At 39.1% G+C, this 461,373-nt stretch carries 398 protein-coding genes, 4 tRNA genes and 3 pseudogenes (2 of these 405 running past the window's edge); 201 read left to right on the top strand and 204 right to left on the bottom strand.

Features of this window, described 5'->3' with window-relative positions:
- On the top strand, positions 1–407 hold the end of the coding sequence (locus DFQ12_RS05785) for a patatin-like phospholipase family protein (protein WP_167457200.1). The gene continues 409 nt to the left of window position 1, outside the view; only the last 407 of its 816 coding nucleotides appear in the window; the start codon falls outside the window, past its left edge; it ends in the stop codon at positions 405–407.
- A 93-nt stretch (positions 408–500) separates the two neighbouring features.
- On the opposite strand, the gene DFQ12_RS05780 is transcribed toward DFQ12_RS05785, so the two are convergent.
- Positions 501–1,412, bottom strand: coding sequence for a glycerophosphodiester phosphodiesterase family protein (locus DFQ12_RS05780; protein ID WP_120258029.1), 912 nt, complete (start codon positions 1,410–1,412; stop codon positions 501–503).
- 371 nt (positions 1,413–1,783) lie between these two features.
- Here DFQ12_RS05780 and topA point away from each other — a divergent pair, with 371 nt between their 5' ends.
- The 3 genes from topA to cmk are packed head-to-tail and all read left to right on the top strand — an operon-like array spanning position 1,784 to position 5,294.
- Complete coding sequence (gene topA, locus DFQ12_RS05775; RefSeq protein ID WP_120258028.1) at positions 1,784–4,183, top strand: type I DNA topoisomerase; 2,400 nt, start codon at positions 1,784–1,786, stop codon at positions 4,181–4,183.
- A gap of 2 nt (positions 4,184–4,185) precedes the next feature.
- Positions 4,186–4,599 (top strand): hypothetical protein, encoded by a 414-nt coding sequence (locus tag DFQ12_RS05770; protein ID WP_120258027.1) that lies wholly within the window; start codon positions 4,186–4,188, stop codon positions 4,597–4,599.
- Complete coding sequence (cmk, locus tag DFQ12_RS05765) at positions 4,599–5,294, top strand: (d)CMP kinase (protein WP_120258026.1); 696 nt, start codon at positions 4,599–4,601, stop codon at positions 5,292–5,294. Before DFQ12_RS05770 ends, cmk begins: the two co-directional genes overlap by 1 nt.
- A 59-nt stretch (positions 5,295–5,353) precedes the next feature.
- On the opposite strand, the gene DFQ12_RS05760 is transcribed toward cmk, so the two are convergent.
- The 4 genes from DFQ12_RS05760 to DFQ12_RS05745 form a co-directional block, all read right to left on the bottom strand.
- On the bottom strand, positions 5,354–5,647 hold the full coding sequence (locus DFQ12_RS05760; protein WP_120258025.1) for a hypothetical protein: 294 nt from the start codon (positions 5,645–5,647) through the stop codon (positions 5,354–5,356).
- A 165-nt stretch (positions 5,648–5,812) separates the two neighbouring features.
- Positions 5,813–7,012: a pyridoxal phosphate-dependent aminotransferase gene (locus tag DFQ12_RS05755; protein ID WP_120258024.1), complete on the bottom strand. Its 1,200-nt coding sequence runs from the start codon at positions 7,010–7,012 to the stop codon at positions 5,813–5,815.
- A 96-nt stretch (positions 7,013–7,108) separates the two neighbouring features.
- Positions 7,109–7,483, bottom strand: a complete 375-nt coding sequence (locus tag DFQ12_RS05750; RefSeq protein ID WP_077434338.1) for a DUF1573 domain-containing protein — start codon at positions 7,481–7,483, stop codon at positions 7,109–7,111.
- A 98-nt stretch (positions 7,484–7,581) separates the two neighbouring features.
- Entirely contained in the window at positions 7,582–8,547 is a 966-nt protein-coding gene (locus tag DFQ12_RS05745; protein ID WP_120258023.1) for a KpsF/GutQ family sugar-phosphate isomerase, read from the bottom strand.
- Positions 8,548–8,648: 101 nt separating this feature from the next.
- Between DFQ12_RS05745 and recQ the strand changes: the two genes are divergently transcribed.
- The 3 genes from recQ (at position 8,649) to DFQ12_RS05730 (ending at position 12,846) form a co-directional block, all read left to right on the top strand.
- Positions 8,649–10,838, top strand: coding sequence for a DNA helicase RecQ (gene recQ / locus DFQ12_RS05740; RefSeq protein ID WP_120258022.1), 2,190 nt, complete (start codon positions 8,649–8,651; stop codon positions 10,836–10,838).
- Between the two features lie 18 nt (positions 10,839–10,856).
- Positions 10,857–11,672 carry a 3-deoxy-8-phosphooctulonate synthase gene (gene kdsA, locus DFQ12_RS05735; protein ID WP_120258021.1) on the top strand — a complete coding sequence of 272 codons (816 nt, stop codon included), beginning with the start codon at positions 10,857–10,859 and terminating at the stop codon, positions 11,670–11,672.
- A gap of 100 nt (positions 11,673–11,772) precedes the next feature.
- Positions 11,773–12,846, top strand: coding sequence for an SGNH/GDSL hydrolase family protein (locus tag DFQ12_RS05730; RefSeq protein WP_167457199.1), 1,074 nt, complete (start codon positions 11,773–11,775; stop codon positions 12,844–12,846).
- 159 nt (positions 12,847–13,005) lie between these two features.
- Here DFQ12_RS05730 and DFQ12_RS05725 read toward each other — a convergent pair whose 3' ends face one another.
- The gene (locus tag DFQ12_RS05725; protein WP_120258019.1) at positions 13,006–14,301 is read right to left on the bottom strand and encodes a DEAD/DEAH box helicase; all 1,296 of its coding nucleotides are present in this window, start codon (positions 14,299–14,301) and stop codon (positions 13,006–13,008) included.
- Between the two features lie 53 nt (positions 14,302–14,354).
- Positions 14,355–14,687 (bottom strand): DMT family transporter, encoded by a 333-nt coding sequence (locus DFQ12_RS05720; RefSeq protein ID WP_120258018.1) that lies wholly within the window; start codon positions 14,685–14,687, stop codon positions 14,355–14,357.
- Positions 14,688–14,909: 222 nt separating this feature from the next.
- Here DFQ12_RS05720 and DFQ12_RS05715 point away from each other — a divergent pair, with 222 nt between their 5' ends.
- From DFQ12_RS05715 to DFQ12_RS05690, 6 genes are all read left to right on the top strand, one after another.
- Positions 14,910–17,156 carry a tetratricopeptide repeat-containing sensor histidine kinase gene (locus DFQ12_RS05715; protein WP_120258017.1) on the top strand — a complete coding sequence of 749 codons (2,247 nt, stop codon included), beginning with the start codon at positions 14,910–14,912 and terminating at the stop codon, positions 17,154–17,156.
- A 13-nt stretch (positions 17,157–17,169) separates the two neighbouring features.
- Positions 17,170–17,802 carry a response regulator gene (locus tag DFQ12_RS05710; protein ID WP_120258016.1) on the top strand — a complete coding sequence of 211 codons (633 nt, stop codon included), beginning with the start codon at positions 17,170–17,172 and terminating at the stop codon, positions 17,800–17,802.
- Between the two features lie 98 nt (positions 17,803–17,900).
- On the top strand, positions 17,901–19,955 hold the full coding sequence (locus DFQ12_RS05705; protein WP_147420336.1) for a hypothetical protein: 2,055 nt from the start codon (positions 17,901–17,903) through the stop codon (positions 19,953–19,955).
- Complete coding sequence (locus DFQ12_RS05700) at positions 19,948–21,231, top strand: hypothetical protein (RefSeq protein WP_120258014.1); 1,284 nt, start codon at positions 19,948–19,950, stop codon at positions 21,229–21,231. The genes DFQ12_RS05705 and DFQ12_RS05700 overlap by 8 nt, the downstream gene beginning before the upstream one ends.
- 97 nt (positions 21,232–21,328) lie before the next feature.
- The gene (locus DFQ12_RS05695) at positions 21,329–22,330 is read left to right on the top strand and encodes a YihY/virulence factor BrkB family protein (protein ID WP_120259244.1); all 1,002 of its coding nucleotides are present in this window, start codon (positions 21,329–21,331) and stop codon (positions 22,328–22,330) included.
- 159 nt (positions 22,331–22,489) lie between these two features.
- Positions 22,490–22,894 carry a DUF3592 domain-containing protein gene (locus DFQ12_RS05690; RefSeq protein ID WP_208642443.1) on the top strand — a complete coding sequence of 135 codons (405 nt, stop codon included), beginning with the start codon at positions 22,490–22,492 and terminating at the stop codon, positions 22,892–22,894.
- Between the two features lie 29 nt (positions 22,895–22,923).
- Here DFQ12_RS05690 and DFQ12_RS05685 read toward each other — a convergent pair whose 3' ends face one another.
- Positions 22,924–23,637: a DUF998 domain-containing protein gene (locus tag DFQ12_RS05685; RefSeq protein ID WP_120258012.1), complete on the bottom strand. Its 714-nt coding sequence runs from the start codon at positions 23,635–23,637 to the stop codon at positions 22,924–22,926.
- Positions 23,638–23,943: 306 nt separating this feature from the next.
- On the opposite strand from DFQ12_RS05685, the gene DFQ12_RS05680 reads away from it, so the two are divergent.
- Complete coding sequence (locus DFQ12_RS05680) at positions 23,944–24,822, top strand: helix-turn-helix domain-containing protein (RefSeq protein ID WP_120258011.1); 879 nt, start codon at positions 23,944–23,946, stop codon at positions 24,820–24,822.
- Positions 24,823–25,060: 238 nt separating this feature from the next.
- Here DFQ12_RS05680 and DFQ12_RS05675 read toward each other — a convergent pair whose 3' ends face one another.
- The 4 genes from DFQ12_RS05675 to DFQ12_RS05660 form a co-directional block, all read right to left on the bottom strand.
- Positions 25,061–26,062 (bottom strand): helix-turn-helix transcriptional regulator, encoded by a 1,002-nt coding sequence (locus tag DFQ12_RS05675; protein WP_120258010.1) that lies wholly within the window; start codon positions 26,060–26,062, stop codon positions 25,061–25,063.
- A 196-nt stretch (positions 26,063–26,258) separates the two neighbouring features.
- Complete coding sequence (locus tag DFQ12_RS05670) at positions 26,259–27,203, bottom strand: helix-turn-helix domain-containing protein (protein ID WP_167457197.1); 945 nt, start codon at positions 27,201–27,203, stop codon at positions 26,259–26,261.
- A gap of 555 nt (positions 27,204–27,758) precedes the next feature.
- On the bottom strand, positions 27,759–28,694 hold the full coding sequence (locus DFQ12_RS05665; RefSeq protein ID WP_120258008.1) for a 1-phosphofructokinase family hexose kinase: 936 nt from the start codon (positions 28,692–28,694) through the stop codon (positions 27,759–27,761).
- 326 nt (positions 28,695–29,020) lie between these two features.
- Positions 29,021–29,908, bottom strand: coding sequence for a helix-turn-helix domain-containing protein (locus DFQ12_RS05660; RefSeq protein WP_167457196.1), 888 nt, complete (start codon positions 29,906–29,908; stop codon positions 29,021–29,023).
- A gap of 171 nt (positions 29,909–30,079) precedes the next feature.
- Here DFQ12_RS05660 and DFQ12_RS05655 point away from each other — a divergent pair, with 171 nt between their 5' ends.
- The 4 genes from DFQ12_RS05655 (at position 30,080) to DFQ12_RS05640 (ending at position 34,443) form a co-directional block, all read left to right on the top strand.
- Positions 30,080–31,027: an alpha/beta hydrolase gene (locus DFQ12_RS05655; RefSeq protein WP_167457195.1), complete on the top strand. Its 948-nt coding sequence runs from the start codon at positions 30,080–30,082 to the stop codon at positions 31,025–31,027.
- Positions 31,028–31,034: 7 nt separating this feature from the next.
- A complete protein-coding gene (locus DFQ12_RS05650; protein ID WP_120259243.1) occupies positions 31,035–32,690 on the top strand; it encodes a flavin-containing monooxygenase in 1,656 nt (551 codons plus the stop codon).
- Positions 32,691–32,751: 61 nt separating this feature from the next.
- Positions 32,752–33,528: an SDR family NAD(P)-dependent oxidoreductase gene (locus tag DFQ12_RS05645; RefSeq protein ID WP_120259242.1), complete on the top strand. Its 777-nt coding sequence runs from the start codon at positions 32,752–32,754 to the stop codon at positions 33,526–33,528.
- Between the two features lie 162 nt (positions 33,529–33,690).
- Positions 33,691–34,443, top strand: a complete 753-nt coding sequence (locus DFQ12_RS05640; protein WP_120258005.1) for an SDR family NAD(P)-dependent oxidoreductase — start codon at positions 33,691–33,693, stop codon at positions 34,441–34,443.
- A gap of 292 nt (positions 34,444–34,735) precedes the next feature.
- Here DFQ12_RS05640 and DFQ12_RS05635 read toward each other — a convergent pair whose 3' ends face one another.
- The 3 genes from DFQ12_RS05635 to DFQ12_RS05625 form a co-directional block, all read right to left on the bottom strand.
- Entirely contained in the window at positions 34,736–35,368 is a 633-nt protein-coding gene (locus tag DFQ12_RS05635) for a response regulator (RefSeq protein WP_120258004.1), read from the bottom strand.
- The gene (locus tag DFQ12_RS05630; protein ID WP_120258003.1) at positions 35,358–37,313 is read right to left on the bottom strand and encodes a sensor histidine kinase; all 1,956 of its coding nucleotides are present in this window, start codon (positions 37,311–37,313) and stop codon (positions 35,358–35,360) included. The genes DFQ12_RS05635 and DFQ12_RS05630 overlap by 11 nt, the downstream gene beginning before the upstream one ends.
- A 268-nt stretch (positions 37,314–37,581) precedes the next feature.
- Complete coding sequence (locus DFQ12_RS05625; protein WP_120258002.1) at positions 37,582–38,706, bottom strand: acyltransferase family protein; 1,125 nt, start codon at positions 38,704–38,706, stop codon at positions 37,582–37,584.
- 424 nt (positions 38,707–39,130) lie between these two features.
- Between DFQ12_RS05625 and DFQ12_RS05620 the strand changes: the two genes are divergently transcribed.
- On the top strand, positions 39,131–39,571 hold the full coding sequence (locus tag DFQ12_RS05620) for a hypothetical protein (RefSeq protein WP_120258001.1): 441 nt from the start codon (positions 39,131–39,133) through the stop codon (positions 39,569–39,571).
- 349 nt (positions 39,572–39,920) lie between these two features.
- On the opposite strand, the gene DFQ12_RS05615 is transcribed toward DFQ12_RS05620, so the two are convergent.
- The 6 genes from DFQ12_RS05615 to DFQ12_RS05590 form a co-directional block, all read right to left on the bottom strand.
- Positions 39,921–41,321 (bottom strand): TolC family protein, encoded by a 1,401-nt coding sequence (locus DFQ12_RS05615; protein WP_120258000.1) that lies wholly within the window; start codon positions 41,319–41,321, stop codon positions 39,921–39,923.
- 1 nt (position 41,322) lies between these two features.
- Entirely contained in the window at positions 41,323–42,480 is a 1,158-nt protein-coding gene (locus DFQ12_RS05610; protein ID WP_120257999.1) for an HlyD family secretion protein, read from the bottom strand.
- A 39-nt stretch (positions 42,481–42,519) separates the two neighbouring features.
- On the bottom strand, positions 42,520–42,894 hold the full coding sequence (locus tag DFQ12_RS05605) for a DUF3302 domain-containing protein (protein ID WP_120257998.1): 375 nt from the start codon (positions 42,892–42,894) through the stop codon (positions 42,520–42,522).
- Between the two features lie 73 nt (positions 42,895–42,967).
- Positions 42,968–43,618: a hypothetical protein gene (locus DFQ12_RS05600; protein ID WP_120257997.1), complete on the bottom strand. Its 651-nt coding sequence runs from the start codon at positions 43,616–43,618 to the stop codon at positions 42,968–42,970.
- Between the two features lie 103 nt (positions 43,619–43,721).
- Complete coding sequence (locus tag DFQ12_RS05595) at positions 43,722–44,333, bottom strand: Crp/Fnr family transcriptional regulator (RefSeq protein WP_208642442.1); 612 nt, start codon at positions 44,331–44,333, stop codon at positions 43,722–43,724.
- Positions 44,334–44,468: 135 nt separating this feature from the next.
- Entirely contained in the window at positions 44,469–44,831 is a 363-nt protein-coding gene (locus DFQ12_RS05590; protein WP_120257996.1) for a VOC family protein, read from the bottom strand.
- Between the two features lie 388 nt (positions 44,832–45,219).
- Between DFQ12_RS05590 and DFQ12_RS05585 the strand changes: the two genes are divergently transcribed.
- Positions 45,220–45,831, top strand: a complete 612-nt coding sequence (locus DFQ12_RS05585; protein ID WP_147420335.1) for a hypothetical protein — start codon at positions 45,220–45,222, stop codon at positions 45,829–45,831.
- Between the two features lie 189 nt (positions 45,832–46,020).
- On the opposite strand, the gene DFQ12_RS05580 is transcribed toward DFQ12_RS05585, so the two are convergent.
- Both DFQ12_RS05580 and DFQ12_RS05575 read right to left on the bottom strand, forming a co-directional pair.
- Positions 46,021–46,734, bottom strand: a complete 714-nt coding sequence (locus tag DFQ12_RS05580) for an NADPH-dependent F420 reductase (RefSeq protein WP_279634405.1) — start codon at positions 46,732–46,734, stop codon at positions 46,021–46,023.
- A gap of 77 nt (positions 46,735–46,811) precedes the next feature.
- Entirely contained in the window at positions 46,812–47,387 is a 576-nt protein-coding gene (locus tag DFQ12_RS05575) for a Crp/Fnr family transcriptional regulator (protein WP_244211684.1), read from the bottom strand.
- A gap of 292 nt (positions 47,388–47,679) precedes the next feature.
- On the opposite strand from DFQ12_RS05575, the gene DFQ12_RS05570 reads away from it, so the two are divergent.
- Entirely contained in the window at positions 47,680–48,570 is an 891-nt protein-coding gene (locus DFQ12_RS05570; protein ID WP_120257993.1) for a DMT family transporter, read from the top strand.
- A gap of 98 nt (positions 48,571–48,668) precedes the next feature.
- Here DFQ12_RS05570 and DFQ12_RS05565 read toward each other — a convergent pair whose 3' ends face one another.
- Both DFQ12_RS05565 and DFQ12_RS05560 read right to left on the bottom strand, forming a co-directional pair.
- Positions 48,669–49,325, bottom strand: a complete 657-nt coding sequence (locus DFQ12_RS05565; protein ID WP_147420334.1) for a hypothetical protein — start codon at positions 49,323–49,325, stop codon at positions 48,669–48,671.
- A gap of 39 nt (positions 49,326–49,364) precedes the next feature.
- Positions 49,365–50,045, bottom strand: a complete 681-nt coding sequence (locus DFQ12_RS05560; RefSeq protein WP_120257991.1) for a dioxygenase family protein — start codon at positions 50,043–50,045, stop codon at positions 49,365–49,367.
- Positions 50,046–50,494: 449 nt separating this feature from the next.
- On the opposite strand from DFQ12_RS05560, the gene DFQ12_RS05555 reads away from it, so the two are divergent.
- Together DFQ12_RS05555 and DFQ12_RS05550 are read left to right on the top strand one after the other, a co-directional pair.
- Positions 50,495–51,121: a class I SAM-dependent methyltransferase gene (locus DFQ12_RS05555; protein ID WP_120257990.1), complete on the top strand. Its 627-nt coding sequence runs from the start codon at positions 50,495–50,497 to the stop codon at positions 51,119–51,121.
- 241 nt (positions 51,122–51,362) lie between these two features.
- The gene (locus tag DFQ12_RS05550) at positions 51,363–52,391 is read left to right on the top strand and encodes an LLM class flavin-dependent oxidoreductase (protein ID WP_120257989.1); all 1,029 of its coding nucleotides are present in this window, start codon (positions 51,363–51,365) and stop codon (positions 52,389–52,391) included.
- On the opposite strand, the gene DFQ12_RS05545 is transcribed toward DFQ12_RS05550, so the two are convergent.
- Complete coding sequence (locus tag DFQ12_RS05545; protein ID WP_120257988.1) at positions 52,392–52,973, bottom strand: Crp/Fnr family transcriptional regulator; 582 nt, start codon at positions 52,971–52,973, stop codon at positions 52,392–52,394.
- A gap of 220 nt (positions 52,974–53,193) precedes the next feature.
- On the opposite strand from DFQ12_RS05545, the gene DFQ12_RS05540 reads away from it, so the two are divergent.
- On the top strand, positions 53,194–54,477 hold the full coding sequence (locus DFQ12_RS05540; RefSeq protein WP_120257987.1) for a serine hydrolase domain-containing protein: 1,284 nt from the start codon (positions 53,194–53,196) through the stop codon (positions 54,475–54,477).
- A 116-nt stretch (positions 54,478–54,593) separates the two neighbouring features.
- Here the strand turns inward: DFQ12_RS05540 and DFQ12_RS05535 are convergent, their stop codons facing one another.
- On the bottom strand, positions 54,594–55,373 hold the full coding sequence (locus tag DFQ12_RS05535; RefSeq protein WP_120257986.1) for a hypothetical protein: 780 nt from the start codon (positions 55,371–55,373) through the stop codon (positions 54,594–54,596).
- A 392-nt stretch (positions 55,374–55,765) separates the two neighbouring features.
- Here DFQ12_RS05535 and DFQ12_RS05530 point away from each other — a divergent pair, with 392 nt between their 5' ends.
- The 3 genes from DFQ12_RS05530 to DFQ12_RS05520 all read left to right on the top strand — a co-directional run bounded on the left by DFQ12_RS05530 (position 55,766) and on the right by DFQ12_RS05520 (position 57,411).
- On the top strand, positions 55,766–56,704 hold the full coding sequence (locus DFQ12_RS05530) for a leucine-rich repeat domain-containing protein (RefSeq protein WP_120257985.1): 939 nt from the start codon (positions 55,766–55,768) through the stop codon (positions 56,702–56,704).
- A gap of 20 nt (positions 56,705–56,724) precedes the next feature.
- Positions 56,725–56,943 (top strand): bacteriocin immunity protein, encoded by a 219-nt coding sequence (locus DFQ12_RS05525; protein ID WP_120257984.1) that lies wholly within the window; start codon positions 56,725–56,727, stop codon positions 56,941–56,943.
- Positions 56,944–57,090: 147 nt separating this feature from the next.
- Positions 57,091–57,411 carry a hypothetical protein gene (locus tag DFQ12_RS05520; RefSeq protein ID WP_147420333.1) on the top strand — a complete coding sequence of 107 codons (321 nt, stop codon included), beginning with the start codon at positions 57,091–57,093 and terminating at the stop codon, positions 57,409–57,411.
- Positions 57,412–57,503: 92 nt separating this feature from the next.
- Here the strand turns inward: DFQ12_RS05520 and DFQ12_RS05515 are convergent.
- Positions 57,504–57,576: transfer RNA gene (locus tag DFQ12_RS05515), tRNA-Lys, on the bottom strand.
- 131 nt (positions 57,577–57,707) lie between these two features.
- Positions 57,708–59,627: an ABC-F family ATP-binding cassette domain-containing protein gene (locus DFQ12_RS05510; RefSeq protein WP_120257982.1), complete on the bottom strand. Its 1,920-nt coding sequence runs from the start codon at positions 59,625–59,627 to the stop codon at positions 57,708–57,710.
- Between the two features lie 60 nt (positions 59,628–59,687).
- On the opposite strand from DFQ12_RS05510, the gene DFQ12_RS05505 reads away from it, so the two are divergent.
- Positions 59,688–60,722: a quinone-dependent dihydroorotate dehydrogenase gene (locus tag DFQ12_RS05505; protein WP_120257981.1), complete on the top strand. Its 1,035-nt coding sequence runs from the start codon at positions 59,688–59,690 to the stop codon at positions 60,720–60,722.
- 9 nt (positions 60,723–60,731) lie between these two features.
- On the top strand, positions 60,732–61,511 hold the full coding sequence (locus DFQ12_RS05500; RefSeq protein WP_120257980.1) for a TIGR02757 family protein: 780 nt from the start codon (positions 60,732–60,734) through the stop codon (positions 61,509–61,511).
- 350 nt (positions 61,512–61,861) lie between these two features.
- Here DFQ12_RS05500 and gap read toward each other — a convergent pair whose 3' ends face one another.
- From gap to DFQ12_RS05465, 6 genes are all read right to left on the bottom strand, one after another.
- The gene (gap, locus tag DFQ12_RS05495; protein WP_120257979.1) at positions 61,862–62,869 is read right to left on the bottom strand and encodes a type I glyceraldehyde-3-phosphate dehydrogenase; all 1,008 of its coding nucleotides are present in this window, start codon (positions 62,867–62,869) and stop codon (positions 61,862–61,864) included.
- Between the two features lie 6 nt (positions 62,870–62,875).
- Positions 62,876–63,496 carry a TlpA family protein disulfide reductase gene (locus DFQ12_RS05490; RefSeq protein ID WP_120257978.1) on the bottom strand — a complete coding sequence of 207 codons (621 nt, stop codon included), beginning with the start codon at positions 63,494–63,496 and terminating at the stop codon, positions 62,876–62,878.
- 236 nt (positions 63,497–63,732) lie between these two features.
- A complete protein-coding gene (locus DFQ12_RS05485) occupies positions 63,733–64,827 on the bottom strand; it encodes an AI-2E family transporter (protein ID WP_120257977.1) in 1,095 nt (364 codons plus the stop codon).
- 375 nt (positions 64,828–65,202) lie between these two features.
- Positions 65,203–65,403 (bottom strand): hypothetical protein, encoded by a 201-nt coding sequence (locus DFQ12_RS05475; RefSeq protein ID WP_120257976.1) that lies wholly within the window; start codon positions 65,401–65,403, stop codon positions 65,203–65,205.
- 83 nt (positions 65,404–65,486) lie between these two features.
- The gene (locus DFQ12_RS05470) at positions 65,487–68,525 is read right to left on the bottom strand and encodes an AAA family ATPase (protein WP_120257975.1); all 3,039 of its coding nucleotides are present in this window, start codon (positions 68,523–68,525) and stop codon (positions 65,487–65,489) included.
- Positions 68,526–68,529: 4 nt separating this feature from the next.
- Positions 68,530–69,735: a metallophosphoesterase family protein gene (locus DFQ12_RS05465; protein WP_120257974.1), complete on the bottom strand. Its 1,206-nt coding sequence runs from the start codon at positions 69,733–69,735 to the stop codon at positions 68,530–68,532.
- A gap of 223 nt (positions 69,736–69,958) precedes the next feature.
- On the opposite strand from DFQ12_RS05465, the gene DFQ12_RS05460 reads away from it, so the two are divergent.
- A complete protein-coding gene (locus DFQ12_RS05460; RefSeq protein WP_120257973.1) occupies positions 69,959–70,657 on the top strand; it encodes a carboxylesterase family protein in 699 nt (232 codons plus the stop codon).
- A gap of 187 nt (positions 70,658–70,844) precedes the next feature.
- Here the strand turns inward: DFQ12_RS05460 and DFQ12_RS05455 are convergent, their stop codons facing one another.
- Both DFQ12_RS05455 and DFQ12_RS05450 read right to left on the bottom strand, forming a co-directional pair.
- On the bottom strand, positions 70,845–71,606 hold the full coding sequence (locus tag DFQ12_RS05455) for a murein L,D-transpeptidase catalytic domain family protein (RefSeq protein ID WP_244211683.1): 762 nt from the start codon (positions 71,604–71,606) through the stop codon (positions 70,845–70,847).
- Between the two features lie 82 nt (positions 71,607–71,688).
- Positions 71,689–72,708, bottom strand: a complete 1,020-nt coding sequence (locus tag DFQ12_RS05450; RefSeq protein ID WP_120259237.1) for a L,D-transpeptidase — start codon at positions 72,706–72,708, stop codon at positions 71,689–71,691.
- 103 nt (positions 72,709–72,811) lie between these two features.
- Here DFQ12_RS05450 and DFQ12_RS05445 point away from each other — a divergent pair, with 103 nt between their 5' ends.
- The gene (locus DFQ12_RS05445; RefSeq protein ID WP_120257972.1) at positions 72,812–73,219 is read left to right on the top strand and encodes an NUDIX hydrolase; all 408 of its coding nucleotides are present in this window, start codon (positions 72,812–72,814) and stop codon (positions 73,217–73,219) included.
- A gap of 78 nt (positions 73,220–73,297) precedes the next feature.
- Entirely contained in the window at positions 73,298–74,701 is a 1,404-nt protein-coding gene (locus tag DFQ12_RS05440) for an OmpA family protein (protein ID WP_120257971.1), read from the top strand.
- Positions 74,702–74,907: 206 nt separating this feature from the next.
- Here the strand turns inward: DFQ12_RS05440 and DFQ12_RS05435 are convergent, their stop codons facing one another.
- Entirely contained in the window at positions 74,908–75,960 is a 1,053-nt protein-coding gene (locus tag DFQ12_RS05435; protein WP_120257970.1) for an outer membrane beta-barrel protein, read from the bottom strand.
- A 259-nt stretch (positions 75,961–76,219) separates the two neighbouring features.
- Between DFQ12_RS05435 and DFQ12_RS05430 the strand changes: the two genes are divergently transcribed.
- Positions 76,220–77,524, top strand: a complete 1,305-nt coding sequence (locus tag DFQ12_RS05430) for an ammonium transporter (protein ID WP_120257969.1) — start codon at positions 76,220–76,222, stop codon at positions 77,522–77,524.
- Between the two features lie 117 nt (positions 77,525–77,641).
- Positions 77,642–77,947, top strand: coding sequence for a hypothetical protein (locus DFQ12_RS05425; protein ID WP_120257968.1), 306 nt, complete (start codon positions 77,642–77,644; stop codon positions 77,945–77,947).
- Here the strand turns inward: DFQ12_RS05425 and DFQ12_RS05420 are convergent.
- A complete protein-coding gene (locus tag DFQ12_RS05420) occupies positions 77,944–78,480 on the bottom strand; it encodes a lipocalin family protein (protein ID WP_244211682.1) in 537 nt (178 codons plus the stop codon). The two genes, DFQ12_RS05425 and DFQ12_RS05420, sit on opposite strands and share 4 nt — an antisense overlap.
- A 100-nt stretch (positions 78,481–78,580) precedes the next feature.
- On the opposite strand from DFQ12_RS05420, the gene DFQ12_RS05415 reads away from it, so the two are divergent.
- The 3 genes from DFQ12_RS05415 to DFQ12_RS05405 all read left to right on the top strand — a co-directional run bounded on the left by DFQ12_RS05415 (position 78,581) and on the right by DFQ12_RS05405 (position 81,813).
- A complete protein-coding gene (locus DFQ12_RS05415) occupies positions 78,581–79,042 on the top strand; it encodes a DUF4268 domain-containing protein (protein WP_120257967.1) in 462 nt (153 codons plus the stop codon).
- Between the two features lie 22 nt (positions 79,043–79,064).
- Positions 79,065–79,859 carry a S1/P1 nuclease gene (locus DFQ12_RS05410; protein ID WP_208642440.1) on the top strand — a complete coding sequence of 265 codons (795 nt, stop codon included), beginning with the start codon at positions 79,065–79,067 and terminating at the stop codon, positions 79,857–79,859.
- Positions 79,860–80,022: 163 nt separating this feature from the next.
- On the top strand, positions 80,023–81,813 hold the full coding sequence (locus DFQ12_RS05405) for an ABC transporter ATP-binding protein (protein WP_120257966.1): 1,791 nt from the start codon (positions 80,023–80,025) through the stop codon (positions 81,811–81,813).
- Positions 81,814–81,832: 19 nt separating this feature from the next.
- On the opposite strand, the gene DFQ12_RS05400 is transcribed toward DFQ12_RS05405, so the two are convergent.
- Positions 81,833–82,771 (bottom strand): DMT family transporter, encoded by a 939-nt coding sequence (locus DFQ12_RS05400; protein ID WP_120257965.1) that lies wholly within the window; start codon positions 82,769–82,771, stop codon positions 81,833–81,835.
- Between the two features lie 161 nt (positions 82,772–82,932).
- On the opposite strand from DFQ12_RS05400, the gene fabV reads away from it, so the two are divergent.
- The gene (fabV, locus tag DFQ12_RS05395) at positions 82,933–84,135 is read left to right on the top strand and encodes an enoyl-ACP reductase FabV (protein WP_120257964.1); all 1,203 of its coding nucleotides are present in this window, start codon (positions 82,933–82,935) and stop codon (positions 84,133–84,135) included.
- A 119-nt stretch (positions 84,136–84,254) separates the two neighbouring features.
- Here the strand turns inward: fabV and DFQ12_RS05390 are convergent, their stop codons facing one another.
- Both DFQ12_RS05390 and DFQ12_RS05385 read right to left on the bottom strand, forming a co-directional pair.
- The gene (locus DFQ12_RS05390) at positions 84,255–85,439 is read right to left on the bottom strand and encodes an MFS transporter (RefSeq protein WP_120257963.1); all 1,185 of its coding nucleotides are present in this window, start codon (positions 85,437–85,439) and stop codon (positions 84,255–84,257) included.
- Between the two features lie 53 nt (positions 85,440–85,492).
- The gene (locus tag DFQ12_RS05385; RefSeq protein ID WP_120257962.1) at positions 85,493–85,741 is read right to left on the bottom strand and encodes a hypothetical protein; all 249 of its coding nucleotides are present in this window, start codon (positions 85,739–85,741) and stop codon (positions 85,493–85,495) included.
- A 202-nt stretch (positions 85,742–85,943) separates the two neighbouring features.
- Between DFQ12_RS05385 and DFQ12_RS05380 the strand changes: the two genes are divergently transcribed.
- Entirely contained in the window at positions 85,944–86,354 is a 411-nt protein-coding gene (locus DFQ12_RS05380; protein WP_120257961.1) for an OsmC family protein, read from the top strand.
- Positions 86,355–86,581: 227 nt separating this feature from the next.
- Positions 86,582–87,016, top strand: coding sequence for an FKBP-type peptidyl-prolyl cis-trans isomerase (locus tag DFQ12_RS05375; protein WP_120257960.1), 435 nt, complete (start codon positions 86,582–86,584; stop codon positions 87,014–87,016).
- Positions 87,017–87,152: 136 nt separating this feature from the next.
- On the opposite strand, the gene DFQ12_RS05370 is transcribed toward DFQ12_RS05375, so the two are convergent.
- The 4 genes from DFQ12_RS05370 to DFQ12_RS05355 all read right to left on the bottom strand — a co-directional run bounded on the left by DFQ12_RS05370 (position 87,153) and on the right by DFQ12_RS05355 (position 94,267).
- Positions 87,153–88,325 (bottom strand): tetratricopeptide repeat protein, encoded by a 1,173-nt coding sequence (locus DFQ12_RS05370; RefSeq protein WP_120257959.1) that lies wholly within the window; start codon positions 88,323–88,325, stop codon positions 87,153–87,155.
- A gap of 2 nt (positions 88,326–88,327) precedes the next feature.
- Positions 88,328–89,428, bottom strand: coding sequence for a tetratricopeptide repeat protein (locus DFQ12_RS05365; RefSeq protein ID WP_120257958.1), 1,101 nt, complete (start codon positions 89,426–89,428; stop codon positions 88,328–88,330).
- Between the two features lie 5 nt (positions 89,429–89,433).
- A complete protein-coding gene (gene gyrA, locus DFQ12_RS05360) occupies positions 89,434–92,004 on the bottom strand; it encodes a DNA gyrase subunit A (protein ID WP_120257957.1) in 2,571 nt (856 codons plus the stop codon).
- Between the two features lie 163 nt (positions 92,005–92,167).
- Entirely contained in the window at positions 92,168–94,267 is a 2,100-nt protein-coding gene (locus DFQ12_RS05355) for a heavy metal translocating P-type ATPase (RefSeq protein ID WP_120257956.1), read from the bottom strand.
- Positions 94,268–94,444: 177 nt separating this feature from the next.
- Here DFQ12_RS05355 and DFQ12_RS05350 point away from each other — a divergent pair, with 177 nt between their 5' ends.
- The gene (locus DFQ12_RS05350) at positions 94,445–95,293 is read left to right on the top strand and encodes a mechanosensitive ion channel family protein (protein WP_120257955.1); all 849 of its coding nucleotides are present in this window, start codon (positions 94,445–94,447) and stop codon (positions 95,291–95,293) included.
- Here the strand turns inward: DFQ12_RS05350 and coaA are convergent.
- The 6 genes from coaA to lysS form a co-directional block, all read right to left on the bottom strand.
- Positions 95,290–96,306 carry a type I pantothenate kinase gene (gene coaA / locus DFQ12_RS05345; protein WP_244211681.1) on the bottom strand — a complete coding sequence of 339 codons (1,017 nt, stop codon included), beginning with the start codon at positions 96,304–96,306 and terminating at the stop codon, positions 95,290–95,292. The genes DFQ12_RS05350 and coaA overlap by 4 nt on opposite strands.
- 137 nt (positions 96,307–96,443) lie before the next feature.
- Positions 96,444–96,848, bottom strand: coding sequence for an OsmC family protein (locus DFQ12_RS05340; RefSeq protein WP_244211680.1), 405 nt, complete (start codon positions 96,846–96,848; stop codon positions 96,444–96,446).
- 21 nt (positions 96,849–96,869) lie between these two features.
- The gene (locus DFQ12_RS05335; RefSeq protein WP_120257954.1) at positions 96,870–97,250 is read right to left on the bottom strand and encodes a methylglyoxal synthase; all 381 of its coding nucleotides are present in this window, start codon (positions 97,248–97,250) and stop codon (positions 96,870–96,872) included.
- A 166-nt stretch (positions 97,251–97,416) separates the two neighbouring features.
- On the bottom strand, positions 97,417–98,649 hold the full coding sequence (locus DFQ12_RS05330) for a nucleoside recognition domain-containing protein (RefSeq protein WP_120257953.1): 1,233 nt from the start codon (positions 98,647–98,649) through the stop codon (positions 97,417–97,419).
- 31 nt (positions 98,650–98,680) lie between these two features.
- Positions 98,681–99,736 carry a patatin-like phospholipase family protein gene (locus DFQ12_RS05325; protein WP_120257952.1) on the bottom strand — a complete coding sequence of 352 codons (1,056 nt, stop codon included), beginning with the start codon at positions 99,734–99,736 and terminating at the stop codon, positions 98,681–98,683.
- Between the two features lie 203 nt (positions 99,737–99,939).
- Positions 99,940–101,658: a lysine--tRNA ligase gene (gene lysS / locus DFQ12_RS05320; RefSeq protein WP_120257951.1), complete on the bottom strand. Its 1,719-nt coding sequence runs from the start codon at positions 101,656–101,658 to the stop codon at positions 99,940–99,942.
- Between the two features lie 225 nt (positions 101,659–101,883).
- Here lysS and DFQ12_RS05315 point away from each other — a divergent pair, with 225 nt between their 5' ends.
- On the top strand, positions 101,884–102,489 hold the full coding sequence (locus DFQ12_RS05315) for an RNA polymerase sigma factor (RefSeq protein ID WP_120257950.1): 606 nt from the start codon (positions 101,884–101,886) through the stop codon (positions 102,487–102,489).
- 14 nt (positions 102,490–102,503) lie between these two features.
- Positions 102,504–103,886, top strand: a complete 1,383-nt coding sequence (locus tag DFQ12_RS05310; protein WP_120257949.1) for a hypothetical protein — start codon at positions 102,504–102,506, stop codon at positions 103,884–103,886.
- 137 nt (positions 103,887–104,023) lie between these two features.
- Here DFQ12_RS05310 and DFQ12_RS05305 read toward each other — a convergent pair whose 3' ends face one another.
- From DFQ12_RS05305 to DFQ12_RS05265, 9 genes are all read right to left on the bottom strand, one after another.
- On the bottom strand, positions 104,024–104,635 hold the full coding sequence (locus DFQ12_RS05305; protein WP_120257948.1) for an HAD family hydrolase: 612 nt from the start codon (positions 104,633–104,635) through the stop codon (positions 104,024–104,026).
- Positions 104,636–104,771: 136 nt separating this feature from the next.
- Complete coding sequence (locus DFQ12_RS05300) at positions 104,772–107,942, bottom strand: efflux RND transporter permease subunit (RefSeq protein ID WP_120257947.1); 3,171 nt, start codon at positions 107,940–107,942, stop codon at positions 104,772–104,774.
- Between the two features lie 37 nt (positions 107,943–107,979).
- The gene (locus DFQ12_RS05295; RefSeq protein WP_120259232.1) at positions 107,980–109,137 is read right to left on the bottom strand and encodes an efflux RND transporter periplasmic adaptor subunit; all 1,158 of its coding nucleotides are present in this window, start codon (positions 109,135–109,137) and stop codon (positions 107,980–107,982) included.
- 28 nt (positions 109,138–109,165) lie between these two features.
- On the bottom strand, positions 109,166–110,491 hold the full coding sequence (locus tag DFQ12_RS05290) for a TolC family protein (protein WP_120259231.1): 1,326 nt from the start codon (positions 110,489–110,491) through the stop codon (positions 109,166–109,168).
- A gap of 8 nt (positions 110,492–110,499) precedes the next feature.
- Complete coding sequence (locus tag DFQ12_RS05285; RefSeq protein WP_120257946.1) at positions 110,500–111,102, bottom strand: TetR/AcrR family transcriptional regulator; 603 nt, start codon at positions 111,100–111,102, stop codon at positions 110,500–110,502.
- A 213-nt stretch (positions 111,103–111,315) separates the two neighbouring features.
- Entirely contained in the window at positions 111,316–111,735 is a 420-nt protein-coding gene (locus tag DFQ12_RS05280) for a c-type cytochrome (protein ID WP_120257945.1), read from the bottom strand.
- Between the two features lies 1 nt (position 111,736).
- Positions 111,737–112,384: an SCO family protein gene (locus DFQ12_RS05275; protein WP_120259230.1), complete on the bottom strand. Its 648-nt coding sequence runs from the start codon at positions 112,382–112,384 to the stop codon at positions 111,737–111,739.
- Between the two features lie 82 nt (positions 112,385–112,466).
- The gene (locus tag DFQ12_RS05270; protein WP_120257944.1) at positions 112,467–112,883 is read right to left on the bottom strand and encodes a transposase; all 417 of its coding nucleotides are present in this window, start codon (positions 112,881–112,883) and stop codon (positions 112,467–112,469) included.
- Positions 112,884–112,923: 40 nt separating this feature from the next.
- Entirely contained in the window at positions 112,924–113,421 is a 498-nt protein-coding gene (locus DFQ12_RS05265) for a DUF4442 domain-containing protein (protein ID WP_120257943.1), read from the bottom strand.
- A 92-nt stretch (positions 113,422–113,513) separates the two neighbouring features.
- On the opposite strand from DFQ12_RS05265, the gene DFQ12_RS05260 reads away from it, so the two are divergent.
- Positions 113,514–114,749, top strand: coding sequence for an MFS transporter (locus tag DFQ12_RS05260; RefSeq protein ID WP_120257942.1), 1,236 nt, complete (start codon positions 113,514–113,516; stop codon positions 114,747–114,749).
- 271 nt (positions 114,750–115,020) lie between these two features.
- On the opposite strand, the gene purN is transcribed toward DFQ12_RS05260, so the two are convergent.
- A complete protein-coding gene (purN, locus tag DFQ12_RS05250; RefSeq protein WP_120257940.1) occupies positions 115,021–115,593 on the bottom strand; it encodes a phosphoribosylglycinamide formyltransferase in 573 nt (190 codons plus the stop codon).
- Between the two features lie 157 nt (positions 115,594–115,750).
- On the opposite strand from purN, the gene DFQ12_RS05245 reads away from it, so the two are divergent.
- Entirely contained in the window at positions 115,751–116,245 is a 495-nt protein-coding gene (locus DFQ12_RS05245; protein WP_120257939.1) for a TlpA family protein disulfide reductase, read from the top strand.
- An 83-nt stretch (positions 116,246–116,328) separates the two neighbouring features.
- Here DFQ12_RS05245 and clpB read toward each other — a convergent pair whose 3' ends face one another.
- Positions 116,329–118,929 carry an ATP-dependent chaperone ClpB gene (clpB, locus tag DFQ12_RS05240; RefSeq protein ID WP_120257938.1) on the bottom strand — a complete coding sequence of 867 codons (2,601 nt, stop codon included), beginning with the start codon at positions 118,927–118,929 and terminating at the stop codon, positions 116,329–116,331.
- 272 nt (positions 118,930–119,201) lie between these two features.
- Between clpB and DFQ12_RS05235 the strand changes: the two genes are divergently transcribed.
- The 3 genes from DFQ12_RS05235 to DFQ12_RS05225 all read left to right on the top strand — a co-directional run bounded on the left by DFQ12_RS05235 (position 119,202) and on the right by DFQ12_RS05225 (position 119,487).
- Positions 119,202–119,274, top strand: a tRNA-Thr gene (locus DFQ12_RS05235).
- A 33-nt stretch (positions 119,275–119,307) separates the two neighbouring features.
- Positions 119,308–119,380, top strand: a tRNA-Thr gene (locus tag DFQ12_RS05230).
- A gap of 34 nt (positions 119,381–119,414) precedes the next feature.
- Positions 119,415–119,487: transfer RNA gene (locus DFQ12_RS05225), tRNA-Thr, on the top strand.
- Between the two features lie 40 nt (positions 119,488–119,527).
- Here the strand turns inward: DFQ12_RS05225 and DFQ12_RS05220 are convergent.
- The 3 genes from DFQ12_RS05220 to DFQ12_RS05210 form a co-directional block, all read right to left on the bottom strand.
- A complete protein-coding gene (locus DFQ12_RS05220) occupies positions 119,528–120,940 on the bottom strand; it encodes an alkaline phosphatase (protein ID WP_120257937.1) in 1,413 nt (470 codons plus the stop codon).
- 85 nt (positions 120,941–121,025) lie between these two features.
- Complete coding sequence (locus DFQ12_RS05215) at positions 121,026–121,685, bottom strand: NAD(P)H-binding protein (protein ID WP_120257936.1); 660 nt, start codon at positions 121,683–121,685, stop codon at positions 121,026–121,028.
- A 105-nt stretch (positions 121,686–121,790) separates the two neighbouring features.
- Positions 121,791–122,033 carry a hypothetical protein gene (locus DFQ12_RS05210; protein ID WP_120257935.1) on the bottom strand — a complete coding sequence of 81 codons (243 nt, stop codon included), beginning with the start codon at positions 122,031–122,033 and terminating at the stop codon, positions 121,791–121,793.
- A gap of 205 nt (positions 122,034–122,238) precedes the next feature.
- Here DFQ12_RS05210 and DFQ12_RS05205 point away from each other — a divergent pair, with 205 nt between their 5' ends.
- A complete protein-coding gene (locus tag DFQ12_RS05205; protein WP_120257934.1) occupies positions 122,239–122,427 on the top strand; it encodes a hypothetical protein in 189 nt (62 codons plus the stop codon).
- Between the two features lie 61 nt (positions 122,428–122,488).
- On the opposite strand, the gene DFQ12_RS05200 is transcribed toward DFQ12_RS05205, so the two are convergent.
- Positions 122,489–122,941: an Lrp/AsnC family transcriptional regulator gene (locus DFQ12_RS05200; protein ID WP_108631878.1), complete on the bottom strand. Its 453-nt coding sequence runs from the start codon at positions 122,939–122,941 to the stop codon at positions 122,489–122,491.
- A 123-nt stretch (positions 122,942–123,064) separates the two neighbouring features.
- On the opposite strand from DFQ12_RS05200, the gene rocD reads away from it, so the two are divergent.
- The 6 genes from rocD (at position 123,065) to DFQ12_RS05170 (ending at position 132,970) form a co-directional block, all read left to right on the top strand.
- Positions 123,065–124,330 (top strand): ornithine--oxo-acid transaminase, encoded by a 1,266-nt coding sequence (gene rocD / locus DFQ12_RS05195; RefSeq protein ID WP_120257933.1) that lies wholly within the window; start codon positions 123,065–123,067, stop codon positions 124,328–124,330.
- Complete coding sequence (gene rocF / locus DFQ12_RS05190; protein WP_120257932.1) at positions 124,327–125,292, top strand: arginase; 966 nt, start codon at positions 124,327–124,329, stop codon at positions 125,290–125,292. Before rocD ends, rocF begins: the two co-directional genes overlap by 4 nt.
- Positions 125,293–125,896: 604 nt before the next feature.
- Complete coding sequence (locus DFQ12_RS05185) at positions 125,897–127,561, top strand: tetratricopeptide repeat protein (RefSeq protein ID WP_120257931.1); 1,665 nt, start codon at positions 125,897–125,899, stop codon at positions 127,559–127,561.
- 206 nt (positions 127,562–127,767) lie between these two features.
- Positions 127,768–130,551, top strand: a complete 2,784-nt coding sequence (locus DFQ12_RS05180; RefSeq protein WP_120257930.1) for a TonB-dependent receptor — start codon at positions 127,768–127,770, stop codon at positions 130,549–130,551.
- A gap of 66 nt (positions 130,552–130,617) precedes the next feature.
- Entirely contained in the window at positions 130,618–131,880 is a 1,263-nt protein-coding gene (locus DFQ12_RS05175; protein WP_120257929.1) for a right-handed parallel beta-helix repeat-containing protein, read from the top strand.
- 10 nt (positions 131,881–131,890) lie between these two features.
- Positions 131,891–132,970, top strand: coding sequence for a phytase (locus DFQ12_RS05170; protein WP_120257928.1), 1,080 nt, complete (start codon positions 131,891–131,893; stop codon positions 132,968–132,970).
- Between the two features lie 251 nt (positions 132,971–133,221).
- On the opposite strand, the gene DFQ12_RS05165 is transcribed toward DFQ12_RS05170, so the two are convergent.
- Positions 133,222–135,294: an ATP-binding protein gene (locus DFQ12_RS05165; RefSeq protein WP_120257927.1), complete on the bottom strand. Its 2,073-nt coding sequence runs from the start codon at positions 135,292–135,294 to the stop codon at positions 133,222–133,224.
- Between the two features lie 324 nt (positions 135,295–135,618).
- Between DFQ12_RS05165 and DFQ12_RS05160 the strand changes: the two genes are divergently transcribed.
- The gene (locus DFQ12_RS05160; protein WP_120257926.1) at positions 135,619–136,281 is read left to right on the top strand and encodes a response regulator transcription factor; all 663 of its coding nucleotides are present in this window, start codon (positions 135,619–135,621) and stop codon (positions 136,279–136,281) included.
- Positions 136,282–136,314: 33 nt separating this feature from the next.
- Here the strand turns inward: DFQ12_RS05160 and lgt are convergent, their stop codons facing one another.
- Entirely contained in the window at positions 136,315–137,142 is an 828-nt protein-coding gene (gene lgt / locus DFQ12_RS05155; protein ID WP_120257925.1) for a prolipoprotein diacylglyceryl transferase, read from the bottom strand.
- Between the two features lie 528 nt (positions 137,143–137,670).
- Here lgt and DFQ12_RS05150 point away from each other — a divergent pair.
- The 6 genes from DFQ12_RS05150 to DFQ12_RS05125 all read left to right on the top strand — a co-directional run bounded on the left by DFQ12_RS05150 (position 137,671) and on the right by DFQ12_RS05125 (position 146,907).
- Positions 137,671–139,599 carry a sensor histidine kinase gene (locus DFQ12_RS05150; protein WP_120257924.1) on the top strand — a complete coding sequence of 643 codons (1,929 nt, stop codon included), beginning with the start codon at positions 137,671–137,673 and terminating at the stop codon, positions 139,597–139,599.
- A gap of 12 nt (positions 139,600–139,611) precedes the next feature.
- Positions 139,612–140,346 (top strand): LytR/AlgR family response regulator transcription factor, encoded by a 735-nt coding sequence (locus DFQ12_RS05145; RefSeq protein WP_120257923.1) that lies wholly within the window; start codon positions 139,612–139,614, stop codon positions 140,344–140,346.
- 141 nt (positions 140,347–140,487) lie between these two features.
- Positions 140,488–141,234, top strand: coding sequence for an ImuA family protein (locus DFQ12_RS05140; RefSeq protein ID WP_120257922.1), 747 nt, complete (start codon positions 140,488–140,490; stop codon positions 141,232–141,234).
- Positions 141,231–142,733, top strand: coding sequence for a Y-family DNA polymerase (locus DFQ12_RS05135; protein ID WP_120257921.1), 1,503 nt, complete (start codon positions 141,231–141,233; stop codon positions 142,731–142,733). Before DFQ12_RS05140 ends, DFQ12_RS05135 begins: the two co-directional genes overlap by 4 nt.
- Positions 142,733–145,876 carry an error-prone DNA polymerase gene (locus DFQ12_RS05130; protein ID WP_341867853.1) on the top strand — a complete coding sequence of 1,048 codons (3,144 nt, stop codon included), beginning with the start codon at positions 142,733–142,735 and terminating at the stop codon, positions 145,874–145,876. The genes DFQ12_RS05135 and DFQ12_RS05130 overlap by 1 nt, the downstream gene beginning before the upstream one ends.
- A gap of 80 nt (positions 145,877–145,956) precedes the next feature.
- A complete protein-coding gene (locus tag DFQ12_RS05125; RefSeq protein WP_208642438.1) occupies positions 145,957–146,907 on the top strand; it encodes a hypothetical protein in 951 nt (316 codons plus the stop codon).
- On the opposite strand, the gene DFQ12_RS05120 is transcribed toward DFQ12_RS05125, so the two are convergent.
- Positions 146,904–148,358 carry an MFS transporter gene (locus DFQ12_RS05120; protein ID WP_120257920.1) on the bottom strand — a complete coding sequence of 485 codons (1,455 nt, stop codon included), beginning with the start codon at positions 148,356–148,358 and terminating at the stop codon, positions 146,904–146,906. The two genes, DFQ12_RS05125 and DFQ12_RS05120, sit on opposite strands and share 4 nt — an antisense overlap.
- Before the next feature lie 118 nt (positions 148,359–148,476).
- Between DFQ12_RS05120 and DFQ12_RS05115 the strand changes: the two genes are divergently transcribed.
- Positions 148,477–148,815, top strand: coding sequence for a winged helix-turn-helix transcriptional regulator (locus DFQ12_RS05115; protein ID WP_120257919.1), 339 nt, complete (start codon positions 148,477–148,479; stop codon positions 148,813–148,815).
- Between the two features lie 31 nt (positions 148,816–148,846).
- Here DFQ12_RS05115 and DFQ12_RS05110 read toward each other — a convergent pair whose 3' ends face one another.
- Together DFQ12_RS05110 and DFQ12_RS05105 are read right to left on the bottom strand one after the other, a co-directional pair.
- Entirely contained in the window at positions 148,847–149,767 is a 921-nt protein-coding gene (locus DFQ12_RS05110) for a DMT family transporter (RefSeq protein WP_120257918.1), read from the bottom strand.
- Positions 149,768–149,797: 30 nt separating this feature from the next.
- Positions 149,798–150,790 carry a 2-hydroxyacid dehydrogenase gene (locus tag DFQ12_RS05105; RefSeq protein ID WP_120257917.1) on the bottom strand — a complete coding sequence of 331 codons (993 nt, stop codon included), beginning with the start codon at positions 150,788–150,790 and terminating at the stop codon, positions 149,798–149,800.
- 168 nt (positions 150,791–150,958) lie between these two features.
- On the opposite strand from DFQ12_RS05105, the gene DFQ12_RS05100 reads away from it, so the two are divergent.
- Positions 150,959–152,026: an NAD(P)H-dependent flavin oxidoreductase gene (locus DFQ12_RS05100; protein WP_120257916.1), complete on the top strand. Its 1,068-nt coding sequence runs from the start codon at positions 150,959–150,961 to the stop codon at positions 152,024–152,026.
- 156 nt (positions 152,027–152,182) lie between these two features.
- Positions 152,183–152,899, top strand: coding sequence for an MIP family channel protein (locus tag DFQ12_RS05095; RefSeq protein WP_120257915.1), 717 nt, complete (start codon positions 152,183–152,185; stop codon positions 152,897–152,899).
- Between the two features lie 100 nt (positions 152,900–152,999).
- Here the strand turns inward: DFQ12_RS05095 and DFQ12_RS05090 are convergent, their stop codons facing one another.
- The 4 genes from DFQ12_RS05090 to DFQ12_RS05075 all read right to left on the bottom strand — a co-directional run bounded on the left by DFQ12_RS05090 (position 153,000) and on the right by DFQ12_RS05075 (position 160,996).
- Positions 153,000–154,025, bottom strand: a complete 1,026-nt coding sequence (locus tag DFQ12_RS05090) for a threonine aldolase family protein (RefSeq protein WP_120257914.1) — start codon at positions 154,023–154,025, stop codon at positions 153,000–153,002.
- A 289-nt stretch (positions 154,026–154,314) separates the two neighbouring features.
- A complete protein-coding gene (locus tag DFQ12_RS28365; RefSeq protein ID WP_244211679.1) occupies positions 154,315–156,366 on the bottom strand; it encodes a glycoside hydrolase family 16 protein in 2,052 nt (683 codons plus the stop codon).
- A complete protein-coding gene (locus DFQ12_RS05080; RefSeq protein ID WP_120257913.1) occupies positions 156,367–157,917 on the bottom strand; it encodes a RagB/SusD family nutrient uptake outer membrane protein in 1,551 nt (516 codons plus the stop codon).
- Positions 157,918–157,942: 25 nt separating this feature from the next.
- Complete coding sequence (locus tag DFQ12_RS05075) at positions 157,943–160,996, bottom strand: SusC/RagA family TonB-linked outer membrane protein (RefSeq protein ID WP_120257912.1); 3,054 nt, start codon at positions 160,994–160,996, stop codon at positions 157,943–157,945.
- Between the two features lie 178 nt (positions 160,997–161,174).
- Here DFQ12_RS05075 and DFQ12_RS05070 point away from each other — a divergent pair, with 178 nt between their 5' ends.
- A complete protein-coding gene (locus DFQ12_RS05070) occupies positions 161,175–164,069 on the top strand; it encodes a triple tyrosine motif-containing protein (protein WP_120257911.1) in 2,895 nt (964 codons plus the stop codon).
- Between the two features lie 163 nt (positions 164,070–164,232).
- On the opposite strand, the gene DFQ12_RS28630 is transcribed toward DFQ12_RS05070, so the two are convergent.
- Positions 164,233–164,574 carry a ribosomal maturation YjgA family protein gene (locus DFQ12_RS28630; protein WP_425275589.1) on the bottom strand — a complete coding sequence of 114 codons (342 nt, stop codon included), beginning with the start codon at positions 164,572–164,574 and terminating at the stop codon, positions 164,233–164,235.
- A 296-nt stretch (positions 164,575–164,870) separates the two neighbouring features.
- Between DFQ12_RS28630 and DFQ12_RS05060 the strand changes: the two genes are divergently transcribed.
- Positions 164,871–165,926: a peptidase associated/transthyretin-like domain-containing protein gene (locus DFQ12_RS05060; RefSeq protein ID WP_120257909.1), complete on the top strand. Its 1,056-nt coding sequence runs from the start codon at positions 164,871–164,873 to the stop codon at positions 165,924–165,926.
- Positions 165,927–165,958: 32 nt separating this feature from the next.
- Here the strand turns inward: DFQ12_RS05060 and DFQ12_RS05055 are convergent, their stop codons facing one another.
- Positions 165,959–166,483 (bottom strand): hypothetical protein, encoded by a 525-nt coding sequence (locus DFQ12_RS05055; RefSeq protein ID WP_120257908.1) that lies wholly within the window; start codon positions 166,481–166,483, stop codon positions 165,959–165,961.
- 72 nt (positions 166,484–166,555) lie between these two features.
- Positions 166,556–167,074 (bottom strand): hypothetical protein, encoded by a 519-nt coding sequence (locus DFQ12_RS05050; protein WP_120257907.1) that lies wholly within the window; start codon positions 167,072–167,074, stop codon positions 166,556–166,558.
- A 127-nt stretch (positions 167,075–167,201) separates the two neighbouring features.
- On the opposite strand from DFQ12_RS05050, the gene DFQ12_RS05045 reads away from it, so the two are divergent.
- Positions 167,202–168,023, top strand: coding sequence for a hypothetical protein (locus DFQ12_RS05045; RefSeq protein ID WP_120257906.1), 822 nt, complete (start codon positions 167,202–167,204; stop codon positions 168,021–168,023).
- A 3-nt stretch (positions 168,024–168,026) separates the two neighbouring features.
- On the opposite strand, the gene DFQ12_RS05040 is transcribed toward DFQ12_RS05045, so the two are convergent.
- On the bottom strand, positions 168,027–169,361 hold the full coding sequence (locus DFQ12_RS05040) for a GH1 family beta-glucosidase (RefSeq protein WP_120257905.1): 1,335 nt from the start codon (positions 169,359–169,361) through the stop codon (positions 168,027–168,029).
- Positions 169,362–169,726: 365 nt separating this feature from the next.
- On the bottom strand, positions 169,727–170,527 hold the full coding sequence (locus DFQ12_RS05035; RefSeq protein WP_120257904.1) for an integrin alpha: 801 nt from the start codon (positions 170,525–170,527) through the stop codon (positions 169,727–169,729).
- 167 nt (positions 170,528–170,694) lie between these two features.
- Between DFQ12_RS05035 and DFQ12_RS05030 the strand changes: the two genes are divergently transcribed.
- A complete protein-coding gene (locus tag DFQ12_RS05030) occupies positions 170,695–176,580 on the top strand; it encodes an alpha-2-macroglobulin family protein (RefSeq protein ID WP_167457193.1) in 5,886 nt (1,961 codons plus the stop codon).
- 402 nt (positions 176,581–176,982) lie between these two features.
- Positions 176,983–179,376: a TonB-dependent receptor gene (locus DFQ12_RS05025; protein ID WP_120257902.1), complete on the top strand. Its 2,394-nt coding sequence runs from the start codon at positions 176,983–176,985 to the stop codon at positions 179,374–179,376.
- A gap of 127 nt (positions 179,377–179,503) precedes the next feature.
- On the opposite strand, the gene DFQ12_RS05020 is transcribed toward DFQ12_RS05025, so the two are convergent.
- Together DFQ12_RS05020 and DFQ12_RS05015 are read right to left on the bottom strand one after the other, a co-directional pair.
- Positions 179,504–180,226, bottom strand: coding sequence for an SIMPL domain-containing protein (locus DFQ12_RS05020; RefSeq protein ID WP_120257901.1), 723 nt, complete (start codon positions 180,224–180,226; stop codon positions 179,504–179,506).
- Positions 180,227–180,382: 156 nt separating this feature from the next.
- Positions 180,383–180,889 carry an RNA polymerase sigma factor gene (locus DFQ12_RS05015; protein WP_120257900.1) on the bottom strand — a complete coding sequence of 169 codons (507 nt, stop codon included), beginning with the start codon at positions 180,887–180,889 and terminating at the stop codon, positions 180,383–180,385.
- Positions 180,890–181,262: 373 nt separating this feature from the next.
- Here DFQ12_RS05015 and DFQ12_RS05010 point away from each other — a divergent pair, with 373 nt between their 5' ends.
- From DFQ12_RS05010 to DFQ12_RS28260, 3 genes are all read left to right on the top strand, one after another.
- Positions 181,263–181,961, top strand: coding sequence for a hypothetical protein (locus DFQ12_RS05010; RefSeq protein ID WP_147420332.1), 699 nt, complete (start codon positions 181,263–181,265; stop codon positions 181,959–181,961).
- A 9-nt stretch (positions 181,962–181,970) separates the two neighbouring features.
- A complete protein-coding gene (locus DFQ12_RS05005; protein WP_120257898.1) occupies positions 181,971–182,633 on the top strand; it encodes a response regulator transcription factor in 663 nt (220 codons plus the stop codon).
- 115 nt (positions 182,634–182,748) lie between these two features.
- Entirely contained in the window at positions 182,749–184,767 is a 2,019-nt protein-coding gene (locus DFQ12_RS28260) for a glycoside hydrolase family 43 protein (RefSeq protein WP_244211727.1), read from the top strand.
- A gap of 2 nt (positions 184,768–184,769) precedes the next feature.
- Here the strand turns inward: DFQ12_RS28260 and DFQ12_RS04995 are convergent, their stop codons facing one another.
- From DFQ12_RS04995 to DFQ12_RS04980, 3 genes are all read right to left on the bottom strand, one after another.
- A complete protein-coding gene (locus DFQ12_RS04995) occupies positions 184,770–185,072 on the bottom strand; it encodes a hypothetical protein (RefSeq protein WP_120257897.1) in 303 nt (100 codons plus the stop codon).
- 440 nt (positions 185,073–185,512) lie between these two features.
- The gene (locus DFQ12_RS04985; protein ID WP_120257895.1) at positions 185,513–187,687 is read right to left on the bottom strand and encodes a GAF domain-containing sensor histidine kinase; all 2,175 of its coding nucleotides are present in this window, start codon (positions 187,685–187,687) and stop codon (positions 185,513–185,515) included.
- A 170-nt stretch (positions 187,688–187,857) separates the two neighbouring features.
- The gene (locus DFQ12_RS04980; protein ID WP_120257894.1) at positions 187,858–188,475 is read right to left on the bottom strand and encodes a hypothetical protein; all 618 of its coding nucleotides are present in this window, start codon (positions 188,473–188,475) and stop codon (positions 187,858–187,860) included.
- 216 nt (positions 188,476–188,691) lie between these two features.
- Here DFQ12_RS04980 and DFQ12_RS04970 point away from each other — a divergent pair, with 216 nt between their 5' ends.
- Positions 188,692–189,894, top strand: a complete 1,203-nt coding sequence (locus DFQ12_RS04970) for an NAD(P)/FAD-dependent oxidoreductase (protein WP_120257892.1) — start codon at positions 188,692–188,694, stop codon at positions 189,892–189,894.
- Positions 189,895–189,898: 4 nt separating this feature from the next.
- Here the strand turns inward: DFQ12_RS04970 and DFQ12_RS04965 are convergent, their stop codons facing one another.
- From DFQ12_RS04965 to DFQ12_RS04950, 4 genes are all read right to left on the bottom strand, one after another.
- Positions 189,899–190,864, bottom strand: a complete 966-nt coding sequence (locus DFQ12_RS04965) for a DNA topoisomerase IB (protein ID WP_120257891.1) — start codon at positions 190,862–190,864, stop codon at positions 189,899–189,901.
- 101 nt (positions 190,865–190,965) lie between these two features.
- Entirely contained in the window at positions 190,966–191,433 is a 468-nt protein-coding gene (locus DFQ12_RS04960; RefSeq protein ID WP_120257890.1) for a ferritin-like domain-containing protein, read from the bottom strand.
- A gap of 211 nt (positions 191,434–191,644) precedes the next feature.
- Positions 191,645–191,836: a hypothetical protein gene (locus tag DFQ12_RS04955; RefSeq protein ID WP_120257889.1), complete on the bottom strand. Its 192-nt coding sequence runs from the start codon at positions 191,834–191,836 to the stop codon at positions 191,645–191,647.
- A gap of 77 nt (positions 191,837–191,913) precedes the next feature.
- Entirely contained in the window at positions 191,914–192,414 is a 501-nt protein-coding gene (locus DFQ12_RS04950; protein WP_120257888.1) for an RNA polymerase sigma factor, read from the bottom strand.
- Between the two features lie 401 nt (positions 192,415–192,815).
- On the opposite strand from DFQ12_RS04950, the gene DFQ12_RS04945 reads away from it, so the two are divergent.
- Entirely contained in the window at positions 192,816–193,061 is a 246-nt protein-coding gene (locus tag DFQ12_RS04945) for a hypothetical protein (protein WP_120257887.1), read from the top strand.
- Positions 193,062–193,127: 66 nt separating this feature from the next.
- Here the strand turns inward: DFQ12_RS04945 and DFQ12_RS04940 are convergent, their stop codons facing one another.
- Positions 193,128–193,373 (bottom strand): DUF7218 family protein, encoded by a 246-nt coding sequence (locus DFQ12_RS04940; RefSeq protein WP_120257886.1) that lies wholly within the window; start codon positions 193,371–193,373, stop codon positions 193,128–193,130.
- Between the two features lie 23 nt (positions 193,374–193,396).
- Positions 193,397–193,747, bottom strand: a complete 351-nt coding sequence (locus DFQ12_RS04935) for a hypothetical protein (protein WP_147420331.1) — start codon at positions 193,745–193,747, stop codon at positions 193,397–193,399.
- Positions 193,748–193,924: 177 nt separating this feature from the next.
- Here DFQ12_RS04935 and DFQ12_RS04930 point away from each other — a divergent pair, with 177 nt between their 5' ends.
- The 3 genes from DFQ12_RS04930 to DFQ12_RS04920 all read left to right on the top strand — a co-directional run bounded on the left by DFQ12_RS04930 (position 193,925) and on the right by DFQ12_RS04920 (position 195,321).
- Complete coding sequence (locus DFQ12_RS04930) at positions 193,925–194,503, top strand: hypothetical protein (protein WP_120257884.1); 579 nt, start codon at positions 193,925–193,927, stop codon at positions 194,501–194,503.
- Between the two features lie 306 nt (positions 194,504–194,809).
- Positions 194,810–195,079, top strand: coding sequence for a hypothetical protein (locus DFQ12_RS04925; RefSeq protein ID WP_077434091.1), 270 nt, complete (start codon positions 194,810–194,812; stop codon positions 195,077–195,079).
- A gap of 56 nt (positions 195,080–195,135) precedes the next feature.
- Positions 195,136–195,321, top strand: coding sequence for a CsbD family protein (locus DFQ12_RS04920; RefSeq protein WP_104382022.1), 186 nt, complete (start codon positions 195,136–195,138; stop codon positions 195,319–195,321).
- Positions 195,322–195,393: 72 nt separating this feature from the next.
- Here DFQ12_RS04920 and DFQ12_RS04915 read toward each other — a convergent pair whose 3' ends face one another.
- The 6 genes from DFQ12_RS04915 to DFQ12_RS04890 form a co-directional block, all read right to left on the bottom strand.
- The gene (locus tag DFQ12_RS04915; protein WP_120257883.1) at positions 195,394–197,208 is read right to left on the bottom strand and encodes a glycoside hydrolase family 15 protein; all 1,815 of its coding nucleotides are present in this window, start codon (positions 197,206–197,208) and stop codon (positions 195,394–195,396) included.
- Complete coding sequence (locus DFQ12_RS04910) at positions 197,195–199,390, bottom strand: bifunctional alpha,alpha-trehalose-phosphate synthase (UDP-forming)/trehalose-phosphatase (protein WP_120257882.1); 2,196 nt, start codon at positions 199,388–199,390, stop codon at positions 197,195–197,197. Before DFQ12_RS04910 ends, DFQ12_RS04915 begins: the two co-directional genes overlap by 14 nt.
- A gap of 263 nt (positions 199,391–199,653) precedes the next feature.
- Positions 199,654–200,298, bottom strand: a complete 645-nt coding sequence (locus DFQ12_RS04905) for a 5'-methylthioadenosine/S-adenosylhomocysteine nucleosidase family protein (protein ID WP_120257881.1) — start codon at positions 200,296–200,298, stop codon at positions 199,654–199,656.
- Positions 200,299–200,805, bottom strand: a complete 507-nt coding sequence (locus tag DFQ12_RS04900; protein WP_120257880.1) for an S-ribosylhomocysteine lyase — start codon at positions 200,803–200,805, stop codon at positions 200,299–200,301.
- A 107-nt stretch (positions 200,806–200,912) separates the two neighbouring features.
- Positions 200,913–201,203, bottom strand: coding sequence for an antibiotic biosynthesis monooxygenase family protein (locus DFQ12_RS04895; RefSeq protein ID WP_120257879.1), 291 nt, complete (start codon positions 201,201–201,203; stop codon positions 200,913–200,915).
- Between the two features lie 62 nt (positions 201,204–201,265).
- The gene (locus DFQ12_RS04890) at positions 201,266–202,180 is read right to left on the bottom strand and encodes a LysR family transcriptional regulator (RefSeq protein ID WP_120257878.1); all 915 of its coding nucleotides are present in this window, start codon (positions 202,178–202,180) and stop codon (positions 201,266–201,268) included.
- Positions 202,181–202,256: 76 nt separating this feature from the next.
- On the opposite strand from DFQ12_RS04890, the gene hutH reads away from it, so the two are divergent.
- From hutH to hutG, 4 genes are read left to right on the top strand one after another with little or no spacing between them, the layout of a single operon-like run.
- Positions 202,257–203,819, top strand: coding sequence for a histidine ammonia-lyase (gene hutH / locus DFQ12_RS04885; RefSeq protein WP_120257877.1), 1,563 nt, complete (start codon positions 202,257–202,259; stop codon positions 203,817–203,819).
- Positions 203,820–203,830: 11 nt separating this feature from the next.
- Positions 203,831–205,084, top strand: coding sequence for an imidazolonepropionase (hutI, locus tag DFQ12_RS04880; RefSeq protein WP_120257876.1), 1,254 nt, complete (start codon positions 203,831–203,833; stop codon positions 205,082–205,084).
- Positions 205,081–207,102 carry a urocanate hydratase gene (locus DFQ12_RS04875; protein ID WP_120257875.1) on the top strand — a complete coding sequence of 674 codons (2,022 nt, stop codon included), beginning with the start codon at positions 205,081–205,083 and terminating at the stop codon, positions 207,100–207,102. Before hutI ends, DFQ12_RS04875 begins: the two co-directional genes overlap by 4 nt.
- Positions 207,099–208,088: a formimidoylglutamase gene (hutG, locus tag DFQ12_RS04870; RefSeq protein WP_120257874.1), complete on the top strand. Its 990-nt coding sequence runs from the start codon at positions 207,099–207,101 to the stop codon at positions 208,086–208,088. The genes DFQ12_RS04875 and hutG overlap by 4 nt, the downstream gene beginning before the upstream one ends.
- 108 nt (positions 208,089–208,196) lie before the next feature.
- Here hutG and DFQ12_RS04865 read toward each other — a convergent pair whose 3' ends face one another.
- Positions 208,197–208,478 carry a GNAT family N-acetyltransferase gene (locus DFQ12_RS04865; RefSeq protein ID WP_120257873.1) on the bottom strand — a complete coding sequence of 94 codons (282 nt, stop codon included), beginning with the start codon at positions 208,476–208,478 and terminating at the stop codon, positions 208,197–208,199.
- A 230-nt stretch (positions 208,479–208,708) separates the two neighbouring features.
- Here DFQ12_RS04865 and DFQ12_RS04860 point away from each other — a divergent pair, with 230 nt between their 5' ends.
- Positions 208,709–210,154, top strand: coding sequence for an exonuclease domain-containing protein (locus DFQ12_RS04860; protein ID WP_244211678.1), 1,446 nt, complete (start codon positions 208,709–208,711; stop codon positions 210,152–210,154).
- A 618-nt stretch (positions 210,155–210,772) separates the two neighbouring features.
- Here the strand turns inward: DFQ12_RS04860 and DFQ12_RS04855 are convergent.
- From DFQ12_RS04855 to DFQ12_RS04830, 6 genes are all read right to left on the bottom strand, one after another.
- Complete coding sequence (locus DFQ12_RS04855; RefSeq protein ID WP_120257871.1) at positions 210,773–211,894, bottom strand: acyltransferase family protein; 1,122 nt, start codon at positions 211,892–211,894, stop codon at positions 210,773–210,775.
- Positions 211,895–211,958: 64 nt separating this feature from the next.
- Positions 211,959–213,509 carry a RagB/SusD family nutrient uptake outer membrane protein gene (locus DFQ12_RS04850; protein WP_120257870.1) on the bottom strand — a complete coding sequence of 517 codons (1,551 nt, stop codon included), beginning with the start codon at positions 213,507–213,509 and terminating at the stop codon, positions 211,959–211,961.
- Between the two features lie 18 nt (positions 213,510–213,527).
- A complete protein-coding gene (locus tag DFQ12_RS04845) occupies positions 213,528–216,797 on the bottom strand; it encodes a TonB-dependent receptor (RefSeq protein WP_120257869.1) in 3,270 nt (1,089 codons plus the stop codon).
- A gap of 36 nt (positions 216,798–216,833) precedes the next feature.
- Entirely contained in the window at positions 216,834–217,973 is a 1,140-nt protein-coding gene (locus tag DFQ12_RS04840) for a FecR family protein (RefSeq protein ID WP_120257868.1), read from the bottom strand.
- Between the two features lie 67 nt (positions 217,974–218,040).
- Positions 218,041–218,598 carry an RNA polymerase sigma-70 factor gene (locus tag DFQ12_RS04835; protein ID WP_120257867.1) on the bottom strand — a complete coding sequence of 186 codons (558 nt, stop codon included), beginning with the start codon at positions 218,596–218,598 and terminating at the stop codon, positions 218,041–218,043.
- A 730-nt stretch (positions 218,599–219,328) separates the two neighbouring features.
- A complete protein-coding gene (locus DFQ12_RS04830; RefSeq protein WP_167457254.1) occupies positions 219,329–220,033 on the bottom strand; it encodes an LOG family protein in 705 nt (234 codons plus the stop codon).
- A 116-nt stretch (positions 220,034–220,149) separates the two neighbouring features.
- Between DFQ12_RS04830 and recR the strand changes: the two genes are divergently transcribed.
- Positions 220,150–220,764: a recombination mediator RecR gene (recR, locus tag DFQ12_RS04825; RefSeq protein ID WP_120257865.1), complete on the top strand. Its 615-nt coding sequence runs from the start codon at positions 220,150–220,152 to the stop codon at positions 220,762–220,764.
- On the opposite strand, the gene DFQ12_RS04820 is transcribed toward recR, so the two are convergent.
- The 3 genes from DFQ12_RS04820 to DFQ12_RS04810 form a co-directional block, all read right to left on the bottom strand.
- Positions 220,761–221,936, bottom strand: a complete 1,176-nt coding sequence (locus DFQ12_RS04820; protein ID WP_120257864.1) for an oxygenase MpaB family protein — start codon at positions 221,934–221,936, stop codon at positions 220,761–220,763. The genes recR and DFQ12_RS04820 overlap by 4 nt on opposite strands.
- Before the next feature lie 61 nt (positions 221,937–221,997).
- Positions 221,998–222,360, bottom strand: a complete 363-nt coding sequence (locus tag DFQ12_RS04815; RefSeq protein ID WP_120257863.1) for a hypothetical protein — start codon at positions 222,358–222,360, stop codon at positions 221,998–222,000.
- A 3-nt stretch (positions 222,361–222,363) separates the two neighbouring features.
- Positions 222,364–222,984 carry a hypothetical protein gene (locus DFQ12_RS04810; protein ID WP_120257862.1) on the bottom strand — a complete coding sequence of 207 codons (621 nt, stop codon included), beginning with the start codon at positions 222,982–222,984 and terminating at the stop codon, positions 222,364–222,366.
- Positions 222,985–223,171: 187 nt separating this feature from the next.
- Between DFQ12_RS04810 and DFQ12_RS04805 the strand changes: the two genes are divergently transcribed.
- Positions 223,172–224,425, top strand: coding sequence for an amidohydrolase (locus DFQ12_RS04805; protein WP_120257861.1), 1,254 nt, complete (start codon positions 223,172–223,174; stop codon positions 224,423–224,425).
- A gap of 167 nt (positions 224,426–224,592) precedes the next feature.
- On the opposite strand, the gene DFQ12_RS04800 is transcribed toward DFQ12_RS04805, so the two are convergent.
- Entirely contained in the window at positions 224,593–225,189 is a 597-nt protein-coding gene (locus DFQ12_RS04800; protein WP_120257860.1) for a hypothetical protein, read from the bottom strand.
- Between the two features lie 753 nt (positions 225,190–225,942).
- Complete coding sequence (locus DFQ12_RS28255; protein ID WP_120257859.1) at positions 225,943–226,191, bottom strand: hypothetical protein; 249 nt, start codon at positions 226,189–226,191, stop codon at positions 225,943–225,945.
- An 8-nt stretch (positions 226,192–226,199) separates the two neighbouring features.
- On the opposite strand from DFQ12_RS28255, the gene DFQ12_RS04790 reads away from it, so the two are divergent.
- Positions 226,200–227,294 carry a slipin family protein gene (locus DFQ12_RS04790; protein ID WP_120257858.1) on the top strand — a complete coding sequence of 365 codons (1,095 nt, stop codon included), beginning with the start codon at positions 226,200–226,202 and terminating at the stop codon, positions 227,292–227,294.
- Positions 227,295–227,407: 113 nt separating this feature from the next.
- Complete coding sequence (locus tag DFQ12_RS04785; protein ID WP_120257857.1) at positions 227,408–228,829, top strand: RtcB family protein; 1,422 nt, start codon at positions 227,408–227,410, stop codon at positions 228,827–228,829.
- A 123-nt stretch (positions 228,830–228,952) separates the two neighbouring features.
- Here DFQ12_RS04785 and DFQ12_RS04780 read toward each other — a convergent pair whose 3' ends face one another.
- From DFQ12_RS04780 to DFQ12_RS04765, 4 genes are all read right to left on the bottom strand, one after another.
- On the bottom strand, positions 228,953–230,239 hold the full coding sequence (locus DFQ12_RS04780) for a chloride channel protein (protein WP_120257856.1): 1,287 nt from the start codon (positions 230,237–230,239) through the stop codon (positions 228,953–228,955).
- 166 nt (positions 230,240–230,405) lie between these two features.
- Positions 230,406–230,864: a GyrI-like domain-containing protein gene (locus DFQ12_RS04775; protein ID WP_120259225.1), complete on the bottom strand. Its 459-nt coding sequence runs from the start codon at positions 230,862–230,864 to the stop codon at positions 230,406–230,408.
- A 121-nt stretch (positions 230,865–230,985) separates the two neighbouring features.
- Positions 230,986–231,846 carry a DUF6265 family protein gene (locus DFQ12_RS04770; protein ID WP_120257855.1) on the bottom strand — a complete coding sequence of 287 codons (861 nt, stop codon included), beginning with the start codon at positions 231,844–231,846 and terminating at the stop codon, positions 230,986–230,988.
- 44 nt (positions 231,847–231,890) lie between these two features.
- Positions 231,891–232,448 (bottom strand): DUF4256 domain-containing protein, encoded by a 558-nt coding sequence (locus DFQ12_RS04765; RefSeq protein ID WP_120257854.1) that lies wholly within the window; start codon positions 232,446–232,448, stop codon positions 231,891–231,893.
- Positions 232,449–232,581: 133 nt separating this feature from the next.
- Between DFQ12_RS04765 and DFQ12_RS04760 the strand changes: the two genes are divergently transcribed.
- On the top strand, positions 232,582–233,466 hold the full coding sequence (locus tag DFQ12_RS04760) for a DUF808 domain-containing protein (RefSeq protein ID WP_120257853.1): 885 nt from the start codon (positions 232,582–232,584) through the stop codon (positions 233,464–233,466).
- Positions 233,467–233,540: 74 nt separating this feature from the next.
- Here the strand turns inward: DFQ12_RS04760 and DFQ12_RS04755 are convergent, their stop codons facing one another.
- The 3 genes from DFQ12_RS04755 to acnA form a co-directional block, all read right to left on the bottom strand.
- The gene (locus DFQ12_RS04755; RefSeq protein WP_120257852.1) at positions 233,541–234,926 is read right to left on the bottom strand and encodes a WG repeat-containing protein; all 1,386 of its coding nucleotides are present in this window, start codon (positions 234,924–234,926) and stop codon (positions 233,541–233,543) included.
- Positions 234,927–235,135: 209 nt separating this feature from the next.
- Positions 235,136–235,702 (bottom strand): pentapeptide repeat-containing protein, encoded by a 567-nt coding sequence (locus tag DFQ12_RS04750; RefSeq protein WP_120257851.1) that lies wholly within the window; start codon positions 235,700–235,702, stop codon positions 235,136–235,138.
- 279 nt (positions 235,703–235,981) lie between these two features.
- The gene (gene acnA, locus DFQ12_RS04745) at positions 235,982–238,750 is read right to left on the bottom strand and encodes an aconitate hydratase AcnA (RefSeq protein WP_167457192.1); all 2,769 of its coding nucleotides are present in this window, start codon (positions 238,748–238,750) and stop codon (positions 235,982–235,984) included.
- Between the two features lie 374 nt (positions 238,751–239,124).
- Here acnA and DFQ12_RS04740 point away from each other — a divergent pair, with 374 nt between their 5' ends.
- The 4 genes from DFQ12_RS04740 to DFQ12_RS04730 all read left to right on the top strand — a co-directional run bounded on the left by DFQ12_RS04740 (position 239,125) and on the right by DFQ12_RS04730 (position 243,103).
- Positions 239,125–239,658 (top strand): TlpA family protein disulfide reductase, encoded by a 534-nt coding sequence (locus DFQ12_RS04740; RefSeq protein ID WP_120257849.1) that lies wholly within the window; start codon positions 239,125–239,127, stop codon positions 239,656–239,658.
- 114 nt (positions 239,659–239,772) lie between these two features.
- On the top strand, positions 239,773–240,717 hold the full coding sequence (metA, locus tag DFQ12_RS04735) for a homoserine O-acetyltransferase MetA (RefSeq protein ID WP_120257848.1): 945 nt from the start codon (positions 239,773–239,775) through the stop codon (positions 240,715–240,717).
- A gap of 67 nt (positions 240,718–240,784) precedes the next feature.
- Entirely contained in the window at positions 240,785–240,994 is a 210-nt protein-coding gene (locus DFQ12_RS27905) for a hypothetical protein (protein WP_147420330.1), read from the top strand.
- Between the two features lie 105 nt (positions 240,995–241,099).
- Entirely contained in the window at positions 241,100–243,103 is a 2,004-nt protein-coding gene (locus tag DFQ12_RS04730) for a M13 family metallopeptidase (RefSeq protein WP_120257847.1), read from the top strand.
- 65 nt (positions 243,104–243,168) lie between these two features.
- Here DFQ12_RS04730 and DFQ12_RS04725 read toward each other — a convergent pair whose 3' ends face one another.
- The 6 genes from DFQ12_RS04725 to DFQ12_RS04700 form a co-directional block, all read right to left on the bottom strand.
- Positions 243,169–244,386, bottom strand: a complete 1,218-nt coding sequence (locus DFQ12_RS04725; protein ID WP_120257846.1) for an MFS transporter — start codon at positions 244,384–244,386, stop codon at positions 243,169–243,171.
- Positions 244,387–244,541: 155 nt separating this feature from the next.
- Positions 244,542–245,501 carry a bifunctional metallophosphatase/5'-nucleotidase gene (locus DFQ12_RS04720; protein ID WP_120257845.1) on the bottom strand — a complete coding sequence of 320 codons (960 nt, stop codon included), beginning with the start codon at positions 245,499–245,501 and terminating at the stop codon, positions 244,542–244,544.
- Entirely contained in the window at positions 245,479–246,240 is a 762-nt protein-coding gene (locus tag DFQ12_RS04715) for a 5'-nucleotidase C-terminal domain-containing protein (RefSeq protein WP_244211677.1), read from the bottom strand. The genes DFQ12_RS04720 and DFQ12_RS04715 overlap by 23 nt, the downstream gene beginning before the upstream one ends.
- 155 nt (positions 246,241–246,395) lie before the next feature.
- On the bottom strand, positions 246,396–247,463 hold the full coding sequence (locus DFQ12_RS04710; RefSeq protein WP_120257844.1) for an EamA family transporter: 1,068 nt from the start codon (positions 247,461–247,463) through the stop codon (positions 246,396–246,398).
- Positions 247,464–247,482: 19 nt separating this feature from the next.
- Entirely contained in the window at positions 247,483–247,956 is a 474-nt protein-coding gene (locus tag DFQ12_RS04705) for an Lrp/AsnC family transcriptional regulator (RefSeq protein WP_120257843.1), read from the bottom strand.
- Between the two features lie 182 nt (positions 247,957–248,138).
- Positions 248,139–248,642: an FUSC family protein gene (locus DFQ12_RS04700; protein ID WP_120257842.1), complete on the bottom strand. Its 504-nt coding sequence runs from the start codon at positions 248,640–248,642 to the stop codon at positions 248,139–248,141.
- Positions 248,643–248,854: 212 nt separating this feature from the next.
- Here DFQ12_RS04700 and DFQ12_RS04695 point away from each other — a divergent pair, with 212 nt between their 5' ends.
- The 8 genes from DFQ12_RS04695 to DFQ12_RS04660 all read left to right on the top strand — a co-directional run bounded on the left by DFQ12_RS04695 (position 248,855) and on the right by DFQ12_RS04660 (position 261,200).
- Entirely contained in the window at positions 248,855–251,776 is a 2,922-nt protein-coding gene (locus DFQ12_RS04695) for an FAD-binding and (Fe-S)-binding domain-containing protein (protein ID WP_208642435.1), read from the top strand.
- Between the two features lie 67 nt (positions 251,777–251,843).
- The gene (locus tag DFQ12_RS04690; protein WP_120257841.1) at positions 251,844–252,521 is read left to right on the top strand and encodes a hypothetical protein; all 678 of its coding nucleotides are present in this window, start codon (positions 251,844–251,846) and stop codon (positions 252,519–252,521) included.
- A gap of 263 nt (positions 252,522–252,784) precedes the next feature.
- A complete protein-coding gene (locus tag DFQ12_RS04685) occupies positions 252,785–253,999 on the top strand; it encodes a DUF763 domain-containing protein (protein ID WP_120257840.1) in 1,215 nt (404 codons plus the stop codon).
- 84 nt (positions 254,000–254,083) lie between these two features.
- Positions 254,084–254,485 (top strand): hypothetical protein, encoded by a 402-nt coding sequence (locus DFQ12_RS04680; protein WP_120257839.1) that lies wholly within the window; start codon positions 254,084–254,086, stop codon positions 254,483–254,485.
- A 175-nt stretch (positions 254,486–254,660) separates the two neighbouring features.
- On the top strand, positions 254,661–255,743 hold the full coding sequence (locus DFQ12_RS04675) for an efflux RND transporter periplasmic adaptor subunit (RefSeq protein ID WP_120257838.1): 1,083 nt from the start codon (positions 254,661–254,663) through the stop codon (positions 255,741–255,743).
- Between the two features lie 22 nt (positions 255,744–255,765).
- On the top strand, positions 255,766–258,930 hold the full coding sequence (locus DFQ12_RS04670) for an efflux RND transporter permease subunit (protein WP_120257837.1): 3,165 nt from the start codon (positions 255,766–255,768) through the stop codon (positions 258,928–258,930).
- On the top strand, positions 258,923–260,362 hold the full coding sequence (locus tag DFQ12_RS04665; protein ID WP_120257836.1) for a TolC family protein: 1,440 nt from the start codon (positions 258,923–258,925) through the stop codon (positions 260,360–260,362). The genes DFQ12_RS04670 and DFQ12_RS04665 overlap by 8 nt, the downstream gene beginning before the upstream one ends.
- Before the next feature lie 151 nt (positions 260,363–260,513).
- The gene (locus tag DFQ12_RS04660) at positions 260,514–261,200 is read left to right on the top strand and encodes a Bax inhibitor-1/YccA family protein (protein WP_120257835.1); all 687 of its coding nucleotides are present in this window, start codon (positions 260,514–260,516) and stop codon (positions 261,198–261,200) included.
- Between the two features lie 79 nt (positions 261,201–261,279).
- On the opposite strand, the gene DFQ12_RS04655 is transcribed toward DFQ12_RS04660, so the two are convergent.
- From DFQ12_RS04655 to DFQ12_RS04635, 5 genes are all read right to left on the bottom strand, one after another.
- Positions 261,280–261,792: an SRPBCC family protein gene (locus DFQ12_RS04655; protein WP_120257834.1), complete on the bottom strand. Its 513-nt coding sequence runs from the start codon at positions 261,790–261,792 to the stop codon at positions 261,280–261,282.
- A gap of 213 nt (positions 261,793–262,005) precedes the next feature.
- On the bottom strand, positions 262,006–262,446 hold the full coding sequence (locus DFQ12_RS04650) for a carboxymuconolactone decarboxylase family protein (protein WP_120257833.1): 441 nt from the start codon (positions 262,444–262,446) through the stop codon (positions 262,006–262,008).
- Positions 262,447–262,574: 128 nt separating this feature from the next.
- Positions 262,575–262,940: a VOC family protein gene (locus DFQ12_RS04645; RefSeq protein ID WP_077433996.1), complete on the bottom strand. Its 366-nt coding sequence runs from the start codon at positions 262,938–262,940 to the stop codon at positions 262,575–262,577.
- Positions 262,941–263,062: 122 nt separating this feature from the next.
- Positions 263,063–264,094 carry a glutaminase A gene (gene glsA / locus DFQ12_RS04640; RefSeq protein ID WP_120257832.1) on the bottom strand — a complete coding sequence of 344 codons (1,032 nt, stop codon included), beginning with the start codon at positions 264,092–264,094 and terminating at the stop codon, positions 263,063–263,065.
- Between the two features lie 48 nt (positions 264,095–264,142).
- Positions 264,143–265,531 (bottom strand): family 10 glycosylhydrolase, encoded by a 1,389-nt coding sequence (locus tag DFQ12_RS04635; protein ID WP_120257831.1) that lies wholly within the window; start codon positions 265,529–265,531, stop codon positions 264,143–264,145.
- Between the two features lie 309 nt (positions 265,532–265,840).
- Here DFQ12_RS04635 and DFQ12_RS04630 point away from each other — a divergent pair, with 309 nt between their 5' ends.
- The 6 genes from DFQ12_RS04630 (at position 265,841) to DFQ12_RS04605 (ending at position 272,957) form a co-directional block, all read left to right on the top strand.
- Complete coding sequence (locus DFQ12_RS04630; protein WP_120257830.1) at positions 265,841–267,007, top strand: porin; 1,167 nt, start codon at positions 265,841–265,843, stop codon at positions 267,005–267,007.
- A gap of 20 nt (positions 267,008–267,027) precedes the next feature.
- Positions 267,028–268,458 (top strand): anion permease, encoded by a 1,431-nt coding sequence (locus DFQ12_RS04625; RefSeq protein WP_077433988.1) that lies wholly within the window; start codon positions 267,028–267,030, stop codon positions 268,456–268,458.
- An 11-nt stretch (positions 268,459–268,469) separates the two neighbouring features.
- Positions 268,470–269,126, top strand: a complete 657-nt coding sequence (locus DFQ12_RS04620; RefSeq protein WP_077435783.1) for a succinate dehydrogenase cytochrome b subunit — start codon at positions 268,470–268,472, stop codon at positions 269,124–269,126.
- Positions 269,127–269,136: 10 nt separating this feature from the next.
- Positions 269,137–271,053, top strand: coding sequence for a fumarate reductase/succinate dehydrogenase flavoprotein subunit (locus tag DFQ12_RS04615; protein ID WP_120257829.1), 1,917 nt, complete (start codon positions 269,137–269,139; stop codon positions 271,051–271,053).
- Positions 271,054–271,064: 11 nt separating this feature from the next.
- A complete protein-coding gene (locus tag DFQ12_RS04610) occupies positions 271,065–271,814 on the top strand; it encodes a succinate dehydrogenase/fumarate reductase iron-sulfur subunit (protein WP_120257828.1) in 750 nt (249 codons plus the stop codon).
- Positions 271,815–272,009: 195 nt separating this feature from the next.
- Positions 272,010–272,957: a polysaccharide deacetylase family protein gene (locus tag DFQ12_RS04605; RefSeq protein ID WP_120257827.1), complete on the top strand. Its 948-nt coding sequence runs from the start codon at positions 272,010–272,012 to the stop codon at positions 272,955–272,957.
- A gap of 39 nt (positions 272,958–272,996) precedes the next feature.
- Here the strand turns inward: DFQ12_RS04605 and DFQ12_RS04600 are convergent, their stop codons facing one another.
- Positions 272,997–273,536 (bottom strand): GNAT family N-acetyltransferase, encoded by a 540-nt coding sequence (locus DFQ12_RS04600; RefSeq protein WP_208642434.1) that lies wholly within the window; start codon positions 273,534–273,536, stop codon positions 272,997–272,999.
- A 525-nt stretch (positions 273,537–274,061) separates the two neighbouring features.
- Between DFQ12_RS04600 and DFQ12_RS04595 the strand changes: the two genes are divergently transcribed.
- Both DFQ12_RS04595 and DFQ12_RS04590 read left to right on the top strand, forming a co-directional pair.
- Positions 274,062–277,277: a SusC/RagA family TonB-linked outer membrane protein gene (locus tag DFQ12_RS04595; protein WP_120257826.1), complete on the top strand. Its 3,216-nt coding sequence runs from the start codon at positions 274,062–274,064 to the stop codon at positions 277,275–277,277.
- Positions 277,278–277,397: 120 nt separating this feature from the next.
- The gene (locus DFQ12_RS04590) at positions 277,398–279,275 is read left to right on the top strand and encodes a RagB/SusD family nutrient uptake outer membrane protein (protein WP_120257825.1); all 1,878 of its coding nucleotides are present in this window, start codon (positions 277,398–277,400) and stop codon (positions 279,273–279,275) included.
- 49 nt (positions 279,276–279,324) lie between these two features.
- Here the strand turns inward: DFQ12_RS04590 and DFQ12_RS04585 are convergent, their stop codons facing one another.
- From DFQ12_RS04585 to DFQ12_RS04570, 4 genes are all read right to left on the bottom strand, one after another.
- Complete coding sequence (locus DFQ12_RS04585; RefSeq protein ID WP_120257824.1) at positions 279,325–280,545, bottom strand: MFS transporter; 1,221 nt, start codon at positions 280,543–280,545, stop codon at positions 279,325–279,327.
- An 88-nt stretch (positions 280,546–280,633) separates the two neighbouring features.
- On the bottom strand, positions 280,634–281,293 hold the full coding sequence (locus tag DFQ12_RS04580; protein WP_120257823.1) for a FadR/GntR family transcriptional regulator: 660 nt from the start codon (positions 281,291–281,293) through the stop codon (positions 280,634–280,636).
- 72 nt (positions 281,294–281,365) lie between these two features.
- Entirely contained in the window at positions 281,366–281,911 is a 546-nt protein-coding gene (locus DFQ12_RS04575) for a hypothetical protein (RefSeq protein ID WP_120257822.1), read from the bottom strand.
- 2 nt (positions 281,912–281,913) lie between these two features.
- Positions 281,914–282,126 carry a hypothetical protein gene (locus DFQ12_RS04570; protein WP_120257821.1) on the bottom strand — a complete coding sequence of 71 codons (213 nt, stop codon included), beginning with the start codon at positions 282,124–282,126 and terminating at the stop codon, positions 281,914–281,916.
- 353 nt (positions 282,127–282,479) lie between these two features.
- Between DFQ12_RS04570 and DFQ12_RS04565 the strand changes: the two genes are divergently transcribed.
- The 10 genes from DFQ12_RS04565 (at position 282,480) to DFQ12_RS04520 (ending at position 294,020) form a co-directional block, all read left to right on the top strand.
- Positions 282,480–283,844, top strand: coding sequence for a Gfo/Idh/MocA family protein (locus DFQ12_RS04565; RefSeq protein WP_120257820.1), 1,365 nt, complete (start codon positions 282,480–282,482; stop codon positions 283,842–283,844).
- A 28-nt stretch (positions 283,845–283,872) separates the two neighbouring features.
- Entirely contained in the window at positions 283,873–284,928 is a 1,056-nt protein-coding gene (locus tag DFQ12_RS04560; protein WP_120257819.1) for a DUF6807 domain-containing protein, read from the top strand.
- A gap of 467 nt (positions 284,929–285,395) precedes the next feature.
- Positions 285,396–286,307 carry a cation transporter gene (locus DFQ12_RS04555; RefSeq protein ID WP_120257818.1) on the top strand — a complete coding sequence of 304 codons (912 nt, stop codon included), beginning with the start codon at positions 285,396–285,398 and terminating at the stop codon, positions 286,305–286,307.
- Positions 286,308–286,570: 263 nt separating this feature from the next.
- Positions 286,571–287,350, top strand: coding sequence for a hypothetical protein (locus tag DFQ12_RS04550; protein ID WP_147420329.1), 780 nt, complete (start codon positions 286,571–286,573; stop codon positions 287,348–287,350).
- Between the two features lie 94 nt (positions 287,351–287,444).
- On the top strand, positions 287,445–289,163 hold the full coding sequence (locus tag DFQ12_RS04545) for a M14 family metallopeptidase (RefSeq protein ID WP_120257816.1): 1,719 nt from the start codon (positions 287,445–287,447) through the stop codon (positions 289,161–289,163).
- 103 nt (positions 289,164–289,266) lie between these two features.
- Positions 289,267–290,202, top strand: a complete 936-nt coding sequence (locus tag DFQ12_RS04540; protein ID WP_120257815.1) for an NAD-dependent epimerase/dehydratase family protein — start codon at positions 289,267–289,269, stop codon at positions 290,200–290,202.
- A 40-nt stretch (positions 290,203–290,242) separates the two neighbouring features.
- Positions 290,243–291,154: a helix-turn-helix domain-containing protein gene (locus tag DFQ12_RS04535; RefSeq protein WP_120257814.1), complete on the top strand. Its 912-nt coding sequence runs from the start codon at positions 290,243–290,245 to the stop codon at positions 291,152–291,154.
- 104 nt (positions 291,155–291,258) lie between these two features.
- Positions 291,259–291,948: a type 1 glutamine amidotransferase domain-containing protein gene (locus tag DFQ12_RS04530; protein ID WP_244211676.1), complete on the top strand. Its 690-nt coding sequence runs from the start codon at positions 291,259–291,261 to the stop codon at positions 291,946–291,948.
- 58 nt (positions 291,949–292,006) lie between these two features.
- Positions 292,007–292,990 carry an alpha/beta hydrolase gene (locus DFQ12_RS04525; protein WP_120257812.1) on the top strand — a complete coding sequence of 328 codons (984 nt, stop codon included), beginning with the start codon at positions 292,007–292,009 and terminating at the stop codon, positions 292,988–292,990.
- 139 nt (positions 292,991–293,129) lie between these two features.
- Entirely contained in the window at positions 293,130–294,020 is an 891-nt protein-coding gene (locus DFQ12_RS04520; protein ID WP_120257811.1) for a nucleotidyltransferase domain-containing protein, read from the top strand.
- Between the two features lie 44 nt (positions 294,021–294,064).
- On the opposite strand, the gene DFQ12_RS04515 is transcribed toward DFQ12_RS04520, so the two are convergent.
- The 4 genes from DFQ12_RS04515 to DFQ12_RS04495 all read right to left on the bottom strand — a co-directional run bounded on the left by DFQ12_RS04515 (position 294,065) and on the right by DFQ12_RS04495 (position 298,456).
- Positions 294,065–294,991 (bottom strand): hypothetical protein, encoded by a 927-nt coding sequence (locus DFQ12_RS04515; RefSeq protein ID WP_120257810.1) that lies wholly within the window; start codon positions 294,989–294,991, stop codon positions 294,065–294,067.
- A gap of 882 nt (positions 294,992–295,873) precedes the next feature.
- Positions 295,874–296,377 (bottom strand): GNAT family N-acetyltransferase, encoded by a 504-nt coding sequence (locus DFQ12_RS04505; RefSeq protein WP_120259221.1) that lies wholly within the window; start codon positions 296,375–296,377, stop codon positions 295,874–295,876.
- Between the two features lie 102 nt (positions 296,378–296,479).
- On the bottom strand, positions 296,480–297,067 hold the full coding sequence (locus DFQ12_RS04500) for a Crp/Fnr family transcriptional regulator (RefSeq protein WP_120257808.1): 588 nt from the start codon (positions 297,065–297,067) through the stop codon (positions 296,480–296,482).
- A 207-nt stretch (positions 297,068–297,274) separates the two neighbouring features.
- Positions 297,275–298,456, bottom strand: coding sequence for an MFS transporter (locus DFQ12_RS04495; protein WP_120257807.1), 1,182 nt, complete (start codon positions 298,454–298,456; stop codon positions 297,275–297,277).
- An 85-nt stretch (positions 298,457–298,541) separates the two neighbouring features.
- On the opposite strand from DFQ12_RS04495, the gene DFQ12_RS04490 reads away from it, so the two are divergent.
- On the top strand, positions 298,542–299,393 hold the full coding sequence (locus tag DFQ12_RS04490) for an AraC family transcriptional regulator (protein ID WP_244211675.1): 852 nt from the start codon (positions 298,542–298,544) through the stop codon (positions 299,391–299,393).
- Positions 299,394–300,442: 1,049 nt separating this feature from the next.
- Here DFQ12_RS04490 and DFQ12_RS04480 read toward each other — a convergent pair.
- From DFQ12_RS04480 to DFQ12_RS04470, 3 genes are read right to left on the bottom strand one after another with little or no spacing between them, the layout of a single operon-like run.
- Positions 300,443–301,126 (bottom strand): ATP-dependent Clp protease proteolytic subunit, encoded by a 684-nt coding sequence (locus tag DFQ12_RS04480; protein WP_120257805.1) that lies wholly within the window; start codon positions 301,124–301,126, stop codon positions 300,443–300,445.
- A gap of 12 nt (positions 301,127–301,138) precedes the next feature.
- Positions 301,139–301,411, bottom strand: a complete 273-nt coding sequence (locus tag DFQ12_RS04475; RefSeq protein WP_120257804.1) for a hypothetical protein — start codon at positions 301,409–301,411, stop codon at positions 301,139–301,141.
- Positions 301,392–301,874: an RNA polymerase sigma factor gene (locus tag DFQ12_RS04470; RefSeq protein ID WP_244211674.1), complete on the bottom strand. Its 483-nt coding sequence runs from the start codon at positions 301,872–301,874 to the stop codon at positions 301,392–301,394. Before DFQ12_RS04470 ends, DFQ12_RS04475 begins: the two co-directional genes overlap by 20 nt.
- 400 nt (positions 301,875–302,274) lie before the next feature.
- Here DFQ12_RS04470 and DFQ12_RS28625 point away from each other — a divergent pair, with 400 nt between their 5' ends.
- From DFQ12_RS28625 to DFQ12_RS04450, 4 genes are all read left to right on the top strand, one after another.
- Complete coding sequence (locus tag DFQ12_RS28625) at positions 302,275–302,910, top strand: Pr6Pr family membrane protein (RefSeq protein ID WP_120257802.1); 636 nt, start codon at positions 302,275–302,277, stop codon at positions 302,908–302,910.
- Positions 302,911–303,210: 300 nt separating this feature from the next.
- A complete protein-coding gene (locus DFQ12_RS04460) occupies positions 303,211–303,660 on the top strand; it encodes a hypothetical protein (protein ID WP_147420328.1) in 450 nt (149 codons plus the stop codon).
- 175 nt (positions 303,661–303,835) lie between these two features.
- Positions 303,836–305,380, top strand: a complete 1,545-nt coding sequence (locus tag DFQ12_RS04455) for a serine hydrolase (RefSeq protein WP_120257800.1) — start codon at positions 303,836–303,838, stop codon at positions 305,378–305,380.
- Between the two features lie 242 nt (positions 305,381–305,622).
- On the top strand, positions 305,623–306,708 hold the full coding sequence (locus DFQ12_RS04450) for an Imm5 family immunity protein (RefSeq protein ID WP_120257799.1): 1,086 nt from the start codon (positions 305,623–305,625) through the stop codon (positions 306,706–306,708).
- Positions 306,709–306,769: 61 nt separating this feature from the next.
- Here the strand turns inward: DFQ12_RS04450 and DFQ12_RS04445 are convergent, their stop codons facing one another.
- From DFQ12_RS04445 to DFQ12_RS04435, 3 genes are all read right to left on the bottom strand, one after another.
- Positions 306,770–306,988 carry a helix-turn-helix domain-containing protein gene (locus DFQ12_RS04445; protein ID WP_120257798.1) on the bottom strand — a complete coding sequence of 73 codons (219 nt, stop codon included), beginning with the start codon at positions 306,986–306,988 and terminating at the stop codon, positions 306,770–306,772.
- A gap of 1 nt (position 306,989) precedes the next feature.
- Positions 306,990–307,526: a DUF2975 domain-containing protein gene (locus DFQ12_RS04440; RefSeq protein ID WP_120257797.1), complete on the bottom strand. Its 537-nt coding sequence runs from the start codon at positions 307,524–307,526 to the stop codon at positions 306,990–306,992.
- A gap of 243 nt (positions 307,527–307,769) precedes the next feature.
- The gene (locus DFQ12_RS04435; RefSeq protein ID WP_120257796.1) at positions 307,770–308,342 is read right to left on the bottom strand and encodes an isochorismatase family protein; all 573 of its coding nucleotides are present in this window, start codon (positions 308,340–308,342) and stop codon (positions 307,770–307,772) included.
- Between the two features lie 330 nt (positions 308,343–308,672).
- Here DFQ12_RS04435 and DFQ12_RS04430 point away from each other — a divergent pair, with 330 nt between their 5' ends.
- Entirely contained in the window at positions 308,673–309,212 is a 540-nt protein-coding gene (locus DFQ12_RS04430) for a hypothetical protein (protein WP_120257795.1), read from the top strand.
- Positions 309,213–309,275: 63 nt separating this feature from the next.
- Here DFQ12_RS04430 and DFQ12_RS04425 read toward each other — a convergent pair whose 3' ends face one another.
- Positions 309,276–310,448 (bottom strand): FAD-dependent oxidoreductase, encoded by a 1,173-nt coding sequence (locus tag DFQ12_RS04425; protein WP_425275570.1) that lies wholly within the window; start codon positions 310,446–310,448, stop codon positions 309,276–309,278.
- A 52-nt stretch (positions 310,449–310,500) separates the two neighbouring features.
- On the opposite strand from DFQ12_RS04425, the gene DFQ12_RS04420 reads away from it, so the two are divergent.
- The 12 genes from DFQ12_RS04420 (at position 310,501) to DFQ12_RS04365 (ending at position 325,568) form a co-directional block, all read left to right on the top strand.
- Complete coding sequence (locus tag DFQ12_RS04420) at positions 310,501–311,466, top strand: helix-turn-helix transcriptional regulator (RefSeq protein ID WP_120257794.1); 966 nt, start codon at positions 310,501–310,503, stop codon at positions 311,464–311,466.
- 431 nt (positions 311,467–311,897) lie between these two features.
- Entirely contained in the window at positions 311,898–312,569 is a 672-nt protein-coding gene (locus DFQ12_RS04415; RefSeq protein ID WP_147420327.1) for a hypothetical protein, read from the top strand.
- 292 nt (positions 312,570–312,861) lie between these two features.
- Positions 312,862–313,344: an RNA polymerase sigma factor gene (locus tag DFQ12_RS04410; protein ID WP_120257792.1), complete on the top strand. Its 483-nt coding sequence runs from the start codon at positions 312,862–312,864 to the stop codon at positions 313,342–313,344.
- A 70-nt stretch (positions 313,345–313,414) separates the two neighbouring features.
- On the top strand, positions 313,415–314,230 hold the full coding sequence (locus tag DFQ12_RS04405; protein ID WP_120257791.1) for a FecR family protein: 816 nt from the start codon (positions 313,415–313,417) through the stop codon (positions 314,228–314,230).
- 79 nt (positions 314,231–314,309) lie between these two features.
- Complete coding sequence (locus tag DFQ12_RS04400) at positions 314,310–317,780, top strand: SusC/RagA family TonB-linked outer membrane protein (RefSeq protein WP_120257790.1); 3,471 nt, start codon at positions 314,310–314,312, stop codon at positions 317,778–317,780.
- 72 nt (positions 317,781–317,852) lie between these two features.
- Complete coding sequence (locus DFQ12_RS04395; protein WP_120257789.1) at positions 317,853–319,250, top strand: RagB/SusD family nutrient uptake outer membrane protein; 1,398 nt, start codon at positions 317,853–317,855, stop codon at positions 319,248–319,250.
- 25 nt (positions 319,251–319,275) lie between these two features.
- Positions 319,276–320,193, top strand: coding sequence for a glycerophosphodiester phosphodiesterase family protein (locus tag DFQ12_RS04390; protein ID WP_208642433.1), 918 nt, complete (start codon positions 319,276–319,278; stop codon positions 320,191–320,193).
- The gene (locus DFQ12_RS04385) at positions 320,190–321,434 is read left to right on the top strand and encodes a ComEC/Rec2 family competence protein (RefSeq protein ID WP_120257788.1); all 1,245 of its coding nucleotides are present in this window, start codon (positions 320,190–320,192) and stop codon (positions 321,432–321,434) included. The genes DFQ12_RS04390 and DFQ12_RS04385 overlap by 4 nt, the downstream gene beginning before the upstream one ends.
- Before the next feature lie 329 nt (positions 321,435–321,763).
- Positions 321,764–322,753 carry a hypothetical protein gene (locus tag DFQ12_RS04380; protein ID WP_120257787.1) on the top strand — a complete coding sequence of 330 codons (990 nt, stop codon included), beginning with the start codon at positions 321,764–321,766 and terminating at the stop codon, positions 322,751–322,753.
- Between the two features lie 285 nt (positions 322,754–323,038).
- Positions 323,039–323,530, top strand: coding sequence for a GNAT family N-acetyltransferase (locus tag DFQ12_RS04375; protein WP_120257786.1), 492 nt, complete (start codon positions 323,039–323,041; stop codon positions 323,528–323,530).
- Between the two features lie 298 nt (positions 323,531–323,828).
- The gene (locus DFQ12_RS04370; RefSeq protein ID WP_120257785.1) at positions 323,829–324,398 is read left to right on the top strand and encodes a Crp/Fnr family transcriptional regulator; all 570 of its coding nucleotides are present in this window, start codon (positions 323,829–323,831) and stop codon (positions 324,396–324,398) included.
- A gap of 96 nt (positions 324,399–324,494) precedes the next feature.
- Positions 324,495–325,568 (top strand): NAD(P)H-dependent flavin oxidoreductase, encoded by a 1,074-nt coding sequence (locus tag DFQ12_RS04365; protein ID WP_120257784.1) that lies wholly within the window; start codon positions 324,495–324,497, stop codon positions 325,566–325,568.
- Between the two features lie 288 nt (positions 325,569–325,856).
- On the opposite strand, the gene DFQ12_RS04360 is transcribed toward DFQ12_RS04365, so the two are convergent.
- Positions 325,857–326,456 carry an NAD(P)H-dependent oxidoreductase gene (locus tag DFQ12_RS04360; protein WP_120257783.1) on the bottom strand — a complete coding sequence of 200 codons (600 nt, stop codon included), beginning with the start codon at positions 326,454–326,456 and terminating at the stop codon, positions 325,857–325,859.
- A 76-nt stretch (positions 326,457–326,532) separates the two neighbouring features.
- Positions 326,533–327,357: a helix-turn-helix domain-containing protein gene (locus DFQ12_RS04355; protein WP_120257782.1), complete on the bottom strand. Its 825-nt coding sequence runs from the start codon at positions 327,355–327,357 to the stop codon at positions 326,533–326,535.
- 161 nt (positions 327,358–327,518) lie between these two features.
- Between DFQ12_RS04355 and DFQ12_RS04350 the strand changes: the two genes are divergently transcribed.
- The 3 genes from DFQ12_RS04350 (at position 327,519) to DFQ12_RS04340 (ending at position 329,528) form a co-directional block, all read left to right on the top strand.
- Entirely contained in the window at positions 327,519–328,346 is an 828-nt protein-coding gene (locus tag DFQ12_RS04350; RefSeq protein WP_147420326.1) for a hypothetical protein, read from the top strand.
- 238 nt (positions 328,347–328,584) lie between these two features.
- Entirely contained in the window at positions 328,585–329,181 is a 597-nt protein-coding gene (locus DFQ12_RS04345; protein WP_120257780.1) for a hypothetical protein, read from the top strand.
- Between the two features lie 71 nt (positions 329,182–329,252).
- Positions 329,253–329,528, top strand: coding sequence for a hypothetical protein (locus DFQ12_RS04340; RefSeq protein WP_120257779.1), 276 nt, complete (start codon positions 329,253–329,255; stop codon positions 329,526–329,528).
- 190 nt (positions 329,529–329,718) lie between these two features.
- On the opposite strand, the gene DFQ12_RS04335 is transcribed toward DFQ12_RS04340, so the two are convergent.
- Positions 329,719–330,384, bottom strand: coding sequence for a hypothetical protein (locus tag DFQ12_RS04335; protein ID WP_120257778.1), 666 nt, complete (start codon positions 330,382–330,384; stop codon positions 329,719–329,721).
- 339 nt (positions 330,385–330,723) lie between these two features.
- Here DFQ12_RS04335 and DFQ12_RS04330 point away from each other — a divergent pair, with 339 nt between their 5' ends.
- The 3 genes from DFQ12_RS04330 (at position 330,724) to DFQ12_RS04320 (ending at position 333,196) form a co-directional block, all read left to right on the top strand.
- The gene (locus DFQ12_RS04330; RefSeq protein WP_120257777.1) at positions 330,724–331,362 is read left to right on the top strand and encodes a tetratricopeptide repeat protein; all 639 of its coding nucleotides are present in this window, start codon (positions 330,724–330,726) and stop codon (positions 331,360–331,362) included.
- A gap of 102 nt (positions 331,363–331,464) precedes the next feature.
- Positions 331,465–332,106 carry a hypothetical protein gene (locus DFQ12_RS04325; RefSeq protein ID WP_147420325.1) on the top strand — a complete coding sequence of 214 codons (642 nt, stop codon included), beginning with the start codon at positions 331,465–331,467 and terminating at the stop codon, positions 332,104–332,106.
- 151 nt (positions 332,107–332,257) lie between these two features.
- Positions 332,258–333,196, top strand: a complete 939-nt coding sequence (locus DFQ12_RS04320; protein WP_120257775.1) for an SPFH domain-containing protein — start codon at positions 332,258–332,260, stop codon at positions 333,194–333,196.
- Between the two features lie 43 nt (positions 333,197–333,239).
- Here the strand turns inward: DFQ12_RS04320 and DFQ12_RS04315 are convergent, their stop codons facing one another.
- From DFQ12_RS04315 to DFQ12_RS04305, 3 genes are read right to left on the bottom strand one after another with little or no spacing between them, the layout of a single operon-like run.
- Entirely contained in the window at positions 333,240–333,986 is a 747-nt protein-coding gene (locus tag DFQ12_RS04315; RefSeq protein ID WP_120257774.1) for a metallophosphoesterase, read from the bottom strand.
- A 27-nt stretch (positions 333,987–334,013) separates the two neighbouring features.
- Complete coding sequence (locus tag DFQ12_RS04310) at positions 334,014–334,358, bottom strand: hypothetical protein (protein ID WP_120257773.1); 345 nt, start codon at positions 334,356–334,358, stop codon at positions 334,014–334,016.
- A gap of 2 nt (positions 334,359–334,360) precedes the next feature.
- Entirely contained in the window at positions 334,361–334,984 is a 624-nt protein-coding gene (locus DFQ12_RS04305) for a hypothetical protein (RefSeq protein ID WP_120257772.1), read from the bottom strand.
- A 452-nt stretch (positions 334,985–335,436) separates the two neighbouring features.
- Between DFQ12_RS04305 and DFQ12_RS04300 the strand changes: the two genes are divergently transcribed.
- Entirely contained in the window at positions 335,437–336,330 is an 894-nt protein-coding gene (locus DFQ12_RS04300) for a class D beta-lactamase (RefSeq protein WP_120259217.1), read from the top strand.
- A gap of 265 nt (positions 336,331–336,595) precedes the next feature.
- Here DFQ12_RS04300 and DFQ12_RS04295 read toward each other — a convergent pair whose 3' ends face one another.
- Together DFQ12_RS04295 and DFQ12_RS04290 are read right to left on the bottom strand one after the other, a co-directional pair.
- A complete protein-coding gene (locus DFQ12_RS04295) occupies positions 336,596–336,973 on the bottom strand; it encodes a TfoX/Sxy family protein (RefSeq protein WP_120257771.1) in 378 nt (125 codons plus the stop codon).
- A gap of 317 nt (positions 336,974–337,290) precedes the next feature.
- Entirely contained in the window at positions 337,291–337,746 is a 456-nt protein-coding gene (locus DFQ12_RS04290; RefSeq protein ID WP_120257770.1) for an SRPBCC family protein, read from the bottom strand.
- A gap of 652 nt (positions 337,747–338,398) precedes the next feature.
- Between DFQ12_RS04290 and DFQ12_RS04285 the strand changes: the two genes are divergently transcribed.
- From DFQ12_RS04285 to DFQ12_RS04245, 9 genes are all read left to right on the top strand, one after another.
- Complete coding sequence (locus DFQ12_RS04285; protein WP_208642432.1) at positions 338,399–339,616, top strand: enolase C-terminal domain-like protein; 1,218 nt, start codon at positions 338,399–338,401, stop codon at positions 339,614–339,616.
- Positions 339,617–339,835: 219 nt separating this feature from the next.
- A complete protein-coding gene (locus tag DFQ12_RS04280; protein ID WP_120257769.1) occupies positions 339,836–341,233 on the top strand; it encodes a L,D-transpeptidase family protein in 1,398 nt (465 codons plus the stop codon).
- A 729-nt stretch (positions 341,234–341,962) separates the two neighbouring features.
- Complete coding sequence (locus tag DFQ12_RS04275) at positions 341,963–344,335, top strand: PSD1 and planctomycete cytochrome C domain-containing protein (protein WP_120257768.1); 2,373 nt, start codon at positions 341,963–341,965, stop codon at positions 344,333–344,335.
- 34 nt (positions 344,336–344,369) lie between these two features.
- On the top strand, positions 344,370–345,848 hold the full coding sequence (locus DFQ12_RS04270; protein WP_120257767.1) for a DUF1501 domain-containing protein: 1,479 nt from the start codon (positions 344,370–344,372) through the stop codon (positions 345,846–345,848).
- A 13-nt stretch (positions 345,849–345,861) separates the two neighbouring features.
- A complete protein-coding gene (locus DFQ12_RS04265) occupies positions 345,862–348,012 on the top strand; it encodes a c-type cytochrome domain-containing protein (protein WP_120257766.1) in 2,151 nt (716 codons plus the stop codon).
- A 19-nt stretch (positions 348,013–348,031) separates the two neighbouring features.
- Positions 348,032–349,057 carry an NHL repeat-containing protein gene (locus DFQ12_RS04260; protein WP_120257765.1) on the top strand — a complete coding sequence of 342 codons (1,026 nt, stop codon included), beginning with the start codon at positions 348,032–348,034 and terminating at the stop codon, positions 349,055–349,057.
- A gap of 141 nt (positions 349,058–349,198) precedes the next feature.
- A complete protein-coding gene (locus DFQ12_RS04255; protein ID WP_244211673.1) occupies positions 349,199–350,503 on the top strand; it encodes a spondin domain-containing protein in 1,305 nt (434 codons plus the stop codon).
- 112 nt (positions 350,504–350,615) lie between these two features.
- Entirely contained in the window at positions 350,616–351,449 is an 834-nt protein-coding gene (locus DFQ12_RS04250; protein ID WP_120257764.1) for a helix-turn-helix domain-containing protein, read from the top strand.
- Positions 351,450–351,517: 68 nt separating this feature from the next.
- A complete protein-coding gene (locus DFQ12_RS04245; protein WP_244211672.1) occupies positions 351,518–352,111 on the top strand; it encodes a peroxiredoxin-like family protein in 594 nt (197 codons plus the stop codon).
- Positions 352,112–352,117: 6 nt separating this feature from the next.
- Here DFQ12_RS04245 and DFQ12_RS04240 read toward each other — a convergent pair whose 3' ends face one another.
- The 6 genes from DFQ12_RS04240 to DFQ12_RS04205 all read right to left on the bottom strand — a co-directional run bounded on the left by DFQ12_RS04240 (position 352,118) and on the right by DFQ12_RS04205 (position 357,047).
- The gene (locus DFQ12_RS04240; RefSeq protein WP_147420324.1) at positions 352,118–352,681 is read right to left on the bottom strand and encodes a hypothetical protein; all 564 of its coding nucleotides are present in this window, start codon (positions 352,679–352,681) and stop codon (positions 352,118–352,120) included.
- 83 nt (positions 352,682–352,764) lie between these two features.
- Positions 352,765–353,349 (bottom strand): hypothetical protein, encoded by a 585-nt coding sequence (locus tag DFQ12_RS04235; protein WP_120257761.1) that lies wholly within the window; start codon positions 353,347–353,349, stop codon positions 352,765–352,767.
- A gap of 361 nt (positions 353,350–353,710) precedes the next feature.
- Entirely contained in the window at positions 353,711–354,307 is a 597-nt protein-coding gene (locus DFQ12_RS04225) for a hypothetical protein (protein WP_120257759.1), read from the bottom strand.
- Positions 354,308–354,661: 354 nt separating this feature from the next.
- Entirely contained in the window at positions 354,662–355,258 is a 597-nt protein-coding gene (locus DFQ12_RS04220) for a Crp/Fnr family transcriptional regulator (RefSeq protein WP_120257758.1), read from the bottom strand.
- 84 nt (positions 355,259–355,342) lie between these two features.
- Positions 355,343–355,888 (bottom strand): GNAT family N-acetyltransferase, encoded by a 546-nt coding sequence (locus DFQ12_RS04215; RefSeq protein WP_120257757.1) that lies wholly within the window; start codon positions 355,886–355,888, stop codon positions 355,343–355,345.
- Between the two features lie 571 nt (positions 355,889–356,459).
- A complete protein-coding gene (locus tag DFQ12_RS04205) occupies positions 356,460–357,047 on the bottom strand; it encodes a hypothetical protein (protein WP_120257755.1) in 588 nt (195 codons plus the stop codon).
- A gap of 366 nt (positions 357,048–357,413) precedes the next feature.
- On the opposite strand from DFQ12_RS04205, the gene DFQ12_RS04200 reads away from it, so the two are divergent.
- Both DFQ12_RS04200 and DFQ12_RS04195 read left to right on the top strand, forming a co-directional pair.
- Positions 357,414–358,088, top strand: a complete 675-nt coding sequence (locus tag DFQ12_RS04200) for a hypothetical protein (protein WP_120257754.1) — start codon at positions 357,414–357,416, stop codon at positions 358,086–358,088.
- A 106-nt stretch (positions 358,089–358,194) separates the two neighbouring features.
- On the top strand, positions 358,195–358,938 hold the full coding sequence (locus tag DFQ12_RS04195; RefSeq protein ID WP_120257753.1) for a hypothetical protein: 744 nt from the start codon (positions 358,195–358,197) through the stop codon (positions 358,936–358,938).
- Positions 358,939–359,319: 381 nt separating this feature from the next.
- Here the strand turns inward: DFQ12_RS04195 and DFQ12_RS04190 are convergent, their stop codons facing one another.
- From DFQ12_RS04190 to DFQ12_RS04175, 4 genes are read right to left on the bottom strand one after another with little or no spacing between them, the layout of a single operon-like run.
- Complete coding sequence (locus DFQ12_RS04190; protein ID WP_120257752.1) at positions 359,320–360,072, bottom strand: DUF2490 domain-containing protein; 753 nt, start codon at positions 360,070–360,072, stop codon at positions 359,320–359,322.
- Between the two features lie 32 nt (positions 360,073–360,104).
- Positions 360,105–361,076 carry a metallophosphoesterase family protein gene (locus tag DFQ12_RS04185; RefSeq protein ID WP_120257751.1) on the bottom strand — a complete coding sequence of 324 codons (972 nt, stop codon included), beginning with the start codon at positions 361,074–361,076 and terminating at the stop codon, positions 360,105–360,107.
- Positions 361,076–362,668 carry a LamG-like jellyroll fold domain-containing protein gene (locus DFQ12_RS04180; protein WP_120257750.1) on the bottom strand — a complete coding sequence of 531 codons (1,593 nt, stop codon included), beginning with the start codon at positions 362,666–362,668 and terminating at the stop codon, positions 361,076–361,078. The genes DFQ12_RS04185 and DFQ12_RS04180 overlap by 1 nt, the downstream gene beginning before the upstream one ends.
- A gap of 9 nt (positions 362,669–362,677) precedes the next feature.
- Entirely contained in the window at positions 362,678–363,766 is a 1,089-nt protein-coding gene (locus DFQ12_RS04175; protein WP_120257749.1) for an alkaline phosphatase family protein, read from the bottom strand.
- Between the two features lie 1,016 nt (positions 363,767–364,782).
- On the opposite strand from DFQ12_RS04175, the gene ku reads away from it, so the two are divergent.
- The 3 genes from ku (at position 364,783) to ligD (ending at position 368,134) form a co-directional block, all read left to right on the top strand.
- Positions 364,783–365,562: a non-homologous end joining protein Ku gene (ku, locus tag DFQ12_RS04170; RefSeq protein ID WP_120257748.1), complete on the top strand. Its 780-nt coding sequence runs from the start codon at positions 364,783–364,785 to the stop codon at positions 365,560–365,562.
- A gap of 20 nt (positions 365,563–365,582) precedes the next feature.
- Positions 365,583–366,194, top strand: a complete 612-nt coding sequence (locus DFQ12_RS04165; protein WP_120257747.1) for a DNA polymerase ligase N-terminal domain-containing protein — start codon at positions 365,583–365,585, stop codon at positions 366,192–366,194.
- Between the two features lie 65 nt (positions 366,195–366,259).
- A complete protein-coding gene (ligD, locus tag DFQ12_RS04160) occupies positions 366,260–368,134 on the top strand; it encodes a DNA ligase D (protein WP_120257746.1) in 1,875 nt (624 codons plus the stop codon).
- Between the two features lie 102 nt (positions 368,135–368,236).
- Here ligD and DFQ12_RS04155 read toward each other — a convergent pair whose 3' ends face one another.
- Positions 368,237–368,881: a DUF2306 domain-containing protein gene (locus tag DFQ12_RS04155; protein ID WP_120257745.1), complete on the bottom strand. Its 645-nt coding sequence runs from the start codon at positions 368,879–368,881 to the stop codon at positions 368,237–368,239.
- A 74-nt stretch (positions 368,882–368,955) separates the two neighbouring features.
- On the bottom strand, positions 368,956–370,104 hold the full coding sequence (locus DFQ12_RS04150) for a helix-turn-helix domain-containing protein (RefSeq protein ID WP_120257744.1): 1,149 nt from the start codon (positions 370,102–370,104) through the stop codon (positions 368,956–368,958).
- A gap of 822 nt (positions 370,105–370,926) precedes the next feature.
- Here DFQ12_RS04150 and DFQ12_RS04140 point away from each other — a divergent pair.
- Positions 370,927–372,399: a WG repeat-containing protein gene (locus DFQ12_RS04140; RefSeq protein ID WP_120257742.1), complete on the top strand. Its 1,473-nt coding sequence runs from the start codon at positions 370,927–370,929 to the stop codon at positions 372,397–372,399.
- Between the two features lie 231 nt (positions 372,400–372,630).
- Here the strand turns inward: DFQ12_RS04140 and DFQ12_RS04135 are convergent, their stop codons facing one another.
- Together DFQ12_RS04135 and DFQ12_RS27900 are read right to left on the bottom strand one after the other, a co-directional pair.
- Entirely contained in the window at positions 372,631–373,335 is a 705-nt protein-coding gene (locus DFQ12_RS04135; protein WP_120257741.1) for a hypothetical protein, read from the bottom strand.
- A 200-nt stretch (positions 373,336–373,535) separates the two neighbouring features.
- Positions 373,536–373,751, bottom strand: a complete 216-nt coding sequence (locus DFQ12_RS27900; RefSeq protein WP_147420323.1) for a hypothetical protein — start codon at positions 373,749–373,751, stop codon at positions 373,536–373,538.
- Positions 373,752–374,170: 419 nt separating this feature from the next.
- Here DFQ12_RS27900 and DFQ12_RS04125 point away from each other — a divergent pair, with 419 nt between their 5' ends.
- Entirely contained in the window at positions 374,171–375,163 is a 993-nt protein-coding gene (locus DFQ12_RS04125) for a hypothetical protein (RefSeq protein ID WP_120257739.1), read from the top strand.
- 79 nt (positions 375,164–375,242) lie between these two features.
- On the opposite strand, the gene DFQ12_RS04120 is transcribed toward DFQ12_RS04125, so the two are convergent.
- Positions 375,243–375,482 carry a hypothetical protein gene (locus DFQ12_RS04120; protein WP_120257738.1) on the bottom strand — a complete coding sequence of 80 codons (240 nt, stop codon included), beginning with the start codon at positions 375,480–375,482 and terminating at the stop codon, positions 375,243–375,245.
- A gap of 103 nt (positions 375,483–375,585) precedes the next feature.
- Between DFQ12_RS04120 and DFQ12_RS04115 the strand changes: the two genes are divergently transcribed.
- On the top strand, positions 375,586–376,071 hold the full coding sequence (locus DFQ12_RS04115) for a hypothetical protein (RefSeq protein WP_120257737.1): 486 nt from the start codon (positions 375,586–375,588) through the stop codon (positions 376,069–376,071).
- 56 nt (positions 376,072–376,127) lie between these two features.
- On the opposite strand, the gene DFQ12_RS28620 is transcribed toward DFQ12_RS04115, so the two are convergent.
- Positions 376,128–376,367, bottom strand: coding sequence for a DUF3885 domain-containing protein (locus DFQ12_RS28620; RefSeq protein WP_425275569.1), 240 nt, complete (start codon positions 376,365–376,367; stop codon positions 376,128–376,130).
- Positions 376,368–376,471: 104 nt separating this feature from the next.
- On the opposite strand from DFQ12_RS28620, the gene DFQ12_RS04105 reads away from it, so the two are divergent.
- A complete protein-coding gene (locus tag DFQ12_RS04105; protein ID WP_120257735.1) occupies positions 376,472–378,688 on the top strand; it encodes a S41 family peptidase in 2,217 nt (738 codons plus the stop codon).
- Positions 378,689–378,852: 164 nt separating this feature from the next.
- Here DFQ12_RS04105 and DFQ12_RS04100 read toward each other — a convergent pair whose 3' ends face one another.
- From DFQ12_RS04100 to DFQ12_RS04085, 4 genes are all read right to left on the bottom strand, one after another.
- A complete protein-coding gene (locus DFQ12_RS04100) occupies positions 378,853–379,365 on the bottom strand; it encodes a ClbS/DfsB family four-helix bundle protein (protein ID WP_120257734.1) in 513 nt (170 codons plus the stop codon).
- A gap of 698 nt (positions 379,366–380,063) precedes the next feature.
- On the bottom strand, positions 380,064–380,840 hold the full coding sequence (locus tag DFQ12_RS04095; protein ID WP_120257733.1) for an energy transducer TonB: 777 nt from the start codon (positions 380,838–380,840) through the stop codon (positions 380,064–380,066).
- 9 nt (positions 380,841–380,849) lie between these two features.
- Entirely contained in the window at positions 380,850–381,620 is a 771-nt protein-coding gene (locus tag DFQ12_RS04090; protein WP_120257732.1) for a tRNA(His) guanylyltransferase Thg1 family protein, read from the bottom strand.
- Positions 381,610–382,056, bottom strand: a complete 447-nt coding sequence (locus tag DFQ12_RS04085) for an AAA family ATPase (RefSeq protein WP_120257731.1) — start codon at positions 382,054–382,056, stop codon at positions 381,610–381,612. Before DFQ12_RS04085 ends, DFQ12_RS04090 begins: the two co-directional genes overlap by 11 nt.
- Positions 382,057–382,237: 181 nt before the next feature.
- Between DFQ12_RS04085 and DFQ12_RS04080 the strand changes: the two genes are divergently transcribed.
- From DFQ12_RS04080 to DFQ12_RS04035, 9 genes are all read left to right on the top strand, one after another.
- Entirely contained in the window at positions 382,238–382,633 is a 396-nt protein-coding gene (locus tag DFQ12_RS04080) for a DUF6896 domain-containing protein (RefSeq protein ID WP_120257730.1), read from the top strand.
- Positions 382,634–382,670: 37 nt separating this feature from the next.
- Positions 382,671–383,057, top strand: coding sequence for a DUF7674 family protein (locus tag DFQ12_RS04075; protein ID WP_120257729.1), 387 nt, complete (start codon positions 382,671–382,673; stop codon positions 383,055–383,057).
- A 79-nt stretch (positions 383,058–383,136) separates the two neighbouring features.
- On the top strand, positions 383,137–383,610 hold the full coding sequence (locus DFQ12_RS04070) for a hypothetical protein (RefSeq protein WP_120257728.1): 474 nt from the start codon (positions 383,137–383,139) through the stop codon (positions 383,608–383,610).
- 163 nt (positions 383,611–383,773) lie between these two features.
- Positions 383,774–384,472: a suppressor of fused domain protein gene (locus tag DFQ12_RS04065; protein ID WP_208642431.1), complete on the top strand. Its 699-nt coding sequence runs from the start codon at positions 383,774–383,776 to the stop codon at positions 384,470–384,472.
- Between the two features lie 95 nt (positions 384,473–384,567).
- The gene (locus tag DFQ12_RS04060) at positions 384,568–385,611 is read left to right on the top strand and encodes an SMI1/KNR4 family protein (protein ID WP_120257727.1); all 1,044 of its coding nucleotides are present in this window, start codon (positions 384,568–384,570) and stop codon (positions 385,609–385,611) included.
- Between the two features lie 209 nt (positions 385,612–385,820).
- Positions 385,821–386,501 carry a hypothetical protein gene (locus DFQ12_RS04055; protein WP_120257726.1) on the top strand — a complete coding sequence of 227 codons (681 nt, stop codon included), beginning with the start codon at positions 385,821–385,823 and terminating at the stop codon, positions 386,499–386,501.
- Between the two features lie 180 nt (positions 386,502–386,681).
- Positions 386,682–387,122, top strand: a complete 441-nt coding sequence (locus DFQ12_RS04050) for a hypothetical protein (protein WP_120257725.1) — start codon at positions 386,682–386,684, stop codon at positions 387,120–387,122.
- 424 nt (positions 387,123–387,546) lie between these two features.
- Positions 387,547–388,332 (top strand): DUF3108 domain-containing protein, encoded by a 786-nt coding sequence (locus DFQ12_RS04040; RefSeq protein ID WP_208642430.1) that lies wholly within the window; start codon positions 387,547–387,549, stop codon positions 388,330–388,332.
- Between the two features lie 192 nt (positions 388,333–388,524).
- The gene (locus DFQ12_RS04035) at positions 388,525–388,932 is read left to right on the top strand and encodes a DUF4345 domain-containing protein (RefSeq protein WP_120257723.1); all 408 of its coding nucleotides are present in this window, start codon (positions 388,525–388,527) and stop codon (positions 388,930–388,932) included.
- Between the two features lie 390 nt (positions 388,933–389,322).
- Here DFQ12_RS04035 and DFQ12_RS04030 read toward each other — a convergent pair whose 3' ends face one another.
- A complete protein-coding gene (locus DFQ12_RS04030; protein WP_120257722.1) occupies positions 389,323–389,889 on the bottom strand; it encodes a fasciclin domain-containing protein in 567 nt (188 codons plus the stop codon).
- Positions 389,890–390,181: 292 nt separating this feature from the next.
- Here DFQ12_RS04030 and DFQ12_RS04025 point away from each other — a divergent pair, with 292 nt between their 5' ends.
- Positions 390,182–390,913 (top strand): COG4705 family protein, encoded by a 732-nt coding sequence (locus DFQ12_RS04025; RefSeq protein WP_120257721.1) that lies wholly within the window; start codon positions 390,182–390,184, stop codon positions 390,911–390,913.
- A 232-nt stretch (positions 390,914–391,145) separates the two neighbouring features.
- Here the strand turns inward: DFQ12_RS04025 and DFQ12_RS04020 are convergent, their stop codons facing one another.
- Positions 391,146–391,463, bottom strand: a complete 318-nt coding sequence (locus tag DFQ12_RS04020; RefSeq protein WP_120257720.1) for an EF-Tu C-terminal domain-related protein — start codon at positions 391,461–391,463, stop codon at positions 391,146–391,148.
- A 528-nt stretch (positions 391,464–391,991) separates the two neighbouring features.
- On the opposite strand from DFQ12_RS04020, the gene DFQ12_RS28070 reads away from it, so the two are divergent.
- Together DFQ12_RS28070 and DFQ12_RS04010 are read left to right on the top strand one after the other, a co-directional pair.
- A complete protein-coding gene (locus DFQ12_RS28070) occupies positions 391,992–392,144 on the top strand; it encodes a hypothetical protein (protein WP_167457189.1) in 153 nt (50 codons plus the stop codon).
- A 191-nt stretch (positions 392,145–392,335) separates the two neighbouring features.
- On the top strand, positions 392,336–394,831 hold the full coding sequence (locus DFQ12_RS04010) for a cation-translocating P-type ATPase (RefSeq protein ID WP_120257718.1): 2,496 nt from the start codon (positions 392,336–392,338) through the stop codon (positions 394,829–394,831).
- A 485-nt stretch (positions 394,832–395,316) separates the two neighbouring features.
- On the opposite strand, the gene DFQ12_RS04005 is transcribed toward DFQ12_RS04010, so the two are convergent.
- From DFQ12_RS04005 to DFQ12_RS03985, 5 genes are all read right to left on the bottom strand, one after another.
- Complete coding sequence (locus tag DFQ12_RS04005) at positions 395,317–396,225, bottom strand: SMP-30/gluconolactonase/LRE family protein (RefSeq protein WP_120257717.1); 909 nt, start codon at positions 396,223–396,225, stop codon at positions 395,317–395,319.
- A gap of 149 nt (positions 396,226–396,374) precedes the next feature.
- The gene (locus DFQ12_RS04000; RefSeq protein WP_120257716.1) at positions 396,375–396,920 is read right to left on the bottom strand and encodes an HAD family hydrolase; all 546 of its coding nucleotides are present in this window, start codon (positions 396,918–396,920) and stop codon (positions 396,375–396,377) included.
- A gap of 260 nt (positions 396,921–397,180) precedes the next feature.
- Positions 397,181–397,798 carry a hypothetical protein gene (locus DFQ12_RS03995; RefSeq protein ID WP_208642429.1) on the bottom strand — a complete coding sequence of 206 codons (618 nt, stop codon included), beginning with the start codon at positions 397,796–397,798 and terminating at the stop codon, positions 397,181–397,183.
- 47 nt (positions 397,799–397,845) lie between these two features.
- Positions 397,846–398,457, bottom strand: coding sequence for a DUF4304 domain-containing protein (locus tag DFQ12_RS03990; protein ID WP_120257715.1), 612 nt, complete (start codon positions 398,455–398,457; stop codon positions 397,846–397,848).
- 59 nt (positions 398,458–398,516) lie between these two features.
- Positions 398,517–399,305, bottom strand: coding sequence for a DUF2711 family protein (locus DFQ12_RS03985; RefSeq protein ID WP_120257714.1), 789 nt, complete (start codon positions 399,303–399,305; stop codon positions 398,517–398,519).
- 160 nt (positions 399,306–399,465) lie between these two features.
- Between DFQ12_RS03985 and DFQ12_RS03980 the strand changes: the two genes are divergently transcribed.
- Positions 399,466–399,921 (top strand): hypothetical protein, encoded by a 456-nt coding sequence (locus DFQ12_RS03980; protein ID WP_120257713.1) that lies wholly within the window; start codon positions 399,466–399,468, stop codon positions 399,919–399,921.
- A 425-nt stretch (positions 399,922–400,346) separates the two neighbouring features.
- Here DFQ12_RS03980 and DFQ12_RS03975 read toward each other — a convergent pair whose 3' ends face one another.
- The 5 genes from DFQ12_RS03975 to DFQ12_RS03955 form a co-directional block, all read right to left on the bottom strand.
- Entirely contained in the window at positions 400,347–402,515 is a 2,169-nt protein-coding gene (locus DFQ12_RS03975; RefSeq protein ID WP_208642428.1) for a glycoside hydrolase family 97 protein, read from the bottom strand.
- 86 nt (positions 402,516–402,601) lie between these two features.
- Entirely contained in the window at positions 402,602–403,744 is a 1,143-nt protein-coding gene (locus DFQ12_RS03970) for a SusE domain-containing protein (protein WP_120257711.1), read from the bottom strand.
- Positions 403,745–403,775: 31 nt separating this feature from the next.
- On the bottom strand, positions 403,776–405,485 hold the full coding sequence (locus DFQ12_RS03965; protein ID WP_120257710.1) for a RagB/SusD family nutrient uptake outer membrane protein: 1,710 nt from the start codon (positions 405,483–405,485) through the stop codon (positions 403,776–403,778).
- A 20-nt stretch (positions 405,486–405,505) separates the two neighbouring features.
- Positions 405,506–408,448: a SusC/RagA family TonB-linked outer membrane protein gene (locus DFQ12_RS03960; protein WP_208642427.1), complete on the bottom strand. Its 2,943-nt coding sequence runs from the start codon at positions 408,446–408,448 to the stop codon at positions 405,506–405,508.
- 392 nt (positions 408,449–408,840) lie between these two features.
- On the bottom strand, positions 408,841–410,517 hold the full coding sequence (locus tag DFQ12_RS03955) for a DUF6377 domain-containing protein (protein ID WP_120257708.1): 1,677 nt from the start codon (positions 410,515–410,517) through the stop codon (positions 408,841–408,843).
- 272 nt (positions 410,518–410,789) lie between these two features.
- Between DFQ12_RS03955 and DFQ12_RS03950 the strand changes: the two genes are divergently transcribed.
- Together DFQ12_RS03950 and DFQ12_RS03945 are read left to right on the top strand one after the other, a co-directional pair.
- Positions 410,790–411,041: a hypothetical protein gene (locus DFQ12_RS03950; RefSeq protein ID WP_120257707.1), complete on the top strand. Its 252-nt coding sequence runs from the start codon at positions 410,790–410,792 to the stop codon at positions 411,039–411,041.
- Between the two features lie 196 nt (positions 411,042–411,237).
- Entirely contained in the window at positions 411,238–411,903 is a 666-nt protein-coding gene (locus DFQ12_RS03945; protein WP_120257706.1) for a DUF4844 domain-containing protein, read from the top strand.
- Positions 411,904–412,297: 394 nt separating this feature from the next.
- Here DFQ12_RS03945 and DFQ12_RS03940 read toward each other — a convergent pair whose 3' ends face one another.
- Complete coding sequence (locus tag DFQ12_RS03940) at positions 412,298–412,948, bottom strand: DUF3885 domain-containing protein (RefSeq protein WP_120257705.1); 651 nt, start codon at positions 412,946–412,948, stop codon at positions 412,298–412,300.
- 462 nt (positions 412,949–413,410) lie between these two features.
- On the opposite strand from DFQ12_RS03940, the gene DFQ12_RS03935 reads away from it, so the two are divergent.
- Positions 413,411–414,502, top strand: coding sequence for a hypothetical protein (locus DFQ12_RS03935; protein WP_120257704.1), 1,092 nt, complete (start codon positions 413,411–413,413; stop codon positions 414,500–414,502).
- A gap of 76 nt (positions 414,503–414,578) precedes the next feature.
- Here the strand turns inward: DFQ12_RS03935 and DFQ12_RS28615 are convergent.
- Positions 414,579–414,716 (bottom strand): annotated as a pseudogene (locus tag DFQ12_RS28615) (YdeI/OmpD-associated family protein); the annotation flags it as partial.
- Between the two features lie 91 nt (positions 414,717–414,807).
- On the opposite strand from DFQ12_RS28615, the gene DFQ12_RS03925 reads away from it, so the two are divergent.
- A complete protein-coding gene (locus tag DFQ12_RS03925) occupies positions 414,808–415,779 on the top strand; it encodes an Rpn family recombination-promoting nuclease/putative transposase (RefSeq protein ID WP_167457188.1) in 972 nt (323 codons plus the stop codon).
- Between the two features lie 16 nt (positions 415,780–415,795).
- On the opposite strand, the gene DFQ12_RS03920 is transcribed toward DFQ12_RS03925, so the two are convergent.
- The 7 genes from DFQ12_RS03920 to DFQ12_RS03890 all read right to left on the bottom strand — a co-directional run bounded on the left by DFQ12_RS03920 (position 415,796) and on the right by DFQ12_RS03890 (position 420,004).
- On the bottom strand, positions 415,796–416,155 hold the full coding sequence (locus DFQ12_RS03920; RefSeq protein ID WP_120257702.1) for a hypothetical protein: 360 nt from the start codon (positions 416,153–416,155) through the stop codon (positions 415,796–415,798).
- Between the two features lie 120 nt (positions 416,156–416,275).
- Positions 416,276–416,860 (bottom strand): hypothetical protein, encoded by a 585-nt coding sequence (locus tag DFQ12_RS03915; protein WP_120257701.1) that lies wholly within the window; start codon positions 416,858–416,860, stop codon positions 416,276–416,278.
- A gap of 135 nt (positions 416,861–416,995) precedes the next feature.
- Positions 416,996–417,403, bottom strand: coding sequence for a GNAT family N-acetyltransferase (locus tag DFQ12_RS03910; protein ID WP_120257700.1), 408 nt, complete (start codon positions 417,401–417,403; stop codon positions 416,996–416,998).
- Between the two features lie 39 nt (positions 417,404–417,442).
- Positions 417,443–417,700: a DUF7660 family protein gene (locus DFQ12_RS03905; protein WP_120257699.1), complete on the bottom strand. Its 258-nt coding sequence runs from the start codon at positions 417,698–417,700 to the stop codon at positions 417,443–417,445.
- Positions 417,701–417,735: 35 nt separating this feature from the next.
- Complete coding sequence (locus DFQ12_RS03900) at positions 417,736–418,158, bottom strand: hypothetical protein (RefSeq protein WP_120257698.1); 423 nt, start codon at positions 418,156–418,158, stop codon at positions 417,736–417,738.
- 306 nt (positions 418,159–418,464) lie between these two features.
- On the bottom strand, positions 418,465–419,046 hold the full coding sequence (locus DFQ12_RS03895; protein WP_120257697.1) for a YdeI/OmpD-associated family protein: 582 nt from the start codon (positions 419,044–419,046) through the stop codon (positions 418,465–418,467).
- Positions 419,039–420,004 carry an alpha/beta fold hydrolase gene (locus DFQ12_RS03890; protein ID WP_120259210.1) on the bottom strand — a complete coding sequence of 322 codons (966 nt, stop codon included), beginning with the start codon at positions 420,002–420,004 and terminating at the stop codon, positions 419,039–419,041. The genes DFQ12_RS03895 and DFQ12_RS03890 overlap by 8 nt, the downstream gene beginning before the upstream one ends.
- Before the next feature lie 299 nt (positions 420,005–420,303).
- Here DFQ12_RS03890 and DFQ12_RS03880 point away from each other — a divergent pair, with 299 nt between their 5' ends.
- The 8 genes from DFQ12_RS03880 (at position 420,304) to DFQ12_RS03845 (ending at position 427,864) form a co-directional block, all read left to right on the top strand.
- Positions 420,304–421,299 (top strand): hypothetical protein, encoded by a 996-nt coding sequence (locus tag DFQ12_RS03880; RefSeq protein WP_147420321.1) that lies wholly within the window; start codon positions 420,304–420,306, stop codon positions 421,297–421,299.
- Between the two features lie 42 nt (positions 421,300–421,341).
- Complete coding sequence (locus DFQ12_RS03875; RefSeq protein WP_120257694.1) at positions 421,342–421,710, top strand: DUF4240 domain-containing protein; 369 nt, start codon at positions 421,342–421,344, stop codon at positions 421,708–421,710.
- Positions 421,711–421,807: 97 nt separating this feature from the next.
- A complete protein-coding gene (locus DFQ12_RS03870; protein ID WP_147420320.1) occupies positions 421,808–422,128 on the top strand; it encodes a hypothetical protein in 321 nt (106 codons plus the stop codon).
- Positions 422,129–422,393: 265 nt separating this feature from the next.
- Positions 422,394–423,638 (top strand): alpha/beta hydrolase-fold protein, encoded by a 1,245-nt coding sequence (locus tag DFQ12_RS03865; RefSeq protein ID WP_120257692.1) that lies wholly within the window; start codon positions 422,394–422,396, stop codon positions 423,636–423,638.
- Between the two features lie 269 nt (positions 423,639–423,907).
- The gene (locus tag DFQ12_RS03860) at positions 423,908–424,486 is read left to right on the top strand and encodes a Crp/Fnr family transcriptional regulator (RefSeq protein ID WP_120257691.1); all 579 of its coding nucleotides are present in this window, start codon (positions 423,908–423,910) and stop codon (positions 424,484–424,486) included.
- Positions 424,487–424,557: 71 nt separating this feature from the next.
- Positions 424,558–425,472 (top strand): DUF4267 domain-containing protein, encoded by a 915-nt coding sequence (locus DFQ12_RS03855; protein ID WP_120257690.1) that lies wholly within the window; start codon positions 424,558–424,560, stop codon positions 425,470–425,472.
- A 1,380-nt stretch (positions 425,473–426,852) separates the two neighbouring features.
- Positions 426,853–427,254, top strand: coding sequence for a hypothetical protein (locus DFQ12_RS03850; protein WP_120257689.1), 402 nt, complete (start codon positions 426,853–426,855; stop codon positions 427,252–427,254).
- Positions 427,255–427,300: 46 nt separating this feature from the next.
- Entirely contained in the window at positions 427,301–427,864 is a 564-nt protein-coding gene (locus tag DFQ12_RS03845; protein WP_120257688.1) for a hypothetical protein, read from the top strand.
- Between the two features lie 224 nt (positions 427,865–428,088).
- Here DFQ12_RS03845 and DFQ12_RS03840 read toward each other — a convergent pair whose 3' ends face one another.
- Entirely contained in the window at positions 428,089–428,628 is a 540-nt protein-coding gene (locus tag DFQ12_RS03840; protein ID WP_120257687.1) for a hypothetical protein, read from the bottom strand.
- A gap of 501 nt (positions 428,629–429,129) precedes the next feature.
- Here DFQ12_RS03840 and DFQ12_RS03835 point away from each other — a divergent pair.
- From DFQ12_RS03835 to DFQ12_RS03785, 12 genes and pseudogenes are all read left to right on the top strand, one after another.
- Positions 429,130–429,933 (top strand): hypothetical protein, encoded by an 804-nt coding sequence (locus DFQ12_RS03835; protein ID WP_208642426.1) that lies wholly within the window; start codon positions 429,130–429,132, stop codon positions 429,931–429,933.
- 180 nt (positions 429,934–430,113) lie between these two features.
- Positions 430,114–430,809, top strand: coding sequence for a VIT1/CCC1 transporter family protein (locus DFQ12_RS03830; protein WP_120257686.1), 696 nt, complete (start codon positions 430,114–430,116; stop codon positions 430,807–430,809).
- 236 nt (positions 430,810–431,045) lie between these two features.
- Positions 431,046–431,846 carry a Rossmann-fold NAD(P)-binding domain-containing protein gene (locus DFQ12_RS03825; protein ID WP_244211671.1) on the top strand — a complete coding sequence of 267 codons (801 nt, stop codon included), beginning with the start codon at positions 431,046–431,048 and terminating at the stop codon, positions 431,844–431,846.
- 18 nt (positions 431,847–431,864) lie between these two features.
- A pseudogene (locus DFQ12_RS28355) lies at positions 431,865–432,245 on the top strand (FAD-dependent monooxygenase); the annotation flags it as partial.
- A 238-nt stretch (positions 432,246–432,483) separates the two neighbouring features.
- Positions 432,484–433,074, top strand: a complete 591-nt coding sequence (locus DFQ12_RS03820; RefSeq protein WP_120257685.1) for a TetR/AcrR family transcriptional regulator — start codon at positions 432,484–432,486, stop codon at positions 433,072–433,074.
- Between the two features lie 62 nt (positions 433,075–433,136).
- Positions 433,137–434,228: an alkene reductase gene (locus tag DFQ12_RS03815; protein ID WP_120257684.1), complete on the top strand. Its 1,092-nt coding sequence runs from the start codon at positions 433,137–433,139 to the stop codon at positions 434,226–434,228.
- Positions 434,229–434,274: 46 nt separating this feature from the next.
- Positions 434,275–435,003: an SDR family NAD(P)-dependent oxidoreductase gene (locus DFQ12_RS03810; RefSeq protein WP_120257683.1), complete on the top strand. Its 729-nt coding sequence runs from the start codon at positions 434,275–434,277 to the stop codon at positions 435,001–435,003.
- Positions 435,004–435,068: 65 nt separating this feature from the next.
- Positions 435,069–435,335: a Rossmann-fold NAD(P)-binding domain-containing protein gene (locus DFQ12_RS03805; RefSeq protein WP_120257682.1), complete on the top strand. Its 267-nt coding sequence runs from the start codon at positions 435,069–435,071 to the stop codon at positions 435,333–435,335.
- 2 nt (positions 435,336–435,337) lie between these two features.
- Entirely contained in the window at positions 435,338–436,336 is a 999-nt protein-coding gene (locus DFQ12_RS03800) for an NADP-dependent oxidoreductase (protein ID WP_120257681.1), read from the top strand.
- Positions 436,337–436,965: 629 nt separating this feature from the next.
- On the top strand, positions 436,966–437,832 hold the full coding sequence (locus tag DFQ12_RS03795; RefSeq protein WP_147420319.1) for a hypothetical protein: 867 nt from the start codon (positions 436,966–436,968) through the stop codon (positions 437,830–437,832).
- Between the two features lie 815 nt (positions 437,833–438,647).
- On the top strand, positions 438,648–439,166 hold the full coding sequence (locus DFQ12_RS03790; protein WP_120257679.1) for a hypothetical protein: 519 nt from the start codon (positions 438,648–438,650) through the stop codon (positions 439,164–439,166).
- Positions 439,167–439,352: 186 nt separating this feature from the next.
- Positions 439,353–439,976 carry a hypothetical protein gene (locus DFQ12_RS03785; RefSeq protein ID WP_120257678.1) on the top strand — a complete coding sequence of 208 codons (624 nt, stop codon included), beginning with the start codon at positions 439,353–439,355 and terminating at the stop codon, positions 439,974–439,976.
- An 86-nt stretch (positions 439,977–440,062) separates the two neighbouring features.
- Here the strand turns inward: DFQ12_RS03785 and DFQ12_RS03780 are convergent, their stop codons facing one another.
- A complete protein-coding gene (locus tag DFQ12_RS03780) occupies positions 440,063–440,572 on the bottom strand; it encodes a dihydrofolate reductase family protein (protein ID WP_120257677.1) in 510 nt (169 codons plus the stop codon).
- 89 nt (positions 440,573–440,661) lie between these two features.
- On the opposite strand from DFQ12_RS03780, the gene DFQ12_RS03775 reads away from it, so the two are divergent.
- Together DFQ12_RS03775 and DFQ12_RS28610 are read left to right on the top strand one after the other, a co-directional pair.
- Positions 440,662–441,003, top strand: coding sequence for a winged helix-turn-helix transcriptional regulator (locus DFQ12_RS03775; RefSeq protein WP_120257676.1), 342 nt, complete (start codon positions 440,662–440,664; stop codon positions 441,001–441,003).
- A gap of 15 nt (positions 441,004–441,018) precedes the next feature.
- Positions 441,019–441,207: pseudogene (locus DFQ12_RS28610) on the top strand (aminotransferase class V-fold PLP-dependent enzyme); the annotation flags it as partial.
- Positions 441,208–441,599: 392 nt separating this feature from the next.
- Here the strand turns inward: DFQ12_RS28610 and DFQ12_RS03765 are convergent.
- The 9 genes from DFQ12_RS03765 to DFQ12_RS03725 form a co-directional block, all read right to left on the bottom strand.
- On the bottom strand, positions 441,600–443,381 hold the full coding sequence (locus DFQ12_RS03765; RefSeq protein ID WP_208642425.1) for a glycoside hydrolase family 2 protein: 1,782 nt from the start codon (positions 443,379–443,381) through the stop codon (positions 441,600–441,602).
- Positions 443,382–443,460: 79 nt separating this feature from the next.
- Complete coding sequence (locus tag DFQ12_RS03760; protein ID WP_120257674.1) at positions 443,461–445,095, bottom strand: alpha-L-fucosidase; 1,635 nt, start codon at positions 445,093–445,095, stop codon at positions 443,461–443,463.
- A 79-nt stretch (positions 445,096–445,174) separates the two neighbouring features.
- Complete coding sequence (locus tag DFQ12_RS28250) at positions 445,175–447,124, bottom strand: glycoside hydrolase family 97 protein (RefSeq protein ID WP_120257673.1); 1,950 nt, start codon at positions 447,122–447,124, stop codon at positions 445,175–445,177.
- Between the two features lie 35 nt (positions 447,125–447,159).
- Positions 447,160–449,220: a beta-galactosidase gene (locus tag DFQ12_RS03750; RefSeq protein WP_120257672.1), complete on the bottom strand. Its 2,061-nt coding sequence runs from the start codon at positions 449,218–449,220 to the stop codon at positions 447,160–447,162.
- A gap of 113 nt (positions 449,221–449,333) precedes the next feature.
- Positions 449,334–450,545, bottom strand: coding sequence for a glycoside hydrolase family 5 protein (locus DFQ12_RS03745; RefSeq protein WP_120257671.1), 1,212 nt, complete (start codon positions 450,543–450,545; stop codon positions 449,334–449,336).
- A gap of 51 nt (positions 450,546–450,596) precedes the next feature.
- Positions 450,597–452,513: a sialate O-acetylesterase gene (locus tag DFQ12_RS03740; RefSeq protein ID WP_120257670.1), complete on the bottom strand. Its 1,917-nt coding sequence runs from the start codon at positions 452,511–452,513 to the stop codon at positions 450,597–450,599.
- Between the two features lie 225 nt (positions 452,514–452,738).
- Positions 452,739–454,193: a glycan-binding surface protein gene (locus tag DFQ12_RS28060; protein WP_167457187.1), complete on the bottom strand. Its 1,455-nt coding sequence runs from the start codon at positions 454,191–454,193 to the stop codon at positions 452,739–452,741.
- 6 nt (positions 454,194–454,199) lie between these two features.
- Positions 454,200–455,792: a RagB/SusD family nutrient uptake outer membrane protein gene (locus DFQ12_RS03730; protein ID WP_120257669.1), complete on the bottom strand. Its 1,593-nt coding sequence runs from the start codon at positions 455,790–455,792 to the stop codon at positions 454,200–454,202.
- Positions 455,793–455,808: 16 nt separating this feature from the next.
- Positions 455,809–458,994: a SusC/RagA family TonB-linked outer membrane protein gene (locus tag DFQ12_RS03725; protein ID WP_120257668.1), complete on the bottom strand. Its 3,186-nt coding sequence runs from the start codon at positions 458,992–458,994 to the stop codon at positions 455,809–455,811.
- Positions 458,995–459,296: 302 nt separating this feature from the next.
- Here DFQ12_RS03725 and DFQ12_RS03720 point away from each other — a divergent pair, with 302 nt between their 5' ends.
- Positions 459,297–461,373, top strand: partial view of a hybrid sensor histidine kinase/response regulator transcription factor gene (locus DFQ12_RS03720; RefSeq protein ID WP_120257667.1) — the 5' portion only. Its footprint extends 2,033 nt past the window's final position; 2,077 of the gene's 4,110 nt are visible here — the first part of the coding sequence; its start codon is at positions 459,297–459,299; the stop codon falls past the right edge of the window.

Raw genomic sequence — 461,373 nt, 5'->3', positions numbered from 1 at the left:
CTATACGGGCTTCTATTGCGATACCGGCTGTTTTTACAGCAGTAGAGGAGGATACGCATGTCTATGTGGATGGCGGTGTCCTCAACCCATTACCCATCAACCATGTCACACGAAAAGAAAATTTAATTATAGCGGTCAATCTGGAATCAAAACCGGATAAACAGTATTCTGTTATCAAAAAATTGGATACAAAAACCTCAAATTCGCTGGATATTCTACAAGCTTCCTATTATGTGATGCGTAGAAAAATGAGCCGTATGATTATTGATCTCTATCGTCCCGATGTTGTTGTCAACATCCCTTATAACATCTGTAATTTGTGGGACTACCACCGGGCAGAGTTTTTGGTTCAAAAAGGTAGGGAGTATATTGATAAAGCCCTTAAAAGTAAGACCAAAATAGAGTAGTGCACAGCGCAAGCTACTTTATTTTGGTCTTTCAGATTTAGATCATCGGGAATTGAACAAGCTGATCTTTGATCGTTGTCAAGAAATCAAGGATTAAAACAGATTGGGATAGTCACTGATAATTCCATCTACTTTCAGTGCCTTCAATTGCTCAATCTCTGCTTTACTATTTACTGTCCATGGAATTACCTTAACATTAGCTTTATGGTATTGTTTGACAAATTCGCTGGTCACCAGCTTATAGTGTGGGCTAATGATGAAAGGAGTAAAACCTAATGCTGCGATTGTCTCCTGTGCATTTTTTGTATAGTTGCCTTCAATAAGGTAAGAAACTTTTAATTGTGGGTAGGCTTTGTTTAGATACTTGACTGCCCGGATATCAAAGGATTGAATCACGGTACGTGCTGCAATTTTTTTCTCTGTGATCACCTGTACCATTAAATCAACGAATTCTTCCACTCTGGGATGATAGATACCGTCTTTATCCTCTTTACTTTTCACCTCAATATTATAAAACATAGGCGCTGTTCTCTTTTGGAGGGCATAGGCTTCTGTACTATCGATGAGGTCGGCGAGTTTTGCAATACGTGTAACTTGTTTTTTCTGTTCGGGAAACTCCTTATAAAATTTGGAACCAATATCGTACTTGATCAGGTCTTTATAGTTCATTGCATATATTTTCAATGATTTATCTTTTTCGGGAATCTCAGTGCCATCTGGTTTTAACACAAATTTAGGATTGAGATAGTCGTCGTGAAAAACAACGACTTTCTTGTCCTTTGTAATGTGACAATCCATTTCCAGTGTTGTTACCTGGGGCAGATCAATTGCATTTTTCATGGCAGCAATAGATTCTTCGGGGTAGAGGCCACGTCCGCCACGATGTGCTTCCAAACTGAGTTTAGGAAAGCTGTTGGTTGTTTTTGTGGAATCTTTCATAACTGAACAAGACACAGATGATAATATCAGACCAAAAAAGGCTATTCTAAGAGGACTTCTTTTCATTATTATTATATTTAAACAAAATAAGGGTGAATTACCCCGCTATGAATAGGCGAATATACATAACCTATTTTACTTTTTTTACTTTGAAGGTTTCAGATCCTTGATTTTTCCTGTTTTTGAATGTGTTTTCGAAACAGAACAAACTAAAATGAATCGTTGAAATTATTGAAGTGAAGAAAAACGAAGTTTTAAAGGCCTGTTAAATATCATTCTTTACAAGAAGAAAGCCTTTCGGGGACGGATTGTAGCTTGATTAAAAATAGGACAATACACTTATATGTTAAGGTGAAATCTATTTTTTTTGTCTTTTTTGCAAGAAATTATTGTCATTCCTTTTAGAATTCCCTTTATTTGCACAAATCTCAAATTAGATGGCGAAAAATTTATTGATAGTTGAGTCTCCAGCGAAAGCAAAAACGATAGAAGGATATTTAGGTAGTGATTTTTTGGTAAAGTCAAGTTATGGACATATCCGTGACCTGGTGAAAACCGATGATGCAATTAATACAGAGAACAATTTCGAACAGAAGTACGAAGTTCCCTCTGATAAGAAGGCAGTCGTAAGCGAGCTGAAAAAATTAGCTAAGGCAGCAGAAACTGTATGGCTCGCATCCGATGAGGACCGTGAGGGGGAAGCTATCTCTTGGCATTTATTTGAGACATTGGGACTGAAAGATGAAAGTACTAAACGTATTGTGTTTCATGAGATCACGAAACCAGCAATACTAAAAGCCATCGACAATCCCCGTAAAATAGATTATAATCTTGTCAACGCACAACAGGCGAGACGTGTATTAGATCGATTGGTGGGCTTTGAGTTGTCACCCGTTTTATGGAAAAAGGTGAAACCATCTTTATCTGCTGGCCGTGTACAATCTGTTGCCGTGAGGTTGATCGTCGACAGGGAGCGTGAGATTAACAAATTTGAACCTGAGGCAGCATTTAAGATCGTTGCTTTCTTTCATACAGGTAAGGTTAAAGATAGTTTTAAAGCTGAGCTTCCACAACGATTTGCGACAGAAGCGGAGGCTACTCAATTTTTGGAAGACTGTAAGGCGGCTTTGTTCTCCGTTAAAAATCTGGAGACAAAACCATCGAAACGTTCGCCAGCAGCGCCATTTACAACTTCTACCTTGCAACAGGAAGCGAGTAGAAAACTTGGATTCTCTGTGGCACGTACCATGCAGGTTGCCCAGCGTCTGTATGAGTCCGGACGTATCACCTATATGCGTACCGACTCAGTCAATTTGAGCGATACTGCTATAGACGCAGCTGAAAAAGAAATTAAATCGGCATATGGTAACCAATACCATAAAGTAAGAAGATATAAAACAAAAACTTCGGGCGCACAGGAAGCGCACGAGGCTATACGTCCTACTTATTTTTCTGAACATACCATTGAAGGCGATTCTGCTGAAAAGCGATTGTATGAACTGATCTGGAAGAGAGCAATTGCTTCCCAGATGAGTGAAGCAGAATTTGAGCGGACACTAGCGAAAATTTCGATTTCCACACGTTCAGAAGATCTAAACGCTTCAGGTGAGGTGATGAAATTTGATGGTTTTCTGAAAGTCTATATGGAATCTGTAGATGATGATCAGGAGACGACCCTTGATGAGGATAGCGATAATGCAATCCTTCCGCCATTGACAGTTGGTTTACAACTGACTTTAAAAAGTATGTCTGCGACGGAACGTTTTACAAGACCTCCGGCACGTTATACTGAGGCCGCATTGGTGAAGAAATTGGAGGAACTGGGTATCGGAAGACCTTCTACTTATGCACCAACAATTTCTACGATCCAAAATCGTGGCTATGTTGTGAAAGAAGAAAGAGAGGGGCGATCACGTGATTATCGTGTGCTGACGCTTGAGAACACGGAATTGAAAGCTGTCACTAAGACGGAAATAACAGGAGCAGAAAAAGGAAAAATGTTCCCAACAGATATCGGTATTGTTGTGAATGATTTCCTTGTAGAGCATTTCAATGGTATTGTAGACTTTCACTTTACAGCGAATGTGGAGAAAGAGTTTGACGATATTGCACATGGATTGACCGAATGGACAAAAATGTTGCACGATTTCTATGGGCCTTTTCACTCTGAAGTTGAAGATACATTGGAGAATGCCGATCGCGCTAACAATGAACGTGAGCTAGGCGTAGATCCAGTTTCAGGTAAACCCGTCTCTGTACGTATCGGAAAATTTGGACCTTTGGTTCAAATCGGTTCTCCTGATGATGAGGAAAAACCTCGATTTGCATCCCTACGCAAAGGACAGATGATTGAAACAATCACCTTTGAAGATGCGATGGAGTTATTCAAATTGCCCAAAAAAGTTGGTGTATTTGAAGAGAAGGAAATGACAGTTGCTATCGGCAGATTTGGACCTTATATCCGTCATAACTCGGCTTTCTATTCTTTGCCAAAAGGAGTGGATCCTTTGGATGTAACCGAAGAGGAATGTATTCAGATCATTAAGGAAAAACGTCAGAAGGATATTGAAAAAGTAATCCGTGTATTCGATGAAAATCCGGATGCGCAGATTGAACAAGGCCGTTGGGGACCATTTATTCGTTTTGGTAAGCAGAATTTGAAAATTCCGAAAGGAACGGAAATCGAAAAGATCAGCTACGAAGATGTGTTGAAGTGGGCCGCAGCGGATGCTCCGAAGGGTAAAGCCGTTAAAGCAAAAACTGCCGAAAAGAAAACAGTTGCTAAAAAAGCAACAGCAAAGAAGGCTCCAGCTAAGAAAACGACAAAGTCTAAATAAGGATGAAAGCAGATTTGCCAGAAAATATAGTAAAAGATATTATGATTGCCGTGGTTTTGGAGGGCGAAACCGTGGAGACTAAGAACTGGACAGTGTATGTTATCAACGATAAGAATATCGCGATACAGAATGTGCTGATCAGTTCAAAAGGGTATGGTGAAAAGGATGGGAGACAGGTTACCACAACAACATTACGGCATTTCATCGGGAATATAGAGCCCAAATCCTTTGATCGGGTTGAAGCGATCGATGAGCAGGTATTCGGTCTGACCAACGAGTATTGGTTGAGCTTTTATATTGACAATATTATTTACGATAAAAAATATATCTTTTTACCAGAAAGCATCGTGGATGGTAATTTAACTAAAGTACCTTTAGTGAATAAGCCCGGTGTCATCATAGGAGGAAATGAATAATGAGTGGAAGACACAATTTTATTATCGCCATAGATGGCTTTTCCTCTTGTGGAAAAAGTACGCTTGCCAAAGCTTTAGCTAAAAAGCTGAAATTTGCCTTTATTGACAGCGGCGCGATGTACAGAGCGGTAACGCTTTATTTTATTCGTCATAATATTGCACTGGATAATCAGGAAGCGATTGATCAGGCATTAAATGAGATCCATATTGACTTTATTCCAAATGCAGTCAAAACGGAGATTCACCTCAATGATGAAGATATTTCGGAAGAAATCCGTCAGATGTACATTTCTGATAAAGTCAGTGATGTAAGTGCAATTAAAGCAGTACGAACCGCAATGGTGGCACAACAGCAAAAATTAGGTAGCCGGAGAAATATTATTATGGATGGCCGGGATATTGGTACCACCGTTTTCCCTGATGCCGATCTGAAAATTTTTATGACCGCAGATCCGAAAGTTAGGGCTGCCAGAAGATATCTGGAATTGACGGAAAAAGGGGAGGATGTTACACTCGAAGAGGTTGTTGAGAATCTCGCCAATCGGGATCGTATTGATAGCACCCGTGCTGAGAGTCCGCTGAGACAAGCCGAAGATGCTATCGTATTGGATAACTCAAATTTGACTCCAGAGCAGCAACTACATTTTGTTGAGGAGGAATATCTGAAAGTTAAAGCCTCAAGAATACAAGCATAAACGCGATATAACAAAAAATGCCGATTGAAAAATCGGCATTTTTCGTATTTTGAAGACAACTATTTTATACTATTGATTTGTTGTTGCTCCAATAATTTTTCTACATTGTTTTTCTCACCAAACTCTGCTGTCTGTTCTTGAAAAGATTCCAGAAGCGCTTTGATAGCGTCTGAATTATCCGCTGTGCGTTGATAGATTTCGGGAATTGTTTGTTCAATCTTCTTATCACCGAGTTCGATGTTATCAACTTCGATTTTGCCTATCTTTTCTAAAACAGCTTGTTGGCTATTTCTGACATCTTCTAATTCTCTCGCTATTTTTTCCATCAATTGGAATTTCTTCAATTTATCCATATGCAATATCTTTAGTTATACTGTAATAAGAACAATGTCGCTCGAAAGTTTGTTTTGTTTTTTTTAAAATTGATAAGAAAACTGCCCTTATGATATCATTGGAGCATAAAAAAAGCCAGTCCTTTTTTTGGACCGGCTTTGATAACATATTATTGTTGTTGTTGTTTAATTCGTTCTTCCTGGATATACTTCTAGGGCTTTCTCCAAACAGATCAATGCATTTTTAAGATCATTTTGATTCAATACATAAGCTAGACGAACCTCATTTATTCCGGCACCTTCCGTGCTATAGAAGCCAGTTGCTGGCGCCATCATGACCGTTTCGTTATTGTAGGAAAACTCCTCCAATATCCATTGGCAGAATTTATCCGCGTTATCGATCGGTAACTTAGCAACTACATAAAATGCACCTCCGGGATTAGGAGAGTATACACCATCAATTGCATTTAATCCGCTGACCAATACATCTCTTCTGGCTGTATATTCTTTAGATACCGCCTCAAAGTAGCTATCCGGAGTATCGACAGCAGCTTCGCCAGCAATTTGTCCCTCCAAAGATGGACTTAAGCGTGCCTGAGCAAACTTCAATGCCGTCTGATATAATTCTTTATTTTTGGTGATAATACAGCCTATACGGGCACCACATGCTGAATAACGTTTTGAAACGGTATCAAAGATAACAACATTATTCTCGAGGCCTTCTAGGTGCATCGGAGATATAAACTCTCTGCCATCGTAACAAAATTCGCGATAAGCCTCATCGGAGAAAAGATAAAGATCGTATTTCAGACAAAGCTCGCGTAAGGCTTCCAGTTCTTCTCTCGAGTAAAGATAACCTGTCGGATTGTTGGGATTACAGATGCAGATTGCTTTGGTTTTCTCGGTAATTACTTTCTCAAATTCTGCAATGGAAGGTAGTGCAAATCCACTTTCAATATAAGACATGATCGGTTTGATCACAATGTCCGAAGAACAGGCAAAACCATTGTAGTTTGCATAAAACGGTTCTGGGATAATCACTTCTTCACCTTCATTTAAGCAGGCTTGCATCGTAATGGTGATTGCTTCTGAGCCACCATTGGTTACAAGGATGTCAGTAGGTTCAATATTGTAATTTAGCTTGTTATAATACTCGGCTAATTTTTTTCGGTAGGAGGCGGTACCTTCAGAAGGTGTATAAGCCCATACTTTGAAATCAATATTTTTCAAAGCATTAAGCATAATTTCAGGTGTTTGGATATCTGGTTGCCCGATATTTAAGTGGTATATTTTTTTACCTTCTTTTTTTGCTTGATCAGCATAAGGCGTCAGTTTTCTGATGGGTGACGCAGGCATATTTAGCCCTTTTTCTGATATTACTGGCATTATAGTTTTTTTAAAATTAGTTGTGCAAAGCTAACCAAAATAAAACGAAAAAAGCCACATCAGGATGTGGCTTTTTTCGTTTTATCTGTCGGATTTTTATTCCACAATCCCTTTAATATAAAGTGTCTTTACAGGTGTTTTGGTGTTCGATTGTACCGTAAAACTTTTGGTAAATGGCGCTTTGGCTGCGGCGTTATACGTTACCTTGATTGTTCCTGTTTCTCCCGGTTTGATTGGAGTTTTAGTAAACTCGGCTACCGAACAGCCACAAGTCGGGACTACATTCGAAATGATAATAGGCTCACTGCCTGTGTTTGAAAATTTAAAATTATATGATACAGGTGTTCCAGCCGGAATCTTGCCGAAATCATGTGTTTCTTTTTCAAATTTAAATTCCCCTTGTCCAGCTTGCATAGACGAAAAACCGATAAAGGAAATGATCACTGCTAAAATTGTTATATACTTTTTCATGCTTCTAAGATATTACTTTGTGATTAAACTAGTACAACTGATATGCCAAATGTAATATTTATTGTCAATTTATTACACATCTAACAACTTTATTACAGTTAGATTATACCCTCTTTAAGCAGATCTTGGATATGGATAACCCCGTCATAGTTCCCTTGATCTGATACCAATAGCTGCGTGATATTGTTTTCCCGCATGATATGAAGCGCATTGGCTGCCAGTTCATTTTTATCGATCACCTTTGGTGATTTGCCCATAATATCTGCTGCGCTGATCGTTGCGAGGTCAGTATGTCTTTCGAGCATACGACGGATATCCCCATCGGTAATAATACCCTGGATCTGCGCGCCGTCCAAGACAGCTACTGCGCCCAGTCTGAATTGCGTGATAGTGATAATAATATCTCTGACGTTAGCATCCAATTGTACGCTAGGTTTACCATTTTGATCAGATAAGTCCGCCACTTTTAAGTAGAGCTTTTTGCCCAGGGCACCACCAGGGTGGTACTTCGCAAAATCCTGGTCTGTAAAATCACGACATTCCTGTAGCACAACAGCTAGTGCGTCGCCCATGGCTAATTGTGCCGTTGTGCTCGATGTCGGCGCCAAATTATTTGGACAAGCTTCTTTCTCAACAGTGGTGTTTAGTATGTAATCCGCATTTTTCGCCAAGTAGGACTCCGTGTTGCCAACCAAAGCTACCAACGTATTTTTCGTTTGTTTTAGAAATGGAACCAAGACCTTGATTTCAGGTGTATTACCGCTTTTGGATATGGCAATAATTAAATCATGCTGTTGGATAATACCCAGATCCCCATGGATGGCATCTGCTGCATGCATAAAGATAGAGGGCGTGCCTGTCGAATTTAATGTTGCAACAATCTTTTGTGCGATAATGGCACTTTTTCCGATGCCTGTGACGATTACCCGACCCTGAAGATGCAGGATTTTATTTATAACGGTAACAAAATCATCATCAATATATTGAGCCAGAGCAGCTACTGCTTTGGCTTCTTCTTGAATAGCTTGAATAGCTATATTTTTTATTTCGTAGTTGTTTTTCACAAAAAATACTCTTACTTTTATGTATTAGAATAGATTGCAAAAATAGATTATTTTTCAGGATTATTTCTTCATTTATCTATCTTATTTTTGCCCAAGGCGCAATGGAAATAGAAAAATCACTTTTCGACAATTTACAGGATTTTTTTGGTTTTGATACTTTTAAAGGAGATCAAGAGGCTATTATAACCAGCATTCTTCAAAAGAAGGATACGTTTGTTATTATGCCAACCGGGGGAGGGAAATCAATTTGTTATCAACTGCCAGCACTCATGAGTGAGGGAACCGCAATTGTAATTTCCCCGTTGATTGCTTTAATGAAAAATCAAGTAGATCAACTTCGCGCGTTCGGCGGCGAAGACAGTATCGCTCATTTTTTAAACTCCTCACTGAACAAGAGTGAAATCACCCGTGTAAAGGAGGATGTGCTTGCAGGAAAGACCAAGTTACTCTATGTAGCTCCAGAATCACTTGCTAAGCAAGATAATGTGGAGTTCTTGCATCAGATTACCGTATCTTTTGTTGCCGTAGATGAAGCACATTGTATTTCAGAATGGGGACATGATTTTAGACCGGAATACCGCAAAATACGTCAGGTTATCAATGAGATAGGTGCTAATATTCCAATCATTGCGTTGACAGCAACAGCGACTCCAAAAGTGCAATCTGATATCCGTAAAAACTTACAGATGAATGATGCTGTGCTATTTAAATCATCATTCAATCGGAGCAATTTATACTATGAGGTACGTCCCAAAAAAGACGTGGTTAAAGAAATTGTGCGCTTTATCAAAACAAAACCAGGCAAAACAGGTATTGTCTATTGCTTGAGCAGAAAGAAAGTTGAAGAAATAAGCGAGGTATTGAACCTAAACGGTATTAAAGCGCTGCCCTACCACGCAGGCCTTGATGCGAAAACAAGGGCTGATACGCAAGATAAATTCTTGATGGAGGATGTGGAAGTGATTGTCGCAACAATCGCCTTTGGTATGGGGATTGACAAACCGGATGTCCGTTATGTTATCCACCATGATATTCCAAAATCCATGGAAGGCTACTACCAGGAAACTGGGCGCGCTGGCCGTGATGGGGGCGATGGCTATTGTTTGGCTTTCTATTCGGAGAAAGATGTTGAAAAGCTGACAAAATTCATGAAAGATAAACCTGTGGCCGAACGTGAGATCGGTACGCAGATCCTGAAAGAAGTCATCGATTATTCCGAATCTGCCGTCTGTCGTCGGAAACAGATTCTTCATTATTTCGGAGAAAACTTTGACGAACAGGGTTGTAGTAACATGTGCGACAATTGCCGTTCGGAAAAAGAATATTTTGAAGCCGAAGAATCCCTAAAAGATGTATTGGGCTTTATTAAAGAACAGGGCGAAAAATTTGACGATCACCATGTCATTAACGTGATGATCGGGCAGAACAATCAACCTGTATCGTCCTACAAACATGACGAACACCGTCTATTTGGTTCAGGAAAAGAAAAAGGTACTATCTATTGGAAATCACTGTTACGACAAGCCGTATTGGACAACTTTGTTGAGAAAGATATTGATCACTATGGTTTGTTGAAATTAACGGATATCGGTCGGAATTATATAGACAATCCTTACCAGTTAAAGTTTGTTTTAAACCGCCCTATTGAAAGTGCCGAAAGTACGGCTGGAGACGAGGCTGGTCATGGAACTGGAGCACTCGACACGACCTTACTGGGTATGCTCAAAGATCTGCGTAAAAAGATCGCTAAGAGTAAATCATTGCCGCCATTTGTGATCTTCCAAGATCCTTCCTTAGAGGAAATGTGTACACATTACCCGGTCAATATCGACGAATTAAAACAGATTCAAGGGGTAGGGAATGGTAAGGCGATTAAATTTGGAGCTTCCTTTATTGCGCTGATCAAGGACTATGTGGAGGAAAATGAAATCGACCGACCTGTAGACCTGGTTATCAAAAGTACAGCAAATAAATCTGCGTTGAAAGTGGCGATCATCCAAAATATTGACCGCAAGCTCGCGCTGGATGATATTGCCGCAGCAAAGGGGATTACCTACGAGGAAATATTAAAGGAAATTGAAACGATCGTTAATGCCGGTACCAAGATAAATATCAATTATTTTATTGACGAAATTATTGATGAAGATCGTCAGGACGAAGTGTACGATTACTTTAAAACAGCTGAAACTGATTCGATCAATGATGCGCTTAAGGAATTAGGAGGAGACGATTATAGTTTTGAAGACCTTCAATTGATGCGTATCAAATTTTTATCGGAATTGGGTAATTAAAATTTTTATATAATTCATATGATTAACAAATACATTCCTGAAATAAAGAATGGAACTTCGCAGAATTTCTTTTTAATGGCAGGGCCATGTGCAATTGAGGGAGAAGAAATCGCTTTGCGGATTGCTGAAAAGATTGTTACTATTACAGATAAACTCAATATCCCTTATATTTTTAAAGGTTCATATCGTAAGGCCAACAGGTCTCGTTTGGATTCTTTTATGGGTATCGGAGATGAAAAAGCGCTGAAAATTTTGGAGAAAGTAGGGAAGACCTTCGGCGTTCCTACCGTAACGGATATCCATGAAAGCCATGAAGCGGAAATGGCCGCAGCTTACGTAGATGTTCTTCAAATTCCGGCATTTTTATGTAGACAAACGGATTTATTGGTCGCTGCAGCAAAAACCAATAAAGTCGTTAACGTAAAAAAAGGACAGTTTTTAAGTGCGGGATCCATGAAGTTTGCCGTAGACAAGATTGTAGAGTCTGGGAATGAAAAGGTATTTTTGACCGATCGTGGCAACACATTTGGCTACCAGGATCTGATCGTTGACTATAGAGGAATTCCTGAAATGCGTGCTTTTAATGTGCCGACTATAATGGATTGTACACATTCACTTCAGCAGCCAAATCAGACTTCAGGGGTAACAGGTGGAAAGCCTGCCTTGATCGAAACAATTGCCAAAGCGGCGATTGCTGTTGGGGCTGATGGTCTATTTATAGAAACCCATCCTGATCCTGCAAATGCAAAATCTGATGGGGCAAATATGTTGCACCTCGATCTACTTGAAGGATTGATGGAAAAACTAGTACGTGTAAGACAAGCTATTTTATAGTATAATAAATAAATCGTAATAGAAAGGAGCCAATAGGCTCCTTTTTTTAATCAATTCAAACTCAAATCTAAACTATCGTATGTTTTCAAAAGTTTCTCTCATGGCTCTGATGCTGTTCTCGCTTTCGATTGTCAAAGGACAGCAAAATTATACCTGGTTTTCGCCTCTTGACGATAAGCATGTTGAAGGCCGACTCGACAATCAGAAGCTTACAGCTTTTGGTCGACTACCGGATGAGCTGGAAAAGCAGGTGCGCAAACCAGTCTGGGAACTGGGACAAAATTCTGCTGGACTCTATATTGATTTTCAGACATCAGCTTCGGAAATTACAGTGCAATATCAAGTTTCCGGCGGATTGAATATGCCCCATATGCCTACTACCGGTGTGAGTGGACTGGATCTTTATGCCTATGATACAACGCATAAAGTTTGGAAATGGGCTTACGGTAATTATGATTTTTCAGACACGATTTCTTATACTTGGAAAAATATAGGCACGAATAGTAACTTTAGCTATCGCTTGTATCTGCCTTTGTATAATACAGTTAAATGGTTGAAAATAGGTGTTCCTAATGATGCTAAATTAACATATACACATACCGCTACCTCGAAACCTATCGTGGTCTATGGCACTTCTATAGGACAGGGGGCATGTACCAGCCGGCCGGGTCTTGCCTGGACAAGTCAGGTAGGTAGAGCTGTTAATAACGAGATGTTGAATTTATGTTTTTCAGGTAACGGTCGTCTTGAACAGCCTATCCTAAATGTAATGAATCAGGTGGACGCCGCATGTTATATTTTGGATTGTATTCCGAATCTCGCGATTACTAAATCACTCAGCGAAAAACAATTGGATTCGCTATTGGTCAATGCGGTTACCTTTTTAAGAAAGGAACATCCGACAACACCGATCATATTGACACAGCATAGTTCTGGAAATATCAATACTGTATTTAACGAAGACAAAAACAAAGAATATCAGCAAAGTAGCCGCGTCTTGAAAGCGACCTACGAGAAATTACAGTCACAGGGTGTTCGGCAGATTTTTATGCTATCGAGCGGGGAACTGGGGTTGGACCTAAACTCAACAGTAGACTATGCGCACCCCAATGATCAGGGGATGGAACATATCGCAAATGCATATATTAAGTTGCTGAAAAAGGTGCTGAAATAAAGCTATTATATGTGCACAGGCAGCCTTAACGTTGAAACTCGACTGGTTTTTTTCTTTCTGATCAACAAACTCAGCGTAACGAGCTCATCGATGCCTCAAAGGATCAATGAAAAGCTGACATTTTAATAAAAAAGGGAAGTTTAAACTTCCCTTTTTTATTTATTTCTTTTTCAATTTCATCGTCATTTTTGCTTTTTCACCACCTCCATAATTGAAAGTTTTGGAATTACTTTCCTTCTTTTGGTGAAAAGCTCCACCGCGGGAACTATCTTCTTGTTCCTCCTTGGTTGATTTTTTCTTTTTATCACTTGTGGGATTGTAAATCTGCAGATCCTCAGGAAGATCCAGGACATCCATTCGCTTACCTACAGCCTGTTCTATTTTTCTGACCATCGGAAGTTCCAGATCGGTTGTAAATGTCAATACCACGGAGTCCTCATTTTCGTCATTTTTGACTAAATGGTTTAAAAATTCCTCTTTTTCATTTGGCAATTCAAACTGAAAAATAAAAGGAATATTTGCAAGATCAACTGCATTGGTGTTTTCCCGGGCAATGATCAAAACACGAGTTTGCTCACTCTCTATAAAGTCTGCTGTTGTTTCAAAACCAAAATCATCATAAAATAGTGGATTTAGAATAGCGATTTCCTCTTTCCCTTGTTGAAATAGGCTAGTAGCAAGCTTTTGTGCTGTAAGCTTTGAATTTACAAAAACAATCACTTTTTGAAAAACCTCTTTATCTTGTAGAAGGTAATTCAGTAGATTGATTTTTGTGGTGAAATTGGGAAGATGGTACAATAAAAGATCTAAAGTGTCAATGGTTTCATTCTCCAATTCATCCACTTCAATCAAAGCATAATCCTCATTTAGATGCTTATCAATCATGTCATACAGCTTCTGATGTTCAACAGTACTGAAGACCAAGTGCTGTACTTTACCACAACTTTCTGCTAATTCCCTTACAGGATTTTGCATGCCCTGTTTGATGATTTCTTCTGCATCATCAATAATTAACGTTTGGATACGGTTTAGATTGAGGGCTAATTTGAGATAGATTGCCCGTGCACGGTTCGGTGTCGCGACTACAATGTCCTTTCCAGCAACTAGTTCTTCTATTTCTTCTTCCATACTTCCCCCGGCACGCAATCCAATAATACGAAGATCTCTATTTTTGCTTAGTTGGTAGAATTTTTCAACGATCTCGTCGATGCGTTCTTCATTGGGAGCCAAGATTAAAAACTTAGGTGCTTCATCATCCGTGAATTTTAATTTCATCAAGGTTGATAATACATAAGTAGTGGTCTTGCCCGCTCCTTCAGGAGCAATCGCAATAACATCCTGTCCGCCAAGAATTCTGGAAATACATCTACTCTGAACTTCCTTTGGAGCCAAATAACCGAGCTCGGTCATCGTAGCAGTCAATCTTTTGCTTAGTTTTAGTTTCTCTAACGACACGTATCCTTTAGTTTATGTAAGTTGCAAAAATACACATTTAGTTTTTAGATCAGCTAATGTGCGCCCATTTTTGAAAAGACATTGATAATAATTACCCCAGCGACGATTAATATCATTCCGATTACTGCTGGTGTATCAGGAATCTGTTTAAACAAAATCATCCCTATCAATGTAATGGCAACGATACCAACCCCCGACCAGATAGCATAGGATATTCCGACAGGAAGGTATTTCAATGTGATGCTCAGGAAATAAAAAGCGATAATGTAACCAATGATACAGATGACGGTAGGTTTCCACAAGGTAAATCCCTCAGATTTCTTTAGGAAAGTCGTAGCGAAAATTTCTGCCGCAATAGCAAGAAACAAGTATAAATATTTTATCATTACAGATTCTTTTCTGATCAAGTGAAGTACTACATACAAAGCTACACTTTTTGCTATTCACTTCGCCTCAATGGTATTGTATTTAGGAAATTGCAGCTTTTGAGTTGGTACAAATACAATGCATTTACAGCGATCAGGGTAATTTTGACGGTAATTATAATTGTTTATAAGGGTAAATTTATCTAAGTTTGACCAATCCACTAATGGGAATTAATAGACTTTATGAGGTATATTCGTGTTTTTTTTAAAACCTTTATTATATGCTTAGTTTCTCTATTCTCTTGCTGTCAGCTGTATGCCCAAGATCAGTTGCAAGAGCTACAGAAATCATACTATAATCTTCCGTTAGGGAGTAAGGAACGGTTCCTGTTGACCGGAAAATATGCGCAGGCCCTATATTTCAACAATGAGAAAGCATTGGCAAGTCAGTTGCTCAATGATAATATTCAATTGGCCAAAAATTACCCCGACAAACAATACTATGCCTATTTAAATTGCATCGCAGCAATGAATAGTTATAACGATCGCCTCTTTGAGAAATCGCGCTTTTACCTGGAACATGCAAAATCTGTTCTTCCCATAATCAATGATAACGGTATCAAGGGATATATTCATTATTGTGAAGGCTGGATTATGACAAGGCAGAACAAGGAGGATCAGGCTGTTTCGCAGTTTCATAAAGCAATTTCTTTTTTGGAAAAAGCCCCCCAGACAGATGCAAATATAGCCCGTAAATTGGCGGTATATAAAGAATTGACGGCTATTTATGCCAATCAGCGGAATTACGAATTTCAGGAGAAGTATACGAACCTTTTATTGGAGACAGCGAAAGCAGGCCAGAATACGAGTAGTTTATTTGATGCCTATATGCAAGCTGGTTACCTATTTGAGGAGGAATATCGGTCAAACCGAACAGATCAGCAACTTTTGAAAAAAGCCGAGGAACATTATCTGGAAGCTTATCGAATAGCAAAAACTAATCAGAAAAATCTTATTAACCCAACAGATATGGCCTATGTCTCCGTGAATCTAGCCAATCTGTATCATGAATTTTATCCGGAAAATGGTGCTAAAAAGGCGATTTCATTTGCCCAACAGGCCTTAGAAATAGCACAGGAAACAGGACAATATGCCATCTCTGTTCCGGCCTATGGTGTATTGGCTGACGAGGCATTTAAAAGCGGCCATCGGGAGCAGGGCAAAAAGTATCTGCAACAAGCGCTTTACAACCTGCAGCGAGAGCCACATTATGATTATCAGATGGGGTTAAGTCTTTTTAGCAGGCTGGCTGAAGTGAGTGTCGAAGAGGGAAAATACGAAGAGGCATTTCAATACCAGAAAAGTTATATCAATGTTTTTGAGGAGGCATTCAACTCGGATAAATTGGATAAAACCAAACAACTTGAAATAAAATATGAACGGGAACTGCAAAACCAAAAATTAATGCGTCTTCGTTTAGAGGGGGAGAAAAAGGAACAGCAGATCAAATTGATGAAAGCGCTAAATGACCGACAGAATCAATTGGTTGAAAATTTAAAATTGAATGAACTAAACCGTACCCAACAGTTGAAAGTGCTTCAGCTTGAGCGCGACAAAAAGGAACAGGACTTGCAATTAAGCCGCTTGGAGAATGAACAGCGATTGCAGGAGCTTGATGTTTCTAAGCAGGAGATTGCCTTTAAATCACGTATGAATTCGATTTATATCTGGTTATTTATTAGCTGTTTAATTGCTGTCATGCTATTGTTTTATGCCTACTGGCAACGTTCCAAAACATTAAAGCAAAAGGAGCACTTGCACGGGCTTGAAATCGAAAAAAATAATCAGCAGCATGCCATTAAAAATCTGACGGCGATGTTGGCAGGGGAAGAGAAGGAGCGGACACGTCTGGCTAGAGACCTGCACGATGGCTTAGGGGGATTGCTGTCAAGTACAAAATTGGGCTTATCCTCCATCAATGATAGTGGTGCCGAACAGCCAGCAGTAAAGCATGGTATTACACGAAGTATTGAACTGCTGGATGATGCTGTAGACGAATTGCGCAGACTTGCACATAACCTAATGCCGGATCTAATTATCAAATATGGTCTCGAGGAAGCCTTAAAGGATTATGCCGCACGGATGAGTCAACCGAATTGTCAGGTAGAATGTGAATTTATCCAATTTGAATCAAAATTAAGTGTAGAACATCAGATTTCCTTATACAGAATAATCCAAGAACTGGTAAACAATGCCTTGAAGCATGCCGCAGCAAGCACTATCTTCATACAACTTTCTGTATATAATGAGCGTTTACATATTACTATTGAAGATGATGGCAAGGGATTTGATACCGAAAAGATAGACTTACAACATTCAGCAGGCATGCACAATATACAGTCAAGACTTTCTTTTCTACATGGTGACATGAAGGTTATATCCGCCATTGGCGAAGGGACTACCATAGAAATTGAAATGCCTGTTGTTTAATTAATAACTTAAGATGATAAAAATAGCGATTACAGATGATCACCCACTGTTGTTGGAGGGGTTAAAGAATATTATCAATTCCCACGAAGATTTTGAAGTTGTGGGTATGTATGCAAGTGCAGCAGAACTATTTAAAAACATTGTAGCAGATGCACCGCTTGTATTGTTATTGGATATCAATCTTCCCGATGCAAATGGAATCGATCTGGTCAAGGGATTGAAAGAATCACATAAAGAGCTGAAAATAGTAGCCTTTAGTGTGCATAATGAATTGGCGGTTATCAATAGTATTTTGAATGAAGGTGCAGATGCTTATCTTCAAAAAAATGCCACCGGCAATGAAATCATTACCGCCATATCCGATGTTTTGGTGGGCAAGCGGTACATCTGTGAGAAAACCCAGGTTATACTCAACAAGAAAACGGATACAGGACTGAAACAAGTTCCCAAACTCACACGCCGTGAAAAGGAGATATTGACCTTTGTAGCCAAAGGAATGACGACCAATCAGATTGCCGAATCCCTGTTTATTAGTTCCCATACCGTGGAGAGTCATCGTAAAAACTTAATGGAAAAATTTCAGACGAAAAGTGTGACTGCGGCAGTCAAATCCGCTATAGAATATGGTTTGATACGTGAAGCTTAGTAGAAATTCACGAATTACCTGAATTCAGGGATGAGAATAGCCTATTGCATTTGATACTTTTGATGTTATAGATAAATAAGAGAAAGTATTAAATGTATATGGTTATATCAGCTAGATTATTAGGCCGTCGGGGAAGAAAAATGCTTCCCTATTGTTGTGGGGTTATGTTGTCTTTGGGTTTTAGTTCGGTGCAAGCGCAGGGCTTTGACACTAAAATACCCGATGGATCAAATACAGTAGTGGCTATTAATCTGGCTAAAGTCGTGGAATACGCAGAAGCTTCCACATTGAATAGGTTATTGGATCGGGTTGGTTTTTTCAAATATTTTGAAAAGAAAAGTATTGACCTGCAAAAGGATTTCCAGCAGACAGGATTTGATTCGAAGGGAATGGCTATATACTACAGAAATGATAGGGATAGCTTGTTATATGGAGAGATGATTGTCCCGATCCATGCGGTCAGCCGTTTTGAACAGTTGCTGAATATGGAGGGGACTTCGCTTCCGGCCTTGAACGGTTATAACCGATTTAGAACCACGGATGGTCAATTGCTCGCTTGGAATGCAAAGGAGGTTAGAATTTTAAAAGGTGAGGTTGGTACGACCTATTTTGCCAACGATTCCATTGCCGCATTATATGGTATCGAAAATATAGATTATGCCGCCGCTGCGGTATCTGCAACCAGTGCAGCGGCAGATGAGGCCGAAGCAGCAGCTAACTGTGCGGATTCTGTACTAATGGATTCTACAACGATGGAATGGGATGCATTTGATTTTGATACATTGCAAGCTGAGGTACAGCAAGAGGAAGGGGAACCTTTGGACGTCTATGCCAGTGCAACCGATGCTGATACGAGTCTCTATGAAAATCATATCAACTACGATTCACTTGATACAGCTTTTGAGGAAGTGAACAGACGAAATGATTCTATCAAGAATATATTATTGGAAAAATGGTTACTGCGTGAGCAGGAACAGCTATTGAGCGGTAACTATCCAAATATACCTGCACCAGAGCAGGCGCGTTTTCTAAAGAATGTGGATATTGCGCGTGTATGGCTACCCAAAGTTGAAGGTCTCTATGACGGACTTCGTTCCGTGCGTTCCATGGTAGATGCGTATTATCATACAAGCAGTTTCTCTTTGGAAAATGATTATAAGGCCATGTTCTTTGACCTGACACAACAGGGAAATAAAATTACGCTAAAAACAGGTGTAACCCTGGGCAAAGATTTAGTGAAACTGACTAAACAGCTGTATGCAAGGAAGCCTAATCCGAAGTTCGCAAAGTATTTGACAGAGGAAACATTGGGATATTTTAATGTCAATGTGAATTCCGAAGCTTACCTAAAAGAAATACCAGCATTTTTCACAAAAAATATGAAAAAATATTTTGGAAAGGAGAATGAGGTACTTGAGTTGATGGCCCTTGGGCTTGAAATTGCACTGGATGAAAAAGCCGTTGCCAAAATTATGCCCGGGGACAATTTGGTCGTTGTCAATGGAATCACTAATCTGAAGATCGACTACGTTGATTACGACTATGATGATAATTATGACGTAAAGGAAGTTAATAAGACAAAGGAAGAGAAAGTGGTGTCTTTTATCTGGATGTTTACATCCGAAGATCAAAGGATTATCAAAAAGGCATTGGATGTCGCGGTATCAAAGTCCGATGCAAGCTTTGTAGGAGGTATATATAAAATCAAACAAGGTAATGGCAAAGATTTTCCTTTATACCTGATGTTCAATGAAGATTTAGTGATGATCAGCAACGATAGCCTGCAGTTAAATAAAATTTTGCACAAGGATAACTATCCGACCAAGCCCAATAAATCTTTTGCTAAGCTTATGAAAGGAAGTAAGTTTTCGGCAGCGTTCCAAACAAAGAAAATACCAGCGCTGACAAAAGATCTGAATCTCGTGTTGGGCAATAGCTGGCGTTCTACATTAGCAGAATTGAATAATTATGGTAATTTTACCTTGAGTTCTAAAGGAATTGTGGGCGATAGACTGGAAACTGATTTGCAACTTGAACTGCCAGCAAACGCAAACAATGGCTTACAGTTTATGATCAACCAACTGCTCGATGGCATTGTGCCGGATGAACAACCTGAACTGGACAACCCAATTGATATAACTGACAATGATTAAAAAAGGAATAATTTGGACTTTGGGTATTATCATAGGATTAGTGATAATAGGCTGGGGAATTTATATCATTAGACAACAGCAGTCGTATAAGTCTGTCGTCCATAAAAAGAGTAAGGCTTTATTGACGATTTCTCTGGATGATATCTTATTGAATCAATTTTTCGATAAATGGCAAACGGCACCGAAAGGAGGGCAGGACTTTGCTAAAAAATTGACCAAGCTAAAAGACAATGGAATAGATATCAAGGCCAATGTATTCCTTTTTTCTCTGGAAGACACGACTAAGAACTTTTATGCTTTTTTTGATTTGAAAGATGAGAAGCAATTTCTGACATTCTTAAAAGAGGGACTGGAAGTTGATTCCATTGAAAATAATGTCGCTCCGGGAGTAAATTATGCTTATCAGGATACAAATAAAATTGCATTTGTTTGGAAGGGTAACACCCTGTTGGTGGGACTGGGTTTTAATCTCAATAAAAAGAAAGATGAAATGATCCAGTTGATCCAGTCGGATACAGAGCGGGTCTCTATTGAGAGTTTCATCAATCATCCGAGCGAACTAACCCGCAAATCATTGCGTTATAGCGATATTTCTTCCAAAAATTTTATTGAATTTGACCTGAAAGGTAGCCGTATTGAGATCGCCGGTGAACTCCAATCTGATACTTGGAATTTTCCACAGGAATACCTTGTCCGGGAATTGGTAAACGAAAATTACATCAGCAAAGGCTGGATCAATTTTCCAAACGAACAGTTAAAGATAGCTTTAAAAGACATGCTTGTTGATCTTCCGATTTCGGCAGACTCGATTATGGCCCATGCGAATGGGAATTATGTTGATATCGAAGTTTTAAAAAATCAGGTTGTACAGACAGATACCATTATTAATTATGCGGTGAATGACAATTTTGAAACAGTAGAGGAAAAAACAGCCTATGAAAGTAAAGTGCCAAATGTTAGGTTTGGAATTCGGGGGGATGAGAGCTTACCTAAGTTTCTTCCCAGTAAGCTATTTTACCAGTGGTTTCAGAAAAATGATGGTCAATTCAATATATTATCGACGGCCTCAACGATAGACAAGATGCAAGCAAAATATACGAAAACCAATAGTCTTTCCCATGTCGCAATTCATCTTGTGGATTGGCCGAATGTCTTAAAAGTTACTCCGATTTTAATGTTGAAGGCGATCGCTTCGGATATGGATCTTACCCTAAAAGTCGCGGGCACCAAGCAGCTTGTTTTTCAGGGGACCATTCGGGACTATTCGCATGAATAACAAGGTAGCACCGCACTAGGCTGCTACTGTTTCTTTGTAAATCCAAAAACATTCTTTACCGGAAGGTGGTTTATTCTTATTGACAAAAATGATCAATATGGATATAAGGACTAAAAGTAGAAGTAAGATAAAGACCTACTGGCGAATTTTGAAGAGCTCCGTTGCCGGGTTTTTGAATGAAGATTCAATGAAATATAGTGCTTCTTTATCGTACTATACTGTTTTTTCGATTGGCCCGATACTGGTGTTAATAATTGCGCTGGCAGGTATATTTTATGGTGAAGATGCCATCGAAGGGAAGGTTTTTATGGAACTGCGTGGCTTAGTGGGAAACAGTGCCGCCAAACAGATTCAGGAAGTTATTCAAAATCTTGAGTTGTCGGGCAAATCCAATATGGCATTGTTAATCAGTAGCATCACTTTGATATTGGGAGCGACCAGCGTATTTGGAGATATCCAAAATTCAATCAATAAAATCTGGCATGTACGGGCCAAGCCCAAGAAAGGCTGGTTAAAACTGATTCAGGATCGGTTGTTGTCCTCTTCCTTAGTCATTGGTCTGGGATTTTTATTGGTTGTCACTTTGATCATCAATGGTGTCATCTTGGCCCTCACAGGACAGTTACAGCGTTATTTTCCAGACATGACAGTGGTGCTGCTTGACGGGATCAACTTTGCACTATCATTTGGTATTATATTCTTACTCTTTAGTATTATTTTTAAAGTACTTCCTGATGTCAATATTCAGTGGCGGACAGTTCGGGCGGGAGCCCTATTTACAGCAGTTTTGTTTATTTTGGGTCGTTATCTGATCGGAATATATCTGGAACATTCAGCCACCCAGGATACCTATGGTGCTGCGGGATCATTTGTATTGATTTTACTGTGGGTGTATTATACCGCTGCTATCTTATATTTTGGAGCGATTTACACAAGAGAATACGCAACGGTAATGGGGATTCCGATCGAACCGGCCCAATTTGCCGTACATGTAGAGACCCAGGAAATCGAACGTGCCGGTGGTGAGATTCCTCCGGCTCCGTTGACACAGGAGGACAAGCGGGTAGAGGCCGATCCTGGAGATGATCCCAAAAGCTAGGGTTCTTGTTATACATGCATATGGGGTTCAAATAGATTTCTGTCGCTTCCTAAACAATAGGTAGTGGTATTGGAATTTATACTATATTCGTATCGTGTAACTTATGGCTTGTAAAGCCCAGCTATTTGGCGTTGTATGTTTGACATTAACAGAAAGAATATGTGGCAATATTACCTAATGGTCGGCCTTGGATTGATACTGCTTTTTTTCGCTTTTCTTACTTTTAGAAATGTCCTTTTATTTTTGAAAAAGGCGGAAAAGACGACAGCTACGGTTATTAGGCTTCGGACAATAGAATCTGATGGTGAGGTTTATTCTCCAATTTTCCGTTTCCGTACATCGGATCAAAATGAATATGAGTACGAACTAGCCGAGGCGAGTAACCCCGCAAGCTGGTCTGTTGGCGAAACAGAAACAATTATTTATGATCCAGCTGATCCCACTACGGCACAACTATATACCTATTTTCGTGTTTTCGCCTGGCCACTTATCCTGTTATCTATCGCTTTACCTTTATTGGTTGTCGGCCTTGGATTTTTTATTGCCGAATTGTATTTGAAATAACAATTATTTTAAAATAAGTAGATTGCTTCCTATCCAGCCCCTGTATCTTCAGTTTCTGTGGTATTATGTTCACGGTATAATTTTTCGCCAATTGTACCTTTATCACCCAAAGCCCGTCCCTTAATAAGCCATGAACTGCCAAATAAAAAAAGTGCAATGGCCTCAAAGACAAGTGTTGCATATCCAAAGAGCTTAAGAGGAATCAAAGCGATACAAACGATTATGCCATAGCCACAAAAACGATAGATATTATTTTCATTCACGATGCTAACCGGAATCTCTTTGTTGGGTTCCTGGCCAATAGTAAATACATTGATGGAAAGAAATGCAAATGTTAGAAAAAGGACGGCTGCAAAGCCATAATGCAGTCCCTTTAAATCGACGGCAATCAGTGTGCATTGGCTGCAGCTGCTACCGATTGGATCGGTGGGTATAAATGCAACTCCAATCGCCATAAATCCAGCAAGATTTGTGAGGAGATTATCGTTTTTCCAAATGACTTTATTCCCATTGCCTTTATAGCAGATGAGAAATAATCCAACGGCACATAAAGTGCCGGTAAAAATTTCTCTCAGATTTGAAAAATAGTAATGACTGATAGATGGTTGAATACTGGTACCGAAAAACTTAAATAGGGACAATAAAACCAAGATAATGGGTAAAAAGATGCCCAGATAACCGATCGCCCGCCGTAATCTTCGATAAGCAAAAAGATTGTGGTTCTGAATGTTTTTGATATACATAATTACAATAAAGATTAGGTTAAAATACCTCATTTTGCTCATTGGAAAATAACAAAAAGAGGAAAACCAGGTCAAAATTGGCCTACAATTTTCATAAGCAAATATAGTTCTTGAATTTGATGATCCAGAAAATTTTAAGCGAAATTTTGGTGATACTTTTTTATTTTTTTAGATATGTCACCCGCGTCGCATTGGAGCAATTTCATATTTGGGTTTTTGTATATTGTATTTAATATAATTTTTATATATTGAATTATGAATGAATCTATGATTGATTTTTCTGATATTTATAAATAGAGATAAAATATGCAGAGAGTTAGTAATAATGTAAATAGAATAAATGGTCTATCTGTTTTTTTTCCTATCGATGATCGTATAAAAGCATATGATTCTAAAATTTATTATAACCGCATTGAAGGTGAATTTCGTGTCTCAAAACCTCGAAAGGCAAAATATTTCAGTATTGTTTTGTTTGAAAAGGGGAGCGGCTATGTGCAGATAGACGATACGATTCATACTATCCAAAAAAATAAGGTCATCGTTGTATTCCCCGGACAGGTGGGAATTTGCTTTATGTCAGAAGATACCCTAGCTCATCATCTAATGGTCAGGGAGGAAGTCTACGAAGCAATAACTTGTATCACGACGGTTCCTGTACGTAAAACCAGGCCAATTTCTTCTTTTGATATTACCAATGAATTTTTTGAACTGTTACGAACCGAGTTATTGGCAATTCAAAGACTTATTGAACTTCGGGTAAAAGGGGGAGAGGAGCTGATATTTAGTCGCTTCAGGACCGCTTATCTGATTTTGAAGACAAAATGTATGAATATCCGGACATATAGTTATTCGGAGGTGAAAAATCCAATTGTCACCAAGTTTATTGAATTAATAGAGAATAACTATAAGACAGAGCGGCGTGTCGAGTTCTACGCAGAGGCACTCCGTATACAGTCTAGTTATTTAACTGTCCTCTGCCAGTCTTCATTGGAGATATCTGCAAAACAGGTGATAAAGAATCGATTGATTCAGGAAGCCAAACGGTTATTGGTCGGTTCAGATCTCACTATCAAAGAAATCACATATGAGCTTCAGATTGGGGCTGCGCATTTTTCCAACTTCTTTAAGATAGAAACTGGTTTTCTTCCCAAAGAGTTTATAAAACTACGTGCAAAAGGTCTTTAAGGAAATCTTTCTTCCGCAAAAAACTGATGGATAAGCAAGATTAGGCTATTTGAACAATTATACTCATACTACTTACAATCAGGTGGACGCGACGACTGCAGTGAGATTTTTTCCTGACCCGAATTAAGGATACGTGTCAATATCGGATTTTCCATATAACTGGTTAAAAGAGGGCCACTCACGATGCAAAAGGTAAAATGTCTGAGAAAACCTAATCGCAACCGAGTGGCACATTTTTTTAAGATTTTTTCAATTTAAAATAATGGTCCCGAAAGCTTTTTGGTGCCATCCCATAGAAATCTTTAAAAAACCGATAAAACTGGAACTCATTTGTAAAGCCTGTTTTCTGTCCGATGGTTGTTATGGGCTCGAATGTAAACTTGAGCAGCTCTGCCGCTTTAAGCAGTCTTATTGTCAATAGATGTTTGTGGAGGGATTTGCCAAAAATCAATGTTGAATATTCAATGATCTTCGATTCCGGTAGGTTTACATGATCTGCAATTTGTTGCGCTGTTGGTTCTATTTCTTCTTCCAAATGTTGGCTGACGAATTTGTAGATCTGTTTGGTCATCCGTAGCGATAATTGCTTAATAGTGGGGTTATTTTCAATGAGCCTTTGCCCGTAGTTTTCAACGAAAATAGTCAATAGTCGCCCCATCTCCATTTTTCCGGTGACCGGATAAAATGAAGATAATCTCATACTTTGCATCAGATGTGAAATAGATTTGTCAATTTGAACCATCGGTAATGGCACAATCTCATTTTTGTTCTCAAGGAGACAGTGCGCCAATTCGATGAGGTGAGGTCTGTTGCTAGTCATCATATACAACAATTCTGGCTCTATTGAAAGAAGCATGGCACTATGTTTACCCTGGCTTAAATGGACTGAGATTTTTTTTTCCGGGCAGTAGATCATAAAAAAAGTTTCCCCCATAGCGTATAAGGATTTCCCTTCATCCTTAAACTGTTTATAAGAGCCTTCGATCATCATCACAAAGAATATCGTGGGTTTTAATAGGTCAATTTCAAGCTCAACTTCCTTCTCTACCAATGTTTCGATAAGGTGAAGTCCGTTTCCTTGGAGCCCTATTTCCTGAACGGAAATGCTGCAGTCCTTGGAACCTGCAACTAGATAAGGGACACCCAAGATCGGATAATGCGTGAAGTATGGGCGATCCATTCGAGATACGAATTTTGTCTTGTTCTCTTGTTTAATGTGCAGTGTAAATGTCTTTTGCATAAAACTTATTTCAGGTATTTAGACTTTTATCATCCACATTTTCCAATGATGAAATTGGGAAATGTGGATTGAGCCAAATTTCGGAAACAAGTTTAAATTAGAATAGTGCAGAAACCGCCAATTTTTTTCGAAAAAATGAGAAAATTGGCGGTTTCTGCACTATAATTTATGAAAAATAGTTATACTCAGGTAATTTCTATAATTCAAGGAGATACTTCCGATAGGCTCTTCGGAACGCACTTTCGTCGAAAAAACCGATTTTATTAACGACTTCTTTAATTGGTAATTTCTCATTCTCAATTAACTGACGGGCTTGCTGCATTCTAACCTGATTGTAGTAAGCCTTTACAGAGACTCCATATTCTTCTTTAAAACGACGAATGATCGTCCTTTCGGATAGGTAAACTTTCTCGCACATCAGTGAGAGATCGAGATCCGTTGAGAGTATATTTCTATCAATATAGCGTTTGATCTGGTACATTTTCCCCATACTTGTACTGGCAAGCAGCTCTTCATAATAACAAAGTGTCATGGCGATCCGTGTTCCAAGAAGTGACTGCTGGACAATGGTGTTTTTGTATTTGACAGATAGGAATTCAAACATCCACTCCCGGACTTGATCATCAATCCGACAATGGGGGAGTACTTCATATCGATTTTTGGATAGCAATAGATGTTCTACGGCTTCACTTAATGTCGGATAATTATCTACGGCAGATGCTATCCAACCCGGAAGCAAAGATATAACGATGACATCGGTGCTTCCTTTGGGAACCTTAGCGCTATAAGATCCTGCTTTTTCGGCAGATAAATAAAATGTGCAATCTTTTGGGGCTGTAATCAATGTTTGATCTTCGGTGCCAAAAAAAACCTGACCGTGGAGGATAAAATTGAAAAATATGCGATCATTTGGAACAGTGTATTCAATTAAAAATGGTTCATCTGTATTCAAATGGAACATGTCGATCTTGAATGTTTCGTAATAGAGTTGCTGATTGATAAAACTGGCTCCCTCAAATTCAAATAGTAAAGATTTTTGGGCAAAAGGAATTGGATAGGGGCAGGTGTCTGGAATCTTTCCAGTAATATCTTTTACCTCTAACAATGGTTTTGAAAATTTCAGCTTGTACTCGTTATTCATATGCTTTTTTATTTGGCATGTCCACAAAAAATCTTCCAATATGCCACTTGTCATCAAAGCCGTTAAAACAGCACTTTTTGCGTTATTTTGATATAAAATATTTAGACTAGTTTCAGGAAAAACGATGTTTAAGCTTTTTTCAGATAGCTTTTTGAGTCTTGTTATTGGATGACCTAGGCTGATTTCAGAAAGATAGGAATAATGATTTTTATAATCTTTTTAATGATTTGTGACAACTTTTTTTTGCCCATACGCAGATGTCATAATGACATTTTGTCTGTTTTTGGATAAAAGTATAGGATTCATTCAACCACTGTTTGCTGGCATTTCTGTGGAAATAAAACAATAGTTTAAATTTTTATCACGAATCATATCTTGTTGTATTTACGAATTTTGAAAGCTGCTTGGGGTAACTTATTGCTTCAGGCTAATGAGTTATTAGGGTATAAGTTCCGTGCAATGGATAGGGTTGTCTGGCATAAATTGTCGAAAACAATCCTATTACAGCTAAACAGGTATGCTAAAAATTAAACCCTGTGTATTTAACCCACACACTTATAGCTTTCTGACTTCATCATATAGCCTGTCCACATCTTTCCGTTGAAAGAGGGCGGTTCCTTCGGCCATAGTGGTTGCCGAACCGCAAGCTATTCCCATTCGAAGTAGTTCTTCGATTGTACCCTCTCTAGCCAGAACGGATACCATTCCTGCAACCATACTGTCTCCAGCACCAACCGTACTACGTATTTTTACAAGTGGTGGAACCATCTGAATTTTTTCTGCTGCGGAATATAATACTGCTCCCTGAGCACCCAGAGATACCACAACAAGGACAGCTTGGCCTTGCGCAATGATTTGCTGGGCAGCATGATCGAGATCTGTGCTAGCCAGTTCCTCTTTTCCAACAAGAGCAGCCAATTCACCCGCATTTGGTTTTAATAAATATACGCCTTCTTCCAAAGCAACTTTAAGCGCATCTCCGGAAGTATCTACGACCACTTTACTTCCTTTAGCTTTATATTTATTGATAAGTAATCCGATAAAGTCCGCGGGAACATCGTTTGGGAGGCTTCCGCTGATGACAACAAAATCAGGTATTGGATTTAATTGGTCAACAATAGCCAAAATGTTTTCCTTCTCTTCCGCTGTAAAGGCTTCTCCTGGAAATCCAAATCGGTATTGTTGATTGCTGGTCGTATCTACCACAATAAAGTTTTCCCTTGTTTCACTACTGATAGGGATTGCTGTAATATCGAGCTCTTCCTGTTTTAATAATACCTCCAACATATTGCCCGTTTTTCCTCCAGCGGTAAAAAGTGCGTTTGAAGATATACCAAGTCGTTTGAGTGCGCGGCTTACATTAATACCACCACCGCCGGCTTCATACTTTGGGGTATCACAGCGCAGCTTCTTTTCGGGAACAATGTTTTGAACGCGGGTACTTTTATCTACCGAAGGGTTTAATGTAATGGTTAATATAGATTTTTTCATCGTTTTGTTCTCATTAAAATTAGTTGCATCAGTATTTGAGTCGCTCGTTAACGCAACACATCTTGACTCTCTGTGATCGAAGGCGCTTACCTTCAGATCAATGTAGCCCACTTTACCTTAAATTTATCAATTCTTTAGTGAGGTACAAATTAAGTGTAGCTCTCACATGAAGATAGCCGTTATTTGTTAATATACACAGAATAATCTGTAAAATTAGGGGTGGCCAGCTGGATGTTCTCCGCGTTTGCGTTTTTGTGATATTCCTCGCTCGTTTGGGTTTATGGTCTACCAGATGACAGGAATAGTATTCGTCTTTGGGATATATTTTAAGCGTTTTTAAATTTTAGCGGGCTTATCCCTGTACCTTTCTTAAAGAAACGGCTAAAAACTTCCAGATTATCATATTCTAAGATATTCGCGACTTCCGATACATTAAAACGACCAGTCTTTAGGAGAATTTTCGCTTCTGTTAGCAGCGCCTCATTAATTAAAGATTTTGTGGTTTTTCCAGTAGTTTCCTTCAAAAGTTCATTGAGGTATTTGGTACTTACATGCAGAGAATCTGCGTAGAAAGAGGTATGATGCTCTTTTTTTACATGTTTATGTAATAGCCCTTTAAAATCAGCTAATAATTTTTCTTTGCCGAGCTGAGGGGAAATCCTATGATGATCAATGTAGTTCGAAAGATAGATATGTTCAAGCTCATTGATTAAACTGATAATTTGGCTTCTTATAATTGAGTCTCTGAAAAGATGACCTAAATCTTCCATCTTGGATCTTAGCCTTTCAATATATTCAATGATAAGGTTTGTTTCCTGATCCGCAATTTTTATACAGGGAATGCCCTGCTGATTCAATAACTGGTATCTGTCCAATTGATAGGTATTGGTATCTGTCAGGAGAAATTCCTTTTCAAAGTATACACTCATTGCCGTATAATCTGGCGAAACTTCCAAGACCTCTGAAACAGTATTTGGTAGTAGAAGTGCGAACGAATCTTTGTCATAATGGAATTCTTCCCCATTGATCATAATCTTCGCATATCCGGAAGTGCAGATACCCAATGCATAATAATCAAAACGAAATGGGGCAAAGTGGAAGGTGGTACTAATATCCTGACTATTGATGAAAAATCCTTTTGCTTTCCAGCGATTCATGAATGTATTCATGAAATCATCCATTTTCATCGAAGGAATTTTCTTGGAATTTTTCATAGACATTGACTATTAGAAGATGAATATCAGACCCGTTATTTACACGTTGTTTAAAATTAACAAAAAAATATGAGTAGACAAATAGTGTTATAAAAGATCAAAAATTGCTGAGAAAAGGTCAAACTGTGAAGAGATAATTTCCTTCAATTTGTAATGAACATAAATTTAAATATGATGGACTTAGATGAAATTTCTCAAAATTTTTTGTCTCAAATGAAAGAATTCGGGGCAATACCATTTCATAAATGTACGGCCAAACAGGCACGGATAATTTATGATTCTAACTCGTCGGGTCAAGCGGAGGATCCAGTAATGAAATCAATTCGCAAAGAATCAATTCCAGTTTTAGGAGGGGAGATTGATGTTTTTATTATTGATCCATCCAAAAAAGCTGTTTCAATAATTGTATTATTTCATGGTGGAGGATGGGTTGTTGGCAAAGCCTCTGCATATCTTTCTTATGCGACCTATTTGTCCGAAATAACGCATAGTATTGTTGCGGTTGTTGATTACCGGAAAGCCCCAGAGTATCCCCATCCTGTTCCTGCGAATGATGCCTATCAGGCGGTACGATGGGTCGATAAAAACATGGAATCCATCGCAGGGGGACGTCTGCCGTTGATTGTATGTGGAGAAAGTGCCGGTGGAAACCTTGCTGCGGTTACAGTATTGAAAGCTAAAGAGCTAGGTGGTCCTAAAATAGCCTGTCAAATATTGGTCTGTCCGGTTATGGGGGACGACTTTGAAAATAACACCTATAATACATACGGACATCAACTTATTATTTCCAAAAAAGACATGATCTGGTTTTGGGATCAATATGTTCCGGATCCGAGTAAACGCAAAGAACCTTATGTATCACCAATCTATGCTGAAGATCTGAAGGGGCTTCCAAAGACAGTATTAATTACTGCAGGACATGATCCCTTACGCCAGGAGGGTGAAGACTATGCCGGGAAATTGATCAAAGCAGGAGTCTCGGTAACGTTTAAAAGGTTTGAGGATCAGATGCATGGTTTTTTTACCTGGGTTGATTTTTCTCCTGTAAGTAGAGCGGTACAACAGCTGATTGGCAGTGTAATATTGAATGAGGTGGTCGGTGATAATTCAACAAAATAAGAATAATATGAAGAGAGTAGATGCAAAAAAAATAGATGTATTGGTTGTTGGTGCTGGTTTTGCCGGTGTGTACCTTACGCATCAGTTTCGTGAAAACGGATTATCGGTTCAAACAGTTGAAGCAGGGCAGGATGTTGGCGGTACCTGGTATTGGAATCGATATCCAGGTGCTCGCTGTGATGTACCTAGTGTTGAGTACAGCTATTCCTTTTCGAAAGATCTGGAGAAAGAGTGGACTTGGTCTGAAAAATATGCTCCACAGCCAGAAATCTTAAAATATATTCAGCATGTGGCGGATCGATTTGATGTACGGAAAGATATCCTATTTAACACAAGGGTGGTAAAGGCGCACTATGTCGAAAAGGGCAATATATGGTTGGTGCAGACTGATGATGGAAAACTGTTCGAGGCGAACTATTTTATTTTGGCAACAGGAAATCTATCTGTTCCCCGGTTACCGAGCTTTAAGAATATGGCGGATTTTAAGGGGGAATTTTACCACACGGGAGGCTGGCCTACTACACCAGTAGATTTTAAAGGCAAGCGAGTGGCGGTCATCGGAACGGGTTCTTCTGGTATACAGTCCATCCCTGTCATAGCAGAAGATGCCGCACAGCTCACTGTTTTTATAAAAGATTCCAATTACACGCTTCCTGCTGGAAATCAGGCGCTGACGCCCGACTTTACTCAGGCTGTGAAGGATAATTATCCACGGATAAGAAGGAAAGCAAGGGAAACCTGGGGCGGTATCCTGTTTAACACAAATCCTACTGTTGAATCCGTGACGGATGTACTCAGCGATATACCAAGACAGTCGGAAAGGACATTAGGCTCCTACTCCAAAGAGGAAGTGCATCAAATGATGGAGGATAAATACCTTGGGACAGGGTTGGGATTTGTTACAAATTTCCCAGATATTCAGTACGATGAAACGACAGATTTGCGCTTGCGCGAATACCTAAATGAGCGGATATGGACACTTGTCGATGATCCTAAAAAAGCGGCAGCACTCATACCCAAATCTCCACATTATGCTGACCGCAGACCCGTTATCGATACCAATTATTATCAGACATTTAATCGGGATAACGTGGAAATTGTCGATGTTAATAATGAACCGATCATTGAATTCTATGAACAGGGGATAAGGACGAATGCCAACGATTACGCGTTTGATGCTATTGTATGTGCGACGGGTTTCGACGCCATGACCGGCGCTATCAACAAGATCGATATTGTTGGTCGTGAAGGACAGGTATTGAAAGAAAAATGGATGACGGGACCGAGGACCTATCTGGGATTAATGACGAATAATTTCCCGAATATGTTTATGATCGCAGGAGCGGGGAGCCCCTCAGTTTTCTGTAATATGGTTTTAGCGATAGAGCAACATGTCGAGTGGGTCAGTGCCTGTATCAATTATATGAAAGAAAAGGGTAAAACGACCATAGAAGCTAAGCTGGAAGATGAAGACGAATGGGTACAACATTGTATTGAGGTTGCTAAACCACTTTTTGTTTCAAGAGGGGACTCCTGGTATGTAGGTGCCAATGTACCTGGTAAGCCGAGGGTATTTATGCCCTATATCGGCGGGATGCCAAATTATATCGCTAAATGTGATGAGGTGGTAAAAAATGGTTATACAGGGTTTACAATTCAATAAGCTTTCTTCCCATACCGCGGCAGAAGAGATTATAAAGGTTTTTGATTTAAATTATATGACAATGAATAGATTAGAAAATAAAGTAGCAATAATAACAGGAGCAGCGAGTGGTATTGGATTGGCAACAGCAAAATTATTTCATCAGCATGGGGCGATCGTGATAGCAGCAGATATTCAAGAGGAACTATTAAAAGAAGAACTGACTTCCCTACAGGATTCTGGAAAGATAAAAACCGAGAAATTGGATGTGAGTTTGGAGGAAAACTGGTATAGACTGGTTACAGATACAATAGAAAGCTTTGGTCGTATTGATATTTTGATTAATAATGCGGCTATTCACTCAGCTGATGCCGGTATATTGGGAACCACATTAGACTCTTGGAACAAATTGATGTCGATAAATTCCACAGGAGTTTTCTTGGGAACAAAGGCCGTATTGCCCTATTTACAAAAAAATGGCGGTGGTTCAATTGTCAATGTAGCATCTATTGCCGCTTTGGTGGGTGGTATGAATGCCGATGCAGGAGCGGCGGCATATAGTGCATCCAAAGGTTCAGTCCGTTCACTCAGTAGGCACACCGCTCAGCATTTCGCAAAAGATAAAATTCGGTGCAATTCTATATATCCAGGAGGCGTATTGACTCCAATGATGTTAAAGGGCCTTCGAGATGGTGGATTTTCTGAAGAACAAGTTTCGGGAACAGGCCCAATACCTTTACCGCCATACGTAGCAGAGGCGATTGATATTGCTTATGGTATACTATACCTTGCGTCAGACGAAGCTAAATACGTAACAGGTGCGGAATTAGTGATAGATGGAGGTTTTGTATCACAATAAAATAAGTTGATTCAAATGTCAAATGAGCTTGTATTACCTGTAGATTTTCATCGTATATGAGCAAAATCAAATTAACGCTTTAGCTATAATCAAGCTAGCAAAATGTACCATCATTAAAATTGGAATAAATATATACGGGTAAAAAAATTAGATAAATTAATAATGAAAAGATTTGAAAATAAAGTAGCCTTTATAACAGGGGGAAACTCTGGGATAGGCAAAGCAATAGCACTATTAATGGCTAGGGAGGGAGCTAAGGTAATGATAGCTGATCTACAACGAAATCAGGAGACACTAGATGAGGTTCTTAAAGCGGGAGGTGAAGTGAGGTTTGTTGCCTGCAATGTGTCGGATCCGACAGCAGTAGAAAACGCAATTTCAGATACAATAGCTTCGTTTGGGAGTCTTGACATAGCTGTTAATAATGCTGGAGTTGTTGATGCAGCACCCATCCATGAGAAATCGCTCGAGGAGTGGAATCGGGTTATTAACATTAACCTTAACGGTGTTTTCTATGGCATGAAATTTCAGATAGCACAAATGCGTACACAAGCGTCAGGAGGTTCTATTATTAATATCGGCTCTATCATGAGTCAGGTAGCAGAAATTGGAATTGCCGCTTATGCTTCATCGAAACATGCCTTGGTAGGGCTTACAAAAGTCGCAGCTCTGGAAAACGGTGTTAATAACATCCGTGTCAATGCAATTGGACCCGGTTATATAGAAACACCTTTGTTGATGGACAATGCAACAGGGGGGGCAGATTACAAATCAATAATGGAATCCAAACATGCTATGAAAAGGTTAGGGAAACCTGAAGAAATTGCACGGGCGGTTTTGTTTTTAGCATCAAATGACGCCAGTTTCTGTACAGGTGTTTATCTACCCGTGGATGGTGGATATTTGATTCAATAACGCTAGTTGTAAATAATCACAAATGCATGCTATGCATTTATTGCTCCTCGCTTTTCGCATCGGTTGGTCCTCTGATCACCGGTGCGAAGTAAGGATTGTTACCGCAAGTCAATCTTTGGATATTTTACGACCGATACATACATCTTCTATCCAGTGGATAATGGTTAATTTATTACCCGATAACCTTCGTCAATCTAGATTGAGTTAAAAAGACTATCATAATTTTTGATTTAAACTATACGGCAACGAATAGATAGGGAAGTAAGGTGACAATAATAATCCCCAAGAATTTTTATAATATACTTTCTCTGGAAACGAGGGTTAACAACTCAGTCGTATTGCTTACTTTAAATTTCTGCAGCAGGTATTTGCAATAGGTGTCTATCGTTGAGTTGCTTAAAAACAAGATGTCTGCAATTTCAGCTATTGTTTTCCCTTGAACCAGGTAGCGCAATAGCTCTCGTTCACGTCTGGTTAGGGTAGGTAGCGGACTTGGATTGTCTACAGAGCGATTTAATAAATTATCTGCTTCAGGGCTTAAGACAATCTCACCGCGCATCACTTTTTCAATCGCTTCCAGGATCGCAGAAGCCTCGGTATTTTTTAGAATAAAACCCGATCCTCCCTGTTGCAGAAGTTCAACGATCGTACTTCTTTCGAGTGCGCTGCTCATTCCCAATACACGAACCGTAGGGAACTTTTCTTTAACCTCTTTACAGACATCAATTCCACGTCCATCGCTGAGAAACATGTCCACCAAAAGGAGATCCACTGGCTTGACCCTGATAAAGTCGTTAAATTGCATAATACTCGGAAAACCGATGACGGTTGCATTGGCGATGTTTCTCCTGATAATTTCTTGGATACCATCCAATACCATTGGATGATCATCTAGTATAGCTATTATCAATTCTCTATCGTACATAAATCTCAATATTTACGGAGGTACCATTTCCCGGATCACTATCAATTGACAACTTCCCTTTGAGAAAGTCAACGCGATTCTGAATATTTTTAAGACCTATACCTGTTACGTTTGACATTTTTGCTAGGTCAAATCCTTTACCATTGTCATCTACAGTAATCAAGATCGTGTCTCCTTCCTGAATAAGTTGCACCAGAATATTTTTTGCCTTACCATGCTTGATCGCATTGGTCAATAATTCTTGTACTATACGGTAGATATGAACCGTATTATTCATGGAAAGATCTGCCAATAAACCACTGGATTGAAATTCAATCTGTACTTCGGAGCTTATCAGGTCCGCGCATAGGTCATGTAGTGCAGTTTCAAGCCCATTTTTTAACAGACTTTCGGGCATCATTCCCCGTGCGGTTCTTCTCAGCTCCCCAATGGCGACACCAAGTTGCTCATTTGCCTTTTGGACCATCAATTCTTTATCTGCTGCTGGATCTGAAAGTTTTAGTTTTATTCCACTCAATGTTCCTCCAATACCATCATGTAAATCACGAGCGATACGTATACGTTCGCGATCTTCACCTTCAAGTAGTGCTTGTGATATCTTAAGCTCTTGATCCCGACCGATTTCCTCCAAGCGTTTTTTATTATTCTTTTTATTTGTCCTCAATACATAGAAAAGAAACAACATGACCAATAGGAAAGTAAGGGCACCAATACCCAAAACCAGATTCAGTAAAACTTGGTTTTTACTTTTTAATGCAGCTTCCCGTTGCTCATTTTCCAATAGTGCAATACGTTTCTCTTTTTCGGCAGTTTGATAATTGATTTCCAGATCATGGATTTCAACCTCCATATTTTCAAATTTCGTGCTATCCGAAATAGCGGAGTATCGTTGCTGAAAGGTATAGGCCGTCTTGTAATCACCGAGTTTGCCGGCCAAAAGGGCAATGTCCTTTGCGTGTCTTGCAGCAATAGAAGCTCGGTTATCTTCCTTTGCCATGTCAAATAAAATATGCGAAGCTTTCAAAGCACACTGATGGTCCCCGGCCAATTTGGCAACCTCATATTGTGAATTGTAAAAATCGTAATAATTGGTGCGGCTCTCCAGATGCTTGAGTGACTTTTCTGCTTGTGCGAGTGCTTCTCTTGATTTTTTTAAATCCTTTTTTTTGACGTAATACCAGGTCAAATAAGCATAATATCGACCTGAATATAATGAGGTAACGCCCACCTCATCGAGGTAAGACTTTACTTGATCGAGGTAGGTTTTCATCAGCACAAGATTATTCTGTCCGTAGGTAATCAAAGCGCCTGTAAGGTAATTGCCAATTTTATGCTCGGCATCAAAATTATTTTTATTTAGAAACTCAATTCCCTTTTTAAGATAAAAGGTCGCTTTTTCAAAATCCTCCAATTCGTTAAATGTGACAGCGATATTTTCTAAAGTGACTTGGTAGAGTTTATTGTCTTTGATCTTTTCGAATCTTGGCAAATTTTCGATGAGAAGTTCGGCCGTTTTTTTGAGCTGTCCAGTGACTTGGTAGTTAGCAGCCAGGTTATTTTTGGCATAAGCAACAACCCGTATTTCTTCCGTTGATTTTGCATCTTTTAGGATTTGGATAACCTGATTATTGTAATATTTTGCGCTATCCATATGAATCAATATGGTATGCAGATAACCCATGATCTGGTTACCCTTTGCTTGATACAGTCGAACCTTAGTTTTTCGAGCAAGAGCGAGCGATGTGTATCCATATTTGAATGCTGTAATGCTGTCCCCCCGGATAAAATATTCCCGAGCAAGCTTATTGGAGAGCGATAGCTTGGCAGTATCGGATTTTGCTGCCGTAAATTCATTTCTTAAACTATCTATAGCATTGGTATCTTGGCCATATACCGGGGATAGCAGTAGTATTGTTAAGGTAAATTGGAAAAGCAGTTTCTTCATCTGAGGTATTTTAATTGTATGCTTTTCAATGATTTAAAAAGACTGATTTTAACACGTTAACAAACGTATTAAGTATTTTCAATTATTACAATACAGATAAATCGTGAAATTTATCCTCCTATTTATAGGAGGGTAAAGTAAACACAGCATAAAGGTATTCCCAGTTTTGATATTGTATTGTTTATTAAATTTAATATTAAAATTTCAACTAAAATCTTTCTAAAAAATATCTACCTTTTTATGCCAGAAGTTATGCTTGGAATCTTCATTACTGTGTCTTGGAAGATCTACGATTTTTTAACCATCTGCGAAGGGGTTCATCATACCATTTCAGACTTATATAGGCTAATAATATACTGACAATTAAGATGAGCAACGCATAGGGCCAAGCCTGCGCGAGGGTCATCCCTTGATGATTACTGATCCAGGCGACGTAAAAATAAACAATTGGGTAGTGGACGAGATAGAGTGGGTAGGAGATATCGCCAAGGAATTTGCAAATCTTGTACTCTCTTTGTGTCTGTGTTGTTCCGCTGGTTCCCAAGTAAACAATAAGGGGGAAAATAATGATTATACAGATTGATTCGTAGACTCCATTCATCCAAAGATTTTCTGCACCACCAATGCGAGGCATATACAATACTATGGCGAGCAAGAGGCTACAGTACAAAAAGGCATACTTTATTCGAGTGGCTTTGGTTACCCTTGAAAGTAATAAACCGGCAAAGAATGGATACATGGTCCGGGTAAAGCCGATGCGTAGTTGTTCCATATTGAGTGTCCAACCACCACTGACATCCCCATTAGGGCTTGTAATGGCTAGATGGGCTAGCGCGACGGCCGAGATCAGCACCAAAATGGTGAGGGCGGTTTTTGATAGCTTTCGAATGCCAATCGCATAGAGGATATTGGCAATATATTCAAAAAATAACGACCAGCCCACACTATTAAGAGGATGCATTTCTTGCCAGCCACGAATATCCAAAGAGAGGGGGATGGGTAATATGGTATAACCAATAAGCATCACCAGCAACATTTTCCACAGGGGGACAGTATGAATAAGTGGCCAGATAGTTGAATCTGTAAAATAGAATCCAACAGCACCAAGGGTCATCCCTAATATAACCATGGGCTGAAGTCGCTCGATTCGGCGTTTTAAAAAGGTACCGACACTCATCTTCTGCCAACGGTCATCATAGGCATAACCAATGACAAAACCGGACAAGAGAAAGAAAAAATCAACGGCGAGATAACCATGGTTGACTAGGATGTCCAGATGTCCGGTTCCTAAAGGTTCAGTCAAGTGGAAGGTGACAACGATGATGGCCGCGACACCACGCAATCCATCCAGGATAGGGTAATGGGATTTTGTAGAAAGACTACTTTGGTTCATTGCTTGTTGGATATGGAATTTAAGTTCGATTATCGTCAGTAACTTGCTATTTTATGAAGTTGATGAAATTAGAAAAATAACCGATCAGAATGCCGTCAAATCATATCAAATTCCCGCTGATTAGTCTCATTTTCTTGTTTGACATGGATCAGATTTTATCATATCAGAAACCTTTCTAACAGTGCGAATACTGAGCAGTTCACAAACACTTCTTATAAGTATATTGTTAGGTGAGTGAAAAAGTTGATAGGCAAACTTTATTATCTGACTATGGTTCTAATTATGTGTATGTAATAATGATTCTTACACAACGAATGATAACTGATCGCTGACAGATATAGGATTGTGACTAGACAAGAAATAAAAATGCCCTATCTTTATTTATAAACAATTTGACCTTGTATAATAGTTTAAATTTTGAAAAATGTATAAATTAGTTATTTTATCCTTGTTTTTGATCGGCTGTACTGAAACAAAGAACAAGACCTCAAATTCGCATGGAGTTATGAAAGATGTGGTAATAAAATCTATTGAAGTCATCAATACAGGAGGGCAACTGGGTTCTCACTCGCGTATGTTGATAGATAGGGACTCCACACATTATAGACTAACTGTTGCGGCTAATCCAGCAGATAATTCAGAATATCATAAGAAAACAGTGCCCAAAGATTGGAAAGACCTGACAGCTCAAATCAATTTAGCAGAATTTCGGTCTTCGGAGGAAGGTAAAAGTATTCAACCCGTGGATGGTGTTGATACCCAAATTATTATCATAAGTGATGTCGATACCATCTCAAAGATGAATGCTTATAATAATAAGATATGGAAGAGCATTGTTGAACATGTATACCAACACAAGAAATAAGGTATTGTATTAAAAATTGATGCGACTAATATAGATAATACAGAATTATTCTCGTCTCTTTCCGAAGAATGTCAAAAACAGCAGATAAATGATTACTATAACAACGGTACATACAAGAATCTCAAATAGGGACAGACCCAATAATAGTAAATTTTTCATGTGGTTAATCTTTAAAATAAAGCGTTTAAACTTGAGCTATCAAATGGGAAGCTCTATCTCGAAGATACTATGAAATAAGAGGCTTAAATAATGCAGATCATTAAAAAAGTTATTAAAATTATCAAATCAATGATTTAAACAAAAAAAGCTAATCTTTTGATTAGCTTTTACTGTTTAGAACTTGAGTTATTTAAAAATTAGCAAGTCCATTTGCTCCCAGTGCCATGTAAAGGTTGATCCTTTCAATGCGCTGTTGGAGATGGAGATCGATAGTGTTCATTTCTCTTTTTACCAGGTCTCTTTGTTTTTGGAGTAGCGTGAAACTGTTGCTGCTGCCGACATTGATCTGTTTTTTTGTTAAATCTATATTTTTCTCCAACGAATAAATTGCCCGTTGCTGGAAAACCTCTTGCTTGTCGATTGAACCTAAATTTGCTAAGGCAGATTCCACCTCGTTAAAAGCTAATAGCACTGATTTTGCATACTGCTCAACAGCTTGTTTTTGTTGTGAGGTTTTTACTTCTACATTCTTTTTTAGTTTCCCACCGTTAAAAATAGGGGTTGTTAGACCACCACCAACTTTTATCAATGGATTGGAAAACAGATTGCTGATCCCTTCAACATTTGTTTCCGCAGCTCCAAATGCAGCACTGATGTTAATAGCAGGTAGTCGTGCGGCTTTTGCTTCCTGAATTTCATAGAAACTGGATTCTATTTGAAATTGCTGTGCCATAATATCGGCTCTCTTTTCCAAAACATTGAGCGGAAAATTTGTCGGGATATCCTGTTGTAAGGCCGAAAATTTCGCACTTACTTTTATCAAACCCTCGGGGTATTTTCCACAGAGCATTTCTAAACTTCTTCTTGATTGCGAATTCGCATTTTTGATTTTCTCCAAGTAAGAGCTCAGTAGAATAGACTCGCTTTCTATGTTGGACAAATCGATGGCGTTTGCCGTTCCAACTTTATTCTGAACAGTTAAAATCCTTTTTAAGTCTTCGGTTTTCCTAATATACTCGCTGATCTTTTGTTCTTGATACTGGCCTGCAATATTCAGGTAATATGCCTTAGCAATCATCCCTCCAATGGACTGTTCCAGCATTTTTTGCTGAAACGTCGCCGAAAAGTATTGGCTTACACTTGCCATTTCCGCAGATTTATTTTTTCCCCAGAGATCAAGTTCCCAGTTGGCTTTTAATTGCAACTTTCCAATGTGGCTTCCACTGACAAGATTGTTTCCTGTATTTGCTAATGCATTAACACTTGGATAAAGGCTACTTCCGGCGATATCCATTGCTAATTCAACTTGATTCAGTTTTTCTTTGGAGATGATAATATCCGCATTGTGGGCAAGCCCTTCTTTGATTAATGCTTCCAGTTCTGGAGTGAGTAGTTCGTTCATCCACGCATAGGAAAAAGCCGGTTGGTTCTGTCCTTGTTCCTGAATCCATTTATCAGATATTTCAACATTCGCCTTTATTGCGCTCGTGTTTTTTAACTCTTCAATCTTCTCAGGCGTTGCATTTTTGTAGCCGATACAAGAAGTCAAGTTGAATAGGAGGAGAGCCCCCATACTTATTTTCTTTATCATGTTAATGCAGTTTTGGAATTAAGTAATTGATTTTGCTGCTCACACGCACCATTACTTTACGGATAAGATGTAAGGGTTTGATATGGTCGGAATAAATGACAGCCGTTCCTCTAGCACCGACAGTTAGCGGTTGCTCGTTTTCATCCAATACAAATTTTGCGATGAGCTTTCCATCCGTTTCAGGTACTTGTCGCGCTGTTTCAGGAATTCCTGAAGTTGTGGCATTACCACCAAGCATTCCACCGGCATTGTTCATAATACCCTGACTGGTTGCATCAACCACATATTCCAATTTGGCTTTGACCACTTTCCCTGGAGCTGTTTTTAAAGCAAGCTCTACTTCATTTCCCTCTTTTACTGTTTCCAACTCATTTTGAGAGAAGAAGGCGATAATAGATTGTTGTTTTTGAATCAGCACGAAAGCAGATTTAAAAGGCGCCATCATGGCTCCTTCATTCAGCTGTACATTCGGAATCAGACCATCGGTAGGCGCTAAAACTACTGTTTGGGAAAGATTCCATTTTGCCTGATCCAATTTAGCTCTTAGTTCTGCAATAGACGCATTTTCGCCGTTATGAGTCGAATGATATTTGGCTTCCAACGATGTTTTTTGTGCCTGAGCAGCACTAATTCGCGATTGCAGATCCTGCGATGTTGCGATAGCTTGTTCCAGGTCAAATCTGTTGGCAGCACCGGCAGCTACAAGTTCCTGATATTGCTTTATTCTTTTATTGCTCAAATCAAGTTGGGATTGCAAGCTCAAAATGTTTTTGCGAGAAGCATCGATATCCGAAGTGTAGGAGGAAACGGTAGATTTCATATTGCTAAGCTGAGCCTCCAATGATTTTATCTCTTGCTCGTAGGGTACTGGATCTATCGTAAATAGTGTATCTCCTTTTTTCACCTCCTGGTTTGTTTTTACATATACTTTTTTGACCTTCCCCAAGGTTTGAGTTGTAATATCGACACTGCGGTTACCGACTTTTACGTCTGATGTAATGGGACAAAAATAGTTGAGACTCAATATCAGTGCAATAGACCCAAAAATAGGTAACGAGTATACAACAACTTGCGTATTGAAATTCCAAGGGATTAGTTTTAGTTTTTTAATGAGAAGCCAGCAAATACCAGCATATATTCCTATTAGTAATTCTAACATAATTTTTTGTTCTAGATGATTCTGTATTTCTTATAGAATTTATTTCTTTTCTTCAATAGGTAAGTTTTCTCCACCTGAAGAAGAGTCCGATTCGCCTAAATTTGGAGTAGGCACTTTATCTTTTTTGTAGTCGTAGTTTGCCCATATCAAAGCAACTGGCCAGAGAAGACCACCGAATATCAATGAAAGTAAACACATACTTTTTATGGCACTTAGCTGTGGATGATTTTTCTCCTCCGCTATTTTTTCAGGATAAATATGTACTTTCCAAAACAGAAAAATTCCAGCGATAGGTAAGATAAATATGATAAGCCATGATGCTACATCTGCGATCGTGTCTTCGGCACCGCCCGTAGCGGCATGCGAAACGCGGCACAACAGCAATAAGCAAATTGTTGCGAATAATTTTTGCATGATAAAATAAATTTGGTGATAAAAATCTCGGCAATATCAATTAAGATAAAGCCGAGCATCATGAAAACATGATTTAAAACGAGTCTTTAGTTCCATATTCTTCGCGAAGTACATTTCGCAAAAGATCAACATTTTCATGGTAAATCGTAGTTTGCTGCGGGCTTAAGACGTTGTCAAATGCTTTGTCCGTTTTCTTTAGTGCTTTATGCAGTTTACGTTTTGCATTTCTTTTACCCCGATTATTATCCGCAGAAAAGTATATGTCTAGGTCTTCTCTTACATTTTTTACTACTGTTTGATTGATCTCAAAAACTGGATCGAGCTGATCTTGGGTTAAATCCAACATTTTAGCCATGACAATAGTTCTAAAAGTTGCAGCTCTTATTATTTTGTTTTCCTTAAAGAGTTGAAATTGTACCGGTGATAGAATTTCCTGTACAGCTAGGTTTCTTTGTTTTAGGATATCTGTAAAACCTTCGATGTTCTCCGCAGTGCCTATTTGTTGAACATTGCTATTTTGGCGTAAGTTTTCTACAGCATTGGCTGCCTGAAGGTTTATTTGATAAACCTGTTGGGCTTGCGTTGTTGTCATATTTAAAAATGACATTTCTTGGGTGATGTACAGGCCAACCTTTTCTGCTTCCTGAGATTGGGCATGTACTGCATTCGTGTCTAAAAGTGCGAATAAGCTTAAGACACCTATTCTTACAATAAATTTGTTCATTTTGTTTTCGTTTTAAATCATACTATCTGTACAAATGGCTGTTTTACAGCTTTTTTGACGAAGCAAAATTAGAACGAATACAGGCTAAAAAAGTATTCTTAAGTTAGTTTTTTGGTGGCCGTTTTTTTTGTATACGGGCTGTTAATCTGGACAAAGAATTAGGTGTAATACCCAAGAAATTAGCGATATGCTTACGATTTGTGTTCCTGGTGATGTACGAACGGTTTTCTAGGAAAACCTCATAGCGGGCGCTTGGAGAATCGCTACACAGCTGCTCTGTACGGATACGCAAGGTATCAATAATAATTTTTAAGGATTTGACATAGAACTGGAAAATCCCTCTATGTTGGAAAGCCAAATCTTCAAATAACTCTTTCGGAAATAGCAGTAACTGTGTATCTACAACAGCTTCGATGGTGTATTTTGTTTCCCGTTGGTCAGCATAATACTCAGGGATACTGGCAATAAAGGCATGATCTGCTTCCGAGGAGAAGAAAACATTATTTTCGGTACCATCATCCGAATAGAAATACCAACGTAATAGACCCGTCGTGAGCACAAAGACGGAATCAAATCGGTCATCCGTTTCCACGAGTTTGGTCTTTTTGGACAAAAATAGCGGTTTGCATATTTTGGACAATTCGAGGCGTTCTTCATCATTCAGCTGCTGAAGGGATTCCAAATGTTTTAATATTTCCGACTGGCTCAACATCATCGTTAACGTATAAGTTCAAATTTAATAAAAATCGCTTTCATTTTAGTGAAAAATAGCTTATGCAATGCAATTGTAACAGCTATCTGTCTTATGTTCGATCTTTTTTACCTTTCTAGTCGATCTTTCTTCTTTATTTTAAATTTGCTCTTCAATAAAATGCCAGCAAACTCCAGCAATGTCAATAATGTTGACCTCTATACCATATGGTTGTTTTACTGGTAGTCCAATTTCCGGGATGCCAAACTTTTCTGAAAGTTTTTTTTGGGTTATCTCACTCCAAAAGGTATTCATATTTTCAATCTTAACCACTAGCATTAAATTTTGAGCGAATGTTTCATTATCATATTGCTGTAATATGAATTTGCAATTTCCATTTTGAAAACCGATAAGATTTTCCTCTTCCCATGCTATTGAAAAACCAAGCTCTTGGAACAATAGCTTTGATTTTTGAAAATCTTTGCCAGAAGGGATAAAGGGTTCAAGTGATAAAAAATCCATATGAAAATATTTATTCTGTTAAAAACTAGCTATTTGATGGTTCTTAATTTATGAAATAGAACGGATTTTATAAAATATGATCGTTAGTTTTTGTGTTTTTTTCTCAATTATTGCTGTGGTACTCTTGTCATCGGCCTCCAATAGAAGTAAACAGTGCAAATAAATATTTCATTAATACGAATTGTAAACTGGGACATTCGAATATTAAATTTTAATTATCAGTAATAAGAAATAACTTACATTTAAGCAGAATTTGATTGTTGCTAGACCATGAGGGAAGTCCGTATGGATTTTTTGGTTTAGACACTCCGTTTAAAAAATAGTGAATATTCAAATAGAGACTACGTTTGCAGTATAATGAAAACGTTGAAATATAATCAAAAAGGCAATGAATAATTTTTTCATAAATGAACTACAACGTCGTGGTCGGATAATTATCGGCATTATGTTATCAATAATCATAATTCTTCCCATCATTTTTTTTATTGGTACTATGATGGAAACGGAATCTTATGGCAGGACACTTTTGGGTGAAGATCGTTATAATGCAAGGGTAAACGATAGTTATCTTTACACATTCGGACTTTTTGGCTGTTTGCTCTTATTGGTAATTCCAGGTATTCTTTTTATTAAAAAATATATTGATAATTATCGGCAGTTTATCATTACACTTTCTGAAAAAGACATGGAAAAGCTAGTAAAAAACAACGACAAAGCTCCTTTTTATGAAAAATTTATGCCACCTTATATTGTAAAAGAAGATGCGGTTCGTTTTTTTACAAACCTGCAGCAAACGACCATTGCTTTTAAGAATATAACAAACATTCATGTCTCACAAACACATTACAGAGGGTACAGTGCTACAGTGAAAATTCAAACAGCACAAGAAACATACCGTTTTCGTTTGAGCGGAAATGTTCTTAAAGTACTAAATCTAGTAGACGAAGCCCTGCAAAGCAATCCTCAGATAACAGTAAATAAAAATTGGAATGTAGTTTAAAATAATCCTGCATATTGATCTGTTGCAGTATCGCTTTCTTTACACAACGAATAGCCTATTGACTAGATCACGCAAAAGAAAGTGGGTGAACTTACTCATTAAGAAAAGCTAATCGTAAGATTAGCTTTTCTCATGTTGTGGCTATTGATACATGTGACGAAATGTTCTTAGGCGGATAAAGGAGTTATTTTAGTTATTTTGTCCGTTGAGGGTCTTCTTGGCTTCTTCAAGCGTTACGGTTTTACCCAATGCACCAAATTCATGTAGATCGCCGAATACCTCGATACGGATAGACTGATTGATACCACCGATGTGTAATGGTTGAAAACCACTATCGGTAATAAGTTCCTCTACTTGTTTATTGCTGTTTGTGCTGTCCGAGGCGTAGAAAAGGACCTTTCTATGAGGCTCCGTAAACGCAGCTTCTGACAAAGAGCTGGCTCCCAATGTACCGAATGCTTTTACAAAATGTGTTTCTTTTGGGGTGAGATCCAACAAGACTTGACCCGCAGAGATGTCTTTGTCAATAATTTTTTTGAAGCCTCCCTGACCGTCAGGAGCAATGGGATTGGAAACATCAATAATTATTTTCCCCTTTAATTCTGATGCATATTGGCTTAAAAAATCCTTGATTTTGTCAAAGTAGATGGTCGGAATGATTATATCGGCATCTTTTATTGCTTTAGCTGTTTCTTCGGCTGTCGCTAGAATGCCTAATTCAGAAGCAAAACTTTGCGCTTTATTGATTTCGCGTGATGAAATAATAACGGGATGGCTGCCTTTTACAAGATTGGAGGCAATTGCTCTACCAATATTTCCTAAACCGATAATGGCGACTTTTGTTTTTTGACTTGTTGAGTGCATTACTGTATGTTTTAAATGTTGTTTGCCTTTATTGACAATACAAAGTTGTGATAAACAATTCAGCCAAGCTTATAAGATAAGTTAAGAAATACCCTTAATATAGTTTAAGGGTAAAGCTATTTTTTAAATCTGTCATTCTTTATTTTACTCAGAAATTCGGGGGTTACGCCTAGATAAGAGGCAATTTGGGTATTTGGTAACCTATTGGCTAAATGTGGATATTGGGTAATGAAACGATCATATCGATCGAGTGCGGTGGAACTAAAAGCCTGCAATAAGCGATTTTGAAGTTCAATATATTTATCTTCCATGATGACACGGAAGTTCCGGTCAAACTTTGGGTGGTTGCTGTACAAGTACCATAGATCTCCTTTAGATATCTGTAATACGACAGACGGTTCGATTGCTTCTATGAACAACTTAGAAGGAAGTTCTTTGTGTAAGCTACCAATATCCGAGATCCAGTCATCTTCTGCTGCAAACACAAGATTGTGTTCAACACCCTTATCATCCACACCATACATTTTAAAACAGCCACTTTGCACATAAGTAAAGTACTTACATACATCTCCTTCTTGCAACAAGAATTGCCTGCGTTTGATTTTCCTTTCTGTAACACGACTCATCAAAGCCTGTTTTTCCTCATCATTAAGAGGAAGATACTTTTCAAAATGGTTTATTATATTTTCCAAATGATGGTTGCTTTTTAAATTACTTCTAAATATACAAAAATGAAAATAATCGGATCGGACCGACCGCTTCGCTTAATTTCCTGCAACTTGGGACATGCGCAATTGCGATTATTTGATTGATGGACGCTCAAAGCACCATTGTGCTGTTATTCTCGTCAATACAGACTATTGTAAAACTTAGCATGGAAGTATCATGAATCATAGCAAATGTTCAAGAAATAATACTATTTTTAGTACCATAGCCCAACACAAGCAAGTGTAATTAACAGTCCACAAATCCACAAGTGCAAAAATGACAATACATAGAAATACACCATTAATAAGTGCGCTGATCTCCGTATTAGGGTGGGGAATGGTAGGTATCTTTATAAGACTTTCATCTCTTCAATCGCCTTTATTGATTATTTCAATTCGATTTTTCATAACTTTTATTGTTTTGTTTCTTGTTTTATTATTTCAGGGAAAAACCAAACAAGTTTTTGTGGAATTTTTCACAAGTCGAGTTACAATCATTTTAAGTCTGGTTTTATTCCTGACGTATTTTTTAGGTACAATGGCTTTTATGTTGGCGAGTATCGGTGAAGTAACGTTATTGATAAGTATTTCGCCTTTTTTTGTGATATTATTCAAGCGATTGAAAGGAGAGGGGACATCAAGAAATGAACTGTGGGGTACCATTATTGCAATTTTAGGTGTTATTATTATAATGCTTCCTAAAATCACTATGCAAATAGACATCTCTTCTAGGTCTTTATTGGGAGATATTCTTGCATTAACAGCGGCTTTATTATTTGCTGTCTTTGTCATTATTTCCAATACGCAGGATCGCAGAAAAAAACAGGTAAATAGCTTAAGTGTAACTTTGGGTACCTGTTTTTTTGGTATTCTCGTATTCCTATACCTCATGCTGTTTGACCGCTCAAGCTTCCCATCAAAAGACCTTATTACGCTTAATATATTAAGCATTTTTGCACTCGGTTTTTTTTCGACCGCTGTTCCAACTTTCGGTTTTGCCTATGCTTCCAAAAAAACACCGCCAGTGCTGTTGTCCAACATTTTATTATTGGAACCTGTTTTTGCCATTAGCTTTGCCTATCTTTTTTTAGCCGAAATACCGCATACCTATATATATCCGGGCATATTTTTGATTTTCATTGGGTTATTGAAAGTATCAAGAAAATAATAGGCAATCATAAATGCCGATTTTTCGGTTTTGGCTCGCTAAGAGAAATATGTGTGAGTCCATTTATTAGCGAGAAAAAAAGCCAATAAAAGGAATGGTTAAAAACGATCAAATTCTATTAAAAGCATGATTGAAATTCCGGCAATACCTTCTATTTCAAGGTTCTCTCTTCCTATGATTTCAAGGCTATCTCCTTTGAAAAGTAAACGGCCGCCAAGTTCGCAACTGCCCTCAATGAGATGACATACGTGGAGCCTGAACCTTTGGTCGCATGGTAAAACCGACGCGTATTTTGTGGGTAGTATTCCGATGCGTAAGCAAAATGGTAAATCATCCTGTCGCCCTGAATTAATAGTATTTAGATTATTGTGCCAACCTATCATCGGAAGGTCGACGATCTGGCTACCTGTTTTTGTGTGCTCAGTCTCAAAGTAAATATAGATAAATGAAAACGACAAGAGATCCTTGTTAGCGTTTTCAACTGCAAAAGTATCTCCTGCGATCATACTTGTACGATACATTTGGCTAATTCTTACAACTGTATTTTTATTGGAATAAGGTACAGCTATATCCCCCTCCAAGGGGATAATCAGGCAATAACCATCTTTAGCCGCATGGATATTGTAAATTCCATCGTTCTGTGTAATTTCTTTCATTATACATGACGTATTGATCTGATTTTCATTACATGCTTCTCTGTAGTATAGTACACGTTTACCGAAGTCGTCGGGAAGCTCCATGTTTTGGATTATCATGCGAATATTGCTTTGTTCCATTTTATTTTATAATTGGTTTTATACGTTCAGTGTAATTGTCAGTTTGAATCCGGTTTCTAGACTTCCTGTCACACTAGCGACCTGACTTCCCGCTCCGTCTCGAAAAATACTGTCGGCATTATTGTATGTATAGCCTGATAGGCCCTGATATCCAAATTGACGGCCATTCGTGTACACGGAGGCCGCAAGGTTGTCTTGAAAAGCGATTTGCGTAATCAACAATGAATTTCCGGTTCGGTCATAAATATGTACATGGATATGCACGGCTCTCCCCGGATACCAGCCGGGAAATATGGTGTCAAAATTAACTTTACCATCCTTATCCGTTATTTGTCGTCCACGGAACCAATTGTCATTATCTCCGCTGCCATACTGAGAATAGTCGCCATTGATATCACAATGCCATATATCGACCACAGCATTCTCCATTGGAATACAATTTTTCTGCAAATTCTGAATTTTAATTTCAGCGTTCATATGCGTACCAAACCCGTCTTTTTTTCTGATATCGGATCGAATAAAGGAGTTAGGTGTCTTGGTTGGAAATGGACCAGCTGTTTCTGCTGGGGTCGATAGACATCCGTCCTCAGGGCGGATATCTGATGGCTCGCCCTTATCCTTGCTACAAGCTATACTCCATATCAATGGCGTGGAAAATGCAAATGCCGAAAGCGATTTAATAAACTGTCCTCTTTTCATACTCCCTAAATTAGATACATTTAGCTTCGTAAAATATCGTGGATTATTAAATCTATTATGAAAATCATTAATAATTACTTTTTTACACTATCTCATCAATTTTAGAATAGTTCGCCGCCATTTATAGCGGTTATCTATTTAAAATCTAAAATAAGTTGAAATTAATCGCAAGTGGATTGATTTTAATCTTTCATCGATCATTTTTTGGAGTAAATTGGAGTATCATTTATACTATTAGGTTGAGTACCTAACTTTTCAGTTGCCAGCTGTTGTGAAACCGCTGGCTTTTTTATGTGACTTTACACTAATTCTGAGCATAAAAATTGATAAAATATAGGACGTTTTATTTATATTAACTATTATCTTTTTTACTAGGAGGGTGCATAACTGGTATAGGATGCAGGCAATAGCTTACAAATTTTAATAAATTCATAACACAAAAAATACTGATGGAAACATTCAATCGTAAAAATCACTGGGAAAATATTTATCAAACCAAAGCACTTAATGAGACAAGCTGGTACCAGCAAATACCTCAAACGTCTTTGGATTATTTAAGTACGTTTAATGTACCTACCTTTGCGAAAATCATTGATATCGGTGGTGGCGACAGTATGTTGGTGGATCATCTGTTAGACCTGGGATATGAAGATATTACGGTACTGGATATTTCCGCAAAGGCCATTGACAGGGCAAAACAACGGTTGGGCGATAGGGCTAATAAGGTAAAATGGATTGTAGCGGATATCGCTCATTTTATGCCTACTGAAAGCTATGATTTCTGGCATGACCGTGCCGCTTTTCATTTTTTGACAGATGAAGACGATATTGCAAGTTATGTAGAAACGGTAAAAGAAAATATAAACCCAGATGGTATTTTGGTCATCGGTACCTTTTCAGAACAAGGTCCCAAAAAATGTAGTGGTATTGAGATCAAACAGTATTCGGAAACAAGTTTGGTCAATCCGTTTAACGTTTATTTTGATAAGATCAATTGCCAGATTGTGGATCATCGGACCCCATCGGACAGTATACAAAATTTTGTGTTTTGTAGCTTTCGGAAGAAAAAATCATAAAAATACTTCATGGGCTAATCCAATAGGAATCGAGGCCGCCTGTTATAAATGTCTTAATTGAATACCAAACGAGGAATAGGATGTGGATTATGAGCCTGCGTCTTTTTTACGGAGATAGAAGATATTTTTTATGATTTGTCGGCATTCTTTTTGACATAGATCATCGTTATGAACCATCAAAAAAATAGAAATTTGGTTAGCTTTTCAATAATGGAAGGTCTACAAAACTAAATGAATAATCATGGAAATAGGAATAGATAGTTTTATTGCCACCGGTGCATATAATGACGGGTTGCGTCCTGAGGAAAATATGATGGCTATGGAAGCTTTGTTGTCAAAGATAGCGTTTGCGGATCAGGCTGGATTACATGTTTTTGGACTTGGAGAGCATCATCGAAAGGAGTTTTTGGATGAGTCTCCGGCGGTAATATTGGCGGCAGCGGCAGCCAGAACTCAGCATATTCGTCTAACGAGTGCGGTTACTGTACTCAGTGCGGCAGATCCTGTTAGGGTATTTCAGGAATATGCAACATTGGATATTATTTCCAAAGGCCGGGCTGAGATTGTAGCCGGAAGAGGATCATTTATTGATTCATTTCCTTTATTTGGGTTCAATACCCAAGATTATGATGCACTTTTTGAAGAGAAGATTAAATTGCTTCTTGAAATCCGTGATAATGAAACTATAACCTGGAAGGGAAAATTCCGCCCAGAGCTAAAGCAACAAGCCATCTATCCAAGGCCAGTGCAGGAGCAGTTGCCTGTTTGGATAGGGGTAGGAGGAACTCCGCAATCTTTTATACGCGCCGGAGTATTGGGTCTTCCATTGATGGTGGCCGTTATTGGAGGTGAAACCCACCGTTTTCGTCCGTTGATAGACTTATATTATGAGGCCGGAGAAAAAGCAGGACATGCGAGGGAGAAACTTAAAGTAGGGCTACATTCATTAGGCTTTGTAGCGGATACAACAATGAAAGCAAAGAATATTTACTTTCCAGGATACCAGGAAATGATGGGTAAGATCGGCAAAGAGAGAGGATGGTCTACGCCTACACGAGAAATGTTTGAGGCCCAGGCCGACCCCACAGGTGCGTACGTTATTGGTAACCCTGAGGAAGTTGCCGAAAAGATTTTACGACATAGTGAGGCGTTGGGTGGTATATCAAGATTTACGTTTCAGATGGACAATCCAGGACTTAGCAAAGAAGATATATTCAAAGCCATTGAATTAATAGGGACAAAGGTAATTCCTATGGTAAATCAATCCTGATTATTTTTTGACTGCTCTAGAACGGATTCTGCTAATGGTTTCTTGCGTAATACCTAAATACGATGCAATCATGCGTTGTGGAAATCGCTGCACAAATTCAGGATAGTTATCAATAAGCATATTATAGCGTTCTTCAGCTGTCATACTTATGGCAGCATTGATTCTTTTTTGACTGGCAAAAGAATAATTTTCATCCAACTGGCGTATGAGTTCACTCATGATAGGAAGGGAGAATACTTCTTCTGCGGCTTTCTTGGTTAAGATCAGTAAATCAGTAGCTTCACAGGCCTCAATATTGAAGGAAGAAGGAGTGAGTTTTGAAAAACTCTCGCGATCGACGACCCACCAGCCTTCAATATAGAGGCTCATTATGTGTTCGGTACCCTTGGTATCTGTACTGTATTTTTTCATGGAGCCTTTGACCAGAAATCCAATATGGTTACTTACATCACCTTCCTGTAAAAAGATCTGTCGCTTTCTGAGTTTATGCGGTACAAAATTATTTTTGAGAATGTTAATTTCACTTGCTTCCAACGGTCTGGAGACCCGCGAATTGATATATTCGATTAAAGAGTTATACATGAGTTATTATTTTACCGAACCCAAAGGTAAATATACTGAAAATATGAATCCGTCATAAGATATCATCAAATGCGGAAGGATGCCGATAAAGCCTGATCGGAGAGGCGTAGGGTGATTGCTACAATGGAAAGCTAAAATTGCCACGCAAAATTTTGAATAAACAATTATAGCACATTGAAATATAAATCAATATATGTACATTGTTTTATAATTTCATATTATGTCAGCAAAGATTATTTTTCACCATGGAGCGGAGTGCTCAAACAAAGTGCGAAGCGTCTTTAGAAATATCCTCCTTTTGTTGTTTATCTTCTGCGCTAGTCAAATTAAAGCTCAAACGGCTGCAGAATCCCTGACAGCTGCACTTACTACGGCATATAAACAAAATGACTTTCCAGGCTTCAGTGTTGCCATTGTAAACAGCGATAGTATTTTATATGAAAATGCCTTTGGCTTCGCTGATCTGGAAAAGAAAACTCCTTATACAACCACCACCGTACAGCCCATTGCATCAGTAAGTAAGCTGTTTATTGGAATGTCGGTAATGAAAGCCATAGAACAGGGCCTGTTTACTCTTGATATGGAGATCAACAGTATATTACCTTTTAAATTACAACATCCTTACACCCCCGAGGTACCAATTACTTTGAGACATCTGGTTACACATACTTCTGGAATTACTGATCATGCTGATACGTACAAAAAGACATACCTGTATAATACACCGGTTAATGAGGATAATCCAATTTACAGGCTGCTCAAATCGAAGGGATATGGCGCCGAAGGGAAAGACACTACTTTGGCTGCTTTCTTACAGGATTATTTAAGCACTGCTGGCTCTTACTATTCCAACAAAAACTTTAATAAACAGGCACCAGGTAAAAGGTACGAATATTCAAATATCGGATCGGATTTAGCTGCCTGGCTGATCGAACTCAAATCGGGTATGTCCTTTGCAGAATACACCCAAAAGCATATTCTGCTTCCACTACAGATGACAGATGCCACCTGGTCTACTGCTAATGCAGACCAGACTAAGCTATCCGCCTTATATAACGGCGACAAAAAAAGCTATCCCAAATATAGTTCCGTAACCTATCCCGATGGTGGACTTACAACTTCATGTCATGAGCTTAGTCTTTTTCTGAAAGAGGTAATTGCCGGGCAGCACGGGAAAGGGGAAATCCTTAAACCTGAAAGTTATGCCAAGATGCTGCAGCCGGCTTTTTCAGATTCCTATAAGCCAGAAAATTTAAACCCTGCAGAGCCAAACATCGGCGTATTTTATGCCATAAAAAAAAGTGGCATCGTTGGTCATAGCGGTAGTGATGGTGGTGTTACTGCGTTCTTGTTCTTTAATCCTGCCAAAGGCTATGGCATGCTGTTCATTGCCAATACGGAAATGGAAGGGCTCAATGGTGTTAATAAAAATATGATGACAGGGTTCGAAAAAATATGGAGCATTATGGGGCAGTATGCCAGCAAATTGCAATCCGATAAATAAGCAAGTATTGGTAAATCGGCAGATTCTCAAAAGCGTTTTTGAAAATATTCATGAATAGACATTGCGGGCAAGGGGTTTTACTTCAATGCCATTTGAATGATCAGGCCAGCTTAATATTAAAAAGTGAGTTTTCGTTCAATGCTCTTTTTTAGAAAGCGGGACTGATTGGCGGTGGTTTCATATTCTTCCTTTTTAATCCAAAGACCATTTTCATATTGATATTTATACTCCAAAAGCTTCCACTTTCCATCGTTTGAAGTTATTTTACTTGAATCAAGGTTGTGCTGTTCGTTGTATTGGTTCTTATAGGTTTGTCCATCTGTTGTATACTCGATCAGGTTCATGTGGCTATCATATACATAGGTTTCCTCTTGTGGCTGCGATATTACAATCGTATCATTTTCGGTTATCTTCTGAGTTTTCCGCATCGGTAAAGCCCTGTTGCCACCCATGCCGGGGTAAGTGTAAATGTCTTCCTGTTGCAGTTCCCAGTTACCATTATTGTCCTTATAATATTTCAGGCCCAATAATCTTTTTGGTTCATTGTATTCGTATATTTTCTTGCTCGCATTACTACCTTTTCTGCTAGCAGGTTTAGAAATTTCAACGATGCTATGCGAATCCTTATCGGCAAGGACGGAAATGATATAATTGTCCTTAATTACTTTGCCCGGTAGGTATTCTATGACATTAGATTCTATTTGCTTTGTATTTATCGGAGCTTCAAAATACTCCATCATAATTGGGTCTATGATTAACCGGGAAGGTAATCTTTTTATATTTTCCTCAGGAGCAATAACGCCGGGTACTTTTACCTGGGATAAAACCGGAGTAGCAACTATGGTTGATAGAAATAGGAGGCAGATTGTGAACCTGGTCTGTAATTTAATGCTCATAATTGTCGTTTGGTTTTTTCTAGTTTTTATGCAATTATTATGCCTAGTAAACTCCGCGCTGTATTTCAAGTTGCGATGCTTTTTGCACTTGGGAAAAGAAAGAAGCAACTTTTAAAAGAACTTTATAATTAAGTAACATTTGAAAGAATGCCGATGAAATCATTTTTTAATGAATTATGCCTGTTTTTCCACTGATAGAAAGGACAGTCGTAATACCAGGCTCCGTGGCACTGAATTTGCAGAATATAGGTGCTGTAAAAAAGAGGAATTTATATATCCATATGCAGATGGATAGCCTTTTTTGGAGGAATTATAAACTGAAGGCTTATCTTTTAAGAACGCATTCCTGAATTGGCATTAGAATGAAAATATAATATTTTATCCTGGAAACAATGGTTATAAAAGTGGAACGCTATAGTACCGAAGACTTGCTTAAAGTCCAAGCGGTAAAAGTTTCTGTAATCTCCATAGAGGCGTCTATCGAGAGTGAAAAATTACACGCTATCAAAAAGCTCTTGCAGGCAAACAGTGAGATACGAATTGTATTAATCGTTGATCCTGCGACAAGTGCAAGCGAAGGAAAATACAGTAACCTGGAGATCATAAGACCTTTAGGCGAAATTAATCATTTAACCATTCTTGCCTTTGGTTCCGTTGCCTTACAAGATTTAAATTTATTGGAGGGTTTGACAAAGCTCGTTTCCTTTCGCCTGGATGGGAATTATAAAAAAGATATAGATTTAGGACCGTTAAAAAATGCGACCGGGATAGAGGAGCTGGAATTGGAATTTGGGTTGTCAGGAGCAAAGCAGATTGCATTTGTAAATGATCTTGCCCATCTGCGGCGCATAAGGGTCTCTGCGCTTGATCTTAAGGCGGTGCCATTAAATTACGGTGTGGAAGAACTAATAATAACGAGTACGTTAAAGAGTCCTGAACTTCTGGCCTCGATCTTTCCCCGGCTAAAAATGCTAACGATAGGTAAAGCTAAAGGTATAGATTCCTTTGATTTTATTGCTTCACTAAAAGGCCTGCAATCCTTGCAAATAGGACACACCAGCAAATTAACCAACCTGCCAAAAATGGATGATCCCTTGAGACTCAGATCGCTTCATCTGGTAGCTGTCAAACAGTTTGACGACCTGGAAAACATATTGCAATTCAAACAATTGGAGGAGCTGAAGATTACCGAACCGACACGAATGGAACTTTCGGAATTTATAAAATTGAAAGATATTAGATCTTTAAAAAAGGTCTACGCGGTCTTTCCAACCGAAGCGGAGGATAGGGCCTTTCAGCAAATGGCAACACAAATAGGATGGGAGTTTTGACCTTTTAAATAGATTTTTATATGAAAAACCTAAGCAGACAAGAATTGATTGATTTGGTAGAAAAAATCAGCAATGCAGAAGGTAAGACGGAACAGGAAGACGACGATATGTTAGACCTCTTCCTGGAAAATGTGCCTGATCCCAATGCAGCAGATTATATCTTTAGCAAAGAGTACGAAGGCTTATCGCCGGAAGAGATTGTAGATCGTGCCCTGTCTTACAAGCCGTTTATTATGTGATTGCAAAAATAGCCTCCGTATAAAACTGTTTGATGATTAACATGACAAGGATTGTAGAAAGAAGTATTCAATAAGATGGGCAAAGTCAGTATCCGGGTAATTTAGGATTAAAAATGATATCCAGTAAAATACCTACTAATAAATATTATGACACGCAGAAAAATTATACTTACTTATCTCTGGCTTGCGCCGCTCATGTTTGGGCTTATTACACTGGTCTCTTATGATAATGACATCGACGATATAAGGTTTGGATTCCCCGAGACCTTTTATTCAAAAATACATGGCATGAGTCTCATTACCGGACAAACAGGGTATGCAATATCATTTCGCATATGGGATTTTTTGCGGGATTTTGGTTTTGCGCTGATCGTTACATTGGTGGTCGTTTTAGTATACGCACGATTTAGAAAGAAAAAAGGGGGCCAGGCTACGGCTCAGTCCCACGGTTCCCGCAAGCCCTCCTGAGCCTCGAATGGATCGAACCCGGGCGACACTTCTTTCGAATCCTGATTTTGTTAAAACAAAAAAAGCTAATCTTTCGATTAGCTTTTCTCTTGTGATCCCGCTGGGATTCGAACCCAGGACCCATACATTAAAAGTGTATTGCTCTACCAGCTGAGCTACGGAATCGTACTTCTTTTTTGAACTACCGTTCCTTGTTTGAAGTGATGCAAAAGTAGGGCTTTAATCCTATTCCTGCAAATTTTTTTGGCTTAAAATCGTAGCTGTTTGCTTAAAAAGCTGATTTTAAGCCAAAAAAATTAATCATTTTCCAATTCCATAATTTCCTCGGCCAATTGCTCCCATTGCTCTTGATACTGGGTTAATTGGGCCTTAGCAGAATTGTATGCGCGCGTAGTTTCCTGTAACTTAGTCGCATCCGAATATACAGCTTCATCAGCCAGTTTCAATTCTAAATCTTTGACCAATATTTCCTGTTCTTCCACTTTTTTCTCCAACGCAGCAAGCTCTTTATTCTTTTTGCTCAGTAATCGTGTCCGGTCTTCAGATGGCGCTTGTTTCTCTTTTTTAACCTTTGGCTCTTCTTTGACTTTTTTCTCCGGTTTTGCCTCTGTTTTTACAATACGCTTAGCTGCCCATTCTTCATATTCCTGATAGGTACCCGGATATTCTTTGATCTCCTTGTCCTCGATATACCAAATTTTGTTGGCCACGTGATCCAAGAAATAACGGTCGTGGGATACAACAATACATGTTCCCTCGAACTGTTGTAGGGCCTGAATCAAAATATTAACCGATTGCATATCCAAGTGATTGGTAGGCTCATCGAGCGCCAAGAAATTGGCGTCTGCGGTCAGCGCCTTAGCAAGGGCTACACGGGATTTTTCACCTCCAGACAACACTTTAATTTTCTTGAATGCATCATCGCCCGTAAATAGGAAACAACCCAATATCGAACGTAATTCAGTCTCCGTATGTTTTGGCGCAAAGGCCTGTAGTTCGGCCAAGATCGAGTTTTCGAGATGGAGCGCTTCCAGCTGATGCTGTGCAAAGAACGTTTGCGACACATTGTGTCCATGTTCTGCTTTTCCCTCAAACTGAGTATCTGTGCCCGCCACAATACGGAGTAGGGTAGACTTACCTTTTCCGTTCGCACCGATCAAAGCGATCTTATCACCTTTTTCAATAATCGCAGAAGTGTTTTTTAATATCTCTAGGTTCGGATAGGATTTAGAAATATTGTCTAATGTCACCACATGACGGCCAGAAGGTTTTGAAAACTTAAAGCTAAAGTTGACCGTTGGATTATCGTCATCGACATCCTCAACTCTCTCCATTCGATCCAAAGCTTTAATCCGGGATTGTGCCATTTTAGCTTTGGATGCTTTGGCGCGGAAACGCTCGATAAGTCGTTCTTCCTGTTTGATCTTAGCCTGCTGATTTTTGAACTGGTTGGCCTGTAGTTCGTTTCTCAACTCCTTTTCTTCCAGGTAAAAGCTATAATTACCTGCATAAAGTGTTAATTTTCCTTTGCGCGACTCCACCGTCTTTTTGATGATGCGGTCCAGAAAGTACCTATCGTGCGATACAATGACGATTGCTCCATCAAAAGCCTGTAGGTAATTCTCAAGCCACTTGATGGAAGGTAAGTCCATGTGGTTGGTCGGCTCATCCAATAATAGAATATCCGGTGTCTGCAATAAAATTTTCGCAAGCATCACACGCATACGCCAGCCCCCAGAGAATGTCGCCAGTGGCCTTTTTTGCTCTTCTTCCGAAAAACCTAGACCTGCAAGGATCTCATGCGCTTTGAATTCAAGATTATAGCCATCCAGCGCTTCAAATTCCAGTTGTCTATCGCTTAGTTTATTGAGAATATCGTCCGAATAATCTGTTTCTAATTTCGCAAGTAAGTCTTCGATTTCGGCATGTAGCTGATTTTGGCGTTCGAACGCTTCCATAGCAACGTATAGAATGCTCTTGTCCGAATGGTAAGATAATAAGTCCTGGTTTAGGTAACCGATCTTTAGATCTTTTGCCATGGAAATTGTTCCCGAAGTTGGGGCATATTGTCCAACGATCAAACGCAATAAGGTCGATTTTCCGGCTCCATTGGCACCAATTAAACCTACTTTATCACCTGGTTTGATGTGCCAGTTTGCCTCATCATACAACGCTCGGGATCCTATTTCAAATGTTAAATTATTTATTGATATCATTTCAAATGCAAAAGTACAAAAGTAATGAATATTTCTTCTTGTTTGACTAACTTTGCGATTATGTATAAATTAGTCAAACCTATATTCTTTACAATGAATCCGGAGATGGCTCACCATAAAGTGACCAGCGGATTGAATGTCTTCTCAAAAATTTGGGGTGCCAAGCAATTATTGAATGCTATTTTTACAGTAGAAGATCCTCGCTTGGAACGTGAGGTATTTGGACTGAAGTTTAAAAATCCAGTAGGCCTAGCGGCAGGCTTCGATAAAAATGCCGAATATATCTCTGACATGACTAATTTAGGTTTTGGTTTTATTGAAATCGGAACCGTCACTCCAAAACCACAACCGGGGAATGATAAACCACGTATGTTTCGTCTTGTACCGGATGAAGCACTGATCAACCGCATGGGGTTCAATAATCAGGGCGCAGACGTCGCTGCAACCCGATTAAAAAACCTAAAAGATCGAAAAGGACTTCTGATCGGTGGTAACATTGGAAAGAATAAAGTGACACCAAACGAAGAAGCGGTAAACGACTATATTTATTGCTTCAATGCACTCTTTGATGATGTAGATTACTTTGTTGTCAATGTCAGTTCGCCAAATACACCTGGCTTAAGGGATTTGCAGGAAAAGGAACCGTTAAAAAATATATTAAATACACTACAGGATCTGAATAAAACAAAACCGGCTCCCAAGCCAATTCTGCTCAAGATCGCACCTGATCTAACAGATAGTCAATTGGATGATATTGTTGAGATCGTTATGGAGACACAGATAGCGGGAGTTATCGCGACCAATACCACAATCTCAAGAGAAGGTTTAAAGAGTCAGCAGGATTTGACACAAGAGGCCGGAGGGGTGAGTGGACGCCCGTTGACCAAGCGTTCAACTGAAGTGATCCGCTACCTCAGCGAAAAATCCAACAAAGCATTTCCGATCATTGGCGTAGGTGGTATTCATTCTGCCAAAGATGCTATTGAAAAACTTGATGCCGGTGCTAGTCTTATTCAGGTCTATACCGGATTTATTTATGAAGGTCCGGGATTGATCGCAAATATCTGTAAAGGGATACTACAGACAGGACGATAAACAAAGACCATGGCAGTAGATTTTAATTTAAAAGATTTTTTGGATAAAAAGGTTGATGAATATAATCAACCTAATTTTATTCCCAATGATCCCATATCCATTCCACATCAATTTTCAAGTAAGAATGATATCGAGATTACCGGGTTCCTAGCGTCTATAATGGCTTGGGGACAACGTAAAACCATCATCAATAAATGTAATGAATTGATCGCAAGAATGGACGGCGCGCCTTATGATTATATCATGAACCATACCGATCAGGACCTCAAAAGCCTGCTTGGTTTTAAGCACCGAACATTCAATGATACGGATATTCTTTATTTCGTTGCTTTTTTTCGGTACCACTATAGCCACTTTGCGTCTTTAGAAGATGCTTTTTTGGTAGGGCAGGAGACCGTAAAAGAGGTGGATTTGGAGCAAGCGCTGAATGCATTTAAAACCTATTTCTTTTCGCTTCCGGACTATCCGCACCGGACGCGTAAACATATCAGTAGCCCAGCCCAAAAATCTACTGTCAAACGTATCAATATGTTTTTACGCTGGATGGTCCGAAAGGATAATAAAGGGGTAGATTTTGGGATTTGGAACCGCTTGTCACCAAAAGACCTGATCTGTCCTTGTGATGTGCATGTCGAACGTGTAGCGCGAAAATTTGGACTGATTACCTTGGAAAAGGTCAACTGGAAGACCGCACAAGAGTTAACGGGCAACCTTCGTCTATTGGATCCCAACGATCCGGTAAAATATGATTTTGCGCTTTTCGGCTTGGGGGTAGAACGGGAACTATAAAGTCGCCTCAAGTCCCTTCAAGTCCGCTCAAGTCCCTTCAACTGCCTTACTCCAGTACAGATGTTACACAGATGTAATACTAATATACCAGTATAACCCCAGCAACAGGGCATGTAATCAGCGGGTACGCTAGGTGACAGACGGTACACCTAGGGGTACTGATCACTCGAAATATCCATGCTTAGGATAGCAGCTATTGACTGATATTAAACAAAACGAAAGGTGCTTTTCTCGTACTTTATCTGCGCCTGGTCTAAAGTGCTGATACCTTGTAAATAGGCCTGTAAAAGTTTAAAAGAGAAAGCCCGTATTTTTAGGATACGGGCTTTCTTTATTTTCAGCTGCCTAGCTTAAACCAGCTGGTCAATCTTAATCAGAAGGTCCACCAAACGATTGGAATAACCAAATTCATTGTCATACCAACCCACAACTTTCACTAATCCACCCACTACTGAAGTCAATTGTGCATCGAAAACACAAGAATAGGGGTTGTTGATAATATCAACAGAAACGATTGGGTCTTCCGTATAAAACAATACCTGCTTTAATTCGTTTTCCGCTGCAGCTTTAAAAGCTTTGTTGATTTCTTCAACCGTTGTTTCTTTTTCTAACGTACAGGTAAAATCTGTTAGCGAACCATTCAGCACAGGAACACGTATACCTGCTCCTCCCAACTTATTCTGTAGATGTGGAAAGACATTGGTAATTGCTTTGGCAGCACCTGTCGTTGTCGGTATGATAGCCGAAGAGGCGGCACGTGCCCGTCGCAGATCTTTATGTGGTGCATCATGCAGGTTTTGATCTCCCGTCATGGAGTGAACCGTGGTGATATATCCGTCTTTTATCCCCCAATTGTCATCTAATATTTTGACCAATGGGGCGACGTTGTTGGTTGTGCAGGAAGCATTCGACAGGATCGAAGCCGAGAGATCGACAGCATTATCGTTGATCCCCAACACGACTGTTGCAATATCTTTGTCTGTTGGCGGAGCTGAGATAATAACTTTTTTCGCACCCGCTGTTAGATGAAGCGTTGCTTTTTCACGGTTCGTAAAATGCCCCGTTGATTCAACAACAACATCAATATGCAAGGATTTCCAGGGTAGTAGGGCCGGATCTCTTTCATTGGTAACCAAAATAGAATGGCCATTCACGATAATATGATGTTCATCGTGTGTGACCGTACCAGCGAAGGGTCCATGCACCGAATCATACTTGAATAAATGGGCCAAAGTCTTGGTGTCAGCCAAATCATTGATGGCGACCACCTGCAATTGATCAAAAGCATCGCGAAGAAAAATATTACGTAATGTGTTTCTTCCGATGCGTCCAAATCCGTTTATCGCTATATTGAGCATTTCAGCTTATTTATGAAATTGGCTTATCGCCTCATTGATATTTTTCTCACCTTCCCAATGTGCTTTTAGTTTTCCATCAGCACCGTAGACATAATTTGCTGGGAACTGTGAAGGAACATGTATGTTTTGGATAAAGGTTTGATCTTTGTCAATCAAGACTTCCACATTGGAAGATTTAGATAGCTTTGGTGCGAAGCTATCGAAGAATCCTAATACCAATGCCGGATCATTCATAGAAATATAGAAAATATTGACATCTTTTATGCGATCAATATTTTTTTCGAGTTCAGTTGCTTCATGCTGACAATGGCTACATCCCGGATCAAATAAGATGAAGACAGTATTCTTATCTTTAGCTAGATTCTCATTGCTGACACGTATGCCGGATCGAAGTTGGTAAAAAGTGAAATTAGGAAGAATTGCAGCCGGACCAGAAGACTGGGTAGGGGCAGCTTGCGCATGATCATGACCAGCGTGGTCGTGACCCGCATGGTCATGATTTTCAGCTGTATTTTCTGCGGTACTACTTTCCGTACCGGCTGTCTTTTGATTGCCCTTGTTGTTACATGAATAAAGCATGCCCGCCGCGAGTACAGCAGTTACTCCTAAGATTATTTTTTTGTTCATAGACTACCTTTGATTTTAAACCAGTTTTAGTGATTTGTTATTCTTTTTCAGGGGCGCTAGCAGAATATATTTATACCGTTCAGCTTGAGCTGAAGATCGATCATTCCACAACGACGCCATTGAAGAACCAAAACTATAAAAAAAATGGGATTATGCAGTGTCCAAACTCAAGTTATGACAGTTTACTGGTTATCATCTTTGATGCTTCCCACTGCAATATGTCTCCAAATTTTATGCTATTCCATTGTATCTGTGGTGTTGCTGGGACTATTGGGGTCTATCAACGTCGTAGATTGTATAATTTCTGGTGTACTTCGACCAAATTCATTGCTATATACCTTGAGTAAGACTCCCACACAGGATAGAATAAGTGGACCAAATATCAATCCTAACATACCAAAGAGATTTAATCCCAATAGTACCCCAAAAACGGTTATTAAGGGATGGACATCTCCAAGTTTTTTCAAAATTGTAAAGCGAAGAATATTATCAATACTTCCAATGATAATGATACCATAAAGTGCTAACCCTATCGCGTTGCCGGATTGCCCATTTGCTAAGAGAAATACCGCTGCTGGAAGATAAACGACCATCGTGCCCAGAATTGGGATTATGGTGGCAACAGCGGTCAGAATACCTAAAAAAATGGGGCTTTCCAAGCCGAAAAACCAGTAGCCTAAGCCCGCGACAATACCTTGGCACATCGCAAGTATCGGAATACCAATGGCATTTGATTTAACCATCATATCAAATTCTTTCCACAACTCAGCTTTACTTGCTTTGGAAAATGGAATAGCATTGTAAATACCCTGTTCTAATTTTTTGCTGCTGACCAGCATAAAATACAGCACAAATAATGCGACTAAAACATTTACGCCTACCTCAGCGACGGAATTTAGGATGTTGGGGATAAACTTGGCCGCCCGTTGAAGCGCCCCCATCAATGCCGTGTCGGATAGATCGATGTTGCTGAGATATGGGCTATCTTTGAAATAGGTTTTAACGGAATCAAATTTTTCCATAATCTCATTTTTATTGCTGATCGCATCAGTCACTTGCGGAACCATATAGTTGATCAAGAGATACAATGGTCCAACTAGAAATATAATCGTAAGCAGGATTAACAATATACTCGCAACGGATTTGTTCCATTTTTTCTCTTCTGTCAATTTGAAATTGATTTTTCGAAAGAGGACATATAATGTTATTGCGCCCAAAAAGCCCGGAAGATAGTAGAATAGACTCGTAAATATCAAAATGCATATCAGCAAAATAATGATGATAAGCATAATCTGGTTAATGGAGTTGTTGTTTATCTGTTTGTATTTCATGTGTCTGGAATAAGTACCGCTTTAATTTCTATTTTACGTATGACAATATTTTTTTATAAATGTTTTGTATTGTTAAATTAAACTTACTTTTTTAGAATTTCAATGATTTTTTTAATTTCTTTTTAAGGGCAGTAAAGCGAGAGAGTAGGGCCTAGAAGGATAGATTAATATTTTAGTTGCGAGAAATAGTGATAACCAAGTATAACAGTATTGAGCAGTAAAGCGAGGGAGTAGGACCTATGAGAGTAGACTAACTTCTTAGTTGCAAGAAAAGCGATAGATCAAGTATAACAGCATTGACCAGATGTAGATCATGGCAGGGGTAGGGCAAGAAATTTCCTTACCTCCTGAATCATATAAATTTTTCGCCAAAAACTAATTCTGGTTCTGCGGCATTAAAATCTCCTTTAAGATGCCCATGATATCATATTGCTTGACAAAGAGCATAGATGAGGTTGTCCGATGTTCAGTGGATTGATTGTTGTTTTCTGCCGCTAAATGAATTGTCGATTTAGCTGTTTTATGAAAAAAAGGATGAGACCCTTTTCCTTTTCGGTTATTTGAAAATAAGCCCATAATCTTTTGTTTTTTGGTTATAGCGACAGTTTTTTGGCTTCTGTCGCTATATCTAATCTACAAAATTACTTTGGGATTTACAATTAATTAATGAAAATTTGACTACCATGTTCTTCATCTTTTTCGATGGAAAGTGAGATAGGGATCCGTTCTTTCAATTCTTCGACATGCGAGATAATCCCGACTATTCGGTTTTCTTTGTGCAGGTCAAGTAAGGTTTCGAAGACAATATTGACAGAAGCGATATCTTGGGTACCAAAGCCTTCATCGATAAAAAAGAAGTTTTTAGCGGCTTTGGTATTGGACTGTACACTTTCAGCTAGGGCCAGCGCAAGACTCAGGGACACCTGAAATGCTTGACCGCCGGAGAGTGTTTTTACGCTCCTGCTTTTGCCTTCATTCAAATAATCAATGATTTCAAATTCATTATTTTCATTAATCTGTAAACTTAGCTGGTTGCGTGTCATTCGGTGAAAACGGATATTGGCATGGTCACAAAGCTGGCGCAGATAGATTGATGAAACATACTGCACAAATCCCGCTCCCTTAAATAGGTTAAATAGCTGTTTCAGATTATCATTACGAAGGTTTAATTGCATTTGTTGTTGCAGTAAAGTTTCTTTTTTTTCGTAGGCTGTCTCCAACTGATTCAACTCCTGTTCGCATTTAGCAACGTTCTCGGTCAGGATTTTAAGGTGATGGGAGCTTTCTTCCAAAGCAGCTTCTTCCTGTATAAAGACTGCCTCATCGTAGACTTTATCTGCTAACTTTTTGTCTAATTGCATCATCTGGGCTTTCAGGGTTTCAAATTGAATTTGAAACTGTTCCAGTTCGGCACGGATTTTCTGTACAGGTAGGTTCTCCGCTAATGTCTCTTTTACCTGATCTATCGCATTGAATACAGAAGCCTGGAGGAGTTGTTCGATCGTCGTGTTAATATGTAAGATCTCAGACTTTATGTTGATAATCCGTTCCTGAATGGATTGAACCAGGCTATTTTGTGCAGCAAATTGACTGTTTAGCTTGTTTAAGCGATCTGTCAAGGTATTATAGTCCTGTTCTATACGAAGATTTTCGGCTTTTAATGTATGATATTCGTTTTCGACCGTAGCTTTCTCCCGGAATTGATAATCAGCCCAGTTCAAGTGTTTTAGATGGCCTATATTTTGATTGATCTGGGTTTGTTTTTGCGCTTCCTCAATTTCAAGACCACTTAATTTTACATTTGCTCTTTCCAGCTTGCTCTCTATATCTGCCAAGGTGGTCTGATGGTTCGTAGCAATCTGTTCTGTAGCTACGATCTGCGCTTCGATGTTGGAAAGCTCCTGTTTTTTTTGTGTATAAATTGACTCATCCGTGCTGCTGTACGCTGGCCAGGTAAATTGAAGTAGGTGAGCGGCCTTCTGAGATTTGTTTGCCTGGATCTTGCTTGTGAGATCATTTTGTTGTACTTGTAGGGGTTGTAGACGGAGTAGGAGCTTTTCAATCTCGAACTTTTGATCAACCTTGGATTTTATGCGCGCATTGATTTCTACTGTCGCCCGTTGGTTTTCTGTCAGCTCTTGTGTGATATCTATTCCTTCCGCTATAGCAGGGTGTTCCAGGGCTCCACATAAGGGGCAGGGAGATCCCGCACTTAGATTTTCCGCGAATTGCGTGAGCTTCTGCTGCAATAGAAGATGTGCTTTCTCATCGTTTAGCGCGTTGAGTCGGGTTTCAAGCTCTAGCAATTCTGCTGCATACGATGAATCAAACGCGCTGGCATCGAAGTTTTTGCTTTGCAAATCAACTTGCAGATCGGTTATGGAAGCTTTGAGCTCCAGGAGTTGATGGTCGAGTTCGGTCTCCTGTTGCTGGATGGCCTGCTGTTTGGTGTACCATTGTCCCAGCTCCATCAGTTCATTAGCCGATGGTTTCGATTGTTTTAGTCGAAGGAGTAGGGTTTCGGTTTCCTGAATGTTGTTTTTACATTGCACCTGTTGCTCCTTAGCTTTCTGGACAAAATCCCGTCCTTTCTGTGCACTTTCTTTTAAACCTTTTATCTCAGTTGAAAAATTGATCAGCTGTAGAATGAGTTCGAGATCCAATTCACTGATCCTTCGTTCAGGCAATCGCTCATATTGCGGTCTTACCTGTTGCAGTTGCTGTGATAGCTGTTGGGTAGCTTGTTGAAGTTCCACAGATTTTGCTTCCTCCAACTGTAACTTGCTTTGTTCCTGCGCATCTTCCTGATTCAATTTCTCCTGTGTCTGGAGGATGTGAAAAAAGTTTGTATGCGCTTCTTCAAATCGTATCATCCGTTGACGCAAAGCTTCCTTTTCGGCTTGCTGATCAGTCAGCTGCTGAAATAGAGCCTTCATTTTGCTCAATTCCAGGAAATCTTCTTTCACATTTTTCAATGCCTGAAATTTCTCCTGAAGCAGCTTGTTTGTATGCTGCACCTTGCTGAAAGATTCTCGCTCTTCATTCAGCTTGTCACGTGTCGCGATGATACGTTCAGGGTTGATCTCTTCGAAACCCATCAACTGACCATTGAGCTGATCCAGTTCGGATTGATTTTTTTTATAAAGGGCCGCAACTTTGTCCTGCAAATCGAAACGATGGAGCTGAAAGATTTCTTTCATCATATCAGTTCGTTCCTTTGCACCCAGCTCAATGAACTCCTTAAATTGCCCCTGGGGAATGATGATTGTTCTTTTGAAATTTTCGTAACTTAATCCTATGATCGATTGCACGTTACTGCTTTCCAATGGAACCCATTGTTCATTGATATTTTCATATAATACAACCGTAGGAGATTTGACATCTTCAAAATTTTTGGAATTGCGTTTAAATTCCCTTGTTACTTTGAATGTGCGGTTTTCGAAATTAATGAAATCCAATTCGATATAGGAACGGTTTGATTTCAGATTCATCATATTGTAAGCGCGTTTGTCCCGCGCATTTAACCGTTCCGTTTCACCATATAGGGCATAGGTGATCGCTTCCAGGATAGATGACTTACCAGACCCAACAGCACCAAATATCCCAAAAAGACCAGCATCTGTCAAGGCTGTGAAATCTATTGTCTGACGTTCTTGATAGGAATATATACCTTCTACAGTTAACTTTAAAGGAATCATGGGCTTAAGAATTTAGTATTTCGCGAAAAAGGTTGAGGATATCGTCATTGGGTGCCTGGTTGGCGTTTTTGGATTTGAAATAATCCTGAAAAAGTGCGGATATATCTTGGGTCAGATTAATTTCTTTTGCATCAAGTGGGTTTTGTTTGTCGTGCTGCACAACCGGAATTAAATAGACGATACCCGGATGTGTCTGATAAATCAGTTTACGGTCTTCGGCTTTGAGGAAGGTTTCGGATTTGAGTGTTAATTCCACTAATGTTTCTGGATGCTCGGAGAGCCATGTAAGACATTGGTCGATATCGTCAAAGGATTTCCGGACCAAAGGTTTGCCTTGTTGGAGTGCAATGCGCTCGAATGTGACATGTGTATTGGGTACAGCATTGACAATGCTTACATATTTGGTCTGGCCAGCTTCGGCGAAACTATAACAAAGGGGAGATGAGGCGTATACAACAGGCTTTTCCGGAGAACCGATATTTTTGAATCCATGAATATGGCCGAGTGCGGTGTATTGAATCTGAGCCGGGATGGACTCTGAATAGATCAGGTCAGCATTTCCAATTTTAATTGGCTTTTCCCCATCGGGCTCGTCGATTAATGGGGATCCCATTTTATTCATATAAAGGTGTGCTGTTAGTATATTGACACCCTTTTCGTCGCAGTAGGTCTCCGCCAATTTTTGCCAATTTTCGGCCAATGCTTTATTTAATTGAACTTCTTTGTCTTCACCAAGATATTGTTTCAGCCGGACTTCATTGGCATAGGCGGTATGGAGTATACGGATAGGATAGTTGTAACCTTCCAGGTTCAACTCGATAAAACCATTGTCTGAGCGGAGGACAGAAAAACCTTCGGCCGTAAATGGCGTTACAACCGCATTTGGGTGACCAATGAGAATAATGCCAGATGCCCGGGCTAAAGGATCTGGTGCATCAATCAAATTGGGTGAATCGTGGTTCCCGGCGATAGCGATAACAGGGCGGGTGCCATTTTTTGCCAATCGTTTGATCGTTTTGTAAAATAACTCGATAGCCTCTACACCGGGATTGAACGTATCAAAAAGATCTCCTGCGATAAGAACCAGGTCGACCTCTTGCTGGTCTGCTAGCTGAATAATCTCCTCCATGACCAAAAGTTGTTCGTCCATCCGAGAGAAGCTATCCAGTCGTTTCCCTAAATGCCAATCGGCAGTATGCAGTATTTTCATGATGAGCCCTTATTTTTTACGTAATAGTACAAACTAAGATAAATTTGGTCTGATATGCAATTATAATTGCATATCAGACCAAATTTGTAGGAACACAGGTTTGAAGAGCATAGTTTGACGTATTGAAAATGTTAAAAGTTGTTAAATGCGGCAGGTAAAAATAGTTTAATTGTATTTTTAGTCCTCCAAAATTAAGCTAAGTAATCGTAGATAAAATAAATTTATGCGTAAAATTTACCTGTCTTTGTGTGTTCTCTTTCTGTTTTTGATGAAGATAAATGCGCAGGAAATAGAAGCGATCAAAGGGGAAACAGCTTATCCTTTCCTATTAAAAGAAGCTGATGCCGATGATGAAGCCTCGGAAAAACAACCTGTCTTTGTGTTTTTGCATGGCAGAAGTCTGTCGGGTACGAATTTGGATCGGGTAAAACGTTACGGAGTATTGTATGCGATTAATAAAGGGCAGGAGGTGCCCGGAATTATTGTTGCTCCCCAATCTCGCGGTGGCTGGGATCCGGATAAAGTGATGGAGATCGTTGATTATGTTATCGCGCATTACAATGCTGATCCTGACCGCATTTACGTCTGCGGTATGAGTATGGGTGGTTATGGGACCATGGATGTTGCCGGAAAATATCCAGAGCGGATAGCTGCGGCCGTGGCGATTTGTGGTGGCGGATCGAGCCAATATGCTTCCAACCTGACGCAGGTTCCAATTTGGTTACATCATGGAACAGCTGATCGTGCTGTGCCCATTTCAGAATCAAGAAAAATTATGAAAGCCATAAAAAAGGCGGACCCTGAAGCTGATGTGAGCCTAAATGTGATAAAAGGAGGGACACATGGTAGTGTGGAGCGCTTATTCCACGATGATGCGATCTATGACTGGATGTTAAAATTTAAGAAAAAGCATAAATCCTAGGCTCTACGGTATAGCTATTTTACGTGTGGCCTTTTGGTCACTTAAAAATATAATGATATAAAAAAATGGGATGTTCAGTAAGAATCTGGACATCCCATTTTTATGAATTTTGTTCGTAGCCCTTTGAAATCTAATTTTAAATAGCCAATTCTCGGGGTTCGTTTTTACATTTTAAATTTTCTTTATGTTAACCTTCATCTGCAATATCAAGTCGTTGTTTTCGATTGAATTGCGCCATCAACACATTTGGTTGATGGATCAGGTGCGTTTTGGCAAGGTAGTCCGGATTATCCGCATAGATAAAGAGGAGTGTTCCATCCTTTATTGTGTTGATGATCGGTCCGGCATATTCCCGGGGAACCGCAGGGCATCCGTAGCTTTTGCCTAACCTTCCCAAGCTTGATATGGTGCCTGTGCTGCAGTAATCTGCGCCATGCATCACCACATATCTTGCTTTGGCATTGTCATTTATACCTTCTTCAAGGCCATCCAGTACCAAGGAGTAGCCATTTTCACCATTATAGGTGTTTTCGGTAACAAAAAATCCCAATGAGCTTTTTAATGACTCTTGCTGATTCGAAAAATTTGTAGCATAATTTTCACCACTATTTTTTCCGTGTGATACCAAGGTGTTAAAAAGCACTTTTTTGTGTTCCAGATCAAGTACAACAAGTCTTTTTTCCGTGGATGCCATGGAAAAGTCGATGACTGTCATAATATCTTTGTTGTGGATGGAAAGCTCTTTTCTACCTTCCATTGCTTGTCGAAATGCCTCGTATTTTAATACTGGGCCTAGATTCATTTCATCATATAAAGAATCAACGGCTGTCCGTTGACGTTCTACATTTATATGATGGGTATTGGTTTGTTGATCTGTTGTTTTTAATTCTTCTTTTGATGACAATGCTGTATTAAGTGCCATTAAAAGAAACATAATCGTATTTCCCATTCTCCTCCCTTTTCTGTGTAGATGTTTACAAAAATAATTATTAAAGTTAATACATATTTGATTTACAGAATGTTAAATATTGTTAATCAATAACAATGACCAAGGAGGAAAGGTCTTTTGACCGTTTATAGACAAATTGAGCGTGAGATGACGCATTTCTGACACACATATGTGACTTAGGGGTTGTGCCCAAACTTTCACTGTATTCGATGATGCTACCGTTTGGATTATTGACCGGTACACCATGAATATATGCTCCAGCGGTAAACCGGGTCGCATAGGGAGCAAATCCGCCATAGGTTCGCGTGCCATCTTCAAAATAGAACATTTTTGATTTGTGTTCCTGGACGACAAAAAGTCCGGTGGGTGTTTCTTGGGCATGCGGCGGTTTGTGTCGGCCACTGGTAACCGGGTTCATGCTACGCACAAGCCACTCTTTACCCACTTTTTCCAATGTGCAGATGTTTTGGTTTTTGACATCAACAACATTAATAATATTAAATTGTACACTATCGCTTATCAGTCGCAGATAGCGCTTAGGGACGGTATATTCCCCTTCAAATGATACTCCGGCAATAGGTACCCGCGCCAAAGTGTCTGAACCCTTTACACGGACCAGCCAACCATCACGTCCATAACGTACCGGTTTGTCTGTTGTCGGGTCATACAATGGTGCTGCCTGATAACGCTCGACATTGAAACTGTCTGACACACGTTTGTAAGAATCCCGTTTGAAATCTTTGATCGTAGGAGCTTCACCTTTTTCATTTTGATAGTTTTGAAGGACAGCGTACAATGAAGGTGTCTGCTGAAAATTTTCGACATAAGCTAGACGTTCCTTTATTTTGTCCCATTGAAAGCTACGCGTGGTATCCTTATAGGGATAGGTATCTTCAAGTGTGTATTTTTTGTAAAGCAGATCTTTTTTGATCATAATATCTGCTGCTGTCACTACTTTAGGTTTTACTTCCTGTTTTTTGGCAGTGACAGTGTCTTGATGTCTAATTGGTTGCTCTTTTTCTGCTGTATTCTTCTTTTGCTGCTGGCAGCCCAACGATAGAAATAATAGGCTAAATACGAGACATGTTAATCCTTTATGCATATATGGATTATGTAAATTATTGTTTTGTTCTTTAAATATAAGAATAAAACACATTTTTTAAATGCTTGACAAAAAGTTAGTTTTGTAATTTCAAGTAAAAAGTATGCATAGGATTGTAATTTGTTCGGCTATGATGCTGAACCCTGAAGGGGAACTATTGATGGTTAGGAAAAAGGGCTCAAAATATTTTCAATTGCCCGGTGGTAAGATTGCTGCGGGAGAAAGCGATTCGGAAGCCTTGGTTCGGGAACTCCGGGAAGAGTTGCAATTTGATGCAGATCCCGCGACATTGCAGTTTATTGGTCGGCATGTGACGCAGGCGGTGAATGAGCGTGATACGCTGGTAGAAGGGTATATTTATTTGATCAAACTCGCTATGAAATTTGATTTTCCACCACAGGCCGAACTGGAAGAAGTGCAATGGATCAATAAGGCCAACTGGCAAGATTATCGGTTGGCACATCTAGCCGAAGAGTTCGTTATTCCAAAGTGGCTATCAGGAGATTTTTGATGTTGGATAGCTTGATGTGAACAAATTAAGGCTTTGCTTGTTAATGTTTTATATATAAACAATTAATAAACAAAGATTATGGAAAATCAGCTTTTAAAATCAGCGAAAGACTTTTTTGATGATGAGGTTCTTACTCGGATCGGGCAAAGTTTAAACCAGGATAATGAACAGGTAAAACAGGGCTTAAATGTTGTTGTTCCCTCTTTGTTTTTGGGATTGAGTCAGCAGACGGAAGGCGGGGGTGGGATTTCTACAATTCTGGAGCAGGCGAAACAGCGTTTTTCGAATTTTGATGTGAATCAACTTCTTGGCGGACAGGAAGCTCGTGGCGATGCTGAGGGGCAGTCGGGAGAATCCGGAGGTAGCAATATACTGACTTCAATATTTGGTGGTGGTCTAGAGACCGTATTGGGTACAGTGGCAGGTTATCTGGGATTCAGCGCTGAGTCGGTACAAAAATTGATGGGCTTGTCCCTGCCAGCTATATTTTCCACTTTGACCAATAAAGGTCAACAGTGGGATGCGAATACCATAAATCAAACTTTACAGGATAATAAAACAGCCTTTGCTGCCGCTATTCCGGCGGGGTTGGGTTTGGGCGCTTTTGGGAAATTATTTGATGGTGGCCATTTTTCTGCACCTGAGGAAGTAAAATCTGAGGAGATCGTGCCTGAAGAAGTCATACCGGATACTCCTGTAGAAGAACCGGTAGAACATATTGAAAACCGTCCCGGAGCAACAATCATTAATCCAGCTACTGAGTTGGAGGCACATAAGGAGCCGTTGGCATTGCCTAGAGCAGATGGAGCCAGAGCGGCCGCGGCATCAACGGGCTCCTCGGGCGGAGGCTGGTGGAAAATTTTGATTGCTTTGATCGTTATTGCTTTGCTCTGGTTTTTGTTTGGAAAAGGCTGTAGTGGCAATAAAAATGGTGCTGTTACAGATACCAGTGTCAATCAGGGGCCGGTGGACTCAGGAAATACAATGGGAAATGGTGCAGCTAGTCCGGTCGATCGTGAGCATTTGGATGTGATGTTGCCGAATGGCGGGAAGCTGGGGGCATTTAAAAGTGGTATAGAAGATCGGTTGGTGCAATTTTTAAAATCCGACTATAAGTCTTTGGGAGAAGATTCATTGAAAAATACTTGGTTTGATTTTGATAACCTGAATTTTGAAACGGGTACTGCGAAAGTATTACCTGAAAGCCAGGCTCAGCTCAGTAATCTGGCCGAGATTCTCAAAGCTTTCCCTGCTGCTAATGTGAAAATTGGTGGATATACAGATAAAACCGGAAATGAAGAGTATAATAAAAAATTATCACTGGAACGGGCAAATGCGGTGAAGGATTACCTGGACAAGGCGGGGCTGTCTAAGCAGGTGACCGGAGCGGAAGGCTATGGCTCGCAATTTGCAAAATACCCGGCAGATGCACCAGAGACGGACCGGATTTTAGACCGACATGTTGCGGTTAGTGTAAGGTAGTAGGGGATTTGAGATGTGATATGCTAGACTTGAGATACGAGACTTGAGATTCTAGATATGATAGGAGAGATAAAAAGCGGATCCAAAAGATCCGCTTTTTCTATTTGCAGAGATTGTATTTAATGGATATCTAATTGATTTCGTGAGGATATGAAATCATTCTTGCAAGCATTTATAGGTAAAGAAGAGTGTGGATAATACTTCATTTAGAAGCTATATACACATGCTAACAAAAATTGTCCGGCCGATTTTGTTGGGGATAGGTCATTCTTAATGAATTTTTCGGTATTGCTTTTGTCAAATCTAATTTCGGGAATGAATTTGAAGCCGTGGTAGTTGTATTCTGCTGTCAAGGTAGTTGCTAGCATATTTGAACTTGGGATGCCATTGCTTTCCTCTTTGTGCGTTTGGAAGAACTCCTCACGTAATCCTATTCCAAAATGCTCGGAGAGATGAACTCTTGGATAGAGCGCTATCCCAGTGTAACCGCCTTCGGCTCTTCTCTTGTAATGTGTGGCATTTACGCCAAGAAAGAATTTGGGTGTGAAATCATAATTGCCCACAAAATCTACGAGAGTGCCTGAACTGTAGTTTGATTTACCACCAACGGAGGAGCCTGTTAGGAAGTTGAGGTAGAAGCTGCCTTTATCGTTAGGTCTGTAAGTTAATTGCGAACCGACATGCGATACCCCATTTAGATCTTGGTATACATTCCAATCGTTAAATATACCGACCATTAGTGCAAACTTGTCGGAGAAACTATAGGTTGCTTTCAGTCCGGCATCTTGAAAAGGACCAGCGCCGAATAAATAAGAGGTGGAGTAATGAAAATTGTAGGTAGGTGAGATGACTTCAAATCCGACAAATGTTCCCATAAATCCGGCGGTCAGATTGAGCTTGTCCGTTAGATTATAGCCTACATAGAGATTTTGAATGTGGAAGCTGTTTTTATCGTCTCCGGGTTGGCCGTCTCCATTTACAATAGATCGATATTGTCCGCGGGGTCCAAAAGATAGTTCTCCTACAAAAGATGCTTTTTTGAAATTCTTCTTTAAGGCCAGATCAACCATACCAATGGAGACTGAATTATTGTCTTCAGTAAAGTAAGTATTGATGTTTGGTTTGTTTTGGAAGTCATACTTCCAATAGGTATCTACTGATCCTGATATTTCTACTGATTTTTCCTTGTTTTCTTCTTGTGATTTTGATGTTTTGATGAAAATTATTGAAAAAATAATGAATGTTAAGATTTTTTTCATGTCTAAGAGGTTTTAAGTTTGATTTGTTTTGGGTTTTTGGTTGATTTTTAACTGATTTTTTATAGGTTTTTGCTGTTTTTGTCTTTGTTGATGTGAAATTATGTAAAAAATATTACAAAAAATAATATTTGATAGTAATTTTTCAATAAAAACACTTTATATTTGTCAAAACAATAAGTAAAAATGGGTTTTTGTTTTGTTTTTGTATTTTAAATAACAATTTATTGATGTATTAATAAAGACTAATCAGTTTAAACAAATGAAAAAAATTATTCCACTTTTAGTTCTGGTACTTTTGGGCGTATTGGGACTTGTATTTCCATCTATAGATTTGTCTGCACTGGACAAAGCGGAGTTTGATACAGGTGATACGGCCTGGTTATTGACTTCCTCAGCGCTGGTGTTGATTATGACACCCGGTCTGGCATTTTTTTACGGCGGGATGGTCAGTAAAAAGAATGTGATCTCGACGATGATGCAGAGTTTTATCTGTATGTGTCTGATGACAATCCTTTGGGTCATTGTCGGATTTAGTTTGGCCTTTGGTGATGATATCGGTGGGATTATAGGTGATCCGCGCACATTCTTTATGATGAAGGGGACCTTAGGAAATATCGCCTGGGGAGCATTACCAACTATTCCATTGGTTTTATTCGCGATGTTCCAACTGAAATTTGCGATTATTACGCCGGCACTTATTACTGGGGCGTTTGCTGAGCGTATCCGATTCAATTCCTATATGTTGTTTATAATCTTATTCGGCATCTTTATTTATATGCCCTTGGCGCATGCGACCTGGCATCCAGAGGGGATTTTGGCGAAACTTGGTGTCCTTGATTTTGCCGGCGGTACTGTCGTGCACATGTCAGCAGGTTGGGCAGCGTTGGCGGCAGCCATTTATTTAAAAGGCCGTAAATCACAGACGCATAATCCAGCCCGTATAAGCTATGTGATCCTGGGAACAGCCTTATTGTGGTTCGGCTGGTTTGGATTTAATGCCGGTTCGGCTGGTGGTGCCAATACAATTGCGGCCTATGCATTTGCAACAACAACGACGGCTTCGGCGATGGCAGCAATGGCATGGATATTTGTTGATATTATCCGAGGTAAAAAACCATCGGCGATGGGTGCATGTATTGGTGCTGTTGTGGGTTTGGTTGCAATTACACCAGCAGCAGGCTTTGTCAGTATTCCACACGCCATGGTCATTGGATTAGTCGCTGCATTGATCAGCAATCTGGTTGTCTATTTGAGAAGTAAAACAAGTATTGATGACACCTTGGATGTATTTCCTTGTCATGGTGTAGGTGGTATGGTAGGGATGGTGTTGACTGGGGTATTTGCCCACCATAATGTCAATCCTGTGGTTGTTGACAATGGCTTGTTCTTTGGTGAAACGAAGTTATTTTTCGTGCATACCATTGCCTTGTTCGCCGTATCTTTCTTTGCCTTTGTAGGCTCTTTGGTTCTATTAAAAGTAACGGATCTGATTTCTCCTTTACGTGTGGAAGAAACAGATGAAGAACTTGGTCTGGACGTTTCTCAGCACGCTGAGGCTCTTTAGACCCTTTGACCGGAATAATTAATCATCCCAAACAATGCTTTTCCTTACAGCATTGTTTGGGATTTTTTTTGCACCTTTGCCAAAGGTTGAATAGACTGGAATATTTGAGTTTATGCTATGAAAGATACTACAAAAGATACTTTACGTTCGGATTTTGAGAAAATGATGCGCTATTCCTTACAGAAAAATGGCGATTTTGGTTTTAATACATTTGGCGATTATGCCACATCTGTTCTCAATTTCTATGTTGGAAGTTCTATTTTAGCGTTAGCTGAAAAGCGTGATGCCGCGCTATTTCTTGCGAATCTATACAATGCTGGAATCAAAAATGCCATCGACCAACAGGATCTTCACGAGATTGCTGATGTTTTAGCACAGGATCCCACCCTCGATTATCAGGTGCTGGCGCCGATTTTCGACTAATGTTTTGTCCAGACCAGATTGCCGGTTTCATATCCACATTGTAATGCATAGGTTAGAAACTCGTTTCGGATCTTTTCTGGAATTGCTGTATCTCTACCCAAAATCCACATGTAATCGAGATTGTCTCCAAAAATGAGTGCATATTTATAATCTGGGGTTATTTTTACAATATTATAGCCATTGTAGAATGGACCGAAGAAAGAGACTTTCAATGCACCTTCATGAGGACCATTAACAAATTTGGCTCTTCCGATGGATTGTTTCCATTGTTCTTTTTCTTCCGAATAACCTTGGTTGTTTACCCGGATCGTGCCATTTTTATTTTTGCTGTACTCTGCTGAAACCTGACTCAGTCCTCTTTCCCAACGGAAATCGAGTCGAGCGATTTCAAACCATTTTCCAAGGTATTTATCTAAGTCAAAAGGGTCCACTACATCGGGACGCGATATCACTGGCTTTAATGCATTATATGCAACAGTTCCCAAAGCCACAGCGGCCAGCAGTAAGAGCGATTTTTTCTTGTCTATATTCATCTTTTGAATTTGTTTGTTGATAAAACAACAATTTTAATACCAATAAGGTTTAGGCATACCGAGCTATTTTCTTAATTTTGTTGACTTAAAAATTGTATTTGTGTATTCTAGAGAAGAGGTAAAACAATTAAAACAGCTGTTCTGGACCAAGTTTGGGCAATTCATGTCCCTGCATGCATCCGCTGATGGTGAAAAAGTAAATTGGGTTAACTATAAAACAGGAATTAAACAGCTGTATTTTAAAATGGATGCCGACAAGAAAGCTGCGAAAATTGCGATAACCTGGTCACATACCGATGCTGGAATCCGTGCGTTGATGGCCGAGCAATTTCTGCAGTACAAAAATCTGCTTCATGATATTCTGGGAGAAGAATGGGAATGGGATATGGGCGGTTGTGATGAATATGGCAAGCCGATTTGTCAAATCTACAAGACACTGGAAGGCCATAGTATTTTTAAGGAAACGGAGTGGGGGGAGCTGATCACGTTCTTTAAACCACGGATGATCGCACTCGACGAGTTTTGGTCTTCGGCAAAATATGCGTTCGATATTTTTAAATAATTACAATTAAATAGATACAACAATGAAAAAAATGATTAAGGGTTTGCTGGCTGTGGCTTTGTGTTTTCAACTTTCATCGGTATTTGCCTGGGGAACCATTGGGCATCGTGTCGTCGCTGAGATCGCTGAGCGTCATTTGAACAAGAAAGCAAAAAAGAATATTGGAAAAATCATTGGACAGCAAAAGTTGGCATATTGGGCAAATTGGGGGGACTTTATCAAGTCGGATCCTAATCCAGAATTTAAGAAATTAGGTAATTCTCATTTTATAAATTTAAATTCAAATTTACCTTGGGCCGAGTTTCAACTGGGACTTGAAAATTCGGCTGATGAAAATTTATACAAAACAGCAATCCGTATCGAGCAATCTTTTGCAGATAAAAATATTTCGCTGGATCAACAGCAACAGAATCTTTATTTCTTGATCCATATCTTGGGGGATGCGCATCAACCTATGCATGTCAGTCGTGCAGAAGATCAGGGTGGAAATAAGATCGAAGTGAGCTGGTTTGGAAAAAAATCAAATATTCACCGCGTTTGGGACAGCGATTTGGTGGATAATGAGAAATATAGTTATACAGAGTACGCAACAGTATTGGATATCAATGGTAAAAAGGAAAACGAACAATTGGCCGCTGGTGAATTGTCCAATTGGTTGTATGAGTCAAATCAGCTTGCAGAAAAGATTTATGCTGATGTAGCCAACAATGCCAACCTGTCTTATTCCTACGTTTATCAAAATAAAGATACCATGGAGCAATGTTTACTCAAAGGTGGTCTGCGTCTGGCTAAGGTGCTGAACCGGATTTTTGGATAAGCGCATTTAAAGTACAGTATATTGAAGTCGTATCATCGTTTATGGTACGACTTTTTTTTGCCCTGGTATTTCAGTTTTGCTGTATAGGATTTATATTATTTTCTATTTACTTTTAAACAAAGCGTACTGCTTACTTGTTCCATGCTTATCATAATCTTTCTCCATGACTATTCCACAGCTGTTTAAAAAAATTGTTCCCTTTGCCCGCCCTTATCGCAAGCTGATTGTTTATACTTTACTTTTGACTGTGGTAGGGTCATTTGCTGCTCAAATCAATGCATTTATTCTACGGTATACAGTAGATACCATCAATGCAATGATGGTGGCCAAGGAACCCCTATCTAAGGGGCTATATATCGTCGGGATCATCAGTGCGGTATTGTTGCTGAAGGAAATTATCTATGCGCTGGTGCAGTTTGGTCAAAAATTCTATGGGGAAAAACTCCGGATTTATATTGCACGAGATTTTTCTCAGTCTATTGTCAGCCGCATTTTGACTTATAAACTTGCCTTTTATACATCTGCAGATAATGAAAGTGGAAAGTTAGCCACACGTATCGATGCTGGAATCAGCTCACTTACACGTTTGGTGCAAAACTTCTTTATTGATATTTTGCCCTTATTTGCCAATGCGATCATCGCATTGGCCTGTATGTTCTATGCTAATGTGTACGTCGGCCTAGTGGGGGTTGCAGTGATTCCATTATACCTTTACATTAGTCAGACCCAAGCCTCAAAACTGACAGGTTTTAGGCGACAAATGCGTAATTACCGTGAATCTAAAAATAATCGAATTATCAGTCTTATTGAATCAATACTCGTGATCAAATCTTTTGTACGGGAGCCTGAAGAAGCAAAACGACATGAGAAGATTCAATTTGAGATGACCGAAAATCAAATGGAAACCCGAAAGACGAGCTTCTTTTACGATAGCATAAAGAATTTTGTGGAGCAGATTGCGGTCGTTATCATTATTGTATTGACGGCCTATTTGGTGCTATCTGGACAAATTACAATTGGGGCCATTATGTTCCATATCATGCTTTTCAACAATGTTTCGGCACCGATTCGCCAATTGCACCGCATTTATGATGAGGTCAATGATGCCCTGATCTATTCGGAGTCTTTTTTTGAGATCCTGGAATCGGATGATCAGATTGAATCAAAAGGAACGTATCGGCCGGAAAAAATCCATGGCCATTTGGAATTGCGTCAGGTTTTCTTTGCGTATCCCAATGGGACGCAAGCACTAAAAGATGTTAGTTTTGCTATTAAACCCAATGAAATTACAGCTTTAGTCGGACTAAGTGGTGCGGGGAAAAGTACAATTATCAACTTGTTGGATAAATTCTACGAACCGACAGGTGGGCAGATCTTATTGGATGGTGTAGATTTGGCAGATTATGATACCGCATTCCTCCGGCAGCATATTGGCATGGTGCTGCAGCGTAATCATATTTTTAAAGGGACAATATTTGAAAATATTGAATATGGCAAGATGGGGAGTTCACGGGAAGAAATTGTGGAAGCAGCTAAAAAAGCTTATATCCATCAACAGATTATGGAGTTGCCAAAAGGTTACGAGTCTGATGCGCAATTGCTTTCCGGTGGACAGCAACAGCGTATTGCGATTGCACGGTTGTTTCTGAAAAATCCGCCTATTATTTTTCTGGATGAGCCCACAGCAAATCTGGACGCCATTGCTACGGAGCAGATTAAAAATAGCCTTGATGCGATTAAGAAAGATCGTACGGTAATTATTGTATCGCACAGCATCTCCCAGATTATTGATTCAAATGCAATTGTCGTGATGGAGAAAGGCCATGTTGTTGAGCAGGGGCAACATGAGGAACTTTATATGCAGAAGGGTACTTATTATGAGATTTTTTCCGCTATGGCCAATAGCTTGAATTTAAGCAAGATTAGCAAGACCCTACAGGCTGATGAAAATTGATCTCTTACACTTTCGGACCTTAATTTGCACGACTATGGAGTATCATTCCAATGACAACCAGGGCAATTCCCACACAGGAATAACTATTTGGAAAGGCAGCTTGCAATAGTATTATTTCGCCCAATAGTGTAAAGATTACTTCCATGGCTTGCGTTGCTTCAATCGCCGCGAGCGCTTTGTGGTCGGTGCGAACCAGATCTGTTGCTGTAAAGAATAGGAGGGTGGCGATTACTCCAGAAAAAATGGCAACCATGAAGGTCTGTAGCAACTGACTTTCGGTTGGGAGTCCACTGTCCATATAGCCAAAGATGCTGAGCAGAATCCAAAAGGGCATACTGCATAATGTCATGCCCAGTGTTCGTTGGAAGGTATCCAATTTATTTCCCGCTATTTGCATCATCTTGCGGTTTCCCAAAGGGTAGGCAATGGCCCCGATCAATACAGGGATAGTTCCCAATAACATGGATTTTATGGAGCTTGCACGTGCTTCTGAGATTTGCATGAGGACAATCCCCAAAAAAATAATGATCGAGAACAGGAGTGAGGCTTTGGAAATTCCGCTTCGATTCTCTTTCTTTTCCAGCAAGGGCCCGATAAACATACCTGCGATAATGGTGAATTCAAAGGTACTGGCGACCAACCATGAGGGACCAAAACTAGCACCAAAGGTAAGGGTGGCATAAAATACACCAAAACCTATTGTACTCCATAGCAGCCACTGCGGCAGATTGGATTTGATGGCATCAAAGAGCGGAGCTAAATTACCTCTAATGAATACGATAACAAACAAGATGGGAAGCATCCAGATGAAACGTAAGGATGCTGTCCATTGCCAGCTTCCTCCCGAAACAGCCATAACGCGGTTTAAAACAAAGGTGCTAGCGAAAAATAATGCGGCAACTATTCCTAAAAAAAGTGCCGTATTTTTATTGTTTTTTATTGTAAATTGGAATGGCATAAATAAAATGGATGTGCTGTCAATTTAATACAGTGAAAGTAAGCAAATGCCCGTTTAATTGGAAATGAAACAAAAAGTAATTGATTTTTATGGCGATTTTCTCATTTAAAATTCCTTATTTTGCCTAATCAATAAAACAAGTAGTAAGAAAATTCATCAAGATGATTATACAACCAAGAACTAGAGGTTTTATTTGTTTAACCTCGCATCCACAAGGGGCTGCGCAAAACATTAAAAATCAAATTGAATACGTGAAATCGAAGGGTGAGATCGCGAATGGTCCAAAGAAAGTGTTGGTGATCGGTGCTTCAACAGGATTTGGTATTGCATCCCGGATTTCTGCAGCGTTTGGTTCTGGAGCTGCTACAATCGGTGTATTTTTTGAAAAACCTGCGGCAGAAGGTAAGCCAGGTACCGCTGGTTGGTACAATTCTGCAGCTTTTGAAAAAGAAGCCCACGAAGCTGGATTATATGCCAAAAGTATCAATGGTGATGCCTTTTCGGACGATATCAAAAAACAGACCATTGAATTAATCAAAAAGGATCTGGGTCAAGTAGATTTAGTGGTTTACAGTTTGGCATCTCCGCGTCGTACACACCCGAAAACAGGTGTTGTACACGCTTCTGTTTTAAAACCTATACAGGAACCTTTTACCGATAAAACGGTCGACTTCCATACGGGCGTTGTTTCGGATATTACGATCCAACCCGTAGAAAATAGTGAAGATATTGCCAATACAGTTGCTGTAATGGGTGGGGAAGACTGGAAATTTTGGATCGAAGATCTTAAAGCTGCAGGCCTTTTAGCTGAAGGTGCAAAGACAGTTGCTTATTCGTATATCGGCCCTGAATTGACTTATCCGATCTACCGCAATGGAACGATTGGTCGTGCGAAAGATGATTTGGAAGGTACTGTACCTGCAATCAATGCGATCTTAAGTGATCTTCATGGGGTAGCTTATGTTTCTGTAAACAAAGCTTTAGTAACACAGTCTAGTTCAGCGATCCCAGTGGTACCTTTGTACATTTCCTTATTATACAAGGTGATGAAAGAAAAAGGAATCCACGAAGGTACAATTGAACAAATGCAACGTTTATTTGCAGAGCGTCTTTATACTGCTGATGGCAAAGTATTGCTTGACGATAAAGGCAGAATCCGTGTTGACGACCTTGAGATGCGTGCAGATGTTCAGGCTGAAGTAGCTGCACTATGGGAGAAAGCGAATACAGAAAATTTGACTGAGATCTCCGATATCGAAGGTTACCGCAATGAGTTTTTCAACTTATTTGGTTTTAACTTTGATGGTATAGATTACAACGCTGATACCAATGAGGTTGTTGCTGTACCGAGCATTGAAAACTAATATAAGCTAGCGATACGAGTAATATATAAAAGGCTAACCATCGCGTTAGCCTTTTTTCGTTTCTTCTATTTGCATATCCCCTGTAGCTTTTTAAAAATCTACCATGCACAGACCGGGTGTCAGGCAAGCTTCGGTCTCTGATTATATAATAAATTGCCCACGACTGCAAAACCAATAGACACCATTATGGCGCTGAAGGGGTAGATCCCTGTCATGCCGACATTGTTGGCGACAAAACCGATCAATGGACCTGTAACCCCCAGAGAAATATCAATAAATAAGCCGTAGGCAGCCAATGCCGAACCCTGTTGGCTTTGATCAACCTTTTTGATGGCCTCCACACCGAGGGCAGGAAAAACGAGTGAAAAGCCAAGGCCTGTCAATGCTGCGCCAACAAGTGTCCAAAGTGGATGGAGGGCGAGGGCAATCACCAATAAACCTAATGATTCTACAAAAAGGCTGACTAAGGCGACTTTCAAACCTCCATATTGATCAATAACCTTATTGAACACAAGTCTTGTCAGGATAAAGAAAGCACCAAAAACGGTCAAACAGGCGGCACCATTCTGCCAGTTAAAATGCTCATAATACAGCGTCATGAAGGTCGATATACTTCCAAAACCAAGGCCGCCCAGGGCCAGACAGGTTCCAAATGGAGCGACAGTCAAAAGCACACGCTTGAAGCTCACGGTGCTTGTCTTCTTGGCGATCACCCGAAAGGGAGTTTTTGATTTGCTGTAAAGATAGCCCAGGATACCAATGGCACAGGTGAGCAGTCCCAATGATTCATAACTGATATGGTCAACCATCAATACACCCAGTGGTGCTCCGAGGGCAAGTGCGCCATAACTCGCAATACCATTAAAGGAGATGGCTTTGGCTGCATGTTCATCGCCGAGCTCCAATAGTGCCCAATTGATCGGGCTGGCGCCGACCAGTCCCTCGCCAATGCCTGTGAATAATCTCGTGATCAGCAATAAACCAAGGCTGATGAAAGGCTGCGATTTGAATAAAAAGACGAATAGAAGTAAGATCCCCGAAAGTGCAAAAAAGAGCATACTACGCAGGACAGATACTTTAGGGCCTTTGGTATCCACTATTTTTCCAGCATAACCCCGTAGTAAAAAGGTTGCAATATATTGGACACTGATGACCAATCCGGCGATAATTGTATTAAATCCTAAAATTTGATGAATAAAAATGGGTAAGGTCGCAAGTGATAAGCCAATTGTGAAATAACCGAGGAAAGTTAAAGAAACATAGCCTAAAATCTTTTTATTGACCTCCCGAAGAGAAACTGTCATTTTAAAAAATTTTAGGCAAAAGTACGTGTTTAGGCTTGTTTTTAGAAATAAAATTAGTAGACGACTGTCTCCTTAATCTCACAATTTTTTTCAAGCCATTCTTGATCGAATTGTTTAGGTGATACTTTTTTGCCCTGATAGATATAGTAGATTTTCTCAGATTCTCCTTTTACTGGTGGTCCGGGGATCTTATTGACAATTTTTTCTTCGGGACAATCTTGAATTAAAGCCTGTTGCGTGTTCTGACGAGTTTTACAGGAAGTGAAAGCTACTAAGATGAGGAGATACGCTAATTTATTCATGAGTTTAGTTTTATTGTATTAAATAACGAGACTTTCTTGAGAAGTGCGACATGATTTTATACAATTAAATACAACTTTTTATAGGCAGGTTTGTTGTATATATAGATCGTTCTTAAATGGATCTAGCGTGTTATTTTCAACAAAACTTTGAGAATAAGGCTGGTATCGAAGGATAATAAAATATAACAACAAAGAAATAATCATGAGAAGAAAAGCAACAGCCCAATGGAATGGGAGTTTAAAAGAAGGTAAGGGAAATCTGACTACAGATAGTACGGTATTGGATCAGGCACAATATTCGTTTTCAACACGGTTTGAGAATGGTATTGGCACCAACCCCGAAGAACTATTGGCCGCAGCCCATGCCGGATGTTTTACGATGCAGCTGAGCGCATTTTTAACCGAAGCTGGTTTTGTACCCGATGAACTCAAAACGGTATCGACGATTGTATTTGAAAATGGTGCAATCGTACGTTCTGAGCTCGAATTGACTGCAAAAGTACCCTCGATTGATGATACCGAATTTCAAGCGCTTGCTCAGAAAGCAAAGGAGAATTGCCCGGTCAGCAAAGCATTTAGCTTTGAAAAAACATTGCATGCTGCCTTGGTATAGCGGTTTGGAATATAAAAATTGGTGTAGATCGCTGTAGATCTACGCGATGAATGCAGTGACGTTTTAGGGTTCCCTAAAAATCGCTGCATTTTTTCGTTAAAAAGATAAAAAGCCGTTACTTTGGACCTTGGTCAGCACCTTGTGTTCCGCAATAAAACCTATCGCGGATACTGAGGCGGTATGCGCAGCACGGATCACCACTTTAGAGCATTTAAACGAATATTACTTTGGTACAGAAAAAGAAGAATAAGCTAAGCGCGACAGCGTTATTGGAAAAGAATAAGGAGGAAGGGATTGCATTTCTAAAAGAGAATGCTACGCAGGAAGGTGTAACAGTCTGCCCATCGGGTTTACAATATAAAATATTGACGGAAGGTGCCGGTAAAATTCCGGTGAAAACCTCAAAAGTAATCTGTCATTATAAGGGAGAGCTATTGGACGGAACGGTATTTGATAGCTCCTATAGGCATAAACGACCAGAAACATTTTATATCAATGAACTTATCCGTGGTTGGCAGGAGGCTATGTGTATGATGCCTGTTGGATCAATCTGGCAAGTTTACCTTCCACCACACTTAGCTTATGGCAAGGAAGAATTAATGCCTCGAAAAGGAGGGGAGTGCACCTTGGTATTTCAGATTGAACTGATCGCAATTCTATAATAGCGGATTGGAAATACCAGTTTCCAACTGGTGGGTGGCTAATCCCTGGCAAAAATAATAATTGCGGTTCAAGCATAAAAAAAATCCCCAACAAACGCTGGGGATTTTCTATTTATTTTAGAAAAATTTATTAAAATTATTCTAATTCCTTGATTTTAGCAGTGACTTCAGTAGTTTTAGCTTCATCTTGCATAAAAACATAGTAGTTCTTTAGATTTGTTAAAGCATCTACATTCTTTGGTTGCAAAGAAACAGCTTTCTCTAAGTATGGTAATACAGGTTTCAATTCTGCTTTAATCTTGTCCACTTCTGTGTTATATTGCGCTTGCGTCAATTTTCGGTTGTTGTTAACAACATTTAGTTTTTCACGAATTTTATTCATCAACGTGATCGCTAAATTTGTATTTGCTTCAAAGAAGTTAGGGTCGATTTCTAATGCTTTTTTATATGCCGCAACTGCCGCCTCATCATTTTTTGCTGATGCTTGTGCGATACCTAAATAATAGTTTAAGCTTTTATTCGAAGGATCTTTAGCCAATTGTGTCGTGATGGCATCAATGGTCTCTTTCTCATGCCCTGTGATCAAATTCAATTCGATATTTTGCGTCATCGCTGCATTGTCATCCGGGTAAGCTTCAGCAGCTTTCTTCGCATATTCTAGAGCAGAAGTTGTGTCTTGCAATGATAAATACAATTTCGGTAAATCAACCATAATTGTTTTATGTGAAGAGAAGTCTTTTCTAGGGATCAATTCTTTGTAACGTTCGATCGCATTTTTATAATCCTTGTTGGACAATGCCGCTACACCACTGTAGTAAGTCACTAGCGTATCTCCTGGAAGGTACGTCAATGCTTTGGTGAACGAACTATAGGAATCGGCATATTTTTGTGCCTGGTATTCTTCTGCACCAATATTGAAGTTGTATTGGCCAAGGATTTGCTCAGCTACAGTGATATTTGCTTTGTTTGCTCCATCTGTATCCAATTGTTTTGCTTTGGCAATACCATCTTCTGCTAATTTTGCCAATTCAGCGGATTTATCTATAGTCGATAAGTTTGCGTTAACTAAAGCATATACTGTCCAAGCTTCTGCATTATCTTTTGTCTTCTCGTTGATCACAGCAGCGTCAATAGCTTCTTTTGCTGATTTAAGATTTGGTAAGCCTAATTGTGCAGTACCAGCATCTTTTAATTCCTGAAATTTAGCAAGACCAGTTTTTGCCTTTTTTACGTTACCCGTTTGGGCAAAAGAAACTGATGTAGATACAGTACCTATTGCCGCTAATAATAATAGAGATTTTAAATTCATATCTATTTAACTGTTAATTGATTCAATAATAAATTCACCCTGTCTAATTGTAACGCATCATCGATAAGCGTATAATATTTTGCTAAGGCTTTTAAGGCATTAACATCGTAGGGTTTGATTTCGTTTGCTTTTAATAGATATTCGACCGTTAAATCCTGGATATCCTGGTTTGTCGGATCTTTTAATAGCGTTTCGAGATTAATTAAGCCCAATGCCAAATTAGATTCATAGTTATTTGGATCTAATCGTAATACATTATTATAATATTCTTTTGCTTTTTTTAGATCATTCGCATTTTCGTAAGAATAACCGGCAATGTAATTTAATTCCACATTTTCAGGTTCCAAACGAATTGCATCAGCGATAACGTTCAATATTGCATCGTACGAATTATTGGCCGAATACACATCTATTAATCTAAAAAGGATTTGCTTATTCTCCGGGAATATAGCATGTCCTTTCTCTAGAACGTTTAAGACATCCTGTTTAGTACCTCCTAAGCTATAAATTTGTGCCAATTCCAAAAAGTAGGTTGGCTTGGGATTTTCAGCTTTAATAAGCTCGTTATAGTAATTAATAGCATTCATATAATCTTTATTTTTTCCGGCAAGTACGGCAAGATTATATTTGAGGTCGGTATTTTTAAAACCAAGGGAGTCTATTCGAAGGTAAGCCTTATATGCTTTATCAAATTTATTGTCTTTTAATGCGATACCTCCCTGATAGGAGATTGCGCCAGCAAGATTTTGACGAACATAGTCCATCTCTGCAGGAAAATTCCGGCGCGCTTTTTTTGCATCCAACAATTTTAGCGATTTGATGGATATATCTATCGGGTCTAGTTTATACTGCTGTTTTCTAGTTGAATCTGCAACTGCTAGTGAGCTATATACCAAAGCCCTTAAAAGGTTATTGTTGACAGCAGATGTATCTTTTTTTGTTAGAAATGCGGCGTCAGCAAACTTTCTGGCATTTTCGAGATGTTTGAAATCACCAGTTTTGGTATATAAAGCAAAACTGTTGCTGCCCTCTTTCAAATTTGATTGGGCAGCAACAGTTAAACTACTTGCAGATATTAACAATGATATCAGTAAGTTTTTCATGCAGTTTATTCTTCGTTTGAATCTATATTTTCTTCGGAAGCCGATCCTTCGTTATCTTCTGCTGTTGGATTTTCGATATCTCCAGATTCCTCGTCAGATTCTTCTTCACGATCTACTTTCGTGATGGAAGCAATCTCGTCGTTGTCTTTCAGATTAATGAGTCTCACACCCTGTGTTGCACGGCCCATCACACGTAATCCTTCTACAGCGATCCGGATAACGATACCTGACTTATTGATAATCATAAGGTCTTCGGCATCTGTAACACCTTTTATTGCAACCAATTCACCCGTTTTATCGGTTACATTGATTGTTTTGACTCCCTTACCGCCACGATTTGTGACGCGGTAGTCTTCGATATCGGTACGTTTTCCGTAGCCTTTCTCTGAAACCACCAATACCGTTGTTTCTGAATCATTGACACTAATCATGCCAATCACCTCATCACTTTCGGAAGACAAGGTAATACCGCGAACCCCTGTTGCTGTACGACCCATTGGACGAACGGTAGACTCATTAAAGCGGATTGCTCTTCCTGAGCGCAGTGCCATCACAATTTCGCTGCTTCCTGTAGTCAAACAAGCTTCGATTAATTGATCCCCTTCGTTGATGTTGATCGCATTAATACCGTTTGCTCTTGGACGGGAATAAGCTTCCAAAGACGTTTTCTTGATGGTACCTTTTTTAGTACACATGATAATGAAGTTGTTTTCCAAGTATTCTTGGTCTTTCAGGTTCTTCACTAAGATAAAGGCCTTAATTTTCTCTTCCTTCGGCACATTGATGATGTTTTGAAGTGCACGGCCTCTCGATGTCCGGCTTCCTTCTGGTATCTCAAATGCACGTAACCAGAAACAGCGGCCTGCTTCGGTAAATAGGAGCATATAGTTATGTGCCGAAGCTGTAATGATATGCTCTGTGAAATCTTCTTCGCGTGTATTTGTGCCGATTGATCCACGGCCACCACGACCTTGGCGTTTATATTCTGATAATGGCGTACGTTTTACATAACTGTTGTGGGAGATGGTGATCACGATTTCTTCGTCATCAATAAAGTCTTCCATACGCATGTCTTCTGCAGAGTGTACAATCTGCGATCTACGTTCGTCACCATATTTTTCTTTGATCTCAATCAACTCATCTTTGATGATCTTCATTCGGAGATCTTCATCTGCCAATATAGATTTCAAATAGTCGATTGTTTTCATCAATTCAGCATATTCTTCTTTGATCTTATCACGTTCCAGTCCTGTCAGACGACGTAAGGTCATATCCAGAATCGCACGTGCCTGAAGATCGGATAAACCAAATTTCTCCATTAATCCAAGACGCGCATCTTCAGGTGTATCGGAGTTACGGATTAATTTGATGACTTCATCTAAATGATCCAGCGCGATCAGGTATCCTTCTAAGATATGCGCACGTTTTTCAGCTTCCGCCAGTTCGTAACGTGTACGTCTGACGATGACATCATGTCTATGCTCAACAAACTCACGAATCATATCTTTTAGATTCATCAGTACAGGTCTTCCTTTAACTAAGGCGATGTTATTGACTGAAAAAGAGGTTTGTAGTGCTGTATATTTAAATAGGTTGTTTAAGACAACATTGGCGTTAGCATCACGTTTAATATCATAAACGACACGCATACCTGTACGGTCAGACTCGTCACGGATTGCAGAAATACCTTCCAGTTTCTTTTCGTTAACCAAATCAGCAGTACGCTCAATCATATTGGCCTTATTCACCTGATAAGGGATTTCGGTTACAATAATCTGTTCTTTTCCAGATTTGGTTGTTTCAATTTCTGCTTTTGCACGCATAACGATACGGCCACGACCTGTATTACAAGCATCTTGAACACCAGCATAACCATAGATCAATGCCCCAGTTGGGAAATCAGGTCCTTTAATATGCTGCATTAATTCAGGTACTTCAATATCGCGGTTATCGATGAAGGCAATGGTACCATCAATTACTTCAGACAGGTTATGTGGCGCCATATTTGTTGCCATACCTACAGCGATACCCGAAGCTCCATTAACCAAAAGGTTAGGGATACGGGTCGGTAATACAGTAGGTTCCTGTAAGGAGTCGTCAAAGTTATTTTGGAAATCAACAGTATCTTTGTTGATATCGGAAAGCATTTCTTCGGCAATCTTCTTTAATCTTGCTTCAGTATAACGCATTGCCGCAGGAGGGTCACCGTCAATGGAACCGTAGTTACCTTGACCGTCTACCAACGGATAGCGTAAACTCCAATCTTGAGCCATACGAACCATGGTGTCGTAAACGGAAGAATCACCGTGTGGGTGATATTTACCTAATACGTCACCAACGATACGGGCAGACTTTTTATAAGGCTTGCCACTGGTAACCCCTAAGTCCAACATACCATAAAGTACACGTCTGTGTACAGGCTTCATGCCGTCACGTGCATCAGGAAGAGCCCGGGATACAATGACAGACATGGAGTAGTCAATGTAAGCAGACTTCATCTGATCCTCGATATTGATTGGGATAATCCGGTCGTTTGCCGGAACAAGATTGTTGTCGTTTTCTGTTTCTTCAGCCATATGAATTTGGTTTCAATAAAACTAGTAAGCAAGCCTTTTTAATTGGCTTGCTACGCATGCGAAGTTACAAAAATTTAACCTCAAAAGCGAATGAATTGAAGCCTAATATACATAAAAAAGACAATCTTTTATGGATTGTCTTGGTACTGATGCTGGATTGTTTTTATTTCAATTTTTTAAAGCGCAGGCGGATCGAGTTGCCGATCACAATAAGATCGGAGAAGGCCATACTTAACGCTGCGAGCATGGGTCCCAGAAATCCCGCAGCGGCTAATGGAATCGCAATGATGTTATATGCAAATGCCCAAAAGAGGTTCTGTTTGATCGTCAGGAGAGTGTGATGTCCTACCTGTAGCAGTTTCTCTATTGATTTCAGATCATTGTTCAATAGGATTACTTTCGCCGATTGAATGGCGACATGTGTTGCATCACCGAGAGAAATACCGACATCAGCTGCCGTAAGGGCAGGAGCATCGTTGATGCCATCACCGACCATCGCTGTAGGGGCAGTCTTTTTTAGTTCAGATAGAATCGTCAGTTTTTCGCTGGGCGATTTTTCCCAATAGACATCGGCTATGCCAAGCTTTTGTGCTGCACGCTCACATTTACTCTGTCGGTCACCACTTAATAGAATAGGTCTGATCCCTTTATCTTTTAAATATTGAATAAGTTCTTTTGCATAGGGCTTGATCTGATCTTCCAAAACGATACCTGCAATGACAACTTCATTAATCGTCAGCGTCAGGTCGTACCGATTGGAATAATCCTTCTTACCGATTTTTGCATTACAGATCGAATAGCTGTTCCCGTTCGTGTCTGTCGCAAATATTCCCTGTCCCTTAATTTCGTTGACTTCCTTGAAGATAATACGATAGGATCTTATTTCCTTGAGTTGCTTGCGGATGGATTGGGCAATCGGATGACTGGAGTAGCTTTCCAGTTGTGCAATAATGGATTCAACCTGGGATTGCTCGATGCCAAAGGTCTGGATGGCCTTGATGTTAAAATCGCCCGTTGTCAGTGTCCCTGTCTTATCAAAGACCATCTGTTTGAGTTCGGATAACTCTTCAATTGTGCTTCCGCCCTTGATGAGGATACCTTGCTTGGCTGCCCGACCGAGACCTACCATCACTGCTGTTGGTGTAGCCAGGCCCATTGCACAAGGGCAAGACACAACAAGTGTCGCAATGGCATTCATCAAGGCTTGCTGCAAGGGCAACTGGGCGATAAAGTAAGCAATAAAGAAGGTGAAAAAGGCGATTGTGACAACAATAGGAACAAAATAGGCCGCTACTTTATCGCCAAATTTTTGGATAGGCGGTTTTTTGCTCTGTGCATCTTTGATCAATTGAATGATCTGATACAAAACGCTTTTTGAACCTACTTTCGTTGCCGTGATTCTGATGTTGCCAGCAGTCAGCAGTGTGCCGCCAATGACAGCTTCATATTTTGTTTTTTCGATAGGCATGCTCTCACCCGTGATCATGGATTCGTCTATCCAACCATGTCCATCCAGGATGTCACCATCTGCTGGAATTAGACTTCCCGTATTTACTTTGAGGATATCTCCGGATTTAATCTCTTTAGCAGTAATTTCAATCTCCTGATCGTCGAGGATTTTAATCGCTTTAATGTCTTGATATTTAACCAGATCTTTGATCGCAGATGTGGTTTTGGTAACAGCACGTTTTTCAAGTACATTCCCCATAAAAACCAGGGTAATGATGGTTGCGCAGGTTTCGTAAAATTGGTAATCGTGCCCTAGTTTATAGTATGTGCCAATAGCGCTATAGACAAATGCTGCCGTGGAGCCCACAAAGATAAGTACATCCATGTTAGGCATTTTATTCCATAGTGAGCGTAGTGCACTATTGCCAAAGTAGATACAACCAACAAGATAGACAGGTGCACATAAGGCCAGTTGTATATAGGGGTCATGAAGCAAGGGGAGATCCACAAACATGTGACTCCAGAGTGGAATCGTAAAGAGCAGACAGATCAGGAATTTAAACTCAACTGATTTCCAGAAGCTTACTCTGACATCTTTGTCCTTGATGACTTTGTATCCCAATGACTCGATGCCTTTAACGAGCTTTGGAACCTGATCCTGCGGAATATCGGAAAACTTTACTTCATCTGAAGCGAAATCAACGTAAATCTCCTTAGCGCCGTTGTCTTCTAGGTATTTATGGATTGAAATAGCACAATTTGTACAATGCATTCCGGTGACGTTGAGTTCAGTTTGCACGTTGGATTCCTTCATTTAATAGCATGTAATGTCTTTAGGCAAAGATAGGTATTTCCTGATAATGCTTTTTACGTAAAGTAAAATTGTTTAGCTATGCAACATTTTTAGTTCCCTTATGCAGCAAAAAAATCTTTGGTGACAGTGGAGAAAACGATAAATTTGTTTTTATTTGCAAATCATCAACGTTTAAAAATGACGAAATCTATTTCAATTTCTTTTATTGTACGGATTATACTACTTGTTGCACTGACGGCTTCATTTGTGCAGTTTGAAGCTTTTTATGAGCAGAAAGATAGCATACGAAATATTGCATACGGACTGAATACTTTTCTGACGGCCAGCGTACTGATTTCGATCGGTCATTTTATTCTGGTTAAACTGTACAACAGTAGAAATGAACATCAGGTTGTGCGCGGTAATTTCGTGCTCGGCATCACACGCGTGGCGACCGTAGGAAATGTATTTTTCATTATTGTGAGTGTGATGATTGCTGTTGGTATTAATCCGAAGGACTTTATCACCAGTATGACAATCGTTGCCATGGCCATTGCTGTTATTTTTAGGGAATATATTACAAATATGATATCGGGTCTGATCATTATGTTTTCGGATCAGTTTTCTGTGGGTGACCGCATTAAAATCGGGGAGTATCAGGGCAAAATTGTTGATATTACCTTAGCCAATCTGGTTGTCCGGGACGAGGATGATGATGCTGTGATGATTCCGAATAACCTGGTGTTTACCGCGACTTTGGTCAACAAAACCTCACAGAAGTCCAATAAAATAGTCGTGAAATTCGAGCTGCCGGTTGACCATGCGGTCGCTGTGGAAGAACTGGAGCAGTATTTTAAACCTTTATTTCAGAATAATCCCAATTTGGATCATGGACAGGGCTTCTCGGTAAAAATAGCGGATCTGGCCAAAGACTTTGTGAAATACAAAGTTGAAGTTAGCACCATATCTTCAAGCAATCGGATTCACCAGCAAGTGCAGAGCAAGATCCTGAATGAAGTGCTTCAATTTAAGGGGCGGCTCAGTTAGATCTTTCTGACCTTCACATTCTTGACAAAGTGGTGGCTGCCTTTCTCGAGGATAAGATCGGCCCGATAACGGGTCGGTAAGATATTTTTGATTAGGTTGGGCTTGTTGATTTCATTCCAAATGTTCACGGCCATGGCATGACTTTCCTCGGCTGACATATTCGCATATTTATGGAAAAATGAAGCCGGATTCTGGAAGGCTGTCGCGCGCAAGGATTCAAACCTATTGGTATACCATTCGATGAGGTTTTTCTCACTGGCATGTACATAGATGGAATAATCGAAGAAATCGGAAACGAATACGCTATGGCCTTTACGTGGGCGTTGTGAGTTAACCTGCAATACGTTAATACCTTCGACAATCAGGATGTCTGGCTGTTCAATGATTTGCTGTTGGTCGTCTGGTAGGACATCGTAAACCAAGTGGCTATAAACCGGAACAGTAATCTTAGGGGCTCCAGACTTGACAGCAGAGAGGAAATGGATCAACCGTTTGGCATCATAGCTTTCCGGAAATCCTTTGCGGTTGAGGATACCTTTTTCGATCAGCTGTTGGTTGGGGTAGAGGAAGCCATCTGTTGTCACCAGATCTACTTTTGGTTTGGAAGGCAACATACTCAATACCCGTTGCAATACTCTTGCTGTTGTACTTTTTCCGACGGCCACAGATCCGGCAATGCCGATGATATAAGGCAATTTGCTCTCTTCTTTACCGAAGAAGCGATTTGTGCGTTGATGCAGGCTTTGGAAACGGTCAATGTGGATTTCTAGCAAATGGCTCAAAGGAACGTAAACTTCTTCGATCTCCTGATTGGTCAATGGCTCATTGAGTGCATGTAGATTTTCAAGATCTTCGGAACTGAAGTTGTGCAATATTTTCCCATTTAGATTTTTCCAGTCTTCCCGTTTAATTGATCTAAAAGGAGAATCTATTGCTATTTGTGGATCCAATTGCATCGGTTTGCTATTTTTATTGAACGTATATGTATTCTTGATTCCTGCTTCTTCTTTCATTATTGAGTGCTTTCCGCTCAATTTAAAGGCCAATTAGAACCTTCGATATCCTCCAGCCTCATTAGTACGGATTGTTATACGAAGGTTTTTTTGTGCGGACAAATATAAATAGTGTTGTCCGTTATCCCAAGAAACAATTACAAATGATTTGAAGTTATTACAATAGGATTAGTTAAGATTTTATGTACAGGACATTTTTCAGCGATCTTAAATAACCTCTTTTTTTGTTCGTCATCCAAATCGCCTTTGAAGCTAATATGACATTGTATGTAGGTCGTCTGCTGCTGTTCACTGGTCTTGATTTCGTGTGAAAGACGGATCATCACTTCTTCTAGGGGCCAGTTTTTTCGATCAGCATACATTTTTACTGTGACAGCTTTACATGTACCTAAAGAAGAAAGTAAAAGTGGTGTGGGGCTTATCCCTTGATCCTGACCACCTAAATCTTCCGGCTCGTCGACAATAATCTGGTGTTTGCCATATTGTACAGTCGTTGTATAGGGAGTTTCACCTATGGTGACAATAACTTCATTTTCCATCATCTTGAATAAAATAGCTTTTTGTTAGTCAACGAGATCTTCCAATAACCCTTCGATAATTAAGCTTCCAGTAGCAGGATTTGTTGCCAATGGAACATTATAGAGGTCGCATACGCGCATTAACATCTGAATGTCGGGTTCATGGGCATGTTTGCCAAGGGGATCACGGAAGAAGATAATACCATCCACTTTACCCTCAGCAGCCAATGCAGCGATCTGTGCATCACCACCCATAGGACCACTTAATTTTAGCTCCACAGGTAATCCGGTTTGCCGCACATAGGAACCTGTTGTTCCTGTTGCGATGATATTAGCATGTTCCAACAAATCTTGGTGGTCTTTGACAAAGGCAACCATTTCTGGTTTCTTGCCATCATGGGCGATCAGTGCGATTGTTTTTTTCATTCGTCTCTAATTATTTATTCATTTGTCTATGCATTCAAACCCTTCGAAGCGATTCTTAACTGATTGAATACACATAGACCGTTATCTATCTACTATACAGATCTCTTGGTTTAATTCATTAAGTGTTTATTTGCTATTGCTGTTCAATTATTGCCGACAATAAACACTATTTGAAAAAGATATAAGAGATAATAATTGCTGCTACCACACCGGCCAATTCAGCCAAAAGTGCGCAAGGTAGGGCATGTCTTGTCCGTTTGATACCTACAGCACCAAAGTAGACTGCAAGTACATAAAATGTTGTTTCCGTAGAACCCTGGATCACGCAGGCAACGCGGGCAGCAAAGTCCATCGGACCTTTGGCATTCATCAGGTCGACCATAAGTCCACGGGCACCCGAACCGCTTAGCGGTTTCATAAATGCAACAGGAAGAGCATCCACAAAAGACGTATCTAAACCACACAGCGCAATACCCTTGGATATTCCCGCAACCATATAATCCATCGTTCCAGAAGCTCTAAAGACTGCAATACCGACCAGCATCGCCACCAGATAGGGGATAATCTTGACAGAAACTTCAAAGCCCTCTTTGGCACCTTCGATAAAGGAATCGTAAACGTTGACTTTGCGGAACAAGGCCAATCCTATAAACGAAGTGAACAAGCTAAACAAGATCACATTGCCAAACACCTTGCTGAAGACTTCGATTTCAGCTTGCTGTAAACCCGAGAAATAATACAACAATCCACCGATAAATAAACACATGGCACCTAGATAGCCCAAAACTACCCGGTTGAATAGGTTTATTTTCTGATAGATGGCTACAAGAATCAAAGCGACCAAAGTGGAAAAGAAAGTTGCAATCAAAATCGGAAGAAAAACATCGGAAGGATCTGGCGCACCGGCTTCTTTTCGATAAGCCATAATGGAAATCGGTAATAAGGTCAGACTGGATGCATTGAGCACGATAAACATAATCTGTGCATTTGTTGCTGTATCCTTATTGGGATTGAGTTCCTGAAGCTCTTTCATTGCTTTAAGCCCCAAAGGGGTAGCTGCATTATCCAGACCAAGTGCATTGGCGGAAAAATTCATCAGGATAGATCCAAGAGCAGGGTGGTTTTTAGGGATTTCGGGAAATAATTTATGGAAGAAAGGGCCTACGATTTTTGCAAAGATATTGATCATGCCGCCTTTTTCACCAATTTTCATGATCCCTAAAGCGAAACTCATCATTCCGATCAGTCCTAAGGAGATTTCGGCTCCGTTTTTAGCACTGTCAAAGATGGAGTTGACAATTTGTTGGAAAATTTCGGTATCTCCGAAGAAGATAAGTTTTACAAGGGCTACGGCAAATGTGATCAAAAAAAATGCAACCCAAACGTAGTTTAATGCCATAATAGATTTAAATATGCGTAAAAGTAACCTTTTAGAATTTATCCATCAACTGGCTCCATGGATTTTTCTTCTTATTCTGATTCTTTTCTTTAATGAGGTGTTCGATGATATAATCTAGCGTATCCTCATGTTCGCTGATCAGCTTATCGGATAGGGATATGAGTTTCTGTATATTATTTGGCGAGGCAGCATCTAGGGAAGCATTGATACTGGACAGGTTTGCCGGTTCCAGACGGACATAATTCTGCTGTTTGCCATTGTTCCTGAACAATTGTTGAATAAAAAATTCGGTGCTTTCAGAAGATGCACTTGTCATGATATCGACTAGGGCAGGGCCTATCTGGATCGCAAGCTTTTTCTTGAAGTGTTCGTAATTATATGCTGTCTTTGAAACGCCGGTACCCAAGGATACCATAAATACATCATTGATCTGCGTACTATTGAAGGCTTTCAAAACTTCCAGCAAACCGCAGATAGAGGGATTTTGTGCAAACACACCGCCATCTATGAGCGGGTATCTGGTGTTTGATATCGAATATATTTCAGCAACAGGGAAAAAGGTCGGAGCCGCTGAGGTTGCTTTACAGACGTCCTTCAGATAAAAATCGCGCGCTTCGCCATGTGTAATGGCTTTTTGCTGTCTGAAAAAATGATTTTTACGGAGCTCAATATTGTAGGCCGTGATAATACATGGCTTAATGAGATGGCTTAACCGTGCATTCTGAAAATATTTGTCCAGCACATTTGATAAGGCAACTGAGGAATACAATTCACTAACCAGACCAAATCCGCCTAGAAAACGTCGCCATTTGGAGGTGTGAAAGATTTCTGTCCCGTGATTGACAAATAGGTTTAGGGCGTCGCGTGCTGAAAACTTGGGGTGCGTGGGATTTCCCTCTTCTGGGAATAGTAGAATGCTTGTCAGAATCCCACCACTGCTTGTACCGGCAATAAAATCAAAATAGGAGGCGATGCGTGCATTGGGATCCATTGTTTTTTTTTGTAATTTCTCCTCCAAAGCCACAAGTATCATAGCCGGAATAATTCCCCGAATACCACCGCCATCAAGGGCAAGTATGCTCTTCATACGCTAAAGCAATTTTTATTTCAAGATACGTAAATATAGAAAATGTTTACAATTTAGCGTACCCTTTCTTAGGTAAGGTTTTTGTAATAAAAATATAGGCAATAGATTGGATTAAACTGAAATAGCGACTCATCCCTAATTATACCAACAAAAAAAGGCGTGTCCAATTTTTTTAGACACGCCTTTTATATGCTTGTAGTCGGTTAGTTAAACCAAGCAAGTACATCTTCTTTGCTCGGCATCGCAACCTCTAGTTTTAGCTTTTTACGCATACCACCCAGGTCATTGAAAACTTTATTCGGGTTGGCTTCTTTCAATGCTTCAATGGTTGTAAAACCCATTTTTTGTAGAGCCGGAACCCATTCCGCAGGAATGCCTTGCTCTTCATAGTCTTTCACATCAGCAACTTTTGCCACTTTCTCTGGACGCATTTGCGGGAAGAACAATACTTCTTGAATAGAAGCATTATTAGTCAGGAACATGATCAGGCGGTCCATACCTATTCCCAAACCAGAAGTAGGAGGCATACCATATTCCAAAGAACGCAAGAAATCTTGGTCAATAAACATCGCTTCATCGTCACCTTTCTCTGAAAGACGTAATTGATCCTCAAAGCGTTCGCGTTGATCAATAGGGTCATTCAATTCCGAGTAAGCATTGGCAATCTCTTTTCCACAGACCATTAACTCGAAGCGTTCTGTTAAATCTGGATTGTCTCTATGTTTCTTTGTCAATGGTGACATTTCTTTTGGATAATCCGTGATGAAGGTTGGTTGGATATAGTTTCCTTCACATTTAGCACCGAAAATCTCGTCGATCAGCTTGCCTTTACCCATTGTCTCGTTGACATCGATTCCCATGCCTTTTGCAGCAACACGAATTTCATCCTCTGTTTTTCCTGTGATATCAAATCCAGTAAATTCTTTAATGGAATCGGTCATGGAAATACGCTTATATGGCGCTCTGAAGTCAATTTTGTGCTCACCGAAAGTTGCTTCAGTGGTGCCATTGACGGCTACAGCACAATATTCCAACAGGCGCTCTGTAAAATCCATCATCCAGTTGTAGTCTTTGTAGGCTACATAGATTTCCATTGCCGTAAATTCGGGATTATGAGTACGGTCCATTCCTTCGTTACGGAAGTTTTTTGAAAACTCATACACACCGTCAAAACCACCCACGATCAATCTTTTTAGATAAAGCTCGTTGGCGATACGAAGGTATAATGGGATATCCAGTGCATTATGGTGTGTGATAAATGGACGTGCAGTGGCACCACCAGGGATAGACTGCAAAACAGGTGTCTCCACTTCCATATAACCAGCATCATTAAAAAATTGACGCATTGCATTGAAAAGCTTGGTACGTTTTACAAATATATCTTTATTGGCAGGGTTCACGATCAAGTCCACATAACGCATTCTGTAACGTTGCTCCGGATCCGTAAAGGCATCGAAAGTTTTGCCTTCGGCAGATTTAACGATTGGAAGTGGGCGCAAAGATTTGGATAATACGGTAAGTTCCTCAACGTGTACTGCGATAGCTTCGGTCTGTGTTGTGAAAACATATCCTTTGACACCTACAATATCGCCAATATCCAATAGTTTTTTGAAAACAACATTATAAAGATCTTTATTTTCATCAGGACATACGTCATCACGCTTGATATAGGCCTGGATGCGTCCGGTAGAATCTTGAATTTCAAAAAATGAAGCACTTCCCATGACACGACGACTCATGATACGTCCGGCAATGGTAATGTTCTTATAATTCAATTTATCTCTATCGTAGTTTTCTAAAATATCGGCAGCGTGTGCGTTGACGACAAATTCATTTGCTGGAAAAGGCTCGATTCCCATATCCAACAACGATTGCATCGCCTGTCTTCTAAGTTGTTCCTGTTCGGATAATACAGTACTCATTCGGTCTGAATAATATTTAAAATGTGAAAATCATGCAAAAATAGCCATTTTTTTCAATTCTTTTTATTGATTTTTTTTGAAAGCAGTGTAGCGAAATATAAATAGGAACCGTTAGGAGAATAAAAATAGTTAAATAGTGATATTAAGCGGGGACATTCGACTATTTGATTTTAAGTTTTATAATTTTATTTTCGTTATTTGAAGCTTAATATTTAAATAGTTTAAGTGGGAATTATTCAGTCATATTTTTATAACAAGAAGCTATCATCTTTACATGATGCCCTGGAGCGTTGCTTGCGAAATCGTGAGGACGGAAAGGCTTTCGTCTATAAAAAATATTATGGCTACCTCATGGCAATCATTATCCGCTATGTCAAACAAGATGTGGATGCCGAGGAACTTGTGAATGAGAGCTTTGTCCGGATTTTTCGAAAATTGGAATCCTTTAATATGGATATCGATGCAGAGAACCTCGAAAAGTCATTTAGGGCCTGGATCGGCCGGATCGCTGCCAATATCTCTATTGATTTTTTGAGGGGTAAAAAACAAATGTATTCTGTTGAGGATATGGCTGAAGGGGATATGCACACGCCGTCGGTTCAATTGGAAAGCCGATTAGAGGTGAATGAAATCCTGAGTCTGTTGGATCAGCTTCCCGAAATTCAAAAAACTATTTTTAATCTCTATGAAATAGAAGGGTATTCACATGATGAAATTGCCCAGATGCTAAATATACCGGATAGTACTTCGCGTACTTATCTGACGAGGGCAAAACAAAAACTAAGAAAATTATACTTGGACTATACAGGTGTAGTTCAAGAAATAAGATAAATATTGTTGTTACAATGGAAGGCAATAAGAAAAAAGAATTGATAGAAGAAATCATTGGGCAATTAAAAGACCATGAGCTCCCGTATCGGGAAGGCTCCTGGGAAAAGTTTGCGTCAAAGCATGGGGTAGCAGCACCGCCTTCTTCCGCCTGGAAATATTGGAGCGCGGCAGCCGCTGTACTTTTATGTTTTGGTGTGGGGTATTGGAGTTTAAAAAATAATTCTTCGGTCGCTCCGTCTTCTGCAGTTTTAACACAAAATGATAAAAATAGCGAGGTTCTCGCCGATAATAAAGATTTAAAAGAGTCTATTCAACGCTCATTGTCTGCTGTCACTGGAGAGCAGGGGCTAAGTGCACAGGAGCTATTGCGGGATAGACCGTTTACCTATTCGAAGGTGGAAAACGAGCCTACGGATAATAGTCAACAACAACAGTTTGTCCTATTTGGTGGAAAGGCTGTACGTGGAAATAATATCAATGTATCAAATAATTTCGCCGCTTTGGGTGGGCAGACTATGCAATTGCGAAATAGTACATTATCCGCACAGATCAATTTGGATGATCCTACAGCCACTGCTTCTACAGATATCACAACAAGGACTCAGGTTGCCACAACAACGCAATCAAATGTGACACCAACGAACTCAAATACTGTGGTTTCTTCTACACAGACCCAACGTGAAGCTGCACGCCTTGCTGCGCTATATGCTGGACAACAGGAAAACCGGAGGGGTAGTGTGATGTTGAAATCCAACAATGACCTTGATAGAAAATGGGAAATGGGCGCATTTGTGTCTCCAGCTTCCACTTCTGAAAGTATCACACTTGGCGGGGGAGTTGCACTGGCCTATAATGTTTCGAGTAAGATCAGTATTCGTTCAGGTGCTTCGATCCAACATTATGGTGCTGTTTCGGGAAATACGCCCATCACACCAGCGATGGCTTCCAATTCTTTTGAAATGAACGCACCAAATTATCTTTCGCAACCCAATGGTTTGAGTAATGCTTTTGCAAAGGGTTTAGCTGATGCCAAGGATGCCAAAAGCAACGAACGTGTCTCTGGTAAAATTCTGACGGTGGATATTCCGGTTGATGTTCGTTATGCAATCACTAAGAATTTTTATACCTCTGTAGGGGTTTCCTATGTTGGTGTACTGGATCAGGAACGCGCGACCATTTATGAAACCAATAATACGGAGTATAAGCAAAAATCCACCGAAAAGAATGTGGATGATAAAGGTGTGAATGGTTTTGTTAATTTCTCGGTTGGAAGAAAACAGAAAGTTGGAAAACTTTCCATTTCTGTGGAACCTTATTATAAAATACCGGTCGGTGGCTTGCGGTCATCTGATCTGAATTACAGTAATGGTGGTGTGAAAATTATCACGAGCTTCTAGTATAGAAAGAAGTCATGCGGAAGTAGTAGCGAATCCCTCCCAGAATTGAACAGTCTGAAAGGAGGGAGCGTAGGAATAAAAGAAAAGCCCTCGAATAGAAAACTCGGGGGCTTTTTGTAGTATTTTTATTTGATTAATTATAGCTCATCTACGCGGATCCAGCCCATTCCAGCGGCTTTTGCGCCTTCTACACCAGGGACACCATCTTCATAGACTAAACATTTCTCAGGAGCTATATTCAGCTGTGAAGCAGCAAGTAAGAACGGTTGTGGTGAGGGTTTACCTTCTGCTGTATCACCGGCACAGACCAATGTTTCCAGGTCATCCCATACACCTATGGTTGTCAGGGTCATCGACAAGGTTGTTCTTGTGCCACCCGAGACAGCAGCAATATGTTTTTTACCCTTTTGATATTTTAAATGTTCAACAACATAATCCACGGGCTTTGTTTTAAAGACATACTCATCCCGGAATATGGTGGACTTCAATGTTGAGAATTCCTGATAATCGAAGTCTACGCCATAGCGTTTACTGATTTCCTCTGCAACAGCAACCGTAGGCCAGCCAGCCGTTTCATCAATAAGATTGACATCCAAAGTGACACCATATTGTTCGGCGGCAGCTTTATATGCTTGTTTGTGGGCATCCATGTTGTCGGCCAAAGTACCGTCGACGTCGAATAGTAGGGCGTCATAGGATTCGGCAAGAAGGTTGAGCTGTTCAAATTTACGTTGTGATTCAGGTGACATATTTATTTAATAGTGTGTGGTAAAATTAAAAATTATAATTGGAAGAGCAAAAAGCAAGACGCCTTTCCTTCGTCAGAAGGAAAGGCGTCTTAGCATTTACGGTATGGTCTTAGCACATACGGCAAATTTTATTTGCTTAGTGTGCACTTAAGTTTTTCGCTTTTTCTTCATCAAAATTAGCTTCTAATTCAGCCAATTTTTTCTTACCGTAAGCCATTCTCGTAATCACAACGAATAGAACCGGTACGATAAAGATTGCCAAAAGTGTTGCCGCAGTCATACCACCGAATACCGTCCAGCCGATTGTTTGGCGGGATATGGCACCGGCACCATGTGACAACATCAATGGAATAATACCTAGGATGAAGGCAAAAGAGGTCATGATAATCGGGCGTAAACGCAATTTTACAGCGTCTAACGTTGCTTCATAGAGATTCATTCCGATATCAACCCGCTCTTTGGCGAATTCCACAATCAGGATCGCATTCTTGGCCGCAAGACCAATGATGGTTACCAAACCGATTTGCGCATAGATATTATTATCCAATGTTGGTATCAACGTCAGAGTCAAGATCGCACCAAATACACCTAAAGGAACTGATAGGAGGATAGAGAATGGAACAGACCAGCTTTCGTACAATGCTGCCAACAGTAGGAATACAAATAAGATACATAGTGCAAAAATCTGAACGGTCTTTGATCCGGACTGCATCTCTTGTAGTGAAAGACCTGAGAACTGATAGTCAAATCCCTCAGGCAATGTTTGAGCAGCTACTTCTTGCAAGGCTTTCAAAGCATCTCCAGAAGAATAGCCTGGGGCCGAACTACCATTGATCTCGATACTTCTAAAGATATTGTAGTGGTTGATGATCGAAGGCATTGTAATCAGCTCATATTTCACCAATGTACCCACTGGTACCGGATTGCCCAATGTATTGTTGACGTACAATTTGTTGATATCTTCAATGTTCATCCGGTAGGGCATATCTGCTTGTGTTACGACACGGTAGCTACGACCATATTTCGTAAAGTCATTGACATAACTACTACCTAAGTAGGCAGATATCGTTGAATAGATGCTCGAGATTGGCACACCCATACGTTTTGCCTGCTCACGGTTGACTTCCAATTTGTAGTTTGGTGAATTGGAGTTAAACATGGTATAGGCCATTCCGATTTCAGGACGTTGATTGGCTGCCATAAGGAATTTACCTACCGTAGCTTCGAAGTCCTTGATATTGACAGTCTGTAAATCTTGAACCTGTAGGGAGAAACCTCCGGATGTACCCAGGCCTGGGATTGCCGGTGGTGTTACGGCCAATACCCTTGCTTTGGTATAGCCCATATATTTACCCATGATCATTCCTGCAATATCATTCGCTGTCCGCGTCCGTGTTTCCCAAGGTTTTAAGGATACGAACAAGGTCGCACCATTGGATTTAAAGGAACGGTTCAGAATGTTAATACCAGATATCGCAGTTACATACTTGATTTCAGGGAACATCTTATGCAAATCGTCCTCGATCTCTTTCAATACTTCATTGGTACGGGCAGAGGATGAACCCTCTGGCAAAGTTACACCAGCGAAGAAGGCTCCACCATCTTCAGAAGGAATAAATCCTGTTGGCTTGGTGGTAAACATATAACCTGTACCGATAAAAATACATAAAAGGATAATCAACACAAGTGGCGCCTTTTTAATGGCTTGTTTTACACCTCTTGAATATTTGACTGTTACTTTTTCAAACCATACGTTGAACTTGTAGAAGAACTTGTTCAAGCCTTTTGCGCCCTCATGGACAGCTGTTGGTTTCAATAAAATTGAACACAAGGCTGGTGTCAGGGAAAGGGCAATAAATGCCGACAGCATAACGGATACGGCAATTGTAATGGCAAATTGTTGGTACAATTTACCCACCATGCCCGGGATAAATCCTACCGGAACGAATACCGCGGCCAAGATGAGGGCAATTGCGATAACTGGTGCTGTAATATCACCCATTGCACGACGTGTTGCTTCCTTGGCATCCAGTTTATAATGGTCAATATAGTGCTGAACAGCCTCCACCACAACGATGGCATCATCCACTACGATACCGATGGCCAGTACAAAGGCAAGCATCGTCAAGTTATTGACCGAAAAGCCAAACATCAAGAAAAAGATGAATGTACCAACGATGGATACTGGAATTGCCAGTACAGGAATCAATGTTGCTCTCCAGCTTTGTAGGAAGAAGAATACCACAAAGGTTACCAAAAGTAGCGCTTCCACCAAGGTATGGATTACCGAAGAAATGGATGCATTTACCACAGAAACGGTTTCATAACTGATGGTGTAATCGACGTCTGTCGGAAAGGATTGTTTTAATTTTTCCAATGTGGTGACAATACCTTCCGCAGATTCAACGGCATTACCACCCGGTGTTTGGGCGATCATCATTGCCGATGAATTCATTCCGTTTACTTTGGACGATGTACCATAGTTAAATTGTCCCAGCTCTACGCGGGCAACATCTTTTAGGAGTACAATCGAACCGTCTGTATTGGTTTTGACGACGATGTTTTCAAAATCCTCGGGGTTAGAAAGGTCACTATCCGTAATAACGGGATATTCAAAGACCGTTGAAGACTCCTGTGGACGTCCGCCGACACTACCACCCGGAATACGGGAATTTTGTTCGGCAATAGCTGCTGATACATCCGCAGGATTCAAGCTGAGATTCGCCAATTTGTTGGCATCTAACCATACACGCATGGAGAATGGTTGACCAAAAGCTGTGACATCACCGACACCTTTGACACGCAACAAGGCGTCTTTGACATACAAGTTGTTGTAATTGGCTAGGAAATTTTCATCTCTCGTACCTTTAGGTGATGTCAATGCCACCAGCATCAGGATATCTGTGTTCGCTTTACGGGTCGTGATCCCCAGACGTCGTACCGCTTCGGGTAGTGCTGGCTCTGCAATTCCCACACGGTTTTGTACATCCAGGGTGGCGATATCAATATCAGTACCTACTTCAAATGTGACAGTAATTGCTGCTTGACCATTTGAAGTACTATTTGACGACATATAAATCATGCCAGGTGTACCATTGATCTGACTCTCGATCAGCGTTGTCACGGTCTGCTCAACCGTCTGTGCATCGGCTCCTGTATAGTTTGCTGTAACTGTAACAGTTGGCGGTGCAATAGAAGGATACTGGCTAATTGGCAACGTAGATACAGCAATAATCCCGATGATTGAAATCAATATCGAAATAACGATTGCGGTAACTGGCCTCTTAATAAATACTTCTGAAATCATTCTATATCTTTTAGATTCTCTTTAAAAATTAATGCTGTTATTTTCCTTTCGGAGCGCCTTTTGCAGCTTGTTGGGCAGCAGTGGCAGCGTCGACGACTTTAACACCATTTTGGACATTCATGGCACCATCAACAACGATTTTCTCACCGTCTTTGACACCCTCTTTGATAACGATTTTATCACCAGCTTTAATACCCAATTTTACCTGGCGGATTTCAGCTTTGCTGCTATCGTTAACGGCATATAAATTGAACACACCCAATTGTTCGAAGACTGCTTTGTAAGGAACAACGATTTCTTCTGTTGGCGAAGTTGTCGATACATTCATGGTGATATTCATCCCCGCTCTTAACGCATTGGCATTGTTCGGGAACGTAGCCCGTACTTTAATTGTTCCTGTCGCTGGGTCAACCGCACGGTCAATTGTCGTTATGCTTCCTTTGCCTTCATAAGTACTTCCATCTGGTAACAAGAGTGAAAGATCGGACGAGGAATGGTTGCTTTGCATTTGAACAAACTTGCTGATATCTTTTTCGTTGACCTGAAACTCAATCGCGATCGGGCTTGTCGAAGATAACGTGTTCAATAAGGTAGACCCTGGATTGACCAAGGCACCTAGACGTACTTGTGAAATACCGACAGTTCCGGAGAATGGCGCACGAATCGTAGAACGGGACAAATTGGTATTTGCTGTAACCAAAGCCGCGCGTGCAGATTCTACCTGTGCTTGCGAAGCAGCAACATTTGATACGGCATTATCATAAACCTGTTTAGCGATCGCGTCTTTGTCAGCCAATACTTGATAACGGGCCAAATCTCTTTTTTGACGGTCGAGGTCAGTCTGTGCAATTTGTAGACTTGCTTTGGCCTGTTGTACGGCTGCGTTATAACGTGTTCCATCAATCTCATATAAGGCTTGACCTTTAGAGACCACAGCACCATCTGAAACATATATTTTGGTAATATAACCGCTTACTTCTGCAAATAGATCTGCTTCGTTCAACGGTTTGACTGTTGACGGGTAACTAATTGTTCCCGTTACAATCTCATGTGATGCTGCGCCAAAGGTAACAGGAACAACCTTCTCAGCCTGAGCCTGTGCTGCACCTTGCTTTTTTGCATCTTTATTTCCACAAGAGGTCCATACTAAAGCCGTCCCAAGGAAGAAAGCGAATAATAATTGTCTTTTATTCATGATTTGTATTAGTTTCCGTTTGAATTGATTAATTAGTTTGGATTGCCCCAACTGCTTTTTGAACATCCAATTTACTTGATAGCAATGCATAGAGCGCACTCAGATAATTGAATTGCGTTATTTTGAGATCATTTTCAGCCGTCATTAAATCCAGGTATTTTGTGATTCCCTCATCGTATTGCAATTTGATTGTTTCATAAACCTCTTTGGACAATTCTACATTCTCTTTTGCCGTTTTCCAATCATTTAGATTGGCATTGTACGTGGCTTTTGATAAGGCATACTCCGTATTGATACTGTTTTCCAGATTCTTGATATCCCAGTCAATACGTTCCTCTTGCAACCTGGATTTATTGACTTGTTTTTTTCGTTTAAATCCGTCGAAAATAGAAAACGAGAGATTCAAACCTGCGACAGAACCCGGAAAATTGTCGTTATAGAGTTTGCTGAATTTATCATTCCGATAATTGAATGCGTAGTTATAAAAGGCACTTACGCTAGGTAAATAGGTCCATTTAAAATATTGCGTATTCAATTGCTGAATTTTTTTCGATGTTTCCAATTGTTGGAATTCGATCCGATTGGAAACACTTACAGCAGCTGTGGTATCCAATAAAATTTCGGATTCCATGTTGCTATTACTGAATGATAAAGTAAGATTTTGGCCTTTATCCAATGCTAGCAGCTGTTTCAGATATTCATATTTATATTTTCGTAATTCGACGTTCCGTTTTTCGTCTGCGTTGGAATTGGCCAAAGCGATCTGTGCTCTTTTAAAATCCGTTTTGTCAACCACTCCGACATCATATTGCGATTTTGCGTCTTTCAGCTGCTTTTGGAGCCTAGCAATATTTTCGCGGACAATTTTAATCATTTCCTCTGTGGTTAGGATGTCATAATAAGCTTTGCTGACTTCCACAACCGCATTTATCTTTTTGCTTTCGGTGTTTTGCTTGTTGCCTAGGCGAACTAATGAGGCGGCCTTTTTTGCCTGTATCAATTCGGGATTCAACAATTGCTGATCGGCTTGTAGCGTCAATGCACTGGCATTATTCTGCCCCATTTTGATATTATTTCCACCGATATTGACCACGGGGACAATCACATTATAGTTATAGCTTCCTTTCAAACCTAATTGTGGGTACCAGCCCGAAAGGGAGATATCGATATCCTTTTCACCGATGGCCTCATCCAATTGTGCCTGTTTTACAGAAATTTGATTGCGTAGTGCATAATCTATCAGCTGCTGAAGCGTCGCATTTGGCGGCAAGTTTTCAGATTGCTGTTGTGCAAATCCTGTATTACTCAACAGCGACAGGGTCGCTAAGGAATAAACGATTTTATTAAACTTCATATATCTCATTAATTATTTTTATTTCTATTGACAGCACCATCCCAAATTATTTCCATTAACTCCTGCATATTCTGTTCGGAGAAGTGAAGATCTTTGAATTTGATGCTATGTACTGTGGACAAAGCCACTCCGATATAACTAGCCACCAATAGGTGAACATTTACTTGTTTTAAAATTTTTTTGTCAATGCCTTCCTGCAAAAAGTCAAGTACCTTGTTTTGGCCACCGACAGGTTCCTGTATCTCAGCCTTATTCTTCTCGTAATAAGGTGAGGAAAAAAACTGTTCAAAAAAACTGAAGATTCGTCCGTTTTCTAAATAGAACTGAACAAAGTTGCGCCACACATGAAAAAAAGAAGCTTTATAATCAAAGTCTTCTTTTATCCCATCAAATATGTAATCGTTCAAGATTGACCGGCAATGTTTGAACAATGCAAAGATCAAATCATCTTTAGAGGGAAAATAGTGGTAAATAGTTCCTATCGCTACATCGGATTCCTGTGCGATTTTACTCATTGGTGTCCCATGGAAACCGTTTGTATGTATCAGTTTAAGTGTGGCAGCAAAGACAGCTGCAATTTTTTCATTTGTGTGCATCAATCGAACGTTCATTCGGTTGCAAAATTAGTGATTAATTTGAATCCAAAATGTCAAATTATTGTTATAAATCAATAAATACAAAAACAAATTGGACCAATAATACAATAAGGAAAAAAGATTTAAATTGTTTTGGCTTTGGATGATTATTTTTTTGTTAGCTGGATTTAATACGCCTGCTGGGCATTAGGCAAAAAAAAGAGGAACTTTTTACAAGTTCCTCTTTTTTTATTGACAATTTTTTAATTGTTTTTCCACCTCATTTAAGGGAAATATTTCTTTACCCTTATTGATCTTTGTATTGATATAGGTCAGTACATAAGCAATATCAACGGCGGAAAGATTTGAAGCTGGCATCGTGTTATTGAATTTTTTGCCTGCGACCTCGAGTTCCCCTGTTGTGCCATGTTTAACGATACAGGCAAGCTTTTGGCGGTTTTTTTCCAAAAATTTGGTATCTGTAAGCGGAGGGTAGAGGTTTCCCAATCCTTCTCCTTTTTCGCCGTGGCAATTCTGACAATGTGTTATATACACTTTTTGACCATTTACGCTGTATTGTGCCGTCCGGATATCAATTTCGCTCTGACAGCCGATCAAAGCCGATATTAGGCAACCGATAATAAAACAGGTCGTTAAGAGGGTACGCATATTAGTTTTTAGCTTCGTTCAATAGCTTTGGTAAGTCCTCCATTAGTTTTTTTACCTGCTCATCATTAGTGCCATCATAAGCGCCACGGATGCGTTTATCCTTGTCAATCAAGACAAGATAACCTTGGTGATCATAACCTCCAGGGGCATTCTTATCCTCTGCTGTATAAACCAGGTATTGGTTGGCTATACCATAAATATCTGCCTTTGTACCTGAAACAAATTGCCAATGGTCATTGCTTACGCCTAGTTTATTTGCGTAATCTTTCAATACGTAGGGCTGATCATATTTAAAATCTATGCTATGGGACAAAAAGCGAACAGCATCATTATCCTTATATTGCGTATAGATTTTGAGCAAATTACGGTTCATTGTCGGGCAGATGCTTGGACAATGTGTAAAAAAGAAGTTTGCGATGTATACTTTTCCCTCGAAATCCTTCTCTGAGATCATCGCACTATCCTGATTCAAAAATTTAAATGCTGGTATGGTATGATAAACCGTATCTATCACTTGTTTTCCATCAACTGTTTTTTCGACGGCTTCCCGTTCGCCATAAATTGGTAAGTTGGACTGGCTCGTGTTTTTGCAAGAAAATAAACCAAGCAATAGGCCCGTAGCACAACAAAGTTTAATTATAGATTTCATCCGTTTGTATTCTTTCATTTTCAATTTACCCTACTGGGCTTTTCTATCCTGCCCTAAGGAGGCAATGAGTAGTGTGGTTCGCCTAGAAGTTTTTTAATTTCTCCTGGCTCTCCTTGGAAACAGTATCAAATATTTTCTTCATGTCTGATACTTTTTGCAATTCGACTTCAAAATATTTGATATCGGTACTGTCGGGTTTATATGCTTTCATCCAGTCCATCATATGGTCTGTCGCACTCTCCAGGTTGGCTTTTAATATACCAAGGTCCTTTTTTGTTGCTGTGGTGTCCAAGTCTGCTTTAGCAGCTTTTAGTGTTTTTAGATTATTCAAGATAGAGTCTATTTTGACTGCATCGCGGTCAAAATGAGCGATCTGAGGCATGATTTCATCATGTATTTTGATTGTTGAATCTTGTAAAACCTTTACATTGTTTGTGCCAGTGGTTCCACATGCCGCTATTGCCAAGGATGCGATAGCCATGAAAGCGATTTTGTTCATGTTTCTATTTTTTTGGTAATTGGACAAAGATATCAATTTCTTATTGCTCGACCTTTCGATTTCTATCCGGGAATGTAAAATTCAAGTCACGAATGTAGGTTTCACAATGTACTACAGCACATAATTCATCATTTTTATCTTTTATTTCCAGGCTCAGGTTTTTGACAATTTTGCCTTTCGTGCGAATGGTTTGGGTACATTCGTCCAGTAGTTCGTCCGAAAGTTGAACAGAATAGCCCACACTTGTTTTTCCGGGTTTTTTAAAATCAATCCGAGATGACTTGAGCCAGGCTACAGTCTTTCTAAAACCTGTTTTTTGAAGATATTGATCGATTAGGATCGGAAATATCGGGTCTGCAGCAGCGAAAATTGTTCCACCAAACAAGGTTTTATTAGTGTTGATATTGAACGGAGTCTTGTAAATTTTCACCTCGGCTCCTTTAAAGCCAGGACTGATTTTTTTTACCCAGATTCCCTGAAATAAAAAAGGAGGGTAAAAACGCAATAGCCATGTTAATGCACGCGGACTGTATCTCATGATACAAAAATAGAACAATGTACCGGATTATTTTCCGAAATCTTGGTTTTCTTATTTCACTATGGTATTTTTACGGCATCAAAGAACCTAAAATGTCAACATTAAAAGATAAACAGGCTGAAAGCAAGAAGGTATGGCTATTGGTAACGATCGCATCGTTGGGGTATTTTGTCGATATCTATGACCTCATTATTTTTTCTATTGTCCGCATTCAATCCTTTACGGATATCGGCGTGCCGATAGAACAGATGCGGGTAAAAGGAGAGTTTGTCCTTAATATGCAGATGGGCGGCCTGTTGCTGGGTGGAATTATCTGGGGAATTATCGGTGATAAATACGGACGTTTAAAAGTGTTGTTTGGTTCCATTCTACTGTATTCCTTAGCGAATATTGCAAATGGTTTTGTAGGGGATGTGTGGCAGTATGGAATTATTCGGTTTATAGCCGGGATTGGATTGGCTGGGGAACTGGGAGCGGGGATCACCTTGGTTTCGGAAAGTATGCATAAGTCAAAGCGCGGTTATGGAACGATGCTGGTCGCCAGTGTCGGGGTGTTGGGTGCTATTTTAGCCTACTTTGTTTCGGAGGAATTTAATTGGCGTACCGCTTATTTCGTGGGTGGTGGAATGGGTTTATTGTTGTTGCTATTGCGTGTTGGTTCTTTTGAATCGGGTCTATTTAAGGAACAGGATAAAAAGGATGTTCCCAAAGGCGATTTTAGGATGCTCTTTACCGATAAAGGTCGATTGAAACGTTATATCAATTGTCTCTGTATAGGTTTGCCAATCTGGTTTGTGGTGGGGGTGCTGGTCACGCAGGCTCCGGAAATAGGAAAAGCACTAGGGGCATCTGAGACCCTGAGCGCCGGTAAAGGGGTGATGTTTGCTTATATCGGGATTTCCATTGGTGATGTGCTGGCAGGTGTATTTGCACAGATTCTAAAATCCCGGAAAAAGGTGGTTTTTATCTGCCAGTTGATTATTATTGGTAGCTCATTATGGTATCTTTTGAGTACTGGAATTACGGCCAATAAATTTCTGGTTTTGGCTTTTATCATGGGGCTAGGCGTAGGGTATTGGGCGACATTTGTGACTATTTCGGCGGAACAATTTGGGACCAACCTGCGGGCTACTGTGGCTACTACTGCACCTAATTTTGTCAGAGGTGCCTTGATACCGTCAACAGTGGTTTATGGACTTTTGGTAGATTCTTTTGGTATTGTCCCTGCGGCAATTACGATGGTATTGGTGCTTTCTGGTATTGCGATGTATTCACTGACACAGCTCGAAGAAAGCTTTGATAAGGACCTGAACTATCTAGAGGAGTAAGCCCAGCTATATCATAACAGACAGCCTATAACAACAGCCTATTTTTTTCGGCCTGGACACTTCTTGCAACGTTTCCCTTCTTTGTATTTTTTACAGCATTTTTTGAAACAAACACAGGAAAAATCAGAAAAAGGATTCATTGCGGCACTTCTAAATTGAAATGGGCTTGCTTTGCCCTCGCCCTCACACTGTTCCACAAAGGACTCAATAACTTCGTTCATAAGACAAAGTTACAATTTGTTTAAAATAATTCTAAATAAAAATGTTGTTTTTACATTTTTTTGATTAGGTTCTCAATTACTTTCGGGAAATGTTGGTGTTCCAATTGCTGACCTTTGAACTTAATGATATCCAGCGTATCACCAGCGTCTACCTTAAATTTTGCTTGATAAATAATCTCGCCTTCATCAAAGTGTTCATTGGCAAAATGAATGGTAATGCCATGCTCTTCCTCTTTGTTGGCCAAAACAGCTTTATGTACATGGTCCCCATACATGCCCTTGCCACCATATTTCGGTAGGAGAGCAGGGTGGATATTGATGATCTGATTTGGATAGGCTTTTAAAAGATTGTTTGGAACAAGCCATAGGAAACCTGCCAAGACGATCAGATCGATATTCAAATTTTTAAGGATGTTAACGACATTGTCCGTGTTGTAAAATTCATTGCGATCAAATATATGAGCTGGAATTTCAAAATTGTCAGCGCGTTGAATAACATAAGCATCAGGGTTGTTGGACAGGATCAGCGCAACCTCAACTTCATCTGAGTATTTGAAATGTTCCATTATTTTTTGAGCATTGGACCCTGAACCTGAAGCAAAAATGGCAATTCGTTTTTTCACGATTAATGAGTATTAATAGATTTGATCGATTTAAAAATTAGTCCAAACTTACGCATTTTTTGTAAAAAAACTAAAATATTGACGAATAGAACCGCATTTTTAGGTATTATTGATTAAAATTAATTGAATATTCATTGTCAGTTTAAAATTCTTTAACATGAAGTTACTCTGCTCCCTATTTTTTGCGTGTGCATTTTTTCTTTTTCAACCCTTATTTGCGCAGGCTCCAAAAACAATTCCAGCATTTACGTTTGATGAGGTTTATCAGTCGGGTAAGTTCAATTCGGACAAATTGCCGAAGACAGGTTATATCGTTTTGGATTTCTATGATCCGGGTTGTGGCCATTGCCAGAAAATGGGAGCGGGCATTGCACAGAATTTGCAAAAGCTAAAAAACGTTAGTTTTTATTTTATCTCGATGAATGACAAACCTTACGTGGATGGGTTTATTAATATGCATGCCAAAGCGCTGAAAGGTGCTGCCAATGTGAAATTTTTGTTTGACTCGGGGACACAGTTTATAGAAAAATTTAGCCCCAGTAATTATCCTTCCCTGTATGTTTATGATGCGAAAACGAGGACATTAGTACAGCATCTTGACGGGGAGGACGATGTGAAGAAATTGCTGAAAGCGGTAGGGGTTTCGAATTAGAAGATAGTTTACCTGTAAAATACCTGTTTATAACATAAGAGCCCCGCTAATGAAGTGGGGCTCTTATGATTATTTATAAACTATCAATCTTCCTGTTTATTGATAAAGACGAATTTCCCATCAAACACATCCAGTCTGATAATCGAATCGCGACTGACTTTTCCGGATAAGATTTCTTTCGACAACTCATTCAGAATACGTTTCTGAATGACACGTTTCAATGGTCTGGCGCCATAGATCGGATCGTATCCGAGTTGTGCCAACCAATCCATTGCTTCATCCGAAGCCGTGATAAAGATATTTTGTTCGGCCAGTTGTTTTTGGACATGTGCAAATTGAAGTCGCACAATATCACCGATCTCATCTCTACTCAATGGCGTAAACATAATCACCTCATCAATACGGTTCAGGAACTCCGGACGGATCGACTGTTTAAGCAAATCAAACACTTCAGTACGTGTTTTCGCAATGATCTCCTCTTTATTATCATCATCCAAATGACTGAAATTCTCTTGGATAATATGCGATCCTGTATTGGAGGTCATGATGATGATCGTATTCTTAAAGTTGACCGTGCGGCCCTTATTGTCCGTCAGGTGACCATCATCCAATACCTGCAACAAGATGTTAAATACATCCGGATGCGCTTTTTCGATTTCATCCAGTAATACGACCGAGTAAGGATGTCTGCGCACGGCTTCTGTGAGCTGACCACCTTCATCATAACCGACATATCCCGGAGGCGCACCGATCAAACGGGACACAGCATGTCTTTCCTGATATTCGGACATGTCGATACGCACCATAGACTGCTCATCATCGAATAGAAATTCAGCCAGGGCTTTTGCGAGTTCGGTTTTTCCGACCCCGGTTGTACCCAGGAAGATGAATGAACCTATCGGGCGCTTTGCATCATTCAGTCCTGCTCTTGAACGGCGGATTGCATCGGAGATGGCCTCAATGGCTTCATCTTGGCCTGCTACCCGTTTGTGAAGTTCCTCTTCCAGGTTCAGCAGCTTTTCACGTTCAGACTGAATCATTTTGCTGACAGGTATTCCCGTCCATTTGGCAACGACATCAGCAATATCTTCTGAAGTTACCTCTTCCTTGAGCATGCGTTTGCTTTCTTGTTTTTCAGCCAGTTCAGCTTTCAGTTTCTCCACTTTTTCCTGAGCCTCTTTGATCCGTCCGTAACGTAATTCGGCTACTTTGCCATAATCACCTGAGCGTTCGGCCTGTTCGGCTTCAAGTTTATAGTTTTCAATGTTTTCAATTTCTTGGTTTACATTGTCCACCAGACTTTTTTCTTCTTGCCATGAAGCCCTTAGGGTATCACGTTCAGCGGATAAGTTGGCAATGCTTTCAGAAAGTTCCTGCACCTTTTTGTCGTCATTCTCACGTTTTAATGCTTCGCGTTCGATTTCCAATTGCATAATACGGCGCTCTAGTTCGTCTACCGCTTCTGGTACAGAGTCCATCTCCAGGCGTAATTTGGACGCAGCTTCGTCAATTAAGTCAATGGCTTTGTCCGGTAAAAAGCGGTCCGCAATATAGCGTTGTGATAATTCCACGGCGGCAATGATAGACTCGTCAAGAATACGCACTTTATGGTGTGTTTCATAGCGTTCTTTCAATCCCCGTAGGATGGAAATGGCGTCTTGTGTATCCGGCTCTTCCACCATGACTTTTTGAAACCTACGTTCCAGTGCCTTGTCTTTTTCAAAGTATTTTTGATATTCGTTGAGCGTAGTCGCTCCAATAGCACGTAGCTCACCTCTGGCCAAGGCAGGTTTTAGGATGTTTGCGGCATCCATAGCGCCTTCACCACCACCAGCGCCAACTAAGGTATGGATCTCATCGATGAAGAGGATGATCTCTCCGTTGGAATCGGTTACTTCTTTAACAACAGCTTTCAAGCGTTCCTCAAATTCACCTTTATATTTAGCTCCCGCGACCAAGGCGCCCATATCCAATGAAAATACAATCTTGGATTTTAGATTTTCCGGCGCATCACCTTTGATAATCCGATAGGCGATTCCCTCGGCAATAGCGGTCTTACCCACCCCTGGTTCACCAACGAGTATGGGGTTGTTTTTGGTGCGTCGTGAAAGAATCTGCATGACACGTCTGATCTCCTCGTCCCGACCGATGACCGGGTCTAGTTTGCCGGATTCGGCATATTCATTTAAGTTGCGGGCATATTTTCCAAGCGCGTTGTAAGTTGCTTCCGCATTTTGATCGGTCACGCGACTATTACCGCGCAATTCTTTAATGGCTGTCTTGAGATCTTTTTCCGTTACCCCTTGTGATTTCAGCAGGGATGAGGTTTTGTCTGAAGTGGCCAATATACCCAATAGTACATGCTCAACAGAGACAAATTCATCGTTGAATTCTTTGAGATATCCTTGTGCTTTTTGTAAAGCATTGTTTGCATCACTGCTCAGATAGATATTGCTTCCGCTTACTTTGGGGAAGCTCTCGATTTGCTTATCAAGCTCAGTGCCAAGGTAGGGGATGTTGACGTTCAATTTCTTTAATAGGTGACTGACAACATTTTCATCTACAGTAAGTAATGCTTTTAATATATGTGCTGTCTCGATGGCCTGTTGCTGATTTCCAGCGGCTATCTCCGAAGCTTTTTGTATAGCCTCCTGGGCTTTGATTGTGTAATTGTTAAAGTTCATTCTGTATCGCTTAATTAAAGTTTTGTTGATATGTAGGGGTATAACAATTGAAGTGCCATTCGGGTTTTATGTGATAATTCGGAAAAAATGACATTGATATTTATTGATTCATGACAAATTTTCAGTATTAAAAAATAATGCTGTTGATTTTTAAATATTTGGCATCAAAGCGGGTAAAAATTATAGCGGGGGACTTGCATTTTTGATTTAGGCTTTCGATATTTGCAGCATCTTAAAACGGAGGTCGTTTTAAGATTGAAAAGAAGTAAAAAGCCTCTTTAGCTCAGCTGGTAGAGCAACTGACTTGTAATCAGTAGGTCATTGGTTCGATTCCGATAAGAGGCTCTTCGAGTACTACTCATCAAACTTCTTTAAAAAGCCTCTTTAGCTCAGCTGGTAGAGCAACTGACTTGTAATCAGTAGGTCATTGGTTCGATTCCGATAAGAGGCTCTTTGAGCGATACTCATTAAAATTCATTTAAAAGGCCTCTTTAGCTCAGCTGGTAGAGCAACTGACTTGTAATCAGTAGGTCATTGGTTCGATTCCGATAAGAGGCTCAAAAAAAATCCCCAAGAATTTCTTGGGGATTTTTTGTTTTTAGTCTAAGCTTAGCTTGGCGGCTATCGCTATTTTCTTCGGTATATCGGTGTTGTCCATTTTTTGGTTGAACTGCTCTGCGCCTGTACCAATGGCATAAACGGGCGCGTAAGCTGCTGAATGGTTGTTGGAAGCCCAAGCAATTGATCCCATACGATTTAGTATGGCAATGCTTAAAGCCGCGATTTTGTCATCACTGGCGTACAAACTTTTTGCTGTTTCATTCTGATGGTCAACGAAACTGCGTTGGTAGGCTCCTTGTAGTGATTTGTCATCATCCGCGTTGACTTTTACCTGGTTATACAGGCCTGTATGCGTGGAAAGAAGATTTTTTAGGTCATCCCAAGTTGCATTTGCTTTGTTTTTGCGCAGATTACCGATTTCATTTGAAAGCTCAGCATGCGATAATTTTTGATTAGCCAGTAATTTTGTCTTTAAAGTAGAGCTACCGTTGCCGATACCCAATCCACCGGTTTCATGGTCAGCAGTGACCACAATAAGTGTTTCCTTGGGGTGTTTCTTGTAGAATTCATACACAAGTTCTGCTGCCGAATTAAAGTCTAATACTTCCTGGATGGTGGTAGCAGCGTCATTTGCATGGCAGGCCCAGTCTATTTTTCCACCTTCAACCATCAAAAAGAATCCATTTTTATTGTTTTGTTCCAACGATTGGATGGCAGCAGCGGTAATATCCGCTAGCTTGAGGTCAGATGGTTTTTGATCTATGGCGTATTTTAGCGCATCTCTTGCAGTTCCGTCTGTATTCATAAGGATAATTTTGTCAGACTTGCGGGGATGTTGCGTATACGCCTCTTTTCCCTTTAAAACTTTATATCCTGCTTTTTCAAATAAGGGGAAAAGGGAAGGAGCTGGCTGTTTATCAAAGGTTGTTTCCGGTTTTAGGAAATTGGATCCACCAAAGAAGTCAAAATTGGAGCTGATAATTTCTTTGCCAATTTCGTAATACATATCCCGGTCAGGCTGATGGGCATAAAACGAAGCAGGTGTAGCATGGTCTATACTCACACTGGTGATGATACCAACTTTCTTTCCTTTTTCCTTGGCTGCATAAGCGATACTTTTGTGTGGCACTGTTCCGGTACTGTCCATTCCGATAACACCGTTTTTCGTTTTTTTACCGACGGCAAGAGCTGTACCGCCAGCGCCAGAATCGGTAACACCGTTGGATTGGGAGTGCGTGGAAGCAAAACCAACATGGGGAAACTGCGTAAAAACCAAAGGTACCGTACTGTTTTTTTGCTGCAGTTCGGCACGGTGTATTTCGGTCAGATTGACTTGATTGAGTCCCATTCCGTCACCAATGAGGTAAAAGATATATTTTGCTTCTTGGCTAAAAGCCGGAAACACATAAATAAAAGCAAAGAGAAAAAGGAATAAAAAGCGTTTTTTCATTAGTGTGATAAATAAAATAAATGACGGCAAATTAATAAGCCCGGATTAGCTTATTGTTAATTCATTGTTATGAATACTTTTTGCATTACCCTTGGTTCACCGTGTCTGATAGCTGTTTGATATCTTCCACTGAGATGATATTGATGCGTTCTTTGCGGGCATGAACAGACTTTATCATCGCTTGGGCAACCGTGGCAACGGGTAGCGCTTCATAGCTCTTAAAAAGGCCGATGCGGTTAAAAGCGCGCAATGCGTTTATGCCGATTTTTTCACCTAAACGATCTGTATTGGGACGGATCAAGCCACCGGGTTGTACAATAATAAGTTTACCAAAATCTAGTGCTTTCACATGTTGCTCCAGACTCCCTTTCATCCGATTGTAGAAAATCTTCGATTCAGCATCTGCGTTGACCGCCGAAAGTAATACAAAGCAGGGGATTTCATTTTTCTTGGCCAGCGCTGCGAATTGCAGGTTGAGGTCATGATCTACCCTCCATTGAGCTTCTTTACTACCTGCATCTTTAACTGTGGTGCCCAGGCAGGAAAAAGCAATATCGCCATGAATCTCCTGTTCAAACTCTTGGAGTTTACTGAAGTCTACAATGATCTGTCGTAATTTGGGTTGTTCATCAAAGCTCTTGCGCCGTAAGAGGACGACGACTTCGGTGAAATCCGTAGATTTTAATAGCTCATGAACAAGTACCCTTCCAGTTGCGCCGGAACCACCAATTAAAACTGCTCTCATGTTGTTGATTTTTTTTATTTTACTTCACAAATGAACTATAGGCTATCCCTGTCAATCGAGATAGCAATACTGCTGTTGATAAACAATAGTTTTACAGCAGAATCCCTAATCTTTGTAATTTGGTTTTCCGGGTGTAAAACGTACGATGGATTGATCCAGTCTCAGGGCGTCTGCTACAGTAATCAGATCTTCTTCCACAATAAAATTTTGATCGATAGAGGTTTTTATTGTCGTAAAATCTTCCTGATCGGCGTCCTGAAAATACAATAGCGATTGGATGGTCGATACAGCTACGAGTTCGAGTAGTTCGTCTTCACCTTCATAGCCAACATAGAAAAAATCTGCCATAATTATACAATTTGGTTTTATACGAATATACTTTATTTAATCCTAAAACTGCCTAATTCAAACTGAAAACTTGTCGCTGATATGTTGTTTTTTAATAAAGTATCGAATTTAAATTTTCTTGTACAGAGACTTATTTCCCTCACAAAAATGCCTTATATTTGAGGTAATCGTTTTAAATAAATATTAACAATAAGATCATATAAAGATGGATAAAGAGCAGATACAAAATTGGTTGGATAATGGATACGATATATTGCACCATGGTAGGCCGGTTAAAGTTGAAGGCAATCTGTGGGATTATATAGATGGGTTAGGAAGCTATGAAAATGTGTTTGTATTACGGGAACTGATTTATTGGACGGAGGAGGAACTGGCAAATATCGGAAAACAATAGCAAGGTCTTGAATCCAAGATTGCTGTCTGAGATCCAAGACCAGTTGAGCTTGCTATTGTTGTTAAAGGATAATATTGCGTTTAAATGCACATCCTAATTCGATGAGAGAATCTGTCTTTGCGATGCCCGGAATGTTGTCAATTTTTTCATAAAGCAACTGACGCATATGTTCATGGTTTTTGGCGATAATCTTTACGTATAAAGTGTAGTTTCCAGTGATGTAATAACATTCCGTAACTTCAGGAATCTTTTTCAGCTCGGCAATGATACGACTTGAATCATGATCTTTTTCCAGACTGAGCCCCGTAAAAGCCCCCCAATCATAACCTAATCTTTTTTCATCTAATACGGGTTTTATGCCTGTTAATATCCCTTGCTCCATGAGACGATTGATACGTTGATGGATCATGGTATTGGATACGCCTAATGCTGTTGCAATAGCGGAGTACGCCATTCGGCCATCCGCATCTAGGTATTTTAAAATTTGAAGGTCAAATTCATCTATGCCGTTCATTGTTATACAGGTTTAAAAGTTAATTTTAATATTTTAACGCTAATTTAGTGTTAAATTCTATTATTTTACCTTAAAAATAGTAAAAATTGTATATTTGTTATTATTTGAAATAAAATCCAAATTATGAGTATTGTATCTAAACAAGGAAACGGCGCGGCATTTATTGCCAAGGAAGAAAAATATGGAGCACACAACTATCACCCTTTACCGGTTGTGTTGGAACGGGCAGAAGGTGTTATGGTATGGGATGTTGATGGTAAGTCTTATTTTGATTTCCTGTCGGCATATTCAGCAGTCAATCAGGGGCATTGTCACCCGCGTATTATTGCTGCGTTGACAGATCAAGCTCAGAAGTTGACTTTGACTTCGCGTGCTTTCTATAACAATAAACTGGGAGATTTTGAGGAAATGATCTGTAAGCTATTCGGCTTCGATAAAGCTTTGGTTATGAACTCGGGTGTAGAGGCTGTTGAAACAGCGATGAAGCTCTGTCGTAAATGGGCATACCAGGTCAAAGGTATTGCTCAAAATCAAGCTAAAATAGTTTTTGCCAAGGATAATTTTCATGGACGTACCATTTCGGTGATATCTGCTTCAAATGATACAACTGCAACCAACGATTTTGGTCCTTTCGTGGAAGGAATTGCATTGGTGCCCTACAATGATATTGCGGCATTGGAAGCCTTGTTTAAACAGGATAAAAATATTGCCGGATTTATTGTTGAGCCGATTCAGGGTGAAGCCGGAATTGTGGTTCCGGATGCAGATTATTTGAAACGTGTACGCCAGTTGTGTACAACCTATAATGTACTTTTTATTGCGGATGAAATCCAGACAGGTATCGCAAGAACTGGAAGCATGTTGGCTTCTTATGCCATTGATGATGTGGACAGTGCGAGTAAACCGGATGTATTGATATTGGGTAAGGCGCTATCTGGAGGTGTATTGCCGGTCTCAGCGGTATTGGCCGATGATGCTATTATGTTGTGTATCAAACCGGGTGAGCATGGTTCTACCTACGGTGGTAATCCACTGGCCTGTGCGGTAGCGATGGAAGCGCTTCAGGTTGTGTTGGATGAAGATCTGGTCAACAATGCCCGTAAAATGGGGGATCGGTTTTTGGAGGGGTTACGAAAAATTGCGGCCAAATCGGATATGATTACCGAAGTCAGGGGCAAAGGACTATTGACAGCAATTGTGATCAATGCCAGCGAGGAGAGTGATCTAGCCTGGAATATTTGCCTAGAATTTAAGGAAAATGGTCTTTTGGCAAAACCTACCCATGGCAACAAGATCCGTTTGGCGCCACCATTGGTGATTACGGAAAGTCAAATCGACAGTTGCCTGGAGATAATTGAACGATCGTTGACTAATGCGACTGCACGATGAAGAAAATGATTGAATTGATCAAAAACAGATCGGATATTGGTGCAGGTACCCGAGGTTCTGATCTTGGTATAGATGCTATTGAGATTGCGGCGATCAACAAAGGAAGCCAGTATTTTATCAATTATCCCTTTGTGGATGTGCCTACTCGAAATAGTTCCATTTACCAAAATGATAACCATCCTTTCGGTAAACATATCCAACAGATTTACGAACAGTGTAAGCAGGTGGCCTCTACAGTGGAAGATAGTCTGTCGGCGGGTAATTTCCCTTTGGTATTTTCGGGTGACCATTCTTCGGCAATGGGGACAATTAGCGGTATCAAGTCGGCTTATCCCGATAAAAAATTGGGTGTGATTTGGGTCGATGCGCATGCAGATATTCATTCACCCTATACGACACCTTCTGGCAACATGCATGGTATGCCTTTGGCGGCCATGTTGAATGAAGACAACCTGTCCTGTAAAATTAATGAAATTGATCAATCAACGCAGGAATTCTGGAATAAGCTGAAGCGTATTGCCGGTCCGGCAGAAAAGATACAACCAGCGAGTTTAATCTATTTTGGGGTCAGAGATACCGAGGAACCTGAAGATCTTTTGATTGCGCATTTGGGAATAAAAAATTACCGTGTCGAAGAAATTCGCCAACGGGGAATTGAGGACTGTGTGGCTGAAGCATTAGTCAGTTTGCAGGACTGTGATATGATTTATATCTCTTTTGATGTGGATAGCATGGATAGCGAGTTGATTTCAGACGGTACAGGAACACCTGTTCCCAAGGGGTTTATGCCAAAGGAAATCGTCCTGATATTGGAAGAAATCATACGTTCTGAAAAAGTTGGCTGTCTGGAGATTGTCGAAGTAAATCCCTTGTTAGATAATAAAGGGAATAAGATGGCAGAGGTCGCTTTTGATATTTTAGAACGCATAACACCGATGATCGAGCTTAAATCTGGTGATTGATAGCTAATATGATTTCCTTTTATATTGCTTTTGGCTTAGTTCAGCTTCTCTGTAAGGATTAGTGATATTTAACTAAGATTGAGCAGAAGGTCATGTAGTGCGCTTATATTAATATTTAATAAATCAATAGGTACTAGGGGTATCCGATAGAAAGATCGGATACCCCTTATTTTTTTACTGTTTCTGGATGTAGTCCCTTATAGGGTCTTTTTCAATAGTTCAGCCCTAAGTTATTTGCTTTTATCTTGTTAGGTCGTTTTTTCGTGTATGATAGGGACTTTGGTGCAGGCAAGCTGCGTCCAACAAGGCCTGTTGGAGGTTAATTGTTTAGTGTTTTATTGCCGTTATACCAAAGAAACACCAAAGAAACACCAAAGAAATAGCAAGGCAGTTCCAAGCCAGGTCCCTAGAAGGTTCGAAGAAGTCTCGAAGAACAGGCCTAGAAACGGTAAAGAATAACCCATAAATAACCAAAGAAACAGCAATAAAACAACAAAGAAATAGCAATAAGCAAGCAAAGAAAAGAAGCACTTTCGTATAAAATATCCTGCCAATAGGACAGCAGACATATATTAAGTTTAATCGGATTTAATATTCTCTTAACATGCTAACGCTTAAATTTACGCGGCGACTATTTACGGCAAAAATGAGAATTTCTTACAATATTATATTTTCGACCTTCTTTCTGGTACAGCTTTTTTTCTCACAGTTGACTACGGCACAAGCTGATTCATTTAAAGAGATTCGGATATTAAGCCAAAATTATCCAGATTCGGCGATTACCTTAGTGAAAAAACGTTATGCGAAAGCCATAAACGACCGTGATCTACTGCTACAGGGAAATTGCCTGCAGACAATAGGTTGGTTATGCGTGAATCAAGGGCATTATGCCCAGGCGCAGGACTATTACTTCCAGGCAGATCGCATCTACACCCAGCTCAACGCGAAACAGGCACTGGGATCCAACTGGAGTGATATCGGTGAACTCAATATCTTCAACAAGCAACATCAGTTGGCCAAGGAATACTTTAACAAGGCGCTACACACATTCAAAAGCGAAAATGACCGAAATGGCGAGGCTTCTGTCCTGGGAAATATGGGGCATCTTTTTGAAAAGGAGGGACATTATGATTCGGCCTTTGTCTATCAAAAACAGGCCTTGGCGATCTACCGTGAGCAGACAAATCGTAACGGGGAAGCTAAGATTCATGAAAACTTGGGCAGTATCTATGAAGATCTTGGGAAATACGATAGTGCTTATTTGCATTTTGAAAAGGCAAGGAATTTATATCAGGAAACACAGGATAACTATGGAAAGATTTTGGTGATCAATAATATGGGTGATATCTTTCGAAAAACCAATAAATATCCAGAAAGTATTCAGCTGACCCAACTCGCTTTTCGCCTAGCGGAGAATCTTGGGGATGTCTATCAGATGGCATCAACGACAAAAGATCTCAGTAAGACATATGCTCTGAGCGGACAAATGGACAGTGCTTATTTCTATGCAGAACGGAGCCGAAAACTCGTGCTGGAGCTTTATAGTGTGGATGGGGCGCGGCACACTGCATTTTTCCAGGCACTGTATGATATGAATCAAAAGGCGGAGGAAATAGAAAAACTACAGACAAACAAACGGATCAATTCGATCTTGTTGCTCGGTACGATTGTGGTATTGATCTTATTGAGTGTATTATCCTATGTTCTTTATAGCCGGCAGAAAATAAGGATTAAAACACAGATCGCTGAATCACGGAAACAGGAAGCGGAGCGTGAACTGGCGGAAATAGCACTCAAAAACCAGCTGTTGGAAGATAAGCAGCTCAAACAGGAACTAACGCTGAAGGAAAAGGAACTCACATCCCATACACTCAACCTCATCCGCAGCAATCAATTTCTGGAAGAACTTCGCGACGAATTGAAAGCGCTAGTCAAAGACGATCGACGGGATCAAAAGAAACCTATGCAGCGGTTGGTACAACAGATCAGTGAACATATTACGCAAGGCATCCATTGGAAAGAGTTTATGGGGACATTTGAACGCGTACATCATAGTTTCTTTGAAAAACTCATCAAGCTATTTCCTGATCTGACCGCAGCCGACATGCGCCTAATCGCATTGCTAAAAATCAATCTCAACAATACAGACATCGCGATCCTGTTGGGGATATCACAGGACAGTCTTCGGGTGGCCCGGCATCGGTTAAGGAAAAAACTAAAATTGGAACAGGGTGAGGATCTCGCCGGGTATCTGCTTAGTATTTCATAATTTCTTAACATAAGGGTAACTGAAGGTTAATGGCGCTTATTTTATTTGTAATTGTCTTTATTTCAGTTGTTTATTTATGGTTGATTCCCTCTAGTTGATCCCCTGTTTCAGCTTGTTTCTTTCTTGTAACGCCAAAGATTTTGTGAATCTGTTGCAGGCTATCATATTTGCAGCAACAATCAGAGATTCATAATAATCTATTAAAAATGAAAAACGTTTTAACGGTATTGCTTGCCTCCAGTATTTCGATCAGCGCCGCTTATGCGACCAAGATCAAGGGGAAAGTCCTGGATGGACAAACAGGGGAAGCCATTGTCGGTGCTACCGTGTTCCTCGAACAAAGTGGTTTGTCAACCAAGACACAATTGGATGGTTCATTTGAATTCAAAGGACTATCCGCAGGTACAGATAAAGTCCATATTCGACATGTGGCCTATACTGAATTGATTAAAGAAATTGAGATTAAAAAAGAAAATACGCCTCATTTTACTTTTCAGCTTACCTCAAGTGAACAAACTTTAATGGAGGTAACTGTTAAAGGAAAGCGAAATGGCGGCGATGATGATCCAAGCGCGCGTCGACTAGAAAAGAATGCCTCACAGATCATGAACGTCGTATCAGCTCGGGCAATTGAGATCTCTCCAGATATTACAGTGGCAAATGTTGTGCAACGTGTTTCGGGTGTTTCTATCGAACGGAATTCGAATGGTGAGGGGCAGTATGCTATTTTAAGGGGAATGGACAAACGTTATAATACGACTTTGGTCAATGGCGTGAAAGTCCCCAGTCCTGACAACAAATATCGCTATGTACCCTTGGACCTATTCCCATCGGATATGTTGGAGCGATTGGAAATCTACAAATCCCTGACGCCAAATATGGAGGCTGATGCCATTGGTGGTGTCGTGAATATGGTCATGAAATCTGCTCCAAGCAAATTATTGTTTCAGGCTAACTTGGCTACAGGATATAGCCAACGGTATTTTAATCGGGATTTTGGTAGTTTTTCCACCAACGGGGTTTCGTCAAAATCTCCTTATGAACTGCATGGGAAAAATTATAATGCTACTTCCGCTGATTTTGATAAGGGAACGTTGGACTATACGTATAAAAAACCATCACCAGATCTTATCGGTAATCTAACGATTGGTAATCGCTATTTAGATGATAAGTTGGGGGTCATACTAGGGGCAAGTTATCAAAACCTTCATCGCGGCAGTCGTTCTATTTTTTACAAATCGTCTGTCGTTGATATCAATCCCAATGCGGTCATTACCGAACAGAGTGACCGACAATATGATGAACAGCAACAACGCTTGGGACTGCATAATAAAATTGATTATCGAATCAACCCAAACCATCGGCTGAGTTTTTACCAGATGTATGTGAACTTGAACAACCTTCAATTACGTGATGCGGTCAATACGATTTACAATGGACAGTACGATCCAAGTATCGGTAAGTCAGAGCTGACCTATGTGACCCGTAGCAGGAAGACACAACAACAGATCTACACTGGTAACCTCCAAGGCGACCATCATTTTTTGGATAATCGTTTGAATTTTCGCTGGTCGGGTGTCTTGTCTTCGGCGCGCAATGAGTTGCCGCAGAACACGACAATTAGCTTAGATGGAGTAGAAGAGAACTTCGAACGTAGACGGACTTCTCTCGTAAACAAGTCGCCAGTGACTTATCGTTGGGAACGTAATACCGATGAGGATCGAGCCGGCTATTGGGACCTCGCTTATAAAGTGCCGATGGCAGAAAACAAACTGGAGATTTCCACTGGTGGTTTATATCGTGACAAACAACGGAGTAGCTTCTATAATAACTATAACCTTTCTCCGATCTCTGATGAGGCGAAGTATAAATATGGGGTTGATTTTCAGAAATATACGGATCTCCAATTGACTGTCAGTAATGCCACTGGTGCTGTGGCTAACGCATTGACCTACGATGCTGATGAAAAAACGACGGCGGTTTACGGTATGTTCAACTATGAGAATGACAAGCTACAAATGATTGGTGGTATTCGTATGGAACATACGAATCAGGGGTATAAATTATTATTCCCTGCTGGAGAAAAGAGACCTGAGGGATCCCAGATTTATACAGAATGGTTGCCGAGTTTAACGATTAAATATCATTTGGACAAAAAGCAACAACTTCATGCAGCTTACTATCGGGCATTAAATCGCCCTGGATTTTACGAAATTGTTCCATCTAGTGTTGTCAATGAGGAGTTTATGGAGCGAGGGAATCCAGATTTGAAACACGCGTTGGCCGATAATTTTGATTTGCGTTACGAATTATTCCCAGAAGCGTCATCACAATTTCTTGTGGGGATGTTTTATAAAAAGATTAAAAACCCCATCGAGTACACTTTTCAGCCTGATGAGGTACGTAGGCAGGACGTTTACTATACACCTGGGAATTTTGGGACTGCTAAAAACTTCGGCTTAGAGGTTGATTATATTAAGTATATCCAAAAATTTGGTGTTAAGGCAAATTATACATACACGCATTCGCGCATCACGACCACTAAAATGACCCGTAAGACGAATGAAGTTACGCAGGATCCCGATCCTATCTTTTTGGATCAAACTCGCCCTCTTTATGGACAAGCAGCACATATAGCTAATTTATCCTTGTTATACAAAGATGCTAACAGAGGTTGGGAAGGACAATTGGCTGGATCTTATACCGGATCTCGGATCAATACCGTTTCCCAGTTTTTGAATAATGATTTATGGCAAAAGGGATTTATTCAACTTGATGCTTCTGTGGAAAAGAAATTCCGTGCAGGATGGGCAATTTTCGCCAAAGCCAATAATATCTTAAATACACCTATGGAACTGTATGTGAAGGGGACAAATCCTGAGAATGATAAGATTATGGAAAAGCTCGTGCAGGGTGGTAATACGCTTATTCGGAAGGATTTATATGGCCAAAATTATATCCTTGGTCTACGCTATAATCTGAATAAATAGGTTTGTGAAGCATTTAGCATATTATAATTAAATAAATCGAGCACATGCTCATAATGAAATATACAGATGAAAAATAACATTATTTTATTGTTTACAGCTCTTTCAATCGCATTGTTAGCAGGCTGTGAAAAGGCAAATATTGACGTGGATACTTCTGATGCCAATGGTAGTGCTATTGGTGAAGTTTCCGGCGTTTGGAGTAAGGGGAGTATCCAGCATATTAAAGGTGATATTATTATTCCCGAAGGAAAAACATTGACCATTGAGGAGGGCGTGACGGTGTTAATGGACTCTGTTGGTAAAGCTGAAATCGTGGTGTTGGGAAATCTATATGCGCTAGGTACAGCTGAAAATCCGGTGAAATTTACCGTAGAAGATAAATACAAATCCAAAACCAATGAATTTGGAAAGCTTTGGGGTGGTATTTTAGCGGCACCCAGTTGTCAGGAGTTAGTTTTAGACCATACCATTATCGAATATGGGGGAGCAGTTACTTCAGATGCTTCAATGTCTGTCAAAATGGGATTATATAAAAAGACAGCTGGGGAAGCGCTACCCGCATTATGGTTTTCCAATATTGATGGGAAACTGATTGTTCAAAATAGCACAATCAGTCATTTTCATGAAGATTGTACCTATATTGAAGGTGGTAAAATTATCTTCGCTAACAATCGTTTCTTCTCGAATGGCGTCACTGGGGGGGAGGCCATGAACTTTAAATCGGGTTGTCTCGCTGATGTAGCCTATAATCTGGTCTACAGTGTCAATACTAATGCCTTAAAGCTTTCCAACTCAGGAGACCGAATACCACAGGCACATATCATCGTTTACAACAATACCATGCTGAATACGGGTTGGCGTCGGCCGACAGCAAAAGGTGGTTCGGTTTGGTTAGAGGCCTCTGTTAAAGCGGAGGTGTACAATAATCTGTTTGCCAATACCCGATTCGGGGTTAAACGCGATCCCAAGAAGCCCGAAGATAAGCGCTCGGTATCAAGCAACAATTGGTATTATGGTTATGATCAGTTGACGGTGGATCAATTTCAGGTCGGAAAGAATGATATCGTTGAAGGTACCAATGATGTCAGGGGCAAATTGGCAGGGGAGAACAATCCTAAATTTGTGAACTATCCATTAGAAACTCCTGGTGATAACTATGTGTTTAATGCAGCCTGGGATTTCCACCTACAAGGAAATTCAACCGCTTTGAAAGCTGGTACGTTAGCATTCAAACCACATTTTATAGACGGATTGACACTATCAAATGGTTTATCCTATAGCTCTCCACAACCTGCAACTTATGTTGGTGCTTTTGGTGCCAAATTTTAATTAATTCAACATGAAAACAACGTTAAAAACAATACTATTTTTTGGCTTGACAGCATCGACATTACTGCAAGTCTCCTGTAATAACCCAAAAACGAATACGCCCGCAACGGATTCCATTAAACCTGTTTTTGTTACTGATGCGGTACGTTATGATTCCGATGATCCTGCGATCTGGGTCAATAAAACCGATCCCAGCAAAAGTCTGGTCATCGCAACCGACAAAGATGCGGATGGCGCTTTATTTGTGTACGATTTACAAGGTAAAATTGTTAAAGATAAGGTAGTCTCAAATTTGAAACGCCCAAATAATGTGGATATCGCCTATGGTTTGATCATCGGAGGGAAACCTGTCGATATCGCTGTGACAACAGAACGTATGACACATAAACTACGCGTATTCTCGTTGCCAGATATGAAACCAATCGATCAGGGGGGATTGGATATGTTTGTAGGGGAAACAGAACCTGATTTCAGGGATCTGATGGGAATAGCACTTTATACCTCACCGAAGGGGGAGATCTATGCTATTGTGGGAAGAAAAAATGGTCCCAAAGAGGGGTACTTGGGCCAATATCTCTTGACGGATAATGGTGCCGGTGCTGTGAAGGCCACCTTAGTCCGTAAGTTTGGTTCTTTTAGTGGAAAGAAAGAAATTGAAGCCATCGCTGTAGACAATGAACTCGGCTATATCTACTATTCGGATGAACAAGTGGGGGTGAAACAGTATTATGCAGATCCTGCAAAGGGAAATCAACAGTTGGCCTTGTTTGCGACCGAAGGTTTCACAGAAGACCATGAGGGTATTTCAATTTATAAATTGACGGATAGTACGGGCTATATTTTGGTTTCCGATCAAGGGGCTAACCGCTTTCAGATTTTTAGCCGTGAGGGTACAAAGGCAAACCCATTTGAACATACTTATTTAAAGACGGTGCCCGTTATGGCTACACACAGTGATGGTTCGGACGTCGTGTCTATCCGTCTAAACGATACATTTCAGCATGGTTTATTTGTTGCCATGAGCGATGATAAGACTTTTCACTATTACCGTTGGGAAGATATCGCTGGGCAGGAGCTAAAAAAGAAATAGTCTTTAGAGAAGACTGATAAAGTATAAGGCAACAGTTGTATAATTGACGTACAGCTGTTGCTTTTTTAAGGAATAATGCCCTTACTGCTATTGTTTTTTAAGATCCTGGATGTCCGTGCAGTGATAACACAAGTGAAGTCTTCATCCATCCTGTTCGTACATTTTATACGCTACAGCTGATTCCTATTGGTGATAGCGAATCAAGCTCTCAGAAAGAAATATGGTCTTTCTCAGTGTAAGCAAAGCATTAATCAATCCTGTTTAGAGGTTTTATGCGTTGTGGTTACAGGTAATTCCTGACAACGGATAGGGATTTTAAACCAGAATGTTGAACCTTCGCCAAGTGTACTGTCAACACCAATTTCTCCCTGATGTTTTTGGATAATTTCACGACAGATAAACAGGCCAATGCCGAATCCAGAGGCGTAACTATCTGTTGAATCATTCACCCGATAGAATTTGTTAAAAATCTGCTTTTGATGCTTGTCATTGATGCCTCTTCCCTGATCGCTGACTTTTACACTGAAATAATCATCATCCACTAGGACATCCATGATAATGGTCGAATTGGTGGGAGCGTATTTAATAGCGTTGTCGATAAAATTAATGATCACCTGTTCAATCTTATCACGATCAGCGACAATTTCCTGTTTAGAATCTGTTGCTCCGGTATAATGAATAAAATGCTTGATGGGTTTTAGCGAATAGATGTTACGGATATAATCTATTAGCGTGCAGATACGAAATGTATTTTTGTGGAGCAATAATTTCCCCTCATTGAGCTGGGATACATTCAGGAAACCCTCGATTAGTCCACGCATACGTGTAGCCTGCTCATTTGACTGATGGAGATATTGTAGCCGTTTTTCCGAACTGAGTGTCTGTTCCCTTGCAAGCAACAGTTGTATATAGGCAATCAGCGAAGTCAAAGGAGTCTTCAATTCATGGCTTGCGATACTGATAAAGTCCAGTTTTTTTCTTTCCTCTTCTTTGTCGTTGGTTGTATCGAATATCGCACCGTATATGATTTGTCTATTTGAATCGGCCGATAATTGTCCACCACCAACAGATCGAAGCCATTTTATTTTGCCTGTTTTTTTATCTTCTATTTCACATTGACAGTCAAATGGGGACTGTTTGGATACAACCTCCTGAAAGATATGACGTATCTTATCCCGGTATTGCGGTAGGATCTGGGTGAAAAAATCCACTTCCTGTATTTCTCGTTGGTGATCAAAGCCAAAAAGCTCGCGACATTGATCATTGAGTTCCATTTTCCTTGATTCCAGATCAATGGAAAAGATGCCAATTCCTGCAGCCTCCACGATCATTCTAAACTCTTGGTCTTTCTTTGCGATCAGGGTATTGATGGCCTCCAGTTGTTCACGCTCTGCATGCTGTTGTGTAATATCCAGCGTGGTGCCGGCAAACCATTCCGGCTGTTGGTCCTGATCAAAATACATTTTTCCCTTGCAATGGAGCCAGCGTAACTTTTGATCCTCGGCACCAATGGTACGAAACTGTACATCATAAACACCCTTATTTTGATAACTCAATGATTTTTTGACTTCCCGATCTATTCTGTTCCTATCTTCGGGGTGTATATAGCGTAAAACCTCGCTATAAGGAACAGTCTCACCCTTGGCAAAGCCAAAGAGCTCACGTGTACGTTCATCCCAGTGTACAATGTAGCTCTTGCAGTTTAGATTCCAAGTCCCCATTTCGGCAGATTGTAGTGCAAAATGATAATGCTCTTCGCTTTCAATGATTTTCTTTAGTGCTGCTTTTAGTTTCTGGTTTAAATTTTTGGTTTCCCGGTCCGGTAATGGATATTTATTTAAACTGGTGACTGCGTGAATGTTTCCTTCCAGACTGTATTTTGGGGTCAGTAGATCTTCAAGAAGTTTTTGCTCAATGTTATTCTTTTCATCCGACTGTTGGGCGATCGGCATAGGATGGGGAATAATATTTATTTCTTGATATATACCATACATTTCTCCTGCTGCATTGCTAAGGGGCTGGTATTTTATGCTGCAGTTATACCTATCGGATTGCCCTTCCAGGTCAAGTCTGATTGATACATTTTCTTCTAGCAGGGGTTTCTTGCTAAACCACACCTGTTTTAATTTGGAGATACGAGCATGGAGATCATCCTGTATAATACAATCTTCCAGCCGCTGACCAAGGACAGTTTCATCACAATTCCACAGCTGGAGCATTCTTGCACTGGCATAGGATATATGAAGCTCATGACTATCATAAATCGCACAAGCTCCCGATGCGGTTCTGAGTATAGTTAAAATATCTTGGTCGGAACGGATCATAAAGTTTCAAAAAAATAAAATGCTATTTAGTTTAAAACAAATATTGTTCCCTTTCCAGATCCTTTCGAAACTTTCTTTAAAATTTAGTGTTTAATGGTTTTCTGTTGCTGAAATAAGCGCCAATGGAATGTCTTTATAAAGTCCTTTAAATGGATAGAATTTTGTACCTTTATTCAGGTTGTACCGGTTTGGACAGTAAGCGGAGTAGGGCTGGAGGTACAAGAGGTTTCTGGGTCTTTCCAAAGTAAAAATGCAACTGAACTCCATAGTAGCATACTGTTCGGAGAAAGAAGAAAGATAAATTTTTATTAAATATTGCAAAAGATGAGTAAGGTGAAGATACTATTGGTTGAAGATCATATGGTCGTACGTAATGGTATTAAATTGTTATTGGAATCTCAGGAGGACTTTGTCGTCATCGGGGAGGCTTCGGATGGCAATGAGGCACTACAACTTCTAAGCAATGAATTATTGCCTGAGATTATCTTAACGGATATCAGTATGGATCATATGGACGGCATGGAGTTGTTGCGTGTGATCAAAGCCAAGTATCCGTCCATTAAGGTTGTTATCCTTTCGATGTTGAATCAGATTCATTATGTTATTGAGGGATTTGAGCATGGACTTTCGGGCTATCTGCTTAAAAACGTGGATTATAACGAGCTTCTTTTTGGACTTAACCATGTGGCTAATGGTGGTAAATATATGAGTGAAGAAATCAGTATGGCGCTGCTTGATCAGGTGATCTCCGGTGAAAATTATACGGATTTACCAAACCGTTCGCTACCTGACTTTGATATCAGCGACCGCGAACTTGAAGTGCTGAAATTGATCGCTGATGGTTTTACGAATATGGAGATTGCCGACAAAATCTTTTTGAGCAAACGCACAATAGAGGGCCACCGACAAAGTTTGATCGAAAAAATGAATGTGAAAAATACGGCAGAACTTGTTAAGGTTGCCTTCCAATCCGGTATTCTCAAATAGTCTATTAAAATAATCCAATCGATTCCTGCTTGACTAACTTTTGGTTTGCAACTGCTGTTGTGTTTTTTTTCTACTGTTGATGACAAGTAAAACAGATCCGATAAGTATAAATGGGATACTCAGTAGTTGTCCCATATTAATGAACAATGAACTTTCAAAATCTTCCTGATTGAGTTTTAGAAACTCATCTAAAAATCGAAAAGTGAATAATAAGACCAACAATAAGGCAAAGCAATTTCCAATGTTGTTTTTTAGGATTGGTTTTGTCCAAAGATAACGCAGTAACAGGAATAGTATCATACAAAACAACGCTTCATATAATTGAGCCGGATGTCGTGGTATTTGATCAATAGAAGTAAAGATAAAAGCCCAGGGCATGTTTGTTGGCGTACCGATCATCTCGGAATTCATTAGATTACCCAGGCGGATACACGCTCCAGCAATAGGGACCACCAATGCGATTCGATCTGCAACCCAAAGGAAGGGAAGCTTTTGCTTTTTCGCGAACAAGAAAATAGCGACCAAAATACCAATACCACCGCCATGACTAGCCAGACCACCTTCCCATATGGCGAAGATCTTTAGCGGATTACTGAAATAATACGAGGGATCATAAAATAAGACATGCCCCAAACGTGCACCTATAATTGTACCCAGGACAATATAGATACTGAGCTGATCCAAAAATTCGATGGCTCGGCCTTCCTTTTTAAACATTGTCCATAACAGTCTGTAGCATAGGATAATTCCAAGTAGCCAAAATATGCCGTACCAACGGACAGGGTGATTGATGATCGGTATGGTAAAGATGTCGCTATTGACATCCCAAGTGATGAAATTCAATATTAAGCTACTCGTCATTATGCCTTAAAATATTTAGTGTATGGTATTAGTATAAGAAGATGGTCTTTTGTTACATTAAATCATGAAAATAAGTTCAAAGTTGCGTTGTTGGTTCGAAAACTAGGTCATTCAATACAAATATTGATGCTGCCTGTACGATTGTTAAAATGCCTGATTTATCTTTTTTCGATCCTGTATATTTGTTTATCAATAAGACCGCATGACGAAGTTTTTTGTTATAAACAACTTGATTTAAAGATGGTGGACCTACCTGCTTAAGGATGAATCGTAGGTAGGATACTTCTGTGTATCTTTATCCATTATGAGTCATACTTAAATATCAGGAAAGTTAAATATTTTTGAACTCAGGTATATTGTTTTGTTGGAATATTCCGATATTCGAATACTTATTAACGGAACTTTGATGAGCGTTATACCTTAACGTTTAAAATATCGTACTCATCATAGTGGCATTATTATTTTAAATTACAGAAGGACATAAGTATACCTTTGGAGAAGAACAAAAGTGAATTAATAGATATTCGGATGAAATTATATAGAACTGGAGCGTTTTACTGTCTTATCGTGATTTTACTACTGGTCCAGTTATTTTCTTGTCATCAGAATAAGTCCCAGGACGCACAGAAGGCTACAATCGTAGCCAACGACTCTCTTGACCTGAGCTATGAGAATGTGATGTTGAGCTATCTTTCAACACAAGATTTCAGGAGTGCAGCCCTTGTACACAAGAAAAGAAATGAACTGCTTAAAGATGGCTATTTTGAGCATTCTCCTTACAGTTCGATTCTGTTGGCCTACGAATATTTATTGGATGACAATATAGATTCCGTCGAAATTGCTTTAAAAAATCTGGAAGGGCAAAAATTATCCTCGGATTTGGCTGTTTTAAAGGATTATCTGGGGATTCGTGCCAATTTCAGTTTTCATGACGTAACCAGCGGAACGATGATGGAACAGATTATTGATGCCAAAGAATATGCTTTAGCACATGAAAGTGTGTTCACTTTTCTGTTTTATAATCTATTGGCCAATGCGGAATACCGACAGGCAGACTACAGACAGGCATTAAAGGATGTTGAGTCTTGGTATCATTATCATCCCAATAAATCGAATGCACATGTTTCTCAGGCCTATCAGGAGATGAAATTTATGCAATATATGGCTTTGCATGATTTTGAAAAACTAAAAGGTACCCTGGACAGTTGTAAACACTATGCAAATGCAACAAAAGACTCGGCCATCATCATGCGTATGTATGACTTACAGTCGCAGTATTATTTTAGTATCAACAACAATTCCAAAGCAATAGAAACATCCAAAAAGTACTTCAATTATTTAGCAGCATCCAACACCCTCAATGCATATATTTTTGCAAATCTTGGTAAGAATTTCCTGAACAATAATCAGGTGGATTCGGCCATATTTTATTTTAATGCTGGTCTCCGATTTATTAAAAAGCATAAGATTAACCATAATAAAATGTTTTATTATAAAAATCTGCAAGTAGCTTATGCATTAAAAGGAGATTATGAACGGGCCTATTTTGCATTGGATTCAAGTTTTCAAGATTATAAACGGAGCACACAGCGGATCGAGGCCGAAAAAATCAACGATATCAATACAAAATACCAAACGGAGAAAAAGGATCAGGCGATTACGCTGTTGCGAACGACAAATGCATTCAATCATAAGATATTGGTCCAACAACGCTGGATATTTGTTATTCTATTGGCCCTGGTATTCAGTATTGCATTTTTTATCTATTTCAGAAACAAACAGAAATTGTTGCAGAATATCAATCAACGTATTCTCGCGGAGAATAGACAGCTTATTTTAGAACAAAAAACCAGACAAAACCAACTGAATCCACATTTTATATACAATGCTATCGCCAACCTACAGGGATTGATCAGTAGCGAACAAAAGGCAAAGGCTAATCAATATCTGCTCTTATTATCGCGTCAGATCCGTGATATTCTCGAATTGAATAGGGAAGAATATATTTCATTGGATCAGGAAATTAAATCATTAAATAATTATATACTTTTACAGCAGATGCGTTATCAAGATGTATTTGGCTTTCAGATTGAGACCGACGATCTGGATCTGGATGATGTCATGATTCCGCCGATGATTATACAGCCATTTGTGGAAAACGCTATTGAGCATGCGTTTAAGAATTTACCTTATATGGGACAACTGGAGATTTCTTTCCGTAAACATGAAAATCAACTGCATGTCAGCATCTGTGACAATGGCTGGGGGATGCAGGTATCTAAGGAGCAGGTTCCCCATAAGACCTCCTTATCGCAGATCATTACAAAAGAACGCTTGGAGCTTTTGTTTGTGGATGCTGAACCGGAAGCACGGATTGAAATAACACCAAACTATAGCGATGATCAGCGTGGTTATAAAGTCGAAATTTATATTCCACTTGTTTTATATTTTAACTAAAAAATCAATATTATGAAAGTTTATATTCTTGAAGATGAGTATAATATATACTTGTATATAAAGTCACTCCTGGATAGTATCCCTTATGTTCAAATCGTCGGTTACAGCCCTTCTATTGCACAGGCTGAGCGGGAGCTACTGGCAACCAACCCTGATTTAATTTTGGCTGACATTCAGCTGAAAGATGGTTCAAGTTTATCCTTTCTCTCTGAACTTAAATTGGATATCAATACGATTTTTATTACAGCATTCAATCAATACGCCATTGAAGCACTTAATATCGGAGCCATTGCGTATCTGTTGAAACCTTTGGTGCCTGAGCAGTTTATCGAGGCGATTGAAAAATGCTATAAAAAGAATACTGAATATCGATTCAATAGCATGCAGTTAAATATGGCTGAGAGCTATCTAAAAGCGCCTAATAAACCTAAAAAAATAGCCTTACGCACTTTTGAATATACACAGATTGTGAATATTGACGATGTGCTTTATTGCCATGGCGACAAGGGATATACCACATTTTATATCAAGGACAACAAGCCTATGATGGTTTCTAAAGTATTGAAACACTTCGAAACCATGTTGCCTGAAACAGAGTTTATCCGATGTCATCAATCTTATCTGATCAATGCAAACTATATTAAAAAATATTTTAAGGATGGTCAGTTGGAGATGGCGGATGGTAAAATGATTCCTGTAGCGACGAGAAAGAAGGATGTTATTCAGCAATTTCTGAATGATTTCTAATGGAAACGTAAGTTCTTTTGGAACCGAAAAGAAGGTTTATCCCTATTTGTAAACTCTAGTAAACTAAAAAATATAGCAACTTCGTTTTAATACTAAAATTATTAGTATTAAATTTGCTTAAACTTTAAGACGGAGGTGGCTATGTTATTAACAGAAAAAAAAGCTTTAATCGGCCAATTGAAAAAGGACCTGCTGGTATGGCAGGGAGTACCACAAAAATCAGCTGATGTAATTCCGATGGGCCTTGGTCCATTGGAAGAGGCTTTTCCCAATGGAATTTTCCCAAGGGGAGTGATTCACGAATTTGTTAGTTTTGATCGGGTAGGGGGAGCCGTTTCTTGTGGTTTTATCAGTGGTCTGTTGGGCAAGCTGATGCGTAATGGTGGGATTTGTATTTGGATAAGCTGTTTTCATACACTATTTCCCACGGCCCTGAAATCGTTTGGTGTTGTTCCTGAAAATGTCATTTTCGTCCGTATGGAACGGGAAAAGGATGTTTTATGGGCGATGGAGGAGGCCCTAAAATGTGAAGGGATAACAGCTGTACTGGCGGAGATACATCATTTGGACTTTGTACAGTCGCGGCGCTTGCAGCTGGCTGTGGAGAAAAGTGCAGTAACGGGATTTATCCTGCAGCACAACCCGAAGTTGCTGGGAGCAACAGCCTGTGCTGCACGATGGAAAATTAGCTCACGGCCGAGTCTATTGGAAGATGGACTGCCGGGAATTGGTTATCCAAGTTGGGATATAGCCTTGTTGAAAGTTCGGAACGGAAATCCGGGGCGATGGCAGATGACATGGACTGCCGGCGGCTTTGAGCCTGTTGCTAAAACAAGGCAAGAGACTGAAGGTTGGGCACAATCTTATCATAACCGGGGATTGGCATGAAAAAGCGATTTGCCTCCCTGTGGTTTCGCCATCTAAAAACAGACTGGATGGCTGTTGGGCATCCCCAGCTCAGGGGAATACCTTTTGTATTTGCGATTTCCACCCATGGAAAGCTGATCGTCAATGCCAGTAATCATCTGGCTGAACAGGAAGGTATATATCCCGGTTTGGCCATTGCTGATGCAAAGGCATTTTTACCTTCCTTAAAAGTGATCAATGAACGTCCGGGGTTAACGGAAAAATTGCTCCATAGCATTGCACATTGGTGTATCAGGTATACACCTGTCGTAGCGGTAGACCCGCCCGAAGGAATGATTTTGGATATCAGTGGTTGTGCCCACCTCTGGGGTGGAGAAGAATCTTATATCCAACATATTGTATCCAGGTTTAAGCAACATGGCTACGATGTACAGATGAGTATTGCGGATACCATCGGTGCAGCTTGGGCAATAGCCCGTTTTGGCAAGGAAAACAGCATTGTAAAGACGGATAGGCAGTTTGATGCCTTATTGACTTTACCCGCCCCGGCACTACGACTGGAAGCCCCTGTATTAACACGATTACAAAGCCTTGGCTTGAAAACAATTGGAAGTTTTGCGGCCATGCCACGTACTGCACTACGCAGACGTTTCGGACATCATTTGCTTCTCCGCTTGGATCAGGCTATCGGGCATGAAGATGAATTTATTGTTTCCATAAAGCCAATCTTTCCCTATGAAGAACGGTTGCCCTGTCTGGAACCGATCCGTACAGCCGATGGTATTGAGCTTGCCCTCCAGCAGCTTTTACATGCAATCTGTAAACGCCTGATTGGGGAGGGTAAAGGTGTACGGGAGGCGGTATTGCAATGTCACCGTGTGGACGGAAAAATCGAACAGATCAACATCGGAACCAATCGGGCGACAGCGCATGAACATCACCTGTTTCAGTTATTTGCCTTGAAGATCGCACAAATAGAACCGGCATTGGGTATTGAACTGTTTATCTTGGAGGTACCCAAGGTTGAAGAGGCCGATCCTGTGCAGGAGAATTTATGGGGCAATCGCATTGGGTTAGATAATCCCATGGTGACCGAATTATTGGACCGTCTGAAAAGCAGAGACCCCAACTGTGATATTTCACGTTATTTGCCCGCAGCACATTATTGGCCTGAGCGCTCCATGAAAACTGCCGGTTCAGTCCAGGAAGTCGCCACTGTTGACTGGCAAACGGAAAGACCCCGGCCCACACGTTTGTTGAGCATACCAGAACCTATTCTGGTTACAGCACCTATTCCCGATTATCCACCATTGTTATTTCGCTACAAAGGGGAAGTCTATACCATTAAAAAGGCGGATGGGCCAGAGCGCATTGAACGGGAATGGTGGATAGATAAAGGTGAACATCGTGATTATTATGCCGTTGAGGATGAGAAAGGTCAGCGATTTTGGCTTTACCGTTCGGGGCATTACGACGACAGTTTGCCCAATCAATGGTTTTTACATGGTTTTTTTGCATAATGATGGGTTATTGTGAATTACAGGTAACGAGCAATTTTAGTTTTCTGGAAGGAGCTTCCCATCCGGAAGAACTGATGGAACGTGCAGCACAATTGGGGTACCGCAAAATTGCGGTTACTGACAGGAATAGTTTTGCTGGTATTGTTCGCGCCCATACTGCCGCAAAGAAGCATGGTATTACACTTATTCCAGCTTGTCGCCTGGACTTACAGGATGGTCCAAGTTTATTGGCTTATCCAACCGATAAAGAAGCTTATGGACGGTTATCATCCTTATTGACTTTAGGCAATCTGCGCGCTGAAAAAGGAAAATGTCATCTCTATCGGTCGGATGTTTATCAGTATAGGGAAGGAATTCGATTTATCATTTGTCCACCCACCCGGTTAACGGCCAAATTTGAACTGGAAGCCGATTTTCTCGCTTTTGTAACGGAATATAAGCAGCAACTGGGCGCGGCCCTGTATTTGGGGGTCAAACGGCTATACCGTGGTGACGATGCAAAGCTCCTGTTCCGTATGCAACAATTGGGCGACAACCTTGCTATTCCCCTTGTTGCTTTGGGGGATGTCTATTATCATGTACCCGAACGGCGGGAACTACAGGATGTTTTAACCTGCATCCGGGAGAAATGCAGCATTCAGCATGCAGGATTTAAATTGTATCCCAATGCCGAACGCTATCTGAAACCCATCGCGGAAATGGAGCGCCTGTTTAGACCTTATCCTGAAGCCATCGCACGGACAATGGAAATAGCAGCAGCATGTAGCTTCTCCCTGGATGATCTAAAATATGTTTATCCAGATGAGCTGTCTTCTAATGGGCGTACCGCGCAGGAAGAATTGGTCTATTTGACATGGAAAGGGGCAAAAGATAGGTTTGGTGATCAGATTCCTGATGCCATCCGGGATACCATCCAGATGGAACTTGATTTTATCGAGCGGAAAGGCTACGCTTCTTATTTTCTGACCGTCTATGATTATGTGCGTTTTGCAAAAGAAAGGGGTATTTTATGTCAAGGACGTGGTTCGGCGGCCAATTCGACGATTTGTTATTGCCTAGGCATTACCTCAGTCAATCCTGCTGAATTCAGGTTGCTCTTTGCACGGTTTATGTCCGATGCGCGGGATGAACCACCTGATATCGATGTCGATTTTGAACATGAACGCCGCGAAGAGGTGATTCAGTACATCTATGAGAAATATGGCCGCAACCGTGCGGCTATTGTGGCGACGGTAACACAGGTACACGCCAAAGGAGCTGTGCGTGATGTCGGGAAAGCCATGGGGCTATCCATGGATACTGTCGGCCGTCTGGCCGGTGTGATCAGCAGTCATTGGGATGATTATATTGATCTGGAGCGTTTGAAGGAGCAAGGCTTTAATCCCGACGATCCGCATTTGCGTAAGGTACTCGAATTGACACATCAGTATATCGGGTTTCCAAGGCAGCTGGGGCAGCATACCGGTGGTTTTGTTATTACACAGGGTAATCTGCATGAACTCTGTCCCTTGGTAAATGCCCGCATGGATAACCGAACCAACCTGGAGTGGAACAAAGATGATCTGGAGGCGCTGGGTTTTCTCAAAGTAGATGTACTGGCATTGGGGATGCTGACCTGTATCCGGAAAGCTTTTGATCTTGCCAAAAGGCATTATGGGCTGGATCTGACGTTGGCCAAGATTGGAGAAGTTGAAGACCCAAAGGTATATGATATGATCTGTCATGCCGATACCCTAGGGGTATTTCAGATTGAGAGCCGGGCGCAGATGTCCATGTTGCCACGACTAAAACCAAGGATATTTTATGATCTGGTTATCGAGGTAGCCATTGTACGTCCGGGGCCGATACAGGGGGATATGGTGCATCCGTACCTGCGGCGACGTAATAAAGAAGAGGATGTGGACTATCCTAAAGAAGAAATTAGGGCGATTCTGGAAAAAACGTTGGGTGTTCCGCTTTTTCAGGAGCAGGCCATGGAGATTGCGATCGTTGCGGCCGGATTCACACCTGCCGAGGCGGATGAACTGCGGCGCAGTATGGCGACCTTTAAAGCAAAAGGACAGGTATCAGTCTTTAAACAAAAGATGATAGACGGTATGGTGAAGAAAGATTATACCGTAGAATTTGCCGAACGGGTTTTTCGGCAACTGGAAGGATTCGGAAGTTACGGCTTTCCGGAAAGCCATGCGGCTTCTTTTGCATTGTTGGTCTATGTTTCATCATGGATCAAATGCCATTATCCCGATATTTTTGCAGCATCCTTGCTCAATAGTCAGCCTATGGGATTCTATCAGCCTGCGCAGATTGTTATTGATGCGGAGCGCCATGGGGTGAAAGTTCTCCCCATAGATATCAACCATTCTTTTTGGGATAATACCCTGGAAGGGGAAATGGGGCTCCCACATGCGCTGCGCTTGGGCTTACGTCAGATCAAGGGGTTTTCGGAAGAAGAAGCGCTGTTGCTGACCTCGATGCGCCAACATGGATATTCGGCGATCACAACGCTGATGGAAGTTGGGCTGTCCCTGTCTGGGCTGGAAAGGCTGGCTGAAGCAGATGCTTTCCGTTCACTGGGCATCGATCGCCGGAGGGCATTGTGGGAAATCACTGCTTTAGGAGATCGTCCCATTGGATTATTTGAAGGGAAACCTTCACCACAAAGTATAGAAGGGCAGATTGAGCTGCCTTTGTTGCGCCCCAGCCAACATGTTGTAGCGGATTATGCGAGAACCGGGTTGTCCATCAAAGCGCATCCCGTGAGTTTCCTGCGTGACAAATTAGATCTTCTGCATGTTGTACCAACCGAAAAATTAAACCTGATCAAAAATAATATGCCCGTAAAGGTATGCGGATTAATTACAGTGCGGCAGCGTCCGGGGACATCCAAAGGCGTGCTATTTGTGACCATTGAAGATGATACCGGATTTGCAAATGTGGTTATCTGGAGTAAAATATTCGAAAAATACCGAAAGGAGATCCTTCGGGCTAAATTGTTTATGGTTGCCGGAAAAGTACAGGTAGAGGGAGAGGTGATCCATATCATTGCCGAACGCTGTTTTGATATGTCCGGTTTATTAAAAAATCTGGCAGATGAAGATGAGCAAGTGAATGATGTTTTTTATAAAGGAAGAAATTTTCATTGATCTTCCATTTATTAATCTCATTTTTGAATATCATAAAGAACATAACATAACAGGAATCAACTGAAAGAAGATACAAGCAGATGAACAAAACTATTCTCGTCAACAAGATCGAAATCGATAAAGAAATAATTATAGATTTAATTAAACAAGACAATTATGATGGTGCAATTAAACTAATCGCCAATCGCGCAAATGTAAAATTGAAAACGGCTCGCGATATTGTCCAAATGTTTGAGGAAGGTGATATTGATCTTTTCGATGGTAAAGACCTATTTTTAGTTGATTACGACGAAGTTTCTCTCAGCAATTCCACGGTTCGTCAAGAGCCTGTACCATCTTCTTTTTTGGAAGTAGAAAAAGACAAAAGCAAAGGGGCAGGGAGTAAAAAGGGCTTAATAATAGGCTTAGCTGTACTTGTGATAGGTTTTGTTTTTTTACGTTATGTTGTTGGTTTTAACCATATCGGACATCATTTGTCGGAACTAGCTCAGGTATTTGGTAAAAATGATGAGGGGACGGCTGCATTGGATGCTGATACGGCAGCACGGGGATCTTCCTTAGAACCCGGTGTTACCCGTGTAGCTGATGTGGAGGACTTTCGTCCTGTAGATACCAATCTTCTTGCTCCTGAATTCAAATCGGCTGAGATAGCAAAGATTAAAAACGCGCAATTTGATAAATTAATTCCTGCCAAGAAGTCTCCCACAGATGAAGATGCACAATTGGCTTTAATCTATCTCACGAATAGACGATTGACAGATGTTATTATTGAACAAAAGCTGAATATCAAAATTGGCAAATGTTATGAAAACCCCAAGAAAGAGGGCAACCAACACTGTGTAAGCTGCATGATATTACTCTATAACCGCGAAAAGAAGACTTGGCAAGAAGCTCCCAATGGGGAGAATTTCCTAGACAACGCCTATGATTTCTATCTTCCTGAAGGTGGAGATACATGGGAAGCAAAGTCCCTCAGTATGCACATACCTTATGATTATGCATTATTCAAAAAATACGAAGGAAAAGATTAATTCAGTACTTCACAGTCATGATTTTGCTGAGCGGTGATACCATTGTCTTTCTTTTTCCCAATTGTGGGGAGGTAGGCAATACAACAGACAACCAAGATGAGTAATAGCATCGATACTGTCGTCGCATAACCATATGCAGCAGTAATATTATTCAGCTGGAAGAAGGTGTTTCCCTTTTCATGTAGGAAAAGTCCGACAACAAAAGCAATACCGAGGCAGATAGATAGCTGTTGTATCGTGAGGTAGATGGCAGATCCTACCCCAATTAATTCCTTGTTGACATCTTTTAATGCGAGTGTCATCAAGGAGGGGAGTACACTACCACATCCAAGCCCATAAATGAAAAAGAGCAGATGAAGCTGATCAGTCGCGATAGTCTCTTTGTTGAGAACGAGCAGATGAAAGAACAGACCTATAACCATTGTGCCCAATCCGACCAGTACCACTGCTTTCCCATAACGTTGAATCAACTTGTTGACCATAAGGCTTGCAACGACATACCCAATACCTTGGTAAACGAAAGCGACACCGGTCATCGTAGCCGTGTAGCTCTTGTGATTCTGCAAATAATTGGAATTAATAATAAAATAGGCATCTTGGACCATGTAGTAGGCTAGTGCTGCTATCAGACCAAGGTTGAAAACCTTGCTGCGAAATAGTGAGAAGTTAAAAAGCGCCTGTTGTCCGGTTTGGTATACTCTCCTCTGCTTTTTCAGGAACAGCAATGTTAAGATAAGCGCGGTCCCCAACAGCAGGATACACCAGATCGGCCAATGCAGTTCAGGTCCCATGATCAAGGGGTATATCATGCCTATCATAAGTACAAACAAACTCAGCATCGGTATAAATGAGATTGTGGATTTGGGGTTTGCCTGATCGTTAGGGACATAACGATAAGCGGCAATGCAGGCAAGGATACCAATGGGAATATTAATTAAGAAAATAAGACGCCAGCTTTCCTGTATCCAGGATTGGTCAGGAAGCAATCCTCCAAGCAGCTGACCAATGACAGAGGCAACACCTGCAATACTGCCATATATTCCCAATGCCATTGATCGTTTTGTCGCATCTTCAAAAAGTAAGGTAATTAATGCGATGCCCTGTGGTACCATCATACCTGAACTAATTCCCTGGAGCAGCCTGCCGAGTAATAAGAAATAGATATTGGTTGACAGTCCACATAAGAGCGACGCAAAAGTAAAACCGGCCATCCCCAGTAGGTATAATTTCTTTTTGCCAAAATAATCCCCGGCATTGCCTGCATTGATCAACAGACTAGCATACCCAATAATATATAGAATAATAATCCATTGCGTTGCACTATTACTCAGATCCAAGGCATGCTGTATGGTCGGTAAAGAAACATTGATAATGAATAGATCGATGACAAACAAAAAGATGCCAATGGATAGGATAGAAATATGAAGCAAATCTTTAATTTGGAAGCGCATATAGAAAGTTTTTGATAATTTTATAGTCAAAAGTAGTTTGGAAATTTTTTATGATCAAGTAGTTATAAATTATGTACTTGGTATGGTTTTATGAACTAATGGTCAGTATGAGGTGATTATGGACGAAAAAAAAAGTGAGTTTTTTGGAAGTTGTTGCGATGTCAATGGTATTTTCAAGATTATAGGCGGAAAATGGAAGGTCTTACTGATCAAAGCCATTGCAAGGGAGTGTCCTAAGCGGTTTGGGGAATTACGAAGGGAAATGGATGATATGGCACAGACAACATTAACGGTACAATTACGGGAGTTGGAGCGCGATGGTATCCTGTGCCGACAGATTTATGCAGAATCGCCACCACGGGTAGAATATAAACTCAGCGATCTGGGAAAAACATTGTTACCAATTATAGAGCGGCTCGATGAATGGTGGTTAAGCTATAAAAGTGAGCGTGTATAGGAAGGATTAGGAAATGCATCCTGGTAGTTGTCTACACAGTATGCATTTCTTCTTTTTTCGATGTCCCCAATAAAACAATCGTCAGGATAATGCAAGCAGTACCCATCCAGTCTGTAAAGGCAAAAGGTGTATTAAGCCATAATACCGCCAGTAATGCCGCTGATAAAGGTTCAGCGGAAGCGAGAAGGCTGGTTTTTTGACCGCCAATTAATTTGACTGCTGTGAGGTACGCGTAAAAAGGGATGAGGGTTCCAAAAATAACGATAAATGACGTATAGCTATAGGTCTGTATATCCCAGACACCAGCTACATCCCAAGGAGCCCTGACAAAACAAAATGCAATTCCGCCGATGAGCATACCCCAGCCAATGACAACTGTTGACTTATACTTATTAAGGAGATGAACAGGTTGTAAGGTATAAAAGGCCAGTGTTACTGCCGACACTAATCCAAAGAACAGCGCAATTCCAGAGATCGACAATGTTCCTATTTTACCATGGGTGACCAGCAAAAACGTACCTAATACGGCCAGTAAAATTGCCAGGCATGTTTTGCCATTGGGAAATTTCCGCTCTTTTAACGCGATATAGATCGCGATCATAACCGGACCAGTGTATTGCATCACCGTTGCTGTAGCAGCATTGGAATAGTTAATCGCAGCAAAATAGGAATATTGAACAGCAAGTACACCGACAATACTAAATAAGAGCAGGTCAATGGCATCTTTGCGGTTGCTCCAGATAGACCATAAGTCCCGGCGGTTATTTGCTCCTGCTAAAATTAAGAGGACAGCACCTGTTACCAACATTCTAATGGTAATCAGCCATTCGACATTTACCCCTCGTTGTTGAAAAAGAAATTGACCAAAAGTTCCGGAAACACCCCAAAGTATGGCTGCGCTAACAGCCAATAAAAAGCCTTTCAAAACTTTATTGTTCTCTGTATTATTCATGTTAAAAATTAATGACCTTTGGATGTACTGCTATAAGATCACCTCATTGTCGGTCGTGCCCGTGGTCAATATATCAGCAATACTTTTTAATGTGCGTTGAGAAATTTGGGTTAATGCTTCTGTTGTGAAAAAGGCCTGATGTGCTGTAACCAAAACATTTGGAAAACTCATCAACAACTGAATGGTGTCATCTTCGATAATGACGGTGGAGAGATCTTTAAAAAATAGTTTCTCTTCCTGTTCATAAACATCAATTCCTAGCAATCCTATTTTTCGCTCTTTTAATGCGCTAATGGCATCATTGGTATGAATAAGATTACCACGACTCGTATTGATAATGGTAACCCCATCTTTCATTTTTGCTAGCGATTCTTTGTTGATGAGGTAATGGTTGTCTGGTGTAAGGGGGCAATGCAATGAGATGATATCGGAGTCCTTAAATAATTGATCAAGAGTTGTATACTGAACACCGGCTGCGATCAGATCCTGATCAGGATACAGATCATACGCGATGACCTCCGCTCCAAATCCGAGGGCAATTCGGATAAACGCTTTACCGATTTTACCTGTTCCAATAACACCAATCTTCTTTTGATGGATATTGAAGCCCAGTAAGCCGTTTAAGGCAAAGTTTTGCTCACGAACGCGATTATAGGCTTTATGTGTTTTTCGATTGAGTGTCAGTAGCATAGCCATCGTGTGTTCGGCAACGGCTTCAGGAGAATATGCGGGTACACGACAGACTTGGATACCAAATTCTTTCGCCGCATCCAAATCTACATTATTGAAACCTGCACATCGCAAGGCGATTAATTTTACGCCTTTTTGAGCAAGGATTTCTATCACCTTACGGTCTAACTTGTCATTGACAAAAACACAAACAACCTCTTCATTGTCAATTGCATTGACAATATGAGGTCCGAGATGGGTTTCATAAAAATTGAATTGAAAACCGTAGGTTTCGTTTTCCCGTTCAAAAAATATTTTATCGTATGGTTTGGTTGAAAAGAAAGCTATTTTCATAAAATTGTATTTCCTAAGTAAATATACAGTATTAATTTTTTATCCGGTTTAAAGTTTGTCGAATAAATACGGTTGATGCTTGCAAAATGCCCAATAAAAGCGGTAAATTAGTTTAAAATCACAATCAAGTTACCCGATTTAACTTTTGGTGATAAAAATCACTTTATCATGAACTGGTCAACTCAAATTACACAGCTATTAGGCACAAAATATCCGATCGTACAGGCGCCTATGTTTGGTGTTACAACCCCCGAAATGGTCGCAGCAGCTTCAGGAATTGGCGCTTTAGGCACATTGGCCCTTGGAGATTTATCCTACGAAAAATGTATGGATGCCATTGCTGTAACGAAAAAGCTGACGACAGAGCCTTTTGCAGTCAACATTTTTGTCAATAGCATGCCTGAGCTGTCAGAAAGTCTGAGATCCCACTATGATAAGGTGAGTTCCTTTGTAACAGCATTAGCTCGTCAACATGGACTAGCGGTCGTGCTGCCGAAGTTTGAGGAAATTCATTTGACGGATTATCGAGAACAAGTAGCTGCTATTATCGCAAGCCAGTGTAAAATCGTCAGTTTTATTTTTGGGAATCTAGACGATGGGAGCATAGGTCTTTTAAAGGAAAATAAGATTGTCCTGATCGGTACCTGTACATCCGTTGAGGAGGCCTTGATATTGAAAAAATCAGGTGTTGATATTATTTGTGTACAGGGGCTAGAGGCTGGTGGCCATCGCGGAAGCTTCAATGATATCGCTATTCCCCAGATTGGCGGACTGGCATTGTTGTCGCAAGTACATGATCAGGTGAATAAACCCTTGATCTATGCAGGCGGGATATACAATGCCAATACTTTGCTTGCGGCGAGACAATTGGGAGCGGCTGGTTTTCAGGTCGGAAGTTTATTGCTTAAATCCGAGGAAAGTGCGTTGTTGGATTTTGAAAAACAACGTCTAAGTAGGGTGAAGGAATCAGATATTGTATTGACCAGGAGTTTTTCGGGACGGTTCACTAGGGCGATAAAGAACACTTTTATTGAGACCTTGGATGGTACCGATTATATTTTACCTTATCCCTATCAAAATAAGTTGACGAATGCGTTGAGAACGGCTGCCAAAGCGAATAAAAATATAGATTTTGTCGGTATCTGGCTAGGGCAATCCATTCATCCCTATCGGGATGGTTCGACAGGGGATATCCTTAAGGCACTGATCCGGGAAGTTGAAGCGCTGACAGATTGAACCGAAATAACCAAGTAATATCCAATATAACTAGAAATATAGGGATGCTTTGATTTACGAAGGGTGTAGATATTGTTCTACAATAATTTATTCGTTGTTCTTGTTTTATATAAAAAATGATTAAATTAGAGTTAACTAAGTTATAAACAGATTCATATGGAAATTAAAACATCTTCAAAGTTTGTTGCCGAACTAATTGGAACATTTGGTTTGGTACTGTTTGGTTGTGGTGCGGCTGCAATTGCTGGAGCCAATACCATGGGGGGACTTTCAGGGCTAGGCCTCTTGGGTATTGCGGTAGCGTTTGGTCTTTCGGTAGTGGTTTTTGCCTACGCCATTGGAGGGATTTCGGGCTGTCATATTAACCCAGCGGTAACAGTAGGCGTACTACTGGCCGGAAAAATGTCCGCTAAGGACGCGATTGTCTATATCATTGCGCAGTTTATCGGTGCACTTTTGGGTGCCTTTGTATTGCAACAGATTTTGAGTGGGCAATTAGCCGGCTTTTCGGCAGGAGAGTGGGCTTATGGATCCAATGGATGGGGAAAAGGTTATCAAAACGAGTATGGTCAAACTTCAGCCTTTCTAATCGAAGCAGTTTTAACTTTTCTCTTTCTTTTCGTCATATTGGCTACAACCTCAAAGGTAGGTAATGGTACTATGGCAGGCTTAGCTATCGGATTTACATTGCTTTTGATCCACTTGGTGGCGATCCCGGTGACAGGTACTTCGGTTAACCCTGCGCGTTCATTCGGTCCGGCGATCCTTGCTGGAGGCAATGCATTATCGCAATTATGGTTATTTATCGTGGCACCATTAGTTGGTGCAGCTGTCGCAGCTGGTGTGTGGAGAGCACTGGAACCTAAAGATTAATTTTTTGGTATAAAAAGAAGCGCGCAAGGATTCTAATTTCCTTGCGCGCTTTTTTGCTTATATAGAGTAGTTATCGCTCAGCAAATAATCGTCTTTTCTTTTAGGCTTCCTGCAAATCCCGAATAAAAGCTTCAACCTTTTCCTCATCAGTTGCCCAAGAGGTGATGAGTCGAATCGCGGTATGCTCATCGTCGATATTTTTCCAGTTATAGAACTGGTAATGCTGGCTCAATCGTTCAATGACCTTCTTTGGAAGAATAGGAAATAGCTGATTTGTGGTGGATTCAGTTAAAAAAGTATAGCCTTTTTCACGAACTGCTGACGCAATACGCATGGCCAGGGCATTTGCCTGCTGAGCCAGATCGAAATAGAGATCATCTTTAAATAGTTCTAGAAACTGGATTGAAAGAATACGCCCTTTGGCCAACATAGCACCTTTTTGTTTGATTGCATAGTCAAAATCTATAGCCAATTCAGGTTTATTAAAGATAATGGCTTCTCCCAGAAGAGCTCCATTTTTGGTGCCACCAATATAAAAGACATCGGTATATTCGCTGATGGCAGCGAGTGTCAAATCACTATTTTCAGCAGTAAGTGCATGTCCCAACCGGGCACCATCGAGATACAGTAACAAATGATGGGATTGACAGAATTGAAAGAGTGCCTTGAGTTCATCACGCGTGTAAATTGTGCCAATTTCTGTTGAATTGGAGATATAGACTATGCGTGGCTTTACGACATGGGGAGCTAACGCATAAGCCTCCAGAACATTAGCAATATCTTCAGGCCTTAATTTCCCATCGGCCGTTTCGGTTGTGATAACTTTGTGCCCGGTAGCTTCGATTGCACCCGTTTCATTTGCTGCAATATGTCCCGTTTTTGCACTTATTACAGCCTCATGGACACGCAATAAGAACGATATAACCAGTAAATTCGTCTGCGTTCCTCCAGAGACGAAATAGATGCCCGCATCTGGGTTGTTTAATCTTTCTTTTAAAATTGCTTTTGCCTGTTGTGCATATTCATCCTCTCCATATCCGGATTGCTGCACGAGATTGGTTTCAATAAGTTTATCTAAAATACGGGGGTGAGCCCCTTCCGAATAGTCGTTTTTAAAGTTGTACATAGTAAGTGTTTTAGCTCAGGTGTTTTTCTAATTAAGCAATGGCTATTGCAGTTTTTCCAATCTTTCATACCAAAACGATGAACAGAGAAAAGTCAATCGCCGCTTGCGTTTTCAAAAGTATAAATACGTTCTTACTTTTTCCAGCTTTTGAACAAAAAAACATGTTCGAGATCACTGATTACTTCGTATTTTGCTAAATCTGCAATGAAGCAATCCTAAAAAGTAAAACCGCTTGTCAAGCGATTATGACAAGCGGTTTTGTTTTAAAACGGGAATATCGAATGAACTTTTAATTTAGTAAATCATAGACACGTACATAGTCAACTTCAAATGTCACAGGGAATATGCTGTCATCGACGCCTTCCTTGCCTCCCCAGTTGCCTCCCACTGCCAAATTGATGAGCCAATGGAAGTTTTGGTCAAAGGGCCATTCTTTAAAACTCTTGTGCTCATTGTCAACATGAAAGATTTCATGGTCATCCACAAAACCTTTGATGTAGGAGGGAGTCCAGTCAACCCGATAGTTGTGAAACTCATCGGAAACTCCTGCAACCTGTCTTTTACTTGTTTTTTGCGTATTTATGCCATGATTGTAAGCTTTGGTATGCGTCGAAATATGAACGACATCCTGATCGTAGCCAACATGTTCGAGAATATCTATTTCACCTGAGTTGGGCCATCCTCCATATTTCCAATCGGTCGGAAGCATCCAGATAGCAGGCCAGGTGCCACGACCTTTAGGTAGTTTGGCACGGGCCTCAAATCTTCCATAAGTAAAATCGCCTTTATTCTTGCTGACCAATCGAGCTGAAGTATAGGATTTGTCACCTTTATTTTCTTTTTTCGCCGTAATCTTTAAGAGGCCATCTTCTACTTTGGAATTTGCTAATGATGCGTCCATATAATATTGCAGTTCGTTGTTACCCCAGCCATCGTCTAAAGAACCGACATCGTAGGACCATTTGTTTTTATCCGGTAGACCCGAATAGTTAAATTCATCAGACCAGGTCGGTGAAGGAGAAAAATGATAGGTGATGTCTCCTGTTTTAGCCGAATCTGAATTCACATAAAATGGAATATTTGCTGTCGCGACATTATTATTCCCATCGCTTGCATAAACAAATAGGCGATAGGCGCCTGCTTTGATGGGAGCGGTGATAGATCCCTTGGTATCGGAATTACTTTTGATATGACCGGATAGCGCTTGAGGTCGTTCCTCACGGTCACCACCTTCTTTGAGATCTGTACTCTCATGAAGGAGTTCCCAACGGATCTGTAATTTATCCCCATCGGGATCCTTTACAAAGACTTCAATCGGATATTTCTTACCTGATTCAAGATAGATAAAATCTTTTGCCTGCCTGTTGTCCAACAAAAAGGATTCCAGCTGCGGTGCCCGATTGTTAGGCCATTTGCCCGACCAGAGATAATGCATTACATCAACGACTTCATTTTCTTCTCCCGCTTCGGTAAATAAACCATACCAGGTTGGTGTGCGTTCTTGTTTTTGTCCCCATAGAAAGACATAAGAGCCCAGGCAGTTTTTGTCCTGACCGATCGAAGCTTCGTACCTGGATCTATAGACGGCTGCCTTCTGACTACTGCTCTCCTCAATGGATGCTCCCCATGGAGTCTGTAGACCTTCCCAATGCCCCGTAGGTCCCCATTCCGTGACGATATAAGCTTTATTCCAGCCCACTTTTTTTAATTCTTGGGGAACAGCGGCGAGTCCACCGTATACCTGCACGGCAATAAGATCCAGAGCAGGACACTTTAACTTGATATAATCAATCTCCTTTTGATTTATACCCGCAAGCATGGTTGTTACCAAGTGATTGGGATCTAATTCATGGATCATTTTTGCAATATCATTGACGGCATCCCAGACTTTGGGATTGCTGTAATGAAGGTTGAGCTCATTACCGATGCCCCAGGCCAATAAGGCTGGATGATCTTTGTATTTCAGGATAACTGTGCGAAGGTATTCTTTCTGTTTGGCAACTGCTGTTTGATCGTTATAATCGAAGCCATGTCGTTCTGTTTTCACATCCAGCCCTAAGGTTACCGTAAGCCCCAACCGCTGTGCTTTATTTAGGATTTCATCAGCACCTTGTGGACTCCAAGTACGTATGGAGTTGCCTCCATACGCTTTTAATTGTTCCATATTGCTTGTTCCGCCCGCTCCCTTGATAAAGTAGGGTTTTCCATCACGTATGATTGTAAAGCCGTTACCGGTTTTTGCGACTGCTGTTTTTATGACTTTCCCTTTCTGTCCCCATACGATAGGAACGAAGAGAAGGTTTAGCAATAATAATGTTATTAATCTTCCTGCTGTCTTCATTTATCTAAAGTTAGGATTTGCATCTATTTGGGTCTGAGGTATTGGGAGAAACTCGCTTACACCGGGAATGAATTTTGAACCAAAGACATCTTTTGCACGCCCCGTACGAACCAAGTCATTGAAACGTTCGCCCCACCATTCACAGGCAAATTCAGCCCGACGTTCGTCAAGGATCTGATTTAGGGTGACATTGGCAATTGGTGTTAGTTTTGCGCGTTCTCGAATCAGACGAAAAGGTTCGTCCCCATTTTGTCCCTTTCTGACCTTTGCTTCCGCATTTAATAAAAGTACATCTGCATAACGTAATATACGAACATTATTATTCGCACCATACTCCATTCGACCTGCTGTCATCTGGGATTTCGGAAGATAGGCCTTGCCGTTGAAATATTTGACACCAAAAGGATTACCATAGACCACGTCTCCACTTGGTGTTGTCGCGGTTGTAGCCGGATTGCCATTGATTCCACAATATTGGATCGTCGTTTTTAAACGTTCGGTTTCACCTCTATTGGTAAGGAAATCAACAATATTTTGTGAAGGCGGAACCCATCCGGCACCGGAAATAGGACTCCCTTTCTGATCACCTGAAGGACCTTGCCATTTGAAGAAAGTCCCCCAGTCAACACCTGGTCGAACGATATCACCTGTGCCTAATCCAAAATCGGAATATTGTAGTTCAAAGATTGACTCATTAGCCAGCTTGCCAGGAATTTTAAAAAGCTCGTAATAGTTAGGATATAAAGAAAACCGACCACTGGCTATAATTTTGTTGGTGGCATCAAGCACTTCATTCCAGTGCGTGCTTCCATTGTCATTTCCAGCCAGATCTGCTGCTGCTTTTGCTTTTAACAGCAGGGCGGTGTATTTTGTCACAGCACCAATGTGTTTAGACTGGTTTGGACGTGCATCTTCAAGATCCTCCGAACAGGCATTCATTTCATCAATAATAAATTGTCGGACTTCCGCTGCGGTGCTTTTATTGATCGTAGCTAATCGGCCGATATTATCGCTATCAATTAGAATAGGTACATTGCCAAATAGACGTGATGCCATCAGATGGGCGTATGCCCTTAAGACTTTGACTTCAGCCTTGTATTGTTTGTTGAGCTTTATGTCAGCGGTATTGGATGTGGGAATTTTCGCTGCAAAATTATCCAACTCGATCAAGGCATTGTTTGCTGCGATAACGAGACTGTAATAACTAATCCAAGATTGATTTAGTCCCCAATAGGATTGAATTGTAACATCATTTTGAAAATTTTTGATGCCCATTAATTCGGGATTGTCATTTGGATTTGGGGCAGCTTGTTGGTAGTCGTCATCGCGCATACAACGAATGGAAAGGTCGATCCAATGAACCAGATTATCATCTGCAGCCGAACGGTACACGCCGGATACAGGGCCGTACATCAATGCCGTATTGCTGTAATCGATTTCCTCGGAACGCTGCTGGTTTTCTAAGGGTTTGTCCAAAAACTTACTACAGCTGGATATGGTAAAAGAGAGGCCTAAGCAGCTTGCAATCAGAATATATTTTAAAGTTTTCATACAGTTTAAATTAAAAGGTTAACAGTTAGAACGATACTTTGACACCTAGACTATAAGACGAAGCAATCGGATATACGTTGGCATCGAATCCCATTCCAGTTATTTCTGGCGTAAAACCATTGTACTTCGTGAATATAAAAGGTCTGTCAGCCGTTGCAAAAACACGTACTGGTATTTTATTCAGATCAAAATTATAGCCCAGCTGAATATTCTGTATCCGTAGATAGGCACCACTCTCGACAAAAAACGAGCTTGCTTGCAGATTCCATGGGGCTACAGATCCTTTTGCAGAAGGGTGGGTGTTGCTGCTTCCTTCTCCGGTCCAGAGATTTTCGATGAAAGCGGCATCTGCATTCATCTGATTGTATTTTCGACGCATTGCACGATTAAGATTATGGATTTTGTTGCCCGCTACACCTTGAAAGGCGATGCTTAAATCAAATTTTTTGTAATCAAATGCTAGGTTAAATCCGTAGGCGATAGTTGGAAGATAGTTTCCAAGGTTGACGCGGTCTTTTTCATCAAGCTCACCATTGTTGTTCTGATCTTTGTATTGAAGATACCCCGGTAAAATCGGTGTATTTGGATTTTGTTGGTTATATCTTTTCGCAATGGGATCTGCATCAATCTGCGCTTGATTTTGGTAGACACCTGCAACTTCATAACCGTAATAGAAGTTGATGGGTTGATTGAGCTCAATCCTCGCTGGAAATTCTGCTGACCATTCGGGATAACCATTCATGATATTCTCCAGTCCACCGAGGTTCTTTACTCGGTTTTTTAATGTGGTCAGGTTCCCACCGATCGCATAGCCGAAGTCACCAACCTTGTCTTTCCATTGCAATCCAATCTCCCAGCCACTGTTCGTTACGCTGCCCCAATTGCCGTAGACACGATCCCAAGAAAAGGGGATAGGTCTGCTAAAAGCGAGATCGTTTGTTGTACGGTGATAGTAATCTACTGTACCTGTTAAGCGATTGTTCAACAAAGCGAAATCAAGACCACCATCCCATTCTTCAACAACTTCCCAACGGACCTGGGTGAAAAATCGGCCGACACGATATCCGGGTACACGTGTTCCATTTGTTGCACCTTCACTGCCGAATATTCCCGAATAGTTATTGCCCGAATACACTGTCGCGTATCCAGCATTGGGTTGAATACCGTCGTTCCCCAATTTACCCCAGCTTCCACGGAGCTTCAATTGATTGAAGAGTTTTTGGTTTTCCATAAACTTTTCGCGGGTCAATACCCAACCCAAACCTATCGAGGGGAAATAACCCCATTTTGTCTGATATTTTGAACTTCCATCAGCACGGAATGTTGCGGTCAATAGATACTTGTTGTCATAGTCATAGGTGCCTCTCGTGAAATAGGATATACCTGCATTTCTTGACCCTCTCTCACCGTAACCAGTAGCTGAACCAGTGCCTTGGGCATCCACCCCCACATACCAAAATTCTTCGGACGCAGGTACATCATTGGCTTGAACCCAGGTCTCACGCCAGCGTTCTTCACGCGAAGACTGGCCTAGTAGAACAGACCAGTGATGTTTGTCGGCCTGATCTTTATAGGTTAAGAGGTTATCTAAGATATAATTGGTGTTACGTGCTTGCGCTGATCGTAAAAAAGAGCGGTCGTTGCGTTGGTCATTATCAATATAATAAACAGGATTATAGTTTATGTTGTGGGTGGATTGATACCGCTGGCTAAGCTGTGAGCGAAAAGTGATCTTATCTTTCCAAAGCTCTGCCTCTAAATAGATTGTTGGTAAAATCTGAAAACCTTTGGTTTGATTGGTATTGTAGAATGCCGTTGCAATCGGATTATTGTACCAAAATCCGGATTGCATGCCAATCGCAGTACTAGATCCAAATTTTTCAGGTTTGGCAAGTTCCAGTGAAGGGTCGTAGACTGGATAGAGTGGCGAAGCAAAATAGGCCTGTCTGAATGCGGCGTTGTTAGGTGAATAGGTTTTGAAGTTATTGAAATGTGCACTAAAACCTGCTTTTAACCAGTCTGTTACTTTAGCATCCACCTGCATTCGGATATTGTATTTTTGGTTCATATTGCTGGCATCCATAATCCCATCCTGTTTGACGTAATTAAGTCCCATCGCATAGGTTATTTTTTCACCTCCACCCATCATATCCAAGTTATGGTTTGTGATCAGAGCCTTGGAACGCAACAGTTCTTTGAACCAATCTGTATCCATCGCGGGATTGGTTTCGGTACCACCAAATTTCTGTACAGAACTCTTTACAAATGCGTCATTACCAATAGCCGTTGCATAGGCCGCATATTGCTGCGCATTGGCCATTTTTAAAACATTTGTTGGTGTCTGGAAACCTGCGAAACCATTATAAGTAATTTTTGATTTCATGTTTAAGCTTCCTTTTTTTGTAGTCACCAGAATGACACCATTTGCGGCACGAACCCCATAGATTGCTGCTCCAGAAGCATCCTTTAAAATGGAAATGTCGGCTATATCATTTGGATTCAGGAAGTCAATATTATCCATGAACATCCCATCCACAACATATAGGGGACTTTCATTATTAAAAGAGCCTACACCACGGACACGGACGGATGGCGTTGATCCTGGTGCGCCCGAACTGACGATCTGTACGCCAGTGACAGCACCCTGTAGGGCATCCATTGGATTGGTGACAGTCCGTTTGACCATTTCTCCCATATCTACCTTTCCAATAGGAGCTGTTAGATCTCCCTTTCGTTGTGTACCATAGCCGACAACAACTACTTCGTCCAGATTGAAATCACCCTTGGGTTGGAGCTGAATATTTAAGAGGTTCCCATTTATAGAAACGGTTTGTGTTTCATACCCCAAAGAGGAGATCACCAAATTGGTCGAATTTTGCGGAATAGAAAGACTAAAATCCCCGTTCTCGTTGCTGCTGGTGCCAATCTTGAAATTGCCCTGCAAAAAGATGCTCGCGACAATAGGATTTCCCGCTTGGTTGGTGATCCTTCCACTGATGGTTTTGTTCTGTGCCATGACCGTATTTGTCAAGCAAGAGAACAGTGCAACACTGGCAATAATACTGATATTATTTCTCATGTGTAATGAATTAAAATTTAGGAATTGTTTATAATTATCAAATATCAAAATTAGTCTTACAAATGGGATTGATAAATTTTCGAGGTACTACAACACTACGTCATGTTGGGTTTTTCGGCTAAAATTCAATATATTTGAGCTACGTCAAGTTTACGTCAGCCAATTGAAGGGAATTATTATGAAGTGTTTTGTCATCCTATTTTTTACGCTATTTTCTGTTTTTTCAAATCGGCTGGTTGGACAGGATTTGCTTGGCTTACCACTGGTGTATAATTATAGCAAATCGATATATCAAGGTGGGAGCCGAACATGGGATATCAAACAAGATAGTCATGGGATTATGTATTTTGGCAATAGCGAAGGGTTGTTGACATTTGACGGACGATATTGGAAAACATTCTCCTTGCCCAATCACACCAATATTCGCTCCATATGGATTGATGTTAATGATCGTATATATGTTGGTGGTCAAGGTGATTTTGGCTATTTTGAACGCTCTTCGCAATCAGGATTGACCTACAAGTCATTGAAAGAGCTAATTCCTCCAAAATATCGGAACTTTGCGGATATCTGGAATACTGTTGGGGTAGGACAATCAGTTTTTTTTCGAGGAACAGATGTTATATTTGAGTTAAAAGGGCAAAAGATCCAGGTACACCCTGCTGCTGTGGAATGGTATTTTATGGGACAATCGGGGGGAATATTATATGCACAGGACCGGAAGAATGGTTTATTAGAATTCCGCGATAATAAATGGACTCCTTATATCACAGACTTACCCTTTAAAGATGTTAAGATTGCTACCATAATGCCTTTAGGTAAGGATCGTATATTATTATCTACTTTAAATAATGAAAATTATGCCCTGAAAGATAGAAAAATGACGCGATTGAATAAGCAGGATAACGATGGTAGCTATACCCCATCCTTAGCACAGATCGACGAGTTAACATTTGTTGTGGGTAATGCAAAAGAAGGTTGTCACATACGTGATATGGCTGGAAATACAATACAGCGGATCGGCGTCAGGGAAGGTTTGCAAAATAAGAACGTCACCACCGTTTTCGTTGATAAGCAAAAGAATATATGGATCGGTACTGATAATGTAATTTCGGTCATCAGTTATGGAAGCGCTATTCGCTACCTGAGACCAAATATGGACAATGATGTTACCGGATATTCCGCTGTTATCTTTAATAATACACTTTATCTTTCTTCATCCAATGGAGTATATTATGCCAATATAAAAAGTGATCTAATAGATCAAAGCCGTTCACCGGCCGTGTTTTCACTGCTTCAGGGGAGTGATGCTGGAGAAGCCTGGCGCTTAGAACAACTCAATGGCCACGTGTTACTGGGGCACAATAAGGGTTTGTTTCAGATCACGGATCATTCTATCAAACCATTAACACAGGGTATAGGGACATGGAAATTGCTTCCATTAAATATGGTATATCCTATTGAAGAGAGTTTAGTTGGTACCTATCAGGGCTTGGAGCTATTGCATTTTCATAACGGTGTTTTCTCTTCCAAAGGCCTGCTCAATGGACCATCTGATTCTTTCCGCTTTCTTGAACAGGATGAAAATGGAACAATATGGGCTTCACATCCCTACAGAGGAATATACCGCATAACACTTTCAAAAGATAAGAAGTCTTATCAGGCTGAGTTGTATACCCAAAAGAATGGACTACCCGCGGATTATCAAAATTATGTGTTTAGAATAAAAAATCAAGTGGTATTTGCAACGGAGAAAGGGCTTTATAATTATGATTATAATAGCAAGCGATTTGTGCCAAGCAACCAGTTTGCTGCTTTTAAGGATCTGACCATCCGCTATCTAAAAGATGACCAAGATGGCAATATCTGGTTTTGTACAAAGAAAACAGTTGGCCTTGGACAGTTTAACGCCAAAAAGGGAACCTATCATTTGGTTAATTTCCCAGAAATTGAAGGCATGAGTACCTCCGGTTTTGAGCATATCTATAGTTTCGATCAAAATAATATCTATGTAGGCGCAGAAAAAGGAGCGCTTCACATTAATTATGATAAATACCTGAAACAAAGCTTTAAACCGGTCGCTATGCTCTCGCAAGTCATCGCAACAGGGAAGGGTGATAGTCTTATTTTTGCTGGTTTTTTTTCAAATATGTCAAAACTAAAAGGAGCGTCCGGAAAGGATAGTATCTTGCAATTGCCGGCTGTTTTCAATTCTTTCCGATTTAGCTTCTCTTCACCAAGTTATGGCATATATCAACATCTTGAGTTTAGCTATAAATTGTCAGGTTATGATGAGAATTGGTCTTCTTGGACACAGCAGTCCGAAAAGTCGTATACTAACTTGCAGGACGGCCAGTATACGTTCTTAGTTAAGGTTCGGAACAACCTAAATCAAGAGTCCAGTGTAGCGGAATATAGTTTTGTCGTTTTGCCACCTTGGTATAAAACCTTATGGGCAAAAATCGGCTACTTTCTCCTCGCTACACTTGGTGTATTGGGTCTGATTCGTCTTCGAAAAATTGAACAGCACAAACAGCAGCTAAAACATGAAAAACAATTGGAGCAGCTGCGTTATATCCATCAGCTGGAAATTGAAAAAAACGAAAAAGAAATTGTGAAGTTGAACAATGAGAAGTTGGCAAATGAGGTTATCACCAAAACAAAAGAATTGGCGAGTACTAGTATGCAGCTGCTGGAAAATTCGGGAGCATTGATCAAAGTAAGGGATGAATTGGCTAAGCTGGATACGGGTGACGATGAAGATTCCAATCTAAAGCGCATCAATAACCTATTAAAAGATATTGAAAAAAACAGCGCCAACTGGAACCAATTTGCCAGCCATTTTGATGAGCTTAATGATGGTTTTTTGAATAAGTTAAAGGAAAAACATCCTGGATTATCCCGCAATGATCTTAAAGTATGTGCTTATTTGAAGCTTCATTTTACATCCAAACAAATTGCGCAATTGCAGAATATTACAGTCAGAGGAGTTGAAATCCACCGGTATAGATTACGGAAAAAATTACAGGTCGAAACGGAGCTGTCATTAAATGACTATCTGAATACGATTTGAGGAAATTATACTTGTAAAATAAAGCACCTGTAATTAATTTATATAAGGTTGAATTGCTGCATTCGTTACGGACAACAAACGATCAAAATATGAAAAGATTCTTTTTTATTGTCAGTATATTATCGGCGTTCTGCATGGGCTATGCTTTTAACCTTATTCTTTTCTATCTTGTCTTGGATCGGTGAAAAGTTCGATCTAAGAGAAAAGCGATAGCAGATCCAGCGATGTAGGCTATCAGGTCAGACCAGAGAAAGCCTTGGCCAAATAACAGTCGTAATAGCGGATGACTTCTGACGCTGATTAATAGTGGATGTTGTACCAACTGTAGAAACTCAATTGCAAAACAAAATAACAGTGAACTTACAAAGCAAAAGCTGTGGGATCGCTGAAAAAAAATAAACCTACATAACCAGTAGACCATCACAGCATATAAACCATCGCCCACAGATAAAGGTATTCCTGTAATTTTCCGTGATAATAATCCTAAGACTATTGTTGCGCACATTAAAACCATGTAGTGGACTCTCGTTAATTTTATCATCGTGATTATGCTTAGCAAATAAAGTTGGTACGGGTTAATGGCTAAATATAAAAAGAAGTTTATAGAGAACGATGATACAGGGCAAAAAAGCTCTTAATAAAAGGGGAGTTAGTAGACTATATTTGCTTTAGTAGATTTTCGTTGCGGCTGTTCTTTAACGATTTTTGACAGTTATTTTAATGACTATTTTATATTTTAGATCAATAATTTGATTTATGGCAAAAATATTATTTTCCCTGTGTTTTTTTTTTAGTTGCAACATGCTATTTGCTCAAATCCATATCGTTGATAGTTTGAGTGGTGAACCAGTGCCTTTAGTGAATATTTACGCTGAAGATGGAACATTATTAGGTGTAGCAAATACGAAAGGGGAGTTCACTATGGATTCGCTGAAGCAGCATGTAAATGCAAAGATCATATTGCAGCATATTTCTTATAATAATTATCAGGAATCGAGCGCGAAGCTGCGAAAAGAGAAGCTGATCAAATTGATCCCGCGTAGCATTAAAATAGATGAGATCGCTATCGCAGATAAGAGTCAGTATGATTATCTGGTTTTGAAAGGGTATTTTAGGAACACTACTTTTTTCAATAAACGTACACGTTATTTCTACGATGGAATTATTGAATATTATATTCCGTTGAAAAACAAGAATGGGAAAGTCTATCACCGTATTTTGGATTACCGGATTTTTGAGGATTCCATCGCTACTCAGAATTTTAGAGAGGTGATGGGTAATTTCTGGCAATGGAAGCCACATGTGATGCGCATGAAGGCACAGTCTGTTGCGAATGATCTTCCGTCAAAATTTGTTATGGTCCCGGATAAAGGCCGGAGAATCATCCGGACGGGTAATCTGAATACCGGATATATCCAAAAAACAGCCCGTGGCGATGTACAGGTATATTTTGACATTATTCCACCCAATAGCCAAAAAGAAGTAAGTTTCTTTAAGGTCAAAGGGCAGCAATATACCGGCGTAACCATGGAAAATTATTCGCCGACAAATCTCGATCAACCTGAACAGGGTAAGTTGGTCAGCAGGGTGGTAATGAATGTCGGTGCTATCAAAAGAGGTCGTAAATCGGAATTTGTCCCTTTTGATTTTTTGAGTGAGTTTTATACGCAAGAACGTCGATTCATGACGAAAGAAGAATTCAAGAGCGTAAAGAAAGAGGTTACTTCGGGTCTTTGGCTCGAATTGAAAAGCCGGTATACAAGCAAATTTTGGTTAGAAAATACTAAATTTGGCATCCCACCGATGAATCCTTTTATTGAGAAAAAATTCGGCAAGGAATTGCTGGAGCTAAAATAAATTTGAATACGGTACAGCTATTATAAACAAGATTATCTATTTCTAACAATAACAGTATCATGGTTGTTATTATAACGCAAATGTGCTAGAAGATCTAGCTTTTCCAAGCTTTCTGACAAATCTTTTTGGATTTTTCGATATCGACCCTTGGTAATACTTAGTTCAAGCGCAGTAGAAAGCATTTTCACACGATTACCATCTTCATCCAATGGATAGATAAAAAAATAACGTGATCGACCTGCGTATTTTTTTGAAAACACCTGTCGAGTATAGGTATCATAGGTCGGGCCCACGACAAACTCATGATCTGTGTAGTAAAATGATTGGGGCTGCTGAAAGTTTTGGCGGAGTTCGAGCCGATCTGCATAGATGGCTAACTGGGTTCCAAATCTTTCGTAAAGGCAATAGCAAAAAAAGAGAAAAGAAAATAAAGCAAAGCCCATAAGAACCAAGGAAAAATTTCGCTCGACAAAGATTAAATAGCAAAGTCCTACCCAGATGATGAGCGGGGATATCATATAAAATGTCCATTGATTATTTGGATAGTATACCTTCACCTATTATTTTTATTCTATTTAAAATCTTTGTGTTATTTTGAATCAAGTCGAGAATGTTAACCTGTTTCAGTTTTAAAGCTTCCTTGTGTAAGACATGGTCTCAACCGGATTACCAAAGATCTTCTTGCTACCTTTTTGTTGGGTGAAGGATTTATGCTGTGCTATTTCAGCAGCAATCCCGTAAATGATTTGCATATCCTGTTGGGGGTGGATCGTTATGAGTAACTGTCCTTGCTGATCAAAAAGCTGAAGTTGATTGACCAATGAATGGTTTATCTTCATGCTATAAATATCGTCTAGAAGGATGTCCTGATCCGGTTTCTTCTGTTGTTTGATCAGGATATGTTGATGATCAATAAGTACCTCTATTTTGGGGTTAATTAGCTGCAGGATCACAACAAATGGACCAATAACAATGATTGCGACCAAGAAGCCCAGCGCTTTGGCTGATCCAAAGTTATTGACAGCATCGGCCATCCCATCGATGCCACCATAGATAAGGTAGAAAATAGTAAAAACTATAATCAAATAACTGAATCCAAAGATTAAGCCCTTTTTAACATTGTGTGATTTAAACTGAAAAGTCTTCATAAGTCAAATTTAGCCTGCTTATCTCTCTATTTAAATATTCATTAATTGGATAAATATAAATATCTTTATCCAATTAATGCTATATAAGCGAACAAGAAAGAAGTCATTATTTTAAAAGCGTTGAAACTTGGGAAATAGTATCCAAATCGAACGGAAAAATTTAGGTAAAAGTGGGGATTATTTCACACTGGTATTGTATAGCCTTATTTTCTTCATAGGTTTTCTTTCCATCTTTTGGGAGTGGAAATCAGGTATAGTTTCTGTCATCTGCGTGATTGCTAGCTATTTTCTGAACCGCAAAATAAATCTGATCGTACACCTAAAATGGTTTTCCATTGCTTTGGTTCTTTTGGCGCTGCTTGTATCCTGGTTATTACAGCTGTCTTTTTGGATATTTATAATTCAATTTCTGGCACTAAGTTGTATTCACGCTGTGATAGCTTTTATAGCGGCTATTCGCGATGATCATACCGATATTATTTTTTCACTGAATGCGGATAACTTCTCCTGTCTCTGTCCCGGAAGTGATTATAAAGGATACGCTCTTAACCCAATGGGGTATAGGAAATACTTTAAAACAAAGGATATTGATAGTATTCAACAGGACGAGCGTGGATTGCTCATTGTTGTAAAAGGAGAGATTTTGCGACCGCGGGAATTAACAGCATCTGAAATAACACAAATTTTAGCTTATTTCAATGCAGGAGAGGCTAAAGTGGTCGAGGCTATTCCCCTTCGCGATACTCGTCAGGCCGAGACCGAATTAGCATGGGTGAAAATTCTGGTTTTTGGGGTTCCATGTCTGTTAGCTGGTCTTTCGATTTACTTCCTGGGCGATAATGGACAAAATACAGTCGTTAGTATGATCAGTATCTTACTGGCCATTCTATTGGTTCCCTTGTTGTTGAAACTGGTCAATAGACGGAAACACCGTCCGGAAAATAAGTAAGGTTTATTTTAAGAAATTGGCATACCAATGGCCAGAGGATTTTATAATACGCTGCTGGTTTTGAAAATCAACATACACCAACCCGAATCGTGGCCGATATCCTTCCGCCCATTCGAAATTGTCTAAAAAAGTCCAGACGAAGTAGCCTTTTACATTTACGCCTTCTTTTTTTGCCTGATAGACATGTTGTATGGCTTCTTGCAGATAGTTCAACCGTCTGGGATCATGTACCTGTCCATGCTCAATTTGATCCTTAAAAGCAGCTCCATTTTCGGTGACAATGAGTGGCGGCATATTGGGATAGCTACTGAATTTTTTCAGCATTTGGTAAATGGAGCTGGGGTATACTTCCCAGTTCATTTCGGTCATTTCAACTTTACGTTCCTTGGCCGTCACGATCTTTGCCTGAAGATAGGGAACAAACATGGCATAGCGAATCATCTCACGGGTATAATTTTGAATACCGATAAAGTCCATATCAAACTTTAAATCGTTCTCATCACCTTGTTTGATATATTTTTCAATTCGATTGAGAATTTTGATTTCCTGTGTAGGGTAGCCCATACCCAGTAATGGCTCGATAAACAATCTATTGAGTAATACATCGGCTTTTTTTGCCGCAATCACATCTTTTTCCCTTGCTGTGAATGGTTCTACATGGGAACAGGAAAAAGTCGTACCCACCTGGCTGTCCGGTTGTAATGATTTTATGATCCTAGCGCCATGTGCTTGTGCTAATGCAGCATGGTGAGCCGCCGCAAGAAAGTTGCCCAAACCTTTTCTTTCCGGAGCATGTACACCAAAGAAGTATCCTGCAGCCGTAAATACGGTTGGCTCATTAAGCACCATCCAATTTTTGACACGATCTCCATAACGGGCAACACATGTGGATACAAATTCACCAAACCAATCTTTGACATCACGGTTGACCCAACCACCTTTTTTTTCTAAGGCATGGGGGAGATCCCAGTGATATAGCGTAACCCAAGGTGTAATCCCCAGTTCCAGGGAGAGGTCGATCAGGCGATCATAGAAATCCATACCTGACTGATTGGGCTGCCCAATACCATTCGGCAGGATACGGCTCCAGGATAAGGAAAAACGATAGTTAGGAATATGCATACCTTGCATTAAGGCCAGATCCTGCATGTAACGGTTGTAGAAATCACAGGCATGATCGCCATGTTGATTTTGAAATATACGGTTTCTTTTCTTTACAAAGATATCCCATATTGAAGGGCCTTTGCCATGTTGATCATGTGCCCCCTCGATTTGATAAGCGGCGGTAGATACTCCCCAAATAAAATCTTTGCCAAAGGCATCTTTGGTTAAATGCATTTATTGAAATATAGCTGTCGGATGTGTCATCCGACCTGAATATGAATTAATTTTTGTGGAATCTTAGTGGTGAATAGAATGAACTGAATCGACCTAAAAAGATTCTAAATATAATCCGTTGGAAAAAATAGTTGATCGTTTTCATAATTGATACATTAAAGTGTTAACTGCATTAATTATTCTATTATAAAGGAACGAAACTGATATTAACTGGATATGAATTATTTATTAAATATATAAAAAAATAACTGTTTTATTTTGATCGTTTTTAGACAGTGGAGTTGCTTGATTTTTGATCTCGTATTTTGGGTAAATTATGATCTTTAAGGTTACAATAAGAGAATGACATATTAAAAAAAGACCAACTAACAATCAAACTGTACTGTACCAACAAAAGGATATGCTGCTGTAGATAGAATGATGACTGTTCTCGATTCTTCGTAATCACGGGGACTGGAGATAACGAAGTCCAATTTACCATCCCGATCGAGGTCACCAATAAATTCAAGCGCCGTCGCTGTGTCATGATAAGCGGTCTGGTCGATCAAAGTCCGCTGATACTGACCATTGATAAAAAGTTTTAATGTATATCTTGCATTGGGTTTCTGATCCTCATCCTTATAGAATTCAATGCCAGTAGCACGCAACTCATAGCGGTCGTTTTTATAGGTAAATTCAACCGGTTTATTGGGTGGAATAATCTTATTGGGGAGCGCTATACTGTCTACGGAACCATTCTGTATAGCTGATATGTTAAAAAATACCAACACATCATTTTGCGGATTTATGGTTTCTGTGGGTAAGCCCGAACAAGGTTCTTCTTTCTCATAAGTAATGGTATATTTCGCTGGTGCAACGTTATATTTTCCGTTTTTACGATGAAGTTCCAACCAGCCGTTGTTAATCACTTTGGATACATTGTTATCATCCCAGATCCGATAGGCAAAAGGTATTAAAACCTGACCATCTATCATGGAGTCCGTCGGATTGTTCATTGGTGCTGATGCAGCTGGAAGGGCTTTTTCAGCTTGTGATTGCTGAGGAGGAATTGTTGTATCCATTGCAGCCTCTTGTTTTGTGGACGTTGAATTCGTAGCCTTATTTTGACATGCGGATAAGATTAGGACCACAAAGAAAGAGATGCTCGTAAATTTTAAATAACCCATATGCTGTATTTTATCGTAAAGATAAATAAAAGAAGTAAAATACGCTTTCGGGATGCTAAATAGGGTGCTATTTAATTTTTTCTTAAACGATTATGGAATCTATTTATTTACTGCATCCTTTCAGAAAAAAAATGCTCATATTTAGTAGATATTTAGCGTCGTATTATATGAAAAGATACATTTGGTTATTGTTGACATGTCTCCCAATCTGGGGATTTTCGCAGGAGCTTAAGCCAGGCAAGGTGGAGACAAAGTGGAATGAGGTCGAAAGACTTATTGCAATTAAAAACTTCACACAGACATTGCCCATATTGGCGGATATTAAAGCCGAAGCTCGACGCTCTGGAAACCAGGCGGAATGGGTACGTGCATTTTTGGCGGAAGGGAAAGTGTTGGAAGTAAACCAATCTGAAGATTCCGCTTTTTTGCGTATCCAGAAACATTTTGAAGACAATATCCGGATTGCAGAAAAGCTGGATAAATCGGTTCTCCAAAACTTTTATGCACTTTATTTATTTTCGAATATCAACCGATATGCAAGTAAAAGCCAGAACAAATTTGTAGCAAAAGATGCAAAAGGTAAAATCGGTATGATCGATTCTATTTTTCGTCTCTCAATTTCGGATGTAAACAGTTTAAGTGCGGAACCTATAGCGCGCTGGAAGGGGCTGTTTGTCGAAACACGAAATATGAGCCTGAATCCCACTCTTTACCATTTTTTAGGTTATCAATATCTAGATTTTTTGAATACATTAAAAGCTACTAATGCGGCTGATAAGGATAAACTTAAAAAGCAATTGTTGGCAATCAGCACCAAGAATGATTATTCAGATGCAAGCAGCTATATCATGTCTTATGGTTGGAAATGGAATAATATCGAAGAGCAGGAAGGAGACTACCTGAAGCATATAAAAACCTATAAAAGTGACTACAACGCATTTTTACTTTATCGGTTGGCGGCAAGTTTCAACGATATTGGGAAAAAGACAAAGGCAATTACATATCTTGAACAAGCGTTAAAAGAATATCCAAAATCGCCCTGGATTTCGAATGTAGATAATTTAACGAGGGAAATAAAAAAGGCTTTCATCAGGCTAAATTATAAAAGAACGGCACCGACGGACGAATATGTTCCTTTCCAGGTTAACCACACGAATGTGGATACTTTATATATCCGTATTTATAATACTAGTCCTACGCCTAAGGGCGTAAAGGACTTTACGGTAAAATATGATTCCGCAAGTTATCAGACTACAGTAAATGCACCAGTGGTCTATGAGGAACAGGTGGCATTGAAAGCCTTTAAAGATTATACGACGCACAATACAATTTATAAAATTAATCCCCTTAAAGCTGGTACCTACACGATTTTGATCGGTAATAATAAATCATTTCAAGATAACGGTCGGGATCGGGATGTAGCTGTTTCTCAGTTGATTATTTCTGATGCATTTTTGTCTGGAAGTATAAATATAAAACCTCAAAATGAATTTGTCTATACGGGTTTGCTATTGAACCGGAAAACGGGCGCTCCCTACGCAAATGAAATGGTGGAACTTTATCAATTGAGAAATAAAGCACTGCCTAAACTGATCACACAATTAAAGACTAATGCTGCGGGCGAGTTCAATTACAAATCCACCTATTCTCCCAAAAATGCAGCCTACTTACATAATCACATGCTGTTGCTTCATGGGGAAAAAGCGATGATTCCTTTGGATAAGCAGCAAAATAATGTTTATTATGAAGATCGGATTACGTCTGTAGAGGAGAGCAATAAAAGAACAAATATGCGAGCGCTCACTTTGCTGGATAGAGCCATCTACCGTCCTGGGCAAAAGGTCTATTTTAAGACTATTCTTTACGATGATCATGTAGAACAGGGTAAAGTCCTGGAAAAGCAAAATGTGAAAATCTATCTTCAGGATGCCAATCGTCAGAAAATTGACTCGATCAGTTTGACAACCAATCTATTTGGATCTGTCCATGCAAGTTTCCAATTGCCATCAAAGTCATTGAGCGGAAATTATAATCTATTGGTTTTTCACGATTCTAAACAGCTTGATCAGCAATATTTTCAGGTTGAAGAATATAAACGTCCAACATTTGAAGTAACTTTTGAGCCAAATAAGTTCACCTATACTTCGAAAGATACAGCGGTATTCATTGGCAAGGCGGAGAGCCTTTCAGGTGTTTCGCTAATTGGCGCAGCAGTGAAGTATAAAGTTTCGTTTTATAATGCCAAGGAAGGAAAGGATATCGTTCATAGTGATTCTACCACAACCGTTGATGCCAAGGGAAACTTTACGATACGGGTGCCATTGATGGATCGTCAGTTTTCCGGATTGAAAGATTATGTATTGGTATACCAGGCTGAGGTGATCAATCAGACAGGCGAGATGCAGATGGCTTCTGGAGGTTATACCTATTCATCCCGTCCATGGCAGCTCCAGATTCAGGTACCGAATCTGATGGAAGAAAAAAAATGGCGGGATGTTACCATTTTAAAGCAGAATCAAAATGGTTTCCCATTAAAATTCAGCGGAAAGGTCAACATTTATAAATTGGAACAGGCAAGTCTTCCGCTGACAGATGAATATCGGGGAAGTTTCGGAAGGGCGGAGTACCACCTGCTTTCAAAAGATCTTTATAGCAAGTATTTCCCGCTTTATTTTGATCCGGCTTCGCTCGAAAAAGAAGAGAAAAAAACGAAGATAGCCAGTTATGATTTTGATAACGCAGATACGAGCAAGATCATACTGGACTCATTACAGTTTGATTGGGGACGATATCAGATCGAAGCCATCAGTATACAGGAAGGGGATACGGTGCGCGCTATTAGCTTCACTAGTCTGTACCGGTCGAAAGATAAGAAACTAAGCGACCAGCAGTTTTTCTCCTACCAGTTGGATAAAGTCAAATACAAAATTGGCGATCAGGTTACCATCAATATGCAGACGGATGTTAAAAATGCCAGAAAACTACTGCTGTTTCGTGAGCGGGCTTCGCAGAAATTAGAGACAAAGGTACTAAGTTGGAAAGATGGTCGTATTGCCTATCAATTTGTGCTGACTGAACAGGATGTCGTGGGGCAACTGCAACTGAATGCATTATTTCTGGTGGATAATAAAATGACGCTATCCCAGATTGTTATCCCTATTTCGCAACAAAATAAGGAACTAACAATCCGGACGAAGACATTTAGGGATAAAATAACGCCCGGTCAAAAAGAAAAATGGAGTTTTACGGTAAAACAAGAGGATAAACCCATCGCCACCGAGGTATTAGCGACAATGTATGATGCATCTTTGGACGCATTCGCTAGCCACGCTTTTGGCTCTTTCCAATTTCGTTATCCCTATTATCCGAGGTCAAATAACTACTATATTATTAATGCTTTTCAACAGCAGACCTATTCAGGGAACATTTTTACTTCGAATTTCTATGGGGTCTATACGGATAATCGGCGTGATGAAATTTACAACTATGATCTGTTGTCAACCCGTCAGGGTTACGGTGAAAATTCCTTGGAACGGGATGCCAAATACGAAGAGTTAATCGACGAGCAAGCTTATAGGACGACAGCGATCATGTATGATGAATTACGGGATCCGAGTCTCTTACGTGAGGTACTCCAGACACGTGCCAGAGGGGTGTCTGTGGTGGCAAAACAGTCAAGTCCATTACCGGCTTCGGCGCTTATGTATGAGCCTCCAGTTGAGGCGGATGCAAACGCAGAATATATGGTGGTAAATGAGGAAGTAGCTCATTTTGGAATAGGTGCAATGGAAGTAGGTAGCAGTGCGATGGATTTACCAGCGGATAAACATCTACAGCATATAAAAGCTCGCACCAATCTACAGGAAACAGCTTTCTTCTATCCCAATTTGTATACGGATGAAGCAGGGAATATCAGTTTTGAATTTGATAGTCCCGAAGCATTGACGAAATGGAAATTGCTGCTTTTCGCTCATGATCAGCATCTGGCATCGGCTAGCGGGACGTATTTTACACAAACCCAAAAGCAGTTGATGTTGCGTCCGAATATCCCACGTTATTTTAGAACGAATGACCAGTTAACAATCAAGGCACAGATTCAAAACTTGAGCAAAGAACGTATTGAGGGAAATACAAAAATAGAGCTTATCGATCCACGAAATAATCAAGTGGTTTCAACTGCTTTCCAGGTCGATTCAGTACTAAAAAACTTTAGTGTCAAGCCATCCAATAACAGCACAGTGGAATGGTCGTTAAAGATTCCGGCAGAATATCCGACAATACAAATCCGCATCGTTGCAGCAGGTGGCGAGTTTTCGGATGGTGAGATTGTAGAAATACCCGTGCTGCCAAATAAGATACTGATTGGCGATACCGAAACGATTGTCCTAAAAGCCGGTGAATCCAAAAATTTTACGGTAAAGGGAAGTGCGAAGGACAATCTGATGGGGAGAATCCAGGTACAAAGCAATCCCATTTTGGAAATACTCTCCGCACTGGACTACCTGAAAAATTATCCTTACGAATGCAACGAACAATTGAGCAGTAAGTGGTTTGGTCTCAAGATGGCTCAATATATTCAGTTGCATTATCCGGCGGTGACAGACTACTTTAAAAAATTGGATGTTGATACAAAAAAAGGCCGATTGGAGGAGAATAGTAGTTTAAATGAGTTCAAAATGGAAGAAATGCCTTGGTTGCGTGACATACAGGGTGATGCCGAACGATTGAAGAAAATTGCAGCGTTCTTTGGAACGGATATACAAGCGGAAATCAACGCTGTTGAACAAAAAATACGTAATAATCAATCCACAGATGGTTCCTTTTCATGGTTTGATGGCGGACAGGCTAATACTGAAATTAGTATCCGTATGCTGGAAATCATCGGTAAGGTACTCTATTTAGACAAAAGCTTGGTCAATAGTGATATCCGTGCGATGGCTTCAAAACTTACGCAATATCTCGACCGGGATCCCGCTATATTTTCGCCAAAGGCCAGCACCGATATGGGGATAGACTATTTGTTTGCACGACGATATTGGACTGAATTTAATCCGATACCGAAGGATTCCCTCCAGTTATTGCAACGCAAATTGGTTAATTCTTCGTTAAGTAGCGCTGGTCGGAGCGCAGGATTGGCAGCGAAAACATGGATTGTGAGCCAGATCTTTGGCCAGGGCAAGCAGAGTATGGAGATCAAGAATAGACTTGATCAGGAGGCCGTGATCGATGTGCAGAAAGGAATGTACTGGAAAAGTAACGTAAACCAGTACAATAAGATTAGTTTGCAATCTTATCTCGTGGAAGCGTACAAAATAAACAATCCGGCTCAGTTAAATCAAGTCACCCAATGGATCTATTATAACAAACAAGTAAATCATTGGTATAACACCTGGATGACTGTAGATGCAATATATGCACTGTTACTGGCCAACAATCCAAAAGACTTTGTTATTGAAAATACGTTACAGATCTCGATTAACAACAAAAAGGCCGAATTGAGCAATACTGTTTTGGGCGAAGTCAGTAAGCAGTTCGATAAAGTCGATTTGCAGACCGATCTCGATATCCAAGTTCAAAATCATAATGAAAGAACGGTTTATGGAGCTGTTGTTCATCAGTATTTTGCTGATCTTGATCAAATAAAATCAAGTACAAATGCACTTTCGGTTCAGAAAGTATATCTAGTGGAACGAAAAGGGCAATGGGTAGAATCCAAGGAAGCTAAACTGGGGGAACGTATCAAAGTTAGGATTACGGTAATCAATGATGAGCAGATGCAATACATTCATCTGAAAGATAGCCGTCCAGCCGGTGTAGAGCCAGTGTATAGTCCTTCGGGATATCAATGGCGGAAGAATTACTATTTCAGCTCGAAAGATGCTTCAACAAATTATTTTATGGATCGCTTATCTAAGGGGAGATCCATTTACGAGTATGAGGTTAAAGCAAATAACTTGGGGACTTTTAGTTCGGGAATCACGACAATTGAATCTATGTATGATCCTGCCGTTAACGCCCGGAGTACAAATACAGTATTGAGCATCGTACCCTAATTATTTACGAAAAAATCTAAAACTTTGGCTACTCTTAGAAATTTCTGGGAGTAGCCTTTTTATTAATATACCATGAGATAGCAAGTAGGGGGTGGCTTTCTAATCTAAAAATAAGTGCGCTAGACAGCTTTTTTTATATTTTTTGTGAAAATTGAGTTTAAATTTATTGAATATAAATAAGTGCTAGTAGTCTATTTTTGTTGTTTAAGAGTTTTGTGAGGAAATAATTATATCCATTAGATATTTTTGTTTAAGTATAGTAAATATTATAAGTGAATGGCGAAAGGTTTGTTGTCAGCCTGAATTTATAAGCTTGTTTTGAATTTTAAAAATATAGATTACTTTTGTTTAGAATTTGTCTAAATAAAATTTTCAATAGCATTTAAAACCATTACAATTTTTATGAAAAGATCGATACTTTTTATCGTCTCAATCCTGCTGTTTTTCACAGCATTTGGCCAGAAGGCCGATCGTATATCCGGCAAAATCATGGTAGATCAGTCCGTTGTTGCCAAGGATGCCATTGTCCGACTATTAAATACATCTTACCAGGGGCGGACAAACGCTGCTGGAGAATTTTATTTAGACCATGTTCCTCCAGGTGATTATATTCTACAAGTCAGTCTAAATGATATTGAGTTATTGCGGGAAAATATTCATGTTGACAACCAGACAACTGTCCTTCCGACGATTTACGGGACTAAAAACAATTATTATCTGGATGGGGTGACCGTATATGGTTATCGACGCAATAAATTCTTGGAACGCGATAGTTCGAAAGTTGCAAAGGTGCAGTTGGGCTATATGGAAAATCCACAGTCCTATTCCAATGTCAACAAAGAATTGATGAAAGAACAGTTGACCACTGATTTGTCGGAGGCTGTTAAAAACGTTGTGGGGATGGTAAAAGTGCAAGGAAGTCCAGGCCGTGGGTCAGATGGTGCTATTTATTACAATCTGCGTGGATTCCCAACGAAAATAGGTTTGGTGGATGGCCTCCCTGCAAACACGAATGGTGAAATTGATCCTGCGGATGTGGAACGTATCGAGGTTATAAAAGGTCCTTCAGGTACTTTGTATGGCGGAGCAGCGACCTCTTTCGGTGGTTTGGTCAACCTCGTCACGAAGAAACCTAAGGATTACTACGGCGGCCAAGTATCTTATTTATTTGGTAGCTATAACTTAAATCGCCTTACAGCCGATGTATTCGGACCTATCACCAGCAACCGTAAGACGCTGTTTCGTTTAAATACAGCCTATCAGTACCAAAACGGTTTCCGTGATTCGGAATTTAGAAAATCATTTTTTGTTGCGCCAACGTTTAACTATGAGGTCAATGATCGATTAACGTTTAATCTGGGAGCCCAGATATACAATTATGAGGGTACCAATACCCCCATAATCTTTCTCACACGCACACGCCAGTTTTTTGCAAAGAGACCTCAAGACCTTGGATTTGACTGGAATAGATCCTATTCGAACAATGATATTACGCTGAAAGCCCCGTCCATCAATATCAAAGGTGAGGTAAATTATAAGATTTCAGATAATTGGACTTCGCAGACGTTGATATCCAGAAATTTCAGAAAAACAGAAGGTATGTACCAATACCAATTTATTCGGGGCAAGGAAAGTGATGCTCTACTTGAACGCAATGTCCAATGGCAGAATACCGAAGGAAGTTCTACGAGTATCCAGCAAAATTTCAATGGAAGCTTCCAGATCGGAAATGTTAAGAATAAAATTTTGATCGGGGTAGATTATCTGAACCAGACCTTACGGAATAATAATTCACCTATTGTTGTGTTTGATACCATCAATGCGCTGGATTTAGAAAAAGGTTATTTGCCTATTTCCAATCAACTGGCCTCGCAAAAAATACAACTGTCTACAAGACCACTACAACGTAACTATTCTTCAAGCAACATCTATGGTGCTTATATATCCGATGTACTGTCTCTGACAGATCGTCTAACAACTATTTTGAGCTTACGAGTAGACCATTATAATAGCCGTGGTCAATTGAACTTAAGTACAAATATAAGAGAGGCCAACTTCAAACAAACGGCACTTTCACCTAAGTTTGGAGTTGTATACCAGGTTCTTAAAGATAAATTGTCGGCCTATGGTAATTATATGAATAGCTTTAGTTATGTGCCCCCAGCTCTAGAGAATCCTGAGGGACAAAGAGAGATGAAACCGCAATTGGCCAATCAATGGGAAGCAGGGATCAAAACCAATTTCTGGAATAACCGTTTTAATTTTACGGCTTCTTATTACGATATTGTCGTGAATAATATGACTCGTCTGGCTGCCAATGACGGTCCTAAGATAACAATTCAGGATGGGGAACAACGCAGCAAAGGTGTTGAGTTGGAACTGATTACCAATCCGATCAAAGGGTTGAATATTCTTACGGGCTATACTTATAATGATAGTAGATTTCAACGGGCAGATTCTACGGTAGAAGGGCGCCGTCCTGCTTCTGCAGGTCCTGCACAAGTTTTTAACTCCTGGATCAGCTATGTTTTACAGACTCCAAAACTACAGGGACTGGGTTTTGGATTTGGTGTCAATCACGTTGGAAAGCAGGTTTCGGCTGATAATTCTATAACAGGGAAATTTACATTTCCGGCGTATACGTTGATTAATGCTTCGATCTCTCTTGAACGTGATTTCTATCGTTTTGGTGTCAAGATGAACAACATCAGCAATGCACATTATTTTTCTGGACAAGGGGTAGTTGTCGCCCAAATGCCGAGGAATTTTGCTGCCGAGCTGAGTCTCAAATTCTAGCAAAATTGCAATAAAAAAATACTGAAAATACCATGTCCCCAAAAGTGTTCAACTTTTTGGGGACATTTTATTGTGAGCTGGACGTATTGTATTGTATTGTATTGTATTGTATTGTATAGCGATGGTGCTATTTTATTTCAAATTCAGTGTAGATTGTTCTTTTAAATTCGAGCACCTCAGGCGCTATTTTAAAACCTTCCCCGCCATAAGCTTTACTAAATGTTTCTAAAGCCATCCCGGTTCTGTTACCCGTAGATTCATTGGAAGGGCTGCCATCGTTTGACAGGAACAAGAGTTTACCAATTTTTACATCGGCTCTCGAAGCCAGCTTTTGGGCGGATTTTAGTGCGTCGTCATAGGCAATCAGGTCTGCTTCCCGTAGAATACTGTCGGCTTTGGAGTGGGCAAATGAAATGGAACCAATTCCGCTTATTTTTGTCTCGAGTAATTTTCCAGTTAATTCAGTGAATTTGGATAGATCATGTAGGACAAAATCGATAGTCTGCTGTGCTTGGTAGCCGACAAATTTAGTCGTATTTCCAATATATTGATAGTCTTTATTGGCTGATACACTGCTTGTCTTTATATCTTCCTTTTTATTCCCGTATTTTCCAAGTATAGCAATGACACTATCTACGGTATTTTGTGTTTCCCTTACAGCGTCTACCATCCTCGGTTTTGTAAATGCCGTATTTATAGTGAGTGTAACTTGGTCCGGCATTATCCTAATTTTTCCTTCACCGCTGACCCGTATCCGGTTTTGATTGTCATTGGAGACAGACTGGCAGGATATCATAAATAAGAAACCACTACTGACAACTAGCGATAAGAACTTTATTTTATTTCTCATATATCTATAATTATTAATCTGTATTTAGTTAGTACCTAGTCTAATATACTAAATTAATGGGAGAGCTGCTGTTGACCCAAAAAATCAAATCGGAAATAGCAAACAAAAAAGCAGGCACGATGAGCGCCTGCTTCACTATATAAAGGGTTGCTATTTTTAATAAATACTCTTCGAGTAGGTTTTAAGTTGCTTTTGTAAGGACTTGCGCGCCATATGGATACGTGTCTTTACAGTTCCTTCAGGTATTTGCAAGTGCTCCGCAATTTCATAATATTTGAACCCTTCCAAAAATAACGCAAAAGCATTGTAATAATCCTTTGGTAAATTATTGAGCGCATGCTGAATATCCGATGCCACAAAGTTATTTTCGCCACGGTTACGTGTAATTTCATTGACATAACCGGTGCTTATATATTCATTGCGGTAATTTTCCAGTCTCTTATTCCGTGTATACTGATTAATATATGTATTCTTCATAATGATATATAACCAGGACATGAGCTTAGGATGCTTTATAAACTTTTCTATGGAAGATAATGATCTAACCATAGTTTCTTGCACCAAGTCTTCTCTTTCATCTGGATCACTTGTAAATTGAGCAGCCAAATATTTTAATGTAGGTCTCTTTTCCTTAAACAGTTGATCGATTGTTGTATTTTCCATATTATCAATTTTTAAGTGTCTATCAGTGCCAAGGTTACTACAATTAGGGTGCTAGAAAAAAAAGATAAAAGTCAATGTTTTTAAATTTAAAATCGCGTTGAGTAATTTTGTTTCTGCTTTAATTGGCTGTAAATCAGTATTAATTGTCATTTAATTCAATGGTTGCACTGTCTGATTCGGGGATAAAATTAAGGTGTTTTTTACTTTAACAACAAGTGTTTACCTTGTTTAAATCCATTCTTTATCCCGTAGTACTACGTATTTATACGTAGTACTATAAACTATACAGCCATCTTTTAACGTTTTATCAGTTTTTAAAAACTGTTCGAGTTTGATAATGGTTATTAATCATAGGTACAAAAACGAGAATACTATGGGGAACGAAGACGAAAATTTATATATAGATCAATCACAGCGAAACGAAGGGGGGCATGATCTAAATCAGATTTGGGGTGGGAACCAAGAAGAATTTTACAAATCCATTATCCGGAGTCAACAAGAAGATTTCGGACGTATTGGGCGATACTTTAGGGACGAACTTGCGCAAGAAGTCTATGGTATGCGTATTTCGCTCCAGAATTTCACCAACAGACACGGTGATTTTGAAGAGTTACGTTGTTTACGTGACTCATTGACTTCTCTAGTAATCGAGCTGCGTAATAAAGCGACCTTGCTCTATAACCCTATCTTGAATGATCTCGGGATTTTCCATGCGATTGATGAAGTAGTGGCCTCCTATAAACAAAAGTTGAGTTTTACCATAGATATTATTCTCGATCCAAATTTAAAGGAACTTCAGCGTCATATTCAAGTTCGCCTTTTTAAGTTGCTTACAGCACTATTTGAATATTTGAAGGAGGAGATGCCTATTCAGGCAATTTCGATATCTGTGCAGCTCATCGATTTTGCAATCTTTATTAAGGTGTTACCCTATTTTAAAGAAGATAATTCATTACAGACACCAAAACGTGTGGATAGCCCATTGCGTTTAATAAAAATAACAGAGCTTTACAGTGCTCAAATTGTTAGTGACACCCTCGAAGAGGGTATAATTCTTAAATTAACTATTTAAAAAGACGATATGATAAAAATCCTATTGGTAGAAGACCATATGGTGGTGCGCAATGGTATTAAATTGCTTTTAGAATCCCAGGATAGTTTTGAAGTTGTTGGGGAGGCTTCCAATGGTAAGGAAGCGCTAGACTACCTGCAATCGAATCCAGATTCAGTTCCAGATATTATTTTGACGGATATCAGCATGGAGGAAATGGATGGTATAGCGCTTTTGCGGGTCTTATATAAGCAATATGGAAATATAAAAGTCGTCATCCTGTCGATGTTGAACCAGATTAATTATGTCATCGAAGGGTTTGAGTACGGCCTTATGGGATATTTGGTGAAAAACATTGGGTATAACGAATTACTTTTTGCGCTCAACCACATTGCAGCTGGTGGCCGATATATGAGTGAAGAGATCTCCATGTTGCTTTTGGAACATATACGTTCGGGGCAACGTTACGCGCAGGATCCGATAGGATCACGGGCAGATTTTGAAATTTCTGAACGTGAACTTGAAGTCTTGGGGCTTATCGCTGAAGGCTATACAAATATTGAAATTGCCGATAAGATCTTTTTGAGTAAGCGTACAGTGGAGGGCCATCGTCAAAATTTAATTGATAAAGCGGGTGTGAAAAATACAGCACATTTAGTGAAGTTTGCCTTCGAAAATGGGATATTGAATTAACCCTGATAATAAAAAAAAGATACAAATTGATCTTTCATTGATACGATAACACCTGTGATATAAAAATTATTTGTTCAATTTTAGTGTGAACTTAAATTGTATTCAGGTGAAACAGATGAAATTTTATGTATTGCTTTTTATTCTCAGTGTGATAGATTCGTTGAGCTACGCAACAGGGCATGGTATTTTTACACAGTCTCCAACCGATTCTATGGCCAGGTCAGTGACATTAGAAAATGGTATTTTTCAGGCGGATCCCACCATTTTCTACGATAACGGTTATTACTATTTATATGGTACCAATGGTGATGGCGATAAACAGTTAGGCTTTAAAGTATATCGGTCTAAAGACTTGAAACAATGGGCGGGACCCATTGGTGCAAAAGCCGGATTTGCATTGGTAAAAGAAGATGTATTTGGAACCAAAGGCTTTTGGGCACCTCAAGTCTGGTCGGAGCAAGGCAAATTTTACATGGCTTATACGGCTGATGAGCAAATTGCCATCGCTATCAGCGATTCTCCAATGGGTCCTTTTAAACAGGTCATTGCCAAAACGCTTATTGATGGCGGAAAGCAGATTGATCCCTATGTTTTTAGGGATAGCGATGGTAAAAAATATTTGTTTCATGTGAGATTGGTGGAAGGAAACCGCATCTTCGTTGCGGAATTAAAAGATGACTATTCAGGAATCAAAAAAGAGACATTAAAAGAATGTTTGCATGCTGAAAAAGCTTGGGAGAATACTGCTGGTTCAACATGGTCAGTCAGTGAGGGACCTACTGTTGTAAAGCAAGGCAATCATTATTATATGTTTTATTCGGCCAATGATTTTAGAAATAAAGACTATGCCGTAGGTGTTGCGGTAGCGGACAATGTGTATGGTCCCTGGAAAAAAATTGAAACAAATCCTTTATTGAGCCAGCATACAAGCGGATTTGCCGGTACTGGCCATGGTGATTTATTCCAAAAAGGACAACAATGGTATTATATATGTCATACACATTATTCTGACACTCAAGTTGCTCCAAGACGTACAGCTATTGTACCTATTGATCTTGCTTCTGATAGACAAAGTGATATTGCAATTCCCAAATTTGACAGTTCCAAGTTCAGGTTGCTTGAGCTTGTCAACAAATCTGACGAGCCTATTGATGTCGCTTTTGGTGACCCTTTTATTTTATATGATCAACCTACAGATCTATATTATCTATACGGAACGGGAGGCACAGAAAATGGGTTTATAGCATACAGTTCTAAAGATCTAAGGCATTGGAAGGAAGCGGGGAAAGTGTATGATGGCAAACAGGCCAAAGGATGGGGGGTCAAGGACTTTTGGGCGCCAGAGGTGTACGCCATCAATAATAAATACTATATGTATTATAGTGCGCACTGGAAGGAAAACCCTGGAAATAAGCTGGAGAATTATCGTATTGGTGTCGCCGTAGCGGATAGTCCTTTGGGACCATTTATAGATTTGACAGGTAAACCATTATTTGACCCTGGATATCCTATTATTGATGCGAATGTCTTTCGGGATGTCGACAATAGAAATTATTTATTTTATTCGCGTTGCTGCTATGAACATCCCGTTGCCTCCGAAATTGCCGATTGGGCCAAGTCTAAATGGGGGTACAATGCTATTGAGGAAAGCTGGGTTTATGGCATCGAGCTTGACAGTAGTATGCAGCACGTGATTGGAAAGCCGGTACTTTTAATACGTCCTCCCGCGCGCATGAGTGATGCACAATCGGAATGGGAAAGTCGGTCGGTGTCTTCTGGCGAAATTAACAGAAGGTGGACAGAAGGATCCTTCTTAATCCACGCAAAAGGACAATATTATATGATGTATTCTGCAAATTATTTTGCGGGAGCAAATTATGCTGTTGGTTATGCTACCGCTAAATCTCCGTTGGGAAGCTATGAAAAATCACAAACGAATCCGATTATTGAAAAAAATACGGATAGAGGAGGGATCGTGTCAGGTACAGGACACAACAGCATCTTTAGAGACCGCGAAGGCAAACTTCGATGTGTCTATCATGGACGAACAACAAAAACCGGAGATAAACGGATGGTATTTATCCGTGACATCGATTTTAGCCAAAATAATCAGCTACGCGTTCTTACAGATTGACCTTAGCGGTTAATCTGTATTTTTTTTTGTTTACTGCTTTTTTCCTCTCCACCTGACTTTTTATCAATTTGATGTAGCCTATCACTACTGTCATTGTCTTCATCTTGATGATTGCGCCTAAGTTCCCCTTCGGTAAGTGTATTCGTTTTTTCGAGGTCCTCTATTGACGTTTTCATGGCAGGAGTTGCATTTAAAGCGGGAATATGGCCTTCCGTAAAGAGACATTTACGATACCATCTATTGCTGAAATAATATAAAATAATCAAACCTTGTTTCACTATCGAATGCTGTAATGTCTTTTCCATTATTTTGATGATTGAATGCAATTGCTATATCGTTTATAACTATAGCTTTTATTAAAGGAACAATTACAAAGGGCAATTGGTTTAAACTAATCCAATTCAAACGACTTCTGCATGACGAGGGTTCTATAGATGTTGGATCAACGAAACAGATTATGATGAAGGTACCTTATGTTTTAAATTGTATACTAGCTCTAGTAACACAACCATCGGAACAAACGGAAGCGTTAAATACCGGGAATTCAAATGAATGGTATGCCGAACCAGGTATTTGGCTTTTTATTCTCATTTTTATTTTTGTGATAACCCTGGTTGTTTACCGAAAATTAACGAAGAAGAACTAGTATTGATCTTTTTGGGCAGAACTCCAACACGTCAATCATCAGCAATATGATTAGCTCCGGAGCGGTTTCTAGCAGTCATATTCTCCGAAGCTACGTAAATCAATCATTGAGCATATGATCCGGAAAAGGTGCCACAATAGGGAAATATAAGTGGACTGTTGTTCCTAAACCAACGGTGGATTCGATCTCTATTGTACCTCCCAAACGTTCCATGACGCGTTTAACAAGCGATAGTCCGATCCCTGTACCTGGAATACCCGAGACGTTGTCAGCACGGGAAAACATTTCATAGATATGTGGCAGATGCTCCTCAGGGATGCCTATACCATTATCTTTGATGCAATAATAAGTCATATCGTCCTGATTTGTACTTTCAATTTTAATCGCAGGTTTGTCCGATTGAGCAGAATATTTGATCGCGTTAACAATAAGATTGGTAAAGATCTGGTAGACGGCACTCTTTTCGCCCCAAATCGGTAGTAATTGCCCAAAATATGACTGACAATCAGGTGTATTATAAAGGGTTTTGTTTTCCTGGAAAATACGCTGCAGTGTGTAAGCCATGGGAAGTGGTTCTTTGTCCAAAACGCTCGCACGGTGTTGACTCAATTGGACCATATTGTTGATGATGTCTTCGATATTGGAAACACTCCTGCTGAAATTTTGATACCATTTGTTCGTTTTTGAAAGATCAATATCGTCGGAATGCTGCTGCAGAAATTGTATACCCATTTTTAAGATTGACAAGGGGTTTTTCAGATCGTGCGATAGGGTATAAGTAAACATTTCTAATTCATTGTTCAGGCTCAACAGTTCTTCGTTGAGTAACTGTCTTTCTCTGAGCTTTCTAAATATAGATTCTTTGATAATCTGGTTCAATCGTAGCACAAAATTGATTTCAGCATCGTTCCATGGCTTTGCTACATCATAACGAACATCCTCCCAGAGCTCCAAATAATCCGGCTTTCGACGGTGTTTTTGATCCTGCCGGATTTGCATGACACGACTTTGGCTTGCTTTTCTGAACCATACAAGGTAATAATCACTTTCTATGCCGACCTTGAGGTACATCAGACCTGCAAAATTCAATTTTTCTTTAAAATGATTCTGATGATTTAATGTAAAATTGTAATCCTTGAATAAAGCTTTATCACTATGCGTTTGCAGGAATTGAATGATTTCATAAAACAGCGTTTTATGTGGTGTATGCCCATGGTTAAATACATCGCCCTGATTAAATATAGACAGGCCGTCCGCATTGACCAATTGCATGAGGGTATCTATATGCTGAACCAAAGCACAATTGACCATTTTATTCTCAGATAGGCTTTTTTTTAGTTCTACTTCTGCGCTATTAAGGAGTTCTGTTCTTTCAAGTAGATTTTGTTTAACATGGCTTTCATATTTGTTGGTAGCGGCTTGAATAGCAAAAGTACAAAGCTTCCGTTGTTGCAGATCTATCACTTTTTCTTCTGCATGCTGCGCTACAACCAGCCCCCAAAATTCGTCATCTATACAAATACGGAAAAATAAGGCACTTTGGACATTGATCTTTTCCAGAAAAAGACGATGGAGATGGGGGAGTGGGCAGAGCAAACTGGAAAGCGTATCAATGCTGTCCTCTATATAAACAAAATTCTGGTCATTTTTCTTAACATTGGGGATATAACGATACGAATAGTTACTATAATATTCCATCGCCTCTTTGGGCATGAAATCTTTAGAAAATTCTTTCCCTCTAAAATAAGGTTTGCCATCAGAAGTATGTTCGGCAATCACTTCACTATATCCCGTTTCTTGAACCTGAAGAACAAAAACACGATCGTAATTCAATAATTTATTGATGGCCAAACAGACCCGGTCCCAGTTATTAGGTTGGATGGTGTCAAGTAAGAAGTTGAATTCGTTTATCTTTCTTGCGGATATATATTTTTTGTGCTGTTGCTCCCATTCAATATAAAAATGGCCTTGGTATATTTTAAGTTTAAAATAGACACGTTCTTGGAATATCTTAATAGGTAGAATATGACGTGATTGTCCATTTTCCCGCAACTCACTCAAGGCAGTCGCTATTTTTTGAATAGTATCACCAAAGGCTACAGCAAAACTTTCAAAAAAGTTTGTCCCCAATAGTGCGGAAGTAGAAAGGGCAGCTTTTTCAGCTGCAAACTCACTCAAAGCCACAATAGTAAATTGTTCATCCAAAACAACAAGACTACCAAAATGCTGAAGATTGATCGTATTTTGATTGTTAGATTGAAAAGCAGTATTCATACGTAACCCAAAAACTCCTTATGATATAGCCTAAATATACGAAAAAATTAACACAATTTGAATGGTGATTTATATCAAATAGGATATTCTCACCAGATGCATTTCGGTATTTGAAATTACTAGCCTTAAAGGAAATATATTGTATTTTTCCTTCGTCCGCTATGTTCGCTTTATTTCTGTTCCCTGCGGATATGGTTTGCAAGACCTTTGACAAGCAGTTTCCACTGCGGATAGGATGCACCTATTTTAGCAGCCATCCCAATGATTAAGTTTCTGATATTGTCCCCAAGGCTATGGTTTTCCACGTTGATAATCTCGTTTCGTCCCGCATACTGAATTAAAATGCTGTTGCGTCGTTGTTCTACGAGAAAGGTAGAGGAGGAGATCCCTTCAAAAAAGTGGGCTGTATCTTTATTTTCCGGATGTTGTGGGTCTGGGCAAGGTTTTAGGGTTAAGGCATATAGTTTATATTCGGCCGTTGAATCCTGGATGATATTAACGACATTGACCCAGTCATATCCAGCACTGCTGGGAAGGCCGGGACCAGGGATATTCAGCCTAATATAGTCATGTAGCGCCAATGGACGGTCAATAGGCAGCCCAACACTGTTCGTTAATTGAAAAGTCGTCGCTGGAATTGTGGCTAGCTCATACCAGTGATTGACATTAGAGAGACTAGAACATGCGGAATCAAAGGCCAGGTCAGCCATTGTGGTACTCTCAAAATCAATGGATTCGAAGCAATCCAGTTTTCTTCCTTCTTTTTGTTCAGGAATAATATTTTTCATGCCTTTTTGATAAAGAACATTATTCGATTCAATTTAGTTTGATGCGAACAATTGTAAATTATTTATTGACAAAATCTTTTTCTGATAAGGGCAAATCTGCGAAGTGCCTATGGTATACCATGGCGCGTTGGAGTATGTTAAATGGAACTTTAGGAAACAGCAATCCAAACTTTTCCTTTCGTATTTGGTTATTAGGGCATTTGCTTGTCACTTATTATGGATTTAAAATCTAATGAACCTTTTTGGTTGATAAAAAATGGGCTTTTGGCGACTTATCCCTCCCTGCATCAGGACAAAACCTGCGATATTTTAATTGTTGGCGGTGGAATCACTGGCGCCCTCATTGCACATCAATGTATGGCGATGGGGAAGAACTGTGTGCTTATTGATAAACGCGAGATCGCTAATGGAAGCTCAGCAGCAACAACGTCCATGTTGCAATATGAGATTGATACACCGCTCTATGAATTAAAGAAACTAATCGGTGAAGAGGGCGCTATTGCTAGTTATAAGGCCTGTAGCAAAGCAATAGATGACATTGGTTTACTTACACGGAAAATCAAATCTAAAGCCGGTTTTCGCGCAAAGGAATCCTTATATTATGCCGCACGTAAAAAGGATATTCCATGGCTAAAACAGGAATTTAATGCGCGGGAATCTGCAGGATTTGCCGTCAACTGGCTATCTGCGGACGAAATTCAAGCGCAATATGGGCTAGCGAATGCGTATGGTGGGATACTTTCCGGACAGGGCGCTAGTATGGATGCTTTTTGTTTTACCCATGAACTATTGGTTTATAATGTAAAAGCGGGATTGGAGGTATTTGATAAGACGGAACTTGTCTCTGTTAAAAGCAATGGGCAGAGCACTGTGGCTACAGTATCTACAGGTGCAATGATCCGCACAAAAAAAATTATATATTGCACGGGCTATGAGACTGTTTCGGTTATTCCTGAGAAGTTTGTGGACTTGTTAAGTACCTTCGCGATTGTCTCCGAAGTGGACTCTTCATTGTATCAACAGTACAAAGACGTATTGATCTGGAACACTTCCGACCCTTACCTCTATATGCGTACGACCGATGACGGTCGATTTTTGATCGGGGGGGAGGATGAGGAGTTTCGCGATCCACAGAAGCGAGATGCCTTAATTGCCAAAAAGTCGGATAAGTTAGGAAAGTCTTTCCAGAAGATCTTCAATAAACCTTTTTTAACAGATTTTACCTGGGCTGGAACTTTTGGGGTAACCAAGGATGGTCTGCCGTATATTGGTGAACATAAGGCGTTTAAAAATAGTTATTTTGTCTGTGGTTTTGGTGGTAATGGGATTACATTTTCGGTCACTGCAATGGAAATGGTGGCCTTTTGGTTAGAAAATAGAAAGCACCCCCTGTCCGAATGGTTTAAGTTTGGACGATAGCGAATTAGCTATATTTTAACAGAAAACGAAACAGTTTGTTTTCTAGCTTGCTAAGCGTCAATTTTTCCTTGATAAATGGAAATCTTCCTTCCATAAATGTCATCTGTATAGCTGGATGGATATAATAATTTTCAGAAACTGTTTTGGTATTGCCCAGCTGCTTAGCGACTGTCTTTATAACCCCATTCAGCTGTTTTTTTCGTGTATTTAAATCATCCCCTTGGTTTGTTTGGGATAAAAGGTTAAACGCTTCGCGGCTGGCGCCCCAAATACGGATATCTTTACAGCTGATCTGGCCGGGACAATGATCCCGTAGATAAGCATTGAATATGCGACCGCAAAATCTACTTTCACAAGATGTTTTATCAAGCTGAAAAAGCCTTTTCCCTTTAAACTGGAGTAGTTCGCTCAGTAATTTCGCTTGCTGCTTGTCTTTCCAGGATTTTTCCTGAAAGACACCCTTTTTACCCTTATAGGCTAAGATGATTGTATTGTCGGTTATTTTTACATGTCTTTTTTCGAGTGTACTGAGCCCATAAGACTTGTTTTCTAACGTATAGCGCTTGTTTCCAATCCGTACAAGTGTACTATCCATTATCTTAAAGGCAATTGCACATAGTTTTTCCATATCCCAGTCCTGATGTTTCAAATGTCGGGAGGTTATTTTTCTGAGATCTTGCAGATACTGTCCCATATAAAGAATATGCCTAAATTTCTCTGTTTGTTTTTGCTGAACAAATTTACGATGATAGATGTATTGTTTACGGTCCTTCCGGTCAAAACCATAAGCTTGTAGATCACTCCCCGCATTTTTTGAAATCCAAACAGCTTTCCAATTTGGCGGAATAACCAAATGATTTATTCTGTCCAATACCTTTGTATCGGTAATCGCCTTACCTGAGTCATCAAAGTATTTAAAGTTTTGTTTAACTTTACGTCTTGTGTATCCTTTGGTATTTATTATCTTCATACAGGTAGTTTATGGAGCTTAATTATGCTGTATTTTAATACAAAGATCCTCATTTGTTGAGATAATAAGGATCTTAGGTCTTCGGATAAAAGCAAGATTAATTAAGATGCATTATCCCGTAATGTTTTGATGTATCCATGCGCTTCAAGTTGTATGGCGAGCTGTTTTTCAATCAGAAGTAAAAGATCGTGTGTAATTTCCCAATCTTGATTGTCAACAACATCTTTATAGGTCTTCTTAAAAGCATCTTCGCCTTGTTCACAACTTGATAATAGACTTTTTTCGTCGTTTCCTGAAATGACAGATTTGATATCCATCCATATCCTAAAGAGTTTTCCACTGACCATTGTACCATCAGTAGCCGCCTTAGCTTGTTGCTCTAAATACGGTTTGAGCTCCTCAATAAATAGCTCGGATTGACTCATGTATTCAACAAAGATGTCATTTAAGCTATCGATATGGAGTCGTGTTGCGATTTCAATTGCTTTTTTATACCCGGCAATACGATCATTATTGATTTGTATCAAGTCATTGATTAATGTACTATCATTGATTGTTATCGTTTCCATGTCGTATGATTTTTATGTGATTAAATTATTTCTCAATCTAAGAACTGATTCAGGAACTGTTCCGTTGAGAAAAAAAGAAGTACGCGTATTTCTACCCTGTTAATTAATGGGTAAAATGCGGAGCTAAGATCTATCAGTCGGTTGGGGTATTGCACAGACAAAAAAGAGATCACTTTATTCAGTTAAAGTGATCTCTTTATTTGTATGTATTTTACTTTGTTTTATTTAAAGAAGCAGGTTTCTTTTCCTCTTCAATATTCTCCTTAGTTTGTTTTTTATTTGTTGGAGTGGTTGTAGCTGACAGAACGATTGTCTTATTATTTCCCTTTCCGATAGGACCACCACAAATAATCAGCAAAACCGACATATAGTGCTGATCGAATTTATTGATTTTAGGATTCATATGGCTATTTTTTTAGTGTACTGACAAATCTTTATACAGGACTTATGCTATGTTAACAGCAAAAATGATATTTGGTTTTATTTAAGTTGATATACTTTTAGCTGCTTTTGTAATTTCTTGCGTGTCATATGTATTCTCGTCTTTATTGTTCCTTCTGGCATCCCAAAATAGGAGGCAATTTCATGATATTTATAACCTTCCAAGAATAACTGGAAGATTTGGTAATTTTCCTCCGAAAGGTTACACATCGCCTTTTCGATATCGTCTGATACGAACTTGTTTTCACCTTTATTCGATTCAGTTGTATTGTAAGCCTCGAGGCCAATGTAGGTTTCATGAATTTCGTTCGTTCGCTTGGCTTTGCGATACTGATTAATGTAAACATTCTTCATGATCACGTATAGCCAGGACATTAATTTGGGATGCTTAATAAAGTCATCGATCGACTTCAATGCGCGAATAAGTGTTTCCTGAATCAAGTCCTCCTTTTCGTCAGGATCGGTAGTGAATTTTCCTGCGAAATGTTTTAATAAGCTTCTTTTTTCTTCGACCAGCAAGTTTAAATTGGGATTGTTCATGATATCTTTCGTTTATTAAAATGATTGATTTTCTTGAAAGGTTGGTGCAATTAGAGTGCTAATTTTTACTGAAATTGAGCTGTTAATCTTTGTTTAAACAGCTAACTGCGGGAAATACGTATAACCGTATTTTGACACCTTGTAGCTGAAACGCTACAATAGAGGCTAGTTTATTCGAAAAATAAAGCCTTAATGACTGTCTGCCCAAACTTTTTTTTGCAGGTCAATAGGGTATTTATTCCCTTAAAAAATGTCCTAATTACGGGGCTTGATAATGAAAATTTAATCGCGTAAACTGTCTGCCTTTGTAGCCAATTGGAACAGTTTTTCATTTTTTATTGAACTAAAGATTCTTGAACAGGGTTATTTTAATAAAGATTAGCAAACAAAAAAAATTACATATGAAAGAATTAAAGAAATTAATACCTATGATTGCTATTGTACTATTATGTGGTACGACCTTGTTTTCCTGTAAAAATTCCTCCAAAAATAATAAGGAGGGAAGCGGACAATCGGATAATATTGCCCCGAGTGATGCCGATGAAACAAGGTACAACTTGAGTGAGCAGCAAAAGATGAGTATGCAGAAGGATACGACCTTACTGGACTCCACACAAAAGGATAGTTCAACGGATGTCAAACATTAGACATGTTATCAGCGCGTCTATAGAAACTGTTAATAAAAAACTCCCTTTACGAAGGGAGTTTTTTGATTATGAACGAATCGCCTTGATTAGGTTTTCCTTAGTCATTTTATGGCGGCCTTTTATCCCGATTTTCTTTGCTTCCGTAAGTAATTCTGCTTTACTTCTTTCATCCAAATCAGCGCTTTTTCCACCTTTTTTTCCAGAATCAGGCGTATTGGCTATACGAGCGGATTTTTCCTTACTGTAACCTTCACGACGTAAAGCTTCGTATTTCGCATCATCTTTGATCTGTTTGCCATGATTTTTAGTCATATCGTTTTATTTTTAATCTTTGATTATAAGCCTTTTTCCTCCACATCCTCCTCCTGGTCAGTATCGGGCGTATAGATATCCTCTTCTTCATGATCCGGTTTCTGCGGATGTTTGTCATGTTCTGGATCGATATGGTCCAGATCATCTCTGTCACGTTGCTCTTCCTCTGTCGGATCGGGACCGTTAGCACTTTCCGGATAATAGTTATCCGGTGTTACTTCTTTGAAGTCAGGAACCTTTGGAGCTTTGCGTACGGGTATGCCGCTATCCGTACCTGGACTATTGCCGATAGGGTCTATTTCGTTTAGTAGTATAAAAGCATCTTCAAATGTCATCGGCGCACCACTACGAAATTGAATTGTTGTTCTCATCATTCCTTTTTACAGATTGAACAGCTGTCAGCATCGAATCGTTGTTTTTTTTGTGCGATGGAGCTGCTATTGGATGGGATAAGATAGTTTCTGTACTAAAAATGAAATTAATAATAAATACAAAACTTTTCAACCATGTAGCTTGTTATTAAACTAAAGTAATTTATTAAAAAAGATACTATGAGAAAATTTGCACTACTTTTATTGGTTACAGGCGGTATTTGTTTACAGGCAAACGCGCAAAAGATCGAAACTACACCACAGATGTCCTCCGATGTCGGTGTTGAGCCTATCCGTCAAGGCAACTGGATGGTCGGTGGATCAATCGGTAGTCTGGGTTATAGTTTCGAAGGAAAGTCATTTAATGCTGCACTACAACCGCGCGCAGGCTATTTTGTGTCAGACGGTTTAGCAATCGGCGCACAGGCTAACCTTGGATTGCGAACACAGAAGGATGCGGACAACGAATGGACCTATGGTATAGCACCTTTTGTTCGATACTATTTTCCTCAAGGTGGCTCGTCCACAGGACGGTTTTTCGGTCAGGGTGACATCGGTATCTCTGGGAGCTCGGTTGGAAAAAGTGCTGCATTGGCATTAGGAGCAAATGTTGGTTATGCGCATTTTATTACTAGAACTGTAGCCTTGGAAGCAACTTTCGGTTACAATTATAGCAAGGCCAGCATTAATACCGGTACTGGAGCGAGTGGTTTGGGAGTAGGCGTTGGGTTCCAGATCTACTTGCCAGGTAAAAAATAAAACTTACTCCATGGGAGACCTTTAACATCAAGTTTCCATTCCGAAAGGTTTGGAAACTTTTTTTTTCAGCGGACCATGTTTTTCCGGGTATTCCCAATGAAATTAGGGAATCGGAAATCCTAGGTAGGGGACTGGAATAATAGTATGACTCCTGCCATGACCAATAGTTGGGCTAGGTAGTCGAAAGATAAACGGACGTATAAATACGGTGGACTTAAAATTAAACACTTGTTCTGTTTTTAGTCGTTGAATTTTTGAAACATTTAATCTTTGACAACTGTTCTATCATTAGAAAAGACAATAACAATGGTGAAAACAAAAGATATCGGATTGATACTTAGAGATCGAATGGGAAAATGGTCTTCCTACAATATTCCATTGCTAAAGGAATGTCATCTGAAGGATAAGATCGTTAGAAGCAACGAACTTGAAGGCATATTTGTTATCGGGAATATTGCCACAGGTTTGTATATTTTTTCACTTTATAAAAACCGCTTCATTGATCTAATGGGTAAAAGTATCGGAATGGAAGAAATATGTGAACATTTCGATGAATATAAACAAACGTTGATATAAAAACTTTAATATAATATATAGTATATCATTTCATTTTTAAACTAAAAAGAAGTATTATGAGTAATTTAACATGGAAAGGACGTTGGAACGAGTTAAAAGGAAAAGTAAAGCAACAATATGCTGATTTGACCGATGATGATTTGTTATATGCAGAAGGTAAAGAAGATGAGTTGTTGGGTAAGTTGCAACAAAAAACTGGTAAGACAAAAGAAGAGGTGGAAGATTGGTTAGATAAAATGTAAGCATTCGATTAATTGTAAACTTACATATAAGAAGAGAATGCGGTCAATTTAGTTGACCGCATTTTTTGTGCTTTATAATGAAAAGATGGGCTTGTCCAATTTAATGGCGAGCCGATATACAGCGTTCATCAGTCCTACGTGGCTATACGCCTGTGGGAAATTGCCCCATTGGCTACCATTATCTTCCGTAACATCCTCACTGAATAAGCCCAAATGGTTACTGTAGGTCAACAGCTTTTCCAGTATTTCTTTTGCTTCTTCAACTCTTCCTACGCAGGCCAAAGCTTCCACATACCAGAATGCACAAACTAAAAAGGTAGATTTGGGTTTGCCAAAATCATCTTGGTGTTTGTAGCGGTAAAAGAGTCCATTTTCACCTTTCAGTTCTTTTTCAAGCATTTCGAGATGTTGCCAAGCCCGATCTGATTTGGGATCTAAGTAATCCATGACAATCAGTTGTAGTGTGCTGGCATCTAAATTTCGGCTGTTCAACGCATTTTGGTAAACTTTTCTTTCTTCGTCATAGCAAGCTTCAATATAGGTGGCTGCCTTTTCGAGCAAAACAGTGGCGCGCTGTTCCATATCTTGATAACCATTTTGGCGGGCGATAAGCAAAGCAGCCTTGCAGCCGACCCATTGAAAAAGGTTGGAATAACAATGGTGATTGGCAAAATTTCTGAATTCCCAGATTCCGGCATCTTTCTCATCGATCGTTGCTTCGATTTTCTCTAGGATAAAGTTTACCCAGCCCAGTACATTTTTGTTCTCGTGGATTTTGAAACGTTGGTCTGTAAACAGTGGGAGCAGGGCTATCATTGCCTGGCCATAAACATCATTCTGGATATGTTCGAATGCTTGGTTGCCGATGCGCACGGGACCGTTGTCCTGATATCCCTTTAGATCAGGTAGGATATGTTCCGTCAATTCAGAGGTTCCCAATATGCCGTATAAGGGTTGAAGCCTGCCCGGGTTGTGGTGCGTAATACCAGCGATATAGTTGGCAAAACTTTCCATTTCTTCAAACTGACCAATATGCGTCAATGCGGTCAGTACATAATAGCTGTCACGGACCCAGCAATAGCGATAATCCCAGTTCCTCCCTGAGCCCGGAAATTCGGGTAGGCTGGTGGTCGATGCGGCAATAATAGCTCCTGTATCTTCATATTGGTGTAATTTGAGTACCAGGGCCGAACGAATCACTTCTTTTTGGTAAATATTGGGGATACTACATCTTTTAATCCAGCGCTGCCAGTAGCTCAATGTTTTGATAAAGAAGTCTTCACAGGTGCTGGCAATCGCAGATTCGAAAGCTGCATCATAGGTCAATATAAGATATTTATTCTCGCTGATAATTGTCCAGCTGTCCTCTTGAAAAAAATGTGATATCGGTACATCTGTCGTCAGGCGAATGCGTTCGCCGATATCAGCGCTACTATAGAGAATATGGTTGCTTCCCCGCGTAGCTTTTAACGTATTACGACCATAATTTCCCGTGGGTTGACATTGAATATTAACGCTGGGTGCACCGCGTAGCGGTTCTATTTTACGGATCAACATCAGCGGTTTAAAATATCGTCCAAATTGTTCGAATCGGGGTGCGAAATCTGTAATGCGATAGGCAAAGGATTCAGTATGGATTTCTGTACAGAGGATATTTGAATTTTTGATGTAGTACTGTTTCGTTTCTACAATTTCTTCTTCGGGTTTTACGACGAAACAGCCCCCTTGGTTTTTATCTATTAGACCACCAAAAACGAAACTATCTTCAAATGATGGCCAACATAACCAAGAGATATTACTGTTAATGTCTACATGCGCTATATAGGAACAGTTGCCAATTATACCCGCTTGATACATATGTCTGTTTGCTGTCTTATTTTCCTTCATGATTTATAATAAGTTGATTTAAAAATTGAAGTACATCTTCCTGTTGATCCAAATAATATTTTGCTGCCGATTTATTGTTGCCAACTTTGATGCTAATAGTTGAGCGGGGCAGGTATTTGAAAAGATCTTCATCGGTGACATCATCACCGATAGCCAATAAAAAATCGGCTTTAATATGCCCTGCGATTTCTAGTGCAGCTTTTCCTTTGTTGACTTCGGTATTCTTAACTTCAATTACGGCATTTCCATCAAGGAGCTGTAATCCATAGTCATTTAACATAGGATTTAAAATTTCCTTCAGTTCTGTCGCTTTGAGTTCTCCGAGTCCTTGTTCCACTTTACGGTAATGCCAGGCCAAGGAGTATGGTTTGGCTTCTATATAGGCACCGGGTGTCTGATCAGCTAACTTTTCCATCAGCTTTTTGACTTCGGGCATCCAGTGTAGTGCCAAGCCCTTTTTGTAGGCCCAGTTAAAGTTGGGAAAATTAGACCATATCCCATGTTCAGCGACCAAATAGTAGGAGCGTCCGTCAAACCAGGTAGATAGGCTCTCCTGTGAACGCCCGCTGATGATGACCAACGTATTGAGCGGATCGGCGATAATACTATCCAGGAGATTGTACAAAAGAACGGTTGGGCTGGCTTTCTGGGCATGATTTTGAAATTTGACCAGTGTGCCGTCATAATCCAAAAAAAAGAGCCTGTTATGGCTTTGTTTGTACCGTTCAGCTATACTGTTAAAAACTTTATCTGAAATTCGCCTTGCCCATTCATCACGTTGTATGGCCTTTGTTTCTGCCATTCGATCTAGAAAAAGGCGAACCCAATGATGCACGTTAAACTTCTGTATAATCTGGCGATTAGCTTCTGTACGTTCGCGAATCTCTTCTGGTGGCATTCTAATCGCATGATAGATACTATCCGCAGTTTCAGTTCGGTTGTATGGGTTGATAATAAGCGCATCTACGAGTTCCTTCGAAGCACCTGCAAATTCACTCAGAATCAATACACCATCAGAATTGGTCTTACAGGCAATATATTCCTTGCTAACGAGATTCATACCATCTCTCGTCGAAGTAATCATACATATATCAGATGCAATATAGAGTCCTATAAGTTCTTCAAATGGAAGGGATTTATAAAAATAGAGTACGGGAGTCCAACTCAGATTGCCATAAATTGAATTAATCTCGCTTACTTTTCGGTTGATTTCATCTTTCAGTTTTTTATATTGTGACACCTTATCTCTGGACGGAACGATAAGCATATACAGTACGACTTTTGAATGCCATTCTGGATATTTTTCCAGGAAGGTCAAGAAAGCACGTAGTCTTTCCAATATTCCTTTGCTATAGTCAAGCCGGTCTACTGATATTATTATTTTTTGGTCTGGAAAATGACTGCGAAATTGGGTAGCGATGGCATTAACTTCGGGAAGGGAACTCGTGTGGACAAACTTGTCGTAGTCTATTCCCATGGGAAATGATTCGACAAATATATGTCTATCGCTGTATTTGAGTTGATTGTGACCACAAGGTACATGCAATACTTTTTTACAGGCATTAAGAAAATTTTGGCTATCTGCAAATGTATGAAAGCCAACAAGATCGGCGCCAAGTAAACCCTCAATGAGTTCTTTCCGCTGTGGAAGGTTCATAAATAATTCCTCCGATGGGAAGGGGATATGGTGAAAATAGCCGATATTGAGTTCCTGATTTTCTTGACGTAATAATTGCGGCAGCAACATGAGCTGATAGTCCTGTACCCAAATAAAATCCGGAGCATCTTGTATCGATAATGCAGCATCACAAAATTTTTTATTCACAGCAACATAAGTCGACCAGTATTCCTGATCAAAGTGAATATAGCTCGGCTGATAATGGCAGATCGGCCAGAGGACCTCATTGGAGTAACCTTCGTAGAAGTTGTGGATTTCCTCTTTTGATAAGAAAACGGGTAGCAGATTCATCGGCTTGAGTAGTGCGATGATTTTCTCCTTTTCACTGTTATCTTTAGGAACTATTCCGGGCCAGCCAACCCAGCAGATTTCAGTAGAGTCAAAGGCCGAATTTAGGCCAGTAGCCAAACCACCGGCACTAGGTTTGATGATAAGCTTGTCTTTTTTTCGTTCTATTTGTATCGGCAGTCTATTTGAAATTATTATTTTCTTTTTATTCTTCATAAAAATATTAGATCGATTTATTTGCAGTGTAGAAGAGTTATAATGAATATAACGATGGGTGCGTATCTATATAACTGAACAAACCCTAGCTCAAAATCGTTTTGATTAATTCAAATAAAGTCTATTGGTGATTTTTATCGGACTTAAATAGAAAATTTAGGTAATAGTTAGTTCCGTTTTACTTTTAGCTGTAAATGGAGTCGATAACTATTTCAAAAAAAGACCTGTAGTATTCGCTACAGGTCTTTTTATGGGGGGCAGTCTTAAGAAACGCTCGGGATATCTATTTTTTCTTTAACGAGTCGGTCTCTCATAAACTCATCGAGGATTGTCCCCAATCGCCCCGAAATTTCACCAAGGATACTTTCCCAATCTTTTACTGTACCATCACAGTTATCTGAAACGATCTTGATACTGTGAAAAGGCAGATTTTTGAGCAAGCAGAAATTTGCCAGCGCATAGGATTCCATATCAAAGGCCAAAGGGTTCAGGTGTTTGATATCTTGATAGAAGGCCGTATTGACATTTATAAAACGATCTGAAGTCAGCAGTGCCTCTTCGTAGTTAAATTCGTCAAGAGAAACCGATTCGATTACTCCTTGTCCTTTTAGGAAAAGTGTATTTTCTAAAAAGAATCCATCTGTATAAGCATCGCCCTGAGCATAGTAGCTCGGATACAAGACATGCCCAATTGGGTATCTTGTGCATCCGATCGTGCCGACATTCAGTAGAACAGGATTGATGCCCAGTGCCTTGATGTCTTCATAGAGCGTTGCCAACGACAAAAGCGCGTTTACTTTTCCAACACCTATTTCATAGATGAAGGTTGATTTATTTTCGGTAGTAAAAGATAATTCATTTTTATTTGCTACCAGAATGATTGTTTCAATCTCTTTGTTAAGAATCATTTAATTTTCTTCAATATAAGGGTATTCGAAAGCGAGCTCTCCAGCATTGATTAAATGCAAGAAATTGACACAGGCTTGTTTCGATGTAGTGAAATCCATGAATGTGTAGTTACCACAGCTGATCGGATTTTGAAAAGGTACTTCGTATCCTTCAGTCAAAATCGTTTCCAGCACTTCTTTCATCAATTCGGCTACAGCTTGGGGACTTCTGTCTGTACCCGCTAAGACCACATAAAATCCGGTGCAGCATCCCATTGGACCAACATAGATGACTTCATCACCCAAAATTGTTCTAATTTCTGTCGCAAAACAATGCTCCAATGTATGCATCACCTCCGGAGACAACATGCGTTCCGGCGAATTTGGTCTGATCATGCGGATATCGTAAGTCGTATAGCTTTCAATAGCGCTACTATTGGTATTGGAAGCTTTAGCATATATCCCTTGTTTCAATTTGGTATGGTCTACCGTGAAACTATTTACTTTTGCTTTTTCTTTTGTATACATCTTATTCTGTACATAGCTATAAAGTCCAGGACTTTACAGGGGTTAAAAGTTGAATTTATAATTCCTACAAAGGTAGTAGATATTATTGAAAAAGATGGATGAAAAAACTATTTTAACACTTCATAATGTTCCACTGTCGGGAAGGGGTCATAATAGTGATGTAATAGTTTTTCCCATTCCTTAAATAATTGAGATTCTCTGAAACCTACTGTATGATCCTCTAAAGTTTCCCATTCGACCAATAGGATGTATTGGTTATCCTTTTCAAGGCATTTGCGGAGTGAATGTGTTATATACCCTTTGCTGGCGCTAATGTACTGGCAAGCAGTTTTATAATCACGTTCGAAATTAGACTGTTGTCCCTCGATAATTTGTAGTACGGCTACTTCTAAAATCATAATTTGTTTTTTTAAATATATAGTCAAGTAAATATATCAAATATTTCCACGATAAAAAAGGTCTAAGTGTCAGTAATGATAGCTTTCAGGCCCTGAGAAGCAATAATGTCTAAAACGAAAGGTATCCCAGGGTTGCGGTTTTCGGCATTCCATACCAAAGATAAGGTAGTTCGTTGTGCTAAGCCATCCAGTTCAAGAAAACGCACATCAACCTGATAACCATTTTTTAAAGACGCCGGTACAATGGCAACCCCGAGCCCCTGTGCCACCATATTAAATATGGTTAATGCATTTACCGTCCGGAGTGTAACTTTTGGTGTAAACTGATGATCCTGAAAAATACTCATGACCAAATCATAATAGGAGTGACTGTAATTTTTGGAAAACAGAATAAAAGATTCGTTCTTCAATTGGTATAGATCAGGTTTCTCCTGTTTTAACAAGGGATGATTGTTTGGTAGTACCAGACTGAAATGTTCCGTATGGATAGGAAGGCTATGCAATCCTATCGGTGTTTCGGAAAGACGGACAAAACCGAAATCAAGTTCTTTTTTTTGAATAAGATCCAATTGTGTTTCATTGGCAAGTTCGTGTAGTGACAGTTCGATGTCGGGTTGCTTTTGTTTGAGGGTGAGCAACAACTGAGGTAATATTGTTTGTACTGCCGATCCGATAAAGCCCAACTTTAGGGTGCTGATCTTGCCGTTGGCCAAACTCTGGAGCTGCGTTTCAATCTGATCTAGATGCCTAAACAGTTCTTTCACCTCGTCAAAGAGATAACCTCCGGCCTCCGTTAAGGAGACATTTCTTTTATTGCGCTCAAACAGCGTTACATGATAGTTTTCCTCCAGTTGCTTGATCTGTCGGCTCAGACCCGGCTGGGCAATGAAAAGCCGTTCAGCAGCTTTTCTGAAATGGAGCTCTTCGGCCAATACTTTAAAATAAAGAAGATGTCTAAGTTCTATTTGATAATTCATGGTTATCAGTTGATGATAAAAATGGTATTTCTAATTATTAAATATAGCGGCTAAATTTGATAAAAGCTTTATAACAATGGAAAAATTTTTATACGGTAGTGGACATTTAACCAGTTCCATTGCCTTGGCAATAGCAAAAGGGGAGGTTAAAGGGGAGATCTCAGCAGAAGTGAAGGCAGCTATCGATCAGAGTGCAGCCTATGTACGCCAGATTGTCGAACGTGGGCAGGTGGTTTATGGTATCAATACCGGCTTTGGTCCGCTTTGTACAACACTGATTGATGCGGATCAGACGCAGGTGCTGCAGGAGAATATCCTAAAGAGCCATGCTGTAGGGATGGGCGAGCCCATCGCAAATGATTTGGCCAAAGTGATGCTTATATTGAAAGTTCATGCATTGGCCAAGGGCTTCTCGGGTGTTCAGTACAGTACATTGGAACGTATAATATGGCATATCGAGCAGGATGTTATTCCTGTTGTACCCAAACAAGGTTCAGTTGGTGCGTCGGGGGACCTGGCACCCTTGTCCCATCTTTTCCTGCCCCTGATTGGGCTTGGCAAAGTGAATGTCAAGGGTGAGATTTATACAACGGCAGATATTCTAGCGCAACATGGTCTTAAGCCTGTTCAATTAGGTGCTAAGGAGGGATTGGCCTTGATCAATGGGACACAATTTATGGCTGCTCATGGTGTGAAAGCTGTTAGCGAGTTCAACAGAGTACTTCAAAATGCAGATATTATTGCCGCATTGATGATTGAGGGACTGAATGGATCCATTAAACCTTTCTTTTCCGAATTACATCAACTGCGTCCACACGCTGGCAATCGCTATGTTGCTTCAAATATCCATTCCTTACTTTATGGGTCAGCTATTTTAGAAAGTCATAAAGATTGTTCGCGCGTTCAGGATCCGTATTCTTTACGTTGTATCCCACAGGTACATGGCGCTTCACGTAATGCATGGCTTCACTTAAAGGATACAATCGAGGTTGAAATCAACTCGGTAACAGATAATCCTGTTATTATAAACGACGAATTAACGATCAGTGGCGGTAGTTTCCATGGACAGTCTATTGCCTTACCTTTGGATTACGCTACACTTGCCGTATCGGAAATAGGTAATATATCAGATCGGAGGGTGTATTTATCCCTGGAGGGGCAAACCAATGGGGTGCCTAAGTTGTTGATGAAATCGACAGGACTTAATTCTGGTTTTATGATTCTTCAATATAGTACAGCTGCTATTGCCAGTGAGAATAAGGGTTTGTGTTTTCCTGCAAGTGCGGATAGTATCCCAACATCACTGGGACAAGAAGATCATGTGAGTATGGGGTCCATTTCTGGTAGAAAGTTACTACAGGTGATCGACAATGTGGATAAAATACTAAGTATTGAATTGTTATGCGCAGCACAGGCGAAGGATTATCATCACCCGCTGCGGTCTACTCCGGCATTGGAAGCGGTTCATGAACGCATACGGCAGTTTATTCCACATATTGAATCCGATCAGCCAATGGAAGCTTTGTTAACGAATGCATTGGAATTGGTCAAATCGGGCGAACTGATTACCCTACGTCAGCAGACTAATCCGCAGCAAGATGTTGAGACCGCGTTGGTAGAACGTTTTGATATATTTTAGATTGGCATATCATGGAAAAAGATTTAAAACTTATAGGTCCTTTCAGGCAATTATTGACAATGGATCATATTTCATTGAAAGGTGCTATAAAGGATAACGAATTACAGATCATTGATCATGCTGGCATTTTGATTGAAGGAGAAATCATTCAAGAGATAGGTGATTTTGACCTTTTATGTCAACAATGGCGGGAAAGAGCTACCATCATCCATCTTGAAGGTGATCAGGTCGCTTTACCAGGCTTCGTGGATTGCCATACCCACATTAGTTATGCAGGGCAGCGGGCAAATGATTTTGCGCTTCGTAACGCAGGCTCTTCCTATCTGGAAATTGCGGAATCCGGTGGGGGAATTTGGAGTACGGTATCCCAGACAAGAGCCAGTGCCGAAGATGAACTGGTACAACTGACTATCGATCGCTCCGATTTTTTATTGCGCCAGGGTATTACAACTATCGAAGTTAAAAGTGGTTATGGTCTTCAGGTTGAAGAAGAACTTAAGATTTTGCGCGCTATTAAGAGGGCAAATAGCCAAACTGCTGCGGATCTAATACCGACTTGTCTAGCGGCACATATGCTGCCTCGGGACTATAAGGGATCGGCGAAAGATTACCTTGATTTGATGGAGGCAGCTCTCTTCCCAGAATTGAAAGCACAGCAGTTGGCCAATCGGGTGGATGCTTTTATTGAAAAAACAGCATTTGACGCCGAAACGATCAGACCGTACTTGCAACGGGCCAAAGAAATGGGCTTCGATTTGACGGTTCATGCAGATCAGTTCAGCACCTCCGGAAGTCAAGTTGCAGTGGAATTAGGAGCACGATCCGCTGATCACCTTGAAGCATCTACTGCAATCGAAATTGAGCTTTTGGCACATTCAGATACCGTTGCGGTGGCATTGCCTGCGGCATCTATTGGTATCGGTTGTGCTTTCACACCGGCACGCAAACTGTTGGACGCTGGTGCAAGTTTAGCAATCGCAAGTGACTGGAATCCAGGTTCCGCACCGATTGGCCAATTGCTGACCAGTGCCTGTATATTGGCAACAATGGAAAAGCTCAGCAACGCGGAGGTTTTGTCAGCATTGACCTTCCGGGCAGCACATGCCTTGAATCTGCATGATCGCGGCAAGCTGGTTAATGGAATGCGAGCGGATTTTAGTTTATTTCAGACCGATAATTATCAAAATATCACTTATTATCAAGGAAGTATGCAGCCTTCGGCTGTCTGGAAAAATGGTAAGGAAGTGTTTTCAATTGAACGATGATGGACAATGTATTTAGTCGTGTAGTCGCAGAAGGTATCCCTTCGCAGCTACCCCCGAAGATAGCGCGTGATCTGACTGTAAGTCATGCACCACGACGCAAAGATATTCTTTCTAAAAAAGAGGAAAAGCTTGCGCTCAGAAATGCCCTGCGTTACTTTCCAAAATCATGGCATGCGGAATTGGCACCGGAGTTTCTGGCCGAATTAAAAGCGTACGGAAGGATCTATATGTATCGCTTTAGGCCAAGTTATGAAATGTATGCACGTCCGATAGCAGCCTACCCGGCAAAGAGTAAACAAGCAGCTGCCATTATGCTGATGATTCAGAATAACTTGGATCCTGCTGTTGCCCAACATCCCCATGAGCTGATTACTTATGGCGGTAATGGTGCCGTATTTCAAAATTGGGCACAATACCGCCTGACGATGCATTATCTTTCGCAGATGACGGATGAACAGACGCTCCATATGTACAGTGGGCATCCAATGGGTTTATTTCCATCTTCGGAGCATGCTCCCCGGGTTGTTGTCAGCAATGGTATGATGATTCCGAATTATTCGAAACCCGATGATTGGGAGCGGTACAATGCGCTTGGTGTCACCCAATATGGGCAGATGACTGCAGGTTCCTATATGTACATTGGCCCACAAGGTATTGTGCACGGAACAACAATTACGGTCATGAATGCCTTCCGTCGGCAGCTTCCAGTTGGAGAGTCTATCCAAGGAAAAGTGTTTTTGACCTCCGGCCTCGGGGGGATGAGTGGTGCACAGCCGAAAGCAGGCAATATTGCTGGCTGCATTACTGTCTGTGCTGAGGTCAATCCTACAGCCGCGAAAAAAAGACATGAGCAGGGTTGGGTAGATGTATTGGTGGAAGATATTGCCCAATTGGTGGAGCAGGTTCGCGTAGCGATGGATAAAAAGCAGACGATATCCTTTGCTTATATTGGTAATATTGTGGAGGTCTGGGAAGCCTTTGACCGCGAGCATATTTATGTGACTGTTGGATCTGACCAGACATCGCTTCATAATCCCTGGTCTGGAGGTTATTATCCAATGGGCTTATCGTTTGACGAGTCCAATGTGTTGATGGCCACCGATCCGGATAGATTTAAGCAGCTTGTTCAGGCAACTTTAGTTCGTCATGTAGATGCCATTAATAATCATGTTGCCAAGGGTACATATTTCTTCGACTATGGCAATGCATTTCTGTTAGAAAGTAGTCGTGCTGGGGCGGCAATATTGGACTCGGAGGGAGATAAATTTATATATCCATCTTATGTTCAGGATATTTTAGGGCCCATGTGCTTTGACTATGGTTTTGGTCCGTTTCGTTGGGTATGTACCTCCGGCGAGGCCGCAGATCTGGAAAAGACAGATCTGCTTGCAATGGATGTACTGACATCGCTTCAGGCAATAGCGCCAAAGGAGATCCAACAGCAGATGTTGGATAACATCCAATGGATCAAGGAGGCCGGAAAGAATAAGTTGGTTGTAGGCTCACAAGCCCGTATCCTGTATGCAGATTCTAATGGCCGTATCGCGATAGCCAAAGCATTTAATGAAGCCGTTCGAAATGGAGAACTTGCTGGTCCAGTCGTATTGGGACGTGATCATCACGATGTCAGTGGAACGGATTCCCCTTATCGGGAGACGAGCAATATCTATGACGGAAGTCAGTTTACCGCGGATATGGCGATACATAATGTGATAGGTGATAGTTTTCGAGGTGCGACCTGGGTTTCCATTCACAATGGTGGCGGTGTTGGCTGGGGCGAAGTAATCAATGGTGGTTTCGGAATGTTGCTTGATGGTTCGGCATCCGCAGACGGTAAACTGGAGAAAATGTTGTACTTTGATGTGAATAATGGTATCGCTAGGCGTGCCTGGGCACGTAATAAAGAGGCAAATCAAGCCTTGGATAGTGCAATGGCAAGTAATCCGACGCTACAGGTTACCCGCGCACAAATGGTGGACGACCATATTATTGATGAATTGTTTAATGACAACGAATGAATCTTTTACATAACCAGCGGGACTTATATACCAGGGGAGACCAGGCCGTCTGGAAAGGGCGAATCGACGGCGAACAAAGGGATTGGATGCGCTGGCATCAATTGATGGAATGCACAGACCTGTTGGTCGGTCCCAATTTGAATCAGTCAGCGGTGTTCCTGGGGTTTTGCAGTGACGAAGGTGTCGCCCGCAACCAGGGACGGGTGGGTGCGAAGGATGGACCTGGTGCTATACGAAACGTACTTGCTAATCTGCCGGTTCATTTTTCATCTGAACTAAAACTTAAAGATGCTGGTGATATTTTGCTTAAAGATAGCGATTTAGAATCTGCTCAATTGGCGCTAGGTTATGCTGTGTCTTCAATTCTTAAAGCAGGTGGATTTCCTATTGTATTGGGCGGTGGACACGAGGTGACTTATGGGCATTATCTCGGAATAAAAGATTTTGTGGCTGATGGTGGACATAAGGTCGGTATTATCAACCTGGATGCTCATTTGGATATGCGTGCGCTTGCTGGAGGGCAGGGGAATTCAGGAACAGGATTTTACCAGATTGAAGCGGACCGTGAAGGTATGGGCCAATCGTTTCATTATATGGCAATTGGTATACAGGAGATCAGCAATACAAGTGGTCTTATCAACTATGCAAAGTCCAAGCATACGCAGATTATCGAACGAAGAGATCTGGTTCCAGGTAAGCTTAATGCTATTAAGGAGCAAATTGAAGTATTTGCCAGTCAGGTTGATTATATATACTTAACTGTCGACCTGGATGCTTTCGCGGCTCCTTATGCACCTGGTGTAAGTGCACTAGCCTTTAATGGCATTGTTCCGGATGATCTATTTTTCGATTTGTACAGCGCTATTATGGCGCTGCCTAATTTGAAATCCATGGATATCGCAGAGTTAAACCCATATTTTGATATCGATGCCCGTACAGCAAAACTGGCGGCAGATCTTATCTTTAAATTTCTAAATAGGTTTTAATCGATCGTATTTGGATAGGTCTTGGTGAAATAAGACTTGTATAAATGATAAAAGCAGGTTAGATCTTTCATAGAAAGATCTAACCTGCTTTTATGCTTTCTCGTTGCATTAAAAAAGTACATCAGCCAACTCCGCTTCTTTGTCAAAGACAGACTTTGCAAAGGGACACAGGGGGAGGATTTTGAGATGTTCTTTTCGGGCAAAGGCTACGGCAGCCATCAATAGTTGTTTGCCTAATCCCTTGCCCGTATAGTTTTCGTTGACTTCGGTATGGTCAATGATAAACTTTGTTGGTCCAGCCCAGGTATATGTCATTTGTGCAGCTGATTTTCCTTGATCTACTACCTCAAAACTGCCATGTTTTTCGTCGTTTTTATGTACTACTTCCATTGATGATAATTTGATGTGTTATATAAAAGTATATCCAAAATAAACAAAATCTGGTCAACATTATCCTCGAATTGTTTATCCTGTCGAATATTGCTGAAAATTGACTAAGTGATGTTAGGTTGATCGGGATTAATCAACGTTGTCTAAGGGCTGTCTGCTCTTTTTGCCAAATAAATGCTAAAATATATAGATATACTAAATATGTTAGTATATTTGTTTTAGGAATGACTATGAATCGGAGCAAAAAACAAGAGTTTGCCATTGTGGATATAGAAACCACAGGGGGTAATGCAAAATCCAGCCGGATTACTGAAATTGCAATCGTTATACACGACGGTAATCGCGTCCTGCATCGTTGGGAGACTTTGGTAAATCCTGGTGTTGAAATTCCGAATTCTATTTTTGCACTTACGGGTATCGACAATGAGATGGTTGCGGATGCGCCATTATTTGAGGATGTTGCACCGGAAATTTATGCATTATTGAAAGATCGGGTTTTTGTTGCACACAATGTTAATTTTGATTATTCCTTCATTCGTTTTCAGCTTCAGGAGGCCGGAATAGACTGGTCTTCCATTAAATTATGTACCGTACGCTATGCCCGTAAGATCAAACCGGGGCTTTTATCCTATAGTTTGGGCCGTTTGTGTGATTACCTCGATATACCCATCGAAAATCGGCACAGGGCAGGTGGTGATGCCGATGCAACAGCGATTCTTTTCGCTTATCTTCGTGCGCTCGATACAACGCAGGTGTTTCAGGAAATGATCAAACATAAGGCTATCGATCAGCGGTTTCCACCGCATTTAGATCGGAAGGAATTTGAGCAATTGCCCGATACCGCCGGTGTTTATTATTTTCACGATAGAAATGGGAAGGTGATCTATGTGGGGAAGGCGGTCAATATCAAGAAAAGGGTGTTATCCCACTTTACAGGTAACAATATTCAGGCGCAGCGACAAAATTTTTTAAAAGAGATCTATCACATTAGTTATGAGTCTTGTGGCACAGAACTGATGTCCCTGTTACTGGAATGTACGGAGATTAAACGACTTTGGCCCAAATATAATCGGGCACTCAAACGGTATGAACCAAAATTTGGTTTGTTTTGCTATGAAGATCAAAATGGGTATCTCCATTTGGCAATAGGTAAAATGAATCGGATCCAAGATTGTATTCAGTTATTTCAACGGGAATACGATGCCATTCAATTATTACAGTCCTTTATGAAAGAAGGGGAAATTAGCGCTCAGTTTTGTCATTTTGGCACTGCTAGTTTGGCAGCTAAATCCGTCAGTCGAGCTGATTTTCCTGACAAAGCACTGCATAATACACGTGTGGAGCGTTGTATTGATGAATGGTTAAAGCAAAGACCATCTTATGTATTTATAGATAAGGGGCGGAGTATAGAAGAAAAGAGTTGTATTGTCATTGAAAATGGCCGGTTTTATGGCATGGGCTATATTGATCTATATGGTCAATATGCTGATTTAGCAGATATCAGAACCCAGGTAAAGGTTTATCCAAGCAATCATTATATGATGGAGCTGGTCAGGCAAATGGCTGAACGCTATCCCAATAAGGTGCATTTTCTGACTCAAAATCCGGCTGGGCTTATAGCTGCTGAACCTGACACTGATTATGACAAAATTGCCACAGACAAGCTCTTCCAATAAGTTGATCTATTATTCGATAATATAGTCAGGGGACCCAGAAAGCGGAGATTCGTCATATCAATCTCAGCAATTTGTTAAAAAAATGTGAAATATAAAATCGACACTCTTTTTGGTCTGATAGTTGAAATATTCCTTGTGTAGAATAATAAAAAAAGACTTTTCATAATTTAGGTTAATAATTGGTTAGTTAAGACCTGGGGCTCCCAACCTCAGGTCTTCTTTTTTATATACAGAGACAGCGTCTGTCGTTGCTCCTATAGATGGAAGGTGCTTGCGAGATGAAATTAGACCTTGTTCTTTTTGTTAAAAAAGCACTTTTGGCTATTTTATCTTGTAACAGTAATGGTTTGTATATCAAGTTATTGTGATTTGTCCCCCCTTTTGTCCCCCCTTGTTTTTTTCTCTACCGGGTTAATTTGACTTACTTTAGTGCATACATACTGTAATGGCGGAATTAGTAAACAAATATGGGGCGTTTTCTAAAAGTAGCTACGGTATATCTTATCCATATCTTTATATATAAAAAGGGCCTAGGCCCTTTTTTTTGTCATTCTGATGGAGATGTCTACTTTGTAGACAGTAGAAAATGCCGAATTTTTTGCTTCAATAAACCTAGACCTAGATTTTGATATAGATATTCTTTTTTCTGAGGAATAAGGCTACTAACCAATTGAGGAAAACAAAGAACAGGGCGAATAATACTGATCCTAGTGCTTGGTTTGTGCAGTTTCCAAATATCGCTTGATAGCTAAAATCCCAGAGGTTTTGTTTTGTATTTGGTATCAAAATAAGGGCACATAGGCTGGGAACAATTCCACTCAGACAATAGATGAAAAGTGTGTTCTTACCAAAGTCGTCAAACACACTGTATAGCGGACCTTTGATCTTTAGAAATTCAATCAGATAAATTAACAGACTCAGAAAAGCTAAGGCTATCCCAGTTGTGAATAGGCAATAACTGCTGGTCCAGATCTTTTTATTGATGGGGAAGGCAAAAGACCATAAATATCCGGCTACAATCAAGGCCAGTCCCCAGGCAAATAGCCTGATCAGCTCTTTCTTTCCCGCTAATCTTTGAATAATATATTTTCCGGTAATATAACCAAAAACAGTTTGACTGATTGCAGCGGGTGCGCTCCAGATATCTTCGGGATCAAATGCTTTACCTTCACCATGATAAAGGTGGGAAGCACCGAAAAGCTTGACGTCCAAAGTCGTTCCAAACCATCCTTCCAAGCTATAGGGATCATTGGGGTTGGCTATATAGCAGATTAACCAATAGAAAAGCAGCAGAAAGATACTCGTGATAACGGCTCCCTTGTCTTTGAGGTAATAGATTAATAGTGCACTGCAAAAATAGCATAAGGCAATACGTTGTAAAACACCAAAGTAGCGGTATTTTTCCGTGGGCAGCCACTCCAGCTGATGCTGGCTATTCCATTCCACAAAAGGGAAAATATTTAATAAGAAGCCGATCAGAAATAATAATAGAAATCTTTTGCTGATTTTTTTTAGAAATACCGCAGAGGGGATTTCTTCCATTTTTTTTAAGGAGAAAGCCATTGAATTTCCTACGGCGAACAGGAAAAAGGGAAAAATAAGATCTGTAAATGTACAGCCATGCCAAGCGGAATGTTCCAGCTGCGGATATACATGGTGGTAATTCCCTGGATTATTGACCAGTATCATGGCTGCAACGGTAAATCCACGAAATATGTCTAATGATTTAAAGCGGTTCATAAATTGATATAAAAAAGGCCGCTTTAGTAAATTCAGTTCAACTAAAGCGGCCTCGGGTTGGTCACTAATAGCCTGGATTTTGAGTTAGGCTAGGGTTTGCCTGCATTTCCAATAATGGTATTGGTAATAGGAGGCTATTTTGGTTAAAATTATATTTTATTGGAGTAGGGGTACTTATATTTCCTTCGTTACAGGTAAACTTGAGCTCGTTTAGCTTGTTCATAACGTCCACGGTAACACCATAACGATTTAGATCATCCCAACGTTGTCCTTCGAAAGCAAGTTCCAGTCGGCGCTCATTGAGTATAATAGATTTCAGCTGACTTGCATTACCTGTTGTGATATCGGGCAGCCCTGCGCGGTGGCGGATGATGTTAAGCGTATTCATTGCTTCGTTTGAATTGCCTAAGGCATTTAAAGCTTCAGCCTTTAACAAAACAATATCTGCTAGACGCAGTAAATAAAAGTGGTCTCCACTCTGAAAACTATTGGCGTGTTTTTGTTTGACATTAAAGGGGATTTTGGTATTGCCATCTGCACAAGGGTTCCAGAATTCATCAGCCCAAGGGACAGAAAAGAACCATATATTGGCATTTTTTCGTTTGGTGTCACCCGCTTTGTCATAAGCATCTACAAGATCTTTAGAAGGAGTGCCATATCTGCGCCATTCATTTTCATTGATCAGTCCATTTCCATCCAGATCGGGGAAAAAGAAGGCACCTCCCCAACAACTTAAATTGGGACTTCCGGCAACATATGGGATTTCTATAATTGACTCATTATTGTAGTTGTGTGCGCCATCAAAGAGGTCAGCATAGTTTTGAAGCAGTTGATAGCCACCTTTTCCGTTAATTACTGCATTTGCGTATTGGAGAACTTTGTTGTAATCCCGATCTGGGCGCTGTGCCCATATCTTGGTCAGGAGGGCATTTGCGGCACCTTTTGTTGCGCGAACTTTGTCGATGGAAGGTTGGCCAAATCCGTCAGGTAGATTGTTTACGGCAACTTGCAAATCCGAATCTATAAAGTCATAAACCTCTTCTACAGTTGATCTTTTGATACGGATGACTTCTGGATCTGTGCTGTTCGAGTGTTTTTCCAGCGGAACACCACCATACAATTTGACCAGCTGGTAGTAATGGAATGCTCTCAAAAAGGAGGCTTCCCCTAAAATTTGTTTACGCCGCTCTTCTGAAAAAGTAGGGTCAGTGACTTTTCCCACATTGTCAATGACAATATTACATTTTGAAATGGCTCCATATAATTCTTCCCAGTCCCTGCGTACCATATCATTGGTATTGGTGATGGTGTTGAAATCAATTTGCCCAAAGTCAATCTCGCCACCACCCGCAGCGTGTGCATTGTCAGAGCGGATATCAGTTTGTAAAATCATCTCCCATTGGTAGTAATTGGCATTACTTCCTGGTCTTGTACCATTTCCGATGAATGAATTATAAGCGCCATTCATCGCTTTTTCGATATTATCACCTGTCAGGTAAGCATTTTCACTGGTTACCGTAGATGTTGGTTGTACGTCCAAAAACTTCTTACAGGAAGTGAAGGATAGGGATGCCATTAAGGCTATTGTGAGCGACGTATATAGATTAGATCTCATGTTATTCAAATTAAATGGTTAAAAGGTTAAGTTTAAACCAACAATAAAGGTGCGTGCCTGTGGTGAAGTACCGAAATCAATACCCGGAGACATATTGGAGCTCACAACTTCTTGATTGGTTGCACTGTACATACTGACCTCGGGATCCAAACCGGAGTACTTGGTAAAAGTCAATAGGTTTTCACCGGTCACGTAGAAACGCAGCTTATTAATTTTCCATTTCTCCAGGACCTGTTTGGGTATGGTATAGCCGAGTGTTAGCGATTTTAATCGGAGATAGGATCCCTTTTCAACAAACCGGGAAGAGATTTTGGTATTGTAATTATCCTCCGTGGTGTTTAAATCGGGACGTGGTATCGTGCTGTTTTTATTTGTTGGACTCCAACGGTTAAGGACTTCCGCACTTTGGTTTCGAGGCTCCCACATACCTTCTGTATAAATACGTGTTGCATTGAGGATGTCGTTACCCTGTACACCTTGCAAGAAAAAAGATAAATTAAAGTTTTTGTAACTGAAATCGTTTGTCATCCCGTAAGAAAATTTAGGTGTAGCATTACCAATAACAGCCATATCGCTCGTCTGAAGGCCTGCATCGGGATCAGCCATCTGATAGATCATATCGCCGGTTTCCGGATTGACACCCTTGGCTACGTATCCCCAAAAGGTGCCTAAAGCAAGGCCTTCTTTGGCGATGGTACTGTTTCCACGACCGTCAATATTACCATCGTAATAGGTGCCGCCATCAATATTCAGAACTTTGTTGCGATTGAGACCAAAGGTTAGGGTTGTATTCCATTTGAAGTCCTGGACAAAATTCCGGCTACTTAATTCAAACTCAAAACCTTTGTTCTGTAGATCGCCAAGGTTCCTTAAGACTTTGGCATATCCCGAACTATAAGGTACACGCGAATCAAGTAAAAGTCCTACTGTTTTTTTTGCGTAATAGTCTGCCGCAATAGTCAATCGGGAGTTTAGAAAACTCGCATCAAGACCAATATCCGTCTGGTTTGTTGTTTCCCATTTCAGGCTAGGGTTGTCCAGCGTGATTGGTGTGTAGCCCGGTACAACCTGATCGCCAATGACGTACGATCCTGTCACATCTATTAAGCCAAGGTAGGCGAAGGCCGGTATCTGGCTGTTTCCGACTTTACCCCAGCTCGCTCTGATCTTTAAATCGTTGACTGTATTTTTCCAGGCTTGGAAGAAACCCTCATTTGATATGCGCCAGCCTGCTGAAAAGGAAGGGAAATAGCCCCAGCGGTTGTTGGGGCCAAATACCGAAGATGCATCTGCTCTTAAATTGGCTGTAAATAAATAGGTGCCATTATAATCATAACCGATTTTGGCGATACCAGAAACGGTCGTGATTGTAGCATCCTTTGCAGTAGGCATTCTTGTAATCATCGATCCGCCATTAACGGTATGGATCGCTGGATTGGCGAAGTTCTGCGTACTTATACTTGAACCTGTTGTTTGTGTTTTGGTGGTAATATACCCCAATAAACCGGTGAAGTGATGTTTTTCATTGAATGTCTTATCATAGTTTAGGGTGTTTTCAGACATCCAATACTGATTATCCTGCTGGTCCAGCTGGGCCATTCCCTTATATTTCCGGCCTTCGGTAGTACGAAATGGATCGACAAAACTACGGTATTGATTGTTGTATTTCTCGTAGCCAAATAAAGTTTTGAATTTTAGTTCAGGGAGGATATTCGCCTCAGCAAAGATATTTCCGGTGAATCTGTTGTTGACATAAGAATGTTCATTTCCGGTAGCCAATGCTACAGGATTATCAAGGTCTGTATAAAAAGGGTCTACGGTAAATGCACCTTTGTCACCGTAGATTCCAATCACTGGGGAACCTAAATAAGCATTCATAATAACACCATTCCGTGTATTTTCGGGAATATCCACATCATACCAGCGGTTATAAGACATGCTCGTTCCTACTTTGAATATCTTGTTGATCTGATGATCGAGATTGACTTTGAAATTGACTTTGTTGACTGTATTTGTAATGACGGTACCATTATCTTTCTGATACGATCCTGAGATGTAAAACCCGGTCTTTTCATCACCACCACGTACAGAGGCCTGATATTTTTGGCTATGCCCCGTGCGGAACAATTGATCTGGCCAATTGGTATCTGCTGAATATTTGGACCAATCGGCTGTTTCTCCAACTTCGGTCATCAGATCTTTGTATTGCGCAGCATTTAATACCTTTGGTCTTTTCCAGATTGTTGAAAAACCCTGATAAGTTTCGAAATTTACTAATGTTTTGCCATTATTCCCCCGTTTGGTTGTAATGAGGACGACGCCATTGGCACCCGAAGAACCGTAGACAGCTGCAGATGCGGCATCTTTTAACACCGAGATGCTCTGTATATCTGAAGGATTGAGTTCGGAGATATTTTCTGTAGGAACACCATCCAGAATATACAAGGGGTTGCTACCGGCCGTGATAGTCGACGTTCCGCGTACACGGATAGAGAAACCAGCCTGTGGCTGACCCGAGGATTTGACGATTTCTACTCCAGCCATTTTCCCTTCCATGGCGCTAGCTAACTGGGTTACCGGTCTGTCTTCAATATCCTTTGTGTTCATGGTAGCAATCGCTCCGGTAATATCTTTCTTCTTCTGCGTTCCAAAACCTATCACAACGATCTGTTCCAGTTGATTATTTGCCGTTTTCAGTTGAATCGTCAAGGGGTTGCTGTTGCTGATCGTATTATTTACTGTTTCATAACCTACAGAACTAAAGCTTAGTTGTTGTGTCGGTGCGCCTTCTATACTAAACTCGCCTTTACTGTTGGTTTCGGCCTGGCGGCCATTATCAATATTTCGGATGGTGACGCCCGCTAGCGGTTTTCCGTCCATATCAACGACTTTCCCTTTGATCAGCTGTTGGACAGTCTGATTATTTGCCTGGGCTATATCAATTTTCCTCTTTAATACGATGGTGTTGTTGACGATTTTGTACGAATACGATAGTTCTTTTAGGTTATCATTCAAAATTTCTTCAATGGAGCCGTCCGTATGATGGATCAAAATCTTTTGATTGTCATTGATCTGAGAATTGTCGTAAAGAAATACATAGGAACTTTGCCGTTCGATTTCTCGCGCAAACTTTGCTAATGTATATTCTTTGTCATGTAATTTAATTTTGGATTGACTCACCAAGGCGATAGCCTTGTTATTTACAGTCGCTAGGCACTGGATGGCAAGTAGGGCACCAAATAGTTTTGCCCGTTTATGCGCAAAATGATTCGTTGTAACTTTATACATAATTTAGTTGGTAAATGTGTTCTATATTTTTATACGTTAGAGTTCTACTTCAATTTTGTTGTTTTTTAATTGGCATTTAATATCTAGGAAGTTGAGTGTTTCAATCAATTGTTGCGCGGTGGAGTTGCGTTTTATTTTTCCGGTCAGTTCACGTTTTTCATTGGTTCCTTTGTAGATGATATCCACATTATACCAACGTTTTATAGCGGAAAGGGCTTCCTTGACCGGTGTAGATTCGAAATAGAAGAAGCCATTTTTCCAGGCTATCGCTTCTTCAATGTTCACGTCCTGGACAAATAAATTGTTATTCCTGCTAAATGCGGCCTGACCTGGTTTTAACATCTTGGATTGACCAGATTGTGTCACCTGTACTGAACCTTCGACAAGGGTGGTCCTGTTGTTCTCGTTCGGATAAGACTGTACATTAAAATGCGTTCCGAAAACCCGGATGATCTGCTGGTCTGCATTGACGTAGAAGGGTTTTTTCTTATCTGGTGTAACCTCAAAATAAGCTTCACCGGACAATGTTACCTCCCTGTTGTTGGATGCGAAAGTCTCGGGAAAGGTCAGTTTGGAGCCAGCATTTAACCATACCTTACTGCCATCTGCAAGTATGATATTATATTCTGTACCAATTGGTGTTTCTATGGTATTTGTTCTATGACCAGGATTACTGTTACCGGCGGTAAACTGATATTGAACCGTACCTTCGGCAGTCGTCGTGATCTTTACCTTTGCATCTTGATGGAGAATATGCTGTTTATTGTCGGATAGATCTATTTTGGTTCCATCTGCTAAGGTTAATACAGCAGCTTTTGTCCCAGGATGAACCTCTTTTTGAACTGTAGCTATTTTCGTTACTTGCTCATAGTCCGTGTGCTGTACGAGATAGAGTGGAAGTCCAAATAAGAGTAACAATGCCGCAGCAATTCCAGCCAATTTGTACCATCTGGAAATCGGTTTGATTTTGGAGCTTTCTATTTGCTGCTTGATATTCGAAAATAAACGTTCCTTAAGCTCTTGCTCACTTGTTGCGATTTGCTCGGGAATAGGGAGGGGTTCTTCACTATTTTCTTTATACCATTGCAGTAAATACGCCTCTTCTTCTTCCGTACAGGTGCCTTGAAGCCATTTATAAGCTAATTGCTTAATTTCAAATTGATTGTTATCAACCATATTTAGGGGTTATTTTCTATATAGTTCCCGAAATATGGAGGTACCCTGACAGCAGGGGTGAAAAAAATTATAAAGTAATCAGAAAGCGCTGAATACCAGCCCGTATTTTTTTTAGGGCACGACTTAATTGGGTTTCAACTGTCTTCACGGAGATATCAAGTTCATCCGCAATTTGTTTGTAAGTCAGCCCTTGTTCACGGGATAGTTTGAAAATAAGCTGGCATTTCTCAGGCAAGGTTGAGACAACTTGTTCCAATCGGGCCCGCAATTCCTCAAATTGAAGCCAATCTTCGGTGGAGTTATCAAAATCTACCCAATCATTATCCTGCTGAAAGGCTTCTCGTTTATAACGCTGTGCCAGATATTTAAAGACCTTGTATTTCACAGCGACTGCGAGATAGGAGGAGACATTGCTCTCTATATGCAATTGCTGTCTTCGGAGCCAAATAGAGGTGAAGATATTCTGAACGATTTCCTGTGCGTCCTCCAGCGAATCTGTTTTTCGGGCAGCCTGATAGTAGAGCTTCTTCCAGTAGCGCTCATACAATGCTTCAAAAGCGATATTATCATCCTGTTGAATCAATAGAATCAACTCTTCATCCGAATGGCTCCCACTATCTTTCATCTGAGACAATAATCTGTTTTTCTTCGGTTATGTTATCTGACTATATAATTTGTGTTGTAAATGTAGTTACTAAATTAGGAATATTCCAATTTTTAAAATTAATATTGCCAGCCCAATTGTATAAGGTATTGTCTGTTTTGGTCTCCCGGACTATAGTTCGTTTTTCAGTAAATAAGCTAGGCGTTGAGCTTGGTTAGAAGATCTGAAAGGATGAATAATCGTAGTGGTGGACGCTGCTCTTATATACAGCTGTATGCGCTTTATTGTGTTAGGTTTGGTTATCTAGTAGTTAAAATGAATTAAGGCATCAATTTTTGTATTTTATCCGTTTTCAGTAGTCTAATACCTCGTTTAAAGTACTGTTAAAGTACATTTCGTTTTGTAACAAAATAGTGCTTTATCTGTACTTAAGAGGTACTATATCTGTACTGCGGAAGTGAGACCGCTATATATCTGCATCGAACGAACAGATATGTTGTGCTTTTTTTAACTGATGTATTTGAAATATTTCTTTTTGTTTAAGGTTAAAATGCTGTTTATTTATGCCTGACAAACACGAAGTGAGGTAGTCGTATCAATGCGAAAAAAAAGCTTTAATGCTAGGATAGGCCTGGTTTTCATTAAGATGGAAGGCTGCGAATAGAGGACGAGTACGAGTGCACAAAAACACAAAAAGAGTATCCAAATTGCTTAGATACTCTTTTTTCTGTTTTATTTAATGTTATAGCGATTAGAAGTTTGGTTTCAACAGATACTTATCATAGAAACGGAAGATATGATCTGCTGCTTCTTCAGCTGTATCAACGATGCGATAAAGTTTGAGATCTTCTTCACTGATATATTTGTTTGATAACATGGTATTTTGCACCCAGTCCATAAGGCCTTTCCAGTACTCTGAACCAACCAATACAATTGGGAAGCGGGCAATCTTACCTGTTTGAATCAAGGTAATCGCTTCAAAGAGTTCATCCATTGTTCCAAAGCCACCAGGCATAACGATATAACCTTGGGAGTATTTCATAAACATTACTTTTCGTACAAAAAAGTATTTGAACTCAAGTAGTTTATCCCGATCAATATATTTGTTGTGAAATTGTTCAAATGGAAGTTCAATATTCAAACCCACGGATTTTCCGCCAGACTCATAAGCACCTTTATTCGCGGCTTCCATAATCCCTGGGCCACCTCCAGATATAATACCATATCCACGTTCAGTTAGTAGCGCAGCGATATCTACAGCCATTTGATAATATTTGTGTTCACGTGGTGTGCGTGCCGAACCAAATATGGATACACAGGGGCCAATTTTAGCCAATTTTTCAAACCCGTCCACAAATTCTGACATGACTTTAAAAATCTGCCATGAATCTTTAACCTTAATTTCCTGCCATGTTTTGTTCTCAAAAGCGCGGATAATTTTATCTTCTTTTGTAATGTCCATATATAACGTTATACATTTAATTTCTAAAACCCATTTTTTTCAAAAAGGAATACAATATAGCTATTTTTTTAATACTAGCTACTTTTTACGATTATTCTTACATTTGCATTATGAATTTTTCTTCTAAACTTCTTGAGAACGCGGTTGCGGAATTTGGTAAATTACCGGGTGTGGGACAAAAGACAGCCCTAAGGCTGGTCTTGCATTTATTGAAGCAATCCGATCCCGAGGTGGCCCGTTTTACGGCGTCCATCGACCGGTTGAAAGAAGATATTCAATATTGCCAGGAATGTTTTAATATTTCCGATCATGCGACCTGTGAAATATGTGGATCGTTTAAACGTGAAAAGAGCCTCATCTGCGTGGTGGAAGATACACGTGATGTTATGGCCATCGAAAACACAAATTCTTACCAAGGTGTTTATCATGTATTAGGGGGACTGATTTCGCCAATGGACGGAATAGGTCCTGCTGACCTTAAAATCGAAGGATTACTCAACCGTATTCAACGGGGTGGTGTTGAGGAGGTTATTTTAGCGCTTTCAGCAACGATGGAAGGGGACACAACCATCTTTTATCTATACCGGAAATTGCGCGAGTTTAATATCAAGATTACAACAATCGCGCGCGGTATCGCATTTGGGGGTGAATTGGAATATGTCGATGAGCTGACCTTGGGCCGGTCAATCGCTACCAGGGTACCTTACGAACGGCATGTTGGCTAGTTGTATTTCAAATAGATCTCTTTGACTCCCTCATGGACTTTTCGGCCTTTCCGTATTTGTTGCTGTCTAACCTCATCCTTTAGGATCTGGCTATTTTCTTTTTTGTTTTTAAGCATGTTGAAGTAGGCAATCTTACCGATCGTTGTCTTTTCCAATCCCAATAGGTTGCAGGAGTAATTGCCCAGGAGATAGTTGTTATAGTACAAATGTACCTCCCGCATTAATTTTCTGCCAAACTTGTTTGTCGGGTAAGCTGCATGTACGGGTTCTTCCATAAGGGCCTGGGCTAATGCAATGCTGTCCTGATCGCCTTCTTTTTGGGTCATGGTCCAATAGTATAGGGCTTTGATGGCTTCTTCCTCTGTGTCTGGAAGCAGATTCAATGGAATACCCAATAAGCTCCCGATATACTTCCAAAGGTGCATAATTCCATTTATTTCGCTTTCTAATAAATTGAATTTCATTTGTTTAAGACCTATTAGGTAAACTAATGAAAAACCTAAGTTTGTTGCCAACATATCCCACATATTTAAAGGGATACCCCATTTTTCAGTGACCCAATCGCCATGTTTCAATATATTCAAGCGTGCGAAGGAATGGATACATCGCGTCAATAGAATGGCTTCAAAGCCAATACCACCTTTTCGCAATGCCTGGTCAGCGGTGATGTCGACCCAAAATGTTACCGTCTCGGTTAAGCGTTTGACAGCGCCTTTTTTAAGTGCTCCAGTAAAAATCAAGGGTTTGTTGATCGCGCTGGATTCATAACCACCCATGAGACAATAATCGCGTAATACAATGAGTCCAGTCAATCCTGAGCGCTGACTGAGCGCAATTCCCTGTTGTACTTTCTGCCAATCGAGCCATTGAGGCTCTATAGCCAAGGTGTCCATAAAATCCGAAATCAGTTTATCGTAAATGCTTTCGATGGCTTTGCCCTGCAGGTAATCCCGAATCAATTGTTGCCCTTTTGTAAAGCCAATTTTCAGATGTAAATGTTCTACCAATCGGTCACAGGCCTCATCGTATTGATATAACAATGGAATATATTGATCCGCATCAGCCAGATTTGGTTTATTGGGCAACTTATCTAGTAACTTCGCACCGATACCCTTGCTCCAATAATAGGAAAAGGAGGTTGTGTTAATTTTATAGCGCTCGGGTTTTTTCATTTTTAAATGGTATACCTAACTTGGAATCAACTGATCTGTTATTGATTTTAAATGGGTAAATTTATTGAATTGTCCATAGTGTATAACTTCCTGTTGCATAGATTTTTTTATCTTCTTTTGTAAAGTTAAAATCCATGTAATCTGTCTGGCAGGAAGAGATATCGCTACAGCAGAATTGTCGGGAAATTTTGAAATGAAGGCGAAAGGAACCCTTTAGCGTCATGCGATCAAAGAGAATATTGCTGATGCTAAAATCTGTCAGTGTCGGAGCACCATCTTGATCATCGAGCTGACCAACAACATGATCATTAATCAGTCGCTGCTGTTCGCTGCCTAATAATTTTGAGAATTGTATTGGATCGTTTCGCAGCGATTCAAAGTTGCTGTCTCCTGTTATTGTTAATGGTATGCTGATGTCTGTCATGTCTTAATATACATTAAATGCTCTCCAATTGGGGATGTACAAGTTATAGATCGCTTCTGACTCTTTCTTGTTTTTTCTGGAAAATTTACAAAATGCTGCTAAAACAACCAGATTAATCTGTTCTCTATCAAAATCAATCAATCGGGATGAAAAATAGATTTCATTGCCCTTGATTTTATAATTCGTGGTAGATAGCTTGCCTATACGGATTGCTGAAATTGCGTAGTTGTCCAGTTGTTCTTCCCAATAGGTTATCCTTTTGATCAGTTCATTGTATAACAATTCCTGACTCCAGGGCTTGAGCAACTTGAGTGTATTTACAGTCTTTCGTTGGTGAACGCAGATACTGCTTGATTTAAGTTCAATAACAGGTGCTGCTGAGGTTTGAAAAACCTTAACCAGGTAGGGTTTTGTAAATAAATGATAGGGATTTTCCAGGTAGGAATAGGACTGATCATGTCCAGAAGGTGTTGGCGGATTGAGTCTGATATATTGCTTGAGGGAGGCAATATCATAAAAAGGTGGTGCATACACACGAAAGGGGGAAGCTGTCCCTTGAATTTGGATATAATCTTTGTCCCAACTGACTATTTCATAAAAATTGTAATCAATTTCAATCTGCATATTACGAAAGTGGTGTTTTATAAAACGAGCTCAAAGTAACTATATTTTTGTATTAAACACAGGATTAAGAGAAAATTCATGCAGACTTTATATTTTAGGCCACAGCCATAATATTTACAAATGTTGTGATAATATCTACAAAGTAAAAGGGGCTAAATAGCTTAGCTTTGAAAAAAATGATATTTTCATGAATGAACTCAATCAGCGCAACGAACAGTATACATTAGAAAATGTACGATTGGAAACAGGTTTTCTCTATCGTGAAGGGAAAATTGTTGGAACTGATACGGCACTCTTTAAGGTAACAATAGCGGACGGAAAGATAAAGGAAATTCGGCCGGGTCAGACTACAGTTGGCTCCGGGGGATTTGATGCGAAAGGAAAATTGGCCTTACCCGCCTTTAGGGATATGCACATCCATTTGGATAAAACCCTTTATGGTCTACCTTGGAAAGCTGTATTTCCCAAAAATAGAACCGTGAAGGATATGATTGCCCGCGAGCAGGAAATTATTCCGGAACTGCTTAAAACCTCGGTGGAAAGGGCTGAAAAGCTAATCATGTTGCTACAGGGCTACGGAACTAATTTTGCAAGAACACATTTTAATGTCGATCCAACCTCTGGCACCAAATCATTAGCAAATCTATTGCGGGCATTGGAACATGTGAAAGATTCCTTTGGCGCAGAATTGGTAGCTTTCCCACAGCATGGCTTATATTATACGGACTCTGCTGGGCTGATGAAGGAAATTGCTGCTTGGGATAAGGTTGATTTTATAGGCGGTCTAGATCCCTTTAGTATCGATGGAAGTATCGAAAAACCCATGGATTTGACTGTTCAGTTAGCTTTGGACAACAAAAAGGGAATCGATATCCATCTGCATGAGGGGGGTGAATCTGGTGTCAAAACGATCCATTATTTAATAGACAAAGTACTTGAGAATCCCGCACTGCAGGGACGGACATTTATCAGTCATGCTTTTGCATTGGGCTATATGTCTCAAAAAGATCTTCAATATACAGCTGAACGCTTGGCTTCCGCCAAGGTCGGTATTGCGAGTTCAGTCCCGTTTCGCAATATGCTGATGCCATTGCCTCAACTGCGGAAAGCAGGAGTGGAGGTACTTACCGGAAATGATAATGTACAGGATCACTGGGGGACCTTCGGCAGTGGAAATATGTTGCAAAAAGCAAACCTTGCTGCGCAACTCTATGGTTATGAGACGGAATTTGATCTGTCCCGTTGCCTACACTATGCGACAAATGGAAAATTACCTTTGGACGATAGTGGTCAACAGGTATGGCCAAAGGTAGGAGATGAAGCGAGCTTCCTGTTGGTGGATGCAAGCTGCTCTGCTGAAGCTGTATCACGTATCTCAGCTGTCGATGGCCTACTGCACAAAGGGAATATCGTCAAGTGGAGCAATTCGTCTCCAATTTAATCGGCTTACACGCCCCATTTATTGTTTTATTATATTGCCACTTTTTATCCGTTAGTGATAAAAAGTGGTTTTTTTTGAATTTTCTGTCAGCTCACTTACTCGGTATATTGGTCAGAAAGAACCTTCCATTGATTATCTTGGCTGTGCTGCGGAAAGGACGAAGATTTTTATTGTACAAAGCTTGTCTTGCAATAATCAATTTTATAGTTGCTGTTTTCAAGAACCAGCTGAACCTCATTTTGTGTTTTTATATTGTTACCATAATCTATAAATACGCTGTACTTGCCTGTGCTTAGCTTCTTGATCTCGACGGTATTAATGGCTAGGGCATCATCGTTACCTCGGCCGAATAACCACATTTCCTGCGTGTAGAGTGGGTAAATTTTTCCCCACTTCGCTTTGTATCGCGCTTCCGCCACCGGTAATTCTGCGTCTGTTAGATTGGAGGGGCCATAGATTTCATTGGCATCTGCTAAGAACTCCATAAAACGTGCCGTGCAGAGGGCTTCTTCCTTGTCCAGATAATAACAATACTTCCCTGATTTATCATCATTGCAGTGAAAAATGCGCTCCAGCCATACTTTGGCTGGGTCAAGATCTGTTGTTGACTTTACCCGATCGCTGGCTTTCGCAGTATCAGCGCTACTTTTGGTTGTTAGGCTGTCGCCGGCGGGCTTTACAGCATTATTTTTAGGATTTGAACCCGTGCAACCTGTAGCGACAAAATAGATAGTCAGTAGAACCAATAATGTTTTTGCTCTCATTTAGTAAATTCCAGTTAATTATAACGGTGTAAAAATAGCACTTATATCAGATAGCTTTCTCATGGAAATCAGTGATATTTATTGTTATCTAATGATCATCTAGGCATATCTCTCGTCTAGTTACTGTTAATCTGCGCAATATAAATGCGCAATTCGGGTTGTGATTTTTAATGCTAACGTTTGTTTTTAAATTTTTATATCTTATTACCAGTGTGTTGTATTTATTTTTGTTATTTTCTTTGTGTTTTATTTTATTGCGCAAATGGCCTGCATGTTAATCGTGTGATCTTTGTAATGTCAGCAATGATAAACGTTCTTTGATGAAACCATCATGATTTATTCAGTCACACTAGAGAGTGAATAAATCTGATAGCTTCATCACAATTGAAAAAAAAAATTATATAGATGAAAACTAGCAAAATGCTTTTAAGATATGTACTTCTTTTTAGGAGAAGTATAAAAAGACTCTCATTCTTTGATTTGCATCCTAGTCTCCTGTTTCTGTATAGCAGGATAGTATTGTTCCCAATGGGACTCAATATACTGATAAGAAGAGGAGAATGAGAGAAGGTTGCCACCAGGGTTGAAGGTTCGAATCCTTCCCTCGAAAGAGGTAGCTCAAGGGTAGAGCAAGGCAGTTTAGTTGTCGTGTGGGTTCGAATCCCACTTCCATTTTCGGATGGAATAGCATAAGGGTATTGCACAGAATTTAGGTTCTGGTTTTGAAAGTTATACCTTCTTTAAAAAGGTTACTTAAATAAAGCTTGCTATAGTCTGTCCGGCACTGAGGAGAACTTCGTTTTTCTTCATGGCAGTCGGTGAGGAGCCCGTGATCGGGAACATCTCATACAGAGACGATACAGGATGAGCGTTGTCGTGGATCGCTAAGGCGGCCATTTCGAACGCTTCTACGGTAAAGCTCCGTATGGGCTCTTTTTGATCCCGCTCGGCATTGATGGGTAGCTCATAGCAAGTTTTGTCATTGGAAAATAGTATAAACAATAAATATTATGAAAAGAGTACAAGTAAATGTCAATGAAATTGGATTGGTGGTTAAAAATAACCAAGTTATCCGTGTATTGGAAGCCGGTAAGTACTGGTTGGGTTTCGGTGAAAAACTGGAGACATACAATAGGGCAAATTCGTTTCCGTCTAACCATAACATTGATGTGCTCTTACAGGTGGAGGGCTTTCGTGAACTGGTGGATATTGTCGAAGTGGCGGATACGGCAATTGCGCTGGTTTTCTTAAACAATAATTTTGAAAAGACCTTGGCAGCAGGTAGACATGTGTTCTGGAAGGGGTTGCAAGTACGCAAATTTCAGCTGGAGGATATTTCGGAGATCGAAATACTAGCTTCTGTCAACCGTCAATTGTTTGAAAAGCAAACGTTGGCTTATTATATCCGTCAATACAAAGTTGAACCAAATGAGAAAGGATTACTTTTTGTTGATGGCGTGTTTACAGAAATTTTGGATCCAGGAACGTATTACTGGTGGAAGAACGCAAAAACTATTGCGGTGTCAAAAGCAGATATGCGTGTGTTAACTTTGGATGTGGTAGGTCAGGAGATTCTATCGCGGGACAAAGCGCAAATACGGATCAATTTCACGTTGCAATATCAAATCGTTGATATCGTCAAAGCGCTGTTGGATAATAAGGAATATGAGAAGCAATTGTATGCTGTGATGCAATTAAATCTCCGGACATATATCGGTCAGATGACGCTGGATGAACTGATGGACAAGAAGACAGAGATAAGCACTTATATTTTGCAAAATACGATGGAGTATATTGCTGGATTAGGCTTACGTCTATTAACTTGCGGAGTCAAAGATATTATTCTGCCAGGGGATGTCCGTGATATCATGAACCAGGTGTTGATCGCTGAAAAACGCGCTCAGGCAAATATTATTATGCGTCGTGAAGAAACTGCTTCGACTAGAAGTTTGCTGAATACGGCAAAACTTATGGAGGAGAATGCGATGTTGTTTAAATTGAAAGAAATGGAGTATGTGGAGAAAATTGCCGAAAGGATCAATAACATCTCTATTTCGGGAAATGGGCAGATTGTAGATCAATTAAAGCAGTTGTTTGTGAAGTAGCGACAAAGGGAAGTTAATAAAATTGAGGACAAAAGAGGTGCAGGTAGCAATTGTAAAGAGGTATTGCTACCTGCTTGGGATTGGAAAGATCCCCCTCGTTAAAAAAGATAAAAATGGAAAATAAAAGAATTAACGGCAATGATCTCATTGCATTAGGATATAAAGAGAATCATACATTGGGTGCTGCGTTGAAAATCAACAGCAAGCGACATGGTTTTACGCGAGCGGAAATGTTAGCCAAATTTAAATCTGTGCTGGAAAATCCAACAGCGTATACTGAAGATACTATTTTCAGTGTGTTGGCAGAGTCCATATTAGGACAGGATGTTGTTGATGCCACATTAATTCCTTTGAATGAAGATCCTGTGGAATATACAATTTATGGCGCGTCCGGAATAGAAGCGGGAGCTAAAGAACAGATGAAAGTAGCCATGAAGCTGCCGGTTACGGTTGCTGGCGCTTTGATGCCCGATGCCCATCAAGGATACGGACTGCCGATCGGTGGTGTATTGGCTACCGATAATGCTGTAATTCCTTACGGAGTTGGCGTTGATATTGGTTGCCGAATGGCTTTGTCCATCTTTGATCTGCCAGCATCCTTATTGGATACAGATACGGCGACATTAAAAGAGACTATTCTGAAACATACGCGATTTGGTGCCGGCAATGGCTATCTGAAACATGAACGTGTGGATCATGCCGTCCTGGACAATAAATTGTTTGCAGAAAATGATCTGCTTAGATCCTTAAAAGATAAGGCATGGACACAGTTAGGTTCTTCCGGTGGAGGGAATCACTTTGTGGAATTTGGGATTGTGGAGTTTGTTGAAAAGGATGAGGTGCTGAACATTGAGAAAGGACTTTACCTGGGTTTGTTGACACATTCGGGATCCCGAGGTCTAGGCGCAACTGTGGCTGCTCATTACACCAAATTGGCGAAGACTTTATGTAAGTTGCCCTATCAAGCTCAAAATCTGGCTTATCTGGATTTAAATACAATGGAAGGACAAGAATATTGGTTGGCAATGAATCTGGCTGGTGATTATGCTTCGGCCTGCCATGAAGTTATTCATGACAAGATCAAAGATGCTTTGGGGGCGGAATTGCTAGCCAAAATTGAAAACCATCATAATTTTGCATGGAAAGAAACCTGGAATGACCGGGAGGTTGTGGTACACCGAAAAGGAGCTACTCCTGCGGCAAAAGGCGTGATGGGAATTATCCCGGGTTCCATGGCTACTCCTGGATTTCTGGTACGCGGAAAAGGAGAGATGGCTGCTATCCAATCGGCATCTCATGGTGCGGGACGATTGATGAGCCGTACACAAGCAATCAAGACGCTTGCTGCTAGTGAGTTGAAAGATATGCTTGCTGATCGAGGGATTACGCTTTTGGGAGCCGGGATGGATGAAGCACCCATGGCCTACAAAGATATCCATACCGTCATGGCCTCGCAAGAGGAGTTGGTGGACGTCGTCGCAAAGTTCTCACCAAAAATTGTCCGTATGGCTGATGATGGTAGCCGCGAAGATTAGGGGTATTTTGAAGCTTTATTAAATTAAATATAAAAGGATCAAATTCTTAATGAATTTTGATCCTTTTTCTTGTCTGTTAGTATTTTCAATTTGGAGCCAGTCGCTTGATGCCAGTTCTTGCTGCTAGCTATGGGCGACTTCCTTGTAGGTATATACATTATAAGGATAGATCCTTTTGGCAAGTATTTTGGCGATGACACTTACCACTAATAAGGGTGCAAATAGTAGATAACCTGAAGGGACGATGCTGGCAATAATGAAAATCGCAGTAAATGGTGCATGGATGGCAGCAGAAAGCATCGCTGCGGCTCCAAATAGCGCAAAATTAATGACAATAAGATGGGTGCCCAGATAGTGATTGCACAGTTGCGCAAAAAATACACCTAAAAGTGCGCCTGTTACAATACTGGGGGCAAAGACACCACCATCACCACCGGCCCCTAGGGTAAGTGCCGCTGCAAGCGGTTTTAATAGGACTAATAGCAGTAACGGAAGAAAGTAGAGCCAGTTGATAGATCCATGTAAACTACTTTCCAGGATTTCTCCGAGACCGTGATAGCTGTCGCCATATAGGGCTGGCAAAAAGAAGATCAAGATCCCCACTGTAATGGCTCCCAAATTGACCCGGATAAAATTATTCTTTATTCCGGCAAAGAAAGATTTTGCATAGATCACAATTTTTGTGAAATACAAGGCTAATAGACCAGCGATTAGGCCTAGTAAGACGATAAAAGGGACGGCCTGCCATTGCCATTGCTTCGCTGCAAAGTTGAACAAAGGACTGTCATCCATATAGTGTACGAATAGCGAGGCGACCAACATGGAACTGATGCCACTGATCAATAGTGTTTTGTTGTATTTTCTGGCGATGACTTCAAAGGCAAATAACAAGCCGCCAAGTGCACTGCCAAACAATAGTGTTACACCGGCAATAACACCCGCGCAGATCAGTTCTGTTTTATAGGCCCAAGCAGGGTGAAGACGCTTATAGGCCTGGTTTCCCACAGTGGCTGTGGCTACTACAGTAGAAACTTCAATACCAGTTGATCCGCCAAAAATAACGGTCAAAAAGCCGTTGATATAGTGGGATGGTATTTTGAAAAAAGGCAAATGATCCTTTCGTGTTTCCAGCGTTGTATAAATCTCCTTGATTCCTTTGTTTTTCCGGTTTTGAAAAGCATACTTTCGTAGAAAATATATTGCCGTAATACCTACACTTGGCAATAGGATAAATAGTCTGGGATCCCAGTTTAAAACGCCTTCAGCTATTTTTTCCTGTACATATCCGGTAATATGTTTCAGGCTGTAAGCGAGTAGGCAACATATCAGGCTTACGAAAACTGAACTTCCGATTAATTTTATGTAGCTGTATCGTACGATTTTCTTACGGTGGGCTGTGGTGTCCTGCATTTTAGTTTAATTAAATCGGCACAAAGGTAAAAGATATTTTGGCTAAAATAAATGTAAGAGAGGTCCGACATACGTTTTGTTACATTCACTAGAAAGTAAATAAAAATTGTCAGGGTTTTAACAGGCTTGACTGTTATTGCCCTGAATGATGTAATGAAATCTTTGGCTATTGGAGTGCAATGAAAATATCAACCTTTGCCTGCTCGGGGTTTTGTGCTTTCTCACCGTATATTTCAAAATCTGCTGAAAATGCTCTTGGAAGATCGGCTTCCCAGATGTTCAACCAGGCATCGTAAACAATACCTGCCGCCAGGTTTCCTTCAGCCTCAACATGATGATACAGGCTTTCTTCGATGCGTATGCCATCCATATCTTCCGGGAGATCATCAAGATGTGCAACCTTACAACCTAATAAGGTTGTGTAAGGCAAGGTGTGATCCCTTTCGTATTCTGTGTAAACACAATAGAGCTCATTGGATACTTTATTTGGAATCCGGTTCATGATATCATTTTCGAAAAATCTGGCCCATAGTTCAGGAATATCTTTGGCGGCTTGATTGTTCTGATTGCTTGTACGTATAGCAATTCCAATAATATTGAAAGAAGGTATAGATTTATTTTCCATGCGTTTTATATTTTTCTCAAAAATAGACTTGACAGCTGACAACAGCATGTCATTAGGGAATGCTGGATTGAAAAAAATAGATTCTTCCCAATGGATCCAAAATCTTAGGTAGGGTAGTAAATCAATGTTCTTTTTTCCATATTTTTTCAGAAAAAGGTAGGTATTCGGATAATGCTGCTGAGCCGTACCAAGAATAGTATAGGGGTTCCAAAAAACCATTTTTAATTGCTGGATCTGTCTGAAGTATTTCTTTGGCCTGTTCAATTGTTGCAACCTTATTGAGGATAAAAAGACCTCGAAAGCCACTGTCATTTTTTCCAAATGGGCCAGCTACAATCAACTGCCCATTCTTGACCAAACGGCCAATATTTTCCATATGTCCTTTAAAGCTTTCGCTGATCAGTTGTTTATCTGTGGTTTTATTTTGGCCAGTTTTTAGCAGCACGAAAATATAACTTTTCATACCATAATCGTCAGCGTCCAACTTGGCAGCTAAGTCGCGATCATAATTGGGGTTTTCACCCAGACTGTCATTTTTTATTTTGTGGACATAAAAAGCATGTGCTTTTCCGGATTTCCCTTCAACTGAAATATGAATACGGTCTCCGGCAAGCTGTTTATAACGTATTCGGTTGGGAAAATCGTGGTGCTCATTGATAAACGAATAGGTGCTATCCTTAAAAGTCAATTCAAAGTCTATTTCTTTTCCGTTATTTTGACCGATTACCAAAGCGGTGTAAATAACTTTGTCACCGAGTTTTTTGATTTTCAGATACTCACTGACGATTTTTTGGTCATTTTTAATGCTGTAAGAAACACCCTTTAATTCACTGTCGCTCATGCGATCCCAGTGTTCATAGCGTTCTTTATCAGCTACTTTCCAGGTGCCTTGGAGAAATGCGGGGAAGGGGGCTTGCGCGAATACTGATCGCGAAAACAAGATGCAGATGAGGCTAAGCCATAAGATGATAGACTGTTTCATTTTAGATGTAATCTATTTTAAATTAGCTTGTTATTCCTTTTTGGTTAAACGTATAATACTGCTCTAAAGCCACGTGCGGCATAGTAGGAGATAGCACCATTGTGGTAGGTGAAAACATGATCATACCGGCGGTCACAGAATAGGGCGCCTCCGAGTTTACGGATATCGGCCGGTGTCTGTATCCAGCTTGATGTTTTCAGGTCAAATTGCCCCAGCGTTTGTAACTGTCGATATTGTTCTTCTGTCAGCAATTCGACTCCCATCTGTTTAGCTGTTTCCATGGCACTGCCTACCGGTTTATTTTCTTTTCTGGAATCCAATGCGGACTGGTCGAAACACAAACTCCTTCTTCCTTTTGGGGTTTCCTCGGCGCAGTCAACAAACAAATAAGCAGCATTAACCGGATCTATTCCGATAACATCAGGTTCGCCACCACTCTGTTCCATTTGATGTAGGCTCCAGATCTTGGTCGGGTTTTCTTCCAGTTTATGTTGTATCTGCTCCCAGACAAGATCCTGATGTCTGTTCATATTCGTATCAAACCGCTGCTTCAGCACTTTGTATAATGCTGCCTGATCCGTAGCTGAAAGTGATTTTTTCATATTTGGTATAATTTGAATCTAAAATACACAATTAAAATAAATCTGTTTATAGTGGATTATTGTAATCCAATTAAATTACTTATTTGGGAATTGAATTAAATTTATATTTTTACGTTCAAATTTTTAATAAAATATGGCTTCAGGAATATTTGCAATATTAGATGATATTGCGGCTTTAATGGATGATGTTGCAGTTGCTAGTAAGATAGCAACAAAAAAAACAGCTGGAATTTTGGGTGATGATTTAGCCGTGAATGCGGAGAAAGCTACCGGATTCTTAGCATCTCGGGAATTGCCCGTTCTGTGGGCCATTACAAAGGGATCTTTAGTGAATAAGCTGATTATCGTTCCCATAGCTTTACTACTGAATGTCTTTTTTCCAATAGCCATTAAATATATTTTGATCTTGGGTGGATTTTATCTGGCCTTTGAAGGGGTTGAAAAGATTATTGAGTATTTGTTCCATCGTAAACATCAGGCTGGCGAATCCCATGTTGAGGAGGTTATCGAAGAGAATAATACGGAGGCCGAAAAGTCAAAAATCAAGGCAGCTATTACGACTGATTTTATTCTTTCTGTGGAAATCGTGATTATTGCATTGGGAACGGTACTTGATAAAAGTCTGACCTTGCAAATCATTACTGTTTGTGTGGTTGCTTTGCTTGCTACAGTTGGTGTTTATGGCATTGTAGCATTGATTGTCAGGATGGATGATGCTGGATATAAGTTGATTAAAAGTGCGAAGGAAAAAGGACCATTGGCCAGTTTAGGCAGATTGCTGGTTCGCGCTTTGCCTTTTATTATCAAATTATTGGCTGTGGTAGGTACGATTGCCTTGATTTTGGTTTCGGGAGGTATTTTTTCGCATTATATAGATTTTCTACACCATGTATTACCAAATTTTCCAAGTATGGCTAAGGAATTTTTGTTCGGTTTGGGCGGTGGTATTATCGCGGTGCTACTTTTTACAGTAGGTAAGAAAATTTTCGGCAAAAAGAAGGCGGTAAGCGCGAATTAATAGCGTAAATAGATAAAAAAAATAGGGCTGGTAATCTTTACCAGCCCTATTTTTTTTGAATAGCCCGTTATGCTTTAGATTTCTTCGGCTGCCGCTTCAGCAGCCGCATCCAATTCGACCTGTTCACCTTTTGTATTGATTAGAATGACGTCATCTGAGCCTTCTTTCGAGACGGATGCTACGCCATCGCTAAATGCTGTTGCACCGCTGTAGATAAAAGGAATGGCAATTTTTCCTTGACCATTTAAATAGCCGTATTTGCCGTCTTTACTCGCAAGGAAAAGATTCGGTTCTTCGGTTATTGAAATAAAATCATAAGCTGGAGCCAATGTTTTGTTTGTTTTAATATCAACGAGACTGTATTTGTCATTTTCGACACTAATAAAATGTGTGCCGTTATTCTCGGAAATGAAACTATAGCTAGCCGGTACAGTGATTTTTCCAGCTTGATTTAAAATGCCATATTTTTCATTTTGTTGAAAAACAGCGTAACCACCATTGATAAAGGAGATCATATCGTAATTTGCCGGAATAAGGACTTTACCTGCCTTGTCAAGTATCCCATATTTTTCTTTTAGACCGAATAGAAATTGTCCCGAATTATCATCATAGCTTAAATATTCGTATTGAAAGGGGATAACTGCTTTTCCTGCAAGGTTGATTGCACCATATTTCTCATTCTTAAACTGGACCACACTGATTTCACCTACAAATGGTGTAATGTAATGATATTGGGCAGGTACGATGATTTGTTGCGCATTATCTTGCAATCCCATAAGACCCGAGGTACTGTCTTCAAATAGGTAAAGATTTTCCGCCATTTGATTGCTTTCCTCACCTTCTTGGCCTTCTTCGTAGATAGATTCCACTTGATCATAGTCTTCGGGAACAATAAAGTCATTGTCATTTAACTGACTGTTTGCGACACTTTGTGCGACAATATCTACACCAAGAGGTGTGGTTACCTGAAGTACAGCACCTGGAATTTTTTTGAAGATATCAAAACCTTCCCAATAGATAACAGGTAGCTTCTCGCTATACCAGATGGACAAGTTGGTATTACCTTCGATATCTTCCATATTGGGGAGCTCAATCTGTGCCAATTTGCAAGGATAACCCGCAATGGTTTTAGTTTGACCGGGAACTAATTTTATGGAGAAGGAGGTTGCGTCCTCTTCGTGTACAGTGTATTTCGATAGGGAGGGATAAAGGATCGTTGATTTATCTTCATTCTTTTTCGCAAGAAAAATGGACTCTTGTCCCTCCGCCGAAGATATAACTTTTATCTTGTCGTTGCTGACATATGCTTCATAAAGGGAAACAGGGCCTTCTTGCTCCGTGCCGCCACTGTTGTTTGCGAATACAATAGCATAATTAATTTTAAATGCCTTATTGACCTGCGCGAAAGATACCGTACTGGCAGCCATTAATACGGCGAATGATAAGAATGTTTTTTTCATCTGTATAAATTTGCTTTTTTTGGTGAGGAAATTATCATGAGCTCATATGCGCAAGGTATATTCGCTATTGTAGGGGCATGATATTTTCATCTACCTAAAATTGATAGGCAAATATGATGATTTAGAATAGGCTCTTTTATCCCTGAAATCCGTTATTTCGTAATTTCCTGCTAAAGATTTCTTCTGGAGCCCGATGATATAAAATCTAATTAGTCGATCAGCAATTGATATTTGGCGAGCAAACCGGGTAATTGCTCTGATTCAAATTTGCTCTTTTTCATACGATTTGTTTCTGGATCCAGCTGGATATTCATGGAGGTACGAAAATCACAGCCTTCCAGGTTGCATTGTTCAAATCGGGCACGCAGAAAGTCGCAATCTTTAAAGATTACCTGTTGAAGGTTCGCTTTTTCAAAATCGACATGCTGTAATGAACACTGTTCAAATTTGAATTTCTTCATATTTCGTTCAAAAAAAGAAGCATAGTCGAGCATGCTATTTTTCACTTCGATATGGAAAGAGAATGAACTGCATTCGTTGAATTGTATCCCCAACATCTTACAGTCCTGAAAAAGGATGTGATCCAATTGAGTACCCTTGAGCTTAATGTTGGATAAATTACAGGATTTAAATTCACAATCTGTAAAGATCAGATCGACCAATGCGGCATTTTGGAAATCGCAATATTCAAACGTGCATTTATAAAATTCTTTAATTTGCTGCAATTCGCTATTGAAGCTTACTTTAGAAATCGTCTGTTCTACCAGTTCATCCATGATTTTTCTGCTGCGTAAATATTGGGATTGATTACCTGCGAAAATACATTTTTATCATGGATAATGAAAGGGGAGTTGATAAAAAATGGCTGACTTCAGGGAGGAAAATCAGGTGTTAAAGGGTGTAACTTTGGCCTAGTTGCATCGTTGTATATGTGGTGGCTGGAAATATCGTCTAATAGAACTCTGGTAGGTTTTTATATAGGTTGTGAAAGGGGCGCCGTCTAATGGCGCCCTTTTTCTATTTGTTCATTTCAGACTTCTTCAGCAAGGTCAACACTAATTGTTTTTTAAATATTGTCTTAGTACATATTGTAAGATACCATCATTCTTGAAGTATTCTATTTCTATGGCCGAATCCAGTCTCGCTTTGACTTGAAATGTTGTTGTCTTTCCATTGTCGTGGACAGCTTTTACATCGAGCAGTTTATGTGGTGTTAGCGCATTTGCTAAGCCAGTGATGGTATAGACTTCAGTGCCATCAAGTCCGAGTGTTTCAGCATTTTCTCCATTGATAAAAACGAGTGGAGCTACGCCCATACCGACAAGGTTACTTCGATGTATGCGTTCAAAACTTTCGGCAATCACAGCCCGTACACCAAGGAGAAAAGTGCCTTTGGCTGCCCAGTCACGGGATGAGCCCGATCCATATTCTTTTCCCGCTAAGACAATCAAAGGCGTATCTGTTTTGCGATATTCCATTGCAGTATCGTATACTGTTTTTACTTCATTCGTCGGGAAATACCTACTAAAACCGCCTTCCTGGTCGGTAATTTTATTTTTAATCCGCACATTGGCGAAGGTGCCACGCATCATGACTTCATGATTACCACGTCTGGAGCCATAGGAGTTGAAGTCTTCTTTATTGACCTGGTGAGACTTGAGGTATTTTCCAGCGGCGGTCTCTTCTTTAAAAGATCCGGCAGGAGAAATATGGTCCGTTGTGACTGAGTCTCCCAAATAAAGTAAGACTCTTGCATGCTGAATGTCCTGAATAGGTGCCGGAGCAGCCTGTAAGTTCTCAAAAAATGGGGATTCTTTGATATATGTCGATGTGTCATCCCATTGATAGTTCTGATCAAGATTGACTGCTAGATCCTGCCAATCCGTGGAACCGTCAAAGATAACGTCGTAGACCTCTTGGAAATCAGATTGTTTGACGCATTCGTTGACTGTTTTGGTAATTTCCTCACGACTTGGCCAGATATCTTTCAAATAAACGGGTTGTCCATTTGGGTCATAATCAAGAGGATCTTCCATCAAATTGATGTCCACACGACCAACAAGGGCATAGGCAACAACCAGCATGGGAGACATCAGAAAATTCATTTTTACCTGTGGATGGACCCTTGCTTCAAAGTTTCTATTCCCTGACAATACTGAGGCGACAATCAACTCACCTTTCTCAACTGCTTCCGCAATTTGTGGTGGGAGTGGGCCTGAATTTCCGATACAGGAGGTACATCCGTAGCCTACAGTGTGGAATCTGAGTGCGTCAAGATCTGCATTGAGCCCCGATCGTTCAAGGTACTGTGTGACTACTTTTGAACCTGGCGCCAAGGAGGTCTTTACCCAGGATTTTGTCCGTAACCCACGTTCAATAGCATTTCTGGCCAATAGACCAGCACCGATCATGACTGTTGGATTAGAGGTATTTGTACAGCTTGTAATTGCAGCAATAGCGATACTGCCGTCACTAACAATATACTCCTTATGATTGTGTTTTATTCTTACCGCATGTATAGACTCCGAAATGACTTGATGTGGTGAAGCATGTTCAACAGGTACTTTCCCAAAAGTAAATTCGGTACCCGATCCGCCATCTGCTAACCAGGCCGATTCGGAGCGTTGTGGCATCGGGATGTATTGTCGATGGTGTTCACTATCGAGTAGTTGTGAAAACTTATTGTTTAAATCCTTGACCAAAATTTTGTCCTGTGGACGTTTGGGGCCTGAAACTGTGGGCTCGAGTGTACTGAGATTAAATTCGACAACGGAGGAGTATAAGATCTGTTCTTTTCCTGTGCGCCAGAGTAGATTTTGTTTACAGTACTCTTCTACAATCTTGATTTCCTGCTCGGTTCTATTGGTGCTGTGCATGTATTCCAGTGTGCGGTCGTCTATTGGAAAATAGGTGACCGTACAGCCAAATTCAGGTGACATATTGGAGATGGTGGCCCGGTCTGTGACGGACAGTGTATCTAGTCCGTCCCCAAAGACTTCAACAAATTTTCCGACTACACCTTTATCCCGTAGAATTTTTGTGATGGAAAGTACCATATCAGTCGCTGTACAGATATCGGGAATACTACCTGTGAGCTTAAGTCCGATCACCTCCGGACAGGTAAAGAAGATAGGTTGTCCCAACATAGCTGCTTCGGCTTCGATACCGCCAACACCCCAGCCCAGAACACCGATGCCATTGACCATAGGGGTGTGGGAGTCCGTGCCGACTAAGGTGTCGGGAAATAACCAATTATCACGGGAAATAACACCTTTGGCAAGATATTCTAAATTTACCTGATGACAGATTCCCATCCCCGGAGGGACAACAGTGAAATTTTTTAAGCCTTTTTGAGCCCATTTCAGAAGCTCATACCGTTCACGGTTACGTTCATATTCCAATGCTACATTTTTGTCGTAAGAATATTCGGTGCCAAAATAATCTACCTGGACGGAGTGGTCGATAACCAGATCAACAGGAATTGCTGGGTTAATTTTTTGACCATCTTTGCCATGTCGAACAAATTCCGCTCGTAAAGAAGCCATATCTACCACTGCAGGGACACCGGTAAAGTCCTGCATGAGAATGCGTGCTGGTTTGAATGGAATATCTTTGTCGACCGGCTGAGGAGACCAATTTATTAATGTGCCGATATGCTCATCCGTGATACTAAATCCATCATGGTTACGTAAGACATTTTCCAGGAGAATCCGAATACTGAAGGGCAGATGTTCGATATCACCCTCCGGTAGATTTCTTAGGGAACTATACTGATAAACTTTTCCATTGATTTCGATTTCCTGGATTGATTTTTCCTTGCTCATATTGATTTACTTATTATATACTATATAATAATCATAGCCGCCAATTTGTTTGTAATAACTTTTAGACAAATCATTGCATTCAATTGATCGTTTCCCAAAAAAATGGGATGGTGACTAATTAGCAAGTTGTTTTTGTTAGGTTTAATTCCCAGCTGCTTAGTTTATTATGTTCTGATTTTGCAGCTTTTTCTTGTGTTCATAGACTGCATTGGATCAGTAGGATGTATTTAAACCATTAAGTTTGGTCAATTTGCTGACATGGATATTGAATTAAAATGCGAGAATAAATGTAATTTTATTGTAGTTTGTGCTTGATGAACACAATCAATTTATACAATAAACGTTGATTGTGTGTCCTTCATGAAAGAAACAATATGAGAAGAAAAAACAGCGTCAGATCTATTACGATCAGCATCTTACTGCTATTCCTATTTGCATACACATCGGGTTATGCGTATGGAGATGATCCGACAACGTATGCTGGCTTACGACTCAAAAATGAGGAAGTTAGTTTTAAAGATAGTAAAGGCAAGGTGATTTCGTTGAATCAGCTCAAAGGTAAAGTTGTTTTGATCAATTTTTGGGCGATATGGTGTTCACCGTGTTTAGCAGAAATGCCCTCTTTGGACAAGCTCTATAAAGACTTTCAAGGGAATAGCCGAATTGTGTTTTTATCGGTGGACGTAGATGGTAACCTGAAGTACTCAGAGAAGTTTTTAAAGAAAAGAAAATATAGTCTTCCGGTCTATCAGCTGAACTCCGCCTTACCAAAAGATCTTAGTACGACAAGTATTCCCACGACCATTATCATAGATAAAGCGGGCAAACTGGTCAATAAGCACGTGGGCGGGATGAATTTTGGCTCGGCGAAGTTTCAAAAAGCCCTAAGGCAATTAACCGAAGAGTGATCTGAAAGGGAAAAAAGCTATGTTTTGGTGCAAACTTAAATTTGCGGTTTCATTTAGTATTCTGCCATTTTCTTGTTAATTTTGCATGCTAATTGTATAAGGAGAAATTTATATATGCCAGTCAAACTTCCTAATAACCTTCCTGCGATAGAGCTTTTAAAAAAGGAAAATATCTTTGTCATGAGTGATCTAAGAGCAAATGAGCAGGATATTAGACCATTACGTGTTTTGGTCCTCAATCTGATGCCTCTTAAGATTACAACGGAGACCGATTTTATCCGCTTACTTTCCAATAATCCTTTGCAAGTTGAGATGGAGTTTCTTCGATTGGAGACCCACGTTTCAAAAAATACTCCTGAGGAACACTTGGAGATGTTTTATAAAAGCCTAAGTGAAGTGAAGGAAAACTTCTACGATGGTATGATCATCACAGGTGCTCCGGTTGAGATGGTCAGATTTGAAGAGGTGACCTATTGGAATGAAATTCAGACGATCTTTGACTGGGCAAGAACGCATGTAACGTCAAGTTTGTATATCTGTTGGGCTTCACAGGCAGCCTTGTATCATTTTTATGATGTGGAGAAAAAACCGTTGGACGAAAAGCTTTTTGGTGTATTCAAACATACTGCTCTCGACAAAAGACATCCGTTATTTCGTGGATTTGATGATGAGTTTTTTATTCCTCATAGCCGGCATACAACTATGGAGAAAGACGATTTACTTGCTAAAAGCGGGATAGAAATTCTTTCCGAATCTCCTGAAGCAGGTATTGCCATCGCATCCTCCCGCGGTGGTCGGGAATTTTACCTGACCGGCCATTCGGAATACGCACCATTTACTTTGGATGAAGAGTATAAAAGGGATTTAGAAAAAGGCCAGGCCATTCGCATGCCTGCAAACTACTATAGAGATGACAATCCAGAAAATCAACCTTTGGTGCGTTGGACGAGCCATGCTAACTTGTTATTTAATAATTGGCTCAACTATTTTGTGTACCAAGAAACGCCTTTTGATTTAAAAGATGTCGTTCATCTGGGGGAGATCAGACAAAAAGACTGAACACAAATTTTATCCTAAGCAAACAAAATAGGCTGGCGGAGCATTCTATCTATATAAAGTAGATCATATGAAAAGAATGTCTTTACTGTTTTGTTTGCTGTTTTCAATTATTATACTTCATGCGGAGGTGCCGATTGAGGAAAGTCAAAAGCTCAAGGAGGCAAACGGCACGTTGTGGTATGCCAACCCCTGGATTTGGCTGGGTGGAGTGGCACTCTTCCTGGTGATTTTCTTTCTCCTGCTCCGTAAATCGACTCAAAACAAAAGACAGACATAGTGTAATATCTATTATTTCAGTTGTCTGCAAAACTATGTTTTGTGTTAGGAACAATAGCGAAACTTTTCTTAAGTTTGTGTAGATACATAACAAACTAAAATTTATATGAAGAGAAATATACTTTTGGCTGCTTTGTTGGCATGTGGTTCTTTGGCCGGCCATGCGCAAAATAATGCAATCAATGTAAATTACATGGATAAAAGTGTTCGTCCGCAGGATGATTTCTACAATTTTGTGAATGGTCAATGGATGAAAACGGTTAAAATTCCGTCGGATAAGGCACGTTGGGGCTCTTTTGATGAGTTGCGTGAAAATACAGACATCGCTACACTGAAAGTGTTACAGGAATCGTTATCGGGCCAGTTTACAAAAGGAACAGATAACCAGAAAATAGGTGATCTGTACCGGTCTTTTGTAGATACGAAGACGCGTGACAAATTGGGATTAGAACCTGTTCAGCCCTATTTGACAAAAATTAATGCGATAAAGAATTTTGATGATCTTTATAAATATCTGGTAGAAGTGGCTCCTATAGGAGGAAACCCTTTCTTTGGTGGATATGTTTATGCGCATCTCAAAAATTCTAATGTCAATACGGTTTATTTGGGTGGTGGAAGTCTAGGCTTAGGCCGTTCTTATTACCAAGTTAAGGATCAAAAGAATGAAGAGACATTAAAGGATTATTCGGAATATATCTCTGCGCTTTATGCCAAATCAGGTCAACGTACAAGAGATCTAAAAGGTCCTAAAATTGTTGCATTTGAAAAAGAATTGGCCGCTAATCTGAAAACTGTCGAACAGTCGCGTGATGCAAATGGCCGCTATAATCCGGTGGCGGTTGCTGATTTGAAAAAGATGGTAAAAAACGTTGACATTGCCAAATATCTAAGCGACGTTGGATTCAAAGCGGATACCGTTATTGTACCCGAACTAAAATACTATGAAAATTTAGATAAAATCTTTAATCCGGCGAACCTTCCGATTATTAAAGATATCTTGACATTTCACTTATTAAATACCGCTGCTTCGTATACAACGCAGGAATTAAATGATCTTTCTTTTGATTTTTGGGGTCGTAAGTTAAAAGGGCAGAAGGAACAACGTGCACTGGACAAACGCGGGGTAGAGTTTGTTAATTCTATCGCTGGGGAGCTTTTGGGTAAGTTATATGTTAAGGAGAATTTTCCACCGAAAGCCAAAGCGGATGCGGAGGAGCTGGTAAGTTATCTTGTAAAAGCATTCGGGCAACATATCAATGGTCTAACATGGATGTCTGCAGATACAAAAGTGAAGGCGCTCGAAAAGTTGTCGAAGTTTAAAGTGAAGATCGGTTATCCGGACAAATGGAAGGATTATAGCAAACTTGACATTGGAACATCACTTTACGCGAATGTTTTATCATCCAGCAAGTGGGCTTTTTATGAGAACCTTGCAAAACAAGGTAAGCCAGTTGATAAATCTGAATGGGGAATGACACCACAGACTGTTAATGCTTATTATAGTCCATTGTTTAACGAAATCGTATTTCCGGCAGCAATTCTTCAGCCTCCGTTTTATGATTACAAAGCCGATGCAGCGGTTAATTTTGGTGGCATCGGTGCAGTCATAGGACATGAGTTATCTCATGGTTTTGATGATCAGGGTGCAAAATACGATGGTAATGGCAATTTGAACAACTGGTGGACTGATGGTGATAAGGCTAAATTTGAAGCCGCAGCGAATGCGTTGGTCAAACAATTTGAAGCTTATGAACCAGTTCCGGGAGTTTTTGTAAACGGTCGTTTCACTTTAGGTGAGAATATTGGTGATTTGGGCGGTTCTTCGGTCGCTTTTGATGCATTACAGTTGTATTTAAAAGACAAAGGAAATCCTGGTTTAATCGATGGTTTTACACAGAATCAACGTTTCTTCCTTTCTTGGGCTACCATTTGGAGAACGAAGACAACGGATGAATTTGTTGTGAATCAGGTGAAAACGGACCCGCATTCTCCTGCACAATACCGGGCGTTCGCTCCAATCATCAATTTGGATGCATTCCATGCTGCCTGGGAAACGAAAGATGGCGATAAAATGTTTATCCCTACAGATAAACGTATTAAGATCTGGTAGGAAAATCCACCGATCTTATTTAAATAATAAAAGGGACATTTCATTTGAAATGTCCCTTTTATTATTTAGCGCATCCATTTCAGCACAAGGTAAAAGCCGAGTCCTGTAAAGGACAGGGTCAGTGCTGTGGCCCACCACAATGTTGTAAATCCAAAGGAGTCAACAATAGAAGTTCCTAGCAATGGTGAAAAGATATTTGCGGCAGAGAAAGCTAGGGAGTTGAATCCCATATATGCTCCCTGAGTTTTGGGTGTAGAACGATTGACAGATACGGTCGCCATAAAGGGAAGTGTCAGCATTTCGCCAAGACCGAAGATGAAAAATGTGAAATATAACCAGCCAAGTCCACCCATGTAATTTAACATGGCGTAGGAGAGGGCGCATAAAACGGTACCAAACACCAATGTACTAATCAGTGAGAACCTCTTTTCGGCGACATGGACGACAAACATCTCCAATAGCACAATCACAAAACCACTCCAACCTAGTAGAAATCCGATCTGATGATCATCTAGGTGGTGTACCTCACGATAAAATATTGGTAAGGTCGTAATTAGCTGGAAAAAGCAAAACGAGAAAATGCAGCAGAATATATTAAATAATACAAAGGGAATATCGGTATAAGGATTGCGACTTTGTTTTACGATTATATTGCTGTTTGCCAATGCTTCTTTTTTTGCTTTTACATCTGTTCTTTTTTGTCTTTTATTAAAGAAGATAAAGAAAATTACTGCAGCACACATCACTGCAAAGGAATTTCCATAGAATATCCAGTTAAACGAGATTGTAGCCAGAAAGCCTGCAGCTGCAGGACCGATTGAAAAACCTAGATTAATCGCTAAACGGTTGAGCGAAAAAGCTCGGGTAATATTCTCGGGTTTAGCGTAACTCGCAACAGAAACAGAATTCGCAGGTCTAAATGCATCAAAAATTAGACTTAGTGTAAAGATCATGATAGACAGGGATTGAACCTCTTTAAATAAAGGAATCAATAGAAATAGGGGCGAAGCCAATACTAAACTTCCGAATTGCACCTTAAAGCTACCAATCCGATCTGTCAACCACCCACCGATGTAGGAGCCACAAACTGAGCCTATGCCATAGCTCATAAGCACAATCCCAACTTGTTTGATATCAAAATGAAGGACCTGTGTCATATAGAGCCCCAAGAAGGGGATGACCATACTTCCCATTCTGTTGATCAACATAACAACTGCCAAGAGCCATGCGGCCTGTGAAAGGCCTTTGAAGGAATCCAAGTATATGGATATGATTTTTTTCATGCAAATAATTTGCTTTTTAAAAGCTGGTCATTTATTATGAGCGTTTCCATCTTTCCGGTATGGGCTGGTTTTGGCTCACAAAAACTTCAACGGATTCTGTCAAAAAAATGCCAAATTGATTTGGTCAATTTGGCACCTATTATAAATGTATAATATTATGCCAGTTGCGATTCTGCTATTGACGGGTTTACCTGATAGGTACTTGCTATCATCTGCTTTTTGTCTGATCCCGGTTCCATAATAAAATCAATGCGACCAAGATTGATACCTGCAAAACCAACCTGGTTGACCACTGTCTGTGTTCCTTTTAAATTTGTGACCAAGGTCGGTTCATTTAAAAAAGTATGAGTGTGTCCGCCAATGATCAGATCGATATCTGATGTTTTGGCTGCCAGAACCAGATCTGAAACTTTATCATTCTCATATTGATACCCAAGGTGTGAAAGACAGATAATAAGGTCGCACTTATGTTTTTCTTTCAGGATTTTAACAATTTTGTTGGATATTTCAATCGGATCCAGATATTTCATCCCTTTATAATTATTGGGATCTACTAACCCTTCGATATCAACCCCCAGTCCAAATACACCCACCTTGATACCGCCTTTATGAAATATCGTATAATCCTGGGTTTTCCCTTCAAGTACGGTACCTTTAAAATCATAGTTGGCCGTCAGAAATGGAAATTTGGCGTGATCTAGGTATTTCACGAGTCCATCCAGGCCATTATCGAACTCATGGTTACCAAATGTGCCGGCATCATATCGCAATTTGGTCATCAGGTCGAGCTCTAATTTACCGCCAAAGAGGTTGAAATACGGCGTTCCCTGAAACATGTCACCTGCATCCAATAATAGTAGATTATTTTCCTCGCTACGGATCTTATTGATCAGTGTGCTACGACGAGCTACACCACCCAGTCCCTGATACTTACCACCGTCCATTGGAAAAGGCTCAATGCGACTATGCACATCATTGGTATGTAAAATGGTCAATTTGATCTTTTTACTTTTTGCTGCCGCCTGAAAAGGTAATGAACCCAAAGCAAGTGCTGCAGAAAATCCACCGGCTTGCTTGATAAAGGTTCTCCGATTAATTGATTTTAATTCTTCCATCTAATTCCGCATTTACTTGTTTACCTGCTTTTGTTAATTCACTTACATATTCTATCAAACCTTCACGCATCCGTTGGGGATAGTTGGTTCTAGCGATCGATTGTGTCAATAGGACGAGATTATCGCCACCATTGGCCAGATAATCATAGGTGACGAGTTTGTATGTTTTATTGTCATCTATTGCCTGTCCTTTGATTTTGATATCCTGTACCTTATTTCCTGTTATCGTTAAGGTCATGCCCGCAATAGGCTGGCCATGGGTTGTCGCGATATAGTCAGCAAGCTGGCGTATTTGGCTGCCTTTTAGTTCAATAATCGTTAATGTGTTTTCAAAGGGCATTACTTCAAAGATATGTCCTACTGTGATATCTCCAGCTTTGAGATCATTGCGAATTCCTCCTTTTGTTGCAAAGGCAAGGTCGGCGGGATTGTGGGCATAATGGTCACTCATCCACAACAAAGCTTCACAAAAGAAATTACCCATTAATGTTTCAGGTGTCTTCTCTTTTGTCAACGCCTTATTGGCATGTCCGATAACGCGGTTCATTTCGGTTTCCATTTTTTGCTTGAATGGCTCATAGATGGAAACGACAGTAGGATCTGCTTGTACATCCTTGTTGATATGGTATTGTTTGAAGTCCTTTTGTGTAGGGTGGAGTTGCTTTGAACAACCTGTGACCATCAAAAGCGAAGCGACTCCAAAACTACCAATAAAGGCAATTTGCTTTGATATATTCATTATAGTTAGTTTAGCCAAATACTGGGGCAAAGTTAGCCAATTAAATATGAAGAAATCTTATTCCTGCTCGTCTAATTTTGCTAAAAAGATAAAAACAATAAAAGCTTAACATAGATCTACGTTAAGCTTTATCATATAATTAGAAAAATAACAACCTAGTGTACTAATTCTGCTTCGGGAAGATCATCTATAGTTGTTTGACGATCATCATGCTTTGGCAAAGTATCCAATGTACCTCCTTGCAGGATCTTTTTGTTTTTATTTTTAGTTGACAATTTGGTGCGGTAAGCCTTCCAGTTCATCAGTAAAACAGATAACAAAATAACTGCCAAACCTACAATCTGTAAGGAAGTCACGGCATGTGAAGTGAAAAAATGACTTAATATTAACGCAATGATCGGATTTACATAAGCGTATGTACTTACTTCCATCGCTGGGCGCACCTGCAAAAGCCAAATATAGGAGCTAAATGCAAGAATAGAACCAAATGTGATCAAATATGCCAAATTAAACCAATCGACAGGAGCGACACTACTTAATTCAAATGATGCGTACTCGCCTGTGAACAGCGCAGTGATATTAAAAAGAACACCTGCAGTGACCATCTGCCAGGCTGTTTTGACCATAACGTGCAGATCTTCTTTTTCTTGTGCTTCTGATTTTTTGAAGTATTTAGACGCTAATGAACCTACTGTCCAGGCGATGGAGCCCAATACCAAAATACATAGCGCAATGATTTTCAAATTTCCATTGGCATTGTCGTTGGAAGCCATGATCTGTTCTGCAAATAACATAACAACCCCAATGAACCCAAGCACAACACCGGCTACTGTGGTGACACTGCTAAAATTCTCTTTCCATTTGGGTTTGTCAAGTAAAATAAACCAGATTGCAGCTGCAGCAGCAATAATCGCGGCTACGCCACCAGAAACATATTGTTCGGCCCAGATGACTCCGGCCATATCCACAAATAGAAGTAAGAAGCCTACAAAGGCAGCTTCCAATATGGAGCGTTTGTTAAACAGTTTATAACCTTTTATGGCACAATAACTCATTAGGATGGCACTTGCGGTAACAAACCGAAACGAGCCTAATATAAATGGCGGAAAACTATGCAGTGCTTTTTCTATAAAGAAAAAGGTGGAGCCCCATACCACATAAATAATAAAATAAGCAACTACAACCATTAAAGGGCTTGCAGCTTTTTTGTGTCCTTGCAACATAATTAAAACCTCCTTTCTGTTATTCAGGTATAACAACCTGTTGATCTTCTTTTACCGTCTGAAGTACAATTGTGGTACGAGTAGAAATTATTCCTTCTACTTTACCCAGTGTATTGCGCATTAAATCAACCAGACCTGTTGAATCTGTCGTTCTTACTTTGATAAGATAACCGTCATCTCCAGCAATGTCGTGTACTTCTTGTACCTCCGGAATTTCCGCGAGGGCGAGACCTACACGTTGTTCGCCAATGATATCATTGGATTTGATGAAAATAAATGATAAAAGTTTCTGATCAACAGCCGCTGGATTGATCTTGGCGCTGTATTTTAGGATCACGTCTTTCTGCTCAAGCTTCTTAACCCGCTCCAGTATTGCTGAAGGAGCCATACCTAATTCTCTAGCGATATCAGCATTGTTGATACGCCCGTTATCCTGCATTAAACGAAGGATTTTGTAATCTACCTGATCTAAATTATATTCTACTTTTGTCATTTCGACTGCAAAGGTAAGGAAAAAAGTAGAATATTCAAAATATTAGTATTAATTATGAATATTATTCTGAAAGAATGGTTGTTGTTGTGAATTTTATTCGATTTGAACTCCTGCTGATTTTCTTTGTTTGCTTTAATTTGTTGGTTGAAAAGGAGTTGCAGGTGGTTTACGGTTTACGATGATCAACAATTATACCGATTTCTCAATTTAATAATAATATTGCGGGTAGATAGGATGACACCTAAGCCGATCAAACATCCTACGCAAACACAACCGAAACGGTCGAGGGCTGCAAAATAAGAACGACTTTCCTGCTCATGTAAGTAGACAATAATTAAAGCCACCATAGATGTGCGGGCCACAGCCATAATATTCAGTGCTTTGCAGATGATAAGGGAGGCAAGCATTCCGATAATCATTGCATACAGCTGCGGAATCGGTACGAAGTATAAGCTGAGACCGATGGCAGAGCCAATGAAATTGGACTTGGCGCGGTCAATGGCAATTTTTTTGGACTCATTTTCCTGCGGGGATATCACTAGGATAATTGAAATAAGTGTCCAGGAAACAGAGTATTCCGGAAAGGACACAAATAGGATGTAGCCTAGCAAAAATCCTACTAGTACCCGTATCGAATATATAATAAAATCTGAATGTAATGTGTATCGAAGGATAAGATTACGCATATAACAGAGCGGATGTTAATTCATTAAACCGTGTTGCTGCTGCAAAAATACAAGCAATTGATGAAGATGCGAAATAAAATTCCGGTTTGTTGCATTTTGTGATTGCGTTTTTATGCGTTTTGTTAAAAGAAATTGTGTATTTCTTGCAATTCTTCCTTTTTCCAAAGGAGAAATTTGACTAAATTTGTTTTCTATATAAAAAAGCAAATTCAGTGAAAGATCAGAATCAGTTAGCCTTATTGGCAACTCAACTTAAAGGGGAGTTGTATTATACAGATGAGGCATCGCATCAAACCATGTTACTTGCCTACTCAACAGATGCTTCGGTGTACCAGGAAAAACCTTTGGCCGTGGCCATTCCATCTGATATAAACGATATAAAGAATCTAATTGATTTTGCCCGAGCAAACCAAACAACCTTAATTCCCCGTACCGCTGGAACATCGTTGGCAGGACAGGTTGTCGGAAATGGTATCATTATGGATATATCCCGTCATTTTAACCGCATCCTGGAATTGAATGTGGAGGAGAAATGGGTGCGGGTACAACCCGGAGTGATTCGTGATGATCTGAATAGTTACCTGAAGCCTTTTGGGCTAATGTTTGGTCCGGAGACATCCACGGCAAGTCGGGCCATGGTTGGTGGTATGATTGGTAATAATTCCTCGGGTCTCCATTCCATTGTCTGGGGCGATACTCGTCATAATCTAATTGCAGCAAATGTACTTTTAGATGATAAATCAGAGGTGAGCTTTGCTTCGCTGGATGAGGCAAGTTATTTTAAAAAACTTTTACAAACAGATCGTGAAGGGGATATCTACCGTCACATGAATGATTTGTTGACAGATCCTCAAAATTTGGCGGCGATTGAAACAGGCTACCCCAAGCGTTCGATTACCCGACGAAATACGGGATATGCCTTGGATATTTTGAGTGACCGTACGCAACCCTTTAATATGTGTAACCTTTTGGCGGGTTCTGAGGGAACTCTGGCGATTGTAACAGAGGCAAAGCTTCACTTGATGGATTTACCACCGCAGGAGCTTGGACTATTATGTGTTCATTTTGCTGATATGGTTGAATGTATGCATGGAAATGTCATCGCGTTGAATCATCAGCCTGAGGCATCTGAGCTGGTCGATAAATATATCATGGATTTTACGGTCGGGCATCCGACTTATAAATACAATCGCTTTTTTATTGAGGGTGATCCTCAGGCACTGTTGATCGTAGAATTTAGAGGTCATACTGCTGTGGAGACCGAGGCCAAGGCGATGGCCTTAAAGGCAGAACTGATTGAGAAAGGGTTGGGCTATGCCTATCCTTATATTATTGGAATCGAGCAGACTAATCTTGTCTGGGATGTCCGAAAAGCTGGATTAGGGCTTATCCGTAATCTTCCTGGGGACAGCCAACCGGTCAATTTAATCGAAGACTGTGCGGTTTCTCCAGAGGATCTTCCGGCCTATGTCAGTGACATCCAGAAACTTTTGGTTGAAGAAGGGGTGCATGCATCTTACTATGCACATGCTGGAGCGGGTGAACTACATATCGAGCCTTTTGTCAATCTGAAAACAGAAGAAGGTAAGCGCACTTTCCGCTCCATATTAGAAAAAACAAGTGATCTTGTGTTAAAGTATAATGGATCGTTGAGTGGGGAGCATGGCGACGGACGTTTGAGGGGAGAATTTATTGGTAAAGTACTCGGAGAAAAGGTTTATAAACTTCTGGAGGAAGTAAAGGTAATCTTCGACCCCGTAGGAGTTTTTAATGCAAATAAGATTGTCAATACTCCACCAATGGATGCCCATTTGCGTTATGACAATGACAAAAATAGGACGGATATAAAAACTTATTTTGATTTTTCCAAAGATGAATCCATTCTCCGTTTGGCTGAAAAATGTTCGGGCTCGGGTGATTGCCGGAAAACAGAAATTACCGGTGGGACGATGTGTCCATCTTTTATGGCGACACGAGATGAGAAGGATACAACGCGTGCACGAGCGAATATGTTGCGTCAATTTTTGACCAACTCCACGAAAAAAAATCGCTTTGACCATGAGGAAATCAAGGAAGTGATGGATCTATGTCTGAGTTGCAAGGGCTGTAAAACGGAATGTCCGTCGAGTGTGGACGTTGCCAAGATGAAAGCCGAGTTTTTACAACATTATTACGATGAACATGGGGCCGGCTTTAGGGCCAAATTGATCGCGAATTTTACTGATTCCCAGAAACTTGGATCGCTCGTCGCTCCAATCTATAATTTTGTTGTGAAGAATGACTTTTTATCCGGTTTGGTAAAGAAAACCGTAGGGTTTGCACCTAAACGCTCTCTTCCTACGGTGAATGGAACGACGTTGAGCCAATGGGTCAGGAAGCAAACGATAGTACCGCAAACTAAACGCAGGGTCTATCTATTCTCCGACGAGTTTACAGAATATAACGATGCTGAGATTGGTATTACAGCTTACAAGCTACTAACGGCATTGGGCTATGAAGTGATTATTCCAAAACATGTACAAAGCGGACGGACCTATCTCTCCAAAGGATTTGTCAAAGAAGCAAAAAAGATTGCCAATCAAAACATTAATTTCCTAAAAGGCCTGATTACCGACGAAACACCGTTGTTGGGTATTGAACCATCTGGTATCATTACATTTAGAGATGAATATTTAAGTCTGGTTGATGAAAATCTTCGTACTGATGCACAGTTGGTGGCTAAAAATGCACTTATGATTGACGAATTTCTATTGGCGGAAATCGAGGCGGGCCGTATTCATCAGGAGCAGTTTACAGCTGTGGAAAAGAAGATCAAGCTGCATGGACATTGCTATCAGAAAGCTTTTCATCTGGTAGGCATTACCCAGCAAGTCTTAGCGTTCCCGTCCAATTATTCCGTTGAAGTGATTCCGTCGGGCTGCTGTGGCATGGCAGGTTCGTTTGGTTACGAAGCCGAACACTATGATGTCTCAATGAAAGTGGCCGAACTGGTTTTATTGCCGGCTGTACGTAACACAGATACAGCGACTCTAATTGCTGCTGCGGGTACTTCGTGCCGACATCAGATCAAAGATGGTACCGGAAGAAAATCTTTTCACCCCGTTGAAATTTTATACGACGCTTTATTGAAATAAAATAAAAACATTGCGAATAGTTGTTTGTTATCAGTAATAGTAGTAATATTATAGGAACAATATTTCAATGATTACTGATAATAAACAATTCACCATGTACAAAATTCAATCTATAGCCCTTCTTGCAACAGCTACGATGATGGTGGCTGCTTGTGGAAATTCCAATCAGAAGAAAACTGATGGAAGTGATACTGCGACAGCGAATACCATTGAGCGGGTACGCATCGAACAACTGACGAATGGTACTCCAGGACCTGAAAAAAAGAATTTCTTTCTGCGTATTACCGACGAAGTTAAAACCGATTCAAGTCGCATTTATACAACGAAATCAATTTATAATAAGGATACAGTAGGTGCTAAAATTGAAGTCGTTGATTTTATCCCAGCAGGTATTATCGATGGTCAGCCAAGTGATGATGTGGGCTTTACTAAAGGAAAAATTAAAATTACTACCCTAGGAACGCAATCTGACAACTTAGTTAAAGCTTTAGGTGAATTATTTCAAATACCAACTACTGATGGTTTTACAAAAGAAGTTGTTCTGCCAAATGTATTTTCATCCAATAAAGTGAATGTTGATCTATCAAAGAAAACTGCCTATAGTTTCAAACTATTTTTAGAGAATAAAAAGGCGGAACCTGCGGAATTGTTTTTTAATGTGGATACCTATAAACACTCGATTGAATTTTCCGAAAAAGATCCATCATTCCGTGCTGGATTTATATCGGCTTTGACTGGAAAGTAAATCTTTAACTATTGAAAGATAGTAAGTAACCGGCTTTGGCCGGCAATATATTGAAATAGCGAGAAGGCTGTATAATCACGCGACTATACAGCCTTTTTTAGTATCGGTTCTTTTATTAGTTTGATTTCCTGGTTTTACATGCTGCTGATTTCCTTAGGCATGTATAGGATCTTGGTATTGTAAGCGATAAATCCCAATTCTCTGAAAATCTTGTTTAGCAAATAAAAAGAGTTACATTTGCGCTAATATATTTAGTTTTATTTATGAGGCATTCAGGAACGGCAGATTTGCCGCTACACTATGGAAAGGTACCGGCTTGGCTGTATGAACGGATGAGTTCACTAGGCAAATCCATTGTGGAGGTCATCCTGATGGATTATGGGCAAGATGAGGTGCTGAGGAGATTGGCAGATCCATTTTGGTTCCAAAGCTTTGGCGCTGTACTCGGCATGGACTGGCATTCATCAGGTATTACTACCTCAGTCATGGGCGCTTTAAAACGCGCGATCAATCCCTGTGCGGATGCATTCGGCCTTTATATATGTGGCGGTAAGGGTAAATTTTCTAAAGACACACCACAGGAACTACTTTATTTGGCAGATAAAACTGGTTTGGACGGGAATAAATTGGTTCGAACAAGTAAGTTAGTGGCCAAGGTGGATAATACGGCTATACAAGATGGTTATCAGTTATACCTCCACAATTTTATTGTCAGCAAGGACGGTCATTGGGCTGTGGTACAACAGGGTATGCATAATCATGATGGAACTGCCCGCCGCTATCATTGGCATTCGGAGAAAGTTAGCTCTTTCATTGACGAACCTCATGCTGGTATTGAAGGACGTTCGCAGGGCGTTATTTTGAACTTGACAGCTTCTGGTGCAGCTCCTAACAGAACAGGCATTATGGCTATCGTTAACGAAGATTCTTCCCGTGCATTATTGGACTTTAAAAAATTGGTCATGCCTTCCCATCACGATGTACGTGCTGCAGATGTTGATCTCAAAAGGTTAGGAGCGATGTTATATGTGGCACGGGAAAATCAGCCTCAGGATTTTGAGGAGCTTTTGCTGTTAAAGGGGATGGGGCCGCGTACATTACAATCCTTGGCACTAGTCAGTGAGGTGATCCATGGTGCTCCGGCACGATTTAAAGACCCCGCGCGCTTTTCTTTTGCCCATGGTGGAAAGGATGGGCATCCTTTTCCTGTCCCTTTGGATATTTACGACCAAAGTATTCAAATCTTACAAAAGGGTATCGAAAGGTCAAAACTGGGGAATAGTGATAAATTAAAATCCATGCATAAACTCCATCAGATCATATTGGACGCTGAGCATAATTTCACACCCCAGTTTGATATTCAACAGGTCATAGCAGAAGAACGTAGAGACTCTTGGAAGTACAATGGTCGAACCGTATTTGGTCAGGCAAAAGCTCCAAAGGATGGTGACATAGGGCAACAGTTGTCACTTTTCTAAACATTATTGTTGGATTGTAATCATTTTGTTAAATTGTGTTAAACCTTATTGAAATTATTTATACGCTAGTATATTTGCCCTCAAATGAAAGTGGTTATTACAATTCTATGTTTTATAGGCTTCCTATTGATTAGGAGCGGTAATAGCCATGCTGTGCTTAACGAATCTGATCGCCCTACGGTCAGTTTTATGTATCAGCCCAATGATGCCAACCTGAAGGACAGGATTAATTCCCTAAGTGTCCACATCGATCCTCTAATAGCTGGAAACGTACATGATGAGAACCCCGTTATCGAAGAGTTTAACAGTGAGAATTTTCAGTTGACCAAAGACCTCGAAGCAGCTTCTAATTTTGTCGCTTTATTGTTCTGTGCGGTTGTACTTTTTATCTTTGTATTTCGTTTTGCAAAAAAGATTCCTTTTTGCAATTTTGTCGCTTATTTACACCCCCAAAGGTATATTCTTCAACAAAACTGGAGAATTTAATAGCCAATCTCCGAAATAGCCCAACTTTATTTTCGTTGTATTCCGAATGATTCAGACTTTCATTGATAGACTAATGATTCTGTGTTTTTTTTGTATTACAATAATCTAAGGCTTAGGTTGTTTCAACTACCATATCAACAAACAATCAAACTTATTTTTAATTAGACGCTTACAAATGAAAAGAGTATTTATGCTCGTTAATTTGGCTATGGTATTATGCCAAATTGGTTGTACTTCCAAAAAGGAAGAGAAAGAAGAAAAGGAAAAATTCAATGTTACCTCTCCCGTACAGGTGGATACAACAATCCGTAAGGATTTTGTTTCTCAGATTAAATCTTTTCGTAATATCGAATTACGTGCACAGGAGAAAGGATACCTGGAGCAGATTTTTGTCGACGAGGGACAATTTGTGCACAAAGGACAGCTTCTGTTTCGCATTATGCCCAAAATGTATGAAGCAGAGTTTAGAAAATCTATGGCGGAAGTGAATGTTGCCGAGATTGAAGTGCAGAACACCAAGAGCTTAGCCGATAAAAATGTCGTATCCCCCAACGAACTTGCGATGGCGAAAGCAAAACTGGAGCAAGCCAAGGCGGCTTCCGCAATTGCCAAACTGCACCTTTCTTTTACAGAAATAAGAGCTCCATTTGATGGTACAATTGACCGTATCCCGCTAAAATTAGGAAGTTTGGTGGATGAGGGCGAGTTATTGACAAGCCTCTCCGACAATAGCCAAATGCTGGTATACTTCAATGTGTCGGAACCAGAGTACCTGAATTATCAGACAAACGTGAGTAAACGCGGAGATACCCATGTTGGATTATTGCTTGCCAATAACGAATTGCTTCCAGAACATGGTGTGGTTGAAACCATAGAGAGTGAATTTGACAGCGAAACTGGTAACATTGCCTTTAGGGCGAGATTTCCAAATCCCAATCGATTATTGAAACATGGTGAAAGTGGTAAAGTCGTTATGAATTTTCCATTGAAGCAGGCCTTGATTATTCCACAAAAGGCAACCTACGAGTTACAGGACCGGAAATATGTTTATGTCGTGGATAAAGCAGGCAAGTTAAAAGCGCGTTATATCACAATTAGCAATTCCCTTCCTGACCTTTATGTGGTCAGCAGTGGACTTCAAAAAGATGATAAATTCCTATTGGACGGTATACAGAAAGTGAAAGAGGATGAAAAGATCAACTACAGCTTCGTTCAGCCTAAAGATGCCATTTCTAATTTGAAGTTAAAAACAGAATAAATCTCCATACTCTTAAATTACTATGTTTAGTCGTTTTATAAATAGACCTGTACTTTCGATTGTTATATCGCTGATCATTGTGTTTCTGGGGGTTCTTTCGATGGTACAACTTCCAGTAACTCAATTTCCATCCATATCGCCACCTAAAGTAAACATTACAGCAGAATACCCAGGTGCGAATGGGGAACTCATGATAAAATCTGTTATCATTCCACTTGAGCGCGCCATCAATGGGGTTCCGGGAATGAAATATATGGCTTCAGATGCCGGTAACGATGGTGAAGCCAGCATACAGGTGGTATTCAATCTAGGTACAGATCCAAATCAAGCTTCATTGAACGTGCAGAACCGCGTGGCTTCTGTTGTTAATAAACTTCCACCTATCGTTGTACGCGAGGGGGTGAAAATTACAAGGGAAGAATCCAATATGTTGATGTATATCAACCTATATAGCAAGGATAAAGACCTTGATGGAAACTTTATGTATAACTACGCTGATATGAATATCGTTTCAGAATTGAGACGTGTTGACGGTGTTGGGGTCGCGAATATTCTTGGAACACGGGAATTGGCGATGCGGATCTGGCTAAAACCTGATCGCATGACCGCCTATAAAATATCCGCTGAGGAGGTGATGAAAGCGCTGTCAGAGCAAAGTTTGGAAGCATCTCCAGGCAAGGCCGGCGAGTCTTCCGGGATTACTTCACAGTCTTTTGAATATGTCCTGAAATATCCGGGGCGTTTCACAACAACCGAAGGCTATGGTAATATCGTATTACGAACAAATGCAAACGGTGAAATGTTGCGCTTGCGCGATGTTGCCGATATTAAATTTGGATCCGCTATGTATGATATTTATTCTACATTGAATGGGAAGCCCTCTGCCGCTATTGTCCTGAAACAATCCTATGGTAGCAATGCTTCTCAGGTAATCCAGGATGTTAAAAATAAAATGAAGGAACTAAAGTCTTCTTTTCCGAAAGGACTGGATTACGAAATCAGTTATGATGTTTCTAAATTTTTGGATGCTTCCATGGAAAAAGTTATCCATACCTTAATTGAAGCCTTTATACTGGTGGCGATTGTTGTCTTTTTATTCCTTGGGGACTGGCGGTCTACCTTGATTCCAACCATTGCCGTACCGGTTTCCTTAGTGGGATCGTTCCTTTTTATGCAGTTTTTTGGTATCACAATCAACCTGATTACACTATTTGCCTTGGTATTGGCAATTGGTGTCGTTGTGGATGATGCCATTGTCGTCATCGAAGCCGTACACGCCAAGATGGAGGAACTGCATATTTCAGCCTATAAGGCAACGAAGAAAGCGATGCATGAAATAAGCGGTGCTATTATCGCTATTACATTTCTGATGGCGGCCGTATTTATTCCTGTTGCGTTTATGTCGGGGCCTGTCGGTATTTTTTACCGTCAGTTCTCCATCACAATGGCGACATCTATTATCCTTTCCGGTGTAGTTGCATTGACGTTGACACCAGCGTTGTGTGCGATTATGCTGAAGAACAATCATGGAAAACCTCGTAAGAAATCCATCGTGGACAAATTTTTGGATGCGTTCAATAGATTGTTTGATAAGATGTCCAACAAATATGTTTTCTTACTGAAAGGTATCGTTGACAAGCGCCTCTTTACTTTTGTGGTATTGATCGGATTCTGTATTGGCGCTTACTTTTTAAATAATTCTGTGCCAGCAGGCTTTATTCCAAACGAGGATCAGGGGATGATTTATGCCATTATCCAAACGCCACCGGGATCGACCTTAGAACGGACAAATCTGGCTGCTCAAACTTTGCAGAAGGAGGCGGAGGACATCGATGGTGTACAATCCGTTTCTTCATTGGCCGGTTACGAAATATTGACTGAGGGAACTGGTGCGAATACCGGAACCTGTCTGATCAATTTAAAAAGTTGGGAAGAGCGTAAGGAATCCTCGCAGGAAATTATCGAACAGCTGGAAAATGCAGCGAAAAATATCCCTGGGGCTTCCATTGAGTTTTTCCAGCCACCGGCAGTACCGGGATATGGTGCCGCAGGGGGATTTGAGTTGCGGCTTTTGGATAAAGCGGGTTCGGGTGACTATAAGAAAATGGAGACCGTAAGTAAGGATTTTGTCCGTGAATTGAATAAACAACCGGAGTTGTCCTCAGTTTTTACATTTTATAGTGCGAGTTTTCCGCAGTACATGCTCCATATCGACAATGATATGGCTCAGTTAAAAGGGGTGACTATTGACAATGCCCTAAATACGCTTTCTACGTTGGTGGGGAGTAACTACGAAACCAATTTCATTAAGTATGACCGGCAATATAAGGTCATGGTACAGGCATTACCGCAGTATCGGGCTCTTCCTGAAGATATCTTGAAATTATATGTAAAAAATGATAAGGATGAGATGGTGCCTTTTTCGGCTTTTATGCATATGGAAAAGGTATATGGACTCTCCGAGATCACGCGTCACAATATGTACATGGCTTCTGAAATTTCAGGTTCTGCTGCTCCTGGATATAGTAGCGGTGAGGCTATTGAAGTGATCAATGCTGTCGCTGCGAAAACCTTACCACAGGGCTATGGTATTGATTGGGCTGGTATCTCCAAAGATCAGGTGGGACGTGGTAATCAAGCGATCTATATCTTTTTGATCTGTTTAGGCTTTGTTTATCTTATTCTTTCAGCACAATACGAAAGCTTTATCATGCCATTTGCGGTTCTGTTATCATTGCCAATTGGCATTTTTGGAGCTTTTTTCCTACTCAAAGTTCTAGGACTGGAAAACAACATCTATGCACAGGTGGCCTTGGTCATGCTCATTGGATTATTGGGTAAGAACGCGGTTTTAATTGTTGAGTTTGCCACACAACGACATGCGCAGGGACTCAGTATCATCGAAGCCGCTTTGGAAGGAGCCAAGGTGAGGTTTAGACCTATCTTAATGACATCATTTGCGTTTATTGCAGGTCTGATTCCATTGGTAATGGCTTCTGGGCCAGGAGCGATCGGCAACCGGACCATTGGTACTGCAGCGGCAGGAGGGATGTTGTTTGGAACTGTCTTTGGTATCCTTGTCATACCGGGGCTCTACTTTATTTTTGGAACAATCGCGTCCAAACGTAAACTTATCAAACATGAAGATGAAAATCCATTAACTGAAGAAATCGATAACAATGGCTAGTCAAACAAATAAATATTGGGTAGTAGGGGTTTTGCTGTCCGCAGCAATGACAGGCTGTAAGGTTCCTAAAGTGACTCAGATTCAGGAAAACAAGCAAGTGCCACAGCAATTTGCTGAAGCACTTGCACAGGACACAACGAATTCGGCCAATATGAAGTGGCGTGATTTTTTTAGTGATCCTAATTTAGTTGCTTTAATTGATACGGCATTAAAAAATAACCAGGAGCTGAATGTGACCTTGCAAGAATTGGCTATTGCCAAGAATGATATTTTACTGCGAAAAGGTGCATTGAAACCGAGTGTGGGTTTACGTGCCGGTGGCGGTGTGGAGAAGGTCGGGCGCTATACAAGCCAGGGAGCTGGGGATGCCAGTACGGAGATCGCACCAGGGAAGGAAATGCCCGATCCACTGGGTGATCTAAAGATAGGTGCCTATGCAAGCTGGGAAATCGACGTCTGGAAAAAACTGAAAGATTCTGAACAGGCGGCATTGAACAGGTATCTTGCTACGGTGGAAGGTAAAAACTTTGTTCTGAGCAGTCTTATCGCTGAGGTTGCGCGATCTTACTATGAATTGTTGGCTTTGGATAACCAGCTAACGATTATCAAACAGAATATCGAGTTGCAGGACAATGCATTGGAGGTCATAAAGCTACAGAAGCAGGCGGCGCGTGTGACAGAACTTGCTGTTCAAAAATTCCAGGCAGAAGTATTAAAAACCAAAGGTATGGAATTTGAGACACGCCAGCAGATTAAGGAAACTGAAAACCGAATTAATTTCCTTTTAGGACGTTTTCCTCAGGAAATCAAACGTGATAAAAGTAGCTTCGTGGATATGGTACCTGCGAAAGTACAAACGGGGATACCGAGTCAACTCCTGAGCAATAGGCCTGATATCCGTGAGGCTGAATATGAGCTTGCCGCAGCAAAATTGGATGTACAGATTGCGCGGAAGGAATTCTATCCTTCTCTGGAAATATCAGCTGCGCTGGGTTTGCAAGCTTTTAAGCCATCCTATTTGTTTAAAATGCCCGAATCGATGTTGTACAACATAATAGGAGAGTTGGCAGCTCCGCTGTTAAACAAAAATGGATTGAAAGCGGAATTCAATACCGCAAATTCGAAGCAGATACAGGCAGTCTATAATTATGAGAAGGCAATTTTAAATGCCTATTTGGAAGTGTCTACCCAACTGTCTAATATCGAAAACCTTGGCAAGAGTTATGATTTCAAAACCAAGGAAGTTGAAGTGCTCAATAATTCTGTGACGGTATCAGACGATCTGTTTAAGTCGGCACGTGCTGATTATATGGAAGTGCTGATGACACAGCGCGATGTGTTGGATTCAAAACTTGAATTGATAGAAACTAAGAAGCAACAGCTTAATGCGGTTGTTAATATCTATAAAGATTTGGGAGGAGGCTGGAAATAAGTTGTTTGTTTGAATGGACCCTGCTAGGCGGGGTCCTCTTTTTTTGTATCAATGCGATGTAATTCGATAGGCTCTGCTTAAATTAATTCTTGTGAAAATCGAATTAATGCTTATTTTTAATGTATATTAATACATCTTATTTAACTGTTTTATGGAATCACAAGAGTATTTACTTGTTAACGATGAGGCAGAAAGGGGCGTTTTTTACAAAAAAACTTATCTCCACGTTGCCCTTTCTATTTTAGCATTTATCGTTTTAGAAACCCTATTGATAAAATTAGTTCCTTATGATTTTATTGTATGGATGGTCAGTGGGAAGTTTATTTGGTTGTTTCTCCTCGGATGTTTCTGGTTGGGAGCTTCATTGTCTTCTCGATGGACATTAGCGCAGAGTCGTCAGACCCAGTATCTTGGACTGGCATTTTACATTGTATTGGAAGCTATTATTTTCCTGCCAATGATTTTTATTGCCGCTTCGATGGCTGATGGTGCGGGCTTGCTTTACCAGGCAAGTATAATGACGCTGGCTTTGTTTACAGCACTTACAGCAGTTGCTTTTATGTCAAACAAGGATTTCTCTTTTCTGAAAAACATCCTTGTTATTGGTGGCTTCCTAGCATTGGGTGCCATTGTCGCGGGCGCATTATTTGGATTTCAATTGGGACTTTGGTTTTCTATCATCATGGTGTTGATTGCTTCAGGAAGCATTTTGTACCAAACGCAAAGTCTGAAATATAATTACGGCAATGAACAATATGTAGGGGCTGCATTACAGCTATTTTCCTCTATCATGTTGTTGTTTTGGTATATTTTACGTATTCTGATGAGTCGTCGTTAATTCAATTCGTTTTTTGAAGAAAAGGTATTTAAAGATCATTTGATTATGCTTTAAATACCTTTTTTTATGATGTATGAAGCTATTTCAAGACATCTTTTAAGTTTTTGAGCCCCTGATCAAAATCCTTATCCATATTCATAAATAGGCTCATTAGATTCCAGGGGTAAGGTGATTTACCGGTAATGCCCCAGGTCACCGCTGTCTGGTTCGGTGATATTTCCTTCAGCGTAAAATAACCTTTTGACGGTTCGCCGAATCCAAAGTCAAGCGATGTTTCGATCGTTTCTCCATCTACGATGCGCGTAATGGTTTGTGAACCTTTTCCAACTTTCTCGCCATCCCAGCTGTATTTAAATCCAACCTGACCATCGGTGCCCTGTTCGGATTTCTTCATTTGTGGATCGGAAAGTTGCCATACCCCAAAGTGATCTTGATTTCGAAGCATTTTCACATAGTTGAAGACCTCCTGTTTAGGTTTGTCAATGGTAATCTCACTTTTTGCATCAAAATCTTTAGGAACAAAAAGAGCCACAATTAAGGGAATGGCAATGAGAATAACCAAAACAATTAAAATTTTTTTAACGATTTTCATTTTTCTGCGTTTAATTGGTTTAATAAACTTTTTTCGGATTAAAGATAGCTGATTAATGTGATTTGTGGGATGGTAGATTTAAGATTTTATCGACTAATTATTTTAAACGAAAACGGGGCAGTTCGCGTTAGACTGACCCCATTTTTAAAGATTCATTTACATCCTGTCGGGAGCGATTGAATTCGCATCCTAGCGGGTATGTCTGTGGTTTACCTACTTTAATAACTCCAAATGTGTGCTTATACCAATTCTATTCCATGAATTGATTGTGATAATAGCGATAATGATCTGTGCAAGTTGTTTTTCGTCAAATAGTTTCTTCGCTTTTTGATAAGTTTCCTCCGTCAGGCCCTGTTGATGAATTAGGGTAATCTCCTCAGTCATCTCCAATAAAACCTGTTCTTCGGCAGTAAACAATTCGGTCTCACGCCAGGCGTTCAGCAAGAATATACGCTGAGGAGTTTCACCATACTTTAATGCATCTTTGGTGTGCATGTCAAGGCAAAAAGCACATCCATTAATTTGGGATGCTCTTATTTTAATAAGCTCTTTCTGGATAGGGGTAAGAAAGATATTAGCGAGGTAGGTTTCTAAACCCATCATCGCTTTATAAGCTGTTGCATCTACTTTTGCAATATTTAATCGTGCTGTCATTGTTTTATATTTTGATACTACAAAGTTGCAGGAAAGATTGAATAATAAACTTAAACTGGTTTAAGAAAGCACATGTCAAATTAACATCTGTTAAATCTAACCAACGCATATAGTTACGGACGAACTTCTTATTCTGAAATAATCAGGTAATAATTGTCAGGATCCCGGAGGATAAACTGATTTCTTAATGAATTTTCATTGTAGTGAATTTCTTTTTCGAACATGGCATCGAGTTTGGTCGCATTTTCAAACACTTCCTGGAGATTATCTACCCGAAAGAATAGGATTAGACCATTTCCGGCATTTTTGGGTTGGAGCATGGTCGGATGTGCGTGTTCACCCCATTTGTGAAGGCATAAAATTACATTGTTTTCAACTGTTAGAATTTCAAAAGTCTCACCACCATGTTCGCTGGTACAACCTAGCAAATCTTGGTAAAAGGTTGAGCTTTTTGAAACACTTTCTACAGCGATTATTGTTTCTGTTCTCACCATTGGTTTATTTTTTGGTATTTTAATTTATTCCTAGGCCTGCATATAGCTATGCAGACTTAGGAATTAACAAGCAAAACAGGGATTCGGTTTTGCAAACGATTTAATTTAAGCTATTTGATCTGTTAATCAAATAGGCTCAGATGTTTGGCATTCACCAGATCTAGGATCATATGATAACCTGCAAGTGAGTTGCCGTGTTGGTCTAAAGCCGGACTGAAAGCGCCTATTCCCATATTACGGGGGACACTGACAGCGATTCCTCCGCCCACACCGGATTTACTTGGTAGCCCAACCGTACGGGCATATTCACCACTGAATTCGTACATGCCGGCAATCAGCATTTGTGACTGAATAAGCTGTGACAGATTAGGATCTTGAAATTGTTTGTTTCCATCATAACGGACACAGTGATTGGCAAAAAAATAACCTATTTTGGCAAGATCTTCCACGGTGATTTCGATGGAACATTGTTTAAAGTAATTATTGAGCTTTTCTTCCCCTTCACCATCAATTAACCCATTATTTCGCATAATGTAGAACATACCGCGATTCCTATGACCAGTTTCTCTTTCTGAGTTATATACCGCATGGCTATAATCTATCTGTTCATTGTTTGTAATGAAACGTATCATCTTAAGGATTTTAGCAAAGGGTTCGTCAGCATTCCCTTTAATAAGGGCTGTGGTCAATATAGCACCTGCATTCATCATGGGATTAAGCGGTTTACCCATTGTTTCTAAATTGCCAAAGTGATTGAAAGGTTTGTCGGTTCCAAAATATCCCATTTTCTCAAAAACTGCTTTTTCACCATTCTCCTGTACCGCAATCATCAACGCAATTATTTTTGATATGCTTTGGATCGTAAATTTTTGATGTATATCTCCGGCACTTACCAGAGTACCATCGTTATTTACAACAGATAGTGCAATGGATTGTGCATTTGCTTTGCCCAGTTCTGGAATGTAATCTGCTACTTTTCCCAGTTTAAAGTGCTGACTATTCTTTTCAAGAATGCTATTTAATGTTGCTTGATCTATCTTTTTTGCATCCTTTACCGTTGCGGTACTTGTCGTCTGCTGCGCCTGGCACACATCTATTCGCCCTGTATAGCTTAGGACAAGTAAAGCTGTTATCAAACCAAAAGTTCTATTCATGTCTTCAATCTATTTATGAAAGTCCAAAGATAGGAAAGTATCGATACTTTAGCTGTTCGAGGGAGCAGGATCAACATTCCAGCCCGAAAGTATGTCACCATAGAAAAAGAAAGTTACATAAAAGTTTTTGTTACTGACCTTATCCTTTACAAGATATTTTTTTGTGACATCGTATGCATCAACTTGCTTATACTTAGATAATACCACAGGGTTTGCTGCCGGATTTTCCGCTTTTACCATGTCTTGAATTTTTTGGGTGATCAATTTCATGATCCCAGCTTTCTTAAAAGGGTCGTTTTCTACCTTATTGGTTGAAATACGAGGTAAGGTTCCATTGTTTTTTTCTTTTTTGGATTTAGCGGCTGTCGTATAGGCTCTGAAGCGCTCTTTAATCTTTGGATCTTGGAGACTGTGTATGGTGAAAATAGAGATTCCCTGAGCACCATTATTTAAAGCCTCATCCATATCGACAAACATTTCATCATTGTTTTTAGCCATCAATCCACAGTACAAAGTGGTATTTGCAGCTTTATCTCTGACATTTTCTAGCGTACAATCTTTTATAAAGCTTGGGTCCTCGGTGTAAAAGTTGCTGTATACCATAGGAAATACAACGTCCAGTTTCCATTTACCCCAATCTTGACGAACCATTCTCGAAGCCATTTTTGGTGTAGGAAAAGGCGAGGCTGCCATAGTCTTTCCATGGCTGTGGACAACTTCAGCAATCATATTAGCGATGTCAGTGATCTGGTCACAACGAAACTGTCTCCATTTTAGATCTTTTGAAGGATCTTTTTGTGCCCTGGGATCATAACCATATTGTTTTTTGAATTTTTCTATGGCAATGGGGTGATATCCATAATCCCATGCTGGGTATTCGCGATCTTGAACGATATTATACTTTGGCCACAAAGTGGTTGGTAATACAACATCTACATAGCGGTTGTAGTCTATTGATATACCATCGAGACCTTCAACTTCGCAATAAGACTGGATTTTTTGTTTAATATACTCTTTCACTCCTGGTACAACGGGTGATAAGAATTTGTAGTAGCCAACATACGCAGTGGTATCAGCCAGACTCTTTCCATTTCTATTGACACTAAACCAGTCTGGATGTTCTTTTAGGATCTTATCCCGATCATGCTCCAGGTTCATCGTCCATAGCCAGGCAATTACCTGTATCCCATATTTCTTTGCAATAGGAATGGCGACTCTATATTCATCAGGACTAGCTGCATTTAGCATGACCCCATCAATACCCAGGTAATTCATCTCACGGCAGATGGAATCAAAATTTGTAGTTGGATTATAATCCAGCCAAGTCCAAAACATTGCCGGCTTCTCCCGTTCCGCCGCCTTGGAAACAGGGACGAAAAACCCATAGATAATTAGTACAAGGCAAATACAGCATTTTCTGATTAATTGTTCTTTCATATGATTTATTGATTCTAAAATTTATCTATAATTTGTTCTTTGGATGTTTAGTATTTGTTTCAATCTTGAAATTTTTACTAATTCAAAAATTGAAATCTGGATATATTCAACCGTGAAAATACACAAAAACGCGGAATTTAATCAATTTGACCTCTCTTTGGAGGAAACTTTCTTTTAGTTACAAAATTTATTAGAAAATTAAAACTATTCACCGGTTTAGATGTTACTAGAGAAAGAATAAATTATAATATACATTATTGACATTGAAAAGTACGCTGGGCTACTGGCGAATAGATAATTGTTTTAGATATGAGGAAACTTTACATTCCAATTTCTGTCTTATACTTATTGCTATACACGACTGTAAAAGGACAAGAACCGGGTCCAGTTGAGCCGATAAAAAGAGATTCTGTACAGCAAATCAAAGAAGAAATCACCTATCCCAAACTGCAGATAAAGGGGCTTTTTCAGGCGCGTTACCTTGTGAGCACAACTAAAGATGTTGACGTGAATGGGCTTCACCATAGTGATGGTTCTGGAACGGACAATAATTTTATGGTGAAGTATATGCGGGTGCAAATGCGTGCACAGATCAGTAAACGAACTGAAGTAGCAGTCCTTGCCAATCTAGCTGATTTTAAAAGTGACCCAAAAACAAAGGTACTTGAAAATGCGTATTTAAAATATACGTTTAGCCCTAAGCTGGCCATTACAGTTGGTCAGTTTCGACCTTGGTTTGGCATTGAGGAAACTTATCCAATAGATATTATTAAATCGTTGGATTGGTCAAATCAATATCTTGAATTCGGCAAATTGGGTTGGGCGAGTTTTCAGATTGGAATGGCAGCAACAGGGGAGGTCAATTTAGGAGATATGCCATTTAGTTATTCTTTTTCCGTGGTCAATGGAAATGGTAAAAACCAAGTCGTCGATAATGATAATGGAAAACAATATTCAACACGCTTGGTATTTGGGCTTTCAAAAAAATATGGGGTCAATCTTGGGCTGAATGGCGGTGTGGGTGAGGTTATGAAAAAGCAAGTACATGCACTGGGGGTAGATCTGAGTGGAAATGTAGATTTTGGGAAACGTTGGAACCTGGATATGCAACTGGAAGCAAAACAGGCTATCAATCATAACTTATATTATGCGTTGGATGAGGGGGCGCGTACTTCAAAATTAAGTGACTATCTCGTTCGCGGTATCTATTTCCTGCCGAATTTAAGGTATGAAGTCAACTATTATAACCTCAGTGCATTTGAGCTTTCCTGTCGTTATGAGTATATCGATCCAAATTATAAGTTAAATGCAAATGCAAGGCAAACTTTTACGCCAATGTTTGGTCTGGAGTTTTTGAAAAATTATGGTGCCCGGATACAGCTTGGTCTTCAACTCGATCGCTATAAGAAGCAGACTCAGAATACCAATGAATACAATAAAAACTTATTTATCGTACAAGTACAAAGTAGATTCTAATCTTTTAAACCTCAATTATTATGAAGGAAATTAGTATCAAAAATGTTGCCATCACCTTTATTGTTGCGCTCATTTTGTGGTTTATTCCAGTTCCTAAGGGCGTTAGTCCTGAAGCTTGGCATTTGTTTGCCATATTTGCTGCGACCATACTCGGGATCATTCTGAAGGCGGCGCCAATGGGTACCATGTGTATGATGGCGATTGGATTTACGGCGCTTACACAGGTTTTAGCTCCCGGAGATGCGGGTAAATCTATTACGAAAGCATTGACCGGCTTTGGGGATAAGGTTATCTGGCTTATAGGGATATCGTTTTTTATCGCACGCGGGTTTATCAAAACGGGCTTAGGCAATCGTATTGCATTTCTTTTTATTCGAGTTTTTGGAAAAAGTTCACTTGGACTGGCCTATGGTCTAGGTTTGGCTGACGTGTGTCTGGCACCCGCGATACCTAGTAATACGGCCAGAGGTGGCGGTATCATTTACCCTATTATGAAATCTATGGCCATCAGTTTTGATTCTGTTCCAGACAAACCAGAGACGCATCGAAAGCTGGGATCCTATCTGACACTGAATAGCTATTACATGAATTTGATTGCATCCTCCATGTTTTTAACCGGAACAGCGAGCAACCCGATGTGTCAAAAGTTTGCTGCTAATCTAGGGATTGATATTACGTGGATGTCTTGGGCCGTTGCAGGCTTTATTCCGGGCATCGTTGCCTTTTTTGTTGTTCCGCTTGTACTTTATAAACTGTATCCACCTGAACTAAAAAAGACGGGTGATGCGCCCAAAATGGCGGCGGAAAAATTAAAAGAGATGGGCCCCATATCTAGAAATGAGTGGTTGATGTTATTGGCATTTTTTATACTTCTGGCGCTTTGGATTTTTGGCGGTTCGCTGTCGATTGATGCAACTACAACTGCATTTATTGGATTGACTTTGCTTTTGCTGACTTCGGTGCTAACCTGGGAGGATGTAAAAGCAGAGAAGGGGGCTTGGGATACCATTGTTTGGTTTGCCGTTTTAGTCATGATGGCCAGTTCGCTGAATGAACTTGGATTTATAGGTTGGTTTAGTGATTTGATCAAGGTACAGATTGGCGGGCTGAGTTGGCAGATTGCATTCCCGGTAATTGTTTTGGTGTATTTCTTTAGCCATTACATCTTTGCGAGCGCTACAGCTCACGTTGCCGCAATGTATGCTGCATTATTGGGAGTGGGTGTATCATTAGGCATCCCGCCCATGTTGTTGGCTATGATGCTTGGGTTTCTGGGCTCCATATATGGCGTGTTAACACATTATGGTCATGGCCCAGCGCCCGTATTCTTTGGTAGCGGTTATGTTGATCTTAAGTCCTGGTGGTTGCGGGGTCTGGAAATCGGGATCGTGCTGCTGATTATCTATATGGGTGTAGGTGGTTTATGGATGAAAGTTATTGGTTATTATTAAATAAAAGGCTTATGCTATCGACCTTATCAAAGAAAATACTTATGTGCTTAACGGGATTATTTCTCGCTTTCTTTCTGCTTATCCATTTTCTGGGAAATTTGCAGCTATTTTTACCTCAGGAGCAGGCGCATTTACAGTTTAATGCCTATTCACACTTTCTCTCCGGAAATATCCTGATTAAAATTGTTTCTTATGTCCTTTACCTGAGTATTGTACTACATGCTATTGATGGATTGGTCATCACTATTAAGAATAAAAAAACAGGTGGGGATTATCAGTCAGACCAGCGTGGACGTGCGAGCAAATGGTATTCCCGAAATATGGGAATTCTGGGCACGCTTATTCTGATATTTTTGGTCATCCACTTTCAGAATTTTTGGTACGTATATAAGTTTGGAGCTCCACCACTGGATGCAAAAGGAAATAAGGATCTCTATGTATTGGTTATTGCAGTGTTTCAACAATGGTGGTATGTGCTTATTTATGTTTTGTCCATGGTAGCCTTATGTTATCATCTTATCCATGGGATTCATAGTGCGGTGAGAACCCTCGGACTGTATCATCCAAAATTTGTTCATTGGTTTAAGGTAATTGGTACAACCTATTCCATTGTCATCAGCATAGGGTTTGCGTTAATGCCAATTTATATATTTTTTACTGTTAACTAAAGGCGAAGACATGACTTTAAACTCAAAAATACCAGCGGGACCTTTGGAGCAAAAGTGGACACGCTATAAAAAAACTGCAAAGCTTGTTAATCCCGCCAATCGCAAAAAATTAGATGTCATTGTTGTAGGGACAGGGCTGGCGGGAAGCTCAATAGCGGCATCTCTTGGCGAAATGGGCTATCAGGTCAAATCATTCTGTTTTCAGGACAGCCCTCGAAGAGCCCATTCTGTAGCAGCACAGGGGGGAGTCAATGCTGCTAAAAATTATAAGAATGATGGCGATAGTGTCTATCGTATGTTTGTGGATACTTTAAAAGGGGGCGATTTTCGCGCGCGTGAAGCTAACGTCTATCGAATGGCTGAATGTTCGTTGAATTTGATAGATCAAGCGGTGGCGCAGGGTGTTCCCTTTGGACGTGAATATGGGGGATATCTGAACAATCGTTCTTTTGGTGGGGTTCAGGTGAGCCGAACATTCTACGCAAGGGGACAGACCGGACAGCAGCTGTTATTGGGAGCTTATCAGGCCTTGATGCGGCAGGTCGGTAAAAAAACTGTTCAGCTCTTTTCCCGCCATGAGATGTTAGATGTTGTTGTCATCGATGGGAAAGTGCGTGGTATTATTGTTCGCAATTTAGATACTGGAGAGATTGAACGACATGCTGCACATGCTGTTATACTTGCAACGGGTGGATACGGCAAAATCTATTATCTATCTACCTTAGCAATGGGTTGTAACGGATCGGCAATTTGGCGGGCACATAAAAAAGGGGCATTGATGGCATCCCCAAGTTGGATTCAGGTTCATCCGACCTCTTTACCGCAATCGGGCGATTATCAATCCAAGCTGACGTTGATGTCAGAATCCTTACGTAATGATGGGCGCATTTGGGTTCCATTAAAACAGGATGAAAACAGAGCAGCCAATGATATCCCAGAAGAAGATCGAGATTATTACCTTGAACGTCGATACCCAGCATTCGGGAATCTTGCACCGCGGGATATATCCTCTAGAGCGGCCAAGGAGCGGATTGATGCTGGTTTTGGTATAGGTCCTTTAAAAAATGCCGTCTACCTTGACTTTGCAAAAGCAATAAAGGAACAGGGGAAGCAAAAAATTGAAGAGAAATATGGTAATCTCTTTGATATGTACCATAAAATAACGGGCTATGATGCGTATTCTGAACCGATGATGATATCACCCTCGGCCCATTTTTCGATGGGCGGACTTTGGGTTGATTACGAGCTGATGACAACTTTGCCAGGGCTATTTGCACTTGGTGAAGCTAATTTTGCCGATCATGGTGCTAATCGCTTGGGGGCAAATTCGTTGCTTCAAGCTTCAGTGGACGGTTATTTTATTGCGCCTTATACCATCGCCAATTATTTATCGAATGAAATTCACACCGGAAAGATTTCTACAGATCATGCGGAGTTTGAAAAGGCAGAGTTAGCGGTTAAAAAGCAAATTGATGAATTATTACAGATTAAGGGCAATAAAACGGTCGATTATTTTCACAAAACACTTGGGAAGCTGCTGTATGATTATTGCGGTCTCGCTAGAAATGAGCAGGGACTTCAATATGCAATAGCGGAAATCAAGAAGCTTAAGCAGGAATTTTATAGCAATGTTATGGTTAGTGGCCAACTAAATTCATTAAATACGGAATTAGAGAAAGCTGGACGTGTTGCAGACTATTTTGAAATCGGTGAATTGATGTGCTATGATGCGTTGACCCGTGAAGAGTCCTGTGGTGCACATTTTAGGGAGGAATACCAAACAGCGGATGGAGAAGCGCTGAGAAATGATGCTGAATTTCAATTTATCTCTGCCTGGGCCTGGAAAGGAGAAGGGGAAGAACCTGAATTGATCAAAGAACCATTGACTTTCGAAGAAATACAACCTACGGTAAGAAGCTACAAATAAAATGAACAATTATGAATCTACATCTTAAAATCTGGCGACAAAAAGATAATCAAACAGCAGGAAAACTGGTAGCCTATGATCTACAGGGGCTTAATCCACATATGTCTTTTCTTGAAATGTTGGATACCTTAAATGAAAAGCTCATTGTGAACGGAGAGGATCCTGTTGAATTTGACCATGATTGTAGGGAAGGGATCTGTGGCCAATGCGGTGTAATGATTAACGGTATTGCGCATGGTCCGTTGAAACATACGACCACGTGTCAGTTGCATCTACGTTCGTTCAACGATAATGATACTATTGTGATAGAACCCTTCCGTTCATCAGCATTTCCGGTGAAAAAAGATCTTAAAGTGGATAGGGCCGCTTTTGACCGAATTATTTCGCTGGGAGGCTTTGTATCTATCAATACTGGTCAGGCACCAGATGCCACAGTTATTCCCATTTCACATGAACTTGCCGAAGAAGCGTTTGATTCAGCTGCTTGTATCGGATGCGGTGCATGTGTTGCCACCTGTAAAAATGGGAGTGCAGCGCTATTTACTTCAGCAAAGATTACACATATGGCCTTACTGCCACAGGGAAAGGAGGAAAGAAATCATCGTGTGCTCAGTATGGTCAAGCAAATGGATGCGGAATCTTTTGGACACTGTTCAAATACAGAAGCATGTGAGGTTGAATGTCCACAAGGTATATCTGTCCTAAATATCGCCAGGATGAACTTTGAATATAATAGAGCCTTAATCTTTAAGAAGAAATAGCTTCTACTGTTTCAAAATTTTGCGGTCATGTATTAGACGATAATTAATGATATTAAACTGTTTAGACAAATATTTTTGTTGTTTTTGTAGTTGATTATCCCGGAAAATAGGGATTTATAAAATATTATACTTTTTAAGTAGGTTTTTGTAGTATTTTTGAAATGTAAAAAAATCACTTAAGTTATTAGGATAGATATGAAGTGTAGAAGGTTATTGGTTGCATTGTTCACATGTGGTGTGATCTTAGGTAATGTGTCGTGCAAAGATTTCTCCAACAAGGTATTGGGTAGTGGCAAAGAGGGCAGTAGGGATACTTTAAACGAAAAGTTAACCCAAAAGGAAAAAGTACCTGTTCTTTTGAATAAATGGGATTCTCTTCAAAAAAATCAGCTCCATTTTACAGTTGATAGCTTGCATCCTATCCCTGTAAAGCAACAAAAACGTAACCTGAAGGATTCGTTGCGAAGAGCTTTTGATGCACATCCAAAGCATATTTATTTGACATTTGATGATGGACCTTTGATCGGGAGTGCGGCGATAGATTCTATGGCAAGAGAGAAAAATATAAAGGTAAGTGTGTTCTTAATTGGTAAGCATGCCAACATGAGCAAAGGAAGAAAGCGGGATCTTCAGAAATATGAAAGTAATCCTTTAATTGCTTGCTATAATCATAGCTACACGCATGCAAATAACCAATATTCACGATTCTATAATAATCCGGAAAAAGCTTTTGCAGATTTTGAAAAGAATGAAAAGGATCTTAATCTTCAGCATAAAATTGTTAGACTTCCTGGTAGAAATATCTGGATGTATGATGATATCCGGAAGATAGATTTAAAAAATGGCTCTACAACAGCTGATATGCTTCATAAAAATGGTTATCGTATTTTTGGTTGGGATGTGGAATGGCGTTTGAATAGTATTACAGGTAATGCAATAGTGAGTCAAGAAGCGACATTATCCCATATACGCAACTTTATGAACAATAAAAGTTCGATGGTCCCGAATAATGTAGTTTTTTTAATGCATGATGACATGTTTCAGACTAAAAAAGGGCAACAACAGTTATCTTCATTAATCGATGCACTTAAAAGCGATGGATACCAATTCGAGCTTATGCAAGATTACCCCATTAAATATTAAATAAAAAAGGATTGGCTGTCATCTACAGCCAATCCTTTTTTATGTTATTCCAAACTCTTTTGGATAGACAACCACTCCTTTAACTCCAACTAATGCTCCCTGCTGGAGTTCGATAATCATGCAATTTTCATCGGGAACCTCAAATGGCATTTTAATACCATATTTGACCGTTTGTTCATAGCCAAATCTTGGGTAATAATCTGCATGCCCTAATAGGATAATAGATCCGAAATCAAGTTGCTTTGCGATTTGATGGGCTTCTGCGATTAGTTTACCTCCGATGCCTTTTCCCTGAAATTCAGGTAATACTGCAATTGGGGCTAAAGCAAGGGAAGGATAGCTCTCTTGATTTTCTTCATTAACAATTTTAATCTTTGTCACTAAAATATAGCCAACTGGTTTACCATCGATCTCTGCAACCAGCGCAAGTTTGGGTATGAATCCAGTCGATTGACGTAATTTTTCAACGAGAAACTGTTCCTGATGATCACTATATTCTTCCTGCTCAAATGCTTTCTGAATGAGTTCAAAAACGGCCTGATAATCACTTGGAGTTTCTTGTCTAATGTGTATCTTCATGATTGAGGTAGATTTTTTTTCGAAAGATATATTTCTACATTATTATTCCTATTGCTATCTGCAATTAACAAATAACAATATTTTTTGTAAAAATACGTATTTCCATATAATTCTATAGCGATTATAATTAAAACTTGTCATGTGATTTTTTCAAAATATAACTGTTCTATTTTTAAGTAAAAGATCAGACGTCTATGTATTTGGACGATATTTGTTTGAAACTACCAAATAGGGGGGGATATAACTATACATTGGTTATTGTACAGCTTCAACCAGATCGATTTTACCCGGTATTACCAAGCTGTGGTGATCCATATGTTTTCTTTTAATAACCTGTAAATGAGTTATTTGTTTGTGTATTTTTAAATAGTGTTAAAATAACACTTGCATTGTTTATTTATTTTTGTATTTTCATCTATTCGAAATTCAATTATAAACCGCCTTTGATAAGATCCTAAACCGAGCATCTTGTGGAAGCAAATAAATAACTAATAAACATACAATTTAAACCATTAAACAGTTTTTATGATTAATTGCCATTATTTCTCAAATCAATGGAAGAGAGCGTTTTGGACTGGATCACTGTGTTCTATCGTCGCACTGAGCCCCCAAACTGTAGATGCTGTAAGCCTTGCGTCTTACGGAAATCTCTTTCAACAAGAATTAAGTGTCACTGGTATCGTGCGAGATGAAACAGGAATGCCAATTTCTGGAGTAACCGTTTCGGTTAATGGAACTAATTTGGTGACAAAAACGGACAATGAGGGCCGCTACAAATTGGACAAAGTTCCGCCCAATAGTACGGTCAACTTTCGCATGGTTGGTAAACAGTCTATGGATGAAGTGGTCAATGGACGACGTGCCATAGATGTAACACTGCTAAATTCTCAATCCAGCTTGGATGAAGTCATTGTCGTTGGTTACGGTAAACAGCGGAAGGAAACCGTAACCGGTGCCGTTGCTACAGTTAAGGGGAGTGATCTTGCCCAATCACCGGCATTGAACATTTCCAATGCAATGACGGGAAGAATTCCTGGGGTTATTGCTACAAATGGTAGTGCGGAGCCCGGAAATGATGGATCCACGATCAAGATCCGTGGTACAAATACCTTGGGGAATAGTAGCCCATTAGTGGTTATTGACGGTGTGCCGGCGCGTGAAGGGGGAATTGAGCGGCTTAACCCCCGCGATATTGAAAACATTTCTGTTCTAAAAGATGCTTCAGCAGCAATTTATGGTGCAAGGGCAGCGAATGGCGTTATCCTCGTGACAACACGTCGGGGGAAAACCGGTAAGCCACAGTTTTCTTATACCTTCAATCAAGGATATTCTCAACCAACGGTAATTCCCAAATTGACAGACGCTACACAGTTTGCGGAAATTCGTAATGAGCTTGAAATCTATAACTTACCTGTGGATGAATGGTCAGCAGCATTAACCGCTATAAATGGTACAGGATCTTATACCAAAAAGGATGGAACAGTGTTGGGGGCACCTTTTAAACCTGACGATATTCAGAAATTTAAAGATGGTTCAGATCCTTGGGGCCACCCGAATACAGACTGGTATAAATCTACATTGAAAGATTGGTCTCCTCAACAACGTCATAATCTCCAGATTAATGGAGGAACAGAAGATGTTAAATATCTATTGTCATTGGGTTACCAAAATCAAGATGCTTATTACAAAAATTCTGCAACCGGTTACAAACAGTATGATTTGCGTATTAACCTTGACGCAAACATAAGTCAATACATCAAAACGCAGTTTGGTGTATTGGGGAGACAGGAAAACCGTAACTTTCCGACAAAAAGTGCAGGAACTATTTTTCGCATGTTGATGCGCGGAAACCCTACGCAACCAGCGATATGGCCAAATGGAAAACCGGGTCCTGATATTGAGAATGGCGAAAATCCTGTCGTTATTACAACGAATGCCACCGGATATGATCGGGATAAGCGATATTACTTCCAAACAAATGGACAAGTGGATATCACAAATCCATGGGTAGAAGGGCTTAAACTAACATTAAATGCTTCTGTTGATAAATACGTAAAAAACCAGAAGACCTGGGGTACTCCTTGGACATTGTATTCCTGGCCGGGTGCTTACGAGGCGGATGGTAAGACACCTTTATTGCAAGCTGGCCGACGTGGTCCAGCGGATCCAAACCTAAATCAAAGTAATGAAGATCAGCTCAATATTCTATTAGGGGGGATTTTAAGTTTTGACCGAAAATTTGGAGACCATCAAGTAAACGCTATTGCTGGGGTGAACAGAGAGACGACGGATAACGACAAGTTTAGTGCCTATAGGCGTTACTTCCTCTCAAATAGTATAGATTACCTATTTGCAGGTGGAGAACAAGAGAAAAATAACGACGGAACAGCTTGGAAAAGAGCACGGTTAAATTATTTTGGCCGTTTTGGTTACAACTATAAAAGTAAATATATTGCGGAGTTTCTCTGGCGCTATGATGGCTCCTATATGTTCCCTGAAAGTGAACGTTTTGGATTTTTCCCTGGCGCAATGGCTGGTTGGGTAGTATCGGAAGAGAATTTCTGGAAGGAAAATATCCCAGTCATCAACTATTTTAAAATTCGTGCCTCTTATGGGCAAATGGGTAATGACAATATTTATTGGGAAGATAAACTGCAAGAATATCAATATTTTTCTACCTATTCATTTGGAACCTATGTTGTGGATGACAAGCTAGCCAAAACATTGTTTGAGAGTCGTGTACCAAATGAAATGGTTACCTGGGAGGTTGCCAATAATTATAATTTGGGCTTTGATTTCCAATTTTTACAGGGTAAGTTAAATTTTGAATTTGATATTTTCAAAAATCGCCGGAATTCCATTCTATGGCGAAAAAATGCTTCTGTTCCGCAAAGTACCGGTATGACGCTACCTGCTGAAAATATTGGTAAGGTGGATAATAAAGGCTGGGAATTTAATCTCGGTTATAAGGGTAAAGTCGGCGAACTTGGATATACAGTCGGAGTCAATGGAGGCTATGCGAAGAACAAAATTATTTTCTGGGATGAGGCCCCAGGTGCTCCTGCTTGGCAGCAAAGTACAGGCAAGCCTATCAAAACTGATATCTATTATGTATACGACGGAGTATTTCGAGATATGGATGATATCGCGGCCAATAAACTTGATTATAGTGCCATTACCAAAACTTTACGTCCGGGTGATATGAAATACAAAGACCATAATGGCGACGGGAAAATCACACCGGATGATAAAGTAAGAAGAGATAAAAATAGTGACCCAACATTCCAGGGAGGATTTAATTTCAGTTTGAGCTATAAGGATTTTGATTTGTCTGTTTTGTTCCAAGGAGCAACAGGCGGAGAAATTCGTGTTGGTACAGATGAATCGGGTTCTATTGGTAATTTTCTGGAAGAATTCTACGATAAACGGTGGAGCATAACTAATCCGAGCAGTGAATACCCTCGACTAACGGATCGGAGTAACCAATATTACTCGTACAATAATACATATTGGATGCGGAGCACCGATTACCTACGCCTAAAAAATGTAGAATTGGGTTACAACCTTCCATCAACAATCTGCGATAAAATTGGTATTGGTTCATTGCGTGTGTATGCGAATGGTATGAATTTAGTCACTTGGAGTAAGCTAAAGATGTACGATCCAGAGGCTGTAAACGCACTGGGACAATATTATCCACAGGCGAGATTACTGAATGCAGGGGTGTTGTTATCGTTTTAAGTAGTATAAAATTATGAAAATAAAGAAAGGCTTGCTGTCCGTACTTATGGACCAATAGGTTTTGGGTACAACGAATAACCTTTAGAAATTTATTCTCAGAAAAATAAATCAGATAAGAAAATGAAAAAAATTGTAAATATATCACTATCTATACTTGTATTATCGTCTGGACTTCAGTCCTGTAACGACGATTTCGTGAATACAAAGCCGCTTAGTGAAGTTCCTAACGAACTGGTGTGGTCTGATCCAGGGCTGTCAGATGCTTTTGTGGTTGAAATATACAATGGTTTTGGTGTGGGCGGTTTCTACGAACAAGAGATGGCTTCTATGACAGATGAAGCACTATTCACTCACCCAAATCGAGGGATTAATACAGTAACTGAATCACGGTCTAATCCAGCTGATCAAGGTTATATCATGGATACCTACGAATATGGACGTATGTATGTACGTATTCGGGCAAGCAATATTGCTATTTCAAATTTGAGACAGGCAAAATTTGATCAAGTAAAAGCAAATAAAATATTAGGAGAGGCGTATTTCTTGCGTGGATATTATTATCAGCAACTCTTACGTTTCTATGGCGGTGTACCCGTAGATAATAAGATCTATACCTTAAATGATAAGGATTTTATGAAGCCCAGAAATAGCTATGCTGAATGTGTAGACGCGATCGTCAAAGATCTAGATAGTGCAGCGCTACTTTTAAAGGATATAACGCCAGCCAAAGGGAGGGCAAGTGAAACAGCGGCTTTGGCGCTAAAATCCCGTGTGTTGTTATATGCTGCGAGTGATCTTCATGATGCTAATAAAGCCGGTGCTAAATCCGCCCTCTTGAAAGCTTATACAAAACCGGAATATTTGATGTATACCAGTGGTAGCCAGACTGAGCGCTGGACAAAAGCCAAGGAAGCGGCAAAAGCTGTCTTGGATCGGGCCAGCTTTGCCTATAAACTGGATATGACCAAGCCCGTATCGGCAACAGAGGGAACTGCAAACTATATGGCCTTGTCGCTAGGGGGTGGAAGTAAAATGGCAGATGCTGCAGGAGCCAAAGACATCATTTTAGGCCGTTTTTTCATTAATGAAAAAGACGAACGGGGTGGATGGGTTGGACGTGATAATGGACCAAATGGTTATCACAACTGGGCGGGAAATACACCTATACAATTGCTTGTTGATGATTATGAGACCGATAAGGGACAAAAATTTGATTGGTCCAATGCCGCCATGGCTGCTGCTCCCTATCAAAACCGTGATCCGAGATTGAAGGCAACAATTCTATACGATGGTTCCGACTGGAAACCAAGGACGGCCGATGTGACAAAAAGGGATCCCAGCAATCAGATCCAAACCGGTCAATATGAAATTGTTAATGCGCAAGGTAGTAAAGTCACGCATTTTGGTTTAGATACCAGAAAAAGTCCTGTTGAAGACTGGAATGGCTCAAGAACGGGGTATTATATGCGGAAGTTTGTTGATCCTGATCCTGCTCAGGAAGATCAAAATACAAGACAACGTATTCCCTGGCCGATGTTGCGTTATACTGAAGCTGTATTAAACTATGTGGAGGCCTGTATCGAATTAGGCGAAGAGGCGGAAGCAAGAACTTGGCTAAATAGAATTCGATTCAGAGCAGGAATGCCTGCAATTGCAGTTGAAGAGACAGGGGCAGCACTCAAAAACCGCTACCGGAATGAGCGCCGAATAGAATTGGCTTATGAAGAGCATCGCTTTTTTGATGCAAGACGCTGGATGATCGCTGCAGAAACGATAGGACGTAAAGCCAATATCATCAATATCACAGGAACGCTAAAAGACAATAAGAAAGTGACATTGTATAAATATGATCCGAGCAATTATAGTTACAAATATTTTGTAAGCAATATTGATCCAGGAATCGAAAATAGAAACTGGGATGATAAGATGTATTTTACTTCTTTACATCGTGATGAAATAAATAGAAATACCCAACTTATTCAGAACCCGGGATATTAGATAGCTTTAGAAACATCTCTCCGGTAATTATCGGAGAGATGTTTTTTTATCAAGCCTTTTTCTGACGTTCAATATTGGGTAATAAGCCCGTTGCAATACCGATCAATGGAAGATAGGCACAGATGTTAAAGACGTGTTCAATGGAAGTTCTATCCGCGAGCCATCCCAAAATGGCAGAACCAATTCCACCCATACCAAAGGCAAGTCCAAAGAAGAGTCCAGCGATCATGCCTACTTTTCCCGGAATCAATTCTGTAGCGTAAACCAATATGGCAGAGAAAGCAGAAGATATAATTAGTCCGATCAGAATAGACAGTATCATCGTTAATGTCAGCCCCACATGTGGCAAAAGTAATGTAAAGGGCGCCGCACCAAGTATTGAAACCCAAATAATGAGTTTACGGCCGTAACGATCGCCTAATGGGCCACCGAGTATTGTTCCAACCGCTACGGATGCAAGAAAAACAAAAAGATAAATTTGTGATTCTTGTACAGTAATGCCAAACTTATCGATAAGATAAAATGTAAAATAGCTGGTCATAGATGCCATGTAGAAATACTTTGAAAATATAAGAATCAACAGGATAACTAGAGCAAAGATGATTTTGGATCTGGAAAAACTCGATTTTACTGGTGTCGCACTAGATGTGCTGACCGTAGTTTTTGGTTTAAGATGCAATTGGTACCAATTTCCGACATAGGTAAGAATTAAAATGGCTAGAATTGCCAATACACCAAAAACGCCGATGTATTGTTGGCCAAATGGGATAACAATCAGTGCCGCTAGGAGGGGACCTATTGCACCACCAGCATTTCCGCCAACCTGAAAAATTGATTGCGCCAATCCTTTTTTGCCACCAGAAGCTAAGTGCGCAACACGGGAGGCCTCAGGATGAAAAATAGAAGATCCCATGCCTATCAGGCTTACTGATAGTAAGATATAGATAAAACTGGAAGCAAAGGCAATACAAAGCAAACCGGCGAGGGAAAACAACATTCCGATAGTCAAGGATCTTGGCGTAGGATTCTTATCTGTGTAAAGTCCAACAAAAGGTTGCAGAATGGAAGCTGTCAGTTGAAATACTAGGGTGATAATGCCAATTTGCGTAAAGCTAAGAGCATAATTAGATTTTAACAGCGGATAAACAGCTGGAATAACTGATTGAATAAGATCATTCAATAGATGAGAAATACTAATTGCAAATAAAATAGGGTAGACCGTCTGGGAACTATTCCAAGAACCATCTGCTTTTAAAGATTCTGTTTTCATAAATTAATACATCAGGTCATCTGATGTTTTGTGACGTTATTTATTATTGTTTGGTTTTCGTGATTTTTACTACGAAAGCTTTTAAAAATTATTTATGTTGGATAATTTGATTTGCGACAGCAACAGCTTGTTGGATGTTTTTATCTTTAATAGCTTCCATCAGCTCCTCATGTTGCTTTTGTGATGCAATGAAGGGTGTTGTATCCTTATAGATTTCCATAAAAAATTTATTCACGTGAACCGATAAGGTATTGTATAACGCTGTTAGAATATTATTTCCACAAGATTCGGCGATTGCGCTATGAAAAGCGATATCTGCTTCTACACAAGCGATAAGATCTCCGCTAATGGCATGTTTTGCTCTATTTTTAAGCGCAAGAGCCATATCTTTCAATCCTTTTGGGCTACGATTTATTGCGGCTTTTTCAATGATTTTCAATTCTAGAACGTGCCTAACCTCGAAAATATCGTTAAAATTGCCTTTTTCAATTTTTGCATCAAGTGCATGGTGTCCGGTCACACTTTTGATAAATGTTCCCAAACCTTGTTGTACATTTAGATAACCAGATTGACTTAAATACTTTATTGCTTCCCGAATTGTAGATCTTCCAACAGCAAATTGTTTCATCAGCTCGGGTTCAGTAGGGAGTTTTGAATCCACCGGAAAATTACCCAATTTGATTTTTTCTTCAATTGCGGCAGCGACTTCTTCAGCCAAGGATCTTCGTACGATGTGTTCATTTTTCATATAGTCATATCATCTGATGATTGCAAAGGTAAAATAAAATTCAGCTACAACACAAATAAATTTTCAATTTTATTATCGGGCCCATTGTGGGAGTTTTTCGGATACTTCAATATCTGCTGAAGCATATTGATATTGAAAAATAATTTCGGGCTCTATGTGGTTTTCCCGCACATCTACTCCTTTTAATATATCGAAAATATCCAAATTGCGTTTCAGGAGTGGGAGTGCCCGAATGTATAAATCCTCAATATTTTCTAAACTGCGAGGTATTTGGCTACTCTTCCGATTTTGTGCCCGAGCCAGACAAATGTCGAGATTGTCTGTATAGAAAAATAATATTTCGATTCTATTATCAGGGTGGAAAGCTTTTATTTGTCTCAACAGGTCGAAATGCTTTTTCAATCCTAAATTGATTTCTATCGCAAAATCCTGATTAGCTAGAAGCTTATCCTGCAACATTTTCTCGAACCGTTTGTATCCATTCATTATTCCGAGCTCGCGATAACGCTGTACAATGAGATCAGCATCAAGTATTTTAATGCCTTCGGGTATAAAATATGGTCCACAAGTGCTTTTTCCAATGTTTGGTGGTCCCGCTATTAGGTAGATTGTTGCCATATTCAGATAAATTGAATTGTCCCATCCAAGTACTCAGCAATCATTTGTCCGTTCTTATGATAGATCAAAGGTAATTGCTGTGAGAACAGATGATGGCGGATATTTTGTCCTAGGTCTTTTTTCCAGGCTATTTTTTCTTCGATTGCCATTATAAAAGGATCCTTTTGCATCCTTCCGATTGTGATCAGTTCTTCTTCCGGGATTATTTTTTTCATTTAGTATTTAATTAAATGTTGTCAGGTTTGTTTTTAAATATAAACAGATATTGTTAAATACTAAAATTATATTAACATAAAATACATAGATTTCTGAGTATTTCTTTTGTATGTTTGTATAAAAGTATCCGCGGTTTGGAAATCGAAATAGCTAAAAGGCAGGTAACCGCAGGCATGGGGTGGGCTGACTGTCTATGCTTGCTAATATTTCTCCGATCTATGTGGTCAATGCTGATTGAGGAATTTTTTAGCTAAAAAAAATACTATTTGTTACGTTTTGAATGAGCAGTATGTTGTCAAAAGAAAACAAAACACCAAAAATATTCTTTTGTTAACCAACTAAAACTTTAAAAATGATTAATTCACGTAGAGATTTTATTAAAAAAGCGGGATTGCTGGGAGCCAGTATGTATACAGGAACACATGCTTTCAGTGCTTCAAGTTATCGACGGATTATTGGTGCAAATGATCGCATCAATATTGGAGTGGTTGGATTTTCAGATAGACATAAAGGGGCACATGCACCTTCGTTTCTCGCGGCCTATAAAGATTTGAATTTTGATATTATTGCTGTAAGCGATATCTGGAAGTTGCGCCGAGAGGAAGGTGCTGACTTCTGGAAACAAAAGTTAGGACATGCCATTAAACCATGTCTAAATAATGAGGCCATGTACGACATCAAGGATATTGACGCTGTATTTGTTTCAACTTCCGACTTTCAGCATGCTATACATACGATAGAAGCTGTTCATGCTGGTAAAGATGTCTATGTCGAAAAACCATTAGCCGATACGATGGAAGATGCACGTGCGGTACTAAAGGCCGTTAAAGATAGTAAGAGGATCGTGCAGATCGGTTCACAACGTCGGAGCGGTTTAAATTACTTTGCCGCAAATAATTTTATTAAAAGCGGAAAATTTGGCGATATTGTCATGGTTGAACTCACTTGGAACGTAAATCAGCCGGGACGATGGCGTAGACCTGATCTAGTGGCGAAGCTAAAAGAGGAAGATACTGACTGGAAACGCTTTTTGCTTAATCGCCCGTATGAACCTTTCAATGCCAGACATTATCTGGAGTATCGATTATTTTGGCCCTATTCATCTGGTATTCCCGGACAATGGCTATGCCATCAGATTGATACTGTGCATTGGTTTACAGGTTTACCACACCCACGTAGTGTAGTTGTAAATGGAGGAAACTATCTTTGGAAAGATGGAAGAGAAAATGCGGACACCTTTACTGCTGTATTTGATTACGGTCCATTAGACGATCTGACTAAAGGATTTCAGGTATTGTTTAAATCCAGGCAGACAAATTCAGGTGTCCTGAACGGGGAGGAGGTAAAGGAAATTTATTACAGCAACGGCGGAACGCTCAATTTGGATACCAATAACATCTCAGCTACAGGTGGTCTGACTGAAGAGTACGCTAGTGCAATGGGAATGAAGGCAAATTTATTGCCGGATATTAGTCTGAATAATATCCGTGTTGGTACAGCGGCGAATACCGGTGGGGATGTTGTCACCATGGCACATATACGCAACTGGATGGAATGTGTCCGCAACCGTAAAGAACCCAACGCACCAATTGAAGCGGGCTATAACCATTCTATTGCAGTTATTATGGCAAATGCGGCCTACAGGACAGGCGAAAGGGTTATTTTCGACGATAAGCAACAAGAAGTGATTGCGGGAGGAAAAGTATTCAAATATTAGCGGGGTTTAATTCAGATCAATCAAAAAAATGAAAAAAATACTCTCATTTACGCTATTTCTGGCGGCCATTATACCCATAGTCTCCGCCCAAAAAAAGCAATTCATAACCGTTCGGGAAGACAGTGCACGTAAAGAAATTATCGTTATGGCAGATGATAGCCCCTTCACCGCGTTTATCTATCCAGATAATTTGGAAAAACCTACATTGTATCCGATTTTTGCAGCCAATGGCGAAGTTATTACCCGAGGGTTTCCATTGGCCCCACGTCCTAATGAACCAACGGATCACCCACATCATATAGGCTTGTGGATGAACTATGAAAGTGTCAATGGTCTTGATTTTTGGAATAACTCGTCTGCCATACCCGAAATTAAGAAAAACAAATATGGCTGGATAAAAACAACGGCCATTTCCGAAACTAAAAGCGGTACAGCAGGTGTCATAAAATACACGGCAGACTGGTGCGACATTAAAAAACATGTGCTATTGAAAGAGCATACCGCATTTACTTTTACGGCAACGACCAACTTTCGAGTCATCGACCGGACGACAACATTTACTGCTATGGAAGCTGTTTCTTTTGCCGATGTTAAGGATGGGCTATTAGGCTTGCGCGTGGCACATGAACTGGAATTGCCTTCCAAAGAAGAACGGCAGTTTACAGATATGCATGGTTCTGTAACAACAATTAAGGGTAATTCTGAGAGTAATACCATAGGCCATTACATAACAAGTGAGAATAAGGTGGATGATGATGCTTGGGGTACGCGTGGGAAATGGTGTATGCTTTATGGACAAAAGGGAAAGGATACTATTAGCATTGTGATCATGGACAATCCAGATAATGTCGGTTATCCGACCTATTGGCATGCACGGGGCTATGGTTTATTTGCAGCCAATCCGCTCGGACAAAAAGTTTTTAGTAATGGAAATGAAGTCTTGAATTTAAGATTGGAAAAGGGCAATTCAGTTACATTTCGCTATCGTATCCTCATCGCATCGGACAAAAAAAGGTTGTCAATAATGGCAGTCAACAGATTATGGGAAGAATTTGCTTTTTCCAATAAGAGGGATCGGAAGTAATAGCGATTTACCTTTGGTAACGCAGTGTACAATTTTGTTTCAGCTATAGTTCGAAGGAAATTGACTTGAATAATTTATTTAGGTGAATAAAATGATCTTATGAAGAAGCCTTCAGTTTTATTAGGAGCTGCAGTTAAGTAGCAAAAACACAAATGAAAAAAGTAGTTTAGAGATGATTTTCATTCTGTTTTTAATAATATTCATAATTATAGGATGTGAATACCCCCTATTTTTGTATCCACTAGTACGATGATTGCGTCGATACATGGGGAAATTGGTTATCATTTCTAATCCTCTTCCTAAAAGGAAGAGGTTTTTTATTTTATTACTATTACCGATAGCCCTTTTTATCTCGCAAGCATATCGTTTGAAATTTCCTATAGTTTTATTCCGGTTTGATGTAAAACCAGATTTTTTACAAGCATAAACCCATATTGATCGAATTCAAATTGTTTAACTGATTCGCTATGGAACGACAAGCATATATTGAAAGAAAGGCTTTATTGATCGGAGCCTCTGTCTACCTAATTATGGGTATTTTCGGTTGGTTTACTTTTTACCTTTCGCATTCAGATGCGATGCTATTGGATGGCAATTACAATATGGTCAATGCCATCGCCAGTTTCATTGGTTATTATGTAGTTAAGATCCGGCACAGGAAAACAGATACTTTTCCATGGGGACAATTCATTTATGAGTCACTCTATGCACTGATTAAAGGCATTCTGATCCTTGGTATTCTGACGGCTGCACTTTGGGAGAATAGTCTGAAAATCTATGATTATTTCAGTAAAGGAAAGATTCATGAAGTAAATACAGGGCCTATCATCTATATGGTCCTACTGTCAGTTATCTTATGCTTTGGATTAGCATTTTATTATAAACATGCCAATCGAAAAACTGGCGGGAGGAGCACCATGCTGATAACAGATACAAAAGCTGCATTGATAGATGGTTATCTTTCTTTGTTTGGTGGAGGTTCATTGTTATTGATGGTTTATATTGGAAAAACGGTCCCCAATTTAGCCTTCTTGCAGTATATAGGTGATGCTATGGTTGTTCTTATTTTTGAGGCTGTTATGATCAGAGAGCCTTTCCATATTATTAAACAGAACTTTATTGAATTGGCTGGTGGTCAACTGCAATCCGATAAAGAATGGGAAAATATTTATTCCATAGTGGAAGCTGTGTCAGCGAAAGGTTTGGAAATAGACAAGTTATATATCACCAAGACAGGAAGTTTATATCTGGTATTGATTTATATGCATAGCGAAGCCGGTTCTACAGCGCTCGATGCAGTGATCAATTATAAAGTTCGAATAGAACAATTATTGCAGCAACATTATCAGAATCTGATGGTTGAAATGGTTATAAAATAGTATTTATTGAGGTTGATGCTCAGTACTAAAACGACGAAATATTTTTCGTGCGTTTCTTTTTTAATCACTTTTTTAATGATTTTAACCTAATACTGCTTTTTCCCAATTCAGATATTTGTTTTTAGTAAAGTATCTCTAACTAGATCTGAAAGTATATGGCTCGCGATTATATCACAGCGCTTAAATTGTCACTTTTTGTCCTCTCCATAGCCCTTTTCCTTTTTATGTCTTTCAGTGCTTGGAAGCTCTTAACAGGGACTTCCATGGAATTATTGAGTTACCTAAACATTGCTTCCAAACATCCAATGCAAGAGATACTACCGCTAGACATAACGCTCCTACGTCTGAATGGCGGAATGCACGGAATCGCTGCATTGATCTTATTTATCTCAATTATCAAATTGGATATATTTTCGAATAAGGATTGTTTTCAGCCGGTAAAATGGGGACTTTTTATCACGCTTTTCTCTTTTGTACTTTTGGGATCTATATTTCGCATTATATCGAATCAGCAAGGAGCAGCCCTGTTTTTTTTTGCCAGTAGTGTCATATACCTACTTCTGCGTTGGCGGCATTCTCAGCAAGGCTTTTATACGCATGGTTTATGGAATTATATCATGTACTTACCGGTTTATCTGATGATACTCTATACGATGGGAATACCTGGATATGAGAAACTTTTCCATATGGAAACTGTTCTTCCAAAATATGTGGATATGTTTCATGGTAGTTTTATTTCAAAGCTTCCAGGTGGTACTACAAGCATGATCCTCCTCATTGGGATATTTGAGCAAACTGTTGTTGTGTTACTCTTTGTAAGTATCTTCAAAGGTGAATTTTTAATAAGTGAGCCAAAACCATGGTTTAAGATAGCATTGCTACTTTGCATAATCATTTTTTCAATGTTATGCTTTGGGCTTACGGTAGTCGGCAATTATCAGGGTGCAATGAACTTGCTATTCTACGCCACGTTTACTTTTCTTTTATTGGCTTCTTTAGGTTTTCCACGTATGAAATGCACAGCGATAGAAGATCATTATTAATAATAAAAATGATTCTCAGTAGTTTTTCGACTACCGTTCATAAGACATAGATTTCAATAAGTTTTTTCTAAATTAGATCTTATAAATTGATTTCATGAAAAAACTTCCAATTTTATTCCTTCTACTGATTTCTAATACACTCTATTCTCAAAATCTTACACCGTACGAAAAAGGTAATGGCAATCAATCCACGACTTTTGAAGAAATGCGCGAATTCTATTGGGGATTGTCAAAGCAATTTCCAGCGATCAGTTATGAAACAAGGGGGGAGGACGATAATAAGGCTCCGATTGATGTAGTGATTTTCAACCCCTCAGGACAAACTTTGGAAGGTTCGAGAAAAGACAAGTCAGTGTTGTTTATCAATAATGGGATTCATCCAGGTGAGCCAGATGGAATTGACGCAACAATGATGCTTATGAGAGATTTGGCGACGGGAAGAATAAAAGCGCCTAAAAATGTAATTATTGCTGCCATCGCTAGCTATAATGTAAGTGGAATGCTAAATCGAAATGGTTTTTCTAGAGCGAATCAAAACGGACCGGAGGAGTATGGGTTTCGTGGGAACGCAAGAAATTACGATTTAAATAGGGATTTTATAAAAACAGATACCAGAAATTCGAGGAGTTTTCAGCAGATTTTTCAATGGATAAAACCGGATGTGTTTATTGACAACCATGTCAGTAATGGAGCAGATTATCAATATGCATTCACCTATATTTCCACCAATAAGGAGCGTTTGGGAAAGGAGCTAGGAGACTATTTTAATGGTCATATGCAACGAAAACTACTTATGGATCTTGAAAATAACGGTTTTATTTCAGTCCCCTATGTCAATATTCATAATGATGTTCCCGATGGTGGTTTTCCAGTTTTTATGGATTCGCCGCGATATGCAACAGGCTATACAAGTCTATTCAATGTAATTGGTACCGTCGTGGAAACACATATGTTGAAACCTTATAAAGAACGGGTAAAGGCAACATATGATTATATGCTATATAACCTCAAATTTATTGATGAGAACCATAAAGCTATCCGACAAAAAAGAATAGAAAATCTCAAACAGTATCGTATAGGGAATAGATATCCCATTATGTGGAAACTCGATTCTACAAAATATGAAAACATCGATTTTAAAGGTTTTGAGGCTAAATATAAGTCGAGTGAAGTTTCCTCAGAAAGTAGATTATGGTATGACCGAAATGCCAAATTTTCAAAACAAGTTAAATTGTATAACACCTATATCCCAACCAAAGAGATTACTATACCAAAGTATTATGTAATTCCACAATCCGAATGGAAAATTATTGATTTACTGAAACTCAATCAGATCAAATTGAATCCAATACAAAAGGATTCTATTATTACAGTAGAACAATATAAGATTAAAGATTTTAAGACAACTTCAAACCCTTATGAGGGACATTATCTCCATTATGATACTTATGTATTCAAAGAATTGAAGGAAATTAAGTTCAGAGCTGGGGACTTCTTGGTCTCGCTAAATCAAGAAGGGGTAAAATTTCTTTTGGAAACACTCGAACCAGAAGCGATTGATTCCTATTTCAACTGGAATTTCTTTGATGCGATTTTAGGCCAAAAAGAATACTATTCGGCCTATGTTTTTGAAGATACTGCTGCAAAACTTTTAAAAGAAGATAAAGATCTAAAATCTGCATTTGATAAAGAGAAAGCAAGCAATCCAAAATTTGCTGCTGACGGAAAAGCACAGTTAGATTGGGTATACAAACATTCAAACTATTATGAAAAGTCACACCTTCTTTATCCTATTTTTAGGATTATGCCTTAGGTACTTATAAATGGCAGAGATTCTGTTACAGATTTCCCTAATTGAGTTACACTGATTATTACAGTTCTTCAGAACTTTGTGTCTATAGGTAAAACAAAATAATATGCAAACAATATTAGGTGCCAATGGACAGATTGGCGAAGAACTGGCAAGGGAGCTTAAGAAAAACTTTACTTCAGCTATTCGCATTGTCAGCAGAAATGCAAAAAAGGTAAATGATACGGACGAGGTATTTTCAGCCGATCTTTCCGTATACAAGGAAGCAGTTGAAGCAGTGAGAGGAAGTAAAATTGCCTATTTTACATTAGGTCTTCCGATTAATTCGGCATTGTGGGAAGAACAGTTTCCCCTTATTTTAAGGAACGTGATTGACGCTTGTAAGATCAGTGGAACAAAACTTGTATTTTTTGATAACACTTACATGTATCCTCAGAATGATCATGTTTTAACTGAAGAAACGGCATTTGCTCCAGTAGGAAGAAAAGGGAATGTAAGAAGGAAAATGGCCGAAATGGTATTAAGTGAAATCGAGTCTGGTGAACTTGACGCAGTTATATGTCGGGCACCTGAATTTTATGGACCAGGTAAAACCCAGAGCATTACCAACACCCTCATTTTTAATAACATTAAGGAAGATAAGAAACTCAGGGTACCATTGAGCGCGGGTAAGAAAAGAAGTCTGATATGGACACCAGATGCAAGTCGAGCAACGGCTTTGATCGGAAATACACCTGATGCATTTGGCCAGACCTGGCATCTTCCTGTTGACAAAAAATACCCTACCTATAAGGAGTTTATTCGTATCGCGTCTGGTATTTACAATAAGGAACTACAGTATACCGTTGTGCCAAAGTTTGTATTTAAGATAGGAGCACTATTTAATAAGCGATTAAAAGAGCTACTTGAGCTTCTTCCAAGATATGAATATGACAATATATTCGATGATTCAAAATTTCGGAACAGATTTCCGGAGTTTCAGGTAACATCGTACCATCAGGGCATCAGTTTGATAAAAATGAACAGCTCACAATCAAAATAGAATAAGTAAATTCGTATTATATAAACTCGACAATGAACACATGAAAACCCCGGAGAAGGTTTCATCAATTAGGACACTGCATCAATTTTTGGGATTGACAAAACCTTCAAACCCATTGATCAGTGTATTTAATTTTGATCAGGTCAGGCTAGAATCAGAAACTATTCTCAGCGCAGTGACGACAGATTTTTATGTTATTGCTTTAAAAAAGGACTGTACAGGAGGAAAATGCAGGTATGGTCAACAATATTATGATTTTGATGAGGGTATCATGTATTTTATCGCTCCACATCAGGTATTGCAATTTAAAGATGTACTATTGAACGGTGTTCAAGGCTTTGTTCTGGTTGTTCATCTAGATTTCCTACATGGATATACACTAGCATCCCAGGTAAGAGCATATGGATACTTTTCTTATACAGCAAATGAAGCTTTGCATCTTTCGGATAAGGAGGAAAAATCCATTACAGATATTATAGACAATATTGAAAGGGAAATAGATGCAAATATGGATGCGTTCACACAAGATTTGCTAATCTCTAATCTTGACCTCTTATTAAAATATTGTGACCGTTTTTATAACCGTCAATTTCTGACAAGAAAAAAAGCAAACAACGATCTACTTTCTAAACTGGAAATCTTATTGGATGATTATTTCAAGAATGATAAATTGATTGAAAATGGGATCCCCAGTGTTCATTCTATTGCAGCACAATTGAATCTCAGTGCAAACTATCTCAGTGATATGCTTCGGGTTCAAACTGGACAAACAACACAACAGCATATTCAGAATCGGCTTGTTGAAAAAGCGAAAGAACTGCTCTCAACCACCGAGATGTCTGTTTCCGAAATTGCATACCATTTGGGCTTTGAACATCCGCAATCTTTTCATCGCTTATTTAAAAGCCGTACCTCGATTTCTCCATTAGAATTTAGGGTATCATTTAATTAGTGCCTGTCTGTTACAGAGATTTGGCTACAACTTTCCTTATTTCGGTTACTTCATTTCAACTGTTTCCATAGAACTTTGTTATACTAAAGGAAATAAAGATGAGCATGCTGAAAATCTTAATTATTGTGACCAATGTTGGTGTATATGCAAATAGTAAGCTAGCAACCGGTTTATGGTTGAGTGAGCTGACCCATTTGTATCATGCCGCGAAGGAGAGGGGCTACGCGGTTACGATTGCGAGCCCTAAAGGAGGTGATATTCCCGTCGATCCCGAAAGCCTCAAACATTTTACACTTGATCAAACTTCTAAAAGATATTGGAATGAAGACAGTTTCCGAAAATTGTTGAATAATAGTAAACGATTGACCGAAGTCGCAGATGAAGATTACGATTTGATCTATCTTGCGGGGGGCCATGGTACGATGTATGATTTTCCGGATGATTTAACAATACAATCTATCATTAAGACACAGTACGAAAGTGGGAAAAATGTTGCTGCGATTTGCCATGGCGTAGGGGGACTACTTAATGTCAAGCTTTCCAATGGCGAATATCTGATCAAAGGAAAAACAATTACTGGCTTTGACTGGTTTGAAGAAACAATTGCTGGTAGAAAGAAAAAAGTACCGTTTAATCTTGAAGCGGCTATCAAGGCACGTGGAGCGAATCTTAAAAAGGCGTTTATCCCGATGACTGCAAACGTAGAAGTCGATGGCCACCTTATCACAGGACAAAATCCTTTTAGTTCCAAGGAGATGGCCAAGGTTGTTGTCCGACAACTTGAGGGGAAATAAATTATTAAATTGAACTCAACGATCAACAATAGTTACGTTAATCATTAAAATTCTAATTATGGCACAGAACATGACAGCGGAAAACGATCCGCAAATCCTTTTGGGTATCCGAGAATTTTTGAAAGCGCTAAATAATAGCGGCGGTAAACCATTAGAAACATTGACACCCGAAGAGGCAAGACAAGTACTAGTCGATGCACAAAAATCAGTAAAAGTCGACTATTCTGGTATTACCGAAACAGAAAGAGAAATTACGCAGGACGGAGTTACAGTGAATATACATATCGTAAAACCTGCACATGCTGCTTCCGAAAACCTTCCGGTATTTATGTTTACGCACGGCGGCGGTTGGATATTAGGAGATTATCCAACACATCGGAGATTAGTACGGGATTTAGTGGTAAATAGTGGTGCAGCTGCAGTTTTTACAGATTATACGCCCTCGCCTGAAGCCCAATACCCTGTTGCTATCAACCAAATATATGCCGCTACGAAATGGGTCTCCGAAAATGGCGCTGAAATTGGTGTAGATGGTCAAAATTTGGCTGCTGCCGGAAATAGTGTTGGTGGTAATATGACTGCTGTTCTCTGTCTAATGGCCAAGGACAAAGCTGGTCCAGAGATAAAATTTCAATTGTTGTTATGGCCGGTCACAGATGCCGATTTCTCTCGTGAGTCTTGGCAGAAATATGCTGAAGGACGATTTCTTACAGCGCCGTTAATGAAGTGGATGTGGGCGAATTATCTACCGGATACCGCAAAACGTAAAGAATATTATGCAACACCTTTCAATGCTTCGATAGAACAGTTGAAGGGACTTCCGCCGGCATTGGTCCAGCTAGCGGAAAACGATATCTTGTTTGACGAGGGATTAGCCTATGCTAGAAAATTAGATGAAGCAGGTGTCCCAACTACTATTCAAACTTATAATGGGTTTATTCATGACTATGGATTATTGAATCCTTTGGATCATATCGAAGCAGTGAAGCTTTCAACAGAACAGGGCGCGCTAGCGCTCAAAAAGGCGCTATTTAGAAAATAGCAGCAAGTGAATTTTAGATTAAGGTATATATTTTATTCAGTGATGTCGTAAAAGTTATATTAGAATAAAGTATATACCTTTATTGTCTGGTAGCGTACTGTTTACATTCACATTTGAGATTAAAAAATTAATGAGTTAGATGAAGGACATACTGAAAGATATCATAAGTTTAACAGATAGGAAGAGACATTTTATTGAACGCTTTGTTGAAGATCTAAGCGCGATAGAACACATTGAGGCGATTGCATTGGGGGGATCACATGCGACGGGAAGAGCAAATGAAAACTCCGATATTGATATAGCCATTTATTATAACGGAAAGCAGCCTTTTTCAATCCAAGACATCAGAGAATTTGCGAAAAAATACACAATGGATGATACTCCTGTAGTCGTTGGTTTTTATGAATGGGGACCATGGGTAAACGGTGGCGCTTGGATGCATACAGAAGTGGGAAAAGTAGATATTTTATATAGAAATATAAATCAGATTGAAAATACGATTGACGAAGCACAAGTGGGCAAATGGGAAAACCATTATGAACAACAGCCACCTTATGGATTTACATCAATGATTTATTTGGCAGAATGTATTGCTTGTATTCCTTTGTATGATGCAAAAGGTATTATAAATCGGTTAAAGCGGCTGTCCACAAAATATCCCCAGGCATTAAAAGAAAGTGTGATAAATACGGCTCTCTGGTCAGCAGAATTTACATTGGCGCATCTTGATGGCTTCACTTCAAACAAAGACATGTACAATCTGTCCGGAAGCTTTGCCCGTATATTGAAAAGTTTGGTGGAAACATTGTTCGCATTAAATGAAACATATCCTATCAGCGATAAGTATGCCATCCAATTGCTTTCAAAGGCAAAAATTACGCCTCAAAATCTTGAAAATAAAGTGAATGTTATTTTGACTTTGGATATAAAATCCTTGGAAAAAAATACAGCCGAATTGAAAAATCTATTTAATGAAGTGGTCCTTCTCACCAAGGGTTTATATCACCCAAAATTTGATTTTAAGAAGTAATACAGATCGGACCTATTTGAATATCACTGGAAATAAGAGGTAAATTATGTTGCTTTAGTATCTTCGGTATTTTTGGCTGCTGTTTGCACAACTTTGGTGGCCCTGCTTTTGGCTGGTGATTTAACTGCAGTTGTTTTAGGAGCCGGTGATGTTGCCTTTGTAGGCGCGACCTTAGGCTGTTGTTTGGTTGAACTAGGGGTATTTTTGGCTGCTGTTTGCACAACTTTGGTGGCCCTGCTTTTGGCTGGTGATTTAACTGCAGTTGTTTTAGGAGCCGGTGATGTTGCCTTTGTAGGCGCGACCTTAGGCTGTTGTTTGGTTGAACTAGGGGTATTTTTGGCTGCTGTTTGCACAACTTTGGTGGCCCTGCTTTTGGCTGGTGATTTAACTGCAGTTGTTTTAGGAGCCGGTGATGTTGTTTTTGTAGGCGCGACCTTAGGCTGTTGTTTGGTTGAACTAGGGGTATTTTTGGCAGCTGTTTGCACAACTTTGGGAGCACTGCTTTTTGTCGACGAATTAACTGCAGCTGCTTTAGGAGCCGGTGATGTTGTTTTTGTAGGCGCGGTCTTAGGCTGTTGTTTGGTTGAACTAGGAGTATTTGTAACTGTTACTTGAGCGACTTTAGGTTGTTGATTATCAACGCTGTTTGTTTTAGTAACTGGTTGAGCATCTTTAATTAGTGTTTTTTTAGCTGATGCTTTAGGCGTATTTTCTTTGATAGGAGTAGACTTACTCTTATCAACAACAAGTTCTTTTTTTACAAGTTTTTCTTTTGCTGATTTAAGGCTTACTTTCTTTAAATCCTTGTTTTTAATACCTTCTGTCAATAATTTGGCGGTTTTTTCTATCCGGTTACGAAACTCCTTTTCGCTCAAATGAGCACGCAAATACTCGATTGCACTGTGTAGATGAGTAATTACTTGATTTTTTAATTCTTTTTTAGGAGATTGAATTTTTGCAGATTTTGCCATAATTTATTGTTGTTTTGGGGATTAACATAAATATAACATTAATTTAACCATAAATACAATAAGTGACAATAAATTTTATTGACCGATAACCGATAAATATTGAAAGGGCTTTCTACTCTGGGAATATTCAATAAAAGTTGAAATTGTAATAGTTACATAGCATTTAATATTATAGTCTTCAGTATGATTGATAGTCTCAAGTAGCGTTTTCATAATTTTATCTTTTATACGATTGGGAATTTGAGTGATTTTTAAAATTTTCAAGAATTCAATTCGGGCTAAATTCTATTCATCTTCAGTAATTTTATCAAACAAGCTCCATTTGGTATGATCTCCTGCATTTTTTGATAAACTTATTTCGTCATTAAATCATCGAAACTAGTCACTATTTTTTCAACAAGATACCAGTAACTTTTAAGTTTGGCTAAACAATTCGAGATAAGCACATGCTTGTCTAAGATTTGAACATATAAAATACATAATTATGCCAAAAAGATATTTTCTTGTTCCGTTAATAGGTTTGTTCCTTATGGGTAAATCCATGTTTAGCGTTTGCAGTTTCAGATCGGAGGTTGGAGATCGCCATACCCCAGCAATGGAAGATTCAATAGTGACAGCAAAATTAAACCGTATTATAAAGAAATATAGGGAAATTGATAAGCCTGGCTTCGTATTTATGACAAAGTATGATAGTAGCGCCTGTTATCAAGGATCAATAGAGGTAATCTCTTTGGACCCAGTTAAAAATTAGCTGTTACCGGGGGAGCCACGTTTCATCTTATGATGAAACAGGCAAATTTGATGATGTGAGATGGGCGCATACTGGACACGGTCGGTGATACCAATATTCATGATCTCATGCTTTGGGGTCAGTACGATACCTCAGAACGCTAACTTACTATCAAAATCTGAACTGACAAGCACGACTGATGTCTCAATTTGTCGCAACGGGATATTCCAATATTTCCGCAGTAATTCTTCTTTTTCTATATGGCTAACTTGACAAAAGCCGTTTTTTACATAGAAATCAATTGCCCAATTGGCATTAGCCCAAGTGCCGATTAGGATGGGTTTATTGGTAAGTGTTGAAAGGTGTTTTAACAATTTGCCACCAATTCCATTGTTTCTGGCTGTCGTCCTCACATATGCGTGGCGGATTAGGGTCACATCTGATTTGTGTTGAATCCCCATTACACCAAGTATAGTGTTATCTTGGTGATAGCACCAAAATTCAACCCCATCAGCAATTTGTTCCCGCAACTCGTGTTCATCCATATAAGGCTCTTTCCACCGGTCTTCAGGTATCTTACCCTTGTAAGCTGTAGATGCATCGTTAATAATTTCGTAGATCGTATCGAATTCTGAATTTAGACTCTTTCGTATCATATCCCTTAACATATAATTCATGAAATATTTTCTTTTGTTATTTTATAAATCAAAGTTATAAGACTGAGATCGCATAGTGCTTTACATATGTTGATAAAAATATTATTTTAACTGCTTACGAATTCTGCTAAGCTGAGTGGGGGTAATACCGAGATGGGAAGCGATATCCCGTAAGGGTACGTAATTCTCTATATTAGAATGACGTTTTAAAAATTTCTCATATCTAATTTGAGCTTCCTCCATGACGATGGATACTTCTCGTTCTTCTTTATCGATGACCCAATTCTTTTCAAGATAATGAATATAAAAGGATTTTAGGTCGTCTGTTTGGAAAAGCAGTTCTCTGAACTTTTTATAGGAAAGACTCAATAATGAACAGTGGGTTATGGCTTGAAGGGTAAATTTTGAGGGACGATTTAGAATGCAGGAAACTGTGGATGCGACAAAGTCACCCCCAACGGCAATATTCTTGTTATAAATTTGTCCCTTTTCATCACTTATATATGCTCTTAAATAACCTGTGTGCAAAAAGCAAAACTCCCGCCCAATGGAACCCTGTTGCACAAGTACTTGATTTCTTTCGAGGTTCACAACTGTTGCTATTTCTAAAAGATTCTCAAATGAAACTTGTGAAATTTTATGATATGAGTATATTTTTTCCTTAAAGAGTTGTTTCAACGATTCTTCCATAAGGATAAAAATAGCAAATTTAAGATAGTAGTAATTGCGTCGTGTAAATTTTGTGTTTGTTTTATAAAGTATCGATTGTGCTTTCTATTGTCGTTTATTTCTATAACAATTCTTTTATTAAATTATGTTAGAATACACAAAAGCAACCTTTCCGTTGCCGGAGGTTGCTTAAGTTACACCACAAAGCAGCTGATATCGTTTCAACGTTTATTCACAGACCGATGGAGCAAGTTTTGCGTGCATTGTCTCTTCACTTTCTGTATTTTCTTTTGGAAAACTGACGAAACTCATAGCGAATGTTACTGCGAGCAACAGAATACTTACCCATAAAACATAATGAACTCCGTAATATGCACTTATTATTCCACCGAGAAATGCACCTAAGGATATGCCAATATTGAATGATGAAGTAAGTAAGCTATTGACAAATTCTAAGGCATGATGAGGAACAGACTGTGTCGTTCTGATATTTGAAACTAAAAAGCCTCCCGTATGAATCATTCCCCAAAGGGAAACAATAACGACCATTGGCGTGAAGATTCCACCAAGGTAGTAAGCTAAAACCTGTACTGTAATTAAAGAAGCCAAAAATAGTCTTGCAGTCAATAGCACATTTCTATTCAGGGCTAATCCCATAAGCCAGTTTCCTAAAGTTCCCATGCCACCAAAAAGAAGCAACATGATACTGATCTGTGCTCCATCCATTTTTGTAATTTGCTCAAGATAGGCGGTAAGATAAGTATAACTAGAAAACATTGCTGCTAATGTACAAATGGTAGAAATCAGATTGAGCCACAATTGCGGGCTTTTTAGAACAGACATCTGATTCTGTGCAGATTTCGTGTTATCTGCTGGGATCGAAGGTATGAAGAGTAATAGACCGATAAAGGCAATCAAACTGATTGCGCTACTGAGGAAGAACGAAGCCTGCCAATTGTGGAAGAGATCTACAGCATAGGTCGTTAATGGAATACCTAATACTGTAGCTAAGCTTAGCCCTAACATCACTGTAGAAACACCTTTTGCACCACTGTTTTTAAAAGCTATGGCAATAGAGATATTCCAGAATAGGGGATGTAAAATGGCTGGTAGTATACGGGCGACCATGAGTACCGAGAAATTTGACGAAAATGCTGAGATTAAGTTTGAAAAAACGAATATGCTCATGACCAAACACAAAAGGAGTTTTCGATTTATTTTGGTCGTGAATGAAGTGATAAAAGGAGAGGAGACTGCGACAGTTATGGCAAAAGCACTAAGCAACCACCCCGCGGTATCTATCGATACCTGGAATTGCCGACTAATTGTCGGAAGGATGCCAACTATCCCAAATTCAGTGGTGATTATGCCAAAGGCGCCCAGGGCCAGGACGTAGATTGAATTTTTCATTGATGTCTAAAATTTATGTATAGCAAAATTGAACAGAAAAATTATAAAAAATCAGTATATTTTAATGATAAATAGGTATTTTTACATGATGAAACGCGAGAATATCGACCAACTGGTCAAAGTAGAACATCATAAGGAGGTAAACTGTCCACTAAAAGACAATCAGTTCTCTTTTTTTCAAATCATATATGTGATTTGCGGAAAAGGATTCCTTAAGATAAATAACAATACAGCCTCATACAGCGAAGGCAGCCTGATCCTCCTTACACCAAATGATCAGCACTATTTGGAAATTGTCGAGAAAACGGAACTTTTGCTTATCAAGTTTAGCGAACGTTATGTTAAGGATTACAAATGGAATAGTATTAATTCTATGGAGTGCCTATTATACGGTGCTTCCTATTTGTCGGGCTGCATCTTACAGAATAAACCTGATGTTATTTTGGTTGATTCGATTGTATCGTCGCTTCTTCATAATATCAATCATCCAGACCTCTTTCATGAAGAGCTGACACTACACTATGTGAATGCTATTATTGTAATTGCTGCACGCAATATTTCAAAGATGAGAGTAGAGCATGTAGCCTCTAATACAGACAAGAGGGCCTTGGATATCATTAATTATATCCAAGGAAACATCCATGATCCAGCGCTGTTAAAGGTTTCTTCCATAGCACAAAAATTTGGTTTCTCTGAAAGCTATCTCGGTAGCTACTTTAAAAAGCAATGTGGTGAAACTATCCAGCATTATATATTGAATTATAAAATAAGATTGATTGAGCATAGGCTTCTTTTCAGCGATATGCGGGTTAATGAAATTGTTTCCGAATTTGGCTTTTCCGACGAAAGCCATCTCAATAAATTCTTTAAAAAGCGGCATGTAATGAGCTTGACTGAATTCAGAAAGACAAAAGGACAAACAGCGCTACAAGCTTAAATAATACATCGGAGCTACCTGTACCAAGAAATTCCATAGCAAACGAATGATAGAAAGCTTGAATAAATGATTAGAATTGATTTGCGATAAATATATAAATGGAAAATATTGAAACATCCAAATGCTTTTGGGCTATTGTAGAAAAGGCCGCACTTCGTAGGAAAAGCTGAAAGAGATACTCATTGCTTTTTCTAAAGAAGAAATAATTAGGTTTCAGGAAGAATTTGTGGATGCTTCTATTGAATTACAGTGTGCACCATATACTGATTGTATGGAAGAGTCTGAAGACGGGATGGGACGAATAGTTATATCATAAGAACGAATCTTAAACGCTCTACATCGAATATAAGATTGTGGTTCGTTGTGGCGAAAAATAACGTAGTTTTAAATTGAATTTAACGTTAATCTGTGATCAATACTTTGAAAAAAGTCATAGAAATAATTGAAACTACTTAACGGAGGTTCATATTTTGAATGTATACTTGGAAATATATGAAAAAAATTATATTTAGGTTTTCGCTGTTCAATCTTCTACTATGTGTTATATTATTTATCCTTTATAGAATTGTTATTAGTGGATTAGAGCCTGCCGGTACAACTCTTTTTGATAGTTTCCTTAGTATTATGGATTTGTTTCTAAGTCTTGGGTTTTCAATGCTATATGTTGTTGCTATTTGCGTTAGTACCTTGTTGTTTTTTCTAAATCAAATTGAAAAAATTAGGAGCAGTTATTTTTTGTCCTTATTGACATTTTCAGGAATTCCGTTCTTGTGTGTTGTTTTTCTGGCTGTCACTGTTTTGGCTGATATTTACCAATATAATGTAACACTGATTCCATTAAAAATACTGTTGTACTTTTCAATAATCTATTTACTATGTACTGTTGTTGAATTTCTAATGTTCAGAAAGAAGCTTAGAAAAGTAATAGATAGTTGATTTGGATATAGATGTGGAAAAGCTAATTATATACCTTCGCTAGATAATATAATAATCGTTATTGACTGGAAATTGCCAATAACGATTGTATACTGTCAGTGACTTAGAGCTTATTAGGTCAAAACTTCGTCTATTATTCCAAATTCTTTTGCTTCAGCTGCGACCATCCAATGATCTCTGTCACTAACATCGTGAACTTTCTGGTAGCTTTGGCCGCTATGCTTGGCTATAATATCATAAAGTTCTTTTTTTATTTTTAAAACTTGATTGGCAGTAATTTCAATGTCTGATGCCTGTCCTTGCACACCTCCTAACGGTTGGTGCAACATGACACGTGCATGCGTCAGGGAGCTTCGTTTGCCCTTAGCACCACCACAAAGTAATATTGCACCAAAAGAAAGGGCCATGCCGGTACAGATTGTAGCAACATCTGGACTAATTAATTGCATGGTATCGTAGATGCCAAGTCCAGCATAAACTTCACCACCAGGAGAGTTAATATACATGTGAATATCCTTTTTGGGGTCAACGGACTGAAGGAACAATAGTTGGGCTTGTACGATATTAGCAATATTGGATTCGACAGGAGCTCCCATAAATATAATACGGTCGATCATTAACCTGGAGAAAACATCCATCTGTGATACTCGCAACTCGCGTTCCTCAGTAATATAAGGTGTCATTGCATGGGGGATACTGGAGCTTTCGATATGTGCAATGTAATTATCTACCCTTTCTTTTGGGACATAGCAGTGCCCGGCCGCAAATTTGCGGAACTCATTTTTGTCAATATTCATGATTTTGGAGATTTATGGTTTTCTAAATAGCCGCATTACTTTTTGGCTAAAACGTATGTATTTGGGTTGTGTAAACAGTGTTTGATGTATTGCTTCAATTTCACTTTTTAACTGCTTGCGACCATATCGTTGTATGGCTTCGTAAGCTTTTTGTTGCATGATTACTTTCTCCGCCAATTCCTCGTCCAGCAACAAATGGGCTTCGAAAAGCAATATGTCACTAGGATGGTTTGTGCCTAGGAGATGAGTTTCTATCTGTTGGGTTTCATTCCATGAAGTCGTCATAAACCAAGGATTTTTCTTTAACAGTTTCTCTCACTTTCTCTAAGCATTTGTATTTTTGAACAGTAGCACTCCGGGTTCCTGAATACCCGAATTCATCTGCGATCTCTTGAAGTGACATCTGGTCATAGTAAAAGCTTTTTAATAAATCCATACATTTGCGTCCTGCAGTCTCCAGGAAGCGAAGCAGTCGTTTACTTGAAGGAGACTCATCGTTCGCTAATGGGATTTCAATATGATCTAAGGGTAGGTTCTGGCTCGTTTGATAATAACGTTTCAACCAGAGATTTTTGGCTGTACCGACTAGATACCCAATATCATTCGTCAATACCGTTGGAGTCAGCGTAGTCTTTTCATAATATACCACCAAGGCGTCTTGAAATACATCCTTGGCTTCATCAAAGTTTCCCCCCATACGACTGACATATTTGGCGACTGCTGGAAATGCACTTTTATACAGATCCATTATAAGCGTCTGTCGCCTCACGGTTCGATTTGAATTACTAATACTATGCATAGTATAATTACCTTTTATAACAATGTACCAATTGTGGTCAAAGTATCACCTTTTATTTTGAAAAAAAATTATCTTTCTTTTCGGACTATTACAGTCAACATGTAGCTTGATCTTTTAGATTTTGCTACCTTCCTGATATTTCCCACCTTTTATGACAACGCATGCAGACTGACTGTTGATTCAGAAGATGCAGTACATTGATAAAGCTAACGATTTTTTGCACGAATATAAATTCATTAATAGGAAATAAAACTAACCTCAAGGGAGGGAGTTGTTAGATGCAACGTTTGGATTTACTTATGAAGACCCTTGGAATTTAGTTGATAAATTGCCTATTTTTAGGTAGTAAATGAAGAATATGATTTTGTCTCAAAGAAGCCTTGCTGCTTTCATCGCAATATTAAGCTGGACCGCTATTGGTGCTCAGTTTTTAATTAGTTGCAGCAATTCCTCTATTGCGATTAGCGAATTAGTCGTTAGGTTCTTTAGTTATTTTACAATCTTGACGAATCTCATGGTTGCGATTTGTTGTACTAGTATCGTACTGTTTCCGAAGAATAAAATAGGACTCTTTTTTGCGAAACCTACAATAATCACAGCAGTGACATTGTATATTCTGATTGTTGGACTTATCTATAACCTGATACTTCGTTTCCTGTGGCAGCCTGCTGGAATAGCTAGGATTGTGGATGAAATGCTCCACTCACTTATTCCCATTTTGGTTCTAATCTATTGGTGGAGTATGATTGATCAGCGTATTATACACTGGAGATCTATATTTAGCTGGTTATTGTACCCCTTTGTCTATTTGCTCTATACTTTGTGGCATGGAGCACTTTCTGGATTTTACCCTTATCCTTTTGTAGATGTTTCTGAGCTAGGCATGAATCGCGTGCTAACAAATAGCGTGGTTATAACTGTGGTCTTTCTGCTAATAGGATTGCTCTTAATCCGAATAAATAGACGAATAGCCAAAAAAAGGTAGTAAATGCACACGGACAAAATCCAATCGAAATATACTACGAATGCATTTTTATTTGCATCAGGAAGGGGCTAGCCTATAAAAATTTTATGTAGTATCTATAGATCGAGTCAAGTCTGTAAGATCTATCTGGACATATAATATATGCTTAAAGATGGTTATATTTAAAGTTATATAAACCGTGCAATGGTGATAGCTGACAAAAGAAAGCCCATAAGAAAGGTGACGATACGATTAGTGCTTCTGTGTATTATTTTAAGTCTATGTGGATGTGCTTCGTTGAAGCAGACAAGACAAGATAGCATGCATGAAATTTCTGAATTACAGTCCTTCGATGGAACTTATGAGAATCTAACAAGTGATCATAAGGGGAGCGAATTTTCGTCTCTATGGAATCAGCTTATCCTGAAAAATGAGATTGATATGTTGGATTTCAAGAACGCGAAAATAAGACTCAAGGCAATCGGAAGGAGCCAAATCAAAGCGACTTGGTTGGATAGAGGTCTCGAAAAGAAAAGCATTGTGCTAAAAGGAAAGTTAAAAGGCAATTATTTCGTATCTCAGCATAAGCGCACCATCATACCTATCCCGCTAATATATGGAATGATCCAGAATAACCAATTTCAACTCTGGTTGGATCAAGATAGCCAGTTGCGTGTGGATAGGCTGCAGAATAGGTGGGGCTGGATATTTGTTTTCCTGGCGGGTACGGATAATACGTCTAACTACAAATACATAAAGGTGAAGGAATAGGACGTTAATCCAGCTTTGATAATATTGGTGAAGCTTAGCTATTATTAATTCATGCCATCGAAATTTATAAAAGAGAGTAGATCAGATGATAAATTTATAATTGGGTTTTGCGAATAGATACCATATTTGTGTGAATGATGGCGAATGAGTAGATTAGTATAAAAATCAATTCGATATGAAAACCCTATTAACCTGTATTTTTTGCTCATTGATTTCTCTTTCGTTATTTAGCCAAGTACAAAAAAATAAAAATGATCACTTTGCAGCTATTGATTCGGTACTAGAACGGGTTTTAAGCGATCACCATGTAGCAGGTTTTGCAGTCGCGGTGGTGAAAGGGAATAAGGTTATTTATAGTAAAGGATTCGGCTACCGTGATATCGTCAATAAGAAACCTGTCACACCCAATACGCTTTTTGCCATAGGTTCCAGCTCCAAAGCTTTTACAGCTTCATTGTTAGGTTTGTTGAGGCAGGATGGTAAACTGACATTTGAGGACAAGGCTGTAACGCTACTTCCTAAGTTGAAGTTCTATAGCGATGAGATGGATAACCAGATTATTCTTCGGGACCTCATGGCGCATAGGACGGGTTTGTCTAGGTATGATTTATCCTGGTTTCTATTTAATAGCGAAAACAAAGATAGTCTGATAACACGTGTTAAGTATATGAAACCTAGTTCACCTGTACGGATGAAATGGTATTATAATAACTTTATGTACCTGGCACAAGGAATGATTGTTGAACGATTAAGTGGTAAAACTTGGGAGAAAAATATACAGGAAAGATTTTTCAATCCTTTAGAGATGACGCGTTCCAATACGGATATTCAGACATTTCAAAGAGATAGTAATGCTTCTTTACCCTATACTGTCTCTAAAGATAATGTGATTAAACAGATTGATTATTACAATATTAATGGAATGGGGCCAGCTGGAAGTATAAACAGTAGCGTTAATGACATGGCCAACTGGCTAAAGATTTGGCTCAATGGGGGGCGTTTCAATGGGAAAGTTATACTGCCAGTAGATTATATTAGTGAGGCTGCAAGTTCTCAAATGGTTATGGACGCAGCATTACCAGACAAACACAAAGACATTTTCCTCTCCAATTATGGTTTAGGCTGGATGATTGGTTCCTACAGAGGGCATTATCAAGTAGAACATGGGGGTAATATAAATGGTTTCTCCGCAAATGTTGCATTTTTTCCAACTGATTCTCTGGGAATAGTGGTATTGACTAATCAAAATGTTTCTAAGGTCCCCTCTGTCGTAAGGAATTCTATTGCGGATAGGCTACTTCAATTAGAACCGATTGATTGGAATGGTGAAAAAAAGGCTGAAATTAAAGCTTCACGTTTAGTTAAAAAAGAAGAAGAAAAGATTCCTGTCCCATCAACAACACCTTCTCATAAGCTGAAAGATTATACTGGCTCCTTCGAGAATCCCGCCTATGGAATTATTAAAATACATCTTAAAGATAATAACTTATACACTGTGCTTGGTTATGAAAACATTATTCTCAAACATAGGCATTATGATGTTTTTGATCCAAGGTCAGTAGATAAAAATGGGGTTGCAGACACGGAACCAAGCAATCTCCTATTTAACTTTTTTAGCGATGTGGATGGTCAGATTCAAGGTATAGGAATTTTACTTGATGGTAGTGAAAAACCGATTATGTTTGATCGTAAGGCAACGCCTGTTGGCGCAATGAAGTAAAGTTGATGCAAATAAATACACTAACTATGATCAAATACCCCATGAATCATTGTGTTTATAATAAAGCGAATTATAGATGAACGCTATCGAATATTAATTGATAGGACTACCTTAACAAGAAATAGGGTAGATTTAAGTGGAATTTAGTTTTCGATCACGAATAAAATGATGGAGTATAATAGTAGATTGGTGACTAAAATTAATAAAAATGGAAATACAAACCTCTTCATAAAAGTTAGAGAATGCTAATAGATATAATCAAAGATGCTAAGATAGAATTGCTTAAAAATGACCTCGGACATTTGCCCTTGATGAATAGGGTTCATATCGCTGAAAACCTGCGTGATCCGATAAAGATTAATAAGGTTTTCCTAGCCTGCTGTAAATTTGTCTATTCGACTTTAGAAATAAATGACAGTCTATTGTCCAATATCTTGAACAAAGCGGAACGCCATTTATATGGAAAGGAAAACTTTGATTTTAAAATGCTTTATGACAAAAACAAAAACTATTTAGAGGCAGTTAATTTAAAACCCTTTTCGGATGTTGGGTTAGCCTGTTTGGCTCTTTGTGCGAGCATCTATACTGATGCTGCAAGCCTATTCGATATTGACGACTATGAAGATGATAATTCTTATGATCCGGAGAGTTGGTCAACAGATTTTTGTGCGGCAAATGCGTTCGCTGGTGGAAATCCTTTCTCCCATGAGGGAAGTAAAGAGAAAAGAGTAGAATTTTGGAATTTCTTTTTGGATACTGTGGTTACAATCTCAAATTCTCCGAATCTTTCTGTGGGTGATAAAATAGAATATGAGGAACAAGTATCCATCCAAATGGACAGATCAAAAGTTTATGTTGATAGTTTTATCAAGAATAAAATTGATCGTGTTGTGGAATTGATTTTGAAGGATTTGGAAAATTCTATTGGGGAGGCATATTGGAATCGGGTGGAAATAGAGGGGCAAGATATTGGTGGTGTAGGTATGAAAGGATACTATTTTGACGCCAATGATCGTGGAGAAAGATTAGAATTAACATATTATTTATATGATGGAGAGGAGTCAACTGTTAAATTATTGAGTGCGGTAAAGAAGTATATATACCAACAAAGCCCAGAGGAAGGTACCTGGTTTTCTTATAATTTGCTGATATATCCAAATGGAGAGCATCGCATTGTGTATAATTTTGACAATCCAAAGATTTATGCAGACAAACAGCCATCTTTAGAACCGTTTATAACGGAATTTACCAACTATCCAAGAACTAAGAGTTTTACCCCAAAATGGTGGCAAGCTATTGTCACCCAAAATCATCTGGAATACTTATGACAAACAAATTGTTGATTTGCTTATGAATAGACAGGAATTGAACAGGACGATATCCTGGAATCTAAAGCGCTTTTTCATCTTCCAAAAATTCCAAGATATCGCCTGGTTGACATTCCAATGCTTTACAGATAACTTCCAATGTACTAAACCTTATCGCTTTGGCTTTTCCAGTTTTTAAAATTGAAAGATTTGAAAGTGAGAGATCAACTTTCTCTGATAGTTCATTCAATGACATTTTTCTCTTGGCCATCATAACATCCAAGTTCACAATTATTGGCATCTTATACTGTTAAATCGTTTTCGTTTTGTAGTTCTATTCCTCTTCTGAAAATCACAGATATCACATAAATCACAGCCGCCATTAAAATAAAAGCTTGACTGTCTGTCCAGAATTGTGTTAAGTGTCCGATTTCATAGCCTTTTCGAATTATTCTACCGACAGTTTCTTGAGCAATACAGCTCAACAAACCAATTGAAAATGTAAAATAACTGATTCGTGTAATCTGTTTGGAAACTAAATTGCTAAATGGTTTATTTAAATCCAACTTGTGCATCATTTCGATCAGTAGATAAAATAAATGTGCTTTTAGTACCGCAAGGGCAATAATAAAAAAATAAATTGTATAAAAAGACATTCTGCTCTGATTGTACATCTCGGATAAATCAAGTTTTTGGTAAAGTCTTCCTACAAATTCTGGCTTGAAGATACTGAAAATGAAGTTAACGATAATGGCTCCAGCTTCAATCGATAATCCAATAAATATGATCCAAACGATTATATATAATCCTTTGAATACGATATTGTCTATTCCTTTCATGGTTTATAAGTTTAAAATTCAATACAATAATAATAAATATTTAGTGATAATCATAAAAAAAATATTATTTATCAATCATTTGTAATGACTTGAAGGTATCTGCCGATTTCAATGCTGACCTTCCCAAAATAGATTACACAAGAAAATCACCCGTAATAAAAATAGAATGATATTTTTCTCCGGTTTCTTATTTAATCGTACAAATTATACGTGTTTGAATTTTGTAATTAGATTAGTAATGCGTCATTCTGAAGAATTTGAAACAAAAACGACGTCATACGCTGATGCACATATTTGAATCTCATCGCCAAGGGACCATTCTGCTGCTCTGGCTGCCATTGCCGCTGGGACACCTTCGGAGCCGGGGCCCGCTGGGACATCATAAGTTGCGTGTGCATCATGTGGGAGCAAAACATCAAAACCATATTCCAGGGCTGCTTTAGCGGTCGCAGCGAGGCACATTTCAGAAAGCAGGCCACATATTATTATTTTTCTGATTTCAAGTTTAGTCAGAGTGGCATAGAGGGATGTCCCTTCAAATCCATTATCTGTTTGTTTCCTAATTACATATTCTTCCAGTAGCGGAGAGAAAAACAAATTCCAGCCCCAGGTAAAAGGTGCGTCTATCGTATCCGGAGGACCATCATTTTGAAGAAAGATTACGGGACATTTTGCAATTCTTGCTTTATCAAGTAATAGATCGACAGCAGAAATTAATCTAGCATGATCAGGTACTGCCGAGGAACCCGAAACAAAAGCGTTTTGAACATCAATTACAACCAAAGCCTCAGTTTGACTAATATTTTCTTCTTTCATTTGAAAATAGAATATTTAAAGTTTCATAAAATTACAACTTCAATCATATAACTAAGAATCTTAGATATTAATCAAAATATATCTGTTTACCGGTAATCTGATCATGAAATGGAACAGCAGACATATATGTTATAAGACTATATTCAAACCAAAGTTTTATTTATAAAGCGAATATAAATCCCCTAAAAGCGAATATTAAATGAAGCAAGTGCTTTTGGACATAATAATTTATATTTAATTATTGAAACGTTATTTTGAAATGATGATACATTGAAAATTTTAGTTTTTGGTTAACGAATAACAATAGTCAATTTTTAAAAATTAGAGCAAATGAAGAAAATATTCCTGATAGCATTAATAACCTTTTCTCATTTTTTTGTTTTTGGCCAGCAGAAAAAACCGAATAAGAATACTATTCCGCCACCAATAAAAAAGAAGGAATATCCCATGCCAGAGGCGAAAAGAATAGAAGATATTTTTATGGAACAGACAAAGAGATGTTTTATTTATAAGGTCGAAGAAAGGAAAGATTCGTTACTGTACGTAAGCAGCAATTTATTGGAGTATGGCTGGGCGGGAGATAATGCCCGAATGGTAATTAGCTCTTATAATTATGATCCGATAAAAAAGAAAGAAGCAGAACAGAAAGGGTATGTTCTGCTAGAAGAAAAGAATATGCAATTTATCAATGGATCATATAAGACAGAAAAGGATGTTTTGATTTTTACACCTGAAAAAGAAGATAGGTTTGAAAAAAGAACATTCAAGTTGGTGTATAAACCTAAAACAAACAAAGTTGACTATCTCAAAGACGAGAAAAATAATAAATATATAGCTGGTGATTGCCAAGAACCCATTTTAGGTCAATAATTTTAATGACAGGAACGAAACCAAAAGTAGTTAAATATGGCGGTAACACAGGTGATAGTATTCTTATTGAATTAACTGTTTAAAAGAAAAGTTAGGCTGGCGCATTTCAATTTCGTTTCTGCTTGAGGCTAGTTGTGCTTCCCGCGCGTAGACGAACATTTCTGTTTCATAGGCCTTAAGGGCGGCCTCAAGTGATGTGAAAGATTGATCACTGAGTTTTTCCGATAAAATCAATGCATCTAACAACCCCGTATTGACACCCTTTCCTGCAAATGGAGGCATTAAATGTGCTGCATCACCAATAAGTGTTAGTGGGAGAGGACGATCATTCTTCCAAGGAGTGTCCAAGGAGAATTTTCTTGTCGGAAGATAACTAAAAGATAATGTTGAAAGAAACAGTTCTTTAAATTGGTTATCCCAGTCATAAAGTCTATCCAAAAGGAAAGTATGTACGAAGTTTGGATTCTGAAATTCTTCTTCCTTATGATTGTTCCATCCCGCGGGCTTTTTGAAAATGATACCATAGCTCAACAATCCATTATTGTTTGGATTGACCACTAGTAAGTTTCCTTTATGGGCAACCATTAGCCTATGCCCATCACAGCGTTGATAAAATTTCGGGACATAATGTTCGGGATCAGAAATATCTCCCTGGATGATTATGGTTCCAGTATCTTCAACTTGTGCGTCAGTAAGATATGATCTCACTGTTGACATCCCACCATTGGCCCCGATTACAAGATCCGCTGTTGCCTGTAAGCCTGTTTCAAAATGTAGTAGCCATTGTCCGTTTGTAGCTTCAAGTCTTGTACATTTGCTATCCCAAACGACAGTATTAACAGTCAAACTCTCTAATAGCATTTTCCGAAAAACATTTCTGTTGATTTCAGGATTGTCGTATTGATTTTCAGGAGTAGAATGTTTTGTGAAAAGTGAAGCCCCTTTTTCATCAGCCATAACAATTCCCATAGGTAATGCCAAAGAATAATAATTCTCCAGCAGTCCTGCCTTTTTCAATGCTTCTTGACCTGAGCCTTTATGCAGATCAAGCGTACCCCCTTGAATTCTAGCTTGGGGATCTTTATCTCTTTCATAAACGGCGACATCTGCACCATTTTGTTGTAATAATCTAGCCAATGTAAGACCGGCAGGCCCAGCACCAATGATCGCTATTTTTTTATTTTTGAATACCATAATTTTTGTATTGTTTAAGATCAATACAAAATTGGCTGTCATTTTAGGAATAAAATAATTACATTAGACTCAAAAATAGCTATAAAAGACTTTTATGAAAAAAGATGATCAGACAATTCCCCTTGTTCTTCAAAAGCTGGCTTATTTCCTTGGAACTGAAATTAAAAGAAGAAAATTAGAGATCCCCAACGAATATGGAAACGGATACTGCATTGGGTTTGTTTTTAATGCACACATGAGGATGTTGATCAGTAACTACGAGTTGAATGAGGATGTTGTGATTGATAATCTAGAGCGTGATGATGCAAAAAAGGTTATATTTTTTAAGTTCCAAAACATTTTTCCCAGACTTGGATCATTATCTATAGGAACAAATCCCAAAGAAATACCTACCGTTTTGATTGCAACCAGTCGTATTAATACAGATGAGATAATTTCCATCCATTCTAATACGTCAACTATTAATATCGAAATAGAGGCCAGCTATCTGAGTAAATTATTTAGTATATCAGCGCAGTCTCCGGTTTTAGAAAGCCTCCTCGAGAATACACAACCTTATCTTTTTGAACAGATCATTTCGCCTTCTTTGCAGAAAGTGGTCGATGAGATTGTATCGGAAACTGTTGACGAAACGTTCGAACTATTCTTTCGAAGAATCAAAGCGGAGGAAATGATCTGCAGGCTATTGATGGAACTGGAAAAGCGGGATGAGAAACGTATGTATGCTTTGAGCGACCACGATATCACAATCCTGTATAGAATAAAAGACCAAATCCTTGACGATCTCGAAACGCCTCCTATTATTGGAGAGCTCGCACTTGAAGCGGCCATGAGCCCTACTAAACTAAAGCGACTATTTAGGCAGATTTTCGGCGATAGTATATTTAGTTATTATCAGAAGTTCAGAATAAAAAGAGCCGCTCTTCTCCTGGAAGAAAAAAAGTATTCCGTTTCAGAGGTTGGTTATAAACTCGGTTTTACCAACCTCAGCCATTTCTCAAAAGTATTCAAGGAGCATTTCGGTATCAACCCAAAACAATATACGATGATTAATGTCTGATCCTGCAGTGTAAACATGAAATTATGGTGATATTGTGGTAAGTGTAATGGGATAGTCTAATTTCAGTAAGGTATAAGAAGTTGCAGCCAATATACAGTTTTGAGAGACCATTTTTGAGCGGAGGATCACAGAACGAAAGAATTTTTAAGCGAATATAAATCCATTAAACACGAATAATAAATGACATAAGTATATTCAGATCTGAAATGTATATTTAATTAGTGAATTGTCAATTTCAAAGGATATAATATAAAAAAATGGATGTAGATATTGAAAAGCAAAATCAGAAATGCGTCCGATACTGATTGTAATAATCGAAATATTGACCGTGTACAAGCAAGAACTCAAAGACAGCAAAATGACCCTATGTTGGAACAGATTTTGCTCGATTATACAGACGAAATGATACCATTTTTTATGAACCTATGCACATGGCAAAACCGATAAATATACATAATATACCCGTTGTAGCGATTTCTCGAGGGTATATTGTCACAATTTCTAGCTGTACCATATTTATGGTGTTGCTTCTCTTTACTACTAAGTGTTTCGCAACCTCGAAGAGGTATCTGCAAGATACCGTTCGAGGTGGTTCGGAACTGCAGGTCTTTGATACCATCGTGACGAAACGCGTCTATCAAGATGCATATGGAAAAAACACATTGCACGTAAAAGTTACGAATCCCTGCAATGCTGATTCGTCTAGATTTGATGGAGTACTCACCCAGATCGAAGCGCGTGTGAAAAACAAAAAAGGTTCTACATCCGTGGTCTACACATATCCTTATTCTCAAATGTCGTTAATCTACTTCGTAAAGGAAGAAATACATATTCAGAACCTTGGTGGGCGAAAGGCGGCTATCATTCCTTTTTATTACTGTGGGGGATATGAGAGCTATGATATGAAAGTATCCTATATTGTCATTTATGGAAACAAGGACTATATCTTCCATCTAGACTATTATTGTGGAGAAGGAAAGGACTGTAAACCTGTCCAAAGCTTAAAAGTTATGCTGAGTGGTCTTCCAAAAGATATTCGGACCTATTTGACCGGATACTTGACAAAAAAACATAAGTCCAGAGCCAGCTTCCACCAGGAATAAACTCTAAATATCACTATACGAATGTGACAGATATTTCTTGTTCATTTTTATGGTGGATATTGTGTTCTAAATATAAGTTCGTGTTAAGAAATTATGAAATCTGCTACTTTGCTCATATAATGGTGATAGGCTTTGTATTTTTGTCTGGTGAACTTATTGGAACAACTTAATATTCAATTTGGATTGTAGGGTTCTTACTAATTTTGTAGATTTATCTGTAAAAGGTAAAAGACCTTATCCAATTATGAGTTAGCTTTTAGACATCGTTTGTCTGATTTGAATAAAAATCGTTATGAAGAAGGAGTACTTCAAAGACCTATTTAATAGATACCATAAGAAAGTATTTTTATTCGTTCAATACTATATTGAATCCCAAGATGATGCTGCAGATGTAGTACAGGAAGTTTTTATTCACCTGTGGCGTTATGTTCATAAGCTATACGTAGTATCCAATCCAGAAGCAATAATTTTTAAAACCTCCAAACAGGAAATTGCCAATTTTTATAGAAAACAAAAGGTTCAATTTACTTCCCTTGATAGCGCTTACGAGTTGACAGAAATCGAAGAGAAGTTTGACGAATCTGCCTATCAGATTAAAGTAGACAAACTGAATTTATTATTGTCAGCTCTACCAGAACGTCGAAAAATAATGGTACTTGATAGTGTTGTGGATGAGTTAAGTTACAGTGAGATTGCTCATAAATTCAAAATATCCAAAACAGCCGTTGCTAAGCAGATCAACAAAGCCATGACTTTTCTTCGGGCTAATTTTTAATTTTTTTCTAATAGGGGGTGTACGATATAGGGGTATAGACGTAATAGTTTATAGATACCATCTATACGATATGGCAAAAGGAAAAAAAGATCCGAAAGAAATCTGGGATGCAATTTCAGAGGATCCCTCTGTGAAGCAGGAGACGTCTGAATCCTTATGGGAAAACATTGATCAACGGATCCAGAAAAAGGAACGGGCTAAAAGAAAAAAGAGGAAAAGTATGCTACTTATTCTTCCCGTATTGCTGTTAGGAGCGTGGTTTATATTTCAACCCAAAAATGTAGCAGAACAGTACACTTTTGTTACAATGAACAATCGTGACACTGTATACCTTAAAGATGGTAGCCATATCATCATGGAACCCTTTAGTGAGCTGACTATATCTACCGAATTTGGGAGTAGCATACGAAAAGTAGCTTTCAGAGGGAAGGGATATTTTGATATCGCTAAGGATAAAAATAGACCTTTTCAGATTGATGCAATGGATTTTGATGTTGAAGTGCTGGGTACAAAGTTTGATCTTATTCAAACGGATACCGACCATCGGGTGCAATTATTTGAGGGAAAAGTTAAGATTAATAAAGACGGGAATACAACCTATTTAATGCCCGAAGAGGCCTGGTGTTTTAAAGCGGGATCGACACAAAAGCATTATATGCTACCATCCGCTAAAAGAACTTTTAAGTTTGACCACACTGAGCTAGCTATCGTATTACAACAACTGGAAGAATCTTACCAGATGAAAATAGCTTATCCAGATAGCCTAAAGGACAAAGTTGTGAGTGGTGCTTTCAGTGGTAATTTTGAGGATATCCTACAGATTATATCTTTCCCATTAAACCTAAAACCGACGCGAATTAATGAACAACAATATAGGTTAAAATAAAAAAACACCGGTAACAGCCATTACCGGTGAATAAATCAATTCAAATAACTAGAATCAATTTTCAAATCATTTCAAATTTATGAAAAAAAACAGTTTTATAGCCTCTGCTATACTTTTTTCATTGTTTTGGTCAGCATTTCCTGAATCGACAAATGCGGCCCCTTACACTCTTGGTCAGCAGGCCAAGCTAAAATCACTGTCCTTACGCTCCGCGATCAACAACTTAGGCAAGCAGTTTGGTTACCAAGTGTACTATGTAGAAAGTGACCTGCAGGGACTTTATGTGGAGGAAACAGCGCTTCAGTTTAAAACGATGAACGAATCCATAGATTTCCTCAAAAGGAATTTTCCGCTGGATTTCTTTGTTAAGGATAAGGTTCTTACGGTAAAACGTTTGATGAAGACAGCTAAACAACAACAGATCCTAGTTGGTGTTATCCGTGATCAAGACAACAAACCTGTTAGCGGTGTTACGATAGAATTTCTAAATAGCAGCGTTAAAACATTGTCTCAAGCAGATGGGAGTTATCGACTAGCTGTGCCCAATGTGCCAGAAAAAGTTTTGATGGTTTCTCATGTGGGCTATGATACCTTCCGTACAACAATAGAGAGCCAAGATCAGCTTGACATTAAATTAAATACCAAAAATAGATTGTTGGATGAAATCGTGGTGATTGGGTATGGCGAGCAATCTCGGGCGAAAATCGTGGGTGCTGTCAGTAAGATTGACGCCAAAAGCCTAGAGAAGACTGCGGCGGCCAGTTTTGAGCAACAATTGGCAGGGAAGGTTTCTGGTGTTGTGATTAATCAGGCCGATGGCCAACCGGGAGCGAGCGCTCAAATTGTCATTCGGGGACGAGGTACATTGACTGCTGAGGCAAGTCCTTTGATTGTAGTTGATGGTTTCCCGCTATCCGAAGGAAATACATTAAACTCGATCAATCCTTCGGATATAGCAAGTATTAATATTCTAAAAGATGCTGCATCCGCAGCAATTTACGGTTCACGCGCTGCCAATGGTGTTATCCTGGTGACAACCAAGGAGGGAAAGATGGGGGCCGAAAAGACCAAAGTAGGCTTTGATGCTTATTACGGTTTCCAGCAGCAGACATCAGGCGTAAAACTTGTGGACGGTTATCAGTTGGCTCAATTCCTGTCTGAAGCTCGAGATTGGGGCTATGTATCCAAAGATCCAAGGAATCGCAGTGCTTCTGACCCAAATTCGGTACGTGTTACGAAAAAAATCAATGGCAAGAACATTGATGGGAGAGAGCTTTCGCTGGATTATCTAAGACCTTATCTCGACGGTCAGCAAGGTTTAACAAATACAGACTGGATGGATTTAGCGTTTCGAACAGCGCCAATGTCCAACTACAATGTTAATATTAGCGGTGGCGGCGCGCAGTCAAAGTTCTACACCTCACTGGGGTATTTTAACCAAAAAGGAGTCGTCATCGGGTCTGATATGCAACGTTATTCTGCTGCCGTTAATTTGGAAACCAAAATATCAAGTAAACTTGATTTCGGGATTCATCTCAAACCAAGTTATACTCACCAAAATGCACGAGATCAATCTAGCAGAAGCGATGGCGCTTTGGGATTAATACCACTTTCTTTCCCATTTTATAGTCCTTACAAGGCAGATGGTAGTTTGAATATCAGTGACCAATTGGTACAAGAGCAACGTATTCTGGAAGGGGTAGCGATTAATGGTACACCCGTGGAGAATTTGCTAGCGACGTCAACATTGGTCAAAAAACTCAACCAGCGGTTCAAAACATTTGGTAATATCTTTCTCAATTATGAGATTATTAAAGGGTTAAAATACCGTTTTAGCCTAGGTGGTGATTACGATTCCTATTTAGCCGACTTCTATTATCCTTTAAGTGTTGGGGCATACCGGATTCCTGCGCCCAGACCGGACGCAGATGGAACACAAACTCGGATATCAACTTATAATTATCTCGTAGAGAATACCTTGAATTATGACTTCCGAATTCAAAAGCACTCATTTAACGTATTGATAGGTCATACTTTTCAGAAAGAACGGATCAATTTAAATAAAACTACGGGGACAGGATATGCGGATGACAATATCCAGAACATTGCGGGGGCGAGTGCAACAAGATCAGTTCCTAAGATTGGTATGTGGACCTTAGAATCCTTTCTTTCCCGTATTCAATATGATTATGATGCAAAGTATCTCGTCTCGCTAGCGCTACGCCGTGATGGTTCCTCTCGATTCGGTGAAAACAACCGATGGGGAAACTTTCCATCAGCATCCGTTGGATGGGTTATGAGCAAAGAGAATTTTTTTCCTGAAAATGATTTTCTAAATTTTGCCAAATTAGCTTTAAGTTGGGGAAAGACAGGAAATAACCAAATTGGCAACTATAGTTCTTATGCGTTGGTTACCAATGTGAATGACTATACTAAATATAACTATGATTATCTCAATGGATCAACGGTTGCACCAGGGTATATTACGAGTACATCTTCCAATCCCAACCTTGGTTGGGAAATTGCCAATGCACAAAATATAGGCTTGGATCTAGGGTTTTTAAAAAATAGGTTAAATCTCTCACTGGCTTATTACAAAACGAATACCAAAGGATTATTGCTCAAAGTACCTGTTCCGGCTCAATCAGGTTATAGTGAGGCGCTTGCAAATGTTGGTGAAATGGAGAACGAAGGTTTTGAAGCTCAATTATCCGGTAATAATTTTATGATTGGTAAGGTCGCTATTGGTTTTAATGCCAATGCTACGCGTAATAGCAACAAAGTGTTGGCGTTAGGGCCGGGGCAAAACAAGATAGCCACTGGTGTCGATCAAAATTTCGTGACTAAAGTAGGTGGTTCTATTGCGGAGATCTACGCCTATACCGTTGATGGTGTATATAAAACGCAGGCAGAGATAGATAATTCGCCACATCTCGACGGAACGCTGACAGGGGATTATCGCGTAATCGATGTCAACAACGATGGTAAGATCAATGAGGAGGATAAAACCTCAAAAGGTTCATATGCACCAAAGTGGACTTATGGTTTTGGCTCAGATATCACATATAAGCGATTTAACTTTAGTTTTGATTTTGCCAGTATTTATGGACGGACATTGCTGGACGGTGATATGTCTTCACTGACTGAATCCGGCGAAGGCTTCGCTGTTCCCTCGCAGTACTATTTTGAAAACAGATATCATCCCGAAAACAATCCCGGAGGGTTTCTGGGACAGCCTAATTTTGGTAACTTTTCCAATAGCCGAAAGCTGGTGCGCAGTTCTGTTGTTGTGCAACGCAATAATGGCGACTACTTTCGGTTACGAAATGTGCGCCTCGCCTATAACTTTGATTCAAGCTTTTTGAAAAAGATAAAGTTAAGTGACCTACAGCTTTATGTTTCAGGTACAAATTTATTTACAAAAACCAAGTTTAGGGGCTGGAATCCCGATGGTACCACCATGGAAAATATTCTAACATCAGGATACAATACAGGAGGAAACTATCCAATTGCTAGAACAATAACTTTTGGACTCAAAGCAACTTATTAAAGATAACCATGACAACATCGTTTAGACGAAATGTCAATAGAGAAATTAATTATACGAACGGAGTTTATTGAGATGAAAAAAATAATCTACATATTTTTGATTGGTTCGGCTACTATGCTGAGCTGTACAAAGGAACTTAAGATCTATCCTGAAACAGAGAAGGTTGCGCAACGGTTTTACCGAAATGAAAAGGAAATCGAAGAAGCGATAAATGCAACCTATGGTTCTTTACAGTTTAAAGGAATCTATAACTTGGGCATGCTGGCTATTGGTGAAATCCCCGGTGAAGACGCTTATGATGAAACTCCTGCCAATGATAATGGCGAGTATGGCATGTTGGACAATTTTACCAATATACCACAAAGCGGCCTCATCGAGGCAGTTTGGAGAGATCACTATATGGCTATTCAGAATGCAAATATTGTACTCAACAGAATTAAGGACATTTCGTTCAACAAAGAAGAATTGAAATCAAATAGGATCGGTGAAATGAAGTTTATCCGCGCCCTGCTTTATTTTAATTTGGTACGCTGTTTTGGGGATGTGCCACTTGTGGTTGATGAGATTAAAGATCCACAGGAGCTATTTGGTCAGGGCCGTACAGAAAAGGCAAAGGTTTACGACCAGATAAAAACAGATCTTAAAGAGGCTATTGCTTTGCTGCCAACACGTACAGAGTCCAATAAAGGCCGCGCGACAAAATCGGCTGCGCAAACGTTAATGGGGAAAGTCGAAGTAACCTTAGGTAATTTTCAGAATGCCAAAACCTTTTTGGATGAAGTGATTAGTCCTGCCTCAGGACAAGGGTTGCTTGATGATATCACACAGGTCTTTCCAGTGGCCAATGAATTAAATAAGGAAATTATTTTTGCTGTTCAGTTTGCTTCAGGTGTTAATTCCAACAGCGAAGGTACTGACGCTTATCGGATGTTTAATCCGACGGGACGTGTGGAAGGAAAGATGACTGGAACCAAAGGTCATGGTGTGCTGAGTAGCAAGTTCTATGGTCTATTTACAGATCAGGACAAACGTAAAGGAAGTTATGTCAAAAGCTTAGTTTCAGGCTTAGCCTATAGCAATAAAATTGCCGTTCCGGTGACTGTCGTTGAAGATGCCGGCAGTGATTTTGTTGTCTTGCGTTATGCGGACGTATTGCTGATGCTTGCTGAAATTGAAAATGAATTGGGCAGTACCACATCAGCTTTGAAATACCTTGATCAAATCCGGATGCGCGCAGGTATAGGCCCTTATAAAGGAGCTTTGACAAAACAAGATATTTTTGAGGAAATTGATATGCAGCGTCGCAAAGAACTCGTTTTTGAAGGCCACCGCTGGTTTGATATTATCCGTCGGGGACGTGCTGCGCTGCTTTTGGGATTGACAGACAACAATAAGTTGTTGCTTCCTATTCCTGCAAGCCAGACCGCGACTGATCAGAGTATCTTACAAAATCCAGGTTATACTAAATAATTAGAAAATTGAAGCTTTTAAATCCATGAAGATAAATATCAGGCTGTTTTATTTCTATATGCTGCTACTTTTTGTACAGCAGTTACCAGCACAAGAGAGGGTTGCCAGCACTACGAACATCGAGCGGACAACAGCGCAACTGCGGAATTCACCCAGTGAAAAAGTTTGGGTCATTGCCCATCGCGGCGATTGGCGCAATGCGCCCGAAAACTCCGTTCAGGCAATCAAAAACTGTATTTCAATGGGGGTGGATATGGTCGAGATCGATGTACAACTGACTAAAGATGGAAAAGCGGTATTAATGCACGACTCCACTATTGACCGTACAACTACCGGAAAAGGAAGGGTCGGAGACTGGACGTTGGACAGTCTAAAGAACCTATTTCTCAAAGACGGACTCGGTATAGCCACGTCACATCGTATCCCAACCTTAGAAGAAGCATTGTTAACCTGCAAGGGGCACATTCTTGTTAATATTGACAAGGGTTTTGAGTTGTTCCCTATCTGTTATGCGATTGCTAAATCTACAGGAACGCTGGATCAGATCGTGCTTAAAGCCAATAAATCGTATGAGGAAATCAAAGAAAAACTGGGTAAAGGCTTTGAAGAGGTAAGTTTCATGCCAATTATTAATATGAACAGTTCCAATGCGAAGGTTTTATTGGATAACCATCTTCGAAATTATAAACCCATTGCGGTAGAATTCACGATAAACAAGGGCCAGGAGGACATATTGAAAAGATTTCAAGAATTACGGCAACAGGGGATCAATATCTGGGTTAATTCACTCTGGCCCAAGCAGAATGCTGGGCATGATGACGAAAGAGCTGTAACTGACCCATCCATTTATGATTGGTTTCTGGAGAATCATGTTAACATGATTCAAACCGACCGTCCGGCGCTTTTGATAAAGTATTTAAAGAGCAAAAAGCAGAACCCATGAAGATGATTAGAAAACTAGGAATGTTAGTGCTATTCTTCGCATTAGAAGCACCATTACTGTTGGCACAGCTATCCCCGGTCAAGCATGGAACTTCAGTACAGCAGAAATTTCCGTTTTGGAAAAAAGGGTACATGGATATACATCACATTAATACAGGGGAGGGAAATTGCACCTTTATTATGATGCCCGATGGGACACGTATCTTATTGGATGCTGGAACAGTGGATAAAAAGGGTTTTGAGAAAAATAATGCGCCATTGAAAGCGATCGGTCTCCGCTACGCATCGACTGGTACCATTCAGGATGCGCTGATTGAGTACATAGAGTGGGCCACTGGGAGCCAGCGAGGTCCAGTAGTGTTGGATTATGCTGTTATCAGTCATTTCCATAGTGACCATTATGGTGCCGTAATGGATCTGCTGCCGAGACTGGATGTTAAAACTATCATTGACCGTAGTTATCCAAATTACGACTTTCCTTTGGATCTAAGAGTTAAATTGAAGGATGATAAGTTATTTCAGCGATATCTCCAATTGGTTGATAGTCGTTTGTATACCATTCAATCTTTGCAAGTTGGACGTCAAGATCAGATCGTGTTGACAAAAGATCCTAAAGCTTTTCCAATGGTACATATTCTGAATATCAAAAATAATGCGCAGGTATGGAATCCCCAAAGTAATGAAAGGACTGAACTTTTTTCAGCTAGAGATATGCTCGACTTCTACAAAGGGGGGTATAATGAAAATCCATTGAGTATGGCTTTAAAGTTCCGTTATGGTAAGTTTGACTACTATGCTGGTGCTGACAATACCGGTTTGCACGACGGCTCAGTACCATCTTGGTTTGATGTAGAAACGTCTATTGCCAAAGCTGTCGGACGAGTCGATGCGATGGTATTGGATCATCATGGAAATCGCGATGCTAACAACGCAAACCTTATAGCGACGCTGGATCCGAAAATTGCCATTCAACAAGTCTATAGTTCAGATCAGCCCGGACAAGAAGTTTACTATAGGCTGCGGAATTTGGGGAAGCGAAAAGAGAGGTTGTTATTCTCAACCAATATGCATGATGAAACTTTGGTTACTTATGGTCCATGGTTCCAAAAGGGATATCAGTCATTTCGTGGACACGTTATTCTTCGCGTATTTGAAGGTGGCCAAAGTTACAAAGTATATGTATTGGACGAATTCAATCGTACCGTTAAATGGGAAAGCGGACTTCTAACCGCTGATGACTAGAGAACCTTGCCGATTGTATCAGAACCATAGGTACAATTTAGATAACCATTAAGAATTTATTGATAATTAGGCCACTTTGGACAACCTCAAAGTGGCCTTTCTATTTATTGGTGGCATCTCGGAGGCTGAAAATGGTAAATAAAAGGAATATCGATAATTACAAGAATAGATTTACGAATATTAAATTGTAGCAGACGGATATTAGTATTTGCACTAATTTGAGAAACCAGATATTGATATTTGTGTTGTATACATGGGGTACCGTCCGAAGTCATTCTTCTTTCGAAGAAAATTACTATTTCATGGTTCCCTTTCTATAATAGCTATATATGTATAAAATTAATATCATTTATTTTATTACTTTATTTTCCCTTTTTTCTAGCTACAGTAATGCTCAGATAGGAAATAAGGCAATAGACACAGAAGTACGTTCGACGGATAAGGGGTCATTGTTCTTTAACAGAAATAAAACTGACCGTATAACTTTACCATTTGGATATTCAGATATTTCGAAACAAGGGAGCATTGACGCCATTCTGTCTACCATTCAGAATGAAAATAAATTGAAAGAACTCCATGCATTAAACTTTGAAAAAGTAATCAAAAAAGATCTGATATTACTTCCCGAAGAATATGATGTTTTTCTGCCATTTAGTGAGAATGTAAATGAGCAATATGATAGGATTAAAATTGCATCTAATTTTCTGAGTTATGGAGTGCATTCATTGTACTTTGTGGCTGTATATAATACCGTCCGTTATGCTGAACCGTTTATTGAAAAAGTGTACTTAATTTCAACGAAGGACAGTAAGCTTATTGATATGAAAAGAATATATCTTCATCATGAGGGGGAAATGGGATTTGCACACTATAGTTTATTTAACATCACTGAAAATTATATAATTTCCATACAAGATTATGCATTTAGCGAAGACCCCTTGACATTAAGACCTTTACGAAAATACCAGATTCTTCCGTCTGGAAAATTTTCTAGATACTATGATAATGATGGCTTCTACAAAAATGATGAGGAGCAAGGAATGGTGAAAAGCCATAAGAAAGAAGGGAAATGGATAGAGTTTAAATCAAATGGTCATATTGATTTACATCGGTATTCGGAATTCACGGATCCCTATACTTACTTGGAAGCGGAGTATAAAAATGGTTCTCCTGTTGGAACATGGAGGTTTTATAAATTACTGCAAAAATACAATGAAGAAACCGGAGAACCTATATTAAATACCAGGAAAAAAGGACGGTTAATTTATACCGAAATATATAGCGATGGAATATTAAAAAAACGAGAATTTCGATTCTAAGAAACCAATTTAACAGATTGGTCTTTCATTTAGGGTTCATTACCCGCTCCTATTGTATCTATTTGGGGTAATGCTTTTTATTCCCACAACCAACTGATTAAGCCTTAAAACTTATCGCACTAGCCAAAACGCTTGAAATACTAGTCAGTTTGTGAGAAATTGCCAGATATTATCCTGCTGAAACTTGCTGGGAACCTTTTTCATATATTATAGAACACCAACAGATCTACTTTTTGGGAAAATTTTGGATATAAGTGTAACTAGAAAATAGTAATTTTATAAAAAATGATTGTAAAAGCTAATTCAACAGATTTGATCCAAGCCGTTAAGATTCTTGACGAAGTTAAAACACATATGCACGATCAAGGGATTGATCAGTGGGATCAGGAATATCCGAATAAAGACACGCTTAAAGTGGATATCGAGAGGGGAGAAGGTTTTGTTTACATAGAAAAGGGTGAAGTATTGGCTTATATGGCGCTTAACGAACGCTATGATGAAGAATATAATGATTTGAACTGGGAGACATCAGTTCCGTTTATTGTTATTCATCGTCTCTACGTAAAACCCTCTGCTCAAGGAAAGGGGATCTCAAGCCAGATGATTCGTTATGTAGAGCAATACGCTTTAGAAAATCGATATAAATCGATTCGTTTTGATGCTTTTTCGCTGAATAATCAGGCAAATGCTGTATATATAAAAAAGGGATATAAATTTGTTGGTACTGTCACTTTTCGTAAAGGCTTGTTCAATTGCTATGAAAAAGCAGTTTTATAGCGTTTTAATCATGTGATGAAACGACCTGTGCTCATGTTATCTGAAATCCAGTCCATATGACAGTGTTTTATGCTGTGATCGTACTCCTTGACCTTATAATCGTTTACACTTTGTTTTTCCAGTTGTAGAAAGGCAAATGTATGAGAAACCTTCCAAAATGTCTCAATTGTCAGGGATGTCAGTTTATTTAAGTTAATCCTTGAAATCTGCTGTGCTAAGCATTTTAATTTTGTAATTTTAGGAGATGAATATTAAAATCCACTTAAACTTTCTATAAGTTGAAATATGCGTTATTAACATGAGCGAAATTCTAAGAGATCAGTTTCAGAAGATTATTGCTATCCAGCCCGAAGAATTTGATTACATATTAGGTCACTTTACATATAAAAAGTTTAAAAAACATCAGTTTTTGGTACAAGATGGCCAACATGTTACTTTCGATTATTTTTTGCTTTCAGGTTGCGTGAAATCTTACTATAGTGATGAAAATGGAAAGATGCATATTTTACTTTTTGCATTAAAAGATTGGTGGATTACCGATTATGAAGCCTATTATTACCAGAAAAATGCGATTGTCAATATTGATTGCTTAGAAGATACCGAAGTACTGTGTCTGAGTAACGATAATAGAGAAAAACTATGTCGTGAGTTCCATCAGATCGAACATTTCTTTAGAAAGAAAACCAATCGTAGGAATGTTGCCTTGCAGAATCGGATCCTTTCTTTGCTGAGTAGTAGTGCAAAACAGCGTTATGAAAAATTTCTATTAGAGTATCCATCGCTTGTACAGAAACTACCAAAGCACATCTTAGCATCTTATCTTGGCGTTAGCCGGGAAACCCTTAGCCGACTTTATTCCACAAAATAATTTTGATCTATATCACATTTTTTTTGTGCGGTAGATCCTTCTATAGTAGTAGAAATAGAGTGAGTTTTACATTGTAAAATATTAAAAATGTAAACAATGTGGAATGACACAAAACTTACTCGGTTACTAGGCATTGATTTGCCTATTGTTCAAGGACCTTTCGGGGGAAAAATATCATCTACAGATCTCGCTGCTATCGTGTCCAACAGTGGAGGATTAGGCTCTTATGGCTGTCAACCTTTTTATGCAAATGAAATTATTGCAATTTCAGAAGAAATTAGGGAAAAGACCAACAAGCCTTTCAATCTCAATCTTTGGGTAAAAAGTCAGGATGATAAAATTGAGGATTTTAATGAACTTGCCCTTCGGGAAGTAATTCAACTATTTAAACCCTATTTTAATGAAGCGGGAATAGAGCCACCCCAGTTTCCACTCCCTGATAGTCCGTCTTTTGAGAATCAAATTGAAGCTATTTTCGCAATAAGGCCAGCTGTATTTAGTTTCGTTTATGGCATACCCTCAGTAGATATTTTAGAAAAATGCCGCCAATTGAATATCAAAACTGTAGGCGCAGCTACCACATTGGATGAAGCTATTGCTATTGAAAATTCGGGAATTGATGCCATAGTCGCTACAGGCTTTGATGCCGGTGGGCATCGAGTCTCATTTCTAGATAAAGCTGAGGAAAGTCTCATAGGTACATTTTCCTTGATCCCTCAGATCGCCGATCATGTTAGGATTCCAGTTATAGCTGCAGGTGGTATCGCTGATTCTCGAGGCGTAAAAGCCGCATTTTCACTTGGTGCAGATGCGGTACAGATTGGGACAGCATTTTTGGCCACCCAAGAATCGGGTGCAAGTCAAACATATCGGCAGAAATTATTCTCAATTGAGGCACAATATACCACACTAACCAAAATATTTACTGGAAGATTATCTCGAGCAATCAAGAACAGATTGACAGAAGAATTGAAGGATTATCAAGAACAATTGGCTCCATACCCGTTTCAGGGCAAGATCTTGGGAAAACTTGGTGCGTATCCCGCGAATACAGAGTCTGATACCGAATTGAAACCATTTTGGTCAGGACAAGCGGCATCAATCTTAAAGTTCCGCCGGGCCAAAGATTTAATTGAGCACATCACTACTGAAATGACAACATTCGAATAAAAAAGGAAATTATCCGAAATTATTGCATAGCTGCAGTTATGATAAAGTTCCAGTCATTGAAGTATTGGTTTTTGCATTCATTAGTACTAATGTTCTAGACTGTGAAGTAAACGAATGAAAGACAGGGTTTTAATATCCTGCCTTTTTTTAAACTTTTATTAATCGCATTCCTTATGATCAATAACCACAGATGTTTTGTATAAATCGAAATAGTTCCATCCCACTAATACTATCGTAACGACATAATAAAATTGAGTGAGCTAGAGGACTTTCCTTATACTATGAGCTCTAACAATTAGAAAGCTGAGTGTTCATTGTAGTATATACATCTGTGATTTTAGAAAGCCATATTTCAATAACCTCAGGGGTGGCACGATCGGCTTTATCAAAAAAGAAATGCGCTGTGACCTGAAATCCACAATAGGTGTAGATACCTTTATCGGATGTCAGCAGTAATGCCTTATCCATACCGATAGTGCTATACTCTTCATTAGATTTTCCATGCGTATTGAGAATTATCGCTTGTTTTCCAGTTAATAGTCCTTTTTGTATACCCTGATCATAACGATAGGCAAATCCATAACTAAATACCCTGTCAATGTATCCTTTCATAATCGCAGGCATACCGGTCCACCAGATTGGGTAGATAAAGGTGACTATATCCGCCCACTTAATATATTCCTGCTCTTTTTTAATAAGTTCATTGACAATGCCTTTTCGCTGTGCTGTCATATCTTCCAAAGACAGCACAGGATCAAATCCGAGCGTGTAAAGATCTCTGACGATTACATCCTGTTTCTGCTGTACTAGATTTTTTTCAATAGCTTGTTTAAACTGACCATTCAAACTTTCCTGATTTGGATGGGCATAAATAATGAGATGTTTCATAGCGTTACTATATTTGATTGAACAGTACAAATTTAAAATAGGGCAAATCAGGAAAATTGTATGAAAACGAAAATAGCTATTTGCTGGTAGCTTGACAGATATCCTGCTGGAACTTTAGGTAGTTCCTAGGCGAAAGATTAATAAAATGTTTAAAGTCGTGAATAAGCTGGCTTTGATCATAATAGCCGCATTTATCGATAATTTCAAACCAGTTTACCTTTTCTTTGGAAAAATCTATCTGTTGAATCAATTCAATCGCTTTAAAGAAACGATGATAACGGATGATCTCCTTGGCGCTGAAACCAAAGTGCTTTTTATGAATCAATTGAATGTTTCTTTCACTTTGCCGCGCTTTTTCTGCAATAGACTTGATTGGATTTATTGTATCCGATTTGAAATTAGCTAATAGATTAGAAGTTACATTTTGAAGGTTGAGATAGGGCCGGCAGAAATTGAGAATATGTGCCACCTTTTCCTGTACACCATCTATACTATTCAATTGTGCCCATAGACTAGTAAAACAATTTTCTTCCATTGCTTCATCGGGATGAATCGGCAAATGATTAGATAAAAATGCTTTGCCAAAAAAACGGTAGAATGAATCATCTTTGAAATTGAGAACCAGTATGCTGGAGTTTGGAGGGATACCATATTCAAATGCGGACTTAATTGGTCCCAAAACAATACATTTTCCAACCTTGATTTTCGTGTTTTGCTTGGAAATCAAAAATGCAGACGCTCCGAAATTAAAAACCATGATGGTTTGGAAAGATGGCAATAGGGTTTTGGTTATTGTTATTTCAGTCCTATTTTCCGCAAAATAAAAATGAGAGAATACTGTTTCAAACTCTGGAGGAGAGGGAATTCTGTAATCATAATATGTTAGTTTACTGGATTTCATTTTTATAGCTTACAATTTAAGAAAAAACATTCATAAGCTAGATATAAGATCATTTCTATCTTACAGTCTTTCACATTTACAATACTAAAACATAGCTTTTTGTAGCGAGTAACTATTTCTTTTCCATACTTTTGACTTATAGAAATTAATAGTTCAAGTTTATGAAATCGACAACTACAATAATAGCATATGTTTTTGTACTCATGTTGTTGATTTCTTGTACAAGAAATCAGTCTAAAAGCATTTCAAACGATGAAGATATCAATTTAGCTAAAATTGATTCTACAGTGATCGATGGTCGAATACCTAAGCCTAAGTCTATCAGGAAACAAGGTGTGCAAAAATATATTGCTACATTGCATATTCCGTCAAAATATGTCGTAACAATTCCCTTAGAAATTAATGAAAGAAAGATAGACATTCGATTGCTACTCGCTAAGTCTGAAGATTTGTTAAGAGGAAAAAATTATACAATTGCTGAAATAGAGAAAGGGACAAATAGCTTTTTACCGATGTCTGCTTACAGATGTATTGAAGGAACTATTGAACTTCAGCATTGGCAAACAATAAATAGCGGTTCATATTATTATACCTATGGTTATTATAAGGATAAAGAATTTAAAGAAAATGAGTTTGTAAGTAGAAAAAGAATGACTTTTCGTAATGGAGATTATAATTTTATAACAATAATAGATATGGATAATGATGGATATGAAGACCTTCTTATTCTGGATCTAGAAAGCTCCATGAGAGACAATGATATGTACCAATTTTACAAGTGGTCTGAAAAAGAAAGTAAATTTATATTCGTGCCAGATTTTTTTGATAAAGCGGCTTTCTATGGATGGGACAAAACAGGGAAATATTTAATAACGGGTGTAAGTGACAGCAGAGAAAGAAAGCTTTATAAAAATAAAATCGTTCGGGGCAAACTGAAGACCATTGATCAATGTGTAGAATATGCTGTATCAGATAAACAATGCTGGTAAATATACATGTCATTCACTTTTAGTCTGTGCTGAGAATATAGAATATCGGGCGAAGCTATGCTGCCCAAATCGACAACAAAATTATTAGCATATGTTCTTCACAGAAATTTGTTGAAATGGCTCGGTAATGATATCCATCCAACTTTGAGCGAGGAGGAACTCTCTGCATTTATAGAAAAGGAGTTTTTAAATAGAAAATTGAGTTTAATCATTGAATAGATCTGAAAATAGAATAAGCATGCAAAAACTGTTTACACTACTGTTGATAACAGTATTTTTTTTCTTAGGCTGCGACAGCAAAACGGAAAAGAAAACTACAAAAATACCGCTAATAACAAAAAGTATTGGAGATGATGGCGCTATTATAGAAAAAGGCAAAGAAATTTTCAATTATGATCTAGACTTATTGGCACAGCTTCCTCTAAGAGATCTTCCAATAATCGACAGTACTACTTTCGACAATGTTGAAAAATCTGGAGTATATGACACAGGTTTTCTGAAACGCATAAAGTTTGATCCTGGATGTAACGATGCAACAGACTTCAGGTTAAAATATAAAATACCTTTCTCTGAAAATTTTACTTCCATTGTTGTTAGCTATCAGTGCGGTGAACACGAGCTCTTCACAACATTGATTACAGTAAATAAAAAATACCAAATCATCGATAGACTTCAAATTGCTTATGACGAAATAGCAGAATCTGCATTTGGTAAAAGGAGCCAAGTTGAAAAAGACAAAATAGTCATAACGAGCTCAAATTGGATGAATGAAGAACCCATTTTTGAAACAGAAACATATGTTTTACTAAACAATGGCAAGTTTAAAAAAATGTAAGTGCAATATATGAATATGATATTAGAATTTTACAAGAAAGCATACAAGGATGATTTAGACGTTTTTAAAAGATGATAAAATTGGAACAATATTACCCTGGGGATGAAGAATGGACTGCATTTTCCACGCTGTATAGGTCTATGCCCCAGCTAGCGGTATTAACGGAATTGAAAAATAGATTTCTTGACGAGTCTTTAGTCTATGTTATAGTAGGAATAGTTGGGGATGCGGCATTAGCATGGGCTGAAAGAAAAATACCAGCTTTGGATCATCTCCGTCCAGTAGATTGTGTTGGAAATACCGGGCTGGAAAGAAGATTAAAAACAATGTTGATGAGAATGGGCTAGTAGCATTAGGTATTTGAATACATCCTGACAAAAGTACAATTGACAACTGTAACATTAGTTAATTAGAGTGGGTTTCCATGGAAAGACTATCTTAACAATCGTCCAGTTGACAAGCAACAAGAATAAAAAGATCTTATCCCATAAACTTTAGAGAAGATTGGACTCATATCATTTGAATCAAATGGCTTCACTACTCTGCATTCCAATTTATTTCATTCATATAGCAATCCAATATTCTGTAAACTTTTATAGTATCATCTTCTGATAGATATCTTTTTGCGTCTTCCAAAGAGTCAAATTCTACATACATATCGTAATCATCTTTCGAAAATAATTGAAACTCAATTGTGTAAGTGCCTTTTTCTATTCGAAGGGCGTCGGTCTCTTTTTTATTAGCAGCGATAAGTAATTGCGTATTAGCTTCCAGTAGTTCAAAATTACCTTCTAATACAGAAGAATACCTTTTTAGTAGGTTTGCAATTTCGGTCAGATAAAATGTGTTAAGCTCCTGGCCATATTTATAGTATTGAGAGAATTTATTTTCAAAACATTTCGTATCAGAATTTTCCTCTATAGTGTCATATATTTCATCTAATCTTTTATTGTACCTTTTTATATTTTCGTTTTCAAGCTCGAGATTATCAATGTAATAGTTGTTTATTTTTGCCCAAATTGGGGTAGATACAATTGCTTCAAACCAAATATCAATCATTATATCATCTTTATGAGCCTCATAATGCATTTCATAAGCAATTTGGCGTTCTTCAAAATCTGAGAAACCATATTTTTTTTGCAAGAAGGAAAAAATAAGTTTGATGCTTTCAATAATATCTGTGTAAAAATTAGTTTCTTCCATGGGTTTATATTTCTTACTAAACTAGGATATAATCACGATATATTTTTAGATTTCTTTCAGGATTTATGATTGGCAATATGCGAACGGGTAATGGGAGAAAAACGGCAAATTATCAGATTCTAAGCAATTTTATTGCTGATGTAATAATGTGGAAATTGAAGTACGATATGAACAACCATTTACAGAGATTTATGGACAGTTTTAAGTAGTTCGATTTTCAGTTATATTTACATTATGTCAATAATCAGTTAAAAGGGCCTACAAGCTGTAAACAAAAAATAAACTTTACATATTTAAATCCTTTATCCTTATTTTTAATTCAATATATTATTTACAGCTATGAATAAGCATACAATTTTTGGAATATGGAACTTAATTTCTATTGCAATACTAATTGCATTTGCCTCATGTAATAGTTCTAATGAAGACAAAGCTGACCGTCTTAATAATGATGGAAAAACTGAGGAAGCAATCAAACATTATCAACTTGCCATCGAAGAGGGTAGTGTAGAAGCAATTAGCAAACTAGCATTATTGTACAGTAATACCCACCAGCCCGAAAAAGCTAAAAAATATTACATATTGGCATCGGAGAAGGGGGATAAAAAAGCAACAGAAACTCTTGCTAACTTCAGCCTAAGAGATGGATCTTACAACGATGTGATAACCTATCTTAAACCAATGGTGGAAGCGGGGGATACTACACAGGTTTACGCGCTAGGAAGTGCCTATATAAAATTGAAACAATATGACGAGGCAGTCCAAGTGTTGCTAAAAAATAAGGACAATGTCTATGTTAAGGCTATATTGGGTGAAGCTTATTATGAGCTTGGTGATCTAAAAAACGCCGAAAAATATTGGAAATCTGCCGTATACAAACATAAATCAGGAGGAATTAACTCTTATAACAAACTCTTAGAACTCTACCGCCAACAGGGTAGAGATGCAGATTATAAAGAACTTGAAGGGGCGTACTGATTAAACACAAAAAACGCTTGGCACATCGGGAAAATTTAATGAAAAGAAAATGCATTTACGGGATTTAGGGTGAACTCGAAAAGCAGGCCAGAACTAAACAAGATGGATAGAATTAATAAAAATTTTTACCCTTACCTTATATTCATTTTAATTGTAGTCCCAATGAGTGGATTCTCTCAAAGTGTTAAAAATAAAAACAATTATACTTATCAGGTTAGAGAAGAAAAGGGGGACTTAAATCACGATGGTAAAATGGACAAAATAACTGTGAAAATGGATACTGTTGATGAAACAAGGCCGTTGAGATTACAAGTTTTCCTGTCTCAGCCTAATGGAAAGCTAACGTTGGCGGTATCGTCCGATAAGATCATCGAACCGCAATTTCCTACTGAAAACTATGGCAAATTTAATGGCTTTCAAATTCCGAATTTCTTTATAGAAAAAGGAGTTTTAAAAATGTGGAGTGAAATTAAGGGAGGAAACATTACTTACCACTTCAAATATAACAAGGGCAATTTTGAATTGATTTATGTTGATAAGCTCACAAGCGACACAACTAAGGGCTATATTGACGAAAACACCATATTCACGGAAACAAAATTTAACCTGATTACGGGGGTTCGAACCGAATCCGATGAAAAATTAGGTTCAGCCGAAGCACCGAAAGTAAGAAAAAAAAGGGTTTTAATACGACCTTTACCCAAAATACAGGATTTTAAATTTTCTGATAAAAACCGATATTAATTATTGTCGATTGAATATTGCATTTGGAGATCATTTTACAGTCAATCTGAACAAAATTGAAAAAGTAACAAAGATAAAATAAAAGGAATTGCTGCTAGAATGACAATATAAAGACGTAAATTCGTGTATCACCAATAATAAATTTAAGAATATGATATATTTAGGAATTCTAATCTTTTTCGGACTTATTACCTTATTTGCTTCCTTTTATACTGTAAAACAAGAATCTGCAGCTGTGGTAGAAAGGTTAGGTAAATTTTTAAAAGTAAGCCACGCCGGTTTGCATTTGAAAATTCCGTTTTTTGATCAAATCTCCAAACGTCTGAATCTTAGAATAAAGCAATTGGATGTCATCATCGACACCAAAACATTGGATAATGTTTTCATAAAGATGAAAGTTTCTGTTCAGTATCAGGTGATCAGAGAGAATGTAAGAGATGCTTATTATCGTCTGGAAAATCCTGAAAATCAGATTACGTCTTATGTTTTTGATGTTGTGCGTGCTGAAGTTCCAAAAACAAAATTAGACGATGTTTTTGTAAGAAAAGATGATATTGCCATTGCCGTAAAAAGTGAATTGCAGGAAGCGATGCAAAGTTATGGTTACGATATTATCAAAGCTTTAGTGACAGATATAGACCCTGATGAACAGGTAAAACACGCTATGAACAGAATCAACGCTGCCGAACGTGAAAAAACTGCTGCAGAATATGAATCCGAAGCCCAAAGAATCCGAATTGTTGCTGTTGCAAAAGCTGAAGCAGAATCTAAAAAGCTTCAAGGACAAGGTATTGCAGACCAGAGAAGAGAAATTGCAAGAGGATTGGAAGAATCTGTGAAAATGCTCAATGCAGCTAATATCAACGCTCAGGAGGCTTCAGCTTTAATCGTGGTTACTCAGCATTATGACACGTTGAATGCTATTGGAGCCAATAGTAGGAGCAATTTGGTTTTACTTCCGAACTCGCCGACAGCTGCAAGCTCCATGCTAAATGATCTGGTTGTCTCCATGGCAGCAACACAAAAAATAGATGAATACAATAAAGATCAATCACCTGAACTTCCCAAAAATAGCGGTCATCAGGAATAGAAACTTAAAAGAGTTTGTTTCATAGGTATTGTTACTTTTTAGTTCATATATCAATAATCAGGCTGTTATTAAAACCATTATAGGCCTCATCAATATACCCATGCGGGTTACATATGATTTTAGTGTTACCTATTTTATATTGTATAGGTGTATGTATATGACCATGAATCCAATAGGAGGGTTGATGCTTTACTATAAAATCTTCCATATTCGAAGCGTATGCGGCGCTGATTGGATCATCTAAATATTTATTTGGTAAAGATTGTATTGTTGGCGCATGATGCGTTACAACAATATTATGTTTGGATGCACTGAGGCTAAGACTTTCCGCCAGCCATAACTTTGAAGTTTGGTGTATTCTAAAGGTGTCTATACTTCTCAATTTGCCATAGCTGTCACCCAACCTAATCTTTTTATAATCGTTCATTTGACTTTGGCACAACGATCCATATACAGCGGGATTGCCTTTTAAGGAAAAATCAGTCCAGAGTGTGCAGCCGTGGAAACAAACTTTATCAATTTCCAAAGATTCATTTTCCAATACGTGAATATTTGAGTTCCTTGCTACATCTTTAATTTTATGTAATGTTTTAGGATAAGCCCCCTTATAGTATTCATGATTGCCCAGCACATAAATGATAGGTATATCCAAAGAGAGCGATTTGAGCCAGCTGACTCCTTTTACACCTACATCAGTATCTCCGGCCAATATAAGAACATCAGCTACACGCAGATCGATATTGTTGTATCCAAACTCTCTATGTAGGTCACTGATAATATGGACTTTCATTTTTGGCTTTTGTCAAAGTTAATAAATTCAATGCCAATCATGGAAACAGAAACGGCATTGTCTTGCTGTTGGTGTCCTGGCCAATTTCCCACAATTGGGACAGTAATTAAAAAAGATTTGTGAAACATGATCATGTATTATACGCGCTGCCGTATCCTCATTAAATTTCTCTAGGCCATTATTCAATAAACTTAAAGCATTTTCGTCTTTGGTTAGCCATCCAGCTCTAAAGTAGACTCTCTTTATTTTGTCAATATCCTCATTTTGATCTATCTTTAAAAGTGAATGCGCATGTTTATATGCAAGCTTTTCTTTTGGAGACATCAAATGTAGGTAATGGTTTATGATGTAATCTTGTTTTTCTTTTTCCATAACTACGATATCTGAGTTTTCTTGATCAATTCTAATTTACGTGATCTTTCCCAAACACCATTTTCATCGAGAATTTTTAAATAGCTGTTCGTTGGTTCGTTAGCATGGTAATATTGATACAGTTGATCGGTTAATGCTGTGAGAAAGTCAAAAAAAACTAAAAAGTCTTCCTTAGAGTTGTAAAAACTGCCCCATTCGCCCAAAACCCAATGGAATATTTTGCTATCATCAGTTGTAATTGAAATTACAAGATTGGGCGTATCTACCTCGGTTTGTTTGTAATAATCGTACTTTTTCCCTCCAAGCAATGATATACTTCGCACGGGAATATTTATAGCGCTTATATTGGAAAATAAGACTGAACCGAAACAGGCACTAGTAAACCCTTCCTTATTTAGTGTAACGCTATCTGTCGACTGTCTTTCGGACGCTGTTCTAAACAGCTTATAAATAACAATTAACATTAACGGAAGGAAGATCAACAGTAGCCAGGTCGGAAAATATGGTTCCGAAGGTATGAGTAAAGTGCTGAATGTTAAAGTAATCATCAACAATGTTGAAAAAAACCAAATCAGAATCGCTGAGGTTTTGCTGCTGTTATTAAAACGAAATTGATAAGTCTTCATTTTAATCCATATTATCTTTTTGTCTAAGCTTCAAATTTTTCATACTTCCTCTTATTTAGTTGTTCGTTCTCCAGATTTAAAAGTCGGACTTGTTGGACCGCAACTAGAATGGAGTCTCTATAATCCCTAAACAAGTTCTTCAAGTCTGTAAAGGATTTTGATAATGAAAGATTCCTACTTGAAATGAAGTCTTTATTAGATTAAACCCAATTTACTATTTTTTTCAGTTTTATTATTCAATTAACACCGCAAGATATGTATATTGTATCTTGATGAGGGATAATTGATTTACATCTGATGAAGTTAAAAGATATGCTAGAGAATATTTTGATAAGAGGTTTCACAATTATTATGGAGCTTTTGACTAGTATATAAGTGTTTAAATTTATCATAATGAAGTCAGATGAAAAAGACAGCTTAAAATATTACAGATAATGATAACTTTTGGTCAGATGCGATTTATTCTCCCAATCTTCGGACTTATACCTTTTTTGGCTTTTAGCCAACCACAAGATACCTCTAAATCGAAAGGGGAGAAAATAGGGAACTCAGTACGCGTGAGATCCAACTTTAAGAAATATTTTGATGAGTGCCAAGTAGATGGTTCAATTGCTATTTACGACAACACTAAACAGACCTGGATTCTGTCAGATACTATTGGAACAAAGAGGGAAGTTCTTCCTGCTTCAACATTCAAGGTAATCAATATGCTTATTGCTCTAGAAACAGGAGTTATTAAAGATGAGAATGAGATCGTAAAATGGCCAGGGAAGACCGATACAATAAAATACGGTTACCGACCAAGTATCTATCATAATATGTCAGTAAAGGAAGCTTTTGAGGTTTCGGCCGGATGGGCGTTCGTTGAATTATCAAAGAAGATAGGCAAGGAGAGATATAGGAGTTATTTGACCAAATGTCGTTACGGAAATCTAGATCTTTCCCAATCCGATCCAGATTTCTGGAATTATGGTAAGTTTGCGATATCACCAATAAATCAAGTCACTTTTTTAAAGGAACTATATGATGGCACACTTCCTTTTTCGAAACGGAATATAGCTATTGTAAAACGAGTCATGCTTACCGAACAAAAACAGAGCTATAGTATTCGGTCTAAGACAGGATGGACAAGACAAGATGGAATCAATACTGGCTGGTGGATTGGCTACTTGACAACGAAAGACAATGTATATTTCTTTGCTACCCGACTACTACAAGATCGCAAAAACAATCAGTCATCTTTTGGCAAGTGCAGGAAGGAGATCACACTGTCGGTATTGAAAGATCTGGGGGTATTAGATCAAAATACGACGGGTCAAACGTCTATCAACAAAGTAAAGCATTAGAATAATCCCCATAATAGTAAGTATTACAAGCACTGGTACACTCCATTTTGTATAACAGATATCATGGTTTTAGAAATAGACCAGCGACTAATGGGTGAAAACAATGTAAAACTTAAGCTTTCATTAGCTGAAGTTAGCGGCTATCAATTGCCAGAAATATGCTCAATTATACTTGTGCCTAGAAATTAGGGGCAATTCAATAGCTTAATTGTGCTAATTACGAAGCTGCCATATGGATAGCACGAAGCCATAAAGTCAAGATAAACTACTTTACTTTTCTTTCAAAACGAGATTCTTCAATGCTCTTTTTCGAAGCTTTTGCTGACGGATTATAATCAAGACATATTTTAATCCAGTATTCAAAATCATCAGATTTTTGAAAACCATGAGGTTCTACGTAACAATACCCTTTGAGCTGTTTTCCTTTCATAATCATTGGCAAAAAGCCCTTTTTTTCCGAAACCTCATCCTCCAGTTCAGCGCTATAACGGCACATTAGATTGTTGTGGCTAATATTAATACACATTTTCCCATTTACAAGAAACGATAATCCGCTGAACATTTTCTTTTCCTCAACTTCAATATTTTCTTCTATTGAAAGTCTTTCACGGACCCGATTAACAAGTTCATTATTATAAGCCATCTTTTTAGTTTTTCTATTATTTACAAATTCAACCTATTTACTTTTTCCCGGATGATTTTGATATTTCTTGGAGTAACATTTCGATAAGTAAAATGTTTTGGAAAGGAATTTAAAAATATTCCTGCGTTATTATTCATCCATTAAAAGAGTAATCACTACCAATTTCATTATGGAGAGAGAGTTTACTATTACGATCCAATAATTGCCAACGTTGTTATCAGCAGAAATAATTCTAGTTATGTTATAATATGGTAAAACTAACGGATGATCGCAGTAAAATAAGAACTGAAAATTGAAGACAGTTAGTATTACTTCAATTATTTTACTTTTTTATTTATAAAAGGAAAACCTAAACCTGTTTCAATGAATGATTTTAGGCTGGCAGTAAATTGTTTCCATCCATCGGAGCAAACCTGATAACATTCAATTTCAGGATGTAAACCAATATGGGTAAGGTGTAATTCTACACAATTGTCCTTTTCGGCTATTTCCCAAATGATTGTTGTTCCAATCCATTCCCTTTTATTTTCTAATCCCGGAATAGCTAAGAAAGAATCTTCTACGTACCATACCACTTTTGTGTTAGGAGTAAGTTCATGTACTTTAAATTGTTTGAATACATGTTCCCCGAAATGGATTGTGAAAGACTTCCCCTCTTGATCTGATGCACCTTCAAACATCTCTGTCCACCATCGTGGAATATCATTGCTTAAGGCGTTGAATACACTTCTATTAGATGAGTTGAGTTTTATGATATTACTATAATTTTCCATATCGATTTTTTCCAATTTCCCTAAAAAGTCACTCGGCAATTAGAACTCCTACATTTTAATTTATAGCAGCTATTTATGCTGATTGCCCTCATATCTTATGAAATTAAATCCCCTAAATATGCATTCGAATTTATGTTTTAGTTTTTTATTACCTCTTAGCATAGGGCAAGTTTTAATCTCCTTTTAAATTTTGTGCACCCGAAAATTTCCTGACCAGATATCTTCACCTCGATTTCTTAGAGAAGTTTCATTAAATGCCATATTAGATACCGTCTTAAACGGAAGTTTTATTCCTCTTAGTTTTCCAATATTGATACCAAAATTCATATAGTTACACCTTTTGACATTATAGGTTCAATCGGTTGATTACTTGTGTTATAATGATAAAATTTGACAGCAAATTGAAACAGAAATGCTACTTAAATTTTTGTTTTTAATGTATTTTTCAAAAACTACTGTAAAACTTTAAATAATGCCTCATAATAATTGAGAAAACATCGAATAACCAATAAAGATTTAAAATAGGCAATTCACTCGCTAATTGCTCGCACACAATATTTTGTAAAAGCTTGATGAGCCAATAAGGACTAGTCCTAGCAATATAAGCAAGGAAAAATCAATTAGAATCAAATAAAAATAAAATAAACCAAAAATGAAAAGAAGAACATTCTTACAGGCCTTAAATTTAGGCATTGTATCCACAGAATTATATCATGGTGAAGGAAATGCCATGTCATTAACAGCTATCTTGAACAGTAACTTCCATGAAAAGGAACTTTCGTATCACCGGATACAGGAAATAAAATATTCAACCGTTCAAATGAAATATCCCCGCCTCGTAGGGAAAAATGCCCGACTGGATCTGCATGGTTATGGCCCCAATGTGGAAATCTGTGTTATCAAAACAGAGAAAGGTGCTATGGGGTGGGCTTCTTTACGAGGATCCAGAAAAGATGCTGAGCAGATTGAAAAGGAACTTATCGGTAAAAAAGTATCTGAACTTTTTGCTTCCAATATGGGCATTTTGAATGATAGGCACATCGCATTTGATATTGCCCTTCATGACCTTGCGGGAGTAATCTTGCAGAAACCAGTTTATGAACTACTTGGCCGCGAGAAGCCGTATACCACGGACTATTATAGTGGGATGATCTATTTCGATGATTTGGAGCCATCTGAAAAGCCTGCAGGTATAGACCGGATTCTGGAAGAGTGCAGATATGATTATGGAATAGGGTATAGACAATTTAAACTAAAGATTGGGCGGGGACACAAATGGATGCCGTTCGAGGAGGGACTCCAGCGTGATATTGAGGTAACCAATGCTGTGGCCAAAGCCTTCCCTAATTGTGGCATTTTAGTAGATGGGAACAATGGTTTTACAGTAGATCAATTCATCCAATATCTAAAGGGTATTCCATTGGTCAACTTATTCTGGATAGAAGAACCCTTTCATGAAACCGTTGCCGATTATCAAAAACTTAGAAATTACATCAAAGCCGCGGGAATAAGCACTTTGTTGGCAGATGGTGAAGCAGATCCCAATCCAGCGCTGCTTAAGGAACTCTTTGAAAAGAAACTATTGGACGTGCACCTTACAGATATCGAGGGATTGGGCTTCACGAACTGGAGAAGATTGATGCCGCAATTGAAGAAAATGGGTGCGCAGGCTTCCCCGCATGCATGGGGCTCTCTGCTTAAGTCCTACTATACGGCACATCTGACAGGAGGGCTTGGCAATACGGTTACAATAGAGGGGGTAACAAGCACGTCGGACGACGTTGATCTTTCAGGCTACAAGATCCAGAACGGCAAACTGATCCCACCATCCACAGCAGGTTTTGGAATGCCTCTACTAAAGAAAATATGATAAATGATCACAATTTCTTTATCCGCCCATATTCATGATGAGGCGGATTTTTAATCCCCAGTACTGACAGTCGAAATGCGGAGTAAGGGTAGTGAAAATAGTTGATTGTTGTGTTGATAATGCATCATATAGTTAGTAAGCTATTATTTTTTTAATGATTAATTTGTAACTGCAATAACGGAAATAATTTGTAATTTTAGTGTATTAAAATTCAAAATTATGAAAGCATTTCTGAATTTTATAGCGATCTTTCTTAGTATTATCACTACAGCGATTTACGCGCAAGATTTAAAGGTAACTAACGAGATCAGCTCATTTCTTAAGGATAGTCTCAATCTATCCAATTTAAACTACCCAAAATCAGTCATCCGGTTCTACACCACAAACAATTATGAATATCTCTGGCTAAATGACAAACAAAAGATAGATCAAGCATCAATTGCTTTATCCTTACTCATACAGCCTAATCGCTTTGGGTTATTACCATCAGATTATCACCTAGAGAACCTCTCGCTTGAGAGACTGAAAGAGTTAAGAAGTTCTTCTCCCGAAAAACAGCAAAAAGAGAAAGCACAATTTGAGATATTGATGACAGATGGACTCCTTTCTTTTATCAATAATCTTCATTTTGGTAAATATAATCCACTATATCAGCCATCTTATGTTGATAGTGTTAGAATTAATGGGTTTTGTGCCGACGAGATATTATCTGATGCAGGGCGGCAGGACGGCTTTCTGAATTTGGTACACGAGGCTCAGCCTAAGTTTAAAGCTTACCAGGCTTTTCAGGATTATTTGGATCAAGCATATGCAGCCAATAATACAATGACCTCACCGGCTGAAATGGAAAAAATTCTAATCAACATGGAACGGCTAAGGTGGATCAATACACAAAGCTTAGATTATATTTTGATAAATATCCCATCATACACTTTAGAATTCCATTACAACAGTAATGTGTCGGAATTTAAAGTCGTTGTTGGGAAGCCCAAAACGGCAACTCCTATTTTGGAAAGTGAAATAAATTATTTTTCAACAGCTCCAGATTGGAGAGTTCCACAAAGTATATTCCTGAATGAAATTTTGCCTGAAATTTTGGAAAACAGAGCTTATCTCCGAGATAACCATTACTCGATCTATGATGAAGCAGGAGACAAAGTCATTGTGAATGTAGCCACATTAAAAGAAATCAGTAAAAACCCAAAACAATATCGTGTACAGCAATCCTCCGGTAATCATAATGCATTGGGCGCAATCGTCTTTAGATTTCAGAATTCGCACGGCGTCTATATCCATGATACTCCGCAAAAGCAGTTCTTCAATAAAGATAATAGGGCGCTTAGTCATGGCTGCATAAGGGTTCAGAATCCTAAACTGCTGGCAACTCAGCTGTTGGAATTCGATAATTCAAAAGATAAAATTCCCGCGTTCGAATATGCAGTTAAAACGTATGGTAAAATGGATATTGTTTTGAAGCAGCCTGTGCCCATTATCATCACTTATTTGACTATGTTGATAAAAAATGGAAAACCAACTACATACAACGATATATATCAACTAGACCAATCTCTGGAAGATCTATTTAATGAAAATATGCCAAGGATGATTGCACCTTGAAATGTAAAATAATCTTTCAATCCTAAGTCCTAAATGAGACTAAAGTAATCACTTCAATAATCTCAATGATTTATTCAATTGTTTGTTGGCTGGTTTAGTCACGGATAATTGCAGTCTATTGGAACGATTCAGGTACACCTGATAGTCAGTGATGCGATCGCATGGAATTGACAAAAGAACACATAAGAAACTCTCAGAGGGATACATCTGCTCCAAATGCCCCGGAACTACAACAAACACTTTTAAATGACCAGAAAGCTGAGGTCGCTGATCAATAGTTTCGCGGGGGGCTTAGCTAATTAAAAATCAAATCCTCTGCTTATCACCAAGTCTATATGTGTATACATATAGACTTATTTGTTTGGATATATAGTAGCGGATGTTTATATTAGCCTAAACTTAAATAAAAAACGTTCTATTTCATACCATAATTAAGCATTGGAGAGTTTTTATAGCAATATTATTATACTATTCGATAGCATGAATTACAAATTCAACGCTTAATGTAGTGTAACTTTTATATAGTAAGTTCTTGAAATTAAGTTTTATAGTTTCCGATATACGGCCATTCACAGGTAGTAATAAAGAAAAAAACACGAATTAGGGTAATGGAATATCAGATGTGCATAATAATCCATTAAACTAATAATAACCAATATAAATAGATAACACATAGTAGACATTATTCAAGCGACTGTTTGTTTTGTGTCTTAAGATTTAAACTAAAGTATGATGACTAGAAGATCTTTTTTTTCTAAAAACAATTCATGGGTAATCATCTCAGTTTTGGGTAGTTTAGCGATCATAGTTTCTTTGTTAACGATGTGTAGCCCGAGTTCAGAAACCTCAACTTCAAGTTCCGGCACCAATGTTTTACCGAAGTTTGTGGATTATAATTACCACATCAAGCCTATTCTTTCTGATAAATGTTTTGCGTGTCACGGTCCCGATAACAATACAAGGGAAGGAGGTTTGCGCCTAGATACTAAAGAAGGGGCGTATAAAGCATTATCGGAAAGTCCTGATAAGCATGCGATTGTTCCAGGTAAACCACACATCAGTGAAGCTTTTTTGAGAATTACAACAAAAGATGAGTCTATTCGTATGCCTCCGATTGCCGCTAATCTCCCCTTAACTAATTTCGAAATAGAACTTATTGAACAATGGATTAAACAAGGTGCTGTATATAAACCACACTGGGCATTTACCGTTCCAGTAAAACCCGAAATGCCACAAACGAATGAGATAAAATGGGGGAATAGTGAAATTGATAGATTTATATTGGACAAGATGGTTAAGGCTGGTTTTAAGCCTAATCCTGAGGCAGATAAAAACCGCTTATTACGTCGAGTGAGCCTCGATCTAACAGGTTTACCTCCTGAGGAAAAGGTCATGGAGCGATTTCTTAATGATAAATCGAATAAGGCTTACGATCGGCTGATAGATGATTTAATGGCGTCTAAAGCATATGGAGAACAAATGGCGCTTCACTGGATGGATGTTGCCCGGTACGCAGACTCGTATGGATACCAAGATGATGATATCCGGACACAATGGCCATGGCGGGATTGGGTTATTCATGCTTTCAATAAAAACATGCCTTATGACCAGTTTGTTACTTGGCAATTGGCGGGAGATTTATTGCCTAATCCGTCTAAAGAGCAACTCTTAGCAACAGCATTTAATCGGAATCATAAGATCACTGAGGAAGGTGGTGTTGTTGATGAGGAATATCGAGTTGCTTATGGACTCGATAAAACAAACACTTATGCAAAAGGTATATTGGGAATTACAATGGAGTGTGCGCAGTGCCATGATCATAAATATGATCCCTTTACCCAGAAAAATTATTATGGGATGTATGCCTTTTTTAATAACTCTTTGGAGAAAGGTTTAGAAGGACTTGTAAACTCTGGACCTTCGAAAACACCACGACTGACAGTCACAAAAGAAGACGTTAAAGGGATATTAAACTTTATAAACAAATTGGATGATGACGCAGAGGTGTCTGTCTCTGTAATGGGCGAGCGTGATACTGTCAGACCAACGTATGTTCTTGATAGAGGTGTTTACGATGCCCCAGGAGAGCGGGTATATCCGCAGACACCAGAAGCTATTCTACCATTTGATAGTAAAAAATATGTTTCAAACCGTTTAGGATTGGCACAATGGACATTTAGTGACAGAAATCCACTTACCTCGCGTGTGTTTGTCAATCAAATGTGGGCGATGATCTTTGGTCGTGGATTGGTCGCTTCTGTCGCTGATTTCGGTAACCAGGGTGATCTGCCCAGTCACCCCGAATTATTGGATTGGTTAGCGCTGGATTTCCAGAAAAACGGATGGAATGTAAAAAGATTAATCAAACAATTGGTCAGTACGGCAACTTATAAACAGTCTTCTCAAATTACAGCCAAGCACCTGGAAAAAGATCCGGATAACATTTATCTGGCACGGGCTAAACGCTTACGATTACCTGCCCAGATGATTAGAGACCAAGTCTTAGCGACTAGTGGTCTGTTAAACAAGACTATCGGTGGGCCGAGTATCAAACCTTATCAGCCTGATGGCATCTGGGAGGTTAGCAGCTCAGGGCGGGGCACGTTGGCCCAATACGTACAGGACCATGGTAAAGACTTATACAGGAGAGGATTGTATGTGTTTTTTAAGCTGACTTTACCGCCACCTAATATGTTGATTTTTGATGCGAGTAATCGGGATGCATGTCAGGTGCAACGAACAAGGACAAATACCCCTTTGCAAGCTTTGGTTATGATGAATGATCCAGCAGTATTGGAGGCTGCACGAGTGTATTCAACACACTTAATTAATAGTGCCCCAAATAAGACGCAATCCGATTATATAAAAACAGCTTTTAAACGTGTACTATGTCGGGATGCAACAGAAAATGAACTGAAGCTGCTGAACCAATATTACAGCGAGGAAATAGATCGCTTCAGCAAAAGAAAAGATGCTGCAAAAGCATTTCTTCGTGTTGGAGAGGCTCCGCTCGACGATCGTATTCCAAAGGAAAAGCTAGCAGCATTAATGTCAGTGGTGCATGCCATATATAATTTGGAAGAAACATTGACTAAAGGGTAAATGAACAGGTAAAGAAGACTTTAAATTGATTGTTATGAAAAAGAAGCTAGATTCCAATTTTGAAAAAGAAGTGCGAGAAGCACAGTTATTTCAAAATCGTAGGCAATTTCTTTCTAGTTTAAGTATTGGTATTGGGAGTGTAGCATTGGGGGCGCTGTTGATTCCTGATCTTTTCTCCGGGAAACCCGGAAGTCAGGAGGAATTTGAAAAGGCCTTGCCGCATTTTGCTCCCAAAGCAAAGCGTGTCATTTACCTTTTTCAGTCTGGAGGCGTCTCTCAGTTGGAGTCATTCGATCATAAGCCAAGATTGAGAGAAATGATGGGACAAGACCTTCCCGCATCTATTCGTGGGAATCAAAGGCTTACAGGGATGACTGCTGGCCAGGCGAAATTTCCACTTGTCGGTTCGTATTTTGATTTTGCTCAATACGGGCAGAGTAGGGCATGGGTGAGTAGTCTGTTTCCATATATGGCCAAGGTGGTAGATGATTTATGTATAATCAGATCAATGCATACAGATGCTATTAACCATGATCCGGCAATTACTTTTTTTCAAACCGGATCTCAGCAAGGTAGTAGAGCGAGTATGGGGGCCTGGTTGAGTTATGGATTAGGAAGTGAAAATCAAAATCTACCTGGCTTTTGCGTGCTTGTCTCCAAAGGGAAAGGAAATGGTCAAGGCGTATATTCCAAGCTATGGACGAATGGATTCCTGGATTCGGTTCATCAAGGTGTTCAATTTATGGGAGGGCCAGATCCTGTTCTTTATTTGAATAATCCCGAAGGCACAGATAAAATGAGCAGAAGAAAATTATTGGATAAGCTTGCTGAACTCAACAGCATGCAATATGAAACCTTTGGTGATCCTGAAATTACAGCTAAAGTACAACAATATGAAATGGCTTATCGAATGCAGACCTCTGTTCCGGAGGTAACTGATCTTTCAAAAGAACCGGATCATATTATCAAAATGTATGGGTCAGAATGTTTAGTTCCAGGCACCTATGCCGCCAACTGTTTGCTTGCTCGGAAGTTATCCGAAAATGGTGTTCGATTTGTACAATTGTACCATCAGGGATGGGACCAGCATGGTGGACTACCAAGCGAAATGGCACTACAGGCAAAAGATGTAGATCAAGCATCCGCCGCATTAATTACCGATTTGAAACAACGAGGTCTGTTGGATGAAACGCTCGTGATTTGGGGGGGTGAGTTTGGAAGAACAAATTATTGCCAAGGTGGGCTTACCGTGGATAATTATGGGCGAGATCACCATCCGCGCTGTTTCAGTATCTGGATGGCTGGAGGTGGGATCAAACCAGGCATAGTCTATGGAGAAACCGACGAATTGGGCTACAATATCGTGAAGAATCCTGTTCATGTACATGATTTCCATGCAACTATACTCCACACATTGGGCATAGATCACGAAAAATTAACCTATAAGCACCTTGGTCGACGATATCGTCTTACCGATGTTGCTGGAAACGTTGTCAAAGATATTCTCGCCTAAATAGAAACGTTAGATGACTTTAAAAAATTCGCATTTCAATATTCTACTAGGCTTGAATAGCTTTATTGTGTTCTTCTTAATCTTTGAAGAAAAAATAGAAGTTCCTGTTTTTCTTCAGGTTATCGGTAGGATGCACCCCTTGTTATTGCATTTTCCAATTGTATTGCTAATTATTTCCTGGCTAATATTTTTGTTTAGAAATAGATTGGAAAAGGAAGTTCCAACGATTAAATCTATCATTAACACATTATTTTTCATCAGTTCTTTATTGACAGCAATTACCGTAATTATGGGGCTGATGCTCTCAAAAGAGGGCGGATTTGAGGGGAGCAGTTATGACTGGCATAAATATGGTGGCGTGTTTCTTTCAATACTTTCACTTGGGCTTCTGGGTTACTTGAGGTTCAGGAAAAATAAAGATTATCACCCGGTCTTTGTTGTTGGAATTAATATAACCGTGATTTTATTGTTAATGGTTGGACACTTTGGTGCAGCACTCACTCATGGCGAAGATTTCATAAGCAGTCCTTTAATTAGCAAGGAATCGAAAGCGCTTGATGTCGAAAATGCGATGGTTTTTGAAGATGCAGTCCTGCCAATTTTCCAAGCCAAATGCATGGGGTGTCATAACTCCAACAAACCTAAGGGCGGTCTCATCTTGTCTGATTCCACAGCGATATTAAAGGGAGGGAAAAATGGTAAGCTATTCATTGCCGGAAACCCAATGAATAGTTTGATGATTGAACGTTTGTTGTTGGATATCGAAAATCAACATCGTATGCCTCCTAAAGGTAAGCCACAGCTGACCATCGATGAAATAGCGTTGTTAAGAGCGTGGGTTAAAAGCGGAGGAAAATTTAATGTGCCTCTAGCGGCATTTAGCGAACAAGATACATTATTTCAATCTGCAAAATCTGTTTACGGATTTCAAGGGACTGAAAATTATGAATTTGCGGCAGCGGACGAAGATGAAATCAAAAAATTAATAACGCCTTATCGAATTATTCATCCTTTAGAGGCTGGCTCTCCGGCATTGGATGTTAATTTTTATGGAAAGGATTTTTTTAAAAGTCAATCTTTATCGGAAATTCTACCGATTGCTGAACAAGTAGTCTCCCTTAACCTAAGCGGAATGCCCATAAATAAAGAGGATATTCAAACCTTAGGGAAATTTAAAAACTTGGGCACCTTGAATCTGAATAATACAAAATTGTCGAATGAGAATGTTCAGTCATTAAGTGCTATTGCAAGTTTAAAGAATATCAGTTTAATTGGTACTCAGGTAAATAAAAGCGGTTTGGAGAAACTTGCAAAAATGCCAAACCTTCGAAAGCTCTATGTTTGGAATACCGCAGTAAAACTGGATGAACTGGATGCAATCCGAAAAGCCTTTCCAAAGTTGAGAGTTGATGCAGGAATTAAATTTGATGAGCATCAGAAATTAGCCTTAACAGTCCCGAAAATTAGTCCCGCAAGAAGTTTTTTTCAAAAAGAAATGCTGCTGTCGCTAAGTCATCCAGTGAGTGGTGTACAGTTGCGGTATACGTTGGATGGAAGTAACCCTGATAGCATTACAGCATCAATTTACAAATCACCCATTCGAATTCAGAAAGATGCGAGATTACGTGTCAAAGCAATTAAAGAGGGCTGGTTACCCAGTAATGAAGTTAGCCAAGATTTTTATGCTGCGTTTATCATACCCAACAAAGTAAATTTAGAGAGTAAACCAAACCGATTATATAAAGCTAGAAAAGAACAAAGTTTTTTCGATCTTGAGAGCGGAGGGAATAATCATGCTGACGGCAAATGGCTCGGATTCCAGGGAAATGATCTTTCAGCGAGTATGTTCTTTGATACTCCAATAAAATTGAATTTTCTTGCATTAAGTATTAAACAGGAGTATAACCAACATATCTATCCGCCTCAGTACATAGAAGTTTGGGGAGGAACGGACACATCAAATATGAAGTTGTTGAATAAGGTAACAGTAGATTTGGAAAAAGCAGATAAAATGAGAAAGAAGAGAATGGTTACTTTTAATCTGCCAGATCTAAAAGTAAGTGTTATCCGATTAAAAACTAAGCATTATGCCAAAATTCCTGAAGGATTCGCTGGAACAGGAAACCCACCTTGGCTTTTTGTTGATGAAATAGTATTAAAGTAATTTATAATCTCATTTAAACATGAATAGAAAAACATTTATCCAGAGATCCAGTTTGCTGGCAGGGGGGCTTATCATCATGAAAGATCTTTTTGCAAGACCCAAAGAAATGCAGTATGGCCACAATAACATGAAATATACCTTGGATAAAAGCTGGGCAACAAAACATTCACCCAATCTGACCGTTAAGGACTGTCATGAAATGGTGCAAGATAAAAAAGGGCGGTTGTTATTATTGACCAATGAAACCAAAAATAATATCATTATTTTTAATAAGGACGGTCGGGTTCTTGAAAGTTGGGGGCATGAATTTCCAGGTGGCCATGGCCTGACCATTCATGACGAAAACGGGACGGAATTTCTATATATTACAGACAATGAGAGACACCAGGTTTACAAGGTTGACCTTAACGGTAAGATACTTTTGACCATAGATGCGCCGTTGGGCATTGGCTTATATAGTAAAAAAGAAGAATTTATACCAACAGAAACTGCAATTGACAATAACGGAGATATCTTTATTGCCGACGGATATGGCGCCCAGCATATTTTACACTATGATAGTAATGGTAAATTAAAAAATCATTTTGGAGGTAGAGGTGAAGGTGATTCCTTTTTGGATAATGCACACGGAATTTGTTTTGACCAACGAAATGGCAAGAAATCGCTTTTAGTCACAGATAGGGCCAGAAATTGCTTTAAGCGGTTTGATACGACGGGTAAGCTAATCGAGATCATAAGTTTACCTGGTGCAGGAGTTTGTAGACCCGTAATAAAAGGAGATAATCTTTATGCAGCTGTTTTGCGTTCTCCGAATATGAATGTCGAGAATTCCGGTTTCGTAACGATCCTGAACAAGAAAAATAAAGTAGTTAGTAATATTGGAGGAACCGAACCTATTTATAAAGATGGGAAACTTCAGCTTATCCAACAGCAAGATAAAATATTCGCTCATCCTCACGATGTATGTGTGGATGATGATGAAAATTTATATGTTGCTCAATGGGCATCTGGCAAAGTCTTTCCTTACAAATTAAATCGGGTTTAGGGATCTAGGTTCTGTACATTCGTCATAGACATAAAGTAGCTATAATTCGGGAAGTCTGGACAAGCCTTCGGGAAATGACGATATTTCCCGAATCTATTGTTGAAGCTAATTTTGTTGTTGTAGATCTTAAATAAAACAATTATGAGCTCAATCAAAAAAATTAGACAGACAGCAACGTACGCTCTTTGCTTTGGATGTGGTATTGCCATGCTTGCTTCATGCAGCGACGATGATATGATACCACAGGTACAGTCCAATACGATTACCATAGAAAATGTTTTGGATGCAAAGCCACTCGTCGAGTCGGGAACTTTTATGGGAACTGGGACACCTCCAGTGATTTTCCCTGGACAGTCCATTAGTATAGAGTTTTATGCCGGCGCAGGGCAGGCACTTTCTTTTGCAACGATGTACGGTTGGAGCAATGACCTTTTCTTCGCGCCTGAAAATCCGGGCATAACCCTCTATAAAGCAGACGGAACTCCTGTGACTGGAGATGTATCCGCCCAGATCAAATTGTGGGATAATGGAACGCGGGTCAATCAAGCGCCTGGCATAAACGTTGTGCACCCCGGAACAGCTGAGCCAAGTCCTGGCAATATAACCGAAGTAAACGGAACCGATGCCCAAGGAAATATGTACCTGCCAGCGTCCCAATTGATGAAAGCGACTCTTTCTTATCAGGGCGATTCTAAATTTAAGCTAACGATCGAAAATAAGAGTGGTGGTACCGCTAATGAAACACCTTTTAGTCCCGGAGTGTGGACCGTTTCCTATGCTCCAGGAGGAGATATCCTTGAAAAAATGCCGATTTATACCAAAGGTAAACCCACAGCAAATGGACTTACGAATATTGCCGAGATGGGTGACAATGCTATGATGTCTGCACACCTTCGTGGAATGACCGGGATTTTTACGCCACTTTCTCCAGTACTCGTTGTTGTTTATAAAGGTAATGAAAACCCCTTTTATAAAGTAGGAGAGAAGGACCGAGCGGAGGGGCTAAGTGATCTGGCACAGACCGGCAATGCCGACATACTGGCAGCAAAACTCCAGTCCAAATCCGGTGTTAAGAAAGTTTATGTTCTAAAAGAGTCAGTGAGTACTGTTCTTCTTCCAAAGATTGGCAATGCTAATGGAGGTAAGGTTATGCAGCAATTAGATATCGAAAAAGGGGATAGGATTGCGATCGCCACCATGTACGGATTGAGTAATGACTGGTTTTATGCTACGAAGGGTAATGGTATCGATGCCACAAGAAAGGGCGATGTGTCGGATGAGGTATCTCTGTATGACAATGGAACGAAAAGGGACCAATATCCTGGGGCAAATATTCGGATTGATCTTTCAGGTATGTCCCTCGGGGAAAGTAAATCCATTCAAGAGGTACCTAATCCAAATGTATTTACTACTTTGCCGCAGATTGTAAAAGTTACGCTTAACTAAGATATACTGAATGGACGGGTTTCTTTCAGATTGATAAGCCTGTCCATTTATTGCTTAATCCGGATAATTCTTTACTAAATTTATACCACTGGATACGTTCAAAAGGAAAAGGATGAAATTAGAATATGTAAACGAAAAGACCAATGGAACTTTTGTGGTTGGCAATGATAAGTCAATACTTACCCATGCAGGAATTTTACGTGACAGTACGATAAATTCGATTGTATTTAATTTTCAGGAAGATCAGCTGGCATTTATAGATGAGGTACAATATACCTTTCCAAAGAACACTGTACTCCCATTGATGGCCAACCAAAATTTTAGATTCGAACATCCTGAACAATTGGTCGCCTGGCAGTTTAATCGAGAATTCTACTGTATTGTTGACCATGATGCGGAGGTAGGTTGTGTGGGCTTTCTGTTTTACGGTATCAGCAATCCCATGTTTATAGGGCTCTCGCAACAGGACATTGATGATATACAGCTGACAGGACAGTTTTGCGAAACGGATATGCAGGTGCGGGATCGGATGCAAAACGAGATGTTGCGTACGCTGCTCAAGCGCGTTATTATCAGTGTCACCCGTCTAGCCAGAAAACAGACCGCTGGTAATGCACTGCTTACCGATGAAAAATTGGATCTGATACGAAAATTCAATCTTCTTTTGGAATGTAATTTTAAAACCGAACATGAAGTTCGTTTTTACGCGGGGGAGCTCAATAAATCACCCAAGACACTTGCTAATGTCTTTTCTTTATTGAAATTCCCTTCTCCTTCAAGCCTTATACAAAAGAGGATTATGCTAGAAGCCAAACGTTACCTGAATTATACGGATAGGTCAGCCAAGGAGATAGCTTATCAATTGGGCTTTATCAGTCCAGCGCATTTCAGCCGCTTTTTCAAACAGCATGCTGGAGATACGATTTCTGCCTTCAGGGATAAATAGTAACAAGATTAAAATATGAACAAAAAATGCGAAAAATAATAATTACTCTATTTGGGATAGCTTTTTTTATGATTAATTCTGCTCAAGCGCAACCCAACAAACAAGATCCACAGGATTATCCTGCAAAAGCTGAAGATATCAGCCCTCTGCTGATCGGAGAAATGATACCCAAGCAAGAATTGACAGATGTCAAGGGTGGCGCCATTGACATAGGAAAAGTAATTTCTCAAAAACCAACCATATTGGTATTTTACCGGGGTGGATGGTGTCCGTATTGCAATCTGCAGCTTTCAGGCCTACAGGAGATCGAAAAAGAATTGATTGGATTAGGATACCAGGTTATTGCAGTCAGTACGGATAAACCGGAGAATCTTCAATCCAGTATTGACAAAGGGCATTTGACATATACTTTGCTATCAGATGCAGATCTGTCGTTGGCGAAAAAAATGGGCATTGTATTTAAGGCGCCGATAGCCTACCATAAATTTTTGCCCGAGACAAGTGGTGGGAAAAATACCGATATGTTACTTCCTGTTCCATCAGTATTTATCTTGAACAAAAAAGGGGAGATACGATTTGAATATATTGAGCCTAATTTTAAGGAAAGGATCAGTCCAAATTTGCTTCAAGCAGCTGCGGGCGCACTTTACGATTCGCTTTGAAATATGTTAAAAGCCTAGATATTTCATATCTCGAATTAGGTTCTTCAATTTTTCAGGATTATTTTCGAAAGCTTTTATTTGGCCGATATGCTCAGCCGTAAATGAGAGGAGCGCGCCATTTGAATCGCTAGTTCTATTTTCATCCTTTGCTTTTAAGTTTCTGTAAACGTACACTGGAGTTTTCAGTATGCCAAAAGGAATTCCCCACCAGCCCAAGAGCGAACATGAGGTGATGGCTTTTCTATTTTGCTTATCCAAACAATCCGGACAAGCAATGATTATCTTCGTTGCGGTAAATGTGGTAATTATAATGCTTTTGATAGTGTAGCAGACCGTTCCATTTAATTTATCTCGACTATTGTCACAGATTGGGCAAGGCAAATCTCGCAGTAGTTCCGAATGACGGTAGATATCTTCTAGAGAATGGTGTTCATTTTGAGCTATTACTGCATTTAAAAGATTTGGGTCGAGATTACGCTTTCTAATTTCATTTTCTATGATTCCGAATACCTCCGGCTGAATTCCCTGTGCATTTGTAGTAATAACTTCGATAAGTTTGCTATCCGACATTCTCTCATAGTTTTTTTCTATCGCCCTTAAGTCCATATAATTTAATGATTAGATTTTTAAATTGATTTTGTTCGAATATCTATCTAATTAAAATTAGCGGCTGTCAGATACCCCGATGATCTTAGTTTTTCCAGGATATGTTTTGCTTCAGCTTCATCCATATCATTCGCAAATTTTATGGTTTTCAAACCATAATCAAATCGGATAGTGCCTCTGTTCCTAAAGACGCCTAAATCATTGCGTCGACCCCAAAAAACAAACTCAAAAGGTTCTTCCTCAACGTGAAATCTCTTTGCTTCCCGTAGATCATATATCTTCTGTCTGAAGAGTAAATCATTTTTTCTAGCAATACTTATTTGTTCGTGATCTATTATTATGATCTCCTGTCCAATTAAGTACCAGATTAAAGTTTTCATCACAAATAAACCACCAGCTATCCAAAAGGCCAACCATACCATAATAAACATACCCTCGATGCCCAAACTTCCATTTATGGTATCGTAAAAATCTTCGAGCAACGAGCTAACAGAAATAATAGATAGTATCCAACCGACCAGCCACAAACTAAATATAATAACAATAGGTAAATGTTTTTTTGCCGGGACGGCGATATGATATCCACTTGGGGTTTCGTGCAGAGTTGCGATGCCCCTATAAGGTCTCTCCATAATTTATTGGTATTTAATAGATTGTGCTTACTTGAATAGTTTCCTTTTTTAATGGCTAATATGCGAAAAGTCAAAGAATAAAAAAACGAATTTCAATATAAATATTGGTCGGCAAGGCAATTTTTAACTTTCTGGAGACGTAATTTATCCTTTGTTTCTTGAACTTTTGTTCAACAGGGATGTTAATAGGAGCCATAGATAATGTTAATGGCCGTTTAAAAATATAGAAAGAGTGAGGAAAAACCGATGCAAAAAAAAATACCATTATAAACAAATGGACATGATAGGTTGCAGTGCTATCTTCCTGCGACTAATTTTGAACCCGAGCATGTCCTTATCAATTTATGATAAGGACTATAGCTTATTGTTTCCATTTCATTTTTCCATTATTGTCAAACATTTCGATAGAAGGATTTCCTAGACTGTCAACTTTTAAAATAATTCTCGGTACTTCATTATTATCTTTCATCACCAAAGATGCATTTCCGTTTTCAGTTAGCAGGTTAATACGGTTGATATTATGTCCAGGCCTACCGGATAGGTCTTTGTCGTTAATCAATAGACCAGCCCTGAAATAATTGTCGTGTTTATTATCTTGTGCCAAGATACCGATGGCATCGGCATTCTGATAATCAAATGCTAGTGCATTCAGATTAGTCTCCTCATTATCAGTAATCGCCAAACCACCTCTTTCGTCGCCGTTTTTATCATAGAAAATCAGGCCCGCAGGGGAGTAAGCCCTTTTGTACGTCTTCCCTTTGATAATGGGTTGTGGAATGTTATCTGTGTTTGCAATAACGATACGATTTTTTCCCGATCTGTCCTTGATATCTATTCTTTCTGCGGTTAACCTGCGCTCGTTGTTAAAAAAAAGGTAGGCTACACAGGTCATCAGAACGACATTGACAAGAATAAGTGCGGTTAGAAATATTCTTAGTGTTTTAGAAATTGTTTTCATAATTTAATATCAATTTTTAGTTATTACTTGCTTATGTTCAACGCTGAATTAGCATTAATCTGTGTTCTACTTCAAATTAACGCGCTATAATCTGCTTCTTTTATTGCTTAATAAAAATCAAAAATAGAGTGTGGTTTCGAGGATACCCTTTACATAGGTTGAGTACAAGGTTTTTTTTATCTTTTATTTCCATGCGGTATGCAGGTCACTATACCTCACTTCCCTTAATACATACTGTCAACAAATCAAGAATGAGATATTTACATTCCAATTTTGCCTGACCTATTATATTCATAGCAAAATTAAAGCATGATTTTAAGCCCACACTTTACAAAGTTTGAGCACAATGATTTTTTATCTGGTTAGTTCTTTCCGAATTCTGCTCAATTGTGTTGGGGTAATGCTCAGGTGTGAAGCAATATATTGTAGTGGAATTCTGGTCTCTATTCCCGGATGTGCTTGCAACAATTTTAGATACCTTGCAGTGGCACTTTCGGTAAGTAAGGAAATTTCTCTTTCTTCATTAATGACTATCCATTTTTTTTCCAGATAGGCAATGTACAGGTTCTTTAATTCATCATTTTGATTAATAGCCTTTCTTGTCTGATGATAGGGCAGACATACCACCGTGGTGTTTTCAATTGCTTGCAGTGTGAATTCATTTGGTGTTTTTATGATTGCCGAAAATCTGGTGCTCGCAAAATCTCCCTCCAAATAAATCCATTTATTCCAGATAGCTCCTTTTTCATCTATAAAATAAGAGTTTAGTGCACCTTTACAAACAAAGAAGATGTCATTAGCGACATGCCCTTCCCTTAGTAAAACTTCATTTTTTTTAAACTGCTGAATGTGCACAGTTTCTGCCAACAAATTAAATGCCTTATCCGAAATAGGATATACGTTTACAACAGCTTCTTTAAAGTCTGCAAGGTATTTTTCTAGTTCTGTCATTTCTTGTGGTGGGCTTACCTGATGATATTACTTTTAAATAAATATAATGTATCTTTTAAATAGTTAAAATTGTTGAACCAATTTTTATGTTGGACAGGAGAGGATATAGGTGAGCATATTTGGAACATTGATGTGTGTATTTTTAAAATGAAGTGGAACTTGTTCAAAACCAAGTCTTTTTAGCAGCCTCAGGGAAGAAGGGTTGTCATCAGAAGGGAATGCGATTATTGTTTCAACGCCCATGACGTCGAATGCATATGTGAGTATCCGCTCAATAACCTCTCCCATAATCCCTCTACCATGAAACTTTTCGAGCAGTTCATACCCGATTTCTACTGTACTGTTTGTAATATCAAAGTTCCAGAGGTATGCTGCTCCAATCAAAGCCGGGTTTTCCCGATAGGACACTGCCCAAAATATACATTCATTTTTACCGATCATATTATCAATCTTATCGATATATGCAATAGCCTCGTCGATGCTTGTACATGCTGTTCTTCCTGTCAGCGCAGCGACTTCAATGTCCGAACGCAGCTGATAGATTTCTTTTGCGTCATTCAATAAAAGCCTGCGAAGAACCAACTTATTGGTCTCTAATACGGGGAAATTTGAAAAGTTTGGTTGCTTCATGATGTGTTAGGATCCGGTTTTTTCTAATACTAAGTTTTGGATGATACAATCCATTTGCGAGTACCACAACTTTAGCAAATTGATTATTGATAGATCCCTGTATGTTCTCTATTTTGTTTAGATCCTCCGATTTTTCTTCACTCTGTTACATCAAAGTAGATGGGCGAAGGAAACCGTTCCAATTTAAATCATTGGAACAGCATACAAATCAAAAGAGAAACGCTGGCTTTTTTGTAAAAGCCTGGCAAAGCTCATTATTGTTTGTAAGACTAAAGGTAAAGAATTTTAAATACAAAACTAATGGGGCAACTTTGGTATTATTTGCATTTACCTGTCGTTGATGTTAGAAGGTTTAGGTATCCATGATGATAATTTGGCTCCATCAAAAAATGAGCGTATTGAACTTAAGCAGTGAGTCGTGGATCTATCAGATTTTTAGAGAACAGGGTAGGACCTTTACACCAGACAAATGAAGAAGCTATAATAATTGGGCTAACCAAGCAGAACTCGATTTGCTAGGATATAGATTTCCAGACTGGAAAGATACATTTGCATTTTGTACTATCAATATTTAATCAAAATTAGCGGCGGTCAGATACCCCGACGATCTTAACGTTTCCAAGATGTGGTTTGCCTCAGCTTGATCCATATCATTCGCAAATTTTATCGTTCTCAGACCATATTCAAATCGAATAGAACCCCTGTTCCTAAACAATGACAGATCATTTCGCTGACCCAAAAAGGAAAACTCAAGATGCTCTTCCTTAACATGGAATCTCTTTGCTTCTGTTAGATCGTATATTCTCGGCCTGAAGAACACATCATTTTTTCTAGCAATACTTATTTGTTGGTGGTCGATCATAATGATCTCCTGTCCAATTAGATACCAGACCAAAGTTTTAATCACAAACAAGCCAGCTGCTCCTCCAAAGACCAGCCAAACCATTGTAAACAAGCTATCAAACCCCAATTTTCCATTTATAATATTATGAAAATCATTACCGAACGAAGAGCCAAAAAAGTTAATTGCCATCAGCCAACTAACCAGCCACAAAGTAAGGAAAATAATAACAGGCAAATGTTTTTTTACGGGTATTGTGATATGATATCCGGTTGGGGTCTCATCAAGGATAGAGGTGCCGTTATAAGTTCTTTCCATATTCATTGGTATTTTTAAGTTTTACTAGCTTAAATGTTTTGCTTTTCCGATTGCTAATATGCAAAAAGTCAAAGAACAAAAAAACGAATTCCAATATTATATTTAGATCATATACCCACATTCTCCCAATCTGAGGTTATAAATGTTGTGCCTAGTAGGGGATACCCGTCGGAAAACTCGCCTGAATAAAAAATCCGTCTACAATTGCTCATTTAGCAAATCGTAAACCAAAGCCAGCGAATCATAAATCCTTTTGGCGTGTTATAGAAGAGATACTTTAAATTTGAAGTGCAAATAAACAATTAAGCACTGAAAAACATGTATCAATTAAGTGAGTTGGAGCATGTTTGACAAACCGACACAAAAATGAAACAAAATACAAATTTCAGTTTTATAGTAGTTATCGCAATTTTTTTATCTATTTCAAACTTACGTTTATATGGACAAGAAATTGTCAATAACAGTCAAACAGAAACGATAAAGTTACCACTAAAGAAAGTTGTACGCTATTTTGATAATTTCAACGATTCTTCCATGCTTCAGTATAGTTTGAAAGAAACGAAAGTTGATTCTATAAGCCGAAACGAAAATATTGCGACTATTTACCTTACAGAGAACAAAAACTATGTTTCAGCCAACATCTTTACCGATTTAAATTTATACAAAAAAACAATTCGAGAGAAATCTTTTGAATCTAACATAATCATGCTTTACAAGGGTGAATATAATAAGGAAACACTTAAATATCCAATAAAACCAATGATTCATGAGTCTTTTTCCAAGAAAGGAATACTTAAATGGAAAGTTAACATTGAAGGAATTGATGAAAATTCTACAAAACTGACATTTATTTTTGACTCATTTGACGAGAAAAGTAAGCAAAATTTTATTTCCAATTTTACAAAAGAGATAGATAACTATTTCAACTATGCAATTCTAAAAATATATGTTTGTGACAATTTTAAATTTGATATCTTAAAATATTTAGAAAACTATTCAAAATCAGATGCATCTGATGTTCCACCGACAAAAGGAAATTAACAAAGTACTATTGCAAGACTTGTTGCTAGAGTAGCAATGAAAAGAGTTATCTGGATAGAAGCATTCAAATGCATGACTTACCCAAAGTTAAATTTTTGAAAACCAAATGAACCTTGACGAGCTTATAGAAAAATCATACAGCCTATTTGAGAAATATGTCATTGGGAAAACTTTGCATGTATGCAAAGTTTGTTGTGTAACCGCTGAAGAGGAATCAAGATTGATAAACACACCATTACGAACAGTATCAAGTGAATTATTGGAGGCTGCTTATTACCGATCTGCAAGAAATTATTCGGACAGAGAATTGTGGGAAATGAAACATTTCTTACCAAGAGTATTGGAGCTTGCAAATAACTTTGATTTTCCTTGTCACTCAACAGAAATTGTATTTGCTAGATTAGACCTTGACAAGCCCGAAAAATGGGCCAAAGAGGAAATGCAGTTGCTCACTGAATTTTCAGTACTATATTTTAGAAAGTGTTTGACCTTTTATCCCTTTTCTCCAGGAAGCGAAAGAGTGGGCACTTATTTGGTCATGTTTGGTGTTGCAAATTTCAACCTAAAACCGCTTCTGAACGAATGGGAAAATACAGACAGTATTGAAGGTCTGCTACATTTTAAAGATTTTGTTTTGAACGATATAGAGTACAATGCTCAAAGTCCGTATAGATTGACAAATGCTTTTTCCAATCCAGCTATTGATGGGGAGGTAATAAATTGGTTAGCCAACAAAGCTACAAGACGAGCATTTTCTGTAAAAATAGAAAAGCAGATTATAGAAAATAAAAGCTTAGACGAAGAAACCTTAGCCGAATTAAGCTGGACTTATGAATTGCTCCAACAGTAAACGAAAATTCAGGAATTGTAAATGAAAGAAGATGAAAAAATAAATAGAAATTTGAAGTAACTGTGTGATTATCACCAATTGGTTAATGGAGATTTAATGATCGTTCCTTGTTTTTTTTATCAAAGCTTACTGAAAAATTGGGAATTAACAGCTAGCTATTGATCTGTTTGCCGAAAATTATCGATAGTGCATAAAATCTGGCAGGCGCCAAGAGGTGGCAAAATGTAGAAGGATAATTTTTTAGGCTGAGGAAGTGATCAGATTTGCCGCGATCAACTAGAGGAATCAGAATTATAGGTGTCAACAATGGCATTAGGCTATACATAATGCCATTGTTGATTCCAATCTAAATAATTAAATTATACACAACTTAGCTTGTGGTTATTTGGCTAAAGCACGTTTTAAGTTTCTAAGCCAGTTGTAGCAACTTAGGTTGACCTGTACCGCATTGTAGGAAAGTTGCTGAATCTTGCTGGGATAGTAATCATTGGAATAATCCATCTCAATCAAAAAATCATTAGTAATGGCGTACCCACATCCAATTGTTATCCTGTTGCTTCCAAATTGGGGATGTTCAAAAATATCGGTGCCTGTCTGTGTAAAAAACTCCTCGGAAGCAGCTAAATAAATTGTTCCTTTAGTTATCTCCAGGGCATTTAATGGTTTTATCAATTTCAACTGGCTCCTTACCCGGAAGTTTTCTTCTAAACCTCTTTGTCTTCTTTTATCAAGGTGATCCTCTATTCGCAACCGGGCAGATAATGCAACTGGAGTCTTCTTAAAATAATAAATTCCCTGTATTGCGGACCTGATCTCTGGAAGCCCATCTTGCTCTACTGATCTAATCTCAGGATTATGGTTATATCCTGTAAATAATGATACTTTAAACATTGCAAAGGAGTAATGAAGCCAGACTCTTGCATAGAGCTGCGCATTGGCGTGAAAAGGATCCTCGCCAATTGGTACACTAGTCCATACCTGTCCAATATTAATTTCATTACTCCATTTTCCTTTTATAGGTGTCACAAATTGAAAATCATTCCAGAACTGATTATAACTACTTGTCTGGCTGTAAATTGCTGTTGGCATTACAATTATATTGAGCAACAGGAAGCGGAATAGTAACCTGATCATTTAGTCCATTTCAAAGGTAAATATGGATGGACTTAACTAATCAGCTTTCTATCTGAAATATAAGGTACAATCGGATAAACATAATTGTCCATGTTCACGCCCAGTTGTTCAGGAGACGACCCCACAAATACGGTTTTCTTGCCCTTGATCCTAATAATGCCTTTGGCGTCAATTTCGATCATTGCCCATATCGGATCTTTGTATGGAACAGTGTATTTGATATTTGGGTGTGTTTTATCGATCTCTGCTGAATAACGCATCTCTTTAAAATCGTCGCCAAGCCATTGGTATGAGGCACTATTAATCTGTACATAATGTATTCCATTGATATGGTTATAATAGTCTTGATGGTGGTGTCCGCTGATGACCAAAATAACTTTCTTTTTGCCGGACTTTTCGTTTGCCTTCTCCAGTGCATAACGTAACAAACTTCCGTTTTCCAATCCGCCGGCATCATTATCCAGTCCTTGATGGCAAAACACAATTGTAGGAAAGGAAGTTTCCGCCAGATCTTTTCTTAACCAGTCCAATTGTACGGGAGAAATATAGCGTGCATATCCATTGGGACGATCGGGGCTTTCATTATGTTCATTACCATCGAGCACAACAATATGGAATCCATTCGAGTCAAATGAATAATATTTTGCCTTAGCATTCCAAAATTCGACGACCTGATCGCGCGTAAATCCTCCATCAGTATCGTGATTACCGATGACATGATATTTAGGACCGCTAAATTGATTCCAGACGTCTATCAATGCGCGGTTGTTTTTCTTGGGCATACAAAAATCGCCACCCTGAATAATAAAATCAGGTTTCAATTCATTCATCTCTTTAATAAAAGCAGACAAACGCTCAATGCCGTCATGCATAATGTCGTGATGCAGATCAGTAATCATTCCAATCCTGATTTTTGTTGCTGCTGAGCTCAATCCTTGATACTTTGAAAAAAGTAAAGTGCCACTTGCTAGCCCGCTAGTTTTTAAAAACTCTTTTCTGTCCATTATTTATTTATGTAAAATCTTGTCATTATTGCGGCATGATCTGAGGGAAACATGATAGGGTGGTAGTCAATAACCCGTGATTCCATAGGATCCAGTTTCTTTGCTTTGTAATAGATAAAATCTATTCGATCTCTTAGGCCGTACAGATCTGTATTGGTTGCGGCTCTGATTCCCCAAGTTAGGCCTGGATCCAATAACGGGTTGATATGTAGTTCACGGTAACTGTCCGAAAAGCCGGCTTTAAGCATTTCTTTGCTTTCAGGCCAGCTGACAGCACGATTGTAGTGTATGCCTTTAGTTGCCTCGGTCCAATCCAGATGAGATCCCATATTAAAATCGCCGCCCATAATCAGCGGTAAATTATCTGAATTTTTTAGGTATGGATCTATCTTTTTTAGAATTTCCTTTATTTCCGCATGCCTAGTTGGTCCTTCATCCTTTACCAATTGTTCTGGAGTTTTATTCAGCTGGCGGATACTTGCGTCCACGTCGGGCAGATAGTCTAACCAGGTGTTAAAATAAACAAGCTTTCCACCGACACCTAGGTCCAATTGTACCCCACCGAAATTACTGGGACGGAACGCCTTGACAGTTTCTGTCATTGGATAACGGCTCATAATGGAAAGATTGGAACTAATTAAATAAAAATAGTAACCTAAGGAATCTGCAATCACTTCTCCCGATCCGTATGTCTCCACCAGACCAACAATATCTGGATTTGTCGCTTTAATGATTTCAATTACGCGCTCTAATCCTACCGCCTGACCATAGCGATGACCGCCATGCCAGATGTTCCAAGAGAATATATTCAAATGAGAGGGATCGGCTATTTCTCCTTTCACCTTTGCATTTGGAAAAAACTCCTTATACATTTTTTCTACTTCCCCCGCTAAAATCACCGTTTTCCAAACTTTTACCTCATCTATAAATCCGTTAAATGCATTCCACTGTCCATTTGATCCGTATTCCCATTTCTCATCTGAACCACCGACTACAGTGGCATATTTGCTGTCAAGACCTTGAAGACCGGGTGTGTTATAGATGGCCATATTTTTCCCGTCAAGGTACAGCCACACTTCCTCTTTATTTTTATCTACAGTAAAGACGATCTGATGCCATTTACCGTCATTTACACGTTGTCTTTCCGAAGTGGGACGATAATCGTAACGCTTTTTTCCATCATTCAACAGCAATGCCCAAGCGCCGTTTTCCTGGGTATAAAGCTGCCATCCCAGAGTCGACAGATCGTCTGCAATTTTATTTCCCATGAGCGGAGTGCCCATTTTGGCATTCGGCAGTGTCCTTACCCAGATCTGTACAGAAAAGGAGGTCTTTTCGTCAAACTGGGGAATAGTGTTCTCTGCCAACCGAACCGGTCTTCTCAAAGTTGCATTGGCTGAAAGATCTAATGCCCGCCCACTTAAGCCTTTTGAATAGTGTGACTGTAGCAGATCAACATTATAATAGGCACTGTCACGCAGTGGAATGTCTTTCTTAAAACTGAAATCGTCAAAGTTCAGATAATAGATAGGCTGCTGCGCACTGGCCTGACGAATAAAAAACATTAAAATTAGTATTGTAATCAGTCTCATAAAATGCTCCTATTTTAATAAACTATCGATGATTTCCCCGATCTGGTTTTCAGATGTAAAATCAAAGCCCAATAATTTCACCATTGTTTTGGCAAATTGATCGTGATAAATTTGCCCGCTGCTCTTTATTTCCCCCAAATTCTTTACGTGTGGCCCCATAGCAATCAACCAGGTTTCATCTGCATGGGGAATGCTTGCGCCATGGCTTGTCCATTGATCTCCTACACCTCTTCCGTGATCAGGCATGACCATTAATACGGTGTTATCTTTATAGAAGGGATCTTCCTGCAGATAACTCCAGAGGCTGTTGATCATGGCGTCTATATTTCTGGTAGCATCAAGATAGAAATCATATTGATCGCTATGTCCATATTCATCCGTATCCGCAAGGTCGAGATAAACCACCTTGGGATGTCTGGCTCTCATATAGGATTTGGCTAGCGCATACGTAGTCGCATCCAAACGTTCGCCGCTTCCCCATATTTTGGGTTCGTAGTGCTGGATTTCGTTGCTCAGCTTTTCTCCTTCACTCAGGTTATGAGCAGCAATATTTTCACCGGGAATATTAACGAGCAAACCATTCCGTTCTCTGTTTATGACCCGACCTACAGCATCCCAGGAAGCAAAACTGACAACTTTACCTTTATATCCCTTTTTCTGGTCGATGAATTCCAGAATATTTTTATTCCCATTGTTAGGATGGTTATTGGATTTTACTTTAGGATCGGCATAGCCTGTAAGATTCTCGCTTCTACCGGGGTAAGATATCCAATAGGGATTCTTCACATTAACTTTATTATCCAGATCCCTGTTTCCATAAATCTGTCCCTGTTTAGCGATAATGTGCCATGTGAAAGGCATTAGTTTAGTTCTTCTTTGAATTAGATCATCAGACCAATATTTTGCTATTCTTTCGAGGGAATCCTGCGAATTAAATTTCGCATTTAACAACAGATCTTTCTCTGCGCCCTTAAATAACTCTTGCCAGCGTAGACCATCTACCGAAATGATGACCAGATTGTCTGCATGAGCATGCCTTTGTGCAAAGGCGCCCTGTATGAGGCATAGCAATAATAATAAGCTATTTAACTTTTTCATGAGTTGAAAATTGAGGTTTTATGAGGATATTTATTCATTTTAAGTTAAGCCTTGCTTAGATGTCCGGCAGATTTCAATTAATCAAAATCCAGGGATTAAATTCTAACATTTAGATTTTGAGTTCTTAAAAATAATTTGGTTCTTAACTAATGCCCCGGATTAAAGACCAGTATTAACAATATATGATCAACGTGGACAGCAATATTGATAGTCTTAATTTTAAGGCTTTCATTAACTCTTGTAAATATATATAAATACTAAACAATGTTTAAATATGTTTAACTTTTTTTATATAAAATTTTTATTACAACATGGACTAAATCCACTTTAGGGATATCGGGTAATGATGTATATATTGTTGGGCAGGCCCGAATTGGCGTTTCTAGCACCGGAGAGAGAATATTGAAAAATGGTGAAATTATGGAGTTAGTCAGCTTCTGAAGGAAGTAGTCCATTGAATTTCTACTGATCTGTTTGCCGCTTAAAGAAATTATCTGTGCCTGATTATTTGAAAAAATAACTAGGATGAAGAGGAGTACAAAAGAAAATTTAAGTTTCATAATCGCGGATTTTTTTGGTTCAAATGCTAAAAAATTTATTCAACCATACCTTCACAATTTATTAAATATTACCCCGATGCTTAAATAGACTCACATATTGGTAAATTACTTGAATGTTGATTTTAAATTTTGCTACTCATAAGAGCTGCTTGGACGGCTTATAATATGAAATCCAAGAGACGATTCTTTTCATAATTATTATTGCCTTAAAGAACTGTGATCTCCTTTATCCTACGCTAAAGATGATTAAGTATAGAGACCTTTCTCGAAAATTAGTCAATTTATTACATCATGAAATCTTCTGATGCATCTGATACAATGAACACTGCGAGATATTATATAAAAATGTCACACAATAAAACTTTTCCTTAGAAGGACTTGTTCCATATCTAGTTATCAATGGTAAAATGAGTGAGGGGTGATGAGAATTGATGCTGTAGCTTAAAAGTAGAATATATGAGAGCGATCTGGAATGGAGCAATAGGTTTTGGCTTGGTAAATATACCGATCAAGCTGTACTCGGCCAGTGAATCGAGTACCTTGGATTTAGATATGCTGGACAAAAAAGATTTCAGCAATATCAAATACAAAAGGGTAAATGAAAATACCAATAAAGAAGTAGCTTGGGAAAATATCGTAAAAGGCTACAAAATAGAAGACAAATATATCGTATTGGAGAACGCGGATTTTGAAGCAGTAAGTCCCGAAAAATCTAAAATATTGAGTATTATTCAGTTTGTAAAAGAAGAAGAAGTGGATCCGGCACTTTTCGAAACACCCTATTTTCTGGAGCCTCAAAAAAATGGCGAAGCGGCCTATAGATTATTACTGGAAGCATTAATGAAAACCAAAATGGCGGGAATAGGTTCATTCATTCTTAGAGAAAGGGAAATCCTATGTATGATTCGTCCTTACGAAAAAGAGGTCCTGATGGTGAACAGAATGCGGTATCCTGAAGAAATGAGAAATTATAGTGAATTGAATATTCCATCAGGTAAAGCACCAAAACCCGAAGAACTGAAGATGGCAGAAACCTTAATCAAATCATTAGCAGAGACTTTTGATCCCTCAAAGTACCGAGACACTTACAATGAAGACCTGTTAAAAATTATCCAACAGAAAGTAAAAGGTAAAAAGACAAAACCTAAGGAGATCAAAGAGCCAGCTGGAAAAGCGGCGGATCTTATGGCAATGCTAAAAGCTAGCCTCGAATCTGGAAAAAGAAAAGTGGGATAGATTAATTTAAGTTTTTCAAGATGCCATTAGAAGAATATCATAAAAAGAGAGACTTTAAGGCTACTTCCGAACCGGAAGGTAAACAGAATGAAAATGCCACAAAATTAAAGTTTGTCGTTCAACGCCACGCTGCAACACGTCTGCATTACGATTTCCGGTTGGAAGTGGAAGGGGTTCTTAAAAGCTGGGCCGTTCCCAAAGGTCCTTCCCTTAACCCATCGGACAAGAGATTGGCCATGATGGTGGAAGATCATCCCTACGAATATAGGACATTTGAAGGAAGCATTCCCCAAGGAAATTACGGAGCCGGAGAAGTTGAAATTTGGGACGAAGGAACTTATGAACCATTAGAGAAAATAGTAGGAAAAACCGACGATTTGATCATGCGTGCTGAACTGCACAAACAATCTCTAAAAGTTGTCTTACATGGTAAAAAGCTGAAAGGCGAATTCGCACTGGTAAAAATAAAAAATGCCGCAGAAGAGAATGCATGGTTGCTCATTAAGCATAAAGACAAATATTCAGTTTCCGAAGATTATGATGCCGAAGAACACATCTCAAAAAATTCTAAAGTCACAGCTTATCTTCAGAAGAAGACCAGCAAAAAAAAAATGAAAATGCCAAAAGTCTGAAGCATTATAAAAATTATGCGCAGGCACTTTCTCAGGAAAAGAAACTGCCCGGTTTCATCAAACCCATGTTATGCAAAACGACCGAAAGGCCTTTTGATGACAAAGATTGGGCTTTTGAAATAAAATGGGATGGATACCGAGCTATCGCAGATATTCGAAATGTCAACATTCAGTTATATTCCAGAAACGGACTGGATTTTTCGACATCCTTTAAAAAAATTGCTGATGCGCTCAAAATTCAAACGCATGAGATGATACTCGATGGTGAAATCGTTGCCTACGATGATAAAGGAAAGCCCAATTTCCAATGGTTACAGCGCATAGGGGAACAACACATAGATCTGGTGCTGATATATCAGGTTTTTGATCTATTATGGCTGAACGGGCATTCTACGGAAAACCTTTCTTATCTGCAGCGAAAAGAATTGCTAAAAGAAGCCTTAGTGCAAAATGAAATTATCCAGTATCACGACCATATTCTACATAAAGGGAAAGATTTCTTTCAGGCTGCTGAAGATATGGGACTGGAGGGTATTATCGCTAAAAAACAGGACAGTACATATAAAGAAAATATGAGAAGTTCGGAATGGCTGAAAATAAAGGTTCATAAAAGCGACGAAGCGGTGATCTCTGGGTTTACAGAACCGAGGGGATCAAGGAAGCATTTCGGATCACTTATTTTGGGAAAGTACCTGGAGGATGAACTGGTTTTCTGTGGGCATACCGGAACAGGCTTTACGGATAAACTCCTCCGAGATTTATATCAGAAAATGCAACCACTGGTGGTGAAAGAATCGGCATTTAAAGTAACGCCTAAGACCAATTCCAAAGCGACCTGGCTCGATCCTGAGTTGGTGGCTGAGATCAAGTTTAGCGAGCTTACAGCAGATTATATTTACCGACATCCTGTTTTTTTAAGATTAAGAGAAGATATTGATCCACTAGATGTAAAATTTGCAACAGACCTACCTGATAAAAAAACTAAAATGGAATCTAAAACACCGAAAAAGGCCCCTGAAAAAGATCAAGTAAAGAAGATCGGCAAACAACAGGTCACCCTTACCAATCAAAACAAGCTGTATTTTCCCGAAGATGGAATTACTAAAGGGGATGTTGTTGATTACTATCAGCGTATTTCCAAGTTTATTCTGCCACATCTTAGAAACCGCCCCCAGTCACTCAATCGTTTTCCAAATGGCATTGGAGGATTAAGTTTTTATCAGAAAGATGCGGACGAACATACACCTGATTGGGTCACATTACAGAAAGTATTTTCTGAAAGCAATGATAAGTACCTCGATTATATCATTTGTAATGATAAAGAAACACTGGCTTACCTCAACAATTTAGGCTGTATTGAGCTTAATATATGGACCAGCCGAGTACAAAAAGCTGAATTTCCCGATTATCTGGTACTCGATCTTGATCCTTCCGAAAAAAACACATTCGAGGATGTTATAGAAACAGCGTTATCCGTAAAAGAAGTATTGGATGGGGTGGGGATTTCGGGATATCCAAAAACTTCAGGAAGCTCTGGTATTCACGTCTACATACCTATGGGAGGAAAATACACCTATGATCAGGTAAAAGATTTTGGGCATTTACTCATGCAGCTGGTTCAGGAGAAACTTCCCGATCTTACCACATTAGAAAGAAGCCTTCAAAAAAGGGACAAAAAGAAAATCTATCTGGACTATCTACAAAATAGAAGGGCACAGACTTTGGCAAGTGTGTACAGCATACGTCCAAAAGGAGGAGCGCCAGTTTCTGCTCCTCTGGAATGGACTGAAGTTAAAAAAGGTCTTCGCCCAACTGATTTCAATATCTTCAATATAGTAGAACGGTTGAAGGAAAAAGGAGATTTATTCAAGCCTGTATTAGGAAAAGGAATTGACCTTCTGAAGGTGCTGAGCAATTTCGAAAATCAATCCGATTTATAGATTTCCAAATTATCGTGAAATATTGCTAGTAAGCTAATGAGGTGTGTCATTTTCCTTGAATCGAAAATAAACTTAGACTCATTATAATGGCGATGTATAATCCTAAAGGGTCATCCCCGTATCCATATTCTTATCTAATATTACTTTGGTAGACTTTTGAATCAAAAAATAGGCAACAGCCAAATTTGGTATCCAACACCACCATGCTACAACAATATATGCGGTTTCAAAATCACCTAGTATTGCATTCAAGAAGGGGAGCCAAAGTCTTAGTGTAACAGCTGCAAAACAACAAGCATAACTATAAATCATCATATTCCTGTGTGGTAGCAATTGACGCCTCTTGATAGTTAGAAATGCCATTAAAGTTGTATAAAACCAAATAACGCTAAGGGTCATAAAACCAAAAGCCGCATACAGTCCTGCTGTTGCATAAAAGGCAATATGAAATCCTGTAACCGAACTCAATAATACAGCGGTTATGTACACTTTACCGATTTGTCTGTGAAGCATGACATTTTTGCTTCTGATTTTGTGGTTGAATTGCAGCCATCCAATAAGCAAGGCAAGCCCCCCAAGAATGATGTGCGTATAAAAGCTCAGATTCCAAAACGGATTAAGAAATACCTCATCAGGTTTAGTTTTCAATATACCTGTTTTACTTTCTCCTATAAAGTATAAACTTGGATAAAGACCAATTATCAGTGCTAATACAGCCACCAATAACCATAATATTTTTCTTAGCATTTAAGTACAATTTGAGCTTCAAAAGAAGTAATAATCCATCTCTCAATCGCTCCAAAAGGTAAGGTGATACTTTTTTATATCCGATTACTTAATTGTATTTTTTCTTGTTGACAAAATTGCGTTGGAGAAAGTCCAGTTGCCTTCTTAAAATTTCGGTTGAATGATGTTTTAGAATTAAATCCTACTTCGAATGCCAAAGAGAGGAGTGTATATTTGTTATTTTCGGGCAATATAACAATACGTTGAAACTCTTTGACACGGAAATCATTGATGTAGTCATAGAAGTTTCTTTGTTCCATTGAATTAATTACCTGGGATAAGGTATTACTATGAATATTTAGTCGTTTTGCTACTTCACTCAGGTTTAGTTCGGGTTCTTTAAAAAGTCTTTCTGTTAGCATTAACAGGGATAATTCCTTGTGAATCTTCAACATCAATTCATCGCTAATAGGTGTTTTCTGATATTTAACTTTTTCATTGTCATCAGGGTTTTTAGTTTCAGGATCAGACATTTCCTCTATATTTTCGGCTTCTATTGTATCAGTATTAATCGTTATTAATTGATTATTGAAAATGCCAACCTGTTTTACCCCGAAATAACCGATAAATAAAACGAATAAATCAACTAGAAAAAAAGTGGAAATATCGTTTCCGAATATAATCGATATCCAAATAACAATCATTCCAATAGTGAGATATACGAGCCAGTCCAGGTTTATTTTTTCAGAATAGGAAAATTGTCGTTGGATATTGATATGGTGTCTTTTTAGTAGTAATAGTGAAAAAGATATATAAATTATGCCTGAAGGTATGATCGGGATCTGTATGGCTGAAACAAGATCTTCATATCCAAAGCCATGATTTTGATATACTACAATCTTTTGCTCAAATGGAAGGATAAGAAAACCTGACAATAAAAGAAATGCCATAGATACAGGAATGAAATGGATAGACCAATGTAACTTTCTACTTCTTTGATTAGTTAAAGTAGCAACGTATAAATAAAAAAATGGACTATGAACAAGTGGCAACGGGATTTCCATTCCCAGAAAATAAGGGAAATCGAGATAAATACCTGAAACCAACAAATAATAACAAACTAAATGGAAGGCAATTACAATCAGCCATAGCCCTAAGATAAAATCAGCAACTGATTTGCCCTTTTTTGTAAAAAGAAGCGACGCGAGAAAAGATGAGATAACTATTCCTATAATGTGAACCATTTAATTTTTATATGTAATATGCTTGAGTCTCTTTAAGATTCAATCCCATAATTTTAATACAGTTATCGACCAATATGCCAGGGGCATGGCGGGAATATTCCATGATCACTATATATGAGATCCAAGGTTGCCCAATGTGCAATCCGATAATTCAGATTTGACGATATCTTTCGAAGCTAACCACTTTAAGATATCCCTAATAAAAGCTTTATCAAAAGTACACCTGGACACTTTCGGTACAAGAGAAATATTATATTCACTCATAAGGTAAAAATAAAAAATAATTAGTTCAATGCGTTAACGGTTTCATACGAATTTTGCGCGAAAAGGCTGGTTCAGCTCAGCTATATCAACGCAATCTTTGACATGAAGGCGGAGCGGTTCGCGTATCTTGTGCTACTAGTCAATAAACTCAAGCCTTTCACCTCCAACAATCCGAAATCCTGCATTATTTTTTCGAATTGTGATTTTTCGGTTCCCCAATATTTGATATGCAAGCTCTGAAATACAAATATCATCAAGCCCATCCATTTGCGGTTGCTATATTATCTACATTACATTGACTCAGTTTCATTTTTGAAGCTTTTGCGGTTGGGTTATAATTAAGGCAGGTTACTTTTAATGATAGCTATAAGCACAGCAAGAACGTTGTTGGCCTTAGATTCATGCACTATTTTCCAGCCTTAAAGAAGGGGTAAATAAAATATGTTAATTGTGGGATTCGTATGTAGCGAGAAATACGGGGCAAAAGCTGTGCGTTAGGCTACGGTTGGACGGGACAGATAAATTAAGTAGATTTAATTTCTATAAACAACTTCTTATATGAAATTTCCATTGTTGTTATTGCTATTGATCGGGTATTATTCGGTCGCATTTGCACAAAAAGAAAAAAAGCACTTGGCCTTGGTTCGTCTAGATGGAAAATGTGGATTTATTGATGCTTTTGGTCGTGAGGTAATTCCTCTTGTTTATGACGATGCCGGTTCTTGGGGAAATAACCTTGTGCCCGTAAATATAGGTAAGTATGTGCCTGATGCCGCTCCAGTATTGCTAGTTTCACCATCGAACGTAAGCCCAAAAGATTCTGTCAAGCGTAATGAGCAATACAAAACCGTCGATATAAAAAAAGAAGGAATGGGCAAATGGGGCTATTGCGATACATCCGGTGCATTGGTTATTCCTGTTCAGTTTACGAATACCACTTTTTTTAATGAAGGAATTGCGGGCGTTGAGATAAATGGTAAATGGGGTTTTATCAATACCAGCGGAAAAATAGTGGTACAGCCAGTATATGATAAGATAGGACATTTTTCACAAGGACTAGCAGTAGTGGCTAAAAATGACCTGTATGGCTACATCAATTTAAAAGGCGAAGAAGTGATTAAGCTTCAATATGCAAATGCAAAAGCCTTTGAAAACGGGTTTGCGCAAGTGTGGGAGAAATATACTTCCAAAAAATATAATAAAAGTAGCATTGGCAGGATCATCAACCTGAAAGGCGAAATAGTTACGGATGCCAAATATGATATAGATGATACTTTTTCGAATGGCTTGTTCAGCTTTTGGCTGCCAGAAGGAGAGTTGCTCCTTGGACTAATGAATACCAAGGGTCAAATGGTCACGTCGCCAATTTATAAAGAGATTTCAAGCTTTAACAATGGTTTAGCCAGGGTTATGGTTTATAAGGAAGATAAGAATTTTAAAGAGTTTTATCCCAACTATGGCTATGTCAATACAAGCGGAAAAGAGGTGGTAAAGCTAGGTCTGGCCAAAGCGACCGAATTTTATGATGGTATGGCGGTAGTAGCGAGGTTTGACAATAAAGACGACGGGGAATTGGACCACGCCTTGATTAATACCAAGGGAGAATTTGTGCTGGGTTACAATTGGAAACAGCTCGTACTTTTAGACAGTAAACATCTTTTGGCTATTAGCGTTAAAAATCCAGGTGAAACCCTAATTATCAATGCCCAAGGAAAGAAGATTTTATCCCTTGAAAAAGAAGATAAAGGGCTTGCCGACTTAGGAAATGGTTTGTTTGCCTTAATGAATGCTGGCGGCGAACCATTGGGACTTGTCGGTTTAAACAAACAAATACCTTTTGATGCTAGCCAAAACAAAGGTCGAAAATACATGTCATACCAATTTGGTTTAATCCAGTTTCGCGATATCAGTAATAGTAACGAACAGTTATCCCATTTCAAAATAGGGCTTATCAATCTAAAAGGAAACGTGGTGGTTAAGCCTAAATACGACGAAATATCAAATTTTGAGCCGACAGATAATACATTGTAAGGTTGACCTTGAAGAGCTGCTAGAAAAGCTTATAAGGTTATGCAAACCAATTTAAAACCCTGCATAATGTAAATGGAATATCGTTTACAAAATGATTTAATATAATAATATGTTGCGCAGTACCGGGAGGGTAACACCAATTGTGTCAGATAAAAGTTTGATAGGGGCAGGCCTCGAAGTCTGTGATTTCGGTTGGTCCTTATCTATCGCTTAGTAACCATATTAGTGTTCCTACTTTGTCCCCAATATGCTAACAATTTCCTGCTCGGTCAAACTTATGGTCCTTGTATTCTCTTCACAGACTTCGAGCTCCAAACAATTTCTATCTGTCCAACGTATCGCGTTGCAGGTTCCGTCTCCATATTGGTCAGCTAATACCTTATGGAGATTTTTAAACGTTAAGGGGAGCATCTCCGGATTAGTAAAATCACCAACTGTTATCGTAGCGCAGTTCATCAAATCTTGTCCGTTAATTGCAATGAGATTATTTATTGGATTATAAATCCATTCTTTTATATACCAGAATTCATTGTCACAATCTTCATCCGATTCTTCGTCAATCCGACATTCACTAACAAATTTATATTCTTCGCTTTTTGTAATGTTAAAAATAGAAAACTCCATCAAGTCATTACCCACAATAAAGTACTCATTGTTGTTTGAATGCTTGATATATTGATGGAATAATTTCCCAAACGCATATCTAGCAGTAAATATTTCATTACCGGATTTGTCTTGCAGTGTTATATTTTGACAACTAATTGATTTTCCATAATTGTGTGTGATATCATAAGAATGATTGTAATTGTCTATAATCAATTTGATGTTTTCTGTCAAAGAATGGATTGCTTGTTTTATAAAATAGGTCTTTTCAAAAATGTAATTGTATTGTTCCAAATATTTTTCATAAGCAATACTGTTGGCATAGTTCTTCATTCTACTAAGTTCCCTCCACTGTTAAATATATTCAAAATCAGTAAATGAAAAAAATCTACTTCTGAATTTGATTTTGCATCCCTATGAAGGAGATGTAATGCATAAGGATAATTTGGATGTAATAACTATATATAGTCCAGCTGCTATAGTTATAATTGCGGCAATAATAAGTTTACTAAATTGCATTTCAAGAGTGATCGTTAATTCTCTTCAGCTTTTTTCATAATATAAATAATTCCAGAAGTTCCGCCGGAGCCGTTATAGTTATCAGTTAGATCGAATGTATTTACTAATTCATAGCCAATTTTAGACATATAATTCAATATGGAAGCATACGACTTTTTATTGGTCAATATTTCGGAAAGCTTTTCACCTTCCGCGATCTGTTCATCTGAGTCACCTAAGTCAACTTTCACCTTTAGTTTTTTTGATAGGAATTTTCCTTCTACACGTATATAGGCATACGAGAAAGTGTTATGTATTTCATTATTTGCAGAGTTGGTAGTGGATTGGGCAAAGCTACTAGTTAGGCAACAGATAGTAAGAAAAATAATTAGAGATAATTTATACATAATCGATTTTATTTTAATAATAAGACCATTGAATTTACAAAAGAGGATTTAAATAGACAAAATATATAACTCAGTAACTATAATTTCCATACCTATTTTGTACCTTGATAGCACATGAATAATCTAGCTATAAGGAAGTCAAAATATTATAGGTAATAATTCAGCTTATAGGACAGTCCTGCAGATTGGGATCATTTTTTTTGCACTATGGAAGACGCGATTGAAAACTGTCAAAGAACTAGTAGACACATTATGAAACTCTGATGAAGAAATTATATTTGATCGTATTCGCGCTTTTTGTGCTGCTTATTGTCATTCTTTTTTTCAGTCGCTTAATGGTTGCCATTGTACCGATTATCGGTGCAATTATAGTTTGGTTTGCCAGCAAAACTTCAATTAAGCTTATTAAAACCACGTTGACGCCGATCAATGCCATTAAGGAGGGGTTAGTTAAGTTACGCGGTACGATCACTGCTCCCGAAACCTTTACCACGCCATACTTTAAGCAAGAATGTATTGGCTACCATTATAAAAAGGCAAACGTAACTTACGACAGTGAAACAGGTACAGAACATGAAAACAATGCAACCATTGAAGAAGAATTTCAAGACTTTGTTATCACGGATAGTACAGGAACAATCAAGGTGACTTCACAGCGATTTAACCTCTCATTTTTACCAGTTAAAACAGACACAGTTCATAACATCAAATATGGAGAGGATGATGTAAAACACAGCGAAAGAACGCTAAAAATAGGTGATACAATTTCGGTAATGGGCTATGCACAGAAAAATGCAGATGAAAGTTTCGAAATAATTGAACAGCTCAATAATCCTGTGGTGATCAGCAATGCTGCTTTCGAAAATAATAGCCGAAAATCATTCAAGGTTTTCAAGTATCTATTGCCTTACATTTTGCTGATGTACTTTTCGGTCAACTATTTTGTGTTTTTTGCTCCAGTAAAACACTGGCCGCAGAATGATGCCTTAGTGGTATTTGGCTTCTTTGGCGTGCCTATCTTAGGGTTGATATTTGGTATTATAGGCAAAAGAGGAACTGGATATCTCAATGTATCTTTCGCTGTTTTAGGGGGAACACTTCTTCTCGTTTCTTTACTAACTTTTCCCTTGTTGTGCCTGCTTTTTATGACTAAAACAGCATTCTACACTATCGTTTGTGTATGGCTTTGCGTTTTCATTTCTATCTTACTGGGTGTAGGCATCAACCACAAAAAACTGACCGATCTCAACGAATAAAATCTCAAGACAAGTCCAAATTTGAGATTTAATGCAAATTTTTATTTTCGAATATACTCGGTGTAGCTTTTGATGTACATTACCTTGATTCAGGTGTATTCCATTGTGGGATGCCGATAAACATCTCGTTTATAAATTGTTCTGTATATCGCTGCATTCCGGCTTCTTCCTTGTCAAAGTAAGCCTTTATTTTTGAGCAAACTTTAGGATTGTAGCAAAACTTGACTCGCAGGTTTTCAACCCATTCGGCCCGGATTACAATAGTAATCAACCTTTTTGTATCACGGGCCAAACCAATTACGATAATATCTTTGCTCATTCCGGCAAACCAATCAATTTATCGCAGTCATGAATTGTCATCGGGATTATACTTCCTATGATGTATACCTATTGCAACTCCAAATCCAACAAGTGTGGACCATATGATGACAATACTTTCACGGCCGTTTAGGAATGTGAATTTAGATAGGGGATGGGCGTGTATATATTCTGCTATTGGCCATACCAGTAAAGATAGCCCAATTATTATTGCCATTGAAAGCCAAAACCTTGGAAAAGTCAGGATGACATTTGTATTTAGTGTAAATAGTATTGCAGCTAGCGCCGAACCAATATACATGGTATACAATCCCATCGGGAAAAGAATAGATACAGTGGTGCCAACTGTCATTACAAAGATGACAATACTCAAAAAACAATGTAGCAATATACCGGTCAATTTTTTTGGAAAACTGATCTTATCAAAATTACTTAATGACACGGCTAATGACATTAATATGGGCATAAGGATAAGTGACCAGTCCCATTTAATGCAAACTAAAAAAATTATGCTGGCCAAAATGCAGCAAAGCGATGTCATAGCTATTCTGATAATTTGCATACACCTATTTTTAGATTTAAGTTCCTGAATACCGATCCATTTTTCCTTCGTACCAATTTACACAAACAAAATTGTAATCTGATTTTATAAGAAGAGCTTTTCTATTTGTGCCCTGTCATAGTCAAGAATCCAGTCTTTGAGGTTTTCGTCAATTGGTTTCAGTGTTTCAATATTAGTAGCGACAAGATCAAGACCTCTGTTATTGTACATATTAAAAATAAGTTTTTTATTGATGTTTATAAAGTAAATCTCTTTGTTCGAAATTATATGATTATATGCTAACCTCGGGAATCTTGAAGGAAAGTCCTGATTTGCAATTGCCAATAAAAGGCTATATTAATTCAGAACCTTTGACTTCTAATTTAATATTATTTAACGTTACAACATAAGTATATTATCTATATTGTATTCGATAATAAACCTGTATTATGAAGAAAATAATATTGTCTTTTCTGTTGACCTTTGTTTTGACTATCTTACTTTCAGTTTTTACCTATGCGCAACAGATCAAATCCTATAATGTTGATCAGCAGATTATTAAAAACGGGCTGCCTGCAGATTGGTTCTTAGCAGAGTCCCGAGGCTATTCTTTCACCATTGAAAGACATAGCAAGGACGCTGATAAAACACAGTTAAAAATTAGCAGTGTACGCGATAGCAATGGGTATTCAGGTGTTTTGATGCTGAATATCCCTGAAAACCTAGAAGGGAAGGAAATTGCTTTTGAAGGAAAAATCAAGACAGAGCATATAGCTCCTGATGGATTTGCCGGATTATTTCTCCAATTAAAACCCAAAGTTGACGTCGAGAATATGGAGTCCCAGAAATTGAATGGAACACATGACTGGGAAACATTTGGTGTCAGGCTTAAGTTAAAACCAAAGGAAACACGGAGTATTGCCATTGGGACCTTTATCGTTGGTAAAGGGACAGCCTGGTTCGCCGATCTTACCCTTAAAATAGATGGTAAGGATTATACCAAGGCGCTGCAATACCCAAGCATAAACAAAGCAGATACTATCTATAATTTCAATTCACAGTTGAAGGAAATTTCACTAACGACTGATAATATTGCTAAGTTAGCCCATACAGCTCAGATCTGGGGGATGTTAAAATATTTTCATCCTGCCGTTACTTCGGGGGAATGGGATATGGATACGGAGCTTTTCAAATTTATTCCAAACCTGCTGGCAAGCAAGGATCAGGCCAGTACCGAATACCTTTTGAGTGAATGGATCCAGCATTTTGGCCCCTTTCAACCATCTGTGGAGCAATCGACCATTGCTGCAGAAAAAATTGCAGCAGCAGCCAACAATGAATGGATAGATAAATTGCCCTATACCAATAAGCTCAAAGAAAAGCTTACAGCGCTGTCCCGTGTGATACCAGTAGTGCCGAACCAATATATAGACTATTTTGAAGGTGCTGGCAACCCCCAGTTTCATGAATACAGTTATAAAACTGTTCAGCTTTCTGACGTAGGTTTTCGACTTTTAGGGTTATTCCGATATTGGAATGCCATGCAATATTTTAACCCTAACCAAAAGCTCTCCGCACAACCATGGGATCAAGTATTGACAGATTTTATACCGCTATTTGTCGGAGCGAAAACCAAAGCATCGCTGGATGGAACTTATCTCAAGCTTTTTTCAAAAATCAATGATACCCATGCATTTTCTTACCTTTCAGACTACTATCATAAAGATATATTTGGTCCACGCGCTGTAGGATTTATGAGCGGTTTTATTCAGAACCAGTTGGTGGTCACAGGGCTGTCAGATGATCAGTTCAAAACTGGGCAGGAGTTACAGGTCGGCGATATTATTATGGAGATTGCTGGAAAGCCCGTTTCGGATATGATTGATTCATTGGGACCATATGTCGCTGCTTCCAATGAAAGTGCACTAATGCGTGACCTTCCGAGTCGGATGTTAAGAACTGCAGATTCCCTATTAATGTTGAAGATTCACCGCGAGGGTAGGGAATCGGTTTTTTATATCCCCACACGTGCTATCGAATCAATAAAATATACGGATGCAGACCCCAAGCCTGCGATCCGGAAAATGAAAGACGGCATTTTGGTGGTCGATATCGGTGTCTTTAAGGATTCAGATACCCAACGGCTAAAAGACAGCCTGCAAGGACAACGTGGGCTTATCTTGGACTATCGTAATTATCCTTCGGCGAGCATGCATGATGAATTGCGTGATATGATTTTTCCATCAGAAAAAGACTTTGTAATATTTTCGACGAGTAAAGGTATGCGTCCCGGACAGTTTAAATACACTGATCCCGTCAAGGCAGGTGCTGTAAATCCGAAAGCTTTTACCGGTAAAGTCGTTATCTTGGTTAACGAGCGCGCTCAGAGCGCATCTGAATTTCAGGTAATGGCATTTCGTACTATACCCGGATCTATGGTTGTTGGCTCTCAGACAGCGGGAGCGGACGGCAATATCAGTTGGATTCCACTTCCACTGGGCTATTCAACAGCTTTTTCGGGTATAGGAGTGTATTATCCTGATAAAAGCGAAACACAGGGGATAGGTATTGTACCCGATAAGATTGTATATCCCACTATTGAGGGGATACGGAAGCATCAGGACGAGGTACTACAGGCAGGTATTGATTTGATAATAAAACAATAGGCAAAAGTTTTCATGCCATCAGATCGCAGATACAATAAAGCAATTTACTTCCGCAAGTCAAGATCATTATGAAAATGGAGTTAGGGATAATTAATCTTCATGCAATCCGAAGTAATCAGGATTGATTTTCAAGTTTTTAAATCCTGTCCGTTTGGGCAGGTTTTTTATTTGATGTTATGTACTTTTTTCCACTTACGAATCCTCCCTCTTGCATTGGTATAAGGCGAAGACGTGTTAAACTGAATCATTCTCCCCAAAGTCCATTTCTCATACCAGGGAACTTCATATAATTCAGTATTAGATTTTTGCTCAATTAGATAAAGAATTTTAGAAACCGTTTCATCTGATTTACTACACAATGTATTGAAATCAATGCCTTCATAATCTTTGTAAAACTTCTGAGCCAACTTGCCGAGTTCATTCCACTTATAGCCTGTTTCAGGAAAATCTACTGGCTCATTAATATCTTTTTTGCGATTCCATTTAAGCACCAATTCTCCCCATCCAATCAAATAAGAAACAAGGTTATTGATACTCATTGTAGTATCTTTTGCATGTCCTTCTAAATCTGCGATGTTAGTTAATTCAACAGGTATGGTCGATAATTCATTTTTCAGCTTGTTGTAATTCGTTTCAATAGCTTTTCGTAATTCTTCTTTGTTAACTGGTACAGCCATAATCGGGCGAAATAGATTTTTACCAAATTTACAAAAGCTATTAAAGAGTTTACTTAAAATAAGAAATGATTTGCTTTCGCATATATACCATTTTAAGACGTGTTGGCGAACGTTATTCCAATTATTCAAATGTAAAATTTAAATTCTCGGTAATGTACCTTAGGCAATCGCGGTCTATGAATAAAGCACAAAAAGCCAAAATTACAAAACAGATATGTACAAATAGGGGAGCGTTAATTCTCTTCATTATCTATATTACGTTTGTGGAATCTCAATGTCTTAATCGCTTTAAGAAGATCCTCTTCGTTTTGCATTTTTAGATCTGCTCGGTAAAGATTAAATCGGACTTTTGAAGAGTCTGCCCATAGGCTGCCAATGTATATCCCAGTCGTACCTTTTCCAGATATCCTAGGAAATACGATTTTGGCTCTTCTGTTATCAATGGTATCCCAGGATACAATAGCTTACTACTCTACTTCGAATTGTCCTTTTGTATGATATGTTTTCAGTAAAGAAGTCTTTTATCCAAAGTTTTTGCTATCTCACAAATGTACCCGTCGTGGTGGCGGGTCATCAGACTAAGTCCCTCAAAACTAACCATTGTTTCGATCTTGGTTTTCGTGATAGAGGTATATACCCTATGAGGAAATTTATACGTTTTTCCTAACCATAATAATTTGGTTTGTTCCACACCTTAATTATTTAGTTTTTCTTGCTTTGTTTTCTAATTTTAGCATCCCTGCGCTAAACAAGAGCGGGAAGGTGTATCCGCATTTTACAGCAAGCCCATTTTGATATCCAGGTTTCCATGACCTAGATTGCCTAATCAATTCCATCAGAGCTTCGCCTGTTTGATAACCAGTGTCTTTTGTTATCTGAAAATCACTAAGACTACCATCTTTCTCAACCGTAAAATTAACGATCAGTTTGCCGGTTACTTTTGCGTTCTTAGCAGCTCTCGGTGCTTTATAATTACTGATAATCCAATTTTTGAATCCATCTGGGCCATCTGGAGGCTCAGGAAATACCTCGTTCATTTCTGGAAGAGAATCGATGGCTATGTTTTTATTTATTCCCATCGATTTTGTCCGTTTCTTTTTAAGGAAATCCTTTGTACAGATAACAATGAGATCGTTCGGATTACAACCGATCTGTCCACCGTTTTTTATGTAATCAAAAGAAACAATCTGGTTTTTAATGTGAGCCAGTTTTTGATTGAGCTTGTCTTTTTCATTTACTGAATATCCCATCGCATCAATGACAAAATTAGTCTTTGGATCAGCATGCAAGAAGTCAATCAATGATTGATGATTGATCACAACTAAGTTATTACGTATGGAATCCAAAATAGAGGATTGGCCCACTGCCTCAGATAACATCGGTATCGATAAAATTAATAGAAATAGTGTCTTACGAATCCAGGAAATTTTCATCGTATTAGTAACAAATAACCACTTTGTAATTTGTACCATCATATTCCTGATTTATAGAATTTCGTTCTTTTGAATCAGCTCAGCGATATAACGATTATAGGCGTCTCCCATGGGCAGTTCCATATCGGCGGTCAATTGTCTCCGGGTTACCTCGACTGTTTCGTTTGATAGCGGATTGATGCCAGTTGATTTCACATTCTCCCAATATATTCCGATTCCTCTCTTTTGCCAGTTCGGTAGATCATTGAAATTTATGCCATACGTATGCAGCAATTCATTTTTCATCGAAACACTAAAACCTTCAATTCGTTTGGTAGCTTCATTTTTATTAAGCCCTTCTCGCCTTAGGTTCCAGTAACAATGTGCATTTAACGCATTTCTGTGCGCATCTTCATTCCGCCATCTGAAATAGTCTTCGACAAGCTGCGAATTGGGCAGTTCGGAAATTCTACAATCGAAAGCAGCGACATCGCCCAGCATTGAGGAGAATTTGGCACTTGCTTCACCAGCCAAGATAGAAATCAGTTTTCTGGTTTTTCGCCCAAAAGTATTCTCATGCAAGTGGAATAGCAACGAGATTTCATCGCTTTCAGTAAATCCATATATGATATTAAACCCGCAGCACATCAAGTGTTTGACTGTCTCGACCATCATATCCCTAAATTTCTCATCGAATGGCGCTTGGAAAGGATGTTTTTCTTTTGTCAGTTTAGTAAAATTCCTACCATCTATCCGCGCGACCATATACATTCCAGGTAGGACCTGCCTGTCCTGATAAGTCTCATAAATACGTAATTTCTTATCTAGATCATCAAACTTCATTTTGCCAGTCTTTAATTATAAATCCTTCTGCATCTAATGACACATAATATAATTTGTCAAAACCTTCATCGAGAGCTGGTATTTGTAACTTCTTATGCGTGCCGCGAATGCCGATATCAGGAATCCTTTCTTTATTTATCCTCGTACGATTTCTTTCCAGCGAGGACTGCAGGGTAGAGCTAAAGTAGTAGCCGATAACTTTGTATTTATATGCTTTAGCTATTTCAATATACTTTAAGCGGTCTAGCCTGGTCGGGTTAGTATTATCTACTACAAAAGCTTGCTGGCTTTCCAAACACGTTTTGATGAATCTATTTTCTTTATTGCGCGTATTGAGGAGATCCATCGAAATTCGAACATGGCTATTAAAGTGATTTTCTTTGTAGAAAGAACTCTTTCCGCTCGCTTGGATCCCGCAATAAATGATCATTTCCATCTAATAATAACTAAACTTTTCCCATAATGACGCGTCCAATAATAGTAATTTTTAAAGGTTATCTTTTCGCCTTCCCTAAAATATGGCTTCCTATTTTTGAATTTACAAAACAGGATTCAAAAGACAAAATATATAACTCAGAAGCTATAATATACGTATCCATTTTGTATCTTGATTGAGTATGATTAAACTAGATTTGAGAAAGGTATTACAGGACTATGTTTCTTTAATAGAAGACTTCAAAAGCCAGTTTTCTCCCGATATTAATGAGTTTGAACAAAAGAGTAGCCGGAATCGTTCGGGAAATATTGGTGAGTTCAAATACCATTTTCATGGTGCAGGCTGTCGTTTAGAGAAAGAAGGTATTGTATGTGAATTTGACTTTATGCCTACCAATGAATATCCCATTAAGTTTTCAATATGGAAAATGAGCGAATTTATTTTAACCAATAAGGCATATGGAATAGATAAATTGGAGGAATCGGAACTACATGAAGCACTACATCCACTCGTTGAAGACAGGACTCTTGTCAAATTGGTATTTGGTGGCGTGGTTTGGGAGATATATCAGATTTAGAACAAATTCTTATTTTTACTCATATTTGAAACTCCATATGAAACCATTAGAAGAAATTGATGTTTTTATTTTTGATACATTAATCGGTGTTTTGTTTGATAAAGTACCAGAGTATAAGGATATCGTTGAAATGGGAGAGTATAGTCTTTTCTCAGATCGCTCAACATATTTATTTATGAATGAATTTGCGACATATCTTGGTGGCCAGATCATAGCAGATTGTACAAGCCCTTTTGTCGAAAGATCATTTGATTATATTAATTTTATTGGACAAAGTCATAATAGTGAAATTATCAATATTGTGCATATTGGTATTCTTGAAATATTATATACAGAGAGGGGAGTTGATAGGCAATTTGTCAAGATGAATCTGAGCGAAAAGCTACAGCCCTATTTCGAAGCTTGGTCAAAATATTATAGGTAATAATTCTATAGTAAATGAATCCAAAATATCTGTTAACACTGTTTAACACTCCTAGTAAACTAATCATCTTCAAAATGTTATGAGAAAAGTAGTATTCAAAGACGTAGACGGAAAAACAAAAAAACTTATGCTTTGTCAGGCAGAAGGCGGAGTTTATCTTTTTGGGTATTACAGTTTACAGGACAGCTCTGCAGATTGGGATCATTTCTTTTGCACTATGGAAGATGCGATTGAATGTTGCTTTGAAGATTATGGCATTAATGAAGAGGATTGGATAATAATTGCAGACCAACCTAAAAATTGTCAACAGGACTTTATTATTCCAACAAGGATAGAAGGCAGAGAAGCCGGAAAGCCTGCGTTTGGACAATTACAACAATTTATTAAAGGACAGTGGGTTGATTATATCATAGCGGAGAAATGTATGAGTTTTGATGGACTTACAGATGATCAAAGATTACTGACTACCGGACTTGTATTTGAGTATGAAAAGGCTTTAAATGGCGATAAAGCAAAAACAATAAAAATTTTGACAGCATTAAACTTTGAATGACCTTCGATTTATCCAATTATTGGATAAAGTTAGAAATTTTGAAGGTTCATAACAGATACACGCGCTACTTTGCAAAACCCTTAAAATACTATCAATTTTCCTAGGCAAAATATCAGCTAAAATATTTGCAATTGTCCAGTATATTTGAAAAAGAATATACTCGATGGGAATACACGATCAAAAGGTAGAAATTCTTTTTTATTTTTTGCTGAAACTTCCTTATATTGATGTCAGGCCGGCTATTAGGTCCGGTGTTAAAAATGGCAATGAAAAAATGTTCAAGAAACTATTTCAAAAACAGACAACACCCGCGGAGCGATACTTAAATCATCTGAATAGCGTATTTAAGAAAACACCACTTTTGTTTAAAGAAGACAGTTTAGATGAAGATCTTCCGGATGTTACAACAATTGTATACGAGAATATACCCGAAAAGGGCATGATTACATCATTTACATATGGTCTTTCCTTGGGACATCATCCCGATTGGCGAAATGGAAGGCCCGAACTTACATTAACAGTAAGATCAGATGACTTTGCCTGGGGGAGAGTGTCGGGTTACTTAGCAAACTGGCTACGAAATAAATGCCCTTTTTCCTATGGAAACCCTATCAATTTTGGGGAAAAGATTGCTAACGATTCCGAAATGGACGGTTTTTTAGTATTTGCACCATCCATTTTTAGAGACAAAAGTAACTATGAAAATATTGATATTGGTGCCGGATATAATATTTATATTAAAGGTATTTACCCCATATATGCAACGGAGATTGATGTTATCTCCACACTTGGATTAGAGAAATTTTGGAAACATCCTAAATTTGACCTTTATAATATTCATAGGGAGCGAATTTCTGGATAAAGTAAATCAATTACTTGCCTTGAAATCAAATTCAAAAAATCCTATACAAATTATGTTTAAAGACGACGAGACGGATATAATTTGATAGTAATTTTATGACAGACAAAAGCTTACAGAAATTAAGTCAACAAATAATTGATGAAACAGATGGGGGTAAATTTTCCAAACTGACAGAAAAATTGTTGAAAAAATATTCATCAACTGACAGAGAATATGTTTTGAATATCTTAACAGATTACGCAAGGAATGGACAAATTTTGCATTGGCGAAATTTTCTGCTGACGGATATTATAGAACTTGTAAACGAAGATGAAGCTAACTACGCTGACTTTTTCGAATGGTGTATCACTCAACCTGAATTAACCTATTGGGGCATTGACGGGCTATTAAAAACCAGCGGCAAAAAATCATTTCCGGCACTGATCGAAATTCTAAAAAACGAAAGTTTTAATACTTCAATCCGTGCAAAAGCAATTAAAAGTATCTCATTATTTAGCAAACAAGCTTTTGACCGAGAACTACCTAAAGACCCAGGATATTGGAAAGTAGCAGATTTAAGAATAGAAGAAATAGAAATCTGGCAGAAAAATGGCTTTCAAGACGGTGGTGGCTATCCTGAACCGAAAACTCATATTTCGCTAGAGAACCCAAAAACAGAACTTGAAAAAATTGCTTCAAAACTTAACAAAAAACTTGAAACAGAAAGAGCTAAAAACCGAGACCTATCAAACCCGACAAACTGGCTCGTTATTGCAGACGAAACCGACATTTTAAACATAGAGAAAAAATGGAAATTACCGGAAAATTATTTGTTGTTCCTTAAAAACTACTCGCCTTTAAACGTATTTATTGACAGCAAAAAATACTTTCAAGGTTTGCATTTATATGGAGCTTCCGACCTGATAAATAGACAGGAAGGCTATTCATTTAATCCGGTAACTAATAAATCAATTGCCGATTGGCCAAAGAATTTTGTTGTAATTGCTGATGCAGGAGCTGATCCGTATTGCATAGACATTAATGAAATAACGGAAAATGATGCACCAATTTATACAAGTATACACGGGAGTGGTGAATGGAAATTTGAATTATATGCAGACAACTTCCTAACCTTTTTAAAAGAAATTGCGGGGAAATAATATTGACAAATGGGCAAAGGGATGAGTACTCTACGGCATTGCTTGTTGATAATAAAGATGGTTTAGAAATACTGCAATTTTATCTATTAACAGGGAAAATGTATCAGGGTGTTGAATGGAGAGAAGAATAGATACCATTCAAATGGATTTTGCATCAAGCGGGTTGAACCCAAAACATATTACAAACAATAAACGAAAAAAACTTGTTTATGAAATTATATCCAATAATTGATGAGGTTTTTGAAGCACCTTCGACAATTTTCAAGACCATATTTTTTCCTCTATTGACAATCGACTTAAAAGACCTGAACAAAGGCGAAGGCAAAGTTCATTTTGTAACCGTTTGGGGAAATGGCGATCCTGACTTAAATTTCAAAGATGAGCTGTTTGATTTTAATTTTATCAAATTTGATTGGACAGGAGAAAAATATAAATTTAACGGAGACTTAAGCAGTATTGAAACGTTTGATAACTTAAGCGATTGGTACGCAGAAGCTGCGGAAGAATACGAACAGAACAAGACTGACTATCTAACACAGAAAGCATACGAAGAGGTCAAGAAAAGTTATTTTACGGTACAGAACGAACGTAGAAAGAGGGTTTCTTTTGAATATTATCATTATGTGAAAGGGCTTATCAATTATTGGGTAACAAGGGATAAATATCTGGAAACCGGCTTATTTGTTCAAGGCGGAGCATATACCAACTGTGACAGTAACCACGAGCGAAAAATATACGAGAAACTAAACTCTACAGGCGCCACAGCACGCGGCAACGAGTTGATAGGTAAACTTACAGGTTATAATTATAGCGGTTTCGGGGAAGACGAGATCAGTCTATACATCGACAGAAAACAGCAACAAGTTTTTCAAAAATTCAAATGGACCTAAAATATTAAACAAAAATGTCCGACTGGGACCTACATGGATACAACAATAGGAGAGGTAGCGAAGCGTCCGAAGGCTTTTATGTATTTAGCAGTGCCGCTAAATACATAAGAAAAGAAGTAGAACTCACGCATTGCTCTTGTCAAGTTTGTGTTCGGCGGTGTGGGAGGTTTAAAGTAAAAAATGAATAGACTAGCATCAGTTAACAAAAATTTATCAGCAGATCTCAATATTCTTTCTGATGAAGTAATCTTAAGAAGAGTTTATCAGTACACCCTTGATTTTTCTAATCAAGCGGTAGAATTGGCTGTAGATAAATCTGCTGAAAATATTATTTTGAAATTAAGGGCAAGTGATGATATTTCTCAAGATGAATTGAACTATCTTCAGGCCCTGGTAGAAAAACATGACGAAATTTATTTTGATTTGGAAGATGAAGGGAGTGATGAAGAAGCAGCCAGGGAATTTATTAAAGCTAGAGCTTTTGCTGCTGTAAGATTTCTGGCACAATATCGTATGATTGAAGATGTTAAATTACTCGAAGAAGCTATTTATGAGGCTTCGACTCTTTTAGAAGATCCAGCACCGTATTTCGATAAAATTGGACGCTTGCTAAAAAATTAAATTGTGTATAAAAAGGCTACTGTTAAAAATGGCTTTTGTACGCTAAATAGTTCGCATTATTCCGAAGAATCTTAGTTATTTAAATAAAAGATATGTCCAAAATAGTATTACTCGTAAATAGGGATGCTGTGTCTGCAAATATCCTTTTTTAACTTAAAAAATCTGGCCTGACGATACCTTTAGATTTCCTACAACTATCTTATCAAACCTTATTTCCGTGCCGAATTGCGCTACTTTTGTACCCGTCAAGAAACTTGCCTCAAATATATGTGGGAATGCCAGATATGTGTCCTGAATGATTATTTTCGGTATAGTATCTGTCAGGTCAAATTCGGCTGTGGGTACAAAAATCTTGACATAAATCAAGATTTATGAAAAACAGTTTCGAGAATTTTATATCATTAAACTTAAAATTTTTGAAACGATGAATGCACAAAAGATTGTCAAAGCGAGCAGTAAAATTTACATTTTAAAAAATAGAAATATGAAATTTATCTTACTTGCTTTAATGACTATTACATCACTAACAAGCAATGCACAAAATCTATTAATCCCCTCTAAAAAATCATTTGAAAAAAAGTGGATAAGAAATACTACTTACCAAATGGTTTGGTATACAATTAGAGATACTACGGAATACGAAATTGCAAAAGTCAATACCCAAATTGTGAAAGATAAATCGAAACTCACAGTTGTAACACGTGTGGTTATGAAAAATATGAAAACGGATTGGGTAGACTCAACAGTTGCAAACTTAAAAACTTTAAAGCCAATTAGACATTCTTCTTATAATATGCAAAGGGATATCGTATTGAATTTCGGAGAAGTTGTGACGGGTTTTTATAACGACAAAACGAAGAAAACTATATCTTCAGTGAGCGACACCACAAGGAACGAATATTTTGACAGCAATTTATATCCAATTTTAATTGGCTGGTTGCCGCTCAGGAATAATTATAAACAAGACATTTCAATATACAACTATAACCCAGCTGGCAAGACTGGTATGCTAAAAGCGTATTTAAAGAATGTAACAAGCAGTAGTTATCAAACTGAAAAAAATGGTATTAGAAATGTGTGGGTTGTTACTGTGTCAGACGAAATAGGAAATGGAGTAGTTACATATTACTTTGATAGAGTAGACAGGAAACTTTGGAAATATGAGATTGATGTAAACGGAAGTAAAATGATAATAAAGCTCATAGAATAAAAATAAAAAAGGTGATAAAAAAATACGGAGTTTCCCCCGGTTATCTCAAGAAATACCACACGGGTATATCGCTAATTATTTGCGAATGAGCCCCGAAACGTTACCACGATTAAAAAAGTCTTGACATGAATCAAGGTTTATGAAAAACAATTTTGGGAATTTTACTTCATCAAACTTAAAATTTATAAAGCGATGAATGCACAAAAAATTGTCAAAGTGAGTAGTAAAATTTATATTTTATTCTCGATCCTTTGTGTGTTATATGTAGGATTATTTTCTATGTATAGCCCGCAAGCAACAATGAAATTGGTTTCAACTGTATTGCCAAATAACGACGCAATAAGCTCTATAAGGGGTGTTTATGGAGGGGTTGGATTGGTTATTGTAGTTGCTTTGATTTATCTTTTAAGAAAGGATCTGAGGCTTGGGCTAATTTTCATTACACTTTTTTGGATTTCTTACGCCTTGTCCAGATTAATAACGCTTGTCGTAGATGGACCCTTAGGTGATTTTGGATTTCAATGGTTAATAATAGAATCCGTGCAAAGTATTTTGGGATTAGGATTGTTGCTACTTTTTAGGCTGTCAAAGAAAATTTAAAAGCCTATGTGTAAGTGTGCAAAAAATTCAAAAAGCTTAAAACTGGAGATAAATGTTTAGTTGACCTCCCAGCATTGGCGAATGACAGTTAATACATTTAAGATTGTCAATCAAATATTGGCAATAATAATCTAGGAATAGTTTAGGTTCAAATTATGCTAGTGTGAAGTTGTCATAACTCTAATCTATTTTTCAGTTGTAAATTTATTGCAACTGTCAGATTAAGTCCTGACTCCTTATCTTCACCTAATTGACTTAAAAATAAAACGAGCAATATTTGATATTGCTCGTTTTTTATTATAATTTCTACTATGCTATCAGATTAAGAAAGAATTGTTAAACTTGTCTCAACATAATACGTAAAATGATCGAATCGTATGAAGGCGATGCTTAGGGCATCAATACAGCATCGATTACATGGATCACCCCATTTGACTGATTGACATCAGCAACCGTTACCTTAGCACTATTACCTTGAGCATCTTTCACATATACATCTTTTCCTTTCATCCAAAAAGTAAGGTCGCCGCCCTGTACAGATTTGGCTATATACATTCCTTTGCCATCTTTAATTGCTTTGCTGATCTGTGCAGCGCTCCATTTTCCGGGGATCACATGATAGGTCAATATCGAGGTTAACTTAGCCTTGTTTTCGGGCAGCATGAGGTTGTTGAGCGCTTCTTTAGGTACTTTGGCAAAAGCGTTGTTCGTAGGAGCCAGTACTGTAAAAGGACCGGGGCCCGCTAAGGTTTCTACCAAGCCAGCTGCTTTTACCGCGGCTACTAAGGTCGTGTGATCTTTAGAATTGACCGCATTTTCAATAATGTTTTTGGAAGGATACATTGGTGCGCCTCCAACCATGACAGTTTTTTCCTTTGTTTGGGCCTGACTGACGTAAGTACTTCCCAATAATGTTACCGCGGTGGCCGTAATCCATAAAATTGATTTGAGTTTCATGATCTTTATTTTTTTGATTTATGATCTAAAAGTTTTATAAGATCATTTACGAACAAATAAAAAGTTTGGATTGCATTAGTGAACAAAATTTTTTATTTGCAAACTTTACTTTTCTGAAAGGTTGAAGTTCTTCTATACCGATTTCAATTAGCCTATAACATGTGAATTATAAATTCACTAATTTCTTCCTTCATCAATTTGCACAGATTGAGAGAATAAACGTTCTAAAATAGCGTTCTAACCAATTCTAACTTTCTTCAAAATTGAACGATAGCTTTGTTTAAAAAAGAAGATGAAGTATCTAAATAAAGTAGCGCCCATCACACTTTCGTTTTGGTTGATGAAAGTGGTGGCTACAACCTTGGGAGAAACCCTGGGTGATTTCATTTCCATGACGCTTAATTACGGCTATGTGGTAGGTTTAGCTATTACTTTAGTCATTTTAGTTGTCGCCTTGCTGATTCAGCTCAATGCCAAAGAATATGAGCCTGTAAAGTATTGGTTTGTTATAATAGGTACGACTACTTTAGGTACCGAGATCTCCGACTTTATTGATCGAACCCTACACATGGGTTATCTGTTTGGAAGTATAATATTAGCGCTCTGTCTTGTGGCCAGTTTACTCTTTTGGTATAGAAAATATAAAAATTTGGAAGTATATCCAATTGTTGAAAAGAAAAAAGAGTTACTATTTTGGATAGCTGTTCTGTTCTCCAATAGCTTAGGGACAGCATTCGGCGATTTTCTAAGTGACAACTTGGGACTGAGCTATCTACATGGGGCTATGGTAACTGGTAGTATAATCATATTGGTGGTGCTGTTACATTACTTCACCAAACTCAATCAAATCCTATTATTCTGGATTGCTTTTATTTTTACACGACCTTTTGGAGCAACTTTTGGTGATTTCCTTACAAAACCATTTGCAAAAGGTGGCCTCGAATTGAGCACGCTCTATGCATCATTGTGCTCTCTTGTTTTAATGACAATAATGATTGCTATAGCTCATAAAAAGAAGGCTTAGACAAGCGGATTTGTTATCTATTTTAGATTATTATCATCTTAAATGTTAGGGTTTTAATCTGTTTTACCTTCTTCTGAAACCTATAATGGTGTTTGAACTTGAAAGATCTTTTTTTGATTATTCGAAAAGAGGAGTAGGGAAGACCATACTTTTCCAGAATAGCATTTTTTATTAAATCACATTCCGATTCCCGTCCTGCTTGAGCGTGATCGAGCGTAACCGTTCACTTCGATCAATGACGTATTTTTAATGTATCATTCAATATTTGTAAGATCTTTCCTGTACCAATCACACGTGGGCCTTCCCGAAATTCAAACAACATACCTTCAGCTAGTCTTCCTTTAAAATATATGACAGCAGCTATCCGGATCGTAGCTTTGACTTCCTCCCCAGGATACACAATATCTTTATCGATAAATGTTTGCTCACCAGAAGTTTGCATTTCGTCAAAATCAAATTTGATCTGTGGTCTATATTTAGAGAAAGCAGGTGTCTCTCTTCCACCTTTTTGTGGTGTTCTATATTGGAGCTGCGCTATGAAATCAGACATATATCAAGACTTTTTTTAAAATTAATCAATTTAGTGCGGTCATGAACCTAAAAGCATAATGAAATATATTTCGATCTGAATGATAAAGGAGGATTAAATTATAATAATGCCATACTTCACATTCTTTTTTATAATCAATTCCCAAATCTTCGAATAAAAGCTTGATTTCATCAGGATAAATATTGTCTTTATTGTCAGAAAAGTTCTTGCAGTAATTACATCCGCAGATATCACTTCCTCCAAATGCAGTTTTTTGCAAGGAGAGTCTTTACGTCCAAATTATATTTTGCTAACACAATAAGTAGATCAAAGGCCGATTGCATTAAGCCAATTCCTTTAATATAACTTTATCGTTGTACATCATAGATTCCCGCCGGATCAAACCCCTATATATTGGACTGATATCGGAAATTGGGTCCACTATCTGTAATGAAAGTGACCACTATCATTATTAAATATCGCTGGAATCATGATTTAATAGTTTGGATCAGCCTAACTTTAGTACCAAAACCATTAAATAAATTTATTATGAAAACCACAGAAACAAATAGTAAGACCAAGCAATGTTCACTTGGATCGACAATAGAAAACTTTTGGACCAAGGATGAATCGTCTATTCAATTGGACAAAGTAAAACCTACAATTAATGCGAACCTTCAGCATTGGAGGCACTACGCGTAAAGATCCAGACAGACTTAAACATCCCGGTTAAAATATTAATCAAAGATGAACAGGTTGCGCTCACATAACTCAGTAGATTCACGCTATAACTATCTAACATCTACTTTATAAAATTCTGAAGAACATATTCTGGGAAATAGTGTTTCTTATACAGTCAGTAGAAAATCGTTTCTATATTAATCAATTTCTTTATGGCATATAATATCCCAAGTCATCTTAAAGGTCTCAATCAGGACGAAGTAAATCGGGCCAGGGCAAAATATGGGTATAACCAGTTGGTGGCAGGCCATAAAAGTACCTGGCTGGAATTGCTTTTGGGGATTTTAAAGGAACCCATGCTGATTTTGTTGATCGTTATATCACTGATCTACGTAATCGTGGGAAATTATGCAGAAGCGGCTTTTATGCTGGTGGCCATTGTGGCAGTAACAGCGATTTCGTTTTATCAGGACAACCGTAGCAAGAAAGCATTGGAAGAGCTTAAAAAACTAAATGAGCCCCTGAGTGTGGTCATCCGAAATACACAGGTGGTAAAGATTCCTACACGTGAAATTGTTGTTGGCGATCTTTGTATTACAGAAGAAGGGCGCATGATAAATGCAGATGGAATTATAGTGCACAGCAACGATTTTTCTGTCAACGAGTCATCCCTCACTGGAGAGAGTTTTTCAGTGTTCAAGGATAGTACGACAACCGATAATTTAGTTTATAGCGGCACAATAACAGTGTCGGGACTTGCTGTTTTTCAGGTACAAAAAATAGGCAAGGCGACACGTGTCGGCAAAATTGGCGAATCCATACGAACGATTAAAGAAGAAATCTCACCTTTACAGATTCAGATCCAGAAATTTGTCAAAGCAATGGCTGTCGTTGGACTTGTTATTTTCCTGCTGGTCTGCTTGTTCAGTTACCTGAATACGCACAATATCGTAGGGAGCCTGCTCAATGGGCTGACATTGGCGATGTCTGTACTGCCCGAGGAGATTCCTGTCGCATTTACGACATTTATGGCGCTGGGTGCATGGAAGCTTATGCGCGAGGGCATTATTATAAAAAGGAGTAGTATTGTAGAGACCTTGGGAAGTACAACTGTAATCTGTACCGACAAAACAGGTACCATTACGGCCAACATCATGCAACTAAAACATCTGTATGATTATCGTTCCGATACGGTTTATGCCGAAGGTGAATTTGACGACAAAGCCCTTAATGAACTTATCGACTATGCGATGTGGAGCAGTGAACCAGTGCCTTTTGATCCCATGGAAATCACTTTACATAAGATATACGAAGAAACGCAAAAAAATGATCTGAGAAGGAGTTATCAGCTGTTTCATGAATATCCTCTTGAAGGTAAACCGCCCATGATGACACACCTTTTTGAAAATAACGAAAAGGAGCGGATTATTGCCGCTAAGGGCGCGCCCGAGGCGATACTTAGCGTTTCCCAGCTCTCTGACGCCGACAGAGATAAGATAAGAGGGGTGATTGAAACTTTTGCTCGGCAAGGATATCGGATTCTTGGTGTCGCCAAATCACATTTTGAAGGAAATGACTTCCCCGCAAAACAGCAGGATTTTAAGTTTGAGTTTTTAGGGCTTACGGTTTTCTATGATCCACCTAAGCAGGGCATAAGGGAGGTCTTTCAGCACATCTATGCTGCGGGCATTAAAGTAAAGGTGATCACAGGTGATAATGCTGAAACAACAAAAGCGATCGCATTGCAAGCAGGAATTGTCAATGACACTCCGGCATTGAATGGTACTGAAATAGTAGGAAATACCGAAGGTGATATCATAGTGCTAGCAGAGCGGACAACGTTATTCACCCGAATGTTTCCCGACGCAAAACTTGCCGTTGTCAATGCGCTGAAAAAGAACGGCGAGGTTGTGGCCATGCTCGGGGACGGCGTAAATGATGGTCCGGCATTGAAAGCAGCGCATATTGGTGTGGCTATGGGCAGCAAAGGTACAGAGATCGCCAAATCAGCGGCATCATTGGTCATTACCAATGATGATCTACAGAAACTTATTGTTGGTATTGCCGCTGGCCGCCGGATTTATACCAATATCAAAAAGGCCGTACAGTATATTATTTCTATTCATATTCCCATTATTCTCACAGTATCCTTACCCTTATTTTTAGGGTGGATCTATCCACAGATATTTACCCCCGTCCATGTGATCTTTCTGGAACTGGTCATGGGACCTACCTGTTCTATTGTATATGAAAACGAACCTATCGAAAAAAACACGATGAATCAGGCACCAAGGGCGATGGGAAAGACTTTTTTGAGCATCAACGAACTGGGGATAAGCATCATTCAGGGAATAGCGATCACACTCGGAGTCTTGTTTAGCTATCAGTTGACTGCCCAGCATGGTGGGAGTGAAGAAAAGACAAGGGCCATGGTATTCTGTACCTTGATCTTCGCGAATATTTTATTGAGCTATGCTAACCGTTCTTTCTATTATAGCATAGTCGAAAGCTTTAAGAACCGTAATTTTTTATTGGTAGGAATCTCTTGTGCTGTGCTTATCTTGCTATTTATCATATTATATTGTAGACCAGTTGCTTCTTTCTTTGAGGTGACGGCCCTTAGCGGATCTGAATTGACTACAGCACTCGCTGTTGCTGCTGTATCTGTACTCTGGTTTGAAATTTACAAGCTAATTAGGCGAGCGTAGAGCATGTTTTTGTGATAATTTAATAGTTGTCAATATATTAGGAGAATTAATCAATTGTTAATCATATTGGTTGCCATAAACAAACGGCAGCGCCTTGATTTGTGATATATCAGCAAGGTTTTCGGTAATTGATCCCGACAGTATCAGGCAGTGGGACAACGGGAAGAAAATTTCCGATGAAGAACGAGCTTCTTTATTAGCAAAGATTATTGAACTGTATAAAAAAGCCTATAAAGATGATTTAACATGTTTGAAATTTTAGGAAAGGAGTTTTTAAAGGAGAAACATGATCTTAATTTTTGAATAAAATTTCAACACAGGCGAACAGGCGGAACACTATAAGACTCGAACAATATTTTGACGAAAAAAATAAAATCGCCCGGGATAATCGTCTCTCTTGGGATGTATCCAAATGCGAAACTGTCCATATAATCAGTAGAGCTTACTAAACTGCTGTTTACGCCAACTACGTGAAGACAGACAATTTATTCTACTCCCTTTGCACGCATTGGGAGGTAATAAATTGCTGTTGAAGCTGTGATAAATAGATCAGTTCGATCTTTGCCACCAAAACAGACATTCGATGTCCATGGTTCTTTTACCTCAATATGTCCTATCAATACGCCTATCGGACTATAGATAGAAACACCTTTCCCGGTAAGGTAAACATTTCCTCGATTGTCCAATGTCATCCCATCAGAGCCTTGGTCGATGACCGCCTTCTGTCCCCTGAGCTTACCGTTAGATTCAATGGTATACCTGTAAGTTTTATTTCGCACCCTATCCGCTACATATAGGTATTTTCCATCGGGCGATCCTACAATGCCGTTAGGCTTAGCTACGTCATCAGCCACTACAATTGGTTTTTTACCTTTTCCCGGAGGGAGGTAGTAAACTTTCTGCCCTTCTATCTCCGGTTTTTTTCTGACCCAATAGTCACGCTGGTAGTAAGGGTCTGTAAAGTAAATACCACCTTTCTTATCTGCCCAAAGATCATTTGGCCCATTCAGTTTCTTTCCATCTAGATCTGACAGCAGGACAGTAACTTTGCCATCATTGCTTATTGACCAAATTTCGTTTTTTTCATCTGCGCAGGCAAGTAGCTGACCGCGATGGTTAAAGTACAGTCCATTGGCACGGCCGGCTGAATCTTTAAAAAGAGAAAGACGACCTTCCGTATTGTATTTCCAGATTTTGTTATTGGGCTGGTCAGTAAAATAGATATTCCCGTCCTTGTCCACTGCAGGCCCTTCTGTAAACGCAAACTGCCGAGATATTAATTTCAGGCTGTCCTGATCAAACAATTGCGCCCTTACCTCTAAGCCTATTAATGAGAATAGTAATATGAGCAAGAATGCCGGATAGTACCTGCTGGAATTAATTAAGTGTAGCATAGTAAAAGTAATTAACTAAATTATCGTTTTTCCAAAAAAAATCAAGGAATGGTATTCAAGTATGAATAGTCTCTATTTCAAATCCAATATATATAATTTTGTAAAGAACTGAAAATTGAAGATGAGCAATTCATAATGACAAAGATGATCTATCTGGACATATCTTGAGTCCTCCAATATCTTTTGTCGATTTTTCGGACATTTTCAACATTTTTAAATTTCTTTAAATAGCAAGCCAATAGGAGTAATTCATTATCGTTATCGTTCCCTGTAAATTCAGCTATTTGGATTGCATTGCCATAATTCAATATTGATTTTTCAGCGGTGTCATCTATTATAAGCGTTCTTTCCAATACAAAGCCTTTGCGTTTTACCTTGGATAACCTTTTTACGTAATAGTATTCATCAGTCACACTCATCCGTTTTTTTGTTGTGCGAGATCGTCCCCAGATAAACTCAAAATCGACAGCGGCTGGTTTTATTTTATCAACGAGCTCATTTACATAAGTATCATCTGCAGAGCTCCAAACGGCCAGTTTAAAATCTCCAGCCATCTCTGATAAAAAATAGGCTAAATTTGGACGGACATATACATAATATTGCCCTACAACAAAGTCTTCCTGCTGTATCAACTTATCTTTTGTGGCGTACAACAATGTCTCGTCCAAATCCAATACTAAGAGAGTTTCCTTCATTATTTTCTACATATTCATTTGTTGTATTCTGAACATTATTATACAAATTTTTCAAAGTTGACCCGGCCAATTTCTGTTCAACAATCCCGAAGTCGTTCATGATAATCGAAAAAACTTGAAAGACAGGAGACTATTTTGCATCTTTTAGTATAATAGTTCATAAGTTTCATCTTTTTTATTGTAGGTTGGAAAATATCATATTTTCTTCAACGGAGATCCCTATATGATCTAATTCTTCGCTATGCAAAATACCTTACGTACTATTTCCAGTAACTATTAAGGTATTTGTCAATCTGATTTCTGTCTCTTAAATCGATTAATTGCAAGCTATTCCAATCCGCTAAAACCATTTCGTATTCTTCTCCTAAGCTATATAGTACACCTTTAATCAATTTGAATTGTTCTCGTGAAATTTCCGCTCGAGAATCTGGTGCATTAATCGCAAGCCAAATATGTTTTACAAATTCTTCTTCTGTTTCAATAAATATAGTGAAGTTTGGGAAACCAAAAGCTTTAGAGGATACTGTTTCGCAGTTAGCTATTTTATCGCCTACATAGTTAATGCTTTTTGCTTTTTCAAATTTATAATCTGTTAATAGTTGACTCAGCGCGTCTGTTCGGATTTCTTCTGAAAAAGTCGTTATAGACATCTGCCCGACTTCGAATATTTCAGTAAACCCCAGACCTTCTCTTGATTGATCCGCAGGAATTTTTATTTCTGTCATCCTCTCTACAATAGACTCACTATTTTCAGCGGGGACAATTTCAATTTGACAATAATCGTCGTCCCAATAGAAGGGTAAGTACGTATTTCTCTCAGCCTCAGCTTTTGAAAAAGTCTTTCGTTTAAATATCCTGAAAAAGTCCAATAATTTCATCACGTCCTGTTCACTATATTAAATTTCAATTAAAAAAAGCCATTTTATTAAATTAAACCCTGCTTTTCTGCATATTCTTTGAGGCTTGCCATTTGTTGCGGATTATATCTTTCGTTTGATAATTTTCTGTATTCAGCTCTGGCTTTATCCAGGAGCTTTAGCTCTGCGAAAAACGTCATTTTAGCGGCGGTGTGCAGTAAGGTTTCAGAAGCTTCCAGTTCGTTGATAAGCTTTTGTACTGTGTTTAATTTTTCAAAGAATGGTAAAATGAAACTTGAAATATTGTATTTCATTTCGGCAATTAGTTCTTCAATATCTGTCGTCGTTGTTATATTATACCAAATATCGGGTAGGCCTCTCATGCAGCTAATTCTTTCTCTTATCATACACTCAGGTTCGGTGGGATATGCCGGTACATCTTTGTTATGATAGTTAAAGCACGCTAACCAATACTCGGGTGAAAATATTCCAACGTTTATGGTGAAACGGATATCGTCTTTGGTGCTATATCTACTTTTTTGAATATTTATGATGTGACCGATTTTCTCAAGCGGCAGATAAAAGTTGTTAGCCTTCTTTTTAAAACCAAGCGGTTTTAAGATTTCAATAAAGCTTTCCTTTATGATTCTGTCAAATTTTTCTTGGGTTTCTGTTTTCATATATGACTGTTGGACTATATTATACTGAATTTGTTTCAGGCTATAACTTTATTTTATACCTAAGTGCTGTATTCCCAATAATGATCTGTATTGTCATTACAGAGAAAACCTTCAAACAAATTGCTTGCGATAAGCTGGTCCATTTTATTCTGATCAGTTGCAATTAAAAAGAAGAAGCTATCCCACTCAATGGTAAATAGAACTGCCTTATCAGCGGAGTACAGGTAATAATCTTTACCGCCAATCTCATCACAGAATTCATATTCCGTTAATCGATCAAGATCCACAGTTGTGGTATTTTCATAAAACTCGTCCGTTATCAGGATCTGGTTCTTTCCCAGGAGTTTGAAAGTTTTGTAGATGGCCATCTTTGAAAGCATGCCAAAGGCACCTTCAGTTGGATGGTAGATACTTTCGTTATCCGTATAATTGTTAAGCTTTTCCATGAGGTCCGGTCTAGTAAAATTTCGGTTTAATGCACCTATTGAAGTTCTTAGGGCGGTATTGAGTTCCGCATAACCCGCAAGGGCTGAGCTATTCACGATACTGTTCCAGCATATTGCTTTTCCTTCCCGAAAAATATCTTCATCGGGAGGGTATCGGTCATTGTTGTAACTATAGATATCTCTCTTCGCTTGGGGAAGTTTTTTTAATAAATCAATTTCCTTCAGCGCTTCTTCATGCGATAGTAACTTGGCTTTTTTTAAACTAGTTTTGTCCGTTTCCTCTCTGTCAAGTTGAAAGAAGGGGAGCAATGCGATGAATACGGTTTCATAATGATCTTTGAAATGCTCTTTTATTGCCCCCTGGTGAGGGTATAACATTTGCTCGTCAAATATGTCGCCCATAAGATATCGGTTAAGTAAAAATAGTCATTATTTCAAATCCAATATATGTAATTTCGTAGAGATTTTAAAATCGGAGAAGAGCCAGATCTTGCCTCCTTTAGCTGTTGCAGACGGAAAAGCTTCATCAAGTTCCTTAAGTACTGATTGTAAATAAAATAATATGAATTTATCACGCAAAATTGCAGGAAATTTGTTGGTAGCTATGCTCGCTCCGATATTTTTTAAGATAGGATGGATACCAGTGGTATTTGACGCTGTATTTTATAATAAATACAAATACTACGATTTTCAAATCGATTCTCTGGGAGTATTTCTTAAACATGTCTATCTTGAGACCTTTATTTATGAGTATTTATTTGCAATTATTATAATTTTTTTACCCTTTCAACTTATAAAAGATTATTTAGATAGAAAATCCTCAGTAAGTTTCTTTAGAAAAATGATGTTATTATCATGTATAGTGGCGGTTGCAATCCTATTAGTTGGGACTTTTAGCAACATATGGTGGATTCCTTGGTACGAAAATTTCAAATATTTAGTTTTTTCACTAGGTTTTGGCGTGTTATTCTCGTCAATACTTGATGTCGTAATTGATCGTCATATCGAAAAAAGTTAAGGTCATATTAGTATAACTAAAACAGTTTTTCCTTTGTTAAGGGTACTTTTCGTAATATAGGTTAATAACTCAGAAACCCATTGCTTCCCAAGTTTTGGCTGTTCTGATATCCAGACTCTTAAAGTGAACGATTCCATTTTATTTCAGAAAGTCGGATCATGTGAATGTATTTTTTTCTGTCAGTAGCCCATCATGTTCTATTTTGAAATTAAAACCCATATTCCCTGAACAAATTTCATCCATCCCGATCTTACAATGTTATATTACCTATTGGTGACTTTCATTTCGCACAATTGAATCCCCATAGTAATGATTGGGACGATAAAGTTTAGCTTTTTCTTAATAGATGTTCAAAAAATATAGTTTCTGTATTCAGAAATTTATTCCAAAAACAGAAACTATATCATTGTTGCTAAAATTAAATTTTACTTGTTAATCGGTATTATCGATATGGCATAACCACCGCCTTCGGCACAATGTTGAACTATAGTATCCTTTTTCGTTACTCTTATAGTTTTTATGGTGTACGCTTGTGGTTTTGTCTTATAGTTCGCATCTGCCGCGTCACCATAAATAGTCGCCAAATAGGTCTTTCCTTCATCCAGAAAATCGAATTTTATCTTCGATGCTCTACTGACGTTTCCATTTACACTTCCCAAAAACCATTTTTCTGTATTTTTTTCCTTACGGGCAACTGTAATATATTGACCGGGCTCCGCCTCTAAATATTTACTGTCATCCCAATCCAGCCCGACATCCTTAATAAATTGAAAAGCATCCGGGAAACGATCATAATTTTCTGGAAAATCTGCTGCCATCTGCAAAGGACTATACATCGTTACATATAGCGCCAATTGGTTGGCCAATGTACTATTCACATGGGCACCATTGGTCAGGTTCATTTCAAAAATACCGGGGGTGTAATCCATTGGACCGCCTATCAGTCTTGTGAAAGGCAAGATCGTTACATGATTAGGTTTTATGCCACCGAAAGCATGGTATTCTGTACCTCTAGCAGATTCATTGCCTATCAAATTTGGCCAGGTACGTGCTAGTCCGGTCGGACGTACAGCTTCGTGCTGATTGACCATAATTTGGTAGGAAGCCGCTTTTTCTACCGCATACTGAAAATGGTTATTTGTCCATTGGCTATAGTGGTGGTCACCCAATGGAAGAATATTTCCTACATACCCACTTTTTACAGCATCATAACCAAATTGGTTCATCAGCCTATAGGCCGTATCGATATGGCGCTCATAATTGCGGATAGATCCAGATGTCTCATGATGCATTATCAGTTTCACACCTTTGGAATGTGCATATTCGTTTAATCCTTTGAGATCAAAATCAGGATAAGGCGTGACAAAATCAAAGACATAATCTTTATCATTGCCAAACCAATCTTCCCATCCGATATTCCATCCTTCAACCAAAACACCGTCAAAACCATGTTTTGCAGCAAAATCTATATACTTTTTAACGTTTGCTGTTGTCGCCCCATGGGTACCATTTGGTTTCGCCTTACTGAAATCTGTTATTCCCAATTGGACAGACGGAAATTCATTTGTATAGGACCAACTACGCTTACCGGAAATCATTTCCCACCACACGCCTACATATTTTGTAGGCCTTATCCAGGAGGTATTTTGTATTTTGTTTGGTTCATTCAGGTTATAGGTCATCTTAGACGCCAGTATTTCTCTTGCATCATCACTTACGATAATTGTTCGCCAAGGTGAGGTAGCGGGTGCTTGCATTTTACCCTTATCGCCATGTGAATCTGGTGTAAGCCAAGATTCAAAAACAAAATTTTTGTCATCCAGATTGAGGTGCATCGTCGAATAATTCAGACAGCTTGCCTCATGTAAATTGATGTAAACACCGTCGTTGGTTTTTAGCATCAACGAGGTCTGCACTCCCGTTGGAGAGAAAGAGGTTTGAGAGACGTTTCCACCTTCGTAAGCGCTTCCCATCAAACTCCTTATTTCAGATAATTTAGATGTGGTATAATTATACTCCTGGGTATCATAATCGCCGGGAATCCAATAAGCGGTATGGTCACCGGTCATGGCAAACTGGCTACGTTCTTCTTTAATCGTGAAGTAATTTAGGTTTTTCTGCCGTGGGAATTCATAGCGAAAACCGAGACCATCATCAAATAAGCGAAAACGGATCACAATCTGACGCTCCGTCTGTTTTTGGTTTAACGTGACAGCAAGTTCATTATAATGATTTTTTACATTTTTGGTTTCTCCCCATACCGGTTGCCATGTTTCATCGAAAGTGCTGGTCTTTGAATCGGATATTTCAAAATTGCTATAAAGCGAGCTCTTATTTTTTAGCTGGATTTCACCATCCGTTTGTCCCTTTAAGTGTAATTCTTCATCCGGTTTGAGCTTGAGTTCCAATCCCAGATTACTGGTCTTGATCACCACTTTATTTTTAAACTTTAACCCGTAGGTTGGTGTACCTTCTTTCGTCAATCCAAAGGCCAGTTCAAATCTTCCATTGGGCGATTTCAACTGCTGCCCCTGTGCTACGATCCCGGTACAGCACAAGACGACAAATAAAAGAAAAATTGATTTTTTCATCATTTCTATTTTAGCATATATCTATTAAAATTCAGTATTGTAATGCGCTTTTGGATTACTTCGTAAATCGCAAAACCGTCTCATCCGGCTTAGTTTTTGACAATTGAAATTGTTTCGTAAAGCTGATTGAAGGTAATTTTATACGTTCCAGCTTCGGTAATTTTCCATTTGTTGTCGACTTTACCCTCAGCGATAATTATTGCATCTTTTCCTGTCGTTCCCTCGCCATTGGTTGGTGGCATAAAGAAATCTCCGTCCCAGCTTCCTGTTGCGGTTGGTATCTTAAATTCGCCCACTTTTAATGCGCCTGTGTAAGTAAACTCATAAGGGTTTCCGGCTGTAGGCACCATCGGTGTTGGATTATCTATTGTCCAACCGGAAGGCACAGCATCCCCCACGAGCCATATCTGCTTGTACGGGGTAAAAGGTTTGATCGTGATAAAAGGGCTTGCACTGATATTAAGCAGAATCTTGTAAGCGCCAGCACTTGCAATGTTCCATTTATAATCCGGGTTTCCTCCCGGGACCAGCTGAACAGCAGTTTCGGAAAGCTTTGGATGGTTTGTTAAAGGCATAAAGAAATCTGTTCCCCAATTTCCTGTCGCTACAGGGATTTTAAAGTCACCCGCATTCAGTACTTCATTAAACTTAAACTGAAAGGCATTGGTCGGATCCTTCTTCATCGCATTTGGGTTGTCGATATTCCAGCCATTTGGCGTAGCATCACCCACCACCCATAGGGATGCATACGCCGCACCGACCGGACCAGGAACAACCTGTATACTGATTGTTTTAGATGTTGTTGACAGCGTTTTTGACGGAATTAGTCCGAGCACAGTGATATCCAGTTTGGATTCAACATTGGCAGTCATCTTCAATTTCTCAACGAGTATAGCGTTCAATTCACCTTGTGTAAACCGTTTGCTTATTGCTCCAGAGGCAACTGCTACACTATCCTTTTGCTCGCCGTTAGCCAGGATTATTTTATAAGAGATCATTGCGTTTGAAAATGCCGGCCATGATACCGTAAGAGCATCCTCAGACGGCTTACTCGGATTAATGACCACCTTATCAGCAGATGCTGTAATAGCAGTAATTTCGAATGGCATCGGGGTAGGAGCATCCAGTTCTTTCGAACAGGACTGCACCATGATTAAACATACGCTCCACAGCAGGATATTTCCAAGTTGCTTTGAAGCCGAAAATCTTATATTCCAATTAAATTTCATCATTTTCAAATGGTTTTATACTGACTAAAACTGATTAGTATCCGGGATTCTGTTGCAATGATGGCGTTAGGGTGAACACACTCTGACCAATAGGATAAATTTTGGTATGATCACTATTGTCAGGTTCTTTATCCCACCATTTTCCAGAATTGAATTTACCCCAACGAATTAAATCGGTTCGGCGTCGTCCTTCGACCAGGAACTCACGCCCCCATTCATCGATCATTTCCTGATCGGTCAATTGCTGTCCCGACTCCAGGTACAGGCTGTTTGAGCCAGTTGGATAGTTACGCTTACGCACTGCATTCAACAATTTTGCCGCGGATCCTTTATCTCCGGCTCTATATTTACATTCAGCCAGTGAATAATAAATTTCAGCAAGTCTAATCTCCGCAAATGCCGAAGAAATGGCATTCGGATCCTTGGAAGGATATATCGGATATTTCGCAACCCATAAGCCAGAGTTGTCATCGGCATGGTTCATATTGGATTCCTTATCTGCGATCTTTGTTCCCGGAGGAGTATCCTTAAACCATCCCACCTGATCACGGGCAAAGATGGTATATCCTCTGTTGCTTTTGACCAATTTTGTCGGGTCGCTGTAATAGGGGAGGTAACCGAACAAAAACATACCTTCTCTTTTGCTATTGCCAAGATTTTTATATTTCTTTAACCGGAGATCATCTGGATAGCGCTGAAATTTGATAAAGGGCTTACCGAGCGCAAAATTATACTCGACACTATCCACATCCCGTCCTGGCTGAAGGGCATAGCGCGTATTCATATTTCCGAAATCGGTAAATCCGAAGAAATTTTGAGCCTGATGTGGTGCCATCCACCAATACATATCCGAAGTATAATGCCAGTGTGTGCGGGCCAAAGTTGCAGGGAATCCATAGATCATTTCACTAGAATTTGCGTTATCGTAATCAAAAGGTTTTGACCATATCGTTTCCAGTTGGTAATTGCCATATTTTCCGTCGATGATATCCTGACATACCGCTGCACATTCGGCATATTTGCTTTGCCCCGTATAAACTTCAGCATTCAGATAAAGTCTGGCCAATAAGGCCGCGGCACCACCTTTTGTCCATCTACCAATACCCGTTGTGCCGAGATCCTGACGGAGCGGCAATCCGGGAATCGCATCTTTCAGCTCCTTTTCAATAAAGGCGAACGTTTCAGCAGGCGTCGCTTGCGGCGGAGTTGCCGTTTCACCCTTTACTTTTGTTACCAGCGGAATATTCCGGTATAAATCAAAAGCCCGTAGGTTGAACCAGGCCCGGAGCGTCTTCAGCTCAGCCACAAAGTCGGCCTTTTCCGCTTCAGTGATCTGAACTTTTTGAATATTCACCTTTTCGATATCCTCAAGCGAGTTTGTCGCTAAACTGATGCCCTGAAAAAGTGCTTTCCACATATCGCTGGTATAGTCATCCTGAACTGTCCAGCTGTGGTAATGCGCCCGTTGGTATTTGCCACCATCAAACCAGTCGCCGTCTCTATTGGGAGTCATCAATTGATCGGCAGGAAGTTCCTGTGCGTAAAATAGACCACCACCCTGAATCGACCAAAAGGCATGTTCAAACGGTCTCAGAAAATCACGGATCACATCTTCTCTTTTCTGTAAGAAATTGTCAGAAGTAATTTTATCATATAAGGTTTCGTCAAGCTTGGTACAGCTTGCACTTCCCAATATTAGGGTGCTTATAGAAAGGGGAATTATATAACGTAATGAAAATTTCATCTCTTTGTTGTGTTTAATCGTTAGAATTTAACCTGCAAACCCGCTAGGAATTGTGCTGTCGATGGATAGTAAGACAAGGATGTATTGATACCGGGTGTCAGTCCATTAACGGATATTGCTTCAGGATCACCTGTTGTAAACTTGGTGAACGTATATAGATTGCGTGCTACGGCATACACCCGGATCGAACTGATTTGCTTGACAGGAGGTTTGATATTATAACCGATCGTAATGTTGTCGATTTTTACAAAATCACCTTTCTCCAAGAAGTAATCCGAAAGCGTAGAATAGGTCTCTGCATTGGTCAACGCAGCATATTTGCCCTTTCCATAAGCCGATTTGAGCACATTAGCACCAGATTGCGTAACAGGGGTTCCCAGATAAAAAGCGGTCGTGTTAAAGAGGTCGTATTTAAATGAACCTCGTAAAAATACCGAAAGATCGAAGTTTTTATAAGTAAAGTTCTGCCCTAAACTGGCGGTAAACAATGGTAATCCATTGCCTACAAAACGTTTATCTTCTTCCTTAGCCGTATTCCCGGGTATAATATTGTTTTCCTTATCATACACCATCAAACGTCCAGTGGCGTCGATACCGGCAGATTCGTACATATAGAAACTGCCAATTCTTCGTCCTTCTTCCAGACGTTGAGCTGGTCCGGGCGAGCCCGGCGAAGGCATATAGGACATGAATTGAAAGTTTTGCCCCTGATAAATATCATTTGAAAAGGAAGCGAATTTATTGCTATTTGATGCCCCAGCGAAACTCACTGAATATGAAAAATCTTTCTGGCTGAGGATTTTCGCATTTAATTGCACCTCCAGGCCCGAGTTTTTCATGGTCCCTACATTGGCAAAGGTTGTTGTTAACACGAATGGTGGAACCGGAACATTATAAGAGCCCAATAGATCTTTATTGGTACGTACATAATAATTGATACTTCCACTTATTTTTCGGTTGAAAAGATCAAAATCAACGCCGAAATTTAAGTTCTGTGCTTTTTCCCAACGAAGGTCATAGTTTGTATTCTGACTGGGACCCCAAACCTGGTAAGATGCCCCGTTAAATGCAAAATATCCATAGCCTTGATACGTATCCAACGAAAGGTAACTGCCAAAGTCCTGATTCCCGGTCTCACCGTAATCTGCCCGAAGTTTCAGGTCATTGATCCAAGACGCTTTCGGAAAGAAATCCTCCTCCATAATCCGCCAGCCTAGGGAGAGCGCGGGGAAATAACCCCATTTGTTCAGCCTTCCAAATTTAGAAGAACCTTCATAGCGCAAACTCGCCGATGCATAATATTTATTTGCTAAATCATAATTTACCCTTCCAAAAAAAGCAATCAGTTTCGCATCATTTTTGTATGAACCAACAGATCTGAACGTGTAATCACCAGGCTGAGGATTGGTAGGAATAGGGACGTCATATTGACCTGAGCCCAGATTATTATACGTCAGTACATCAGATGGGAAATTTTGGTTACCTGCATTCATTCCTGAATAGAGAAAATAATTATAGGCATATCCGCCTAATACGTTGATATGATGTCTTCCGAAGCTTTGTTTATAGTTTCCCGTCCATTCAAATACATACTGGTCACTTTTTTTATAATTTCTTCCCGCAGAATTTCTACCACTATTTCCATTGATCGCGCCCGTATTGTAGGACGGTGTAAAATTGAAATCAAAAAAATCAGAAGACTGTTGTGCCAGTGTTACCTGTGTAGACAGGTTTTCCAAAATGTTAAGTTTAAAAGCCGCATTCCAGTCCAGGTACTTTCCCTCTGTTCCGTCCAATACCGTGCGAAGCTCTTCAACAGGATTATAAGCACCAGAAAAACCGGTATTGATATAATTGAATGCATTTGGATTTTTTGCATCCATCAGCGGCAATGTTGGATTTAGTGTCAGACTTTGATTGAATGCATTATAACTGGCATTATTTGCTTTAAGGGATCTAGGCGCAATGGTTACAGTAGCAGTATACAGGTTATTGGCGGAGGTATGGGACAGATTCAACCGCGCCCCGTATTCTTTCTTGTCCGAACGTAAGTCCAATCCATGAGCATTACGCAGGTCGAAGGAGACGATATAATTGGTTTGTCTGTTTCCACCAGCTAGCTGAAGCGTGTTTTTTTGATTAAAGGCAAATTTGCGCGATACTTCTTTAAACCAATCCGTATTCCCTCCAAAATCCGTTCCCCGGTTATGTTTTAAGAAATCTTCGGCACTGAGCACCTGGATACGGTTATTCGGTACGTCAAAACTCGCATATCCATCATAAAAAGCGTAAGGGTCTGAAGTGCCTTTTTTTGTTGTGATAATAATCACACCATTGCTTCCGCGTGTTCCATAGATAGCCGAAGCTGCACCGCCTTTGAGTATATCGATGGATTCAATATCGTTTTGATTTAAATTGTCAACATTACCTCCGGGAACACCATTAACTACATAAAGCGGTCCAAGTCCAGCATTGCGGGAAGACACACCACGTAGTTGCAGGCTGGGAGAGGAGTTCGGATCAGACTGGCCAGTGTTTACTACACTGAGCCCAGCTACCTTGCCCGCAAGTGAATTGAGTACGCCATTTCCACCAAATACGTTGAGATCCTTACCGCTTAGATGCGTAATGGCGCTGGTTACTTCTTTTTTATCTAGGGTTCCGTAGCCAACCACTACAACGTCAGCTAACCTTTCTTCATTTGTTTCAAGCGTTAGATTATAGACCGTGCTGTTATCAATATTCTTTTCTAATTTTTTATAGCCTAGAAAACTTATCTGTAATTTATCCCCGACATTTACTGCGGATAGTGAAAATCTTCCTTCGGCATCTGTTTTAGTAGCTTTTGGTTTTCCGGATACGGAAATAGAAACACCCGCTATTGGTTTACCTGTCACATCAAGAATTTTCCCTTGAATGTTTTTTTCTTGAGCTTGTGCCGATGTCATTATCAGTATCCACATAAACACAGTGAATAGATACTTTAAAGACGAGCACTGTCTTAAATAGATTACCCTCATAAATTGGTTGTTTAAAATTTTTAAATTATCCCTTTTTTGCTGCTTAGGTAGTTTCCAAAACAGCCATTGGTTATAGTTCCAAATCTAGAGAAACCAAATCCTAGGAAAAAGATCACAAACGCAAAATATAAGTCTGATAAATATTTAAGTGTTTGATTATTAATAAGTAAACCTGTATTCTCCTAAAGAAAAATATAGATATGATGGCCGTAAATTAGGTCGGGAAATAGCCTTTCGCGTAGCAGATAACCTCAGTTTAGCGCGCAGGACGATAGCTAATACAGCGAATAGAAGCTGTATAGATGGGGTATTTAAATTTATCGGGAGTCTTATTGCTAAATACTTTTAATCGTTCCGATCTGCATGATGTTTTTATCAAATTCATCCTTATCTATGATCGCTTTGCTTTTAATTTTTGCACGATAAGTATAAATTGTGTTTAGGGAACAATGTAGAAATCCAGCAATTTTAGATGAATCATTTACACCCAGGCGGATTAAGGCAAAGATGCGCAATTCGGTATTCAAAAGCTCATTCGTTTTAAGCATGATCTTTCCATCTTCGGTAAGCAGCGCGTTGAAATCGTCTACAAAACTGGGAAAGAGATGAAGAAAAATATGATCAAAGGTATTAAACAGTTCCTTTTTCTCTTTGTCTATTCTCTCGTTAGATTTGACCAAGTTAAGGAGCTCCGAAATTTTGTCTCCCATGATCATTTTCTTTATTAAGGTCTGAAATTTCTCCAATTTCGTGATGTACATAGAACAGATATCAAGAAAATGTCCGATGTATACCTCTTTGATCTGATTGGATTCATACAACAAATTGTTCGTTTTGGACAGTTTTTGGTTTACGATTTTATATTCTTGATTTTTAGTTTGCAATTCGTCATTTAACTTATTGAGATCCTGATTTGCTTTGAATAATTCGAGCCTGAACCGACTTACTTTTCTCATCTGTTTGTACACATATATTATCGCTAGTATCAATAATATGGAAAGGACGGAAGCAACAATTAAAAACGTAAACAATTGCTCCTTTTTTTGTTTTTGATGTTCCTGGTAGGAGGCATCAATAATCGGGAAAATCTGAGAAACTTCATAGGTCCTAAATTTAGCATTGCAGAAGATTGCGTCCTCAAGCGATGATTTTATGCATATATAAGATTCATCGATGTAACCTTTTTGGTGCAATAAAAATGCTAACGCCTGCATGGAAGTATTTTCCTTTATCGCATTTTTAATATCGCAACCTGCGGATATAATCAGAAATTCGCCCTGTTTGCCTACATTGCCTTCCTTTCTGTATATTTCTGAAATTGCAAAGGCAAGCATTGCTTTTTCATGGCTATCCTCCTTTATCGTTTCGTATATTGAATTCAAGATTACTTTAGCCTCTTTTATCTTGTCCAGATCGATCAGCTTTTCCGCATATACCATTTTGTAGTGATTCGACGCTTTATCCAGCATTGTTAATAACGAATCACGATAGGTATGGCTAATTGCTAAATAATTTTTTTGGTTATAATTATGGTAGGCATAAAACTTGAACAAGTTTTTTTGAGCATCCAGATATTTTACTTTTAGGTGATTGTTTAATTTTTGGACTGGTATTCTATCCAAAATATCTTTAGAATCAATATACATACCTGCGACCAGATAGTGTAAAGAAAGGTCTAATTCCGTTTCTAGGATCCAATTTGGATGCTGGAGTCTATTTGCCAGATCCAAATTTTTCTTAGCGTAATAAATAGCGGAATCAGATTTATAAGATGCGTATGAGCTACTCAGCTGTTTTTGTAATTCAAATTTTAGATTTAGGTTGTCGGCGCTATTGTCCAGCTTTTTTTTTATTTGGGAAAGATAAAGCTCTTTTTGTTCAACAAAAGTATCTTTATTTTTAATGAGATGGGTCAGATTGAGAATTAGAGAGTCTGTTAAAACAATCGTGTTAGCTTTGGAAATTGTAGCTATAAAAAATAAAATCAGATATATAAATACAGGTTTTCGCATTTAAATTAGTTAAGGCTATTCACGTTAAATAAATTGAGTAAGCCAAATATAGATAAATAACTCGAGTTTGTCCAATGGCGTTTTTCGTAGCATACATAACAATAAGGATGTAGTATTTATTGTAAACAACTTTTTCGTTAAACAAGATCTAACAATATAAATCTATCCGCTAAGCGTATCCAATTTCCTCACCAACCTTTCCCGCTCATCGCTACCCGTGATCGAAAAACGAAGTAGGGGCAGACCATACTTTTCCAGAATAGCATCTTTCATTGCGTCACGTTCCATTTGTCGCCCCTCCTGGGTATGGTAAGCATAACCATAGTCAGGAAGAACAATTGAAACGAGCGCACGAAAAAGCAATTGCCGAAGGAAGAGCAGAGGGAGAAGCTAAGGGTAAAACGGAAGTAATAAAAAACCTCTTGTCTTTGAATAAGTTTTCGATTTCGGATATTGCAGAACTGGCGAACGTCACTGTTGATTTTGTAAAACGAATTGAGGCAGATATAGTTAAAGAAAAATAAGGTATATTTAAAATCTAGGATTTCAAGGCCGCTTGGACAGTATCCAAGCGGCCTTTTCTTTCTTATGTAATAACCTGCAGGTATAAGCGTGCAGCAGAAACTGTCCACTTTTTTATGTAATTTGGTTTCATGGAAAAATATTAGCCAAGTGCAATCCTAACAGGCCGAAAGATTGAATACCAAACGGACAATTTTAATGAAAAACAAACAGACAACATTAAATAAATTAAATACCTTTATACTGCGGGACAAGTTTTCTATTTCTGCTTGGGAAGAACGGGGACTAAACCCATCTGATAGTGAAATCTGCAACAGGCTTCAAAGTTTATTCAACGATTGTGCTAATAATTTAATTGAAGCTGTAAATTCCGATTATAAACCAAGACAACTCAAAAGCATTTTAAAAAAATCGTTGGGCAGCATCGATCGTTCAGATTATGATACAGAAGAGCGTGAATTTATCTGCGATTATTTCGACACACTTTCAAAAATTGTTTCAGTTGACTTTAAAGACAACTTAAATGGATGGCTTTATGGGAAAGTGCTTAATACACTATTCAAATTGACTTCATTTTTCAAAAGACAAGACAATATAGTTGAAATTTTATCTCAAGACTGTACTCAATGTGGTTCAAAACTGGAGACATTCATTATAAAAAAAGAAGAAGGTATTCCGGACTATAGTTGGAATATTATTCAATGTAGCAACTGTAATGAATTTAATTTACTTTCGACAGGTCCAAATATTAAAGTAATGCGTTTTGGTAATTATAAATCAATTGAGCAATTGCCGAAAGCGGAATACACGGAGGAGCAAGCCAACCTGAGACTTGAACAAATAAAATTCTTTAGAAAAAAATGACAGAGCGAAGAAGGGTAGCACATAATAGTATCCATTCAGTCATATGTAAAAAATTTTGCTTAGGATATTGAGTATCCCACAAACAACCCCCAACGGCTGTCGAAATGGATTAATAGATGCATGAGGACAGCCGCTTTAGCCGAATTGGTAAATGAACCAAGATGACGAGCTCAAAATATTATAAAGACTGCTGAAAATTAAATGTAATAAGTGTAAATAGTATTGCGGCTAGCGCCGAACCAACATACATTGCATACAATCCCATTGGGGAAAGAATAGATACAGTAGTGCCAACTGTGATGATAAAGTTGACAATACTCAAAAAACAATGTAGCAATATATCGGTCAATTTTTCTTTCGCACCAATTTACACGAACAAAACTGTGATCTGATTTTATGTGAAGAGCTTTTCTATTTGCGCCCTGTCATGGTCAAGAATCCAGTCTTTGTGGTTTTCGTAAATTGGTCTTAGTGTTTCAATATCAGTAGCGACAAGATCAAGACCTCTGTCATCGTACATATTAAAAATAAGTTTTTTATTGATGTTTATAAAGTAAATCTCTTTGTTCGAAATTATATGATTATACGCTAACCTTGGGAATCTTGAAGGAAAGTCTTGATTTGCAATTGCCATTAATATGGTTTTATGATTTACTCTACCAGACTTCAGTTTAATAATGGCAAGATTTCGAATATCAAATTTATCGCGGGGATCGTAAAGCCTTAATTCTTTCGAAAAACTTATTTCAGCTGCATGGAAATCCTGAATTTGTTTAAAGATAAAGTTCGAACATCGAATTTTTCTGCGTTTGTATTTATAGTCTATTAAAACTAGAAACACATTGTCTGAACTGTCAAAGGCACTTTGAAAAATTGTCGTTGCACGCCTGTTAACGTTGTGAAAGTATTTTTCTGTATTGGTTTCACCAATTTGTAAGTCAAATCGAAGCCCAAAATCACAGCTGTAAAATAAAGGAGCTCTAAGCTTTAACTTATTGAAGTGATCTTTTAAAAACTGTCTATATTCTTGCTTGGTTGTTTGCACAGTGAAGATTTAATTAGATGAATATTAAAGATGATTTATATGGACATCTCTTAATTACCGACCTACAACAAAGTCTTGCTGCTGTATCAGCTTATTTTTTGTAGCGTACAGTAATGTCTCGACCAAATCCAAACCTAAAAGAGTTTCCGTCATATTATTCTACAACTTCATTTGTTGGATTCAGACTTTAATATCCGAATTCTTCAAAGTTCGCCCGGCCCATTGCTATCCAACTTTCCCAATATAATCGACCCGTAGATCCTGCCCCGTCTGGGTCGATAGTATAAAAGTCAGCTCAGTTTTATCACCCTAAAAGTATCGCTTTGCATCTAATATATAAAAAAAAGTATTTGGATTGCTGTATAAATTTAGCGCTCTTTTTTAGCATTTTCCATAGAATCTATTCTCTAATTTAGTGAATTGCGTATATTTGAGATTGATGCACAATAATACCAAGACAGCGTGACAGTAGTAGAAAAATATAAAACTGAACTCGACTTAGTCCGACAGAATCCAAAACTCCTGGACAATTATCGCTTTGACAAAGACGCCGTAAATTCAAAACACTTTGACCGATTAAGACTAAATATTGCAATTTACAATGATTTTAAACAGACGGACTATGAAATTGTAAAATATCTTTTTGCAGAAGAAAAGGAATGGCGAAAATATGGGAAAGACGGTGATGTTGATAATTTATATTTCTGTGCCTTCATTCTGACACGTTTCAATTCACCTGAAATCGTTTGGTTGTTTTTTGAAGCTAAAAATATTGATTTTGACAGCGGAATTGGATTTGATGGAGAATATTTGGTTTCGGCAGGAATTAAAGAAACCTACCAATATTTAAAAACAGCGGACAACCCAAAGAAAACTGAACTGCTAAAGTATATTGGAGAAGCGGAAGAAAGTTGTATTTATTCTCAGGCAGACATTGACGATTGGAAGGAAATGAAAAAGTCCTATTTCAGGAGTTACAAATTACCAATTCAAGACGAACTGTATTTTCTCTATTCGACAAATGAAAGAGAACTATTTTTGACGAAATTACCTGAATGGATCAATCAAGAAAGAGCTTGGACTTATGAAGAACTAGGTTTATATAGGACATACGCCAAATATGCAGAGGACAAGGTTTCAGAGATTGAAGCTTATAAATTGACACTCAAAAAAAATGATAAAGATTTTCTAACCGACATCTACAATCACCAATTGGCAGAGTTATATGTTGAGACTGGTGAAAATAATAAAGCTCTTGAAATCCTTGAGGGTATAATAAAAGGAACAGATAACAGCAATATTGTAAGAGATTGTATTGAACAACTTTGCAGAATAATTATTAGAACAAACAGCTCATCAGATGAGATAGCTAAGAATTCATATCATATTATAAAAGGTCAACATAAAAAGTACAGAAACTTTTCTCCAATGGTGGATGACTTAATTAAGGACGTGACAGAAATAATGAAAGAGGAAAAAATTACTGCACATAACAGCAGCTTGCCGAGAGCTGCGCGGATGTGGTGGCAGAAACTTTTCGGCTCTGAATATTAGATGTACACTCCCTCAATCTTTAAGAATTGCATTTAAAGAAAAATAAGGTGTATTTAAAATCTATTTAATCCTTTTTCTATCGCAAATGTCTTGGTTTAAGGTTTAATGCTGCACTTTCTACAACCTCCGCTATGCGCTTTTGTCCGGTTTCCCGTTTTCTGACCAGGATAATCCAGCCCAATATTATTTTTCTTGTTGATTTGCTCAGACTTACAAAATACTTTCTTGTCTATATTTATACTAATTATTTTAGTATTTTTCAGTTTGTTATTGTATATTTGCCTGATAACCAATTAATAAATATTATGGCTAGATCAAAAAAACATTTGGGTAGGTATGTAGATCCACGTACCGATTTCGGTTGGAAATTTTACTTTGGTAGAGAGGACAACAAAATCTTACTAATTGAGTTTCTCAATAGTCTATTTCATGGAGAGAAGATAATTTCGGATCTAAGATATAAGCCTGTAGAACAAGATGGCGATTATGAGGAAATGCGTCGTGTTGTATTTGATTTACATTGTATCGGCAGCGATGGTGAGGTTTTCATCATTGAGATGCAGCAGCTCTTTCAAGAATTTTTTAAGGACCGTGCGGTGTATTATACCTCACGTCTCATCAATAAACAATTAGCGCGAGGTAAGAAGGGTAGTGATTATTACCTACCGCAGGTTTACTTTATTGGTATTTTGGAGTTTGACATGGATAGAAATGGAAGTTCTGGTATATCCCGTGTCACAGAGCGGCCTTATTTCTATGATGTGGCGCTGTGTGACAAATTGACCAAAGAAATATTCTATGATAAATTGGGATATAAGATGATTTCGCTTCCATTGTTTAATAAACAGCCAGAGGAGCTAAAGACAGTTATGGATCAGTGGTTGTACTTACTTAAACATTTGAGTACCATGGATAGATTGCCATCATTTTTGGATAAAAGAATATTTGGTCTTATCTTTGAGATAGGGGAGATAGGTAAATTAACGGAGGAGGAACTCATGTCATACGAAGCAAGTTTAAAACATAAGCGTGATGCTGAGAGCGTATTTAATTCGGCCAAAAAATCCGGAGAAGCTTTAGGTCATGCTAAAGGTTTGGCGGAAGGTAAAGCTAAAGGTCTAGCAGAAGGTAAAGCTAAGGGTTTAGCGGAAGGTTTAGCGGAAGGGGGGCGTAGAAAAGCAGTTGAGACTGCTAAAGCATTTAAGGAAATGGGGCTACCTACAGCTGATATTGCTAAGGGTACAGGACTTTCTGTCGAAGAGATCGAAAAACTCTAAGGTTCTTTATGGGAAATCATCCTTTTTCTATATCAAAAAAGTAACTGGAAACAATTGCAGCAATTGAATAGCAGATTAATGGCTGCATAATTCCAATGAAGTTAACCCAAAAAAGAGTTATTCCAATGCCCAGAATCGTAGTGGAAACCAAAATTAATCTTACCCATTTTCTGTCCATTCTATTCTTTTTTTTAAGCCAGTAGAAAACTAAAATATAAACCAATAGGGTGGGTAAAGAGAAGACTAAACTTGCGGCCGATAGCATGAGCGCAAAAACAATTGCCTCTTCAGCGCCTAATCCCTCCGAGAGAATAAAAAGAACTGCACCAAGTAATAAAGTGCTTCCCCAATGTTTAAAAATGTACAACCAGTTCATAGTTTAAAGATTAAGCGGTATGCATCAGCAATAGTCTTTTTATATTAATAAATCACAATTTGAGTTCCATTTTTTGAAGATCATCGTTGGGCAAGAGCTCCCTTTGTTGTTGAGAATAATTTAATCTATAATTTTAAAGTTAAGTTTGTTATTCCCTATTAAATGGATTAATTCTTCGTTCGTTATACTTCCATCAATTTTGTTTGGTACCACAACTCCAACCGGATGTCCAAAATTTAGGTATTCAGTACTATACATGTTTCCTTTCGAATCAATCAATCGTTCCGATTCAGTCCATTCATACCCAATATAATCAACTTGGTTTACTAATTCTTCAATCGTTTCTAACTCAATTATATCTTTGGGATATTTTAAATCAATTATTATTGAAGGAAACTCAGGGGGATCAAATTTGTCAGTGCATTTCCATTTTTTTAAGTATTTGGAAATCATTTGTTCAAGTTTGTTGAAATTGCGTTTGTCATGTATACTCCACATATCATTAAACAACGCTCTATCTATGTCCTTTATGGGTTGAATGGAGTTTAAATTCAATTTTACATCACCCAATCCCCTTATTGGATATTTAAAAGCATCAAAGGGAATCTTCCTTCCCATTGAATTATTTAAATCGTCAATTTCTATCCACCAATAATCAATACGTTTAAGTTTTTTTAATCTGTTATATTCAGGTATTTTGCCCATAAATAGATAATAAAACCAATTCCTCTCAATTTGTGAATTAGAATCTAACAAGGAATTACTATTTGATATTTGTAATGTATGCGTCATTCCATTATTGCTGATAATATTTGCTCGAACTTTGTTATTTCCTCAATTTTAATGGTCACCACCGGAATAGATCCACATTGGTTCCGTTTGACCTGCTCGTTCAAAGCCGTTCTTTTTATAAAAGTCGATAGCCTTTCCATCGGCGGTGAGCATCTGCATATGAAAATCCTTATAAATCTCTTGCATTTTATCCATAATCCAACGGCCAATCCCCTTGCCTTGATAGGAGGGTAGTACTAGTAAATGCGGATAATAAACCACGAGGTATCCATCGGAAATGGCATTCCCTAGGCCTACTAATGTTGTACCATCCCATGCAGTAACTAAAGAATGCGAATTTAAGAGGGCTTTTATCAGTAGTTCTGGTTTTTCGGCTGCACTCCATTTATTAGCTTGGTATAGTTGCAGAATGTCGTTTGCATTCAAATCTCTATTAATACTAAGCTTTATGTTCATATATTATTCCGTAGTTTTCGTTAGTATAAATGCCTATTATTACTCATAAACTTTAGCGCCCTTGAAAATATCAGCAAATGTTGACCACGCAGCTTTTTCAGCATCTACATTTGCATCTGTATTATCATAATACCCTTGGATATCTTCTGTATATGCGGCCAAAGCTTCCAGAAAATCGGGTAAGGTTTTGTTTTTCCAAGTTTCAGGCTGTTGGAGCAAATCCTGATGCAGAAGATCAAGAAATTTAATGAAGCTTTGTCTGTCTGTGACTTTCAATTCGTATAATTGATTAACCATATGTTTTTTACATTACCGTACATAAATTTTCTGTATCACTCCACAACATCCAAATCAAACACCTCAAAAACAGTCTCATCATTGCTGTCATAAATACCCCACGGTTTTTCAAGCGAGATTTTAATGATCGTTCTTTTTTTCTCTTTCCTGGTCTTGGTCGTGAAAATCTCTATGCGCCGGTCTAATATTTCCCCGGGGATCAACGACCAAAGAGGATAGGTTGTATTTTCGTTCCAATCTTGGTCAGATAGAACTGGAACTTTCTCTTCAATAATATGCAGATTACCATCTATATCAGTGAATTCACATCGGACAAATCCAGGAACGTCGTTGCTTATGTAAGCTGTAACTTTTACGCGAAGAAATCCCATTTTTGCAAACTGCTCACTAGCAAATATACCGTAATCATTTAGTTTATCTCTCAACTGAACAATGCGGGAAGTCTTTTTCTTTTTCATAATAAATATAAGTTATCTGTTTTTGTTATCTTTAATTCTTTGCTACGTGTTTTAAGATTTGTTTAAATTTAACATAAAATATCAGCGTTAGATGAAGCTTTTAGAGTTAATTCTAATGAAGAACTGGCAAAATTACTCTATAATTATGCGATTAATGATGCTTAGGCAAATCTAAATAGTTGATATAACCAAACTACTTTGGTAACTATTATTATGAAACTGGAACTAGGAATAGTCATTACTCCGAAATAGCCCAATCACCCCGGTATTTAATCTTTTAAGACTCTAAAAGGATTACGTGTCTTTCTATCGCAAATGTCTTGGTTTAAGGTTTAGTGCTGCACTTTCTACAACCTCAGCTATGCGCTTTTGTCTGGTTTCCGGTTTTCTGACGAGGATAATCCAGCCCAATATTATTTTTCTTGTTGATTTGCTCAGACTTAGAAAATAATCTCTCGAGCCAGTATGTTTTTCGAAAGCAATTTCTAAGTCATTTGGAATGATCAGATCTTCAACTTCATCTAAAATTGTCCATGATCCATTTTGTTTTGCAACTTCCACGCATGCTAAACCCGCCTTTGTCATTCGCCGACTTTCACTGAGTTGCTTAACTTTTTCTTTGTTGATTTTTGACCAGTTGCTTTTCGGCTTACGTTTGGTAAAAAATTGCATGTAAGAAGAATCGTCAATCGTCTTTCTTGTGCTGTCAATCCAGCCGAAGCAAAGCGCTTCGTCAACGGCCTCACTCCAACTTAATGAGGGAATATTCGACTTTTTTGTATAAAAGACAAGCCAAACAGATTGTCTGGACAGATGGTTTTCATCCAACCATTGTCTCCAATCTGTTTGGCTTTGCGGACAATAGGTATCTATATCCTTATTATGCATTTTGTTGGGCTAACCATTTTAAAACTGAGCGGTTTGTTTTCTCCGGTTTTTCCTGTTGAATCCAGTGACCACAATCCAGACTGACAATATCCAGATTGGGAACGATATTTTTAAGATTTTCAGACTTTGGAATCGTATCCTGTTCTCCATATATCATCAGCGTCGGCTGATGAATGATCGGCTTTATGTTCGCCATAAGGTGCCAGTTTCGATCAAGGTTTCTGTACCAATTTATGGCTCCGGTAAACCCAGATAATTCAAAGGCCGAAACAAATACAGACAGTTCGCTGTCTTCCATCAGAGGCTTCCCAATTGGTTCTACTGCTCTTGCGAGATTAATCATTAGCATGCCGGGAGCAGGTGGGGCGGGAGGGATATCTTTGCGGAATATGTTATGTAAGAACCGGTGTATGTTTTCATTCATGATAGCATCCGCAATTCCGATCTGCTTATTGAAATGAACAAAATAGAAGTCTTCTCCAAATAAGGTTTCCATAAATTCAATCCATGGCTGTTCTCCGCGTTCCTGGTAAGGCAGCGCCAAGTTTATTATTTTATTTACCCGTTCAGGATACAGTAGTGCCAGATTCCACACCACATTAGCACCCCAGTCATGCCCCACAAAGGTGGCATCCCTGTATCCGTAATGATCAAGTAGCGCGACAAGGTCAGCCGTCAAGTGCTTTATATCATATTCCGTTATTTCGGTGGGGCAAGATGAGTTACCATAACCACGTTGATTTGGGACAATGACGTGATAACCTGCAGCGACCAGAACCGGAATCTGATAACGCCAGGAAAATGCGTGTTCCGGAAAACCGTGACAGAGAATAATCGGTTTCCCCGAATTTTGCCTTCCTGCTTCAAATACCTCTAATACAACATTATTAACTGAAATCAGCGTAGGCTCTGGAAATTCGATCTGATCGGATGCTTTACCGGATGATATGTCGCTCATGTTTTTATTGTTTAATAAAATTGTCATGAAGCAAATTTAAATCTGGTTTGTGACAACTTAATGTCAGTAGTCAAAACTGACCTCTTCCCAAAAAACGGGCCGACGGCAACGAATAATAAAGCACATCAGGCGAATTGTAATTTTAGGGAACACCTAAGCATTAAATCTTTAAATTTATTCAAAAATCTACCCATGAAAAACAAATGGTATAATCAAAATGATGTGTATATCGCAAAGAAGCACAGTCCAATTACGATAATTGGCCTACTGATTTTCGCTGTCAAAAAAAATAACCAAGTATGATGAAATTTAGCAGAATATTTTTATTTATAAATCTTACACTTCTATCTGTTAGCTGTAAGGGACAGAATAAAAGCACAAAATCAGAAAAGGATATCTATGCTATTGGAACCGAAATAAAGCACTTCGATAAAGAACCGCATTATGGCGCAAATATATCAACGAGTAATTGCTCATTCGAAATTCTTATCAACGATGTTCCCGTTATCAAATACAGAGATAATTCAGGAGGGAGTTTATCGGGTTCGTACTTCCCTTTGAATTGGGACATCACACAAAAAGGCCCGCAAAAAATCACCATTCGTCTCTCTCCAGGATTTAATCAAAATGCAAAGTCAATGCATCCATCATTGATGAGAAACTCTGGGGTTCAGATCAAAATCGAAAAATCCTTCATGGGTACAGATGGCAGTTGGGGTGATGAGGAAGAAGTGACTACCTACACCACTCCACAAAAAATAGTGGAAGGTAAAGAAGTTTCAACATTTGACGGAAAGAATTTTTTTGAAGACAGTTTTACTTTTGACGCTGAAGTTCCCTACAAAATAGACATTTTAGATAATGCCGAAGTTCTTTTTACAAAGAACAAAGACCAGCTACAGGCATTAGAAAAGCAAGTTGTTGCAAAATACAATGAGATAAGAGGTATATATATGAAAGGCACGAAAGACGATTTGGCGAATGCTGTATATGAAAAAGAAAAAAGACTCGCACAGCAAATGTATCTTTCTTCTGAAAAAGTAAAAAATAGCTGGGACAAAGAATATCAATTCCGAACAGATGAGGATTTAGAGTTTTTTGATCTGAAACCCATTGAAAAATACAAAATGACTTTCTATGCTAACGGACAACTGGTGTGTTTAGAGAAAATTAATAATGAGAAATCAGCACTGTGGGGAGGCTTTAAGCGAAAAGATGAAGAAGTTGGTACTACAACTTACATTCAGCTATATCTGTATCGCCAAAAAAACAGCAAGGAGCTTCAAGTTTATTAAGATCGACACCCGGCAAATATCAAACTTTAAAGAACAAAAGATATGCATCATATTCAAACATTGGAATGGTTTTGGTCGATAATAAAAAAGGCCGATTGTAATAGAGAAAAGCTAAAAGAAATTCTTAGTGCTTTTAAAAAAGAAGAAATTATCAGATTTCAGGAGAATTTTGTGGATGCTTCAATTGAATTGCAGGATAAACCATATACTGATTATATGGAAGAATCCGAAGATGGGGTGGAAGATATTGCGAATTGGATAGTGAGTAATGGCCTAGATTTATATGTGTCGGTTATTAAAAATCCGGAAAAAACACCCTATAGTGTTAACGAATTTACAAATCAAATTCTTTATGGTGTAGCCGACGAAGTTTGTAGAGAAAAATATGGAGAGTCGACAGGTATTTATTAAAACTCCGACGTATAGAACAACAAATTTGATAGTGGCGGAGAAGAACGGTATTCTGCATGTAAAACGTTAGCTAAAATAGAAATTAATGGCGTACAGTATGAAAAATCTACTTGTAATCATATTGTTTATGCCTAGTATTATGATTATAAGTCTCCTAAGGCAATTGAAAAATAATGCCGTATTATTTAGAAAATCTATGAGCTTTAGTATAGCTATGAATAAGTTGACAGTTTTAGAATCAAAATTGCTTTCTGTTCTTGCACAGAAATATCAGGCTTTAAATAGCCATATAGAAAAAATATATGTTGTAGAAAAGGAATGTACCGGTGTAGGGCAGTATGTATTTTTCAAGTATTATGACGAAGAATTTACTTGTCTGCTAAGCAATATTAGCAAGGAAAGTACAACTAAAATATAGCTGTTATCAGTGGTTTTTATGAAAAATAAGCTTTAGTAATAGACAACTCGCCATCGTCCACCGGCTAAGCCCTATTTTATCTGGCCCTAATTGAATTTTATTTTGCAATGATGCAGTTGTCAATTTTTGAAATAAGACACAATATAAATTCCCCTTCATTTTTTGTAGTTAGATTTTCGGCGTGCTGAAACATATTCATAATTCTAAAATTTTTACATAAATTTAAAGCTTACTTGTAATTATAAGATCTATTTAATCCTTTTTAATGGCAACAATACGGATGATTTCCAGCATTATACTGACGGGCCGAACTATAACCACAATAATTTGTTTTTTTATTTTTAGCCTTAGCAATTCTTTTGCGCAATCACATGACAATTTTTTAATGCTTGGACAACGCTATACGATAAACTCTAAAATACTTAATGAAAGCAGAAATTATTCTGTTTATTTACCGGCTTCCTATAAAAACAATATCGACAAAAAATACATCGTTGCTTATGTTTTAGATGGGGACAGGAGTAAGTTTTTGGAAGTGTCGGGGATTGCACAATCGATGCATTCAGATGCAAATCTTAAGTTACAAATCCCAGAACTTATTATTGTTTCAATAGAAAACACGGATAGAACGAAGAATTTCACTCCTACAAATTCATTGAATTATTTGGATAGAGAAGATATTTCTGCATTTAAAAGTAGCGGAAAAGCTGATGATTTCATGCGTTTTATGGAGAATGAACTAATGGTGGAAATAAATAAATCTTTCAGAACCGTTCCGCAAAGCATGATTATCGGCCACTCATTGGGTGGACTATTTGCGTTACATTGCCTATTAGAAAATCCACAGCTGTTTAGTTATTACTTACTTATCGACCCTTCTTGGTTTTGGGATCATAATTATATTGGGAAAAGAAGTAAAGAAGTATTAGAGAATCGAGTTGACCTAAAAGCTAGAATATATATTGCATTGGCCAATAATATGCAGGAGGATAAGAGGCATTATCAGTGGGGAAATCAATTTTATAAATTACTGAAAGAGAACAAATCTCCAGATCTGAGGGTAGACTTTAGATATTTTGAAGACGAAAAGCATTTAACAGTAACAATTCCTGCCACATATTATGGCCTTCGATATCTCTTCGAACCATTTAATATTGATATAAACGAAGTAACAAAAGACCCCTATATATTGGTAAATTACAGTGCGAAAATAAAAAAGGAACTTTTCTTTGATACTAAACCGGACCAAAGTTTTGTAAATACTATTGGATATGTTGCCCTTTATGATAGAGAACTACCTGATATAGCAATTTCTATTTTTGAGCTGAATACGAAAAATTATCCGCAATCAATAAATGTATGGGATAGCTTAGCCGAGGCCTACACCGTCAGGGGATATATTAATAAAGCAAAAAAGTGTTATGAAAAAATCTTGACACTTTCTCCAACTAATAATACCGCAAAAACGAAACTTGAAGAATTAAATAGCAAAATAAGACAGAGAAACTAAATGCTGGACATCGGAACGCGAAAAAAGGGAGTTCTATAAGTAGTCGATCTTTTTGAAATTAGCTCCTAACTTTTCAAATGAAAAGTCGGCAAATTTAAAATTTGCTGACTTTCCCTATTATTTAAACTTGATTTGACTGATAAAGTTTTATCGATCATATCTCCCGCCAGTAACTCACGAAAAAAAGATTGCAGTTTAAAGCATGTTTTCGTATTTTGATTTTTTAAGATGAGAACAGCGTTTGAGTTTCCTTACAAATCCAAATTGTTATGATAGACCTATTATTAGGAACGATTGCAAGCACCATAGCCATTGATCAATCAGATAAGGATCTTATTTCACGACTTTTTAGGGAAAAGAAATATGGTAAAGGAGAATACTTTTTGGCCGAAGGAGAAGTTTGTCGCCAGGTAGGTTTTATTATCAGTGGTGTTGTGCAATATTATATCAACCACGATGGGGAAGAGAAAACATACGGATTTGGTAAAGAAATGGATTTTGTCTGCAACAATGAAAGCTTTATCCCGCAAAAGCCTTCAAGGCAGGCGATTCAAGCTTTGGAAGATTGTACGCTATTTGTAATTTCCTATAATGATCTTCAACTATTTTATGCTGAGATCAGGAATGGAGAGCGTTTTGGTAGATTGGTCATAGAACAGGTTTTTGTTCAAACCCTTCGGGGCCTTAATTCTTTTTATACGGATTCACCTGAAATTCGTTATGAAAAATTTATAAAAGAATATCCTGAACTGGTACAAAGGATTCCTCAATATTATATTGCCTCTTACGTCGGTGTAAAGCCCCAGTCATTAAGCCGTATACGAAAGAGAAATACACAACGTGACTAATTTATTAACCCAGGTGCACGAAACCTAATGACCCTACAAATAACTTTGTTGTCAAACAAAAAGATAAAATTATGACAACTAGAATTTGTTACATTATCTCATTTTTAACCGGTTTGGGACTATTGTTTATCGGTATGAGATTTTTGGTTTCGCCATTGAGGGCCGAGTTTGATTATGGTATCGTGACGAATACCAACAATGATTTTTCTTTTCATTATATAAAAGGAATCCGAGATCTATTTTCGGGTATTCTCCTCGTGCTTTTAGTATTGACAAAACAAAGAAAGGCGCTGGCCATAGCACTGCTCGCAGCTACTGTAGTACCCCTGGGTGATCTCATGATCGTAATGATCAAAGATGGAAGCGATTGGCAGCATGGCATAGCTCATCTGATCGCCGTAGCGATCTGCATTATAATAGGTCCAGTACTTCTTATGCAAAAAAGACAAAAAAGCAGTTCTCATCATCAAATATCCTTCGATTTAGTTCAATCTGCGGTCAACGGTGGCCCTACAGTAAGTGAGTGTGATCTACTCCCTGGAGCAAAAACGCCGTGGCATTATCATACGTTATTTTCGGAGAAGTTTGAAATTTTAGAAGGTGAACTGGAAGTGGGCAAGGACGGTAAACGTTACCAACTAAAGCCGGGAGACCAAATAGTTATAGCAGCCAATGAGACTCATCTTTTTAACAACAAGTCTAAAGGTCTGTGTCGGTTGCGGACAACCATAGATCCTGGAAATATTGAATTTGAACAGGCTTCACTTATTCTTTTGGGACTGGCAAAGGATGGTCTTACAAACAGGAGCGGAATACCAAAAAAGTTTTCAGATCTTGCTTTGTTTATTTATCTGAATAATTCCAAGATGACAGGAGCAATGAAAATTGTAGAACCTATTTTAAATCTTGTTGCGAAAATTGCAATAAAAAGGGGGCGATTGAAAGTTCTTGAGGAAGCCTATTGTAAAACAATCAGTCTCCATTAAACTTCAATTTGCCTCATCGCCCTTTTGTAAGCAATCGCCCACAGAATTCAGCTAGTGTTAAAATAGCTAAAAGTAAGGTGTTTAAAAAGGTGTATGCATTGTTGCTTTCTCGATGTAGAAGGCTTCTTTTCTAAGTAATGCTGTTCCTTTATTGTACCTTAAAAATATAATCTAGGGTCACGTAATTATTGTCCTGATAATTCAAATTTTAAAGAAAAATGGATTCCGGAGAATGTGGAAAAATATTTAAAAGACAGAGATCCACTAACGTTAGACTATTTACCTAAGATCTTGGGAACAGGGGAGTAGTTGATCCAATAGTAAAAGCCTAGATTGTGCATTGCCCCCAAAAAGTTGAACACTAGTCGGAGGCAATGCATAGGCTTAGTCTAGGCTTTTAATATGTTATAAATCAGGTGGTGTAAGACCGCCTTGTGCTGGAGTTATTTTAACGTTATAATCTATAAAATCAGATGTTCCACATTCCGTTGTTAACTTCAATGGTAATTTTGAAATAAGAAATGAAGTATATGGTAAGAATACCTTATTTTCTAGTTCAGTAATGAATGAAATTATTCAGAAATTAAATGAGCTTGTAAAGTTTAATAATGAAATTTCCAAAAATCCGCTAAAATAACTGCAGATAACATGGACAGTTTTAAATGCTAAAATTGTCCTAGGAGGGGATTATTAGTGATAGCGAATAGCCAACGGGTAATACGTATTTCAAATAGTTTATAGGAGGTTCTCGCAATAAATACCTAAATAATAAATTGGTTCCTCTCCTTTGAGGATGCTAAACAAAAAATGGAGGGTTTGCAGATAGACTATAATACCTCTAAGTCCATAGCTACTTTGTAGATTTAAGATCCGACACACCGATTAATAATGATAAAAATCGACAACATATTGAAACAGAAAGGCTACTAAAGTTTTTGTTTTTAATGTATTTTTCTATAACAGTAAACGATATTTAAAAAAACATTAGATAACCCATGAAGATTTAGAAACCGGTAGTTCCATTTTGTTGCTTCCGTACATCATTTTGCGAAAGGTTGATGATCCAATAAGGACCAGTCTTGGTAATAAACGCAGGTAAAAATCATTGATAAACAATTAAGATCAAGATAAACCAAAAAAGAACAAGATGGGATATGCTGAAACAATAAAGTTTTTATCTACTACGTAGAGGCCCAATTAATCAAAAATAAGTTAAGTTATGAAAAAGATGCTCTTTAGTTTAGTCTTGTTAATAACCACGTCGGTTATTTTTCATGCGAACGCACAAAAAAAAATAACAACGATTACGATTTTTTTGATACTGTTGTAAATAACCACAATCAAATCTTTCCGGCTTCAGGTATCCCTTCAGCCATTGAAATGGTGCTAAAGTATTGCAAAGCGGTAGATTTTAATTTCTATGACTTACAAATTAAGTGGCAAAATAAAACGGACGGTTCTTTCCGTGACTTTGACAAAAAGGAATTTTACGGAATTGCTTTTTATCAGAAATTTAATTTGCCACGAGATGAAAGTTTTCCAATGGACAGTCTTTTTCAAACGATAGAAAATGAATTGAAATCTGGTAAAAAGGTAATTATAGCACTTCAGGTGGAAACAGGCTGGTCCATATTTCTCGTATATAAAAAGACTCCGGATGGCGAATTTGTTTCTTACAGCAAATTAGGTAGCCATACAACGATACTTAGAAATACAAAAGAAATTGTAAAAAAGTCTAACGGTACAGAAATCATGACGTACAGCATTCCGCCTCATATGTAGAGAGATGTCAGCATGTCTTGTGTGATAATCAAAAATAATTTAAATTATGAAAAAAGTTCTCTTTAGTTTAGTTGTGGTAATATTCACATCTTTTGTTTCTCACGCGGAGGCTCAAACACAAAAAAAGGATGAGTTTGAGTTTTTTGATACTGTCATAAATAACCACAACCAACTTTTTCAAATGTCCTGCATCCCATCTGCTGTCGAAATGGTACTAAAGTATTATAAAGTGGTGGATTTTAATTTTTACGACTTACAAAATGAATGGCAGAACAAAACTGATGGTTCTTTTCGTGATTTTGACAATAAAGAATTATACGGTATTATTTTTTCTCAAAAATTTGTTTTGCCTCGTGATGCAACCTTTCCGATGGACAGCCTTTTTCAAACGATAGAAAATGAATTGAGATCTGGGAGAAAAGTGATTATCTCACTTCCGGCAGACGGTGGTTGGCATATGTTTGTTGTCTGCAAACAAACTCCCGATGGAGACTTTGTATCATATAGCAAACTTGGAAGTCATACATTAATACTTAGAAATACAAAGGAGATTGTGAAAAAGTCTAATGGTACGGAAATCATGACTTATCGCACTCCTCCCGGTATGTAGCCTTTTAATACACTAACAGTAATTTTATTTGATGCCTTTTAACGTCAATAATATTCGTAATAATTGCTTTGAAAATTCTGCAATCTTCTCAATAGGAAATTATCTGTTATTAACAGATTTATGTCATCTACTATTTTGTAAAGCCGTTTGATTTGGCTTGACTTCCGCTGAGGTTCAATTCCCTCATTATTTGCTACTTCATCAGCTACGAGCTGTCTAAGCCCCTAAATATACAGCTGCTTTTGTTTGTTGATATCGTATGTTTTTCGAAGCTCGCTTTTATCTTTGGGCATCAGGTAGATCGCATATTCCACTTCCGCAAGCAATCTTTTCTGTTGATGTCCAAAATATGTGCCTCCTTGTTCAATAAAAGCAAATAATTCATTCACTTTAGAAAATAAGCGAAATAATATTTTGCGCTGTGCTGCATATCTCTGTTGGCCATTTACATTCATTAAGAAATAGGAGTAGAGCATACAATAATTGTCCTTTCCAGCCTCACTATTGAACTCGATATCGTGTTGCAGTTGATAGCTTAATGTGGGATTAAGTGTCTCTTCAAATACAAATTCAGGATGAATTCTTAGAATATTGTCAAAATAGTCCTGACTGTAAACTAGCGAGTCTTTTGTCTGAAAATGCAATACGATTAATGAATCTGCTGCTGCTAGTTTTGTGATAGCTTTCGCCCATGACGAGTTTTTATATCCCAACAAAAGCAATATAACAATACCGATTTGGAATATTTTTACAATTAATTTCATGATATGGCTTTACTAGCTATTGAATTTACAAAAGAGGATTTAAATAGACAAAATATATAACCCAGTAACGATAATTTTAATACCTATTTTGGACCTTGATAGGAGATGAATTTGAAACTCCAGATGAAGCCGTTAGAAGAAATTGACATTTTTATTTTTGATACATTAACAGGTACACTTTAGGCTGTACGCACAGTCGAGAAGAAGAGTAGGGAAGGCCGTAGTTAAAAGAACTGATTGTTGTGTCGATAAAGCCCCACTATATATCATATTGATCGTTATATCAGTAACTAATGCTTTTTTGCTATATAAGTATTTTTGTCAACAGCAAAAAACATTGATTTAGTAGCGTAGATCAGACTATAATTTTGTCCTGAGTTTTAAAAATATAAAATAGCCTCGTGTCAAAAATTCTATAAATTTGTCTTTTTAAATTTAGTTCTAGATATAATTTTACTCTAAATAATTACTCGCAAGACAGCAAAAGGAATTTCTGTAATTATGAAACTTAATTTAGCGCAGCGCAATATGAAAAAGATATTTCAAATGATTAACGGGATCGCATTGTTAGTAACTATCATCATTAATTACCTCTCCAATACAGGGATATTTAATGGACAAACAATGGCAACGATATCCGCCAAATACCAAAATCTATTTACACCAGCAGGTTATGCATTTTCGATCTGGGCGCTTATTTATTTAGGTCTTCTTGGGTTTGTTGTTTATTATGGGGCATTTAGCAAGCAAACAATTGAAAAAGACAAGATAATTTCAAAGGTAGGTTGGTGGTTCCTCATTTCCTGTCTAGCAAATAGTCTATGGGTGATCTCCTGGCTTTATGACTATACGTTTACCACTATTTTATTGATGATTTTGCTATTTGTAGCACTGTTAAAGATAATTCATAATACATTAAATGCCATAAACCACTTTACCATAGTAGACCGTATCTTTCTACAAGTACCTTTCCATATTTACGCTGGATGGATTTCTGTTGCGTTAATTGCCAATGTTGCTGCCTATTTAACCAAGATTCGTTGGGATGGATTTGGATTATCGGATACGGTTTGGACGATTTCTATGTTTACAGTAGCGTTATTAATCCATTTGTTTATGATTTGGAGACGCAATATGCCAACATTCGGCCTGGTAGCAGTTTGGGCTTTAATGGCTATTGCAGTCGCAAATACAAAAAACAATAACCTTGTTTTCTTATCCGCTATTATCGCGGCTGTTATTATCTTTCTAAACGTGGTTACATATTATATCCGATTTAGAAAGGAGAAGGTTGCTTACTCTTGATCTTTTTACTGAAATTTACCGACGTTTTCTAAAATTTTGCTTGTTCATATTGTGACAACAGTTATAAAACATTACAATGGAAGCTACAGTATGACGTTCTTTTGTATTGACTGGAAATTACTTTACCACAAAATCATATAATTTAGTACATTTAATTATCTTTTACTCGTACATATAGTTATGCACCTTCCATTAGAAAAGCATTATGTTAATCGTGTGGGTTGGCTTCGTGCTGCGGTATTAGGCGCCAATGATGGACTGTTATCGACTACAAGTATTGTTATTGGAGTTGCGGCCGCTAATCCTGATCGGAATACCATTGTATTGGCTGCGTTGGCAGGTTTGATTGCAGGAGCAATGTCTATGGCTGCGGGGGAATACGTTTCGGTAAGCTCGCAGGAAGATACTGAAAAAGCAGATCTATTGCGTGAGCAAAAAGAGCTCGAAGAAATGCCAGAGCTAGAGTTGCAGGAGTTGGCGAAGGTATATGGGAAGAGAGGAGTAAGTCCGGAGACAGCACAGCAAGTTGCGCGAGAACTCACCGCGCACGATGCATTAGGGGCTCATGCTCATGATGAATTGGGGATAAATGAAATAACGCAAGCCAAGCCTCTGTTGGCGGCAATAGCATCATTTGGCTCTTTTGCTCTCGGAGCCGTGCTTCCATTTATGGTATCATTATTTGCACCAATTGAGCTGATGGTCTATTTACAATATGGTTTTACGATTATTTTTTTAATGATTCTTGGGGCAATTTCTGCAAAAACAGGGGGCTCAAATATAGGCGTTGCTGTGGGCAGGATCTGTTTTTGGGGTACCATAGCAATGGGTGTGACTGCATTAATAGGTCATCTTTTTGGAGTAAATATCGCTTAGTTCATTAACTATAAATTCTTTCAGTACTTGTTGCAGTTTCGATTACAGCATTTTTTGTGTTCAGTCTTTCATATGCCGGTATAAAGTACCGAGACTTTATAGTGTGTTTTTATACAAAAAAAGCTTTACTTGCTTTTTCGGATTTTTATAGAACCCGTGTGAAAAATTTGCGTGTATTTTTGAACTACTTTGATCTTTAGGTTGTTTGTCTAATCAAAAGATTGAAAATTATAATTATGAAAGACAAAAAAATATTGGTTTCGGGTGCTAGCATCGCCGGTCCTACATTGGCTTACTGGCTGGATAGGTACGGCTTCGAGGTTACCGTGATAGAGCGTGCAGCAGCTTTGAGACTGGGCGGACAGAATATAGACGTGAAAGGACCAGCAAAAGAAATTGCGCTTAAGATGGGTATTTTAGAAGAGATCCGCGCACATAATACCACCGAGATTGGGCTACGTTTCGTTAATTCCGACAATCATACAATAGCAGAATTTCCATCTGATAGTTCAATGAGCATGACTCAGGAACTTGAGATCCTACGTGGCGATCTGGTTAAGATACTGTACGATCTCACCGCGAAGCGTGTAGAATATATTTTTGGTGATCACATCATTGATTTGATAGAAAGTGAAAATGAGGTCAAGGTGGATTTTGCAAGTGGAAAGAAGGGTATCTTTGACATTGTGGTTATAGCTGAAGGTATCGGTTCTGCAACGCGTGATCTTGCCTTTGGCGGTCGTCCTCGTTTTAACTATCTAGGTTTATATACCGCTTATCTTACTATCCTTCGAAATAATACCGACAGTCGATGGGCACGTTGGTATAATGCGCCAAAGGGCATTGTATTTATGTTGAGGCCTGATAATTATGGAAAGACAAGGGCTTCGGTAACTTTTCTGGCAAAAGAGAACGCGTATAAAGACCTAAGTGAAGCAGATCAGAAAAGAGCGCTTATTGATCGTATACAAGGTGCAGGCTGGGAATCTGAACGATTAGTTAATGAGATAAAAGAGAGTGAAGATCTTTATTTTTAGAGGGTCAGTCAAGTTAAGACTGATAAATGGACTAAGGGAAGGGTTGTCATTACAGGTGATGCCGCTTGGTGTGCTACACCAATTGCAGGAAAAGGTACAGACCTTGCCGTGGCAGGCGCCTATATCCTTGCTGGAGAGCTTTATAGAGCAGGTAATTATGAAGAGGCTTTCCGTAACTACGAAAAAATAATGAAACCCTACGTTCAAGAGTGTCAAAAGCTGCCTCCGGGTATTCCTCGTATAGTATATCCGGAGTCGAGAGTCGGAGTTGCACTCCTAAATCAATTGATAGCCATTGTTGGAAGCAAACCTGTAAAATGGTTGATGCGCGTTTTTTCAGGAGATAAAAAAGACAATAAGAAGAATAGAGCGAAAGAAATTATACTACCAGATTACTAACAATGAACACTTAGCCGGAACGAGTTCAGTGTATCCATCTACAATTGACTGAATAAACAGATATAACCGTCATTCATCGGGAAATCGTTTCTTCTAACAAACCAGGTCAGACAGGTTAAATACTTTTTGGCGGAATTGGCATAATATGTTTAAAATGTCAAAAATATACTTTTTAGTATATTTTGTTTGTTTTTAAAATATACTTTTTGGTATATTTGTAGCGTAAATAATAAAACAGATGTTGACAAAAGCAGAAAAAACAAAACAATTTATTCTTGAAACCGCCAGCCCGCTTTACAATGAGAAAGGGATCTCGGGTGTGAGCGTTGACGATGTTTTGGAAGCGACCAAGTTAACCAAGGGCTGTCTTTATGGACATTTCAATGGAAAAGAGGATCTTTCGGAACAGGTTGTAGACTATTCCCTAAAAAAAATAACCGAAAGAGTGGCATCCGTTGTATCCAAAGGTAAATCGGCAAAAGAAAAGATCTTTTTATACCTCGATTTTTATAAGAATCCGCTTGAAACCTACATTTCCGGAGGCTGTCCCATCTTTAACACCGCTGTTGAGGCTGATGATAATTTTCCTTCGATAAAAAAGAAGGTTGCAGCAGTTCTGAATGCTGGTCAGATCGCTCTTTCAAATGTACTGGAAGAAGGAAAAATTAACGGTGAATTTTCAGAAAACCTAAATGCAGAAGTTTTTGCCTTTAAAATGTTTTCAGCGATAGAAGGTGGAATTGTTCTGAGCAGGACGATGGGATCGAGAAAATTGATGCTAGAACTTATCAAGGACCTTAAAAAAGAATTAGAGCAGTATCTGCTGTAATTTTTTTTGAAACAAAATAGACTAAAAAGTATATTTTAAATATTAAACCAAAGAATTGAAATATGAGCAACAAGTTGTTTGAAAGCTACGAGCTTAATGGTAAACGGTTAAATAACAGGATGGTAATGGCTCCGATGACCAGAGCCCGATCTGCCAACGCGGGTAATGTTGCAACCGAACTGACTGCGATATATTACGCGCAGCGTGCGACAGCCGGACTTATCATTACCGAAGGTACTTTTATCAGTGAGGAGGGTATCGGATTTATCAATGTTCCCGGAATCTATACCGATAACCAGGTTGAAGGCTGGAAATTGGTCACTGATTCTGTTCACGATAAAGGAGGGAAGATCTTTGCCCAGCTCTGGCATACAGGAGCTTATTCGCATCCCGATTTGCATGAAGGCAGGTTACCTCTGGCTCCATCCGATTTTAATCCTGGGCAGAAAGCATTTACTTTAGAAGGCTTTAAACCTACCGTTGCTCCTCAGCCGATGACAATTGCAGATATCAAAAGGACAGTTAACGATTTTAAACAAGGAGCTATCAATGCTTTCCGTGCTGGTTTTGACGGGATAGAGCTTCATGGTGCAAACGGCTATCTTTTGCAGCAGTTTTTCAGCAAAAATGCCAATAACAGAACAGATGAATACGGAGGTTCTCCTGAAAATCGCGCAAGAATTCTTTTTGAAATATTAGATGCGATCAGAGAAGTGGCTGACATCAAAAATGTTGGCGTGCGTCTCAATCCATCGTTGAATGGAATAATGGGAATTGCCGTGGATGATGAGACCATTGCGACGTATAATTACATTGTCAGCCGGTTAAATGATTATGATCTGGCCTACATTCATTTAATAGAGCCTTTCACCGATGTAACGGGTAATAAAAATGCGATTCAGCACGTGGCAAAGCATTTTCGTGAAATTTATAAAGGAACTATTATCATTAACCGTGCTTTCAATAAACAGACAGCAGAACAGGTCCTTGAGGAGGGAGATGCCGACTTAGTGTCCTTTGGTGTTCCATTTATTGCTAACCCAGATCTTGTAGAACGCTATAAAAGAGATTCTATACTAAATACTCCGGATCAGGATACCTTCTACACACCCGGTGAAAAGGGATATACAGATTATCCATTTTTAAATAAATAAGAACACAGTTATATACATATAATAATATCAAACGAAATTTGTCAAAATGAAAACAACAGGAAATACTATATTCATTAGCGGCGGAAGCGCAGGAATAGGATTGGCAATTGCCAAAAAATTAAATGAAGCAGGAAATAAAATTATTATAAACGGACGTAATGAGGACCGTCTTCAGAGAGCGTTGACCGAGTTGAAAGATGCCGTTGCCATTCAGGGCGATCTATCAGTAGAAACAGATAGAATACGGATTGCAGAAGATTTGAAGACAAATCATCATGATGTAAATATCATCATTAATAATGCGGGAGCAGCTTTTGGATATTTACTCAGTGAAACGACCAATGCACACGAAAAAGCAATGATCGAGATGAATACGAACTATTTTGCGATCATTCACTTTACAGAATTAATGATTCCACATTTGTTGGAAAAAGAAGAATCAGCGGTGGTCAACGTTTCGTCTATTGCTGTATATGGAAGTCATAAATTTCTTCCAACCTATGGTGCAACGAAAGCGGCACTACATAGCTATACTACAGCTCTGAGAAAAACTTATGAAGAGCAGCAAAAACTTCAGGTCTATGAGGTCTATCCTCCATTGGTAAACACCGATTTTTCTGCTGAAATAGGTGGGGCGGCAGGAATTGCACCCAGTGAAGTGGCGGAAGAACTGTTTATTGGACTGGAAAACAATTTGTTTGATATTCCTGTTGGTGATACAAAGGTTTACGCAAATGCAATTGGGGAAGCTATGGCAAAATTAGCTCAGGCATAAATACAAGCTGAATCAGTCTTTTGAGAAATTAAAAGATTGGTTCTGTTCTTATTAAATTTTTCATTATGAATTTGAAAAATAAGGCAATCCATAGTTCGGTGAAAGTTTTTGAATTGCTTCCACCTTTGGTCGATACCGATATGGTCGCCGATCGGCAGGATAAAAAGATAAGTACGCAACAACTGGTCAAGGGGCTGATTTTAGGTATGAAGAAAGACGTTGAAACGATAAAAGTGGGGGATACAAAGGTTATTTCCCTTCTTAATAGGATTGCGCCTAAGACAGCCTATAATATAATCAATGCTAAAAAAGAGTATATAAAATTGAAATAATCATGAAAGCATTTCTAATTAATAAATATACAAAGGGAGGTCTGCAGCTGACAGATGTTTCTTTACCAAAAATTAAAAACAATGAAGTTTTGGTGGAGATTTATGCAACAGGCTTAAATCTGTTAGATTCGAAAATAAAAACAGGGGAATTCAAACTTATTCTTCCCTACAAAATGCCGCTTATTTTAGGTCACGATCTTGCTGGAATTGTAAAGGAAGTGGGAAATAATGTGAAAAAATACAATGTTGGAGATGAAGTTTATGCTAGGCCGACCGACTTTCATATAGGTACATTTGCAGAATATATAACGGTGAGGGAAGAAGATTTAGCCTTTAAACCAAAGAATCTTTCGATGGAAGAAGCTGCATCGGTTCCTTTGGTCGCACTCACAGCGTGGCAGGCTCTGGTGGAAATTGGTCGGTTAAAAAAAGGACAAAAGGTATTTATTCAGGCAGGTTCGGGAGGAGTAGGTACCATTGCGATCCAGTTGGCGAAACATCTTGGCGCAACTGTTGCGACAACTGCAAGTGCCAAAAGTTTTGATTTCCTGAAAGAAATAGGCGCTGATGTTTTAATTGATTATAAAACACAGGATTTTGAAGCAATACTGAAAGATTATGACCTCGTTTTAAATAGCCAGGATAATAAAACACTTGAAAAATCATTAAATATTTTAAAAGCAGGAGGCAGGGTCATTTCAATTTCCGGACCACCAACACCTGAGTTTGCTGAAGCTATCCATGCGAATTGGCTGGTGAAGATGGTAACAAGATTTCTGAGTTTCGGGATTAAGAAAAAGGCGAAAAAATTGGGCGTTGATTACACGTTCCTTTTTATGAAGGCAGATGGAAATCAGCTCAATGAAATTACAAAATTGATAGAGTCTGGAATCATTAAGCCTATTATAGACAAAGTATTTCCGTTTGAAGAAACCAACAAAGCTTTGGAATATGTCGAAAATGGAAGAGCGAAAGGAAAAGTTGTGGTCAAAATAAAATGAAAGTAAAGATCATTCTAAACAAGCTTTAGTTTTGCTTCAAGTTATTATAAACAACATGTAAGTACCCCATTTTTCCAAATTTCTGAATCTATCATGGCAAACCTGATTGCCGGTCATTGAGTTTAAAATGTTACGAAATGGCCCAATGGAATTTAAATGATAAACGGATTGCATTTACCTACAAGCATGTTCTTAAAGGCTAAAGATCAGCAATATATCTGATACTCACTGATAGATTTTATTCTGTATGTGGCTTATTTTGCACCGTATAAAGAGATTTATCGTTTTTAAGACAATGTCACAACAGACTTCAGCCGGTTTCATCTTTTCTCTACAAATCGTTGCTCTGCATAATAGGTTTAGTTATTAATCTTGTCCCATTAAGAAGTATTATACCATAATTCTATCCCGATAATTGAAAAATGATAGCGGATAATAAATACAGCTTTACGAATTATAAAATAGCCTTTCATACCAAAAGATCGGTCGTATATTTACATAAGTGAGGTTGGGTCAAGTAAATGAAGTTCGGTAGCGAGCTCGCGCTATTTTAAAAATAGTGAATTAAGCTTTGGTGTACTATTTGGCGAGGCTATATATATATGGGGATAGGTCATAAAAAATACGATATGAGAAAAAAAATAACAGCATTTATGTCAATGTTCTTACTTTGCGTTTTTGCTTTTGGACAAGACACACAGAAAACTAAACCCCAGATAAAAACAGAGGAAATAACCTACCATGGAATAGCGGGGCGGCCTATTAACAGAATCGACATGCAAGGACTGGATCAATATAAAGAGTACAATTTAGATGGTACCGTTTCAAATATCTATATCGTAGAGTTTGACAAAAGCAAGAATAAAAATAATTACAATTTAAATGAAAGATATATCTATGAAAAAGGAAAACTCTGCAAAATAGAACTAATTGGCACAGTTACAGGGGATAAATATGGGGAGATTTTGTTCTCTTATAATGAACAAAAACAATTGACAAAGAAGATTGAAAACCGGTACGAAGGCAATAGGTTAAATCTGAATCAATTTAGCGCATACACGGATTATTTTTATAATGAAAATGACGAAACAGTAAAACGTTATGAATACGACGAAACAAAAAAAGAGTTTTTGTTGGTTTCTATTGTCACTAAAATATATGATCGGAATAAAAATATGATTCAAGAAAAAACTGACAATTTTGATGGCAATATATCAGGGGTTGTTGATATCAGATATGACAATTCAAATAAACCAATCGAGCTAAATTCTTCTTATTTTAAAGAAACAAAAAATTATAAATACAATTCACATGGCGATATAGAAGAAGAAAAAAGCAGGTCTGAAGAAAGCCCTACCATACAATCGTCAACCTATTCATATATTTATGATAATTATGAAAATTGGGTTGAACAAAAGCAGATTATTAAAAGAAATCCTAAAGACGAATTTGAAGGTGGAATTTTAATAAAAAGGAAGATCGAATATTATGAATAAAACGACCACTAAAAAGTGGTATTTGTTTTTTTTAATGGTTCGATGATTACTTTGTTTTTACAATAATTGATCAACATTGAGGTGGAAGGATACGAAATTCTATCGATTTGAGACAAGTTTTTTTTATTAATCAGCAAATTGACGGAGGTAAAGTTTCAAAATGTCAAACGCGGTTTATAATGAGAGGAGGTTATAGAATTGTGTACCGGTCGGGACTGTCCCACTAAGTGTATAAATAAAAACTACGGAGTTCAGTTATGTTACTTATAATTGGACTTTTTTTCAAATAAATATAATTCAATTAAAAGCCCGTGGGGAGAGTAATCGCTCAGTCGCCAGGTTGTGGGGTATCAACCGGAAGACACCCAACTGTCAGATCAAGTAGTGGCTATTACAGTATAGCGGATCGAAAAATCCCTTTCATAGATTATGTAGTTTCTAGATGATTCATAGTGATTTAGTTCTATTTGAAATATAATGATATAGGTGTCTGATGGAACGTTTTAGCTGTCAATGATAGCGATTTTAAGTCATCAATAATGATTTCATCTTTTTGAAAATCTGTGATTATTTTTTCTTTAATGTTTGTGTAATCAAATGAATCTATAATTTCCCCAGTTAGGATATTTACAAAACAGTCTTTAAATAGGCAAAATATATAACTCGTTGGCGATAATTACATACTCATTTTGTATCTCGATGCAGCATGAATAACCTTGCTATAGGAAAAGTGATAAATAATTATATTGTTGCCGCGTATCCAATAAAGGTTGAGTTTACTATATCTGTCACCTAAACATAACAGAATTAGAAAGATGAAAATTAACTATTCGTTTGGAGTATTTTTATATGCCTATTTGCACCAAATTGACCTTTCTTTAGATAGAAGTAGGTGGGAACCTCTTGATAATCTGAGGGATTTTTATCGAAGCCAAATTTCTCCTCAAAAAGTTGCAATTTATCTCGTTGATAATTTGGGACTAGATGTTAAAAAATTGAATAATTTGATTTTTATCGGTGAAGAGTCTTTGTGGGATAAAATTAAAGATTCATTATTATCTTCCTTCAAGAGAGATGTTATTTTGGAAGACGATAAAGTATACTTTTTATGTCAGAAATTATTGCTTTTGGATAATTTCTTAGCAGATGGAGAACAAGTGCATAAATTAGAAATTGAGAAATTAAGGATAGAGTTTTCTAAACTAAATTATGGTACAGTCAAATTTAAACTTGCAAAAAAAGATCGTTTAAAGGCGAACAACATTGAACATTTTCTACAAAATGAAATATTGAGCACAATTAAAATTTGTGAGTTTAATAAAGGTTATTTTTAGATCAAAAGCTTATGCAGTTAAAAAAAGCACATGTGATATTTATGAAATACCATTTATTGGAATGTCAAATGAAGAAGCTATTTTTAAAAATAGAACCTTTTCAGAATTTATTGAGGGGCTTACCTAATATTTAGAAACAACTTAAAGTTTAGTATCCAACAATTTATTTCCGCAAAATAAGAGCTTATGAAAGCATTCAACAAACATCACAATATGCGCACGCTAGCTATTGCACTATTTTCGGTGGTATTTATTTTTTCGTGTATCTCTTGTACTTCCATATCCTCTAAGTATTTAGCACAAACTGCTGCGGCGCATAGCGTTTCGATGGTACGATTGAAGGAGACATACATCTTTGATAATTATCCCCAGAGGATAATAGGCCATAATCATAGCAGTCAGGAGAAGAGTGCAGCCTATAATGAATATTGCCTATGGAACTATATCGAACCAAATTACTATAAAACTGATAGTCTGCACTATCTTTACAAAACTTCATTGGAGCTCACCAAAAAAAATAAAATCCATATCAAACTAATTGATACCTTAGGAAATGTCGTGCGTGAAAGAACGAGGAAAGTTAAGCCCGAACCGCAAAACTTTGTTTCTTTCAGAAATACCGACCTTGACATCTATGTATTAGTCAATAGATTCTTTACCAAAACTATTTGCTTTGCACTGGATAAACATGGTGATTTAGTCGTGCCCAGTGAGTCGACAGCAGCCGGTTTTCTTATTCTCTTTCCGCTCGCCGGCGCCCTTAACCATGATGCATATACTTATCGTCGTGTGGATACAGTCGCCAATTGAAAAATATAGATCGGAAAGAAATAATTTTAGCGGATTTGTTTCCGTAATTCAACTATTTTTGAAAGACATTTTTGGTCTGTCATTTTTTAGTATTCCTTAGTTAGATGCAATTGAAGAAAACCGTTTTTAAGCTTCTGTCCTTTGTACCTGAACGTTGAACTTAACTCCTCATTGTTTGCTAAAATTGCTCCTGCTCCAGTGATTATAGGGCTGACGTTAAAATAAATATCTGTAATCAAATTCTTGTCCAAAAAGGCGTTGAAAGTACCTGCTCCGCCTCCAATGGCTATTTCCCGCACTCCCATTGCAGACATATATGCAATTGCCTCTTCAGGACTTGCTACAGTCTTGTAGCCATCAGCCGTATAAGATTTATCGGCCAATACGATGATTTCTATTCCATTAAAATGTTCTTTTACTTGATCTGGAAAATTTAGAAAATTTTCAAATGTTTTCAATCCTATTACTACATTTCCAACCTGCCTTACAAATTGTACGTAAAATTCCATCGCTTCCAGTGGTAGTTTATGATGCGGGTTATCGGATATCAAAATTCTTCCATTAGCCGAAATGTTTGCGATTACTGTTACTTTCATAACGATTTTTTTAAAATTTCTGTACCACAAAACTATTGGATATTCAATATATATTTACTATTCATTACCTTTAGGAAAGTAACTATCTGATGTGCAATAAAAATATTGATAAAGAAACTATATTGGCATTAAAAGATGGCATTGAATTGCTCAGTGGTAAATGGAAATTTTGTATCCTGCACAATTTGCAGAAACACGGCACAATGCGGTTTAAAGATCTGCAAGAAATGGCTCAGGGAATATCCCCAAAAGTTCTATCCAACGAACTTCAGGAATTAGAAGATAATTTACTGATTAGTAGAACGGTTAATAACACCAAACCTGTGACAGTTTCTTATGCGCTTACCGCATATGCTAAAGAAACGGAAGAAGTTGCAAATGCTTTAATTAAATTTGGTCTAAAGCATAGAGATAAAATTAAAGCAAAATGAGCGGTAGAGAAGAACAAGCGACAGATCGTTGATCTCATAGATACCAGTGATGAGGATATTTTCTTTACAGCTGCTGCCACTGAAGCTATCAATATGGGATTACGTGAATTATTGAGGGCAGGGAAACAACTTATACCTGAACAGACAGAGCATCCAGCGGTTTGGATACCTGTAGGTATCTTGAAACCAAAGTATTGCCGTTAATACCTTCCTGTTGATATTGATGGATTGATAGATTTTGAATAACTAGAGCGCACAGAAGAATACCAATATTACCTAAACAAGTATCGGGGCAGTTGCAGTATGACAAAAAATGCTGATTCTTATGAAAATGTCGTCGCTGAACGAACCGCTGGTATACTCCAAACAAGAGTTTATGACTGATACCAATCGTTTATATTTAATAAAACAGATCGTGGCCGATGCAATCCAATATCTATAATAATAACTGACTACATAGTTCTGATCATATGCTAACTCTAAAATCAGATGTACATGAAATCAAATATGAACTTCAGAATTTGTAAAAAAAACAGCAGCAACCTACCGGTCACTACTGTTTAATCTATGTGTCGTTAGCCACTAAAAATCTGTATTTATTTTTCAGGACTAGTCAAATTTTTGAAATAATCGGCAACCAAGTACCAGGCCTTCTTTTTTTGGCCTCTTTCAGATAATAATCCTTTTCTGTTCCAACCCTTTTGATAGACAGGATGGGCCCTTCCAGGCGAACGAAAGTCGACCAGGAGCCATGGTGTCAACCCACGTAAGAAGGAAATGTTTTTAAACATGCTAAATTGACGTTTATAAATATCCACAAGGTAATCTTCACTCCAGCTACTTGCCCGCTTCGGATCGGTATTGTTGCCAAAGACGGCCTCGCCACCAAATTCCGAAAAAATAAGCGGTTTATTGAAGCGGGATATCCACTCGACTTCGCTATCATTCTCAGGCCATGCTTTGTACCATCCAATGTATTGGTTGATCGCTATAACATCCATCAAACGATTCATTTTATCTTCGATATAGGCCTTGTTGCCTTCAAAACGCATGTTATTAAACGCTGATGTCACAAGACGGGTATTATCCAAGGCCTTTGTGAGGTGATAAAGTGCAGTGAGCGAACTGTCCCTGGCCAGAGAGGAGTAAGTTTCGTTCGAAAGACTCCAGATAATCGTTGCCGCCCGATTTTTATCACGAGCAATCATCTCTCGAAGCATTAAATTCATTTTTTTCATCATTCCAGGATCTGCAAAATCAATCCCCTGGTAAATGGGCAATTCTTCCCAGACCATCAATCCCATTTGCTCAGCCATTCTTATCATTTTTTCATGATGTGGATAATGCACTAGACGCACATAATTACAACCTAGCTCTTTCGCCCAATCCAAGAGCATTTTATAATCACTTTCATTATAGGCCCGCGATCTGCGTTGTGGGACTTCTTCATGAATATTAACCCCTTTAAGAAAGATGGATTTGCCATTCAATAAAATATTTGTCCCATCAACTCTGATTGTTCGAAAACCAATTTCTTCTTCGATACGATCGGTTTCGGAATCGACCTGAACGGCATATAATTTCGGAACTGCAGGTGTCCACAGGGTTTTCTTACGAAACGGAATTCTAAGCGTGGCTTTTCCGGTGCTATCTGTTCTTGTTTTATAAATAAAGTTCAATTCGGGAATGCGTATTGCAATCGCTTGTTCTTTTTTAGGGCCATCTAGGGATACATAGCCATTGATGATATTCTCATCCTGCTGTGATAGCTGAATAAAATAATCCCTGATATAGGTCTTTGGCGTTTGTACGAGATCGACATCCCGTGTGATTCCACCATAATTGAACCAGTCGAAACCGAGACCAGGTATGCCATCTTTTATCCGTTGATTATTTGCTTTCACGATAAGGCTATTTTCGCCAATCTTGACATGATCCGTTACTTCAAACTGGAAAGGTGTGAAGCCACCTTCATGTTCACCAATCTTGACCCCGTTCAGATAAACTTCGGCCTTATAGTTTACGGCAGCAAAGTGGATAAAAAACCGGTTATCCTGTTTTGTTTGGATCTTAAAGGGACGTTTGTACCAGATACTGCTTTCATAATAGCTGAGCTCGGGAAGTTGAGAATTGAAATCTCCCGGTACATATAGTTTATGCCCACCTTCAAAGGAGGATTCCACAAAATCCGTGTTGCCCAAAGTTTTTCGATCTTGATAATATGCAGCCCAATCACCAGACCCCGCATCAAAAGGATCGATAATGACCTCCCATAAGCCATTTAGACTGGTTCTTTGCCGTCCCTCGATATGAATCATTGCTGATTGTCCGAATAACAGTAATGGAAATAAGGAGCATATTGCTAAAATAATTTTCATGGTACAAGGCGTTTTCATGTTCTAATTGTATCAATGGTATTTTAAAAATAAGTGCACAGCTTGATGAAGAAAAAATGGTTTAATTAATTTTCAGTACCAATGAAATTTGATTAGGCTTATCCGAAGGCAAGGTAACGCTGAGTGCTTCGTCATCTTGTTTAAATACCAGTTTTTTCGGATGCCCCAATAGGGATACTGTTTTAACCGTTATTGGATCAACGGTGTTAATCTTCTTTCCGAAAGATTTGATCATGATTTTTCCATCCGTTGGCCATGCCAGGACGTGGGCATAGATCGCATCGCCTTTTTTCACAAACCGGATATCCCTAGCGGTATAGTTATTTTCTTTGTCCTCGTTGAATCCAGCGGCATTCAATGGTTTCTGCTCTTCGGTACTTGGACCCTCGCCATATGTTTTCCAGGGACGGGTATCAAAAATTCCCTCCTTATTAACCTGAATCCAATCGCCTATTTCATGCAGAATTTTCTCTTCTTTTTCGTCGATGCTACCATCGCCCTTAATAGGGACATTAAGTAGGAGGTTCCCGTTTTTACTGACGATATCAATAAGCATATGGACAACTTTTTTTGCGGACTTGTAATTGTTGTTTTCATAATCAGCTTTGCTATAATGCCAGCTTCCCAGGCAAGTGCAGGTCTGCCAGGCTTTTTCTTGCACTTGATCCGGAACGCCGCGCTCAACATCCCACACCAAACACTCTTTTTGTTGCTCGGATAAGATTTTTCCAAACAAAACGGCGTTGACTTTTCCCTTATTTTTCTTCGCGTTACTGTTATAAAAATGGGCTGCAATATCGAGCCCGACTGTGCTGATAGGCCAGAGGGGGAGTGTAGTATCATCAAAATAGAGTAGGTCCGGCTGATAGCTGTCGACCATGTCTATTGTCCGTTGATAGAAATTATCAATATACTCCGGTGTCGGCTTGGATGCACCGTTATTCCAGTCCCACTGTGACCACAACGACTTTACGTCTTCACTTCCCTTGCTAAGGGCATGGTTCTGCCGATACAGCTCCTGGGGATCGTAGCCTTCCCACCATTTTCCTTTTCCCTGTTCTTTGCTGAGCTTTCCATCATAAGGTACTCCCTTTAGTGCTCCCGACCGATCCGCTCTTTGGGCGGTTTCATACCATGTCCATGCATGGGAGGCGTGGATACTCACACCGAAAGGAAGCTTGTTTTTTTTCGCTGCTTTAGACCATTCGGCGAGAATATCACGTTTGGGTCCCAGATTGACCGAATTCCATTTTTGATGCTTGCTATCCCACAGATCGAAGTTGTCATGATGGTTTCCCATTGCAAAAAAATACTGTGCACCAACCTTTTTGTAGAGCGCAACAAGCCTTTCGGGATCCCATTTTTCAGCCTTCCAGGTAGGGATGATATCCTTAAATCCGGCTACAGAAGGATGTCCATAAGTTTTTACATGTGCATTGTATTGTCCACTGCCTTCATCATACATACCACGTGCATACCAGTCGCCCTGCTCAGGTTGGCATTGTGGGCCCCAGTGTGCCCAGATGCCGAATTTGGCATTGCGAAACCATTCAGGCGCTTCGTACTGCGCCAAAGATTCCCAGTTAGGCTGAAATTTACCAGGCAAGTCTACCGGTCTTTTTTGTTGGGCTGGAGCATTTAATGTAGCTCCAAGGATTGTAAAGAGTACTAATGTCTTAAAAATGTTCTTGTTCATAACAGGATTTATCGTTTCTTTAGTTAAATAGTGTGCTACTTTGAATAATATTTTTTTTAGATCGATTCGGAACCAAACTTTACTGCGGCCTAATGATTGCCACATAGCCGCCACCGCTGACCATCGGTATTTTTATTGTCTTCCCAGCTTCGATTATCCTACTTTTTTTCTCAAGTTTTGCAGGGATTTTTTCCGCTTCTTTTGCATCCTGCCAGTAGTCCAGCACATATTTTCCAGCGGCTAGAAAACTTGTTGGTATTGTAATCGTGCGGGACATGCTATTGGTCATGGCACCGATAAACCAGTTTTTCCCCGAACGTTTGGCCAGTACAATATATTCCCCGGGATAACCATCAATGAAGCGCGTATCATCCCACACCGTCGGAACGATCTTTAGAAAATCACTCCCGGGTTGGCCCAACACATGCTTCGGGTGGTCGCAGAATACCGTAAGAGGGCTTTCATAAATAACAAATTTGGCGAGCTCAGGACAGCGGGTATTCATCATCAGGGTTGGAGACTGTTTCTTAAACTGCGCTGGAGTTACGTTGAAAAAACCTCCCGGAGTATAGTCCATTGGCCCTGCCAGCATACGCGTAAACGGCAAAGTGACATTGTGAGCAGGCTTGATACGATCGGAAAATTTCGCATATTCTTCTCCCAGGACTCCCTCGCGGGTTATCATATTCGGGTAGGTCCGTTCTATTCCGTCAGGTTTATACGCCCCGTGGAAGTTAACCATCAACCTGTGCTCAGCGGCCTTCTTAATTACTTTACGGTACCAGTTTACCATCTCCTGATCGTCGCGGTCCATAAAATCTATTTTTACGCCGGCGATGCCCCAGCGCTCATACAGTGAGAAAGCTTCCTCATAGGCGTTATTGCGATTAGCGTCGGTACTATATAACCAAAGCCAAAGACGTACATTTTTTTTGCGGGCATAGTCAAGTATTTCAGGCATGTTGACTTGCGGTGCCGGTTTGGTAATATCTGCTTGCGCTTGGTTGAAGGGGCCGTACCATTGCCAGTCAATTAACATATAGGGCCATCCTTGCGCAGATGCAAAGTCGATATACTCTTTTATAACAGCAGTTTCCATTTTCACTTCTCCGCTCCACCAGTGATCCCATGCGCAGAGTCCCGGTTTTATCCATGCGGGGTCTTGGATCGCACATGCAGGGTTGAGCGACTGGACAATTTCGGATTCGATAAATCGTCCCGGATTATCGCCAATCATGACCACGCGCCAAGGGGTTTGGATTTTGTCGGAGAAACGAGCTTTGGCCCCATCTTCTTTTTCGCCCGGTAAAGGGGAGAGTTTCGTCGTGAGCAATACCTGTTCCGTGGTATTACCAGCAGCCCGGCTGATATAGAAACCAGGGTAGTTATCGATGTTCGCTTCGGTAATGGCCAGGTAGGTAGCTTTATCGACTTCGATCAGTAGTGGAAGTCCGATTAAGCTCTGATCGCTGATTCCAGTTAAAGGGACTTTATCGAATTCGCTCTCCTGACTGGATGTAAAACGCGGTTTATATTGTGCTGCCCAAGCTTGAGCCTGATTAGATACTGAAAATCCGGTCATCTCCCGACTTATCACTCTGTTTCCTATTCTAGCGCCGCTGAATAGTTGGTAGCGAAAGGCGATTCCGTTGTCATAAGCTCTAAAGAAGAGGTCCAAGCGACGTTTCTCACCTTCCTTTTCGATCAGGGCCAAATGTGTTTCATTCCACTGCAAATCGACATGGGCATGTTTGTTCTTCACTACTGGAGTCCAGGAATCACGCTTCGATGTGGTCCGAGGTGTGTCTAAAAGCATAAACCCTTTATGCATGGGGGGCTCATCTTGCAATTCAAAGCCTAAGGGTGAGGGATCTATTACCTGTCTACCTTTGTAGGAAACAGCGTAGGAGAGTCCGTTCGATAGGTCGATGTCCAAACAAATTTTTCCATCCGGCGATAGCAACGAATAAGTCTGGGCCGAAAGGCTGGATGTTATCGCGAAAAATAGGGTGACAATAAATGCTCTCATAGTAAGGTCAATGTTTTTGGTAATTAGCGTATCTTTTAGTTTTGTTCCATAATGAGTACTTCCCAGGGCTCCAATATAATCTCTTGGCCCTTCTGGGTGAGCTTATTCGAAATAAGTTCTTTCGCTGGGTCACCTGTATAAGTAATCCGTTTTGTTTCCGTACTGTAATTAAAAATGTAATAAATTGTCTTACCCCATTTATTCTTTCCCGAACGCTGAATGATTGGGAAAGTGTAATTGTCGGCAGTAATGACTTTTGCTTCGATAGCAGTTTTTTTGATGATCGTATGGAGTAGTTCTTGTGATGGATAGGTCCCGATATAAGTCAGTTTTCCTTTACCATAGCTGTTTTCTGTGATTACGGGCCACTTGCCAAAGAAGGGATGTTCAGCATAGGCCAGCGGTTTGGCTGTCTCAGGGATCAAAAATTCATACCAGTCACCAATTTGGTTTTTATCCGCCAATTCAAAAGGCTTATCTTTGAGCCGCATGTCTCCGATGGTGGAGAACTCTTGATAATGGAATCCGCAAGCCTTCCTTAATGGCCCCGGCGCAGCTGTGGCCCTGACGGCCGAATGTTCGTTACAATAGCCACTTTTGTACATCATGACGACATGGCCGCCCGCTTTTACAAACTTGTCAATGGCCAGTAGCAGTTCATCCGTGGCGACATAAAGCGGTGGAATAACCAACATTTCGTAGCCTTTAAAATCAGTAATTTTATCACAGGGAATAATATCAGCTTCAATGTTCTGAAAGTAGAGTGCCTTATGAACCATATCGATGGGATAATTGTTTTTATAGGTATAAGGCATAAAATTCAGTGCGTGGTAGGAATCGTGGCTATATAAGATTGCTGTTTTATTTTTCTTCTTCAAGTCAATAAGACGATCCCCGATCCTTGCCAGTTCCTGTGCGGTGGTTTTAAATTCATCGTATATTCTATTTGGTTGGAGATCGTGCCCCAATACACCGCGCCAATACGTTTCCTGCCCATAATGCAGCGTAGACCAATGCCAGTATTCCACCATATTGGCACCAGAAGCATAATGGGCATATACATTTTGCCGGAGTTGTCTGTCGTATGGCGGGTATTGTGTGCGTGCATCCCAGCCTATACCTTGTGCGTTGGTTTCCATGACAATATAATTGTTCTTGGCAACCGTCCGGACAAAATCCCCCGAGTAAGCTATACGCTGTCCGTCTTGTTTATCCTGTACGTCGTGATAAATATTGATAGCGGGGTATTGCATCTGGCGAAAGCTTTCTACCTGATCTACATTGTGAAAATCAGGCATGAAGCAATGGGTTATAAATTGGTCCTGGCGTCTATATTCATTGACAATGTTACATTGCCAATTCAGAAAGTCGGCTACCTGTTTGCGGTTGTACCGTTCCCATTCGTTTTTATAGGAAGGATTGGTGACACCATCGCGGGTATAGAATTCTTCCCAGGTGCGAATATTCATACCCCAGTAGTTCATTCCCCAGGCTTTGTTAAGTGAATCGAGGTCGTTGTTAAAACGGCCTTTGATGTAGTTACGAAAGCCGATAAAATAATCCCGGTTGTTTATGCCGCGTGCTTCTGTTTCGTTGTCTACCTGATAGCCAATGATTCCAGGATGTTTTGCGTACCGTTCCATTAGCTTGCGGATGATCCGTTCACTATAATATTTAAAAGTAGGGTTGCTCAAGTCAGTATTTTGCCTGATGCCATAATAAGCTTTAGTACCCCGCTGATATTCGGCCAAAACCTCGGGATGCATATGGGCAAGCCAGGCCGGAATGGAATAGGTCGGTGTCCCCAGAATGATGCGGATACCCGCCTGATGCATTTTGTCGATGATGCGGTCCATCCATTCAAATGCAAAGACACCTTCCTGTGGTTCAAATAATCCCCAGGTAGATTCGCCCAGCCGTACGACATTGAGCCCGGCATTTTTCATCAATCGGATATCTTCGTCCAGACGCTCACTGGGCATATATTCGTGGTAATAGGCTGCCCCGTAGAGCGGTTTATCGAACTTGTATTGTGCTTCAAGTGAGCATACCGCGAGAAATAGGAGGCAAAGCAGAATATAGTTTTTTTGTTTCATGGTTTTTGGTACCGGGTTGTGTTAAGGGCTAGAGACGTACATGGCACGTCTCTAGGTGCATTTATTCAAAAGTTGCTTTTACACGGCCTTCCGGAGGATGCCTTGGGTAAATGCTAGTTTTGATTGCGTGGATATTTAGCAGGTATTGCCATTATTTGTTCTAAAAAGACAGGATCTTTGAATTTACTGGTTGTCCGCTCATATTGCCCAGCACCCTGAACATCCCAAAGCATGGGGCACATACCACGTGAATAAATCGCTTCGGTGACCGAGACATTAAATAACCTGACCACCTCCTGTGTTCTATTCTTTGAGGAACAGGCGTATTCGCCAATGACGACGGGTATCCCTTTGTCAACGCAATTCTTCTTTAACAGCTCCATATTGTCATTCAGCTCCTTAAATTCCTGTGCAGTGCCCCAAGACGGCACACCGACACCCCATCCAGCATCTTCACCATTACCCAATATGGCAAACAAAGGCGGCGTATAATAGTGTACGGTCAATGCAAGATGTTTAGCCGGATCGTCCGGAATCTTGGTTAAGGGGTCAAAAGCATGTTCGAGACCGGTGTTATAAATTTCTACTAAAAGATGACGCTTGGCATTGTTGCCGCCCGATTTCCTGACGATGTCGACAAAAAGCTGGTTCAGCTCGTTTACGTAACCGAATGCTCTTGCTTTTTCGGTTTGCCCGCCCTTCCAGGGAGTCCATATTTCATCGTAACCAATTTCATTCATGGGTTCGAATAGCAAATGATCTCCATATTTTTCAAAACGGTTACAGAGCTGCTCCCAAATAGAAGTGAACTTTTTCTTAGCTTCGCTGTCTTTCGGCACTTTTTTGACCCATTCATTTTCATGGTGAACGTTTATAATGGCGACCATGCCGCAATCGAGTGTCCAGTTTAAGATCTCTTCGACTCTATTGAGGAGATCTGGATGGATTCTGTAATTTTCAGCGTTGTTCATCATATTACTCCAGGTGACCGGAATTCGTAAAGAAGAGTAACCGGCTTTTGCATAACCTTCGATCATTTCTTTTGTAATGAGCGGGCTGCCCCACGCCGTCTCGTAATTAGAAATACTACTTGGATTGATCCAGTCACCCGTTGCGTCCAGGGCATTACCGAGGTTAATCCCCAAACCCATTTCATCAACTAACTGGTTGGTACTAAAATTTTCCCTGATGGAGAATTTACTGTAAGTAGGTTTTGGTTCTTCTTTTGTCTCAGGCTTGCTGAGCTCTGTATTTGCCTTAATTTCCTTGTTGGAGCATGCCGGAAGAACCAGCAGCATAAAAATGTAACTTAATAGTGTTTTCATTGAATATTTTTTTTGTGTTGTTTAAGATCATGTCATCTGGGCTCTGTATGCTTATTCCTCATTGCTGAAAGGTATAGCGGGCAGGCCTTCTTTATTGAATAAATTGACATCGGGATTATTGCTCCAGGCGTAGCGGACAAATACAGGGCTGCTGAGCTGATCTGCCTGAACGACAATTCGATTACCATCAATATGAGCCTGGGCCCAAACAAATTTTTTATCTGCTCCAGCAAGAGCAAAGCCTTCGACGTAACCGTATTTATTGTTAACCACGAGTTCGCTTCCAGTAACATCAAAAGAAATAATCAGTTTATTGCCCTCCTTGACCACCGATTTGAACGTTGGCCCAGAATACACAAGATTTTTTCTGCCATAATTTTTAGCCAGTGCTATTAAAGCGAGTCGTCGACCCACTTCCTGTTTGTTACGTGGGTGGATATCGTCCGCTTCACCAATATCCGTGATTACCGCCTGACCAGTATGCGCAAGACGGAGTGTCCGGGTCTGTGCATCTCTCAATTTTGCCCAGTCGCTGTCTTCGGGTGATTTTTCTTTAGCCATATAATTGGCCAATTGCACCCAATAGAAAGGGAAATCAGTTTTCCATTGTGACCGCCAATCCGCGATGAGGTTAGGGAAGAGGGTGCGATAATCGTAAGCTTGACCGGCATTATGTTCACCCTGATACCAGATGACGCCTCGAATGGTATAAGGAATAAGAGGATTGATCATGCCATTAAAAAGTAGCGAATGAAACATATTGGGGGAAAAATTTCTAAAGCCAAACTGCTTATTTGTGACAGCCTCTTTATAATCCCAATCACCATCCAACGGAAATCTTTCCCCTTCCAAATCAATATACAGATCCGCAGGATTACCATAAAAGCCACCTTCACCATTTGTATCCGTTATTTTTACGGTAATGATATTTTCGCCGTCTTTTAATGTTGAATTTGGGATATCATAGTTTCGTATGCTCATGTGTCCGGTCGATTCACCTACTTTAACACCGTTTATCCAGCAAACGTCGTCGTCGTCAATAGTTCCGAGATGAACTGTTCCTGTTTTTCCAGAAGTACCCTTTGGCAGATAAATCCTACGTTTGAACCAAATAATGCCATCGACCTCGCCTAATGAGGGTTCCCAAAATTGAGGCACTCTCATCTTTCCCCACGCGGATAAGTCAGTATTATTTTCGTACCATTTTGAGCTTATTCCCGGATCTTTAGCTAAAGTTTGTTGATAGGCCTGTTTCTTTAGTTCGTTTTCCTTCAAAAAGTTCTGTAAGTCACCATTAAACTGCTGTTGATAGGGTGCGTTGAAATGCGCCGGCAATTTGTCGAAGCTATTTCCACTCGTCCATGTTTCGATGCCAGTACCACCCCAGGAAGCATTAATGATGCCTACAGGTATGCCGAGTTCCTGATACAGTTTGAGCGAAAAGAAGTATCCAACAGCTGAAAAATCGTCAACTGTCGTCGGGGAACATACCGCCCATTTTCCCTTTAGGTCCTGTTTGGGAACTTCACTGATACTCTTCTCTACGTTGAAGGCCCGAATGTTTGGATAATTGGCCTGGCTGATTTCGCTCGCAGCATTATTGGAATTTTTTACTGTCCATTCCATATTGGATTGTCCGGATGCAAGCCAAACCTCACCGACCAGGATGTTTTTTAGGGAGACCTGTTCGCTATGGCCTTTTATTTCCATATTATACGGTCCTCCATAAGCAGTAGGGGCTAAAGTGAGGCTCCATTGACCATTTTTATCTGCTTTTGCCTTTAGTTTCTGCTGCATAAACTGGACATGCACCGTTTCATTTTTTCCGGCCCAGCCCCACAATTTTATGGGACTGTCCCTTTGTAGAATCATGTTGTCACCAAATATTGCAGGAAGACTGAGTTCGGCTTTCAATAGGAATGCCTGCAAAAAAAAGACGAAGAAAATCGGAATCTGTTTTATAGTCATAGTTTATTTTGTTTTATAGTCAAATCAGTCGAAAAATGCTTTCGGCGCCGCTCGGAACGCCATTTGATGTTGCATATTATCCCTGTACTCATGAAGGGAATACTCTTTTTAATTTTCATATGTGTTTGTTTGTCATAATGATTCATGTATTATTGACGGCCGGAATAATTGATTATCCGCTTATCCGGCCTTATTGCATCGCAATTCGCTGTCCTTTAAATAAACCTAGTTTTTGCTGCTGTCAATGATTCTAAAATTGTCGAAGTAGATATCCACCTTGACATTGGCATTGTCCGCTTTATTTTTCGTGAAAATGCCCAGTTCGGAGCTAGCGATGGCAGCAAAGCTTCCATAGTTCGCAACAGAAGTAAACCTATTCAGGGCTATGTCGCATGTCATCCATTTACCAAGGCTTGTTTTATTGGTGTTTCTATCACGAGGCACATAGTCTGACAGCATTTTATCCCAATTCCCTTTCAATTGCATATCAAATGTTGCTGTCGCAAGAGGTTCATTTACGAAGCATTCAAAGCGCAGTACAAGGTTGCCGATAGGCGTATTGGCGGGTATTGCATTTACGGTAGGATAGACAGCTTTATTGGATAAGTTTCCCCACCAATATTGCCATGCACCAGGTGATCCAAAAATGCGGTAAGCTGTTCCCGTGCTGAAGAAAGGTGGCTTGGAGCCGTCTGCCGTCACAGCCATATTGTTGTCCCCCCAATCATAGCTACCTATATTATCCCAATCCAGGACGAGGTTTTGGACGGGATAAAATAGTAGGGTCGAATTGGACTGTCCTCCTGCCGCATGGATTGTAATCGTACCGGATTTTGTTGGGACCTTTGGTAGTCGATAATAAATTGTATCCTGGCTTTTGGCCACGATTAAATCTTCGCCTGCAATATCAAATTCGCCATTGATCGTTAGTTTGCTTACATCAATGAAGTTGTTGCCTGTAATAAATGCCTGATCGCCAATGATAGGCATATCGCTGCTCCATGATTTAATCGTTGGCGGCGAAACATTCGTTGTGAAAGCGATGCTAACTGAATCAGTCATGCAGTAGACCGCGAGCCGGCCATCTTGGATACCTGCGGGAATCTTTAATTCGATTTTATCATAGTCCCCGCCGATTTCATATTCCGTAGCCGATACACTGCCGCCTGCCTTGCTTTCGAACACGACTTTTTTTACTTCGTAAAAATTTGAACCGTAGATGCGGAGTTTTTCACCCGCCTTGGCTGGGTATTTTAATTCAATACGGGCGATTTGTGGAGCGGGAGAATAGATATGAAAATTGAATCTTGTTTCGCCATGGTTTGTTTCGATCCGAATCTCATTTGGAAGATCCGGATGGGTGCCAGTCAATAGAAGATCTGCCGGAATAGAAATAATAGCGCTTGTCGACGTACAATAGTTTGCATTAAATGCGATATGTTGGTCATTGATGTAAATTTTTTGGATGCCGTCGAGATTTTTTCCGATAACAGCAACCATTGTGCCCGGAAATGCACCTGTGAAAATGCTATCTGCTTTTTCCGGATCTGTCAAACGTACATGGGTAATCTCGGGGGCCACAGTCATATCATTGTTGCGATTACAGGATATTACCGGCAGGAGGAGGACAGCGATAAGCAAATGATAGCTAAAGCGTATGGTTTTATTTAAAGCTTTCATAATTCTTTACTGATTATTAAATGGATAAGCCTGGGGCTCTTCTTTTAACCTCGGATTTTGGATGAGATCATTCTCAGGATAGGGGAAGAAGATATTGTTTGCGGTCACGACGACAGGCACTGCCGGTGCCGTGGGATCTTCAAAAATAAGATTACCATCTTCATCCTTTGTGATACCCGCCGTGGACCAGCCACGTTGTTGATCATTAAAGTATTTAAGCATTTTCTCAGGCTTGTAGCAATACCAGCTGACCATATCGTACCAGTTGGTATACTCCATGGCAAACTCCACGCGGCGTTCTTTGATGATATCGTCGAGTGTAATTGAGGTCTTTCGTCCGATCTTGGCCCGATCTCTTACCTTGTTAAAGCAATTTAACGCTTCACCGCCATTGAGTGTGCTATTATTACCCAGACTCGCCTCAGCATAGGTCAGGTATACATCCGCCAAGCGCAAAATATAGGTATTAAGCGGTGAACTCATTGACTGCACATAACCGTCATTATCATCGTTAGGACCACCGATTACGCCTTTTTTGATGGATGCTCCTGCATTGCCATACGAATATCCACCTTTATCAATCGCAATATAGGGATAGAAGGAGTGCTGGGTAAAATAGGTAGCATTTCTCCGGAGTGTATCAGCGCGTTCGTATTGTTTGAGCATGTCGATCGTTCCGTTCAGTCCGCCGCCCCAAACGTTGACACCACCGGTCACGTCTGATGAGAATGCCAGGTCAGCTAAAAGTGTGTTACAGACACCCCAGTCGCCAAGTGGTACCCATTGCATGGCAATAAGTGATTCGGGATTGTTGTTATGTTTGTATTTGAACAGATCTTCGTATTTGGCATAGAGTTCCAGACCACTATTTACACAGACATCCTTTGCGTATTCTCTTGCTTTAGCCAGGTCAGCTTCGTTTCGAGTTCCGCTGGTCTTCCAGCCAGCGCGGGAAAGATATACCTTGGCGAGCATACCCTTGGCACCCCAGCTCGTTGCACGGCCCTTATCGGCCTGAATAGGAAGGTGCTGTGCAGCAAAGCTGAGATCGTCTATAATAAATCGAAAAATATCTTCCTCCCGATGCCTTGGCTGCATAGGATCTTTGATTACAGCGTCATTATTCTCGATCAATATAACTGGCCCCCAAGTTCGGAGAAGATAAAAGTAAGCGATACCACGCATAAGGCGTGCTTCCCCAATAGCCACGTTTTTTTGCGCTTCAGTTACATTAACGGCTTTATGCTTCACGGCATCGATGATGGCGTTTGACATCGTTATTACGCCATAGAATGACTTCCAGGAGTCTGAAAGTCCATCATCCAGCGAGGTCACGGTGAATAGGGTATAGGAAGGGTTCATATAGGGATTATAGCCATCATTGGCTCTTAAACTGCCAATAGCGACGGCAGGTCGTTTGTTATAGTCAAACCATGCCCGGTTGTACAGTGGTGCAGTGGCTGCTTTCAATGCTTCAGGAGAGGTATAAAAGGTTGCATCTACATACGCTCCTTCCGGTTCTCTGTCGAGGAAACTTTTTTTACAGGAATGTAGCGCAACAATAGCTATCAATGAGCTTATTAAGAGTAGCTTTTTCATAATTCAGTAGTTAATATTAAAACATGAAGTTTAAACCCAAGGTATAAATACGCTGTGCGGGATATCGGGCATAATCTATTCCTCTTAGTAAGACATTTTGGTTGTAAGAACCTATTTCCGGATCATAGCCCGTATACTTGGTCCAGGTAAAAAGATTCTGAATATTGACATATAACCTAAGGTTTTCAATTTGATATCGCTTCAGCAGATTTTGGGAGAAAGTATAGCCAAGAGAAATATTTTTCAGACGCAGATAGGAACCATCTTCAATAAACCGATTACTCATACGGCTATTGTCATTTGCGTCACTGACAGTAATACGTTGAATACTCGCATTGGGATTGGACACCCTTACATTGGAGATATCCTGGTCGGAACCGCTCGGATCAATCGTTTCAATGAGGGCAATCTCTGTCGTTTTTTTGAGCATACCCGAATTGTTCATCGGGTTTGTAAAATCTTTACGCAGTTGATTATAGATCTTGTTGCCATATACGGCGTTCAGAAAGATATTTAGGTCAAATCCTTTGTAAGAAAAATAATTGTTTAGTCCAAGGATGAACTTCGGATCCGGATTGCCGATAAAATCACGGTCCTGCTCATCTATTTTTCCATCTTTATTTTTGTCCTCGAAAATAAAATCTCCCACCCAAATCCCGTTGACCCCTATGCTTTTATCTTTGGGTAGAGCAATAGGAACTTTATTGCCTTCCTGATCCAGCACCGCATGATGTTGATTGTCTTTCAGGTAAAAGTCACTTTCATTCTGAAACATGCCGATCACATTATATCCATAGAATTGGCCGACAGGATTACCTACTTTGGTCAGTGTGAATGTTTCTGCACCTATTTTTCCCTGAATGGCGGTTGCATCCGTATATAGGTGCGTGACACGGTTTCTATTCATCGAGAAGGTCAAACCGGATTTCCAGAAAAGGCCATTCTTATTGATATTTATGGTATTTAATGTCAATTCAACCCCCTTATTCGTCATCGAGCCCGCATTTACCCAAGGTGCAGCAATTAGCCCACTGATATAGTCAGGCAATACGGCCTGCATCAAAAGATTGTCTATTTTCTTTAAATAGACTTCCGTTGTAAGTTCGATTCTATTTTTAAATAAGCTCAGATCCAAACCGATATTGTAGGCATTGGTTTTTTCCCATTTTAGGTCCGGATTGGCAAAATTAGCAGGATAGAAGCCTGTGCCCCATATGGATGCAGCCGAAGCCATGCTCACGCCATAGGCATAGGAGCTTGCGGCTTGGTTTCCAACAAGTCCCCAGCCCAAGCGTAGCTTTAGGTTGTCTATCGCTGGGTTATTTTTTAAGAAAGGTTCATTTTTAATCTTCCAGGCAGCAGCAAGAGAAGGGAAGGTCCCCCAGCGATTGTTGGTACCGAATTTGTCCGATCCATCCCTGCGGAATGTAGCAGTCAATAAATACCTATCATCAAATCCATAATTGAAGCGACCGAAATAAGATTCAATGCCACCTGAACTTCTGGAACTCCCATTTTTGGCGGTTTTAGAATCGCCAGCATCCAGCTCATGCACCGTATTTAAAAAATAATTGCTGCGGCTTCCAGATAGGGATTCCCATTTGTTTTCCTGAGCCTCATGCCCAGCCATGATCGAGAGGTTATGCTTTTCGGCGAAAGTTTTAGTGTAAGTCAGATAGGTTTTCAGGTTGGTAAATGAACCGTTACTGGCAAACCTGGCTCCGGCGGATTGCTGTTTGAAATTTCCGTAATCATATGCGGGCGTGAATTGATAAGCGTTGGAATAATTATAGTTCCCATTACCTTCGATCCGTAGTACAAGATCTTTGATGGGCGAAATATCCGCATAAGCATTGACGCTAATTTGTGCTCCTTTTGCATAGTTTTCACGGGTAAGCGCTTCCTCCAATGGATTGGCGAAATAAGTCCCATACATATTTTCCTGTTGTGTTCCCCACGAACCGTCAGGATTTTTGGCAGGCACCTCTGGCAGCTGCCTAATGGCGAGCGAAATGATCCCCCCATTATCTATGGTGTTCGTATTTTTTGTTTTCGCAGTATAGGCATTAATGCCAACGGTCAGCCACTTGTTGATTTTTGAATCAAAGTTCATCCGTAAGGAATAGCGTTCAAAACCTGATCCTTGTGCGATACCTTGTTGATCAAGGTATCCACCCGTGATCGCAAATCTATTTTGTTCGGTTCCACCGCTGATGTTCAATTGATGGTTATGCATCAATGAAGTTCTAAAAATTTCCTTCTGCCAGTTTGTGCCTTCACCCAACAGCGATGGATCCTTAAATTCCTCCCGATCGCCGAAGCCGATGACTTTGCTGCGAAGATTCTGATACACTGCATATTCGCGGAGGTTAAGGACATCCAAGATCGTTGGAAGCTGTTGGAATCCTACATACCCTTCATAACCTAATTTGGTTTTTCCCGCCTGACCGCGTTTTGTAGAGATCAGCACGACTCCGTTTGCTGCCCTTGTCCCATATATGGCAGCAGCAGAAGCATCCTTTAATATTTCCATCGATACGATATCTGATGGATTTATCGACGAGAGCGCGCTTGAATTGTCCCGGGTATTACCGTCAATGGGGATTCCATCGATCACATAGAGCGGTTCGTTGCCGCTGAAAGAATTTGTACCCCGGATGCTGACCGAGATTCCGCCGCCCGGTGCTCCTGAATTCTGTGTCACCGATACACCTGCTGCGCGTCCCTGTAACGCTTGATCCAAGGAGGTACTTACAGATTTACTGATGTCGTCGGCCGTTACCGAAACGACGGCACCTGTTAGGTCGCCACGTTTCATTTTTCCGTAGCCTACCACAACGACCTCGTCCATGGCGTGGATATTTTCTGTTAACTGAATATTTTGCTGATTTCCAGCTATTCTTACTTCCTGCGTATGGAATCCCAAATGGTTAAAGATCAGTATACCTCCTTTTGAGGCTAAAATAGCATACCGCCCATTTTCATTGGAAGATGTTACTGCGTTTGTACCTTTGAGTTTAACAGAAACATTGGTCAGAGGCAGCCCCGTAGCCTTGTCCGTAATTAGTCCAGAGACATTGATTTTCGAATCCTGCGCGTGCAAGACATTGATAATAAACAGAAACGAGGCCACTAGCATGAGATACACCCGATGCCGCAGTTTGGGCCAAAAAAACTTTTGTGATCCGTTTTTTGATTTCATGGTTAATTTAAGTTTATAATTTATATTGGTTATTTTCCCCAGAAAGGGATGACTAAAATTAGGAACAACATAGTGTCTTGATAGGGTTCGAATGTTGAAGAAGAGAGGGTAAAATGTTTATAAAACTGGATGTATTATTAATTCTGCTGGAATTGCAGCCCCCAACTGTGATAGACTTCGGATAGGCCGGCATACGCTAACTAGGGATCTAAATGTTTCAGCTTAGGGTATAAAATGATCACTTATGCTGTAAAGATTTGATAAAATCAGTATTTTAACGGAAGTTCTTGAAACAATAACCAATGAAGCGTCTTTTATTACTATTCCTATTTTTTGGAATTATTTTAGGCTATGGACAGGAGTTTAAGTTTGCCCATATAAACAATGGAAATGGCTTAGCAGGAAATGAAGTTGTTGCCATATATAAAGATGGTAGGGGATTTGTCTGGTTTACAACAAATACAGGATTAAATAGATTTGACGGTGAGCGAATCAAAATTTTCAATCGCAGCAGCGAAGGCACTTCAGGAACTCTTTATGATGGTTTGAAGAAAATTGTAGAAGATGAGCAGGGGAATTTATGGATGTTGGGCAATAAATATGTCATGTTTGATTGGCGAAAGGAGGTTTTTATCAATAATACAGATTCCATTCTTGAAAAAATGGGTCTTCCACCAAACCCAATTTCTATACAAATAGATCAGTATAAAAATTTTATTGTAGCCTATCCACAAAAAGGCATTTACAAATATGACCCTAAGCATAAAAAATTAGTAAGCTTCAGATCATCAAGTGATCCGATGAGCATTCGTCCTACAGAGATCGTAGAGATCGCAATAAAAGATGAATTTGTGTGGATACTCCACAAAGATGGCTTTTTGGAACGTCTGAATACCCGAACGAAGCAAATTGATATCCGAAAAAGTTATTTAAACAGTAGGGCTATAAATTCTTTAATTCCGAAGAGTATGTTTATAGATTCCGACCATATGGTCTGGATTTATCCGGGTATAAATAATAGTGGTGCAGTCTGTTATAATCAAACTAATGATCAATGGAAACAGTATGATATTGACACGAAGCCCGCACTTTCCAATTCCTTTGTCCGTGGAATTGTAGCGGACCGGCAAGGATTAATTTGGATTGCCACGGACCATGGTGGTCTCAACCTTCTTGATAAAAATAAGAACTCCATCCAGGTCCTTCAGCATAACACGTATAATAAAACCTCCGTTGGACAAAACTCTATTGTAAGTTTATATTGTGATCCTCAAGGAATTGTCTGGGCAGGAACGTATAAGAATGGTGTTTCATACTATCATCCAGAAATATTTAAATTTCCTAGTACCGGATTTTCTGATGGGAAAAGTGAACTTTTTGACTGTAGCAGTATTGTCAAAGACAAGGAGGGGAACCTTTGGTTGGGGACAAATGGCAAAGGGCTCATTAAGTTGAATGAAACTACCGGAGAACGCCATTTTTTCAGAAACAAACGCGGTGATATGACAAGTTTGTCGTCTGATATTGTTACCGCGCTCCATGAAGATTATACAAAGAAAATGTGGATAGGTACTTTTATGGGCGGTTTGAATGTGTATGATGGTCGGCAGTTTAAACGATATGAAGTGCAGGAGAAAAACAACAAAGGACTGTCCAATCAGAGCGTATATGGGATCACGGAAGATTCCGACCAAAATTTGTGGATTGCGACTTTGGGGGGCGGAATTGACAGATTGGACCCCAGTAGAACGATATTTACAAATTTTAATAGGGACAATAGCAAACTACGTTCTAATTTCATTCTTTCCACATTAAAAGATCGGGATGGAACGATTAATTTTTCGTCAGATATCGGTGTCTATAAGCTCATTGGTGACCAGGCTATTATGCCTTATTTTCCAAATGCCAATTTTCAGGATAAGGCTGCTTCAGTTCCCGTTTATCAGCTTATGAAGGATTCAAAAGGTCGCATCTGGTTGGCCACAAAAAGGGGCATAAAAATCTTTGACACCACAAACCGGAGCTTCTCTTTTTTGACACTTGCAGATGGCCTATCCAGCGATGATGTACGATCTTTAGTCGAGGATCAAGATGGGAATGTATGGGCGGGGACAAGCAATGGGCTCAACCGGATACAGTACTTGTCAGCTAGCGGAGCTAAGCACAGCAGGATTATTTCTACCTTTGATCTTAGCGACGGGCTGACGGGAATGGTTTTTAATCCCAACGCCGTATATACCGATAAGACCGGAAAAATATATATGGGTACAACGGAAGGGTACATCGCTTTTTATCCGAGAAAAATCCCCGCCAACAAAAGTATACCGCAAGCTCGGTTTACAGAACTGTTATTGTCTAATGAAGTGGTCAATCCAGATG

Origin of the sequence: Sphingobacterium detergens, from assembly GCF_003610355.1 — a bacterium.
GTDB lineage: Bacteria > Bacteroidota > Bacteroidia > Sphingobacteriales > Sphingobacteriaceae > Sphingobacterium > Sphingobacterium detergens.
This window is presented reverse-complemented; position numbering and strand designations above follow the sequence as displayed.

Bases quoted from the DNA above. Each gene is read 5' to 3' on its own strand.
- DFQ12_RS03760 (WP_120257674.1), bottom strand. From the start codon at position 445,095: ATGAACAAGAACATTTTTAAGACATTAGTACTCTTTACAATCCTTGGA.
- DFQ12_RS05130 (WP_341867853.1), top strand. From the start codon at position 142,733: ATGATGGGTTATTGTGAATTACAGGTAACGAGCAATTTTAGTTTTCTG.
- DFQ12_RS04370 (WP_120257785.1), top strand. From the start codon at position 323,829: ATGAGCGAAATTCTAAGAGATCAGTTTCAGAAGATTATTGCTATCCAG.
- DFQ12_RS04765 (WP_120257854.1), bottom strand. From the start codon at position 232,448: ATGAAAAAATCACTTTCAGCTACGGATCAGGCAGCATTATACAAAGTG.
- DFQ12_RS04290 (WP_120257770.1), bottom strand. From the start codon at position 337,746: ATGGAAAATTATAGTAATATCATAAAACTCAACTCATCTAATAGAAGT.
- DFQ12_RS03910 (WP_120257700.1), bottom strand. From the start codon at position 417,403: ATGAACATAAAGCTTAGTATTAATAGAGATTTGAATGCAAACGACATT.
- DFQ12_RS03975 (WP_208642428.1), bottom strand. From the start codon at position 402,515: ATGATGAAAAAATCAATTTTTCTTTTATTTGTCGTCTTGTGCTGTACC.
- DFQ12_RS03805 (WP_120257682.1), top strand. From the start codon at position 435,069: ATGAATTTGAAAAATAAGGCAATCCATAGTTCGGTGAAAGTTTTTGAA.
- DFQ12_RS03845 (WP_120257688.1), top strand. From the start codon at position 427,301: ATGAAAAAAGTTCTCTTTAGTTTAGTTGTGGTAATATTCACATCTTTT.
- DFQ12_RS05585 (WP_147420335.1), top strand. From the start codon at position 45,220: ATGAATAATTTTTTCATAAATGAACTACAACGTCGTGGTCGGATAATT.
- DFQ12_RS04395 (WP_120257789.1), top strand. From the start codon at position 317,853: ATGAAAAAAATAATCTACATATTTTTGATTGGTTCGGCTACTATGCTG.
- DFQ12_RS05100 (WP_120257916.1), top strand. From the start codon at position 150,959: ATGAACTGGTCAACTCAAATTACACAGCTATTAGGCACAAAATATCCG.
- DFQ12_RS03850 (WP_120257689.1), top strand. From the start codon at position 426,853: ATGGTGCTAAAGTATTGCAAAGCGGTAGATTTTAATTTCTATGACTTA.
- DFQ12_RS04335 (WP_120257778.1), bottom strand. From the start codon at position 330,384: ATGGAAGAAACTAATTTTTACACAGATATTATTGAAAGCATCAAACTT.
- DFQ12_RS05005 (WP_120257898.1), top strand. From the start codon at position 181,971: ATGATAAAAATCCTATTGGTAGAAGACCATATGGTGGTGCGCAATGGT.
- metA (WP_120257848.1), top strand. From the start codon at position 239,773: ATGCCAGTCAAACTTCCTAATAACCTTCCTGCGATAGAGCTTTTAAAA.
- DFQ12_RS05665 (WP_120258008.1), bottom strand. From the start codon at position 28,694: ATGAAAAAATCTATATTAACCATTACATTAAACCCTTCGGTAGATAAA.
- DFQ12_RS05620 (WP_120258001.1), top strand. From the start codon at position 39,131: ATGTATAAATTAGTTATTTTATCCTTGTTTTTGATCGGCTGTACTGAA.
- DFQ12_RS05170 (WP_120257928.1), top strand. From the start codon at position 131,891: ATGAAAACAACGTTAAAAACAATACTATTTTTTGGCTTGACAGCATCG.
- DFQ12_RS03870 (WP_147420320.1), top strand. From the start codon at position 421,808: ATGAAAAATCTACTTGTAATCATATTGTTTATGCCTAGTATTATGATT.
- DFQ12_RS05335 (WP_120257954.1), bottom strand. From the start codon at position 97,250: ATGAAAAAAACAATCGCACTGATCGCCCATGATGGCAAGAAACCAGAA.
- DFQ12_RS05080 (WP_120257913.1), bottom strand. From the start codon at position 157,917: ATGAAAACTTTAAAATATATTCTGATTGCAAGCTGCTTAGGCCTCTCT.
- DFQ12_RS05510 (WP_120257982.1), bottom strand. From the start codon at position 59,627: ATGATATCAATAAATAATTTAACATTTGAAATAGGATCCCGAGCGTTG.
- DFQ12_RS05490 (WP_120257978.1), bottom strand. From the start codon at position 63,496: ATGAACAAAAAAATAATCTTAGGAGTAACTGCTGTACTCGCGGCGGGC.
- DFQ12_RS05635 (WP_120258004.1), bottom strand. From the start codon at position 35,368: ATGTACGATAGAGAATTGATAATAGCTATACTAGATGATCATCCAATG.
- DFQ12_RS04320 (WP_120257775.1), top strand. From the start codon at position 332,258: ATGATATATTTAGGAATTCTAATCTTTTTCGGACTTATTACCTTATTT.
- DFQ12_RS04560 (WP_120257819.1), top strand. From the start codon at position 283,873: ATGAAAAAAATACTCTCATTTACGCTATTTCTGGCGGCCATTATACCC.
- DFQ12_RS04250 (WP_120257764.1), top strand. From the start codon at position 350,616: ATGAAATTAGAATATGTAAACGAAAAGACCAATGGAACTTTTGTGGTT.
- DFQ12_RS04440 (WP_120257797.1), bottom strand. From the start codon at position 307,526: ATGAAAGGAATAGACAATATCGTATTCAAAGGATTATATATAATCGTT.
- DFQ12_RS03785 (WP_120257678.1), top strand. From the start codon at position 439,353: ATGAAAGCATTCAACAAACATCACAATATGCGCACGCTAGCTATTGCA.
- DFQ12_RS04265 (WP_120257766.1), top strand. From the start codon at position 345,862: ATGACTTTAAAAAATTCGCATTTCAATATTCTACTAGGCTTGAATAGC.
- DFQ12_RS04965 (WP_120257891.1), bottom strand. From the start codon at position 190,864: ATGAAGATAATAAATACCAAAGGATACACAAGACGTAAAGTTAAACAA.
- DFQ12_RS04665 (WP_120257836.1), top strand. From the start codon at position 258,923: ATGGCTAGTCAAACAAATAAATATTGGGTAGTAGGGGTTTTGCTGTCC.
- DFQ12_RS03745 (WP_120257671.1), bottom strand. From the start codon at position 450,545: ATGAAAACACTATTAAGTTACATTTTTATGCTGCTGGTTCTTCCGGCA.
- DFQ12_RS05285 (WP_120257946.1), bottom strand. From the start codon at position 111,102: ATGAACGTTCGATTGATGCACACAAATGAAAAAATTGCAGCTGTCTTT.
- DFQ12_RS05530 (WP_120257985.1), top strand. From the start codon at position 55,766: ATGGTTATAAAAGTGGAACGCTATAGTACCGAAGACTTGCTTAAAGTC.
- DFQ12_RS05120 (WP_120257920.1), bottom strand. From the start codon at position 148,358: ATGCGCTTCCAAATTAAAGATTTGCTTCATATTTCTATCCTATCCATT.
- DFQ12_RS04345 (WP_120257780.1), top strand. From the start codon at position 328,585: ATGCAAAAACTGTTTACACTACTGTTGATAACAGTATTTTTTTTCTTA.
- DFQ12_RS05445 (WP_120257972.1), top strand. From the start codon at position 72,812: ATGCATAGGATTGTAATTTGTTCGGCTATGATGCTGAACCCTGAAGGG.
- DFQ12_RS05700 (WP_120258014.1), top strand. From the start codon at position 19,948: ATGATTAAAAAAGGAATAATTTGGACTTTGGGTATTATCATAGGATTA.
- DFQ12_RS04190 (WP_120257752.1), bottom strand. From the start codon at position 360,072: ATGATCAGGTTACTATTCCGCTTCCTGTTGCTCAATATAATTGTAATG.
- DFQ12_RS04255 (WP_244211673.1), top strand. From the start codon at position 349,199: ATGAGCTCAATCAAAAAAATTAGACAGACAGCAACGTACGCTCTTTGC.
- DFQ12_RS05365 (WP_120257958.1), bottom strand. From the start codon at position 89,428: ATGAAAAACTTACTGATATCATTGTTAATATCTGCAAGTAGTTTAACT.
- DFQ12_RS04430 (WP_120257795.1), top strand. From the start codon at position 308,673: ATGAAGAAAATATTCCTGATAGCATTAATAACCTTTTCTCATTTTTTT.
- DFQ12_RS04685 (WP_120257840.1), top strand. From the start codon at position 252,785: ATGAGGCATTCAGGAACGGCAGATTTGCCGCTACACTATGGAAAGGTA.
- DFQ12_RS05605 (WP_120257998.1), bottom strand. From the start codon at position 42,894: ATGCAAAAATTATTCGCAACAATTTGCTTATTGCTGTTGTGCCGCGTT.
- DFQ12_RS04910 (WP_120257882.1), bottom strand. From the start codon at position 199,390: ATGAAGAATAAAAAGAAAATAATAATTTCAAATAGACTGCCGATACAA.
- DFQ12_RS05340 (WP_244211680.1), bottom strand. From the start codon at position 96,848: ATGATGGAAAATGAAGTTATTGTCACCATAGGTGAAACTCCCTATACA.
- DFQ12_RS05070 (WP_120257911.1), top strand. From the start codon at position 161,175: ATGAAGTGTTTTGTCATCCTATTTTTTACGCTATTTTCTGTTTTTTCA.
- DFQ12_RS05715 (WP_120258017.1), top strand. From the start codon at position 14,910: ATGAGGTATATTCGTGTTTTTTTTAAAACCTTTATTATATGCTTAGTT.
- DFQ12_RS04505 (WP_120259221.1), bottom strand. From the start codon at position 296,377: ATGATACGAAAGAGTCTAAATTCAGAATTCGATACGATCTACGAAATT.
- DFQ12_RS04155 (WP_120257745.1), bottom strand. From the start codon at position 368,881: ATGCTAAGAAAAATATTATGGTTATTGGTGGCTGTATTAGCACTGATA.
- DFQ12_RS04455 (WP_120257800.1), top strand. From the start codon at position 303,836: ATGAAAACCCTATTAACCTGTATTTTTTGCTCATTGATTTCTCTTTCG.
- DFQ12_RS04550 (WP_147420329.1), top strand. From the start codon at position 286,571: ATGGAATTATTGAGTTACCTAAACATTGCTTCCAAACATCCAATGCAA.
- cmk (WP_120258026.1), top strand. From the start codon at position 4,599: ATGAGTGGAAGACACAATTTTATTATCGCCATAGATGGCTTTTCCTCT.
- recQ (WP_120258022.1), top strand. From the start codon at position 8,649: ATGGAAATAGAAAAATCACTTTTCGACAATTTACAGGATTTTTTTGGT.
- hutI (WP_120257876.1), top strand. From the start codon at position 203,831: ATGGAAAAAGATTTAAAACTTATAGGTCCTTTCAGGCAATTATTGACA.
- DFQ12_RS05260 (WP_120257942.1), top strand. From the start codon at position 113,514: ATGTCAACATTAAAAGATAAACAGGCTGAAAGCAAGAAGGTATGGCTA.
- DFQ12_RS05640 (WP_120258005.1), top strand. From the start codon at position 33,691: ATGAAAAGATTTGAAAATAAAGTAGCCTTTATAACAGGGGGAAACTCT.
- DFQ12_RS27905 (WP_147420330.1), top strand. From the start codon at position 240,785: ATGAAAAGAATGTCTTTACTGTTTTGTTTGCTGTTTTCAATTATTATA.
- DFQ12_RS05485 (WP_120257977.1), bottom strand. From the start codon at position 64,827: ATGAAATACAAACAGATAAACAACAACTCCATTAACCAGATTATGCTT.
- DFQ12_RS04115 (WP_120257737.1), top strand. From the start codon at position 375,586: ATGATGACAATACTTTCACGGCCGTTTAGGAATGTGAATTTAGATAGG.
- ligD (WP_120257746.1), top strand. From the start codon at position 366,260: ATGTTATGCAAAACGACCGAAAGGCCTTTTGATGACAAAGATTGGGCT.
- DFQ12_RS05730 (WP_167457199.1), top strand. From the start codon at position 11,773: ATGGCTCTGATGCTGTTCTCGCTTTCGATTGTCAAAGGACAGCAAAAT.
- DFQ12_RS05555 (WP_120257990.1), top strand. From the start codon at position 50,495: ATGGAAACATTCAATCGTAAAAATCACTGGGAAAATATTTATCAAACC.
- DFQ12_RS03875 (WP_120257694.1), top strand. From the start codon at position 421,342: ATGCATCATATTCAAACATTGGAATGGTTTTGGTCGATAATAAAAAAG.
- DFQ12_RS04820 (WP_120257864.1), bottom strand. From the start codon at position 221,936: ATGAAAAAACCCGAGCGCTATAAAATTAACACAACCTCCTTTTCCTAT.
- DFQ12_RS04770 (WP_120257855.1), bottom strand. From the start codon at position 231,846: ATGAAACAGTCTATCATCTTATGGCTTAGCCTCATCTGCATCTTGTTT.
- DFQ12_RS05780 (WP_120258029.1), bottom strand. From the start codon at position 1,412: ATGAAAAGAAGTCCTCTTAGAATAGCCTTTTTTGGTCTGATATTATCA.
- DFQ12_RS03965 (WP_120257710.1), bottom strand. From the start codon at position 405,485: ATGAAATTTTCATTACGTTATATAATTCCCCTTTCTATAAGCACCCTA.
- rocF (WP_120257932.1), top strand. From the start codon at position 124,327: ATGAAGAAAATGATTGAATTGATCAAAAACAGATCGGATATTGGTGCA.
- DFQ12_RS04760 (WP_120257853.1), top strand. From the start codon at position 232,582: ATGGCTTCAGGAATATTTGCAATATTAGATGATATTGCGGCTTTAATG.
- DFQ12_RS05600 (WP_120257997.1), bottom strand. From the start codon at position 43,618: ATGAACAAATTTATTGTAAGAATAGGTGTCTTAAGCTTATTCGCACTT.
- DFQ12_RS05295 (WP_120259232.1), bottom strand. From the start codon at position 109,137: ATGAATAAAAGACAATTATTATTCGCTTTCTTCCTTGGGACGGCTTTA.
- DFQ12_RS04325 (WP_147420325.1), top strand. From the start codon at position 331,465: ATGGATAGAATTAATAAAAATTTTTACCCTTACCTTATATTCATTTTA.
- DFQ12_RS05525 (WP_120257984.1), top strand. From the start codon at position 56,725: ATGAAAAACCTAAGCAGACAAGAATTGATTGATTTGGTAGAAAAAATC.
- DFQ12_RS05270 (WP_120257944.1), bottom strand. From the start codon at position 112,883: ATGAACAAAATCGCTTTCATGGCTATCGCATCCTTGGCAATAGCGGCA.
- DFQ12_RS05095 (WP_120257915.1), top strand. From the start codon at position 152,183: ATGGAAATTAAAACATCTTCAAAGTTTGTTGCCGAACTAATTGGAACA.
- DFQ12_RS04010 (WP_120257718.1), top strand. From the start codon at position 392,336: ATGGCATATAATATCCCAAGTCATCTTAAAGGTCTCAATCAGGACGAA.
- DFQ12_RS05355 (WP_120257956.1), bottom strand. From the start codon at position 94,267: ATGAAGGAATCCAACGTGCAAACTGAACTCAACGTCACCGGAATGCAT.
- DFQ12_RS04585 (WP_120257824.1), bottom strand. From the start codon at position 280,545: ATGAAAACAGAATCTTTAAAAGCAGATGGTTCTTGGAATAGTTCCCAG.
- DFQ12_RS03780 (WP_120257677.1), bottom strand. From the start codon at position 440,572: ATGAAAGTAACAGTAATCGCAAACATTTCGGCTAATGGAAGAATTTTG.
- DFQ12_RS04520 (WP_120257811.1), top strand. From the start codon at position 293,130: ATGAAGGACATACTGAAAGATATCATAAGTTTAACAGATAGGAAGAGA.
- DFQ12_RS04260 (WP_120257765.1), top strand. From the start codon at position 348,032: ATGAATAGAAAAACATTTATCCAGAGATCCAGTTTGCTGGCAGGGGGG.
- DFQ12_RS05720 (WP_120258018.1), bottom strand. From the start codon at position 14,687: ATGATAAAATATTTATACTTGTTTCTTGCTATTGCGGCAGAAATTTTC.
- DFQ12_RS04025 (WP_120257721.1), top strand. From the start codon at position 390,182: ATGAAGTATCTAAATAAAGTAGCGCCCATCACACTTTCGTTTTGGTTG.
- DFQ12_RS05520 (WP_147420333.1), top strand. From the start codon at position 57,091: ATGACACGCAGAAAAATTATACTTACTTATCTCTGGCTTGCGCCGCTC.
- DFQ12_RS04995 (WP_120257897.1), bottom strand. From the start codon at position 185,072: ATGGAAAAGACATTACAGCATTCGATAGTGAAACAAGGTTTGATTATT.
- DFQ12_RS28625 (WP_120257802.1), top strand. From the start codon at position 302,275: ATGAAGAATATGATTTTGTCTCAAAGAAGCCTTGCTGCTTTCATCGCA.
- DFQ12_RS05010 (WP_147420332.1), top strand. From the start codon at position 181,263: ATGGGGAACGAAGACGAAAATTTATATATAGATCAATCACAGCGAAAC.
- DFQ12_RS04310 (WP_120257773.1), bottom strand. From the start codon at position 334,358: ATGGAAAAAGAAAAACAAGATTACATCATAAACCATTACCTACATTTG.
- DFQ12_RS04750 (WP_120257851.1), bottom strand. From the start codon at position 235,702: ATGGATGAACTGGTAGAACAGACGATTTCTAAAGTAAGCTTCAATAGC.
- DFQ12_RS05125 (WP_208642438.1), top strand. From the start codon at position 145,957: ATGAACAAAACTATTCTCGTCAACAAGATCGAAATCGATAAAGAAATA.
- DFQ12_RS05705 (WP_147420336.1), top strand. From the start codon at position 17,901: ATGGTTATATCAGCTAGATTATTAGGCCGTCGGGGAAGAAAAATGCTT.
- DFQ12_RS04790 (WP_120257858.1), top strand. From the start codon at position 226,200: ATGAAAAGAGTACAAGTAAATGTCAATGAAATTGGATTGGTGGTTAAA.
- DFQ12_RS05670 (WP_167457197.1), bottom strand. From the start codon at position 27,203: ATGAATAACGAGTACAAGCTGAAATTTTCAAAACCATTGTTAGAGGTA.
- DFQ12_RS03920 (WP_120257702.1), bottom strand. From the start codon at position 416,155: ATGAACTGGTTGTACATTTTTAAACATTGGGGAAGCACTTTATTACTT.
- DFQ12_RS05540 (WP_120257987.1), top strand. From the start codon at position 53,194: ATGTCAGCAAAGATTATTTTTCACCATGGAGCGGAGTGCTCAAACAAA.
- DFQ12_RS04925 (WP_077434091.1), top strand. From the start codon at position 194,810: ATGGTGAAAACAAAAGATATCGGATTGATACTTAGAGATCGAATGGGA.
- DFQ12_RS05470 (WP_120257975.1), bottom strand. From the start codon at position 68,525: ATGATTCCTTTAAAGTTAACTGTAGAAGGTATATATTCCTATCAAGAA.
- DFQ12_RS03730 (WP_120257669.1), bottom strand. From the start codon at position 455,792: ATGAAAAAGCTACTCTTAATAAGCTCATTGATAGCTATTGTTGCGCTA.
- DFQ12_RS03905 (WP_120257699.1), bottom strand. From the start codon at position 417,700: ATGGTTAATCAATTATACGAATTGAAAGTCACAGACAGACAAAGCTTC.
- DFQ12_RS04000 (WP_120257716.1), bottom strand. From the start codon at position 396,920: ATGAAGGAAACTCTCTTAGTATTGGATTTGGACGAGACATTGTTGTAC.
- DFQ12_RS05015 (WP_120257900.1), bottom strand. From the start codon at position 180,889: ATGGAAAATACAACAATCGATCAACTGTTTAAGGAAAAGAGACCTACA.
- DFQ12_RS04480 (WP_120257805.1), bottom strand. From the start codon at position 301,126: ATGAATATTGACAAAAATGAGTTCCGCAAATTTGCGGCCGGGCACTGC.
- DFQ12_RS04205 (WP_120257755.1), bottom strand. From the start codon at position 357,047: ATGGAAAGAACTTATAACGGCACCTCTATCCTTGATGAGACCCCAACC.
- DFQ12_RS04980 (WP_120257894.1), bottom strand. From the start codon at position 188,475: ATGAAAAATATTATTCCTGAACAAAAAGAAGGAAGAAAACTGGATTGC.
- DFQ12_RS05140 (WP_120257922.1), top strand. From the start codon at position 140,488: ATGTTATTAACAGAAAAAAAAGCTTTAATCGGCCAATTGAAAAAGGAC.
- ku (WP_120257748.1), top strand. From the start codon at position 364,783: ATGAGAGCGATCTGGAATGGAGCAATAGGTTTTGGCTTGGTAAATATA.
- DFQ12_RS05385 (WP_120257962.1), bottom strand. From the start codon at position 85,741: ATGAATAAATTAGCGTATCTCCTCATCTTAGTAGCTTTCACTTCCTGT.
- DFQ12_RS04920 (WP_104382022.1), top strand. From the start codon at position 195,136: ATGAGTAATTTAACATGGAAAGGACGTTGGAACGAGTTAAAAGGAAAA.
- DFQ12_RS05350 (WP_120257955.1), top strand. From the start codon at position 94,445: ATGACGAAATCTATTTCAATTTCTTTTATTGTACGGATTATACTACTT.
- DFQ12_RS05220 (WP_120257937.1), bottom strand. From the start codon at position 120,940: ATGAAAAAACGCTTTTTATTCCTTTTTCTCTTTGCTTTTATTTATGTG.
- DFQ12_RS04120 (WP_120257738.1), bottom strand. From the start codon at position 375,482: ATGAGCAAAGATATTATCGTAATTGGTTTGGCCCGTGATACAAAAAGG.
- DFQ12_RS05325 (WP_120257952.1), bottom strand. From the start codon at position 99,736: ATGAAGAGCATACTTGCCCTTGATGGCGGTGGTATTCGGGGAATTATT.
- DFQ12_RS04385 (WP_120257788.1), top strand. From the start codon at position 320,190: ATGAAGATGATTAGAAAACTAGGAATGTTAGTGCTATTCTTCGCATTA.
- DFQ12_RS04800 (WP_120257860.1), bottom strand. From the start codon at position 225,189: ATGAGAGCAAAAACATTATTGGTTCTACTGACTATCTATTTTGTCGCT.
- DFQ12_RS05695 (WP_120259244.1), top strand. From the start codon at position 21,329: ATGGATATAAGGACTAAAAGTAGAAGTAAGATAAAGACCTACTGGCGA.
- DFQ12_RS05755 (WP_120258024.1), bottom strand. From the start codon at position 7,012: ATGCCAGTAATATCAGAAAAAGGGCTAAATATGCCTGCGTCACCCATC.
- DFQ12_RS05165 (WP_120257927.1), bottom strand. From the start codon at position 135,294: ATGATCCGTTCCGACCAAGATATTTTAACTATACTCAGAACCGCATCG.
- DFQ12_RS03995 (WP_208642429.1), bottom strand. From the start codon at position 397,798: ATGAAATTATTGGACTTTTTCAGGATATTTAAACGAAAGACTTTTTCA.
- DFQ12_RS04220 (WP_120257758.1), bottom strand. From the start codon at position 355,258: ATGACAGAACTAGAAAAATACCTTGCAGACTTTAAAGAAGCTGTTGTA.
- DFQ12_RS04225 (WP_120257759.1), bottom strand. From the start codon at position 354,307: ATGAAAACAATTTCTAAAACACTAAGAATATTTCTAACCGCACTTATT.
- DFQ12_RS04490 (WP_244211675.1), top strand. From the start codon at position 298,542: ATGATGAAACGCGAGAATATCGACCAACTGGTCAAAGTAGAACATCAT.
- DFQ12_RS05535 (WP_120257986.1), bottom strand. From the start codon at position 55,373: ATGAGCATTAAATTACAGACCAGGTTCACAATCTGCCTCCTATTTCTA.
- DFQ12_RS04035 (WP_120257723.1), top strand. From the start codon at position 388,525: ATGAATGCACAAAAAATTGTCAAAGTGAGTAGTAAAATTTATATTTTA.
- DFQ12_RS04740 (WP_120257849.1), top strand. From the start codon at position 239,125: ATGAGAAGAAAAAACAGCGTCAGATCTATTACGATCAGCATCTTACTG.
- DFQ12_RS04675 (WP_120257838.1), top strand. From the start codon at position 254,661: ATGAAAAGAGTATTTATGCTCGTTAATTTGGCTATGGTATTATGCCAA.
- DFQ12_RS04840 (WP_120257868.1), bottom strand. From the start codon at position 217,973: ATGGTTGATAACAATCAATTTGAAATTAAGCAATTAGCTTATAAATGG.
- DFQ12_RS04410 (WP_120257792.1), top strand. From the start codon at position 312,862: ATGAAGAAGGAGTACTTCAAAGACCTATTTAATAGATACCATAAGAAA.
- DFQ12_RS04705 (WP_120257843.1), bottom strand. From the start codon at position 247,956: ATGACAAAAGTAGAATATAATTTAGATCAGGTAGATTACAAAATCCTT.
- hutH (WP_120257877.1), top strand. From the start codon at position 202,257: ATGGAAAAATTTTTATACGGTAGTGGACATTTAACCAGTTCCATTGCC.
- DFQ12_RS04330 (WP_120257777.1), top strand. From the start codon at position 330,724: ATGAATAAGCATACAATTTTTGGAATATGGAACTTAATTTCTATTGCA.
- DFQ12_RS04425 (WP_425275570.1), bottom strand. From the start codon at position 310,448: ATGACAGCCAATTTTGTATTGATCTTAAACAATACAAAAATTATGGTA.
- DFQ12_RS04080 (WP_120257730.1), top strand. From the start codon at position 382,238: ATGATTAAACTAGATTTGAGAAAGGTATTACAGGACTATGTTTCTTTA.
- DFQ12_RS04835 (WP_120257867.1), bottom strand. From the start codon at position 218,598: ATGAAAGATAGTGGGAGCCATTCGGATGAAGAGTTGATTCTATTGATT.
- DFQ12_RS03980 (WP_120257713.1), top strand. From the start codon at position 399,466: ATGAATTTATCACGCAAAATTGCAGGAAATTTGTTGGTAGCTATGCTC.
- DFQ12_RS04085 (WP_120257731.1), bottom strand. From the start codon at position 382,056: ATGGAAATGATCATTTATTGCGGGATCCAAGCGAGCGGAAAGAGTTCT.
- DFQ12_RS04200 (WP_120257754.1), top strand. From the start codon at position 357,414: ATGAAACAAAATACAAATTTCAGTTTTATAGTAGTTATCGCAATTTTT.
- DFQ12_RS05660 (WP_167457196.1), bottom strand. From the start codon at position 29,908: ATGAAAAATTCCAAGAAAATTCCTTCGATGAAAATGGATGATTTCATG.
- DFQ12_RS05205 (WP_120257934.1), top strand. From the start codon at position 122,239: ATGGATAAAGAGCAGATACAAAATTGGTTGGATAATGGATACGATATA.
- DFQ12_RS04955 (WP_120257889.1), bottom strand. From the start codon at position 191,836: ATGAATCCTAAAATCAATAAATTCGATCAGCACTATATGTCGGTTTTG.
- DFQ12_RS05380 (WP_120257961.1), top strand. From the start codon at position 85,944: ATGAGAAGAAAAGCAACAGCCCAATGGAATGGGAGTTTAAAAGAAGGT.
- DFQ12_RS03765 (WP_208642425.1), bottom strand. From the start codon at position 443,381: ATGAAAATTATTTTAGCAATATGCTCCTTATTTCCATTACTGTTATTC.
- DFQ12_RS04700 (WP_120257842.1), bottom strand. From the start codon at position 248,642: ATGCGTAATCTTATCCTTCGATACACATTACATTCAGATTTTATTATA.
- DFQ12_RS04365 (WP_120257784.1), top strand. From the start codon at position 324,495: ATGTGGAATGACACAAAACTTACTCGGTTACTAGGCATTGATTTGCCT.
- DFQ12_RS04780 (WP_120257856.1), bottom strand. From the start codon at position 230,239: ATGCAGGACACCACAGCCCACCGTAAGAAAATCGTACGATACAGCTAC.
- DFQ12_RS04915 (WP_120257883.1), bottom strand. From the start codon at position 197,208: ATGAAGGAAAATAAGACAGCAAACAGACATATGTATCAAGCGGGTATA.
- DFQ12_RS03815 (WP_120257684.1), top strand. From the start codon at position 433,137: ATGAGCAACAAGTTGTTTGAAAGCTACGAGCTTAATGGTAAACGGTTA.
- DFQ12_RS05180 (WP_120257930.1), top strand. From the start codon at position 127,768: ATGAAAAACGTTTTAACGGTATTGCTTGCCTCCAGTATTTCGATCAGC.
- DFQ12_RS04450 (WP_120257799.1), top strand. From the start codon at position 305,623: ATGCTAATAGATATAATCAAAGATGCTAAGATAGAATTGCTTAAAAAT.
- DFQ12_RS04245 (WP_244211672.1), top strand. From the start codon at position 351,518: ATGATTAATTCTGCTCAAGCGCAACCCAACAAACAAGATCCACAGGAT.
- DFQ12_RS04875 (WP_120257875.1), top strand. From the start codon at position 205,081: ATGATGGACAATGTATTTAGTCGTGTAGTCGCAGAAGGTATCCCTTCG.
- DFQ12_RS04295 (WP_120257771.1), bottom strand. From the start codon at position 336,973: ATGGCTTATAATAATGAACTTGTTAATCGGGTCCGTGAAAGACTTTCA.
- DFQ12_RS05455 (WP_244211683.1), bottom strand. From the start codon at position 71,606: ATGGGAAATACGATTATGTTTCTTTTAATGGCACTTAATACAGCATTG.
- DFQ12_RS04340 (WP_120257779.1), top strand. From the start codon at position 329,253: ATGATAAAATTGGAACAATATTACCCTGGGGATGAAGAATGGACTGCA.
- DFQ12_RS04270 (WP_120257767.1), top strand. From the start codon at position 344,370: ATGAAAAAGAAGCTAGATTCCAATTTTGAAAAAGAAGTGCGAGAAGCA.
- coaA (WP_244211681.1), bottom strand. From the start codon at position 96,306: ATGAAAGAAGAAGCAGGAATCAAGAATACATATACGTTCAATAAAAAT.
- DFQ12_RS04400 (WP_120257790.1), top strand. From the start codon at position 314,310: ATGAAAAAAAACAGTTTTATAGCCTCTGCTATACTTTTTTCATTGTTT.
- DFQ12_RS04565 (WP_120257820.1), top strand. From the start codon at position 282,480: ATGATTAATTCACGTAGAGATTTTATTAAAAAAGCGGGATTGCTGGGA.
- DFQ12_RS03790 (WP_120257679.1), top strand. From the start codon at position 438,648: ATGAAAATTAACTATTCGTTTGGAGTATTTTTATATGCCTATTTGCAC.
- DFQ12_RS05685 (WP_120258012.1), bottom strand. From the start codon at position 23,637: ATGTATATCAAAAACATTCAGAACCACAATCTTTTTGCTTATCGAAGA.
- DFQ12_RS04135 (WP_120257741.1), bottom strand. From the start codon at position 373,335: ATGAAGAACTATGCCAACAGTATTGCTTATGAAAAATATTTGGAACAA.
- DFQ12_RS28630 (WP_425275589.1), bottom strand. From the start codon at position 164,574: ATGTGCGCAACAATAGTCTTAGGATTATTATCACGGAAAATTACAGGA.
- DFQ12_RS05330 (WP_120257953.1), bottom strand. From the start codon at position 98,649: ATGGCATTAAACTACGTTTGGGTTGCATTTTTTTTGATCACATTTGCC.
- DFQ12_RS04165 (WP_120257747.1), top strand. From the start codon at position 365,583: ATGCCATTAGAAGAATATCATAAAAAGAGAGACTTTAAGGCTACTTCC.
- DFQ12_RS05050 (WP_120257907.1), bottom strand. From the start codon at position 167,074: ATGAAGACTTTTCAGTTTAAATCACACAATGTTAAAAAGGGCTTAATC.
- DFQ12_RS05370 (WP_120257959.1), bottom strand. From the start codon at position 88,325: ATGAATTTAAAATCTCTATTATTATTAGCGGCAATAGGTACTGTATCT.
- DFQ12_RS05145 (WP_120257923.1), top strand. From the start codon at position 139,612: ATGAAAGTTTATATTCTTGAAGATGAGTATAATATATACTTGTATATA.
- DFQ12_RS04755 (WP_120257852.1), bottom strand. From the start codon at position 234,926: ATGAAAAAAACATTCTTATCATTCGCCGTATTAATGGCTGCCAGTACG.
- DFQ12_RS04375 (WP_120257786.1), top strand. From the start codon at position 323,039: ATGATTGTAAAAGCTAATTCAACAGATTTGATCCAAGCCGTTAAGATT.
- DFQ12_RS04530 (WP_244211676.1), top strand. From the start codon at position 291,259: ATGCTGAAAATCTTAATTATTGTGACCAATGTTGGTGTATATGCAAAT.
- DFQ12_RS04580 (WP_120257823.1), bottom strand. From the start codon at position 281,293: ATGAAAAATGAACACATCGTACGAAGATCCTTGGCTGAAGAAGTCGCT.
- DFQ12_RS05625 (WP_120258002.1), bottom strand. From the start codon at position 38,706: ATGAACCAAAGTAGTCTTTCTACAAAATCCCATTACCCTATCCTGGAT.
- DFQ12_RS05420 (WP_244211682.1), bottom strand. From the start codon at position 78,480: ATGAATATAGACAAGAAAAAATCGCTCTTACTGCTGGCCGCTGTGGCT.
- DFQ12_RS04315 (WP_120257774.1), bottom strand. From the start codon at position 333,986: ATGAAAGTCCATATTATCAGTGACCTACATAGAGAGTTTGGATACAAC.
- clpB (WP_120257938.1), bottom strand. From the start codon at position 118,929: ATGAACTTTAACAATTACACAATCAAAGCCCAGGAGGCTATACAAAAA.
- DFQ12_RS04180 (WP_120257750.1), bottom strand. From the start codon at position 362,668: ATGAGACTGATTACAATACTAATTTTAATGTTTTTTATTCGTCAGGCC.
- DFQ12_RS05650 (WP_120259243.1), top strand. From the start codon at position 31,035: ATGAAGAGAGTAGATGCAAAAAAAATAGATGTATTGGTTGTTGGTGCT.
- DFQ12_RS05290 (WP_120259231.1), bottom strand. From the start codon at position 110,491: ATGAAGTTTAATAAAATCGTTTATTCCTTAGCGACCCTGTCGCTGTTG.
- DFQ12_RS05110 (WP_120257918.1), bottom strand. From the start codon at position 149,767: ATGAATAATACAGAGAACAATAAAGTTTTGAAAGGCTTTTTATTGGCT.
- rocD (WP_120257933.1), top strand. From the start codon at position 123,065: ATGAGTATTGTATCTAAACAAGGAAACGGCGCGGCATTTATTGCCAAG.
- DFQ12_RS04930 (WP_120257884.1), top strand. From the start codon at position 193,925: ATGAGAAAATTTGCACTACTTTTATTGGTTACAGGCGGTATTTGTTTA.
- DFQ12_RS05075 (WP_120257912.1), bottom strand. From the start codon at position 160,996: ATGAGAAATAATATCAGTATTATTGCCAGTGTTGCACTGTTCTCTTGC.
- DFQ12_RS05450 (WP_120259237.1), bottom strand. From the start codon at position 72,708: ATGCATAAAGGATTAACATGTCTCGTATTTAGCCTATTATTTCTATCG.
- DFQ12_RS05160 (WP_120257926.1), top strand. From the start codon at position 135,619: ATGAGTAAGGTGAAGATACTATTGGTTGAAGATCATATGGTCGTACGT.
- DFQ12_RS04935 (WP_147420331.1), bottom strand. From the start codon at position 193,747: ATGATGAGAACAACAATTCAATTTCGTAGTGGTGCGCCGATGACATTT.
- DFQ12_RS04100 (WP_120257734.1), bottom strand. From the start codon at position 379,365: ATGGCTGTACCAGTTAACAAAGAAGAATTACGAAAAGCTATTGAAACG.
- DFQ12_RS04635 (WP_120257831.1), bottom strand. From the start codon at position 265,531: ATGAAAGAACAATTAATCAGAAAATGCTGTATTTGCCTTGTACTAATT.
- DFQ12_RS04055 (WP_120257726.1), top strand. From the start codon at position 385,821: ATGAAATTATATCCAATAATTGATGAGGTTTTTGAAGCACCTTCGACA.
- DFQ12_RS04670 (WP_120257837.1), top strand. From the start codon at position 255,766: ATGTTTAGTCGTTTTATAAATAGACCTGTACTTTCGATTGTTATATCG.
- DFQ12_RS04525 (WP_120257812.1), top strand. From the start codon at position 292,007: ATGGCACAGAACATGACAGCGGAAAACGATCCGCAAATCCTTTTGGGT.
- DFQ12_RS04060 (WP_120257727.1), top strand. From the start codon at position 384,568: ATGACAGACAAAAGCTTACAGAAATTAAGTCAACAAATAATTGATGAA.
- DFQ12_RS05300 (WP_120257947.1), bottom strand. From the start codon at position 107,942: ATGATTTCAGAAGTATTTATTAAGAGGCCAGTTACCGCAATCGTTATT.
- topA (WP_120258028.1), top strand. From the start codon at position 1,784: ATGGCGAAAAATTTATTGATAGTTGAGTCTCCAGCGAAAGCAAAAACG.
- DFQ12_RS04500 (WP_120257808.1), bottom strand. From the start codon at position 297,067: ATGGAAGAATCGTTGAAACAACTCTTTAAGGAAAAAATATACTCATAT.
- DFQ12_RS04610 (WP_120257828.1), top strand. From the start codon at position 271,065: ATGAATCTACATCTTAAAATCTGGCGACAAAAAGATAATCAAACAGCA.
- DFQ12_RS05135 (WP_120257921.1), top strand. From the start codon at position 141,231: ATGAAAAAGCGATTTGCCTCCCTGTGGTTTCGCCATCTAAAAACAGAC.
- DFQ12_RS04460 (WP_147420328.1), top strand. From the start codon at position 303,211: ATGCATGAAATTTCTGAATTACAGTCCTTCGATGGAACTTATGAGAAT.
- DFQ12_RS04185 (WP_120257751.1), bottom strand. From the start codon at position 361,076: ATGGACAGAAAAGAGTTTTTAAAAACTAGCGGGCTAGCAAGTGGCACT.
- DFQ12_RS03750 (WP_120257672.1), bottom strand. From the start codon at position 449,220: ATGAAACAAAAAAACTATATTCTGCTTTGCCTCCTATTTCTCGCGGTA.
- DFQ12_RS05430 (WP_120257969.1), top strand. From the start codon at position 76,220: ATGAAAAAAATTATTCCACTTTTAGTTCTGGTACTTTTGGGCGTATTG.
- DFQ12_RS05475 (WP_120257976.1), bottom strand. From the start codon at position 65,403: ATGGGCTTATTTTCAAATAACCGAAAAGGAAAAGGGTCTCATCCTTTT.
- DFQ12_RS04890 (WP_120257878.1), bottom strand. From the start codon at position 202,180: ATGAATTATCAAATAGAACTTAGACATCTTCTTTATTTTAAAGTATTG.
- gap (WP_120257979.1), bottom strand. From the start codon at position 62,869: ATGCTCAATATAGCGATAAACGGATTTGGACGCATCGGAAGAAACACA.
- DFQ12_RS04660 (WP_120257835.1), top strand. From the start codon at position 260,514: ATGGAATCACAAGAGTATTTACTTGTTAACGATGAGGCAGAAAGGGGC.
- DFQ12_RS05690 (WP_208642443.1), top strand. From the start codon at position 22,490: ATGTGGCAATATTACCTAATGGTCGGCCTTGGATTGATACTGCTTTTT.
- DFQ12_RS04605 (WP_120257827.1), top strand. From the start codon at position 272,010: ATGAAGTGTAGAAGGTTATTGGTTGCATTGTTCACATGTGGTGTGATC.
- DFQ12_RS04140 (WP_120257742.1), top strand. From the start codon at position 370,927: ATGAAATTTCCATTGTTGTTATTGCTATTGATCGGGTATTATTCGGTC.
- DFQ12_RS04625 (WP_077433988.1), top strand. From the start codon at position 267,028: ATGAAGGAAATTAGTATCAAAAATGTTGCCATCACCTTTATTGTTGCG.
- DFQ12_RS04645 (WP_077433996.1), bottom strand. From the start codon at position 262,940: ATGGTGAGAACAGAAACAATAATCGCTGTAGAAAGTGTTTCAAAAAGC.
- DFQ12_RS04030 (WP_120257722.1), bottom strand. From the start codon at position 389,889: ATGAAACTCAAATCAATTTTATGGATTACGGCCACCGCGGTAACATTA.
- DFQ12_RS04905 (WP_120257881.1), bottom strand. From the start codon at position 200,298: ATGATTCTTAACAAAGAGATTGAAACAATCATTCTGGTAGCAAATAAA.
- DFQ12_RS04420 (WP_120257794.1), top strand. From the start codon at position 310,501: ATGAAAAAAGATGATCAGACAATTCCCCTTGTTCTTCAAAAGCTGGCT.
- DFQ12_RS03835 (WP_208642426.1), top strand. From the start codon at position 429,130: ATGAAACTTAATTTAGCGCAGCGCAATATGAAAAAGATATTTCAAATG.
- DFQ12_RS05760 (WP_120258025.1), bottom strand. From the start codon at position 5,647: ATGGATAAATTGAAGAAATTCCAATTGATGGAAAAAATAGCGAGAGAA.
- DFQ12_RS04150 (WP_120257744.1), bottom strand. From the start codon at position 370,104: ATGGTTCACATTATAGGAATAGTTATCTCATCTTTTCTCGCGTCGCTT.
- DFQ12_RS03825 (WP_244211671.1), top strand. From the start codon at position 431,046: ATGAAAGACAAAAAAATATTGGTTTCGGGTGCTAGCATCGCCGGTCCT.
- DFQ12_RS05150 (WP_120257924.1), top strand. From the start codon at position 137,671: ATGAAATTATATAGAACTGGAGCGTTTTACTGTCTTATCGTGATTTTA.
- DFQ12_RS04405 (WP_120257791.1), top strand. From the start codon at position 313,415: ATGGCAAAAGGAAAAAAAGATCCGAAAGAAATCTGGGATGCAATTTCA.
- DFQ12_RS05200 (WP_108631878.1), bottom strand. From the start codon at position 122,941: ATGAACGGCATAGATGAATTTGACCTTCAAATTTTAAAATACCTAGAT.
- DFQ12_RS03830 (WP_120257686.1), top strand. From the start codon at position 430,114: ATGCACCTTCCATTAGAAAAGCATTATGTTAATCGTGTGGGTTGGCTT.
- DFQ12_RS05675 (WP_120258010.1), bottom strand. From the start codon at position 26,062: ATGCAAAAGACATTTACACTGCACATTAAACAAGAGAACAAGACAAAA.
- DFQ12_RS04300 (WP_120259217.1), top strand. From the start codon at position 335,437: ATGCGATTTATTCTCCCAATCTTCGGACTTATACCTTTTTTGGCTTTT.
- DFQ12_RS03895 (WP_120257697.1), bottom strand. From the start codon at position 419,046: ATGCATAATAAGGATATAGATACCTATTGTCCGCAAAGCCAAACAGAT.
- DFQ12_RS03855 (WP_120257690.1), top strand. From the start codon at position 424,558: ATGACAACTAGAATTTGTTACATTATCTCATTTTTAACCGGTTTGGGA.
- DFQ12_RS04280 (WP_120257769.1), top strand. From the start codon at position 339,836: ATGAAAGCATTTCTGAATTTTATAGCGATCTTTCTTAGTATTATCACT.
- DFQ12_RS05440 (WP_120257971.1), top strand. From the start codon at position 73,298: ATGGAAAATCAGCTTTTAAAATCAGCGAAAGACTTTTTTGATGATGAG.
- DFQ12_RS04690 (WP_120257841.1), top strand. From the start codon at position 251,844: ATGATTACTGATAATAAACAATTCACCATGTACAAAATTCAATCTATA.
- DFQ12_RS04175 (WP_120257749.1), bottom strand. From the start codon at position 363,766: ATGAAAAAGTTAAATAGCTTATTATTATTGCTATGCCTCATACAGGGC.
- DFQ12_RS04945 (WP_120257887.1), top strand. From the start codon at position 192,816: ATGAAAGAATTAAAGAAATTAATACCTATGATTGCTATTGTACTATTA.
- DFQ12_RS05275 (WP_120259230.1), bottom strand. From the start codon at position 112,384: ATGAAATCTATAATTAAACTTTGTTGTGCTACGGGCCTATTGCTTGGT.
- DFQ12_RS04020 (WP_120257720.1), bottom strand. From the start codon at position 391,463: ATGTCTGATTTCATAGCGCAGCTCCAATATAGAACACCACAAAAAGGT.
- fabV (WP_120257964.1), top strand. From the start codon at position 82,933: ATGATTATACAACCAAGAACTAGAGGTTTTATTTGTTTAACCTCGCAT.
- DFQ12_RS05615 (WP_120258000.1), bottom strand. From the start codon at position 41,321: ATGATAAAGAAAATAAGTATGGGGGCTCTCCTCCTATTCAACTTGACT.
- DFQ12_RS28060 (WP_167457187.1), bottom strand. From the start codon at position 454,193: ATGAAAGCTTTAAATAAAACCATACGCTTTAGCTATCATTTGCTTATC.
- DFQ12_RS04895 (WP_120257879.1), bottom strand. From the start codon at position 201,203: ATGATTTTAGAAGTAGCCGTACTACAAATTATCGAGGGACAACAGTCT.
- DFQ12_RS04720 (WP_120257845.1), bottom strand. From the start codon at position 245,501: ATGGAAGAATTAAAATCAATTAATCGGAGAACCTTTATCAAGCAAGCC.
- DFQ12_RS04390 (WP_208642433.1), top strand. From the start codon at position 319,276: ATGAAGATAAATATCAGGCTGTTTTATTTCTATATGCTGCTACTTTTT.
- DFQ12_RS03775 (WP_120257676.1), top strand. From the start codon at position 440,662: ATGTGCAATAAAAATATTGATAAAGAAACTATATTGGCATTAAAAGAT.
- DFQ12_RS28260 (WP_244211727.1), top strand. From the start codon at position 182,749: ATGAAATTTTATGTATTGCTTTTTATTCTCAGTGTGATAGATTCGTTG.
- DFQ12_RS05215 (WP_120257936.1), bottom strand. From the start codon at position 121,685: ATGAGAGCAGTTTTAATTGGTGGTTCCGGCGCAACTGGAAGGGTACTT.
- DFQ12_RS04630 (WP_120257830.1), top strand. From the start codon at position 265,841: ATGAGGAAACTTTACATTCCAATTTCTGTCTTATACTTATTGCTATAC.
- DFQ12_RS04195 (WP_120257753.1), top strand. From the start codon at position 358,195: ATGAACCTTGACGAGCTTATAGAAAAATCATACAGCCTATTTGAGAAA.
- DFQ12_RS04515 (WP_120257810.1), bottom strand. From the start codon at position 294,991: ATGGCAAAATCTGCAAAAATTCAATCTCCTAAAAAAGAATTAAAAAAT.
- DFQ12_RS03915 (WP_120257701.1), bottom strand. From the start codon at position 416,860: ATGGGCAAAATACCTGAATATAACAGATTAAAAAAACTTAAACGTATT.
- DFQ12_RS04985 (WP_120257895.1), bottom strand. From the start codon at position 187,687: ATGAATACTGCTTTTCAATCTAACAATCAAAATACGATCAATCTTCAG.
- DFQ12_RS04730 (WP_120257847.1), top strand. From the start codon at position 241,100: ATGAAGAGAAATATACTTTTGGCTGCTTTGTTGGCATGTGGTTCTTTG.
- DFQ12_RS03955 (WP_120257708.1), bottom strand. From the start codon at position 410,517: ATGCGAAAACCTGTATTTATATATCTGATTTTATTTTTTATAGCTACA.
- DFQ12_RS03960 (WP_208642427.1), bottom strand. From the start codon at position 408,448: ATGTGGATACTGATAATGACATCGGCACAAGCTCAAGAAAAAAACATT.
- DFQ12_RS04810 (WP_120257862.1), bottom strand. From the start codon at position 222,984: ATGCAGATTGAAATTGATTACAATTTTTATGAAATAGTCAGTTGGGAC.
- recR (WP_120257865.1), top strand. From the start codon at position 220,150: ATGAATTTTTCTTCTAAACTTCTTGAGAACGCGGTTGCGGAATTTGGT.
- DFQ12_RS04470 (WP_244211674.1), bottom strand. From the start codon at position 301,874: ATGGATCTGTATAAAAGTGCATTTCCAGCAGTCGCCAAATATGTCAGT.
- DFQ12_RS05570 (WP_120257993.1), top strand. From the start codon at position 47,680: ATGACAATACATAGAAATACACCATTAATAAGTGCGCTGATCTCCGTA.
- DFQ12_RS05060 (WP_120257909.1), top strand. From the start codon at position 164,871: ATGCTATTTGCTCAAATCCATATCGTTGATAGTTTGAGTGGTGAACCA.
- DFQ12_RS05565 (WP_147420334.1), bottom strand. From the start codon at position 49,325: ATGATAATCCAAAACATGGAGCTTCCCGACGACTTCGGTAAACGTGTA.
- DFQ12_RS05610 (WP_120257999.1), bottom strand. From the start codon at position 42,480: ATGTTAGAATTACTAATAGGAATATATGCTGGTATTTGCTGGCTTCTC.
- DFQ12_RS04900 (WP_120257880.1), bottom strand. From the start codon at position 200,805: ATGTATACAAAAGAAAAAGCAAAAGTAAATAGTTTCACGGTAGACCAT.
- DFQ12_RS04575 (WP_120257822.1), bottom strand. From the start codon at position 281,911: ATGGCAACAATCTACCTAATAGCGGGACCACCAAACATTGGAAAAAGC.
- DFQ12_RS04275 (WP_120257768.1), top strand. From the start codon at position 341,963: ATGATGACTAGAAGATCTTTTTTTTCTAAAAACAATTCATGGGTAATC.
- DFQ12_RS04715 (WP_244211677.1), bottom strand. From the start codon at position 246,240: ATGAATATATCAAAGCAAATTGCCTTTATTGGTAGTTTTGGAGTCGCT.
- DFQ12_RS04860 (WP_244211678.1), top strand. From the start codon at position 208,709: ATGAATCGGAGCAAAAAACAAGAGTTTGCCATTGTGGATATAGAAACC.
- DFQ12_RS05435 (WP_120257970.1), bottom strand. From the start codon at position 75,960: ATGAAAAAAATCTTAACATTCATTATTTTTTCAATAATTTTCATCAAA.
- DFQ12_RS05425 (WP_120257968.1), top strand. From the start codon at position 77,642: ATGAAAGATACTACAAAAGATACTTTACGTTCGGATTTTGAGAAAATG.
- DFQ12_RS05750 (WP_077434338.1), bottom strand. From the start codon at position 7,483: ATGAAAAAGTATATAACAATTTTAGCAGTGATCATTTCCTTTATCGGT.
- DFQ12_RS04555 (WP_120257818.1), top strand. From the start codon at position 285,396: ATGGAACGACAAGCATATATTGAAAGAAAGGCTTTATTGATCGGAGCC.
- DFQ12_RS04655 (WP_120257834.1), bottom strand. From the start codon at position 261,792: ATGAAAATCGTTAAAAAAATTTTAATTGTTTTGGTTATTCTCATTGCC.
- lgt (WP_120257925.1), bottom strand. From the start codon at position 137,142: ATGACGAGTAGCTTAATATTGAATTTCATCACTTGGGATGTCAATAGC.
- DFQ12_RS05210 (WP_120257935.1), bottom strand. From the start codon at position 122,033: ATGGCAGATTTTTTCTATGTTGGCTATGAAGGTGAAGACGAACTACTC.
- DFQ12_RS04725 (WP_120257846.1), bottom strand. From the start codon at position 244,386: ATGAAAAAAATCATATCCATATACTTGGATTCCTTCAAAGGCCTTTCA.
- DFQ12_RS05185 (WP_120257931.1), top strand. From the start codon at position 125,897: ATGCTAACGCTTAAATTTACGCGGCGACTATTTACGGCAAAAATGAGA.
- DFQ12_RS05550 (WP_120257989.1), top strand. From the start codon at position 51,363: ATGGAAATAGGAATAGATAGTTTTATTGCCACCGGTGCATATAATGAC.
- DFQ12_RS05710 (WP_120258016.1), top strand. From the start codon at position 17,170: ATGATAAAAATAGCGATTACAGATGATCACCCACTGTTGTTGGAGGGG.
- DFQ12_RS05390 (WP_120257963.1), bottom strand. From the start codon at position 85,439: ATGACAGTTTCTCTTCGGGAGGTCAATAAAAAGATTTTAGGCTATGTT.
- DFQ12_RS04495 (WP_120257807.1), bottom strand. From the start codon at position 298,456: ATGAAAAATTCAATCTACGTCCTGGCCCTGGGCGCCTTTGGCATAATC.
- DFQ12_RS03990 (WP_120257715.1), bottom strand. From the start codon at position 398,457: ATGAAAACAGAAACCCAAGAAAAATTTGACAGAATCATAAAGGAAAGC.
- DFQ12_RS04435 (WP_120257796.1), bottom strand. From the start codon at position 308,342: ATGAAAGAAGAAAATATTAGTCAAACTGAGGCTTTGGTTGTAATTGAT.
- hutG (WP_120257874.1), top strand. From the start codon at position 207,099: ATGAATCTTTTACATAACCAGCGGGACTTATATACCAGGGGAGACCAG.
- DFQ12_RS05265 (WP_120257943.1), bottom strand. From the start codon at position 113,421: ATGAGATACAGTCCGCGTGCATTAACATGGCTATTGCGTTTTTACCCT.
- DFQ12_RS05030 (WP_167457193.1), top strand. From the start codon at position 170,695: ATGAAAAGATACATTTGGTTATTGTTGACATGTCTCCCAATCTGGGGA.
- DFQ12_RS03880 (WP_147420321.1), top strand. From the start codon at position 420,304: ATGATGAAATTTAGCAGAATATTTTTATTTATAAATCTTACACTTCTA.
- DFQ12_RS04775 (WP_120259225.1), bottom strand. From the start codon at position 230,864: ATGGAAAATAAATCTATACCTTCTTTCAATATTATTGGAATTGCTATA.
- DFQ12_RS05560 (WP_120257991.1), bottom strand. From the start codon at position 50,045: ATGAAAAGAGGACAGTTTATTAAATCGCTTTCGGCATTTGCATTTTCC.
- DFQ12_RS04240 (WP_147420324.1), bottom strand. From the start codon at position 352,681: ATGTCGGATAGCAAACTTATCGAAGTTATTACTACAAATGCACAGGGA.
- DFQ12_RS03820 (WP_120257685.1), top strand. From the start codon at position 432,484: ATGTTGACAAAAGCAGAAAAAACAAAACAATTTATTCTTGAAACCGCC.
- DFQ12_RS04535 (WP_120257814.1), top strand. From the start codon at position 290,243: ATGAAAACCCCGGAGAAGGTTTCATCAATTAGGACACTGCATCAATTT.
- DFQ12_RS03970 (WP_120257711.1), bottom strand. From the start codon at position 403,744: ATGATGAAATTTAATTGGAATATAAGATTTTCGGCTTCAAAGCAACTT.
- DFQ12_RS04215 (WP_120257757.1), bottom strand. From the start codon at position 355,888: ATGAAGCAACCAAACTTTTCAAATTTCCCCGTATTAGAGACCAATAAG.
- DFQ12_RS03860 (WP_120257691.1), top strand. From the start codon at position 423,908: ATGATAGACCTATTATTAGGAACGATTGCAAGCACCATAGCCATTGAT.
- DFQ12_RS05090 (WP_120257914.1), bottom strand. From the start codon at position 154,025: ATGTACAACTTTAAAAACGACTATTCGGAAGGGGCTCACCCCCGTATT.
- DFQ12_RS03925 (WP_167457188.1), top strand. From the start codon at position 414,808: ATGGCTAGATCAAAAAAACATTTGGGTAGGTATGTAGATCCACGTACC.
- DFQ12_RS04970 (WP_120257892.1), top strand. From the start codon at position 188,692: ATGGATTTAAAATCTAATGAACCTTTTTGGTTGATAAAAAATGGGCTT.
- DFQ12_RS04815 (WP_120257863.1), bottom strand. From the start codon at position 222,360: ATGACAGACATCAGCATACCATTAACAATAACAGGAGACAGCAACTTT.
- DFQ12_RS04005 (WP_120257717.1), bottom strand. From the start codon at position 396,225: ATGCTACACTTAATTAATTCCAGCAGGTACTATCCGGCATTCTTGCTC.
- DFQ12_RS04235 (WP_120257761.1), bottom strand. From the start codon at position 353,349: ATGGAGAGACCTTATAGGGGCATCGCAACTCTGCACGAAACCCCAAGT.
- DFQ12_RS04850 (WP_120257870.1), bottom strand. From the start codon at position 213,509: ATGAGATCTAATCTATATACGTCGCTCACAATAGCCTTAATGGCATCC.
- DFQ12_RS28250 (WP_120257673.1), bottom strand. From the start codon at position 447,124: ATGAGAGCATTTATTGTCACCCTATTTTTCGCGATAACATCCAGCCTT.
- DFQ12_RS05280 (WP_120257945.1), bottom strand. From the start codon at position 111,735: ATGCGTACCCTCTTAACGACCTGTTTTATTATCGGTTGCCTAATATCG.
- DFQ12_RS04125 (WP_120257739.1), top strand. From the start codon at position 374,171: ATGAAGAAATTATATTTGATCGTATTCGCGCTTTTTGTGCTGCTTATT.
- DFQ12_RS04445 (WP_120257798.1), bottom strand. From the start codon at position 306,988: ATGCCAATAATTGTGAACTTGGATGTTATGATGGCCAAGAGAAAAATG.
- gyrA (WP_120257957.1), bottom strand. From the start codon at position 92,004: ATGGCTGAAGAAACAGAAAACGACAACAATCTTGTTCCGGCAAACGAC.
- DFQ12_RS04540 (WP_120257815.1), top strand. From the start codon at position 289,267: ATGCAAACAATATTAGGTGCCAATGGACAGATTGGCGAAGAACTGGCA.
- DFQ12_RS03840 (WP_120257687.1), bottom strand. From the start codon at position 428,628: ATGAAATTAATTGTAAAAATATTCCAAATCGGTATTGTTATATTGCTT.
- DFQ12_RS03865 (WP_120257692.1), top strand. From the start codon at position 422,394: ATGGCAACAATACGGATGATTTCCAGCATTATACTGACGGGCCGAACT.
- DFQ12_RS28365 (WP_244211679.1), bottom strand. From the start codon at position 156,366: ATGAAGACAGCAGGAAGATTAATAACATTATTATTGCTAAACCTTCTC.
- glsA (WP_120257832.1), bottom strand. From the start codon at position 264,094: ATGAATAGAACTTTTGGTTTGATAACAGCTTTACTTGTCCTAAGCTAT.
- DFQ12_RS04070 (WP_120257728.1), top strand. From the start codon at position 383,137: ATGAGAAAAGTAGTATTCAAAGACGTAGACGGAAAAACAAAAAAACTT.
- DFQ12_RS03900 (WP_120257698.1), bottom strand. From the start codon at position 418,158: ATGAAAAAGAAAAAGACTTCCCGCATTGTTCAGTTGAGAGATAAACTA.
- DFQ12_RS03725 (WP_120257668.1), bottom strand. From the start codon at position 458,994: ATGAAATCAAAAAACGGATCACAAAAGTTTTTTTGGCCCAAACTGCGG.
- DFQ12_RS05545 (WP_120257988.1), bottom strand. From the start codon at position 52,973: ATGTATAACTCTTTAATCGAATATATCAATTCGCGGGTCTCCAGACCG.
- DFQ12_RS04285 (WP_208642432.1), top strand. From the start codon at position 338,399: ATGAAAAGAAGAACATTCTTACAGGCCTTAAATTTAGGCATTGTATCC.
- DFQ12_RS05175 (WP_120257929.1), top strand. From the start codon at position 130,618: ATGAAAAATAACATTATTTTATTGTTTACAGCTCTTTCAATCGCATTG.
- DFQ12_RS05680 (WP_120258011.1), top strand. From the start codon at position 23,944: ATGCAGAGAGTTAGTAATAATGTAAATAGAATAAATGGTCTATCTGTT.
- DFQ12_RS04615 (WP_120257829.1), top strand. From the start codon at position 269,137: ATGACTTTAAACTCAAAAATACCAGCGGGACCTTTGGAGCAAAAGTGG.
- DFQ12_RS04050 (WP_120257725.1), top strand. From the start codon at position 386,682: ATGAATAGACTAGCATCAGTTAACAAAAATTTATCAGCAGATCTCAAT.
- kdsA (WP_120258021.1), top strand. From the start codon at position 10,857: ATGATTAACAAATACATTCCTGAAATAAAGAATGGAACTTCGCAGAAT.
- DFQ12_RS04360 (WP_120257783.1), bottom strand. From the start codon at position 326,456: ATGAAACATCTCATTATTTATGCCCATCCAAATCAGGAAAGTTTGAAT.
- DFQ12_RS05410 (WP_208642440.1), top strand. From the start codon at position 79,065: ATGAAAAAAATGATTAAGGGTTTGCTGGCTGTGGCTTTGTGTTTTCAA.
- DFQ12_RS04620 (WP_077435783.1), top strand. From the start codon at position 268,470: ATGCTATCGACCTTATCAAAGAAAATACTTATGTGCTTAACGGGATTA.
- DFQ12_RS05035 (WP_120257904.1), bottom strand. From the start codon at position 170,527: ATGGGTTATTTAAAATTTACGAGCATCTCTTTCTTTGTGGTCCTAATC.
- DFQ12_RS05645 (WP_120259242.1), top strand. From the start codon at position 32,752: ATGAATAGATTAGAAAATAAAGTAGCAATAATAACAGGAGCAGCGAGT.
- DFQ12_RS04040 (WP_208642430.1), top strand. From the start codon at position 387,547: ATGAATGCACAAAAGATTGTCAAAGCGAGCAGTAAAATTTACATTTTA.
- DFQ12_RS04865 (WP_120257873.1), bottom strand. From the start codon at position 208,478: ATGGAAGTAGTACATAAAAACGACGAAAAACATGGCAGTTTTGAGGTA.
- DFQ12_RS05460 (WP_120257973.1), top strand. From the start codon at position 69,959: ATGCGTAAAATTTACCTGTCTTTGTGTGTTCTCTTTCTGTTTTTGATG.
- DFQ12_RS05105 (WP_120257917.1), bottom strand. From the start codon at position 150,790: ATGAAAATAGCTTTCTTTTCAACCAAACCATACGATAAAATATTTTTT.
- DFQ12_RS03890 (WP_120259210.1), bottom strand. From the start codon at position 420,004: ATGAGCGACATATCATCCGGTAAAGCATCCGATCAGATCGAATTTCCA.
- DFQ12_RS05770 (WP_120258027.1), top strand. From the start codon at position 4,186: ATGAAAGCAGATTTGCCAGAAAATATAGTAAAAGATATTATGATTGCC.
- DFQ12_RS05310 (WP_120257949.1), top strand. From the start codon at position 102,504: ATGGAAGGCAATAAGAAAAAAGAATTGATAGAAGAAATCATTGGGCAA.
- DFQ12_RS05115 (WP_120257919.1), top strand. From the start codon at position 148,477: ATGGACGAAAAAAAAAGTGAGTTTTTTGGAAGTTGTTGCGATGTCAAT.
- DFQ12_RS04595 (WP_120257826.1), top strand. From the start codon at position 274,062: ATGATTAATTGCCATTATTTCTCAAATCAATGGAAGAGAGCGTTTTGG.
- DFQ12_RS04960 (WP_120257890.1), bottom strand. From the start codon at position 191,433: ATGGAAACGATAACAATCAATGATAGTACATTAATCAATGACTTGATA.
- DFQ12_RS28070 (WP_167457189.1), top strand. From the start codon at position 391,992: ATGAAAACCACAGAAACAAATAGTAAGACCAAGCAATGTTCACTTGGA.
- DFQ12_RS05305 (WP_120257948.1), bottom strand. From the start codon at position 104,635: ATGTCACCTGAATCACAACGTAAATTTGAACAGCTCAACCTTCTTGCC.
- DFQ12_RS04305 (WP_120257772.1), bottom strand. From the start codon at position 334,984: ATGAAGACTTATCAATTTCGTTTTAATAACAGCAGCAAAACCTCAGCG.
- DFQ12_RS04355 (WP_120257782.1), bottom strand. From the start codon at position 327,357: ATGAAATCCAGTAAACTAACATATTATGATTACAGAATTCCCTCTCCT.
- DFQ12_RS04785 (WP_120257857.1), top strand. From the start codon at position 227,408: ATGGAAAATAAAAGAATTAACGGCAATGATCTCATTGCATTAGGATAT.
- DFQ12_RS04680 (WP_120257839.1), top strand. From the start codon at position 254,084: ATGAAAGTGGTTATTACAATTCTATGTTTTATAGGCTTCCTATTGATT.
- DFQ12_RS05400 (WP_120257965.1), bottom strand. From the start codon at position 82,771: ATGCCATTCCAATTTACAATAAAAAACAATAAAAATACGGCACTTTTT.
- DFQ12_RS05020 (WP_120257901.1), bottom strand. From the start codon at position 180,226: ATGAGAAATAAAATAAAGTTCTTATCGCTAGTTGTCAGTAGTGGTTTC.
- DFQ12_RS04590 (WP_120257825.1), top strand. From the start codon at position 277,398: ATGAAAAAAATTGTAAATATATCACTATCTATACTTGTATTATCGTCT.
- DFQ12_RS05465 (WP_120257974.1), bottom strand. From the start codon at position 69,735: ATGAAAATACTGCATACTGCCGATTGGCATTTAGGGAAACGACTGGAT.
- DFQ12_RS03985 (WP_120257714.1), bottom strand. From the start codon at position 399,305: ATGGGCGACATATTTGACGAGCAAATGTTATACCCTCACCAGGGGGCA.
- DFQ12_RS04105 (WP_120257735.1), top strand. From the start codon at position 376,472: ATGAAGAAAATAATATTGTCTTTTCTGTTGACCTTTGTTTTGACTATC.
- DFQ12_RS04950 (WP_120257888.1), bottom strand. From the start codon at position 192,414: ATGAACAATCCCAATTTAAACTTGCTGGTCGAAGAAAAAAGAAGCTTA.
- DFQ12_RS04940 (WP_120257886.1), bottom strand. From the start codon at position 193,373: ATGACTAAAAATCATGGCAAACAGATCAAAGATGATGCGAAATACGAA.
- DFQ12_RS03795 (WP_147420319.1), top strand. From the start codon at position 436,966: ATGAGAAAAAAAATAACAGCATTTATGTCAATGTTCTTACTTTGCGTT.
- DFQ12_RS05245 (WP_120257939.1), top strand. From the start codon at position 115,751: ATGAAGTTACTCTGCTCCCTATTTTTTGCGTGTGCATTTTTTCTTTTT.
- DFQ12_RS04600 (WP_208642434.1), bottom strand. From the start codon at position 273,536: ATGAAGATACACATTAGACAAGAAACTCCAAGTGATTATCAGGCCGTT.
- DFQ12_RS04475 (WP_120257804.1), bottom strand. From the start codon at position 301,411: ATGACGACTTCATGGAATGAAACCCAACAGATAGAAACTCATCTCCTA.
- acnA (WP_167457192.1), bottom strand. From the start codon at position 238,750: ATGAGCAAGGAAAAATCAATCCAGGAAATCGAAATCAATGGAAAAGTT.
- DFQ12_RS04855 (WP_120257871.1), bottom strand. From the start codon at position 211,894: ATGAACCGCTTTAAATCATTAGACATATTTCGTGGATTTACCGTTGCA.
- DFQ12_RS05040 (WP_120257905.1), bottom strand. From the start codon at position 169,361: ATGCATTTAACCAAAGATGCCTTTGGCAAAGATTTTATTTGGGGAGTA.
- DFQ12_RS04415 (WP_147420327.1), top strand. From the start codon at position 311,898: ATGGCAAAACCGATAAATATACATAATATACCCGTTGTAGCGATTTCT.
- DFQ12_RS05590 (WP_120257996.1), bottom strand. From the start codon at position 44,831: ATGGATTTTTTATCACTTGAACCCTTTATCCCTTCTGGCAAAGATTTT.
- lysS (WP_120257951.1), bottom strand. From the start codon at position 101,658: ATGAGTACTGTATTATCCGAACAGGAACAACTTAGAAGACAGGCGATG.
- DFQ12_RS03810 (WP_120257683.1), top strand. From the start codon at position 434,275: ATGAAAACAACAGGAAATACTATATTCATTAGCGGCGGAAGCGCAGGA.
- DFQ12_RS04545 (WP_120257816.1), top strand. From the start codon at position 287,445: ATGAAAAAACTTCCAATTTTATTCCTTCTACTGATTTCTAATACACTC.
- DFQ12_RS04095 (WP_120257733.1), bottom strand. From the start codon at position 380,840: ATGATGGTACAAATTACAAAGTGGTTATTTGTTACTAATACGATGAAA.
- DFQ12_RS04065 (WP_208642431.1), top strand. From the start codon at position 383,774: ATGGGAATACACGATCAAAAGGTAGAAATTCTTTTTTATTTTTTGCTG.
- DFQ12_RS04570 (WP_120257821.1), bottom strand. From the start codon at position 282,126: ATGAAAAAAATAATCCCGGAAGAAGAACTGATCACAATCGGAAGGATG.
- DFQ12_RS05630 (WP_120258003.1), bottom strand. From the start codon at position 37,313: ATGAAGAAACTGCTTTTCCAATTTACCTTAACAATACTACTGCTATCC.
- DFQ12_RS05595 (WP_208642442.1), bottom strand. From the start codon at position 44,333: ATGATGTTGAGCCAGTCGGAAATATTAAAACATTTGGAATCCCTTCAG.
- DFQ12_RS03945 (WP_120257706.1), top strand. From the start codon at position 411,238: ATGAAAAACAAACAGACAACATTAAATAAATTAAATACCTTTATACTG.
- DFQ12_RS03740 (WP_120257670.1), bottom strand. From the start codon at position 452,513: ATGACTATAAAACAGATTCCGATTTTCTTCGTCTTTTTTTTGCAGGCA.
- DFQ12_RS04350 (WP_147420326.1), top strand. From the start codon at position 327,519: ATGAAATCGACAACTACAATAATAGCATATGTTTTTGTACTCATGTTG.
- DFQ12_RS04090 (WP_120257732.1), bottom strand. From the start codon at position 381,620: ATGAAGTTTGATGATCTAGATAAGAAATTACGTATTTATGAGACTTAT.
- DFQ12_RS04075 (WP_120257729.1), top strand. From the start codon at position 382,671: ATGAAACCATTAGAAGAAATTGATGTTTTTATTTTTGATACATTAATC.
- DFQ12_RS04805 (WP_120257861.1), top strand. From the start codon at position 223,172: ATGAATGAACTCAATCAGCGCAACGAACAGTATACATTAGAAAATGTA.
- DFQ12_RS04845 (WP_120257869.1), bottom strand. From the start codon at position 216,797: ATGTATAAAGTTACAACGAATCATTTTGCGCATAAACGGGCAAAACTA.
- DFQ12_RS05405 (WP_120257966.1), top strand. From the start codon at position 80,023: ATGACTATTCCACAGCTGTTTAAAAAAATTGTTCCCTTTGCCCGCCCT.
- DFQ12_RS05655 (WP_167457195.1), top strand. From the start codon at position 30,080: ATGATGGACTTAGATGAAATTTCTCAAAATTTTTTGTCTCAAATGAAA.
- DFQ12_RS05500 (WP_120257980.1), top strand. From the start codon at position 60,732: ATGGCAGTAGATTTTAATTTAAAAGATTTTTTGGATAAAAAGGTTGAT.
- DFQ12_RS04710 (WP_120257844.1), bottom strand. From the start codon at position 247,463: ATGTTGCAAGGACACAAAAAAGCTGCAAGCCCTTTAATGGTTGTAGTT.
- DFQ12_RS04650 (WP_120257833.1), bottom strand. From the start codon at position 262,446: ATGACAGCACGATTAAATATTGCAAAAGTAGATGCAACAGCTTATAAA.
- DFQ12_RS05505 (WP_120257981.1), top strand. From the start codon at position 59,688: ATGTATAAATTAGTCAAACCTATATTCTTTACAATGAATCCGGAGATG.
- DFQ12_RS04380 (WP_120257787.1), top strand. From the start codon at position 321,764: ATGTATAAAATTAATATCATTTATTTTATTACTTTATTTTCCCTTTTT.
- DFQ12_RS05025 (WP_120257902.1), top strand. From the start codon at position 176,983: ATGAAAAGATCGATACTTTTTATCGTCTCAATCCTGCTGTTTTTCACA.
- DFQ12_RS03800 (WP_120257681.1), top strand. From the start codon at position 435,338: ATGAAAGCATTTCTAATTAATAAATATACAAAGGGAGGTCTGCAGCTG.